Genomic DNA, 454,641 nt, shown 5'->3' with positions numbered 1-454,641 from the left:
ACGGAGCTCCAGCGCGACCTGTGGATCCTGGTCTTCGCCACCCACCCGGACGAGGCGACGGGCCTCTTCCGCGACCAGGCCGACAGCCTCGCCGACCCGGCGCTGCGCCGCCTCTTCCTCGACTACGACCGCGCGCACGACCTCGCGCCCGGCGATCCCCGCGTCGACGACCTCGCCCGCCGCATCGTCGCCGCCACCCGCGAGCGCTACGGCTCCGAGGACCCGCCCCACGTGGACACCGCCTCCCGGATCCCGGCCCTCGTCCAGAGCCGCGTCAACGCCTCCTCTCCCGCCTGGCACCGCGTCGACACCCTGATCCGTACGGCACTGGGCGGTTGAGGGCACGTGACCTGGCCGACGTGGACGCGCGGGCGGCGGTCCCGGTCGGCGCCGAACGCGGACTCGACGGCTCAGGGGCGGTAGACGAGTTCGATCAGGGCGGCCGCGATGAGGAGCCAGGCGGCCGCGCCGAGCAGCCAGACGGTGCCGGCCGCGGCTCCGAGGACGCACACGGGCACGGCGCCGGCGGCGAGCGACAGCGATATGCGCCGCATGCGCCTGTCCCCGGGTGTCCGCGCGCTGTTCTGGCTCATATCCCGACGGTAGCTCCCGGGACCGCCGTATCCCGGCCCGTCCGCATCAAGAAGGTGTGAAGAGAGGGCCGTCAGGCGCCAAGAACCCGCCAGGAAAGGAGGAGAACCGGCCGCCGGGGGCACACCCTGAGCGGACCTGAGTACGAAGGAGATCACCCGCATGACCGCTCTGACCACCGAGAACGGTGCCGCACCCGCAGTCGAGGAACCCCCGGATCCCGGCGCGCGGCACAAGCTGACGGCCGTCACCGGCCTGGCCGCGCTCTCGCTCGACGCCATGGCGTCGGTGGCGTACGGCCCCGAGGCGATCGTGCTCGTCCTGGCGGCGGCCGGCGGGTACGGGCTCGGGTTCACGCTCCCGGTCACGCTGGCCATCGCCGGCCTGCTGGCCGTGCTGGTCGCCTCGTACCGCCAGGTCATCGCGGCCTTCCCGGACGGCGGCGGTTCCTACGCCGTCGCCAAGGCGCACCTGGGGCGGCGGACCAGCCTGGTCGCCGCCGCCTCCCTCGTCCTGGACTACGTCCTGAACGTCGCCGTCGCCGTCACCGCCGGTGTCGCCGCGCTGACCTCGGCCTTCCCCGAGCTGTACGGCGACCGGCTGGTCATCTGCCTGGCGGTCCTCGTCCTCATCACCGGGGTCAACCTGCGGGGCATCGTCGACTCGGCCCGCGCGTTCATCGCGCCGACCGCGGTCTTCATCGCGGCCATCCTCACGCTGATCGTCGTCGGCCTCTTCCGCGACGCCCCCGTCTCCACGGCCGCGTCCGCCGGTCATGCCTCCGTCCTCGCCGACAACGCGACCACGGTCGGCGCGCTGCTCCTGCTGAAGGCGTTCGCCTCCGGCTGCTCCGCCCTCACCGGCGTCGAGGCCATCGCCAACGCCGTGCCGTCGTTCCGCAAGCCGGCCGCCCGGCGGGCGATGCGCGCCGAGGTCGCGCTGGGCGGGCTCCTCGGCGTGATGCTGATCGGGCTCTCGGTGCTGATCTCCCGCTTCGGGCTCCAGCCCGTGGAGGGCGTCACCGTCCTCGCCCAGCTCGCCGACGCCTCCCTCGGCCACAACTGGGCTTTCTACGTCGTCCAGTTCGCCACCATGGTGCTGCTCGCGCTCTCCGCCAACACCTCCTTCGGCGGCCTGCCCGTCCTGCTGAAGCTGCTGGCCCGCGACAACTACCTGCCGCACGTCTTCGGCCTCAAGGCCGACCGGCAGGTGCACCGCCACGGCGTCGTCTGGCTCGCCGTCGTCTCCGCCGCCCTGCTGGTCTTCTCCGGCGGCGACACCAACACCCTCGTCCCGCTCTTCGCCATCGGCGTCTTCGTCGGCTTCACCATCGCCCAGACCGGCATGGTCCTGCACTGGCGCCTGGTGCGCGGACCCAAGTGGGCCGCGAAGGCCGTCCTCAACGGCCTCGGCGCCGTCCTGACCGGCGTCTCCGCGATCGTCGTCACCGCCACCAAGTTCCACGACGGCGCCTGGCTGATCGTCATCGCCCTCCCCGTCCTCGTCCTCGCCTTCGAGGCCGTCCACCGGGCGTACGGACGGATCGGCGAGCGCCTCGGCGTCGGCCGGATCCCCGAGCCGCCGCACCGCGAGCGCTCCCTCGTCCTGGTGCCCGTCTCCTCGCTGACCCGGCTCACCAGCGAGGCCCTCACCGCCGCCGTCTCCCTCGGCGACGAGGTCCGCGCCGTCACCGTCTGTCACCCCGACCCGGAGGACCAGGCGGCCACCGAGGCCCTGGAGCGGGACTGGGCCCTGTGGAGCCCCGGCGTTCCCCTCGTACGGATCCCGTCCGAGCGGCGCTCCCTGGGCCGGCCCATCACCGCCTACGTACGCGACCTGGGGACGAGCGAGCCGGGCACCCGGGTCACCGTCCTCATCCCGGAGGCCGAGCCGGAGCACCTGTGGCAGCGGCTGCTCCAGAACCAGCGGGGCGCGGTCGTCGCCCACGCCGTGCGCCGGGACACCGACGCCGTCGTGTGCCGGCTCCGCTTCCGCTGCTGACCGTCAGGGATCCGTAAGAGACCCCTCCGCCCGGTGCCGGCCACGCCGCACCGGGCGGAGGCTTGTCGTGGAGGGGGACGCGGGGGGCCCGATCTTGCGAGGTGGGAGTCATGAGGATGCCGCTCCGGGACACGGTCGCCGTCGCCGCCGGCGCCCTGGCACCGCTCGCCGCCGCCCTCCTGCTGGTGCCGCTGCGGACGTCCGTCACCCCTACCAACCTCGCGCTGCTGCTGGTCGTGGTGGTCGTGGCCGTGGCGGCCTTCGGCAACCGGTTCGCCGGGGCGCTCGCCGCCCTGTCGGCCGCCGCGTGGTTCGACTTCCTCCACACCGAGCCGTACCAGAGTTTCGACATCCGCGACCGGGCCGACGTCGAGACCGCCGTGCTGCTCCTGGTCGTCGGTCTGATCGTGTCGCAGCTCGCCGCGCGCGGCCGGACGCTGAAGCGCGTCGCGGTCGCGGACGCCACGCACCTGGAGCGGCTGCACGCCACGACCCGGCTGGCCCGCTCCAGCGCCTCCTCCGACGACGTCGTCCGGCGGGTGCGGCGAGAGCTGACCGAGGTGCTGGAGCTGCGGGCGTGCCGGTTCGAGTACGGGACGCTCATCGGGCGCCCGCCGCGGCTGGAACCCGACGGGACGGTCCAGGTGGACGGCTGGATCTGGGACCTGGAGCGGCAGGGCTGGCCGGAGGGCGAGATCGAGCTGCGGGCCCTCGCCCACGGGCGCTACCAGGGCCGCTTCCTGCTGACCCCCGAGCCCGGCTCCGTGCCGCCCTCCCTGGAGGCCCGCCTGGTCGCCGCCGACCTCGCGGCCCAGGCCGCGGCGGCGCTCGACGAGGAGGGCGTCAGCGCAGGCCGGAAACGGTGAAGACCGCGTCGGCGGTGACCCGTTCGACGTGACGGGCGAGCAGGTCGAGGTCGCGGACGTCACGGAGGGTGCCGTGCGCGCGGGAGGCCCGTGCGCCGGCTTCGAGGAGCAGCCACAGGGCCGGGTTGGCGAGGAGGACGCGTACGTCGATCTGCGCGCGGGCGCCGTCGGCGTCGGTCAGCACGAGGCGCTGCTCCACCCCGTCCGGCCGGCGGACGGCGGTGAGCCGGTCCGTGCGTACGGCCGTCCGGGTCCATAGGCCCCGGACGGTCAGCAGGCCCGGCGCGGCGGCGACCCTGGCGGGCAGCAGGACCGCGAAGAGGGCGGCGGCCAGGGCGATCCACAGGATCGTGCCGGGCGGCGTCAGCCCGTCGTCACCGGCGTCCACGGTCAGGGACATGGCCAGCAGCAGGCCGGCGCAGCCGGCGGCGGCCCGGGCCTCGCCGGCCCACGCGCTGTCGTGGACGGTGAGGTCACCGCGCTCGGGCGGCAGGGCGGATCGTGGCTCCATGGGACGGACGCTAGAACCGTGGCCGCCCGCGGCCGGGCCGCCCTGACGTGCTTCCTACGCGGCCTCGGCCAACCTTGACGCGTGGCTGACGGCCCCGGCGGCGTGGTGGACGTACTCGTGGGCCAGCCGGAAGCCGGCGGTCCAGGCGAGGAGGCGGCTCGCCCGGTTGTGGCGGGAGCAGGTCCAGCTGGCCCGGTGGCCGCGGGCCGCGATGTCGGCGGTGAGTCCGGTGACGCAGGCGAGGGCCAGGTGCCGGCGGCGTTCCTCGGGCGCGGTGGCGCAGGCGACGTCCTCGTAACGGCTGCCGAGGAACCGGGTGCAGGCGACGGCGAGCACCCGGTCGCGGCGGAACGCGCCCCAGGCCACGCCGGACGCGGCCAGCGCGGCGGAGCCGTCCCAGGTGCCGTGGATCCAGGCCATGGAGGGGTCGAGCGCGGCGAGCGCCGGGGCGTCCCCGGGCACCAGCCGGCGGACGGTCACGCCCCGGGGGACGCGGGGCGCGGCGGCCTCTTCCCGGTGGACGTACAGCATCCGCTCCCAGGGCACGAGCTGCTCGAAGGCGGCGCCGAGGGAGGGCAGGAAGCGCGCGGGGGTGTCGATGTAGTGCCGGGCGAGCGGGGCCAGTTCCGCCGGGGTCACGGCGGTCGGGTCGCCGGCCAGGAGGGCGTGGTCGCCGCAGGAGACCGCCACGACGCGCGGGCGGTCGGACCGGTCGGTCCACCACTGCCCGTGGCCGGTGGCGAGGACGTGCTCGGCGAGGGCCGCCGTGCCGGGGGCCCCGGCGGGGAACGCGCGGGCGGAGGCGGGGGGCTGGTGGGACGGGTGCGGGATCACGGGGGAACCTCCTGGCACAGAAGGGGGGGGCAGGGGGAAGGGGGCGGCCCGGTCTCGGGCCGCCCCCTCGGGTCAGCGCTGTCCGGCCTTGCGGCCGTGGTTCGCCTTCTTCTTGCGGCGGGCTTTCTTTTTGCGGGACCGCTTCGACATGTCCGGTGCCCCTTTCAGGCGTTCTGGCCGACGAGGAGGTCGGCGAGCTTGGTGAGGCGCTTCACCGTGCGCTCCTCCTGGGCGACCGGGGCGGGGGCGACGCGGTGGTCGCGGTCGTAGTAGGCGCCGTTGACGATCTCGGTGGCCGGGTCGCAGAGCCGTACGACATGGGCGGCGCCGTCGGCCGGCGACACGCCCTCGTGGGCGTAGAGGGGGAGGAGGCTGGTGGCGCAGATGCCGGGGTGGACGGAGACGGCGGTGACCCGCGGGTCGGCGGCGAAGACGGTCAGGGCGAGCTGCGACTGGGCGTAGGCGGCGAGGCGCGAGTAGCGGCGGACGCGGTTGGGGTCGTTCCACTGGATGGAGCCGGTGCGGTGCAGGGACGAGGAGACGTTCACGACCCGCCCGCCGGTGCCGCCGGTGAGCGCGGGCTCCAGGAGGTGCGTCAGCAGGTAGTGCGCGAGGAAGTTGACCTGGAACGCGATCTCGTTGCCGTCGGGCGTGACCGTGTGGCGCTCGGGCGCCGCCATGCCCGCGTTGTTGACGAGGACGTCGATGCGCGGGTGCTCGGCCAGGACCCGGTGCGCGAGGCGCTCCACCTCCTCCAGCCGGGTGAAGTCGGCGCCGAACGGCCGGAGTCGGGCGGCGTCGATCCCGGCGAGGCTGATCAGCCGGTCGGTGGCGGCGAGCGCCTCCTCGGCGGTGCGGCCGTGCACGAGCACGGTGGCCCCGCGCTCGGCGAGCAGCCGGGCGGTCTGGTAGCCGATGCCGGAGGTGGCGCCGGTGACCAGGACGGTGCGGGAGGAAAGGTCGGATTCGGACATGAAAGGGTCAGTCCCTCAGGGATGAAAGGTGTGTACGGGTATGGAGAAGGGGCGCCGGACAAGGTGCTGTCACGACGCCCCGGGGCGATGCGGAGGTACGTCAGCGGTGTGCGGACGTCTCCGGGCAGCGGGGCTCACGACGGGGCGCCCGATGGGGCGGCCGGTCGAGCAGGAGCCACGCGCTGTTCATGCTCTCCATCGAATCCGAACCGGGGGCGGCGGGCAAGGCGAAGCGGCTTTCCCTGACGCCCTCCTGACGGGAATTCACCCGAGGCCGGGGACGGCCGACACGATCAGGTCGATGACCTTGATGCCGACGAAGGGCAGGACGAGCCCGCCGAGCCCGTACACGGTCAGGTTGCGGCGCAGCAGGTCGTGCGCGGACGCGGGACGGTAGCGCACGCCGCGCAGCGCGAGGGGGATCAGGGCCACGATGATCAGGGCGTTGAAGATGATCGCCGAGGTGATGGCCGAGGTGGGGCTGTGCAGCCCCATGATGTTCAGCGCGCCGAGCCCCGGGTAGGCGCCGGTGAACATCGCGGGGATGATCGCGAAGTACTTCGCCACGTCGTTGGTGATCGAGAAGGTCGTCAGGGCGCCCCGGGTGATGAGGAGTTGCTTGCCGATCTCGACGATCTCGATGAGCTTGGTCGGGTTGGAGTCGAGGTCGACCATGGTGCCGGCCTCCTTCGCGGCCGACGTGCCGGTGTTCATCGCCACGCCGACGTCGGCCTGCGCGAGCGCCGGGGCGTCGTTGGTGCCGTCGCCGGTCATCGCGACCAGCTTGCCGCCCGCCTGCTCACGCTTGATGAGGTCCAGCTTGTCCTCGGGCGTCGCCTCGGCGAGGAAGTCGTCGACCCCGGCCTCCCGCGCGATCGCCCGCGCGGTCAGCGGGTTGTCGCCGGTGACCATGACCGTACGGATGCCCATCCGGCGCAGCTCCGCGAACCGCTCCCTGATCCCCTCCTTCACCACGTCCTTGAGGTGGACGATGCCGAGGACGCGGGGGCCGTCCCAGTCGTGGACGGCGACCAGGAGGGGCGTGCCGCCGGCCGCCGAGATCTGGTCGCTCCAGGCGCGCGCCTCGGCCGGCACCCTCCCGCCGTACATCTCGACCCAGGCGATCACCTGCGCCGTCGCGCCCTTGCGGATGTGCTGGGCGGCGCCGCCGCCCCACCGCAGGTCGATGCCGCTCATCCGGGTCTGCGCGCTGAACTCGACGAACCGGGCGTTCGCCAGCTCGCCCTCGGCCGGGGCGCGCAGCCCGTACCGCTCCTTCGCGAGCACCACCACGGACCGGCCCTCGGGCGTCTCGTCCGCGAGCGAGGCGAGCTGCGCCGCGTTCGCGAGCTGGGCCTCGTCGAGTCCCGGCAGCGGCACGAAGTCGGCGGCCTCCCGGTTGCCGAGGGTGATGGTCCCGGTCTTGTCGAGGAGGAGGGTGGTGATGTCCCCGGCCGCCTCCACCGCGCGTCCCGACATGGCCAGCACGTTGCGCTGGACGAGCCGGTCCATGCCCGCGATGCCGATCGCCGAGAGCAGCGCGCCGATCGTCGTCGGGATCAGGGTGACGAGGAGGGCGACGAGCACGGTGGTGGAGGGGGCGGCGCCGGCGTACGCGGCCATGGGCTGGATCGCGACGACCACCAGGACGAAGACCACGGTGAGGGCGGCGAGCAGGATGTTCAGCGCGATCTCGTTCGGCGTCTTCTGCCGGGAGGCCCCCTCGACCAGGGCGATCATCCGGTCCATGAAGGAGTGGCCGGGGCGGGAGGTGACCCGGACGACGATCCGGTCCGACAGCACCGTGGTCCCGCCCGTGACGCCCGACCGGTCGCCGCCCGACTCGCGGACGACGGGCGCGGACTCGCCGGTGACGGCGGACTCGTCGACCGCCGCGACCCCGTCGACGACGTCGCCGTCGGCCGGGATCAGCTCGCCGGCCTCCACGAGGACGAAGTCGAAGAGGGCCAGGTCGGTGGCGGCGACCGCCTCCGTCTCCGCCCGGTCGAGATCGGTGCCGTACCGCCAGTGCTTCAGCCGCAGCGCCACCGTCTCGGTACGCGCCTTCCGGAGCGACTCGGCCTGCGCCTTGCCGCGGCCCTCCGCGACCGCCTCGGCGAGGTTGGCGAAGATCACCGTCAGCCAGAGCCAGACGCTGATGACCCAGGTGAACACGGAGGGGTTGACGACCGCCGACAGGGTCGTGAGCACCGATCCGACCCCGACGACGAACAGCACCGGATTCCGCACGAGTGCCCGCGGATGCAGCTTGCGCACGGCCTCGGGGAAGCATGTCAGGAGCTGTACGGGATCGAGCAGCCCGCTCCCCTCCGACCGCCGCCGCTTCGGCGGGTGCGGTGGGCGGTCGGGCGGTGCCTGCGGGGTGGGCGGTGCCTGCGGGGCGTGCGGGGAGGAGGGCGTCGGAGGAGCGGAGGGCGCCTGGTGGGGCGCGCGGGGATGCATCGCGGAAGACCTTCTGGATGAGCCCGGCCGCGTCCGATCGGCGCTTGCCGGGGGAGCACGGCAGGGCCGTCCTCGTCCGCGTCCCGTGGACGCGCGGGCGGATGCCCGGCGTCCACGGGACGGCTGCGGACGGACAGCGACGCTCGTGGTGCGGGGCGCGGCGGCCGGATGGGAGGGGCTGCCGCGCCCCGCGGTCCGGGACGGTCAGACCACTGACGTCCGCGGCCCGGTGAGCGACCGAGAAGAAAGGTAGGCGCGCGGCGGGGTGAACACCGCATCGGAAGGCCCGAATTGACGCCTCTTTGACGCCCGCCGAGTGGTGTCGTCAAGGGCTCGTCAAATCGGCCCCCGTGCGCGTCAGGGCCACGTCAACGGCGTCCGGGCGGGGGCGCGGAGGGCCGCAGAATCCTCGGCACGGGGGATCGGACAACCGTCCGAGTGTGGAGGTGGGAGGAGCGCGCGCCACCGTTCCCGGTGGGGCGCGAGGTCCGGAAAGACGGCCCGGACCGTCACCACCACACCCGCGACGGTCGGCCGACCGTCGGGCCGTCCCGGTCCGCGACCACCAGGGGGTGTCGCGGCCCGGGACGACCCGCCCCCCCCGTGACGCATTCGCCCGTTCGAGTCTCCCCGCGCTAGAGATCCGCCAAGACGCCGTCAGCATCCGCCGGCACCCCGCAAGGGAGCCGTCAAAGTGCTCGTACGCGCACCGCGCACCGGGTTTCCTCACCACAGGAGAACCGCAGGACCTCACCAGGGAGTTGGAGCGCTCATGAGCGTGGAGAACGTGGTCGGACTGATCGTCGCCGTCAGCATCGTCGGCTATCTCGTGGCCGCGCTCATCCGCCCGGAGAAGTTCTGAACCTGCCCGCGCCGTCGGGGCCCGTCGTCCCGGACGTCCGTCCGGGCCGGCTGAAGGTCTTCGTCGGCGCCGCCACCGGGGTCGGCAAGACCTACCGCATGCTGGACGAGGGCCGGCGCAGAGCCGCCCGCGGCGCCGACGTCGTCGTCGGCGTCGCCGCCTGCCGGGGCCGGCCGCACACCGAGGCGATGCTCGCCGGTCTGGAGACCCTGGAGCCCCTGAGGGCCCTGGAGTCCGTCCACGCCCTGTACGACGGCATGACGCGCCCCGGGTCCGACCTCGATCCCGACGCCGATCCCGACCCCGATCCCGAAGCCGGTCCCGACGCCGGTCTCGACCTCGACCGGGCGCTGCGGCGCGCGCCCGCCCTGCTCCTCGTCGACGACCTCGCCCGCGCCAACCCGCCGGGCGGGCGCAACGCGTACCGCTGGCAGGACGTCGAGGAACTGCTTGCCGCCGGGATCGACGTCGTCACCACCGTCAACGTCCAGCACCTGGAGTCGCTCAGCGACGTCGTCGAGAAGATCACCGGCGTGCCCCGGGCGGAGACCGTCCCCGACGCCGTCGTCCGCCGCGCCGACCAGATCGAGCTCGTCGACATGGACCCGCAGGAGCTGCGGCGCCGCATGGCCCACGGCAACATCCACCCGCCGGAGGACGTCGACGCCGCCCTCGCCAGCTACTTCCGTACGGGCAACCTCATCGCGCTGCGCGAGCTCGCCCTGCTGTGGGTGGCCGACCGGGTCGACGAGGCGCTGCGCAGGTACCGCTCCGAGCGCGGCATCGGCGGCGTGTGGGAGATACGCGAACGGATCGTCGTCGCGCTCACCGGCGGGCCCGAGGGCGACACGCTGATCCGGCGCGCGAGCCGGATCGCCGCGCGGACGGCGCAGGGCCGGCTGCTCGCCGTGCACGTCGTCCGCAGCGACGGACTCGCCGCCGGCACCTCGTCGGCGGCGCTCGCCCGCCAGCGGAGGCTCGTCGAGAGCCTCGGCGGCAGCTTCCACACCGTCGTCGGGGACGACGTCCCCACCTCCCTGGTGGAGTTCGCCCGCGCCGAGAACGCCACCCAGCTCGTCCTCGGCACCAGCCGCCGCGGCCGGCTCGAACGCTTCCTGACCGGCCGGGGCATCGGCGAGACGACCGTCGCGCTCTCCGAGGACATCGACGTCCACACGGTCACCCACGAACGGGCCGGGCACGGCCGCCTGCTGCCCTCCCGCCGCCGTACGCTGCCGCTCGCGCGCCGGGTCGCCGGACCGCTCGCGGGGCTCGTCCTGCCCGTCCTGCTCACGCTGCTCCTCGACCGCACGCGCGGGGTGTTCAACCTGACGAGCGAGGCGCTGCTCTTCCTCGTCACCGTGGCGGGCGTGGCCTGCATCGGCGGGGTCGTCTCGGCGCTCGTGGCCGCCGTCACCGCGTCGCTGCTCCTCAACTACTGGTTCATACCGCCCGTGGGCGCCTTCACCTTCGCCGACGCCGACAACATGCTCGCCCTGTCGGTGTTCGTCCTCGTGGCCGCCGTCATCGCCGGAGCCGTCGACCGCTCGCTGCGCCTGTCGAGACGCGCGACCCGGGCCACCGCCGAGGCGGAGACGCTCTCCTCGCTGGCCGGCTCGGTGGTGCGCGGCGACCACACGGTGCCGGCCCTGCTCTCCCGTACACGCGAGATCTTCGGCGCCGACTCCGCGGAACTCGTACCGGCCGCTCGCGCGTCCGACGCGCACGCGGGGGATCCGACGGTCAGTCAAGTCGCTGTCGGAGACGGTCACTTCCTCGTCCTGCGCGGCCGGGCCCTGCCGTCCTCGGACCGGCGCGTCCTGGCCGCCTTCGCCGCCCACGTCACCGCGGCCGCCGAACACGCCCGGCTCGCCGAGGCCGCGGCGGAGGTGGAGCCCGTACGGGCCGCCGACCGGATGCGGACGGCGCTCCTTGCCGCCGTCAGCCACGACCTGCGCACCCCGCTCGCCGCCGGATGGGCGGCCGTCGCCTCCCTGCGCAGCACCGACGTCGAGTTCACCCCGGACGAGCGCGAGGAACTGCTCGCCACCGCCGACGAGTCCATGGCCCGGCTCGCCCGGCTCATCGACAACCTCCTCGACATGAGCCGCCTCCAGGCGGGCGCCCTCAAGCTCTCGCTCCGCCCCACGCAGTTGGAGGAGGTGCTGCCCGGGGCGCTGGACAGCCTGCCGTCCGACGCGCCCCGGCCCGTCCTGCACGGCTTCGAGCAGGCGCCGCCGGTCTTCGCCGACCCACCGCTGCTCGAACGGGTGGTCGCCAACCTGGTGGGCAACGCGATCCGCCACTCCCCGCCCGCCCACCCCGTCCTGCTCACGGTGAGCGCCCTCGCGGGCCGCGTGGAGCTCCGGGTCGTCGACCGGGGCCCGGGCCTCCCGCCCGGTGACCGGGAGCGGGTCTTCGAGCCCTTCCAGCGCCTGGGGGACACCGACAACACCACGGGTGTCGGCCTCGGTCTGGCCCTCGCCCGGGGCCTCACCGAGGCGATGTCCGGGACCCTGACCCCCGAGGACACCCCGGGCGGCGGCCTGACGATGGTCGTCTCGCTGCCCGGCGCGGGCGGCTGACGCGGCGGAACGGAGCGCTCCGAGGGGGGGCGGGAAGGGGCCCCGAGGCAATCCTGACGCGGTCTTGACACCGAACTCCCGTGCGAAGGGTGCCGCAGCCGGCGCCGTTCGGCAGGGTTCTGATGTGACGTCAACCATCCAGCTCCATATGCCACTTGGGCAACGCTCGCAGCACATGGTGATCTGCGGGGACGACGGACTCGCCCACCGCCTCGCCGTCGAACTCGACGCCGTGTGCGGTGAGGCGGTCACCGTCGTGCTCCCCTCGCGCCGCGACCAGCACGGCGCCGACATCGCCGCCCTGCACCGCGACCCGCGCTCCCCGATCGAACTCATCGTGGCCCCCGCGCCCGACGAACGGACCCTCCGGGCCGCCGGCGTCGAGCGCGCCGCCGCCCTCGCCCTGACCTACGCCGACGACCAGGTCAACATGACGGCCGCCCTCCTCGCCCGCGGCCTCAACCCCTCCCTACGCCTCGTCATCCGCATGTACCACCGCGAACGGGGGCGCCACCTGGAGCGCCTCCTGGACCGCGCGGCGGGCGTGCAGGAGCAGTCGGACGCCTCCACCACCGTCCTCTCGGACAGCGACACCGCCGTCCCCGAGCTGGTGGCCGCCGCCGCCGTCGGCGAGGGCCACACCCTCCAGGTCGAGGGCAAGGTCTTCCGCGGCGTCGTACGGCCGGCCGGCGCCTCACCGCACACCGCCGACGTCGCCACCCTCGCCATCCTCTCCGGGGCGCACGCGGACGACCCGGCGAGCGAGGACAGCGCCGAGACCGCCGGCCTCGGCGGCACCCAGCTGCTGCCCGACACCAGGACCGCGGACCGCCGCCAGTTCACCCACGCCCGCCTCATGCTCGAAGAGGTCACCCACCACCACGCGCCGCGCCTCCCGGAGGACCGGGGCGGCGGCCGAGCCTGGCTGCGCGCCCGCCTCTCGCACCTGCCCTGGAAGGTGTTCCTCGCCCGCGAGGTCCTCGCCGTGTTCGGCGTGCTCGCGGCGGTCGTCGTCGCCCTGACCGCCGCCACCTGGCTGGTCGAGGACGGGCCGTTCTGGCGCGCCGTCTACCTGCCGCTCCTGGACATCTTCACCATGGGCGACCCGGCGACCGGCGAGGACGAGTCGGCCGCCCGGCGCGTCCTCCAGCTCATCGCCGGCTTCGTCGGTCTCGCCATCCTGCCGCTGGTGGTCGCCGCGACCATGAACGCCACCGAGGCGTTCCGCAGCGGCTCGGCGAACCAGCCACCCGCCCCCGGGATCGCCGACCACATCGTCCTCGTCGGCCTCGGGAAGATCGGCACCCGCGTCCTCGCCTTCCTGCGCACCACCGACCACCAGGTCGTCGTCATCGAGCGCGACCCGGCGGCCCGCGGCGTCGCCTACGCCCGTGAGCTGGGCGTCCCCCTGCTCATCGAGGACGCGACCGCGCCCGGCGTCCTCGAACAGGCCGGGATCCGGCACAGCAGGTCCCTCCTGGTCGTCACGCACGGCGACGGCGAGAACCTCGACATCGCCATGGCCTCGCGGGAGATCAACCCGGCGATCCGGGTGGTCATGCGGCTGTACGACGACGACTTCGCCGCCACCGTGTCCGCCACCATGCGCGCCTCGTACCCCGACGCCCTGACCCGCAGCCGCAGTGTCTCCGCGCTCGCCGCACCGGCCTTCGCCGCCGCCATGATGGGCCGGCACGTCCTGGGCGTGATGCCGGTCGAGCGGGGCTCCCTGCTGTTCACGGCCGTCGACGTGGCGGGCCACCCGGAGCTGGAGGGGCGCTCGGTCCACGAGGCGTTCCGGGCGAACGAGTGGCGGGTCGTCGCCGTGGGCGCCGGGGCCGCGCTCCAGGCGCCGGGCGGCGACACCCTGGGCGGGTTCCGCCACGACCGGCTCACCGGCTTCGACTGGCGCCCGGTGCACGGCAGGGTGCTGCGCGCGGGCGACCGCGTCGTCCTCGCGACGAGCCGGCAGGGCCTCGACGTCCTCATGTCCGGAGTGCAGCCGCACCCGCCGGAGCGCAGGCGCGAACGCGCGGGCGAGACACCCGGTTCCCCTTCCGGAGGCAGGGAGACGTAGGGGACGCGTCAAGAGCGCGCTGCGGGACGTATGGGGGGCGTTAACGAGAGCCGATCCGTGGCCGAAACGCGGTTACCTCATCTCGTCCGAGAATCCGTTCTTCCTTCTTCCTGCATCCGGGAGCTCACGATGGCCGACGTGGCCTTCGTCGTCACCACGATCGCGGTCTTCGCGCTGGTGGCCTTCATCGCCAAGGGGGTGGCCAAGCTGTGAATGCCGAGAACATCGTCGGTCTGCTGGTGGCCGCCGCCCTGCTGGGTTATCTCGTCCTCGCCCTCGTCAAGCCGGAGAGGTTCTGAGTACGGATATGAGTCCTGTTCTCGCTGGAGTCCTCCAGCTTCTGGCGCTGATCGTCGCTCTGGGTCTGTCGTACCGGCCGCTGGGTGACCACATGGCGCGCGTCTACTCCTCCGAGCGGCACCTGCGGCCCGAGAAGTGGATCTACAAGGCCATCGGGGCGAACCCGAACGTCGAGATGCGCTGGCCCGCCTACCTGCGCGGCGTCCTCGCCTTCTCCGCGGTGAGCGTCCTCTTCCTCTACCTGCTCCAGCGCGTGCAGGGCTCGCTGCCCGGCTCGCTCGGCTTCGTGTCGATCGACCCGGACCAGGCGTTCAACACCGCCGCGTCGTTCGTCGCCAACACCAACTGGCAGTCGTACTACGGCGAGCAGGCCATGGGCCACGTCGTGCAGACCGGCGGCCTCGCGGTGCAGAACTTCGTGTCGGCGGCGGTCGGCATCGCGGTGGCGGTCGCGCTGGTCCGCGGCTTCGCCCGCTCCCGTACCGGCGAGCTGGGCAACTTCTGGGCCGACCTGGTCCGCGGCACCGTCCGCATCCTGCTGCCCATCGCCGTGATCGGCGCGCTGGTCCTCGTGGCCTGCGGCGCGATCCAGAACTTCTCCGGGATCCACGAGGTCGGCCAGTTCACCGGCGGCACGCAGCAGTGGAACGGCGGCGCGGTGGCCTCGCAGGAGGTCATCAAGGAGCTGGGCACGAACGGCGGCGGTTACTTCAACGCCAACTCCGCCCACCCCTTCGAGAACCCCAACGGGGTCTCCAACCTCTTCGAGATCTACCTGATCCTCGTCATCCCCTTCGCGCTCACCCGCACCTTCGGCCGCATGGTCGGCTCGATCAAGCAGGGCTACGCGATCCTGGCGACCATGGCCACCATCTGGATCGGCTTCACCGCCCTCATGATGTGGACCGAGTTCTCCCACAACGGCCCGGCGTTCGACATCGCCGGCGGTGCGATGGAGGGCAAGGAGACCCGCTTCGGGATCGGCGGCTCGTCGATCTTCGCCGTGGCGACCACGCTGACCTCCACCGGCGCGGTGAACTCCTTCCACTCCTCGTACACCGGCTTCGGCGGCGGCATCACCATGCTGGGCATGCAGCTCGGCGAGATCGCGCCCGGCGGCGTCGGCTCCGGCCTCTACGGCATGCTGATCATGGCGGTCATCGCCGTCTTCATCGCCGGTCTGATGGTCGGCCGCACCCCCGAGTACCTGGGCAAGAAGATCGGCACCCGCGAGATCAAGTTCGCGGCCTGCTACATCCTGGTCACCCCGGCGCTCGTGCTCTGCTTCACCGCCGCCTCGTTCGTCCTGGACACCCCGGCGAACTCGATGACCAACTCCGGCGCCCACGGCTTCTCCGAGATCCTGTACGCCTTCACCTCGGGCGCCAACAACAACGGCTCCGCCTTCGCCGGCCTGAACGCCGACACCCAGTGGTTCAACTCGACCATCGGCATCGCGATGCTGCTCGGCCGGTTCCTCCCGATGGTGTTCGTCCTCGCGCTGGCCGGCTCGCTCGCCGAGCAGCAGCCCGTACCGGAGACCGCGGGCACGCTGCGCACCGAGAAGCCGCTGTTCACGGGTCTGCTGGTCGGCACGATCATGATCATCACCGGTCTCACCTACTTCCCGGCCCTCGCGCTGGGACCGCTCGCCGAAGGGCTCGCGGCATGACCATCGACGTAAAGAAGCACGAGGACGACATGTCCACCACGACGACCGCCACGAAGGCGCCCCACGGCGACCTGTCCGGGGGGCACCAGGCGCCTGGGCGGGTCGGCGGGGGACTGTTCGACCCCAAGCAGCTGGTCAAGTCCTTCCCCGACGCGATCAAGAAGCTCGACCCGCGCGTGATGATCAAGTCGCCGGTGATGTTCGTGGTCCTCGTCGGCTCGGTGGTCACCACCGTCCTGGCGATCAAGGACCCGGGCGACTGGTTCGGCTGGGCGATCACCGTCTGGCTCTGGCTGACCACGATCTTCGCCAACCTGGCGGAGGCCGTGGCCGAGGGCCGCGGCAAGGCGCAGGCCGACACCCTGCGCAAGGCCAAGACCGACACCGTCGCCCGCCGGCTCACCGGCACGACCGAGGAGCGGGTGCCCGGCACCGAGCTGCGCGTCGGCGACCTCGTCGTCTGCGAGGCCGGCGACATCATCCCCGGCGACGGTGACGTCGTCGAGGGCGTCGCCTCGGTCGACGAGTCCGCCATCACCGGCGAGTCGGCCCCCGTCATCCGCGAGTCCGGCGGCGACCGCTGCGCGGTCACCGGCGGCACGAAGGTCCTCTCCGACCGGATCGTCATCAAGATCACGACGAAGCCCGGCGAGACCTTCATCGACCGGATGATCAGCCTCGTCGAGGGCGCGGCCCGGCAGAAGACGCCGAACGAGATCGCCCTCAACATCCTCCTCGCCTCCCTCACGATCGTCTTCCTGCTCGCCGTGGTGACGCTGAAGCCGTTCGCGATCTACGCCGGAGCCGACGAGCAGACCTCGCTGATCGTCCTCACCGCCCTCCTCGTCTGCCTCATCCCGACCACCATCGGCGCCCTGCTCTCCGCGATCGGCATCGCGGGCATGGACCGCCTGGTGCAGCGCAACGTCCTCGCCATGTCGGGCCGGGCCGTCGAGGCCGCGGGCGACGTGTCGACGCTGCTGCTCGACAAGACCGGCACGATCACCCTCGGCAACCGGCAGGCCGCCGAGTTCGTCCCCGTCAAGGGCACGACCGAGGCGGAGCTGGCGGACGCCGCCCAGCTCTCCTCGCTCGCCGACGAGACCCCCGAGGGCCGCTCCATCGTGGTCCTCGCCAAGGAGAAGTACGGGCTGCGCGAACGCCACCAGGGCGAGCTGGCGCACGCCACCTGGATCGAGTTCACCGCCCAGACCCGCATGTCCGGCGTCGACGTCGACGGCAGGCAGACCCGCAAGGGCGCGGCCGGCTCGGTCCTCACCTGGGTCCGCGAACAGGGCGGCCAGATCGCCGACGACGCCGACGCCCTCGCCAACCGGATCTCCCAGGCCGGCGGTACGCCCCTGCTCGTCGCCGTCAAGGACGACAAGGGGGCCCGCGTCCTCGGCGTCATCCACCTCAAGGACGTCGTCAAGGAGGGCATGCGGGAGCGGTTCGACGAACTGCGCCGCATGGGCATCAAGACCATCATGATCACGGGTGACAACCCGCTGACCGCGAAGGCGATCGCCGAGGAGGCGGGGGTCGACGACTTCCTCGCCGAGGCGACGCCCGAGGACAAGATGGCGCTCATCAAGCGTGAGCAGGCGGGCGGCAAGCTGGTCGCGATGACCGGTGACGGCACCAACGACGCCCCGGCGCTCGCGCAGGCCGACGTCGGCGTGGCGATGAACACCGGTACGTCGGCCGCGAAGGAGGCCGGCAACATGGTCGACCTCGACTCCAACCCGACCAAGCTCATCGAGATCGTCGAGATCGGCAAGCAGCTCCTCATCACGCGGGGCGCCCTGACGACCTTCTCGATCGCCAACGACGTGGCGAAGTACTTCGCGATCATCCCCGCGATGTTCGCGGTCGCCTACCCGTCGCTGAACGACCTCAACATCATGGGCCTGGCCTCGCCCGAGTCCGCGATCCTCTCCGCCGTCATCTTCAACGCGCTGATCATCGTGGCCCTCGTCCCGCTGGCCCTGAAGGGCGTGCGCTACCGCCCGTCCAGCGCCGACTCGATGCTGCGGCGCAACCTCGGGATCTACGGACTCGGCGGCCTCGTCGCCCCGTTCATCGGCATCAAGATCATCGACATGCTCCTCTCCCTCATCCCCGGAATCGGCTGACCACGATGAACAACTCAGCAGCGAACACCGGCCGAGTGCTCTGGGCGGGCCTGCGCGCCCTCCTGGTCCTCACCGTCCTGCTCGGCGTGCTCTACCCGCTCGCCGTCACCGGCATCGCCCAGGTCGCCTTCCCCGGCAACGCCAACGGCTCCGAGGTCAAGGACGCGAGCGGGAAGGTCGTCGGCTCCGAACTCATCGGCCAGACCTACCTCCTTCCCCTGAAGGAGGGCGAGGAGACGGCGGCCCCGGACCTGAAGTGGTTCCAGCCCCGCCCCTCCAACGGCCTGGGCACCAACTCCGTCAACACCCAGTACAGCCTCATCCTCTCCGGCGCCACCAACCGCTCGGGCGACAACGAGGACCTGATCACGTGGGTGACGGAGGCCAAGGCCGCCGTCGTCAAGGACAACTCCGTCGCCGGATACACGGTGAACCCGGCCGACGTCCCCGCCGACGCGGTCACCTCCTCCGGCTCCGGCCTGGACCCGCACATCTCCCCGGAGTACGCGAAGCTCCAGGTCCACCGCGTGGCGGAGAAGAACGGCCTCGCCGTCGACCAGGTCGAGAAGCTGGTCGCCGACCACACCGACGACCGCATCCTCGGCTTCATCGGCGAGCCCCGCGTCAACGTCCTCGCACTCAACATCGCACTCAAGGAACTGACCCAGGGCTGATGGCCTTACCGAAACGGCGGCGGAGCCGGCGGATCCGGGTGTGTCCCGGGCCCGCCGGCTCCCGCGGCGCGACGCACGACACGAACCACGCGAACTGCACGTACAACAGGAAGGCAGCACGCCGATGACGCGGGTGCTGGTGGTCGAGGACGACTCGAAGCTCGCGCGAGCCCTGGTGATCAACCTGCGGGCGCGCCGATACGTGGTGGATTCGGCACCGGACGGCGCCACGGCGCTCGCGCTCGCCGCCACCGAACCACCGGACGTGCTGATCGTCGATCTGGGGCTGCCCGACATGGACGGCGTCGAGGTGATACTGGCGCTGCGGCGCTGGAGCCGTTCCCCCGTCCTCGTCCTCTCCGCGCGCAGCGGCTCCGAGGACAAGATCCGGGCCCTCGACGCCGGCGCCGACGACTACATGACCAAGCCGTTCAGCATGGACGAACTCCTGGCCCGCCTGCGCGCCGCCACCCGGCGCACGGCCGACACGTCCGCGGCCACGGGCGAGGCGGGCACCGGCGCGGCGGGCGCGAACGGGGGCCGGGTCACCACCGACGACTTCACCGTCGACCTGGTGGCGAAACGGGTCCGGCGCGCGGACCGGGACGTCCGGCTCACCCCCACCGAGTGGCACCTGCTGGAGATCCTCGTGTGCAACCCGGGGCGGCTCATCAGCCAGCGCAGGCTGCTCCAGGAGGTGTGGGGCCCGAGCCACAGCACGAAGACGAACTATCTACGGGTCTACATGGCCCAGTTGCGGCGCAAACTGGAAGTGGACCCGTCGCATCCCCGCTATCTGATCACCGAACCCGGTATGGGCTACCGCTTCGAACCGTAGGAGACGCAGTACATGGGACGCGGAAAGCTGCGTATCTACCTGGGAGCGGCGCCGGGCGTCGGCAAGACGTACTCCATGCTCTCCGAGGGGCACCGGCGCGTGGAGCGCGGCACGGACTGCGTCGTCGCCTTCGTGGAGCACCACAACCGGCCCCGGACCGAAGTCATGCTGCACGGCCTGGAGATGATCCCGCGCCGCACGATCGAGTACCGGGGCACCTCCTTCACGGAGATGGACGTGGACGCCGTCCTGGCCCGCCGCCCCGCCGTGGCGCTCGTCGACGAACTGCCCCACACCAACGTCCCGGGCTCGCGCAACGCCAAGCGCTGGCAGGACGTCGAGGAGCTCCTCGCGGCCGGCATCGACGTCGTCTCGACCGTCAACATCCAGCACCTGGAGTCGCTCGGCGACGTCGTCGAGGCCATCACCGGCATCCGGCAGAAGGAGACCGTCCCCGACGAGGTCGTCCGCCGCGCCGACCAGATCGAACTCGTCGACATGTCGCCGCAGGCACTGCGCCGGCGCATGGCCCACGGCAACATCTACAAGCCCGACAAGGTCGACGCGGCCCTCTCCAACTACTTCCGCCCCGGCAACCTCACCGCCCTGCGCGAACTCGCCCTCCTCTGGACGGCCGACCGCGTCGACGAGTACCTCCAGGAGTACCGGACCGAGCACCGCGTCTCGAAGATCTGGGGCTCCCGGGAGCGGATCGTCGTCGGTCTCACCGGCGGGCCCGAGGGCCGCGCCCTGATACGGCGTGCCGTCCGCCTCGCGGAGAAGGGCGCGGGCGGGGAGGTCCTCGCCGTCTACATCTCCCGCAGCGACGGCCTCACCTCGGCGTCGCCGAAGGAGCTGGCGGTCCAGCGGACCCTCGTCGAGGACCTCGGCGGAACCTTCCACCACGTCGTCGGCGACGACGTCCCCGCCGGACTGCTGGCGTTCGCGCGCGGGGTGAACGCCACCCAGATCGTGCTCGGCGTCAGCCGCCGCCGTTCCTGGCAGTACGTCTTCGGCCCCGGCGTCAGCGCGACGGTCGCCCGCGAGTCCGGCCCCGACCTCGACGTCCACATCGTCACGCACGACGAGGCGGCGAAGGGCCGCGGGCTCCCGGTCGCCCGCGGGGCCCGGCTCGGCCGCTCCCGGACGATCTGGGGCTGGGTCGTGGGCCTCGTCGGCCCGGCCCTCCTCACGCTGGTCCTCAGCACCGCCGCCCCGGACGTGGGCCTCGCCAACGACGTCCTGCTGTACCTCACGCTCACCGTCGCGGCGGCGCTCCTGGGCGGACTCCTGCCCGCCCTCGCCTCCGCCGCCGTCGGCTCGCTGCTCCTGAACTGGTTCTTCACCCCGCCGATCCACCAGCTCACGATCGCCGACCCGCGCAACATCGTCGCCCTCACGATCTTCGTCGGGGTGGCGATCTCGGTGGCCTCCGTCGTCGACCTCGCGGCCCGCCGCACCCACCAGGCGGCGCGGCTGCGGGCCGAGTCGGAGACCCTGTCCTTCCTGGCGGGCAGCGTCCTGCGCGGCGAGACGACCCTCGAAGCCCTCCTGGAGCGGGTCCGGGAGAGCTTCTCCATGGAGTCCGTCGCCCTCCTGGAGCGCCCCGACGAGACGGCGCCGTGGACCCGTGTCGCCGTGGTCGGCCACCGCCCGTGCGACCGCCCGGAGGACGCGGACGTCGACATGCCCGTCGGCGACCACCTCGCGCTCGCCCTGACCGGCCGGGTCCTGCCCGCCGAGGACCGGCGCGTGCTCGGCGCGTTCGCCGCGCAGGCGGCGGTCGTCCTCGACCGGCAGCGGCTCGTCGGCGAGGCGGAGGAGGCCCGCAAGCTGGCCGAAGGCAACAAGATCCGTACGTCGCTCCTCGCGGCCGTCAGCCACGACCTGCGCACCCCGCTGGCCGGCATCAAGGCATCGGTGACGTCCCTCCGCTCCGACGACGTCGAGTGGTCGGAGGAGGACCGGGCGGAACTCCTGGAGGGCATCGAGGCCGGCGCCGACCGCCTCGACCACCTCGTCGGCAACCTCCTCGACGTCTCCCGCCTGGAGACGGGCACGGTCACCGCCGTCATCCGCGAGACCGACCTGGACGAGGTCGTGCCGATCGCCCTCCTCGGCGTCCCCGAGGACACCGTCGACCTCGACATCCCCGAGACCCTCCCGATGGTCGCCGTCGACCGCGGCCTGCTGGAACGCGCGGTCGCCAACGTCGTCGAGAACGCGGTCAAGTACAGCCCGCCCGGCCACCGCGTCCTCGTGGCGGCCAGCGCCCTCGCCGACCGCGTCGAACTCCGCGTCGTCGACCGCGGCCCCGGCGTCCCCGACGAAGCCAAGGACCGCATCTTCGGCGCCTTCCAACGCTACGGCGACACCCCACGAGGCGAAGGCGTCGGCCTGGGCCTCGCGGTCGCCCGCGGCTTCGTGGAAGCCATGTCCGGCACGGTCACCGCCGAAGACACCCCCGGCGGCGGCCTCACCATGACCCTCACCCTCCCCATGGCCGCCGGCGCCACCCCACCCCTCCCCCACTTGGCAGCGGAGGCGACGACGTGACGGGGGAGGCTCGGCAACGTCCGCTCCTGCTCGTCGCGCCTTCCGGGCACCGCTGATCGCTGATCAGCCGTGCCCGGCGTGCCCCGCCAATGTCGTGACGATGGCGGCGAAGGCCACGGCGTGGCCTCGGGTGTTGGCGTGGATGCCGTCGGGGGCGTAGAGCGTGGGGTCGGAGGTCAGGGGGTGATGGTGGGTGTCGATGTGGATGCCTCCCAGGGTGTGGGCCAGGTCGGCGGTGAGGTGGTCGAGGGTGTCGAAGCGGCGGGCCATGCCCTCCGCGTGTTCCGGCGGGACGAGGCCCGAGCGGGCCACGTCGAAGAGGCCGATGGTGACGACGAGGGCGCCGCTCTCCGCCAGGGGGGTCAGGAGTGCGGCGAGCTCGGCGCGCAGGGACCGCGGGTCGAAGGCGCGGAAGGCGTTGTTGCCGCCCGCGCTCACCATCACCACGTCCGGTGCGAACTCCAGCGCGGGGGCCAGCTGTTGGGCCCGGATCTCGTCGAGCAGCAGGTGGGGCTTGGCGAGGTTGATCGCGGTGAAGCCGGGGCGGGTCGCGGCGAGGGCGTCGGTGAGACGGTCGGCGAAGGACCGGTCACGGTAGCCGGGGAGGGGCTCCCTCACACCGGCGGTGACGCTGTCGCCCAGGATGGCGAGCCGCTTCCACGGGAGGTCGCGGAGGATGTTGGCGGCCGTGCCTGGGGATATGCAGTACGGGTCGGACGCCTCGGCGGCGTACGCGGAGTGCTCGGATGTCATCGCTGGTCTCCTTCGAGGACGCGGGCGGTCGAGGTCGGGGCGGTCGGCGCGGGCGCGGGTGCCGCGGTGAGGCGTAGGGCGAGACCGCCTGCCGCTGCGGTCAGGTTGACGGCGGTGGCGAACCAGTACACGGCGGCGTACGGCTCCGCGCCCCCGCCCGCGACCTCCGCGATGATCACGGCCGTCGCCGCGATGCCGAGCCCGCCGCCCACCTGGCGTGCCGCCATGACCGTGCCGGTAGCCGCGGCGAAGTGCTGGGGCGCGATGGACAGGGTCGCGGCGCTGGAGATGCCGACGGTGGCCATGCCCACACCCGCCCCCATCACCGCTCCGGTCGGCAGCCAGAGTTCCCAGAAGCGCGGCTCGGTGTCGACGAGCAGGGCCAGCGTCGCCGTCGAGGCGGCGATGAGGGCCGACCCGGCCGCCACCAGCGTGCGCGGGGCGAGGGCGACCGGGAGCCGCCCGATCCCGACACCGACCACGGCGGTGACCAGCGCCGCCGGGCTCATCGCGAGACCCGCCTCCAGGGTGGAGTAACCCCACACGTGGGTCAGGAAGAGCACCCCGAGCAGCATCGTCGTGAACAGCGCGGTGCCGTACGCGAAGGAGACCCCGCTCGCGACGGCGAAGGGCCGGCTGCGGAAGAGGTCCAGCCGCAGCGCGGGCCGCGGATGCCGGAGCGCCCGCACCACCGTGGCGACGCCCGCGAGCACGGTCACCCCGGCGGCGGACAGCACGGACACCGAGGCCCAGCCGTGGTCGGGCCCCTGCGTCAGCCCGTACACCGCCGCGCCGACGCACAGGGCGAGCAGCAGTCCGCCCACGAGATCGGGCCCCCGGCCGGTACGGGACTCGCCCGCGAGCAGCTTCCGCCCGGCGATCAGGACCCAGACGCCCACCGGCAGGTTGAGGCAGAACAGCGCCCGCCAGTCCAGGACTTCGACCATCACCCCGCCGAGCGCGGGCCCCGCCGCCGCGGCCAGCGCGCCCGCCGCGCTCCACACGCCGATCGCGGCCCGCCGGCGCTCGGCGGGGACCTCCGCGAGGACGAGCCCCAGCGAGGCGGGCACCATCAGCGCCGCCGCCACGCCCTGGACGGCGCGTGCGCCGAGCAGCACGGGCAGGTTCGGGGCCACGGCGATCAGCAGCGACGACACCGTGAAGGCGGCGACGCCGATCAGGAACAGACGGGCCCGGCCGACCGCGTCGGCCAGCGGTCCGGCCGGGGCGAGCAGGGCGGCGAAGGGGATCACATAGGCCGTCGCGACCCACGAGACCGTGGTCAGCGAGACGTCGAAGTCGGCGGCGATCGGCGGCACCGCCAGGTTGGTCACGGTGGCGTCGAGAAAGCTCAGGAAGGTGCCCGCACAGGCGAGTAGCAGGGCCAGAGAAGCCCGGCCGGGAGTGACGGAAGAAGTCATGGCGAGGATTTAAGAAGCCGAACGTTCGTATGTCAATAGCGTACGGTCGTTTGCTAAGATGGCCCGTATGGCAGGACGTGCATCAGCCCAAGCGGCGCTCGAGACCCGGCGGTCCGTACTGCGCGCCGCCGCCGAACTCGCCTCCATGGAGGGCCTGGACAGCGTCACCATCGGCCGCCTCGCGGACCGGCTCGGCATGAGCAAGGCGGGCGTGATCGGCCAGTTCCGCAGCAAGGAGAAGCTCCAGCTGGAGACCGTCGAACTGGTCCTGGACGACTTCCGCACCCAGGTCTGGCTGCCCGTACGCCACCACGACAAGGGCCTGCCGCGCCTCCTCGCCGTCTGCGCCGCCTGGGTGCGCTACTCCGCCGATCCCGGCTACTCCGGGGGCTGCCTGCTCACCCAGGTCACGTACGACTACGACGCCCGCACCGGCGCCGTGCACGACCGGATCGCCGAGGGCCGCGCCCGCTGGCGGGACACCCTGCGCCACGACATCGAGGCCGCCGTCGCCGCCGGGGACCTCCCGGCCCGGACGGACGCGCCCCAGGCCGTCTACGGACTGGAGTCGCTCGCCGCCGGGATCACCCCGGCGCGACTCCTCCACGGCGACGCCCGCACGGAGGACTGGGCCCTGCGCGGCATGCGCGCCGTCCTCGGCCTCCCGCCGACGGAGGACGAGACGCCGTAGACCGGCCGCCGTCGGGCGACCGTCACCCGGTCCCGAGGAAGCGGATGTGGGGGCGGCCGTCCGGGCCGGGGCGGGTGACGGAGGCGCGGACGCCGTACACGTCGGCGATGAGCCCTTCGGTGAGCACCGCGTCCACCGGCCCGGCCGCCACCACCGAGCCCTCGCGCAGCACCACGACGTGGTCGCAGTACATCGCCGCGAGGTTGAGGTCGTGCAGCGCGACGACGCAGGTGAGGCGCAGCCCGGCCACCAGGTTCAGCAGGTCCAGCTGGTGCTGGATGTCCAGGTGGTTCGTCGGCTCGTCGAGCAGCAGCTCGCGCGGCTCCTGGGCGAGGGCGCGGGCGATCTGCACGCGCTGGCGCTCGCCGCCGGAGAGGGTGCGCCAGGACCGCCCGGCGAGGTCGGTCAGCCCGGTCCGGGCGAGCGCGGAACGCACGGCCGCCTCGTCGGCGCCCGTCGCCGGCGCCCACGCCCGGCGGTGCGGGATGCGGCCGAGCCGTACGGCGTCGGCCACGGTGAGGTCGACCTGGGTGTCGGCGTGCTGCTCGACCACGGCGATCCGCCGGGCGAGCGCCCGGCGCGGGACGGAGCCCAGCGGGCCGCCGTCCAGGGTCACGACCCCCGCGTCCGGCGCGAGGACGCCCGCCAGGACGCGCAGGAGGGTGGACTTCCCCGAACCGTTCGGCCCCAGCAGCCCGGTGAGCGTCCCGGCGCGCGGCGCGACCGTCACCCCGTCCAGGACGAGGGCCCCGCCGGCCGTACGGGAGACACGCTCGGCCCGCAGCCCGGTACGCGTACCCGCATCCACGTGAAGGTCCGTCATCGGGCGCTCCTGTCGCTCCTGGTGCGGTACAGGACGAGGACGAACGCCGGGACGCCCACCAGCGAGGTCACCACGCCGACCGGCACCTCCTGCGGGTCGAGCACGGTACGGGCGAGGGTGTCGGCCCACACCAGGAAGACCGCCCCGGCCAGCGCCGCCAGGGGCAGCAGCCGGGCGTGGCCGGGGCCCACGAGGGCCCGTACCGCGTGCGGCAGGACCAGGCCGACGAAGCCGATCGCGCCCGCCGACGAGACCAGGACCGCCGTGAGCAGGGCGGTGACCGCGAGGAGGACGAGGCGGGTCCGGGCCACCGAGACGCCGAGGGCCGTCGCCGCGTCCTCGCCGAACGCGAAGGCGTCCAGCGTACGGGCGTGGCCGCCGCAGACCAGCAGGGCGCCCGCCAGCACGGCGGCGCACACGCCGACGTCGGTCCACCCGGCGCCGGAGAGCGAGCCGAGCAGCCAGAAGAGGACACCCCGGGTCGTCTCGGCGTCGGCGGCGGTCATCACCACGAACGAGGTGAGGGCGGAGAACAGCTGCATCGCGGCGACCCCCGCGAGCACGACCTTGTCCGTCGACCCGCCCAGCGTGTGGCTGAGCAGCAGGACCAGCGCGAAGGAGCAGAGCGCGCCGACGAAGGCGCCCCCGGTGACGGACACCAGCCCCCCGCCCGCACCCAGGACGACGACCGCGACCGCCCCGGTCGAGGCGCCGGAGGAGACGCCGAGCACGAACGGATCGGCGAGCGGGTTGCGCAGCAGGGACTGCATCACCGCGCCGCAGACCGCGAGTCCGGCGCCGCACACGGCCGCGAGGAGCGTACGGGGCAGCCGCAGCTCCCAGACGATGCCGTCACGGATCGCGCTCAGACCGGACGGCTCCCCGCCGAGGTGGGCGGCCACCACCGACCACGCGTCGGCGACGCGGAGGTCGGCCGGGCCGATCGTGACGGCGACGGCGACGGAGACACAGAGGAGGACGACCCCGACCACCCCGACGACGGGCGGCAGCGCCCGGGACGAGAGAGGCAGCGGTGCGACGACACGGCGCCCGGTACGCACCGTACGCTGCCTCCCGGCCGCCGTCTTCTCCGGCCCGGACGGGGTCACTTGGCGAGCCCGTACGTCCGCAGCGCGGCGGCCAGCTTCTCGATGCCCTCGACGGTGCGGAGGGTGGGGTTCATCGCCTGCCCGCTGAGGATCACGTACCGCTTCTTCCGCACCGCCGTCATGTTCCGGGTGACGGGGTGGGACTCCAGGAACTCGATCTTCTTCGCCGCGCTCTCGGCAGACTGCGCCTTGCGGGTCAGATCGGCGATCACCAGCACGTCGGGATCGCGGTCGGCGACGGTCTCCCAGTTGATCTGCGGCCACTCCTCCTTCGTGTCGTCGAAGACGTTCTTCACACCGAGGGTTCCGCTGACGATGCCCGGCGCGCCGCAGCATCCGGCCATGTACGGCCCCTGCGAGTCGGAGAACCAGTACAGGGCGGACGCGCCGCCGAAGTCGGCGCCCGCCCGGGCCTTCTCCACCCGGGCGCGGAGCTCGCCGACGAGCTTCTCGCCGCGCTCCGGCACACCGAACACCCGCGCCAGGTCGCGGACTTCGCCGTACACGGTGTCCATGGTCAGCGGCTCGGTCCGCACGCCGTCGCCGTCGCCGCTGTTGTCCTTGCCGACGCAGTCGGCGGGGGAGAGGTACGTCGGCACGCCGAGCTTCGTGAACCGCTCCCGGGGCGCCACACCGCCCTTGCCGAGCGTGTAGAGGAAGGAGGCGCTGACGAAGTCGGGCTCGGTGTCGAGCACCTTCTCGAAGGACGGGTAGCGCTCGGCGAGCCGGGGGACGGTGGCGTTCGCCTTCTCCAGGCCCTTGAGGACCGGGTCCGTCCAGGTGGCGGTGCCCACCATCCGGTCGGCGAGCCCGAGCGAGAGCAGGATCTCGGCCGAACCCTGGTCGAGGGCGACGGCGCGGCTCGGCGGGCGCTCGACCTCGACCCGCTGCCCGCAGTTGTCGAGGACGACGGGGAAGCCGGAGTCCGCCCCCTTCGCCCCGGCCGGCGCCGCCGCCCCACCGGAGCCGCAGCCGGCCACGAGCACGGCCCCGGCCACGACCAGCACGGCGGAACGGACGGGGCGAGAGAAGGTGACACGGCCGGTGGAGCTGACACGGCGGGTGGGGCCGGCGGGGCGGGCGAAGGGCACGGAAAGGAGTCCTCTGCGTCACGGCTCATGCGCGGAGCCTGTCGTACGGTGCTCCCCGGGCGACGGCGCACGCCGGCCGGGGCCGCCAGCAGGTCTTCGGACTCGGGGTCGTCCGGACGGAACGCCTTCCCAGACCCCTCGGGGGCCCAGTGGCCGATGTCCCGCCCGTCACCCTCACCGCTGCGCGTCAGCTCCGGATTCCCACCGGATTCCCTGACCCGTGCACGTACCGTGTCGGTCGATACGTACAGAGGTGCGACTGGCTCGGGCAAATTACCACAGGCCGATCATGGCCCTTCCGGCGGCGTGAGCGGTGTGAGCAGCGTGAATGGTCGGCCCACGGCGTTGGGACTAGTGTCGAGAGATAGGCCGAACCGCGCCCGCGCCCCCGTGACCCGGCAGGCCACGGGGTGGGGTCGAGGCGCGCGAAAGGAGCCTCCCATGACCCGTACGTTGCGAGGCGCGATAGCGGTGGCCTCGACGGTGGCCCTGTCGCTGGGCGTGGTGGCGACGACGACCGGCGCGTCGCCCGGGCAGGCGAAGCAGGACATCAAGATCGGACTGCTGCTTCCGGAGAGCAAGACCACGCGGTACGAGAAGTTCGACCGGCCGTACATCGAGCAGAAGATCAAGGAACTCGCCCCGGACGCCCAGATCGACTACTACAACGCGGCCGAGAGCGCGACGACGCAGCAGCAGCAGGTCAACACCGCCCTCGCCAAGGGCGACCAGGTGCTCATCCTGGACGCCGTGGACGCCAAGTCGATCCAGTCGTCCGTGGAGAAGGCGAACAAGGCCGGCGTGAAGGTCGTCGCCTACGACCGCCTCGCGCAGGGCCCGGTCGACGCCTACGTCTCGTACGACAACCGCAAGGTCGGCGAGCTCCAGGGCCAGGCGCTGCTCGACGCGCTCGGCGACAAGGCGGACAGCGGCCAGATCGTCATGCACAACGGCTCGCCCACCGACCCGAACGCCGCCGAGTTCAAGGCCGGCGCGCACTCCCTCCTCGACGGCAAGGTGAAGATCGGCAAGGAGTACGACACCCCCAACTGGGACCCGAACAACGCCAACCAGCAGATGTCCGGCGCCATCAGCGCCCTCGGCAAGGACAACATCGTCGGCGTCTACTCGGCCAACGACGGACTGGCCGCCGGCATCGCCACCGCCCTCAAGGCGGCCGGCATGAACGTGCCGCTGACCGGTCAGGACGCCCAACTCGACGCCATCCAGCGGATCCTGCTGGGGACGCAGACCATCACGATCGAGAAGCCGTACAAGCCCGAGGCCGACATCGCCGCGACCATGGCCGTCAACCTCGCCGAGGGCAAGCCGCTTCCGGCCGACCTGACCCCCACCACCGTCACCAGCGGCAGCGGCCAGAAGGTCCCGGCCACGCTGCTGACCCCGGTCGTGGTCGACAAGGAGAACATCAAGGACACCGTCGTCAAGGACGGCCTCTACACCGTCCAGGAGATCTGCACGCCGGCCTACGCCGACGCCTGCAAGGAAGCCGGGCTGGAGTGACCGAGGAGGCGGTCGAAGGTGACGGAAGCACCTGTGCTCAGCCTGCGGGGGGTGTCCAAGAGGTTCGGCGCGGTCCAGGCCCTGTCGGACTTCGACCTGGAGGTCCACGCCGGTGAGGTCGTCGCCCTCGTCGGCGACAACGGCGCCGGGAAGTCGACCGCCGTCAAGGCGATCGCCGGCGTGAACCCGCCCGACGACGGCGTCATCGAGTGGCAGGGCCGGCCGGTCTCCATCCACCGGCCCCACGACGCCCAGAACCTCGGCATCGCCACCGTCTACCAGGACCTCTCCCTCTGCGACAACCTCGACGTCGTCGGCAACCTCTTCCTCGGCCGGGAGCTGCGCCGCTTCGGCGTGCTCGACGAGGTCCGCATGGAGCAGCGCTCCCGCGAACTGCTCGACACGCTCTCCATCCGGATCCCGTCGGTACGCATCCCGGTCGCGTCGCTCTCCGGCGGCCAGCGCCAGACCGTGGCGATCGCCCGCTCGCTCATCGGCGACCCCAGGATCGTCATCCTGGACGAGCCCACGGCGGCGCTGGGCGTGGAGCAGACCGCCGAGGTCCTCGACCTCGTCGAACGCCTCCGCCAGCGTGGGCTCGGCACCATCCTGATCAGCCACAACATGGTGGACGTGATGGCGGTCGCCGACCGGATCGCGGTGCTGCGCCTCGGCCGCAACAACGGCTTCTTCGACCGGCGCGCCACCACCACCGAGGAGATCATCTCCGCCATCACCGGAGCCACCGACAGCGCCGTCACCCGGCGCCAGGCCCGCAAACGCAAGGAGCGGGAGGCACGGGGGGAGGAGGCGCCATGAGCGACGCCAGAGACCCAGACGGCAGGTCTGGCCCGTCCGGCCCGTCCGGTCCGGACGATGCCGCCGCCCAGCAGCCCGCCCCCGAGGCGATGCCCGCCGTCGACAGCCGGCTGATCGTCCGTGAGGAGGGCTTCCGGGGATACGTGGGCGAGTTCCGGCGCAAGCTGCGCAGCGGCGAACTCGGCTCGCTGCCGGTCGTCATCGCCGTCGTCATCATCTGGACGGTCTTCGGCAGCCTGGACAGCGCCTTCCTCTCCGCGCAGAACCTGTCCGACCTCAGCCAGCAGATCGTCGGCACCGGCATGATCGCCGTCGGCATCGTCTTCGTCCTCCTGCTGGGCGAGATCGACCTGTCGGTCGGCTCGGTCAGCGGACTCTGCGCGGCCCTGTTCGCCGTGCTCAACGTCATCAACGGCATGAACCAGTGGCTGGCGCTGCTCGTCGCCCTCGCCGGGGGAGCGGCCGTCGGGCTCATCCACGGCTTCTTCTTCGCGAAAGTGGGCGTGCCCGCCTTCGTCGTCACGCTGGCGGGCAACCTCGCCTGGAACGGCCTGATGCTCCAGGTGCTCGGCACCAGCGGCACGGTCAACATCCCCAGCGAGAGCGTCGTCGCCGAGCTCTACTCCACGATCTTCGAGAACCCGGCCGCCGCCTACGCCACGGCGGCGGTGGGCACCGGGCTCTTCCTGCTCGCCTCGCTGCTCGACGCCCGGCGCCGGCAGGCGGCGCGAGTGCCGTCCCGTCCGATCGCCGAGATCGTGCTGCGTACGGTCGTGATCGCGGCGATCGCCTTCGCCGCGGCCGCCCTCCTCAACCGGTACCAGGGACTGCCGCTCGCGCTGCTGGTCTTCCTGATCCTGCTGGTGGTCCTCGACTTCGTGCTGCGCCGCACCCGCTACGGGCGCCAGATCTTCGCCGTCGGCGGCAACATCGAGGGAGCCCGGAGGGCGGGCATCAGCGTGCCGTTCGTCCGCATGAGCGTGTTCACGATCGCCGGCACGATGGCGGCCGTCGGCGGCCTCTTCCTCGCCGGACAGATCCAGTCCGCCAGTCAGACCTCCGGCGGCGGCAACCTGCTCATGAACGTGATCGCCGCCGCCGTCATCGGCGGTACGAGCCTGTTCGGCGGACGCGGCTCGGTCTGGTCCGCGCTGCTCGGCGCCCTCGTCATCGGTTCCATCCAGTCCGGCATGAACATCATGGGCGTCAGCAACGCCGTCCAGTTCATGATCACCGGCTCGGTCCTGCTGGCCGCCGTGGTCGTCGACTCCCTGTCCCGCCGCAGCCAGAAGGCCGCGGGACGGGCCTGAACGCGCGGACGCACGCGGTCAGTTCTTGAGGTAGGGCTGGAGGAGGGTGCTCCAGGAGTTGTTGATCTGCTCGAACTCCCTGGGGCACTGCGCGGCCCGCTCCTCCGGCAGCACGCCGTCGGGGTTGCCGTCCGTCTCGACGACCGAATCGTACGCGTCGGGGTCCGAACCGTAGAGCCAGCAGGCCCAGTTGTAGAACCGCTGGATGCTCAGCGAGTGCTCGTCGGCGTAGACCTCGGCGGTCTTGTCCCCGGCCTCCTCCGCCTCGGCCAGGCCGCCCCAGGCGTTGATCGTGTCGATCGCGTACTCCTGGTACTTCTCCCCGCCGCTGGCCAGCATCAGCGCGGACAACTGGTCGACGGCGTCCTCCTCCTTGCCGGTGATCGGCAGGTCGTACATCGCCACGAGGCCGTGGCCCAGCTCGTGGAAGAGGACGCCGTTGGTCAGCCCGACCAGGTCCTCGTCGACGGCCGCGGCCCGCTGGTTCGCGGTGCCGGTGGTCTCCTGCTTCTCGTACACCGGCCGGAGCGCGCCGAGGAACTCGTAGCAGTAGGTGATGTCCTTCGTGTCCGGGTTCCAGAAGGCGTTCGCGACGCCGCAACTGGCCGCCTTCAACGGGACGTCGTGCGGCAGGGCCACCAGGGAGTCGGCGAAGGCGGCGACCTCGTCCAGGACCTGGGTCTCCTTGAGGAACGTCTCGGCCGGCTGGTCACTGGCCGCCTCCGGCGGCGCGTACGAGACCACGAGCTTCCCGGTCCCGGCCGACGCGGACGCCGATGGCGAGGGTGACGCGGGTGCCGACGCCGACGCGGTGTCTGTCGCGGACGGTGCTGCCACCGCCGGTTTCACCGCGTTGCCGGCCCGCGCTCCCGTCGTCTCCCCGCCGGAGCCGGAGGAGCAGCCGGTGGCGAGGCCGGTCAGCGCGGCCACCGCGAGGGCTACGCCGCTCCAGGGCCTGTCACCTCTCGTACGGATCACGGGGGCCACCTCTCGCAGCTGTCGTGGGCGGGACGCACTCCCCCCACGCTCCCCATCCTGGCCACGGGACCGCTGATCAGGCCCCCTGGAGTGGACCGATGAGGTGAAGCCTCACGTGGTCGTCCCGGCCAGGAGGGAGTGGCCGAGGGGCGTGAGGGTGTGCAGGACGGCCGTCCCCGTGCGGACGGTGTCGATCAGCCCCGCGCCCCGGAGGACCCGGGCGTGCTGGCTGGCCGCCGCGAGCGAGACGGAGGCGCGTTCGGCGAGCGCCGTCGTGGTGGCGGGCGAGCGCAGGAGCGCGAGCACATGGGCCCGGGTCCTTCCGAGCAGCGCGGCGAGCGCTTCCGGCCGCTCGCCGTCGGGAGTCGCGTCGGGGGCGTCGTACAGGGGGTAGACGAGGACGGTCGCGGCCTCGGGGCGGTACATCACCATCGGTCCGGTGGCGAACCACGAGGGCACGAGCAGCAGCCCCCGCCCGCACAGCGGGATGTCGTAGCTCGACGCCGAGGGCAGGTGCAGGGTGGGCGCCTGCCACCACCAGGTCGTGCCGAGCGTGGTCAGCAGCGCGTCCACACCCCCGCGCAGCAGCATCTCCGACCGCAGCGCGCGGTCGGTGAGGGTGTCGCGGCGGATCCGGGGCCAGAGCGGTTCCACGGTCGTCTCGAAGTAGCGGCGGGTGTCGTCCAGCAGGGCGCGGGCCGCGGCCGGCGACCCCTGCGCGAGCTCCCGCGCCCACCGGCCGGGCCGCGCCATGCCACCGTTCCAGCCAGTGGCCTCCGGGATCCCGAGATCCAGCGCCAGCCGCTCCGAGGGCGTCGCCCCGACCGCCTCCAGGGCGCCGGTGAGGTCGTGGACCGACGGCTGGAGCAGGAAGTCCGGGACGAAGCCGTCCTCGGCGACCAGCTCGGCGAGCACACCGGCCCGGGCGACCGCGCCACCCGGCAGGGACCGGTGCCACTCCCTGGCGGCGGCACGCGGACGCTCCAACTGCCCGCCCCTGCCGCCGCGCAGGCCCCCGCGCGGGTCCAGCCGCAGGCTCAGGACGGTTTCCGAGAGCGCGTTGGGCGCCGGGGCGAGAGTGATCCGGCACAGATCGGCGGCGGTGAAGTGAAGACGGATCATGCCGACCGATTATCCGCCCGGCGGACCCATTCGACGAGGGCCCTTTCGACAAGGGCCCTTTCGACAAGGGCTCTTTCGACAAGGGACCTTTTCAACGAGGGACCTTCAGCGAGGGACCTTCAGCGAGGAACCCTTTCAACGAGGGGCGAAAGGCAGTGCGTTCCGCGCGAGGCGGCGGCACGCTCCTGCCGTCCCTCTCCACCACGCGCCGAATCCCCTTGGAGGTCGCGCCGATGCGCCGCATCCCCGCCCGAACGGTCAGCCTCGCAGCCGCACTTCTGCTCTCCGCCCTCGCCGGTGCGGCCGCGCCCGCCCCCGCCGCCGCACGGGACCTGCCCGACACGTACGTGGTCTCCCGCGAGGCCGGCGTCCTGCCCGAGGGCATCACCGTCACCCCGGACGGCACGATGTACGTCTCCTCCGACGGCCTCGGCACCCTCTACCGGGGCCGCGTCGGCGCCCCGGACCTGAAGCCGTTCCCGGCACGGGGACTTGAGGACCGCCCCAGCACCCTGGGCGTGCACACCGACCGGCGGGGCCGGGTCCTGTCCGTGGGCGGCGCGACCCTGATGCTCCACGACCGCCACGGACGCCTCCTCGCCACCCGTACCGCACAGGCCGGACCGCTCGGCGCGCCCGACCTCAACGACCTGACCGTGACGAAGGACGCGGTGTACGTGACCGACTGGGCCAACCCGGTGATCCACCGGGCGGAGCTCCGCGGAGCCACCCTGGGCCCCCTCGAACCCTGGCTCGACATCCGCTCCGCCTTCCCCCAATTCCCGCCCCAGTACTGGCTCTTGAACGGCATCGTCGCGAACGCGTCGGGCTCCACCCTCCTCGTGGCGTCGAACGGCACCGAGGCCGTGTGGCGGATCTCCACCTCGGACAAGCAGGTCGCCCGGCTCGACCTCGGCGACCAGTCCTTCGGCCCCGACGGCATGGTGCTGCGCGGCCGGACGCTGTACGCCGTCCTCAACTACGGTGCCCCGCACGGCGTCTACGTCGCCCGGCTCGACGCGGAGCTGCGTACGGGCACGGTGACGCACCGGCTCACGGACGGCCCCTTCGACCTCCCCACCACGCTCGCGCGGCACGGCTGCCGCCTCTACGTGGTCAACAGCCAGCTCGACGAGCCGCCGGGCCTCCCGCCGTACACCGTGAGCGCGATCGACGACCCGACCTGCCGCGACACGCCCTGAGAGACAGCGGACCCTAGGGCTGCCTAGGGCTTCCCCAGGGTCCGTACGGCTTCCACGATCAGGTCCCAGAACCGGTCGGCGTCGACGTCCATGCCCACCTCGACGTCGGCCGGCAGGCCCGTCACGCCGTGCAGGTCGACCACCGTCGCGCCCCGGGTGTGGGTGCCGTTCAGCTCCACGGCCACCGCCGCCCGCGCCAGGCTGACCAGCGACGGGTCGATCAGGTGGGCGACGGTCAGCGGGTCGTGCAGCGGGGGCGCGTCGAAGCCGTACACCTCGCGGTAGGTGGAGCCGAAGTAGGTGAGCAGGTCGACGCAGAGGCGGCTCAGGGGGGTGCCGAGGGCGGCGATGCGGGCGACGACCTCGGCGGTGGCCCGTACCTGATGGGTCGCGTTGAGGCCGAACATCGTCACAGGCAGACCACTCCGGAAGACGATGTCGGCCGCTTCCGGGTCGCACAGGATGTTGAACTCGGCCGCGGGCGTGGTGTTGCCGCGCTCCGTCGAGCCGCCCATGAGCACGATCCGCGCGATGCGGTCGGCGAGCTCGGGGTGGGCGAGGAGGAGGACGGCGATGTTGGTGAGCGGCCCGGTCGGCACGAGCGTCACCGGCTCCGGGTGCGCGAGCAGGGTGTCCCGCATGAGGGTGAGCGCGTCGCGCGGGTCCTGCGGCACGTCCGGCTCGCCCTTCGCGAAGCCGGGCCCGTCCAGGCCGGAGTCGCCGTGGATGTTCTCGGCGATCCGGCGCGGCCCGTGCAGCGGGCGGTCGCGGCCCGCCGCGATCGGCACCCCGTGGATCCCGGCCGCCGCGCACACCCGGCGGGCGTTGAGCGTCGTCTTCTCCAGCGTCTGGTTGCCCGCGACGGTGGTGAGGGCGAGCAGCTCGACCGAGGGGTGCGCGGCGGCCAGCAGAATGGTGAAGGCGTCGTCATGACCGGGATCGCAGTCGAGCATCACGGGAACCGGCATGCTCACACCGTCCCACATCCGGGCCGGCGGGGCGACGGATGCGGAGGCTCTCCGGAGAGCAGGGGGCTGGAGGGCGCCGAGGCGGGCTGAGGGGGCTCAGGGGCCTCAGGGGCGGGTGGTCACCACCTCGCGCTTGAGGATCTTGCCGGTGGCGCCCTTGGGCAGTTCGGGCAGCAGCCACACCACGCGCGGGTATTTGTACGGCGCCACTTGCTCCTTGACGTACGCGACCAGCTCCTCGGGGGTCGCCTCGGCGCCGGGGCGGAGGGACACCGCCGCTCCGATCTCCTCGCCGAGGGTGTCGTGGGGGAAGCCGACTACGGCGGCTTCGGCCACGGCCGGGTGCTCGTAGAGGACCTCCTCGATCTCCCGGGGGTAGACGTTGAAGCCACCACGGATGATGAGGTCCTTCTTGCGGTCCACGATGGAGTAGAAGCCGTCCTCGTCGACCCGGGCCAGGTCCCCCGTGTGGAACCAGCCGTCCCTGATCGCCTCGGCGGTGGCGTCCGGCCGGCCCCAGTACCCCTTCATCACGTTGTGCCCCCGGACGCACAGTTCGCCGATGCCGTCCTCCACCCGGTCGAGCCGCATCTCGACGCCCTCGATGGGCGTGCCGACCGTGCCGGGCTTGCGCGGGCGGTCGAGGTGGTTGAAGGAGGCGACGGGCGAGGTCTCCGACAGGCCGTACCCCTCCAGGACGGGACAGCCGAAGGTCTTCTCGAAGGCGTGCAGGACCTCCACGGGCAGCGAGGCGCCGCCCGACACGCAGAGCCCCAGGGTCGCGGTGTCGTGCAGGCCGGGCTGCCGCGCTTCGGCGGCCAGCAGAGCGGCGTACATGGTGGGGACGCCCGCGAAGACGGTGACGCCGCGCTCCTCGATGGTCCGGAGCGCGATGTCGGCGTCGAAGCGGTGCAGGAGGGTGAGCCGGGCGCCGATGACGACGGCGGCGTTCATCGCGACGACCTGGCCGAAGGCGTGGAAGAGGGGGAGGCAGCCGAGGACGACGTCGTCGGGGCTCAGGTGGAAGAGCGTGCGGGCGGCCATCTCGGAGTTCCGGCCGATGTTGAGGTGGGTGAGCTCCGCGCCCTTCGGCAGGCCCGTCGTCCCGGAGGTGTAGAGGATGACGGCGGTGTCGTGGTCCGCGCCGCAGGACGCGGTGACGGGCTCGGGGTGCGCGGAGAGGAGCTCGGCGAGGGACCCCTCGGCGACGGGGACGATCTCCGCATCCGACCCGGCGGCCTCGGCGGCGGCGCTCACCTCACCGGTGAGGGACGCGTGGACGAAGACCAGGCGGGCCCCCGAGTCCTTCAGGTAGTGCGCGATCTCCCGCCGCTTGAGCAGGGGGTTCATGGGGACGACGACCGCGCCCGCGCGCAGCGTCCCGTAGTAGAGGACGGGGAACTCCAGCAGGTTGGGCAGCATGACGGCGACCCGGTCGCCGGGCGCGACGCCGTGCGCGCCGAGCAGCGCGGCCACCCTGCCGGAGAGGCCGTCCAGGTCGGCGTACGTGAGGGAGGCGTCGCCGAGTTCCACGGCGGTGCGCGTGCCGTGCGCGGCGGCGGCGCGGGAGAGGGCGTCGGAGAGGTTCACTGAGGGGTCCTGTTCGTGAGCTGAAGGGAGGGGGAGGGGAGGCGTGGTGATGAGGTGGCGGGTCAGCCGCGGAGTGCGGCGGCGAAGATCGCGGGGAGGCGTGCCGCGCTCGGCGCGGTGGTGAAGCGGGTGAGGCGGGCGAGGGTGGTGACGGCGGTGCGGTGGGTGACGAAGTACGGGGGACGCGGGGAGAGGGAGGGGGAGCCGGTGAACAGGCCGCGCGGGGCGGGCGCGAAGGGGGCGCGGAGCACGGTCTTCTCGATGTCCTCCTCGGCCAGCATGAGCGCGTTGTGGACGAAGCCGACGCCGCTGCCGATCTCCTGGCGGGTGTGGCCCGGGTACGCGCCCCAGGGCGTCTGGCCGAGGAGGAAGCCGATGGCCGACCAGCAGTTGACGCCGACCGTGCCGTAGCGCAGACCGGCCACGGCCCGGTCCACCGCCGCCCGGTGGGCCTTCTCGGTCTTCGGGTGGACGATGAGGGTGGCGCCGAGGGTGCCGGGGAGCCGGTCGTTCGCGAAGTCGACGGCCGCGCGCAGGAACTCCTCCGGGGTGTCCCCGGGGAGGCGTACGACTCCGAGGGCGCTGGCGAAGACCTCGGTACGCAGGAAGGCGTCGTCCTCGTCCGTGAGGTCCGGCAGCAGCAGGCGCCCGCCCGCGCCGTGCGTCTCCGCCTCAGGGTGCGCGTCGGCGACGGCGGCGAGCCGGCGGTCGGCGCCGGGGTAGTAGTCGGTCCGGTCGGGCAGGGCGCGCAGAACCCGGCGGATCTCGGCGAGCAGGCGCTCGGTGCCGTCCCAGGCGCGGGGCAGGACGAGTATCTGGCTGGCGACGCAGTTGTGGCCGGAGTTGTTCATCTTGCTGGTGACGATGTGCTCGGCCTGGAAGCGGAAGTCCGCGGCGCTCCACGGTCCGGGCGCCACGAGGCAGGGGCTGACGCCGCCGAGTTCGCTGCTGAACGGCTTGGTGTTGAGCGGGGTGTCGGCGGCGCGGCGCCGCGCCGCGTGCTCGTCGGTGCCCCAGACGATGGCGTCGTGGGTGCGGTCGCTGCCGGTGACGTGGATGGTGTCGACGCCGTCGTGCGCCGCGAGGTGGGCGCCCTCGGCGGCGCCGCCGTCGACGAAACGCACCCAGCCCCGGGCGGTGAACTCCGCGAAGACCCGCTCGAAGTGGGGCCGCAGGTAGGCGTTGACGGGGTTCATCTTCGCGAGGACCACCTGCCCGTCGACGTACAGCTTGTGGAGGATGTCGAGCGCGGTGATGGCGGCGACGTTCCCGGCCCCGAGCACGAGAGCGACCCCGCCCGCCCCGCCCCCGGACCCGCCTCGGTACGGGGCCCCGGCCCGGTCCCGTACCCCCTGCGGGGTCGTACCGGGCCGCGTCCACACCCGCGCGGAGAACCCGTTGAGAAGGATCCGGTCCCAGCCGCCGGCGGGAAACACGTCGACGCAGGTACGGCCATGGTGCTGGCGCACGGCCCGTGCGTCGACCGGCTCCCGACCGGCGGCGATACGCCGCAGCGTCTGGAGATAGGCGGCGGCCGTCCGCGCCAGAGCCCACGGCGCACCGGTCCAGTCCTCGGCGGCCCACGGAGAGTCGGCGGTGTACCCCTTGGCACGCGCGGCCGCCTCGACCATGTCCGCCGCCCCGTCCTGGATACGCGGCAGCATCCGCTCCAGGAGGGCGATGCGCTCGGTGACGGGGGCGGCGGCCCAGCCGGCGGCGCCCGCACGGAGATCGGACACGGCGGCGTCCAGGTGGGTGGTGTCGGGGAGGGGGGTGGTCACGGCTGGCTCCTTGGGAGGGGGTGGGTACGGCGCAGTGGAAGGGGGGCCTGGGCGCGGGGGTGGAAGAGGGCGCTCGGGCGCGCGCGGCACTGGGGTGCCCGGGCGCGGGCTGGCAACGCGGACCGGGGTGCGAGCCCGGAACAGCGGGCCCAGGCGTGAGCCCGGAAGCGGGCAACGCGTGCCCGGGCGCGAGCCCGGCAGAGCGTCCCCGGGCGCGAGCCCGGAAGAGGAGCGGGTTCAGGCGCCCGCGCGGTGCGCGTCGCGCGACGGGTCGATCAGGGTCGCCGCGGCCAGGGCGCCGGCCAGCAGCAGGGCGGCGGAGACGAGGGTGGCGTTCTGGTAGCCGGCGGGGCCCTGCGCGTCGATCATGGCGCCGACGACCGCGGGGGCGATCAGTCCGGCCGTCGTCACCAGCGCGTTCATGATGCCGAGGGAGCCGCCGCGCAGCGCCGCCGGTGCCAGCTCCGCGACCGTCGTGACCGCGACCGTGGCGAACGATCCGCTGATGCCGAACCCGGCCACCACCAGCGCCGTCTTCGCCCCCGCGCCCTCGGCGAGCGGCACGGCGAGGAAGCAGAGCCCGCCGAGGAGGAGCAGCGCCGCGCCGACCCTGCCGCGGGCCCAGCGGCTCGGCACGCCGCGCCGCATCAGCCGTCCCGTGACGGCGGCCTGCGCGAGGAGGGCGACCGCGCCGATCGCCCACGGGACGGCGACCAGCGTGCCGGAGGCGGCGGAGGAGTGGCCGAGACCGTTCGTCAGGTACGAGGGGAGCCACACCAGCATCAGCGCCACGGACCAGTAACTGGTGAAGTACGCGAGAGTGGTTCCCAGCCAGGTACGGCTGCCCAGAACCCGCCGGTACGCCCGCCAGGGAACGCGTACCGAGGCGGCGGTCGCCTTCTCACGGTGGTCGCCGTCGGCCCCGAACACGGCCCAGACCACGGCCCACACCGCGCCCACGACGGCGAGCACCCACAGCGCGGCGCGCCACCCGTGCCGGTCGATGACCCACGTCAGGCCGGGCGCGGCGGTGATGACGCCGAGGGTGATGCCGAGCGTGACGAGCGCGCCGGGCAGATTGCGCCGGTGGTCGGGGAACCAGGACAGCGCGGCCTGCTGGGCGACGGGGAACGCGGGGCCCTCGGCGGCACCGAGGAGGATCCGCGTACCGACGAGCACGGCGAGCCCGCCGCCGAGGGCGGCCGGGACCTGCGCGACGGACCACAGGGCCGCCATGAGCAGCAGCAGCCACTTGAGGGACACGCGGTCGGCGAGCATCCCGACGACGACGGCGGCGACCGAGAACAACAGGAAGAACGCGCTGTTGGCCAGCCCGAAGTCGGTGGCGGACAGGCCGAGATCGGCGCGGATCTCGTCGGCCGCGAGACCGAGGACCGCCTTGTCCGCGAAGTTGACCATCATGAAGACCACGAGCAGGCCGGTGACGATCCAGGCGCGTGCGCCCGGCCCGTCACCCGCCGCGCTGCGCCCGGGGACGGGCTTCCGCGCGGGGGTGGTGTCGGCGGCGGTCATGGCGACCTCCAGGAGGAGAGGGAGGGAGGGGAAGAGGGAGGGGAGCGCCGCCGCGCCCGGGGTGTGCGGCCCCGAACGGCGGCGGAGGGCCCCTGCGAGCCCGCCGAGGACGGCCCGGCAGGGCACCCGGCGATCAGGCGGACAGCGGTACGCCCGCGATCGCGATGCGCTCCATCACCCGGCGCTCCGGGAAGTAGTCGTTGATCGCGTAGTGCTGGACCGCGATGTTGTCCCAGATGGCGAGGGACCCGGGCTGCCACCGGAACCGCACCTGGTACTCGGGGATGCGGGCCTGGAGCACGAGCGTGTCGAGGAGTTCGCGGTTCTCCTCGTCGGAGAGGCCCGTGATCCGCGTGGTGAAGGGCTCGTTGACGTACAGGGTCTTCCGTCCGGTCCGCGGGTGGCGGACGACGACGGGGTGCTCGACCGGCGGCAGGGTCCGCCGGAAGTGGGCGACCTGCTCCTCGCTCATCGTGGCGCCCCAGCTGGGCACCCAGTCGTGGACGGCCGTGAGCCCGTCGACGCGCGCCTTCGTCTCCTCGGGGAGGTTGTCGTACGCGGCGCCCATGTCGGCCCACATCGTGTCGCCGCCGGCGGGCGGGATCTCGACGGCGCGCAGCACCGAGCCCAGCGCGGGCGCGGCCATGAACGAGTGGTCGCTGTGCCAGATGTTCTCGTTGCCGACGGCCATCGCGTCCTTGGCCAGCCGGGAGACGCCGACGGTGCCGCCCTTCGGGAAGAAAGGATTCACCTCCGGCGCTCCCCACACGGCGGAGAGGGCCACGTGGTGCTCCTGTGTGACGTCCCCCTGGTCGCGGAAGAAGACGACCTTCCACTCCAGGAGTGCCTGCCGCAGCTCCTCGGCGAGCTCCTCGCCGAGGGGTCGGGTGAGGTCGACACCGGTGATCTCGGCGCCGATGTGCGGGGTGAGGGGGGTGATGTCGAGGAGGCGGTACGCGGCCTGGGGAGTGCCGGGTCCGACGCGGTCGAGGGTGCGGCGCCCGTAGTGCAGAAGGGGCTTGTCGAGGACCGGCTGCGGGGTGGTGACGGACATGCTGAAGGTGCTCCTCCACGGTGAGGGCTAAAATCGTTACCGGAAGTATCGATATTCAGTCATGCGTCGGCAAGGGGTCGGGCCCAGGAACTTCATCCAGCGCGGAAGACGCCCGTGATGAGGGGAAACGTGATGAGGGGAAAGGACAGCATCAGGACCGGTTCGCCGGTCGTGCGGTCAGGCGCGGACCGCCACCGCGCGGCACACGGAATCGGTCACCGCGTCGATGAGCGAGGAGTCCGGCGACTCCATCTCGCCGACCAGCCGGAAGAGCAGCGGAGCGGCGATCATCGTGGCCATGGCCCGGACGTCGGTGTCCGGACGCACGTCGCCCCGGGCGATGCCGCGCTCCAGGATCTCGCGGGTCGCGCTCATCACCCCGGCGGTGTACGCCCCGTACCGCCCGCGCTCGGCCCCCTCCTCGGCCGCCGCCCCGATGACCCCGGCGAGCAGCCGGTCCACGCCGGGCTGCCGGTACGCCTCCAGACGCGCCTCCAGCACCGTGCGCAGTTCGGCGCGGAAGTCGCCCAGGTCCGGCACGGTCAGCGGCCCGACCCGGGACTCGGCGGCGGCGATGATCAGGTCCTGCTTGGTGGGCCAGCGGCGGTAGATCGCGGGCTTGCTCACGCCGGCCCGCCGCGCGACCCCGTCCATCGTCAGACCGCCCAGACCGTGCTCGGCGATGACGGCCACGACCGCGTCGAACACCGCGGGCTCGACCCGCTCCTCACGCGGCCTGCCCGGCCCCCGCCCCGCTCCCCGCCCCACGCCCGAACCCCGCCTCTCGATCATGCCCCGAGCCTACGCGCCCCGCCCTGCCGGCCGCGGTCGGCCTTACCGGTCTCGATCGGCCTCAACCGGCCTCGGACGCGGTCCGGGTCGAGGTGAGGACGCCGATCTTGTCGATGCGGTGCTCGGGGTTGCCGAGGGCGTCCCGCCAGAAGTTGCCCGCCGCGTCGTCCTCCGGGGTGGCGCAGGTGGAGAGCGTGATCATGGCGCGGGTGGGCCGCTCGCCCGGCTCGCCGGGGACGGCGGCCCGCTGCTCGGCGAGGGAGCGGTCGGAGCGGAAGGAGGTGCTGCGGGTCTCGACGATCCGGTACGTGTACGTGGTGTCCCCGGCGGTCACGCGTACCGTGTCGCCGACATCCACGTCGGGCAGGTCGCGCAGCGCGCCCCCGGCGGAGAGCCGGTGCGCGGTCACCTGGTAGTTCCCGATGTCCCCGGGACCGACGCCGCCGCGCTCCCCGTACGGGCTGGCCGCGACGCCCCGGTCCTGGATGCGCGTCCCGGCCCGGTCGTCGGTCTTCCCCTCGTACGGCACGACGCGCAGGTCCTCCACCCCGATCGACGGGATGTCCAGCTCAGCGGGACGCGGGCGCGGGGTCGGGGTCGAGGTCGGGGCCGGGGTCGGTGTGGGCGCCACGGCCACCGGTTCGGCCGGAGTCGCCGTGGCGGTCGGCGCGGGCGACGGCGGGACGGCGTCCGAGGGAGCGGGGGCGCCCGCACCCGTGGTGGCGGCGCAGCCGGCGAGCACCACGAGGAGGGTCGTCGCGGCGGCGGCGCGGAGGGTGCGGAGGGTGGGATGGGCACGGCTGGGTTGGCTCATGGCTCTCGACCACCTGGGCGTGGCGTGGCGTGGGCGGGGCACTCCGTTACAACGGGGAACGGCGGCCCCGCGCCGCGTATTCCCGTCGGCGCCGCCGCCCCGGCCCGCTCCCGTCGGTGCCACTCGATCGGCCGGGCTGTACGTGCCCGGCCGCACGAGGAGGCGCATCCTGGGGGCAGGACCATTCCCCGTGGGGACCCCCACGTCCCGGCGAGGGAGGCACGACGTGAGCCCCTCCGACCGGGACACGCCCCCGAGCGGCGGACTCGAAGACATGGCCGCCCTCCTCCTCGACGCGCACGACCACATCCGGTGGTGGTCGCGGTCCGCAGAGGAACTGCTGGGCCGGACAGCGGAGGACATCGAAGGCCGCCCCGCACACGAGGTCCTGGGCACGGCCGTACCCTCCTGGACCGACCCGAGGAAGGCGGCAGGGTCGGCCGCCGGGTCGCCCAGCACCTCCGGATCGGCGACTGAATCGCCCGGCACCGCCGGACAGGCAGATGCATCGCCTGGCGCCTCCGGATCAGCCACCCCGGCATCCGGCACCGCCGCGTCGGCAGCCGGATCGGCCTCGCCATCGGCCCGTACCGCCGCATCGGCCGGCACCGTCCACCGTCTCCTGCTGCGCCATGCCACCGACGGGTCCGCCGAGGCCGACGTCGTGCTGCTCCCCGGAGCGGTGGCCGGTGAGAGGATGCTGCTCGTCCGGCGGCCGGTGACGGCCGGACGTCACGACCCGGACCGGGTCCTGGCGCGTTCCCTCCTCAACCAACGGCGTCTGGGCGTAGCCGAGTTCGCCCCCGACCTCACCATGACGCGGAGCAACGCGGCGCTGGAGGCGCTCCGTCCGGCGGGCGCGCCGGCCGGCGCCGACTGGCTGTACGACCTGACGGACGCGGACGGCGACCGGACGGTACGGGAGATCCTGCACCAGGTCGCGGTGACCGGGATGCCGGTCGTCGGCGCCGACTTCCGGCCCGCTCCGGAGGGCTCGGACCCGGTTCTGAGCCTGGCGTGCTTCCCCGTGGACGCGGAGGACGGCGCCCGGCACGGGGTGGCCCTCGTCGCGACCGAGCCCGCGGCGCGCCTGCGGGCCCACCACCGGCTGACGGACGCGTACCGGAGGGCGTTCGAGATCGGCGAGTCGCTCGACGTCGTCCGCGCTGCGCGCGACCTCGTCGACCTCCTGGTACCGGCCCTCGGTGACCTGGCCTGCGTCGACTTCCCCGACGACGTGCTCCAGGGGCGCGACCCGGTGCTCGGGTACCCGGGGCACGAGGCGTCGCGCCCGCGCCGGGTGGCGGTCAAGGCGGCGGACGGAACGTGGCCGTCCGGCCTGGTGCAGCAGGGGGAACCCGTACCCCCGGCGCCGCCCGGGACGGCGGACGCGGCCGTCGCGGTCGGCGGCGTGATCAAGGCCGACGCCGCGACCGCCCGCGCGATGCTCGGCGACGAACCCGGGCTCTTCGCCCGCCTGATGCCCGAGGACATGCACAGCGCGCTCGGCTGCCCGCTCTACCACCGGTCGCGGCTCTTCGGTTACGTGATGGTCTGGCGCACCCGCACCCCCGAGCCGTTCGGGGACGCCGAGACGCGGCTCCTCCAGGACCTGTGCGACCGCACCGCGATGGCGCTGGACAACGCCCACCGTTACACGCGCGAACACCGCACCGCGCTCGTCCTCCAGCGCAGCCTGCTGCCGCCGGCCGTGACCGAGAGCCAGGCCGCCGAGACCTCCGGGATCTACCTGCCGGCCAGCGGCACCCTCAGCGTCGGCGGGGACTGGTTCGACGCGCTGCCGCTGTCGTCGATGCGGATCGGGCTCGTCGTCGGTGACGTCATCGGGCACGGGCTCCAGGCGACGGCCACGATGGCGAGGCTCCGTACGGCGGTCCAGACCCTCGCCGACCTCGACCTGCCGCCCGACGAACTCCTCACCCACCTCGACGACCTCGTGCAGCGCATGCAGGCCGAGTCGGAGCAGCCGGACGCCGTCGGCGCGTCCTGCCTGTTCGCCGTCTACGACCCCGTCACCCGGGTCTGCCACATGGCGTCGGCAGGCCACCCCGCCCCCGCGCTGCTGCTCCCCGACGGCGGCGCGGAGTTCGTCCCCGTCGTCCCCGGGCCGCCGCTCGGCGTGGGCGACAACCCCTTCGAGATCACCGACGTCACGCTGCCGCCCGGCAGCGTCCTCGCGCTCTACACCGACGGACTGGTCGACTACGACCACGACATCACCCGCGGCGGCGAGGAACTCCTCCGGAACCTGCGCCGGTTCCGTGGCCCCGAGCGCTCCCTGGAGGCGATGGGCCGCGACCTGATGGGCTGTCACCCGCATCAGGAGCGCCCCGCCGACGACGTCACCCTGCTCCTCGCCCGGACGCGGGCGGTGGCCGACACGGACACGGCCCACTGGGAGTACCCGGTCGACCCGGCCGCCGTCCACGACGCCCGCCACGACGTCAACGCCCAGCTGCGGGCCTGGGGGCTGGACGACCTCATGTTCTCCACCGAACTCATCGTCAGCGAACTCGTCACCAACGCGATGCGCTACGCCGGCGGCCCCGTAGGACTCCGCCTCATCCGCGGCCGCGTCCTCGTCTGCGAGGTCTCCGACCCCAGCAACACCCAGCCCCGCCTCCGCCGAGCCCTCATCACCGACGAAGGCGGCCGCGGCCTCTTCCTCATCGCCCAACTAGCCTCCCGCTGGGGCTGCCGCTACGGAGCCAGAGGCAAAACAATCTGGGCCGAACAACTAGTCCCCACCCCCTAACCCCCTCCCAACCGCACGATCCCCGCTCCACCTCCGCCCCCCAAGGCGGCCACGGCCCCGCGAACGCGACGTAGCGAAGCCCCCCGCGGCGCCGCGCCCCGCCCGGCCGGGCCCGGCCACGGGACAGGCTGCGCCCCTCCCCGCCCCCGGCGACAAAGACGCCCCCGGCCCCGGCCGCCGCCCCCAAGGCGGACCCTCCGACCCAGGCCCTGGCCCCCGGCCCTCGGCCTCAGGCTCGTGGCCCCTGGCCCCTGGCCCCTCGCCCGCCCCTGGCTCCTGGCCTCCGGCGCCCGGCGCCTGGCCTTCCGGCCTCCGGCCGCCCGCCCCTGGCTTTGGCCTCCGGCCCCTGGCCGCCCGCCTCCGGCCCCCAGCCCTCGCCGCCCGCATCCGGCGCCCGGCCTCCGCCTCGGGCCTCCGGCCTCCGCCCCCCCGGACTCCGGCCAGGGGCCCCGGCCCCCTGGCCGCCCGCCCAGCCCCGCCCCAGCCCCTGGCCCGGTTTCCGGCCCCCGGCCGCCCGCCCCTGGCTTTGGCTCCCGGTCTCCAGCCCCCGGCCTCCGAAGCGCGGCCTCCAGCCTCCAGCCCCCGGCTCCCCGGCCTTCCGGCCCCCGGCCGCCCGCCCCTGGCTTTGGCCTCCGGCCTCCGGCCCCCAGGTCCCAACTCTCGGCCTCCGGCCCTTGGCCTTCTGCGTCTGGCACCCAGCCCTCGGCCGCCCGCCTCCGGCCCCCGCCCTCCAGCGCCACGCCCCCGCGCACGCGCACGCGACGTAGCGAAGTCCCCCCGGCGGTGCCGCGCCCGCCCGGGCGGCCCGGCCACGGGACAGGCTTCACCCCTCCCCGCCCCAGCCGCACCCCCGCCCCCATCCCGCCGCGTCCTACCCCACCCACCCGCCCCCTGTCAGTCCGGAACCTTCCGGGGTCCCTCAGGGTGGGACACGTTGCTACGTTCCTGACCGCCCGGCTGCACGGACGCCCGACGGGGTGGGTTCGGGGTGGGCTGGGACATCGTCAGGCTGACTATCTGGAGGTCACGTTGAGCGCGCAGCGGCCGTCCCGCAGGAACATTCTCAAGTCCGCAGGTGGGCTCTCGGCCGCGTTGGCGCTGGGCGGTGCGGGGGTCGTCGCCTCGGCCGGGCCCGCCGCCGCCGTGGGGGACGGGTTCGGGCTGCGGATCGTGGGGCGCGGGGAGCAGGACCACCGCATGTGGTGGTACCGCTTCGCCACCAGCGCGATCGGCTGGGAGCCCGCCGTGAACGTGCTCCTGCCCGACGACTACCACTGGAGCGGCCGCCGCTACCCCGTCCTCTACCTCCTCCACGGCGGCGAGCAGGACTTCATCACCTTCGACCGCGAGGGCGTCCGCGCCTGGACCGCCGGCAAGCCCCTCATCGTCGTCATGCCCGACGGCGGCCGGACCGGGTGGTACTCCAACCCGGTCAGCTCCAACGTCGGCCCCCGCAACTGGGAGCACTTCCACATCGCCCAGCTGATCCCCTGGATCGACGCGAACTTCCGCACCTACGCCGAGTACGACGGCCGCGCCGTCTCCGGCTTCTCCATGGGCGGCTTCGGCGCCCTGAAGTACGCCGCCAAGTACTACGGCCACTTCGCCTCCGTCAGCTCCCACTCCGGCCCCGCCAGCCTCCGCCGCGACAACGGCATGGTCGTCCACTGGGCCAACGCCACCTCCGCCGCCCTCGAACTGGGCGGCGGCACCGTCTACGGCGCACCCTTCTGGGACGAGGCGCGCGTGAACGCCGACAACCCCGTCCAGCGCATCGAGAGCTACCGCCACAAGCGCGTCTTCATGGTCGCCGGCACCAGCCCGGACCCGGTCAACTGGTTCGACACCGCCAACGAACAGCATGTCCTCGCCGGACAGCGGGAGTTCCGCTCCCTCCTCGGGAACGCCGGGATCCCGCACGAGTGGCACGAGCCGTCGGGTGGTCACAAGATCCGGGCCGACATGATGCAGCGCGACATCGACGGCATCATCGCCCGCCTCCGCAAGGCGTGACCATCGGGCGTGCGGCGCAGGGCGTACGGCTCATCACCCACGCCCCGCGCCGTACGCCCGCCCCGCCCCATCCCCCATCCCTAGACGAGAGGTGCGGCTCGTGTCCCTCGGACCTTCCCGCCACGCGTTGACCTGGCTCCTCGCGGCGACCGCCGCCCTGCTGCCCGCGCTGGTGGTCGCCGCCCCGGCCTCCGCCCGTACCGCCGAAGCCATGGCCGCCACCGCCACCGCCGCCTGCCCCTCCGCCGGCTTCGTGAACCAGCCGCACCACCCCGGTCACAACGGCGTCGACATCGCCGCCGACTACGGGACGCCGATCTACGCCGTGGGCGACGGACAGGTCACGATCTCCGGGTACGAGAGCGGCTACGGCCAGTGGATCCGCATCCAGCACGCCGACGGGACGATCTCCGAGTACGGGCACATGTACCAGCGGGACGTCTTCGAGGGCGAGCACGTCGTGGCCGGTCAGCAGATCGCCCTGATGGGGTCGGAGGGCCAGTCGTCCGGACCCCATCTGCACCTGCGCATCTGGGGCGACCCCTCCACCTCGTACGGTGTCGACCCCGAGGTCTACCTCGCCGAGCGCGGCGTGACCCTGCCCTGCGTCCCGGGCAGCGGCCCCCGGCCCGAACCGCTCGTGTACCCGGTCGAGTCGGGCCGCGTGGTGTCGGCCCGGTCGGCGGACGGCCGCCTGGAGGTTTTCGCGGCAGGCGCCGACGGCGTCCACCACGCCTGGCAGACGGAACGCAACGGCGCCTGGTCGCCCTGGGAGAACCTCGGCGGCCCGGGCAACGCCGAACTGGCGCTCGCCCCGAACGCCGACGGCCGCCTCGAACTCTTCGCGATCAACGGAAACACCTTCCAGCACCGCTACCAACTCGCCCCGTCCGGCGCCTGGTCGGGCTGGGAGGGCTTCGGCGGAGGCGGCCGCGACGTGGCGGCCGGCGTGAACGCCGACGGCCGGATCGAGGTCTTCGCCTCCGGCCCGGTCGGCCTCTTCCACAAGTACCAGACGGCACCGAACGGCGGCTGGGCGGAATGGGAACCGACCGGCGGCGGTCCCGCCGACAGCCGCGTGGAGATGGAGAAGTCCCCCGACGGACGCCTGGAGGTCTTCGCCCTGAACGGAACCACCTTCCAGCACCAGTACCAGACCGCGCCCAACGGCGGCTGGTCGCCGTGGGACACCTTCGGCGGCGGCGGCCGGGATCTCACCGTCGACCACAACGCCGACGGCCGGCTTGAGGTCTTCGCCTCCGGCCCGGTCGGCGTCTTCCACAAGTATCAGACGACACCCACCAGTTGGTCGGAGTGGGAGCCCACCGGCGGCCCCGCCGACTCCCAGCTCACCAGCGAGCGCACGGCGGACGGCCGCGTCGAGGTCTTCGCCCTCAACGGCACCACCGCCGCCCACATCTGGCAGACCGCCGTCAACGCCCCCTACAGCACCTGGGAGACCTTCGGCACCGGTGGTACGGAGGTTGCCGCGGCCGCCAACGCCGACGGGCGCATCGAGGTCTTCGGCGCCAACCCGACGGGCACCTTCCATAAGTGGCAGACCGGTTTCGCGACCTGGTCCGAATGGGGCTGGGTCAGCAACACCGCGGGCCCCGGCCTCAACTGACGTACCACCACATGCCAAGGAGGCAGCAGGTGACCAGCGTTCCACGCTCCTCGCCGACCGGCGGCGCCACGCCACCCCGGCGCCGCGCCCGGCACCGGATCGCGCTGGCGGCGCTCACGCCGCTGTGCGTCGCCGCCGGCGGTCTGCTCGCCGGAGCCTCGCCCGCGTACGCCGCCCCGAGCGACCTGTGCGCCCAGGTCGGCTACCAGGCCGGTTTCCGGGGCGACGCGCTGGTCACCGCCGTGGCCGTCGCCCTCGCCGAGTCCAGCTGTAACCCGTCCGCGTCGAACACGCAGAACAACTCGCCCGCCTCGACCGACCGCGGCCTGTGGCAGATCAACGACTACTGGCACGCCGAGGTCTCCGACGCCTGCGCCTACGACGCCCAGTGCAACGCGAACGCGGCCTTCGACATCTCCTCCGGCGGGGCGAACTGGCAGCCCTGGTCCACCTACAACCAGAACCTGCACCGGCGGCACCTGGACGAGGCACGGGCCGCCGTGGACCGCCTCGGGAACCCGGGCGAACCCGGCCCCGCCCCGCTCGTGTACCCGGCCGAGTCCGGCCGCGTCGTCTCCGCCCGCTCGGCGGACGGCCGCCTGGAGGTCTTCGCGGCCGGCCCCGACGGCGTCCACCACGCCTGGCAGGTCGAGGCGAACGGCGCCTGGTCGGCGTGGGAGCCCCTCGGCGGCCCGGCCGGCGCCGAACTCGCCCTCGCCCCCAACGCGGACGGCCGTCTGGAGATGTTCGCGATCAACGGAAACACCTTCCAGCACCGCTACCAGCTCGCCCCGTCCGGCGCCTGGTCGAACTGGGAGACCTTCGGCGGAGGCGGCAAGGACACGGCCGCCGGGGTCAACGCCGACGGCCGGATCGAGGTCTTCGCCTCCGGCCCGGTCGGCCTCTTCCACAAGTACCAGACGGCGCCCAACGGCGGCTGGTCGGAGTGGGAGCCCACCGGTGGCGGACCCGCCGACAGCCGCATCGAGATGGAGAAGTCCCGGGACGGACGCCTGGAGGTCTTCGCCCTGAACGGGAGCACCTTCCAGCACCAGTACCAGACCGCGCCCAACGGCGGCTGGTCTCCGTGGGACACCTTCGGAGGCGGCGGTCGCGATCTCACCGTCGACCACAACGCCGACGGCCGGCTGGAGGTCTTCGCCTCCGGCCCGGTCGGCGTCTTCCACAAGTACCAAACCACACCCACCAGTTGGTCCGAGTGGGAGCCGACCGGCGGGCCCGCCGACTCCCAGCTCACCAGCGAACGCACCCCGGACGGGCGCGTCGAGGTCTTCGCCCTCAACGGCAGTACGGCCGCGCACATCTGGCAGACGGCAGTCAACGCCCCGTACAGCGACTGGCAGACCTTCGGCACCGGCGGTACGGAGCTCGGCGCGGCCACCAACGCCGACGGGCGCATCGAGGTCTTCGGCGCCAACCCCACCGGCACCTTCCACAGGTGGCAGACCGGGTTCTCCACCTGGTCCGAATGGGGCTGGCTCAAGGACACCGCCGGCCCGGGCATCGGCTGACCCCGGCCCATGCGACCGAACACGAGACCCCTCACGCGACCGATCAGCAGAAGGAACCTGTTGCGGGGCGCCGCCGTGGCGGCAGCCGCCCACCCCCTCCTCCTCGGCACCGGGGCCGTACAGGCGTCGGCAGCGGCTACCCCGCAATGGATCGGCTCCACCGCCCTCACCCACGTGTACGACCCGTCCACCCCCACCGGTCCGCGCTACCTCAACGACCACACCCTCATCAAGGCCCACGGCCGCTGGCACCTGTTCAGCATCGTCGGGAAGAGCGCGCCCCGCGGCGAGTCCCCGGACAGCGCCGCCGAGCTCTCCTTCGCGCACGCCTCCGCGCCCACCCTGCACGGCCCGTGGAGCACCCACCCCGACGCCCTCACCGTCGACCCCGCCTACCACGGCGAGGAGCACCTGTGGGCGCCGCACGTCATCGAGGCGGGCGGCAGGTTCTGGATGTTCTACGCGGCGGGCGGCGCGAACGGCGCGGCGATCAACCTCGCCACCTCCACCGACCTGTTCACCTGGACCCGCGAGCCGTCGGGCCCGCTCTTCCGCGGCCTCGCCGCCCGCGACCCGATGGTGCTCCGGGTCGGCGGCGAGTGGGTCATGTACTACACCGAACTCTCCGCCCCGGGCGGTCATCACGTCGTCGCCCACCGGCGCTCCGCCGACCTCGTCCACTGGAGCGAGCCGGGCACCGCCTTCACCGACGCGAGCACGGACACCACGGTCTCGGTCACCGAGTCGCCGTACGTCGTCGAACGGGACGGCTGGTACTACCTGTTCATCGGTCCGAGGGGCGGTTACGAGGGGACCGACGTCCTGGCCTCGCGCGACCCCTTCCGCTTCGACCTCTCCGGCTACGCGGGCCACGTGCCCGGACACGCCGTCGAGGCGGTCGCGGACGGGGACACCTGGTACGTCACCGCCGCGGGCTGGTTCCGGCAGGGCCTGTACGTGGCGTCCCTGGAGTGGCGGGACACGCCACCGTCCTGGCAGAGCCCGGACAATCCGGTGGCGGGGCTCGACGTCGACGGGCGGCTCACCGTCTTCGCGCTCGACGCCGCCGACCGCTCGATGCTGCGGCGGGTCCAGCTCGACCCGGCCGCCGACACCTGGTCGGAGTGGGAGCGGTTCGGCGGCCCGGCGGGCGCGGTGCCCACCCTGGGCCGGAACACCAACGGCAGGCTGGAGGTGTTCTCGCTCGCCCCGGGCGGGGTGAACCTGCACCACCGGGTCCAGCGGCCCGACGGCGGCTGGCACGACTGGGAGGAGTTCGGCGGCCCGGCCGGCGCGGCCCCCGCCGTCGCCCGCGACGCCGCGGGCCGTCTGGAGGTCTTCGCCCTCGCGCCCGGCGGCGCCTCCTTCGCGCGGCGCCGCCAGTGGTCGCCCGGATCGCTCGCCTGGGACCCGTGGGAGCCGGGCTTCGGCGGGGCCGCGGGAGCGCCGCCCGTGGTCGCGGCCAACGCCGACGGGCGCCTGGAGGTGTTCGCGCTGAGCCCCGGCGGCGCCGGCCTCCGCCACCGCTGGCAGGAGAGCCCCGGCGGGGCGTGGACCGCCGCGTGGCACCCGTACGGGACGGCGGCCGGCGCCGCGCCCCGCGCGGCCGGGGACGGGAGCGGACGGCTGACCGTCGCCGCGATCGGGCCCTCCGGGGTGGGCACCTTCGCCCGGCGGCAGACCGTGCCGAGCGGCGGCTGGGACGACTGGCTCCCGCTGTTCGGCTGGAGCGCCGCCGCTCCCGCCCTCGCCGCGAACGCCGACGGCCGGCTCGAAGCCTTCTCCCTGTCGCCCGGCGGCGCCCGCCTCGCCCACCGCTGGCAGCTCGCACCGGGCGGGGCCTGGGCGGGGGAGCGGGAGTTCGGCGAACCCGGCCTCCGCCTCGCCGCCACGCCCACCGCCGTGGCCGACGCCACCGGTCGCCTGCACGTCTTCGCCGTCACCGCCGAGGGCCGGATACGGACCCGGGTCCAGGCGCGGCCGAGTGCCGAGTGGCGTCCCTGGAGCGCCTTCGGTGACCGCCCCGTCGCACCGCTCGTATCGGGCGCTCCCGCTCCCTGAGCGCCGGGACTCCGCCGCCCGCGACGTCCGGATCGCGCCACGCGGCGGGGTCGAACCGGGGCCGAACGGGGGCCCGACCGGCCCGGGAAGGGACCGGACCGGGCCTCCCGCCCGCCCCGGGCAGTGACCTTGCCCACCTTGCGTACGGCCTCCGAGGCTGTACGAAGCCCGGCCCCGGCACCGGCCCGGCCGCCGCCCGTGCCGACCTCGCGGAGACCGGCCCACCGCGCTCAGCTGCCCAGAAATCTGGAAAACCATTCTAAAAAGCCGTCTCCGGTGGGCAGATGAGGTGGCCCGGGTCACAGCCCGGCCCCCCGCGCCCGCGCGCCACCGGGACCGCGCCCGCGACGGTCCCACCCGCTTCTCCGGCCCTCCTCGGAGGCGGCGTCACCGGTTCTGGCCGACGTGGCCGAAGCACGCCGGTGGACTCCTCCAAGGGGTGGGTATGGTTCCGCTCGTCCGACAACCGGGGCGCGCGGAACGGGGGAGCGATGAGCGGGGTGGTCGTCCATCTGCCGCAGGGCAGCGGAGGCACGGGTACAGGTACAGGAACAGGCGCGGGCGGCGGCGAACCGTGCGCCGACGCCGTGACGTTACGGCTCGGACCCGGCGAGGTCGCCCGCTTCGGGCGCGGCTCCCCGGGCACCCCCGTCGAGCTGCGGCTCGCCGACGCGGCGATCTCCCGGCTCGCCGGGGAGATCCGCGTCACCGACGACCACTGGCAGCTGACGAACCACAGCAGCACCCACAGCTACCTCGTGGAGAACCCGGAGGGAGCGGGGGAGTACCTCAGGGTCCCGCCCCGCCGGGTCGGGGCACCCGTGCCCTTCGAGTTCGCCCGCGTCGTCCTGCCCACGCGCGGCGAACACCCCGTCACCTTCCAGGTGTTCGCGCCCGACCACCTCTACCTCGACCCCGAGTCCAGCGGCGTCCCCTGGGGCAGCAGCACGGTCACCGCGTACTCCCTGGACGAGACCGCCACGTACTTCCTCGTCCTCGTCGCGCTCTGCGAGCCGCGGCTGCGCGACCAGTCCCGCGTCGCCGTCCCCACCACGCCCCAGATCGTCGAGCGGCTCAGGACCCACGCCGGCTGCGCCGCCCCCACCGCGCGGGCCATCAGCTCGCACATCGACTACCTCGCCGAGGAGAAGCTGCGCATCGGCGCCCCCGGGGGCCGCGACCAGGGCAAGGGCGACCGCCGCAACGGCAAGCGGGAGGAGATCGTCGGGCTCGCGCTCCGGTTCGGGCTCGTACGCGAGGAACACCTCGCCCTGCTGCCGCCCGTGACCGGGGCGGGCGGACGCCAGGGGCAGAGCGCGCGATGACACCCCCGCACGCCCCGCGCCCCACCACGGAAGGGGACGACGGCCCCGAACAGCTCCGGCCCGGCCACCGCGTCGGCGCGTGGGAGGTCACCGAACTCATCGGAGCCGGCGGCTGGTCCACGGTGTACGCGGCCCGCCCGGCCGCGCGACAACCCGGGCCGGACACCCAGCCGCCTCACGTCGCCCTCAAGGTCATGCCGACCGCCGGGCTCGCCCCCCGCCAGGCGCGGCGGATCACGGAGTCCGCGCGCCGCGAGGTCGAGCTCGGCCGCAAGGCCGGACACCCCCGGCTGATCGGCCTCCTGGACTCCTTCACGCTCGCCGCACCCGACCAGCCCTCCCTGGACGGCGCACTCGTGCTGGTCATGGAGAGGGCCACGGGCAGCCTGCGGGACCTCCTCGACGCGGGCGTCCCCGAGGCCGACCGCGTCCGGCTCCTCGAAGGGATCTGCCAAGGCATCTGCGAAGGGCTCGCCCACCTCCACCGCTCGGGCTGGGTCCACGCCGACCTCAAGCCCGAGAACGTCCTCCTGGGCGCGGACGGCTCCGTGAAGCTCTCCGACTTCGGCCTCGCCACCGAGCTGACCGGCACCCACGGCTACGTACCCCCCATGGGCACCCTCGACTACCTGCCCCCGGAACGCTGGCGCGCCCCCCTGGGGGAGCTCGGCGTCCAGGTCCGGACGAGCGCCGACGTCTGGGCCCTCGGCATCGTCGTCCACGAACTCTTCGCCGCCGGAGTCTCGCCCTTCCCCGGCGCCACTCCCGTCGCGCGGGGTGCCGCCGTCCAGGAGTACGGGGCCGGGCGCGCCCCGCTCCGCCTGGACCCCGCCGTACCGCCCTTCTGGCGCGCGCTCGTCGCGGACTGCCTCGCCCCCACCCACGCGGCGCGCGCCCCGCACACCGCCGAGAGCCTGCTCGCCCGCATCGCCGCCCGCCCCGGCGACCACGCCACACCCTCAGCACGCCCGGCGCGTGGCAGGACCCGCGTCAGAACCCGCGTCGCCGTCCTCGCCGCCGCGCTCTGCGGGGCCGGCGCCGCCCTGTACTCCGACACGGCCGGGCACGGCGTGGCCGCGCCGGCCGGCGCGATCCGGGTGTTCAACGCGGAGCGGGGCTGCCAGGAGCGGTCGGACCGGGACCCGCAGTGCAGCCTGGGCCTGGCCGTCGACCCCCACCGGCCGTACACGGCGGAGAACGTCGTACGGACCCGGGTCTGGCACGGCGACCCGCTCACCGCCGACTGCCAGGTGCCCGACGGGCAGCCCATCGTCGACGAGGAGGACCTCCGGTCCACGCACTGGTTCCGCGTCCGCCTCCCGCGCGGCTCCGTACCGCCCGAAGCCTGGCTCCCCGCCGTCCGCACGAGGGACCGCCCGCCCCTCCCGAGGTGCCCCCTCCCGTCCGTGCGCTGAACCGGCTCGCCCGGGAGGGGAGCGCGCCCTCGCGGCCTGACCGTACGGGCTCCACGCACACCCACACACCCACACGCACACGCCCGCCGTCGTCCGGATCAGCAGGACGACGGCGGGCGTTTCGCGCGTACGGCTCAAGGCAGCGCGGGCCCGGGCCCGTTCAGCCAGCCCCACTCCGACCAGCCGGAGAAGCCGGTCTGCCAGCGGTGGTAGACGCCGGCGTGGCTCGTGCCGAAGACCTCGATGCGGCCGTCCGCGTTGGTGCCCGTGGCGATCTCGGTGCCTCCGCCGCCGAAGGTCTCCCAGGCGGAGAAGGGCGCGTTCTGGCCCGTCTGCCAGGAGTGGCTCGCGGTGTCGGCGTTGATCGCGAAGACCTCGACCCGCCCGTCGGCCGTCCGCGCGGTGCTCAGCTCGGCGTTGCGGATCCCGCCCGTGCCCGTCCACTCCGACCAGGAGGTCGGGCTGGTCTGCCAGCGGTGGAACACCCCGTCGGCGTTGGAGGCGAACACCTCCAGCCTGCCGTCCTGGTTGTGGCTGACGGCGACGTCGTGCCCGCCCCCGCCGAAGTGCTCCCAGGCGGACCAGCCGCCGCTGACGGAGGTCTGGTAGAGATGCCCGAACGTCGAGTCGGACAGCGCGAACACCTCAAGCCGCCCGTCGGGCGCGGTCTCCATGGCGAGCCGGGAGAGGGCCGGACCGCCGCCGACGCCCTCCCACGCCGACCAGCCGCCGCTGGGCGCGGTCTGCCAGCGGTGGAACACGCCGGTGGTGTTGGAGGCGAAGACCTCGACGCGCCCGTCGGCGTTGCTGCCGACGGCCAGCCGGTACCCGCCGGTGCCGAAGTTCGCCCAGCCGGACCAGCCCGCGCTGGGCCCGGTCTGCCACATGTGGTCGAAGGTGCCCTCCGAGAGCGCGAAGAGCTCCAGCCGACCGTCCGCGTTGGCCGCGAGCGCCAGTTGCGCGTTCCGGGGGCCGCCCTTGAACTGCCACGGCGACCAGCCGCCGTTCACCTCGGTCTGCCAGGAGTGGTACACGCCGTCGGTACCGGCGGCGAAGGTTTCGAGACGCCCGTCCGCCGACCGCGCGGACACCACCCGGCCCGAGGGGTTCGGGTGCGGCTTCCGCACCTCGGAGTCGTCGACGATGCCGTTGTAACGGAGCGCCTTGTAGTCGCCGTTCGGGTGCCCGTCGATCGAGCCGGCGCCGATGTTCCCGTAGAAGTGCCCCGGAGGCTCGACCCCGCTGGAACCGCCGCCGAAGCTGTAGTACGAGAAGCCGCCGTGGTCGTCCACCCACTCGTGGAAGATGATCACGTGGTTGTAGAACGAGTTGAGGATGTCTCCGGCCCTCAGCTCGCTCCGCGCGATCTCGTGGGAGAAGCCCGGCAGGCCCTGCGTGTTCGGGTTCGCGTCGAGATGCCAGGCCATGGCGACGAACCCGGAGCAGTCGGTGCGGTAGTTGTAGTCCCCGCCGGGCCCCGGCGCGGACGCGCCCTGACTGTACGGCGGCGCCTGGTCCACCCAGTACTGCGCACGCCAGATCACCTCGCTCCGGGTGATCGGCCCCCCGCGGTCGGACGCGACGGCGACGGCTGCGGCCTCGCCCGCCGAAGCGTGCGGCGCGGGCCCGACCAGCAGGAGCGCGCCGGCTATCAGGGGCAGCAGGAATCTGCCCCACCATGAACGTGACTCTCTCACTCGGACCTCCCAGGTCGTCGGCGGCCGACAGTAGGAGCGAGCGATGAAATACGGATGGAATGAAGGGGAGTTGGGCGGAGGCAGGGGTTGGGGCAGAGGCCGCAGGCCCGTGCTCAGGCGAACGGCAGCGACACGTCCGCGCCCGCCGACCGCCCCAGCCCCGCCTCGTCCCCGCACAGGATCATCCGGCGCGTCCGCCGCAGCAGCATGCTCGGCGCGACCCCCAGGTCCTCGGCGAGGCGCCGGCGGGCGCGGTCGAACACCGACAGCGCCTCGGCCTGCCGCCCGCTCCGGTACAGCGCCCGCATCAGCAGCGCCGCGACCGGCTCGTTCCACGGATGCCCGGCGGACAGGGCGGACAGCTCGGCGACGGCCTCCGCGCACCGCCCGAGCCGCAGCTGCCCTTCCGCCTTCCGCTGTACGAGGGCGATCCTGCGCTCGCCGAGCCGGAGCCGTTCCAGCTCCGCGAGCGGCCCGGGCAGGCCGTCCAGCGGCTCGCCGCGGAACAGTTCCAGGGCCAGGGAGCAGAGCCGTACCGCCTCGGCCGGATCGTCCGCCCGGTCCGCCACCGCGACGGCGGCGACCAGCTCCTCCAGGCGCGCGAGGTCCACGTCCACCGTGCCCGGGACCAGCCGGTAGCCGAGCCGGTCGTGCGCGATCACCGGGTCAGGGCCGCACTCCGTACGGAGCGTCCCGCGCAGCCGGTAGACGTACACCGGCACCACGTTCGCGGCCGGCGGCTCCGACCCCCAGACGCCGTCGAGCAGTTCCCGCCGGCTCAGCGCCCGCCCCGCGCCCAGCGCGAGCGCCGCCAGGACGGCCTGCTGGCGCAGCGGCCCCAGACTCAGCGGCCGCCCGTCCTGCCAGGCCCGCAGCGGCCCGAGCACGGAGATCCGGAGCTCCGGCGCACGCCCCCGCCCTGCGGCCCCCGGGGCCGGGCGGCTCGCGGGCCGGGTGCGGGGGCCGAGCCCGGGGGAGACCAGGCCCGCGTCGAAGGCGTGGACGATGGCGGCGGCGCGGTCGCGCAGACCGAGCTTCACGAGGACCCGGGCCAGATGCGCGGCCACGCTCTCCTCGGGGAGGGCGAGGGCGGCGGCGATCTCGTCGTCCCGCAGACCGCAGCCGACCGCGGAGAGGACCCTGCGCTCCTGGTGCCCGAGCGCGACGACGCTCGGTCGGCCTGTGGTGGCGGTCGTCGGCAACGCTGCTCCCCGGGCTCCGGACTGGGCGGACTGGCCGGACCGCTCGGACCGTCCGGATTGGACGCACCGGTCGGTCCGGCGGACGCCGTCGCCACGGTAGGGCGGGACGCGGCGGGCGCGGCATCCGGAAGGATCCGGAGTGACACCCGCGCCGCGGCGGTTTGGCCGCCCCGCGCGGCGGGGCAGTCCACCCCTGCCGGAACGATCCGTGCCCCGACGAGTGAGGCGGCCCAGATGCCCGACATGAGCCCGGAACCGATCGCGACCTTCTGCGGAAAGTGCGACTGCGGATGCCCCCAGCTGTTCGTGGACGCGGACGCGCCCGAGGACAAGCGGGTGCGTCTCACCGATGACTTCGGGCAGCAGGTCCAGATGAGCGAGGACCAGTTCGCCGATCTCGTGGCCCAGGCGAAGGCCGGCGCGTTCGACCGCCTGGCCGTGGCCCCGGCGGCGCGGCACGCCTGACCCGGGACGACGGCCGCCGGCCCGAGCGGGTGGCCGTCGTTCCAGCTCCTCAGTCCGTGGGCGTACCGACCCGGATCCGGTTCCCGTCCGGATCGCGCAGCTCGACCTCGCGCGCCCAGGGAGCCTCCTCCACCGGCACGCCGAACTCGGCGGCGACGGCGTCGACGTCCCGTACGCGCAGATAGACCAGCGTGTCGGGGCGTGCGTCGCCCTCGTGCTCCGACAGGAACAGCCTGACCTCGCCCCGCGCCACCTCCACGAAGGCGGGGAACCCCGGCTCGAACCGGTGCACCCACTGCTCGACGAATCCGAGCCGCCCGTACCAGGCGACGGTCGCCGCCGCGTCGCTGACCCGGAGCACCGGGATCACTTCCTCGTCCATGATCCGCATGGTCGCAGAAGAGCCACGAGAATTCATCGACAGAAATATCTGTCGAAACAAGCCAGCGACAGCTAATCTTGTCGCATGAGTGATGCGAAGAAGGGGATCCCGACCCCCGACAAGAGCGACGACGACTTCTGGACCGCCCTCTCGCACCTGGTGGAACCCCCGTGGAACGAGCCCGTCCAGGAGGACGCGTTCGCGATGGACGAGAGGGTGCACGACGCGGTCCGCGCGCTGGCCGAGCGGATCTCGACCCGGCTCCTGGCCTACCGGGCCGCCGGCAAGTCCCCCGACCCCGTGCTGATGGCCGCGCCCGATGTGCAGCTGGCGCTGCTGCGGGCGCTGTACGAGGCCAAGCAGTCGGTCGACCGGCTCGCGGAGTCCGCCGCGACCGTCGCCGGCCGCAGCGGCGCGAACTACGCCCAGCTCGGCGCCGCCTGGGGCGGCATCAAGCGCCAGTCGGCCCGGGTGAAGTGGCCCCACGCGGTGGCCAGGAAGTCGGCGAGCGAGTCCATCCCGCTGCACTACGCGGGCGGTACGGCCGTCGTCCACCACGACGCGGACGCCGACGCCTGGTGGTACACGGCCACCGCCGCCGACCAGCAGGAAATGGACTCCGACCCGATCCACGCGACCTACGCCGAGGCCATCGCGGGAGCCACCGAGTTCCTCCTCACCCACACCCTGCCCGACCGCCGGCCGCCCATGTGACAGCGCCCGCACAGTGCCTGGACGGTGCCTGCACGGCGCCCGCCTGGTGCCTCAGTGGTGGAAGAGGCGCAGGCCCGTCCGGGCGAGGGTGATGCCGAGTTCGCGGCAGGCGTCCTCGACGTCGGCCGAGCGGATCGAGCCGCCGGGCTCGGCGAGGGTGGTCACGCCGTGGCGGTGGGCGTGGTCGACGTTGTCGCGGAAGGGCAGCGAGCCGTCGGACACGAAGGAGACGCCGCTCAGCTTCGCGAGCCACGCCGCCCGCTCGGCGGGGGAGAGTGCGACGGGTGTCGTGGCGACGGCCCCGCGCAGGCGGGTGCGCTCGTCGTCCGTCAGGTCGCCCTCGACCAGGCGGATCCGCCAGTTGACGCGGTCCTGCCGCCGCACGCCCGGGACGAAGTCGAGCTCCTGGACGAGCGGATGGCGGCGCAGCCACCACGTGTCGGTCTTGGCGCCCGCGAGGCGGGTGCAGTCCACCCGGGACTGCTGCCCGGCGCCGATGCCGAGGGTCTGGCCGTCGCGTACGTAACAGACCGCGTTGGACTGGGTGAAGCGCAGCACCACGAGCCCGAGGAGGCAGTCGGCGCGCGCCCGGTCGGACAGCGCGCCGACGGGTACGTCGGCCAGGACGTCCGGCGAGAGCGGGCTCGGGTCGCGCTCCTGGGCGAGCCGCAGCCCGAAGACCTCGCGGGCCTCCTCCCGGGGCGGTGCGAAGGCCGGATCCGCCTCCATCACCAGGAAGCGGCCGCCCTTCTTCCCCGCCAGCACCTCCAGGACGCCGGGCGCGTACCCGGGGGCGACGATCCCGTCCGAGACGACCCGGGAGAGGAGTTCCGCGAGCTCCAGGTCCACCTCGCGCGAGACGGCGACGAAATCCCCGTACGAGGACTTCGGGTCGGCGTCCCGCGCCCGCAGATAGGCGCTGGTGAGGGCGCCCACACCGGCCGGGTCCACGCCGTACGGGCGGGCGGCCGCCGCGTCCACCGGGCCCGCGACGGCGGCGCCCTCGGGCGACACGTGCTTGAAGGAGGCGGCGGCCGGCAGGCCGAGCGTCCGCTCCGCCTCCCGCACCAGCTGCCAGGCGTTCAGGGCGTCGAGCAGATTGATGTACGAGGGGCTGCCCTGGAGCACGCGCACGGGCGCCCGCCCGGGATCCACGGGTACGGCCCGTGCCGCCGTCTGCTGGGGATTCATGCCGTAGCGCAGCCGCATGCCGCTTCTCCTCGGATCGATGGTGACGACGAGGGAGGACGCCCAGGCGGTCGACGTCACGTCCGAGGAAGCGGGCCGCTTCCCTGTGGTACTCCACGTGCGCCAGTCACGACCCGGGGTGATCGTAACCCGGGGCCCGAGGGCTGGCAACGAGCCCCAGGGGAGCGGGCGTTGGCGGTACGCGTCAGAGGCCGCCCCAGCCGTCGTCCGCGTCACCGGGCCCGCGGCGGCCCTTCTGGGACGGCGGCGCCGGGTAGCGGGACAGGACGGCGTCGAGCTTCGCGAGGGCGGTGGCCGTGGCCATGAGGACGAGCGCGGTCGCCGCCAGGCCGATGCCGACGTGCAGACCGCTCGCGTTCAGGATCACGCCGATGCCCAGGCTCGCCGGGACCCCGAGACCGGCGACGACGACCTGGAGCACCTCCAGCCGTTTGCGGGTGCCGAACCGGCCGGCCATAGCGGTACCCCTTCGCCGTGAAGTGTCCGTGCGAGGGGTGGTTCCCGCGCCACGGGTGCGGAACACGCCCCTCCACGCGCCGTCCGCGCCCGCCCGCCGCTTCGCGCCGGTCCCCGTGCGCCCCGCGCCCCGCGGGCGGATCCTGGAAGGGACGGGGGAGCAGCGCCCCGGCGCCGTACGGCACCGGAGGCGCCGACCGGCGTGCGAGGAGGCAGACCATGACACGGAACCTGGAATGGAGGGTCGGCCTGGAGCTGAGCGAGGAGTCGGGCCGGACCAAGGCCGAGGCGCGCCTCGACACCGGGACGGCGACCTTCACGGGACACGGTTCGGCCCGCTGCAACCCGGCGGACACGGACGTGCCGGTGATCGGTGACGAGCTGGCCGCGAGCCGGGCCATGAAGGACCTCGCGGGCAAGCTGATGCGCGAGGCGAACCGGGAGATGGAGGCGGTGGGCGCCGACACCGTACCGTCGCGCACGGGCCCCGGATACGGATGGCCGGAGGCGGTCTCCTGAGGAGCCCGCCGCCACGAGTGCCACGGCCCCGCCGGAGCGATCGGCTCCCCCGGGGCCGTGCCGCGCGCGGAACGACGCCCCGCCCGGCGTACCGCTCACTCCTCCTCGGCGGGCTCCACGACCAGGTGGTCCACCACCTCGACCACCCCGTCCACCGACTGGCAGAGCCGCACCAGCAGCGGGCCGAGGTCCTTGCGGCCCAGGGTGCCGCTGAGGGTGACGCGCCCCTCGTGGACCTCGATGTGCACGGCGGCGGGGGAGAGGCCGAGGATGCGGATCACCACGTCCTCGCGGATCTCCTCCTGGATCGAGCGGTCGCGGCGCAGGAAGAGCTGGAGCAGGTCGCTGCGGCTGAGGACGCCGATGAGCCGCCCGCCCGCGTCCACGACCGGCAGCCGCTTCACGTGGTGCTTCTCCATGAGCAGGGCCGCCTCGGCCGCCGTCCAGGAGGGCCGGGCGGTGTGCACGGGGCTGGACATCATCGCCTCGGCGGTGCTGGGGCCGTCCTTGGCGGTGTGCCGGCGCAGCAGGTCGGCCTCGGAGACGACGCCCACCGGCCGGTTCTCCTCGTCGACCACCGGCACGGCCGTGATGCCGTACTCGTCGAGGAGCCGCGCGATCTCCTTGAACGGCGTGCCGCGCTGGACCGCGACCGCCGTGGGGGTCATCAGGTCCGCGACACTGCGGTGCCTCATCGTCCGTTCCGTCCCTTCTGCGGGTGATGGTTCCATGATCCCGCATCCGGGGCGGACGGCGTAAGGGCGGGGTGCGGGAGACGTCTTGTGGGTGTGACGGGTCCATGGTTACCTGCGGGTTACCTCCGGTAAGTCGCTGTCCCCACACGGATAAGTCGCTGTCCCCACACGGAAGAAGGCACCCTCATGCCCTCGGCTCGTACGACCCGGACCCGCCGTCCCGCGGTCGCCCTCACCGCAGCCCTCACCCTCTCCCTGGCGGCCTCCCTCGCCCTCCTCACCCCGGCCGCCGCCGCACCGCCCTCCACCCCGACTGCCTCACCCCTGCGCGAGGTCATGTTCGTCGGCAACAACTGGGACGGCACCGCCGATGTCATCGCCGCCCGCGGCGACTTCCACCGCATCGGCCGCGTGAACGTCATCCCCGACAAGGAGGAGCGGCTCCGGGAGATCCACCTCAACCCCGTCAAGCTCGCCTTCTTCCTCGGCGTCCGCCACGGCCCCGGCGAGGGCCACGACCAGTTCGTCGACGACATGTACGCCACCCCCGACGGCACCGCGATGGTCGTCTCGCGGCCCAGCTTCGCCGACGTCGTCTCCCTCGGCCTGCGCACCGGACGGATCAACTGGCGCTTCCCCGTGGCCGGTTACCGCTCCGATCACATGGCCGTCTCGCCGGACGGCACCCGCGTCGCCGTCTCCGCCTCCACGGCCGACACCGTCCACGTCCTCGACATCGCCACCGGCCGTCAGCTCGGCTCCTTCACGACCGGATCCAAGCCCCACGAGAACGTCTTCACCTCCGACGGGCGTCTGTGGAACATGTCGATCGGCGAGGTCACCACCGCGCTCGACGCGCCCTGGCTCGACTGGACCAAGGGCGACCGGAAGATCACCGTCGTCGACGCGACCACCTTCGAGACCGTCCGCGTGATCGACATGCGCTCCCGCCTCGACGCCTTCGGCCGCGACGACCTCTCCGACGCCGTCCGCCCCCTCGTCTTCACGCCCGACGAGAAGAAGCTCTACTTCCAGGTCTCGTTCCTCAACGGCTTCCTGGAGTACGACATCGAGAGCGACCGCATCACCCGCCTCAAGGCCCTGCCGGGCAACCCCGCCACCGACCCCGACCGCACCACCTGGGTCAACGACTCGCGCCACCACGGACTTTCGATCAGCCCGGACGGCGCGAAGCTGTGCGTCGCCGGCACCATGGACGACTACGCGACCGTCGTCGACCGCGCGACCCTGAAGCAGGGCCCGCTCGTCCCCACGAGCAAGCCCTACTGGGCCACCGTGAGCGGCGACGGCCGCTCCTGCGTCGTCTCCGAGAGCGGCGCCGACCGCGTCAGCGCCATCGACTTCGCGAGCGGCGAGCGCGTCGCCTCGGTCCCCGTCGGCGACCACCCCCAGCGCGTCAGGCTCGCCCACGTACCCGCCGACTGGACGTCCCCGACAGGGAGCTGACGGTTCGTCGGAACGCCGGAGGGGCCGACCGGATCGTCATTGATCCGGCCGGCCCCTCCTCGTCGCCCCCGCCGGTGCAGGCGCGGGCGACCGATCACGTACGGGTGAGCGCTCAGGTGCGCGTGACCGTCACCTCGTACAGCGAGTACCCCCACTTCGTGGCCCGCCGGTCCCCGTGGATCCGTACGAACCGGGCGGGCGTCGAGTCGAACGCGGCCGTGTCGTAGCCGCCGTCCCCGGCGTCCGTCGACCAGACCGTCCGCCACGCCGAGCCGTCCTCGGAGACCTCGATCCGGTACTGGCGGGCGTAGGCCCGCTCCCAGTCCAGGGTCACCCGGCCGACCCGCCGGACCTCGCCCAGGTCCACCTGGAGCCACTGGTCGTCCGACCAGTCGCCGGCCCAGCGGGTGCCGGTGTCGCCGTCGAAGGCGCGCCCGGGGGCGTAGCTGGTGAAGGGGTGCCACTCGGTGGAGCTGGCCGAGGTGGGCCGGCCCGACGCGAGGTTCTCGCCCGGCTCGTGCCGCTCGGTCGCCCGCCACGTCCGCAGGTAGGACTCGGCGCCGAGCGCCAGGTCCCCGATGACCTCGGGTCCGCCCGGGGTGAGCCGGATCTGCTCGATCCAGTCCGGCACGAGACCGGCGTGCGCGGCGCCGTCCGTGTTGAGGTCCCAGGTCCGCTCGCCCGTCACCTGCCGGTCGAGGACGGTGCCGCCGTCGAAGCTGCGGTACGGGTACGTCACGGCGTTCGGCGCGTCCGCGCCGACCGGACCCGGCCAGCCGCCGACGCCGTTCATGTCGGTGCCGTACCCGAGGCCCACGCCGTACTTCTCGCGCAGCGCGGCCTTGCCGTTCGCCTCGCCGATGAACCCGCCCGCGTTGTGCATGTAAGGAGCGGTGAACCCGCCCAGCTTGTACAGCCGTTCCGTCCAGTCGAGGTCCATCCAGCTGTGCGTGGACAGCACGCCCGGGTACTCCTCGGCCTCCAGCATGTCCAGGGCCCGTCCGGCCGCCTTCACGCTCATGTGGTCGAGCTCCAGCATCATGCCCCGGTCGATCATGCCCCGGAGGGCGTACTCACCGAGCCGGGTCAGCCCCCGCGTGTTGCAGCGCGCGTCGGAGGCGTAGCCGGGCACGCTCACCCCGGCGGGCAGCTTCGCCGCCATGGCGGCGGGCGCGTTCAGCCCGATCGGGTTGTCCTTCTGCGCGCCGGTGCACTTCTCGGTCGCCCAGAAGGTGCCGGTGGACAGGAACTGGCCGATGTTCACGGCGACACCCGTCGTGCCGCTGTCGAAGCGGACGCCGCACAGCGCGTTGTCGAACTTGTGGCACAGGAACATGCTGCGCACGCCGAGCTGGTACAGCTCGTCCAGGCCGCGGTCGACGTCCGCCTTGTCGCACTGGGCCACGTCGAGGATCTGCTTGCAGCCGAACGGCTCCGAGGTCTCCACCCCGAGGACGACGGCCAGCTTGCCCTGCTGGATCACCGAACGCGCCTGGTCGGCGCTGGTGACGATGCGGAACCAGCCCTTGCCCGGGCCGCCGAACAGCGAGTCGACGTAGTCCTGCATCTCGTACGTCTTGCGGGCCTCCAGGCGGATGGCCTCCATCTCGTCACACCCGCGGTCCCGGGGCATGATCGAGCACAACAGACCGTTCGAGACGAGGTCGTTGACGAGGACGCGCTGCCCGCCGCGCCAGGCGCGCTCCAGCCAGGCATAGTAATTCTGCTGGTGCGTCAGCGAGTTGTGGGCCGGCCAGTCCGCGAAGGTCGGCCAGCCGTCCGGGTCGTGCTTCCCGTTCGCGCCGCCGGTCAGATTCTCGAAGAGGGCGCCCGAACCGTCCGGATAGTGCTCCGGACAGTCCTTCAGGGCGTCGGCAGCCCCGGCCGTGGAGAACGGCTTGCCGCAGATCAGCCGGCCGCCGAAGCCCTCGTTGGACATCACGTGGTTGTGCGCGTCGACGAAGCCGCGCACCCGCCCCTGGGCGTCGGTGCCGGTGAACGGCGCGCCCGTGGCGTTGACCTGCGAATCGGCCGCCGGCCGCGCGGTCGCCTCCCACCACGGGGAGTCGGCCGCGGGCACCGGCGCGGCGCCGAACAGCACGGCCGCGAGCGCGAGGAAGAGGGACACGAGGCCGAGGCGGCGTGTCCCCCGGAAGGGGGAAGTGCTTCGGGTGGTGCGTGGGGGCATGGTAGCGAAGCCTCCGGTCGGTGAGGGTGTACCGGGCGCCCCGAGGATCGCGTCGCCGGAGGACTGAGTCAAGAGTCCGGGTCAAATGACCTGTTGATGTTTTCGAGACCCCGGGGACGCCCCGCGTGACACCCCGCGTGACGCCGCGCGGGACCCGGACTCCCCGCCCCCGCCGGTCGTCAGCCCTCGATCAGCCGAACCAGCTGATCAGCCGTCAATTCGAGCTGCTCAGCGGCGGCTTCCTCATCCCGGAGGACCAGGTACTGGAGCGTCATCCCGTCCACCGCCGCCGCCAGATACCGCGCCAGCGTCCGCACCGGCACCTTCGGCTCCGACCCGCGCACCGCCCCCACCTGCTCCACCAGCGCCGTCGCCGACCGCACGTACTGCTCGTACTGCGCGCGGGCCAGATGCTCGAAACCGGGCTCGCGGAGCGCGTACTGGGTGAGGTCGTACGTGAGCAGGTGATGCCCCGGGTGGGCCGTCACGTCCTCCCAGTACGTCCGCAGCGCGGCCAGCACCGTCTCGCGCAGGGTGGCCCTCGGCTCGACCGCCTTCATCACCCGCGCCACGTAGTCGCCGATGATCGTCTCGATGGCCGCTTCGAGGAGCGCCTGCTTGGAGTCGAAGCAGTAGTGGAAGACGCTCAGCGAGACCCCGGCCTCGGCGGAGATGGACCGCGTGGTGGTCCTGGCCACCCCGTCCCTGGTCATCGCCCTGATAGCCGCCTCGACCAGCTGCCGGCGTCGCTCCGCCGACGGCATCCGCGCCATGCTTCCTCCTCGGGTCAAGGCGTCAGGGTAACCGTCCCCTCCTCCGCCCGACCGGGCGGGCACGTCACTCCCGGGCAGGCGCTTCCCGGGGAGCACAGGGCTTCACGCGATCAGTTCCGGCCTTGCCGCCGTCCGTTCCCTCCGCATTCCCTACGCTGACGATCGCGACGAGCCGCGAAACAGCCCCGCCCAGCCCCGCCCGCCCCCCGGACGGGGCCCGTACCCCAGGAGTGTCCTGCCATGATCCCGCCCAGACCCGCCGGCGAACCCACCCCGCCCACCCCGCCCACCGCTCCTCCGGTCGCCCCGCCCGCGCGACCCCGTCCGTCCCGCCGCGCCGCCGTCCTGGTGGCCGTCTGGACGGTGCTCGTCGCCGGGGTCTCCTCCGGCGTCACCGCAGCCCTTGTCGGAGGCGGCGACGGCAACGGCGGCGGCGACACCGAGGACGCCGCCGCGCCCGCGTCCAGCCCCTCGATCTGGCAGGACACCCGCACCTCCCCCGCCGACCCCCCGCAGGAGACGGAGCCTCAGCCGGGCCCCGACCCGTCGTCCACCGCCGGAAGCTTCGCCATGGGGGAGAAGGCGAAGAGCGGCGGCGTGACGGTCGTCGTGAAGAAGGTCGGCGTGGCGGCGACGGTGACGGTCTACGACTACGACAAGGACAAGACCGTCAAGGCGGGCGCGGGCGCGAAGTTCGCGATCGTCGAGACGACCGTCCACAACGACGGCACCGACTCCTTCGACCCCGTGTGCGGCGGCGGGATCTCGCAGGGCCTCCTCGACGCGGAGGGACGGAAGTTCGACGTCATCCTGGAGACGTTCCTGGTCAAGGCCAACCACGAGGCGGACGCCTGCGGCGAGGAACTCCAGCCCGGCTTCAAGCGCGACGCCGTCTTCGTCTACAAGTTCCCCGCCGACGCGACCCCCGCCGCGTGGACGTTCTCCGGCTCCCGGGGCTCGGACGAGGACGACCTGACCACCGTACGCCTCACCGCCCCCACCACGACCAGCTGACCCGCCACCGCACCAGCTGACCCGCCACCGCACGAGCTGACCCGCCACCCGCACGAGCTGACCAGCCACCCGCCCGGAGCCGCCCCGCATGACCCCGTTCACCGACGAGGAAGACACCCGCAAGGTCCAGACCGCCGTCCTCGGGCGGGCCGGATCCGACCGGCCCGTCTTCCTCCCCTTCGACTACGACGACTTCGACACCTTCATGAGCGGCCGCTCCCGCGAGGAGTTCTACTGCGGGACCCTCCTCGGAGGCTGCGGCAAGAAGCTGACCGCCCGGCGGTACACGCAGAAGAAGTGCCACTTCGCGCACCGCCCTCCCGTGCACTGCCGCCGCACCGCGAACGGCGAGTCCAGCGCCGACCACCTCTACATCGGCCGCGCCCTCCAGGACTGGCTGGCCCGCCACCAAGGCCACCCGGGAGCCACCGTCACCTACCCGGACCTGGGCGCGGGACCGGGCGGGGCCGTCGAGGTCCGGTTCGGCGAGGGGCGGCTCATCCGGGTCCAGATGGGACGCGTACCGCTGCGCACGTGGCAGGACGACCGCGACCGGCTCGCCCGACGGCATCCGTCCGGCGTCCACTGGGCGTACGGCCCCGACAGCGGCCTCGCCCACAACGAGGCCGAACTGAGCGGCCACGCCGTCCGCTTCTCCTGCCGTACGGAGCAGGGCACCCGGAAGGTGTACGTCGGGACGCAGCGCCCCGGCCACGCCGTCGTGTGGACGACCCTCCCCGAGTGCCGCCTGACGCACGACGGCATCGTGCCGCCCGCCCTCGATTCCACGGGGCCCGAGGCTCCCGGAATTCTTGCTCAGGTCGCCTTCCCGCTCCAGGCCGAACGCATCGCCTTCACCGGCGCGGTCGAGATACCGGAACCGCAGGCCGACGGCGGCCGACTCTACGAGGCCGACGTCCAGAGCGAGGGCTCCGCCATGACGCGCGCGCGGATCGCCCTGCCCCCGCAGATCCCCGCTCCGCTCCCGCACCTGCTCTACGCGCTCGCCGGCCCCGCCCAACTCATCACGCCGGCGGACTCCTCCTGGCTCATCCGCGCAGGGACCGCGACCCCGCTCCCGCACCGGACGGACCCCCGCTGGCCCGCCCTCCGCCCGGCCGCCCCGCCCGAGCCGGAGCGGCCGCCCGCGCAACCCACGAAGCCCGAGCAGCCTGCGAAGCCCGCCGAGCCCGCCGAGCCCGCCGAGCCCGCCGAGCCCGCGAAGACCGCGAAGACCGGGGCGCCCGCGGAGTTCGTGCCGCAGGATCAGGAGATCGTGCGCAGGCTCCGGGCGGACCTCACCCACATGGCCAGGTGCCGCAGCGTGATCAGGTGGGGCACGCTCATGAAGCGTCAGGGGATGGTCCCCTCCGTCGTGTCCGAGGCCGACCGCGTGCGCTTCCTCGCGGCGGTGGACTGGCCGTACGGGCCGGAGAAGCCGCTGCTGTCCGCGCTCGTGAAGCCCGATGGAGGCCACGGCCCCGCGCCCTGCTTCGGCGACGTGCTGGCCGAGCTGGGATGGGTACCGGACGAGAAGTCCCCCACGGTGGAGGCGGAGTGGCGCGCCGCCCGCGACCGGACCTACGCGGCGGCGAAGAACTGGGCCCCTCCCGCGTCCGCTCCCGCTCCGGTGGCGCGCTTCGGCCTGACGAGGCGGACGAAGGGCATGGTCGGCCCGGTCAGGCAGGCGCTGGTCGAGGCGGCCACCCGGCGGGTCTGCGTCGGCTGGAACACGCTCGCCACCGCCGCCGGAGTGGACCCGCTCCTGCTGGCCGACGCCGACCGGACGGCCGTCCTCGCCGCCGTGGACGCGGATCCGCAGGTGGAAGGGGTCCTGCTGTCGTCGCTCGTGATCGGCCCCGGCCACACGCCGGTCCCCTACTTCGACGCCATCCTCCGCGCCCTCGGCCGCCCGCACGGCCTCCGCCCCATCGAACTGGGCCGGGTGCGCAAGCAGGAGCAGGCCCGCGCCTTCGAGGCGTACGGCCGCTCCTGACTGCGCGGCGGGCGGACCCCGCTACTCGCCGGCGGCGAAGGCCACGAACCGTCCCCAGCCCTCGCGGCCGACCGCGAAGGCGGGGCGGCTCACGTCCTTGGAGTCCCGGACGTGGACGGCCGGTCCGGCGGCGGCGACCTCGACGCAGTCGTCGCCCTGGGTGCCGCTGTAGCTGGACTTGAACCAGGCGAGTTCCTTCGTGGTGGTCATAGTTCTCCTCGCAGTCGCTCCAGCAGGCCCCGAGATTCCTTGGGGTGGAGGGCCTGCGAGCGCAGTGTGTCATAGCGCTGGTGGAGCAGTCGCACCTCTTTCGCGTCGGTGATCAAGCGTCCGTTCTGTTGCCCCTCGGAGTATCCGAGCCGCCGTCCATCAGGAGTTTCCAGAAGCCGAACCGACCCGTCCAGGCACCCGTGGAACTCTGACTCCAGCGGCACCACTTGCAGCGTCACGTTGCGCGCCGTGGTCAGCTCCAGCACCAGGTCCAGCATGCTCCGCTGCACCTCCGGGCCGCCCAGTCCGCGCCGGAAGACGTGCTCCTCCACGATGAAGCTGAAGGGGATGGTCGGCCGTTCCCACAGCATCTGCTGCCGCTTCAACCGGGCCGCGAGCTGGGTCTCCAGCTTCCGGTCCGTCAGCAGCGGGATGCTGTTGTCGAACACAGCCCTCGCGTACGCCTCCGACTGCAACAGCCCCGGCACCAGCCGGCACTCGTACGTGCACAGGCTCACCGCGAGCTTCTCCAGGCGGGCCCAGCGCCGGAACCAGACGGCCAGTCCCGCCTCGGTCCGGGAGAGGTGCGGGGCGGACCTCCGCAGGGCTCCCGTGTTGCCCAGGGCCGTGTCGCCCCGGTCGACGAACGCCTCGTCCGGCATCCGGCGGCCCAACTCCACGGATTCCACCGTGTGTTTGGAGAAGCGGACCAGTTTCGCGAACTCCTCCCGGCTGAGCCCCATGTGCTCGCGCAGGGCCTGGACGACGGCGCCGAACGTCCGCAGACTGTCCGAAGGGTCGGGTTCCCGCTCCCCGTCCTCGCCCGTCACGTCGTCGTCGTCACCCTCGGCCTCGACGATGCTCATACGCCGCCACCTCCACGTACACCCGCGGCAGCTCCCGCGGTCGGCCTACTCAGCGTGACGGCTCAAGAGGCGTACTGTCCACCCTGGGTGCCCGTACGCTGACACCGCGTACGGGGTGCGTCCCTCGCGGAGCGCGGTGGGCGACCGTCACTGTGGCCTCATGAATGAGACGGCACCTCAACTGCTCACCACCGTACGTATGTTCAGTCAGCTGATCTCGTCGACCCGGCGCGGCGCGCGCCTGGCCCGGCTCCTCACGCTGACGGAGCTGTACTTCTGGCGCGCTCCGCAGGACATCACGGAGCGTGCCGAACAGGTCGTCGCCGAGCTGGCCGCGAACGCGGTGCTGCACGGCCGGGTCCCGGGCCGCGACTTCCGGCTCGGCCTGGTCCTGGAGACGGCGACGGGCGCGCTCCGTATCGAGGTCACCGACGCACGAGGCGACCGCCTGCCCACCGTGACACGCCCGGACGAGGCCGCCGGAGGAAGGGGCCTCCCCCTGGTGGCCGCCCTGGCCGACAGCTGGGGAGTCATCCCCGCCCCACCCGGCGGCAAAACGGTCTGGGCGGTCCTGGCCCCGCCCACCCCCTCGTCCCCACCCCACCCCTGACCGGAGTGCGCCCCACCCGCCCCGGGAGCAAGCTGGAGGCGGGGGAGCGGTCGGAAGGAGCCGTCGCCATGGGAGGAACCCCGCGCCGCCCTCACGGACCCGCACGCCTCGTGGCCCTCGGCACGGCGGTGGCGGCCGCCGCTGCCCTGCTCTCCGGCTGGGGCCCGGGCGCCCCGGCGGAGGACGTTCCCCAGCTCAAGCAGGGGAAGACGCTGACCGTGAAGACCGCGCCCATCGACATCGCCGACGTCCCGGCGAGCACGGCCGAGGTGACCCTCACCGCGCTCAAGCAGGCCGACCGGCTCCCGCAGGGCCGGTACCTCGACCCCGAGGTCGCCGAGCGCGGCTCCACGTTCGTCTGCCTGGAGTTCAGGGTCGAGAACGTGGGGGACGAGGAGTTCGACACCGCGTTCCTGTCGAGGGCGCGCTGGACAGGCGAGGACGGCGAGACGACGCAGGTCGATCCGGAGACCGGCGGGAACTGCGCCGCACTCGGCGTCGTCAAGGAGAACCTGCTGTCCGAACCGGACCCGCGGCCCGGCGAGTTCGTGCGCGGCACCACCGTGCTGGAGGTGCCCGACGACCAGCCCGGTGTCCTGGAGTTCTCCGACAGGTCGGAGAACCCGCTGTTCACGGTCGCGACCACTCCGAAGCGCTGACGCCGGGACCGGCCTCCGGCGTGGGCCAGGCATCCCTTCTCACCAGGTCGAGGACGAGGGCGGCGATGTTCCAGGCGTCGTCCTCGCCGCTGTGGTGGCGGCCTTCCAGGGGGAGGCCGGCGTGGACGAGGGCCTGGGCCATGCCAGGGCGGCGGCGGAGGCCGTGGGCCTCGGTGAAGACGGCCTTCGCGTTGGTGTGCCGCCGATTGAAGGGGTACGAGGTCCCCGTCGCCCCGCACTGCGCGGTGAACTGCTTGCGGTCGTAGTCGCCCCAACTCGCCCAGGGGCGCGTACCGGCGGCGTGGTCGCGCGCGAGAAGACGGCAGGCGGTCGCGAAGTCGACGCCGGTGTCCACCTCCGCCTGCGTCAGGCCGGTCAGTTCGGTACAGAAGGCGCTCACCCGGGAACGCGCGGGCCGAACCAGAATCCGATGCCGCCCGACCCGCTCCCCGACGGCCAGGTCCACGACGGTGAGCCCGATCTCGATGATCTCGTTGACCTGGCCGGGCGGGAGCGCGGTGTCCCAGCAGGTCGCCTCGACGTCGACGACGTTGATCAGGTGATGGGAGTCCATGCGCGGAGCCTAGAAGAGCCCTCCGGTCGCGGGCACCCGGATTTCTCCGGCGGCCCCTTAGTCCTCCCGCCGCTCCGGGGCGAGCACCTTGCGCAGGGCCGCCACCGCGTGGGCGCGGTGTTCGTCGAGGCGGCGGACGACCTCGGCCGTGGAGTGGCCGCGGAGGGAGGCGAGGACGGCGCGGTGTTCCTGCACGGCCTGGAGGCGGTGGTCGGGGTCGGTGTAGTAGAGGGAGCGGTAGGCGTCGGTGGAGTCCCAGAGCGTGGTGATCATGCGGACCAGCCGGGGCATGCCGCAGGCGTCGATCAGGGTGAAGTGGAAGCGGCGGTTGGCCTCGGCCATGACCGTCACGTCCCCGGCCTCGGAGGCGCGCTCGACCTCGCGCTGGATGCCCTCCAGGGTCGCGACGAGGCCCTCAGGGCGCAGTTCCATGGCGCGGAGGACCGCCTCCGTCTCCAGCAGGGCGCGGATCCGGTAGATCTCCTCCAGGTCGGCGAGGGACAGCTCGGCGACGAAGTAGCCCCGGTGGACGTGGTGCACGACCAGGCCCTCGGCCTCCAGGGCCTTGAGGGCCTCGCGGAGCGGGACCCGGCTCACTTCGAGGCGGGCGGCGAGCGCGTCCTGCCGGATGGGCGCGCCGGGGCGGAGCTCGCCGCTGGTGATGGCGCCCCGCAGCTCCTCCAGGACGAACTGCTGGGCCGTCCGGGGCCTTCGCCTCTCCATCGCGTCGCTCATCGCTCCGACCTTCCGCCGCCGCTGTCCGTGTACGTCAAGGTCATCTTCCTACGATTCCTGGACCTGCGGCCGAGTTGTCCACAGGTGGATTCCGGCCAGGACCTCGTCGGTGTGTTCGCCGAGCCGTGGGGGAGCGGAGCGGTACGAGGGCGGGGTGGCGCCGAAGCGGACCGGATGCGCGACCTGGCCGGGCCCCGCGGAGTCCTCCGGGACCCGCGCGCCGAGCCCGAGCCGGTCGGCGAGCGTGAACGCGCCGGCCAGGTCGTTGATCGGCCCGCAGGGCACCCCGGCGGCGGTGAGCTCCTCGAACCAGGCGTCGGCGGTGCGGGAGGCGAGGGCGGCGGAGAGCGCCGCCGTCAGCTCCTCGCGGTGGGCCACGCGCGCGGTGTTGGTGGCGAACCGTTCGTCCACGGCGAGTCCGGGTAGGCCCAGCCGCTCGCAGAGGGCCCCGAACTGCCGGTCGTTGCCGACCGCCAGGACCAGCGGCCGGTCCTGGGCCTCGAAGACCTCGTACGGGGTGATGCTCGGGTGCCGGTTGCCCATCGCGCGCGGCACGACGCCCGCGCCGAGGTGGGCGGCGGCCTGGTTGGTGAGGGCGGAGAGGAGGGAGCCCAGCAGCGAGACCTCCACGCGCTGCCCCTCGCCGGTCCGCTCCCGGTGGCGCAGCGCCGCGAGCACCCCGAAGCCGGCGTGGAGCCCGGTGATGACGTCCACGAGCGCGACCCCCGCCTTCGTCCCCTGCCCGCCCGGCTCGCCGGTGACGCTCATCAGCCCGCCCATCGCCTGCACCAGCAGGTCGTAGCCGGGAAGCGCGGCGCCCCCGTCGGTGCCGAAACCGGTCACCGAGCAGTAGACGAGCCCGGGGTTGGTGCGGCGCACCTCCTCGAACCCGAGGCCCAGCTTCTCCATCGTGCCCGGCCGGAAGTTCTCCACCAGCACGTCGGCCCGGTCGACGATCGCCCGCGCCGCGGCCCGGCCGTCCGGATCGGTGAGGTCGAGGGTCACGGACCGCTTGTTGCGGTTGACCCCGAGGAAGTAGGTCGCCTGTCCGTCCGCGAACGGCGGACCCCAGGCGCGCGTGTCGTCCCCGCCGCCCGGCCTCTCGATCTTGATGACATCGGCGCCGAGGTCGGCCAGGAGCATGGTCATGTACGGCCCGGCGAGCACCCGCCCGAAGTCGGCGACGACGACGCCGGAGAGGGCGCCGGGGCGGAGGTCGGCGTCGGTATCGGCGCCGGCGTCGGCCTCGGCGGGGTGGCGCGTGGGGCCTGTGGGGGCAGTGGGGGCCGTGTGGTCCGGGTGCTCCGTGTGTTGCGTGGGCATTCCGCGCTCCTCGGTGTGCGTCGGATCCTGGATCCTGGATCCAGCACATTGGAGATTGGATCCAATCGGACCGTAGGCGTCGGAGATCGGATTTTCAATACTGGATCCAAAATCCAATCTGCGGCTACGCTTCGGCACGCCACGCCGAGCACACCCTCGTCACAGCCGCCAGGAGGCCGCCCGTGAAGTCCTCGCCGTCCACCCCCACCCACCCCCTCGCCCTCCTCGCCGTTGACGGCCTGCTCAGCGACGAGGAGCGCGAGATCCGCGCCACCGTCCGCGCCGTCGCCGACCGCGAGCTGCGCCCGCACGTCGCCGGCTGGTTCGAGAAGGGCGAGATCCCGGCGCGCGAACTGGCCCGCACCCTCGGTGAGCTGGGCGTGCTCGGCATGCACCTGGACGGCTACGGCTGCGCCGGGACCAGCGCGGTGGCGTACGGCCTGGCCTGCATGGAGCTGGAGGCCGTCGACTCCGGGCTGCGCTCGCTCGTCTCCGTACAGGGTTCGCTCGCGATGTACGCGATCTGGAAGTACGGCTCCGAGGAGCAGAAGCAGCGGTGGCTGCCGAAGATGGCGGCCGGCGAGTACATCGGCTGCTTCGGCCTGACCGAGCCCGACGCCGGTTCCGACCCGGGCGCGATGCGGACGAACGCCAAGCGGGACGGCTCCGACTGGATCCTCAACGGCACGAAGATGTGGATCACCAACGGTTCCGTCGCCGACGTCGCCGTGGTCTGGGCCCGCACGGAGGAGGGCGTCCGAGGCTTCCTCGTCCCCGCCGGCACGCCCGGTTTCAGCGCCCCCGAGATCAAGATGAAGCTGTCGCTGCGGGCCAGCGTCACCGCGGAGCTCGTCCTGGAGGACGTCCGGCTCCCCGCCGACGCGATGCTGCCCGAGGCCCGGGGTCTCTCCGGCCCGCTCGGCTGTCTCAACGAGGCCCGCTTCGGCATCGTCTTCGGCGCCCTCGGTGCCGCCCGCGACTGCCTGGAGACCGCGATCTCCTACGCGAAGGACCGCACCGTCTTCGCGCGTCCCCTCGCCTCGTACCAGCTCACGCAGCAGAAGCTCGCGGACATGTCCGTCGAGCTCGGCAAGGGCATGCTGCTCGCCCTCCACCTCGGCCGGCTCAAGGACGCCGGAGAGCTGACTCCCGAGCAGATCAGCGTCGGCAAGCTCAACAACGTGCGCGAGGCCATCGCCATCGCCCGCGAGTGCCGCACCATCCTCGGCGCCAACGGCATCACCCTGGAGTACCCGGTGCTGCGGCACGCCAACAACCTGGAGTCCGTCCTCACCTACGAGGGCACCAGCGAGGTCCACTCCCTCGTCATCGGCAAGGCCCTCACCGGCGAGCAGGCGTTCCGCTGACCCTGTGAGAGCCCGTCGGGGCGGCCCGGGATCCCGGGCCGCCCCCATGGCGGGCTCAGCCCGCCGTCACGCGCGCGAGGAACCCGTCCAGGTTCCCCGTCATCCGCTCCACGCGCTCCGCGACGGACAGGGTCTCCTCGTGCCGCAGCCCCCGCAGCTTCGGGACGCGCTTCCCGCGCACGTAGAGAGAGCAGGCCAGGTCGGAGCAGATGTAGATGCCGACCGTGTTCCCCTCCCGGCCCCGGGCCCCGGCCAGCGGGGCGGCCAGCAGCGTGACGCCCGACGAGGCGTGCCCCGTCATGCAGATCTGGCACATGCTCGTCTTCACGGCGCTCGTCCGGCCCGTCGCCGGCACCCGCAGGGACACCCCGAGCGGGCCCTCCTCGCGGCGCACCACCAGATGGGCCCGGAGCGGCGCGCCGGGATCGACCCACCCCAGGAAGTCCAGGTCGTCCCAGGGCGTCTCGGCGAAGTCCAGCGGCAGCTTCAGCCGCGCGGCATCACCCTTCGTCGCGTTCACGAACGACGAACGGATCTCTTTCTCAGTCAACGGTTCCACTCGTTGGACCGTACAGGCATGTCCGCCGTCGGAGCATCCGGATATTCCGCGCCCCCCACGCCCCGCACGCCCCCGCGCCCCGCACCCACGCGCGCGTGCGCCCGTCAGGCCGACCCGTCAGGCCACCCACTCCGGCAGCGCCGGATCCGCGAACCGACCCGGCGCCCCCTCCAGGGCCGCCGCCAGCCGCTCCGCCGCCGACTCGTACACCTCCTCGGGCAGCGTGTACGGGATCCGCAGCCGGTGCTCGTGTGTGCCCGGATCCACGCCGAACCGTGCCCCGCCCTCCACCCGCACCCCGTGCCGCAGCGCCCGCGCCGCGAGCTGCGTGGCCACCGGCCGCCCCAGGTCGATCCACAGGCACATCCCGCCCGGCGGCACCGTCCACCGCCACTCGGGCAGGTGCCGGGCCAGCGCCGAGCCCAGCGCCTCCCGGCGGCGCCGAAGCTCCGCCACGCGCGCGTGGACGATGGGTTCCAGGCGCCGCATCAGCGCCACCGCGACCAATTGGTCAAGGACCGAACCCGACAGGTCGGCCGTCACCCGGGTCCGCGTCAGCTCCGTCACCACCCGCGCCGAGGCCCGCACCCAGCCCACCCGCAGCCCGCCCCAGCAGCTCTTGCTCAGCGAGCCCACCGACACGATCTGCTCCCCGGCACCGGGCCCGGCCGCCGCGGCGAACGGCGCCGGGGCCGGCACGTCCAGCGCCATGTCCGTCAGCGTCTCGTCCACCACCAGCCACGTCCCCGTCGCCCGCGCCGCCCGCGCCAGCTCCCGGCCCTGCTCGCGCGGCATCAGCCGGCCCGTCGGGTTGTGGAAGTCCGGGATCAGATACGCCAGCCGGGGCGCGGTCTGCCGCAGCGCCGCGTCCACGAGACCCGTGTCCCAGCCGGCGTCCGTCACCGGCACCGGCGTCACCCGCATCCCCCGGACCCGCATCGCGTCGAGGGCGTTGGTGTACGAGGGGTTCTCCGCCAGCACCCGGTCGCCCGGCCGCCCGAACTGCGTGAGCACCAGCGACAGCGCCTGCTGCGCCCCCGTCGTCACCAGGATCTGCTCGGGCCGCGTCGGCAGCCCCCGCTCGGTGTACCGCTCCGCCACCGCCGCCCGCAGCTCCGGCAGGCCGTACGGGTGGTAGCCCTGTGAGGCGGCCAGCCGCGGCAGCTCGGCGGCGGCCTCCGTCAGCGCCTCCGCCAGCTCGGCGCGCGGCCCCTGCGGCGAGGCCAGCGCCAGGTCGATCACCTCGCCCGCCGTGTCCGGGAACGGGCCGAGCGACGTCGGCGCCTGCCCGTCCGGCAGCGCCGTCCACGTCCCCGCGCCCCGGCGGCTGTGCGCGTACCCGGACTCCCGCAGCAGGTCGTACGCCCCCGTCACCGTCGTCCGGCTCACCTCCAGGACCTGCGCCAGCTCCCGCTCGGCGGGCAGCCGCAGCCGCAGCGCCACCCGCCCGTCCAGCAGCGCCTCCCGCACCGCCCGCGCCAGCTCCCGATAGCCGAAGCGGCCCTCCGTCGGCGGGGTGAGCAGGGAGGCGAGCTGGCGGCCCGACAAGGTCCGGTCCGCTGTGTGGACCACACGGCCATCGGCCATGCCAATCACTCCTTATTGGCTCTGCTATCCGGGCCAATAAGGCTACAGACTCTCCGTCAGTGGCCTGGTGCCGCGTCCGATGAACTGCGTGACGGGCCACATCCCCGACGCGCACCACCGAGAGGAGCACGACGATGACCACGCACTTCACCGACCGCGACGAGCGACTGTGGCAGCGGTACGCCGAGGAGCGCCCCGCCCGCCCCCTCCCCGTGGCCACCTGGCTGCGCACCCTGCGCGCCACCCTCCGCTCCCACCGCCCCGCCGACCGGACGACGCGGACGCCCGTACCGGAGAGGTCCGGGACGGGCGTCCGTCTGGGGCGGGGGCCTCAGGCCACGAGGTGAGGGCCGGGGCCGGGGGCCGGGACGGTGGGGGGCAGGGGGGAGAGGTCGGAGGGCGTCGCCGCCGAGGCGGTGTCGGTGGTCGGGTCCGTGCCTTCCGTCGTGACGTCCGTGGTGGTGTCGGTCGTGGCCTCCGTCGTGGTGTCGGTGGTCTCCGGCTCCTCGGTCGTCGTGTCGGGGGTGTCGGGGGTGTCGGGGGTCTCGGTCGGCGGCTCCGACGGCGAGTCGGAGGGGGACTCCGTCGGGGTGTCGGTCGTCGAGGGCGACGGAGTGGGGGTCGTCTGCGTCGGCGAGAGCGTGCTCGGGCACACGGACGGCGTCACGCCGTCGGTCGGCTCCGGCGTCTCGTCGCCGGTCACCGTCACGCACGGCGTCGGCGAGGTCGGGGTGACCGAGGGGGACGTCGCCGACGTGGTCGGCGACGCGGAGGTGGTGGTCGGCGTCGGTCTGGGCGGCGGCGGGGTCGGCTTGTCCTGCCGGCCCGTGTCGCCGTGCTTCCGCGCGAACCAGGCGTCGTCCTCGGGGTCGTACACGACGAAGACGTTCACGACCTTCACCGACGGCGCCACGACGACGACCTGGGAGGCGTTGTAGCTCGGCCACGGGGTGCCCGTGGTGCGCGGCTTCTCCTGGGCCACCGGCTCCGTCAGCGGGTTGCCGCAGGCGCACCGCACGCGGGGCACGCCCCGGCTGTCGACGAGGACCGCGGTCCCCGCCTGGAGCACCGCCTGGTAGCTGGTGGCGGAGCCGTTCTGGTAGCCGTGGTTCGTGACCCGGGTGTCCACCCGGAGCTGGAGCGGCGTCAGGGAGCGGAGATAGCCCGGCACCGCGTTCGGCTCCAGGCCGAGGACCCCGGCGAAGGCCGCGTTCTTGGCGGGATCGGCGGCCAGGAAGCGGACCTGCTTCTCGACGTCGCAGCTCGCCGTGGCGCGCGTACCGCCGTACAGACCGGGCGTCGAGCCCGACACCTTCGGGGTGGCCGCCTCCGCCGTACCGGTGCGCGGCGCGAGCGACGCCGCCCCGGACTCGCTGTCGGTATTGGCGGTGGAGGCCGTGAAGGGATCGGGACCGGACGCGGAGGTGTTCTGGAGGAAGACCTCCCCGCTGCCACCGTTGCCGGCCGTGTCGCCCTTGTCGTCCGACCGGCTGAGGAGGACGACGCTGAGCGCGGCTGCCGCCACGACGACGGCGGTCAGGGAGGCGACCTTCGGCACGGACCGCCACCACGGCGTCCCGCCGTGCCTCCCGCCGCCGGAACCGTCCGACGGCCCGCCCCCGGAACCGCCACCGCCCCCGCCTCCACCCCCTCCACCCCCGCCGGAGCCGTCGTGCGGCGGCACGGACGGCGGACCGGCCACCCCGGGGCGGGTGGCCGCGCCGGAGAGCGGACCCGAGGGCGGGCCCGTGGGCGGACCGGACGGGGGAACCGACGGAGGGCCGGACGGCGGCGGTTGGGAAGTCACGTTTTTCCCTTTCTTCCGTTCGGCGCCCATTCTGAGCGCCCCACGCCCACCCCGCACCCGCACCGCCCGCCCACGGAGCACCGCACCCGCACCGGACGGCGACATTGCCGGAGGCCGGTACCGGAACCCCCGCCGGGCTGCTGGCGACACACCTGACACACGCCATCCGCCGTGTGGCTCAATCGAGTCGCCCGGGGAACGTCAGCGACCCCGGACGCGGCAACGGGGGGAGTACGAGGCGGATGCGGACGACCACGACGGGACGGGGCATACTCCGGCAGCGCGCCTGGGGCAGCCTCTGCGCCCTCCTCGGCCTGCTGGCCCTCGCAGCGGCCTACGGGCTCGGCGCGACCCTCCCCGCGCAGATCGCCGCGGAGCGCGCGTACCTCGCGGCCGGGCCCTGCCCGTCCGGGCAGCCGGCCACGGACGAGGCGGACTGCCTGCGCGCGGTCCACGGCACGGTGGAGTCCACCGAGGAGGTCCGCTCCGGGAAGACACGCCACTTCCGGGTGTGGCTGCGCCCACCGGCGCCCGCCCCGCTGGACCGATCGCTGGACCGGCCGCTCGACCTGAGCACGACGGGCGAGCTGTCCCAGCTCCTGGAGCCCGGGGACGAGGTGGAGCTCACCGCGTGGCGGGACGTCCGCGTCTCCGTCCTGCACGCGGGCGTGCGGGAGGATCTGGACGCGCTGCCGGACGGCGAGGTGGGACCGCTCGCGGGCGTCGTCACGGCCTGCGTCTGGTTCGCCGTCGCCGCCTTCATCGGCGCGTACGGAGGCGGCCGCCGCGCCCGGCGCATCGCGCGGGGCCTGCCCTTCAGGGACCGGATTCGCTTCGGCCCGGCCAAGATCGGCGGCGTACTCGCCGTCCCCCTCCTCGCGGGCTTCGCCTCCGGCGCGCTCTGGGACGGCTGGACGGCCGTCCTCGTCACCGCGGCCGTCACGGCGCTGATCGGCGTCCAGGCCACCGTCTTCGTCCTGCGCGTCGACCGCTGAAAGGAAGGAAAGCACCTGTGAACAGCGACGAGCCCGTCTTCAAGAAGAGCCGCTGGGGGACGAACCGCTACACCTACAACCCCAACAACCCCATCGGTATGGCCCTCATCATCCTCACCCTCGCCGTCACCCTCTTCGCGCTCGTCGCGATGGAGAACCGCTGGGGCCCCTTCGCCCCCGACCCCGGCCCCACCTGGAACCCACCGACCTCCCCGTACGACCCTCCGGCCCCACCCACAGCGCCGCCGCCGGCCACGTGGTGACGGCGGGGGTGACGGCGTTTCACTTGATCGACCGGAGGAACGCCCGCGTCCGCTCGTGCTCCGGCGCGTCGAGGAGCTCCTCCGGCGGGCCGGACTCCAGGACGTGGCCCTCGTCGAACATGAGGATCCGGTCGGAGATGTCGCGGGCGAAGCCCATCTCGTGGGTGACGCACAGCATGGTGATGTCGGTGCTCGCGGCCACGTCCCGCAGCACGTCCAGGACCTCCGCGACGAGTTCGGGGTCGAGCGCGGACGTCACCTCGTCCAGGAGGAGCAGGTCCGGCCGCATCGCCAGGGCCCGGGCGATGGCGACGCGCTGCTGCTGCCCGCCGGAGAGCCGCGTGGGATGGGCGTCCTCCTTCTCGGCGAGCCCGACGAGGCCGAGGAGGTCCCGGGCGCGCGCGGCGGCCTCGTCCCCGTCGAGGCCCAGGACGTGCCGGGGCGCCTCCATGACGTTCGCCAGGACGCTCATGTGCGGGAAGAGGTTGAACTGCTGGAACACCATCCCGACCCGCCTGCGGCGCGGCGCGAGATAGCGCTCGTCGGCGGGGACGAGCTTGCCGCCGCCGGACGGCATGTGGGAGTACGGCTCCCCGTCCACGTGGACGACGCCGTCCGTGACCCGCTCCAGCGTCATCAGCAGCCGCAGGATGGTCGTCTTCCCGGAGCCGCTCGGGCCGATCAGGGTCACGCGCTCGCCCGGCGCGACCGCGAGGTCGAGGCCGTCGAGGACGGCGTGGTCCCCGAAGCGTTTCGTCACCCGGGCGAACCGGACCTTGTCCGGCGGGTGCGCGGACGCGGCCTCGGGGGCGCTCTCGGGGGCGGTCTCAGTGGGCAAGGCGGGCCTCCAGTCGGCGGACGAGCAGGGACGTCGGCCAGCTCGCCAGCAGGAACACGGCGGCGGCCAGGGTGAAGCTCTCCAGATAGGCGAAGTGGGTGCTGCCGAAGGTGCTCGCCTCGTGGACCATCTCGTTCACGGTGATGACCGAGAGGAACGGCGTCTCCTTGAACATGGAGATCGCGTAGTTGCCGAGCGAGGGAAGCACCTTCCGTACGGCCTGCGGCAGGACCACCGCCCGCCACACCCGCCGGCGCGGCAGGGACAGCGCCGTGCACGCCTCCCACTGCCCCTTCGGTACGGCGTCGATGCCGGCGCGGTACACCTCGGAGAGGTACGTGGCGTAGTGCAGCCCGAGGACCAGGACGCCGAGCGTGAGCGGGTCCAGACCCGGCACCAGTACCCAGGCGGCGAACAGCTGCACCATCACCGGCGTCGAGCGCACGAACGAGGCGACCGCCCCCACGGGCAGGGCGATCCACCGGGCGCCGGAGCGCTGGATCAGGGCCACGCCGAGCCCGGCGACGACCGCGACGGCGAAGCCGAGAACGGTGGCGAGCAGGGTGACGCCGAAGCCGGACAGCACGACGGGCAGCGCGGCGCGGGCCGCGTCCATGTCCCACATCACGCACCACCTCCGACGACGCCCAGCCGCGCCTTGGCCCGGCGCTCCAGCGCGTTCATCCCGGCCCCGAGGAGCGCGGCGACGCCGAAGTACAGCAGGAGCAGCAGCAGATAGGCGGCGGCGGTGCCGCCGGTCGCCGCGCGCAACTGGTCGATCTGGAAGGTGAGATCGGTGACCGTGACGAGGGACAGCAGGGGAGTCGCCTTCAGCAGCTGGATGAGGAGGTTCTTGAAGGGCGGCACCATCAGGGGGTACGCCTGCGGGAGCACGACCCGCCGCAGACGCAGCCGCGACCCCATGCCGAGCGCGATCGCGGCCTCGGTCTGGGAGGCGGGCACGGCCGCGATCGCGCCCCGCACCACCTCCGCCCCGTACGCCCCGTAGTTGAGGCCGAAGGCGAGCACCCCGCAGGCCATCGGCTCCAGCCGGAAGCCGAGCATCGGCAGAGCGAAGAAGAGCCAGAACAGCTGGACGTAGAGCGAGGTGCCGCGCAGGAACTCGACGGTGAAGCGCGCGGCGCCGCGGACGACGAGGGCGCGGGAGCGGGAGGCCAGGCCCAGGGCGAAGGCGACGAGCAGCGCGAGGACCGCGCCGAGCGCGGTGGCCTCCAGGGTGACCAGGAGCCCCTCGCCGATCGCCGGCAGGGCCTGGCCCAGCTCGTTGAGGAACGCGGCCGTGCCGGAGCCCGTCATGCCGCGCACAGCTCCGCGGTGCGCAGGGTGCGCGGCGGCACCTCGCGCGCGGTGAAGCCGTACTTCCCGATCAGCGCCACGTACCGGTCGGGGTCGCCGGTGATGCGCGCGAGTTCGTCGTCGAAGGCGTCCCGCAGGGATTCGGCGCCCTTACGGAAGACCGCGCCGCCGGGGCTGTACTGCTTCACCCCGTCGATGACCGGCACGAACGGCTCCAGCACCTCCACGGCGGCGCTCCCGTTGGTGCGGGCGAGCCAGCGCAGGGAGATGCCGGTGAGGGCGAAGGCGTCGATCCGGCCGGCGAGCAGCGCGTCGAGCCCGTCCTGCTGCTTGCCCACGGTCACCACGGCCCCGTCCCGGACGCCCGCCGCCTTCGCGTACCCGCCCTCCACGGCGGCCGTCAGGACGCCGACGCGGACCTTCTTCTTCGCGCAGGACGCCAGGTCGCGCAGGCCCTTCGGGTTGCCCTTGCGGACCATGAGCGCGGTGGGGGAGACGAACTCCGGCTCGGAGAAGGCGACTTTGTCGCACCGCTCGGGCGTGATGGCCATGCCCGCGCTGACGACGTCGAAGCGCCCGGCGAGCAGCCCGGGGATGAGGGCGCCGAACTCGGTGAGGGTGCCCTTGAGTTCGGGGATGCCGAGCGCTGTGAAGATCTCCCGGTGGAGGGTGGGCGCCTCCCCGGCGAGCTCGCCGCCGTCCTGGAAGCCGTACGGGGCCTCGCCGGCGAAGCCCACCCGGACGTGGCCCTGCTTCCGCAGCTTCGCCAGCAGGTCCGCGTCACCGGCCGGTGCGCCGGTGCCGACCTCGGTCCGGCTGCACGCGGCGAGGAGCCCGGGAACGGCGAGGGCCCCGCCGAGGAACGCGCCCCGGGTGAGGAGCTGTCTGCGGGAGGGGTGCGTGGTCATGTCCGTCCTTTCGGGAGGGGCGAGCGGGCCGGGAAGGCATCGGGAGGTTCAGCCGAGGGGCGTGGTGTCCCGGGACGCGATGTAGGAGGGCCGGCGGACCGGGGCCGCGAACGGCAACTCCGGTGCGTTCTCGACGCTGTTGAAGACGAGGAAGACGTTGCTGCGGGGGAACGGCGTGATGTTGTCGCCGGAGCCGTGCAGGGCGTTGCAGTCGAACCAGACGGCGGATCCCGCGTCGCCGGTGAAGTGCTCGATCCCGCAGGCGTCGGCGAAGGTCGTGAGTGCCTTGTGCGAGGGGGTGCCGGCGTCCTGCATCCGCAGCGACTGCTTGTAGTTGTCCTTCGGGGTCTCGCCCGCGCAGCCGAGGAAGGTGCGGTGCGAGCCCGGCATGATCATGAGGCTGCCGTTGGTGGTGAAGTTCGGCGTCAGCGCGATCGACACCGACACGGCCCGCATCAGGGGCAGTCCGTCCTCGGCGTGCCAGGTCTCGAAGTCGGAGTGCCAGTAGAAGCCGCTGGCGCCGAAGCCGGGCTTGACGTTGATCCGCGACTGGTGGATGTAGACGTCGGAGCCGAGGATCTGCCGGGCGCGCTCGACCAGCCGCGGATCGTTGGCGAGCCGCGCGAACACCTCGCTGATCCTGTGCACTTCGAAGACCGAGCGGATCTCCTGGGACCGGGGCTCGACGATCGCCCGCTCGTCCTCGCGGGTCCGGGGATCGGCGACCAACCGGTCCAGTTCGGCGCGGAGTTCGTCGACCTCCTCGGGGGAGACGAGGGCATCGACGGCGAAGAAGCCGTTGCGCTCGTACTGCTCCAGCTCACGCGGCCAGAACGGGCCGGGCGTGCCGGGCTCGGACCACACGACGGGCTCCTTGCGGTAGACGAGGGCCTCCTCGGTGCCGCGGGTGGGGTACGGGTCGACGGGGCGGGCGGGGGCGGTGGTCATCGCGTGCGGGGCCTTTCTCGTACGAACGGGGGCGCGGTCCAGGGCTGTTCAGGCGTCGCCCGGCTCGGCGAGCACCGGGTAGACGCCGTTCTCGTCGTGCTCCTCGCGGCCCGTCACCGGCGGGTTGAAGACGCACAGGCAGCGGAAGTCCTCCTTGACCTTGACGGTGTGCCGCTCGTGGCCGTCGAGGAGGTACAGGGTCCCGGGCGTGATCGTGTACGTCTTCCCGGTCTCGTGGTCCGTGAGTTCGGCCTCGCCCGCCGTGCAGACGACCGCCTCGACGTGGTTCGCGTACCACATGGCGGTCTCGGTCCCGGCGTACATCACGGTCTCGTGGAGGGAGAAGCCGACGCGCTCGCGGGCGAGGACGATGCGCTTGCTCTCCCAGGTGCCCGAGGCGGCGCGCACGTGGCGGTCGGTGTTCTCCAGCTCGTCGAAGCTGCGGACGATCACGTGGATCTCCTTGTCTTGGGGGGCGGTGTCAGGTGAGGTCAGGCGGTGTGGCGGACGGCGCGGGCGAGGATGCCGAGGCCCTCGTCCAGCTCGTCGTCGGTGACGGTCAGCGGGGGCAGCAGCTTGACCACCTCGTCGCGCGGCCCGGAGGTCTCCACGAGCAGGCCCAGTTCGAAGGCGCGCCGGCAGACGGCCCGGGCGCGCTCGCCGTCCTCGAACTCCAGCCCCCACACGAGCCCGCGCCCGCGGGGCACGGTCCCCGTGCCGAGGTCGCCGAGCACGGCCTCGACGGTGGCGGCCCGCCGCAGGGTGCGGTCGCGGAGCGTCGAGTCGCGCCAGTACGTGTCGAGGGCGGCGGTGGCGGTGACGAAGGCCGGGTTGTTGCCGCGGAAGGTGCCGTTGTGCTCGCCGGGCTCCCACACGTCGAGCTCGTCGCGGAACAGGCAGAGGGACATGGGCAGTCCGTAGCCGCTGATGGACTTGGAGAGCGTGACGATGTCCGGGGTGATCCCGGCCTCCTCGAAGGAGAAGAAGTCGCCGGTGCGGCCGCAGCCCATCTGGATGTCGTCGACGATGAGGAGCATGTCCCGGCGGCGGCACAGGTCGGCGAGGCCGCGCAGCCACTCGGCGCGGGCCACGTTGACGCCGCCCTCGCCCTGCACCGTCTCGACGATCACGGCGGCCGGGTGGTCCAGGCCCGACCCGGAGTCCTCCAGGAGCCGCTCGAACCAGAGGAAGTCCGGGGTCACGCCGCCGAGGTAGTGGTCGAAGGGCATCTGGGTGGTGTGGGCCAGCGGCACGCCGGCCCCGGCGCGTTTGCCGGCGTTGCCCGTGAGGGCGAGCGAGCCGAGGGACATGCCGTGGAAGGCGTTGGTGAAGGAGACGACGGTCTTCCGGCCGGTGACCTTGCGGGCGAGCTTGAGCGCCGCCTCGACGGCGTTGGTGCCGGTCGGGCCGGGGAACATCACCTTGTAGGGGAGGGCGCGGGGTTCGAGGACGGTCGAGTGGAACGTCTCCAGGAAGCGCCGTTTCGCCGTCGTCGACATGTCGAGGCCGTGGGTGATGCCGTCGCCGCCGAGGTAGTCGAGGAGCGGGCGCTTCAGGGCGGCGTTGTTGTGGCCGTAGTTGAGCGAGCCGGCGCCGGCGAAGAAGTCGAGGAAGGGGCGCCCGTGCTCGTCGAACAGGCGGCTGCCCGTGGCGCGTTCGAAGACGGTGGGCCAGGCGCGGCAGTAGCTGCGTACCTCGGACTCGACGGTCTCGAAGACGGTGGGGGCGGGGGCGGTTCCTGCGATGAGCGTCATACGGACTCCAGGTGCGTGAGGCGGAGCGTGCGGGAGAGGTCGTGGCGCGCGGTGCGGTGCGGCCCGGTCAGAAGGCCAGGGGCGCGATGCGGTGCAGCACCTCGGACTCGTGGTCGGGGCCGGGGAACGCGGAGGACGGGAAGAGGACCGTCCGGGTCACGTCGGCGCCGTGCCGCCGCGCGTAGGCGCTGAACAGGCGCTCGGACGCGACGTTGTCCGGGGTGATGGTCGTCTCGACGGCGTCGAGCGGGTACGCGTCGGCGACGCGCTCCGACAGGTGGTCGAGGAGCGCCCCGGCGATGCCGTGCCCCCGGTACGAGGCGTCGACGGCGACCTGCCACACCAGCAGCGTCCGCGGCGCGTCGGGGCGGAGGTAGCCGGTCACGAAGCCCAGGGGCCGCCCGTCCGCGTCGCGGGCGACGGCGGACGTCTCGGCGAAGTCGCGGCACCACAGGAGGTAGCTGTAGGAGGAGTTGACGTCCAGCGTCTCGGACTCCCGCGCGAGCCGCCAGAGTTGGGCGCCATCGCCGGCCCGGGGCCGCCCGATGGTCCAACCCCGGGGAGAGACCGGCGCTTCGTCCCGGACACGTTCCGGTGCTGTGTGAGCTGTGGTCATGGGCGCCGAAGTTACCCAGCGCAGCCGTGAACTTCATGGCCCCGAAGGGTTCCGCGGAGCGGCGAGGCGTGGTATGCCCAGACGGCTATGCCTCGAAAGCCGGACGATCACCTCACAGTTTCCGGGGTGCGAAAGCGTGGATACAGGGCCAAAAGCTTCGTTTATAACGACGGCATAACACCTTCTCGCCGTCTCGAAGCCGACGCCGGAGCGTTACCGCATCGTCGGTCAAGAGGCCGTTTGGCGGAGCCGGATCCGGTTAGGGATGCCTCCTATGGGGTCGTGTTCACGGAGTGTCACCAAGGCGGTGGCGCCGCTCCGCCGGCGGTCCGGACGGACCGCACCCGCAGGCGGAGCCGCCCGGGCCGGACTAGCGTGGTCAGAGTGAGCAATCGGCTCCCCCACACCCCGCCCCCCGCCACCGGCCCGGGCGCCCCCGCCGGCGCCCCCGCCCCCGCGGGGCTCCGCATCGCCGTCCAGGCCCTCGCCGCCGTCGTCGCCGGCTATCTCGCGATGGGCGTCACCGCGGGACTCGGCCTCTGGGCCGCCGGAGCGGCCGACCTCCCCGGCGGCTTCGCCGCCGTCCTCGCAGCGGTCGTCGTCATGGCCGCGGGCGGACAGGTCGAGATCGCGGGCTCGGCCGGCTCCCTCGCCGGCACCCAGGGCGAACTGACCGCGATGCCCCTCACCGTCACCCTCGTCGGCGCGCTCGTCACCGGCGCGGTCTTCCTCCGCCCGCTCCGCCACCACGCGGTCGCCAGGGCCGGAGACCTCGCGGCGCGCGCCGGGGCCGTCACCGTCCTCTGGCTGGCCGCCCTCGCCGGGCTCTCCGCCATGGCCCGCCACGACTTCCCCCTCACCCTCGGCGTCGGCGACTCCCAGGAACCCCTCGCCGACCTCTTCGGCGAACTCATCGACGCGGCCGATCCCAGCGTCGGCTTCCGCACCCTCGTCGGCCCCACCCTCGGCTACGGCCTCCTGTGGATCCTCGGCGTCCTCCTGGTCGCCCTCCTCGTCTCCCGCCGCAGCCCCCTCCCCGCGCGCGTGCTCCGCTACCAGGAGGCCGTCAGACCCGCCGCCTCGGCGATGCTCCTGCTGCTCCTCGCGTACGTGGCCGTCGGCCTCGTCATCGGCCTCGTCGTCGCCGCCACCAAGGGGCACGCCGCCGAGACCTTCGCCGTCATCCTCCTCGGCCTGCCCAACGTCAGCTGGCTCGCCCTCGGCGTCGGCATCGGCGGCTCCTGGGAGGGCAAGGTCGAGGGCCCCTTCGGCCTCCCCATGCCGCAGATCCTCGACGCCGTGCTGCGCGGCGGCGGCGAGTCCCCCGACCTGTCCACGGTGGACCTGTCCTCGCTCGCCGCCCAGGACGGGCGCGCCTGGTGGCTGCTGCCCATCGCCGCCGTCCTCGTCCTCGCGGCGGGCTTCGTCGCCGCCGTACGCTCCCCGGCCCGCGTCCGGCCCTGGCAGCACGCCCTGCACCTCGGCGTCGCCTTCGCCCTCACCATGCTCGCCATCGCCCCGCTCACCCTCGTCCAGGCACGCTTCGGCCTGTCGATCCTCGGCATCGGCGACCTGGCGGCCCTCGGCGGCGAGGTCATGCTCCGCCCCGACATCTGGCGCACCGCCGGCCTCGCCCTCCTCTGGGGCCTCGTCGCCGGCTTCCTGACGGGCCTCCTGGCGACGCGCGCGCGGCACCGGGGCCAGATCCCTGCGGACGCCGGGTCCGAGCCGCAGCGGGACTAGGGACCCGGGCAGCGGGACCAGGAACCCGAGCAGCGGGGCTAGGAACCCGAACAGCGGGGCTAGGAACCCGAACCGAGGCGCCGGAACACCGGCTGAGCCCACCGGGGAGGTTCCGGCGGCGGGCCCGGCGCCCGGGTGCCCGCCCCGGTCGCGGCCGCCGGACCGCCCGGTACGCGCGCGAGTGCGGCCCGCAGCTCCGTGACGAACTCCAGGCACGTCCCGTACCGCTCCTCGGGCGTCTTCGCCAGCGCCCGCGCGAAGACCGCGTCCGCCTCCTCCGGCAGCCCCGGCCGGTGCTCGGCCAGCGGAGGCGGAGGGTCGTACTGCTGGGCCCACAGCACCGCCCAGTCGGTGTCGCGGCGGAACGGCGGCACCCCGGCGAGCGTCTCGAAGACCACACACGCCAGGCTGTACACGTCACAGCGGCCGTCCACCGGCTTCCCCGAGATCTGCTCGGGCGCCACGTAGTCCAGCGTGCCCACGAACTCGCCCACCGTCGTGAACCCGGTCAGCGACAGCGACTTCTTCGTCAGCCCGAAGTCGGTCAGGTAGACGTGCTCCGGATGGTCCCGGTCGGTGCCCTCCGCGACCAGGATGTTCCCGGGCTTCACGTCCCGGTGCACCAGGTCGTGGGCGTGCGCCGCGTCCAGCGCCGACGCGACCTGCGTGGCGATACGGCCCGCCGTCGACGGCGGCAGCGGACCCTCCCGGGCCAGCAGCGCCACCAGGTCCCGCCCGGCCACGTACCGCATCGCGATGTAGAGGATCCCCTCCGTCTCGCCCGCCTCGAAGACCGGCACGATGTGCGGGTGGTCGATCGACGCCGCCACCCGCGACTCGTGCGCGAAACGCTTCCGGAAGGTGTCGTTCCGGGCCAGCTCCGGCGCGAGCAGCTTCAGCGCGACCGTCCGGTCCAGCCGCAGATCCCGCGCCCGGTACACGACCGCCATCCCGCCGCGCCCGATCTCCGCCTCCACGCGATACCCCGCGATCTCCTTCCCGGCCAACCCCGATGGCCGCCCCGCAGGCAACCCACCGTCCCGCACCCCACCCGCACCCCCACCCGCGCCGGCCATCAGCGCTCGCCGTCCGCGTCAGCAGGCCGACTCACGACCTGGGTGGGCGGGGGAGCGGGGGTCTTCGCGGGGTCGGCCTGCGGTACGACCTGGGTGGGCGGGGGAGCGGGGGGCGGCTCGGGGTCGGCCTGCGGCACGACCTGGGTGGGTGGCGGGCCGGCGACCGCCGCCGGATCCAGCTCTGGCACCACCTGCGTGGGCTCGTACGCGACCGGCGCCGGCCGCGCCTTCTCCGGTACGGGCTCCGCCTCGCCGGGCTCCTCCGCATCCTCCGCCTCCGGGCCCGAGGTCCCCGCCCCCGCCGCCCCGGCCTGCTCCGGCCCCGGGGTCTCCGCCTTGCGGGACGGCGGGGAGTTGGCCGCGTACGTCGTCAGGCCGACCCCGTCGCAGTACACCCAGCGCTCGTGCTCGGCGTCGTACAGCCACACGGCCTCGCCGTCGACGACCATGCCGACCCGCAGGCCGCGCGTGCGGCGCCGGAAGGTCTCTCCGTCCGCGCGTCCGGCCGCCAGCTCGTCCACGGCCCGCCGGTAGCGGCCCAGCGCGTCCTCGGCGCGGGCGATGAGCGGGCGCGGGTCGGCTGTCCGGGTGAGGGCGGGGCCCGCGGCCGGAGGGTCGTCGGGGACGGCGACGAGGAGGCGGGCGTCCACCCACGCGGACCAGCCGTTGGAGCACAGCACCTGCCCCCAGTCGCCGGTCCGGTCCATGAGCCGTACCGGCAGGAAGGCGTCCAGCGGGACCGTCGGATATCCGGGGTCGGGCACCTGCCACGCGGAGAGCCCGCCGCGCGGCACGACGTGGGTGGGCCGGAACTCGGCCGTGTACTCGGAATCGGGGACGCTCACGCCCACCTCCTGATCGCGGTCAGCCGCGCATGACGACCGGTTCGTGACGGCGCAGCACCCGGGACACGGCGAGCGCGAGCGCCAGACAGAGCACGACCAGCATGCCCATGTCGAAGAGCCAGGCCGCCGCCGTGTGGTCCATCAGCGGATCGGTGGTCTTGTCGGTCGGCGCCACCGCCCCGATGTCGATGGTCGCGCCCATCGCGGCGAACGCCCACCGCGACGGCACCAGCCAGGCGAGCTGCTCCAGGACCGGGGTGCCCTGCACGCTCAGCAGCGCCCCGCAGAACACGACCTGGACGATCGCCAGGAGGACGAGCAGCGGCATCGTCACCTCCTCCTTGCGGACCACCGCAGACACCAGCAGGCCCAGCATCATCGCGGTGAAGGCGAGGAGGGCGACGGCGAGCGCGATCTCGATGAGCGGAGGCAGCAGGACCCCCTTGCCGTCGGGCACGTTGAGCGGCACGCCGACCAGGGCGACGAGGGTCAGCACCACCGCCTGCACGACGGTGACCGTGCCGAGGACGACGACCTTGGAGGCGAGGTACGCGGAACGGGACAGGCCGACGGCTCTCTCCCGGCGGTAGATCGACCGCTCCTTGACCAGCTCGCGGACGGCGTTGGCCGCGCCGGTGAGGACGCCGCCGACGCAGAGGATCAGCAGCACGTTCAGGGTGGACTCGGGGTTGAGGCTGCCCTCGGACAGCGCCCGGGCCATGGCGCCCATCACGAAGGGCAGCGCGATCATGATGACGAGGAAGGTGCGGTCGGCGGCGAGCGCGGTGGTGTAGCGCCGCACGAGGGTCCGCAGCTGTCCGCCCCAGCTCTGCGGCTTGGGCGGCCTCGGCGGCGGAGTGTGTGGGGTGCCGCCGGGTGCCCCCGCGGCGCCGGGATCGGCGCCCACGGGCGCGTACGGCCGGAGTGTCGCGTCCTCGATGTACCGCCGGTGGAAGCGCGAGCCCCGGTACTGCCCGGCCCAGTCCCGCTCCCGTTCCGTCTCGAACGCCTCGAATGCCTCCGGCCACTGGCCGAAGCCGAAGAAGGACAGGGTGTCGTCGGGCGGCCCGTAGTAGGCGACCCGGCCGCCGGGGGCGAGCACGAGGAGCCGGTCGCAGACGTCGAGGCTGAGCACGCTGTGGGTGACCATGACGACCGTCCGGCCGTCGTCCGCGAGCCCGCGCAGCATGTGCATCACGGAGCGGTCCATGCCCGGGTCGAGTCCGGAGGTCGGCTCGTCGAGGAAGAGCAGGGAGGGTTTGGTCAGCAGCTCCAGGGCGACGCTGACCCGCTTGCGCTGCCCGCCGGAGAGGCTGTGGATGGGCTGGTCGGCCCGTTCCGCGAGCCCCAGTTCGCCGATGACCTCCTCCACGCGCGCGTGCCGCTCGCCGGGCGCGGTGTCTCCGGGGAAGCGCAGCTCGGCGGCGTACGAGAGGGCGCGCCGGACGGTCAGCTGGAGGTGCAGGATGTCGTCCTGCGGGACGAGCCCGATGCGTTGGCGCAGTTCGGCGTAGTCCCGGTAGAGGTCGCGGCCGTCGTAGAGGACCGTGCCCCGGTCGGCGGGCCGCTGCCCGGTGAGGGCGCCGAGCAGGGTCGACTTCCCGGCCCCGGACGGCCCGACCACCGCGAGCAGCGACTTCTCCCCGACGGGGAACGAGACCTCTTCGAGCAGCGTCTTCCGCCCGTGATCGACCGTGACGGCCAGCTCCTGCACGTCCAGCGAGATCTCACCGGTGTCGGTGAACTCGACGAGCTGCCCGCCGGCCAGACAGAACGCGCTGCGCCCGATCCCGACGATGTCGTCCGCCGTGACCCTGACCGGCTCGACGACGGGCCGCCCGTTGAGAAAGGTGCCGTTGTGACTGCCGAGGTCGTGGATCCAGTACGTACCGTCCGGCCGCGCGAGCAGCTCCGCGTGGTGCCGCGACACCACAAGGTCGGCCACGACGACGTCATTGTCCGCCGCCCGCCCGATCCGCACCCTGTGCTCCGGCAACGGCCGCACAGCCGTAGGCCGCCGAAACGTCCCCGTAGCCCCAGGCCGAGCCACCCCCACAGGCCGAGGCACCTCCACCCCGGGGGAGGGCAGCGCCGAACCGCCGACGCCGTCCCCGACGGGCGGCAGGGAGCCCGCGCCCGCCGCCCCGGTGCTGAGGCCCGGCTGCGCCGAGGGCGCCTCCGGCTGCCCCGGGGGTGACTCAGGCTGCGCCGCGGGCGTCTCGGGCCCCGCCGCGGGCGCGTCCGGTCGTCCCGGGGTCGCCAGAGGCTCCGGGGCCGGTGTCCGGGGTTTCGCGGGTTCGGGGGGTGGGGTGGTGAGGACCGCGCGGGGGCCGTTCTGGGGGTGGCCGAAGCGGACCACCGTGCCGGGGCCCACTACGCGCGGGAGTCGCACCCGTACGCCGTCCGCGAAGGTGCCGTTGGTGCTGTCCTCGTCGGCGAGCGTCCACTGGCCGCCCGCGGCGCGGAGCACCGCGTGGTGCCAGGACGCCCGGGCGTCCGTGAGCACGATGTCGCTGGTGGGGTCACGCCCGACGCGGTAGACGCGGCCCGGGTCCATCCGCGTCGTGACCCCGTCGACGAGGAGGACCAGGCCGGGTGCGGCGGGCGCGACCGGCCGCTCTCCCATGCGTGAATCCTATCCGCCGGGGCCCCGGCCCGCCCGGCGCCGGAGCCTGGGGCGGGGGTGCCGGACGCGGGTAGGGTGAGCGCCGGGCGCCGCGGGGAGCGGCGCCGGAGCGACAGGGAGGGCGGACGTGCCGAAAGGCGTCACGAGGCGGCGGCCGCGCACCAGGGCGGCGCTCCTGAAGGCCGCGCTGGAGGCGTTCGCCGAGCACGGTTTCCATGCCACCACCATCGAGCAGATCTGCGAGCGCGCCGGGTACACGCGCGGCGCGTACTACTCGAACTTCGCGAGCAAGGAAGAGCTCTTCCTCGCCCTGTTCGACGGGCACAGCGAGCGGACGGTACGCCGCCTCGCCGCGTCCATCGACGCCCTGACCGCGGAGGAGTACACGCTCACCCGCCTAGCGGAGCTGGCCGCGACCATCGAGCCGGACGAGCGCGACTGGTACCTGGTCACCACCGAGTTCACGCTGCACGCCATCCGCGACCCGCAGGCGGCCTGGGTGCTGGCCCGGCACGACGAGCGGCTGCGGGCGGAGATCGCGCGCGGCCTCACGCTCGTCCTGCGCCGGGCGGGGCGTGAACTGACCGTGGACGCCGACCGGTTCGCCCGCCTGCTCATCGCCCTGCGCGAAGGCGGTCTCGCGCAGAGCTACGTGGAGCCGGAGGCGCTGCCGCCGGGCGCCCTGGAGCGGCAGTTCCTGCCCGCGCTCCTGGAGGTCTCGACCCGCCCCGCGGACGGGCCTCAGTCGAACAGGTCCGGGTCGGACGCCACGATCTGATCCCACAGCGGCCGGGCCTGGAACCAGCCGGCCAGGTGTCCGCCGATCTGCCCCCGGGTGAGCAGCGCCGTCTCGCGGTCGATGAGCTGCGGGGTGCCGGCGGCCATCGCGAGGAGCTGCGCCTGGCAGGACCGCTCCATGGTGACGAACCACCAGACCGCCTCGGCGACGGAGTGGCCCACCGTCAGCAGCCCGTGGTTCTTCAGGATCACCGCCTTGTGGTCGCCGAGCGCCTTGGCGACCCGCTCGCCCTCCTCGGTCTCGTTCACGACGCCCCGGTAGTCGTCGTAGATCCCGTGGTCCTCGAAGAAGGCGCAGGCGTCCTGGGTGATCGGATCGAGAAGTATCCCCAGGCTGGAGAACGCCTTCCCGTGCAGCGAGTGCGAGTGCGCCGCCGCGACCGCGTCGGGCCGCGCCGCGTGCACGCGCGAGTGGATGACGAACGCGGCCCGGTTCACCGGCCGCCGCCCCTCGAGTACCCGCCCCTCGTGGTCGACGAGGATCAGATCGGACGCCTTGATCTGACTGAAGCTCATGCCGAACGGATTGACCCAGAAAGCGTCCGGATCCCCCGGATCCCGCACGGTGATGTGCCCCGCGACCCCCTCCGAGAACCCGAACCGCCCGAAGATCCGAAACCCCGCGGCAAGCTGCTCCTTACGATACCGACGCTCCTCCTCGACACTCCCGAACGAAGGCGGCAACGCCAACTCCACCCCCTCGGGCAACGGCCCCACAGCGGCGGCAAGGGCGGGCGGCACGATGCTCATGGCGACTCCAAGAAGGATGCGGAGGAGGATGCGCAGCGAGCCGAAAAGATACAGCGACGTATCCGATCCATCAATGCACGGGCTGTGGTGGGGCGGGTGCTTGGGTGACTCGGGGTGTGTCAGGGGGTTGGGGTGCCGAAGCGGGCCAGGTAGTGCCAGACCCGTTTGACGTCTTGGGGGTCGTACGTCCCCGAGAGGGAGGCCGTCTGGACGATGTGGGCGTCCAGGTGGCCGTCCACGGCTATGCGGGTGCCCAGCTCGACGTACTCGGGGCCTCGGAACTCCGGGTGGCGGCGGAGTTCGGCTACCGGGAGGCGGAAGCCGGCGTGCCACTCGACGGGGCACGGGAGGCGGCGGGCCGCCTGTTCCACTTCGGTGCCGCGGTGGCTCGGGTCCAGGACCAGGGCTTCGACGTCTCGCGCGAGCTCGACCGGGCCGTGGACCTGCGCCTCGACGTAGTCGTCCAGGGGATCCTGCTCGTCCGCCTCCGCCAGTGCCACCAGGGCCATCCGGGACGCCACGCCGAAGTCCGTGGGCTCCAGGAAGCTGTCGGGGTAGCAGAAGCTCGTCCGGGTGCTCGCCTCCGGGGTCAGGCGCAGATGCGCGGAGCCGAAGCGGGGCGCGGCGCCGTACGGGCGGCGGCGGAAGTCCAGGGCTCCGTAGACCGGGCGCTCGTGGGCCGGGGCGTCGTCGTACGCGCCGCCGAAGATCCGGCTCTCCCAGTGCCAGCGGTCGCCGCCGGGCCGCGCGGTGAGCCCGCCGTTGCTGGTGCCGGTCACGAACTGCGAGCGGTAGACGCCCTCGTCGGCCAGCCGGTCCAGGAAGTGCGGGTGGAAGTTGAGCGTGACGCGCAGGTCCGGGTCCATCGCCGCCCCCGACGCGCGTGCCTCCACGTGCGCCAGTGCCCGCCGGGCCGCGTCGTGGAGCGAGGGAGCGGCGGGGCGCGCCGCGGGAGTCGTCGTCATGCGGGGAGTGTGCCCGAGGCGGCAGGCTTGCGGCGCGGGGATTTCGCTGGCTACGGTCTCGGCGGAGGGCGATAGAAAGCGCTTGCTATCGTGCCTTCGCCACCCCTTCACTCGGACACCCAGGAGCAGCCCACGTGCCCACCGCCGACGTCCTCGTCTACACCCGCACCGCCGGATACCGGCACGACTCCATCCCCGACGGCGCCACCGCACTCTCCGAGCTCGCCTCGGCGCGCGGACTCACCGCCGAGACCACCGAGGACCCCGCCGCGTTCACCGCAGACGGCCTCGCCGGCCGCGCCCTCGTCGTCCTGCTCTCCACCACCGGCACCGTCCTCACCCCCGAGGGCCGCACCGCCCTGGAGGCGTACCTCCGGGGCGGCGGCGCCCTGCTCGCCGTCCACGCCGCCGCCAACGCCGAACCCGACTGGCCCTTCTACGGCGAGCTCCTCGGCACCCGCTTCGCCGGGCACCCGCCGCTCCAGCCCGGCGCCGTCCTCGTGGAGGACCCCGGCCACCCCGCCTGCGCCCCGCTGCCGCGCCGCTGGGAGTGGACGGACGAGTGGTACGAGTACACCTCCCACCCCCGCAGCGCGGGCGTCCACGTCCTGCTGTGCGCCGACGAGACGACGTACGAGGGCGGCACGCTCGGCGACGACCACCCGCTCGCCTGGTGCCGGGCCGTCGACCGGGGCCGGTTCCTCTTCACCGCGCTCGGCCACACCTCGGAGGCGTACCGCGACCCCGCCTTCCGCGCCCACCTCGACGGCGCCCTCGCCTGGCTCCTCGACTGACGCACGCGCGCGTACGTCACCCCACCGCACCCGCCCCCCTTGCGCCCCGGCCCCGGAAGCGGGAGGTTTCCCGTGGGGGCCGACGCAGGAGGAGAAGGCCATGGCCATCGCCACCGTGAACCCCGCCACCGGCGAGACGCTGCGCACCTACGACGCGCACGGAGCGGACGAGGTGGAGCGGCGGATCTCCGCCGCCCACGAGGCGTTCCGCCACTGGCGCACCACCCCCTTCGCCGAGCGCGCCCGGCTGCTCCGCGCCGCCGCCACCCTCCTCGACGAGGACACCGAGGACATCGCCCGCACCATGACGCTGGAGATGGGCAAGCCCCTCACCGCCTCCCGCGCCGAGGCCGGCAAGTGCGCCAAGGCCATGCGCTGGTACGCCAAGCACGCCGAGGAGCTGCTCGCCGACGAGCACCCGGCCGAGAGCGACGTCCGCGACTCGGGCGCCGACCGGGCCCGCGTCCACTACCGGCCCCTCGGGCCGATCCTCGCCGTGATGCCGTGGAACTTCCCCCTCTGGCAGGTGATCCGCTTCGCCGCGCCCGCGCTCATGGCCGGCAACACCGGGCTCCTCAAGCACGCCTCCAACGTGCCCAGGACCGCCCTCTACCTCGGCGACCTCTTCCGGCGCGCCGGCTACCCCGACGGCTGCTTCCAGACCCTCCTCATCGGCTCCGGCGAGGTCGAGGCCGTCCTCCGCGACCCGCGCGTGGCCGCCGCCACCCTCACCGGCAGCGAGCCCGCCGGCCGGGCCGTCGCCGCCGTCGCCGGGGACGTCGTCAAGAAGACCGTGCTGGAGCTCGGCGGCAGCGACCCGTACATCGTGATGCCCTCCGCGGACATCGTCCGGGCCGTGAAGACCGCCGTCACCGCGCGCGTGCAGAACAACGGCCAGTCCTGCATCGCCGCCAAGCGGTTCATCGTCCACGAGGACGTGTACGAGGACTTCACCGAACGCTTCACCGCCGCCATGAACGCCCTCACCGTCGGCGACCCGCTCCACGAGTCCACCGACGTCGGCCCCCTCGCCACCGAGAAGGGCCGCGCCGACCTGGAGGAGCTCGTCGACGACGCCGTACGCCTCGGCGCCACCGCCCTGTGCGGCGGCCGCCGCCCCGAGGAGCCCGAGCTCGCCCGCGGCTGGTACTACCGGCCGACGGTCCTCACCGGCATCACCCCCGCCATGCGGATCCACCAGGAGGAGACCTTCGGCCCCGTCGCCACCGTGTACGCGGTCCGCGACGCGGAAGAGGCGGTGACCGTCGCCAACGACTCCCCGTTCGGGCTGAGTTCCAACGTGTGGACCCGCCGCGACGAGGACGTCGACTTCTTCGTCCGCGACCTCCAGGCCGGTGGCGTCTTCGTCAACGGCATGACCGCCTCCCACCCCGCGCTCCCCTTCGGTGGCATCAAGCGCTCGGGCTACGGCCGCGAGTTGTCCGGCCACGGCATCAAGGAGTTCTGCAACGCGACGACGGTCTGGCAGCGCGCCTGACCCCGGCACGACCCCATCGCGGACCCCACCGAGAGCCCGCCCCACCCGTGACCCACCCCCGAGCCCGGCCTACTCCCGCGCCCAGGCCAGCAGCCCGTCCGCATCCCACGTGTTGATCACCCGTTCGGCCGGTACGCCGCACTCCTCCGCCCGCGCGCAGCCGAGGAGCTGCCAGGCCAGCTGGCCCGGCGCGTGCGCGTCCGTGTCGATCGCCAGGTACACCCCGGCCTCCACCGCCTGCCGCAGCAGCCGGCGCGGCGGGTCGAGCCGTTCCGGACGGCTGTTGATCTCCACCGCCGTGCCCGACTCCGCGCACGCGGCGAAGACCCGCTCCGCGTCGAACTCCGACTCCGGCCGCAGCCGCCCGCCCGCGACCAGCCGGCCGGTGCAGTGGCCGAGGACGTCCATCAGCGGGTTCCGTACCGCGTTCTCCATCCGCCGGGTCATCGCCCGCGCGTCCATCCGCAGCTTCGAGTGGACGGACCCCACCACCAGGTCGAGCCGGTCGAGGAGTTCGGGCTCCTGGTCGAGGGAGCCGTCGTCGAGGATGTCGCACTCGATGCCGGTGAGCAGACGGAACGGCGCCCAGCGCTCGTTCAGCCCGGCCACCACGTCCAGTTGCTCCCGCAGACGCTCCGCCGACAGGCCACGGGCCACGGTCAGGCGCGGCGAATGGTCCGTCAGCACCGCCCAGTCGTGGCCCAGTTCGATCGCCGCCCGCCCCATCGCCTCGATCGACGCCCCGCCGTCCGACCAGTCCGAGTGGAGGTGGCAGTCCCCGCGCAGCGCCGCCCGCAGCTCCCGCCCGCCTTCAGGCTCCGCCGGCTCCACCTCCAGCGAGTCCGCCAACTCCCTCTCCAGGTCGGCCAGATAGTCCGGGACCCGGCCCTCCAGCGCCTCCCGCACCACCGCCGCCGTCTTCGGCCCGACGCCCTTCAGGGATTCCAGCGTGCCCGCCGCCGCCCGGTGCTCCGCCTCGCCTTCCGGCAGCGCGGCCACCGCCGTGGCGGCCGTACGGAAGGCCCGTGCCCGGTACGCCGGTGCGCCGCCGCGTTCCAGCAGGAACGCGATCCGGTTCAACGCCGCCACAGGATCCATGCCCGCGCTCCTCAGCCGCCGGGGCCCGTCACGCCCACGCCCAGCGGCGCCGGACCGATCTCGCACCACACCGCTTTGCCCTCGCCCCGCGGCTCCACGCCCCAGCGCGAGGCCAGGGCGTCCATCAGGAGCAGCCCGCGGCCCGAGGTCGCCGCCTCGCCCGGGGTGCGCCGCCGGGGCCAGGCGCTCGACCGGTCCTGCACGGAGAGCCGCACGCGCCGCACCGGTTCGGGCAGCACCTCCAGGGTCAGCACCGCGCCGCCCTCGGTGTGTAGCAGCACGTTCACCAGCAGCTCGCCCGTCAACAGCTCGGTGTCGTCGGCGAGTTCCGGCATGCCCCAGTCGCGCAGCGCCTGCCCCACGGCCGCCCGCGCGTCCGAGAGGCCCTGCGGGTCGGCCTGGTGGATGTACTGGTGGATGCGCGGCGCCCGCTGTGTACCCGGGTCCGGACTCCGCCGCAGCACCAGCAGGGCCACGTCGTCCCCCGAGCCCCACCGCTCCCACAGGCGCTCCGACAGGTGGTCGGCCAGCGCCTCGGCCTGCGGCGGCCCGCTGCTCACCGCCTCCGACAGGGCGGCGAGCCCCGCCTCGATGTCGGTGCCCGGCTGCTCGACCAGCCCGTCCGTGCACAGCACCAGCGTCTCGCCCGGCACCAGGTCCAGCCGGGTCTCCGGGAACTCCTCCTCGCCGAACACGGTGGCCAGCCCCAGCGGCATCCCGCCGCGCAGCTTCGGCTGCCCCACCCGCCCGTCCGTGTGCCGGATCAGCGGCCCCAGGTGCCCGGCCCGTACCGCCCGCAGGGTGCCGTTCGCCAGGTCCACCTGGGCGTAGGTGCAGGTCGCGAAGCGGTTGGTGTCCAGCTCCGCGAGGAACCGGGAGGCCCGCGCGAGGACCGTCGAGGGGGCGTGGCCCTCGCCCGCGTACGCCCGTAGCGCGATCCGCAGCTGGCCCATGATCGCCGCCGCGTGGGTGTCGTGGCCCTGCACGTCGCCGACGACGATCCCGACCCGGCCGCGGGGCAGCGCGATCACGTCGTACCAGTCCCCGCCGACCTGCCGGCCGCTCCACGCCGCGTGATACCGGACCGCGATCTCCCCGCCGGAGATCTCCGGGATCCGGCGCGGCAGCATCGTCTCCTGGAGCCCGGTGGCCAGCTCCCTCTCCTCGTCGAAGAGGATCGCCCGCTGGAGCGACTGGGCGACGATCGCCGCGAGCCCGAGCGCCAGGTTCCGCTCGTCCGCCGTGAACGCGGTCCGCCCCCGGTAGAACAGCGCCATGCCGCCCAGCGAACGCGCCTGCGCCACCAGCGGCAGATAGCAGGCCGCCCGGAACGGCAGCCGCCCCAGATACGGCGCCAGCTCCGGGTAGTCCCGCCCCAGCGAGGCGAACGAGGACTCGAACCGCGGCCGGCCGCTCATCACCGCCTCCGCCAGCGGCAGCCCCCGGTCGAGCCGCCGCGTCCGCAGCCCGTCCAGCACGTCCAGGGAGTCGCCGCTCAGCGCGATCACGTTCAGCGAACCGTTCTCGACGAGACCGAGCGCCAGCCCGTCCGCCCCCAGCCGCGCGAGCCCGCCCGGCCCCGTCAGCGCCGCCGTCACGTCGTCCACCGTCACCGCCCGCGACAGCGCGTGCGTGGTCCGCTCGACGATGCTCGTCTGCATCTCGCGGCGCTTCTCCAGCTGCTGCACGAACGCCGCGTGCGACACCTCGGCCGTCGTGTCCCGCACCGCCCCCACGATCCGGTGCGCCCGCCCGTCCCCGTCCCGCAGGATCCGCGCCAGCACGTGCGTCCAATGGGGTGTCCCGTCCTCCTGCGGGATCGGGAAGTGCGCGCTGTACGAGGCGTCGCCGCCGGTCACCGCGGCCCGCACCACCTGGTCCAGGCGCGTGCGCTCCACCGGGTCGAGCCGTGTCACCAGGCTCGTCGGCCGCCCGTCGAAGTCGTCCGGGGCCATGCCGAAGACCAGCAGCCCGGACGCGTCGACATCGATGGTGCCCGTGTCGAGGTCCCAGTCGAAGCTGCCGGTCCGGTTCATGGCGAGCCACTCGGCGGGCCCGATCCCGCCGTTGTGCCCGTGCGGATCGTCATCGGTCATCCTCCCCATTGTCGAACCCGCACCCCGCCGACGCCATGCCTGCGACACGGCGTGGCGCACCGTCCCGCCGCCCGGCACGGGTCCCGGGCGGGGCGGCTCTGACGCGGGGCGGGGGCGCCCGGATGCGGCGCGGGGAGCCGGACACGAGAATGGCCAGTGCCGGGACCCACCCGCAGAAGCATGGAGGAGACGGCATGAACGCTGAGCCCGACGAGATGTCCCGGGGGGACGTACCGACACCCGACCGGCTGCTGCACGCCGGTTCCGAGGGCGAGTTCACGGCGGAGGACCTGGTGCTCGCCTCCGGCCGCGACGTGACGCCGGAGACCCTGGCCTGGGCCGAACGCAGGATGGCGGAGAAGGGCCGCGCCTCCCTGGACGAACTCCTTCCGTAGACGCCGTACGAGCGGGGGCCCGGGACCGGCGCGGCACGCGGCGCCGTCCCGGGCCTTCCGCATTTGTGGAACACGTTCTACCGTGACGCCCGTCGTGCCGAGGACGCCGACGCCGACAGCCGTCACGGGAGGCCGGGATGCACCTTCAGTACACGCCCGAACAGAACCGCCTGCGCGCCGAGCTGCGGGCCTACTTCGCGGAGCTCGTCCCCGAGGACGTGCACAGCCGCTACGGGGACCCGGCCGCCCAGAAGCGCTTCTACCGCGAGACGATCCGCCGCCTCGGCGCGGACGGCTGGCTCGGCGTCGGCTGGCCCGCCGAGTACGGCGGGCGCGGCCTCACGCCGATGGAGCAGTTCATCTTCTTCGACGAGGCCGCCCAGGCGGGCGTCCCGCTGCCGCTCATGGCGCTGAACACGGTCGGGCCGACGATCATGCAGTTCGGCACGGACGAGCAGAAGGCGTACTTCCTGCCCGGCATCCTCTCCGGCGAGCTCGACTTCGCCATCGGCTACAGCGAACCCGACGCCGGCACCGACCTCGCCGCCCTGAAGACCCGCGCGGTGCGGGACGGGGACACGTACGTCGTCAACGGGCAGAAGATCTGGACGACGAACGGCGACACCGCCGACTGGGTCTGGCTCGCCGTCCGCACCGACCCGGACGCGGCCCCCCACAAGGGCATCACCATGCTCCTCGTCCCCACCAGCGACCCCGGCTACTCGTGCACGGTGATCAACACCCTCGCCTCGCACGACACCACCGCCAGCTACTACGACGACGTCCGCGTCCCCGTCTCGCGCCGCGTCGGCGAGGAGAACAAGGGCTGGCGGCTCATCACCAACCAGCTCAACCACGAACGCGTCACCCTCGCCGCCCACGGCACCATGGCCATCCGTGCCCTCCACGACGTCCGCAGCTGGGCCGCCGACACCCTCCTCTCCGACGGCCGCCGCGTCATCGACCTCCCCTGGGTCCGCCGCTCCCTGGCCCGCACCCACACCCGCCTCGACGCGATGAAGCTCCTCAACTGGCAGATGGTGAATGCCGTCCACCACGGCACCCTCACCCCCCAGGACGCCTCCGCCGTCAAGGTGTACGGCTCCGAGGCCCGCCGCGACGCCTACGCCGCCCTCATGGAGATCGTCGGCGCGGCGGGCGCCCTCAAGGAGGGCTCGTCCGGCGCCGTCCTCCACGGCGAACTCGAACGCGGCTACCGCTCCGCCGTGATCTTCACCTTCGGCGGCGGCAACAACGAGATCCAGCGCGAGATCATCTCCTGGATCGGCCTGGGCATGCCCCGCGTCCGCCGCTGACCGGTCAGGCGGGCGGCACGAGATCGCCGGCGCTGACGGTGTACGTCAGCGGGGGGTAGACGAAGTCCGTCTCACCGTTCTCTCGCTTCCGCAGGCGGTAGAACGCGCGCCGCTGCTCCTCGTCGGCCGAGGTGAGGCGCGCGCCGTCCGGGAGGTACGGGTGGCCGTCGCGGAAACGGAGGACGGTCTTCGACGTCCGGAAGGTCAGGCCGAGCCATCGGTTCTCCGCCGCGCGGGCCGGCGCGTCCAGCACGATCTTGTGCCGGAGCCGCCGGTTCGACGCGACGGAGAACGCGACGACACCGTGGTGGGCGAGGGGGATCTCGAACCTCTCGCCGCCGGGCTCCTTCGATTCGAAGATCAGCTTCCTCGGCGGGCTCGCTTCGGGGTGTTCGTAGCAGGAGAAGACGGCGATGAAGGAATCCTCGGCCAGATCGAGGGCCTGGTCGGAATGGCCGCCCATGGTGGTGTAGGCGTTCGTGTAGGTCTCGATGAGGGCGTTGTCGAAGCCGAGGGGAAGGGCGGCGCGTTCTTGGATTTGCTCCGCCAGGCGGGCGTGCACGGGCCGGAAGCGCTGCGCCGGCGTGCCGTACTGCGTGGTCGTGCGGACGAGAGGGACGCCGCCCGCCGCGTCGATCCTGGTAAGGACAGCGCCTTTCCGGCCCTTTCCCACGTCCTCCAGGCGGGCCGACGCGGACAGTTCCGCGAAGGGATTCTCCTCGGCCGGCAGGGCGTAGGAGAGGATCTCGTCCGCGAGCCTAGAGGTGGGGGGCAACGTAGTCTCCCGTGTTCATGCTGAAGAGGAAATCGTCGCCGTAGTCGATGAAGGACGAGGTCCTGTTCTCCTCGGCGTACCGCCGGCGCAACTCGTCCATGCCGGTCTGCGTGGGCGGCTCCAGCCTCACCAGCTCTCCCGCCCTCTTGAGGAACGTCTGGCCGTCCTTGTGGACCGCTTCGGTGCTCGAACAGCGCACCACGTATCCCAGGCGGGTCGGGAGCAGATCGGCGTCCAGCGCCGAGGGCCGGATCTCGTGCGTGTACAGGCGATTGGTGGACAGCGGCATGAAGAACACGGAGCCGGGGTGGAGGGTCACGGTGAACTGCGCGGGGAGAGCGGCCCCTTCGTGTTCCTTCAGGCGGAAGTGGAGTCGGGTCAGACCGCTGACGCCCTTCACGCCGTGGTCGAAGGCGTCGTCGGCCAGGGGCTCCAGCCGGTCGAGCCCGTCGTAGAAGGTGCAGAAGGCCATCACGCCGTCGGCGGGCATGTCCTTCGTCTTGTCGGCATGGGCCGAGATCCTGGCCTTGGACTGCTTCCGCTCGGGCGTGGCAAGGGTGTTGTGGTAGATCTGGGCGAGTACGTGATTGAGCGGCGCGTGGTTCCGGAAGACCGTGGCCGCCTCGCGGTTCAGGGCCTCGACGATGTGCGTGTCGGTCGGGCGGAAGCCCTCGGTCGGGCCCGAGAGATTCGTGGAGCAGCGGAGCAGGCGGAAATGCAGGTCGTCGCCCTCTCGCGTGACGGGTGTCAGATAGATCCCGCTGCGATGGGCCGTCCCCGGCTTGTTCGACTCCGTCAGGGACTGGAACGCGTGCTCCGCGCGGATCCGCCCGAAGTGGTCCTCGCCGAGCCCGAAGAAGCGGTGGTAGTACACGCCGACGCCGTGCACACGGACGGGGACCCGGCCGAGGTCGATGGGGGTCCAGGACTCGTTGTCGCCGTGTGAAAGCTCCCGTACGACGAACACCCGCTCAGCCGCTCGCAGTTGACCGACGCTGATTCCGGAGAGGTCGCCGCATACGTAGACGGTCCGCCGCGCGAGATCGTGCGCACCGGACGCAAGATCCTCCGGCGTGATCGTGGCCCCGAGGAAATCCCTGATCACGGCGTGGTCGTGCAGCTCCGAAGGGGCGACCAAGGTGTGGCCCGCGTCCTCGATGCGGGCTTCTGTCAACTCCGTTGCGAACATCCGATCGATGCTCTCACGGGGCTCGACGGAGGAGCAACGGCGCCGCGTCATCCGTCTGGCCCTGCCGGGATGCCCGCCCGTGCGGGTGTGGGCAAGGCTGGTGCCTCGGACTGGGCTCGTGGGCGAGAGGGTCGGGTGAGGTGGCCATGGGCGGGACGCAGGGGACGGGCGCCGGCGCCGGAAGGGCCGCGCGGTTCCTCGCGCGGCTGGCCGTGCTGGCCGTGGTCGGGCTGCTGGTCGTGCTCGTGCTCGCGGTGGGCGAGGGCGGACTCGTGGTGGTCGCGGCCGGGCTCCTGGGGGTGATCCTCTGCGCGGTCGGCGTGTGGTGGTTCGTCGCGCACCGGGGCCTGCCGCGCCTGCTCGGGGGGCTTCTCGCGTTCCTCGCGCCCGTCGGTGTCGTCGTCCTCTTCGCGTTCGACGGCCTGTGGCTCACCGCGCTCGTCCTCGTCCTGTGCTGGGGCCTCGCGCTGACCTGCGCCCGGGCGGCGCTGCGCAGGTCACGGCCGGAGAAGCCGCAGGTGGCGACCGCCGCGACCCGGCCCCGTAAACCGGTCCTGATCATGAATCCGAAGTCCGGCGGCGGGAAGGTCGGCCGCTTCGGGCTGGTCGAGCGGGCCGAGGAGCTCGGGGCGCGGGTGATCCTGCTGGACCCGGACGCGCCGGCCGACGTCGCCGAGCTGGCCCGCCAGGCCGTGGCCGACGGCGCCGACCTGCTCGGCGTCGCGGGCGGCGACGGCACCCAGGCCCTGGTCGCGGCGGTCGCCGCCGAGCACGACCTGCCGTTCCTCGTCGTCTCCGCCGGCACCCGCAACCACTTCGCCATGGACCTCGGGCTCGACCGGAACGACCCCTCGACCTGCCTCGACGCCCTGAACGACGGGGAGGAACTGCGTATCGACCTCGGTGACGTCTCGGGGCGGGCGTTCGTCAACACCGTCTCCTTCGGGGTGTACGCCGACGTCGTGCAGCGGCCCGAGTACCGCGACGACAAGGCCGGAACGGCGCTCGACCTCATGCCGGACCTGCTGATCGGCGAGGGCGTGCGCCGGCTCGACTCCCTCGTCGACGGCGCCCCGCTCGACGACCAGCAGGCCCTGCTCGTCAGCAACAACCCGTACTTCTCGCCCGACGAGATCACCGGCGGCGGACGCCGCCCCCGCCTCGACGACGGGGAGCTCGGCGTGCTCGGCATCCGAGTGGAGGACGCGACGCAGGCGGCCGACCTGGCCGTGCGCGGCTCCCAGTCCACCGGCCTGACCGTCCTGAGCGCCCAGCGCGTCGAGGTGACCTCCGCCGACGAGGACGAGATCCCCGTGGCCGTCGACGGCGAGGCCCTCCGGATGCGCACCCCGGTCGTGTGCACCCTGCGCGCGGGCGCGCTGCGGGTCCAGGTGCCGCGCGACCGGCCGGGCGTCGTACCGCCCCCTCCGTCCGTCGACTGGCGGCGCGTCCTCGACCTCGCCTTCGCCCGTACGCACCGGACCACGCCCCGATGAATGACGCGGGCTCCGACGCCGAGCCCCCTGCCGGCCGGCGCCACCGCCTCAAGGTGCCCCGCCTCAGGGCGCTCCACGTCAACCTGCCCCACCTCAGCCTGCCCGGGGCCTGGGGTGCCCTCGCGCTGGCGTGTCTGTCGTTCACCCCGTCCCTCCTCCCGCGCGGGGGGATCCTCCAGGGGTTCATCTGCGGGATCCTCGCGGCGATCGGTTACGGGCTCGGCGTCGTCGGCGCGTGGATCTGGCGGGCCTTCGCCGACCGGGGTCCGCGTCCTGTGCGCCGCCGCTCCTGGGGGACCTTCCTCGTCGCCGGGGCGGTCCTGTTCGGCGTCGCCTTCGAACTCGGGCAGTACGGGCAGCACCGGATCCGGCGCCTGCTCGGCGTGACGGAGTACAGCCCGCTCTCCTGGGTGCTCTGCCCGCTCGTCGCGGGGCTGGTGTTCGGCCTGGTCCTGGCGGGCGGCCGTGGGGTGCGGTGGGTGTACCGCTGGGTGGCCGGCCGGCTGCGGCGCTGGATCGGCGCGCGGGCGGCGACGGCGGTCGGCGGCATCCTCGTGGCCGTCACCGGCGTCCTGGTCCTCAGCGGTCTGCTCCTCGACGGCGTGGTCGCGGCGGCGAACCAGGCGTTCTCGCTGCGCGACACCGAGACCGAGGAGGGCGTACGGCGTCCGGCGTCCGCCCTGCGCTCGGGTGGCCCCGGCTCGTTCGTACCGTGGGACTCGCTGGGCAGGAACGGGCGCACCTTCGTGGCCCGAGGGCCCTCGGCCGCCGAGATCGAGGGGTTCACCGGGCGCGCCGCCCGCGAGCCCGTCCGGTCGTACGCGGGACTCGACACGGCGGAGGACACGGAGGCCCGCGCCGCCCGCGCGGTGGCCGATCTGCGCCGGGCCGGGGGATTCGCGCGCCGGAACCTCCTCGTCGTGACGACGACCGGCAGCGGCTGGGTGGATCCCGCCGCGGTGGACAGCTTCGAGTACCTCACCGGGGGCGACGCCGCGACCGTGGCGCTCCAGTACTCGTACCTGCCCTCCTGGATGTCGTACCTCGTCGACCAGTCCAAGGCGCGCGAGGCGGGCCGCGAGCTGTTCGACGCGGTCTACGACGCCTGGTCGCGGCTCCCCGCCGACGGGCGTCCGCGCCTGTACGTGGCGGGCGAGAGCCTCGGCTCGTTCGGCGGGGAGACCGCCTTCAGCGGCGAGTACGACCTCCGCAACCGCACGGCGGGCACGCTCTTCGCGGGCCCGCCCCACTTCAACACGCTCTTCCGGCGGTTCAGCGACGGCCGGGAGCCCGGCAGCCCCGAGATCCAGCCCGTCTACAAGAACGGGCGCACCGTGCGCTTCGCCGCCGACGCCTCGGCGGCGATCCCGCCGCGGGACACGCCGTGGGAGGGCACGCGCGTGCTGTACCTGCTGCACGCCTCGGACCCGATCGTCTGGTGGGGCCCGCACCTCATGTACGACGAACCCGACTGGATCGGCGAGGCGCCCGGCGACGACGTCCTGGAGTCCATGATCTGGGTGCCGTTCGTGACGTTCTGGCAGGTCACGGCCGACCTCCCCTTCGCGACCGGGGTGCCGGACGGCCACGGCCACACCTACCGGGCCGAGTACGCCGACGGCTGGAACGCCGTCCTGCGCCCCGAAGGCGTCACCGGGCAGGACCTCGCGCGCCTGCGGGAGCTCATGACGCGCCGCTGAGGGCCGCCGTGCGGGTTCCACCGCGACCGCGACCGCTGCCGCCGGTGGTGTTCCGTTTGCGGAGCGCGGGCGGCGGGGTTTGAGTGTGGAGGACCCCCCACGCGCTTCTGGAGTGCAGACATGTCGATGGCGTTCGGTTCCCCCTTCGGCCCCTCCGACCCGTTCGGCGATCTGCTGAACCGCTTCTTCGGCATGTCGCCGGCGTCGTCACCGCCGGCCGTCCAGCGGGTGCCCATCGGGCGGCTCCTCACCGAGTCGTCCCGCGAACTCCTCAACACCGCCACCCGCAAGGCCGTCGAGGACGGCACCACCGACCTCGACACCGAGCACCTGCTGTGGGCCGCCACCCAGGTCGAACCCACCCGCAGGCTGCTCGCCCGCGCGGGCGTCGACCCCGGCGAGCTCGCCGGGCGGATCGCCAAGGTGCTGCCGCACGAGTCGGCCGAGCCCTCCGCGGAGCCGGGCCTCACCCCCGCCGCCAAGCGGACCCTCGCGCTGGCCCACGCCACCTCGCAGGCTTCCGGCGTCTCGTACATCGGCCCCGAGCACATCCTCGGCGCCCTCCTCGGCGACGCCGACTCCGGCGCCTCCCGCTTCCTGCGCGCCGAGGACCTCGACGTGTCCAAGCTGCGCGGCATGACCGACCAGGCCGCCCGCGGCGGCGACACCACCGCGCCCGCCGCCCCCAAGCAGCCCGCCACCACCCTCGACGAGTTCGGCCGCGACCTCACAGAGGAGGCGAAGGCAGGCAGGCTCGACCCGGTCGTCGGCCGCGCCGAGGAGATCGAGCAGACCATCGAGATCCTCTCCCGCCGCTCCAAGAACAACCCCGTCCTCATCGGCGAGCCCGGCGTCGGCAAGACCGCCATCGTCGAGGGCCTCGCCCAGCGGATCGTGGCCGGCGAGGTCCCCGACACCCTCAAGGACAAGCGGGTCGTCTCCCTCGACATGTCCGGCATGGTCGCCGGCGCCCAGTACCGCGGCCAGTTCGAGGAACGCCTCAAGAAGGTCATCGAGGACGTCCAGAAGTCCGAGGGCGCGATCATCCTCTTCATCGACGAACTGCACACCGTCGTCGGCGCCGGAGCCAGCGGCGAGAGCTCCATGGACGCCGGGAACATGCTCAAGCCCGCCCTCGCCCGCGGCGAGCTGCACGTCGTCGGCGCGACGACCATCGACGAGTACCGCAGGTACATCGAGAAGGACGCCGCGCTCGAACGCCGCTTCCAGCCCGTCCTCATCCCCGAGCCGACCGTCGAGGAGACCGTCCAGATCCTCGAAGGGCTCCGGGACGCGTACGAGGCCCACCACCAGGTCCGGTTCGCCGACGGCGCCCTCGCCGCGGCCGCCGAACTCTCCGACCGGTACATCAGCGACCGTTTCCTCCCCGACAAGGCCATCGACCTCATGGACCAGGCGGGCGCCCGCGTACGGCTCCGCAGCGCGGGCCGCTCCACCGAGGTGATCGGCCGCGAGGACCGGCTCGCGAAGCTGCGCCGCGAGAAGGACCAGGCCGTCGCCGCCGAGGAGTTCGACAAGGCCAAGGAGCTCAAGGAGGAGATCGCCGAGGCCGAGGGCGAGCTCGCCGGCATCGAGGAGCGCCGCGAGGGCGTCGTCTCCGTCACCGCCGCCGACATCGCCGAGATCGTCTCGCGCCGCACCGGCATCCCCGTCGCCCAGCTCACCACCAGCGAGAAGGAACGCCTGCTCAAGCTGGAGGAGGAGATGCACGCCCGGATCGTCGGCCAGGACGAGGCCGTCACCGCCGTCTCCGAGGCCGTCCGCCGCAACCGCGCCGGCATGGGCGACCCGGGCCGCCCCGTCGGCTCCTTCCTCTTCCTCGGCCCCACCGGCGTCGGCAAGACGGAACTCGCCAAGACCCTCGCCGAGCTGCTCTTCGGCGACGAGGACCGCATGATCCGCTTCGACATGAGCGAGTTCCAGGAGAAGCACACCGTCGCCCGGCTCGTCGGCGCCCCGCCCGGATACGTCGGCTACGAGGAGGCCGGCCAGCTCACCGAGAAGGTCCGCCGCCAGCCGTACAGCGTCGTCCTCTTCGACGAGGTCGAGAAGGCGCACCCCGACGTCTTCAACACGCTGCTCCAGATCCTGGACGACGGGCGCCTGACGGACGGTCAGGGTCGTACCGTCGACTTCCGCCACTGCGTCGTCATCATGACGTCCAACATCGGCGCCCACCGCATCCTCGCCCACGAGGGCGACGCGGCCGAGCTGAAGGACGAGTTGATGGAGGACCTGCGCGGGCGGTTCCTGCCCGAGTTCCTCAACCGCATCGACGACATCATCGTCTTCCACAGCCTCACCGAGAAGGACCTCACCGAGATCGTCGAGCACCTCCTCGACCGCAGCAAGCACCGCGTCCACGCCCAGGGCATGACCCTGGAGGTCACCGAGGCCGCCACGAAACTCCTCGTCGCCCACGGCTACCAGCCGGAGTTCGGCGCCCGCCCGCTGCGCCGCACCATCCAGACGGAGCTGGACAACCGCATCGCCTCCCTCCTCCTCGGCGGCGAGGCGGGCCCCGGCGACACCCTCGTCGCCGACGTCATCGACGACTCCCTCCACTGCACCGTCCGCAAGGGCGAGAGCGCCGACCAGGACTGACCGGGGCCTGGGCGGGGCCCCCGGGGTATCGTCGGGCCGATGAGGGGGAAACCGATGAGTTCCAGCAAGACGAACACTCCAGGGGCGACGGACACTTCGGGGACGACGAACACTCCGGGGACGACGGCCACGTTCTCCATCGGAGGCGAATTCCCGGTGCGGCGGCTCGGATTCGGCGCGATGCGCCTGCCGACCGCCCCCGGCCCGGTGCGGGACGCCTCCGTCGCTGTGGCCCGGCGCGCGGTCGGGCTGGGCGTCACCTTGATCGACACGGCGCACATGTACGGATGGGGCGCCAACGAGGAACTCCTCGCCGAGGCCCTGCACCCGTACGCGGACGGCCTGTTGGTCACCACGAAGGTCGGGGTCGTCCGGTCCGGACCCGATGGATGGGCGTACGACGCCCGGCCGGAGAGCCTGCGCGAACAGGTTGAGCAGGGCCTGCGCCGGCTGAGGACCGACCGCGTCGGCCTGCTCCAACTGCACCGGCTCGACCCGAAGGTGCCCGTCGCCGAACAGGTCGGCGCGCTCCGCGAACTCCAACTGGCAGGCAAGATCGGGCACATCGGCCTGTCCGAGGTCACCGCCGAGGAGCTCGCCGAGGCCCGGCGGACCGCCGAGATCGCGAGCGTGCAGAACCGCTACAACCTCTACGACCGCGAACACGAGGCAGTCCTGGACGCGTGCGAGGCCGCGGGCATCGCCTTCCTGCCCTGGCGCCCCGTCGCGGCGGACACGGCGGACGCCCGGGACGCCGTGGACGTGGTGGACTCCGTCGCCGCCGAACTCGGCGCCACGGCGCCCCAGGTGCTGCTCGCCTGGCTGCTCGCCCGCTCCCCGGTCGTCCTGCCGATCCCCGGAACCGCCTCGCTCGCCCACCTGGAGGAGAACGTCGCGGCGGCGAACCTCCGCCTCACCGACGCCCAGCGGCAGCGCCTCGACAGCGCGGTCACGCCTCGATAGGCGAGACCGACCGGGCCATCGAAAGGCCCTGTTCAGCCCGTCGGTTCGATCACGACCTTGAGGTGCTTCATGATCGGCTGGTCGCTCTGGGTGCTGTAGTCGCCCAGTGCGACCAGCACGTTCATCTCCGGCATGTAGCCCGCCGCGCAGCCGCGCGGGATGTCGTACGGGACCGCCAGATAGCCGTGCACGGAACGCCTGCTGCCGTCCCGCGCGGTGGCCGTGACGTCGACGGGGGCGAGCTCCGCGATGCCCCGCTCGCGCATGTCGGCGCGGTTCATGAAGACCAGGGTGCGCAGGCTCTTCACGCCCCGGTAGCGGTCGTCGTCGGAGTAGATCGTGGTGTTCCACTGGTCGTGCGAGCGCATCGTGCCCAGGGCCAGCGTGCCCGGCTCCGGGACGACGTCCGGCAGCGGCGCGGCGGAGAACTCGGCCTTCCCCGAGGGGGTGAGGAAGACCAGCTCCCGCGCGGGCTGCTTGATGCGGAAGCCGAGCGGCAGCCGCACCCGCCGGTTGAAGTCCTCGAAGCCGTCGAGGATCCGCGCCATGGTGTCCCGGATCCGGTCGTAGTCCTCCACGTACCAGGCCCACGGCGTCGCGCTCTCCGGGAGCGCGGCCCGTGCCAGGCCCGCCACGATCGCCGGCTCGGAGAGCAGGTGCGGTGACGCGGGCTTCTTCATGCCGCGCGACAGGTGCACCATGCTCATCGAGTCCTCGACCGAGGTGGCCTGCTCGCCCTTGCGCTGGTGGTCCTTCTCGGTGCGGCCCAGGCATGGCAGGATCAGCGCCCGGCGGCCGTGCACCACATGGCTGCGGTTGAGCTTGGTGCTGACCTGCACGGTCAGTTCGCAGTTCCGGAGCGCCTCGTACGTGACGGGGGTGTCGGGCGCGGCCAGCGCGAAGTTGCCGCCCATGCCGACGAAGACCTTCACGTCCCCGCGCCCCATGGCCTCGATGGTGCGCACGGTGTCGAGGCCGTGCGCGCGCGGCGGGTCGATCCCGCAGACCTCGGCGAGCCGGTCGAGGAACGGCGCGCGCGGCCGGTGGTCGATGCCGCAGGTGCGGTTGCCCTGGACGTTGCTGTGGCCGCGCACGGGGGAGGGGCCGGCGCCCTCGCGGCCCAGATTGCCGCGCAGCAGAAGGAGGTTGACGATCTCGCGGACCGTGTCGACGCCGTGCTCGTGCTGGGTGACGCCGAGGCACCAGCTGATGATCGAGCGGTCGGCCTCCCGGTACACCCGGGCGGCCTTGAGGACGTCCTCGCGGGGGAGTCCGGACTGGCGCTCGATCTCCTCCCACGGCGTTGCCTCGCACAGCGCCCGGTACTCCTCGAACCCGGCCGTGTGCCGTTCGATGAACTCCCGGTCCAGCGCCTTCGGATCGGACGCCGCCTGTTCGAGGACCGCCTTGGCCATCCCGCGCAGGAACGCCATGTCGCCGCCGATCCGCGGCTGGAGGTTGAGCGTGGACGTCCGGGTGGCGTGGAGGGTCGCCATGTCCTTGAAGTCGTGCGGGATGATCGCGCGGGTCGCGGCCGCCTCCACCAGCGGGTTGACGTGCACGATCTGCGCGCCGCGATCGTACGCCCCGGTCAGCGCCGTCAGCATGCGCGGCGCGTTCGAGGCCGCGTTGACGCCGAGGATGAACAGCGCGTCGGCGGTCTCCCAGTCGGCGAGGTCCACCGTGCCCTTCCCGGTGCCCAGGGAGGCCGTGAGGGCCCGGCCGCTGGCCTCGTGGCACATGTTGGAGCAGTCGGGGAGGTTGTTGGTGCCCAGCTCGCGAGCGAGCAACTGGTAAAGGAACGTTGCCTCGTTGCCGAGCCGGCCCGAGGTGTAGAAGGCCGCCCGGTTCGGGTCGTCCAGCTCGCGCAGGGTGCGGCCCACGAGCTCGAAGGCGTCCTTCCAGCTGATCGGCACGTAGTGGTCGGTGCCGGGGTCGTACGCCATCGGCTCGGTCAGCCGGCCCTCGTTCTCCAGGGCGTGGTCCGTCCACCCCGCCAGCTCGGTCACCGAGTGCGCGGCGAAGAACTCCCGGCCGACACGCTTGCGGGTCATCTCCCAGGTGACGTGCTTGATGCCGTTCTCGCAGATGTCCAGATGGAGGCCCTTGGTGTCGTCGGGCCACGCGCAGCCGGGACAGTCGAAGCCGGTGCGCTCGTGGTTCATCTTCATGATCGCCCGGGGCCCGTCCACGGGCAGGGCGCCCTCCCGGACCATGAACCGCGTCACGCTCTTGGCGGCGCCCCAGCCGGCGGCCGGGTGGTCGTACGGCCGCACCTCGGGCTCCCCGTCGGGGGCGGGGCCCACGCGGGGCTCCACGTCGTCCTGCTGCTTGGCTCGGTCGAGGCTCATGGGCCTGCCACCCTTCCGGCGCACACGGCGCGAAGGAACGCGTACGGCCCCCTCCCGGCAGGCTATGCCGGGCCTTGGACGACCGCCATTCGGCCGGGCGGAGGCTGGGTGGCAGCCCGGTGACGGGCTGCGGGCGGGGTCCGTCGTGGATACGCTGGCGCCGATTCGTACAGCTTGATCACTGATTGATCGTTATGTGTAGAAAGATCTCGCTCTCGACGGGAGTCGCATGGCCTTCCCCCAACCCGTCCTCGGCCCGCCCACCAAGGCCGCCCTCTTCCTCACCCTCACCGTCGTGCCCGGCCGCGAGACCGACGTACGCGAAGGGCTCCAGGACCTGTCCGGGCTCAGCCGCTCCGTCGCCTTCCGCGCCCGCGACGACGCCCTCGCCTGCGTCGCGGGGATCGCCTCCGACGCCTGGGACCGGCTCGTCGGCGGCCCCCGCCCCCGCGAGCTGCACCCCTTCACCCCGCTCCAGGGCCCCCGGCACCGGGCCCCCGCCACCCCCGGCGACCTCCTCCTCCACCTCCGGGCCCGGCGCGCCGACCTCTGCTTCGAGCTGGCCCGGGTGGTCCTGGACCGCTTCGGGGACGCCGTCACCGTCGTCGACGAGGTCCACGGCTTCACCTACTTCGACGACCGCGACCTCCTCGGCTTCGTCGACGGCAGCGAGAACCCCACCGGACCGGCCGCCGCAGGGGTCGTCCTCGTCGCCGACGAGGACCCCGCCTTCCGCGGCGGCAGCTACGTCGTCGTACAGAAGTACCTCCACGACCTGACCGCGTGGAACGCGCTGAGCACCGAGGAGCAGGAGCGCGTCATCGGCCGCTCCAAGGCCGACAACGTCGAGTTGCCCGACGACGTCCAGCCGCCCGACTCGCACGTCGCCCTCAACACCGTCGAGGACGAGGACGGCGAGGAGCGGCAGATCGTCCGCCAGAACATGCCGTTCGGACGGCTCGGCACCGGCGAGTTCGGCACCTACTTCATCGGGTACTCCCGCACCCCGGACGTCACCGAGCGGATGCTCCGCAACATGTTCCTCGGCGATCCGCCCGGCAACACCGACCGCATCCTCGACTTCTCCACCGCCGTCACCGGTGGCCTCTTCTTCGTCCCGGCCGCCGCCCTCCTCGACGACCTCCCCGCCCCCGGAGCGGCGGAGGACCCGCGGCCGGAGCCCGTACCCGAGCCCGCACTCATGCCCGTACCCGAGCCCGGCCCCGACGCCGTCCATGCCGGGTTCTCCCTGGGCATCGGCAGCCTGAAAGGAGTACCGGCGTCATGACCAGCCTCCCCGGCACGCCCGCCCCCACCACCAACCTCCACCGCGAGCTCGCCCCCATCACCCCCGCCGCCTGGGCCGAGATCGAGGAGGAGGCCCGCCGCACCTTCCGCCGCACCGTCGCCGGACGGCGCGTCGTCGACGTGCCCGACCCCGGCGGCGCCACCCTCGCCGCCGTCGGCACCGGCCACCTCACTGACCTCGCCGCACCCGCCGCCGGCGTCCGCGCCCGGCTGCGCGAGGCCCGCCCGCTGGTCGAGCTCCGCGTCCCCTTCACCGTCGACCGCTCCGCCGTCGACGACGTCGAACGCGGCGCGAAGGACTCCGACTGGCAGCCCGTCAAGGACGCCGCCCGCACCCTCGCCCTCGCCGAGGACCGCACCGTGTTCGACGGCTACGACGCCGCCGACGTCCGCGGCCTGCGCGCCGCCTCCTCCAACCCGACCGTCGCGCTCCCCGCCGAACCCAGCGACTACCCCGACGCCGTCAGCCGCGCCCTCACCGCGCTGCGCCTGGCCGGCGTCGACGGGCCGTACGCGCTCCTCCTCGGCGCCGACGAGTACCGGTCCGTCAGCGAGACCTCCGACCACGGCTACCCCATCGCCGCGCACCTCGGCCGCATGCTCGACGGCGCCCCCATCTGGGCCCCCGCCCTCAAGGGCGGCCTCGTCCTGTCCACCCGCGGCGGCGACTTCGAACTCCGCCTGGGCCAGGACGTCTGCATCGGCTACACCCGGCACGACGCCGACACCGTCGAGCTGTACCTCCACGAGACCCTGACCTACTTCACCTACACGGACGAGGCCGTGGTCGTGCTGGGCGCGTGACGCCGTGGCCACCTGGTCATGGCGGTACGCCGGTCCCCGGCTCGGCGGCGCGGCCGTGCTCGGCGCCGCCACCGGGGCCGTCACCGGCGCCCTGGCGGACACCGCCCTCGGCATCCTCGCGGGCATCGCGGTGGCCGAGACCGTCTTCGTCGTCACGGGCTGGATCGTGCTGTGGCCGATGGACGCGGCCACCACCCACCGCAACCTGAGACGCGAGGAGTTCCGCCCGGTAATCGAGGAACTCGCGGTCGTCACCGCCGCCCTCTGCGGACTGGTCGCCATCGTCGCCCTCCTCCTCGTCGACTCCGGCTACACCCGCACCGCCGCCGCGACCGCCCTGTGGGGCGTCTTCATGGCCTGGGCAGCCCTCCACCTCATGTACGCCACCCGGTATGCGTACCTCTACTACCGCCCACCCGAAGGCGGCATCGACTTCAACTCCGCCGACCGCCCCCGCTACATCGACTTCCTCTACTTCTCCTACAACCTAGGCATGACCTACCAGGTCTCCGACACCAACCTCTCCCACACCACCTTCCGCGCAGTAGTCCTCCGCCACTGCCTCCTGTCCTACCTCTTCGGCGCGAGCATCCTCGCCACCACGATCAACCTGGTGGCAGGCATCGTCACGGGCTGACGGCTGACGGCTGACGCGGACGGCCGACGCACGCGGGAGCCGGTGCACGCCAGGGCCCCCGCCACCCCCGGTGTGCGTGCGCCGCGCCCGCCCCGGCAGACTCGCCCCCATGAGCAGCACGCGCCCGCGCCCCGCCCGTACCGCCGGGTCCACACCGACCGCCGTCGTCGTCGGGGCGGGTCCGAACGGGCTCGCGGCCGGGGCGCTGCTTGCCGAGGCTGGGGTCGAGGTCACCGTTCTGGAGGGTGCCGGGACGATCGGTGGCGGCACGCGGACCGATGAGGCGATCCTGCCCGGGTTGCTGCACGACCACTGCTCGGCCGTCCATCCCCTGGCCGTCGCCTCGCCCGCGCTGCGCCACCTCCGCCTCGACCGGTACGGGCTGACGTGGCGGCTTCCCGAGATCGACTGCGTCCACCCGCTCGACGACGGCAGTGCGCCCGCCCTGTACCGCTCGGTCGCCGAGACCGCCGCGGGGCTCGGCGCCGACGCCGCCCGCTACCGGGCGCTGCTCGAACCCTCCGTACGCCGCTGGGAGGCGCTCGCCGGGGACGTCATGGGCCCGCTGCTGCGCGTGCCGGACCACCCGCTGCTGCTGGCCCGCTTCGGTCTGGCGACCGTCCTGCCCGCCGCCGCCCTCGCCCGGCTCTTCCGCACCCCGGGCGCACGCGCGCTCTGGGCGGGCGTCGCGGCGCACGCGTACCGCCCGCTGACGGACCCCTTCAGCTCGGCCATCGGGCTCGGCATCCTGACCGCCGGACACGCGGCGGGCTGGGCCGTCGCCGAGGGCGGCTCCCGCGCCATCACCGACGCGCTCGCGGGCGCGCTCCGCGCGCACGGCGGCCGGATCGAGACGGGCGTCAGGATCACCGACCGCGCCCAGCTGCCGCCCGCCGACCTCACCCTCCTCGACCTCGACCCGGCGCAGGTCGCCGCCGTGTACGGCGACCAACTGCCGTCCCGTACGGCCGCCGCGTACCGCCGCTTCCGGCGTGGCCCCGGCGCCTTCAAGGTCGACCTCGCCGTCGAGGGCGGCGTGCCCTGGCGCGCGGAGCCGGCCCGCCGCGCCGGCACGGTCCACCTCGGCGGCCCGCTCGCCGAGGTCGTCCGCGCCGAGCGGGACGTGACGGACGGCCGGATGCCGGAGCGCCCCTTCGTCCTGGTCGGCCAGCAGTACCTCGCCGACCCCTCCCGCTCCGTCGGCGACGTCCACCCCGTCTGGACGTACGCGCACGTGCCCCACGCCTACGAGGGCGACGCGACCGAAGCGATCCTCGCCCGGCTCGACCAGTTCGCCCCTGGCGTCCGCGACCGGATCGTCGGCATGCGCGTGACCCGCCCCGCCGACTTCGCCGCCGCCAACCCCAACTTCGCCGGCGGCGACATCCTCACCGGCGCCAAGACCGTGCCCCAGCTCGTCCTCGGCGCCCGCCCCGCCCTCGACCCGTACGCCACCGGCCTCCCCGGCGTCTACCTCTGCTCGGCCGCCACCCCACCCGGCCCCGGCGCCCACGGCATGTCCGGCGCGGGCGCCGCGGCGGCAGCCCTCCGCCACCTGGGCATCCGCCCGCCCTGGCGCTGAGGGGGTAGAGGGGGCATCACGCCACCAGGCCCCGGACGACCCGCGCGGCCCGCTCCGCATCGTTCTCCAGCCAAAGCAGGACGTGCTCCCGGACGGCCTGCTCGACACAGGCCCGGACGGCGTCGCCGCCGCCCAGCGTCGTGAGCGTGCTGCCCACGAACTCGGGTGCGTCCAGCCGGACGGACACCACCGCCGTGACGCCGGAGCGGGCCGCCTCGGGGGCGATCGCCGGGTCCGTCCCGGACAGCAGCCCGCACGCGCGCGCGTACGAGGTCACCGCGCCCGCCAGCCCCCTGCCGAAGCCCTCCAGATGCGTCCCGCCGTGCGGGGTGGCCCGCCCGTTGGCGTACCCGAGGACACGCCCCGGCCCCTCCGCCGTCCATACGAGGGCGACATCGAGGACACCCGCCATGCGCGGTGCGTCCGACGCGAAGGCGAGGACGTCCTGGGGCGGCGCGAGGGAGTGGGCGGCGGCGAGGGAGACGGCGAAGTCCCGTACGCCGTCCGTGCAGCGGTACCGCCGCACCGCGGGTCCGCCGGCGGGCCGCTCGTCGGTCAGGGTGACGTCCAGGCCCGGGTGGAGGAAGGCGAGTTCCCTGAGCCGCTCTCCCAGGAAGGCGAACGAGCAGTCCACCGTCTCGAAGATCTCGGGATCGGGGTGGAAGGTGAGCGTGGTGCCGGTACGGCCGCTGGGCCCGGCGAGGGCCGGCGGCGCGAGGGCGGTGCCCCGCTCGAACTCCCGCACCCAGCAACTGCCGCCGCGGTGCACCTCGGCCCTCATGCGGGCGGACAGGGCGTTCGCCACGGTGAGCTCCATGCCGCTGGACCAGGCCCGGAGCCTGTCCCGGCCGACGACGGGCCTCCCGGCGCGGAAGTGGAGGAGCCGGTCGTCCAGGCCGGGCCCCCCGTCGTCGGCGGACGCGCCGAAGGGGATCCCCGGCCCGTGGTCGGCGATCCGCACGCCGCCGTCGGCGGTCAGCGTCAGCTCGACCGTACGGCGCTCCTCCGCGGCCGTCTCGTTCACGGCGTGCTCGAAGACCCCGAGGACCATGCCGTGCAACCCGCGCGTGCCCGTCGATCCGGCGTACATCCCGGGCCGCCTCCGGATGGCCTCCAGCCCGTCCAGCACCTCGATCCGCGCGGCCTCGTACCGTACTTCTTCACGCATGGGGGAGCCCTCCCTGCCGAGGTCGGCCAACGACGTCCCACGCTACGGCAGTTGGAGCGAAAGCCCAGGTCGGAGCCGGTGTGGCGAAGACACGTGCGTCCTCCCGCCGACCTCCCGTCGGGCGGTCGGACCCGCCGGACGGCCGGCGGCCCGACACGCGTCCACACCCCCGCCCCGGCCCCTCACGACCCCTCCGGGAGCGACGCGCGGGTCGCCGATCGGACCGATCCCGTCACGGCGCGCCGGTCGCCCCGAACGCCTGGCGCGCGTGGACCAGGAACGCGCGGACGGCCGGTTGGTGGGTGGGCTTCCAGACCAGGGCGAGGAGGGCCGGGACGTCGGCGTCGGCGAGGGGGAGGGCGGTGAGGCGGTCGGTGTACGCCTCTGCCATCGACGCGCTGAGGACGGCGACGCCGAGGCCCCGCGCGGCGAGGTCCGCGAGGGCGTCGGCGGCGCCGGCCTCCAGGGCGACGGCGGGGTGGAGGTCCCGCGCGGCGCACGCCTGGTCGAGCACCGCGCGCAGCCCCGTGCCGGGCGGCATGCAGACGAGCGGGTGGGCCGCCAGCTCGTCGAGGGTGAGCTGTCCCCGGCCGGCCAGGGGGTGCCCGGCCGGGACGGCCGCGACGAGCCCTTCGCTGATGATCGTCAGCGCGTCGAGCCCGTCGGGGGTCGCTCCGGCGGCGCCGATGAGCGCCAGATCGAGGGTGCCGCCGCGCACGCCGTCGACGAGCCGCTCGGAGCTGTCCTCCTGGAGCAGGATCTCGACCCCGGGATGGGCCGCGTGGAAGGCGGCCAGCGCGTCGAAGAGCGGCGTGATGGTGCAGCCGACCACCATGCCGACCGTGAGCCGGCCGCGTACCAGGCCCGTCACCTCGTCCACCGCCCGGCCCACCGCCCCCGCCGACGCGAGCGCCGCGCGGGCGTGCGGGAGCGCGGCCTCGCCGGCGGCGGTGAGGGTGACCGTCCGGGCCGACCGGTCGAACAGCTCGGCCCCCAGCTCGTGTTCGAGCCGCCGGATCTGCGCGCTGACACCCGACTGGCTGATGTGCACCCGCTCGGCGGCCCGCGTGAAGTTCCGCTCCTCGGCGACCGCGACGAAGTACTCCAGCTGCCTCAAGTCCATGACTCAGAATTCTAGTAGGCAGCAGAACCATCTGTTGGACTTCTGATCGGCGGCCCGCGAGGCTGGAGGAACGGAAACCACGAGGGAGGAACCCGATGCCGGAGTACGAGAAGGCCATGCGCCCCGAGGACATCACCCGTCTCTTCGTCGAGCGGTCCAACGCGGGCGACGCGGCCGGCGTTGCCGCGCTCTACGCCGAGGACGCCGTGCTCGCCTACCCGCCGGGCGAACGGACGGTGGGACGGGAGGCGATCCGCGCCCTCTGGGCGAAGGTCCTGGCCCACCGCCCCCACTTCGAGCAGGAGCAGCCGCTGCCCACGCTGGTGAACGGCGACATCGCCCTCACCTCGACCCCGCCGAAGGACGGCGCAGGCGCCCGCGCCCAGGTCGTCAAACGCCAGCCCGACGGCAGCTGGCTGCGCATCCTCGACCAGCCGGAGTTCGTACCGCCGACCCGCTGACCCGCATCCGCCGGGCGGTACGCGTGGGGCACGCGCGCGTGGGCCCGTACGCGTGGGGCACGCGCGCGTGGGCCCGTACGCGTGGGGCACGCGCGCGTGGTTACGACGCGAAGATCACCCGGGAGATCACCCGGGAGATCACCCGGGAGATCACCCGGGAGATCACCACTGCGAGCACCGAGTCCCGGTCGGCGCCGGTGTCGGCGGAGCCGGTCAGTAGCCGCCCGCCGGCGCGCCGACCGAGAGGACGACGGCGGTCGTACGGCCCAGCGGCGTCGCGTACGAGACGCTGTCACCTGCCACATGCCCGAGCAAGGCCCGCCCCAGCGGACTGTCGGCGGTCACCAGGCCCGGATCGTCCGCGTCCGCCAGCTCGCCGATGTGCAGGGTCGACTCCGTGCCGTCGCCGAACCGCACCCCGACCGTGCTGCCCACACCGACCTTTCCGCCGGACGACGGGGTCCCGGCTTCCGACGCCTCCCGCAGCCGGCCCTCGATCTCCTCGATCTTCGCGTCCAGCCGCTCCGCCTCCGTGGCCCGCTGCAACTCGTCGGCCTGATCGGCCCGGTCGCCCGGCTCGTCGGCGTCGCCGAGCGTGGAGGCGACCTTCGCCCGCTCGGCGCGCAGCTCGGACAGTTCGCGGTTCAGCGCCGCGCGGGCGGCCTCGCTGATGGGCTCCGGTCCAGCGGTCATGACTGCTCCCGTCGTGCGGTGGCGGGGACGAAGGACGACGCTTCCCATTCCGACATCCCCGTGAAAGTCCGTCAAATCGCACGAAACCGCACGCGCCCGCCCGGCCCGGCCGCCGAAGCTCCCGGAAAACCCCTGGCGCCCCCGAGACCCAGGGCGTTAGCGTGCACGCGATGATCACTCACTCCTCACGCCGATGGGGGGTCCTCACCACGCACGGAACGCCCTGATGGGCGCGCCCGTGCGGGAGGACACCCGCCTTTCCCTCTGGCGGCGCGTGCGTGCCTACGCCGTTCCGCCCACCATGATCGAGACCGCCACCGCCCGCCGCCTGGCAGGCGACTGGGCCGGTGCCTGCGCCGCCGCAGGAGTCGACCTCGACCTGACGCCCCGGACCCTGGCCCGCACCCACGGCACCGAACTCGCCGCACGCGTGCGTGCCGACCTCCGCCGCCTCGCCCCCGACCTGCTCCGCTGGCACCTCCCGAGAACCGCCCCGGACGGCCTGCTCCGCCCCGGAACCACCGTCACCCTCGCCGTCTACGCCGACCACGAGCACCCCGCAGGCCACCCACCCCACCCGATCCACCTCGTGGCCCGCACCGCCCCCGCCTGGGCCGAAGCCGGACAGCGCATCTCCCTCACGCTCTGGCACGCCCCACCCACCGAAACGGCCCGCGCCAGGCGGAGCGCGTACGCCTCCATCGATTCGGCCCCGAACCACTTTGCCGGCAGGGACCCCGACCCGGAGAGCACGTACGCCGCTGCCGCCGCGCACCCCAGCCGGTGGAACGCGTACGCCCCCGCCGACACCCACCCCGACCGGTGGGGTGAGTACGCCCCCGCTCCCGCGCACCCCCGCCGGTGGAGTGCGTACGCGCCCACTCCCGCGCACCCCGACCGGTGGAACGCGTACGTCCCCGCCACCGCCGCGCACCCCCACCCGCACCCCAGTCGGCGCTTCCGGTTCGACCTCCACCGGCACCTGTGGGACGCCACGCGCGCAGACGAGCTCCGCACCCGATCCGGCGCCGACCGGCTGGCCGCCCTCCCGGCCACGCCCGACGACCCGCCCGGTCCCGGCTGGGCCGTGGACCGCTGGGCGGCCGAGGCCCGCCTCCTGCTCGCCGCCGAGGGCCGACCCCTCGGACCCGTTCTCGTACGCCTCGGAGCGCGGCACCGCATCCTCCTCACTCCCGAGCCGGACGGCGGAGCCCGTACCGAGCCAGTCCCGACAGTCAGGGGACGGTACGGGCAGGCGGGCGACCGGGCGGTCACCGAGGCGCTGCCCGTGCTCCCGGACGCGGCGACCTGGACCCCGCCCGACCTGGCACTCCTCCGCGCCGGGCTCGTCACCCCCGACGACCTGCACCCGCTCGTCGCCGAGGCGCTGGCACCCGACCACCGGCAGAGTGCCCGCCGGGCGATCCCGGAGGACAGCCCGCGGCTCATCGAATGCCAGGGAAGCACCCACCGCATCGGCCTCGTCGACGGCGTCCTCGCACCGCTCGACCACGACCCGGCCGAACTCCGCCACGAGGAACTCCTCGTCGCCCTCGCCGGGACACCGCTCCCCTGCCTGCGGGCCATCGACGAGGCCCACCGCAGGCCCGACTGCCTCACCGGCGTCCGCGAACGCCTCGCCCACGGCGACACCGCCGGGGCACTCGCCGTCGTCGAGGACCTCCTCGGCCCCGGCGCCGCCCTACGGGACGGCCCCCTGCGCCAGTCCCTCGAACGCGCCGCCGAACGGAAGATCCTGCACGGCCTCTACCGAGCGGGCCTCCGCGCCACCGGCCCCGAACAGGCAGCCGAACCCCCACCTCCACCCGTCCCGGACCAAGGCCGCCCCCGCCCCTCCCGCAGCCTCACGGCCCGCGCAGCCCGCCGCGCCTTTCCCAAGCGCACCCACCCCCGCCACGCCCAGCTCCGCTGACCCGACACACCGACCACCGGCGCCACTTCCGGCGCGCCGCCCTGGCGCGCCCGGCCACCCACATTCGTCCCACCTCCCACCTCCCGCCGCCGTGCTCCGGCACGCCCGCACCCACCCCAGGTGATCACCCATGCGCACTCACACCACCCCCCGTACCGCCCCGCACCCCACCCCCCTCGACGTAGCCGCCGACCTCCTCGCCCTCCTCGGCGACACCCGCACCGAGCCGCGCGCCGACGAGCAACTGGAGGCGCTGACGTTGGCGGTCGCGGCCGATCTGCCCGTACTCCTGTGGGGGGAGCCCGGTATCGGGAAGACCGCGGCCCTCACGCGGCTCGCGGAGGAGCTGGACCTGCCGCTGACCACCGTCATCGCCAGCGTCCACGAGCCGACCGACTTCTCCGGGCTGCCGGTCCTCGGCGACGACCCGGCCGTACGGGGCGTGGCGATGGCGCCGCCGGACTGGGCGGTCCGGCTCGTGCGGGAGGGGCGGGGGCTGCTCTTCCTCGACGAGTTGTCCACCGCCCCGCCCGCCGTCCAGGCCGCCCTCCTCAGGCTCGTACTGGAACGCCGGGTCGGCGCCCTCACCCTCCCGCCAGGGGTACGCATCGTGGCCGCCGCCAACCCCCGCGCCTCCGCCGCCGACGGCTGGGAGCTGAGCGCCCCGCTCGCCAACCGCTTCGTCCACCTGCGCTGGACCCACGAGCACGAGGTCGTCGTGCGCGGCCTCGGCGGCACATGGCCGCGCGCCACGCTGCCCCGCCTCGACCCGGAGCGGCTCCCCGAGGCCGTCGACCGGGCCCGCCGCGCGGTCTGCGGGCTGCTCGGCGCACGGGCGACGCTCGTGCACCGGCTGCCGACGGAGGAGACCCGCAGGGGCGGCCCCTGGCCCTCGCCCCGCAGCTGGGACATGACGCTGCGTCTGCTCGCCTTCGCCACCGTCGCCGGCTCCTCCCGCGAGGTCCTCTCCCTCCTGGTCCGAGGCACCGTCGGGGACGGACCCGGCTTCGAACTCCTCGCCTGGCTCGACCGGATGGACCTCCCCGACCCCGAGAACCTCCTCGCCGACCCGGAGGCCGCCCCGCTCCCCGAACGCGGCGACCGGCGCCAGGCCGCCCTCGAAGGCGTCGTGGACGCCGTCCGCGCGCGCCCCTCCCGCGACCGCTGGGACGCCGCCTGGGCCCTGTTCGCGCGCGCCGCCGAGACGGGCCCGCCGGACCTCGTCGTCGTCCCCGCCACCACCCTCGCCGCGCTCCGCCGGGACGACTGGGACGTCCCCGCTGCCATCGAACGCCTCGCCGGGGCCGTCGACCTCTCCCGGCGCGCGGTCCGCCCCGCCGCGGCGCGGGCACGCCGATGAACGCCCCCGCCCCCGTGGTCCCGGCCGAGGAGGCCCTGGACCACGGCAAGCTGTACGCCGCCCGCCTCTACGCCGTCCGCGTCCGCCCCTACCTGGCCACCGCCCTCTTCGCCCTCCGGGTCGTACCCTCCCGGGGAGTCCCGACCATGGGCGTCGACCGCCACTGGCGGATGTACGTCTCCCCGGCCTTCGTCGACCGCACGCCGCTGCGGGAACTCGCCGGCGTCTGGGTCCACGAGGTCGCCCACCTGCTCCGCGACCACCACGGCCGGGGCGACCGCCTCGCCCGAGACCTCGGCCTCGACGGCGAGGCCGAACGCCTCCGCATGAACATCGCCGGCGACTTCGAGATCAACGACGACGTCTACGGCGACGGCCTCCCGCGCCCCGCCGGCGCCCTCCACCCCGCGATGCTCGAACTGGCCCCCGGGCTCCTCATGGAGGACTACGTCCGTGCCGTACGCATCACCCCGCGCACCCCCGCGATGGCCTGGCTCGACTGCGGCAGCGGCGCCGACGGACGCGCCCGCGCCTGGGAACTCGGCCCCGAAGGCGCCGACGGCCTCACCCCACAGGAACGCGCCGCCGTCGTCTACCGCGTCGCCCAGGGCATCAAGGGCGCCCCCGGCAACGCCCCGGAGGCATGGCAGCGCTGGGCCGGACAGGTCTGCCACCCGCCCCAGCCCTGGCGCGAACTCCTCGGCGCGGCCCTCGCCGCCGCCGTCTCGGCGGCCGGCGCAGGCGACGACTACACCTACCGCCGCCCCTCCCGCCGCGCCGCCTCCCTCCCCGGCGTCGTCCTGCCCAGCCTCCGCCGCGTCCCTCCCCACGTCGGCGTCGTCATCGACACCTCAGGCTCGGTCTCCGACACCGAACTGGGCAGCGCCCTCCTGGAGGTCGCCGCCCTCACCCGCGCCGTCGGCGGCCGCCGCGGCCTCGTCACCGTCGTCGCCTGCGACGCCGCCGCCCACACCGCCCAACGCCTCTGCGCCGGCGCCGACGTCCCCCTCGTCGGAGGCGGCGGCACCGACCTCCGCGCCGGCTTCTCCCGCGCCCTACGCCTGAACCCCCGCCCCGACGTCCTCGTCGTCTTCACCGACGGCCAAACCCCCTGGCCCACCACCGCCCCCACCTGCCGCACCATCGTCGGGCTGTTCCCCCGCCCGCCTGCCACGGCGCGGGAGGAGGAGGACGACCCTTTGTTGCGGCCGCCGGGGTGGGCGAGGGTGGTGGAGATCGGGTGAGAGCGATCGGATCCAACCTCCGATATCCGCCCTCCGGGATCCAAGATTTTGGATCCGGGCGGGTGGATCTTGGATCCAAGATTCCGGATCCGCTTCTTCCCGACGACCGGGGTCCCCTCCGCCCCACCCCGCGTAGCCTGAACCCCATGAGGCAGGACGCCGATCCCGGGCTCTTCGGGCCCCGTTCCGTGACCTGGCAGTTGCACGGTGATCCGGTGATGTGGATCGCCGGGGTGCGGGCTCTGTACCTCCAGGCCCTCCACCCCATCGCCGTGCGCGGAGTGATGATCAACAGCAGCTTCCGGGAGGATCCCTGGGGGCGGCTGATGCGGACGGCGAGCTTTGTCGGGACGCTCAGTTACGGGACGCGGGAGGCCGCTGAGGCTGCTGGGGCGCGGGTGCGGCGGATTCATCGGTTGCTGGGGGTCGACGATCCCGCGTTGCTGCTCTGGGTGCACTGCGCGGAGATCGACTCGTACGTCTCCGTCGCCCGCCGTTCCGGGCTGCCGCTGGTCGGGGAGCCGGCCGACCGGTACGTGGACGAGCAGCGCACGTCCGCGCGGCTCGTGGGGCTCGACCCGGAGGCCGTACCGGCCGACCAGGCGGCGCTCGATGGGTACTTCGACTCCGTGCGGGGTGAACTCGCGGCGGGCGAGGACGCGTTCGCCGTGCTCGAATTCCTGCGCAGGCCGCCCGTACCGCCTGCGCTGCTCGTCGGACGGGCGCTGGTGTGGAGGCGGATCAGTTCGCTGGCGTACGACACGCTGCCGGACTGGGCCCACGCGCTCTACGGCAGGCCCGTGCCGCCCCCGGACATCGTCACCCGGCGGCTTACCTCCACCGCCCGCCTGCTGCGCCGCGTACCGGCGACGCTCCGGTGGCGGCTCCCGCCCCGGCACATCCTGCGCGCCATGGAACGCCTCGGGCCGGACACCCGACCCGACCCGTACACACTGTCCGACCCTGCGGCCATACTGGACAGGCCGGAGAGCGTGCACGAAATCGACGGGGGCGACGGCACACGATGGGGGAGATCCGACTGATCCAGGGGCGCTACCGCCTGCACGAGGTCATCGGCCGCGGCGGGATGGGCGAGGTGTGGCGTTCCACGGACGAGGCGCTGGGCCGCGGGGTCGCGGTCAAGTGCCTCAAACCGCTCGGCCCGCACCAGGACGCGGGCGTGCAGACGGTCGTCCGCGAGCGGTTCCGTCGCGAGGCGCGGGTCGCGGCGGCGCTCCAGCACCGGGGAATCACCGTCGTCCACGACTTCGGCGAGTACGAGGGCGTGCTCTTCCTCGTCATGGAGCTGCTGGAGGGCCAGAACCTCAGCCAGCTCCTCACCGCCAACGCCCGCAACCCACTGCCGGTCCACGAGGTCGTCGACATCGCCGACCAGGTCGCCGACGCCCTCGAGTACACCCATCGCATGGGGATCGTGCACCGCGACCTGAAGCCCGCCAACATCATGCGGCTGCGCGACGGCACCGTGAAGATCTGCGACTTCGGGATAGCGCGCCTCGGCGCCGACATGGGGTTCACCTCACGGCTCACCGGCACCGGCATCGCCATGGGCACGCCCCATTACATGTCGCCGGAGCAGATCGGCGGCGGCGACATCGACCACCGCAGCGACCTCTACTCGCTCGGCTGCGTCCTGTACGAACTCGCCACCGGAGCACCGCCGTTCGACTTGGACGACTCCTGGGCCGTGCTCGTCGGGCACCGGGACACCGTGCCGAGCCCGCCGCGCGCCCACCGCTCCGAGCTGCCCGACTACTTCGACCGGCTCGTCGTCGACCTCCTCGCCAAGGTGCCCGACCAGCGCCCGCGCGACGCCTCCGACCTGCGCCGCCGGATCGTGGACGGACGCACCTTCGGGGGGACGTGCACCCTGCCGCCCCTCCCGTACGACCCGCCGCACCCCACCGACGGCGCCGGCGCCGGCACCGTCCCCGTGCAGGAATCCGGCGGCACGCCCGCGTGGGCCCGGGCCGTCACCGGCGGGCCGCGCCCCGCCGCGCCCGGAGCGCCCCGCGTCGCCGGCCACGACCCGGCCGCGGCCGTCCTCACCACCGAATGGACCACCGCCGGCGCACCCGCGGACGGCTCCGGCTCAGGCCCCGGCGGGCCCGCCGGCCGCACCACGGACGCCACGCCCGAACTGCTCGCCGTGCTGGCCGCCCGGCACCGAGCGGGCCTCGGGCTGGGACGGCTCGGTCGCTGGGCGGAGGCGGAGGATCTGCACCGTTCCGTCGCCGCGGACCGGACGCGGGTCCTCGGACCCGATCATCCCGACACCCTGGGCAGTGCCTACGAGGTCGCCTTCGCGCTGGGGCGGCTCGGCCGCACGGCCGAGGCCCTGGAGGCGTTCGAGCGCGTCGCCGAGGCCCGCGCGCGCGTCCTCGGCGCCGACCACCCCGACACCCTGGCCGCCCGCCAGGAGCGGGCCTTCACCCTCGGCCGGCTCGGCCGCCACGCGGAGGCGCACGCGCTCTACGCCGACGTCCTCGCCGTACGCGAGCGCACCGCCGGCGCCGACCACCCCGACACCCTGCGCTGCCGCCACAACCTCGCGTACACCCTCGCCCGGCTCGGGCGCCTGGAGGAGTCGTACCGTACGGCCCTGGCGGTCGCCGACACCCGCACCCGGTTGCTCGGCGCCGACCACCCCGACACGCTCGTCACCCGGCACGAACTCGCCCACACCCTCGGCCGGCTGGGCCGTGCCGAGGAGGCGCTCGACCAGTACCGCGCGGTGGCCGAGGGGCGGGCCTCCTCGCTGGGCCCCGACCACCCGGACACCCTCGCCGCCCGTTACGAGACCAGCGCCTGCCTCGGCCGGCTCGGGCGGGCCGCCGACGCGCTCGCCGTCTGCCGGGACCTGGTCGCCGTCCGCACCCGCACCCAGGGCGCCGACGCCCCGGAGACCCTGCGGGTCCGGCACGCCCTCGCCCTCCACCTCGCCCGGCTGGGGCGCTGGCAGGAGTCGCTCGACACCGTCCAGGCGGTGCACGCCGCCCGTCGCCGCGTCCTCGGCCCCGACCACCCCGACACCCTCCGCAGCCGCCGCGAGGCCGCCGTCGTCCTCGGCAGGCTGGGGCGCTGGGAGGAGGCGCTCCCCTCGCTGCGGTCCCTCGCGGAGGCCCGCGGCCGGACCCTCGGCCCTCTGCACCCGGACACCCTCTCCGCCCTCGCCGACCTCACCCACTGCCTGGACCGACTCGGCCGCCACACCGAGGCCGACGCCGTCCGCCGCGGCGGGGCGGTGGCCCCCGACGGCCACGGGCCGGGCGGGTCAACTGCCTCCGGCACACCCTGAGTCGGCCCCGACCACGCTGATTTAATGAACGATGTGATCAACGACCGCCCCGGCGCCCCCGCCCCCGAGCCCCACCCGCCCGCCCTCGACCCGGCCTCCGGCCCCGCCCGGGTCGACGTCGACCTGTGGCAGCTCCGGGTGGACCACCTCGCCGAGGACGATCTCGACCCCTCCGAACTCGACGCCGAGGAGCGCGTCCGGCTCACCGGCCCCCTCCGGGTGGCGGACCGCCTCCGGTACGGCATCGGGCACGTCGCCCTGCGCCGCCTCCTGGCCCCGCGCCTGGGCGTGGCACCGGCGGAGGTCGCGTACCGGCGCGAGCCCTGCCCCGGCTGCGGCGCCCTCCACGGCCGCCCCGCCCTCGACGGCCCGCCCGGCGCCCCGCACTTCTCCCTGTCGCACAGCGGCGACGTCGTCCTCATCGGGATCGCCGCCCGGCCCGTCGGCGTCGACGTCGAGAGCCACCCCAAGGCCACCACCGTCCGTGAGGTCACCTCGGTCCTCCACCCGATGGAACGGGCCGAGATCGCCGGAGCCGGGCACGCGCCCGAGGCGTTCGCCCGTATCTGGTGCCGCAAGGAGGCGTACCTCAAGGGCATCGGCATCGGCATGGCCCGCTCCCTCGACAAGGACTACCTCGGGGAGACCGACCCCTCCGCCCTTCCCGAGGGCTGGGACGTCGCGGGCGTGCCGACCGCCGACGGGCACGCGGCCGCCGTCGCCGTGGCGGGGACCCTGGGACTGGTCCGTACGAGTTGGCTTCCGGTCTCCTTCGTCACCGCCGCGACCGCGGCCGGAACCACGGGCGGACCGGCCTGAGCAGCGGCGACGTCCCCGGCGTGAAGCTGAGCTGCGAGCGCGCTTAAGAAAACCTCGATGGACCGAGAGCCCCGGGTGCGGGAGATTCATGTCCGAGGATCTTGGGCACGCGCGCGTGCCCCGGTCCGTACATCACAGGACACGTACGTCGGGAGCCGTGGCATTGAAGGCGTTGGTCAAGCTGAAGGCGGAGCCGGGACTCTGGCTCACGGACGTGCCCGAGCCGGAGACCGGCCCGGGGGACGTACTGATCAAGGTCAAGCGGACCGGGATCTGCGGTACCGACCTGCACATCCGTTCCTGGGACGGCTGGGCGCAGAAGACCATCTCGACGCCGATGACCATCGGTCACGAGTTCGTCGGCGAGGTCGTCTCCGTCGGGCGTGACGTCTCCGACATCGCCATCGGCGACCTGGTCAGCGGCGAGGGCCACCTCGTCTGCGGCAAGTGCCGCAACTGCCTCGCCGGCCGCCGCCACCTCTGCCGCGCCACCGTCGGCCTCGGCGTCGGCCGCGACGGAGCCTTCGCCGAGTACGTGGCGCTGCCCGCGTCCAACGTGTGGGTGCACCGCGTCCCGGTCGACCTCGACGTCGCCGCGATCTTCGACCCCTTCGGCAACGCCGTCCACACCGCGCTCTCCTTCCCGCTCGTCGGCGAGGACGTCCTCGTCACCGGCGCCGGCCCGATCGGCATCATGGCCGCCGCCGTCGCCAAGCACGCCGGCGCCCGCCACGTCGTCATCACCGACGTCAGCGAGGAGCGCCTGGACCTCGCCCGCAAGACCGGCGTCTCCCTCGCCCTGAACGTCGGCGAGAAGACCATCGCGGACGGCCAGCGCACCCTCGGGCTGAAGGAGGGCTTCGACGTCGGCCTGGAGATGTCCGGCAACCCGCACGCCATGCGCGACATGATCGCCAACATGACGCACGGCGGAAAGATCGCCATGCTCGGCCTGCCGAGCGAGGACTTCGCCGTCGACTGGGCGAAGATCGTCACCTCGATGATCACCATCAAGGGCATCTACGGCCGCGAGATGTTCGAGACCTGGTACGCGATGTCCGTCCTCCTGGAGGGCGGGCTCGACCTCTCCCCGGTCATCACCGGCCGGTACGACTTCACCGACTACGAGGCCGCCTTCGACGACGCGGCCTCCGGCAAGAGCGGCAAGATCATCCTCGACTGGACTGCGGGAGCCTGACCCATGTTCGATTCCGTACGCGACGACATCCGCGCCACCCTCGAAGAGATCCGGGCGGCCGGCCTCCACAAGCCCGAGCGCGTCATCGGCACCCCCCAGTCCGCGACCGTCGAGGTCACCGCGGGCGGCCGCCCCGGCGAGGTGCTGAACTTCTGCGCCAACAACTACCTCGGCCTCGCCGACCACCCCGACGTCGTCGCCGCCGCCCACGAGGCGCTCGACCGCTGGGGCTACGGCATGGCCTCGGTCCGCTTCATCTGCGGCACGCAGGAGGTGCACAAGGAGCTGGAGGCCCGCCTCTCGGCCTTCCTCGGCCAGGAGGACACGATCCTCTACTCCTCCTGCTTCGACGCCAACGGCGGCGTCTTCGAGACCCTCCTCGGCGCCGAGGACGCGGTCATCTCCGACGCCCTCAACCACGCCTCCATCATCGACGGCATCCGCCTCTCCAAGGCCCGCCGCTTCCGCTACGCCAACCGCGACATGGCCGACCTGGAGCAGCAGCTCAAGGAGGCCACCGAGGGCGGCGCCCGGCGCAAGCTGATCGTCACCGACGGCGTGTTCTCCATGGACGGGTACGTGGCTCCGCTCGCCGACATCTGCGACCTGGCCGAGCGCTACGACGCCATGGTCATGGTCGACGACTCGCACGCCGTCGGCTTCGTCGGCGCCGGCGGTCGCGGCACCCCGGAACTGCACGGCGTCATGGACCGCGTCGACATCATCACCGGCACCCTCGGCAAGGCCCTCGGCGGCGCCTCCGGGGGCTACGTCGCCGCCCGCGCCGAGATCGTCGCCCTGCTGCGCCAGCGCTCCCGCCCGTACCTCTTCTCCAACACCCTCGCCCCGGTCATCGCCGCCGCCTCCCTCAAGGTCCTCGACCTCCTGGAGTCCGCCGGCGACCTGCGCGACAAGCTCAACGCCAACACGGCGCTCTTCCGCGGCCGCATGAACGAGGAGGGCTTCGACATCCTCCCCGGCGACCACGCCATCGCCCCCGTCATGATCGGCGACGCGTCGGAGGCCGGAAAGATGGCCGAGCTGCTCCTGGAGCGCGGCGTCTACGTGATCGGCTTCTCGTACCCGGTCGTCCCCCAGGGCCAGGCCCGCATCCGCGTCCAGCTCTCCGCCGCGCACTCCACGGAGGACGTGAACCGCGCGGTGGACGCGTTCGTGGCGGCCCGCGCGGAACTCCGCGGCTGAATATCGGATCCGCTATCCAGGAGGTTGGATCCAACCTCCTGGATCTTGGATCCGGTATCCGGGAGGTTGGATCCGACCTCCCGGATACCAGATGCCGGATACCGGATGTCGGATTGTTGATATTGGATCCAATCTTTCCGGCCGGCGGCGCAAGCCCCACCCCCGGCCTGGGAGACTGGGCGCATGATCGAAGCACGGCGGTTGCACATCCTCCGTGCGGTGGCCGACCACCGCACGGTCACGGCGGCGGCCGCCGCGCTCTATCTCACCCCCTCCGCCGTCTCCCAGCAGCTTGCCGCGCTGGAGCAGGAGACGGGCCACCGGCTCGTCGACCGCAGTGCGCGCGGAGCGAGGCTCACCGCCGCCGGGGAGATTCTGCTGAGCCATGCCAACGCCGTGCTCGCCCAGTTGGAACGGGCGGAGGCGGCGCTTGCCGCGTACGGCTCCGGTGAGGCGGGGATCGTGACGGTCGCCGCGTTCGCCACCGGCATCGGGCTCGTCGTCGCCCCCGCCATCGCGGATCTCGCCGCCACGGCGCCGGGCATTCGGGTCAGGGTGAGGGATGCCGAGGGTGACGCGAGCCTGATGATGGTGCTGGACCGGCAGGTGGACGTGGCCGTGGCCGTCGAGTACCGGGGCGCCCCGGGCGAGGACGACGACCGGCTGACCCGGGTGCCGCTCTACGCGGAACCCTTCGACGTGGTCCTCTCGCCCGGCCACCCCCTCGGCGGCACCGACCGGATCGCCCTCGCCGACCTCGCCAAGGACGCCTGGATCGGCCAGTCCGCCGGCAACCCCTGCCAGGACGTGACCGTCCTGGCCTGCGAGTACGCCGGGTTCGCGCCCCGCTTCGAGCACGTCTCCGACGACTTCCGGGCCGTCGTCGCGCTCGCCGCCGCGGGTGCGGGCGCTGCGCTCGTGCCCCGTTCGGCGCTGCGCGGGATGGACCTCACGGACGTCGCGGTCCGCGCCGTCGACGGCGTCGCGCCCACCCGTCGCGTCTTCGCGGCCGTACGCCGGGGCGCCGAGGACCACCCCCTCATCGCCCCCGTGCTCACCGCCCTCCGCACGGCGGCCGCCCCCGGCCCGAGCGAGCCCTGAGGGCTCCCCGGTCGAGGGCGGCCGATGTGCGGGAGGAGAGCCCCCGGGCTAACCCCCGGCTACACCGAGGCGGGGATCGCCTGGGGGAAGCGGAAGAAGCCGTGCGGGTCGTAGGTGCTCTTCACGCGGCTGAGCGCGGCGAGGTTCGAGCCGTAGTACGCGTCGGCCCAGCCCGTGAGGTCCGGGTCGGGGAAGTTCGCGTACGAACGCCCGTTGGAGTACGGGTCGGCGGCGTCGAACACGCCGTTCAGCCACTGCCCCGCGGCGGCCTTGTCCTCGTCCGTGAGGTACGCGCCGTTGAGGCTCGTCGTGATGGTCGCGCTGTACAGGGCGTCGCGGTGGACCCAGGCCGTGGAGTCCACGGCCGGCAGGTTGGCGTTCTTGCCGAGACCCAGCAGGCTGATGACGCGGAACTGGCCGGCCCTGCGGTCGGCGTCGAACGCGGCCAGCAGCTCGTCCACCCCGGTGCTGGGCAGCACACGGCTGAACATGCGGCCGCGGTTCTTGACGTAGGCCGTCCGCGGGAGGGACGCCTCGGGGGTGCTGCCGGTGAAGTGGCAGGCGTCCACGGTCTTGTCCTCGCAGCCGAAGACCCGCATCATCGCCTTCTCGTACGTCAGGTCCTGCACGACCCGCGTCGAGGGCTCGCTACCGACGAGCGCCGACAGCATGCGCAGTTCGGCGTCGAGCGCCTCCATCGAGCCGAAGTGGACACCGGAGACGACGAAGACGGGCACGGCGCCCGGGCGCGCGTCGGGCATCCGCAGGACGCCGCCGCAGGCCAGATCGGCGGAGCCCTGGGCCACCCACTCCAGGTAGCCGGGGATCGCGGCCTGCGCCGCGTCCCAGGACCAGGTCAGGGTGTAGTGCCCGACCCGGGCGATCGAGGTCGGCCGCATCCGGTAGTCGGTGATCACCCCGAAGTTGCCGCCGCCGCCACCGCGCAGCGCCCAGAAGAGGTCCGGGTTCTTCGTCGCCGACGCGGTGACGACCCGCCCGTCCGCGAGGACCACCTCGGCCGAGAGCAGCCGGTCGGACGCGGGGCCGTACTTGCGGTACTGCCAGCCGGTGCCGCCGCCCGTGATGAAGCCGCCGGGGCAGACCGTCGGACAGAAGCCGGCGGGCACCGTCAGCCCGTGCGGGCTGAGCCGGGGCACGACGTCCACCGTCTGCACACCGGGGCCGAGCCGGACCTCGCCGGCCCCGGCCACGACGCGGTTCATCCGCGTCAGGTTGATGACGAGGCCCTCGGTGGTCGACCAGCCGCCGTAGTTGTGGCCGCCGCTGCGCACCGAGGCGTGGATGCCGTGGTCCTGGGCGAAGCGGACGCAGGTGCTGACGTCCTGCGGCGTCTCGCAGAGCGCCACCGCCTGCGGGTATATGGAGTCGAACTGGGCGCTGGCGAGCTTCCTGACGCGGTCGTAGTCCGCGTCGGCGGGGAGCGCGACATCGCCGGTGAGCGAGGCGCGGAGCAGCTCCCAGTTCGGCCCCGTGGCCGACGTGGGGCGGGCTCCGGCGGTGGAGGCCGTGGCGATGCCCGCGGCGGCGGCGGTGAGACCGGCGCCGGCTCCGAGTAAGGTCCTGCGGCTGATCATCTCGTCAATCTCCCTTGGTTGCTTCGGTTCCTTGATGCGTCGGTACGAGGGCGCCGGGGCCGGCACCGGAGCCGGGCACGCACCATGCGTCGATCCGGCCGGCCAGGACGTGCGTGGCGACCTGGTCGGGCCGCACGCGGAAGCCGCTCAGCATGACCGGCACGCCCAGGGCGGTGCGTACGGTGTCGGCCGCTTCGAGGGCGTCGAGGACCGCGTCGGGCTCCGACGCGGCGCCGGGCGGCGCCGCGAGGTCGGCCAGGTCGCACAGGCCCGCCGCACGCAGCACGCGCAGCCGGGCGGTGACGGCCTCCGTCGCGCCGGTGCACCCCGTGCGTACGGCGACGGCGGGGCCGGTCGACGTGCCGGAGGCGCGTACGGTCTCGGCGAAAGCGCCCGCCTCCGCGGCGGCCCGCGCCGGGTCCTCGGGGCAGGGGCCCATGTCGATGACGAGCAGCGGCGCGGAGGCGAGGGTGGCGCCCGCGCCCGGTACGTCCCCGGCGGCGACGACCACGCCCTGCGGGAGTCCCTGAGCTATGGGGCCGGGGACCTCACCAGCGGCGGCGCGCAGCACGCACCCGTACGTCCCGTCCTCCTGCGGCCCGGCACCGCTGGCGTCGGCCGCCGAGAGGTCCCGTACGAGCCGTCCGGGCAGGCGGGTTCCGGCCACGTCCAGGGGCAGCGAGAGCACGCCGTCGGACGGTGGTTCGTCCGCGAGCGACCGGGTGGCCCGCTCGACCAGCTCGGGGGCGTCGGCCGTGATCCGTTCCAGCGGGAGCAGCGAGGCGCGGCTGAGCAGGTGCACGGCGAACTGCGGTGCGGGCCTGGCCAGGTACTCAGGGGCGCGTTCGAACCAGCGCATGCTGCGCTCGCCCGCCGCCCTCAGTGCGCGGACGGCGGGCGTCCGGCGCCGTTCGTACTCGGCGAGGGCGGTCGCGATGTCGTCCTCGCGGCCCAGGGCCTGTCCGAGGACGTACGCGTCCTCCAGCGCCAGCCGGGTCCCGGAGCCGACCGAGTAGTGCGCGGTGTGCGCGGCGTCGCCGATGAGGACGACGTTCTCGTGGACGCACCGGTCGAGGTGCACGGTGGGGAAGTGCGCCCAGCGCGGGTCCTTGGCCTGGAGCGGCCGGTGGTCGAGGTGGTCGGCGAAGACCCGCGTCCAGTGGCCGAGGTCCCGCTCCAGGTCCACGCGCGGTCCGCCGTCGCCTCGCGGCACCTCGACGACGAAGGTGCTGATGCCGTCGCCGTGCGGGTAGCCGTGGGCGATGGCGACGCCCTCGGGGGTCTCCTCGAAGACGAAGGTCATGGCGTCGAACGCGGCGGTGGTGCCGAGCCAGGCGAAGCGTGACGTGCCGTGTCCGACGCGCGCCCCCAGCTCCGTCGCGAGGGCGGCGCGGGTGCGGCTCCCGGCTCCGTCGGCGGCGACGACGAGGTCGTACCGGGAGCGCAGCTCGTCGATGCCGGCGGGCGACTCGTAGCGGAGGTCCACGCCCGCGTCGAGCGCCTGGGCGGCGAGTTCGGAGAGCAGTCGGTGCCGGGAGAGGGCCACGTATCCGTGGCCCGCGCTGCGGAGCCGCCGGCCGTGTGCCCGGACCTCGACGTCCTGCCAGGTCACCTGGGAGGACAGGACGGCGCCGAGCGACGGCGTCATGAACTCGATGGTGCGGACCGCGACGTCGGAGAAGACCACGCCGTACCCGTACGTCACGTCCTTGGGCGCGCGTTCGTGGACGACGACGTGCCAGTCGGGGCGTGCCTTCTTGATCTGGGTGGCGGCGAGGAGGCCGGCGGGGCCGGCGCCCACGCAGGCGACCGTCCTGGGGGCGCCGCCGGAAGGGGAGGCGGTCATCGGGCCGGGCCGGCCTGTTCCGCGAGCACCCGGCGGAGGATCTTCCCGGCGGCGTTGCGGGGGATCTCGGACACCGTACGGGCCTCCTTCGGGAGTTTGTACGAGGAGAGGCGGCCGTGCAGGTGGGCGAGGAGGGCGTCGGAGGAGAACGCGGCGCCCGGCTCGACGACGACGAAGGCCAGCGGAACCTCGCCCCACACCTCGTCGGCGATGCCGATCACGGCGACGTCGGCCACCCCTTCGTATCCGGCGATGGCGTTCTCGACCTCGGCGGGGAAGACGTTCTGGCCGCCCCGCTTGATCACGTCCTTCTTGCGGTCCTTCAGGTGGACGTAGCCGTGGGCGTCCATCCACCCCAGGTCGCCGGTGCGGACCCAGCCGTCGACGATGGTGCGGCTGGTCTCGGCGGCGTCGCCCACGTAGTGCGCCATGCGTCCGACGGCCAGCACGCAGACCTCGCCGATCTCGCCCACCGGCAGCGGCCGGTTGTCCTCGTCGTGGATCTCGACGCGGATGCCCGGCACGGCCCGCCCGCTGGACTCCAGCGGGATCCCGCCGTCCTCCTCGTCCGAGGGCTCGGACAGCCAGGTGCAGAAGGTGCCGCCGGCCTCGGTCATGCCGTAGACGTTGCGGAAGCCGCAGCCGAAGGCGTGGCGGGCGTCCCGGAGCAGGTCGGGGCTCATCGGGGAGGCGCCGAACATGATCTCGCGCAGGGTGTTGGGGACCCGGGTGTCCTTCCCGACGGCCATCATCAGGAAGCGCAGCACCTGCGGCACCAGCCAGACGTGCGTGATGCCGCGTTCGGTGATCTGCCGCAGGACCGCGCGGGGCTGGAACTCGCGCATGATGTGCAGGGTGGCTCCGGCCGCGACGTAGTGGAGCGTGGCCGTGATGCTGCCGTGCGAGAGGGAGTTGAGGTTGAGCAGGCGGACGCTGTCGTCCACGCGCGCCTGGGCGAGCCACGAGAGCGACATCTGGCGCAGCGCGCCCGCCGTCTGGAGGACGCCCTTGGGCCTGCCGGTCGTGCCGGAGGTGAGGAGCACCGCGAGCGGGTCGTCGAGCGTCGCGGCGAGCGGGGGCGCGGTCCGGCCGGCGACGAGGACCTTCTGGAACTCCTCCGAGTCGAACACGGTCGTCCGGCCGGCGGGCAGGCCGAGCTTCTCCACCGGGCGCTGCTCGCCCATGACGTGCCGGATCTCCATGCGTTCGGCGGCGTCGGCGAACTCGGTGGGGGACATGGCGTGGTTGACGGGGACGAAGGGGGCCCCGAGGTGGGCGAGGGCGAAGTAGCTCACGAGGACTTCGAGCCGGTTGCGGGAGTACACGGCGACGCGGTCGCCGTGCCGGATGCCGGCCTCGTCCAGGTGGGCCGCGACCGAGTGCGCGGCGGACCGGAGTTCGCGCCAGGTGAGGCTGCGGTCGCCCTCCACGACGGCGTGGGCGTCGCCGCGCTGCTGGCAGTGCCGGTCGAGTATGTCACTGAGCCACATGGGTCTCTCCGATGAGTGGGTGCGCCGGTGCCGTCCGTCCGTGCGGGCGGCGGTCCGCCTCCGCCAGGTCGCCGAGGGCCGTGACGGCGTCGTGGATGTCCGTGTACGAGACGTAGAGGCTGTTGAAGCCGAACCGCAGCAGGGTGGGCGGGCGTACGTCTCCGATCACGCCGCGCTCGGCCAGCAGGTCCATGAGCCGGGAGGCGTCCGGATGGCTCAACGTGACCTGGCTGCCCCGGCGTTCGTCCTCGCGGGGGGTGACCAGGTCGAAGCCGAGAGCGGCCAGGCGGTCGTCGAAGCACTCGATGAAGAACCGGCCGAGGCGGAGGTTCTTGGCCCGGATCTCCTCGACGGACACGCCGTCGAAGACGTCGAGGGCGGCGTCGAGCGCCGACAGCGAGAGGACGTGCGGCGCGCCGATCCGGAACCGCGACATGTCGTCGGCGGGCCGGTAGTCGGGCGTCATCGCGAAGGGCGCGGCGTGGCCGAGCCAGCCGGTCAGGGGCTGGTCGGCGGCGGCGTGGTGGCGCCGGGCGACGTAGAGGTACGCGGGGGCGCCGGGGCCTCCGGACAGGTACTTGTAGCTGCATCCGACCGCGAGGTCGACCCCGTCGGCGTCGAGCGAGAGGGGCAGCGCTCCGGCGGCGTGGCACAGGTCCCACACGGTGACCGCGCCCGCCTGGTGGGCCCGGGCGGTGATGTCCGCGACGTCGAACGCCTCGCCGGTGCGGAAGTCGACCGGGCTGCCGAGGAGGACGGCGACCTCGGGGCCGTACGCGTCGAGGGCTGCGGTCATCTTCGCCATGGGGGTGTGGCGGAGCTCCAGGCCGAGCATCCGGGCGACGGACGCGGCGAGGTAGCGGTCCGTGGGGAAGCCGTCTCCGTCGGCGAGGAGGACGGTGCGGCCGGGGCGGAGTCGGGCCGCCGTCGTCAGCGCGTTGAAGAGCTGGACGGAGGTGGAGTCGCCGGTCACGGTCTGGCCCGCGGCGGCGCCGATGAGCCGGCCGATGCGGTCGCCGATCCGCATGGGCGAGTCCAGCCAGGCGTCGTCGGTCCAGCCCTTGATCAGGTGCTCGCGCCACTGCCGCACGGTGTGGTCCAGGGCGGCGGGCGCGCCGGCCGGCATGGCGCCGAGGGAGTTGCCGTCCAGGTACACGACGCCGGGCGGAAGCGTGAAGCGGGCGCGGGCGGGTGCGAGGGGGTCGGCGCGGTCCAGCCGCTCGGCCGCGGCTCGGCTCGTCATCTGGGGGTTCTCCGATCGGGTGGGGATGGCTGGGGGGCGCGCGGGCGGCGCCGGGCGGCCGCGCGCACGGGTGGCGGCGTCGTGGGGCGGCACCGTGGGGCGGTGGGGTGGCGGCGCGGGTCAGGCTTCGGGCCAGGTGCTGTAGCGCCGCCGCCCGTAGAGGAGGGGGCGTCGTTCCGGTGCGGTGCCGACGCCGATGACCTCGCCGAACACGACGACGTGGGTGCCTCCGTCGGCGGTCCGGGTCACCCGGCAGTCCGCGACGGCGTGGGTCCGGCCCACGAGGTGGGGGCCGCCCGGGCCGGGCGACCAGGGCAGCCGGTCGAAGCGGTCGGCGTCCCCGGAGGCGAACAGCGCGGCGGTGGAACGGGCCTCGCCGTGCAGCAGGTTCACGGCGAAGGTGCCGGTCTCCAGCAGGGCCGCGAGCGTGGGGCTCTCCGCGCGCAGGCAGACCAGGATCGTCGGCGGGGTGACGCTGAGGCTGCACAGCGAGGAGCAGGTCATGCCCCAGGGGCGTCCCTCGGGGTCGTACGTCGTGACGACCGAGACCCCGGTGGGGAACTCGGACATGAGGGTACGGAACTCCTCGGCTGCCACGGGCTGGTGCGTCGTGGTCGACATTTCGGTCACGGAACGTTTCCTCTCGCGGGTGCGAGGCCGGGCGCCGCGTCCCTGTCCGGCAGGCGGCGGTGCTCGGCGCGGTCGATGGCGAGCAGGGCGGGGCCGGTCAGGGCGGTGGTGACCAGGGCCATGGCGAGGAGGGAGAGGTAGAGGGTGCCGGTCAGCACCCCGGCGCTGTAGCCGAGCTGGAGCACGATGAGCTCGGTGAGGCCCCGGGTGTTCATCAGCGCCCCGGCGCGCAGGGCGTCGAAGTGCCCGTAGCGGCCCAGGCGCGCGCCGGCGTACCCGCCGACGGCCTTGCCGGTGATGCCGAGCAGGATGGTGAGCGCGATGAGGACGAGCGGCGCGGAGCGCAGCGCGTCGGTGAGTACGGTGACGCCGCTGACCACGAAGAAGACGGGGACCAGCGCGTGTCCGACCTTGGTCACGCTCGCCACGGGGGGCTTCCAGGCCGGGTGGCGCCGGTGCGGGACGGCCAGTCCGGCGAGCAGGGCGCCCACGATCGCCGTCATGCCGTGCTCCTTCATGGTGAAGGCGAGGGCGACGGCGAAGGCGGCGAGCAGGAGGGCGGCGGCCCGGGGTGTCCGCGCGCAGGCCCGGGTGAGGACGCGGGTGCCGAGCAGCGCGCGTACGGCCACCGCCGCGAGGATGCCCGCGGCGAGGACCCCGGCCGCTCGCAGGAAGCCGCCGATGTCGCCGGAGCGCAGGCCCACGGCCACCGGGAGCAGCAGCCAGGCCAGGCAGTCGATGACGACGGCGGCGAGGAGGGTGGTGCGGCCGGTGTCGGTGTCGACGAGGCCCCGGTCGTCCAGGATCCGGGCCAGGACGGGCACGGCGGTGATGGACATGGACACCGCGACCACGAGCAGGAAGGAGGCCAGCGGGGCGCTGCCGCGGGCGGCCTGGTCGTCGGTGAGGAGGACCCAGCCCGCGAGGAGCAGTCCGGTGGCGAAGGAGGGCAGGAACGATCCTGCGACGAGCCACCAGGTGGGCTTGGACCGGGAGCCGGCGGCGCCGGTGTCGAGGTGGCCCGCCAGTCCCACCATGAACAGCACGAGCCCGACCTCGGAGAGCGTCTTGAGGTCGTCGAGCACGGGGCCGGGGAGGAGCGTGTGGAAGGTCTCGGGTCCGGCCAGCCGGATGAGGACGGGTCCGACCAGCAGACCGGCCACGATCTCGCCGATCACCTCGGGCTGGCGGGTGGCGCGGGCCGTCAGCCGGCCTGCGCGCACGACCAGCACCGCAGCACTGAGGACCGCCAGCAGATGGGCGGCTCGAAGCAGGAGTTCTGGGGCGGTCACGGGGTTCCTGTCGACGTCGGAGGGGGCTGGCCGCCCGGTCCCTCCGGATCCGGGCGACCAGCGGTCTATGTGCTCCGGGCAACCGGCGGTCTACTTGCCGTGCAGCTGACGCAGGTAGTCGTAGGTGCTGGGCAGCGTGCGCAGCAGCTCTTCCTGGCGCTTCTTCACCTCGGCGAACTTGGCCTCCGCGGTGGCGATCGACTCGGGCCGGTGGGCCAGCGCGGGCATGGTGTGGTCGGGCAGGAAGTCGAGGCCCGCGAACATGCAGTAGTAGTTCGCGTTGCTCCAGAAGTTGCGGAACTCCGCCTCGAAGTTGCCGTAGTAGCTGCTCTCGTCGGTGATCGGCAGGTTCACGCCGAGGCCGGACTTGTAGAGCGCCACCTTCTCCTTGAAGCCGTCGGCGAGCTCCAGCTCCTTGCAGGCGCGCCAGAACGGCGTGTCGTTGCGCGGGGCGAAGCTGAAGTGGGCCTGGATGAAGTCCCGCGTGTCGTCGAACATCGTCTCGATCTCGCTGTTGAAGCGGTGCGTCAGGACGGGGTCGAAGCGCTTGTCGGGGAAGTTCTTCACGAGCTGGTAGAGGGCCGCGTAGACGAAGTAGATGCCGGTGGACTCGAGCGGCTCCAGGAAGCAGGAGGCCAGGCCGATGCCGACGACGTTCTTCACCCAGGCGCGGCGGTTGCGGCCGACGCGGAACTTGACGTGGTTGAGGGGCTGCGTCTCGGGGTCGAGGCCCCACATGCGGCAGAACTCCTCGGTGGCCTCGTCCTGGGTGGCGAAGCGGCTGGAGTACACGTACCCGGTGCCGAAGCGGCCGAGCATCGGGATCTTCCAGGTCCAGCCGGAGGACATCGCGATCGAGGAGGTGAACGGCTCGATGCCGTTGGCCTCGTCGTCGTGGGGCACCTGCGTGGCGACCGCGCGGTCGTTGAGCAGGTGGTCGCTCATGTCCAGGAACGGTTCCTTCATCGTCTGGTTGACGAGCAGGCTCCGGAAGCCGGAGCAGTCGACGAAGAGGTCCGCCTCCAGGGTGAGACCGCCCTCGGTCCTGATGGAGGTGATGTGGCCGCGCTGGTCGATCTCGGCGCTGACGAACTTGTCCTCGATGTGGACGGCGCCCTGGCGCTGGGTGGAGAAGCGGCGCAGGAAGTCGGCGACCAGGTTGGCGTCGAAGTGCCAGGCGTAGCTGGCCCACTTGGTGCCGTCGAGGTAGCGCGGGGAGAGCTTCTGGTCGAAGACCGCCGGCTGCGGGTAGCACGCCTGGTCGAACGGCTCCTCGGTGAGGCCGTTGAGCCGCTTGTGCGTCCAGTAGTGGGAGAGCGGCAGGTTGTCGTGCTCGGGCAGCAGCCCGAAGAGGTGGTCGAAGTGGTCCTTGCCCTGGCCGAAGGTGCGGCCGTCGGACTGACCGGCGCCCGGGGTGCGCCAGTTGACGAAGCGGATGCCCATCTTGAAGCTGGCGTTGCACTCCGGCATCCACTCCTCCTCGCGCAGTCCGAGGAAGTCGAAGAACACCTTCTGGAGGTTGGCGATGGTGGCCTCGCCGACGCCGATCCTGGGTATCGCCGGCGCCTCCAGGACCGTGATCTTGACGGTGTCGCCGAGGGCGCGGCCCAGGTAGGCGGCGGACATCCAGCCCGCGGTGCCGCCTCCGAGCACGACGATGCTCTTGATCCGGTTGTCAGTGGTCATGGCGGTGTAACCCCCAGTTGGTTGGTTGTACGGAGGGGAGCGGACGGGACGTGTTCACGCGGCCGTCAGCCCCAGGCGTCGGTGGACGTCCCCGCCGAGCGCGGTGGCGGGGTCGTCGAGGTCGAAGGTGATGTCGAAGTGGTTGCGGTGGGGGACGACCAGGTCCCGCACCTCGGGCGAGCGCCCGGCGACGGCGGACACCAGGTCGTCGTGCTGCCGGCGGAACTCGTCCGTCTCGGCGTCGCCCAGGGCCACGAGGAGCGGCGGCAGCCGGTCGGGCAGCCGGTGGAGCGGACTCATCAGACGCGCGCTCTCCTCGGTGAGGCCGAGCGGCTCGTTGACGTAGGTGAGCCGGAGCGGTTCCAGGTCGTAGACCCCGCTGAGCAGGACGGCGCCCGCGAAGGCGTCGGCCGGGTGGCGGCCGTCCGGCCTCCAGTCGTCCAGCAGGGACATGAGCACCAGATGGGCGCCGGCGGAGCTGCCGCTCAGCAGGATGCGGCGCGGGTCCACGCCCAGCTCGGCGGCGTGGGCGACCAGCCACCCGAGTCCCCGCCGCACCTGGGCGACGATCTCCTCCAGCCGGTAGGCGGGAGCGAGACCGTAGTCGAGCGCGGCGAACGCGGCGCCTGCCGGGACGGTCCTGAGCGCGGGGAAGGACGAATCGTCCTTGCCGAGCTCCTGCCAGTAGCCGCCGTGCACGAACACCAGCAGCGGGGCGTCGGGCCCGGGGGCCGGGAAGAAGTCCAGCGTCTCGCACGGCTCGGAGCCGTAGGGGATCCCGGTACGGACCGTCAGCGCGTCCCTCGTCCGCCGGCTGAGCGCGGCGTACTCGTCCAGGAAGACCGTGAGGTCGGGGACGCAGGAGCTGGGGGAGTACTGCCGGTCCAGCGCCCGCTGGTCGTAGGGACCGTGGACGAGGGTGTCCGTGCCGTCGTGGCCCGGCATCAGAACTCCGTGCGGATGGACCACAGTTCGGGGAAGAAGCGGTGCTCGGCGACCCTGCGCAGCCACTCCACGCCCAGCGTGCCGCCGGTCCCGGGCTTGTGGCCCATGATCCGCTCGACGGCCAGCAGGTGGGTGGTGCGCCAGCGGGAGTACTGGTAGTTCAGCTCGGACAGCGCCTCGGCGAGGGCGTGGAGCTGCGGGTCCTCCTGCGGAGCGCGGTAGATCGCGCCCCACGCCTCCTCGACGAGTGCGTCCGGCTCGTACGGCTCCGCGTACTCGACGGGGACGCACTTCTCGGGGATGCGGCCCCTGCGGTGCAGGACGGACAGCGTCGCGTCGTACAGGCTGGGCGCCTCCAGGACGGCCGTGACCTGCTCGTACAGCCAGGGCACGGCGTGGTACGCCTCGGCCATGCGGCGCACCTTGTTGCCGAGGGAGAACTCCAGCTGGCGGTACATGTACGACTGGAAGCCCGAGGCCGCGCCCAGCTCGTTCCTGAAGTTGGCGAACTCCTGGGGGGTCAGCGTGCTGACCGGCTCCCAGCAGGAGGTGAGCATGCGCTGGACCCGCTCGATCCTGCGGAGGTACCACAGCGCCTCGTCGAGCTTGTCCTCGAACAGCAGGTCACGGACGCGGTTGATCTCGGTGAACAGCAGCTTGAACAGCAGTTCCTGGATCTGGCCCGTGATGTAGAAGGTCAGCTCCGCCGGCTCCTCGGTGCGCGGGTGCTGGAGGCTCAGCAGCGCGTCCACGCTGTGGTAGTCGATGTACGGGGTGCTGTTCTCGTTGACCCGGCCCACGCTGAAGTCCAGGACCGGCTCGCCGTTGGTCTGCTCGGACCGGGCGCGCCGCTCCTCCTCCGTCATAGCGAGGTAGGCGCGGGGTCCTCGGGTAACTCCCTCGGCTGCCATGCGTGATGAACTCCAGTCCTGCCTGGTGCGCCCCGGAACGGCGAAGGGCCGCAGGGCGCACTGTGTCGTGGATTCGGTTCCGGAAGGGGCGGCGGATTTCGCGCGCCTCCTGGGCGGCGGGCGCCCATTCCCTCCGGTGGAAGGGATGCCACAAGCAACCTGGTGCTGTGGCCGTGAAGTTGGCACCGGCCCTTGATCAACAGGGCGCAGCACGGCTCGGGACCCTACGCGTCGTCAATTTCCGCGTCAAGAATGCCAATACCCCGGTAAGCGCGTCCGGCTACCCCGGATTTCCCCTTGGGGCACCTGTGTTGTGCGACGCGTGAGGCCGGTCGGGAACGCCGAACTCGTGTGGTCGACGTCACGTGGAACGCAACTCCGGGTGGGGTTGGGAGAGGGGATTTGGGGGGTGAAGTGACCTCGTGGAGGGGTCTGTTCCGGGTTCGGCGGCCGGCGGCCGCCCTGGGCTGGAACCAGGACAACTGCTATCCTGAGTGTCGTGAAGATGTCTTCGACGGTTGAGTGGACGGTCCATGTGTGCCTCACCCTGGCGTGCGCACCCCCTGGATCATTGATGCAGGCCAGCGCCCTGGCGGAGTTCCACGGGCTGCCGAAGCCCTACCTCACCAAGGCGCTCCAGGCCCTGGTGAAGGCCGGCATCATGCGCTCCACTCCCGGTGTCCGCGGTGGCTTCTCCCTGGCGCGCCCCAGCGCCGAGATCACCCTGATGGACATCGTCGCCGCCGTGGAGGGCCGGGCCGAGCTGTTCCAGTGCGCGGAGATCCGGAAAAGCGGCGTGATCGCCGACTCCGGCCTCAGTGATGTAAATGTTCCGTGCATTGTCCAGATCGAGATGACGAAGGCCGAAATGGCCTGGCGTAAGTCCCTGGCCGCACAGACACTTGACGGACTTGCCAGACGACTGGAAAAAGGCGCGCCGCACGTGGTGGACCTGACCCGTCGCTGGATCTCCGCGATCTGAAACCCCGTTTCCCCGCTCTTGCCCGCATGCCCCGGGGCGCTCTCGGCGTAGGGTGATTCGCCGTGTCGACGAGCGTCCCCCCGCAGGTGGGGGACCTTCGCATGCCCACTATTCGGAACCAAGGCAGAAGGGTGTCATGACCACCAGCGCGACTGCCCCGCTGAATTCAGACTTAACGCGCCCCCGCTCCCCAGGACTTGCCGTAGCGATCGTTCTGGTGGCCGCGTTCCTGGTCCTCGCCGACACATCCATCGTCAATGTGGCGGCCCCCGTCCTTCAGAGCGATCTGGGCGCCAGCTTCGCCCAGACCCAGTGGGTCGTGGCCGTCTACCAGCTCACCTACGCGGTGCTCCTGGTCACCGGCGGCCGGCTCGGCGATCTGTACGGCCGCAGGCGCCTGTTCGTGATCGGCCTCGTCGGCTTCGTGATCACCTCGGCCCTGTGCGGCTTCGCCACCAGCCCCGCCATGCTGATCGCGGCGCGCGCCCTCCAGGGCGCCACGGCCGCCCTCATGTACCCGCAGACGCTTGCCGTCATCCAGGTCGTCGTACCCCCCGAGCGCCGCCCCAAGGCGTTCGCCGCCCTGGGCATGGTCGTCAGCGGCGCCACCATCGCCGGCCCGATGATCTCCGGCGTCCTCATCGAGCTGGACCTCTTCGACAGCAGCTGGCGGCCGGCCTTCCTGCTCAACCTGCCGATCGGCCTGCTCGGCGTGCTGGCCGCGCTGAAGTTCCTCCCCGAGTCCCGCTCGGAGCAGGCGCGCAGGCTCGACCTCCCGTCGGTCCTGCTCGTCACCGCCGCCCTGGGCTGCCTCATCTACCCGCTGATCGAGGGTCACGAGCGCGGCTGGCCCTGGTGGTCCATCGCCCTGATGCTCCTCTCCCTCCCGCTGTTCGGTGCCTTCCACCTGCGCTGCACCCAGGTGCACCGGGCGACGCAGTCGGCCCTCGTGCCGCCGTCCCTGTGGCGCGACCGGGCGTTCACCGTCGGCCTGGTCATGTACGTCCTGGCCTACTCCGGCATCGCGTCGTTCTTCCTCTACCAGTCGTTGATGCTCCAGTTCGCCTATGGGTATAGTGCGTTGGCCGTCGCGGCGATCATGAGTCCGTTCGCGATCGGCTCGATGGTCGGCTACTACTCCTCGACCCCCTTCGCCAAGAAGACGAGCGGGCGCGTGGCCGTCACCGTCGGAGCGCTGATCTGGGCCGTCGGCGACGTCGCCGTCGGCGCCACCACACTCCTCGCCGGGAACGAACTCAAGGGCTGGTACTTCGTACCCTCCTTCGTGATCGCCGGCTTCGGCCTCGGTATCGCCCTCGCCCCCCTCCTCGGAGTGGTCCTGGGCTCCGTACGGAGCTCGGACGCCGGCTCCGCGTCCGGAACCCTGAGCACCGGCCAACAGGTCGGCGCCGTCCTGGGTGTGGCACTGATCGGAGTCGTCTTCTTCGGCACTCTCGGCAGCGCCGCCCAGACCTCGGCGGAACAGCGGTCCGGCACCGTGCACGCCGCCGTCGCCTCCACCGCGGGCGCCGGCCAGGCCGACCGGGTCACCAAGGACTTCGCGTCCTGCGTGACCGCGCAGGGCGAGGGCGGCACGACCGCGGACGGACCGTGCCAGGAGCTGCGCGCCGGAGCCGACGCCACCGTGACGACCCAGCTCGCGGAGGCCGCCCGCCACGACTACCGGATGGCCTACGGAGTGAGCACCTTCGTGCTCGCGGCCGCCGCCGCCCTGGTCGCGCTCGGCGTCAGGTTCCTCCCGCGCCCCGCGCCCGCCCCCAAGCCGTGAACCCGGCCGTGGACTCCCACGGCCAGAACGGACAACCCACCATGACCGAAACGGTACTTCAGCTGCTGGAGAGCAGAGGTGCGCTCTCCTCGCTCACCTTCGTGGAGGAGGACCGCAGAGTCTCCCTCGCCGACCTGCTGACCGAGTCGCGCGCGACCGCCGGCGGACTGATATCCCTGGGCGCCGCCCCGGGAGACCGGATCGCCTTCATCATGCAGAACGGCAGCGGCTTCCTGAAGCTGCTCTTCGGCGCCCAGTACGCCCACGCGGTACCCCTCTCCATCGCCCTGCCCTTCGGCTACGGCGGGGTCGACGGCTACATCGAGCACGTCCGCGGCATCCTCAAGGACGCCGACGCCCGCGTCCTCGTCGTGGACCCCGACCTGGCACGCGTACGCCGGGCCCTGGCCGAGGCCCTGCCCGAGGTCTCCGTCGTGTCCGCCGAGGTACTGGACGACGCGGCCGACACCGGTACGGTGCCCGCCGGCTCCGGCGACCCCGGACAGCTGGCGTACATCCAGTACACCTCCGGCAGCACCTCCCGGCCCAAGGGCGTGCCGCTCACCCACGCCAACATCCTCTCCGGCCTGCACGCCCTGGCCACCCCCTCCGGTACGACCCCCGAGGACCGCTGGGGCCTGTGGGTGCCGCTCTTCCACGACATGGGCATGTTCTGCCTGCTCACCGCGCTGTCCGCCGGAGCCGACCTGGTGCTGTGGCGGCCGCGCGGCGGCATCAGGCGCCCCCTCGAATGGCTCCGCCGGTTCGCCGAGGAGGGGTGCACCCACACGGCCGCGCCCAACTTCTTCGTCGACGCGCTCGTCGAAGCCGCCGAGGCCGAGGAGACCCCTCCGGAGCCGGCCGACCTGTCGAAGTGGCGGGTGTGGTGCAACGGCGCCGAGACGGTGAACGCCCACTCCCTCGCCGCCTTCGAGAAGACCTTCGCCCCCTGGGGCTTCCGGCCGCAGTCCATGTGCCCCGTGTACGGCATGGCGGAGGCCACCCTCACGGTGACCTTCCCGCCGCCGGGCCGCGAGCCCGTGGTCCGCTGGGTCGACCGCGAGGCCCTCGCCGACGGGCGGTTCGTCTCCGCCGACGAGGGACCGGGCGCCCGCCCGCTCGTCGGAGTCGGCCGCCCCGTGCCGGGCCTCGACATCCGGATCTGCGGCGACGAAGGACCCCTGCCCGAGGGCGGCGCGGGCGAGATCGAGATCTCCGGCCCGCCCGTCATGGAGGGCTACTACCGCAAGGAACGCGGGGACGAGTGGTCCCCGGACGGCTGGTACCGCACCGGGGACATGGGCGTGATCGCCGACGGCGAGCTGTTCATCTTCGGCCGCAAGAAGGACATGATCGTCGTCCGGGGCGTCAACTACTACGCGGAGGACGCCGAGACGGTCGTCCGCGACCTGCCCGGAGTCTTCCGCAAGCGGTGCGCCGCCGTCGCCGACGACGACCACCTCGCGCTCGTGGTGGAGACCTCCCTGGAGACCGAGGAGGAGCGGGCCGCGCTCGTCGCCGAGTGCCACCGGCAGATCCGCTCCCGCATGGGGCTCGACAGCATCACCGTGCACCTCGCCCCCACCCGCTTCCTGCCGCAGACGAGCAGCGGCAAGGTCCAGCGCAACAAGCTGCGTTCGTCCCTCGGCGAGCTGGTCGCCACCGGCTCCACGGGCGCCGGTGATCAGGCGTGACCACGTCCGCGGAACAGAGAACCGAAAGGAGCACGACCATGGAGACGACGGCACCCGCCGACGTCGCGGCGTCCGTCCGCGACGCGCTCGCCGCCGAGGTGGGCATCGAGGCCCGCACCGTGACCGGTGACGCCGAGCTGTCCCTGCTGCCCGGCATGGAGTCCGTGAAACTCCTGCGGGTCGTCAGCGCTTTGGAGGAGGTGCACGGCGTCGCCCTCGACGACGACGTGCTCTTCTCCATCGAGACCGTGGACGACCTCGTACGCGCCCTCGGCGGCGAACCGGCCGGCGACGGGACCGCGGACGAGGCCGGAAGTTGACCGGCCCGACGGCCGCCCCCGCCACGGGGCCGCGCGGGACGACCGGCTGGCTCGCCGCCCTGGACCGCATCGTGCCCACACCCGAGCGGTACGTACGCTACGACACCGACCGCGACAGCGCGCTGGCCGTCATGCGGTGCTCGCCCGACGTCCTGGACGAGCTGATGCGGGCGGGGCTGCGGCACCGCACCGAGGGCGACCGGGTCTTCTTCGACGACAGCGACATACGCAACGTGGCCGCCGCGTCCGGATCCGGCGGCTCGGTGCTGGAGCTCGTCCAGCGCTACCTCTTCCGCTTCGCGGTCTCCGCCCCGTCGGAGTGGACCGACGAACGCGCCTGGGCGATCCGCAACCTGGCCGCCTGCCCCGAGGACCCGGACTGCCGGGAGCCCTGGGAGTTCGCGCCGCTGGCCGCCGAGGACTTCGCCGGCCGCTCCTGGCACGAACGGGCCGTGACCGGCGCCGTGGACGCCCGGGGCGCCGGCGTCGACGGCCGGCCGCCGCTGGCGGAGTTCAGCGCCACCGTACGCACCGTGGGCGCCGTCCGCCGCGTACGCGACCCCCTGGTCAGGGACGCCTTCCACGCCTCCCTCGACGAGATGCGCACCGGCCGCATGTCCTACCAGGCGATGCCCCCAGAGCTGCGCCACGACCCCGACGCGGCCCGGGCCAACGGCACGGCGAACTGCATCAGCGTCAGCCTCCACCTGGAGAAGGTCTTCACCGACGCCGGACGCGAGGCCCGCACCCGCAAGGGCTACCTCATGGGCATCCTCGGCAGCGACCACTCCTGGGTCGAGGTCCGCGAGGACGGGGAGTGGAAGGTCGTCGACCCCGTCTTCGCGCTCCTCGGCCTGCGCCAGGGCGCCTCGGAGGAGTTCGTCGAGTTCTGCCTCGGCTCCGTGCCCAACCGGCTGGTCCCCTGCGACTGCCCGGCGGACCTGGAGACCGTACGCCACACCCACCGGCAGTCACCGGCCCCCACGCGCAACGTGGTGCTGGTCAACCCACTCAAGGAGATCCCTTCATGAACGGCCGCGAACTCCTCGCCCAGTGCATATCCGCGCCCGCGATACTCGACACGCTCGCGGACGACGAGGACCTGAGGGAAGCGGGACTGAACTCGGGCGAGATCGTCCTCGCCGTGATGCGCCTGGAGGAGACCATCGGCCGGGCCCTCGACGACGACGAGCTCACCTCGGTCACCACCATCGCGAGCATCGACGCGCTCCTGCGCACCGGCGGCACCCCGTCCGCCTCCGTGCGGGACGCGGCATAACCTCGGCGTCGGGACTCGCTCTCACCGCGGCGGTCGAGGAGGGCGGCGGCCCGCCCGCGGGCACCGTCATCGCGTTCGCCCAGGAGACCGAGACCGAGACCGAGACCGAGACCGAGGGCACGGCCTCCGGCTTGCATCCGGCCGAGCACCTGCTGATGACCACGCTGCCGGCCGCCCGTCGGGACGACTTCCGGCTGGGCAGGACGGCGGCCGCCCGCTGCCTGACCCGGCTGGGCGTACCGGGCCCCGTCCTGGCCGACGGCAGGCTGCCCCGATTCCCGGCCGGCGTCACCGGCTCGATCAGCCACCGCGACGGCACGGCCGTGTGCCTCGCCGCCGCCGACCCGGCGATCCGCGCGGTGGGCGTCGACCTCGAACGCGCCGACGCCCTGCCCCCGGCCGCGGCCCGGCTCGTCTGCACCGAGGACGAGCGCGCCCTGCTGGCGGGGCTCGGGCTGGGGCCGCCGGACGCCACCGCCCGCCTGACCGCGCTGTTCTCGCTCAAGGAGTCGCTGTACAAGGCGCTCTGCGCACGGGGGATCACCGTCCGGGGCCTGAAGGAGATCGCGGGCCCGGCGGACGCCCTCGGCGGAGGACTCCCCGCCGCCGGGGTCCTCACCGTGCGCGGGGTCCGCTTCGCGTACGGCGGCGTCCGCACCCCGTGTTCCGTACTGACCTGGGCAGTTGCCCGCACCTGATGGCAAGGACGTCTCATGCGCAGTTACCACCGGCTCCTGGACCGGATCGTCGCCGGCGAGGCGGACCCGCCCGCCGTCGTCGGCGCCCTGCGCCTGCCCGGCATCGACGGATGGGCGGACCGCCGGGTCTGGGGCACCTGGGACGTGGACCCGGTCGTCGTCGGCCCCGGCGGGGTCTTCGGCGGGTACCTCGCGGCGGTCGCCGACAGCTTCTCCGGCGTCTGCATGTACACCGTCCTGGAAGACGACCAGTGGCTGGCCACACGCGAACTGACCACCCGGTTCCTGCTGCCGCTCACCGGCGGCCGGGTCCGTACCGAGTCGACGGTTGTACGCGCCGAGGGCCGGCGCGTCTGGGTCGACACCGTCTTCACCACCGAGGACGGCACGAAGGTCTGCACCGCGCAGGCGGTCCAGGTCCTCGTCGCCGCCAAGCCCTCCGCCACCACCGCGCCGCCCCGCACCGAGGCCGTCGTCCTGCCCTAAGCCCGGCCCCGGCCCAGATCCCGTCCCTCACCACACCCTTGGAGACGTTCCCCATGCCCGCATCCAGTGAGGCCCTTCGCATCGGCGAGCTGTTCGACATGGGTGCCGCGCAGCACCCGAACAGCCACATGACGCTCGACCACACGCTCCGCATGTTCCCCGAGTCCGGCACCAGGATCACCTTCCGCCGGCTCGCCGACCACGTGGCCGAGGTCTCCGCCCGCCTCACCGCGGCGGACGTCCGCCCCGGCGAGCACGTCGTGCTGTTCGCCTCCAACACCTTCGACCTGGTCCTCACCGCCTGCGCCCTGGCCCGCGCCGGCGCCGTACCGGTCCTGCTCTCCCCGCGGCTCGACGGCGACGTGGTGGCGCAGCTCCTCACCAAGTTCGACGCGCCTCCGGTCCTCCTCACCGACGGCGACACGCTCGCCGGCGCCCTGGACGGCGTCGACCTGTCCGGGGTGACCAGCCGGGTGCTCCTCATCAGCGGCGAGGCCGAGGGCCGCACCCGCCTGGAGGAGTTCGCGGGCGCGCCCCGCCGGGCGCCGGTGCGCACCGACGCCGAGGCCCCCAGCCTGGTCACCCACACCTCCGGGACCACCGGCCTGCCCAAGCTCGTGCAGCAGTCGGCCCGCAGCCTGTGGTGGCACCTCAAGCCCCAGCTGAAGACGGCCAAGATCATGCGCGCCAAGGAGACCCGCGCCGTCTGCGTCTCCCTGGTGCACGCCCGGATGTGGCCCCTGCTCTACATCGTCATCTCCCGCGGCCAGCACACGGTCGTGCTGACCGACCCGGACCCGAAGAAGGTCGCCGACCTCTTCAGCGAGACCCGGCCCGGTCTGCTGGAGGCGCACCCCAACTGCTTCATCCAGTGGGAGAAGCTGGCCGACGACCCGCGCGCCCCGCTCGCGAGCATCCGCTACTTCATCAACACCTTCGACGCCATGCACCCGCGCACGATGCGCATCCTCCTGGGCGCAAGCAAGCGCCGGATGCCCGTGTACATCCAGGGGTACGGGCAGTCCGAGACCGGCCCGATCTGCCTGCGCCCCTACACCCGCAAGCTGGTCGAGACCGCCGACGGGCGCTGCCTCGGCCACACCTTCCGCGGCATCACCGAGGTGAAGATCGGCGAACCGCTGGTCGACGCCACGGGACCCGAGCAGGTCGGACCCATCCTGGTCCGCACCCACGGGCACTCGCTCGGCATCATCGGCGGGGCCGAGCAGTTCGCCGAGCGCTTCGCCGGCGGCTGGTGGCGCATGGGCGACCTGGGCTACCGCAGCAAGTGGGGCTGCGTGCACCTGCTGGACCGGGAGATCGACCACATCGACGGCGTGGCGAGCAGCCTGCGGGTCGAGGACACCCTCATGGAGCGGCTGCCGCAGCTCACCGAGATCGTCCTGGTGGGCGACCCGGACGGGCGCCCCATCCCGGTCGTCTCGACCCACGACGACGAGCCCCTCGACACCCGGGCGTGGGAGCGCGCCGTGGCCGACCTCCCCACGATGGCCGCACCCCTCCAGAGCCGCTGGAGCGCGATCCCCATGACCTCCACCTGGAAGGTCCGGCGGCAGGCGCTCGCCACCATGGTCACCGACGGCACCCTGCCGCTGGTGGGCACCCCGGCCACGGTCTGACCGGGGCCCGCCGCGATGACCACCGACACGTCCGCCGCCGCTCCCGCGGCGGCGCCCGCCGCCCCCGGGACCGACCTCTTCTCCCAGGAGTTCGCCGCGGACCCCTTCCCGGTCTACGACCGGCTGCGCCGCTCCGCGCCGGTCCACCAGGACCCGGTCACGAAGCTGTGGCTGGTCAGCCGGGACGAGGACATCCGCCAGGTGCTCCTGGAACCGTCCACGTACCGCAACGACAACGCGCTCGGCTCGGTCCTCCCGCTGCGCCTCCCGGCGCTGCGCATCCTGGACCGGGCCGGGTTCAAGACCCTGCCGCCCGCGCTCTTCAACAACAGCGGGGACACCCATCCCGTGCTGCGCGGCGCCGTGCTCAAGCTCTTCAGCGCCCAGCAGGTGCGGGCCGCGCTGCCGATGATCGAGCGGGTCACCCACGAGGAACTCGACCTCATGGCACGGGACCTCGACACGACCGGGCGCCACGACTTCGCGCGGGGCCCGGCCCGGATCATCCCGGTCCGGGTCATGCTGGAGATGCTGGGTGTCCCCGAGGCCGCCCGCGCCGACCTCGCGACGATCGCCGACTGGACCGACGCGTTCATCACCCTGTTCTGGGGGCGTACGGACAAGGACCGGCAGCGCGAACTGGCCCTCCTCGTAGGCGAGTTCTACACCTGGCTCGTCGAACTGGCCGCGCGCCGCGAGGCACCGGAGGACAGCCTCCTCGGCGCGCTGGCGCGGGTCCGGATGCCCGACGGCTCTCCGGTGCCGCCGGAGGTCGCGGTCGCCGTCTGCTCCAACCTGATGGTCGCCGGCCATGTGACCACCTCGCAGATGATCAGCACGGCGGCGTACCGCGCCCTCCAGCAGGAGGGCCGGTGGCGCGCCCTGGGGCAGGAGCCGGGTCTGGCCGAGGCGTGGACCGAGGAGACCCTGCGCCGGGAGCCGTCCCTGACCGCCTGGCGCCGCGTCACCAGCGGGCCGGTCACGCTGGGCGGCGTCGACCTCCCGGCGGGGGCGGAACTCCTCCTCCTCTTCACCAGCGCGGGCACCGACCCCGAGGCGTTCGAGGAGCCGGAGCGGATCTGCCCGATGCGCGAGGGCGGCCGCGCGCACCTCGGCTTCGGCCTCGGACGGCACCGCTGCCCCGGCGCGGAACTCGCCCGGGCCGAGGGCCGGGTGGTGCTCACCGCCGCGGCGGAACGCTTCCCGGACCTCAGGCTCACCTCGGAGGAACGGCCGCCCTTCCTCGAACTCGTCTCCTTCCGCGCCCCCACGCGCCTGGACGTGACCCAAGCTCCTCCCCTCCGCCCGGCGGCCCCCACCCGGTGCCCCCGAGGCGACTTCCCGCAGTGACCACCCCCCACGGCGAAAGGCAGCACAGCACCATGAAAACGGTGGAACCCGAGGTCTCCGTCATCGCGAGGCCCGCCCTCGACCTCGACGAGATCGCCTCCTACCTCAGGGAGATCGGCGGCGAGGAGTGGCTCGCCCGGCTCGACCAGGGACGGCTCGACGGAGAGCTGAACGACGCCCAGACCCTGGCGGAGGTCGCGGGCCGCATGTGCTACCGCTCGTGGGAGCCGGGCCTCAACCCCAACGTGAAGCGCGTCCGCACCGACCAGACGGCCTATCTGCGCAACATCCTCTCCAGCGCGCACGGTTCGGTCCTGGAGCACGTCAACTTCACCTTCGTCCTCCAGGACGTCAGCCGGGTCCTCACCCACGAGCTGGTCCGGCACCGCGTCGGCACCGCCGTCTCCCAGGAGTCCCTGCGCTTCGTCCGCCTCCAGGAACTCCCCTTCTGGATGCCCGAATGGGCCCGGGAGGACCCCGAACTCATGCGGCGGGCGGGCGAGATGCTCGCCGAGCTGGAGCGCTTCCAGTCCTGGATGGGCGACCACTTCGGGCTCGACGAGGAGGGCGTCGCCTTCGGCGAGAAGAAGCACAAGACCTCGTTCATGCGCCGCTTCGCCCCCGAGGGCGTGGGCACCAGCCTCGTCTGGACCGCGAACATCCGGACCCTGCGGCACACCATCGAGTCGCGTACCGCGCCCGGCGCCGAGGAGGAGATCCGCCTGGTCTTCCACAAGATCGGCGAGCTGATGCGCGCGGAGGCCCCCGCGCTCTTCGGCGACTACGAGGTACGGGACGGGGCCTGGGTGCCGGAGTGGCGCCGCGTCTGACGGGCCGCGCGCCGGCTCGGCCCCGTACACCCCCTCACTTGGAAGGTGCCGTGAAACCACAGATCGCCACACCTGCCGGGGCACGCCACGCCCGCATCCTCGGGGTGGGCGCCTACCGCCCCCGGCGGGTCGTGGACAACACCGAAGTCTGCCGGTCCATCGACTCCACCGACGAGTGGATACGCCGGCGGACCGGGATCGTGACCCGCCGCTGGGCAGGACCCGACGAGACCCTGGAGGCGATGGGGAGCGAGGCCGCGAGCAAGGCCATGGCGGCGGCCGGGACGGACCCGGCGCGGATCGACTGCGTCATCGTGGCCACGTTCACCCACCTCATGCAGACCCCGGCCGTCGCGGCGCGGATCGCCCACCGCGTCGGCGCCGTCCACGCGGCGGCGTTCGACGTCTCCGCCGGATGCGCCGGCTTCGTGCACGGCGTGGCCCTCGCCGCCGACGCGGTCCGCGCCCGAGGCGGCCACGTCCTGGTGGTCGGCGCGGAACGCATGACCGACCTGCTGAACCTGAGCGACCGGTCGACCGCCTTCATCTTCGGCGACGGCGCCGGGGCGGTGGTGATCGGCCCGTCGGAGACGCCCGGGATCGGGCCCGTGGTCTGGGGCGCGGACGGCTCCCAGCACGAGGCCATCGCCCAGACGGAACCGTGGACCGCCCTCAAGGACGCGCCTCCCGGCGGCGAGTTCCCCTCGCTGCGCCAGGAGGGCCGGAGCGTCTTCCGGTGGGCCGTCTACCAGATGCCCGAGGTGGCCCTGCGGGCCGTGCGCGAGGCCGGTCTCGACGTCACGGACCTGGACGTCTTCCTGCCCCACCAGGCCAACGTCCGCATCATCGACGCCATGGCGGACCGCATCGGTCTTCCGCCGACGGTGGTGGTCGCCAAGGACATCGTGCACAGCGGGAACACCTCGGGCGCGTCCATCCCGCTGGCCATGGAGGCGCTGCTCGCGTCGGGCGAGGCCCGCAGCGGCGACACGGCGCTGCTGCTCGGGTACGGGGCCGGGCTGTCCTACGCCGGCACGGTCGTGACCCTCCCCTGAGGGCCGGGGCACGGTCGTGACCCTGCCCTGAGGGCCGCCGCGGGTCAGCCCGGCGTCCTGGAGGTGTCGCCCCGCCCTTGAGGGGCGGCCTCCGGGGCCGGGCCGGCTCCGGCGCCGCGCAGCAGCAAGGGGGTGGCCAGCAGGAGGACGCCCGCGGCGGCGAGCGCGGTGCGGGGGCTGGTCGCGGCGGCGAGGAGGCCCCACAGGGCGGTCATGGCGGCGATGGACAGGCTCGCGCTGACCGACCAGGCGGCCAGGGTGCGGGCGAGGCGGCGGGGGTCCGTGTGGCGGAGGCGGTGGGTGGCGAGCACCGGGTTGAAGACGGCGCAGGACGCGATCAGCCCCAGCTGTACGCCCATCACCACCACCATCCCGGCGACGCCGGACGGCACGAACGCCAGGCCCAGGGACCAGCAGGCGCGCAGCACCCCGGCGGTACGGAGCACCCGGCCGTCGCCGTACCGGGCCACCAGCCGGGGCGCCAGGCGCGAGCCGACGAGCCCGCCGACGCACGGCGCGGCGAAGACGAGCCCGTACTGCCACGGGGAGAGGCCCAGGTCCCGCAGGAGGAGCACGGCGAGCAGCGGCTCCGAGGCCATGATCAGGCCGTTGACGGTGATCGCGTTGAGGAACAGCGGCCGCAGCGCCGGGTGGCGCAGGATGTGCCGCCAGCCCTCGAACAGCTCCCCGGCGCGCATCCGCCCGCCCTCCCGCCGCGCGGGTTCCGGCTCCGTCCCGCCGATCGACCGGATGCCCAGGGCGGAGAGGAGGTAGCTGACGGCGTCGGCGAGGACCGTCGTCACGGGCCCGAGCAGCCCGACCGCGGCGCCGCCGAGCGGCGGCCCCGCCATCGACGCCGTCCAGGTCGTCGCCTCGAAGCGGCTGTTCGCGACGAGGAGGTCCTCCGGCGGCACGAGCCCCTTCAGGAACGCGCCGCTCGCCGCCCGGAACGCGATGTCCGCGGTCGCGACGACCACGGACACCACCAGGAGCTGGACGAAGCCCAGCCACCCCAGGAGGTACGCGACGGGGACGCTGGCGAGCGCCCCGAACCGGACCAGGTCCATCGCCACCATGACGGGCCGCTTGCGCCGGAACTCCACCCACGGCCCGAGCGGCACCGCGAGCACCGCGCCCACCGCCCGCCCCGTCGCCGCCAGCGCCGCCACCTGGGCCGGGCCCGAGTCCAGCACGATCACCGCCAGCAGCGGAAAGGCCCCGAAACCGAGCCAGGTGCCGTACGTGCTCACCGCGTACGCGGCCCACAGGCGCTCGAACCGCCGCCCCAGTGACCTCCGCGCCGCCACGCCCGCCCCACCGCCCTCTCCGCTCCGACCGAGCCGTCGACTCTACCCCCGCCCGGAGGGCCGCTCGAACGTCGCAGGGAGGCGCTCAGTCCGCCGAGCGGTGCCAGCCGGTGGCCTCGACGCGGGAGGCGTCCGCCGCCAGGGACTCGTCGAAGAGTGCTCCGCCCGCGCCGTCCAGGACCCGCACCCCGGTCACGTACACCCCGCGTCCCACGGCGGGGGAGGCGGTGGCGTACCGGAAGCGGAGACGAAGGAGGGGGTGGGGCGGGGGAGTGGTCGGGAGGTCGGCGGTGAGGTGGTGCCAGCGGCGGCCGGACCAGCCGGTGGCCGTCCCGTCCGGGTGGGGGCGCGTCCGTGCAGGCCGGTCGAGCGGGGCGGTGCGGAAGGCGACGGGCCGCCAGTCCGGGGCCGTGCCGGTCGCCGCCTCCAGGACGAGCCGGTCCGTCCCCGGCGCGGTGTCCCACCAGAGGAGGCAGGTGAGACGGGCCGCGCCCGGTCCCGTCGCGGGCAGGCTGAGGGCGGCCCCGCCGGGCGCCGACATGCCGGAGAACCAGGCGGTGGGACCCGTACCGGCCGGGGGGCGTACGGGGATCGCCCGGGCGAGGCGGTGGGCGGCGGCCACGCGGGGCGCGGAGCCGGTGCGCCAGGTGCGGACGGGGTGCACCGAGTTGGCGAGGAGGATCAGGAAGGCGTCGGATTCCGGGTCGAGGACGAGGCTGGTGCCGGTGAAGCCGGTGTGCCCGGCGGTGCGGGGGCCGGAGAGAGCGCCCATGTACCAGCGCTGGTCCAGCTCGAAGCCCAGGCCGTGGGCGTGGCCGGGGAAGTCCTGGTTGATGTCGGTCAGGAGGAGGTCCACGGAGGCGGGGGAGAGGACGCGGGCGGAGCCGTACGCGCCGCCGTCGAGCAGCGTACGGGCGAGGACGGCGAGGTCGCGGGCGTCGGAGAAGACGCCGGCGTGGCCCGCGACGCCGCCCATCGCGTAGGCGTTCTCGTCGTGGACCTCGCCGCGCACCATGCCCCGGTCGAGCCGCGCCCACGGCTGGCGGGCGTCCTCCGTGGCGGCGATCCCCGCCCGCCACGAGAGCGGGGGGACGAAACGCGTGCGGTGCATCCCGAGCGGAGCGGTGATCTCGTCATGGAGCAGTCTCTCCAGAGTGTGACCGGTGATCCGTTCCAGGAGCAGGTGCAGCGCGATCATGTTGAGGTCCGAGTAGCGGTACGCCGTCCCCGGCGGGTCGAGCGGCACCTCCTCCCACAGCAGCCGCAGCCGCCCCTCCCGGTCCGGCGCCTCGTACAGCGGCAGCTCCGCCCGCAGCCCCGAGGTGTGCCCGAGCAGCTGCCGGACCGTGATGCCCGCCTTCCCCGCCCCGCCGAACCCGGGCAGGTACGCGGCGACCCGCTCCCCGAGCTCCAGCGTGCCCCGCTCGATCTGCCGCACGGCGAGGAGGGCGGTGAAGAGCTTGGTGAGCGAGGCCACGTCGAAGACCGTGTCCGGGGTCATCGGGACCCGCAGCTCCGGCGGGAGCCCGACCGCCGTGTCGCTCTCCTCGTCGTACGCGGCCCAGCGCGCCGCCCACCCGACCGCCCGGTGCAGCGCCACCGTCCCGCCCCGCCCGGCGAGCAGCACGGCGCCCGCGCACCAGGGGTGGACCGGCGAGGGCCCGAGGAACCCGCGCACGTCCTCGACCATCCCCTCCAGCTCCCGTCCCAGCAGCCCCGCCTCCTCCGCCGTACCCCACCGCAGCCCGCGCCCCGACCCCGCCTCGCCCGTCCGCCGCCCGCGCCCCGGCCCCGCCGACTCACCCATCCGCCCGCCTCCCGACACCGTGCTCCTCGACCTCGACCTCGCCCGAGACCTAGACCTAGACCTCGACCTCGACCTGGTCCCGACCCGTACGCCTCCACCTTCCCCCGGCCCACCCGCCCTCCAAAGAATCTGACGCTCCATCAGAAAAGCTCTTCCCTCCACCGCCCCGCTGCGGCATCCTGCCGCCCATGGAGACGGAGCTGAGTCGCACACTGGGGATCGAGCACGCCATCTTCGGCTTCACGCCCTTCCCCGCGGTCGCCGCCGCCCTCAGTCGGGCCGGCTGTTTCGGCGTGCTGGGCGCGGTCCGCTACACCGCGCCGGACGACCTCGCCCGCGACCTCGACTGGATGCAGGAGCACACCGACGGGCGGCCCTACGGGCTCGACGTCGTGATGCCCGCGAAGAAGGTCGAGGGCGTCAGCGAGGCCGAGGTCGAGGCCATGATCCCCGCCGGTCACCGGGAGTACGTCCGCTCGGTCCTCGCCAAGCACGGCGTGCCCGAACTCGCCGAGGGCGAGGCGTCCGGGTGGCGGATCACCGGCTGGATGGAGGAGGTCGCCCGCAGCCAGCTCGACGTGGCCTTCGACTACCCCATCAAGCTGCTCGCCAACGCCCTCGGCTCCCCGCCGCCGGACGTCGTCGCCCGCGCGCACGAGCACGGCGTGCTCGTCGCCGCGCTCGCCGGCAGCGCCCGGCACGCCCGCCGGCACGCCGAGGCGGGCATCGACATCGTCGTGGCCCAGGGGTACGAGGCGGGCGGCCACACCGGCGAGATCGCCTCCATGGTGCTCACGCCCGAGGCCGTGGAGGCCGTCGCCCCGCTGCCCGTGCTCGCCGCCGGCGGCATCGGCAGCGGCGAGCAGATCGCCGCCGGGCTCGCGCTCGGCGCCCAGGGCGTGTGGCTCGGCTCGATCTGGCTCACCACCACGGAGGCCGAACTCCACTCGCGGGCCCTCACCGAGAAGCTGCTCGCCGCCGGTTCCGGCGACACCGTCCGGTCCCGCGCGCTGACCGGCAAGCCGGCCCGCCAGCTCCGCACCGAGTGGACCGACGCCTGGGAGGACCCGGCCGGGCCCGGACCGCTGCCGATGCCGCTCCAGGGGCTGCTGGTCGCCGAGGCCGTGTCGCGGATCCAGAAGTACGAGGTCGACCCGCTGCTCGGCACCCCCGTCGGTCAGATCGTCGGCCGGATGAACTCCGAGCGCAGTGTCCAGCAGGTCGTCGACGAGCTGACCCGGGGCTTCGAGAAGGCCGTCGACCGCATCAACCGGATCGCGGGAAGGAACCCGTCATGAGCGCCGACGCACCCCACGGCTTCTGGGCCCAGGCCGCCGCCGACCCCGACCGTACGGCGCTGGTGGCGCCGGACGGCGAGGAGTGGTCGGCCGGCCGGCTGCTGGCCGCCGCCAACCGCCTGGTGCACGGGCTGCGCGCGGCCGGTCTGGAGCGCGGCGACGCCTTCGCGGTCGTGCTGCCCAACGGCGTCGAGTTCTTCACCGCCCATCTCGCCGCCACCCAGGCCGGTTTCTACCTCGTGCCGGTCAACCACCACTTCGTGGGCGCGGAGATCGCCTGGATCGTCGCCGACTCCGGCGCGAAGGTGCTCGTCGCCCACGAGCGCTTCGCCGAGGCGGCCGTCGCCGCCGCCGACGGGGCGGGCCTCGCGGCGAGCCGCCGGTACGCCGTCGGCACGGTCCCCGGCTTCCGCCCGTACGCCGAACTCCTCGACGGGCAGCCGGAGTCGGCGCCCGAAGGCCGGACCCTCGGCTGGGTCATGAACTACACCTCGGGCACCACCGGCCGCCCCCGGGGCATCCGCCGCCCACTGCCCGGCCGCCTTCCCGAGGAGTCCCACCTCGGCGGCTTCCTCGGCATCTTCGGCATCCGGCCGGCCGACGGAAACGTGCACCTGGTCTGCTCGCCGCTCTACCACACGGCGGTCCTCCAGTTCGCGGCCGCGTCGCTGCACATCGGGCACCCGCTGGTCCTCATGGACAAGTGGACGCCGGAGGAGATGCTGCGGCTGATCGACACGCACGCCTGCACCCACACCCACATGGTGCCCACCCAGTTCCACCGGCTCCTCGCCCTCCCGGAGGAGACCCGCGAGCGGTACGACGTGAGCTCGATGCGGCACGCGATCCACGGCGCCGCGCCCTGCCCCGAACACGTCAAGCGGGCGATGATCGCCTGGTGGGGCGGGTGCGTGGAGGAGTACTACGCGGCCAGCGAGGGCGGCGGGGCGTTCGCCACGGCCGAGGAGTGGCTCAAGCGGCCCGGTACGGTCGGCAAGGCGTGGCCGATCAGCGAGCTCGCCGTCCTCGACGACGACGGCACCCCCCTCGCGCCGGGCGAACTCGGCACGGTCTACCTGAAGATGAACACCGGCGGCTTCCGGTACCACAAGGACGAGGAGAAGACGGCGAAGAGCCGCGTCGGCGACTTCTTCACCGTCGGCGACCTCGGGTACCTCGACGAGGACGGCTACCTCTACCTCCGCGACCGCAAGATCGACATGATCATCTCCGGCGGCGTGAACATCTACCCCGCCGAGATCGAGGCCGCCCTCCTCGCCCATCCCGCCGTCGCCGACGCCGCCGCCTTCGGCGTCCCGCACGCCGACTGGGGCGAGGAGGTGAAGGCGGTCGTCGAGACCGCCGAGGGGTACGAGGAGGGGCCGGCGCTCGCCGAGGAGATCCTGGCCCACTGCGCCGACCACCTGGCCGGCTTCAAGCGCCCGAAGTCCCTGGACTTCATCGCCGTGATGCCCCGCGATCCCAACGGCAAGCTCTACAAGCGCCGGCTGCGCGACCCGTACTGGGAGGGTCACGAGCGACCGGTGTGAGCCCCCGCCCCGCCGCTGCCCGTCAGGGCGGGCAGCAGCGTGGCCTCCTCGTGGGCGAAGTGCGCCTCAAGGCCCGACGCCAGGCGCTCCACCTCCGCCCGCAGCACCTCCGGCGCCGCGTCCGAGGCGAGCAGCGCCTCCAGGCCGGTGATCGCGCGGGCGACCGCGCGGTGCTCCTCCCGCATCCGCTCCAGGTCCCCGGCCAGGTGGGGAAAGAGCTCGCCCAGCTCGCCGAAGACGCCGTCCTCGCCGCCGTGATGGGTGCGCAGCGCGCCGCAGAACGCCAGGCAGTGGCGGGCCAGGCCGGGCCCGAGGCGGCGCCCGGGGGCGGCCAGGCCCTCCCGGAGCGCGGCCAGCTCGGCGCGCAGCCCGTCGTGCACCTCCACCAGGTGGGCGGCGATCGCCGCGTGCCGGGAGGGGTCCGTGAGCGCGGCGGCTCGGCGGAGCACGACGACCGGGATCAGCCGCTCGGTGCCCGCCTGGTACGCCGCGAACGCCGGGTCCCGGCGGGTCTGTTCGGCGAAGAGCCGGTCGCGCTCCGCGCCCTCGGCCGCCACCGCCTCCGCCTCGAAGCGGTCGACCGTGCCCTGGGGCGTGCCGATCTCGACGCGCACGCGCGGCTCGGCCCGCACGTTGTGGTACCAGGCGGGATGGTGGGCCGCGCCGCCGTTCGACGCGAAGACCAGCAGCCGCGCCCCGTCCCGTACGTACACGACCGGGGTGGTGTGCTCCCGGCCGCTACGGGCGCCCCGGGTGGTGAGCAGGAGCAGGTCCGCCCCCTCGAACATGCCGCCCACCCGGCCGCCGTGGCCCCGGAACTCCTCGATGACCTGCTCATTGAAAGCGGACATGGCTGTGCCCTCCGGTAGCATCGATCACGAGAGATCTATTTGCTTTGAAAGCAAAGCTAAATCGGAGGGTTCAGGGTGTCAACCGAGCGCGAGGGGAGCGGGGCCGCCGGACCGGACGTCGACGACGCCGTCCGTACGCTGCTGCTGCTCATGCCCCGGATGGTGGGGCGCGCCAAGCGCATCAAGGTGCCGGAGGAGCTGGCGTCGCTGACACTGGCGCCCCGTCACCTCTCCCTGCTCGCCTACCTCCTCTTCGACGGCCCCCAGAGCGTCAACGAACTGGCCGCGCGGCTGGGGGTCGCGCCCACCACCGTCAGCCTGATGGTGGGGGACCTCGCGAAGAAGGGGGTCCTGGAGCGGCACGAGGACCCCGCCGACCGCAGACGCAAGATCGTCTCGATCGCGGAGGAGCGCAGGAGCTCCATCGACGGCTGGCTCGGCCGCAGCGCCGGCGCCTGGCGGGCGGCCCTCGCCCCCCTGGGACCGGCCGAACGGCGGATGTTCATCGACACCCTCGCGGCGTACGAGCACGGTCTGGCCGACGCAGAAGAATGACGGAAACGGGCCGCGGACTCCCACGGCGGGAGCCGCGGTCCCCTAGGGCAGGAAGAAGATGATGAGTACGAGCACCAAGGCGTTGACCCGGGAGTGGACCACGTGGGGGCCGGTGGTGGCCCTGCTTGCGCTGGTCTTCGCCTGGGGCGCCGAGCTACCAGGTCTCGCCGTGGCCCTCATCGCGCTCTGCCTCGCCGCCGCCGTCCTCGCCGCCGTGCACCACGCCGAGGTCATCGCCCACCGCGTGGGCGAACCCTTCGGCTCGCTCGTCCTCGCCGTCGCCGTCACCGTCATCGAGGTCGGGCTCATCCTCAGCCTCATGGCGGGCGGCGGCGAGAAGACCGCCACCTACGCCCGCGACACCGTCTTCGCCGCCGTCATGATCACCTGCAACGGCATCGTCGGCCTCGCCCTCCTCGTCGGTGCGCTCCGCAACCGGGTCGCGGTCTTCAACGCCGAGGGCTCCGGCGGCGCGCTCGCCACCGTCTGCACCCTCGCCACCATGACCCTGGTGCTGCCCACCTTCACCACCAGCCAGCCCGGCCCCGAGTTCTCCGGCGCCCAGCTCGCCTTCGCCGCCGTCGCCTCCATCGCCCTGTACGGCGTCTTCGTCGCCGTCCAGACCGTCCGCCACCGCGACTACTTCCTCCCCGTCGTCCCCGAGGGCAAGGAGTGCTCGGAGGACGACCACGCCGACCCGCCGACCAAGGCGGCCACCCTCGCCAGCCTCGGCCTGCTCCTCGTCGCGCTCGTCGCCGTCGTCGGCAACGCCAAGGTGATCTCCCCGACCATCGAGGACGGCGTCGAGTCCGCAGGGCTGCCCAAGGCCGTCGTCGGTGTCGTCATCGCCCTCATGGTCCTGCTGCCCGAGACGCTCGCCGCCGTGCGCGCCGCCCGCCGCAACCGCGTGCAGACCAGCCTCAACCTCGCCTACGGCTCCGCGATCGCCAGCATCGGCCTGACCATCCCGGCGATCGCGCTCGCCTCCATCTGGCTGTCCGGGCCCCTGGTGCTCGGCCTGGGCCCCCTCCACATGGTCCTGCTCGCCCTCACCGGTGTGGTGAGCGCCCTGACCGTGGTGCCCGGACGGGCCACGCTCCTCCAGGGCGGCGTCCACCTCGCGATCTTCGCCGCCTTCGTCTTCCTCTCCTTCAGCCCCTGACCCTGTCGCTCAGTCCCTGACCCACACCACCTTCAGCGCGGGCGAGCGCAGGATGTCCCTCTCGCAGAACCGGGAGGTCACCCAGCGCTCGCCCGCGTACAGCCTGGTCTGGTCGCTGTAGTGCGGCGAGGCCGGGTTCGAGGACTGGGAGTACGTGAGCAGGGTGCGGGCCACCGGGCAGCGCCCGCCGTCCCAGCCGACCGCCTGCACATGGCTCGTACCGTGCGCGACCTCCACGTAGCCGCCGCCCGCCGGGTTCCACACCGGCTCCGTCTTGTTCCAGACGCCCAGCGACTCCGTCCCGCCGCTCACCGGGATCCGCTCCCCGCCGCGCACCACGAACTGGTGGTCCCGCAGCGGCCCGTCCAGCGGGATCCCCGCCGTACGCAGCTCCGCCACCGCGTCCGCCAGCGCCTTCGCGAAGCCCGCCGAGCCCGTGTCGAGGCCGCGCGGGGTCCGGACCGGGTCCGCCGCCGAGAACGGCACCTTCCACTGCTGACCCGCCGGCACCGAGGCCGTGAACTTCCGCCAGAACCGGTCGAAGAGCAGCGCGCCCCCGCTGTCCGAGTCCATCGTGCGGTCCCAGGCGCCCAGCACCCGGCACGCCTCCGGGTCCGCCGGCAGCACCGCCGGGCAGGCGGCGACCACGTCCGCCACGGTCATGTCGGCGGCCGGCACCCGGTTGGCGAACTGCTGCCGCTGGAGGTCGCCCACCGTCAGCCGGCCCCGCGCGGCCATCCCCGCCACGTCCTCGATCCCGCCCCGGGTCCGCAGCGAGCGCGGGGTGGCGAGCGTGCCGAAGACCCGCTCGTAGCCGGTCAGCGGCCGCTCCGCGTTGGTCAGCCAGGCGCTGTCGTTGGAGTTCACCGCGTACGGGGCGTCCTTGAGCACCGGCATCCGGGACGGCCCGAAGACGCCCGGCTGCACCGCGTCCGGGTCCGAGCCGAGCGCGCACTCCGTCCGCGAGCCGTCGAGGACGGCGACGCCCGACGCCGGGTAGACGACCCGGCCGAGCGGGGTGGAGCAGCGCTCCGCGAGCTCGTCGGTGATCCGGGGCAGCACCTGCGACTGGCTGAAGAAGCTGTGCCCGGCCGAGTCCGCCGCGATCGTGTTCACCCACGGCAGGCCCTGGGTGCGCCGCAGCGTCTCGGCGACGTCCCGGGTGGAGCGGGCCTTGGCGAAGCCCAGCGCCGTGTCGGAGCCGCGCAGGTTCGCTGCGTTGGGGTCGTTGAGCGCGTACGCCGTGGTCGCCGTCCACGGCAGCGGCAGGCTCGCGCCGAGACCGCTGGTCACCGGGCCGTACCGCGTCCACCACTGGGTACGGGTCACCGGGGCGCCGTCCCGGTCCGCCACCGTCACCGTGCGCGCCGTCATCCGCTCCGGCTTCCCGTCCACCAGATAGGCCGTCGGGTCACCGGGCACCAGCGTCAGCTGGTGCAGGTTCATCGGCACACCGGTGGCCACCGTGTGGCTCCAGGCGACCTTGTCGTTGAAGCCGATGTTGACGACGGTCGTGCCGAGCAGCGAGGCGCCGGAGACGTTGAGCTCCCCGGGGATCGTCTGCTGCGACTGCCAGAACCGCCGGCCGCCCTGCCACGGGTAGTGCGGATTGCCCAGGAGCAGCCCGCGCCCGTTCGCCGTCGTCGCGCCCGAGAAGGCGACCGCGTTGGAGCCCATGGTGGCGTTCTCCGGCGCGAACAGCGCCCGCGCCGCCTCCGCCACGGTCTCCGGGGAGAGGCCGTCCGACGCCGTCCTCGCCGCCGGGGACGCGGCCGGCGGGCGGGCTGCCGCGATGCCGTCGACCGCCCGGCCCTGCCCGCCGAGCACGGAGACGGCGAAGCCGCGCCGGGCCACGTCCAGGGCCGTCACCGGCCGGACCCAGTCGGCGCCCGCACAGGCCGGATCGGTGATCCGGTTCTTCCGCAGCCAGGCGTTGTACCCGGCCGCCCACCCGCGCATCAGCTCCTTCAGGTCACCGCTCGGACCGGCCGGGGCCGGGGTGCGCAGCAGCGCCTCGACCGTGCCCGCCTCCTTGACGCCCCGGAAGTACAGGTCGCTCGCGAGGTTGGTGGTCGCGGAGGAGAGCGAGCCGTCCGGCGCGGCGGACGCGCCGAAGCGGCCCGAGCGCTCGCCGTTCACGGTCACGAAGCCGTCGGCAAGGACGCACACCTGGTCGGCGGCCTGCGCCCAGCCCGTGCCGAAGCCCAGGTTCGCGTAGTCCCTGGCGAGGATGTGCGGCACGCCGTACTCGGTGTACCGGATGACGGCGCTCAGCCCCCGGTCGGACGGCCGGTGCTCCCGGTCCCGTCCGCCGTGATCGGCCGCCGCGGCGCCTGGCAGCAGCCCTGCGGTGACGGCGGCGAGCGACGCGCCGACCAGGGCGAGCCGCCCTCGCGAGCGGCGGGTGAAGAGGGTGCGGACGGGCAAGATGCCTCCCAACGGGCAAGCGGACCGAGCCGGTTGGGCCATCCAGTCAGCAAGCGCTCGCTCTGTCAACATCCCGTTCGGTATCCGAGGCCCGGGGGTATCCGAGGCTTGGGCGTGTGCGGTCGCCGCCGGGTACTTGACCCGCCGCACCGCCGCGCCGAGGATCCAGCCATGGAACGAGGACTCCTCACCCGCACCGTCGACGGCGTGCTGCGCGCCACCGCCGAGCGCGTCCCCGGCCGGACCGCCCTGCGGTACGCGGACCGCGCCTGGACCTACGCCGAGCTCGACGCCGCCGTCTCCACCGCCGCCGCCGTACTGCGCCGCGAGCCAGGACTCGTGCCGGGCGCCCGGGTCGCCACGTACGGTCACAACTCCGACGCGTACCTGATCGCCTTCCTGGCCTGCGCCCGCGCGGGGCTCGTCCACGTGCCCGTGAACCACCACCTCACCGGCGACGACCTCGCCTATCTCCTGGACCAGTCCGGGAGTTCCCTCGTCCTCGCCGATCCCGGGCTCACCGACCGGATACCCGCGGGCGTACGGCTCCGGGCCCTGCGGGACGCGCCGGGCTCACTCCTCGACGCGCTCGCGGAATCGGAGCCGTACGACTCCGACAGCGATCCCCGCGACCTCGTGCAGCTGCTGTACACCTCCGGCACCACCGCCCTGCCCAAGGGCGCGATGATGACCCACCGGGCCCTGGTCCACGAGTACGCGAGCGCGATCGAGGCGCTCGACCTCACCGAGGACGACCGGCCCGTGCACGCGCTGCCGCTCTACCACTCCGCCCAGCTGCACGTCTTCCTGCTGCCGTACCTGGCGGTCGGCGCGGAGAGCACGATCCTCGAAGGGCCCGACCCGGAGACCCTGTTCGGGCTCGTGGAGGCGGGCCGCGCGGACAGCCTCTTCGCCCCGCCGACCGTGTGGATCGCCCTCGCCAACCACCCCGGCTTCGACGGCCGGGACCTGTCCGCGCTGCGGAAGGCGTACTACGGGGCCTCGATCATGCCCGTGCCCGTCCTGGAGCGGCTGCGCGGACACCTCCCCGGACTCGCCTTCTACAACTGCTTCGGCCAGTCCGAGATCGGCCCCCTCGCCACCGTCCTCGGCCCCGCCGAGCACGAGGGCCGGATGGACTCCTGCGGCCGGCCCGTCCGGCACGTCGAGGCGCGGGTCGTCGACGAGGACGGCAAGGACGTCCCCGACGGCACCCCGGGCGAGGTCGTCTACCGGTCCCCGCAGCTCTGCGAGGGCTACTGGGCCAAGCCCGAGGAGACCGAGGCCGCCTTCCGCGACGGCTGGTTCCGCTCCGGCGACCTCGCCGTCCGCGACGCCGACGGCTATCTGACGATCGTCGACCGGGTGAAGGACGTCATCAACTCCGGCGGGGTGCTCGTCGCCTCCCGCCAGGTCGAGGACGCCCTCTACACCCACCCCGCGGTCGCCGAGACGGCCGTCATCGGCCTGCCCGACGAGCGCTGGATCGAGGCGGTCACCGCGGTCGTCGTCCCGCGCGGCGAGGTCACCGAGGCCGAACTCCTCGCCCACGCCCGCGAGACCCTCTCCTCCTTCAAGGCGCCCAAGCGGATCGTCTTCGCCGACGCCCTGCCCCGCAACGCCAGCGGAAAGATCCTCAAGCGGGAGCTCCGCGACCGCTACGCCTGAGCCCCGGGCCCGCGCCCGCGCAGCACGTCCAGGATCTGGGCGGGCCCGGCCGCGCCGTCGCCGAGCGCCACGGTGCGGCGGGCCAGCCCCTCGACCGCGCGCATCACGCCGGACTCGATGCCGTGCGCCTCGGCGGCGTGCACGACGTGCGCCATCGTCGACACCGCCGAGCTCAGCGGGTTGATCGCGCCGGAGCGGTCGCCGCCGTTCTGCACGTCCTCGGCGAGCTCCTCGAAGAGCGACGGCAGGATGTGCGCGATCCCCGCCGCGAACGGAGCCAGTTCGAGCGGCTTGACACCCTCCGCCTGGGCCAGCGCCAGCGCGTGCCAGTACCCCGCCGACGCCGTCCAGAAGATGTCGAGCAGCGCGATGTCGTAGGCGGCGGCCCGGGAGATCTCCTCGCCGAGGTGCGTGTGGGTGCCGCCGAGCGCGTCGAGCACCGCCCGGTGCTCCTCGTACGGCGCGGCGGGGCCGCTGAAGAGGAACACGCCGTGCGGCGAGCCGATCGTGTCCGCCGGCGTCATGATGGCGCCGTCGACATAGGCGATACCGCGCTCCCCGGCCCACCGGCCGGTGTCCCGGGCCCGCTCGGGCGTGTCGGCGGAGAGGTTGACCAGGGTACGGCCCTTGAGCGCGGCCTCCACCGCGTCCTGCCGCAGCACCGCGTCCGTGGCGTCGTAGTTGACCAGGCAGACGACGGTCAGCGGGCTCGCCGCGACGGCCTCGGCGGCGCTCGCCGCGAGCACGGCGCCCCGCTCGACGAGGTCGCCCTCCCGGCCGGGCGTACGGTTCCACACCGTGGTGCGCACTCCGGCCGCGAGGAACGCGCCGGCCAGGGCGCGGCCCATCGGGCCGAGGCCGAGGACGGTGACGGCGGGCTGACGGGGGGAGGACTCCTGGGCGGACGGCTGCGGCTGGTTGGCGGACATGCGTGAACTCCTGTGCAGTGAATGCGGATTAGAGTGGGGTGTCGGCGCGGCCGGACGGCCGTGGACACACGGACCCACGGACGCACGAGGACGACGGGACGGAGAGGGACGATGGCGCGCATCCGCCTCGACGAGGGCGAGGTCTGCGGCGTGGCCGCGGCGATCTCGGTGGTCGACGGCAAGTGGAAGCCCACGCTGCTGTGGATGCTCGAATCAGGGCCGCACCGGCCCGGCGCACTGCGCCGGAAGGTGGGCGGGATCAGCGAGAAGGTGCTGACCCAGGCCCTGCGCGAGATGGAGGACGACGGACTCGTGCACCGCGAGACGCACGAGGTGGTGCCGCCCAAGACCGTCTACTCGCTGACCGAGACCGGGCTCGCGCTCTCGCTGCTGCTGGCCCCGCTCTCCGGCTGGGGCCACGAGCACCTCGACCGGCTGGCCGAGCTGCGCGCCGCCTCCTGACGCACTCCCTCCGGATCCGTGCGGCGCCGTCCCTGTGGACGTCTCCACCTTCTCCCGGGGCGGGGAGGGCGACAAGTACCCACTAAAAGGTGGGTACTCGGCGCCCCCCGGAATGCTTCAGTCCTTCCGCAGGTCGACGATCCGCTTGAGCTTGCCCACCGACCGCTCCAGCGTCTCCGGGTCCACCACCTCGACCGCGACCGAGACGCCGATGCCGTCCTTGACCGCCCGCTCGATCGCCCGCGCGGCCTCGGCCCGCTCCTCCGGCGTCGCGTCGGCGCGGGCCTCCGCCCGCACGGTCAGCGCGTCGAGCCGGCCCTCGCGGGTCAGCCGAAGCTGGAAGTGCGGGGCCACCGCGGGCGTCCGCAGGACGATCTCCTCGACCTGGGTCGGGAAGAGGTTCACCCCGCGCAGGATGATCATGTCGTCGCTGCGGCCGGTCACCTTCTCCATCCGCCGGAACGCGGGCCGCGCGGTGCCCGGGAGCAGCCGGGTCAGGTCCCGGGTGCGGTAGCGGATCACCGGCATGGCCTCCTTGGTGAGCGAGGTGAAGACCAGCTCGCCCTCCTCGCCGTCCGGCAGCACCTCGCCCGTGATCGGGTCCACGACTTCCGGAAAAAAGTGGTCTTCCCAGATATGCAAACCATCCTTGGTCTCCACGCACTCCTGTGCCACGCCCGGCCCCATCACCTCCGACAGCCCGTATATGTCGACCGCGTCGATCGCGAACCGCTCCTCGATCTCCTTGCGCATCGCCTCCGTCCACGGCTCGGCGCCGAAGACGCCCACCTTGAGCGAGGTCGAGCGCGGATCGACGCCCTGCCGCTCGAACTCGTCGAGCAGGGTGAGCATGTAACTGGGCGTCACCATGATGATCTCGGGCTCGAAGTCCTGGATCAGCCGCACTTGACGGGCGGTCATACCGCCCGAGGCCGGGATCACCGTGCAGCCGAGCCGCTCGGCGCCGTAGTGCGCCCCGAGGCCGCCGGTGAACAGGCCGTAGCCGTACGCCACGTGCACCCGGTCGCCGGGGCGGGCACCGGCCGCGCGCAGCGAGCGCGCCACCACGTCGGCCCACACCTCCAGGTCGCCCTCCGTGTAGCCGACGACGGTCGGCAGTCCGGTGGTGCCGCTGGAGGCGTGGACGCGGCGGATCCGCGACCGGTCGACCGCGAACATCCCGAAGGGGTAGTGCGCGCGCAGGTCCGCCTTGGTGGTGAAGGGGAACCGGGCCAGGTCGGCGAGCGAGCGGCAGTCGTCCGGGTGCACCCCGGCCGCGTCGAAGGCGCGCCGGTGGAAGTCCACGTGCGCGTACGCGTGCCGCAGCGTGCCCCGCAGCCGCTCCAGCTGGAGCGCCGCCAGCTCCTCGCGCCCGAGCCGTTCGCCGCCGTCCAGCAGTTCCGTCATGCGCCGCCACTCCTCCGCACTCGCCCGGCCGTGCCCGCGGAAAACGGACGACCGATCATTCGGTAGATACGTGTGGGGGCCAGTAAAACGTTCCCGGGGAGGGGTTTGGCAAGGGGTGGGCGCGAGCTTTCGCGCCGTCTTCCCGCTGGTTTCCCTCCGGTGCTTCGCCGGCTTCCCTCCGGTGCTCCGCCGGCTTCCCGCCGTGGGGCCCTCGGCGAGTGGGCGTGTCGCCGTCACCCCATGGGGTGGGTTCGCGAGGCCGTACGCATACGGGCGGCGGGGCCCGGGGACCGGTTGGACCATCCGGGGCCCCCGTGGCCCCGCACCCCCGCCGCCCGCACCGGGACCGGCGGGCCCGCCCGCGTGCCCGGACGAAAGCGAACGTCATGCCTGTGCCGCAACCGCCCACCCCCGCGGGGGTGACGCTGTGACCACCACCGCCCCCGGAACCGCCGACACCCCCCAGGTGCACTTCTGGGCCGTGCCCGACCTCACCGGCCTCGACTTCGACCCGATGCTCGCCAAGCTCCTCCACGAGGACCCGGTCAGCCGCGTCCGCCTCCCGCACGGCGAGGGCCACGCCTGGCTCATCACCCGCTACGAGGACGTCAAGTTCGTCACCGTCGACCCCCGCTTCAGCCGCGAGGCCGTCTGGGGCCGCCAGGTCACCCGCCTCGCCCCCCACTTCATCCCCATGGAGGGGGCCGTCGGCTTCGCCGACCCGCCGGACCACACCCGGATGCGCCGCGTCGTCGCCCGCGCCTTCAGCGCCCGCGCCCTCCGCTCGCTGCACGACCACGCCCAGACCGTCATGGACGGCCTCCTCGACCGGCTGGAGGCGCGGGGCCCCGGCGCCGACCTCGTGGAGTCGGTCAACCGGCCCTTCCCGCTCGCCATGGTCAGCGAGCTCATGGGCGTCCCCGAGGCCGACCAGCCGCTGATGGCCCACTGGACCGACACCATCATCTCGGCCGGCGCCGGCCGCGAGGCCAGCGAGCAGGCCAAGGCAGAGATGGGCCGGTACTTCACCGAGCTCGTCGCCGCCGGCCACGGCACCGACAGCGACCAGCTCGCCGCCGTCCTCGCCGAGGCCGTCACCGACGGCACCCTCACCGAGGACGAGGCCGTCGGACTCGCCGTCCTCATCCAGCTCGGCGGCGCCCACGCCGTCCGCAACAACAGCGCCAACATGGTCTACGCGCTGCTCACCCACCCCGAGCACCTGGCCCGGCTGCGCGCCGAGCCCGAGCTGATCCCGCAGGCCGTCGACGAGCTGCTGCGCTACATCCCGCACCGCAACGCCGTCGGCCTCTCCCGGATCGCGATGGAGGACGTCGAGGTCGGCGGCGTCGTCATCCCCGCCGGGGACCCCGTCTACGTCTCGTTCCTGACGGCCAACCGCGACCCCGAGGTCTTCCCCGAGCCCGAGCGGCTCGACTTCGACCGCGCCTACAACCCGCACGTCGCCTTCGGCCACGGACCGCACTACTGCCCCGGTGCCACGCTCGCCCGCCTGGAGTCCGAGATCCTGCTCGCCTCCCTGTGGGACCGCTTCCCCGGCCTGCGGCTCGCCATCCCCGAGGAGGCCCTGCGCTGGCAGCGCGGAGCGCTCATCCGGGGCCCCGAGTCGCTGCCCGTGGCCTGGTGAAAGGGAGCCGCACGCCATGACAGCCCTCTCCGTCGGAGCCGCCGGCGGCCTCGTCGTCCCGCCGGGACACGGCCGCGTCCTGAACGCCGCGGCCCAGCACGTCACCTTCAAGGTGACCGGTGAGCACTCCCGTACGGCCTCCACCTTCGAGGTCCTCGTACCGCCGGGATTCGACGTCGGCGCTCACTCCCACGGGCACAGCGAGGAACTCTTCTACCTCCTCGACGGCGAACTCGACGTCCTCGCCTTCGAACCGCTCGTCCGCACCCGGGACAGCTGGCGGGAATGGGAGTCCGCCTCGGGACAGCGGGCGGTACGGGCCACCCCCGGCACCCTGATCCTCGTGCCGCCCGGCTGCCCGCACGCCTTCGCCAACCCGACGGGCGCACCGGCTCGGATGCTCTTCCAGGCGTCCCCGCCGCCGGACCACGAGCGGTACTTCGAGGAGCTGCTGGAGATCCTCGCGGACGCGGGGGAGGGCGGCGAGGTCGACCACGCCGCCGTCGAACGGCTCCGCGTCCGCTACGACATCGACCAGATCACGCCGCTGCGGCACGACGCGGGGGCGTGAGGGGGCGTGAGGGAGGGGCCCGGGGGAGATCCGTGGGCGCGGCTTCCGGGCCGGAAAAGGCGTTGCCCGCCCCCGGGGGCCGCCGTTCAATGGCCCGGATGAACCTCGCACACCACCTCCTCGACCTGTACGACGCCCAGCTGCGGCGGGACGCGCGCCCCGACGGGCCCGGCTGCCGCGTCGAGCGCGCCGGCGACGTCGTCCGCCAGACCGGCCCCGCCCACGCCTGGAACGGCGTCCTCTGGTCCGGGCTCGACGCCCGCACCGCCGACGCGGCCATCGCCGCGCAGCTCGCCCACTATCGCGCGGAGGGCGTCCCCTTCGAGTGGAAGCTGTACGGCCACGACGGGCCCGACGACCTCGGCGCGCTGCTCCTGGCCGCCGGGTTCGAGGCCGAGGAGCCGGAGACGCTGCTCGCCGCCGAGGCGTCCGCGCAGGCCGGCGCCGTGGCGCTGCCGGACGGCGTCGAACTCCGTGAGGTCACCGACGCGGCGGGCGTACGCCAGGTCGTCGAGGTCCACGAACGCGCCTTCGGCACCGACAGCTCCGACCTCGGCCGCCGGCTCCTCGACCGGCTCGCCGCCGACCCCGGCACCGTCACCGCCGTCCTCGCCCTCGCCGACGGGGTCCCCGTCAGCGCGGCCCGCCTGGAGCTGTACCCCGGCACCGACTTCGCCGGGCTGTGGGGCGGCGGCACCGTCGAGGAGTGGCGCGGCCGGGGCCTCTACCGGGCCCTCGTCGCCCATCGCGCCCGCGTCGCCGCCGCCCACGGCCACCGGTACGTGCAGGTCGACGCCGCGCCCACCAGCCGCCCCATCCTCCAGCGCCTCGGCTTCGTCCCGCTGACCACGACCACGCCGTACGTGCACGCCTGAGGGCGTTGTCAGTGCCCCGGTGCATCATCGGGAGGAGTGAGCACGCACGGGAGGGGACCGGCATGACGATCACGAACCGGAAGGTGGAGGAGTACGCGTTCCTGCGCGGCCTGTACGAGGACGGGTACTTCCCCGACCACGTGGTCGACAAGGGCCGCGAGATCCTGCTCCGCCTCTGCGAGCGCGTCGAGGCCGAGCGCCCCGCCGACCTCGCGGCGCTGTACGTCCTCACCCACGCCGCGACGGAGGAGTTCAACCTCCTGGAGGCCGAGTTCGAGGCGGCGGGGAGCGAGATCGAGACCGTGGCCCGCGAGGAGATAGGCGAGGACTTCTGGTTCGTGGCCACCGCGTACGGCTTCCCGGACGCGGACCCGGAGGAGCTGATCGCCACCCGCGAGTGGTGAGGTTCGTCAGCCGAGTGCGGCTCGGCGCGCCGCGATCCTGGCTCGGTACGCCGGGTACCAGGGTTCGCCCTGCGACCGCTCGATGACCGCGAGCGCCTCGCGCCGGGCGCGCGACTGACGGACCGTGTCGACGGCGAACCACAGGCAGAGCACGGGCAGCACGACGCGCAGGACCCCGAGCGGCACGAACAGCACCACCGCCGCGAGGGCGGTGGAGGCGACGAGGTTGGTCACCACGAGCATCCGCGACGCCATCCGCGCGGTGTGCGCGGGATCGGCGGGGCCGTCGCCCGGGTCCTCGGAGGCGTAGACGGTCGCCTCCCGGGTCAGCGCCCGCTGCCGGAGCAGGATCCACAGGCCGGGCGCCACCACCGACAGCACCGCCACGATCCGGGCCGTCCCCGCGTCGGGCAGCCACACGACGGCCGCACTCAGCACGCTCAGCACGAGGTGCGGCCACGGCGGGATGATCGCCTGGAGCGCCCGCATCCCTTCTGCGTCGAGCAGTTCGGCCATGTCCCGCTTCGGGGGGCGGGCCGGAGTGGTGTCGCTCATGGAGGTCCTTCGAACGGGGTGGCGGGACCGGTGGGGATCGTCCGGTACATGATCAGACCCGTCACGGTCGCGGAAGGTTGCCCCGGCCGGCCCTCAGCCCGTGGCGAGGGCGCCGACGGCCGGGCCGAAGGCCGCGCCCAGGAGATAGCAGAGGGTGAAGAGGCCGAGGGCGGAGGGCATTTCGTCGGCAGGGGAGACGCCGGCGGCGCGAGCGCCGAGCACCGCCTGCCCCGAGGCCGCCGCCACCGAGGCGGCAGCCTGGGCGGCCAGGAGAACGGGCAGACCGGTCCCCCGCGTCGCCGCCGCCACGCCCAGCACGGCCAGGGCCACCAGGACAGTGACCATCGTCCGATGCCCCAGCCGCGTCGAGACCGCCGCCACCGGCCAGGAGACCAGCCCGCCCAGCAGGAGCGGCCAGACCATCGCAAGCCCGATCCGGTCGGCGGACCAGTCCGTGGTCACGGAGAGCGTGCCCGGGATCGCGTACATGAGCCCGAAGTTGACAACGGCCAGCCCGAAGGCGAGCGCGCACGCCGCGAGGAACGACGGCCGCGCCACGACGACAGCCGGCACGAACCCCGCCGGCCGACGCCGCGCGTGCCACGCGAGAGCGGTCACCGCCACCACAACCCCGACCACCGCCCACGGCTCCCCGGGAACGAGCACGAGCGAGGTCACCAGCACCACGAGCAGCCCCGCACCGACGCCGTCGAACCGCCCTCCGCCGTGCCACGCTCGGTCGGACTGGCCTTCGCCGGACTGGCCTTCGCCGAACCGGCCTCCGTCGTGTCGCGCTCCGGCGGACTGGCCTTCGCCGGACCGGTCTCCGTTGTGCCGCGCTCCGGCGGACTGGCCTTCGCCGGACCTGCCTCCGGCGGACCGGTCTCCGTTGTGCCGCGCTCCGGCGGACTGGCCTTCGCCGGACCTGCCTCCGGCGGACCTGCCTTCGTCGTGCCGCGCTCCGGCGGACTGGCCTTCGCCGGACCTGCCTCCGGCGGACCTGCCTTCGTCGTGCCGCGCCCCGCCGGACCGGTCTCCGCCGGACCGGCCTCCGCCGGACCGGCCTCCGCCGGACCGGCCTCCGCCGGACCGGCCTCCGCCGGACCGGCCTCCGCCGGACCGGCCTCCGTCGTGCCGCTCTCCGCCGGACGGCGTTCCGTCGTGCCCCGCTCCGTCGAACCCCGTTCCGTCGGACCGTCCTCCGTCGAACTTCCCCCGGTCGGGGCGCCCTCCGGCGGACGGCACCTCGGCGACCGGCGCCTCGCCGGACGGCCGCTCGGCAGCCAGCCGCTCGGCAGCCGGCGTCCCGGCGGACCGCGCCTCGGCGGTGGGCCGCGTTTCGGTCCCGGCGCCGGTTTCCCGGCCCGGCTCCCGGGACAGCCCGCGCAGCGCAAGTGCCGCGCCCGGGAAGGCGGCCAGGGGGAGGATCAGGACGGCTTGCCAGGACAGGGTGTCGGCCAGGAGGGAGCCGGTCAGGGGGGCCGTTGAGCCGATGACGGCCAGGGCGGCGCTGACCGCGCCCATGCGGCGCGGGGTGGCCGCCAGGGTCATCGCCGTCGTCGTGAGGCCCGCCGCGCCCAGCGCCTGGAGCGCGCAGCCGGCGACGGCCACGGTCGCCACCGGGGCCGTGAGGACAAGCGCGGCGCCGACGGCGAGCAGTGCCGCCGACGCCCGTACCGCCGTCCTGGCGCCCCGCTGGCGTAGTACCCCCGCCAGCAGCGGCGTTCCGACCGCGATGCCCCAGCCGAAGGCCGCCACGCACCAGGAGGCGGTGGAGACCGGGACGCCGAGACCGCGCGCGATGTCGTCCAGGATCAGCGCGGGTCCCGCGATGCCGAAGGAGAGGGGCCCGGCCATCAGCGCCGGCGCCGCCGCCGGGACGCGGCCGGGGTGGCCGGTCGTCACGAGGACGCCTTACGCAGGGTGGTGACCGCGATGGCGGCGGAGGCGACGGCGATCACCGCGCAGACCGCGCCGACCGTGTTCAGGCTGTTCGTGTACGCCTCGCGGGCCGCTTCCAGCACCCGGCCGGCCGTCTCCACCGCCCCCGCAGGGAGCGCCTGCGCGGCCACGAGCGCCGTGTCCGCCCCGCTGCGCACCGCCTCGGCGAGCTGTGGCGACACGCCCTCGGGGACCGTGACCGTGCCCTGGTAGACGGCTGTGCCGAGGCTGCCGAGGAGGGCGATGCCCAGGGCCGCGCCGAGGTCGCCGCAGACCGAGGAGAGCGCCGCCGCCGAACCGGCCCGCTCCGGCGGCGCCGAACCCACCACCAGGGCCGTGCCCAGCGCGCCGATCGGCCCGCCACCGAAGAACGCCGCCACGAAGCCCGCGACCAGCAGCGGCAGCCCGCCCACCGGCCCGGCGACCACGAGCAGCCCGTAGCCCAGGGCCGCCACGAGGAGCCCGCCCGCGACCACCAGGTACACCGGGAAGCGCCGGGCGAGCGTCGGGGCCAGCTGCGCCGCGACGATCGACGCGATGGCGGACGGCACCATCCACAGCCCCGCCTCCATCGGCGAGAGGCCCACCACCAGCTGGAGGTAGCCGGTGATGAAGAGGTAGCTGCCGCCGGTGGCGACCATCGAGACCAGCAGGATCGCCAGGGCCGCCGTGAACCCCCGGCCCCGGAACAGCCCGAGGTCGAGCAGCGGGTGCGCGATCCGCCTCTGCCGCGCCACGAAGACCGCGCCGACGGCCGCGCCGCCCACGAGCGTCACCAGCGGCACCACCGACCAGCCGTGCCGCGCCAGCTCCTTCAGCCCGTGGATCACCGGCAGCACCGCCGCCAGCGACAGGACGACGCTCACCAGGTCGATCCGCCCGCCGCCCGGCTCCTTGTACTCCGGCAGCAGCCGGGGCCCGGCGACCAGCAGCACCAGCATCACCGGCACCCCGATCAGGAAGACCGAACCCCACCAGAAGCGTTCCAGGAGCAGCCCGCCGACGACCGGCCCGAGCGCCGTGCCCGCCATGAAGCAGCCCGCCCACACGGCGATCGCCCGGCCGCGCTGCCCCGGGTCGTGGAACATGCTGTTGATCAGCGACAGCGTCGACGGCATCAGGGTCGCCGCCGCGATCCCGAGCAGCGCCCGGGCCGCGATGAGCATCTCCGCGCTGGTCGCGTACGCGGCGAGCAGCGAGGTCAGGGCGACCGCCACGGCCCCCACGAGCAGCAGCCTGCGCCGCCCGACGCGGTTGCCGAGCGCCCCCATCGTGATGAGGAAGCCGGCGATGAGGAACCCGTACACGTCCATGATCCACAAGGACTGCGTGCCGGTGGGCCGCAGCGACTCCGCGAGGTGCGGAAGGGCCAGGAACAGCACGCTCTGGTCGAGCGAGATGAGCAGCGTGGGCAGCGCCAGCACGGCGAGCCCCGCCCACTCCCGGCGCCCCGCGAGCCGCGCGGCGCCCACCGGTGAGATGACGGACATGGTCGTCCCTTCCTGCTGTGAGGGTGACTTCGGGTACGACCCTGCCGAGGGGCGCTCTCGGCCCTCTCTCGGTTCTCTCTCGGCCCCGACCGGGGCCGCGCCCGGTCCACCGGCGCCGCGCCCGGTCCACCGGCGCCGTCCTCTCCCGGTTCGCTGTCAGTCCCGTGATCTAGGGTGACCGGCATGCGTTTCGGAGTGCTGGGGCCGCTGGCCGTGTGGACGGAGGACGGGACACCGGTCGCGGTCCCCGAGGCGAAGGTCCGCGCCCTGCTCGCCTGCCTCCTGACCCACCGTGGGGAGGTCGTGCCCGCCGACCGGCTGGTCGACGAGGTGTGGCCGGACGATCCCCCGGCCCGTCCGGCCGGCGTCCTCCAGAACAAGGTGTGGCGGCTGCGCAGGGCCCTGGAGGAGGCCGAGCCGGGCGCCCGGCGCCTCCTCGTCTCCCGGCCGCCCGGCTACGTCCTCGAAGCCCCGCCTGGCAGCGTGGACGCCGACCGCTTCCGCGCTCTCGCAGGGCGGGCCCGCGCCGCCGCCGATCCCGCAGCCCGCGCCGCCCTCCTCGGGGACGCGCTCGCCGAGTGGCGCGGTCCCGTCCTCGCCGACTTCGCCGACGAGGACTTCGTCCGCGCCACCGCCGCCCGCCTGGAGGAACAGCGGCTCTCCGCCCTGGAGGAGCGCGCCGAGACCCGCCTCGGCCTCGGCCTGCACGTCGAGGTCGCCGACGAGCTGGGCGACCCGGTCGCCCTCCACCCGCTCCGGGAACGGCTCCGCGCCGTCCACCTCCGCGCCCTCTACCTCTCCGGCCGGCAGAGCGAGGCCCTCACCGGGTACGAGGAGGTGCGCACCCGGCTCGCCGACGAGCTGGGCGTGGACCCCGGGCCCGAACTCACCGCCCTGCACCGGGCGATCCTCACCCAGTCCACCGAACTGACCCCACCGGCACCCGCCCCCACCCCGATAACCGCCCCCACCCCCATGACCGCCCCCACCCCGGTCCCCGCCGCGCTCACCGGCCTCATCGGCCGTGACGACGCCGTCGAGGAGCTGGGCGCCCTGCTCCGTACCGGCAGGCTCGTCACCCTCACCGGCTCCGGCGGCGTCGGCAAGACCCGCCTCGCCCTCGCGGCCGCCGCCCGCGCGGCGGCCGGATTCCCGGGCGGGGTGCGGCTCGTGGAGCTGGCCGCCCTGGACCGCGCCGGGGACGGGCGGCGCCGGGAGACCGCGCTCGCCGAGGTGCGGGAGGCCGTCGGCCGCGCCGTCGGGGTGCGCGACGACGTGCCGCCCGCCCCGGGCACCGACCCGCTCCCGCTGGTCGACCGGATCGCCCGCGCCCTCGGCGACGCCCCCGTCCTCCTCGTCCTCGACAACTGCGAGCACGTCGTCGAGCCCGCCGCCGAACTCGCCGCCCGGCTCCTCGCCGCCGCGCCCGCGCTCCGCGTCCTCGCCACCAGCCAGGTCCCGCTCGGCCTCACCGGGGAGCACCTCCACGAGGTCCCGCCGCTGCCCCGCCCGGACGCGGTGGAGCACCCGGACCCGGACGCCGTGGGACGGTTCGGCGCGGTGGAGCTCTTCGTCGCCCGGGCGACCGCCGCCGCGCCCGGCTTCGCCCTGGACGCGGGCACGGCCGCCGCCGTCGTGGCGATCTGCCGGCGCCTCGACGGCATCCCGCTCGCCCTGGAGATGGCCGCCACCCGCGTGCGCGCCCTCGGCGTCCGCGAGGTCGCCGCACGGCTCGACGACCGCTTCCGGCTGCTCGCCGTCGGCGCCCGGGGGGCGCCCGCGCGCCAGCGGACCCTCCGCTCGGTCCTCGACTGGAGCTGGGACCTCCTCGGCCCCGCCGAGCAGGCGGTGCTGCGCCGCCTCGCCGTCCACACCGGCGGCTGCGCGCTCGACGCGGCGGAGGAGGTCTGCGCCGCCGGTGACCGTGCCCCGGACACCGGGGAGGCCGTGGACGCCGCCGAGGTCGTCGACCTCCTCGCCCGGCTCGTCGACGCCTCCCTCGTCGTCGCCGCGCCCGCCGGCACCGACGGCGCCGTGCGCTACCGCCTCCTCGAATCGGTCGCCGCCTACGGCACGGAGCGCCTGGGCGAGGCCGGCGAGACGGAGCCCGTACGACGGGCCCACCGCGCCTTCTACCTGCGGCTGGCCGAGCGCGCCGAACCGCTGCTGCGCGGCGCCGAACAGGCGTACTGGCTCCGCCGCCTGGACGACGAGACCGCCAACCTGCGCGGCGCCCTCGACTCCGCCGTCTCCGCCGGGGAGGCGGAGACGGCGCTCCGGCTGGTCACCTCCCTCTGCTGGTACTGGCGGCTGCGCGGCCGGGGCGCCGAGGCCGAGCGCTCCCTCGTCGCGGCCCTCGCCGTGCCCGGCCCGGCGCCCTCGGAGCTCGTCGCCCGGGCCACGGCCTGGCTCGGCGGCGTCCGGCTCGCCTCCGGGGGCAGCGCCGACCCGGTCGCCGACTACCGCTCGGCCCTCCACGCCTACGAGCACGTGCACGACCCGCTGGAGCAGGCGCGTGCCGCGTGGTTCCTCGGCTCCCACCTCTACGGCATCGGGAACGCCGCCGCGAGCGCCGGGCTCGTCGACGGCGCCCTCGCCCGCTTCGAGGAGCTCGGCGACCCCTGGGGCGAGGCCGCGGCCCTCGCCACCCGCTCCTTCCACGCCAAACTGCGCGGCGACTTCGGGGCGTTGCTCCGGGACGGCCGGCGGAGCCTGGAGCTCTTCCGGGAACTCGGCGACGAGTGGGGGCAGTTGCAGGCCATGGTGCCGCTCCAGACGCGGGCGGAGATCGTGGGGGAGTACGCGTACGCCGGCGAACTCCACCGGACGTGCCTGGACATCGCGGAACGGCTCGACCTGCGCCGCGAGGTCTCCTTCCAGCTCTCCGGCCTCGGCCGGATCGCGCTCCTCACCCGCGAATACGGGCGGGCGCGCGAGTTCCACGAGCGGGCCCGGCGGATCGCCGTCGAGCAGACCGACAGCTTCGGCGAGCAGTACGCGGAGATCGGCCTCGGCATGGGCGCCCGCCGGGAGGGCGATCTCGACGCGGCGGAGGCCCACATGCGCAACGTGCTCGACACGCATCGACGCATGGGCTACGAGCCGGGCATGCCCGCGCTGATCCTCGCCGAGCTGGGCTTCGCGGCGGAGCTGCGCGGCGACGCGGACCGCGCCGTGGAGCTCCAGCGCTCGGGTCTCGCCGCCGCCCGGGCGACCGGCGACCCCCGCGCGCTCGCCCTCGGCCTGGAGGGCCTCGCGGGCGCCGTCTCCCTCGCCGGTGACGCCGCCCGCGCGGCCCGGCTCCTCGGCGCGGCCGCCGCCGCCCGCGCCTCGGTCGGCGTCCCCCTCCCGGAGGGCGAGCACGACGACGTCCTCCGCGTCATCGCCCGCGTCCGGGCGGCGCTGGGGCCGGAGGCGTATGAGGAGGAGTACGAGCGCGGCGCGACGAAGCCACCGGAGGAACCGGAAGGCTCAGCCTGAGCCCACCGAAGGCCGGTCCCGCGTGGCTCAGGCCGTCCAGTGCGCGGGCCGCTCGAAGCCCTGCGGGAGGACGGTCCTCGCGTCGCCGCGCGCCGAGTTGAGCTGGGGCTGGGTGAGGAAGAGGGCGTCCGTCAGGGTGGCGCCGGACAGGTCCGCGTCGCGCAGGTCGGCGCCGATCAGGTCCGCGAGGGTGAGGTCCGCGCCCGTCAGGTCGGCGGCGATCAGCAGCGCGCCGCGCAGGTCCGTGCCCCGCAGCTTCGCGCCGCGCAGCCGCTTGCCGATGAGGTCGGCCCCCCGCCGGCCGCGGGGCTTGCCGCCTGTCGTGGCGCGGACGAGTTCGCTGGTCCGCAGCAGCAGCGGGTTGACCTCGGCCCGTACGGGGGCGACGTCGAGCTTCTCCAGGTCGGCGGCCGGAAGCGCGGTCAGCTCCCCGACCCGGGCGAGGGCCGCGCGCAGTTCGCAGTGGATCCGGCGGGCGGCGGGCCGCTCCAGCGCCTCGGTGAGGTAGCGCAGCAGTTCGTGGAGCTGCCGCATCACCGGGAAGACCTCGTACATCTGCCGGGCGGTCTCCGGCGCCTCCCGCCACGACACGCCGCCGAAGGTCACCTGGGAGACCTGCTGACCCGCGCCGAAGCAGTCGTACACCGTGCAGCCCTGGAAACCGCTCGGCCGCAGCCGGGTGTGGATCCCGCACCGGAAGTCGTCCTGGAGGTTGCGGCAGGGGTCGCCGGCGGACTTGTTCACGGCGAAGTCGGCCGACTTGGCGAAGGGCAGCGCCACGCAGCACAGACCGAAGCACTGCGCGCAGTCGCCGCGCAGGGCGGATTCCCGGGTGTCGGGCACGGTGGAACGGTTCCTTCGCGTTGTGGGGACGATCCGCCCACCGTATCGCGAGCCCGGCGGGCCCGGCGGGCGCCCGGGACATGGGCGAATCCGATTGCGCGGAGCCTCCGCCAGGCAAGAAGATCATGGTCATGCCGACGTTCACGACCCATGACGGGACCGCACTCTCCTACCGGACCGTGGGGGAGGGGGAGCCGCTCGTCTGTCTCGCGGGCGGCCCGATGCGGGACGCCGCCTACCTCGGGGACCTCGGCGGGCTCGCCGCGCACCGCGCACTCGTCCTGCTCGACGCCCGGGGCACGGGCGCGAGCGACGCCCCCGCCGATCCCGGCACCTACCGCTGCGACCGGCAGGTGGACGACGTCGAGGCCCTCCGCGCCCACCTCGGTCTGGAGCGGATCGACCTCCTCGGCCACTCGGCGGCCGGGAACCTCGCCGTCCTCTACGCCGCCGCGCACCCCGGGCGGATCCGCTCCCTCGTCCTCGTCACCTCCGTCGCCCGCGCGCTCGGCATCGTGACCACGGACGAGGAGTGGGACCGGGCGGTCGCCGTCTTCGCCGACCGCGACGGCTACCCGGAGGCCAGGGCCGCGCTCGACGCGATCGGCCCCGACACACCGCTGCCGCGCGTGTACGAGCTGGCCGCCCCCTTCTCGTACGGCCGCTGGGACGGGCCCGCCCGGGAGCACGCGGCGGCCGGGGCACGCGAGATGCACTGGGAGGCGGCCGTCCTCTACCACGGGGACGGCGCCTACGACCCTGAGGCGACCCGCCGCGCCCTCGGCGCGCTCACCGCGCCGGTCCTGGTCCTGGCGGGCGAGTACGACGCGGGCCCGACGCCCGGTCAGGCGGCTGCGGCCGCCGCTCACTTCCCGGACGCGGAGCTGGTCGTGCAGCCGGGCGCCGGGCACTACCCGTGGGTCGACGACGCGGACGCCTTCGTCCGCACGGTCGCCGCGTTCCTCGACCCCGCCGTCCGCACGGTCACCGTCGACGGCGTGCGCCTCGCCTACCGGGTCGCGGGACCCGAGGACGCCCACCCTCTCGTCCTGGTCCACGGGCGCGGCGAGTCCTCCCTGACGTGGGCGGGCGTCGTGGGCGACCTGGCCGCCGACCACCGGGTGTACGCGGTGGACCTGCGCGGCCACGGGCTCAGCGACCGGCCGGGCGGCTACGGCTTCGACGCCTTCCGCGACGAACTCGGCGGCTTCCTCAAGGCCCTCGGCCTCACCGGCGCCACCGTCGTCGCCCACTCGATGGGCGCCGGCGCCGCCTGGCTCCTCGCGCACCAGGAGCCCGCCCTCGTCGGCCGCCTCGTCCTGGAGGAACCGCCCGCCTTCGTCCCCCTCGACCCGCCGCGCCCGGTGCCCGAGCGCCCCGAGGCCCCCCTCCCCTTCGACTGGGAGATCGTCCCCACGACGGACGCCCAGCTGAACGCCCCCGACCCGGCCTGGCGCGCCGGACTCCCCGCGATCACCACCCCCACCCTGATCCTGGCCGGCGGCCCCACCAGCCACGTCCCCCAGCACCACCTGACCGCCCTCGCCGAGACCGTCCCCGCCGCCCGCCTGGTCACCATCAAAGCCGGACACCTCATCCACGAGACCCACGCGAAGGAGTTCCTCGCCGCGCTCAGGGAGTTCGGCACCGCGTGAGGTCCGTGGGGATCTTGAGGACGGTACGGGCGGAACCCACTTGCGGTGAACGCCTGACCCGTTACGACGCGTCCGCCCGTCCCGCCGTGGCGGTGGACGCCGCCGACGTCCTCCCGGACGGCGAGCTGTTCCTCGGCCGGCCGGGCCTCCTCGTCGCCCGCCGGGTCCTCGCCCCGGTGGGCGAGGACCGCTGGGAGGAGGAGTGGGACCGCGTGCCCGGATCGCGTACCCGCCGGGCATCGTGGAGTCGGCGCGCGTGCTGCCGCTCGGCGACGGCACCTGGCTCACCCTCCACGGGGACACCGTCCGCCGCTGGCGTACCGCCGACAGCTAGGCGCGTTCCGCCGCGTCCGCCTCCGTCGCCACCGTCTTGGCCCAGCGGTAGTCCGCCTTGCCGCTGGGGGAGCGCTGGATGCTGTCGGCGAGGACGAGTTGGCGGGGGACCTTGTAGCCGGCGAGGTGGCGGCGGCAGTGCTCCTGGACGGCCGCAAGGTCGAGAGGGGCCGAGCCGTCGCGCTGCTGGACGACGGCGGCCACGTGGTTGCCCCACTTCGCGTCGGGGACGCCCGCGACCAGTGCGTCGTACACGTCGGGGTGCGACTTGAGGGCCTGCTCGACCTCCTCCGGATAGACCTTCTCGCCGCCCGTGTTGATGCACTGGGAGCCGCGCCCGAGGACGGTCACCACACCGTCCGCGTCGACCGTGGCCATGTCGCCGAGCAGCACCCACCGCACGCCGTCCCGCTCGAAGAAGGTCTCCGCCGTCTTCGCCGGGTCGTTGTAGTAGCCGAGCGGCACGTGGCCGCGCTGCGCGAGGCGGCCGATCGCGCCGACGGCGACCGGCTCCAGGGTGACCTGGTCGACCACCTGCGTGCGCTCGTTGACGTGCAGCCGGAAGCCCTTCTCCGGGCCGGAGTCGTCGGTGGCCCGCCCGTTCGAACCGGACTCCGTGGAGCCGAAGTTGTTCAGCAGGATGACGTTCGGCATCAGCTCGCGCAGCTGCGCCCGTACGGTCTCCGACATGATCGCGCCGGAGGAGGAGAGGCTGAACAGCGCGGACAGGTCGGTGCCGCGGAGCGGTCCGGCCAGCGCGTCGATCAGCGGGCGCAGCATGGCGTCCCCGACGAGGGAGATGCTGGAGACCTTCTCCTTCTCCAGCGTCCGCAGCACCTCCTCGGGCACGTACTTGCGGTGCAGCACCACCCGCTGGCCGTAGTTGAAGGCGATGAAGCTGGTGAGGGTGGAGGTGCCGTGCATGAGCGGCGGCGCGGGGAAGAAGGTGATGCCGGCGCCGCCGGCGGCGACCCGCTCGGCCAGTTCCTCGGGGCGCTTGACCGCCTCGCCGGAGGGGTCGCCGCCGAACAGCCCGGCGAAGAACAGGTCCTCCTGGCGCCACAGGACGCCCTTCGGCATGCCGGTGGTGCCGCCGGTGTAGATGATGAAGAGGTCGTCGCCGGACCGGGCCGCGAAGCCGCGCCCGGGCGAGGCCCCCGCCTCCGCCTCCTCGATCGGTACGGAGCCGAGGGCGGCGGCGCCCTCGTGCGGGGTCCCCACCCGCACGAGGTGCCGCAGCTTCTCGCTGCGCGGCAGGGCCGCCGCCACGCGGTCGGTGAACTCGGCGTCGTACACCAGGGCGGTGAGGTCCGCATCCCGGTAGAGGTAGACCAACTCCTCTTCCACATACCGGTAGTTGACATTCACGGGCACGATCCTGGCCTTCAGGCAGGCGAGGACGGTCTGGAGGTACTCGACGCCGTTGTACAGGTGGAGCCCCAGGTGCTCGCCGGGGCGGACGCCCGCGTCGAGCAGGTGGTGGGCCAAACGGTTGGCCGCCTCGTCGAGTTCGGCGTAGGTGAGCCGGCGCTCGGCGCCGGTCCCGGGGTGGTCGACGTAGACCAGCGCCTCGCGCTCGGGCACCACGTCCACGACCGATTCGAACAGGTCGGCAAGGTTGTACTCCACCGTTCCTCCTGACCCCGGCGCGTTCGGACTCGGGCGGTCATCAGAGCACCGACCGGGCGAGGTGGGAAGGGGGCGCGTCAAATAATCTGACTGAGTGTCAGAAAACTATTGAACTGCCCCGGCCACTACTGCAACCTGTTCCAGAACTGGAGACGGGAGATGCCCATGGCCGGCACCGAACACCTCACCGTGCGGCGCGAAGGCGCCACGCTCGTCCTCACCCTGAACCGCCCCGAGGCGAAGAACGCCCTGTCCCTGCCGATGCTCGTCGGCCTCTACGACGGCTGGATCGAGGCCGACGCCGACGACTCCGTCCGCTCGATCGTCCTCACCGGAGCGGGCGGCGCCTTCTGCGCGGGCATGGACCTCAAGGCCCTCGCCGGGAAGGGCATGGAAGGGGAGGAGTACCGCGACCGGCTCAAGGCCGACCCCGACCTGCACTGGAAGGCGATGCTCCGCCACCACCGCCCCCGCAAGCCCGTCATCGCCGCCGTCGAGGGCGCCTGCGTGGCCGGCGGCACCGAGATCCTCCAGGGCACCGACATCCGGGTCGCCGGAGCCTCCGCCCTCTTCGGCCTCTTCGAGGTCCGCCGCGGCCTCTTCCCCATCGGCGGCTCCACCGTCCGGCTCCCCCGCCAGATCCCGCGCACCCACGCCCTCGAAATGCTCCTCACCGGCCGCCCCTACACCGCCGAGGAGGCCGCCCGCATCGGACTCGTCGGCCGCGTCGTCCCCGACGGCACCGCCCTCGACACCGCCCTCGACCTCGCCGAACGCGTCAACGCGTGCGGGCCGCTGGCCGTCGAGGCGGTGAAGGCGTCCGTCTACGAGACCGCCGAGATGACGGAGACGGAGGGGCTCGCCGCCGAGCTGAAGCGGGGGTGGCCGATTTTCGATACGGCGGACGCGAAGGAGGGGGCGCGGGCGTTCGCGGAGAAGCGGCGGGCGGTGTACCGGCGGGAGTGAACCTTTCCCCACCCCGCCCCTTCCCGTAACCGGGGCTCCGCCCCGGACCCCGCGCCTCAAACGCCGGCGGGGCTGAAATTCGCCGGCCGCAGGCCGTACGGGGGCCTGGGGGCTAGCCCCCAGTTTCGGGAAGGGGCGGGGTGGGGGAAGGCCCCGCGCAGCGGCCCGCCCCGCCCCGCCCCGTACGGCCTCGCCCGCCCGCACCCGCCCCGCCCCACCCCCCCGCCCCACAGAAAGGCCCGCCCATGACCCTCACCCCACCACCCCCCGAGACCCTCCGCGCCCCCCTCGTCGTCGAGTTCCCCTTCACCCGTTCCCTCGGCCCCGTCCAGTCCGCGTTCCTCACCGGTCTGCGCGAGGGCACCGTCCTCGGCGTCCGTACCGAGGCCGGCCGGATCCTCGTCCCGCCCGTGGAGTACGACCCCGAGACCGCCGCCGAGCTGCGCGAACTCTTCGAGGTCGAGCCGACCGGCACCGTCACCACCTGGGCCTGGAACCCGGAGCCCCGCCCCGGCCAGCCGCTCGCCACCCCCTTCGCCTGGGTCCTCGTCCGCCTCGACGGCGCCGACACCGCCCTCCTGCACGCCCTCGATGCCCCCGGCCCCGACGCCGTCCGCACCGGCATGCGCGTCCGGATCCGCTGGGCCGCCGAACGCGCCGGCGCCATCACGGACATCGCCTGCTTCGAACCACACGAGGCCACCACGACCGGCACCGCCCCCGGCCACGCCCCCCGCCCCGAACCCGCCCCGCACACCGGGCAGTTCGACTCCCCCGTCAGCGGCATCGTCGCCCCGGCCCGTCTCGACTACACCTACAGCACCGGCCGCGCACAGACCCGCTACCTCCAGGGGCTCTCCGAGCGCCGTACGGTCGGCGAGCGCTGCCCCTCCTGCGCCAAGGTGTACGTGCCGCCGCGCGGTGCCTGCCCCACCTGCGGCGTCGCCACCACGGACCAGGTCGAGGTCGGCCCCAGCGGCACCGTCACCACCTTCTGCATCGTCAACATCAAGGCGAAGAACCTCGACATCGAGGTCCCCTACGTCTACGCCCACATCGCCCTCGACGGCGCCGGGCTCGCCCTCCATGGCCGGATCGGCGGCATCCCCTACGACCAGGTCCGCATGGGCCTGCGCGTCGAACCCGTGTGGAGCGAGGACGGCCGCTACCCCGACCACTACCGCCCCACCGGTGAACCGGACGCGGACTACGACACGTACAAGGAGCTGCTATGAGCGCCCCCGGCCGGGACGTGGCGATCGTCGCCTTCGCCCAGAGCGACCACCGACGCCGCACCGACGACCTCTCCGAGGTCGAGATGGTGATGCCGGTGCTCCACGAGGTCCTCCGGCAGACCGGCCTGAAGACCTCCGACATCGGCTTCACCTGCTCCGGCTCGTCCGACTACCTCGCGGGCCGCGCCTTCTCCTTCACCATGGCCCTCGACGGCGTCGGCGCCTGGCCGCCGATCTCCGAGTCCCACGTCGAGACGGACGGCGCCTGGGCCCTGTACGAGGCATGGGTGAAGCTGCTGACCGGCGAGGCCGACACCGCCCTCGTCTACTCCTACGGCAAGTCCTCGGCCGGCTCCGTCCGCGACGTCCTGACCCGCCAGCTCGACCCCTACTACGTCGCCCCGCTCTGGCCCGACTCCGTCGCCCTGGCCGCCCTCCAGGCCCAGGCCCTCGTCGACGCGGGCGACACCGACGAGGCGGCCCTCGCCGCGCTCGCCGCCCGCCGCCGCACCGACGCCGCCGCCAACCCGCACGCCCAGGTCACCGGCGCCCGACCGCAGGGCGAGTACGTCGTGGCCCCGCTGCGCACCGGTGACTGCCCGCCGGTCGGCGACGGCGCCGCCGCCGTGATCCTCGCCGCCGGGGACCGGGCCCGGGAGCTGTGCGCGCGGCCCGCCTGGATCCGCGGCATGGACCACCGCATCGAGGCCCACTCGCTCGGCGTCCGCGACCTCACCGACTCGCCGTCCACCCGGCTCGCCGCCGAACGCGCCGGAGCCTTCGAACGGCCCGTGGACACCGCCGAGCTGCACGCGCCCTTCACCTCCCAGGAGGTCGTCCTCGCCAAGGCCCTCGGCCTCGGCGACGGCGTGCGGATCAACCCCTCCGGCGGCGCGCTCGCCGCCAACCCCGTCATGGCCGCCGGACTCGTCCGGCTCGGCGAGGCCGCCGCCGCCGTCCACCGCGGCGACTCCGACCGCGCCCTCGCCCACGCCACCTCCGGGCCCTGCCTCCAGCAGAACCTGGTCGCCGTCCTGGAAGGGGACCCCCGATGAGCAAGGAACCCGTCGCGATCGTCGGCGTCGGCCAGACCAAGCACGTCGCCGCCCGGCACGACGTGTCGATCGCCGGACTCGTCCGCGAGGCCGCCGTGCGGGCCCTCGCCGACGCCGAGCTGACCTGGGCCGACATCGACGCCGTCGTCATCGGCAAGGCGCCCGACTTCTTCGAGGGCGTCATGATGCCGGAGCTGTACCTCGCCGACGCCCTCGGCGCCGTCGGCAAGCCCATGCTCCGCGTCCACACCGCGGGCTCCGTCGGCGGCTCCACCGCCCTCGTCGCCGCCAACCTGGTCGCCGCCCGCGTCCACCGCACCGTCCTCACCCTCGCGTTCGAGAAGCAGTCGGAGTCGAACGCCATGTGGGGCCTGTCCCTGCCGGTCCCCTTCCAGCAGCCGCTGCTCGCCGGAGCCGGCGGCTTCTTCGCCCCGCACGTCCGCGCCTACATGCGCCGCACCGGCGCCCCCGACGCGATCGGCTCCCTCGTCGCGTACAAGGACCGCCGCAACGCCCTCAAGAACCCCTACGCCCACCTCCACGAGCACGACATCACCCTGGAGAAGGTGCGGTCGTCCCCGATGCTGTGGGACCCGATCCGCTACTCGGAGACCTGCCCGTCCTCCGACGGCGCCTGCGCCATGGTCCTCACCGACCGGGCCGGTGCCGGGCGGGCCCCCCGCCCCGCCGCCTGGGTGCACGGCGGTGCCATGCGCAGCGAGCCCACCCTCTTCGCGGGGAAGGACTTCGTCTCGCCCCGGGCGGGCAGCGACTGCGCCGCCGACGTCTACCGGCAGGCCGGGATCACCGACCCGCGCCGGCAGATCGACGCCGTCGAGATGTACGTGCCGTTCTCCTGGTACGAGCCGATGTGGCTGGAGAACCTGGGCTTCGCCGCCGAGGGCGAGGGGTGGAAGCTCACCGAGGCGGGCGTCACCGAACTCGACGGCGACCTGCCCGTGAACCCCTCCGGAGGCGTCCTCTCCACCAACCCGATCGGCGCCTCCGGCATGATCCGCTTCGCCGAGGCGGCCCTCCAGGTGCGCGGCGAGGCGGGCGAGCACCAGGTGGACGGCGCCCGCCGGGCCCTCGGGCACGCCTACGGCGGCGGCGCCCAGTTCTTCTCCATGTGGCTGGTGGGCTCCGAACCGCCGGCCGGCTGAGCCGCCTCAGGCGCGCAGCGCGTCGCGCACCCGCGTCGCCAGCGCCACCGGGTCGCCCTTCGGGGTCACCGGGTAGGAGTCCCGCCGCAGGTTCCAGGCGTTCTCCCAGGAGAACCAGTCGATCGCGGCGGGCGCCCGCCCGGTGACCAGCGAGGTCTCCAGCGCGTCCAGGTAGGCCCCCCAGCGGGGCGCGTAGAAGCCCGACACGAGGCCCGACCACTCGCGGTTGGCGTAGTCGTGGAGCCCCGCCTCGCTGCCCGCCCGGTGCCCCCACGTGGTGAGGAGCGAGCGGGCGTCGAACTCCAGGGTGGCCTTCTCCTGGTCGGTACGCGCCCACGCGCGGGCGCCCTCCAGCCACGGACCGAGCAGGAACCGCCGGTCGGTGGCGAGGACCGCGTCGAGCAGCGTCATCGACGCGCGCCACTCGGCGGCCCGCGCCCGGAAGGCGGTCAGGTCCTTCGCCTCGTACGCCGCCTTGATGCGGGGCAGCAGCACCCGGCTGCGGTTGGTGAGCGCCTGCCGGGCGGTGTCCACCAGGTCGAAGCGGTACGCGTCGGTGGTCCGCAGCGCCGGCGCCACCTGCAACAGCTCGTCCAGCGCCCGCTCGACGGTCGCCGCGTCGTACCGCATCGCCTTCGGCCCCCAGGAGGCCGCGGTCCGCACGGTCAGGCTCGGCCGGGCCGTGAAGAGGCTGTCCTGCGACTCGCTCCAGCCGTTCGACGCGGTGCCGTACGGGCCCTTCCGCAGCCACTCCCACGCCTTGGCCGCGTGCGGGTCGGCGGCGCCGTAGCGGCGGTCCGCGTACCGCGCGAACCAGTCGGCGTGGTCCACCGGGGTGTCCCGCCAGGCCAGTTCGGTGAAGAGGGAGAAGGTCACCGGGTTCGCGGAGGTGGCCTCCGGGAGGAAGGCGATGCCCTTCAGCGCGCTGTCCCGCTTCGTCCGCCACGCCTCGAACCGCTCCGTCCACACCGAGGTGTTGGCGCCGATCGTGGTGTGCCCGCCGAAGTTGGGGATGGTGCCGAAGGCGTACGGCGCCCCGGCCCAGGCCGTCTCCCGGTCCAGGTTGTCGTACCGGTCGGAGAGGCCGTCCACCACGAGCAGCCGCGAGGTGTCGACGCCCGCGAGGAGTTCGGCCTTCGGGTTGCGCTGCCAGCCGAGCAGCACCCAGGTCGCCCCCGGCCGGGCGTCGTCCAGGGTCTCCATCACCCGGGCGGCGGCCTCCCCGACCGGCACGTCACCCGGGTTCCCGCCCTCGTGCAGCAGGTCCATCTTGTACATGGTGCTGGTGCCGAGCAGCCGCGCCTGGTGCCGGTAGAACGCCGAGGCGACCTTCGGGAAGAGCGGCCCGCGCGGATCCAGCCAGTCCGGCCGGGTGAAACCGATCCACCGCCCCTGCGGCACCACCCGGCCCGTCGCGTTGCGCTCCGTGAAGCCCGGCGGCACCGTGCCGAAGTACCCCGGCAGCACGGCCGTCATGCCCAGCTCCCGCAGCCGGTCCACGATCCGCTTGCCCAGCGCCGCCCGCCGGGCGATCAGCTGGTCGGTGACCGGGCCGCCGAACGACGCCATGTTCTGCATCAGCCACCACGGCTGGTGCGCGGGCCCCGGGATCCACTCCCGCAGCTCCGCGCTCGTGTAGCCGAACTCCTGGAACGCCGCGTGGTAGGCGGCCTCCGCGCCCATCTGCACGAACACCTCGTTCACCCCGTGCAGGGCGAGGAGGTCGATCTGCCGTTCGTACGCCGCCCAGTCCCGGTACGCCCCCGAGTACCCGTCGTCCGTGTCGTTGAGCGCGAACCGGTGCGGCACCGACGCCGACCGGCTCACCGTGCCGGAGGGCGCGGGCAGCGTGGCCGGCAGCGCCGCGACGCTGTCGCCGGGCGAACCGAGGTCCACGCCGGCCGTGTAGGCGAGGTACCAGTGCACCCCGCGCAGCAGCACCGCCGGCGTGCTGCCGGTGACGACGATCCGTCCCGTCGACCCCGACACCGTGAACCGGTCGCCGGAGCCGGACCGGGGCACCAGGGCCAGCTCGAACTGCCCGGCGTGCCGGGGCAGCAGCCGCACCAGCGCGGCCCGCGCCGCGCCCACCGAGTACGGCGCCGCCGCCGGGGCGCCCGCCGCGCCGGCGGCGGGGGCGGTGGACTCCGGAGCGCTCCCCTCGGCGGCGGCCGGCGCCGAGGAGGGGAGCCCGGTCAGCACGGTGGCGCACAGGGCGAGGGAGCACGCCGAGCGGGCGGCCCAGGCCCGCGCACGGAAAATCGGAGGTCGCATGTTCGGCCATCCCCATCGTCGGGACCGTACGACGATCATGATCTGACCGTCCGTCATATGGGAGTATCCGCAGGCACCCCGGTCAAGGACGACACGCTTCGCGCGCGCCTTCGCCGACTCCGCACATCTGTCCGTCGAACACGCCCCGACCTGCGGGTCGCCGGCACCGCCCACCACCCCCAAGACCACCCGAACTGCTTGGAAGAATGCCGTTACACAGGGCTCGTTCCGGCGTACGCTGGACCTTTCGTGGGGTGATCGCCCCGGCGCCTGGACCGTGCGCCGGGCGTGCGCCCCCTGTGTGGGGGTGGAACGTGGCACGACAGGACGGCAGGCCGGCCCGCCTGGGCTTCGGCCTCTTCGAACGCGAAGCCGCGCTCGACGCCGCCGAGGACGCGCTGGACCAGCTCACCGGTCTCGCGGTCGAGCCCCCGTCCCCGCCCGAGCACGTGCCCGCCCCGCGTGACGCCCGCGTCGTCCCCCTCCACGCCGCCCGGTCGGCCGACGCCCCGCGCCCCGTCGAAGCGCCCACCGCGCGCGGTGGCGTCCTCGTCTACGCCGCGCCCGCCGGACTCGGCAAGACCACCCTCCTCGCCGAGATCCGCCGCCGCGCCGGAGCCCGCGGCTGTACGGTCCTCTCCGCCCGCGGCGGCGACCAGGAACAGCGCGTCGCCTTCCACGTCGCCCGCCAGCTCCTCCAGCCCCAGCTCGCCCACGCCTCCGACGCCGAACTGCGCGAACGGCTCGGCTCCTGGTACGACATCGTCGGCCCCGCCCTCGGCCTGCGCGCCGCCACCGCCGGCTCCCCGCCCGACCCCCAGGGCCTGCGCGACGGCCTCGACTGGGTCCTCACCCACCTCGCCGTCCGCCGCGCCCCGCTCGTCGTGGTCCTCGACGACGCCCACTGGGCCGACCCCGAGTCCCTCGGCTGGCTCGCCTCCTTCGCGCCGCGCGCCGAGGACCTCCCCATGCTCCTCGTCGTCGCCTACCGGCCCGACGAACTGCCCGACGAGGGCGCCGAGTTCACCGGACACCGGTCAGGACAGCGCCCGCACGGCCTCGCCCCGCTCACCGCCGAAGCCGTCGCCCGCCTCGTCCGCGACCGCGTCGCGGCCCACGCCGACGACGCCTTCTGCCACGACTTCTGGTCCGTCACCTCCGGCAACCCCTTCGAGACCGTCGAACTCGCCGCCAAGGTCCGCGACCGCGGCCTCGACCCCACCGCCGACGGCGCCCACGAACTGCGCGACCTCGCCGCCGCCCTCAAGGGCAGCGGACTCGTCACCCGGCTCGAACGCCTCGGCTCCTCCACCACGCGGCTCGCCTGGGCCTGCGCCGTCCTCGGCACCCAGATCTCGCCCGCGCTCGCCGGATCCCTCGCCGGACTGGGCGACGAGGCCGTCGCCGACTGCGCCGGACAGCTCCGCGAGGCCCGCGTCCTCGCCGACACCGGCGCACCCGGCGGCCCCCTCGAATTCGCCCACCCGCTCATCGCGAGCACCATCTACCGCTCCATCCCCGACGCGATGCGGGTCGCCCTCCACGGGCAGGCCGCCTGGTGCGTCATCGACGCCGGACTCGGCCCCGCCGCCGCGGCCCGCCACCTCCTGGAGACCCACCCCGAGGGCGACCCGTGGGTCGTCACCCAGCTCCGCTCCGCCGCCCGCGAGAACCTCCGCGCGGGCGCCCCCGACGCCGCCCGCCGGCACCTCGCCCGCGCCCTGCGCGAGCCTCCCTCCGCCGACGAGCGCGCCGCCGTCCTCTTCGAGCTCAGCTCCGCCTCGCTCCTCACCGAGCCCGCCACCACCGTGAACCACCTGCGCGCCGCCCTGGAGGAGCCCATCTCCGACCCGGTGCTGCGCCACGGCATCGTCTACCGCCTCTCCCAGGTCCTCGCCCACAGCGACCGCCTCGTCGAGGCGTCCGAGCTGCTGGAGCGCGAGACCCGGGGAACCACCGACCCCCGCAGCCGCCTCCGCATGCAGGCCGAGCGGTTCATGTGGGACGCCCTCCGGTCCGACGAGCCCGAATCGCCCGCCCGGTCCCGCCGCCTCGCGACCCTCGCCGACCGGCTCACCGGCCGCGACCTCACCGAGCGCTACATCATCGGCCTGCGCGCCTGGGACGCCACCCTGCGCGCCGAACCGGCCACCGTCGCCCTCCACCACGCCGAGCGGGCCCTCGAAGGCGGCCTGAGCTGGGCCGACGAGAGCCGCGGCTTCGAGGTCCCCGTCCTCGTCGCCCTCATCCACCTCTACGCCGACCGGCCCGGCCGCGCCGAGGAGCTCTTCGCCGCCGGCACCGCCGAGTTCGAGAAGCAGGGCTGGCGCGGCGCCCACCTCTCCTTCGCGTACACCCTTCTGGGGTACATCCGCTTCCGGCGCGGCCGGCTCATGGAGGCCGAGGACTTCGCCCGCGCCGGACTCCGCCTCGCCGAGCGCGTCGGCCCCCGCACCCCCGCCCTCTGGTACGCGACCGGCGTCATGATCGAGGTCCTGCTCGCCCGGGGCCGTACGGAGGAGGCCGAGCGGGTCGCCCGCGACCACGACTTCGGCGAGCCCTTCCCGGCCACCGTCACCATCCCCGACTGCGAGACCGTCCACGCGGAACTGCTGCTCGCCACCGGCCGGGCCGAGGAGGCCGCCGCCGCGCTGGCCGACATCGGCCGCCGTCTGGAGCCGCGCGGCAAGCGCAACCCGTCGTGCAGCCCCTGGCAGCTCCACCTCGCCCTCGCCGAGGCCGCCACCACCTCCCCGGCCAAGGCGCTCGTCACCGCCCAGGACGCCGTCGCCCGCGCCCGCCAGTACGGCGCGCCCTCCGCGATCGGCCAGGCGCTCCGGGTCACCGCAGAGGTCTCCGAGGGCGCCGAGCGGATCAAGCTCCTGGAGGAGTCCGTCGACTGGCTGGACCAGTCCCCGGCCGCGTACGAGCTGGCCCGCTCCCTGGTCGCCCTCGGCGCGGCGCTCCGCAGGACCGAACGCCACGCCGAAGCCGCCGAGCACCTCTACCGGGGCCTGGAGACCGCCCAGGACTGCGGCGCCGACGGCCTCGTCGAGGAGGCCAGGGCCGAGCTGGCCGCCGCGGGACTGCGCCCGCGCGCCCTGCACACCGCCGACGGCAACTCGCTCACCGCGCGTGAGCGGGCCGCCGCCGGGGCCACCGTCCGCGGCCAGGACCCGGCCGCCGTCCTCGGCGTCGACCCCGTCACCGCCGCCCGGCTGCTGTCCGCCGTCTACCGCAAGCTGGGCACCGACCGCTCCGGCCTCGCCCACGCCCTCGGCGACTCCGGTGCGCCGGACGAGGCGGAGGAGACGCCCGGGGCGGCCGATCCGGTGGACTGAGCCCCCGGGCGGGTCCGTACGGCCCCGGAAGGGCGGAGCCCGGCGCCACACCGCGCGCCCGGGCACGTACCATGGCCGTATGTCCTTCCTCCGCCGCCGCAGCGCCACTCCCGCTGGCCCGGACTTCGACGTCCTCGCCATGGACCCGGGCGACTGGCCCGGCAATCTCGGCGCCGGTCTGCTCCCCGCTCCCGACGGTTCCTGCCAGGGCGTCTTCCTGCGCTACGACCTCTTCGGCGGCCGCGGCCCCGCGATGATCATCGGCAACCTCCCGGAGGGCTCCCCGGCCCGGGAGCTCGCCGAGGGCCAGATCCCCTTCGAGGTCGCCCAGCTCCTCGCCGCCCTCGAGAACGACGAGCCGGTCGAGGTCCTCGACACCGAGGACGTCCCCGTGATGCAGGGCGACAACCTCCTCATCGTGCGGCGCCTCAAGCTCTCCGAGAGCCGCATCTCCTGCGTCCAGTTCGACCGCAGCGACAACGTCCTGGTGACGATCGCCAGTTGGGACCGGCCGATCACCGACGACCTCTACGCGCTGCTGAAGCCTCTGCCCGCCGAGCTGTTCCAGCAGGGCTGAGCGGGAGCGGGGGTCCGATGAGCGCACGCGTCGACGCCTGGATCTGGGCCGTCCGGCTGACCAAGACCCGCTCCCAGGCCGCCGCGGCCTGCCGGGCGGGCCACGTCAAGGTCAACGGCGAGCGGGCCAAGCCCGCCCAGCCGGTGAAGCCGGGCGACGAGGTCCGCGTCTACCAGACGGGCCGTGAGCGGATCGTCGAGGTCAAGCAGCCGCTGACCAAGCGGGTCGGCCCGCCGGCCGCCGCCGAGGCGTACGTGGACAACAGCCCGCCCCCGCCGCCGCGCGAGCACGTCGCCCTCGCCGCCGTCCGCGACCGCGGCGCGGGCCGCCCCACCAAGCGCGACCGCCGCGAACTCGACGAGCTGCGCGGCCGCCCCTCCTAGCGCACGACGACCGGCGGAAGGGCCGCCCCGGAACCCGGGGCGGCCCTTCCGCGTGTCAGGACGGAACGCCGGCGAAGGCGCTCGCGACCCGCGCCGCCGTGGTGCCGAGGCCCTGCGGCACCCTCCAGTCGGGCACCGGGGCCGTCTCCTCGGCGCGCTCCCGCAGCAGCGGCGTCCCGGCGCCCGCGCGCACGTCCCCGGAGCCGTACCGCCGCACGCTCCGATGCCAGTGCAGGACGCCCGCGAGCCAGTCCTCCAGCTCCCGCAGCCGCGCCTCGAAGGCCGCCCTGCCGTCCTCGTCGAGCTCGAAGTGGGCGTACATCAGCGGCACTTCACGCTGCTTCAGGTGCTCGTACTGGCGCAGCCGCCCGCGCATCAGCTCGTGCACCATGCCGGCGGCCGTGTCCCGGTCGACGTCGAAGAACCTCTCCAGGACGAGCACGCCGTTGTGCAGCTCGCCCTCCACCTCGACCTCCTTCTGGTACGAGAAGAGGTCGTTGACGAGCGCACCGTAGTCCGCCACCGCGTTCTCCAGGGCGCGGACGGTGCCCGAGCGGTACAGCGCGTCCGGCAGCGTGCCGTCCCCGCGCAGCCGGCCCATCAGCATGGTCAGTTCGGAGCCGAAGGTGCTGCGGCGCATCTCGACGTAGTCGACCGGGTCGGGCACGCGGTGCTGCGCCTGGTTGTGCAGCTCCCACATCCAGCTCTCCAGCATCGCGTCGAGCGCGGTCCACAGCGCGGTACGGGCCTCCGGCCCCATCGGCCCGGCGGTCCGCGCCCACACGTCCGCGAGCGCCCGCTCCAGCGGGTTCCCGGCGAACTCGGCGGCGGAGGCGGGGTCGTCGACCGGCAGGCACGCCTTCAGCCGGGCGGTCTGCGCCCGCGCGCCGACCAGGTCGCGGGGGCGGCCGAAGACCATCGGGTAGTAGTCGTCGGCGTAGGTTCCCCAGGTCAGCCAGAGGGCGCTGAGCTCCAGCTCCTCCAGGGTGGCGTCGGGGTCGATGCCGGCCGAGCAGAGGGCGAGGTCGAAGCCCTCCATCATGGGCCGGTCCCAGATGTCGTCGAGCAGCCCCATCGCGTCGGCCCAGTCCTCGGAGCGCAGCTTGGCCTCCTGGTGATGCGGGCTGAGGGCGAGCGGGTAGGGGAGCGCGAAGTCGGGCAGCGGGGAGGGGCCGACGATCCGGTGCGGGGTGTGGGTGAGGCTGCGCAGCCGGGCCTCGGCGGGCCGGCCGCCGAGCAGGCTCCGGATGTCGAGGACCCCGGTGCCGAGCGCCGGGGCGTCGGCGGCGACCATGCCCTCGTTCATGTACCGGCTGGAGCGCATGTGCCACTCGTGGCCGCCGGACTGCCAGTCCTGGAGGCCCTTGGTGTACGCGCCGATCGCCGCGCACTCCAGCGGCGTGAGGCCCTCCCGCACGGCGAGGGCGGGTACTTCGGTGAGGGCGGTGTTCTCGAACTGCTGGAGCCGTGAGGTCAGCAGGTCGTTGACGGCCTCGGCGGCCTGCTGGGTGGAGCAGCCGAGGAAGTGCTCCAGGACGAGCACGCCGTTGCTGTTCTCGCCCTCGTCCTCGACCTCGCGCTGGTACGAGAAGAGGTCGTTGCGCAGGTGGACGGCGTCCGAGAAGGCGTCGCGCAGCACCCGCAGCGGGCGCGCGTGCGCGACCCGGTCGGGGACCTCGGCCCCGGCGGCGTACTCCACGAGTCCGGCGGACCAGGGGGCGCCGCCGACCTTGCGGCGCATCTCGATGTATTCGAGGGGGTTGGCGATCCGGCCCTCGTTGATGTTGTCGAGCTCCCACAGGGACTCGTAGAGGAGGGCCTCGGTGGCCTCGGCGAAGCGCAGGCGCCAGCCGTCGGACATCGCGGGGACGGTGCGCCGCCACAGGTCGGCGAGCCCGGCCTCGACGGGGTTGACCGGCTCGGGCATGCCGGTGGCGGGGTCAGCCGGCATGAAGTGCGGCAGCCGGTCGAGGTAGTCCTTGCTGCCGGCCCGGTCCTGGGTGCGCTTGAAGACCTCCAGGAAGTGGTCGTCGAAGAAGAAGACCCACGTGTACCAGTCGGTGACGAGGTTCAGCGTCTCCTCGTCGCAGTCCGGGTGGGTGTAGGCGCACAGGAGCGCGTAGTCGTGCGCGTCGAGGTCGGCCGTCTCCCAGACCCCCGAGCCCTCCAGCATCCCCATCGCGCGGGCCCAGTCCCGGGTGTGTGTCCGGGCGGCCTCCACATGGGTATTGAGGCGCGCCGGATACGGGACATAGAAATCCGGCATGACGAAGGGCTGAGGCATGTGCGGACGGGCCTTTCCGGAGGAGGGTGCTGTTCCGGCCCAGCCTTACCCCTGCCCCGGTGCCCGAACCCGGGGTCAGGAATAGTCATATGAGCACAGGAAAGGGTGGTGCCGGGCGGGAACTCCGGCACCACCCCACGCCTTTCGGCCAAGCCCGCTCAGCCCCGGGAAACCCGCACGTCAGCGGCCTTCACAAAGGCGATCCGATGGCCGAACTGAATCTGGTAGTACTCCTCCTGCCCCCGCACGACCCGATGGTTCGTGCTGTCGAACACCGGTGCGTAGTAGTACTCGCCGGGCGTCTTGAGGCCCACCACGTACTCCTGCCCCGCGAGCAGCCGGTACGGCAGCGGCGACACCGCCTGCACCGGCACCCCCGCCGGATACGCCGACGCCTCCGGATAGGCCCGCCCGTACACCGGCACCTCCGCCAGCCCCTCCCGAGGAGTGAGCACCAGCCCCCGCGCGTTCACCGCCGTCGGCCCGTCCTTCGGGTTGTGGAACCACGCCTTCTGCCCGAGGTACCAGATCGCCGTCCAGTCGCCCAGACGCTCCGCCACCGCGTAGCTCTGCCCCGTCGTCGCCCGCGCCCCGGTGTCGTTGACCCCGGTCGTCGAGTCCTGCCCACCCGGCCGCAGTCCGATGTCCTTCACCAGCGGCGCGTCGGCGCTCGGCCCGGTGTGCAGGCGCACGGCACCGCTCCCGTGCGGCGCGCACGCCTCCCCGGCCGTCGCGCACCCCGTGTACACCGGCCGGTTCTCCCCGTACTCCGGCCGGATCGTCACCACGCCCGCCCGCGGGCCCGCGCTCGGCGTCAGCGGCCGGCCGAGCAGCCGGAAGTAGTGCGCCCAGTCCCAGTACGGACCCGGGTCGGTGTGCATCCCCCGGATCGACGACGTCACCGTCCCCGGCACGTTGTCGTGCCCGATCACGTGCTGCCGGTCCAGCGGGATGTCGTACCGCTTCGCCAGGTACCGCACGAGCCGCGCCGAGCTCCGGTACATCGCCTCCGTGTACCAGGAGTCCGGGGCCGTCAGGAAGCCCTCGTGCTCCAGGCCCACCGACTTGGCGTTCACGTACCAGTTCCCGGCGTGCCAGCCGACGTCCTTCAGCGGCAGGTGCTGGGCGACGTGCCCGTCCGAGGAGCGCAGCGAGTACTGCCAGGAGACGTACGTAGGGTCCTGCACCAGCTTCAGGGTGACGTCCCAGGTGGCCTCGGTGTCGTGGACCACGATGTAGTCGATCTTCTGCGAGACCGGCCGGTCCGCCTTGTCGTGGTTGCCGTAGTCGCCCTCGCCGAACTCCTCGTACGGCGCCGGGATCCACTCGCACGCCACCGTCCTCGGGCACTCCACCGGCCCCCGCGCGGGCGCGCGCAGCCCGAGCCCGGCCACCTGGCCCGTCTCCGGCGCCACCGCCGGAGCGGCCCGCAGCGCGACCCGTTGCCCGCTGTCTGTGACCCGCGCCTCGCCCGTCCGGATCACGTCGAACACGTCGTTCGCGTACGCCGCCGCCGTGGCCGTGTCGTCGGCGCCCGAGTAGCGGGCCACCGCCCCGTACCAGTCGGCCGCGTCCGGGCTCGGCGCGAGCCCGGACTCCCGCTGGGCCGCCGCGAGCAGCGCCGCGCCGCCCTCGATGTTCGCCGCCGTCGACGTCCGCAGCTCCTCCGCCGGGATCCCGGAGAGCGCCGACGCCCGCTCCAGCGTCCGCAGCCGCGCGGGCAGCTGCTCCGGCGCCGGCAGCGCCGCCTCGGCCCCGGTGCGGGCCGGGCGGGACGCGTCGCCGCGCGCGTCCTCGCCGTCCTCCGAGTGGTGCGGTACGGAACGGGCCAGCGCCGTCGCCGTGTCGGTGAGGTGCATCGGCCCGTAGCCGCCGGTCACACTGGGCGCGCCGGCGTGGCCGTCCCAGCGCGACTGGAGGTACGCGACCGCGAGCAGCACGTTCTCGGGCACGCCGTGGCGCTCGGCCGCCGCCGCGAACTGGCGCTGGAGCGAGTCCGCCACCGGCGCGTCGGCACCGGCCGGCGGCGCGCCCGACAGCAGCGGGAGGAGCAGGGCCGCCGACGCGGCGACGGAGAGCACACGACCTCGGGACGCGGAACGGAGCAAGGCGGCCTCCAGGGGCGGGGGGTGACACGGGGGCGTGCGGGACCGAACCCGTACAGGGGTAGCGGCTCCCGGACCATCCGTCAATCACCCCTCACCGCACGCGAGTTCCCACGTCAGCGCGGTCGTGAGGGCCGAACGGGGCGACTTTCGCGGTGACGGCCCGCCCACCGGCGGCGCGTCGGTGGTCTCGACCAATGAGGCCCACCCGCGCGCCCCCGGGACGCGCCGGGAAACGGGGAAGCGCCGCGCTCCCGGTGTGTCGGCACCGGGTGCGCGGCGCACACCCCCGTCTCGCGGCGGGAACCCTCAGCGCGTCCCGACCGCCGCGCGCACGGCCCGCCGCGCCATGGCGCAGTCGTCGTGCAGCCTCCTCAGCAGCAGCCGCTGCTCCTCCCCGGGGGCGAGCGCCCCCGAGGCCACCGGCACCGAACCCGCCGGCGGAGCCTCCTTGATGGTCCGCTGCACGGCCGTCTCGTACGTACGGATCTCCCGCGTCAGCACGATCATCAGGTTCACCAGGAAGGCGTCCCGGGACGCCGGGCCCTGCTGCTGTGCCATCTGGCTGATCTGCCGCCGCGCCAGCGGAGCCTCACCGAGCACCGTCCACAGTGTCGCCAGGTCGTAGCCGGGCAGGTACCAGCCGGCGTGCTCCCAGTCGACCAGGACCGGACCGGCGGGGGAGAGGAGGATGTTGGAGAGCAGGGCGTCACCGTGACAGAACTGCCCCATCCCCTGCCGCCCGCCCGCGTGCGCCAGGCCGTGCAGCAGCTTCTGGAGGTCGTCCCGGTCCCGGTCGGTGAAGAGACCCAGCTCGTGGTAGCGCGAGATCCTCGCCGCGTAGTCCAGCGGCGCGTCGAAGGTCCCGGCCGGCGGCCGCCAGGCGTTGAGCCGGGCGATCGCCCCGAGCGCCGCCCGCACGTCGGCCCGCGGCGGGGCCTCCACGGGGTGGCGCGAGAGCGCCGCGGCCCGCCCGGGCATCCGCTCGATCACCAGCGTGCAGTTCTCCGGGTCCGCGGCGATCAGCCGCGGCGCGCGCACCGGCGGACGGTGGCGGACGAAGGAGCGGTAGGAAGCTATCTCGTGCCGGAACCGCTCGACCCACGCGGGGGAGTGGTCCAGTAAACACTTCGCCACCGCCGTGGTGCGTCCGGTCGTCCCGACGATCAGGACCGACCGGCCGCTGCGCCGCAGCACCTGCACCGGGTTGAACTCCGGGCAGATCCGCTGCACCGAGGCGATGGCGACCTTCAGCTGCGCCCCCTGCGGACCGGAGAGGTCGATCCTGCCGCTCACCTGGGCACCGGTTCCGGTGCCGGTCCCGGCCGCCCAGGACCGCGGACGGACGGGCCGCTGCGCGGGGGCGAGGTACGGTCCGGCACCGGCCGGCACCAGGCGGGTCCCCGGCCGGGGCGGGGCGGACACGGAGGACGATGCTGTGTACATGGAGGTGACAGATCCCTTCGTGTGCCGACGAATCGCGTGCGTCGCCCCCGCCCGCTTCCGGTCCGCACCCTGGGGAAAATGAGGGCCGGTCGACGGGGCGGGGTGGCGCATACCTACCTGACACCCGCGCGCGGGTGGCGGAACATCGAGCGCACCCTGGCGAACCCTGGCGAATAGTCGCCAGCCCTATGACAGGGGGTTACTGTCAACTCAGCCGAGAACCTGGGGGCTTAGACGTGACAGGACAGACCAACACCCGCCTGGCGGACCTCTTCGGCCTCGCCGGCTGGTCCAAGGGCGAACTCGCGAGACTGGTCAACCGGCAGGCGGCGGCCATGGGCCACCCCCAGCTGTCGACCGACACCTCGCGGGTACGGCGCTGGATCGACAGGGGAGAGACCCCGCGCGATCCCGTACCCCGGGTGCTGGCCGCCCTGTTCACCGAGCGACTCGGTCGTGTCGTGACCATCGAGGACCTCGGGTTCGTACGACGCGGGCGTGCCGGAACACGGCAGGCCGTCAGGAACAAGGACGAGAACCCTGACGGAATGCCCTGGGCTCCCGACCGTACGGCTGCGGTCCTCACCGAATTCACGGGAATGGACCTCATGCTCAACCGACGTGGCCTGATGGGCGCGGGGATCGCGCTCACCGCCGGCTCCGCACTCAACAGCTCCCTGAACGACTGGCTCCGGACCGAGCCCTCCCGCCCGGCCGCGGCGCCCCGCGCCACCGATCCGTACCACGCCGACCCCGCCGGCTTCGACCGCTACGAGGCCGCCCCCATCGGCTCGGAGGAGATCGAGGCGCTGGAGCAGTCGGTCAAGATCTTCCGCGCCTGGGACGCCTCCCGGGGCGGCGGCCTCCAGCGCAAGGCGGTGGTCGGCCAGCTCAACGAGGTCGGCGGCATGCTCGCGTACCGCCACGCCGACCACCTCCAGCGCCGGCTGTGGGACGTCGCCGCCAACCTCGCCGTCCTGGCCGGCTGGATGTCCCACGACGTGGGCCTCGAACCCACCGCGCAGCGCTACTTCCTCATCGCCGCCCACGCCGCCCGCGAGAGCGGCGACCGGCCCCGCGCGGGCGAGGCGCTCTCCCGCGCGGCCCGCCAGATGGTCCACCTGGGCCGCCCCGACGACGCCCTCGACCTGATGGAGCTGGCCAAGTCCGGTGCGGGCGAACGCCTGTTGCCGCGCACCCAGGCGATGTTCCACACCATCGAGGCGTGGGCGCAGGCGTCGATGGGCCGGGGGCAGGCGATGCGCCGCACCCTGGGCGAGGCCGAGGACCTCTTCGTCTCCGACAAGGCCGAGGAGACGCCGAGCTGGATGCAGAGCTTCGACGAGGCCGACATGCACGGCATGCAGGCCCTCGCCTACCGCACGCTCGCCGATCACGACCCGAGCGCGGCGGCCACCGCCCAGCACCACGCGCGGCTCGCCCTTGACCTGCGGCGCGACGGGCACGACCGCTCGAAGCTCTTCGACCACATCTCGATGGCCTCGGCGTGCTTCATCGCCGACGACCCGGAGCAGGCCGACCGCTACGCCCGGCTCGCCCTGATCTCCATGGGCGAGACCTCCTCGCACCGGACCTGGCACCGCCTGCGCGAGATGTACCGGCTCACCGGCCAGTACGCGGGCTACTCGAAGATCGAGGACCTGCGGGCCGAGCTGGAGGTCGAGCTGCCGCGGTCGCCGGAGTCCCCGAGAACGGGGCAGGTCTGAGACGGGGCTCCGGCCCGCCCTGCGTACGGGGTCCCGCGTGGCGGGGTCACGGCTGCCGTGGCGCCTTTCCAGGAGCCGACGTCGCCGTCTCAGGATCCGACGCGGACGACCATCAGGCAGGCGTCGTCCTCGCGTGCCTCCTCGCCGAACTCCTCCAGGACCGTCCGCAGGCACTCCTGCGCGTCCCGTGCCTCCGCCAGCCGGGGGGCGAGGGCGAGCAGCCGTGCGACGGAGGTCTCGTCGTCGACGGGGCCGGCCGTGCGGGTCAGTCCGTCGGTGTGGAGCACGAGCACGTCGCCGGGGTGGAGCCGGGTCTCGGTCTCCCCGTACGCGAGCCTGGGTGTGGCCCCGAGGAGTACGCCCTCCGGGCGGCGCAGCGGACGGCCCGTCCCGTCGCGGAACAGCAGCGGGGCGGGGTGTCCGGCCTGCGCCCAGGTGAGCGTCTGCGCCACCGGGTCGTAGCGGCAGCACATCGCGCTGCCGAGCGCGGGCTGGCCCGAGCTGTCCAGGAGCTGGTTGAGGTGGCCCATGAGGGCGCCGGGCCGGATGCCGGCCACGGCCATGCCGCGCAGCGCGCCGAGCAGCATCGCCATCGAGGACGTCGCCGCCACGCCGTGGCCGGTGAGGTCGCCGACGGTGAGCAGGGCGTCGCCGGAGGGCAGGGCGAGGGCGTCGTACCAGTCGCCGCCGATCAGGCCGGTGGAGGCGGCGGGGAGGTAGTGTCCGGCGACGTCGAGCGGGGCGGGGCCGTCGTGGGCGAAGCGGAGCGAGCCGCGCCAGGGCGGCAGGACGGCTTCCTGGAGCTCGACGGCGACGCGGCGCTCGGTGCGCTCGACCTGCCGGCTGTGCTCCAGGCTGTCCCGGCTCTCGCGGACGGCGCGCTCGCTGCGGCGCAGTTCGCTGACGTCCCTTAAGACGGCCCACATGGAGGCGGTGCAGCCGTCGGTGTCGAGCACCGGCTCGCCGGTCATGTGCACGGTGCGGACCTTGGCGTCGGTGCGGACGATCCGGAACTCGCCGTCGATCGGCTTCCCGTCGATCAGGCAGTCCGTCACCATCGCCTGGAGCCGGGGCTGGTCCTCGGAGAAGACGACGGTCGGCATCTCGTCGAGCGACATGGGGCCCAGTTCGCGCGGACGTCCGAAGATCTGGAACAGTTCTTCGGACCAGCTCACCTCGTCGGTCAGCAGGTTCCACTCGGCGCTGCCGACGCGGGTGAGGAGCGAACCGGTGCGGGCCGGGGCCTCGCCGTACGCGGCGCCGGCGTCACTGGTGAACGAGCCGTCGAAGACGGAGGCGTCCTCCCCGGGCGCGGCGTCCTCGGGCGCGGGGTCCTGCCGGGCGGGCAGCGTCACCGCCGGCGCGCCGCCCCGGAGCAGTCCGAACTGCGCGCGCAGATCGTCGAGTTGATGCATCGCCAGATCGCAGAGCGTGCGCTGCCAGCGCTGCTGGGGATCGTCGTCGTGGGCTGCGGCGTCCCGGCGGACGGCGTCGACCTCGCCGCGCAGACGGCTCGTCTGCGAGATCAGCGCGTCCACGGCACCCGGCTCCGGCGGCTGGGCGGGGTGGTCCGCGAACAGAGGGGACGGCATGTCGTACTCCGATACAGGCGCGGCGCGGCCCGAGTGGGAAAGGGGCCTGGAGACGACTGTGGCACAGGGTCCGAGCGGCCGTAAGGGATTTGGCAACACTCGATCCGGTGGTGCTTCTGGCATATGCCTGAGGCCCGGCCGTTATCGGCCACGACACAACGAGTTACGGTGCACGTGTGGTGAGCGACGAGTCGAACGGTACGGCGGGCGCGGTGGGTACGGACACGGGGGAGGCGGCGGTGGCTACGGGCCCGTCGGGCATGGGTGCGGCGGGCACGGCGGGTACGAGCACGGGCACGGCGGTGCTGCTGGCCGCGGCGCCCGCGGGGCGCGGGCGCGTGATGGACGCGGCCTCGGTGCTGCCCGTGCTCGCGGCGGTGCCGCCCGGCGTGCTCACCGGCACGGCGACCGCGACGCTCGTCGAACTCGCGGACCCCATCGACCCGCAGACCGTCCTCACGCGGCTGCGCGCCGCCGCGCAGGCCCCCGGACCGCTGGTCCTCTACCTCGCGGGCCAGCTCCACCTGGACCGCCGCCAGCAGCTTCCCCATCTCGCCCTGGCCCGCAGCACCTCGGCCGCCCTCCGCTACACCGCCCTGCCCTGGCACTGGCTCGCGGAGGCGGCCGCCTCCCGTCCGGCCGGGACGACGACGGTCGTCGCGGACCTCGTCGCCGACCCGGAGGCATGGGCCCGCCTCGGCACCGGCCCGGAACTGCTGCGCCTGAACCCGGCCCCCACGCTCTACGCCCGCGTCACCCCGTCCCCGCGCCGGGGCGAGCCGGCCACCCCCGACTACCTCCGCGCCTGGGCCGACCAGTGGCGCGCCGGCGCCCGCCTCCCCTTCCCCGCCCTGCACGCGGAGGCGGTCGTCCGTACGCAGGGCGCGCAGGCGCTGTTCTTCGCGCCGGGCGGTCAGCCGGGGGCGCCGTCGGTGGCTGTGCCTGTGCCGGTGCCTGTCGCTGCCCTTGCGTCGGTGGTCGCTCCCGTTCCTGTTCCCGTCCCTGCTCCTGTTCCCGTCTCTGTGCCCGTGCCCGTTCCCGTTCCGGTGGGGCCTCCGGCCCTGCCCGCGGGGTTCGCGGCGGCTGCGCCCGAGGCGTCCGAACTCTCTTCCGGGACCATGAAGTTGGTTCCTGCCAAGGCGAAGAGCGCCCCGAGCCCGGTCCTGGAGAAGGCCGTCCCGCCGATGCCTCCGGCCCCTCCCGCCGCGCCGTCCGCGATACAACCGGAGGAACCGGCCGCGGCACATGATCCGCATCCCGCGATCCTGTCGGCCGCCATGGCGGGGCGGCATGCCGAGGCGGCGGAGATGGCGGCGGCTTGGGAGCGGGACGCGTTGCGGCGGTTCGGGCCCCGGTCGGGGGAGGCGGTGCACTGGATGGAGGTGCGGGCGGACCTCGCGCGGCTCGCGGGGGAGCCCGCCCGTAGTTGCGAGCTGTGGCTCGCGGTCGCCGAGGCGCGGCTCGGGCTGCGGCAGCAGCCGGACGACCGGGACGTCGAGGGGGCGGTGGACCGGGCGCACCACCAGTGGGAGCAGATCACCGACGCGGCCCGTGCCCGCGCGCTCGGCCCGACCCTGGTAGCCCTGCGCCGGCGCGTCCCGGGCCGCCGCCCGGGAGCCCTGGAGGCCCTGCGCCGCCGCATGCACTCCCGCTGACCGGGCCCCGGCCCACCCCGACAGGAAGTTCCGATGTCCCCCTCCTCGCTCCCCGAGTCCTGGCTCCGGGGGGTCGCCGCCAACCCGGCAGCCCCGTCCGACGTCCTGATACGCCTGCTCGACCAGGCCGGACGCCCGGCCTGGCAGACCCTCTGCGAGGAGCGGGACCTTCCCCCGGACGTCGTCGACGCGGTCGTCGCGCACCCGGACCGGGCCGTCCGCCGCCTGTTCGCCCACAACCCCCACGTCGCGCCCGCCCAGCGGGGCAGGCTGGTCCGCGATCCCTCCGGCCTCGTGCGGGCCGGACTCGCCGGCGGCCCCCGGCCGAAGCCCCGCAGGGCGCGGCCCCTGCCGGACGCCGTGCTCGAAGCCCTCCTGACGGCGGAGGAGGCGGGCGAGGACAACATGGTCACGGCGGCCGAGGTCGTGGGGGAGCTGGTCTCCTCGCGCCAGATCCCGCTGTCCTTCTGGCGCGGGCTGCACGATCACCCGCGTCCCGAGCTCCGGCGCATGGGCATGGACCACCTGTGGCGCGGACTCGGCCCCGTACAGCGCGCCGCCCTGCTCGCCGATCCGGATCCCGGCGTACGGGCGGCGGCCGCACGCCGGGTCAGGGACATGGACCCCGTCGCCATGGAGGCCGATCTGCCGGAGCGGGACTGTCACCACCGGCGGGGGCTGCTCACCAACTACCCCGTCACCGACGCCGTGGCCGAGGCGTGTCTCGCCGGCGGGCGGGACCTGTGGGCCCTCGCGCAGAACCGCCACACGCCGTTCTTCGCCGTCGTCCGCCTCGCCCGCGACCCGGACCCCGAGGTACGGGAACGCGTGGCGGCCAGGGCGGACCTGGACGCGGCGCTCCTGGCGGAACTGGCCGAGGACCCGGACGAGTCCGTCCGGACGCGGGCGGTGACGCACCCGCTGCCCCGCACCTGGGCCGAGCGCGACGCCATCGACGGCGTGACGGGATGGCACGCCGTGGACTGCGACTGTCCGATCGCCGAGCCGGACGCCTGGCTGACCGACGGGGCGGACGCGAGCTGGTACGCGGCGTGCGCCGTCTCCGAGCACACCGTCCTCCGCCGGGTCGCCGCGAGCCACCCCGCCCTGCCCGCCGCACTGGTCGGGCCGCTGGCCGAGGACCCCGACCCCGAGGTGCGGCACCGGCTCGCCTGCCATCACCCGCTGGCGCCGCCCGAGACCGTCCTCGCCACCTTCGTCGCGCGCCCCCGCCAGCGCGCGCACCTGCTGACCCTGCCGGGGATGCCCCGCACCGGCCTCCGCCACCTGCTCGACCACGAGGACCCGGAGGTCCGCGCCCTCGCCGCCGCCGACCCGGGCCTGGACCCGGCGTCCGTACGGCTGCTCACGGATCCCGACGCGCGGGTGCGCCGGGCGGCCGCCGCCGCCCCGGCCCTGCGCGACGAGGCCGTCCTCGCGGCGCTGCTGGACGACCCCGCGACGGCGGAGGGCGCGGCGGCCAATCCGAACCTGCCGGCCCGCCGTCTCCACGCGCTCCTCGACCTGGCGGGCGTACCCGCCCCCGGCGTCCGCCCGCCGTCACCGCCGCGCGCGGTGGTTCCGTACCCGCAGGAAGGCCCCTCGTGACGTCTCTCGCCCGCGCGCAGCGCTCCCTCGCCGACCCGTCCGTCCGTCACCCGCTGTGGCCGCCGCTGACCGCCGGATGCCCGGTGACGTCCACGGACGAGGTCGCGTACCCGCTGGAGGTCGACTACGACTACGACGCGGTGCCGGCGGAGCTCTTCGCCGGGCCCGCCGCGCACGGGCTTGAGCGGTGGGCGCCCCTGCTGCCCCCGCTGGCCGCGCCGGGGCTGGGGGAGGGGAACACGCCGCTGGTCGAGCTGGCCGACGGGGTGTGGGTGAAGGACGAGTCGCGCAATCCGACGTGGAGCCACAAGGACCGGCTCAACCGCGTGGCGGTGAGCGCCGCCGTGGCCTCCGGCGCGCGGGGCATCGTCGTCTCCTCGTCCGGCAACCACGGCGCCGCGGCCGCCGCGTACGCGGCCCGGGCGGGCCTACCGTGCGCCGTCTTCACCTCGCCGTACGCGCCGCCCGCCGTCGCCTCCCATCTGCGGGCCTACGGCGCGACCGTGCTGACCGTCCCCTACGCCTCCGTACGGCCCCTGATGCGGCGGATCGTCGACGAGCTCGGCTTCCAGTCGGTCAGCAGCGTCACCGACTCCGCGCACACCGGGCACCCGTTCGGCCCGGAGGGGTACAAGACGATCGCGTACGAGATCGCGCTCGCGCTCGGGCGGGCCCCGGCCGCCGTCCATGTCCCCACCGGCTATGGCGAGTTGCTGTTCGGGGTCGCCAAGGGCTTCCAGGAGCTGGCCCGGCTCGGGGTGACCGGTGGCGTGCCCCGCGTGTACGGCGTCGAGCCGTCCGCCGCCGGCGCCCTCACCGAGGCGCTGCGGACCGGTCGTCCTGCCGCCCGTGTGCCCGTCGGCCCGACCGCCGCGTACGCCATCGACTGCGAGGTGAACAGCTACCGGGGCGTGCTGGCCGTCCAACGCACCGGCGGCGCCGCCTGTACGGTGACGGACGATCAGCTGGCGGCGACGCAAGAGGAGTTGGCGGCGCAGGGCATCTGGTGCGAGGCGTCCGCCGCCGCCGGTCTCGCCGGTCTCCGCGCGCACGGACCGGACCCGGCGGACGAGGACGGGCCGGTCGTCTGCGTGGTCACGTCCAGCGGCTACAAGGACGTGGCCACCGGGCGGGAGTCCGTCGCCCCGATGGACCCCGACTGGGACGACATCCGTGGCCTGCTGAAGATCTGACGGGGCGTCGGCGGCTCAGTGCGCGCGGTGGTACTCCGCCACCGCGTCGAAGGCCGCCTTCGGCTCCCACGGGAGTTCGGGGTAGCGGGTGCCCGTGCGGTCCTCGTACACCTTGACCACCCCGTAGCTCGCCAGGTCCAGGTCGTCGGCCGGGTCGCCGTCGGGACGGTGGACGTGGTCGTGGAGGGCGAAGGTGAAGACGAAGGTCGTGTCGACGCCGGACTCGTCGAAGACGGCGAGGAGTTCGCGCACGTACGCGGCCTGGCCCTCCTCGTCGCGTTCGTACGCGCCCGTCAGCCGGACCGGGCCCGACGCGTCGTACTCGACCACCTCCAGGCCGAGCGCGCCCCGGTCGCCGGCGCCCCGGTAGCAGGCCGCGCCGAACTCGGTGACGGCCACCGGCTTGCCGCCCGCGCCCGCGACCATGCCCCGTACCCCCTCGGCGAAGCCGTCCGCGATGGCCGCCGAGCGGTAGACGTCCACGGACACCAGATCGAACGGCGTCCAGTCGACGCCTTCGAGAGGGACGGAGGCGTAGGTCACCGGGCCGCCGAAGCGGGCGCGGACGACGGCCGCCGCCTCGGCGAGGAAGGCGTTCACCCGGGCCCGGACGCCGCCGAGCGCCGCCCGCAGCTCGTCCGGGCGGCCGAGCAGCGCCACCCGCTCGCCGGTGTCGGCGCCGGGCAGGAACCCCGGGTTCATGAGGCTGAGTTCGGCGCCGGTGACGAAGACGACCTCGGCGCCCCGCCTCCGCAGCCGTTCGGCGCGCTCGGCGCAGTCCGCGAAGAGCGCGAGCAGGTCGGCCCCGGTCTCTTCGAGGGGGTACGGCGAGAACCAGACCTCCAGGCCCAGGTCGGCCGCGTACCCCGCCGCCAGCTCGATCCGGTCCGGATCGCCGCCCATCACCCGGACCGCCGTGCAGCCGAGGTCGTCGCGGATGATCTCCAGCTCCCGCCGGACGGTCTCCGGCTCGAAGGCGCGGCGGGCGTTCCGCCCGTGCTTCACGAACCCCGTGTCGTAGCTGATGCCCTTGGCGCGCATGGCCGCTCCCACTTCCAGGTTTAAGGTACGCGCCGTACCTTAAATGGGGCTGAGGCGGTGCGGCAAGGAAGATGGGGAGGTACGGCCCGTACCGGAGAGGGGTGGTCATGGAGCACGACGCGGCAGCGGGGGAGCGCCGGACGGAGGCCGGGCGGACGCGCCGGCGCGGCGCCGCGCTGGAGGAGGCGATCCTCGACGCCGCCGCCCGGGAGCTCACCGAGTCCGGCTTCGCCGGCATGACCATGGACAAGGTCGCGGCCCGCGCCGGCACCAACAAGAACGCCCTCTACCGCCGCTGGCCCCACCGGCTGGCCCTCGGCACCGCCGCGTACAAGCGGCTCGCCACCGCCGCGCCCGTCCCCGACACCGGCACCCTGCGCGGCGACGTCCTGGAACTCCTGCGGCAGGCCAACCGCCACTGGAGCTCCCCGCTCGGCACCGTCCTGCGCGAACTCCTCGCCGCGGCCGGCGGGGCCGCCGACTTCCTCGCCGCGCTCCAGGAGCAGTCCGGCGACGCGGCGGCCGCCCCCTGGCTCACCGTCCTCGGCCGGGCGGTCGCCCGCGGCGAGGCCGCCCCCGAGGCGCTGCACCCCCGGGTCGCCACCGTCGCCGTCGTCCTGCTGCGCAACGAGTTCGTCGTCCGGGGGGTGCCCAGCGCCCCCGACGACGTCCTCGTCGAGATCGTCGACGAGGTCTACCTCCCGCTCGTCCGCGGTCGCGGCCCCGCCCTGCGATGATCAGACGTATGACCGTCTCCCCGCCCCGCCGCTCCCCGGCCCCCGGCGCCGAGGCCCCGCGAGCCGAGGCCCCGCGAGTCGAGGGGGTTCCGCAAGCCGAGGACGTGCTGCGCACCGAGCGGCTGCTGCTTCGGCCCGTGCGGAGGGCGGACGTGCCCGCCGTGACCCGGCTGTGGATCGACCCGGAGGTGCGCCGGCACCTCGGCGGGCCGGTCATCGAGCCGGTCGTCCGCATCCGGCAGCGGCGGATCGTCGGCGCGCCCGGCTGCCACGCCGTGGTCCGCGCCCGGGACGGCGTGCTGCTCGGCCTCGTCACCGTCGAGGCGGCCGGGCGGGGCGGCGAGACCGAGGTGTCGTACCAGTTCCTGCCCGAGCACTGGGGGAGCGGCTACGCCCGCGAGGCCGTGGCCGCCGCCGTCGCCCGGGTCCTGGAGACCGCGACGAGCGTCGTCGCCGTCACCCAGGAGGCCAACGACCGCTCCCGCCGCCTCCTGGAGGCGGTCGGTCTGGAGCACGCCGAGTCCTTCGAGGAGTGGGACGCCCGGCAGGTCCTGTACCGGCGGAGGCGCTAGGCGGGGCCGGCGCCCGCGGCCAGCCGGGTCACCGCGCGCTCGACGCGCGCCGCCCGGGTCTTCGCCGTCCGGGCCTGCCACAGGCCGAGGATCACCAGATAGCGGTCCGTCTTCCCCAGCGCCTCGAAGGCGCGGGCCGCCTCCGGGCGGGCCGCGAGGGCGGCCGCCAGGTCGTCGGGGACCGTCGCGTCCTTCTGCGAGGGGTACGCGGCGGCCCACCGTCCGTCCGCCTGGGCCGCCCGCACCTCCGCGAGCCCCGGCTCGCGCATCCGGCCGTCCGCGAGCAGCCGCTCGACCTGGCGCACGTTGACCTGGGACCACAGGCTGCGCGGCCGGCGCGGGGTGATCTTCTGGAGGTACGAGCGCTCGTCGCGGGCCTTGCGCTTGCCGGTGATCCAGCCGTAGGCCAGCGTCACGTCGAGGATCTCGTCGGCCGTCGGCGAGGGCAGGCCGCCGCCCTTGCGGCCCAGCAGCATCCAGATGCCGGGGGTGTCGCCGTGATGGGCGGCGAGCCACGCCTCCAGCTCGTCGCCGCCGTCGAAGGCGAGGACCTCCAGCCCTTCGTCCGTACCGACCGACTCCACCCGTCCGCCTTTCCCGCGGGCGCCCCCGCGGACGCGTCCTTCACACGATATTGACACTGGCCGGACATCGGCCGTAACTTGCGTGCAACGTCGAACTAACGCGCGTTACTAAAGCGCGTAACCGATCAGTTCCGGCCGGGGGGCCGTGCAGGAGAGGGAGGGGTCATCGTGGCGGCCAACAGCGCCCGCAGCGTCACCATGAGCGATGTGGCCCGGCGGGCCGGAGTGTCGCGCACCGCCGTGTCCTTCGTCCTGAACGACCGGCCCGGCGCGGCGATCCCCGACGAGACCCGGCGCCGGATCCTCGCCGCCATCGAGGAGCTGGGCTACCGGCCGAACGCCGGGGCCCGCGCCCTCGCCGCCCAGCGCAGCGAGTGGTACGGCCTGATCACCGAGATCGTCACCGCCCCCTTCGCGGTCGACGTCATCAAGGGAGCCCAGGACCGGGCCTGGCTCGACCGGAAGTTCCTGCTGATCGCCGCGAGCGAGGGCGACCCGGCCCAGGAGGCCGCCGCCCTCGACAAGCTCCTGGAGCAGCGGGTGGAGGGACTGCTCTACGCCACGACCTGGCACCGCGCGGTCACCCTCCCGAGGGCCGCCCGCGAGGTCCCGACCGTCCTCGTCAACTGCTACGACGCCGAGGGCGAGCTGCCCTCCGTCGTCCCCGACGAGGTCACCGGCGGCCACCGCGCCGCCCGGCACCTGGTCCGGGCCGGCCACGAGCGCATCGGCCTGATCAACCTCGACCCCGGCATCCCGGCCGCCGTCGGCCGCCGCGAGGGGTACGAGCGGGCGCTGCGCGAGGCCGGACTCCCCCTCGATCCCGCGCTGGTCGTCTCCGGCCACGCGACCGCCGACGGCGGCTACACCGCCGCCTGCGAACTGCTCGACCGCGCCGACCGGCCCACCGCGCTCTTCTGCGCCAACGACCGGATGGCGATGGGCGCGTACGACGCCATCAAGGAACGCGGGCTGCGCATCCCGGACGACGTGGCCGTGGTGGGCTACGACAACCAGGAGCTCATCGCCGCCTATCTGCGGCCCAAGCTGACCACCCTCGCCCTCCCCTTCGAGGAGATGGGCGCCAGGGGCGTGGAGATGCTGGCCGCCCTCGCAGCGGGGCAGCCGCTCGACACCCCTCGGGTGACGGTCGACTGCCCGCTGCTCGAACGCTCGTCGGTCTGACCGCGAATCAGCTCCGCCGAGTCATCTCGTCCCGTCTTCGTCTGGTGTGTTGAAGAGAGGAAAGAGTCGCCATTATGACACCCTCCCCCGTCGGTGGTCGATCTTCACGACGGTTCCGCCCCGCCCTGCTCGCGGCCGCCGCCGCGACCGCGCTCCTGCTGACCGGCTGCTCCGGCGGCGCCGGCGCGACCGGATCCGAGGGCGCCCCGGGCGCCCGGCTGCTCACGATCCCGCGCGAGGACATGGGCACCTTCACCCGGAACTTCAATCCGTACTCGCCCAAGGCCGCCCCGATGACCCGCGAGGCGGTCTACGAGCCGCTGATGATCCACAACCCGGCCGACGGCAAGGACACCCCCTGGCTCGCCACCTCGTGGACCCGCGCCACGGACGGGAAGTCGGTCACCTTCGCGCTCCGCGAGGGCGTGAAGTGGTCCGACGGCAAGCCCTTCACCGCCGAGGACGTCGTCCACACCTTCGAGCTCCAGAAGAAGCTCCTCGGCGGCTTCGACTACCTCACCAAGGTCACCGCCGACACCCCGGCCGAGGTCACCTTCCACCTCTCCAAGCCGTTCGCGCCCGCCCTGTACGAGATCGGCGGCCACTTCGTCACGCCGAAGCACATCTGGTCGAAGATCGCCGACCCGGCGAGGGACGTCAACGCCACCCCCGTCGGCACCGGCCCCTACACCCAGGTCGCCGCCTTCCAGGCCCAGTCGTACGAGCTGCGGAAGAACCCCTCGTACTGGCAGCCCGCGAAGCAGCGGATCGCCGGCATACGGATGCTCGCCTTCTCCGGCAACGACAGCGCCAACCTCGCCTTCACCAACGGCGAGGTCGACTGGACGCAGTCCTTCATCCCGGAGATCGAGAAGTCCTTCGTCGCGAAGGACCCGGAGAAGAACCACTACTGGTTCCCCACCACCGGCTCCATGGTCAACTGGCAGCTCAACACCGCCAAGGCCCCCTTTGACGACCCCGCGCTCCGCAAGGCCCTCAGCCGCGCCGTGGACCGCGAGAAGATCGCCAAGGTCGCCATGAACGGCTACACCGAGCCCGCCGACTGCACCGGCCTCTCCCACGGATACGACGCCTGGCGCGACGCGGCCGTCGTCGCCTCCTGCGACTGGACGGCCTACGACCCGAAGGCCGCCGCGACCGCCCTCGACGCCGCCGGGTACAAGGCCGGAGGCGACGGGAAGCGCGCCCGGAAGGACGGCGAGCCGCTCACCCTCGACATCTCCGTCGGCTCCGCCTCCTCCGACTGGATCTCGGTCGCCAACATCATCAAGCAGAACCTCGCCGCCGTCGGCGTCACCGCCACCGTCAAGTCCCCCGACTGGTCCGCCGTCGTCGCCTCCTACGAGGACGGCTCCTTCGACAGCGGCATCGTCTGGAGCGGCAACGGCGCGACCCCGTACGAGTTCTACCGGGGCGCCATGGCGACGTCGACCGTCAAGCCCGTCGGCGAGAAGGCCACCGAGAACTACCACCGCTTCGGCGACCCGAAGGCCGACGCCCTCATCGACGCCTTCGCCGCCGGCGACACCGCGACCCAGAAGGCCAAGGCCGTCGAGTTGCAGAGGCTGTTCGCCGCCGATGCCCCCGTCGTCCCGCTCTTCCCCGGCCCCGAGTGGGGCGCGTACACCGATAGCCGCTTCACCGGCTGGCCGACCGAGGAGAACCCGTACGCGACGCTCTCCAACCGGTCCGTGACCACCGTCCTGGTGCTCACCTCCCTCCAGCCCGTCACGGGCAAGTAAGCCCGCGGGGGCGGCCCGCCGCCCGGCCGTCCGGCCGCCCCCGCCCCGTACCTCACCAGGGAGAAGAGCAGTGCGTCTCGTCCTGCGTAACCTGGGGTTCTATCTCCTCGCCTTCTGGGTCTCCGTCACCCTGAACTTCCTGCTGCCGCGCCTCATGCCCGGAGACCCCGTCTCCCGGATGTTCGCCCAGGCACAGGGGACGATGCGGCCCGAGCAGATAGCCCAGCTCCAAAAACTCTTCGGTCTCGACGAACGGCCCCTGTGGCGCCAGTACGTCGACTACCTCCACCAGGTCGGCACCGGCGACCTCGGCATCTCCATCTCACGCTTCCCGACCCCCGTCTCCGAGGTCATCGGCTCCCAGATCGGCTGGACCCTCCTCCTCGGCGGCACCGCCCTCGTCATCGCCGCCGCCCTGGGCAACCTCCTCGGGGTACTGGCCGCCTGGCGGCGCGGGGGGATCCTCGACTCCGCCTTCCCGCCCCTGCTGATCTTCATCGGCTCGTTCCCGTACTTCTGGCTGGCCATGGGCGCCCTCTACCTCTTCGGCGTCACCCTCGGCTGGTTCCCGCTCCGGCACGCGTACGACGCCGGTCTGGTCCCCGGTCTCGACGCCGCCTTCCTCGGCAACGTCGCCACCCACCTCGTGCTGCCCGCCCTCACCATCGTGCTCGTCTCCATCGGCGGCTGGATGCTCGGCATGCGCAACACGATGATCGCCACCACCGCCGAGGACTACATCACCATGGCCGAGGCGAAGGGCCTCAGCCCGTACCGGATCATGTTCCGGTACGCGGCGCGCAACGCGCTGCTGCCCTCCGTCACCAACTTCGGCATGGCGCTCGGCTTCATGGTCGGCGGCGCCCTCCTCACCGAGGTCGTCTTCGCCTACCCCGGCATCGGCTACCAGCTCCTCGCCTCCGTACAGGCCCTCGACTACCCGCTGATGCAGGGCATCTTCCTCACCCTCACGGCCGCCGTGCTGCTCGCCAACTTCGTCGTCGACCTCGTCCACGTCCGTCTCGACCCGCGCGTCCGCGTCCGCTGAGGAGGGGAGCCGCCACCATGTCCGTCCTCGACACCCGGGGGACCGCCGTGCCCGACACCGGGCCCGCCGCCCGCCCGGCCCCCACCGGGCCGCCCGCCCGCCGGAGCCTGCTCCGCAAGGTCCTCGCCGAACGCAAGGCCCGCACCGGCCTGCTGCTCCTCGCCGTCTTCGCCCTCCTCGGCCTGCTCGCGCCCGTCCTCGCCCCCGGCGACCCGTCGCTCATCGGCGACTCCGGCGCCACCCCGCCCTCCGCCGCCCACTGGCTGGGCACCACCGCCAAGGGGCAGGACGTCCTCGCCCTCACCCTGTGGGGCACCCGCAGCTCGATGCTCGTCGGCTTCACCGTCGGGCTCGCCGCCACCCTCGTCGCCCTCCTCGTCGGCCTCGCCTCCGCCTACCTCGGCCGGCTCGTCGACGACGTCCTCACCCTCGTCACCAACATCTTCCTGCTGCTGCCCGGGCTGCCGCTCCTCGTCATCCTGGCCGCCTTCCTGCCGCCCGGCACCACCACCGTCGTCCTCGTCCTCACCCTCACCGGCTGGGCCGGCTCCGCCCGGGTGCTGCGCGCCCAGGCCGCCTCCATCCGCGGCAAGGACTTCGTCGCCGCCGCCGTCGTCACCGGCGAACGGCCGCTGCGAATCATGTTCCGCGAGATCCTGCCCAACATGGCCTCCGTGGTGATGACCACCGTCCTCGGCTGCGTCATCTTCGGCATCGGCGCCCAGGCGGGCCTGGAGTTCCTCGGCCTCGGCGACTCCTCCGTCGTCAGCTGGGGCACCAACCTCTACTGGGCCGGCAACGACGGCGCCCTCATGACCGGAGCCTGGTGGGCCTTCCTCCCCTCCGGCCTCTGCATCGCCCTCGTCGCCTTCGCCCTCGCCCTCGTCAACTACGCCGTCGACGAGATCACCAACCCGCGGCTGCGGTCCCGGCGCCGGAAGGAGAAGAAGTGAACATCCTCGACGTCCAGAACCTGCGGGTCGAGTACCGGAGCGAGGGACGCACCGTCGTCGGCGCCGACGACGTCTCCTTCACCATCGGCCCCGGCGAGGTCTTCGGCCTCGCCGGAGAGTCCGGCTGCGGCAAGTCGACCCTCGCCAACGCCGTCATGCGGCTCCTCAAGGAACCCGCCGAGATCACCGCGGGACGCGTCCTCTTCAAGGGCCGGGACGTCCTCGCCCTGGACGACCGGGAACTGCGCGCCTTCCGCTGGCGCGAGATCGCCATGGTCTTCCAGTCCGCGATGAACTCCCTCAACCCCGTCCTCACCGTCGGCGAACAGATCGCCGACATCTTCACCACCCACGAGAAGCTGCGGAAGAAGGCCGCCCGCGAGCGCGCCGGCGAGCTCCTCGGACTCGTCGGCATCAGCCCCGACCGGCTCCGCGCCTACCCCCACCAGCTCTCCGGCGGCATGCGCCAGCGCGTCGTCATCGCCATGGCCGTCGCCCTGCGCCCCTCGCTGCTCATCATGGACGAGCCGACCACCGCCCTGGACGTGGTCGTGCAGCAGGAGATCATGGCCCAGATCGCCGAACTCCAGCGCGAACTCGGCTTCTCCATCCTCTTCATCACCCACGACATGTCCCTCATGGTCGAGATGTCCCACCGCATGGGCGTCATGTACGGCGGCCGGATCGTCGAACTCGCCCCCGCCCGGGACCTCTTCGCCCACCCCCGGCACCCCTACACCGAGGCGCTGATGCGCGCCTTCCCGCCGCTCTCCGGCCCCCGCGCCACCCTCACGGGCCTCTTCGACGCCCCGCGCACCGCCGACAGCTGCGGCTTCCACCTCAGCTGCCCCGCCGACCGGTCCGACTGCTCCACATCCATCCCGGACCTGCGCGAGCTCGCCCCCGGCCACTGGGCCGCCCTCACCGAAGGCGCCACCGCATGACACTCCTCCGGATCCGGGGCCTCACCAAGGACTTCCAGGTCGGCTCCGTCTTCTCCCGCCGCCGCGTCCGCGCCGTCCATGGCGTCGACCTCGACCTCCCACAGGGCCGCGTCACCGCCCTCGTCGGCGAGTCCGGCAGCGGCAAGTCCACCATCGCCCGCTGCGTCGCCCGCCTCGAACAGCCCACCGCCGGCCGGATCCTCCTCGACGGCGAGGACGTCCTGCGCACCGAGCGCCGCCGGGCGAGCCGCGCCTACCGGGGCTCCGTCCAGATGGTCTTCCAGGACCCCTTCGGCTCCCTCAACCCCGTCCACCGCGTCGAGCACTTCCTCACCCGCGCGCTCGTCCTGCACGGCCACCCCGCCGACCGGGGCCGGCTCGCCGACCTGATGGCCGAGGTCGGCCTCCCCGCCGACCACCTCGACGCCCACCCGCACGAACTCTCCGGAGGACAGCGCCAGCGCGTCGCCATCGCCCGCGCCCTCGCCGTCGGCCCGCGCGTCCTGCTCGCCGACGAACCCACCTCCATGCTCGACGTCTCCGTCCGCGTCGGCGTCCTCAACCTGATGCGCCGCCTCCGCGACGAACGCGACCTCTCCATGCTCTACATCACCCACGACCTGGGCTCCGCCCGCTACCTCGCCGACACCACCGCCGTCATGTTCGCCGGCGAACTCGTCGAGGGCGGCGACGCGCTCGCCGTCATGGACGCCCCCGCCCACCCCTACACCCGGCTGCTGCTCTCCGCCGTCCCCGACCCCGAACGGCGCACCGGCTACGACAAGGCCGAGCGGGCCCGGCTGCGCGCCGCCGTCCTCGCGCCCGAGTCCTGCCCGTACGACGACGGCACGTGCAGCGCCACCACCCCCGTACGCCACGTCGTCGGCGAGGACGAGGGCCAGCCGCACTGGGTGCGCTGCCACCTCTACGCCCCCGCCCGCGAGCTCGCCCACCGCGTCCTCCAGGGCGCGGACACCCCGGAAGCCGAGACCACCGCCGCATGACCCACGACCTCATCGCCGCGCACCCGCCCCTCGCGGAGGACCTCGCCGCGCGCGCGTTCCGCGACCCGCACCGCCCCCGCTACCACTTCACCTCGCCGGGCGGCTGGCTCAACGACCCCAACGGGCTGACCCACTGGAACGGCGTCTTCCACCTCTTCTACCAGTACAATCCGCTCGCCCCCGCCCACCACCGCATCCACTGGGGCCACGCCACCTCCACCGACCTCGTCACCTGGACCGACGAACCCGTCGCCCTCGTCCCCGGCGCCAGCGGCCCCGACCGCGACGGCTGCTGGTCCGGCGTCCTCGTCGACGACGGCGGCGTCCCCACGCTCGTCTACTCGGGCCGCCACGGCGAGCGCGAACTGCCCTGCGTCGCCACCGGCACCCCCGACCTCCGCCACTGGACCAAGGACCCCGCCAACCCGGTGATCGCCGCCCCGCCGGAGGACCTCGACCTCACCGCCTACCGCGACCACTGCGTCTGGAAGGAGGACGGCCGCTGGCGCCAGCTCATCGGCTCCGGCATCCGGGGCCGGGGCGGCACCGCCCTCCTGTACGACTCCGAGGACCTGCGCACCTGGCGGTACGCCGGTCCCCTCCTCACCGGCGACGCCTCGGACGGGCGCTCCGGCGACCCCGACTGGACCGGCACCATGTGGGAGTGCGTCGACCTCTTCCGGGTGGACGGCACCGACGTCCTCGCCTTCTCCGCCTGGGACGAGGGCACCACCCACCACCCGCTCTACTGGACCGGACGGTACGAGGGCGACCGCTTCACCCCCACTGCCCTGCACCGGCTCGACTACGGGCAGAACCACTTCTACGCCCCCCAGTCCACCCGCGACGCCGCCGGCCGCCGCGTCCTGTTCGGCTGGCTCCAGGAAGGGCGCGGCGAGGACGCCACCGCCCGCGCCGGCTGGTCCGGCGTCATGTCCCTGCCGCGCCTGGTCACCCTCGGCGCCGACGGCGCCCTCCACCAGGCCCCCGTCCCCGAGCTCGACGCGCTCCGCCGCGACCACGTCGCCGTCGGCCCCTTCACCCCCGGCCCCGACCCCGCCGAGGCCCTCGACGCGATCCGCGGCGACCAGCTCGACCTGGAGGCCACCCTGCGCCTCGCCCCCGGCGCCGTGATCCGGCTCGGGGTCCGCGAGACCCCCGACGGCACCGAGCGCACCGTCGTCGAACTCGCCCGCGAGGGCGCCGCCCCGACCGCCACGCTGCGGCTGCACCGCGAGGCGAGCAGCCTCGACCCGGACACCGACACCACCCCGCGCTCCGGCGAGGTGCCCCTCACGGAGGACGGCACCGTCGAACTCCGCGTCCTGGTCGACCACTCGGCCCTGGAGATCTTCGCCGGCGGTCGCGCCCTCGCCTCCCGCGTCTACCCGACCCGCCCCGACGAGGCCCTCGGCGTCTCCCTGGCCGCCAACGGCGCGGCCCACGTCCACCGCCTGGACGCCTGGCACATGGCCCCGGTCTTCACCGCGCCCCGCCCCCTCTGGCCCTGACGGGCCCTGAACCCCCTCGGGAGCGCGCGGCCGTCCGCCCGCCGCGCGCTCCCCGTCCTGTCGTCCTCACGCGCCACCCACCGCCGAGGAGGCCCCCATGCACCACGTCCCTTCCCCCGCCACCCCGTCCCGGCGCGCCGTGCTCGCCACCGGGGCGCTCGCCGCACTGCCCCTCGCCCTGACCGCCGCGCCCGCCGCGGCCCTGCCGGGCGCCCGCCGGAAGAAGGCCGCGCCCGCCGGCGCGGTGACCTCACCCGTACCCGATCCCCTTCCGTACCGGGGGAGTTGGCAGCGTACGGCCGACGGCGGGCAGCGGGCCGCCGCCCCGGCCGGAGGCACCGCGCTCGCCGTGACCGAGCACCGGACCGGCGGCCGCGCCGGGTTCACCGTCCGCGTCGAGGCCGACCCGGCCACCCCGCACGCCCGCGGCGGGCTCGTCCTGCGGGCCGCCGCCGACGGCTCCACCGGGTACGCCGTCACCCTGGAGCCCGCCAACGGGCAGGTCCGGCTCACCGACCTCGCCGACGGAGCCGTCCTCGCCACCGGCGCCGCAGGGCCGGGCACCCTCCTGGAGGTCACCACCGACGGGCCCGCCCTCACCGTCCACGTCGACGGGCGCGCCGCGCTCACCGTCACCGACCACCGCCACCGCGCCGGACACACCGGCCTGCTCGCCGACTCCGGCACCGTCCTCCTCGGCCCGCCCCGCGCCTGGACCGTCACCACCGACCTCACCGGCTGGACCGGCGACCCCGGCTGGACGCCCACCCCGCTCGGCCTCGCCGCCACCGCGCCCGCCGGATCCAATATCCGCGCGCTCGCGGCCGAGGAGGCGTACGACACCTCCCTCCAGGCGGACGTCGTCGTCCACGACCCGTACGCCGTCGCCGCCCTCCTGGTCCGCTCCGACGCCACCGGCAGCCGCGGCTACGCCGTCGAGGTCGACCCCCACCAGGGCCGGCTGCGCCTCTACCGCGTCGACGGCAACACCACCCTCGCCACCCACGCCGTGCCGATCCTCCCCGGCACCGTCCACCGCCTCCGCGTCGAGGCCGAGGGCCGCCGGCTGCGCGTCCACTGGCAGAGCGACTTCCTCCGCCCCGACGGCTACACCCCCGTCATCGACACCGAGGACACCGGCCCGCACCCCCATCTCTCCGGCGTGCACGGCCTGTTGGCCTACAGCGGGCGAGTGTCGTTCGAGAACGTCACCGCCCCCGGCGCCGACGAACTCCCCGGCGGCACCGCCGAGTCGGGCACCTGGACCCGCGACCTCGCCGGCCTCCGCGGCCACGACGGCGTCCGCACCGCACCCGCCCCGGACGGCCCCGGCCTCGTCGTCTCCGCCGACGTCCGGCTCGCCGGAGCCCGCGCCGCCGGACTCCTGGTACGCGGCCACACGATCCTCCTCGACCGGCAGGCGGGCGCGGTCCGGCTGCGCGACCACGCCCGCGGCACCCTCCTCGCCAGCGCGCCGCCGCCCGTCCGCCCGCTGCGGGACGGGGACCTCGTACGCCTCGAAGTGCACTTTCTGGCAAGTCAGTTCACGGTGTACGCCGACGGGGTCCGGGTCCTCGAAGCGCCCGCCGCCACCACCGGAGGCAGCGTGGGGCTCGTCGCCGACGGCGGCACCGCCTTCTTCCGCGAGGTGTACGCCGCCGACACGCGCGACCACTTCACCGAGCCCTACCGGCCCGCCTACCACCACTCGAAGCGCTCCGGCTCCGCCTGCGACCCCAACGGGCTCGTGTGGTTCGAGGGCGAGTACCACCTCTTCCACCAGGACCAGGGGCGGTGGGCCCACGCCGTCTCCACCGACCTGCTGCACTGGCGCGCCCTGCCGCTCGCCCTGGAGTGGAACGCGTACGGCCACTGCTGGTCCGGCAGCGCCGTCGCCGACCTCCACGACGCCTCCGGGCTCTTCGGCGGCAAGCCCGGCCTCATCGCGTACTACACGAGCTACCACCCCGGCCGGATCGGCGGGAACCAGTCCGTGCGAGCCGCGTACAGCACCGACCGCGGGCGCTCCTGGCAGGAGTACGGCGGCCCCGCACCGCTCGTCGGCAACCCCGGCGGACCGGACGCCGGCTGGGACTTCCGCGACCCCAAAGTGCTCCGCGACGAGGCCCGCGATCAGTGGGTGATGGCCGTCTCCGGCGGCGACCACATCCGCTTCCTCACCTCCCGCGACCTGCTCCACTGGACCCACGTCAGCTCCTTCGGCTACGGCCCCTGGGTCACCGGAGGCGTCTGGGAGTGCCCCGACCTCTTCCCCCTGCCCGTCGACGGCGACCCCGCCCGCACGGCCTGGGTCCTGACGCTCTCCACCGGAGCCGTCCGCGCCACCGACGGCTCCGCCGCCGTGTACCTCACCGGCACCTGGGACGGCACCGCCTTCACCCCCGACCAGGCCCCCGGCGGCTGGCTGCGCAGCGACCACGGACGCGACTTCTACGCCGCCATCACCTTCGACAACGCCCCCGGCGGACGCCGGATCTGGCTCGGCTGGACCACCAACTGGGACTACCCCTTCAGCGCCCCCACCGGCCGCTGGCAGGGCCAGCACAGCGTCCCGCGCGAACTCACCCTCGCCACCGGACCCGCCGGCCACCCCGTCCTCCGCCAGCGGCCCGTGGCCGAACTCGCCTCCCTGCGCACCGGATCCACCCTCCGCACCGGCCTCACCGCCGGACCCGGCCTCCCCGACCCCTGCGCGGGCCTCACCGGCACCGCGTACGAGATCGAGGCCGAGCTCGCCTTCCCCGCCACCGGCGCCGCGACCGACTGCGCCTTCCTCCTGCGCGGGAAGGACGGCCGGGCCGTCCGCGTCGGATACGACCCCGGGCGCGCCCGGCTGTACACCGACCGCGCCGACTCCGGGCGCACCGACTTCACCCGCTGGTTCGCCGGCCGGTCCGAGGCGCCGCTCACCGCCGCGCCCGCCGACGGGGGCGGCCGGACGGTACGGCTGCGGATCCTCGTCGACTCCTCCTCCGTGGAGGTCTTCGGCGGCGAGGGGGAGGCCGTCCTCACGAGCCTGGTGCTGCCCGACCCGGACGCCACCGGGCTCTCCTTCACCGCCGAGGGCGGCACCGTCCGGCTCACCACCCTCGCCCTCCACCCGCTCGCCTCCCCCTGCCGGCCCGACGGCGCCCCCGGCCGCGCCCTGCCCCCGGTACCGCCGGAGGGGGAGTTCCGCACCGACCTCGGCGCGCTCACCGTGCGGCCCGCCGGGCGCTGGGAGTCCACCGGCGCCGGGCGGACCTGCGTCTTCGACCGGGACAGCGACGCCCTCTCCACCCGCCGCTTCGCCGACCTCGAACTCACCACGCTGCTGCGCCTCGGTGGCCCCGACGGGGTGCGCGGGGCCGCGTCCCTGCTGTGGCGGGCCTCGGCGGACGGCGCCGACGGGTACGTCCTCAACGTCGACCCCGATCTGCGGGCGATCCGGCTCGTGGTGCGGCGTGGCGGCTCGTTCGACGACGGGGCCGCCCTCGCGAAGGTGCCGCTGCTCGTGCGCCACGGCGTCACGTACCACCTGAGGGTCGTCCACCGGAGCACCCGGATCCAGGTCTTCCTCGACGGGAACGGCATCATCGACACGACCGACCCGGCCGCCACCTACACGTCCGGTCACGTCGGCCTGAACGTCTTCGGCGGCCGGGCCGGCTATCAGGACACCCATGCCAAGGAGCTGTGAGACCCGATGTCCTTCCTGGTGATCGGCGAGTGCGTCGCCGACATCGTCCGCACCCCCGGCGCCGCCGACGTCGTCCACCCCGGGGGCAGCCCCGCCAACGTCGCCTACGGCCTGGCCCGGCTCGGCCGGGCCACCACCCTGCTCACCCAGCTCGGCGACGACGCCTCCGGGCGGCTCGTCGCCGGGCACCTCACCGGCGCCGGGGTGCGGCTCGCCCTCGGCGGCACGCCCACCCGCACCCCGTCGGCCGTCGTCTCCCTCGACGGACGCGGCCAGGCCACGTACGCCTTCGACATCGCCTGGACCCTGGACGCGGAGGAGCCGCCGGCGGCCCCGGAACGGGTCCGGCACGTGCACATCGGCTCGATCGCGGCCGTCACGGAGCCGGGGGCGGGCACCGTCCTCGCCCTGACCGGGCGCCTGCGGCCCACGGCCACGGTGAGCTACGACCCGAACGTGCGGCCCGCGCTGATGGGGGAGCACGGACCGGCCGTGGCCCGGGTCGAGCGGTGCGTGGCCCTCGCCGACCTGGTGAAGGCCAGCGACGAGGACCTGGCCTGGCTGTACCCGGGCGAGCCGGTGGAGAAGGTGGCCGAACGCTGGCTGGCCCTCGGGCCCGCCGTCGTCCTCGTCACCCGGGGCGGGGACGGGGCGCTGGCGGTGACCCGGGACCACACGGTGGCCGTCGGGGCCCCGGCTGTCACCGTCGTCGACACGGTCGGCGCGGGCGACTCCTTCATGTCGGCCGCCCTCGACGCCCTCGCCGGGCAGGACCGGGCCGGGCTCGCCGCGCTCGGCGCCGACGACCTCGCCGGGCTGCTGGCCCGGGCGGGCACCGCGGCGGCCGTCACTGTCTCCCGGGCCGGCGCCCAGCCCCCGGACCGGGCGGAGCTGGACGCGGCGCTCGCCGGGCGGTGAGGGTCACGTCGTGGCGGTGGCCGTCACTTCCGGCCGGTGACGGTCGGATCCTGCCGGTGGCGGTCATGTGCGGGCGTGGCTCGTGATGTCCGCCGCGAACTGCTCGACCAGCTCCGGTGTCACCGTCGGGCGGCAGTCGGCGATGGCCGCCAGGTAGTCCGCCGTGCTCGCGCCCGGCGCCGGGGCGTCCGCGCCCCGGCCGCCGGCGAGGTCACGCTCGAAGGACGCCTGGGCGGCCACCCGGGCCGCGTGCTCGATGTCCGCCGGGGTGAACAGGTCGCTGGCGAGGACCAGTTCGTCGATGTCCACCTCCGTCCGGCCGTCCGTGTACCGGGACCAGATCGCGGCCCGGGCGGCCTTGTCCGGCGTACCGATCGGGATCAGGTAGTCGAAGCGGCCGGGCCGCAGGAAGGCCGGGTCGAGGGAGCGGACCGAGTTGGTCGCGCACACCAGGAGCCGCTCGTCGCGCTCCCGGAACCCCGGGATCAGCTTGAGGAGTTCGTTGGTGACCCCGTGCAGCCCGCCCGGCTGCGCGGGCTCGGAGCGCACCGGGGCGATCTCCTCCACCTCGTCGATGAAGACGAGGACCCGGTCCAGCTCGGCGATCCGCGCGAAGGCCGTGCGCAGCGCCGCCGCGAGGTTGCCGCCGTCGGCGAGCCGCGACGGCAGGATCTCCACGAACGGCCAGCCGAGCCGGGAGGCGACCGCGCGGGCGAAGGTCGTCTTGCCGGTGCCGGGCGGGCCGAAGAGGCAGATCGCCCGGGGCGGCCTGACCCCGTGCCGGGTGGCGCGCTCCGGCTCCGCGAGCGGCAGCACGACCCTGCGCTCGATGAGGTCCTTCTCCCGCTCCATGCCGGCCACCTTGGCCCACAGGTCGCCCGGGAGCAGCCGGCCGCCGAGGTCTTCGAGGAGTCCGGCGGCGGGCCCGTGCAGCGGCTCGGTCTTCTCGAAGTACGCGACCGCCGGCTGGCGCGTGTACCCGGCGTTCAGCAGCCCCTCGCCGAGCAGCTCCTCCTCCGGCAGGACGTACGCGATCTTCCCGACCCGGGCGGCGACGAGCTTGCGCTCCAGCTCCACCAGGAGGGCGCTGGCCAGGCCCCGGCCGCGCCAGGCGGAGGCGATCGCGATCCGCATCACCCAGGCGCGCTCCCCGGAGACGCAGGCGAGCGCGGCGCCGATGGGCACGCCCTGGTGGACGGCGACGACGGCCGGCTGCCGGGAGGTGAGAGCGCCGATGCACTCGGCGAGCGAGAAGACGGACTCCTGGCCGAGCTCGGCCGTGGTGTCGATCAGATGGACGACGGCGGCGAGATCGTTCTCGCGGTAGTCGTGGATGTGCCAGTTCACCGGTGGTACCGCCCCTCGTGCGCATGCGGTCCGCATGCGGTGTGCGTGCCGTGTGGCTCGTTGCGGCGAGGCTAGGCGGGGGCGGGGCGGCGTGGCCTGCGCCATCCTGCACAAGCCGGGACGGCGAAACGCGCCGCTTCGTCACTGGGCGGAGCGGCGCGTACGCGCACAGCGGGGATGGCGGACGGGCGGGATGGCGTATGGGCGGGACGGCGTACGGCGGACGGCGGCGCCTTGGGGGCGCCGCCGTCCTGGAAATGAGGCAGGGGCCTCACGTCCTGCGCTTGCTCATCAGCAGTCCGCCCGCTGTGAGGGCGAACAGGCAGACGCACGCGCCCGCGATGACGTTGTTCAGGATCATGCCGGTGTCGGGGCCCCGCGTGACGACCCACGGCGCGACGATCGTCCAGGCGCCGAGCAGCAGGACCACGAAGTTCAGGTCCTGGGAACGCTCGGGGGCCATCGACAGGCACAGGCCGAGGACCGCGAGCGCGATCCCGACGACCAGGTTCGTGATGGCCAGCTCCGGCCTGGCGGCCGCGAAGTGGACCGTGTACGCGGAGACCGCGATCCAGACGCCGGCGAGGATGACGAGTTCCTCGACGGCCGCCACTCCTCTGGTCTGCATGATCTGCGCGTAGCGCTCGCGCATCTCCGTCGCGTCCGGGTGTCCCGCGATGTCACCGGGACGGTGAGAGACGTCGGCCATGTGACTCGCCTCCTTGCTGGCGTGCTGCGTGTCGGGACCGCGCTCGCGGCACCAGTGTCGGATACCGCAGTCCCATTGTGCGCTTATATGTTCCTTATGTGAAGCGGGAACAGGAGGCGCCGACCGGTGCGGCGTAGGCTGGGAGAGGACTCGGGGCAAGCGCTCACCGCCGGGAGGCGGAGACGATGACCGGCATCACGCGAAGAAGCTTCGACGCGGCGGACGAGACCCGTCCCTTCGAGGGCGACAAGGGCAGGCTCGATCTGCTCACCATGGAGAGCGGCGCCGCCGTCGGGCGGGCCGTGTTCGAACCCGGCTGGCAGTGGTCCAAGCACGTGAAACCCATCGCCGGAACGGACAGCTGCATGGCGTCGCACGTGGGGTACGTGGTGAGCGGCCGTATCCACGTCGTCATGGACGACGGCGAGGAGGACGACTTCGGTCCGGGCGACTTCATGCAGGTCACCCCCGGGCACGACGCCTGGGTCGTCGGCGACGAGCCCTGCGTGGCGCTGGACTGGGTCGGCTTCACCGACTACGCCAAGTCCTCCTGACCCTCTGACGCTTGAGACCTCCCTGGTGGTTGGGCACGGGTGGCGGGGGTGGTCGCGGGGCGCGGCCACCCCCGCCGGCCTGAGCGGCCACCCCCTCCGGCCGGGTCAGGCGGCCGGCGCGTCCGTGGAGGCGCCGGAGGCGATCCCGAAGGCCGGGTCCGGGACCGACGAGGGCTCCAGGAGCTCCGACGCGCGCCCGTCGACGCCGACCGGCACGTCGCCGTCGATGGTGACCCGGCGCAGCTTGCGGTCGTGGTCGCCGGAGTCGTCCACGCCGTAGTGCTGGGTGGCGCGGTTGTCCCAGATCGCCACGTCGCCCGTCTGCCACTGCCAGCGGACGGTGTTCTCCGGGCGCTCCACGTGCGCCTGGAAGAGCTCGACCAGGGCGCGGGAGTCGGCGCCGGTCAGGCCGCTGATCCGCTGGACGAAGTTGCCGAGGAGGAGGGTGCGCTCCCCGGTCTCGGGGTGGACGCGCACGACCGGGTGCTCGGTGATGAACTTCGTCGAGGCGAAGACGTCCCGGAAGCGGGCGAGCTGCTCCGGCACGGCGTCGGGGCGCAGCGCCGCGTAGTCGTACGCGTTGGAGTGGACGGCCCGCAGCCCGTCGGCGAGCCGCCGCAGCGGCTCGGGCAGGTTCTCGTACGCCGTGGCGGTGTTGGCCCACAGGGTGTTGCCGCCGTACGGGGGGACGACCACGGCCCGCAGGATGGAGAAGGCCGGGTAGGCGGGGACGAAGGTGACGTCGGTGTGCCACTGGTTGGCGCGGCCGCCGTAGTCGGAGTCGATCGGGAAGGAGTAACGCCCGTCGGCGGACGGCACGGTGGGGTGCGCGACCGGAGTGCCGAGGAGCCGGCCGAACGCCTCGTGCGCCTCCTCGTCCAGGTGGTCCTGGCCACGGAAGAAGACCACCTTGTGGGCCAGGAGCGCGGAGCGGATCGCGGCGACGGTCTCCGGTGCGACGGACGCCGGCGAGGACGGCGCCGAGGCGGCCCCCGAGCTTCTGCACGGTGAGAGCGGTGCCTGAGGGGGCGGGAGCGGGGGCGGTGGTCGTGGTGGTCATGGGGCTTTCCCTTCAGGGGAGTTGTTCCACGGGAATTAATCCCGGAGCGGAAGAAATGACGTGAGGCGAAGAAGCCCGGCACGTATGGCGGGAGCAAGAGGGGGAGGCGCGGGGCGGTGTGGACCGGCCCCGGGAGGTCGCGAGGGTCAGGCGGCAGTGACGGCCGGACAGGAGGTGTTCGCGAACATGTCCAGGAGACTGGCAACGCCCCCGGGGCGGCGTCAAGCGCCCGCCCGTTGCCGCGCCCGCCGCCCGCAGTGGTTGAATCGGCGCCTGCCCGATCCGCGGAACCCCTCCCGTACCCCTCTCTGACCTGGACGTTCGTCCTCACGGGGGTGGTTCGGCGCGGTCGGCGCGACCCCGAACGCCGTCCTCCGGGGAATTCACGTCCCCGCAACAGAGAGCGCGTCCCCGCAACAGAGAGGCAGAGATGACCAGTACGCCCCAGGGCTCCCGGATGGCGGGCGACGGACGGCGCGAGGCGAACGCGGCGACCGTGCTGCGGACCGTCCTCGACCACGGCCCGGTCTCGCGCAGCGCCGTCGCCCGCCTCTCCGGCCTGAGCCCGGCCGCCGTCTCCCGGCAGGCCACCGACCTGACCCGGCTCGGACTCCTGCGCGAGCTGCCGGAGCCGTCCGCCGGCGGGGGAGTGGGGCGGCCCCAGATCCCCGTCGACCTGCACATCGGCGCCACCGGGGGACCGGTCGTGGCCGGCGTCCATCTCGGCGTGCCCGCCTCCACGTTCGCCCTCGTGGACCTGCGCGGCCGGGTCCTCGCCCGGCACCACCACCCGCACACGCCGTTCGCGCCCGAGCGGCTGCCCGAGACGGTCGGCGCCGAGCTGCGCACCTTCCTCGGCCGGCACGCCGGGGGTCGGCCGCTGCTCGGGGTCGGGGCCGCGATCGGCGGCCGGGTCGACCCGGCGAGCGGGGTCGTCGTCCGGCACGACGCGCTGGGCTGGCGCCGCCGCCCGTTCGCCGCCGAGCTCTCGCGCGCCCTGGGCGGGCCCGCGGTCCGCCTGGACAACCACGCCCGTGCGATCGCGCAGTCGGAGATCCTCTTCGGCCGCCCCGCCGCCCGCCGCAGCCTGGTGCACCTCTTCGTCGGCAACGTCGTGGACGCCGCCGTCGGTCTCGCCGGGGTCGTCCACCAAGGGCCGGGCGGAGCGGCGGGCGATGTCGCCCACCTGCCTGTACCGGACTCCACCACGCGCTGCCCGTGCGGGCGTTCGGGATGTCTGGAGGCGACCGCGTCCAACACCGCGCTCGCGCTGACCGCCGTCCGGCGCGGGATCGTGCCCGAGCCCGACACCTCGCTCGTGGTCGACGCGGCGGCGGCCGGGGACCGGCGGGCCGACCGGCTGCTGCGCGAGCGGGCCCGGGCGGTGGGCCGGGCCCTCGCCCTGCTCCTCGACGTCCTCAACCCGGACCTCGTGGTCGTCACCGAGCAGGCGAGCGTCCTCGAACCGGACTACCTGGAGGAGATCCGGGGAGCCGCGATCGACCTCTCGCACGTCTGCGACGACCCCGAACGGATCGTCAGTCCACATGCCGGACCAGCCACGCTTCCCGTCGCGGCGGGCACGGTTCTGCTGAATCCCCTGTTCAGACGGCCTCTTGAGACCCTCGAACTGCTCGAAGGCGAGGGAGCCCTGGGCTGATGCCGTCTCGGAATGCGGGCACGGGCGGTTGACCGGCTCGCGAAGCCGCTGTCATATTGCTCCCGTGAATCCGGACATGCGCCTCATCTCCCGCAGGCACGTCGACCTCTGTCGGCTCGCCAGCGCGGTCTGTGCCGTCCGCGTCTGATCCTCCGGCGCGGCCCGCCGGCCCGCCACCCCCGCCGCACGCCCGCTGACCAGGGCCCACGCCCGTACCCTCAGCGGCTCGCCGTCCGCGCCGCCCTCCGGCGGCCCCGGGCCCGTACGCGCATCCCCGGCACCGCTCCATGGCCGACGCACCCCCGCGTCCACCACACTCGCGTCCGCCACACCCGCGAACCCTTCGCCTCCTTCATTCCTCCCGCAGCGGAAGTAACCCCTTCCGCCGGGCGGCCCCGACCTCCTCCAGGCAGGCACCGATGACCGAGCTGTACCCCTCCGCGCCCTCCGCGCCCTCCGCCCTCTCCCGGCGCACCACCCTGCGCGCCGCCGGCGGCGGCACCCTGCTCCTCGGCCTGGGGCTCGCGGGCTGCCGCTCGGCCGTCGCCGAGGCGGAGGCCCCCGCCGGCGCCGGGGCCGGCGGGCCGAAGCGCGGCGGCACCCTCACCGTGGCCGTCAACACCGACTTCACCCCGAGCCTGCTCTTCGCCCAGAGCAGCCAGTCCCTCCAGCAGCGGCTCGTCTACAACACCCTCACCCGCTACGACGACCGGCTGGAGCCGCAGCCCGAGCTGGCCACCTCCTGGGAGTACGCCCCGGACGGGCGCGCCCTCACGCTCAAGCTCCGTACCGGCGTCGTCTTCCACGACGGGCGTCCCTTCACCGCCGACGACGTGATCTTCGCGGTGAAGAACCTTCAGAACCCGGTCCGCGCCGCCCAGTTGAGGGCGACGGCCGCCGCCGTGACCGGTTTCGAGAAGCGCGGCGACCACGACCTCGTGCTCAAGCTCGCGCACCCCGTGAACAACCTGTTCGACCTCTTCGAGTTCATGATCATCACCGACCGGAACAGCGTCGAGGAAGCCTTCGCGGGCAGGAAGCTCAACGGCACCGGCCCCTTCGCGCTCACCAAGTGGAGCCCCGGCTCCGGCCTCAGCCTCAAGCGCCACGAGCGGTACTGGCAGCCCGGCCGCCCCTACCTCGACGGCGTCGAGATACGCGTCATCCCGCAGGCCGACGCCCTCGTCTCCTCCCTGCGCACCGGCCAGTCCCAGCTCTCGTACGCCGTCCCCGGCCGCAACCTCTCCACGGTCGCGACCGTCCCCGACCTCGTCGTCAGCGAGTACGCCACCGGCGGCGGCGCCTCCTACCTCGGCGTCAACACCTCGGTGGCGCCGCTCGACGACAAGACCGTCCGCCAGGCCCTCGCCTGGGCCGTCGACCGCGAGCGGATCCTCCAGCAGGTCCTCGGTGGCTACGGCCTCGCCTCCGCCACCCCCTGGCCCAAGTCCTCACCCGCCTTCACCGAGGCCGGGCGCACCCACTACCGGCACGACCCCGGCAAGGCCCGCGAGCTGCTGAGGTCCGCCGGCCACAGCCGCCTCGACCTCCCCCTCCTCCACGTCAACCTGCCCGGCGAGACCGCGCTCGCCGAGGCCGTCCAGTACGACCTCCGGCAGATCGGCGTCCACGTCACCCTGGAGCCCACCGACGCGGCCACCGCCCAGAAGAAGCTCATCTCCCAGTCCATGCCCGCCCTCTGGGCCATGGGCCACAGCTTCGCCCAGGTCCAGCCCTCCACCCTCGCCGTCAGCGCCTACCCCTTCAACGCGGCCAAGAACACCTCCCGCTTCCGCTCGGAGGCGTACACGAAGGTCGTCCGCGAGGCGTGGACCGGCCGGGCCACCGGCGCCGAGGCGAACGCGCTGCACCGGCGGGTCACCGACACCCTCCTCGACGAGGCGTTCATCATCGACCTCGCGATCCGCGGCAGTGTCCAGGTCGCCTCGAAGAAGCTGCGCGGCGCCACCCTCAACAAGTTCTCCTACCTCAACCTCGACCACGCCTATCTGGCGGGCTGACGTGCGCGGATACCTGCTGCGGAGGCTCCCCTCCGCCCTCCTCGTCCTCGCCGCCGCCTCCGTCCTCGCCTTCGGGATCCTGCGGCTCGTCCCCGGCGACCCCGCCGCCGTCCTCGCCGGACCCGACGCGGGGCCCGAGGTCCAGGCCGCCATCCGGGCCCGGCTCGGCCTCGACGACCCGCTGCCCGCCCAGTACCTCCACTGGATCGGCGGCCTGCTCACCGGCGACCTCGGCCCCTCCTACGTCATCGGCGGCGAGACGGCCGACCTGATCACCGGGGGACTCGGCGCCACCGCCGAACTCACCCTCGGCGCGCTGCTGTTCGCCGTCGTCCTCGGCGGCACCCTCGGTCTCCTGGGCGCCACCGCCCGCCGTCCCTGGGTGCGCGGCGCGGTCCGCGCCCTCACCACCGCGGCCCTCGCCGTCCCCCCGTACGTCAGCGGCGTCCTCCTCGTCCTCCTCTTCGCCGTCGGCCTCGGCGTCCTGCCGCCCGGCGGGCGGATCCCCCTGCTGACCGCCCCCGACCTCGGCGTCCAGTACCTGCTGCTGCCCGCCCTCTGCCTCGCCCTGCCCAGCGCCGCCGTCCTCGGCCGCTACCTGGAGGACAGCCTCCGGCGGGCCCTCGCCGAGGACCACGTTCGGACCGCGACCGCCGCCGGCATCGCCCCGCGCCGCATCCTGTGGCGCCACGCCCTGCCGCACGCCCTCCCGCCCGTCGTCACCCTCCTCGGCATCCAGACCGGCCACCTCCTCGGCGGCGCCGTCCTCGTCGAGGCGATCTTCGCCTGGCCCGGTCTCGGTCAGCTCGCCGAACAGGCCCTTGTCCGCCGCGACTACCCCGTCGTCCAGGACCTGCTGCTCCTCCTCGTCGCCGTCTTCGTCCTCGTCCAGCTCCTGTCCGACCTCGTCCACGCCTGGCTCGACCCTCGGATCAGGTGGGAGTGACCGCCATGACCACCACGCTCCCCAAGCCCGCGCCGCCCCGCGCCCGCCGCCACCCCTACCTGACCGCCCTCGCCACCGCCCGGGGCCGCACCGGCCTCGCCCTCGTCGGCCTGGTCGTCCTCGCCGGGCTCCTCGCCCCGCTGCTCGCCGGCCATCCGCCCACCGACCAGAGCGGTCTCACCCTCGCCCCCGCCGGCACCCCCGGGCACCTCCTCGGCACCGACGACCTCGGCCGCGACCTGCTCTCCCGGCTGCTGTACGGCATCCGCGCCGACCTCGGCATCATCGCCGTCGCCGTCCCGCTCGGCGCCGTCCTCGGCTGCCTCCTCGCCCTCGCCGCCGCCGCGCACCCGGCCGTCGACACCGCCGTCCAGCGCGCTTTCGACCTGATCCTCGCCTTCCCCGGGCTGATCCTCGCCCTCGCCGTCACCGCCGTCCTCGGTCCCGGCCGGCTCCCCGTGATCCTCGTCGTCGCCCTCGCCGAGATCCCCGTCTTCGGACGGCTCCTGCGCACCGGCATCCTCGCCCAGCGCAGTCGCGAGTACGTCACGGCCGCCCGCGTCGGCGGCACCCCGGGCCGCCGGATCCTCACCCGGCACGTCCTGCCCAACGCCGCCGACCCGCTCGTCGTGCAGTTCGCCCTCTCCCTCACCGTCGCCGTCTTCCTCGAAGGCGCCATGAGCTTCCTCGGCGTCGGCGTCCGGCCCCCCGAACCCACCCTCGGAGCCGTCCTCAGCCAGTCCATGCCCCACCTCGCCCAGGCCCCGCACTTCGCCGCGGGCCCCCTCGTCACCGTGACCGCGCTCGTCCTCGGCCTCTCCCTCGTCGCGGAGGCGCTGAACCGGGAGATCCGCCGATGACCACAGCCCCGCTCCTCGACGTCCGCGACCTGCACGTCTCCTTCACCACCCCCGACGGCGCCGACCTGCACGCCGTCCGGGGCGTCTCGCTCACCCTGCGGCGCGGCGAGACCGTCGCCGTCGTCGGCGAGTCCGGCTCCGGCAAGTCCACCACCGCGCTCGCCCTGCTCCGCATGCTCCCCGGCACCGGCCGGATCACCGGCGGCTCCGTCCTCCTCGACGGCACCGACCTCACGGCCGCCTCCGAGGAGGAGCTGCGGGCCGTCCGGGGCACCCGTATAGGCATGGTCTTCCAGGACCCGATGACCGCCCTCAACCCCGTCCTCACCGTCGGCCGCCACCTCGACGAGGTGCTCCGCGCCCACGGCGGCCGGGACCGGGCCGCCCGCCGGGCCCGCGCCCTCGAACTCCTCGACCTGGTCGGCATCCCCGACGCCGAGCGGCGCCTCGCCGACCACCCGCACCAGTTCTCCGGCGGCCAGCGGCAGCGGATCCTCATCGCCATGGCCCTCGCGGGCGAGCCCGACGTCCTCCTCGCCGACGAACCCACCACCGCCCTCGACGCCACCGTCCAGGACCAGATCCTCACCCTGCTCGGCGACCTCACCCGTACCACCGGCACCGCCCTCGTCCTCATCACCCACAACCTCGGCGTCGTCGCCCGCACCTGCGCACGCGTCCTCGTCCTGTACGGCGGCACCGTCGTCGAGGACGGCCCCACCGCCGAGGTCCTGGCCCGCCCCCGCCACCCCTACACCGCCGGACTGCTCGCCGCCGTGCCCCGGCTGAGCACGCCCTCCGGCACCCGCCTCACCGGCATCCCCGGCAGCCCGCCCGACCTGAGCCTCCCGCTCGCCGGCTGCGCCTTCGCCGCCCGCTGCGCGCTCGCCGAGGACCGCTGCCACACCGCGGCGCCGGAACTCACCGCGCTCACCGACACCGTCCGCGCCGCCTGCCACCCGGCCGCCGAGCGCCCCGCGCCGCTGCCCCCGCCCCCGCCGCCGGTCCCCGTCGACCGGCCCGCGCCCGGCGCGGTTGTCCTGGCGGCCGAGGGCCTGCGCAAGACCTACCGGTCCCGCCGCAAACACCGGCACACCGCGCTCGACGACGTCTCCCTGACCCTGCGCGCGGGCGAGACGCTCGGCATCGTCGGCGAGTCCGGCTCCGGCAAGTCCACCCTGGCCCGGATCCTCGCCCACGCGCACCCCGCCGACGCCGGCCGGCTCCTCCTCGACGGGCGGGACGTCACCCGGCCGGGCCGCGCGGAGCTGCGCGCCGTCCGCCGGCGCGTCCAGATGGTCTTCCAGGACCCGTACGCCTCCCTCGACCCGCGCATGACCGCCGGCGACATCGTCGCCGAACCCCTGCGCGCCTTCGGCATCGGCACCGCCGCCGACCGGCCCGCCCGGGTCGCCGAACTCCTGCGCCGCGTCGGGCTCGACCCGGCCGCCGCCGGCCGGCTGCCGCGCTCCTTCTCCGGCGGCCAGCGGCAGCGCATCGGCATCGCCCGCGCGCTCGCCCCCGAACCGGCCGTCCTCCTCTGCGACGAACCCGTCTCCGCCCTCGACGTCTCCGTGCAGGCCCAGATCACCGGACTCCTCGCCGACCTCCAGCGGGACCTCGGCCTCGCCCTGGTCTTCATCGCCCACGACCTCGCCGTCGTCCGCCAGGTCAGCCACCGCATCGCCGTCATGCACGAGGGCAGGATCGTCGAGGAGGGCGACGCCGACACGGTCTGCGAGCAGCCGCGCGCCGCCTACACCCGCGCCCTGCTCGCCGCCGTACCGGAGCCCGTACCCGTTCGCGCACCCGTCCCCGTTCCCGTACGCGTCGGTGACGAGGTGGTGTCCGCGTGAGCGCCTGCTGCGTCCCCGGCCGCCCCTGCGCGGGCGGCGGGCCCGGCGGCGGCCCGGTCCTCCTCGGCGCGCCCGCCGTCCGGCCCGCCCCGCCGCCCCACGTCATGGCCGAACTCCCGGGCGGCACCTTCCGGATGGGCGACGCTTTCGGCGAGGGCTACCCGGCCGACCACGAGGGCCCGGTCCGCGAGGTCACCGTCGCGCCCTTCGCGATCGACACCACCGCCGTCACCAACGCCCGCTTCGCCGCCTTCACCGCCGCCACCGGCCACCGCACCGACGCCGAACGGCACGGCTCCTCCTTCGTCTTCCACCTCCTGCTCCACCCCGCCGCCCGACCCCACGTCCTCGGCCGGGTCGCCGCCGCCCCCTGGTGGCTCGCCGTCGAAGGAGCCTCCTGGTACGCCCCCGAGGGCCCCGGCTCCGGCGTCGACGGCCGCGCCGACCACCCCGTCGTCCACATCAGCCACGGCGACGCCCTCGCCTACTGCGCCTGGGCCGGCCTCCGGCTGCCCACCGAGGCCGAATGGGAGTACGCCGCCAGGGGAGGGCTCGACGGCGCCCGCTACCCCTGGGGCGACGACCTCACCCCCGGCGGCGAGGAACGGTGCAACACCTGGCGCGGCGACTTCCCGCACCGCTCCGACCGCCCCGGCGGCGCCACCGGCACCGTCCCCGTCACGGCCTACGCCCCCAACGGCCACGGCCTCCACAACACCTCCGGCAACGTCTGGGAGTGGTGCGCCGACGCCTGGGACCGGGACGGCCGCGCACGCGTCATCCGCGGCGGCTCGTACCTGTGCCACGCCTCGTACTGCCACCGCCACCGCGTCGCCGCCCGCTCCCACAACACCCCGGACTCCTCGACCGGCCACGGCGGCTTCCGCTGCGCCCGCTCCCTGCCCACGGAAGGAACCGCCCGCCCATGAGTACCGGCACCCGCCCCGACCCCTACGACGGCTTCCCCGGCCGCGTCGGCCGCACCTTCGCCGACTCCACCCCGGCCTGGCCGGAGCGGACGACCCCGCCCGCCGGCGCCCCGAACATCGTCGTCGTCCTCGTCGACGACATGGGCTACAGCGACATCGGCCCCTTCGGCTCCGAGATCCCCACCCCGGTCCTCGACCGGCTCGCCGGGGACGGCGTACGCCTCGGCAACTACCACACCATGCCGCTCTGCTCGCCCGCCCGCGCCGCCCTCCTGACCGGTCTCAACCCGCACCGCGTCGGGTACGGCATGGTCGCCAACTTCGACCCCGGCTTCCCCGGCTACGGCATGGAGATCGCCGACTCCGTCCCCACGCTCGCCGAACTCCTCCACGACGCCGGCTACGCCACGTACGCCGTCGGCAAGTGGCACCTCGTGCGCGACTCGGCCTCGAACGCCGCCGACGACCGCGCCAACTGGCCGCTCCAGAAGGGATTCGACCAGTACTACGGCGTCCTCGAAGGGCTCACCAGTCTCTTCCACCCGCACCAGCTCGTCCGCGACAATAGCCCGCTCGACATCGACGAGTTCCCGGACGGCTACTACTACACCGACGACCTCACCGACCAGGCGATCTCCATGGTGAAGTCGCTGCGCGCCCACGACCCCGACAAGCCCTTCTTCCTCTACCTCGCCCACAACGCCGTCCACGGCCCCCTCCAGGCCAAGCCGGAGGACATCGCCCGCCACCGCGGCCGCTACGACGACGGCTGGGACGCCCTGCGCGAGCGCCGCTTCGCCGCCCAGATCGCCGCCGGCCTCTTCCCGCCCGGCACCGCGCTCCCCGAGCGCAACAGCGAGGCCGGACTCGACGTGCCCGCGTGGGACTCCCTGACGGGGGATCAGCAGCGGCTCTACGCACGCTACATGGAGGTGTACGCCGCCCTCGTCGACAACATCGACCACAACCTGGGCCGGCTCACCGACACCCTCGCCGCCCTCGGCGAACTCGACAACACCGTCATCGTCTTCACCTCCGACAACGGCGGCACCGGCGAAGGCGGCCGCGAGGGCACCCGCTCCTACTTCAGCCGCTTCGTCCACCACCCCCGCCTCCCGGGCGACTGGGACCCCGACGTCGACCGCGACCCCGAGCTCATCGGCGGACCGCGCAGCCTCGTCCACTACCCGCGCGGCTGGGGCATGGCCTCCAACACCCCCTTCCGCCTCTACAAGGGCCACACCTACGCGGGCGGCGTCCGCGTCTCCTTCGTCCTCTCCTGGCCCGACGGCGTCCGCACCGGCCGGCTCGCCCCCGGCGTCCGGCCGCAGTACCAGTACGTCACCGACATCGCGCCCACCCTCCTCGACCTCGCCGGCATCGCCCGCCCCGGCACCCGCCGCCGCGTCCCCGTCCAGGAACCCGACGGCACCAGCTTCGCCCCCGTCCTCGCCGACCCCGCCCACGCCTCCACCCACCCCGAGCAGTACAGCGAGATGACCGGCAACCGCAGCCACTACCGCGACGGGTACAAACTCGTCACCCTGCACCGCCCCGGCACCCCCTACGACGACGCCGAATGGGCGCTGTACGACATCCGCACCGACCCCACCGAGATCCACGACCTCGCCGCCGAACGCCCCGGACTCGTCAAGGAACTCGCCGCCGCCTGGGAGGGCGCGGCCTGGCGCAACGGCGTCTTCCCGCTGCCCGACCACAGCGGCGCCCTCGCCCGCCGCAACCCCGTCGAGCAGCGCCTCGCCCGGCCCCTCACCCTGCTGCCCGGCACCCCCGAGCTGGAGCGCTACCGCTCCTCCCGGCTCGTCTCCCTGCGCTCCTTCGCCGTCGAGATCGTCCTCGACGAGCCCGGCGAGGGCGTGCTCGTCTCCCACGGCGACCAGGGCGGCGGCTACCACCTCCGCGTCGAGGACGGCCGCCTCGCCTTCGCCTACAACGAGTACGGGCACCTCCACGAGACCGACGCCGGACCCCTCGCCCCCGGCCCCCACACCCTCGTCCTCGCCGCCACCGCCGAGCCGGGCCTGCGCTGGCGGTTCACCGTCACCGTGGACGGCGAGGAGCGGGCCGCCCCCGACAGCGTCCACCAGCTCATCGGCATGGCCCCCTTCCAGGGCATCAGCGTCGGCGTCGACCGCAAGTCGCCGGTCTCCTGGCCGCTGTACGAGCGCCGCAGGTCGTTCCGCCACACCGGCGGGATCCGCTCCGTCACCTACCGGCCGGGCGCCCCGGGACCGGATTCCCCCGAGGCGGTCGCCACCGCCCTGAAGGAGGCCGCCGCCGCCTTCGAGTGAGGCCCCGCCCTATCCCGGCCGCGCGGCGAGGGTGTCCAGGACGTCGTCCAGCGTCGTCGCCGCCATGATCAGCGACAGATGGGTGAACGCCTGCGGGAAGTTGCCCAGTTGCTCGCCGCTCGGGCCGATCTCCTCGGCGAACAGGCCGACATGGTTGGCGTACGTGAGCATCTTCTCGAACGCGAACCGGGCGGGCCGTACCCGCCCGGCCCGCGCCAGCGCGTCCACGTACAGGAAGGTGCAGAGGCTGAACGTGCCCTCGGCGCCCCGCAGTCCGTCCGGCGCGGCCCCCGGGTCGTAGCGGTGCACCAGATTGTCCCGGACGAGGCCCCGCTCGATCGCGTCGAGGGTGCTCAGCCACACCGGGTCGGTCGGGCCGAGCAGCCCCGTCCGGGGGATCAGCAGCAGCGACGCGTCGAGCACCTCCCCGCCGAAGTACTGCGTCAGCGCCTTCCGCCGCTCGCTCCACCCCCGCCGCATCACCTGCGCGAAGATCTCGTCCCGTGCCGCCCGCCAGGTGTCCAGGGCCGCCGGCCGGCCGAACTCCTCCGCCAGCCGCAGCCCCCGGTCGAACGCCACCCAGGACATGACCCGGCTGAAGGTGAAGTCCTTCCGCCCGCCCCGGGTCTCCCACACGCCCTCGTCCGGCGCGTCCCACGCCACCGCCAGCCAGTCGAGCAGCCCCGACACCGCCCGCCACCCCTCGTACGTCGGCTGGATGTCCCGGCCGCCGCCCTGCGCCAGCGCGTACAGCGCCTCGCCGAAGATGTCGAGCTGGAGCTGGTCCGCCGCCGCGTTCCCGACCCGCACCGGCGCCGAACCCCGGTACCCCTCGAACTCCGACAGGATCTCCTCCGGCAGCCACGGGTCGCCGTCCACCCGGTACATGATCTGGAGCGGCCGCCCGCCCGCCGGGCCCGCCGCCCGCTCGGTGACCCGCGCCGTCAGCCAGTCCGTGAACGCGGCCGCCTCCTCCGCGAAACCCAGGTCGAGCAGCGCCCGTACGGCCAGTGAGCCGTCCCGTACCCAGGTGTAGCGGTAGTCCCAGTTCCGCTCGCCGCCCACCTGCTCCGGCAGCCCCAGCGTCGGCGCCGCGATCGGCGCGCCCGACGGCAGGTACGTCAGCAGCTTCAGGGTGATCGCCGAGCGGTGCACCATGTCGGGCCAGCGCCCCCGGTACCGCGCGGTGCGCACCCACCGCTGCCAGAAGTCCACCGCGTCCCACAGCTCCGCCTCCACCTGCCGCACGTCCGGCAGCGGCGGTGGCTCGGCCTCGGGGCCGTCCACCGTGAACGAGGCCCCCGCGGTCTGCCCCTCGGACAGCTCAAGCCGCCCCCGTACGTCGTACGGCCCGTCCCGCTCCAGCGGCACGTTCGACTGGAGGAAGCCCGCCATCGCCGCCGAGCGGAAGGCCGCCGTGCGCCCGTCGAGCCGCAGGTCGTGCGGGCTGCGCCCGAAACCGAAGCGCGGCCGGCACTCCAGGGTGAAGGTGACGCTGCCCCGGGTGCACCGCATCACCCGCATCAGCGTGTGCCGCTCCGTCGGCCGCCCGGTCCGGTCCGGCGGCATCCAGTCCATCAACTCGCCCACGCCGTCCGCCGACATGAACCGGGTGACGAGCATCGCCGTGTCCGGGTAGTAGAGCTGCTTCACCGTCACGTCCGGCCCGTCGACCGAGAGCCGGAAGTAGCCGCCCCGGTCGTGGTCCAGGAGCGCGGAGAACACGCCCGGCGAGTCGAAACGCGGCGCCGCGAACCAGTCGACGACGCCCTCGTCCGAGATGAGCGCGGCGGTCTGTAGATCCCCCACCAGGCCGTGGGCGGCGATGAGCGGATAGCGCTTCATCCCCCCACTATCCGCGATCGTCCCCCGCCGCGCGCTGCCGACCGAACCCGCCCTGTACGCCGACCGCTCCCCGCCCTGTACGCCGACCGCGCCCCCTCCGCGTACGCCGACCGAACCCCGCCGCGTACGTCGACGAGATGCCGTCACCGCCCCGCGGGAGCACCATGGACGGAGTAACGAGAACCGGTAGGGAGCGAGCGACGCAGCACAGCCGGCTCGGGGACACGCCTATCCGGACACGGCGAGGCCATGAACGCAACGCCCGCGGCACCACGGGGCCGCCCCGCGAAGCAGAGCGGCCTCTACCGGCTCGGACACTGGTGCGCCCGCCACTTCATCGTCGTCGTCGCCCTCTGGCTGGCCGCGCTCGTCGGCCTCCAGATCACCGACCGGGCGGTCGGCGGCCAGTACTCGGACGACTTCAACCTCCCCGGCGCCCAGTCCGCCGACGGCCTGTCCGTCCTGGAGGCGCACGACCCGGCGGCCGGCGGCTACGGCGCGCAGATCGTCCTCAACGACCCCTCCAAACCGCTGACCGACGAGGCGTCCGCCGTCAACTCGACGGTCGCCGCCCTGGAGAAGCTGCCGGACGTCCTCAGCGCCCAGAACCCGCTGCCGCCGCCCGGCACCACGCCGCCCCCGCCCTCCACCACCACCCCGAACACGGGCCCGCTGTCCACCGACGGCAAGACCGCCTACATCACGGTCCGCTTCAGCGTCGCGCCGTCCACGCTCGGCGCCGACTACCTGACCGGCGTCGACAGCGCCGTACAGCCGCTCCGTGACGCCGGGATCACCGTGGAGTACGGCGGCCCGCTCGGCGAACTCGCCCGGCCCGCCGCCGACGACCGCACCAGCGAGGCCATCGGCTTCGCCGTCGCCATCGTGGTCCTCCTGATCGGCTTCGGCAGCGTCATCGGCGCCGTCATGCCCCTGGTCACCGCCCTCATCGGCGCGATCTGCGGGCTCGCCCTGCTCGGCCTGACGGCCGCCGCCTTCACCTTCGGCACGGTCTCCCCGACCCTGGCCACGATGATCGGCCTCGGCGTCGGCATCGACTACGCGCTGTTCCTGATCACCCGCCACCGGCAGAACATCATGAACGGCCACGACCCCGCCGACTCCGCGGGCCTCGCGACCACGACCAGCGGCCGGGCCGTCCTCGTCTCCGGCTGTACGGTCATCATCGCGCTGTCCGGCCTGTGGGTCTCCGGTGTCACCTTCATCGGCAAACTCGGCCTGGCGGCGGCCTTCACCGTCGTCACCGCCGTCCTCGCCGCCCTCACCCTCGTCCCCGCCCTCCTCGGCCTCGTCGGCCGCCGCATCGACCGCTACCACGTCCGCAAGCCGGTCGCGGAGACCGACGCCGAGCCCGGCGCGCCCGCGCACGGCACCTGGCACCGCTACGCCCAGCGCGTCGAGCGGCGCCCCTGGTACTTCCTCGCGGGCGGCGTCGTCGCCCTGCTCGTCCTGGCCTTCCCGCTGCTCTTCATCCAGCTCGGCCACATCGGCGACGGAGCCGACCCCAAGTCCTTCACCGACCGCCGCGCCTACGACCTCATCTCCACCGCCTTCGGCCCCGGCGCCAACGGCCCCCTCACCGTCGTCGTCGACCAGTCCGCGGTCCCCTCCGCCGACCGGTCCGCGCTCGCCACCAGCCTCCAGAAGGCGCTCACCGGCGTGCCCGACGCGGCCTCCATCACCGCGCTGAAACCCACCTCCGACGGCGACGTCCTCGTCGGCACCGCCTACTCGGTCGCCTCCCCGCAGGACGCACGGACCACCGACCTCACCAACCGCCTCGTCGACGACATCCTCCCCGGGGCCGTGTCCGGCACCGACGCCCAGACGTACGTCACCGGAACGACCGCCGCCCAGGTCGACTTCCTCGACATCGTCTCCAGCCGCCTGCCGCTGATCATCGCCGTCGTCGTCGCCCTCGCCTTCCTGGTGATCCTCATCGTCTTCCGCGGCCTCCTCGTCGCCGTGAAGGCCGCCGTCCTCAACGTGCTCTCCATCGCCGCGTCCTACGGCGTGGTCGTCGCCGTCTTCCAGTGGGGCTGGGGCGGACCCGCGCTCGGCGTCTCCGGCAAAGTGCCCATCGAGAGCTACGTACCGATGATGATGTTCGCGATCGTCTTCGGCCTCAGCATGGACTACGAGATCTTCCTGCTCTCCCGGGTACGGGAGGCATGGCTGCGCACCGGCGATTCCAAGGCCAGCGTCGCCCACGCCCTGGAGATCACCGCCCGCGTGATCACCTGCGCCGCCCTGATCATGGTCAGCGTCTTCGCCGCCTTCATCGTCTCCGACAACATCGTCGTCAAGATGCTCGGCCTCGGCCTCGCCGCCAGCGTCCTCATCGACGCGACCGTCGTACGCCTCCTGCTGGTACCCGCCGTGATGACCCTCCTCGGCAGACACGCCTGGTGGACCCCCCGATGGCTGGACCGGATCCTGCCCCATCTGGACACGGAGGGGGAGGAGGCGGTACGGCGGGACGAGGAGGCGGGTGCGGTTCCGCCTGCGCTCTGAAATCCGGGCGACCCAACGGGCCACGGCCGGGCAGAATGCCGTCATGATCCAGGACGACCGCCGCACCCCCGTGCCGTACGCCGGCGCCGACGAGCGCGCCACGCTCACCGCCATGCTCCAGTTCCAGCGCGACACGCTGGCGCTCAAGTGCGCCGGACTCACCCCCGAGCAGCTGAAGGAGCGCGCGGTGGCGCCCTCCGGGCTCTCCCTCCTCGGCCTGGTCAGGCACGCCGCGGAGGTCGAGCGCGGCTGGTTCCGCAACGTCCTGGCGGGGGAGCGGAGCCGCAGCCCCTGGACCCCGCCCGGCTCGACGGACTGGGCCGACTTCGACGTCGAACACGCCGACGCCGACGCGGACTTCGCCGTCTGGCACGCCGAGTGCGCCCGCTCCCGCGCGATCGTGGACGCGGCGGACTCCCTCGACGCCACGGGAAGCCTGGGGGAGGAGACGTACTCCGTCCGCTACGTCCTGGCCCACATGATCGAGGAGTACGCCCGACACAACGGCCACGCGGACCTGCTCCGCGAGCGCATCGACGGCACGACGGGGGAGTGAGCCGAACCATGACGGATCGTCAACATGCCGACATCACCGAGGCGATCGCGCGCGAGCGTGCCCTCCACGACCCCACCGTCCGCCTGTCCCGCCCCCGCGTGGAGCAGCTCTTCGACCCGGAGTTCGTCGAGGTCGGCGCCTCGGGACGGCGGTGGACGTACGAGGAGATGCTCGCCGCCCTGCCGGACCTGCACGGCGGCGAGGACGGCCCGCCCATCAAGGCCACGGCCTTCGCCGGAACCGTCCTGGCCCCCGGCCTCGTCCACCTCACCTACGAGACCGTCATCGGCACCCGCCACGCCCGCCGTTCCTCCCTCTGGCGCCGCGACCCGGCCGGTGTCCTCCGCCTCTACTACCACCAGGGCACACCGGTGCCGGAGGCCGGCGGGGGCCAGGCATAGCGCCCGTATCGGTGGCCGCCACGCCCGCCGTTCGTTGCGCTGGCGCCGCAACCCCGCCGGCGTGCTTTCGCCGGGGCCGGGCGCCGCTGCCGGCCAGGCGTAGGACCGTCACGCGGGCCGGAATCGCCGGGGCCAGACTCGGCCGCCGGTCAGGCGTACGCGTCCGTCACGCAGTCCGCCGCGCAGCCGTACCGCCGGAAGCCCCGGCGCAGCGCGGCGGCGGCGTGCTGCCGCTCGACGTGCTCGTGCCCGTACCGCTCCCGCGTCAGCCGTTCCACGGCCTCGACGGTGACGATGGCCGGTTCGCCGTCGCCGGCGGCGAGACGGGCAGCGACGATCGCCTGCTCCGTGGCGCGCTCCAGGTCCCGGACGTAGTCCTGATGCGCCATCCGATGGGCCCGCCGGGCGGCGAACGGACGTACGGCCCGCCCCTTCCACATGATCCCGGCCACGATCAGCCCGAGACCGGGCCCGATCAGCAACACCCCGCCCACGACCTCCCCGACGGTCCACCGCATGCGCTGTCGCCTCCCCCGTGTTCCGGCCTGGTGTCGACCGACGATCCTACGGCCGAAGGGCTCTCAAGCCTGTACGAGGTCGCCGTGGCGGTGCGCCACCCGCCAGGCGCCGTCCTCGCGGCGGTAGGTCTGGGTGGCGCGCAGCGTATAGGTGCGGGCCTCGCCGTCCACGGACGCCGAGATGTGCTCGAAGCACGCGGTGTAGGCCATGTCGCCGACGACGTCGTGGCCGATCACCTCGACGCGGTAGGAGGTGCAGGCGGAGAAGCGCCGCGAGAGTGCGGTGAACAGCGTATCCACGTCGTCCTGCCCGATGGCGTTGTACCAGGCCCCCATCACGCTCACCGGCTCCCGCCGCGACCACAGCGCCCGACGCGGCGCCGGATCCCCGTCATGCAGCGCCCGCTCGGCCGCCTGAAGCTCGGTCCTGACCCACGTCAGGAAGTCGTCCCGGTCGGTCATGCCTTCATCATGCCCACGCGGGGGCGCGCCGCGCACCCGGTGATGGCGGGGGGTACGCGGCGCGCGGTGACGGTGCCGGTGCGGCCCTGGGGCCGCGCACCTGTTGACGGCCAGCGCGCCGCACCTGCTGACGGCCCGCGCCCCGGGCTCGCGCGCTGGCCCGTGCGTCGGACCGGCGCACGGCGCGGTGGCGCACGCGCTGACGACCCCCGCAGCGCACTTGCTGTCGGCCCGCGCGGCGGGCTCGTGCACCGAACCGTGCGCCGGACCTGCTGGCGACACGCGCGCCGTGCTTGCTGTCGGTCGCGCGGCCGGCTCGCGCGCCGGACCTGCTGGCGGGTGCCGCACCTGTTGCCGGCCGCGGGTCGCACCCACTGACGACACCCGCGCCGCGCTTGCTGTTGGTCCGCGCGCCGGGCTCGCGCGCCAGCCCCTGCGCCGAATGCTGACGACACCCGCGCCGCACCTGTTGACGGCCCGCGCGTCGCGCTGGCTGACAGCCCGCGCCCCGGCCTGGCGCGCCGGCCCCCCGCCGGGCCCCGCTGGCGGCGCGGGTGCCGCACCTCCTGACGACCCGCGTACCGGACCCGCTGACGACCCCCGCACCGCACTGGCTGACAGCCTGCGCCCCGGCCCCGTGCGCCGGAGCCGCTGGCAGCGCGGGTGCCGCACCTGCCGACGGCCCGCGCCGGTCTCGCGCGCCGGGCCCTACGCCGCTCCCGCCCGTGTCGCCCCCCCTCGCGTCGCCTCCCGCGCCAGGCCCCCGTACAGCTCCTCACCGGAGGGGTACGGAGGTGGGGTCGGACAGCACCGTTTCGCGGGCCAGGGTCATCGCGCCTGCCAGGGAGGCGTCGGGGCCGAGTACGCCTGGCAGCGGGGTCGGGAGCGGGGCGGCGCGGCCGGTCAGGGTTCTGCGGGGGGTGAGGCGGGCGTCCAGGCCGCGGGTCAGCCAGGGGTGCCAGTCGGCGAGGTAGCCGCCCAGCACGACATCGTCGACGTCGAGGAGGCTCGTCACGGCGAGGACGGCCGCGCCCAGCACCTCACCGGCGGCGTCCAGGGCCGCGACGGCGGCCGGTTCCCCGGCGGCCAGCGCCCGGCCGAGCGCGGCGACGGCCGCCTCCGTACCCCGCTCGGTGCGCAGCCCGCCGAGTCCGGCCGCGTCGGTGAGGGCCTCGGGGCCGAGGTAGAGGGCGAGGCAGCCGTGGCCGCCGCAGGCACAGCGCGGCCCGTCGAAGGCGACCGGCATGTGGCCGGGTTCGCCCGCGACGCCGTGCCCGCCCGCCTCGATCCGGCCGTCGACGACGAGCCCGCCGCCCACCCCGACGTCGGCCTTGAGGTACGCGAGGGAGCGCGGCGCGGCCCCGCGCAGGACCGTGAGCTCGCGGTACTCGGCGAGGGCGGCGAGGTTGGCGTCGTTGGCGAGGGTCACCGGGCCCGCCGCGTCCCCGAGCCGGTCGCGCAGCAGCGCGCCGAGGTCGACCGGGCCTGGCCATCCGAAGTCGGTGGAGAACATCCGGCCGTCGGCCGTGACGGGGCCGGGCACGGCGACGAAGGCCCCGGCGAGATGGGCGCCGGGGTACGCGGCCCGGGCGGTCGCCGCCGTGTCGCGTACGGCAGTGGCGAGGGCGTCCGCGAGGGCGTCGGGGTCGCCGTCTGGGGTGGTGTGGGCGAGCTCGGCGCGGTGGGCGAGGCGCCCGGCGAGGTCGGCGATGGCGAGGTGGAGCCGTTCGCGGGTGACCCGTACGGCCACGGACACGACCCGCTCGGGCACGGTCTCCAGCCGCTGCCGGGGCCGCCCGCGCCCGCCGCCGGGGGCGAGCCCGGCCTCCCGGACGAGGCCCCGGCCGACGAGGTCGGCGGTGAGGGCGGTGAGGGAGCCGTGGGCCAGGCCGGTCGCGGCGGCGGCCTCGCCGCGCGAGGAGGGGCCGTGGTCGGCGAGGTGCCGCAGGACGCGGGCGAGGTTGTGCCGCCGCACATCGGCGGGGGACTCGGGGGCGGTACGCACCCCTGGATTCTCCCGCAGCGCGGAGGAGGTCGGAGCGGCCCGTGGTGACACGTATCAGTGAAGCGTGTCACCATTTTTATTTCAACCATTGACGTAAATGGACTCCGCCTCCGACGCTGTCCCTGTCACCCACCGGCCGCCGCACCGGCCTCGCACCCCAGGAGCCGCCCCCGATGACCTCCACCGGCCCCCTCGTCACCACCACCCGCGGCCCCGTCCGCGGCGAGCGCCGCGCCGACGGCACATGCCGCTTCCTCGGCATCCCGTACGCCAAACCGCCCGTCGGCGAGCTCCGCTTCGCCGCCCCCGAGCCGCCCGAGCCGTGGACCGCCCCCCTGGACGCGACCGCCTACGGCCCGACCGCCCAGCGCCGCCCCTTCGCCGAGGTCACCACCATCCCCGAGCCCAGCATCCCGGGCACCGGCGTCCTCAACCTCAACGTCTTCACCCCCGAAACGGCCCTCGCCACGGCCCCCGGCGCAGCGCTCGACACAGCCCCCGCCGAGGACGGCCTGCCCGTCCTGGTCTGGATCCACGGCGGCGGCTACGTCGCCGGCTCCGCCGCCAGCCCCTGGTACGACGGCGCCGCCTTCAACCGCGACGGCGTCGTCCTCGTCTCCCTCGGCTACCGGCTCGGCATCGAGGGCTTCCTGCACCTGGACGACGCCCCCGACAACCGCGGCGTCCGCGACTGGATCGCCGCCCTGGAGTGGGTCCGCGACAACATCGCGGCCTTCGGCGGCGACCCCGCCAAGGTGACGATCGCCGGCCAGTCCGCGGGCGGCGGCGCCGTCCTCACCCTGCTCTCCGTCCCCGCCGCCCAGGGCCTCTTCCGCGGCGCGCTCGCCGTCTCCGGCGCCGTCCTGCGCCCCGACGGCCCCGAGACCGCCCGCGCCGCCGCCCGCCTGTTCACCGCCCGCACCGGCCTCCCCGCCACCGCCGAGGCCCTGCGCGACCTGAGCGACGACGAGATCCTCGCCCTCCAGGACCGGCTCGCCCAGGACGGCCCCGACCGCCAGGGGCTGCCCCCGATGCTGGCCCTCGCCCCCTTCGCGGACGGCGAGCTGATCCCCGTACCGCCCGCCGAGGCCCTCACCGCCGGTGACGCGGGCGCGGACGTGCCGCTCATGCTCGGCTTCACCGCCGACGAGTTCTCGATGATCCCCGGCCCCGGCGACGACGGCCCGCCGCTCCCCGTCCTCCTCGGCGCGCTCGGCCTCGACCCGGCCCGCACGGACGAGTTCACCGCCGCCTACCCGCACACCCCCGAGGACGCCCTCTTCGGCCAGGCGCTCACCGACGTCATGTTCCGCGCCCCGAACCTGGCCGTAGCCGCCGCCCGCGCCGCCCGCGAACGCCCCACCTGGCTCTACGAGTTCACCTGGCGCTCACCGGTCATCGGCCTGGCCGTCCACTGCCTGGACCTCCCCTTCGCCTTCGACCTCCTGGCCGCCGAAGGCGTCCCGGCCATCGCCGGCCCCACCCCACCCCAGCCCCTGGCGGACGCCATCCACAGCGCCTGGGTCGCCTTCGTCACCCACCAGAACCCGGGCCCCGACTGGCCCCCCTACACCCCCGAAACCCACACCACCAAACTCTGGGACACCCCTCCCCACCTCCAGAACGACCCCCACCACCAAGTCCGAACCCTCTGGCTGAACTGACCACGCCACACCTCATGGGCCCAGCCCCGCATCAAGGTGCACGCGTGACCTGAGCAGGGCCCATCGGACATCGGACGGCGGTCGGCGGACTAGGTCACCCCTCGAAGCCGACCGTCCCGTCCGGGAGGATCGCCTCGACCCGCGCCCCGTGCTCGACCGTGCGGCTCACCGTGCAGAACTTCTCGTGGGTGAGCCGCACCCCGCGCGCGAAGACCTCCTCCGCCTTCGGGTTGGAGTCCGGCAGGTCGAACTCGTAACTCACCCGGATCCGGCCGATCCGGCCGTCGTCCTCCGGCGTCGACACCGACTCCACGACGATCCGCAGCCCGTCGTGCTCCACGGCCCGCGCGGTCCGGTCGATCACCAGCCCGCCGCAGCCGCCCATGGCCGCGAGCAACAACTCCACCGGCGTGAACGAGGGCTGCGCACCGTCGTCATCGGCCGCGGCCATCAGCACCTCGGCCCCCCGGTCATTCCGGGCGGTCCACCGCCGGTACCCGGTACGTTCGGTCTCGACACGGTAGTCGGCCATACGAAACTACTCCTCACCTGCGCGAAAACACGTGCCCCGTACGCTACGGCCCTCGGCCCCCCACCCCCACCCGACCGGCCGCACATGCCGGGCAGGTCCTCTCCCCGTCACGAGGGCGTGTTTGAATGCGGCGCATGGACGCCTCCGCAGGTATGTGGATCTGCCCGTTTCCGCCGGTCGACCCGGACGCCCGTGGGGTGGTCCTCGCCGTCGACCACCTCTCCGCCGATCCGGGTGAGCGGATGGTGTGCGCGCTGCTCGGCCGGGGCCACGAGGGGCAGGAAGGCGTCTTCTACCTCCTCCCGTACGACCTGACGGCCCGCTACCGGCGGAACGGCGACCGGCTCGCCGTCACCCTCCTCGCTCCCCGGGACGTGGTCGCGGCCGACCTCGCCGAGCGGACCGACGGCCTGCGCGACCACCTCGACGCCCTCCCGCGCGACCCTCTCGACGCGGGACGCGTCGCCCTCCTCCACCGTGAGACCGTCACGGACTTCGTGCCCGCCGCCGAGGGCGAGGAACGGCAGGCGGTCCTCCTCGTCGACCACGTCGGCGGAGGGCCGGTCGGTCCTGCCAAGCTCACCGCCCTCTTCGAGAAGGGCGAGGCGAGCGTCGCCGTCGTCTCCGCGACCGAGCACCCCGCCGGGATGAGTACGCCTCCCACCGGCGGGTGAGTAAATCGGCGGATCCGCCGGAGGCCCGCAACGGCTGGAATGGACCCATGAGCTTCCGCACTCCCCGCCGCTCCCGTCCCCAGCCCCTGCGCCATGTCCCGGCCACCGGCACCGCCCTCGTCGTGGCGCTCGGGCCGGTCGTCGTCGGCGCGCTGCTCGCCCGCTCGGTCGGCGGCGACCCGATGGTCTCCGTGAACGCGCTCATCGCCGGCGGCGGGCACCGCGCCCGCGTCTCCCGGGACCACCTCCGCTCCTGCGGGGGCCGGATGAACGCCCGCCGGGTTCAGGCCGTGCGCGGCCTGCGGGCCAGGACGAAGCGCCTCGATGGCCGGCAGGGGCAGCTCACCCGCCGCCGCGCCCGCACCCACCGCACCACCACCCAACCCCCCACCCCACCACCGGCCCAAAACCGGCACACCTGACCGAAAGCACGCCTGACCAGCACGGTTCCCTCGCGGTTCCCTCGTGGTTTCCTCGCCGAAGACGCCCCGCGGCGCCCCCGGATGCGCGATGATCACCCCCGCACCCGAGTAGGACCAGCCCCCCAGGGCCGGTACGGCAGCGTCGAAAGGCGACCCCCACATGGCCAGGCGGCACCCCGATCCCGCGCGCGTGAACGCACAGAGCTCCCCACCCACCGGCCATCCACCGACTGAGATGCCCCGCACCAGCCGCCGCCGTTTCCTCGGTTACGTGCTCGCCGCGCCCACCCTCACCGTCGCCGCCCAGGTCGGGGCCGAGGCGGTCGCGCCGACCGCCGCCGAGGCCGTCATCCCATCCCTGCCCGGCCCGGCCGAACTCCTCGACCTCAACGACCTGTTGACCGTCGCCGCCCTCCCCACCAGCCACCTCATCACCCTCCGCCTCGACCCGGACGGCACCGTCCACTTCGCGTTGCCGCGTGCCGAGGTCGGCCAGGGGGTCACCACCTCCTCCGCCATGCTCATCGCGGAGGAGCTGGACATCCCCCTGGAGAAGGTGAAGGTCACCCTCGCCGACGCCCGGCCCGAGCTGCTGTTCAACCAGCTCACCGGCGGCTCCAACACCACCGTCTCCACCTACACGCCGATCCGGGTCGCCGCCGCCGTCGCCCGCGGCCGGCTGCTGCACGCCGCCTCGCTCCTCCTCGGCGAAGCCGTGTCGACCCTCACCACCAAGGCGGGCACGGTCCTCTCCCCGGCCGGGGCCGTCCTCGGCTACGGCGAACTCGCCGCGAGGGCCGCGGCCGTGGCGGACTCCGCGGTCGCCGTCACGCTCAAGGACCGCGAGGACTTCCGGGTCATCGGCACGGCCCGCCGCCGCCTCGACGCGCTCGACGCCGTCACCGGCAGCAAGAAGTTCGCGATGGACCTCCAGGTCGACGGCGCCCTGCCGACGATGGTCTGCCGCCCGCCCACCATCAACGGCACCGTCCGCGCCGTCGCCAACCTCGCAGCCGTACGGGCCATGCCGGGCGTCACCGACGTCGTCACCGTCTCCACGGGCGTCGCCGTCCGAGCCCGCACCTTCGGCCAGTGCGTCGACGCGATCCGCGCGCTCGACGTCGACTGGGGGCCGGGCACCGCCGAGGACGCCACCGACGCGACCGTCCTCGCCGAGCTGCGCCGGGCCGAACTCCCGCTCGTCGTCCCGCCGTTGCCGCTGCTCACGAAGGCCGTCGACGCCCGCTTCACCTTCCACTTCGCGAGCAACAGCGCCCTGGAGACCAACTGCGCCATCGCGGACGTCCGTTCCGGCTCCGCGGAGATCTGGGGCTCCCTCAAGGCCCCGATCGTCGCGCAGGAGCAGATCGCGCTCCGCCTCGGCCTGCCCGTCTCCGCCGTGAAGGTGCACGTCACCGAGGGCGGCGGCTCCTTCGGCCGCAAGCTCTTCCACGACGCCGCCCACGAGGCCGCCGAGATCTCGAAGAAGCTCGGCAAGCCGGTGAAGCTCATGTGGCACCGCACCGACGACTTCCGGCAGGGGCGTACGCACCCCATGTCGACCTCCCGGGTCCGCGCCACCTACTCGCTCGGCGAGGTCCTGACGTACGAGCAGCGGCACACCTCCGTCGCCACCGACTTCGGGCACGGCATCGGGGAGGTGCTGACGGCGGAGGCCGCCCGGCTGCCGGTCGCCGACGCCGCCTTCTCCCAGACGATGTTCCAGCTCACTCAGATCAGCCCCTACCACCTCGGCGTCACCACCCAGCTCCTCGCCGAGACGGACAAGGGCTACAACACCGGCTCGATGCGGAACATCTACTCGCCCAACGTGCGCACCGCGCAGGAACTCGTCATCGACGAACTGGCCCGCCGCCTGGGCGAGGACGCCTACGGGCTGCGCCGCCGCCTGATGAAGGAGTCCCGGGCGCGGGCCGTCCTCGACAAGGTCGCCCAACTCGGGCGGTGGGGACGGCCGATGGCCCCCGGCACCGCGCAGGGCATCGCCGTGCACCCCGAGTACCACTCGTACGTGGCCGTGCTCGCCGAGATCGACTGCCGGCCGGCGACCACGGGACGTACGGTGCCGAACGCGTACACCGGCCCCCGCGTCACCAAGGTGGTCTGCGCCGTCGACGTCGGCCTCGCCGTCAACCCGCGCGGCCTGGAGGCGCAGATGATGGGCGGCATCTCCGACGGCATCGCCCTCGCGCTGACGTCCGGGCTGCACCTCAAGGACGGCGCCTTCCTGGAGTCCAGCTGGGACAACTACTTCTACACCCGGCAGTGGAACACCCCGCCCGAGCTGGAGATCGTCGTCATGCCGCCGACCGGCGACAAGCCCGGCGGAGCGGGCGAACTGGCGGTGGCGGCGGCGATGGCGGCCGTGGCCGGCGCCTACGGCCGGGCGACCGGCACCATGCCGACCGTCTTCCCGGTCAACCACACCGCGCCGCTCCCCTTCACGCCCCCGCCGGCCGTCCCGCCGGTCCCGGCCTCCCCGACCGACGGCCGCGACCACGTCCTCTAGCTAGCTCTTCCCGCTCTTCCCACTCTGCAAAGCGCTTCAAAGCGCTTCAAAGCGCTCCACAGCTCTTCAAGGCTCTTCGAGATCCCCGGAGTTCTCCGTGCCCCAGCACACCTTCATCCTCAACGGCCAGGCGGTCACCGCCGAGGTCGAGTCCGACGTGCGCCTCCTGTGGGTCCTCAGGGACGTCCTCGGCGTCACCGGCCCCAAGTACGGCTGCGGGGTCGGCGTCTGCCGCGCCTGTACGAGCCACCTCAACGGCAAGGCGTTCACGCCCTGCGCCGTCCCTGTGGGGCAACTCGCCCCCGAGGACGAGGTCACCACCATCGAGGGCCTGCCCGAGACGGTCGGTGCCGACCTCCACCCGATGCAGGAGGCGTGGCTCGACCTCGACGTGGCCCAGTGCGGCTTCTGCCAGCCCGGCCAGATCATGGCCGCCGTCGACGCGGTCCGCCGGGCCCGCGAGGCGGGCCGCGAGGTCACCGAGGCCGACCTCGACACCCTCCGCAACATCTGCCGCTGCGGCACCTACCACCGCATCCGCCAGGCGGTCCTGGAAGGAGCCCGGCGCATGCCGTGACCCTCGGCACCCTCGGCGTGCCGCATCGCGTACCCGGCCGTCTCGGCCTCATCGAGCGCCGTGACGCCGCCGATCGCGGAGAGCGGAGAGCGGAGAGCGGAGAGCGGAGACCCGTTCCCGACCCTCGACCCGCTGGTGCCCGTCGACTCGGAGCCGTCACCCCCCGTTCCCGCCCCGGAACGCGCGAAGGCCCCCGCCGCGTTCGCGACGGGGGCCTCCGGGAGGGGGTGGGTCAGGCGGCGGGCGGCGCCTGCGGCGGGCGGCCGACGCCCCTCGTCAGGGCGTAGCCGCCGATGCCCGCGAGCGCGGCGAGGATGCCGCCGGCGGCGGTCCAGATCCAGCGGTCGGACCACCAGCCGGAGGACCAGCCGTCCTCCGGCGCGGCGGCCTCCACGGCGGTCCGCCGGCCCGCCTCCTCCTCGGCCTCGGCCAGCTCCGCGGTGGTCGCGCCCGGCACCAGGGGCGCGGCGAGCGCACCGTCGGTGGCGTACGAGCCGCCCCGGTCGGAGATGTCGACGCCGACGCGCGCCGAGAACGGCTGTCCCAGGTCCTCGTCCGGCAGTCCGGTGACGGTCAGCCGGACGTAGTAGCTGCCCGGCAGCGGGTCATGGGCCCAGGCGTCGGCGGAGGCGCGGACCGGGCGCAGCACGCACGCGAGCTCCAGCGACGCGGTCTCCTTGGCGGCGGTGCGGGACTGGGTCCCGTACATGCACGCCTGGCGGCGCCGCAGCCCGTCGTAGACGTCGACCCGCCAGGTGGCGGCGCCGTGCCGCAGGGCGCTTTCCGGCAGCGTCACGGTGGCCTTCACGGTGGGCCGTTCGCCGGTGTCGGCGGGGAAGACCCAGTACAGGTAGTCGCCCGCCGACGCCTGCGCGGTGGCCTCCTGGCCGGGCCGGAAGAAGGCGGCGGTACGGAAGGTGGTGCCGGCCTCCGTGGGGCCTGCCTCCTCCCCGCCGGCCGTGGCCGAGGGGGTGGGCGTGTCGGCGAGGGCGCCCGGCGCGGCGGGGCCCAGCAGGGCGGCGCCGGCCAGCGCGGCCGCCGCGAGCATCCGTACGGTACGCATCAGTGGGTCCTCCAGACGGCGAAGCGCCAGCGGGACAGCCAGCCCCAGATCAGACCGGCGAGGAAGCCGGCGAGCACCAGCGCGCCGAGCAGCCACCAGCCGCGGCCAAGCCCGAAGGAGGCCACGTCCGAGGCGCTCGCCGGGCCGTCCACGATGTCCACGGACAGCTCGACCGGCATGCCGGGCGTGGTCTTCACCGACGGGGGCGCGGAGAAGGAGTTGCTGACCTGGAGGCAGACGGTCTCGGCGGCCGGCTGGGCGTCGCCGTTCGCGTCCTCGTCCTCGTCGCCGTCCCGTTCGGGCTTCGGGTAGCGCAGGCCGGTCGAGATGACGTCGGTGCGGCCGTCGCCGGCCTCCGAGCCGCGAACGATCTCCCGGCCGGACTGGGTCACGGCGCGCAGCAGCACGCCGTAGTCGTTGTTCACGGCCCGGTCGGCAAAGACGCTGACGGAGGCGCGGAGTTCCTGGCCGGGCAGCAGGTCGACCTTGTACCAGCGGTGCTCGCCGAAGCTCTCGCGGTCGGTGTAGAGGCCGGGCCTGAGCTGCGGGGCGTCCGCGCACTGCCGGGTGCCCTCGGTGACGACCGGGGTGACCACCGGGTCGGCCGCGCGGTCCACCAACTGGCGTACCCGGCGGGAGAGATCCTCGGTGCGGTGCACGGAGGTGTACGTGCCTCCGGTGGCCTCCGCGATGCAGGTGAGCTGCTGTCGCGTCTTGGCGTTCGGCACCAGGCCCAGGGTGTCGATCACGAGGTGGATGCCCTCGGCGGCGATCTGACGGGCGATCTGGCACGGGTCGACGTCGCAGGTGTCCTCGCCGTCGGTGATGAGGACGATCCGCTTGGTCGCCTCGTCCTTGCCGAGGTCGCCGGCCGCGCCGAGCAGCGCCGGGCCGATCGGGGTCCAGCCGGTGGGGGCCAGGGTGGCGACGGCCGTCTTGGCCTCGGTCCGGTCGAGCGGGCCGACCGGGTACAGCTGGCGGGTGTCCTTGCAGCCGCGCTTGCGGTCGTTGCCGGGGTAGTCGGCGCCGAGCGTGCGGATGCCGAGCCGCACCTCCTCCGGCACCGCGTCCAGGACCTCGTTGAACGCCTGCTTGGCCGCGCTCATCCGGGACTTGCCGTCGATGTCCTTGGCCCGCATGGAACCGCTGACGTCGAGGACCAGCTCGACCTTGGGGGAGGTGTCCGCCGGCTCGTCGGCGGACGCGCTCGTCGGCAGCAGCGCGGCGGTCAGGGCGACGAGCAGCGCACAGGCCCCGGTCGCCAGCCGTTTTCTCGTGATCATCGGCGGATCGTATTGATGATCCTCCGACAATCCAAAACGGGGGTCCGGCTCTCCGTCCTCCGGAGAGCCGGACCCGGTCTCCGGACGGACTACCAGATCGCCTCGACCCACTCCGGGTGGTCGATGAACGGGTTCCGGTTGCCCTGGTAGGTGGAGTACACGAGGTCGTTGCGGCGCTCCTCGAAGGCGCTCGGCGGGTCCTGTACGTTCCACTGCTTCAGGACCGAGAGCCGGCCGTGGAAGGGCACGCTGCCGTTGGAGGTGGAGTCGTTGGGCTCCAGGTTCGGCCAGCCGTCGCCGCCCTCGTACCGCACGGTCATGTAGAGGATCATGCGGGCCACGTCGCCCTTGTCGGCGTCGCGCGGCTCGAAGGAGTTGGAGTCGGTGTAGCTGCCGGGGGCGCCGCTCACGGCGCTGCCGCCGTTGTCGAAGTCCTTGTTGCCGCGGATGCTGTTGACCTGGACGTCGGCCGCCCGCAGGTGGTGCAGGTCGGTGCCCGGGCCGGCCGCCGTGCCGAAGGAGCCGTGCGACTGGGCCCAGGTGTGCTCGCGGTTCCAGTTGCCGACCGCGCCGCCGTTGAGGCTCTTGCTGCGCGAGGTGCCGCTGTAGAGGAGCACCACGTTGGCCGTGTTGTTCGGGTCCTGGTCGAGCGACTTCAGCGCGTCCCAGACGGCGGCGTACGAGATCTTGTCCTGGTCGCTGATGATGGTGTGCAGCGCCGACTTGAGGCTGGTGCCCGTCTTGCCGACGGCGTTCTTGTAGTACGTGGCGTCGTACGCGGTCGTGGTGGCGGAGGCGGGCGTCGCCGTGACCGCCGGGAGCGTGAGTCCGACGAGGGCGGCGGACAGTGCCGCCCAGACCTTCCAACTGCGTATCCGTGCAACCGACATGGGGGGCCCTTTCCCGGGGACGGGCACGCGGGCGAACGCCGCGCCCGGCTCAAGGGGGCGGCGTTCTACGCGTGTTGACTGCGTGTCATCCGGGAGAGTGGCACGGTGCAGGGGCCGTCCGTGTTACGGGGAGAGAGCCGTTCGATGACGTTCTCGCATACGGGGCAACCGTTCGACGGCAGGTCGCGTCCTTCGTGCCTCTTGTGTCTCAGCCGCCCCGGACGTCCACCGGCATCCCCTTCGGCTCCTTGATCCGCTTCATGATGATCTGCGAGTTCACCTCGGTGACCCCGGCCAGCGCCGTCAGCTGCTCGATCCACAGCCGCTCGTACGCCGCGAGGTCGGCGACCGCGATCCGCAGCAGGCAGCCCGGACTGCCGAAGAGCCGGTACGCCTCGATCACGTCCGGGATCGACTGGAGGGCCTCCTCGAACGCCTCCACCGTCTCCCGGTCCCGCTTCACCTCGACCGAGACCAGCACCTCGAAGCCCCGCCCGACCGCCTCAGGGTCGATCACCGCCCGGTAGCCCTGGATCACCCCGTCCTGCTCCAATTGGCGCACCCGGCGCAGACAGGGGGAGGGGCTCAGGCCGACCCGCTGGGCCAGCTCCTGGTTGCTCAGCCGGCCGTCCTGCTGGAGCTCGCGCAAGATGTGGAGATCAATTCGGTCCATGGCGCGATTATCTGCCACGATGAAACATTTCTGCGCCTATTTTGGCAATCGCCTGCTCACTCTTCTGGCCTACCGTTGCCGAGGGAGTACGGAATCCAGGACGGACGGCCACGGAGAGGCGGCGGACATGCAGCGGACGAACGACGGAACCCCGCGCCGGATCGTCGTCATCAGCACCGGCGGCACGATCGCCAGCCGCTGGCAGGGCACCGGCTACGCGGCCGACGCCTCCGGCGACGACGTCCTCGCCACCGCCCCGCTGCCCGAGGGCGTGACCGTCGAGGTCCGCGACCTCTTCAACGTCAACAGCTCCCTCCTCACCGCCGCCCACCAGCTCGCGCTGCTGCGCACGGTCCACGAGACCCTGGCGGACCCCGGCGTCGACGGCATCGTCGTCACCCACGGCACCGACACCCTGGAGGAGACCGCCTTCCTCCTGGACCTGCACCACGACGACGCCCGCCCGGTCGTCCTCACCGGCGCCCAGCGCCCCTTCGGCACCGGCGACGGCGACGGCCCCGGCAATCTGTACGACGCCCTCCAGGTCGCCGCCACCGTCCGCGACCTCGGCGTCCTCGTCGTCTTCGACGGACGCGTCCACGCCGCCCGCGGCACGGTGAAGACCCAGACCCTGGCTGCCGACGCCTTCTCCGACCCCTCGGCCGAGCGCCTGGGCAAGGTCGGCTTCTCCCGCGTCGACATCGAGCGCCTGCCCGACCGCCCGGCCGTCCTCCCGCTGCCGGCCGCCGCCCGCACCGCCGAACCGGACGGCTCCGGGCGCGCCGGGCTGCCCCGCGTGGACGTCGTCTTCCACCACACCGACGGCGACCGCCTCCACTTCGACGCCGCCCTCGCCGCCGGCGCCCGCGGCATCGTCCTCGTCGCGACCGGTGCGGGCAACGCCACCCCGGAGATCGCCGGGGCCGTCGCCGAGGCCACCGCCCGGGGCGTCCTGGTCGCCGTCACCACCCGCGTCCCGGCGGGCCCGCTCGCCGAGATCTACACCGGCGGCGGCGCCGTCGACCTGGTGGCGAGCGGCGGTCTGCTGACCGGCACCCTGCGCGCCGGCCAGGCCCGTATCGCCGTCCTCGCCGCCCTGCTGGCCGAGACCGACGGCGACGACCCGGCCCGCCGCACCGCCGTCCTGCGCCGCCTCCTCGAAGGCCCGGTCCGCGCCGAACCCGCCCTCGCCACCGGCACCTCCCGCGAGGCGGCCCCCGTCACGGCGCGCGCCTGACACCCCCCGAACACCGGCTCGCGGGCGTCGAACTCCCCCCTCCTCCGCCCGCGAGCCGGTAACAACCCACGGCCCCGGGCCCTCCGGGGCGCCCCCGGCCCCTCCGGTACGGTGACGGACCCCGCGTCCGCCACCACCCCGCCGAGGAGCCCCCGTGCCCGACGCCACCCCCGGAACCGAACCCGCCGCAGCCTCAACCGGATCCGCCCCCGAAGCCACCGACACCGCAACCCGGCAGGCCCACCACGTCGTCCGCCTCGTCCGTGAGGTCCTCGGTGATCCGGCCGTCGTCGCCGCCTGTCCGCACGGCTCGGCCGTGCTCGGGGGGCTGCGGCCCACCAGTGACGTCGACGTCCTCGTCGTCCTGGCGCGGTCCACCACCGAGGCCGAGCGCCGCGCGCTCACCGAGGCGCTGCTCGGCGTCTCCGGGGCGCGGGCGTACGAGGGGCCCGCGCGGCCCGTCGAGTTGAGCCTGGTCGTCCACGACGAGGTGCGGCCCTGGCGGTACCCGCCGGTCTGCGAGTACCTCTACGGGGAGTGGCTGCGGGACGACTTCGAGGCCGGGCTCACCCCGGCACCCGCGCCCTGCCCCGACCTCGCCCCGCTCCTCACGATGGCCCGCGCGGGCGACGTCTCCCTCCTCGGCCCGCGCCCGTCCGAGCTCTTCGACCCGGTGCCGGAGGCCGACCTGCGGGCGGCGATCGTCGCGGGCGTACCCGACCTCCTCGCGGACCTCGACGGCGACACCCGCAACGTCCTGCTGACCCTGGCCCGCATCCTCACCACCCTCCGCACCGGCCGGATCCGTTCGAAGGACGAGGCCGCCGCCGTACTGCTGTCGGAGCTGCCCGAGGCGCACCGGCCGGTGCTCGCGGCGGCCCGGGGCCAGTACCTGGCGGGGGAGTACGGCTCCTGGGCGGACGAGCTGCCCGCGGCGCGGGCCCACGCGGCGTATGTGGCCGAGGCGATCAAGAGGGCGTATCCGGCCTGAAGTTACCCGTCGGTTTCTCGTGACTTCCTCGGCGACCGGTCGTAGAACATGTTCCCATTCGCTCACGAGTGAGGAAGATCACATGAGTGAACACCCCCTGTCCGCCCAGGGAATTCACGGAGTCAGCCGCCGCCGCTTCCTGACCGGAACAGGTTCTGTTCTCGGTGCCGCCGCGCTCGCCGGCGGCCTCTCCACCCCGGCCCGCGCCGCGGTCCCGGGCCTGAACGTCTGTCCCATCCCCGACGGCGCCCACGTGCGCGCCCTGGTCGTCGGCACCGGCTACGGCGGCTCCGTCGCCGCCCTCCGCCTCGCCCGCGCCGGCGTCGACGTCCACATGATCGAGATGGGCATGGCCTGGGACGTCACCGGCCCCGACGGCAAGATCTTCGCCAACACCACCACCCCCGACTACCGCTCGTTCTGGCTGCGCACCCGCACCAAGCAGCCGCTGAGCCAGTTCCTCGGTTTCCCCCTCGACAAGGACGTGCCCCGCCACACCGGCATCCTCGACGCCGAGGACTTCGCCGGCATCACCGTCTACCAGGGCCGGGGCATCGGCGGCGGCTCCCTCGTCAACGGCGGCATGGCCGTCACCCCGCTCAGGGAGCGCTTCCCCGAGATCCTCCCGACCGTCGACCCGGCCGAGATGTACGCGACCTACTACCCGCGCGCCAACGCGGGCCTCGGCGTCACCTCCGTGGACACGACCTGGTGGGAGAACACGGCCGCCTACCAGTACGCGCGCGTGGGCCGGAAGCACGCCCAGCGCTCCGGCTTCCCCTTCGTCTTCGTGCCCAACGTCTACGACTGGGACTACATGAAGCAGGAGGCGGCCGGAACCGTACCGAAGTCCGCCCTCACCGGCGAGGTCATCTACGGCAACAACCACGGCAAGAAGAGCCTCCAGAAGACCTATCTCGCCCAGGCCGCCGCCACCGGCCGCGTCACCGTCGCCGCCCTCCACCGGGTCACCTCGGTCACCCCGGCCGCCGCCGGCGGCTACACGGTCGCCATCGACCAGATCGACACGACGGGCGCCACCCTCGCCACCAAGACCGTCCGCGCCGACCGGGTCTTCTTCGCGGCGGGCAGCGTCGGCACCAGCAAGCTCCTCACCCGCCTCAAGGCGACCGGCGCCCTGCCCGCCCTCAACGAGCACATCGGCAAGGGCTGGGGCGACAACGGCAACGTCATGTGCGGCCGGGCCAACCACATGTGGGACCCGACGGGCAAGCTCCAGTCCGCCATGCCCACCGCGGGCATCGACAACTGGAACGCCGGCGGCGCCTTCGCCGAGGTCGCCCCGCTGCCCACCGGGATCGAGACCTACGCCTCCTTCTACCTCTCCATCACCCGCACCCCGCGCCGCGCCGAGTTCAGCTGGAACCCGGCCACCGGCAGGGTCGACCTCAGCTGGGAGCGGGCCTGGAAGCAGACGTCCATCGACATGGCGAAGTCCATCTTCGACAAGATCAACTCGAAGGAGGGGACGATCTACCGCACCGACCTCTTCGGTGCCTACAAGATCTGGGGCGACCACCTCACCTACCACCCGCTCGGCGGCGCCGTCCTCGACCGGGCCACCGACAACCACGGCCGCCTCCACGGCTACCAGGGCCTCTACGTCATCGACGGAGCCCTCATCCCCGGCAACACCAGCGTCAACCCCTTCGTCACCATCACCGCCCTCGCCGAGCGCAACATCGAGCGCATCATCGCCGAGGACTTCTGAGCCGAGGCTTCCGAGCGGAGGACTGCTGAGCGGAGGACCGCCGAGCGTGACCCGTACGCGCGAGGGGCCGGCCGGTTCGAGATGAACCGGCCGGCCCCTCGTACGCGCCCCGGGCCTCACCCCGTCGGCAGCACGCACACCTCGTCGAGCCCGAGCACCCGGTTCAGCCGCCCGAAGGCCAGCCACGAACCCAGGCTCATCGTCAGCTCCACGATCTCCGCCTGGCTGTAGTGCGCGGTCATCCGCTCCCAGAACTCCTCGTCCAGGCCGTGATGGTCGAGCGCGTACCGCTCCGCGTACTCCGCCGCGAGCCGCGTCCGCGCGTCGAAGGACTCCGAGACCTCCGTCGTCCGCCAGGCCGCGACGACCTCGTCGAAGCCCTCCTCGACCTTCACGCCGTCCCGGTCCGTGCGCCAGTCCAGACAGAAGCCGCAGCCGTTGATCTGCGCTATCCGCAGCCGCGCCGCCTCGAACTCGCGCAGCCCCAGGGTCGTATGGGCGTACACGGACAGCGAGAAGTTCGCAGCCGCCGTCCCGATCTCCGGGACCATGTCGCCCCACACGTACCCGATCGGCTCCTGCCCCTCGGGAATGTCGATGATCACCGTGCTCTCCTTCCCAGCTTCCCCACCGCCGGCCGTATCGGCACGTCCAGCGCGTCGTACAGCCCCGGCTCCGCCGCGGCCAGCCAGTCGATCGCCCCCACCAGGCGCCCGACGGCCGTCGCGTTCCCGCCCGCCGCCCGGTTCTCGTCCTCGTCGGTGGCCGCCACGGTCACCTCGATCCGCGGCCGCCCCTCCACGATCACCCGGTGCGCGCCGGCGCCGTCCGGCGGCACCGGCCAGTCCGGCGCGCAGGACGGATGGATCCGGGTCACGTGCTCGATGACGATCCGCGGCTCGCCGTCGACGACGCCCTGCACCTCGAAGCGGACCGCGCCCTGCGTGCCCGCCTCGAAGACGCCCATGGTCCGGGTCTTCACCGTCGCCTCCAGCGGCCGGCGGTCCACGGTCTCGCGGATCTCCTCGACCTCGACGCCCAGCGCCCGCGCCATCAGCCGGATCTGCCCGCCCCACACCATCGTCGGGACCGACGGGAAGAGCATCGGCGGCTCGTAGTCGAGCGGCTTGCCCATCCCGATCAGCTCGCGCACGGAGAACTCCTGCTCGTACGTCGAGTAGTCGAAGATCTCCTGGCAGCGGACCACGTCCACCGTCGTGCCCAGCCCGCTCACGAGCAGCGGCAGCACGTCGTTGCCCCAGCCCGGGTCGACCCCGGACGCGAAGAGCGACCCGCCGCCCTCGGCCACCGCCGCGAGCACCGGGTCGCGGAACTCGGGCGGCGCGTTCCTCGGGTCGTACAGCGGGTACAGCGAGGGCGTCACCACCACCGCGCCCGCCGCGACCGCCCGCACCACGTCCTCCAGCGCCCCGTCGGGCCGCACGTCGCCCGAGGCCGCGTACACCACGGCCCCCGGCCGCGCCCCGAGCACGGCCCCGACGTCGTCCGTCGCGGCCACGCCGAGGTCGTGCCCGAGCCCGGCGAGCGCCCCCGCGTCCCGGCCCACCTTCGCCGGGTCGGAGACGAGGACCGCCGCCAGTTCGAGTCCGGGATGGGCGTCGACGGCCCGGATGGCCGCACGCCCGACATTTCCGGTTCCCCACACCACCGTCCGTATCATGCGCGGAGGGTAGCGCCGGGGAACGGAGGTTCCCAGACCCGCGACAGCACGATCTGACGCAACGTCAGATCTCTTCGCCTGTACGGTGATCAGCCGAGCCGCAGCGCCACGAACGGGATCGTGTCCCCCGGCAGCACGTACCGCTCCACCTCCGTGAAGCCCCGCGCCCGCGCGAACCGCAGCCCCTCCTCGTTCGACGCGAGCACCACCGTCTCCACGCCGTCCCGGCTCAGCGTCCGCGCGTGCGCGAGCCCCCGCTCGTACAGCGCCGTCCCGAAGCCCCGCCGCCGGTACTCCGGCAGGATCCGCGAGATCACCGTCGCCGCCGGCGTCTCCCCGTCCGGCGGCCGCACCGTCGAGCAGCCCACCGCCACCCCGCCCAGATACGCCACCTCCAGCCGGTTCCGCCCGGCCCGCTCCCGCACCTCGTCCTCCGACAGCACCGCCGTCGGGATGATCGCGTTGTGGACCGCCCGCCAGTCGGCCAGCTCCCGCTCGCCCGCCGCCGGGACGATCCGCAGCTCCCCGTACTCCTCAAGATCGCTCATCCCGGCACCCAACCGCGCCGCCCACTCCCGGTCAACCGCTTTGCGGGCCCCGAGCGCTCCGCCGTACGGGTGGGCCGCCGCCCTCCCGCGCAGCGCCGCGCGCCGAACGGGTACGGATCGCTCCACTGCCCCCGGCCAGGAGGATGCCTTCCCATGCCCGCCTTCGTCCGCAAGGGCGCCCCCCCACTGCTCGGCGCCGGCACCCTGTGCGCGGCCCTGCTGCTCACCGGCTGCGCGCACCCCGAACCCGCCACCTCACCCCGGCCCGCCGCGGCCGGGACCCCCGCCGGAAAGCCCCCGGCCCAGCAGCCCGACGCCCGCTCCGAACGCGCTCCGCGCATCCCCGGCATCGGCCCCCTCACCCAGGCCCGAATCCCCGCCGGCACCACCCAGGCCCTCGTCGTCTCCGGCGCCACCGAGAACAGCAACACCGCCACCGTCGTCCTCCATCAGCGCGCCCCCGGCGGCCGGTGGTACGAGGCCGGCGGCCCCTGGTCCGCGCACAACGCCCTCAAGGGCTGGACCGACGACCACTCCGCCGGCGACCTGCGCACCCCCACCGGCGTCTACCGCATCGGCGACGCCGGCGGACGGCTGCCCGACCCCGGCGCCCGCATCCCGTATGACGAGGACCCCGAGTTCGCCATCAGCGGCACCGGCTTCCAAGGCGAGTCCCTCGAAGGCTCCTTCGACCACGTCATCGCCATCGACTACAACCGCGTCCCCGGCCGCACCCCGCTCGACAAGGAACGCCCGCTCGGCGCGGGCAAGGGCGGCGGCGTCTGGATCCACGTCGACCACGGCGGCCCCACCCAGGCGTGCGTCGCCCTCCAGCGCGACGACCTGCGCGCCCTGCTCCTCGCCCTCGACCCGGCCGCCGCACCCGTCGTCGTCATGGGACCGGCCCCCGACCTCGCCCGCTGAGCGGGGGAGGTCGGGGGCCGGGCGGCGGGGGAGAGGGGGAAGCGGGGGGAGCGGGATCAGCCGACCGCTCCCCGGAACGCCCGCGTGTGGACCCGGACCTGATCCGGCGTCAGATAGGAGTCGGTGTACTCGAAGTCCCGCAGTGTCCCCGCCTTCGAGGCCAGGAACCCGGTCCGTACGTAGTCGTCCCCGGCCACCGCGTTCAGCAACCAGTTGGTCATCACCCGGGTCTTGGCCACATTGGTCCGCAGCGCCGCCCAGTGGTAGCCGCGGGCCACCGCCTGGGCCGCCGGCCCGTGCAGCTCCACGCCCAGCGGCTTCGATACCCCGTCCATCCCGCCCAGGTCCACGACCAGGCCCAGGTCCTTGTGCACATAGGGGTGCAGGGACTCGCCGCGCAGCGTCGCCACCAGGTTGTCGGCGAGCGCCTTGCCCTGGCGCATCGCGTGCTGGGCCGTCGGCGGGCAGATCGCGCCGTCCTCGCCCTTGGCGAGGTCGGGCACGGCCGCCGCGTCGCCGAGCGCCCACACTCCGTCGAGCCCCGGCACCGCCATGTCGGGCGTCGTCACCAGCCGGCCGCGCATCGTCTCCGCGCCGACCGTCCCGATCAGCGGGCTCGCGGCCACCCCGGCCGTCCAGATGAGGGTGCGGCAGGGCAGCACCCGGCCGTCCGTCAGGGTGACCGCCTCGTCGTCCACCGAGGCCACCGACACCCCCAGCGAGACCTGGATGCCCCGCTTGGTCAGGATGTCCATCGCGGCCGCGCCCAGCTTGTCGCCCAGCTCGGGCATCAGCTTGGGGGCGATGTCCACCAGGTGCCACTTGATCAGGGCCGGGTCCAGCCGGGGGTACCGCTTGACCGCGTTGTGGGTGAGGAGCTGGAGACAGGCGGCCGTCTCGGTGCCCGCGTATCCGCCGCCGACCACCACGAACTGGAGCCGCGCGGCCCGCTCGGCCTCGTCGTCGCTCGCGTCCGCCAGGTCGAGCTGGGCGATCACGTGGTCCCGGACGTAGACCGCCTCCGCCAGGGTCTTCATGCCCCGGGCGTGGTCGGCGAGCCCCGGGATGTCGAAGGTCCGGGTCACGCTGCCGGGCGCCAGCACCAGGTGGTCGTACGGCTCCACCTCGTACTCCCCTGAGATCGTCCGGAGCACCACGGCCTTGGCCGCCGTGTCCACGCCCACCGCGCCGCCCGGCACGATCCGCGTCCGGTGCTTCTGGCTGCGCCGCAGCGACAGCGCCACCGACTGCGGCGTCAGGACGCCCGCCGCCACCTGGGGGAGGAGGGGCAGGTAGAGCTGGTACGAGAAGGGCGAGAGCAGCGTGATCCGCGCCTCCCGCTCGGTCAGCCGCCGTTCGAGCCGCTTCACACAGCCCACTCCGGCGAACCCGGCGCCCACCACGAGAATCCTCGGTCGCGTCACGCTTGCCGCCTTCCGTCCGTATGAGCGTGCAAAGTGCCCTGGCTTATGACTGCATAGGCACATGTGGCAATTTTTCGCTGACTATCCGTGGTTCACCCTTTTTATCGTCATTGCGGCGGGATCGCTCTTCGGCATGGTCCGCTTCGGGCCCGTGAAGCTGGGCGCGGCCGGAGTCCTCTTCGTCGGACTGCTGGTCGGGGCCCTGGACCCGGACGTCGGACCGGCCGTCCCCGCCGGGCTCTCCGTCCTCGGCCTCGCCCTGTACGTCTACACGGTGGGCCTGGAGGCGGGTCCGGCCTTCTTCCGGGAGCTGCGGCCGCAGCTGGCCGTGATGCTCGGCGCCGTCGTCGCGCTCGTCCTCACCGCCCTCGCCGTCGGCCTCATCGGCAACAAGCTCTTCGGCATCTCCGGCCCGTTCCTGGCGGGCGGGTACGCGGGCATCGGCACCACCACCCCCGGCCTGGCCGCCGCCCAGGCCGCCTCCGACGACCCGACCCAGGCCGCCACCGGCTACGCCATCGGCTACCCCCTGGCCGTCGTCCTCACCATCCTCTTCGTCGCGGCCGTCGCCGCCGTACGGAACTGGCCCGGCCGCCGCGACCCGGGCACCGGCCTCCCCGACCGGCTCATCACGCGGACGGTCGACATCATCCGGCCCGTGCCCTGGGCCGACGTGCCCGGCGTCGCGTCCGGCGAACTCCTCGCCAGCGCCCACCGCCCGGCCGGTTCGATCGTCCACATCGTCACCGGCGACCCCGGCCCGCTCGCCCCCGGCGACGCGCTCGTCCTGGTCGGCGGCCCGGAGGCGGTCGCCGCCGGCGTCGCCGCCCTCGGCACCGAGGCGCCCGGCCACCTGCTCGACCACCGCGACGTCGTCGACTACCGCCGCATCCTGCTCACCAACCCGGACCTCGCCGCCCGCACGGTCGCCGAGCTCGGCCTCGCCGACCGCTTCGGGGCCCGCGCCACCCGGGTCCGCCGCGGCGACCAGGACCTCCTCGCCCACGACGACCTGCTGCTCCAGCTCGACGACCGGATCCGCGTCGCCATGCCCCGCGAGCGGACCGCCGAGGTCTCCTCCTACCTCGGCGACACCGAGGCCAAGGTCAGCGAGGTCAGCGCCGTCAGCATGGGCCTCGGCCTCGCCGCCGGCTTCCTCATCGGCATCCCCAAGCTCACCCTCGGCTCCACGGTCCTCTCCCTCGGCACCGCCGCGGGACCCCTCGTCATGGCCATGGTCCTCGGCCGGCTCCGCCGCACCGGCCCCCTCGTCTGGGTCCTGCCGACCCGCGCCAACCTGACCCTGCGCCAGATCGGCCTGCTCGTCTTCCTCGCCTGCGTCGGCCTCACCTCCGGCTACGCTTTCCGCCGCGACGCCTTCTCCCTCTTCGGCCTCAAGCTCCTCGCCGTCCTCGTCATCGGCGCGGTCCTCAGCTACGCCCTGATGGTCCTCATCTGCCGCCTCCTCGGCCAGAGCCGCCCCCGCACGATGGGCCTGCTCGCGGGCTACGTGGGCAACCCCGCCATCACCGCCTACGCCAACAGCCGCGTCTCCGACAGCCGCGTGAACACCGGCTACGCCACGCTCTTCGCCCTCGCCATCCTGGTGAAGATCGTCTGCATCCAGCTGATCGTCGGCCTCTGACACATCTGCCAGACGCCTGAAAGCCAACTAGGCCGAATCGTCCGGTAGTTGGAGTGACGCACGCCACAGTGTGAGCGGGGGGCGGGCGGCGTCGGCCATACTCGCACGCGATGACTCAACAGGGGAGCGTGCCGCACATGGGGCTGGGGTCACAGGGCCGGGACCTGCCGGAACGGATCGGCGGGTACGTCCTGGAACGGGAGCTGGGCGCGGGCGGCATGGGGACGGTGTACCTGGCGCGGTCCCGCGGCGGGCGCACCGTGGCCGTCAAGGTGGCCCGGCCCGAGCTGGCCGCCGACCCCCACTTCCGCGCCCGCTTCCGGGCCGAGGTGGAGGCCGCCCGCAGGGTCGGAGGCTTCCACACGGCCCCGGTCGTCGACGCCGACCCGGACGCGGAGACCCCCTGGCTGGCCACCGCCTACATCCCGGGGCCGACGCTGTCCGGCCTGCTCGGCGAGCGGGGCCCGATGGACGAGCGGCAACTGCGCATGCTGGGCGCGGCCCTGGCCGAGGCGCTCCAGGCCATCCACGCCTGCGCCCTTATCCACCGCGACCTCAAGCCGGGCAACATCATCATGGCCGACGACGGCCCCCGCGTCCTCGACTTCGGCATCGCCCGCGCCCTGGAGTCCACCCGCCTCACCTCCACCGGTACGGCCTTCGGCACGCCCGGCTTCCTCGCCCCCGAGCAGGCCCAGGGGCTGGAGGTCGGCGCGGCGGCGGACGTGTTCGCACTGGGCGCCGTACTGGTCGCGGCGGCCGGCGGCAGCGCCTTCGGCGAGGGCACCCCGATGGCCCTGATGTACCGGTCGGTCCACGAGGAGGCGAACCTCTCGGCCCTCCCCGAGAGCCTGCGCCCGGTCGTCGCCGCCTGCCTGGCCAAGGAGGCGGGGCAGCGGCCGACACCGGCGGAGCTGCTCGATCTGTTCGTACCGGAGGTGACGCGGGATCCGATTCCGGGGCCGGGCCGGATTTTGGATCCAGCCCCGGCGCCGGACGGGATTTTGGATCCGACCTCGGCGCCGGACGGGGTTTCGGATCCGACCCTGGGGCCGGACGGGATTTCGGATCCGACCCCGGCCCCGGACCGGATTTTGGATCCGACCTCGGCCCCGGACCGGATTTCGGATCCAGCCCCGGCGCCGGACGGGATTTTGGATCCGACCCCGGCCCCGGGCCGGATTTTGGATCCGACCTCGGCGCCGGACGGGATTTCGGATCCGACCCCAGCCCCGGATCGGATTTCGGATCCGACCCTGCCGCCGGATCGGATTTTGGATCCGACCTCGGCTCCGGCCTCGCTCCCGACCCCGACCCCGACCCTGGCGGTACCCGCCCCAGCGGGCGTCGAGAATGCCGCGACCCTCACCGCCGCCGTCCCCCACTCCGAGTCACGCGAGCCCCGGCAGCCCCGGCAGCCACAAGAGCCACAGGACCGGGTACCCGCTCCCGTGCCCGGCCGGGGGAGGCGCTCCGGGTTCGTCGCCGCCGCCGTGGCCGGGGCGCTGCTGGTGGCCGGGACGGTGGTGTACGCCCTGTACGAGCCGCCGCCCGAGGGCACGCCCGCGTCCCTGCCCGAGGCCACGCACATGCTCGTCATGCCGAACTCGATGCTGGGAGACGCGTACAACCAGAGCTCCGAGGTCCTTCCGTCGGCCGCGCGGACCGACGACGCGCCCGAGGAGGACACGAGCTACCTCTCCGCCGCCTACTACGGGTCCGGCAAGGCGGCCTTCCGGGGGCTGGAGGCATACGGCGTCTTCGGCCGGCTCAAGGACCCGGAGGAGCGCCGGGAGACGTACATGAGCGTCGCCACCGGGGACAAGGTCATCGAGCCCCGCCGGGAGTTCCGCTTCCCCGGCTCCGACGTCGAGTTCAGCTGCCACATGGTCACGGTGTCCGGGACCTACACCACCCTGTGCGCCTGGGCCGACGCCAACACCGCGGTGAGCGTCTCGTTCAGCCCGGCCACCGTCTCCCTCGATCTGGCGGCGAAGGAGACCCAGAAGATCCGCGACGCCATGCGCACGCCGATCATCTGACCGGCGGTCGGCGCGCGAAGTGCAGCTCCGGATCGGCGATGCCGCCGGCCCGCAGCAGCCTGACGTCCGTGGAGTAGTGCACCGACGTCCGCCAGGGTGCCCGGTCGCCCTGGCGCGGGAGGCGCCCGACGGCGCGCCGGACGTAGCCCGAGCCGAGGTCGAGGAGCGGGCGGGTCGGCATGGCGGGATCCGCCACCTCGGGGCGGCAGATGTCCAGGCCGTGGCTGTCCATGTGCCGGAGCAGCCGGCAGAAGTGCTCGCCGATCAGGTCGACCTTCAGCGTCCAGGACGCGTTGGTGTAGCCGATGGCGAGGGCGAGGTTCGGTACGCCGGAGAGCATCAGCCCCTTGTACGAGACGGTGTCCGGGAGGTGCACCGCGGCGCCGTCGACGGTGAGCGCGACGCCGCCCATGGCCTGGACGTCCAGGCCGGTGGCCGTGACGACGAGGTCCGCCTGGACGTGCCGCCCGGACCCGAGCGACACGCCGGACTCGGTGAAGGTCGTGATCCGGTCGGTGACCACGCTCGCCCTCCCCTCCCGGATCGCCGCGAACAGGTCCCCGTCGGGCGCGGTGCACAGGCGCTGGTCCCAGGGGTCGTACGGCGGGGAGAAGTGCTCGTCGACCGGGTAGCCGGGCGGGAGCAGCCGGGCGTTGAGGCGGCGCAGAAGGCGGCGGGCCGCCTTCGGGTACCTCCGGCAGAAGCGGAAGAACGCGCTCTGCTGGAGGACGTTCTTCCGCCGGGCCAGGGCGTGGCCCCGCTCCTCGCCGAGCATCCGGCGCAGGGCTTCGGCGACCGCGTCGTTCCGGGAGACGGGCAGGACGTACGTCGGCGTGCGCTGCACCATCGTCACGTGCGCGGCGGTGCCGGCCATCGCGGGTACCAGCGTGACGGCCGTGGCGCCGCTGCCGATCACCAGCACCCGCTTGCCGGTGTGGTCGAGGCCGTCGGGCCAGTGCTGCGGGTGCACGACCGTGCCGCGGAACCGCTCGCGGCCCTCGAAGTCGGGGGTGAAGCCCGCGTCGTAGCGGTAGTAGCCGCCCGCGGCGAAGAGCCAGTCGCAGGTCAGCGTGGTCGACTCGCCGGTGTCGGTGCGCTCCACCTCGACCGTCCAGCGCGCTCGCGCGGTCGACCAGGAGGCGGCGCGCACCCGGTGGTGGTAGCGGATGGCCCGGTCGAGTCCGTACTCGGCCGCCGTCTCGCGCAGGTAGTCCAGGATCCGCGACCCGTCGGCGATGGCCTGCTCGTCCCGCCAGGGCTTGAACGCGTAGCCGAAGGTGTAGAGGTCCGAGTCGGACCGGATTCCGGGGTAGCGGAAGAGGTCCCAGGTGCCGCCGAGGGAGGCGCGGGCCTCCAGGACGGCGAAGCTCTTCGACGGCAGCTCCCTGCGCAGGTGGCAGGCGGTGCCGATGCCGGAGATCCCGGCGCCCACGACGAGGACGTCCAGGTGCTCGACGTCGGCGTGCGAGGTGTCGTCGGGCGCGGCGGAGCGCTGCCCCGCCGGTTCCGGGAAGGAGGAGGTCATGGCGTAAGCCTGTGCGAAGACGGCCCTCTCGCGCCAGCCCGGACCGAAGCGAGACGGACAAGGCTGGGCGTGGTCCGGACACGGTCCGGCCGACCCTCCGCCTAACTCTCCGGCGGGACCAGGGTGTTCATCAGGCGCCGTACCGCCGGGCGGGGGTCGGGGGAGTCGGGCCAGGTGGTCATCAGGAGGTGGTGGCTGGTGCCGACCAGGGCGAGGGCCGCGGTGGCGGGGTCCAGGGCGGCGGGCGTGCGGCCGAGGGCGCGTTCGGCCTCCAGGTAGGCGGCGACGGCGTCCTCGATGGCCGTGAAGCCCGGAGCACCGGCCTCCAGGGCCTCGCGGACGCGGAGCGCGGCGGCGGGGCGGGCCATCGCGAGGCCGGCGACGGCGGGTCCGCCGGTGGCGAAGAGGGCCAGGACGACGGCGTCGAGGTTCCCGGCCACCGTGCCCTGCCCGACCAGCCCGGTCAGAGCCCGCGCCCGCGCCGCCGTACGGGCGAAGCGGTCGAGGCACAGCTCGGCGACGAACTCGTCGAAGCCCTCGAAGTGCGCGTGCAGCAGGCCCTTGGCGCAGCCCGCCTCGGTGGTCACGGACCGGCTGGTGAGCGCGCCCGGCCCGTCCCTCTCCACGACCCGCTCGGCCGCCGCGAACAGCCGCTCGCGCACATCCGGGGTCGCCACTCCACGCGGTGACATGAGCCTGCCGTCCTCTCCTCGTACCGGCCGCATCCGACGAACTGGATCGTAAACCGGATGGCGCGAATGGGCACGCGCCCATACTGTGGGTCTCCGAGAATGGGCGTGTGCCCATTCTTCCCGTCACCCGTGGAGGCAGTCGTGACCACCATCGTCAACACCGCACAGGACCAGGCGTGGAACGGCCTTGAGGGCGCGCACTGGGCCCGCCACCAGGACCGCTGGAACGCCGTGAACGACGGCTTCAACACCCCGCTCCTGGACGCCGCCGGAATCGCCGCCGCCCACCGCGTGCTCGACGTCGGCTGCGGCGCCGGCCGGACCACCCGCCTCGCCGCCCTCCGGGCCCCGCGCGGACACGCGCTCGGCCTCGACCTCTCCGGCCCGATGCTGGCCGAGGCCCGCGCCCGGGCGGCCGCCGACGGCATCGGCAACGTCTCCTTCACCCGGGGCGACGCCCAGACGCACCCCTTCGAGGAGGGCGCCTTCGACGCGGCCATCAGCCGCTACGGCGCGATGTTCTTCGCCGACCCCGAGGCCGCCTTCGCCAACATCGGCCGCGCCCTGCGCCCTGGCGGGCGGCTCGCCCTGGTCTGTCCCTCCGACCCGGCGCTCAACGACTGGGTGACCGCGATGACCTCCCTGCGCGGCGTCCTGCCCGTCGGCGACTTCGGCCGCCCGGGCGACCCGGGCATGTTCTCCCTCGCCGCACCGGACCGGGTCCGCGCCGTCCTCACCGCCGCCGGGTTCACCGGGATCGCGATCGAGGAGTCGCGCGCGTACGGCACCTGGGGCCGGGACGCCGCCGACGCGGCGGACTTCCTGCTGGGCACCGGCCCCGGCCGCCACCTGATGGAGCGCGCCGACGAGCCCGCGCGGGCCCGCGCCCGCGCCGCCCTCACCGACCGCCTCCGCGCCCACGAGGCGCCGGACGGCACGATCCGGCTCCTCAGCACGGCGTGGCTGGTGACGGCGGCCCGCTAGCTGAGAGGACGACGGGTCGAGGGGACGGCGACTGGCTCAGAAGACGACGACGCCCAGCGGGCGCGAGCCCGCCGCGAGGCGCTCGACGTCGCCCGAGGCGAGGTCGACGACGCTGATCCCGTCCCAGTACCCGTCCCGCGTGAAGCCGCCGGTCACGTACGCGGTCCGGCCGTCCTTCGACACGGCGACGTCCTCGTGCGGCCCGTCGAGCGGGTACACCCGCTCGATGCCCTCGGGCGAGCGCACGGTCAGCGACGGCCCCCGGTCCTCGCTCGGGTCGATCGGGCCGGTGCCGACGGCGAACAGCGTCCCGTCCGGCGCCACGGTCGCCCCGTGCTGGTGGGTGTTGGCGCTCATGTCCTCGATCTCGACCCGCCCGGTGGCCGGGTCCACGACGGCGAGCCGCTCGCCCTCGAAGGGGAGCAGCAGCTTCCCGTCCGAGGGCCGTACGGCGGTGTAGTGCGGCTTCAGCCAGGAGCCGAGCCCGCCCTCGGTGCCGTACGGGGCGACCTCCACGCGCCGTGTGTCCAGCGAGTCGGCGTCGACGACGGTCACGTCGAAGGAGTCGTGATTGGTCGCGTACACGGCGGAGCCGTCCCGGCTCACGTCCACGTCGAACGGCCGGCGCCCCACGTCGACCACGTCCACGACCCGCGCGGACGCGGTGTCGATCACCTCCAGGGTGCCGTTCCCGCCGGGCACGTTCACGCCCACGTACACCCGCTTCCCGTCGGGCGAGAGCGCGATGCCCATCCCGCCGCCCCGGTACTCGCCGGTGGTCACCTGCCCGGTGTCGGTGCGGTACGGGACGAGGGCCAGGCGCCGGCGGGTGGCGGTGTCGACGACGGCGACGGCCTCGGCGGTCGCGACCCAGGCCCGTCCGTCCTTCCCGAGGACGAGCCCGTACGGCGCGGTGCCCACCTTCACGGAGCCGGTGGCCCCGCGCGCGGGATCGACGAACGTCACCGTGTCCGACCCGAAGTCGCTGACGAGCAGGGTCCCGGCCTTCGGCTTGGCACCCTGGTCCGCCGTGCCGGACGGAGTCGCCCCGGTGGTGGTGGTCGGGGGAGTGACGGTGACGGTGGGGGCCGATGCCGATGCCGAGGCAGTCGTCCCGCCGGATGTGACGGCCGGAGCCTCCTCAGCCTGGGCGCAGCCCGACAGCAGGACGCCGGCGACGGCCGCGGGCAGCAGGACGCGAGCGGTACGGGACGTGCGGCGGATCTTCGTCATCTCGGGCTCCTCGGTACGGGACAGAAGGAGGACACCGCGCGAACCGGCCCCTCCCGCATCCCGATCCTCCGGCCCCCGGGGCCTGGACCCCCTCGCCCGCCCGTCTACGCCCCCTGGCCCCTCCGGACGACCCGGGGGTCCACCGATCGGATGACCCGGCGGTGGGGGGTGGCGTCAGCCCTGGGGGAGCGACCGCATCGCGACGATGCCGGCGTGCCCGCCCGGGCCGCCCTGGCCGGGGACGGGACCGGGGCCCTGCATGCCCGACGGGCCCGGCAGAGCGGCGGGACCCGTCATCCCGGGCTGACCGGGCTGCCCCGGAACCCCCGGAAGACCCTGCCCGGCACCCGGACCCGGACCCTGACCGGGACCCTGTCCCGGCATCCCCGGCTGACCCTGACCGGCCATGCCCAGCTGACCCTGCCCCGGCATGCCCGGCTGGCCCTGCATTCCGGGCTGGCCCAACTGCGGCCGACCCTGCATCCCGGGCTGACCGTGCATTTCCGGCTGACCCTGGCCCGGCATCCCCGGCATCCCCGGCATCCCCGGCTGACCCGGCATCCCCGGCTGGCCCTGCATCCCGGGCTGCCCCATCGGCGGCTGGCCCTGCATGCCAGGCTGTCCGTGCATCCCCTGCGGGCCCGCCGGCGCTCCGACCCCCATCGGCTGCGGCGCGGGTGCGGGAACCTTGATGTACCGGCTCAGGTCCCGGAGTACCTCCTCCGCGGTCTGACGCACGTCACCGGGCACGTCCCCTCGCTCCCGTATGAGCTGGGCGTAGATCGGTGCGGTGCCGTCCGCGTGGTTCATGGAGTCCGTCGCTTCCTGTCAGCTGGGTCGGTGCCGCCACCGGCGGGCAGACGGCGAGTCTACGGGGAACCGCCGACAGCGCGTGGCCCGGGGAGCGCGCCTCCGGCCGGTCCGGGGACCCGGCGACCGGCCTGCCGGAGGCCCGGAGCACACCCCCGTCCGTGTCAGGATCGAAGGATGCTGGAGAAGATCATCGCCGCCTGCGACGGCGCGTCCAAGGGGAATCCCGGCCCCGCCGCCTGGGCCTGGGTCATCGGCCGGACGGACGGCACCGTCGAGCGCTGGGAGGCCGGCCCGCTCGGCCGCGCGACCAACAACGTGGCCGAACTCACTGCCCTGGAACGGCTCCTGGAGACCCTGGATCCCGCGGCTCCCGCGGAGATCCGGATGGACTCGCAGTACGCCATGAAGGCCGTCACCACCTGGCTCCCGGGCTGGCGCCGCAAGGGCTGGAAGACCGCCGCCGGGACCCCGGTCGCCAACAAGGACCTCGTCGTCCGGATCGACGCCCTGCTCACCGGCCGGGACATCGACTTCGTCTACACCCCCGCGCACCAGGCCGACGGCGACCCCCTCAACGACGCCGCGGACCGGGCCGCCAGCCACTCCGCCCGCACCCAGGAACCCCTCGGTTCGGACGCCGGATCCGCCCTCCCCGACCCCGAGCCCGCCACCGCGCGCGCCTCCGCGCCCCGAACGCCCCGGGCGCGCTCCTCCGCGCCGGGCGGAACGGCCGGGTCCGGTGCCCGCCGGAGTCGCCCGTCCGGCGGCACCCTGAAGGCCAAGTTTCCGGGCCGCTGCCGCTGTGGGCGTGCCTATGACAAGGGGGAGACCATCGCCAAGAACACGGAGGGCTGGGGGCATCCCACCTGCGTCTGAGCGCTGAGGCCGTCCGAGGGGCGGGCGGCCCTGTCCGCCCCGTGAGACCGCCTTCCGAGCGCCTCCGGCAGGCTTCACCCGCGCGTGGATCCAGGTTCTCCCGGGGTTCTGTTCTCAGAGCTGTTGTGGCTGCATACTGTTCCTCCTCGCACCTGGTGACGAACCGTTTTGCCTGCTCATCCGACGTCTCTCGACGTGAAATCGGCACCCGGCGAGATTCCCCCCTTCACTTCCGGCGCACAGCGTCGTGACGGAAGTGACCCCTGCCCGTGAAAGACCCGAGGTTCCGTGCCAGTACCTGTTCTCCTGACCGGGCGCTCCGTGCGCCTGGAGCCGCTGGCGATGCGGCACGCCGAAGCCCTTGCGCGGGCCGGCGAGGCGGACCGATCGGCCTATGCCTTCACTCCCGTGCCGAACGGCCTGGAATCCGCTCTCGACTACATCGCCCGCGCCCTGGCCGAACAGGCCGCCGGGCGCTGTCTGCCCTTCGCCCTGGTCAGTACCGCCGACGACCGGGTGATCGGCTCCACCCGCTTCCTCGAACTCGACTACTGGCGGGGGCCGCTCGTCTGGCCCCCGACCCCCGGCCTCCCCCACGGGGATCCGCTCACAGCGATCCCCGACGCCGCCGAGATCGGGAACACCTGGATCTCGGGCGACGCCCGGGGCACGGGCATCAACACCGAGGCGAAGCTGCTCATGCTCCGCCACGCCTTCGAAACCTGGGGCGTCCGCCGGATCACCCTCCGTGCCGACGCCCGCAACACCCGCTCGCGCGTGGCCATCGAACGCCTCGGCGCCACCTGCGAGGGCACCCGCCGGGCGCACTCGCGCGGCCTCGACGGCGCCGTCCGGGACACGGCCTTCTACTCGATCCTCGACGAGGAGTGGCCCACCGTCCGGGACATCATCGAGCTGCGCCTGAGCGCCCCCCGCCGGAGCCGGGTCCTCCAGGACCTCCTCCCGGCCTGAACCGCCCCGCGCCGCCTGACCTGCGGGCGGCGCCACGGGGTGGTTCCATGGAAGTGACGGGAAGGACTCCGTGCGAGGACACGGAGTAGCGGTCCCCGAGGGCCGCGCACCGTGCAATCAGGATCCGCGAGAAGCGGGTGAGTCCTTCCCGCCCCACCCTCCCTTCCCGATCCGCGTTCCGCCGCGCCCCGGGACGCGGGCGTCAGCCGCCCGACAGCTGGTAGAGACTCCGGCTGACCAGCCACAGTCCCAGCAGCACACACACGCCGATGACGGCCGGCTCCTTGTGGCGCCGCAGCCATCCGTGCAGGCCCATCAGGGCGTTCCCGGTCGGCTCCGGCGCGAAGACCATCGCCAGCTCCATGGCGAGCAGACTGGACGTGGCCACCAGGCAGAAGCCCGCCAAGGCCACAACGGACGCCGGCTCAGAGAGATCGGCCTGGACGACGGTGGCGGCCGCGGCGCCGACCATCCCCCACGGCTGGAGGAGTACGGCGAGGGCCGCGGCGGACCAGACCGAGGCGCCGTCGTGGGCGGACGCCGGGGCCTCCTCGGCAGCCACAGGCTCGTGCGCGCCGCTCCGTACCCGGTGCCATCGGCGGAGCCCGTACACGACCAGGCCCGCGCCGATGACCAGCGTGACCCAGAGTGCCGCGACGGACGGCGGGGAGCGGGGCGCGGGAGGGTTCCCGCCCGTGAGCAGCAGGACCAGCGTGATCACGAGGACGAGGCACGCCACCCAGGCCACGATGAACACCAGCCCCTTGCGTACGCCGCGCGGCGAGGCCAGCACCAGCGCGAAGGCCATGACCGGCAGCGGGAACAAGGTCACCGCCAGCCCGATCAGCAGCAGGTCGACCACCATCGCGTCACCGCCCGTCCCGGGTCCCCGGTCCCCGGTCACCGGCCGCACGCGCGCGTGCGGCCGCCCGGACCGCCTGCGGGGAACGGGCCGGGCCCTGTCTCCCCCCCCTCAGGACCGTCCCCCGACCCACGCTAGGCCGCGCCCGCCGCCCCCGCCCGCCGGCCCTGAACATGCGGCCTGGAACATGATCGACACCCCCTGCGGCACGCCCGGTAGCGTGGGCGGCGACACAGTGCCGTGCCAGGGAAGGACCGAGTGATCGCCGTGCCCGCCGAACACCCCGCCGAGGAAGCCCCCGCCTCCGCCCTCGCCCCCGCAGCCCCGGACACGCACGTCCTGCGCCGCACCGAGGGCCGGGCCGGATTCCTCACCCTCGACCGGCCCCGGGCCATCAACGCGCTCACCCACCCCATGGTCCGCGCCCTCGACGCCGCCCTCTCCGCCTGGGAGCACGACCCGGCCGTCACCACCGTCGTCCTGCGCGGCGCGGGGGAGCGGGGCCTGTGCGCGGGCGGCGACATCCGCGCCATCCACGACGACGCCCGCGCCGGCGGCTCCGCCTCCGCCGCCTTCTGGCGCGACGAGTACCGCCTCAACGCCCGGATCGCCCGCTACCCCAAGCCGTACGTCGCCCTCATGGACGGCATCGTCATGGGCGGCGGCGTCGGCGTCTCCGCCCACGGCTCCGTCCGCGTCGTCACCGAACGCTCCCGGATCGCCATGCCCGAGACCGGCATCGGCTTCGTCCCCGACGTCGGCGGCACCTGGCTCCTCGGCCGCGCCCCGGGCGAACTCGGCACCCACCTCGCCCTCACCGGCAGCCAGATCGGCGCCGCCGACGCCCTCCTGGCCGGCCTCGCCGACCACCACGTCCCCGCCGCCGCGCTCGACGCCCTCGCCGCCGACCTCACCCGGCTCCCCGCCGACGAGGCCCTGGCCCGCCACACCACCCCGGCCGCCCCCGGCGTCCTCGCCGAGCAGCGCGACTGGATCGACTCCTGCTACTCCGCCCCCACCGTCGAGGAGATCGTCGACCGCCTCTTCGACACCGGCGACCCCGCCGCCAAGGAGACCGCCACCACCCTCCTCACCAAGTCGCCGACCGCCCTCAAGGCCACGCTCACCGTGCTGCGCGCGGCCCGCGCCCTCGACAGCCTCGAAGCCGTCCTCGACCTGGAGTACCGGGCCTCCTGCGCCGCCCTCACCAGCCACGACCTCGTCGAGGGCATCCGCGCCCAGGTCGTCGACAAGGACCGCGACCCGCGCTGGGACCCGGCGACCCTCGCCGGGGTCACCGACGCCGACGTGGCCCGCTACCTCACGCCGCCGCCCGGCGGCGACCTCGGCCTCGCCGGCTGACCGGCTCCGCCCCGGCGGCCGGCTCGCCCAGCGCCAGCGCCGCCGTCCGCCACGCCTCGGTGACGGCCCCGCGCGCCAGGGCCGTCGCCGCCGGTACGTCCTCCGGCAGCCGCAGCGGCGCCCCGATGTGCACGTGCAGGCAGGGGCGCCGCAGCGGCGCGGTCAGCACGCCCGCGATCTGCTTCACCGCCCCGCCCGAGGTGATCCGCCGCGCCCCCGCCTGCCCGACCGGCACCACCGCCGCGCCCGTCGCCCCCGCGAGCCGGGCCAGACCGGTGCGGAACTCCTCCGGGGGCGCCTCCGAGGACTCCCGGCGCGGCGGGATCCGCCCCTCCGCGTAGAGCATCACCGGCCGCCCCGAGGCGAGCGCCACCGCCGCCCGGTCGAGCGCCGCCGAGGCGTGCGCGGTGTTCCGGTGCACGGGGACGTACCCGTCCCGCGACAGCGCCCGCCCCAGCCCCGGCACCCTCCACAGTCCGGCCGCCGCGAGCAGCACCGGCTCGACGGCCAGCCGCCGGCGCAGCGCGGCCAGGACGAGCGCCGGGTCGGCGAGCGAGGTGTGGTTGACGACGATGATCGTGCCCGGCTCGATCCGGGCACCGGGGTCCATCGTCACGGTCAGGCGCCCGAAGAACGGCACGAGACGGGCGGCGAGACGACTGAGCAAGAGCGGGATCCTCCACCTTCGGAACGGCTGCGACGGGTACGACGACGGGCCCGCCCATCGTCGGCCGGAGCCCTCGCCTCCGTCATGGGTGCCCGTACTCACCCCGTACTCACCGCGTCCCTCACCCCGTACTCAGTCCACCCCGCCGCCCACCTGGTGTCCGGCCTCCGCCGCCACCCGTCTACGCTGGCCCGACGCGGAGTCACGAAGCGGAGTCACGACGAGGAACAGGGGGTGGACGGTGGGCACGACACAGCCGGCCTCCGTCCGCGTGCTCGCCCGACTCCTCCCGGCGCTGCTCTGCGCCCTCTGCGCCTTCCTCGTGGCCCCGGCCCCCGCACACGCGTCCGCGCCCGCGCGCGTACATGCCTCCGAGCAGGCGGCCGCGCCCGTGGCCGTCGTCCCGACGGCCACCGTCGGGGACATCGAGCCGGTCCCGTCCGCGCCCGACACCCACCTCTCGGGCGCCGAGGCCGCGGAACTGCCCGCCGTCGTCGAGCAGTCCGTACGGTTCCCGGCGCCGCCCGTCGCGCCCCCGGTCGTCCGGGGCGTCGACCACGCCCCCGTACGCGGGCGCGTGGCGGGGGATCCGCGCCGCGAGCGGGCGCCGCCCGGCCTCCCGTACGACCCCGGGGCTCCTCGCGGCCCACCCTCCACCCGGCACAGCTGACGCCGTTCCACCGCGCCGCCGTCCGGGCCTCCGGCATGTCCGCCACCCGGCCACGCGCGCGTACCCCAGCCGTTCCGGCACGGACCGCCGCCCCGCGCGTGCGGCCGTGCACCGCCGTGGAGGACCCATGCCCTCGTCCGCCGTGCTCCGGCGCGCGCTCCTCGCGCTCGCCGTCGTCGCACTCGCCCTCTGGACCGCCCTCACCACCTCGCCCCGCCTCGGACTCGACCTGAAGGGCGGCACCCGGATCGTCCTGGAGACCCAGGACGCCCCCGGGGTCCGCGCCGACGCGGAGGCCACCGACCGCGCCCTCGAAGTGCTCCGCAAGCGGGTCGACGGCCTCGGCGTCGCCGAGCCCTCGCTCGCCCGCTCCGGCGAGAACCGGATCGTCGTCGAACTCCCCGGCCTGCGCGACCCGCGCGAGGCCGCCGAGGTCATCGGCCGCACCGCCCAGCTCACCATCCACGCCGTCACCGGCACCGCCGCGGCCGCGCCGGCCGGGAGCCCCGCCGCCGACGGCACCCGCACCCTCGCCGACCCCGACGCCGCCCCCGGCTCCGGAGGCTTCCTCACCCTCGCCGCGCCCGCCCTCACCGGCGACGGCGTGAAGAGCGCCGACGCCGCCCTCGACACCACCAACGCCCGGGGCTGGACCGTCGACCTCGCCTTCCGCGACGGCGCCGCGGCCGACTGGGCCCGCCTCACCGGCGAGGCCGCGTGCGCCCCGGCCGGCGACCCCGCCCGGCGGGTCGCGATCGTCCTCGACGACCGGATCGTCTCCGCCCCCGCCATGCAGACAGGCGTGCCCTGCGGCAGCGGCATCGCCGGCGGCGCCACCCAGATCACCGGCGGCTTCTCCGCCGAGGAGGCCCGCGACCTCGCCGCGCTCGTCGAGGGCGGCGCCCTGCCCGTCCCCGTCACCACCGTCGAACAGAGCACCGTCGGCCCGACCCTCGGCGCCGAGGCCATCCGCGCCAGCGCCCTCGCGGCGGTCATCGGCCTCGCCTGCACGGGCGTCTTCGTGATCGCCGTCTACCGGCTCCTCGGCCTCCTCGCTACGATCGCCCTGCTCCTCTACGGCCTGATCTCGTACGCGGCCGTCGTCGCGCTCGGCGCCACCCTCACCCTCCCCGGCCTCGCCGGCTTCGTCCTCGCGGTCGGTATCGCCGTCGACGCCAACGTCCTCGTCTTCGAACGGGCCAGGGAGGAGTACGCGGCCCTCGGCCGTTCCGCCGCCACCCGCGATCCGCGCCGTCCGCTCGCCGCCGCCTTCGGCAAGGCGTGGAGCGCCGTCGCCGACTCCAACGTCACCACCCTCCTCGCCGCCGGCCTCCTCTTCGCCTTCGCCACCGGACCGGTGAAGGGCTTCGGGGTGACCCTCGCCATCGGCGTCCTCGCCTCGATGGTCACCGCCATGGTGATCACCCGGCTGCTCGCCGACGTGGCCCTCGCCGTGCCCGCCGTACGCCGCAGGCCCGCGCTCACCGGCATGGCGGGCCTCGGCCGGCTCCGTACCCGGCTCAACCGCAGGGCGCCCCGGCTGATGGTCCACCGGCGCCGCTGGTTCACCGTCAGCACCGCGCTGCTCCTCGTCGCCCTCGCCGGGATCGGCGTGCGGGGTGTCGAGCTCGGCGTCGAGTTCACCGGCGGACGGGACGTCCAGTACACGGCCACGCGCCCGGTGGACGCCGACGCGGCCCGCGCCGCGGTCGCCGCCGCGGGCTTCCCCGACGCCGTCGTGCAGACCACCGGCGACGGCGGACGGGATGTCACCGTGCGGGTGGGGGAGACCGGCGACGCCGCCCAGACCCGCATCACCGAGGCCCTCACCGAGACCGCCGGTCCCGTCACCGTCGAACGCGACGACCTGGTCGGGCCGAGCCTCGGCGGCGAACTGCGCACCCACGCGCTGCTCGCGCTCGGCCTCGCCGTCGCCGCCCAGCTCGTCTATCTCTCCGTCCGCTTCCGCTGGACGTACGCGGCGGCGGCCGTCGCCGCGATGGTGCAGGACGTGCTGCTCGTCGTCGGCCTCTTCGCCTGGCTCGGCAAGCCGGTGGACAGCGTCTTCCTGGCCGCGCTGCTGACCGTCGTCGGCTACTCGGTCAACGACTCGGTCGTCGTCCTCGACCGGCTCAGGGAGCTGCGGCGCAAGGGCGGCCGGCTCCCCCTCGCGGACCTCGCCGACCGCGCGGTCGCCCAGACCCTGCCCCGTACGGTCAACACCGGCATGGGCGCCCTGTTCGTCCTCGCCGCGCTGGCCGTCCTCGGCGGCGACACCCTCACGGACTTCTCCGTGGCGCTGCTCGCCGGCGTGGTCCTGGGCATGGCGTCGACCGTCTTCACCGCGCTGCCCCTGACGGTCACCCTCGAAAGCCGGGCGCCGGCCCCCGCCCGCCCGGTGAAGCCCCGCGCCGCCAACCCCACGGGCGCGGTCGTCTGAGCGGCCCGGGGCCGCCGCCGGTCACCGGCGGCGGCCCCGGGGGCACGTCCGGGTCAGACCCCGTGGTAGTCCGGGGAGCGCCGGGACATCGTCACGAGCACCGTGTTCACCGCCGCCACGACGCCGAACACCACCGCCCACGTGTCGTGCCCGAGCCCCGCGAGGGCCAGCGCCGCCGCCCCGAAGACCAGCACCTTCACGGTCAGGACCCCCGCGAGCGGAACCTTGAACTTGGCCTTCGGGGCGGCGAACAGCCCCCAGAGCGTCGCCGCGGCCCCCGGCACCGCCACGGCCGTCACCAGCCGCAGCCAGACCGGATCGAACCCGCTCCACCCCCACCAGGCGAGCACCCCCAGCGCGAGCATCTCCAGCAGGAAGGCCAGGAGATCGTTCAGTATGTGCGCCGCGCCCCGCATGTGACGTCCTCTCACCGGGCAGCGCCCGGCAGCTCGTGACGAAGACCCCGCCCCCTCGACCAGGTCCGCACGCATGATCGCAGAAACCGCGCCGGGCCCCGGGGTACGGGCGTAGCGTGGGCCGAAGGGGCGGTGGGGGTGACCCCGGGTGCGTTGGGTCGTTGCACGCGTAAAACGATCACATGGTGAAGACGCGGAGGTGGTTTCCGTGAGCGTTCAGCAGGTCACGGCGGTGAAGACCCTGGTGCTCGACAATCCGGAGGACGTACGGGACGCGGCGGCGGCCCTCGCCGCCGGGCAGGCCGTGGCGCACGGGTTCGGCAACTTCTACGCGCTGACCTTCCGTCCCGACCGGGAGTCCGTCGAGCGGGTCAACCGGATGAAGGGCCGCCCGGCCGGGCAGACCGGGAGCCTGACCACCGTCCCCGAGTGCATCCCGGCCGCGTTCGACTGGACCCGGCTCCCGGAGGGCGTGCCCTGGCAGCAGGTCAGGTCCCTGACGGACGAGCTGCACGGCCTCGGGCCCATCGGGCTGCGCGGCCCTGCGGCCGGCCGCGTACCGGCCGCGCTCGTCGCCGACGACGGGGGCGCGGCCACCGTCCAGGTCATCGTGCCCGGCACCCGCTGCCCCTCGGGCGTCTTCCTCGGCGCGGCGCTCGGGGCCACCGGCGGCGACTTCCTGGCCGTCACGTCCGTCAACCGTTCCCGCCATCTCACCGGCCGCGACCACGAGCCCCCGCACTGGCGGGCCGCCGGCCTCGCCGCCGAGTTCGGGGCCGAGCCCGGCGTCCGGATCCTGGCCCACGGCGACGAGGAGACCGCCCGCCGCCGCCACCCCTTCCACCGGCCGACGTCCGTCAGCATCCTGTCCTTCCACCGCACCGCCGGGCACACCCGCTCCGGGCTGCCCGCGCTCGTCCTCGAACGGCAGGGTTCGCTCTCCGCCGACCACATCCGCGCCGTCGCCGCCAACCACGGCTTCGGGCTCGTCCTGGCCCCGGCGGCCGTCGCCCCCCTCACCCCCCGGGCGTACGCCCTCGCCTGACCCGGCGGGCGACCTCAGGCCGGGGAGTCGACCCCGTCGAGCGCGAGCTCCGCCCACACCGTCTTGCCCTCCGCCTCGTACCGGACGCCCCACGCGTCCGCCAGGGTCGAGCAGATGTGCAGGCCGCGCCCGCCCTCGTCGCCGGCCTTGGCGTGCCGGAGGTGCGGGGCGGTGGCCGCGCCGTCGCGCACCTCCACCGTGAGGGTGGACTCGCCCCGCAGCAGCCGGAGGGCGACGGGCGGGGCGCCGTGCCGGACCGCGTTGGTGACCAGCTCGCTCACGACCAGCTCGACGGTGAGCGCGTCCACCCCGAGCCCCCACTCCCGTACGCGTTCCTCGGCCGCGTGGCGTACCGGTGACACGCCCGACAGCTCGGCCGGCACGTCCCACTCGGCGATGTCCGTGGCCGGCAGCCGCAGCGTCCGGGCGACCAGCAGGACCCGCTCGGGCGCGAGCAGCGCCGCCAGGTCGTCGGCCATGGGGTGGGGGCCGCGGTCGGGGGAGGCCAGCGCCGCCGCCACCCGGGCCTGCGAGGGGCCGCCGTCGGCGCGCGCGGAGGAGGCCAGGCACAGGGTGGTGCCCTCCGGCAGCAGGTGGGAGGACCAGGCGAACGGCGGCCCGTCGCCGCCCAGCAGCGGCCCCTCCTCCACCAGGTCCGCGTCGAGGGACCCGTCCGGCCGGACCGCGACGCAGAGCGACGAGCCCGCCCGGGCGAGCTCCAGCCGCCCGGTCACCGGGTCGTGCACCGCGACCGTGCAGCTCGCCACCGGCTCGTCCACGCCGTGCGTCCGCCCCTGCTCGCGGGCGAGACGCTGCGTCACCGTGTGGAGCCGGGCCAGCAGTTCGTGCGGGGAGAGGTCGAGCGTCGCCAGGCTGTAGACGGCGGTACGCAGCCGGCCCATCGTCGCCACCGAGCTCAGCCCCGGCCGCTCGACCTGACCCACCACCAGCGCCACCCGCGCGCCCGGCAGCGGGATGACGTCGAACCAGGAGCCCGCCCCGGTGCCGCCCGGCCGGTGCCGCTGGGCGATCTCGACGGCGTGCCGGGTCTCGCCCTCGGGGCGCAGCGGCCAGGACTGGAGGGCCGTCACGACGATGTGCTCGCGGGTGAAGCGGAGCGCGTTCTCCAGGCAGGTCGCCGTGTGGGCGGTCAGCCCGTCGACGAGCGCGAGGTCGTCCTCGGTGTACGCGTCGGCCCCGGGCGGGCGGCGGAAGGCCACGGCCCCCAGCAGTTGCCCGCGCACCGAGAGCGGCGCCACCAGGCGTACCTCCCCGCCCCTCGGCACCAGTTCGGGCCGGTCGGGCAGCTGTTCACCGAACAGCCCGGGCAGCAGGACCGCCCCGGGCTCCGGCAGCGGCCCGTCCGCGCGGACGTTCCCGGAGCCGCCGACGGCGGCGCACCGCAGGAGCGGCGTCTCGCCCGGGCGGCGCAGCTCCGGCGGCTTGCCGCGCAACACGGCGTCGGTGAGGGCGACCACGACCGATCCCGCGAAGCCGGGCACGGTCACCTCGACGAGCTCGTGGGCGGTCCGCTCCACGTCCAGGGTCCGCCCGATCCGCTCGCGGGCCTCGTACAGCAGACCGAGCCGCTGCTGGGCCCTGATCCGTTCGGTGACGTCCATGACGGTGGCGACGAGCCCGATCGACGGCCGCGCCGCGCCCTCGGGACCCGAGGCGTGCAGCGGGTACACGGACACCGAGTAGACGCGCTCGTGGCCCTCCGCGTGCGGCGGGCGGCCCGGCACGAGGACGTCCCGCATCGGCGGTCCGCCGTCGAGGACGTCGCGGAGCACGTCCTCCTTCACCTCGACGCCGAAGGCCCGGTACGCCTCCGCCGCCGGCCGGCTGAGCACGTCCTCCTCCGCGATGCCCCGGATGGCGAGCACCGCGCCGGTGACCCGGACCAGCCGCAGGTCGCGGTCGAGGACGTGCAGGCCGACCGCGGTCTGCCGGAAGACGGTGTCGAGGACGGCGTTGTCGAGCACGGACGCCGCCACACCGCGCACGGGCGCCACCCCGTCCGCGTCGGACGGGGGCGGGACGTCCTGGAACATGTGCACCTGCCTGCGGTCGACACCCGGTCCAGGCCCAGTCTGGCCGCTCCGGGCGGCCTCCGCCTGTCGCGGCGCCCCGGGCCGCCGCCGTGCGGGGCGTCAGCGGGCGGCCGGGGCGACCGCCGGGGGGAAGAGGAGCAGGCCGGTGCCGAGCGCGCGTTCGCCGGAGGCGTCGGAGGGCCGGTTGACGAGGCCGGTGGCGGTCGCGAGAACGCTCGAACCGCCGCCGTCGAGGTTGAGGGCCTCGCGGGCGCCCAGGGAGCGCATCAGACGGGCGGCGCCGTCGATGCTCAGGCCCTCGCTGACGCCGGGGCGGCGCCCGTCGGCGACGACCAGCAGCAGGCGGCCCTCGGCGTCCGTGCCGATCATGGACCGGGGGTTGGCGCGGACCGTCCAGTCGTAGGTGAAGGACGGGTCGGGGCCCTCGCGGACGATGCCGTCGCCCACCGCGTTGACCGCCACCCGCCCGTCGCGGACCAGGGCGGGGCCGACCTGGAGGATCGTCGTGCCGGGCCGGAGCGGGACCGTACGGCCCCGGCCGTCGCGGACCCGCTCGTCGAAGCCGAGGACCGCGCCCACCCGCACGGTCCGCAGCAGCCAGGCGGCGCTGTCGCCGGTGGCCTGGAGGACCGAGCCGGCGGGCGGGACGGGCGCGCCCCGCGTGGCGCGGACGGCGGTCACCCGGCCCGAGGCGTCGAGGACGGCCTCCGCGCCGGGGCCCGCCGGGGGAGTGCCCCACTCGGGCGTGAACCGGACGAGTTCGCTGGGGTCGGTGCACCGGACGTCGTGCTGGGGGCGTTCCGTCGGCAGGTCGCCGCCGACGCCGCCGCAGTTCCAGATCTGGCCGGGGATCCGGTTGACGCCGTCGACCTCCGCCGTCTCGCCGCCGGCCGTGACCGTCACCCGAGCGGTGAACGTGTCGACGGCGAAGGAGCGCCCGCCGCGTTCCAGCCGGATGCCGGCCCGCCCCTGGGTGGCGGAGCCGAGGAGCCTGCCGTCCCTCACGTACAGGCCGCCGGGCGCGTTGTCGTAGAACCACTGGCCGTTGATCCCGGCGAGGGCGCCGGTGGCGCCGATCAGCGCGGTCAGCCGCTCGGTGCCGTGGAGGGTGGGGCCGTGGTCCGTCTCCAGCCGGCCGCCGTACGCGCCGAGGTCGACCCGGAGGACGTGGACGCGCTGCGGCGCGCCGTCGTCCGTTCCGTCCTGGGCCGTGTAGCGGGTGCGGGCGGTGAATCCGGCCGCCCTGAGCCGGCCGGCGAGCGCCGTCGCCCCGGCCTCGTCCGCGTACCGCCCGGTCCGCACCGTCCAGCCGAGCACCCCCGGCGGCCGGTCCGCGTAGGCCGGGGTGGTCACCTCCTCGACGCGCGGCGCGAAGCCCCCCGCGCGCAGCGCCTCCGCGACCCGCAGCGCGGTCTCGCGCGGCCCGAGGGCCAGCGGCGCGGTGCCGAGCGGCCCGTCGGGCCGCTGGGGGAGGCCCACCTGGACGGTCCAGACGTCGTCGGCGTCCTGGCGTCCGTACGTGAGGGTGGTGAGCGTCACGCCCCGGGCGGGGGTGCTGGTGACGCGGGTGGCGCCGTGGACGGCCTCGCCCGCGGTGGCCGAGGGGCGGGCCGGGCGGGCCTCGGCGAGGGGCACGGCCGCGGCCGACAGGACCGCCGCGGCCGCCAGGAGGGAGAGGGACCTGCGCTGCATGGGAGTCCTTCCGTCGTCGGAACGCACCTGGATGATGACGGAACACGCCGTCAGTGGCCGGACGGTGAAGGGGAGTTCGACGCCGGCGGCAGAGCCGTGGAAGGTTCGGTTCCCCCCGGCGGCCGCCGCCATGCCGGTGGGTACGGGCGATCGGCCGTCAGGCGCTCTCCGGTCCCCCGTGGAGGGGAGGCCGCGTCCCGCTATCCTTCCGGTGTGGAGATCCCCTCATATGACGAAATCCGGGCGTTGCACCGGAAGCACGCCCCCAGCGACGCCGCCTTCGAACTCGTCTTCACCCACTGCGAGATCGTCGCCGACATCGCCGGCCAACTGCTCTCCCGCTCCGGCCACGGAGCCGACGCCGACCTCGTGCGCGCCGGCTGCCTCCTGCACGACATCGGCGTCTACCGGCTGTACGACTCCGCCGGGCGCATCGACGGCGCCTCCTACGTGACCCACGGCGTCCTCGGACACCGGCTGCTCGCGGAGGAGGGCCTGCCCGAGGCCCTCTGCCGCTTCTGCTCCTGCCACACCGGCGTCGGCCTCACCCAGGAGGACGTCCTCGCGCAGGGCCTGCCCATCCCGCCCGCCGACTACGTGCCCGTCACGCCGGAGGAGCGGATGGTCATGTACGCCGACAAGTTCCACAGCAAGAGCACCCCGCCGCGGTTCGTCTCCCCGGACAGCTTCGAGGTGCGGATCGCCCGCTTCGGCCAGGACAAGGTCACCGTCTTCCAGGCCCTGCGCCGCCTGTACGGAGACCCCGAACTCGACGCCCTGGCCGCCGCGTACGGCCACGCCGTGACCTGAGCGGCCCCCACCCTCAGCTGGTGACGACGACGACCGTGGCCACCGTCGCCGCGGTCATCGCCGCCTGCATGTTCCGGATCGCGTCCCGCACGCCCTCGCCCGCCCACTGGCCGTCCGCGAGCTTCTCCATCCGCGCGGCGACCTCCTTGCGGGGCTCGTCGGGGAACGCCAGCCGGTGCAGCTTCGCCCCGTGCACCAGCGCGATCAGCCCGGCCGTCCGCTCGTCCGGCGCGGCGACGCCGAGGACCGCGGCCCGCAGCCGCTCCCGCAGCTCCCGCTCGGCCGAGCCGTCCGCCTCCGGATAGCGCTTGACCGGGAACAGACCCATGACCTTGCGCTTCTCCTCCACGACCAGACCCCGCTCGCAGAGCCGCGCGACCGTCGCCGCCGGAGCCTTCGCGTGGTCCTTCATCAGCCAGTCGGTGACCTTCGGCGCCTTGGCCCGACGCCCCGCCCAGGCCGCGATCAGCGCCAGCCGCTCGTCGAGCAGCGGCTCCCCGGTGGGGCTCTCGTCCGTGACGGTCAGCCGTCCCCCGGCCACCGACACCCGCCCCGCGAGCGCCAGGTCCAGCAGGATCCCGCCGGCGACCGCCCACGAGGCCGACTGCCGCTCCTTCGCCTCCCCGGACTCGTCGTCCAGCGACAGCAGCGTGATCTCCTCGGCGAGCGTGATCGTCATCGGCGTCCTTCCTGGTGGGGGCGGCCGCGCAAGATCGGGCGGCTCTCCCGGGAAGACGGTCCGACGGCCCGTCCGGTTCCCTCACCGCGCTCCCTCACGACGCCCCCTCAGGCGGCGTCCGTACGGGGCCGGCCGGCGGGCCGTTGTCAGTGGCGGCTGGCACGCTGTGCCCATGGACAAGCAGAGCGAGAGTCCCGGGGACAGGGGGAAGGGCGGAGACATGGGCGGGGACCGTGACGAGGAGCTGCTGCGGGGCCGGGTCTACGGCCAGGACCACGACGACCCGCGCCCGGGACCGCGCCCCGGGCGCGCCTACGCGGAACTGGTCGGCGGCCCGCTCGACGGGCTGCTGCTCGACGTGACCGACTGGACCGGCGAGGAGCTGGCCGCCGGAGCCGTCCTGGAGACGGAGCTCAGCCGCTACGGCTCGGGGGGAAAGGCGGTGTACGGTCCACGGGAAGGCGACCCGGCGCGCTTCGACTGGACCGGCGACACCCGCTGAAGGGGCGCGGGAGCCGCGAGAGACGGCGGGACTCCTTCCGCCAGTCTCAAGGTATAGCGCAAGGGGGGCCTTGCCGCAAGGCCCCCCTGATGGCGCACAATCGCAGGCCGAACGCCATGACCTGCTGAAACGAGAGATTCATCCACGTGCGTACCCCGCTCCCCGACCACGGCCCCTTCGCGCTTCCCGACCGTCTCGCCGCCAAGGCCGACCCGGCGCTGATCGCCGACGACGAGAAGCACTTCGCCGCCGTCGCGGAGAGCCTCGACCAGGCCGTCGCCGAACTCTCCGACCGGCTCGACGCCGTGCTCCGCGAACCCGGCGGCGTCGGCCGCGAGGCGATGGAGCGCGACCTGGAGGTCCACCGCCTCTCCGGCCGCCTGCGCGCCCTGCGCCGCTTCGGCCTCGACCTCTGCCTCGGCCGGATCGTCTCCGCCGACGGCTCCGAACCCCTCTACATCGGACGGCTCGGCCTCACCGACAGCGCCGGGAACCGGCTGCTCGTCGACTGGCGCTCGCCCGCCGCCGAGCCCTTCTTCGCCGCCACCCACGCCCACGCCATGGGCCTGGCCAGCCGCCGCCGCTACCGCTGGAACGGCGGCCGGATCACCGACTACTGGGACGAGGTCTTCACCCAGGGCGGCCTCGACGCGCACGCCGCCCTCGACGACCAGTCCGCCTTCATCGCCAGCCTCGGCACCAACCGCTCCGAGCGGATGCGCGACGTGCTCTCCACCATCCAGGCCGACCAGGACGCCATCGTCCGCGCCGGCTCGCGCGGCGCCCTCGTCGTCGACGGCGGACCCGGCACCGGCAAGACCGTCGTCGCCCTCCACCGCGCCGCCTACCTCCTCTACGCCGACCCCCGCCTCGGCCACCGCCGCGGCGGCGTCCTCTTCGTCGGCCCCCACCAGCCCTACCTCGCGTACGTCTCCGACGTGCTGCCCAGCCTCGGCGAGGAGGGCGTGCGCACCTGCACCGTCCGCGACCTCGTCCCCGAAGGCGCCGCCGTCCGCCCCGAGAAGGACCCCGAGGTCGCCCGCCTCAAGTCCTCCGGCGCCCTGGTCCGGGGCATCGAGAAGGCCGTCCGCTTCTACGAGGAGCCGCCGGCCGAGACCACCCGCGTCACCACCGACTGGGGCGACCTGACGCTCACCCCCGACGACTGGGCGGAGGTCTTCGACGCCCCCGGCCCCAGCACCCCGCACAACGAGGCCCGCGAACTGATCTGGGACGAGCTCGTCACCCTCCTCAAGGAGAAGGCCGGCGAAGAGGTCCCGGAGGTCCTCTTCGAGCGGGCCCTGCGGCACGACCGCGCCCTCGTCGGCACCCTCGACCGCGCCTGGCCCATGCTGGAGCCCACCGACCTCGTCGGCGATCTGTGGACCGTCCCCGCCTATCTGCGCCTGTGCGCCCCCTGGCTGGACCGGGACGAGGTGCGCGCCCTCCAGCGGGCCGACGCGCAGGCGTGGACCGAGTCCGACCTGCCGTTCCTCGACCTCGCCCGGCAGCGCCTCGGCGACCCCCGGGCCAGCGCCCGCAAGCGCCGCGAGAAGGCGACGCTCGCCGCCCGCAAGGAGCGGATGGCCGGCGTCATCGACTCCATCGTGCGCTCCGACGACGACGGCGAGGGCGCCGTCACCATGCTCCTCGGCAAGGACCTCCAGGACAGCCTCGTCGACGACAGCGGCCTCCCGGTCGCCGCCGGCGACCCGCTGGCCGGCCCCTTCGCGCACGTCGTCGTCGACGAGGCCCAGGAACTCACCGACGCCGAATGGCAGATGCTCCTCGCCCGCTGCCCCTCGCGCAGCTTCACCATCGTCGGCGACCGCGCCCAGGCCCGCCACGGCTTCACCGAGACCTGGCGCGAGCGCCTGGAGCGCGTCGGCCTCGACCGCGTCGAGATGACCTCGCTCAGCATCAACTACCGCACCCCCGAAGAGGTCATGACCGAGGCCGCGCCGGTCATCCGCGCCGCCCTCCCGGACGCCAACGTGCCGACCTCGGTCCGCTCCTCCGGCATCCCCGTCCACCACGGCTCCCTCACCGAGCTCGACGCCCTCCTCGACGCCTGGACCGCCGAGAACGCCGACGGCGTCGCCTGCGTCATCACCGCCACCGGGGCGACCGCCCCGGACCTCGGCGGCCGGCCGAGGGTCCGGGCGCTCACCCCCGAGCTGTCCAAGGGCCTGGAGTTCGACCTCGTCGTCCTCCTCGACCCGCGGGAGTACGGCGAGGGCGTCGAGGGCGCGGTCGACCGCTACGTGGCGATGACCCGCGCCACCCAGCGCCTCGTCGTCCTCACCACCCCCTGACCGGAGCCCCGGACGCTCAGGACGGCAGCCCGCCCCGCGCGATCACGTCCGCGTACCAGCGGGCGCTGTCCTTGGGCGTCCGGCGCTGGCTCGCGAAGTCGACGTGCACGATCCCGAACCGCTTGCTGTAGCCGAAGGCCCACTCGAAGTTGTCCAGGAGCGACCACAGGAAGTAGCCCCGCACGTCCGCGCCGTCCTCGATCGCCCGGCGTACCGCCGCCAGATGCCCGTGCAGGTACGCGACCCGCTCCGGGTCGCGCACCTGCCCGGACGGGTCCGCGTAGTCGTCGTACGCCGCCCCGTTCTCGGTGATCACCAGCGGGACGCCCGGCAGCTCGTCGCGCAGCCGCGCCAGCAGCTCGTACAGCCCGTCCGCGTCCACCGGCCAGTCCATCGCCGTCCGGGGCCCCGGCGCCGGCAGGAACCGCACGTGCCGCTCGGCTCCCGCCCACGGCGACGGCGACTCCGAGGACCCCGCGGCCACCACCGTGGGGGAGTAGTAGTTCAGCCCGAGCGAGTCGATCGGCGCCGAGATCGCCGCCAGGTCTCCGTCGCGTACGAAATCCCAGTCCGTCACGCGGGCCGTGTCCCGCACCAGGTCCTCCGGCAGCCGTCCCCGGAAGACCGGGTCCAGGAAGATCCGGTTCGCCACCGCGTCGATCCGGCGCGCCGCGTCCCGGTCCTCCGCCGCCTCCGTCAGCGCCCGCACCACGTGCAGGTTGAGCGTCAGCGACACCTCCGTACCGGCCGGCAGGGCCTCCCGCAGGGCGCCCACGGCCAGACCGTGGGCCAGGTTCAGGTGGTGGGCCGCGCGCAGCGCGTCCGCGTCGCTGGTCCGGCCCGGGGCGTGCACCCCGTTCCCGTACCCGAGGAAGGCGGCGCACCAGGGCTCGTTCAGCGTGGTCCAGGTCGCGACCCGGTCGCCCAGGCCCTCCGCCACGAGCCGCGCGTACGCGGCGAACCGCTCGGCCGTCTCCCGGCGCGGCCAGCCGCCCGCGTCCTCCAGCTCCTGCGGCAGGTCCCAGTGGTAGAGCGTCGCCACCGGCCGGATCCCGGCGTCCCGCAGCTCGTCGCAGAGCCGCCGGTAGAAGTCCAGCCCCTTCTGGAGGGCGGGGCCGCGCCCGGTCGGCTGGACGCGCGGCCAGGCCACCGAGAACCGGTAGTCCGTCACGCCCAGTTCGCGCATCAGGGCCACGTCCTCGCGGACCCGGTGGTAGTGGTCGGCGGCGATGTCGCCGGTGTCGCCGTTGCGGACCTTGCCGGGCGTCCGGCTGAAGGTGTCCCAGATGGACGGTGTCCGGCCGTCCTCGGTGGCCGCGCCCTCGATCTGGTAGGCGGCGGTGGCGGTGCCCCAGCGGAAGCCCTCCGGGAAGCGGAGCGTCGCGGGGGACTCGGGGCGTGCGTCGACAGCGGTCATGGGGAGGCAACTCCAGAAAGGGAGGGGAGGGGGAGGAAGAGGAGGGGAGGGTCCGGGTCAGCCCTTGACCGCGCCCTGCATGATGCCGCCGACGATCTGGCGGCCGAGCAGGCCGAAGACCAGCAGCACGGGCAGCGTGCCCAGCAGGGTGCCCGCCATGATCACGGACTGGTCGTGGACGTAGCCGCCGCCGAGCTGGCGGAGCGCCACCTGGACGGTCGGCTCCTGCGAGGAGAGTGCCACGATGGGCCAGAAGAAGTCGTTCCACGCGGCCATGAAGGTGAGCAGACCGAGGACGGCCATACCCGGACGGGCTATCGGGACGACGATCGACCAGAAGATCCGGGCCGTGGACGCGCCGTCCACCCGGGCCGCCTCGATCAGCTCGTCGGGCAGCGACTGCACCAGGTACTGGCGCATGAAGAACACCCCGAAGGCGGACACGAGCCCCGGCAGGATCACCGACTGGAGCTGGTTCACCCACTGGAGTTCGGCGATCAGCATGAAGAGCGGGATGACGCCGAGCTGCGGCGGGATCATCATCGTCCCGACCGTGATCGCGAGCAGCGCGCCCCGGCCCCGGAAGCGGAGCTTGGCGAAGGCGAACCCGGCGAGCGTGCAGCACAGCACCGTGCCCACGGTGATCGAGCCGGACACGATCAGCGAGTTCAGCAGCGCCTTGCCGATGTCCGCCTCGGCGAGCACCGCCTCGAAGTTGCGGATCAGGTGCGGGCCCGGCACCAGCGATGGCGGCACCCGCGCGAGGTCGGCGTTGGACCGGCTGGCCGCGACGATCGTCCAGTAGAAGGGGAAGGCCGAGACGAGCAGCGCCAGGATCAGCACGGCGTACGTCAGCGGCCCGGCCTTCAGGGTCCGGCCCGCGCCCGAGCGGCGCCGGCGGACGGGCCGCCGGGGGGCCGGTGCGAGGGTCGGCGCGGGCGGGTCGGCGAGCGCGGTCATCGGCCGGCCTCCTTGCGGGAACGGCGGCGCGCGATCAGGGCGTTGGCCCCGACCAGCACCAGGATCAGCAGGAACATCACCCAGGCGATCGCGGCGGCCCGGCCCAGGTGGAAGAAGCCCCAGCCCTGCTCGTACATGTACAGGCCGAGGGTCTGGTACTGGTGCGAGATGCCGCCCGACATGGAGCCCTCGAAGAGCAGCGGCTCGCCGAAGAGCTGGGTGGCGCCGATCGTGGAGACCACGACCGTGAACAGGATCGTGGGCCGCAGCCCCGGCAGCGTCACGTGGAAGAACTGCCGCCACCGGGAAGCGCCGTCCATCTCGGCCGCCTCGTACAGCTCGGAGGGGATGGACTGCATGCCGGCGAGGTAGATGAGCGCGTTGTAGCCCGTCCAGCGCCACACCACGATCGTGGAGACCGCGATCTGGGAGCTGAGGGTGCCCGACTGCCAGTCGATCGGGCCGACGCCGACCAGGCCGAGGACGTAGTTGAAGAGCCCGAAGTCGCGGCCGAAGAGCTGGGCGAAGACGAGGGTCGCGGCGGCGACCGAGGTGGCGTACGGCAGCAGCATCGCCGTCCGCAGGAAGGTGCGGCCGCGCAGCCGGTGGTTGAGCAGGTGCGCGAGGGCCAGCGCCATCACCAGCTGCGGGACGGTGGACAGGAGGCCGATGGTGAAGGTGTTGCGCAGCGCGGTCCAGAAGAACTCGTCGCCGAGGAGGGCGGTGTAGTTGCCGAGTCCGCGCCACTCCATGGCGCCGGGGTCCTGGAGTTCGACCCGGTGGAGGGAGACGTACGCGGTGTAGATGAGCGGGAAGAGCCCGAAGGCGGCGAAGAGGGTGAAGAACGGGGCGACGTACGTGTACGGCGACACCGCGCGCCAGACCCGCCGGAGGGCCGGCGGACGGGGGACGGTGGCGGCTTTCGCCGGTGCGGTGAGGGTCACGGTGCGGCCCTTCGGGAGTCGGTCACGGGGGCGGGGTGCGCGAAGGAGGAGGGCCGGGGCGGGGGGAGCCGCCCCGGCCGGGTACGGGGGTGGCGGGGGTCAGCCGAGAGTGTTCGCGACGCCCTTCTTCGCGTTCTCCCACGCCTTCGCCGGGGCGAGGCCCTTGCGCTCGACCTCGCTCAGCGCGTTGGTGATCTGCTGGTTGATGTTCTGGTCGTGCACGCCGAGGACCTGGACGGGGGCCGCCTTGGCCGCGTCGCCGAAGATCTGACCGATGGGCGCGCCGGAGAAGTACGGGTCCTTGGTGTCCGCGACCTGGGCGATGGCGCCGGTCGAGGAGGGGAAGTTGCCCTGCTTGGCGAAGATCTTCGCCTGCTGCTCGGGGGCGGTGAGCCACTTGATCAGCTCGTACGCCTCCTTCTTGTTCTTGGCGGCGCGGGGCACCGCGAGGTACGAGCCGCCCCAGTTGCCGGCGCCGCCGGGCAGGGCGGCGATGTCCCACTTGCCCTTGCCGCTGTCGCCGGCCTGGCCCTTGATGTAGCCGAGCATCCAGGCGGGGCAGGGGATGGTGGCGAAGGAGCCGGCGGCGAACGCCTGGTTCCACTGCGGGGACCACTGGTCGAGCTTGGCGCTGAGCCCGGCGGCGCTCGCCTCGACGGAGGTCTCCCAGGCGGTCTTCAGGGCGGGGTTGGTCTCCCAGATCAGCGCGCCGGAGGCATCGTAGTAGCGCTCCTTCTCCTGGCCGATCATGATCGAGAAGAGGCTGCCGACGCTGTCGAGCCAGGCGCTCTTGGCGAGTGCCTTGGCCTTGTACTGCTTGCCGAGCTCCAGGTAGCCGTCCCAGGTGGACCACTTCTCGGCCAGCGCGGCGCGGTCGGTGGGCAGTCCGGCCTGCTTGAAGAGGTCGGTGCGGTAGCACATCGCCTCGGGGCCGACGTCGGTGCCGAGGCCGAGGACCTCGCCGTTCTTCCCGGTGGCGGCGGCCCACTTGGCGTCGGCGAACTGGCTCTTGAGCCCGTCGGCGCCGTACTTCCGCAGGTCCTCGAAGCGCTCCGCCTGCTGCTGGGTGACGGAGGCGATCCGGCCGACCTCGATGCCCTGGACGTCGGCGAGGCCGCCGCCGCCGGCGAGCCGGGTCTGGAGCGACTTCCAGTAGTCGGCCTCGTCCTCGGTGTCGGTCTGCTTGATGGTGACGCCCGGGTGGAGCTTCTCGTACTCGGCGTAGAGCCCGGCCTCCTTGTAGCCGAAGGAGCCGAAGAGGTCGACGGTGATCGTGACCTGGCCGCCCGCCTTGTCGGATTCGGTGCCGGACGAGCCGGATCCGCAGGCGGCGAGCAGGGCACCGGTGAGCGCGACCGCTCCGAGGCGGAGGGCGGCCTGGGTGGCGGCTCGGGTGTGGGGCATGGACGGGCTCCCTTGGCGTCGGGCGGGTCGGGGGAGGTGGAGTGGGCAGCGCCGGGTCGTCCCGGGGAGCCCCGAGAACGCTTGAGAGCGCTCTCAAGAACGGTCTGGAGCGTGCCCCGACTCTCCGGTTCCCGTCAAGACTCGAAGGCGTAACGGCTCGGAATCGAAGGGCGCGTAAGACCCCGGTGCCCCAACTCGGCTTCGCGTCCGCTCTCTTGACGCCCACGTTTCGGGAGTTTTACGTTGCGCACTGTTGAGAGCGCTCTCAAGGGCGTTCCCCGGCCCGTTTCCGGGCCGCGGCGAACGATCCCCGCCCCCCTCCACCGAGCCAACGAGGTGCTGTACGTGTCAGCTCCCCGCTCCCGACCGGCCGCGTCGCTGGTCCTCGTCTCCGCCCTGGCCGCCGCCGGTCTCGTACCCGCCGCCGCAGGCCCCGCCTCCGCCGCCACCGTCCCCGTGGGTGCGGGCGGTTACTCCGACACCCGCCCCGCGGGGACCTCGGGGCCCACCACCAACACCGGCGCCCCCGTCACCCCCAAGGTGACCGCCGCCGCCAAGGACCGGCCCGTCCCCACCAACGACTGGTGGTCCTCGCTCGCCTTCCAGCGCTACGGCGACAACCCGTACTCGACCCCCCTGTACGGGCATCCGCTCACCTACCAGGCCGTCGCCGGCGGGCTGGAGATCGGCTACCCCACGACCCCGGCGATCGTGGGCGACGGCCGCCAGTACGAGTTCCCCCACAAGGCCGACCTCACCCTCGGCCTCACCGGCCTCAACTCGCCCGACACCAAGGCCGACGACTGGTCGGACTGGACCGTCACCCCCTCCTGGTCGGACGGCGCCCGCACCCTGCGCACCACCATCGGCCACGGCCTGCCCTTCGTGTACGCCAAGGGCACCGGCGGCGACGCCCGGATCACCACCGCCGCCGCGCCCACCGTCTTCGCCGACCAGGGCAACGTCCTCGGCATCACCGTCGGCGGGCACCACTACGCCCTCTTCGCCCCCACCGGCACCGACTGGAACATCGCCGGCACCACGCTCACCGCCGGACTCGGCGGCAAGGACTACTTCTCCGTCGCCGTCCTGCCCTCCACCGACGCCCTCGCCACCTACCGCCGGTACGCCTACAGCTTCGTCACCGGCTCACGCGTCGCCTGGTCCTCCGCGGGCGGCCGCAGCGACGCCACGTACACCCTCACCACCGAGGCCAAGGAGGGCACCGAGACCGGGACCCTCCAGGCCCTCTACCGCCACCAGTGGCTGAACACCACGGACCCCCTGACCGCGTACACCTACGTCTCGCCGCGCGGCACGATGAAGGTCCGCGAGGGCCGCTCCTTCACCACCAGCCGCAAGCAGGCCGCCGTCCTGCCCGGACTCCCCACGGGCGGCGGCGTCGACCAGGCGCGGCTGCGCGGCTACCTGAACGAGGTGGTGAACTCCGCCGACCCGTTCTCCGGCGCCACCGACACGTACTGGACGGGCAAGGCGCTCGGCAAGCTCGCCCAGCTCGTCCCGCTCGCCGAGCAGGCCGGGGACAACGCCACGCGCGACCGGCTCCTCGGCCTGATCAAGGGCCGGCTCCAGGACTGGTTCACCGCGGGCGGCGCGAACGAGTTCTCGTACGACCGCACCTGGAAGACCCTCACCGGCTACCCGGCCTCCTACGGCAGCGACACCGAGCTCAACGACCACCACTTCCACTACGGCTACTACGTGTACGCCGCCGCGATCGTCGCCCAGTACGACCAGGTGTGGGCCGCCGACTCCGCCTGGGGCGGCATGGTGAAGACCCTGGTCCGCGACGTCGCCAACCCCAGCCGCACCGACACCGCCTTCCCCTTCCTGCGCGGCTTCGACGTCTACGCCGGGCACAGCTGGGCCTCCGGCCACTCCGGCTTCGCCGCCGGCAACAACCAGGAGTCCTCCTCCGAGTCCACCAACCTGAGCGCCGCGCTCGTCCTGTGGGGCTCCGCGACCGGCGACACCGCCCTGCGGGACCTCGGCGGCTACCTCCTCGCGACCGAGTCCGACGCCATCGGCCAGTACTGGTTCGACGCCGACCAGCAGGTCTTCCCCGGCTCGTTCGGGCACGACACCGTCGGCATGGTCTGGGGCAGCGGCGGCGCGTACTCCACCTGGTGGACGGCGAACCCGGAGGAGATCCACGGCATCAACACCCTCCCGGTGACCGCGGGCGGCTCGCTGCACATGGGCGGCTACCCGGGCGCCATCCGGCGCAACCTCGCCGAGATGGAGCGGGAGAACGGCGGCCCGGCCGTCGAATGGCGCGACATCCTCTGGGAGTTCGAGTCGCTCGCCGAACCGGCCCGCGCCAAGGGACGCTTCGACGCCGTCGGCGGGAACTACACCCCCGAGGCGGGCGAGACCAGGGCCCACACCTACCACTGGCTCACCACCCTGGACGCGCTCGGCGCCCCCGACGCGACCGTCACCGGCTCGATCCCGACCTCGGCCGTCTTCCTCAAGGGCACCGATCGGACCTACGCCGCCCACAACCACGGCTCCGCACCGGTCACCGTCACCTTCTCCGACGGCAAGTCCCTGACCGTACCGGCCCGTTCCACCGCCACCGGCAAGGGCACCGGAACCATCCCCTGCGGCCAGCCCGGCGGGCCCGTCTGCCCCGACCCGGGCACCGGCGACACCTTCCGCCTCAAGAGCGGCGGCCAGCTGACCACCGCGACCGACACCACCGCCGGCAGCGACACGATCGCCTCCGCCGGCGGCGCCAACCACGACGGCACCCCGCACCAGCCGCTCGTCTACGAGGCGCGCAACGTGACCGGCACCCTCACCCCGGGCGCCGCCACCGCCTTCCGTCTCGCCGTGGACGCGGGCACCGCCGTCGGCCTCGGCCAGCAGGCCCGGGTCAGCTACGACCTGACCGGCGACGGCACCTTCGAACGCACCGAGACGTACCACTACTTCGCCACCGACCCGGTCGCCGGCTGGGAGCGCTACGACCAGACCCGCGGCCTGAAGTCCGCCACCGGCACCCTCGGCGACCTGCGCGGCGGCACCGTCCGAGTGGAGCTGTGGAGCGCCATCGGCAACGGCACCGCTTCGGTCAGGACGGGGACGGCGGACTCCGTCGTGGTCATCCCCTACGACTGAGCGGGCGTCACGTACGACTGAGCGGGCGTCACGTACGACTGAGCGGGCGTCACGCCGACGCCCGGCGCACCAGCGTCGTCGGCGTGATCAGCGGGTCCGGGGCCGGTGCCCCGGACCCGTGGTCGTTCAGCAGCCGCATGAGCAGCCGGACCATCAGCCGGCCCATGCCCTCGATGTCCTGCCGGACGGTCGTCAGCTGCGGATCCGTGCGCTCGGCGATCGACGCCACGTCGTCGAAGCCGACCACGGCGACGTCCTCCGGCACCCGCAGACCCCGCTCCCGCAGCACGCGCAGGGCGCCGGAGGCCATCAGGTCGTTCGCGGCGAAGACGCCGTCCACGTCCGGGCGCAGGTCGAGGAGTTCGGCCATCGCCCGGGCGCCGCTCTCCGCCGTGAAGTCGCCGTGGCGCAGCAGGACCGGATCCGGGTCCCCGAGCGCGTCGCGGTAGCCGTCGGCGCGGTCCACGGCCGAGGTCTGGTCGCGCGGCCCGGCGAGATGCGCGACGGTCCGGCAGCCCCGGTCGACCAGGAGCCGGACGGCCTCGCGCGCCCCGCCCCGGTTGTCGCAGTCCACGTACGGCATGTCCGGGCCGATCCCGTCCGTCGGCCGCCCGCCGAGCACCGTCGGGATCTTCGCCCGGCGCAGCACCGCCGCCAGCTCGTCCTCGTCGTGGAGGGAGAAGGCGAGGGCGCCGTCCACGTGCCCGCCGCCGAGATACCGGGCGATCCGGTCGTGGTCGCCCGGACTCTCCACCCAGAGAAGCACCAACTGCGCGTCATGGGCGGTCAGTTCGCGGCTGATGCCGCGCACCTGCTCCTGGAAGAAGGGGTCGGAGAAGATCCGGAACTCCGGCTCCGCGATGACCACGGCCACGGCGCCGTTGCGCCGGGTGACCAGGGTGCGGGCCGCGAGGTTCGGGACGTACCCGAGCTCCTCGACGGCCTGCCGCACCTTGTCGACCAGCGGGGCGCGCACTCCGGCACCGCCGTTGACGACCCGGGAGGCCGTGGCCCGCGACACCCCGGCCCGGGCCGCGACGGCCTCCAGGGTCGGGCGGGCCCCCGTCGTCTGCTCGGCCACGTCGGGCCCCCTTCATCTGCTCCGGTCCGGGGGAGCGGGCGGCTGCCCGGACGGACCGCGTGATGTTGCGTGGTCAGGATATCCGTACGGGTGGCGGGCTTGAGAGCGCTCTCGGGAGGAGTGATACAGAGCATATTTCTAGAACGAGGTTCTGTTCTGGTCGTAGCATGGCGCCGCAGACCGATGACACCGACGCGGGACCGGGGGCGACCATGGTGCGGACAGGATCGGAACAGGGCGACTACGAACGGCAGATGAGGGAAGCGGCGGAACGGGAGGGCCTCGGCGGACACCGGGGGAGCCACGCCTCGTCCGCCCCGGCGCGGAGCCGGGGCGCCCTCGGCGTCGCGATCCTCGCGGCGGTCCTCGCCGCCGCCGTCATCGCCTCGCTCGCCAGTGGCTACAGCGCCCTCGCGATCGTCCCCGGACTGCCCCTCGTGCTCTGCGTCATCTCGCTCCTCGGGCACCTGATCTTCGGCGCCCGCACCGCCGACGCACGCCTGGAGCAGTACGAGGGCGGGCTCGTCGTCCACCTCAAGGGCAAGGTCCGGGTGGTCCGTTACGCCGACACGCAGATCCTCGACAACACGGTCCGCCGCACCCAGTACGGCCGGACCGTCTCGATCACGCACTCCTTCGGCGTCACCGACACCGAGGGCCGCAACCTCGTCGTCGGCAGCGTCTTCACCGGAGGCGAGATCTGGGGCCCGCTCCTGCGCCACGACGCCGCCCGCGCCCAACTCCCCGGCGCCCTCGTCCGCCTCGACGCGGGCGAGCGCCTCGACTTCGGCCTGATGTGGCTCACCGCCACGGAACTCGGCTCGGGGCGCGCCTCCGCCCCCTGGCACCAGGTCCAGGAGGTCGACGTCAAGGACGGCACGATCACGATCGGCGCGGAGGGGCGCCGGAGCCCGCTCGTCGTGGCCCCTACCCGTCTCACCCGCGACGTCTCTCTTTTCCTCGCTCTCACGGAGACGCTTCGGGCGCAGGGGACGCGGCCTGCGCGCTGAGCGGGGGACCGCCAGGGCCTCGTCGCGTCGTCTCGCGTCCGCGTCGTTCACCCGTGGTGGTGGTCGGGGCCTGGAGCTGCCGCCTGCCCGGGGTGTCGTACGGCAGCGTGGCCGCCATGAACGTCCGCCGTACCGCGCTCCCGCTCGTCACCGCCCTCCTCGTCGGCGGCTGCGTCGCGCTCCCGAGCCCGTCCGCACCGCCCGTACCGTCCGGGCCGAGGGCCTCGGAGGCCCCGCCCGCCCTCGCGCCCGCCGCCCAGCGGCCTCCTTCGGCCCTGCCTGCCTGGCCGGAGCAGCCGAAGGAGGCCGAGCCACTGGAGGAGTTGGCGCAGGTGGAGGGGGAGAGCGCTGCATCTGGGGCTGGGGCTGGGGCTGGGGCTGAGGCTGGGGCTGGGGTCGATCCCGTACGGCCTCGGGCGGTTGTCGTCCCGTCGGGGAAGCCGGCCGGGCGGCAGCCGAAGGGCGGCGGCGGGGTGGCGGACGCGCCCGCCCGCGCGGCGGAGCCTCGTACGCGGGAGACCCGCGCGCCCGCGAAGAAGCCCCGCCCGCCCCGTACGCGCACCCGTACCGCCACCCCCACTCCCCGCCGTGCGCCCGCACCCGCCCCCGCGCCCCCTACCGCCGACACGTCGGCGGCCGGCATGCGGAGCCTCTGCCGGGAGGCGCAGCGGATCGACGCGCCGATGGGCGCGGCGGAGCTCTGCCGGGACATGTACGGCGGATGACGAGGGCGGCGGATAACGGGGCGGCGGGCTCGCGTTCGCGCGGCAAAGAGGTCAGGATCTGACCTGTTTGCCTTCTACCGTCGCCTTCATGAACGAGACACCGAGCTCCGTCCGTCCGTCGTCCGCTCACCCGCAGAAGTTCCTGGTCACCGGTGCCACCGGCACCGTCGGCCGTCAGCTCGTCGCCGCGCTCACCGCCGCCGGTCACGAGGTCCGGGCCCTCACCCGGGACGCCGCCCGGGCCGCCGACCTGCCGCCCGGCGCCGAGGCGTACGTCGGGGACCTCACCGACCCGGAGACCCTGGCCGGGGCGTTCGAGGGCGTCACCGGCGTCCACCTGATCACCTTCGGCGGCCCGTACTTCACCCCGCTGGAGACGGCTCCGCGCCTCCTCGAACTGGCCCGGGCCGCCGGTGTCCGCCGCGTCACCGTCCTCCACGGCGGCGGGGAGACGCCGCTGGAGGACGCCGTGCGCGCGGCCGACGACCTCGACTGGACGGTCCTGATGCCCGTCGAGTTCATGGCCAACGCGCTGGAATGGGCGGACGGGATCGCCACGACCGGCGCCGTCCGCGAACCGTTCACGGACCGCAAGAGCGCGATGGTGCACGAGGCCGACATCGCCGCCGTCGCCGCCACCGCGCTCACCGAGGACGGCCACGGCGGGCGCGAGTACCTCATCACCGGACCCGAGGTGCTCACGGTCACCGACAAGGCGGCGATCCTCGCCGCCGCGCGCGGGGCCCGGATCGACGTCGTCGAACTGAGCGAGACCGAAGCCGTGGAGGAGTGGCGGGCGGCCGGTCAGCCGGAGGACCTCATCGAGTTCCTGCTCGATGTGTACGGCAACACCCCGGAGGTCGGCCGCACGGTCGCCGACACCGTCGAGAAGGTCACCGGCCGCCCGGCCCGCACCTTCGCCGAGTGGGCGGCCGCGCACGCCTCCGCCTTCGCCGCGCGCCCCTGAGACGGGCTGACGGGGGGCAGGCTCCCAGGGTCGGCCCTCAGGCCCGGGGCCGGCCCTCAGCTCCGGGGCCGGCTCCCCGTCAGCAGGGCGAAGCCGTGCCGGTCCACGGAGACGCTCGACGCCGCCAGGACCACCACGCCCGTGCCGGACTCCCGGTCCAGGCCGAGCCAGGAACGGAACCCGCCGGTCCCGCCGTTGTGCATGGTGACCGTCAGGTTCCTGACCCGCAGGGTGAGCCAGGCGGCGCCGATCCGCGTCCCCGCCGTGAAGGGGACCACCGGGTCGAGCGCGGCCGTCCCCGGCGCCGTGCCGTCGAGCAGCGCGGCGGTGAAGCGCGCCATGCTGCCGATGTCGGCCCGGATCCCGCCGGCAGGACCCAGCGCCACGCCCGTCCACGGCTCGCGCGGCGCGCCGCGCCGGGAGGTTCCCGCCAGCGCCCCCGGCCGCAGATCGCCGGGGCCCGCGGGCAGGTAGAAGCGTTCGAGGCCGAGCGGCGCGCTGATCCGTACGGCGACCAGCTCCTCGTACGACCTTCCGGCGGCGGCCGCCAGCGCGTGCCCCAGCAGCTCGAAGCCGAGGTTGGAGTAGCGCGGCCGCGTGGAGCCGAGCCGTACCGCCCGCGTCTGGTCGAGCAGCTCGGCGACGTCCTCGCCGTACGGATTGGTGCCGTGCCGCCACAGCGCGAAGGTCCGCCGCCATGGTCCCGCCGAGGACGGCACCCTCGGCAGCCCCGACCGGTGCGTGGCCAGCGCCCCGAGCGTCACCCCGCCGGCCGGCACGTCGGCCAGCGGCAGCAGCTCCCCGAGCGCCGTCCGCGCCGTGACCTCCCCGCGCGCCAGCGCGTCCGCGTACAGCAGGCCCGTCACGCCCTTCGAGACGGACCCGATCTCGTAGTCCGCCCCGAGCTCCGCCCCCACCGAGGCCCCCGTCACGCCCTCCGGTCCGACCAGCGCCGCGGCGACCGGGAACCGCCCGCCCGTCAGCGTCCGGAGCCGCTCCGCCAACCGCTCGTCACCGTGATCCCCATCCATGCGGCCACCCTAGGAGGCCGCACCACCCCGGGGCCATGCCCGCCGGGCAACCGTCCGCGCCTTCCTGTGACCCACGTCACGGATTCCGCTTTCCCTCTTTCCGTTATCCCCGTCCTCGGCCGAGGCTCTCCCAGGCGCAGGAAACTCCGGGAACGGGCGAGAGAAGGACGGACGGCGTGCAGCGGACATTGGATGCGGATCAGATGACGGAGTCGATACGGGCGGCGCAGTACGGGGACCCCTGGGCGTGCGACCGGGTCCTCGGCGCCCATCAGCCGCTCGTCCACGCCCTGGTGTCCCGCGCCCTCGGCACCCGCCCCGCCGCCGCCCCCGGCACCGTCGACGCCGTGGCCCCCGCCGACGCCGTCGTCCGCGACACCCTGCTCCGCGCCCGGGGCGCCCTGCATACCCTGCCGTACCCGGAGGCGTTCCGGCCCTGGCTCGTCGCGCTGGCCGTCGACACCACCCTCGGCCACGCCGCCGGCGGACTCGACGGGGCCGGCGGGTGGCTGGACGTGCAGGACGCGCTCCTGGCGGCGCTCGGGTCGCTGGAGGCCGAGGGGCTCCTCCTCCGGTACGAGACGGCCGCCGCGCTCCAGTGGACGCCGGAGGACACGGCGACGCGGATGGAGACGGTACGGGTGCGCGCCGACGCGGCCCGCTCCGTCGGTGCCGCCCTGGCGAGGCGGCCGCGCTGCCCCGGGCTCCGGGAACTGACGGCGGGCTGGGACGGACGCCCCAGCGCCGGGTGGCGCGACCACCTGGCCGCGCACACGAGCCGGTGCGGGGCTTGCCTCGGGGTGGTGCCGGTGGTGCCCGTGGTGCCGGTGGCGGCTGCTGGGGCGGCTGCCGGGGCGGGGGTGCCTGCCGACGATGACGTGACGCAGGCGTACGACCTCGGAGGGCTCGTTCCGGCCTCGGCCTCGGCCTCGGCGCCGGCCCCGGCCTCGGCCTCGGCCTCGGTTCCCGCCCCGCGCCGGGGGCCCGGCCGGGGTGACCGCCGGCGGCGGCGCCAGGCGGAGGAGAGGACCCGGCGGCGGGCCGCCGTCGCGGCCGGGATCGCGGTCGTCGCCGTGACGGGCGGGGCGTTCTCGCTGTACGGCGGGCGGGACGACAAGGTGGTGCTCCTGGAGGGCAACCGCGTGGCCGTGCCCGGGGCCGACCTGCCGCTGACCCACGACCCGGACTCCCTGTCGGCCGAACCCGCCTCGATCAGCGCGACGCCCTCCCCGTCCACGACCCCGCCCGGCCGCGCGACCGCCTCCGCCACGCCCGGCTCCGGGGCCAAGAAGTCCGCCACCGCGCGCCCGACCACGGCGACCCCCACCCCGCATCGCACGACCGCGAGCCCCGTCGCCACCCCGCCGAAGAAGCCCACCCCTCCGACGACCGCCCCGACGACGGCCGCCCCGGAGCCCACCCGGACGACCGCGTCGCCGACGGTCGGCGCGGAGCCGGACCCGGGCGGCGGCGCGCAGAACGACACCGGTCAGGGCTCGGCGGCGGACCAGGTGCTGTCGCTCGTCAACGCCGAACGCGCCAAGGCGGGTTGCGGACCGCTCACCGCGAACGCCACCCTCACGCGCGCCGCGCAGGGCCACTCCGACGACATGGCCGCACGGGACTACTTCGACCACACGAACCCGGACGGCGACGGCCCGGGGGAGCGGGTCACCGCCGCCGGGTACCCGTGGTCCACCTACGGTGAGAACATCGCCATGGGACAGACCACGCCCGAGCAGGTCATGGAGGGGTGGATGAACAGCCCCGGCCACCGCGCGAACATCCTCAACTGCGACTTCAAGGAGCTCGGCGTCGGCGTCCACACGAACGGCGGCCCCTACTGGACGCAGGTCTTCGGCGCCCGTTGACCCCGCGCCTCCCTTTCGGCGGCCTTCATGGCCTCGCCTCCGACATGAGGGCGGAGAGTTCGACCCGCGAGCGGATCTGGAGGGGGGCGTAGACCCCGCGCAGGTGGTGGTCGACGGTGCGCGGGCTCAGCGACAGGCGCCCGGCCACCTCCTGGTTCGTGGCGCCGTCCGCGACGAGGCGGGCGATCCGCTGTTGCTGCGGGGTGAGTTCGGCGAGGGCGGAGGGCTCCGCCGGGTGCGCGCCCGCCGCGCCCGTCGCGCGCAGTTCCGCGCGGGCCTGCCGGGCCCAGCCCTCAGCGGCGGCCCGCTCGAAGGTGACCAGCGCGTCGCGCAGCGGGCCCCGCGCCTCGCCCGGGCGGCGCCGCCGGCGGAGCCACGTACCGTACGCGAAGAGAGTGCGGGCCCGCTCGAAGTCGTTGCCGCCGTCCTCGTGCTGGCGGAGGGCCTCGCCGAACCAGCGGCTCGTCTCCTCGCCGCGCGGTGCCAACAGGGCGCGGCAGCGGGCCAGTTGGGCGGGTGCCGGTCGGTCGAGGCCGCACCCCGCCCACAGCGCGTACTCCTCCGTCGCGGCCCGCGCCTCCGCCACCCTCTCCGAGGCCACCGCCGCCTCCACGAAGCAGGGCACGGCCAGCATGCGGAGCGCGAAGTGCCCGCCGTGGGGGCCGGGGCGGACGATCGGCGCGAGGCGCGCGGCGGCCTGGGCGGCGAGTCCGCCGCCCAACTCCGCCCGCGCGAGCGCCCATTCGGCGAGCGTCACCGCCTGGGCGAGGCCGTGCGGGCGGCCGATCGCCAGCGCCCGTTCCGCGTGCTCAGCGACGGACGGCCCCTCGCCCGTCACCGATGCCACCAGGGCCAGCACCGCGTGCTGGTGGGCCGCCGAGTTGAGCTGGCCGGTGGCGCGGGCCGCCCGCAGCCCCTCCCCGGCGGCGTGCCCGGCCCGCGCGTACCGCCCCGCCCGCAGTTCCGCGTACGCGAGGTGTTCGAGGATCCGGGGCAGCAGCGAGGCCCGCTGCTCGGCCCGCGCCCGTACCAGCGCCCTGCCGTGCAGCCGGGCCGCCGCGGCGACGTCCCCGAGCACGAGCGCGGCCGCCCCCGCCCGCAGCAGCAGCCGGGGTTCGTCCCGGGCCGCGCCGACCGCGACCACCCGGGAGAGCGGGGTACGCGCCTGGTCCAGGCGGACGGTGAGCGCGGCGCGCAGCCCCTCGGCGAAGGCCCGCTCGGTGCCCCGCCCGGCCGGGGCCAGGTCCAGCGCCGCGAGGCAGGCGCCGACGTCCCCCGCCGCCCACGCGGCCTCCATCGCGAGGAACCGCGCGTCCGCCGCCTCCACCGGCTCCCGGTCCCGCAACACCTTCGCCGCCTGCACGAACGCCTCATGGGCATCCATCACCGGCCCGCCGGCCAACGCCGCGAACCCCCGCATCAACAGCCCCCGCCCCCGCGCTGCTCCAGACCGCCCCCGCACGACCGGGGGAGGCCCCAGGCGATCGGCGCGGTGCCGCTCGTGGAGGGCGGGGGAGGCAGGGGAGGCGGGTGCGGTGGCGGGGCCGACGCCGCCGCCGGCGTTCCGGCTCCCGCTCTGCTTGGCCTCCTGCCCGGCTCCCGCCGCCCGGCCCAGGAACGGGTCGGTGAAGGTGAGTCGGTCGCCGTGGCGGGCGAGCAGGCCGGCGGACACGAGGCCGTCCAGGGGCTCGGTGGGGACGCGGAGGGAGCGGGCGCGGGTCAGGACCGTGGGCACGTCCGTACGGAACAGGTGAGCGGAGGGCGGCGCGTTCGGCGGGCGCTCGCAGGCGGTGGCCACCACGCTCAGGAGGCGGCGCGTGTCGGCGGGGAGGGCGGCGAGCAGGCTGCCGTACACCGTCGCCAGGACGGCGTCGTCCACCAGCGGGCCCCGCGCCGGTGTCGTCCCGGCGAGGATCTCCGGCGGGAGGCGGCGGAGGGTCTCGGTCAGGACGCCTGGGTGTCCGGCCGCCTCGTCGAGGAGCCGTTCGGCTAGGGCGGGGGCGGTACGCCGGGCGTTGGCGTCGTCCAGGAGGGCGCGAGCTTGGGCGCGGGTGAGGCGCGGGAGGCGGACCAGGGGTGTGGTGGCCGTGGTGGGGACGGGGCGGCCGGGGGCGGACGCCACGAGCCAGCCGGGGCGCACCGTCCCGCGCGGGCCCGGCGCCCGCCAGTGCGCGGTGAGCGCGGCTCGGGAGTGCGCGTCCCAGAGCGGGAAGTCGTCCAGGCACAGGAGGACGGGGGCCCGGCCTCGCAGCAGGGACGCCAGGGCTGCCGCGATGCCGTTCGGGCCCCGGGCGAGCCGCGCCGCCCGGCCCCGCGCCGCACCGGACGGGGCCAGCGCCGCGAGCAGGGCCCGCGCCCCGCTCCACGGCACCTGCCGGCCCGGTGCGCCGACCACGTACGCCTCGCCCGGGAAGTCCCGGGCGGCCCGGGCCAGGAGCGCCGAACGCCCCTCCCCGGCGCCGCCCGCGACGCACACCACCCGCTCGGCACCCGTGGGGTCGCCCGGTGGCGGCGACAACAGCCGGTGGACAGTGGCGAGTTCGTCCTCCCGGCCATACAGCACAAGCGGCGGTCCTGCGTCGGCAGCGGCCCTCACGTCGGTCACGCTCACGCCCGTCACGCTCACGTCCGGCACGTTAACGGGCGCGGTCGCGGGCCGGAACGGAGCGGTACGGGGGTCTGGGCCGGCGCCCAGACCCCCGTACCACGGGCTGTGCCCGCGCACAGGGCGTCAGGTGCCCAGCGGGCAGCTGCCCCGATACTCGTCGATCGTCAGACCCGGCCGCGGCAGCGGACAGAGGAACCGCTCGTACCGGGTGTCGTCGTCGATGAAGCGCTTCAGCCACGCCAGGCTGTACTTCGCGATCGTCGTGTTCGACGTGTTGGGCGTGAAGTGCGTGGCGCCGTTCAGTTCGAGGTACGCCTTGTCCAGGCCGGAGGGGAGGCTCTCGTAGAAGGGCTCGGAGTGGGTGGCGACGGGCGCGATCGTGTCGCCGTCCGCGCCGATGACCAGGGTCGGAGTGCTGAGCTCGGGCCAGGACTTGTCCGTGTTCCAGCCGGTGAGCGGCACCGCGGCCTTGAGGGACGGGCGGCTCTTCGCCGCTTCGAGCGTGCCGCCGCCGCCCATCGAGTGGCCCATCACGCCGAGCCGGGAGGCGTCGACGCGGTCCCGGACGGAGCTCCGCTGGGTGAGGTGGTCGAGCGCGGCGAGGAGTTGGCGGCCCCGGCTGTCGGGCTGGTCGACCGTGGTGATCGTGTCGATGACGAAGACGACGAAGCCCTGCGAGGCCAGCCGCGGCCCCAGCCAGGCGACCGAGGACTGTGTGGCGGTGAAGCCGGGCGAGACCGCCACCGCGCCGAACGTCCCGTCGCTCGTGCTCGTCGGGTAGTAGATGGTGCCGCCGCCGAAACCGGTGGCGGCGAGGGACGAGACCGAGGTCTGCGCGACCGCGTAGGGGCCGCGCGCCGCCTCGATGCTCGCCTCGCTCGGGGCGGGGCCGCGCTCGTACGGATTGGCGGTGGCGGCGCCCGCGCCCGGGGCGAGGAGCAGCGCGAGGCCGGCGGCGACGGCGGTGGCCGCGGCAAGGTATCGCTTCACGACGAAGTCGTCCTCTCGTGTCGTGGTACGGCCGTCCCGAGGAGAGGGACGGCCGGTGCCGTGGGGTGGCCCCGCCACTGTGAGGGCGGCGCGGAACGCCGTCATCGGCACAATCACCGGTCCCGCGCGCATCCGGAAGCGGCCGCGCCGCCGAAGGGGAGACGGGAGCGGTGGGCCCGTACCGCCAGCCGTCTCCCGCACCGCAGCATTGCTTTACTCCGCCCCTTCGCCGCACGTCCTCACCGCACCCGTCCCCGCCCGGAAGCGACACGCCACCGTGACCGACACCCCCCGCTCCTCCCGCACCGCCCGTACCTCCCGCACCGCCGTCGTCCTCTTCACCGCCGACCTGCGCGTCCACGACCACCCGCCGCTGCACGCCGCCTGCCGGTCCGTCGACGCGGTCGTGCCCCTCTTCGTCCGGGATCCGGCCGTCGACCGGGCCGGGTTCGCCGCGCCCAACCGGCTCGCGTTCCTCGCCGACTGCCTCGCCGACGTGGACCGTTCGCTGCGGGACCGGGGTGGGCGGCTGGTCCTGCGCACAGGGGACACGGTGGCCGAGGTGTGCCGGGTCGTCAGGGAGGCGGGCGTGGAGGAGGTGCATGTGGCGGCGGGGTGCACGGCGTTCGCCCGCTCCCGCGAGGCGCGGCTGCGGGCCGCGCTGGAGGAGGGCGGCTGCCGGCTGCTCGTGCACGACGGCGTCGACTCCGTCGTGCCGCCCGGTGACGTCGTGCCGCAGGGCTCGGACCACTTCGCGGTCTTCAGTCCCTACTTCCGGCGCTGGGCTGACCGGCCGGTACGGGCTCCGCTGCCCGCACCGCGCGCCGTCCGCGTCCCCCGGGAGGTGGGTTCGGAGCCGCTGCCGTCGCGGGCCGCCGTGCCGGGGGTGTCGGAGGGGCTGGCCGCCGGGGGCGAGACCGAGGCGCGGCGGCGCCTGCGGTCCTGGCTGTCCCGGCACCTCGACGCGTACGAGGAACGGCATGACGTCCTGGACGACCGCGCGGGCGACGGCACCTCCCGGCTCTCCCCGTTCCTCCACTTCGGCGCGCTGTCCGCGGCGGAGGCGGTGCACCGGGCGCGCGCCCACGGCCCCGGGGCGGGCGCCGACGCCTTCGTACGCCAGGTGTGCTGGCGCGACTTCCACCGGCAGGTGCTCGCCGCCCGGCCCGGCGCCGCCCACGACGACTACCGCCCGCGCCACGACCACTGGCGGCGCGGTGAGGCGGCGCGGCGGGATCTGGCGGCGTGGCGGGAGGGCCGGACCGGCTATCCGCTGGTGGACGCGGGGATGCGGCAGCTGGCCCACGAGGGGTGGATGCACAATCGGGCCCGGCTCGTGACGGCCTCCTTCCTCACCAAGACCCTCTATCTCGACTGGCGCGACGGGGCCCGGCACTTCCTGGACCTGCTGGTCGACGGCGACGTCGCCAACAACCAGCTCAACTGGCAGTGGGCCGCCGGCACCGGCACGGACACCCGCCCGAACCGTGTCCTCAACCCCGTGCGGCAGGCCCTCCGCCACGACCCCGAGGGGAGCTACGTACGCCACTGGGTCCCCGAGCTGGCCGGTCTCGAAGGGCCGGCCGTCCACGAGCCGTGGCGGCTGACGGGCCTGGACCGGGCCGCGTACGACTACCCGGACCCGATCGTCGGGCTCGCCGACGGCCTGGAGCGCTTCCGGCGGGCACGCGACACGGAGTGAGGGGACCTGGGGCGGCCTGGAGCGAGGGGCGAGGTGAGGGGCCTTTTCGACGCACGATCGATGCGTCTTGAGGGCCGCCTCCCCGTCGCCGGAGCCTGGAAGCCCCGGACGGAAGGCCCCGCCATGGCAGAGACCAGCGAATCGGACCGGGCCGTCGCCGAGGCGTTCGCGCGCGGCGACGCGGCGGGCGTGGCATTGGCGTACCGGCGTCTGCACCGGCTGGTGCACGCCCTCGCCCTCCGTACCCTCGGCGATCCGGCCGAGGCGGAGGACGTCACCCAGCAGGTGTTCCTCGCGGCGTGGCGCGGGCGGGCCGGGTACGACCCCGACCGCGGCAGCGTCTCCGCCTGGCTGACCGGCATCACCCGCCGCAAGACGGCCGACGCGCTCACCGCGCGTACGCGTCGGCGCCGCGCGCTCGTGGCGGTGGGCGTGGCCACGGCCGCCGCCGCCGCTCGCGCGACCGCCGAGTCCGGGCCGGAGAGGGCGCTCGACCGGATCGTGGTCACCTCCGCCCTGGCCCGCCTTCCGGACGCCCAGCGGCAGGTCCTCGCCCTCGCGTACTATGCCGACCTCACCCAGCCGCAGATCGCCGCCCGCACCGGCCTGCCCCTGGGCACGGTCAAGAGCCACGCCCGCCGTGGCCTCCTCCGCCTCCGGGAGGACCTGACGGCCGCCGGGCGGACGGAGGGCCCGCGGGGCCGGTGACCCCTGTCCCGTGCTTCTGTCCCCTGCTCCCGTCCCCCTGCTCCCGTCCCCCCTGCATCAGTCCCCTGCTTCAGGCCCGTGCTCCCGTCCCCGCTTCCGTCGTCCCTGCTCCCGGCCCCTGCTCCGGCCGTCTCCCGTGACAGACTGCGGACCGCAGCCCTCACCCGAACGGCCGACAGGAGACCCGATGACCGTGCGCCCCCGGTCCACCGCGTCCCGGGAACTGCTCGTGCGGTACGGAGCCGGGTCGCCGGCCGCCGCGGTGCTCCTGCTGCACGGCGGACAGGCCGACGGGCTCGACGCCCCGCCGCTCCTCAACCTTCCGGCGCTCCGCATGCGGCCCTTCGTCGAGGCCGTGCGGCGGGCGGTGCGCGGGCGGCCGGTCCTGGTGGCCGAGGGCCGCTACCGCCACCGGGGCTGGAACGGCGAGCGCGCCGACGCCGCCCGGGACGCCGAGGCCGCGCTGGCGGGCCTGCGGGAGCGCTTCGGGGAGATCCCGGTCGTCCTCGTCGGCCACTCGATGGGCGGCCGGGCGGCCCTCGCCGTCGCGGGGGCCCCGGCCGTCCGGGGCGTCGTGGCCCTGGCCCCCTGGTGCCCGCAGGGCGAGCCGGTGGCCCACCTGGCGGGCCGCCGCCTCCACGTCCTCCACGACGAGACGGACCGCGTCACGGCGGCCGGCGACTCCTGGGACTTCGTCCGCCGAGCGCGGCAGGCCGGCGCCCACGCGACCGCCGTCCCCATGCCCACCGGCGGCCACGCCATGCTGAGGGGCGCCCGCCTCTGGCACCGCCGAGCCACCGAACTGGCCCTGGAGACCCTGGAGTCGGCCGTCGGCTGACGACCACTCAGGTGCCTGGGGTCAAACGTCCGGGGCGCGTTCGGCGTACAGCTGCGACAGGACGGAGAGGGCTTCGCGGAGGCCCGTCGGGCGGATCGTGCCGGGGGGCGGGGGGCGGCCCGCCCAGCCGGGGCCGGCCAGGAGGACCAGGGGGGTCGTGCGGGCGCCTCGCAGGCCGAAGGCGGTCGAGGCGATGTGGCGGGCCAGGGAGTGGTCGGCGGTGGAGCGGGTCTGGGACCACAGCGTCACCGCCGTCGGTCCCGTGCGGCGGACGGCCGCGTCCAGGGCCTCCGCCGGGACGGCGGCGCCGAACATGCGGACCGGCAGGCCCCGTTCGGCGAGGCCGGCGGCCAGCGCCTCCAGCGGCAGCGTGTGCTGCTCCGCCGGTACGCACGCCAGGAGCACCGGACGGCCCTGCCCTTCCTGTACGGATCCGGGGGCCCGCCGCAGCGCGGTCGACACGTGCCACGACAGCAGGTGCTCCACCTCCACGTAGCGGTCGCCGGCCGACTCCCAGGTGCGCCCGATCGCGTGCAGCGCGGGCACCATCACGTCCTCCCACACGGCCACCGGCCCGTGCGCCGTCACCGCCTCGGCCAGCATGGCCTCCAGCGCGGGCCCGTCGAGCCGGGCGGCCGCGCGGGCCAGTCCCCGGTACTCCGCCCGTACGTCCCGGGGAGGCGGCCCCTCCGGGGCGGCGGGCCGCTCCGCCGGGGGAGTGCCGCCGCCGGCGCGGGCCGCGCGGGCGGCCTCCGCGGGCGGGATCCCGGCGGCCGTCAGCCGGCACATCTCCTCCAGGACGGCGACGTCCCCCGGCGTCCAGCGGCGGTGCCTGCCGCCCTGCCGGACGGCGGGGCCGATGCCGTACCGCCGGTCCCAGGAGCGCACGGTCGTCGGGGAGACGCCGAGGCGCCGGGCGAGGGCGCCGGTGGTGATGCCGGTCTCTTCGGACACAGCCCCAGCCTACGGCTCCGCGATGCACGAACGATGCGCCCATTCACTCTTGAGGGGCGGGCACCGCCTCGATTCGCGGGAACGGGCATATCGGGACAGGATCGGGCGGAGTAGGGGGCGCGCGACGACGCCCCCGCGCGGTCGCGAGGCCCGGTCCCTCCGCCCGCGCGCGTCCGGAGGGAGGCGGCCGTGGCCGAGCTCATCGTGATCGGGTACGAGGACCCCGCCGTGGCCGAGGAGGCCCTCGGCACGGTGCAGGAACTCCAGCGCGACCAGGTCGTGGGCCTCAACGGCCTCGCCGTCGTCTCCGTCGACGCCGAGGGGCGCACCCACGTCGACACCTCGAACCGGGTCGTCGGCGTCACCGCCGCGACGGGTGCCCTGTGGGGCACCATCTTCGGCATCCTCTTCCTCGCGCCCGCGGTCGGCGCCCTCACCGGCGCCGCGCTCGGTGGACTCGTCGGCCGGCTCAGCAAGTCCGGCGTCGACGAGCGGTTCCGGCAGCAGGTCGGCGACCTGCTGCGGCCCGGCTCGGCGGCGCTCGTGATCATGGCCTCGAAGCTCACCGAGGACAAGTTCACGGCGGCGATGCAGCGCCACGGCGGCACCGTCCTGAAGACGTCCCTCAGCGACGCGGACGAGAAGGAACTCGCCGAGCAGCTCGCCGGACCCGAGTGACCACGCCCAGCCCCCCCCGCATCTCGTTCCCCCGTCCCACCTCCCCTCGTTCCCCGCACCACAGGAAGGCCCTCCATGGACCCCGTGCTCAGCAGTGAGGTGCTCGCGAAGCTGCGTCAGCCCCGGCCGTACCCGGCCGTCTCGCTGGTGATGCCCACGCACCGCCGCGAACCGGACAACGCCCAGGACCCGGTGCGCCTGCGCAACCTGCTCTCCGAGGCCGAGAAGACGCTCACCGGCGACCCGGACGTGCCGCGCGAGCGGCGGCTCGACATCCTCGACCAGCTGAGCCGCGCCGCCGCCGAGATCGACCTCGCGCACGCCGAGGACGGCCTGGTCATCTACGCCGCGCAGGGCGAGTACCAGGTGTGGTCGCTGCCCCGGACGGTGCCCGAGCGGGTGGTCCTCGCGGACACCTTCCTCACCCGGAACCTCGTCGCCGCCCGCGCCGCCGAACGGCCCTACTGGGCCCTCGCCGTCGCCGCCGACCGCGTCTCGCTGTGGAGCGGGGACCCCGAGCGGGCCGCCGAGTCCACGCGGGACGGCTTCCCGCTGACCCGCAGCCTGGAGGACCCGGACGTCGAACGGAAGGAGCGGATCGGCGACGTCCCCAGCACCTTCCAGGACGAGGCCACCCGCCAGTTCCTGCGTGAGGCGCACGCGAAGCTGCGGGCCGTCCTCGCCGCCGAACCCCGCCCGCTGTACGTCCTCGGCTCCGCCGCGGCCCTCGCCCTCCTGGAGGAGCTGGGCCCGCTCGCCCCCGACACCGTCGCCGTCCCGCACGGCGGTCTCGCCGACGGACCGGCCGCCGCCGTGCACGCCGCCGTCGAGCCCTCCCGCGCCGACCGCGCGGCCGCCGCCGTCAGGTCGGTCGCCGCCGACCTCGACGCGGCCCGTGGCCGGCGCGAGTTCGCCGGCGGCATCGACGAGGTGTGGCGGGCGGCCAAGGACGGCCGGGCGCGGCTCGTCGCCGTCGAGGACGACTACCGGACGGTCGTACGCGAGGTGGGCGACCACCTGGAACCGGCCGAGGCGGGCGACTTCGGCGCCCGGGACGACATGGTCGACGAGATCGTCGAGCGGGCCCTGGACACGGGCGCCGAGGTGCGGTTTGTCCCCGGCGGCTCGCTGGACGGCCAGGGGCGCATCGCCGCCGTCCTGCGCTACTGATGCCGTTCGCCGTACGCGGCTGCCGTTGCCGTTGCCGTTGCCGTTCGCCGTTCGCCGCTTGCGGCTCGCAGGGCCGGGACGCTCACGCCGAGCATCCCGGCCCGCTGTATACGCTGATCACGTGGCCAGCGGACAGGGGGAGCGCGAAGTGCGGGACGGTCAGAGCGCTCAAGGCGGCCAGAGCGGTCAGAGCGGCCAGAGCGGTCGGGGCGGCGACGTCGGGCTCTACCGGTTCGCCGTGGCGCTGCGCCGTACCCTCGGCGAGGTCAACCGCGTCGCCCACGACTTCGCCGCCGACCAGCGCCTGCACCCCACCGACGTCCAGGCCCTCTCGTTCGTCCTCGACCACGAGGGCCCCGTCACTCCCGGTCTGCTCCGCACCCATCTGGGGCTGACCTCGGGCGCCGTCACCGCCTGTCTGGACCGGCTGGAGAAGGCCGGGCACATCCGGCGGACCCGGGGGAGCGCCGACCGGCGCGTGGTGCACGTCGAGTACGCCGAGGGCGCCAAGAACGTCGCCCGCGACCACTTCCGGCCGCTGGCCGAGGCGACCGCGAAGGCGCGCGAGCGGTTCGACGAGGACGAACTCGCCACGGTGTTGCGGTTCCTGGACGCCCTCAACGCCGAACTCGCCGCACTCGCCGAACAGCGCCCGCCCCGACACTGAGCCCCTCGTCCCCGCGACGCCCTCCCCGCGTGCTTCAATGTGCCGCGAAGTCTCTCAATCATTGAGATTGTTTTCGATCGAGATATCGGGGGACGGACCGTGGACCGAGCCCTCACACCCCCGGGAGCCCCCATGCCCGCCGCAGCCCCGCGCTGGACGCGCCGACTGCTGCCCCTGCTGCTCGTCGTCGTCTGGCTCGTCATCGGCGGCGCCCTCGGCCCGTACGCGGGCCGCCTCGGCGAGGTCGCCACCAACGACCAGGCCGCGTTCCTGCCCCGCAGTGCCGAGTCCACCCGGGTCCTGGAGGAGCAGGAGGCGTTCCGGCAGGAGGAGACGCTGCCCGCGATCGTCGTCTGGACCTCCGCCGACGGCGGCCCGCTCGCCCCGACCGCCGCCGCCGACGCGACCCGGTCCCTGGCCGGACTCGGCGGCACGCCGGGCGTCGTCGGAGCCCCCTCGCCCGCCGTGCCGTCCGAGGACGGCGAGGCCCTGCGGGCCGTCGTCCAGCTCCAGCCCGGCCTCGGCGACGAACTCCCCGCCGTGCTCGACCGGATCGAGACCGCCGCCGACACGGTCGCGGGCACCGACACCTGGCTCGGCGGCCCCGCCGCCAGCCGGGCCGACCTCTCCGACGCCTTCGCCGGGATCGACGGCATCCTCCTCGCGGTGGCCCTGGTGACGGTCCTCGTGATCCTGCTGCTCGTGTACCGGAGCGTCCTGCTGCCGCTGGTGATCATCATTGGGGCGGTGTTCGCGCTGGGACTGGCCTGCGCCGTCGTGTACGTCCTCGCCGACCACGACATCGTCCGCGTCGACGGGCAGGTGCAGGGCATCCTCTCCATCCTCGTCATCGGCGCCGCCACCGACTACGCCCTGCTGCTCGCCGCCCGCTACCGCGAGGAGCTCGGCGCCCGCGGCGGAGCCGACCGCACGGCCGCCATGCGCGCCGCGCTCAAGCAGTCCGCCGGACCCGTCACCGCCAGCGCCGCGACCGTCGGCCTCGGCCTGCTCGCCCTCCTCCTCAGCGATCTCACCAACAACCGCGCCCTCGGCCCCGTCGGCGCCATCGGCATCGCCTGCGCCGTCCTGAGCGCCCTCACCTTCCTCCCCGCCGCCCTGGTCCTCCTCGGCCGGGCCGCCTACTGGCCCGCCCGTCCCAAGGCCGACGAGGCGCACCCGCTCTGGCGCCGGATCGCCGACTTCGTCGACCGCTCCCCGCGCCGTCTGTGGGCCGGCTCCCTCGCCGCTCTCCTGGTGTGCTCCGCCTTCTCCCTCACGCTCGACTCCAAGGGCGTCCCCTTCGACGAGATCTTCGTCAAGGACGCGCCGTCCGTCGCCGCCCAGGAGCGGCTGGCCGCGCACTTCCCCGGCGGCGCGGGCAACCCCGCCGTCGTCATCGCCGACGCCGGCTCCGCCGACCGCGTCCGCACGGCCGCCGAGGACGTCGACGGCGTCGCCTCCGCCACCGTCGCCACCACCCCGCCCCCAGGACCCGCCACCCCGCTCGTCGCCGACGGGCGCGCCCGGATCGACGTCACTCTCGACGCCCCCGCCGACAGCGACGCGGCCAAGGAGACCGTGGCCCGGCTGCGTACCGCCCTCCACGCCGTGCCCGGCGCGGACGCCCTCGTCGGCGGCACCACCGCCCAGCAGTACGACACCCGCCTGACCGCCGAACGCGACCGCGCGCTCATCGTCCCCGTCGTCCTCGGGATCATCCTGCTGATCCTCGTCGGACTGCTCCGCTCGCTGCTGCTGCCGCTGCTCCTGGTGGCCACCGTCGCCCTGAACTTCGCCGCCACCCTCGGCGTCGCCGCGCTCGTCTTCGAGCACGTCCTCGGCTTCACCGGCACCGATCCCGCCGTGCCCCTGTACGGCTTCGTCTTCCTGGTCGCCCTCGGCGTCGACTACAACATCTTCCTGATGTCCCGGGTCCGCGAGGAGGCCGCCCTGCACGGCACCCGGGAGGGCATCCGGCGCGGTCTCGTCGCGACCGGCGGCGTCATCACCTCCGCCGGCGTCGTCCTCGCCGCCACCTTCGCGGCCCTCGGCGTCATCCCGCTCGCCTTCCTCGTCCAGATCGCCTTCATCGTCGCCTTCGGCGTCCTCCTCGACACCCTGGTCGTCCGCTCCCTCCTCGTCCCCGCCCTCGTCCGGGACCTCGGCCCCCGGGTCTGGTGGCCGGGAGCCCTCCGCCACCGCCCCTGACGCATCCGACCGGACGGGCGGGCGGGAAGGGAAGGGCGAGGGTTTACCCCTCCCCGCCCGCACGGAACGGAAGTGCCATGGCCTCAGCATCCGCGTCCCAGCCCCCGCCGCCGTCCCCGGACCGGCCGCAGACCCGGCCACAGACCCAGGCCCAGGCACACGGCGCGCCGCCGCCCGGGGCCCTGTGCCTGGTCACCGGGGCCGGCGGCTACATCGGCGGGCGTCTGGTGCCGGAGCTCCTGGACCACGGCTTCCGCGTCCGCTGCCTCGCCCGGACCCCCTCCCACCTGCGGGACTTCCCCTGGACGGGGCGTACGGAGATCCTCCGGGGCGACGTCACCGACGCGGAGAGCCTGCGGGCGGCCCTGCGCGGCGTCGACATCGCCTACTACCTCGTCCACTCCATGACCTCGACCGCCGACTTCGAGACCCGGGACCGGCGGGCCGCCCACACCTTCGCCGCCGAGGCGCGGGCCGCCGGAGTGCGCCGGATCGTGTACCTCGGCGGCCTGACCCCGGAGGGCGTACCGCCCGGCGAGCTCTCCCCGCACCTGCGCTCGCGCACCGAGGTCGGCCGCGTCCTGCTCGCGTCCGGCGTGCCCACCACCGTCCTGCGGGCGGCCGTCGTCATCGGCTCGGGCTCCGCCTCCTTCGAGATGCTCCGCCACCTCACCGAGCGCCTCCCGGTGATGGTGACCCCCAGCTGGGTCGGCACCCGCGTCCAGCCCATCGCCGTCCGCGACGTCCTGCGCCTGCTCGTCGGCAGCGCCCGCATGCCGCGGGAGGTCAGCCGCGCCTTCGACATCGGCGGGCCCGACATCCTCACGTACCGCGAGATGATGAACCGGTACGCGGCCGTCGCCGGGCTCCCGCGCCGGCTGATCCTCCCCGTCCCCGTCCTCACCCCGCGCCTCTCCAGCCTCTGGATCGGCCTGGTCACCCCCGTACCGGCGGCCCTCGCCCGCCCGCTGGCCGAATCCCTCCGCCACGAGGTGGTGTGCGCCGAGCGCGACATCGACCGGTACGTCCCCGGGCCGCCCGGCGGTCCCGTCCCCTTCGACGAGGCGCTCTCCCTCGCCCTGAAGCGGGTCCACGACGCGCACGTGACGACCCGCTGGTCCTCCGCCGCCCACCCCGGGGCCCCCAGCGACCCGCTGCCCACCGACCCCGACTGGGCGGGCGGCAGCCTCTACACCGACGAACGCGAGCGCGTCGTCCACGCGGACCCCGCCACCCTCTGGCGGGTCGTCGAGGGCGTCGGCGGTGAGAACGGCTGGTACTCCTTCCGGCTCGCCTGGGCCGTCCGGGGCCGCGTCGACCGGCTCACCGGCGGCGCCGGACTGCACCGGGGCCGCCGCGACGCCCACCGGCTCCGCGTCGGCGACGCCCTCGACTTCTGGCGCGTCGAGGAGGTCGAGCCCGGCCGCCTGCTCCGGCTGCGCGCCGAGATGCGCCTCCCGGGCCTCGCCTGGCTCGAAATGCGCGTCACGCCCACCTCCGACGGCCACGCCCGCTACCACCAGCGGGCCCTCTTCCACCCCCACGGCCTGGCCGGACACCTCTACTGGCGGGCCATCGCCCCCTTCCACACGGCGATCTTCGGCACCATGGCCGGCAACATCGCCCGCACCGCGGAAAGCGCACCCGCACCGCGGGCCGTCGACCCGGCCGTACGGCCCTGATTCCGGCCGCGCGGGGCCCGTCAGGGTTCCTCGTCCACCCGGAAGGCCAGCATCGCCGTGTCGTCGCGGTGGTCGGAGAGGCCCTGGAGGAGGCGGAGGAGGTCGGGGAGGGACCGGCGGCGGCACAGCGTGGCCTCGGCGGCCAGGCGGCGCTGGCCCTCGTCGATGGCGGCCGACGGGGTCTCGATGAGCCCGTCGGTGTACAGCAGCAGGGTGTCGCCGGGGAGCAGGACGTGGGTGTGGGTCGTACGGAGGAGGTCCGAGGCCACGCAGAGCGGCGGGTCCGCCGCGCCGGGGAGGAAGCGGGCGTCGCCGTGCGCGGGGACGACCAGCGGCGGCGGGTGACCCGCGTTGGACCAGGTCAGCCGCCACGCACCGTCCGCGCGACGGCGGAGGGCCGCGTGCAGGGCGGTGGCCAGCGGGGCCGTGCCCAGGCCCGCGGAGACCTGGTCGAGGCGGTCCAGGACCGCGTCCGGCGTGGCGTCCGGGCCGCCCGCGTAGGCCAGCGCCCGCAGCATGCTGCGCATCTGGCCCATCGCCGTCGCCGCCGTCAGGTCGTGGCCCGCCACGTCCCCGATGTCGAGGACGAGCGTGCCGTCGGGGAGCGTGAAGGCGTCGTACCAGTCCCCGCCGATCTCCCCGCTGGAGCTGGCCGGCTGGTAGCGCGCGGCCAGCGTCCCGCCCCGCACCGACGGCGGCTCGGTCAGGTGCGCCCGCTGGAGGCCGAGGGCGGTGCGGCGCGCCCGCTGGAGGTCCAGGACCTTGCGGATCGGGCGCTGGGCGTGGTGCAGCACCTCCCGCAGGAGTTCGGTCTCGGCCGGGCCGGGGAGGGGCGTGTCGCCGTTGCTGCTGGTGGCGGCGTACCCGAGGACGAGGTCCTCGACGATCAGGGGGATCAGGGTGAGGCTGGTGGCGCCCGAGGCGTGCAGCCAGCGCTCGCTGACCGTCGGGATCAGTCCGGGCGGCACGCGCGTGCCGGGCTCCAGCCGGAAGGTGACCGGCTCCCTGCGGTCGAGCACCTCCCGGACCGCGGCCGTCACCGCCACCCGCTGACCGCGCAGCGCGGGCGGCGCCGGAAGCCCGGGGCGGGTCGCGGACGCGATGCGGCGCGCCGTCACCCCGGCGTGGTCCGGCAGCGGCCACTCGTCGTGCGAGAGCAGCAGGATCAGGCAGGCGTCCGTGAGCTCCGGCACCACGACCTTCACCACCTCGGCGAACGCCTCCGGCAGACTCGCCCCCGACACCGCCGCGACCTGCCCCAGCAGCCGCTCGCGCAGCTGCGTGCCCCAGGCGTCCTCGACGTCGGCGGTGGCCGCCACCCACTCGCTGATGCTGCCGTCGCGCAGGACCGGCACGGAGCGGGTGGTCAGATGCCGGTACGAGCCGTCCTCCGCCCGCACCCGGAACGTCGCCTCGAACACCCCAGGCCGCCCGTCCCCGCCCCCGTCCCCGCCCGCCGCCCTCCGCCACGCCCCGCTCAGCTTCTCCCGGTCGCGCGGGTGGATGCGCGCGTACCAGCCCGCGTCGGCGCGCGGATGCCAGGGCGCGCCCGTCAGCTGCTCCCAGCCGGGGACGATCTCCTCCATGGACCCGTCGGCGCCCATCACCCACACCATCTGCGAGAGCGCCGAGACGAGCGCCTCGTACCGCTGGAGCGTCAGCGTCTCGGCCGTGGTGTCCATGGCCAGGACGAGGATCCCGGGGCCCTGCTCGGTGGTGACCGCGCTGCACGAGTACACGAAGTGCCGGGCCTGCCCCGGCGCCCCGGGGTCGGTCCGCCGCTCGCCGACGACCTGCCGGGCCCGCCCCGTGTCCCGTACCGAGTCGAGCACGGCCAGGAACCGGTGCCCGTCCGGGTCCGGGAACGCGGCCCGCGCGGGCAGCCCGATCCGCCGGGGGCCGAAGAGCCGGGTGAACGCGGAGTTCGTGTAGAGCAGCCGCCCCTCCGGCCCCGCCAGCACGGCCACGGCGGCGACGGTCCCGTCGAACATGCGCGGATCGATCGGCAGCCCGTCCCCGGCCGCGCCCGCGCTGACGCGCCCCGACATGCCCGCCCCCGGGCCCGCGCCGACGCCGTCTCCGTCCTCGGGCACGCCCGTTCCGGGCCCGTCCGGCCCTCCGGTGCTCTCGCCGCCCTTCACGCTCTCATCATCACGGCGCGGACGGATCCCGGCCCGTCGCGGGGCGGGCGGCGGACGGCGTTCCGGCATGGTTGACGCGCGTCGACCCGACGGGCCAGGCTGTCCTCCCGACAGGTTCTCTGACAGATGCATGACAGGAATGCGCCGGTTCGGTGGAGTCGCCGTGCCGCCGTGCTCTGGCTCATGCGCCCGTTGAGGTGGAGGCCCGCACGATGTCCCTGCACGCCCGCGCACCCCTTTCCCCCGCGTCCCCCGTGTCCAGACTCCTGCTCACCCTCGTCCTGCTGGTCGCCGGTCTCGCCGGCGTCGTCGCCGGTGCGGGCCCCGCCCGCGCCGACGGCTGTTACACGTGGTCGCGCACCCTCTCCCAGGGCGCGACCGGAGCCGACGTCACCCAGCTCCAGATCCGCGTCGCCGGCTACCCCGGCTACGGCGGGGTCCTCGACATCGACGGCTCCTACGGCCCGGCCACCACCGCCGCGGTGACCCGCTTCCAGTCCGCCTACGGCCTCGCAGCCGACGGCGTCGCCGGGCCCGCGACCTTCAGCAAGCTGTACGCCCTCCAGGACGACGACTGCACCCCGATCCACTTCAGCTACGCCGAGCTGAACGACTGCAACAGCACCTGGGCCGGCGGGGCCGTCAGCGCCGCCACCGCCAAGTCCAACGCCCTGCGCACGATGTGGAAGCTGGAGGCCCTCCGGCACGCCCTCGGTGACCAGTCCATCCGGGTGACCAGCGGCTTCCGCAGCACCGCCTGCAACGACGCCGTCGGCGGCGCCAGTTCCAGCCGCCACCTCTACGGGGACGCCGCCGACCTCGGCGCGGGTCCGCACTCCCTCTGCCGCCTCGCCCAGCAGGCCCGTAACCACGGCTTCAACGGCATCCTCGGCCCGGGCTACGCCGGCCACTCCGACCACGCCCACCTGGACCACCGCCCCAGTCGCTTCTGGTCCGCCTCCTCCTGCGGCATCTGACCACGGGATCCGGCCGCTTCACGCACCACGGCCCGGCCGCGCGAGCGCGCGACCGGGCCGTCGTACGTGCCGAGGGTCAGTACGTGACCCCCACATGAGCCAGCGCCTGCTTCAGGAGGACGCCGTGGCCGCCGGGCATCTCGCTCTGGACGGCGAGGGAGGCGGCCTCGTGGGGGGCGAACCAGACGAGGTCGAGGGCGTCCTGGCGGGGGCGGCAGTCGCCGCTGACCGGGACGATGTAGGCGAGCGAGACGGCGTGCTGGCGGGGGTCGTGGAAGGGGGTGATGCCCGCGGTCGGGAAGTACTCGGCGACCGTGAAGGGCTGGAGGGAGGCGGGCACGCGCGGGAGGGCGACCGGGCCCAGGTCCTTCTCCAGGTGCCGCAGCAGGGCGTCGCGTACCCGCTCGTGGTGCATCACGCGTCCGGAGACGAGCGTGCGGTTGATCGTTCCGTCGGCGCCGATGCGGAGCAGCAGTCCGATGCTCGTGACCTCGCCGCTGTCGTCCACCCGTACGGGAACCGCGTCGACGTAGAGGATCGGCATCCGGGCGCGGGCCGTGTCCAGCTCGTCCGAGCTCATCCAGCCGGGCGTGGTCTCAGTCATGTCAGACATCGCCTGATCATACTTTCCGCCAGGCCCGGGCGGCTGCGATTCCGGCATCCGCCGTTCGGGTGACACCTCCGGCCGGCGACCTCACAGGCGGCACCACCGGCGAGTGGGGCGTCCGGCAGGACCTCGGTGCCTGCTGACGCCCCCTCCCGGGGCCTACTTCACCGATCCGGCCATCACCCCCTGCACGAAGTGCTTCTGGAAGGCGAAGAACACCACCAGCGGCACGGCCAGGGAGAGGAACGCCCCCGGCGCGAGGACGCCGATGTTGCTGCCGAACTGGCGCATCTGCGACTGGAGCGCCACCGTCAGCGGCTGGGACTCGCCGTCGGCGAAGAGCAGGGCCACCAGCATGTCGTTCCAGACCCACAGGAACTGGAAGATCGCCAGGCTGGCGAGCGCCGGCTTTCCCAGCGGCAGGACGAGCCCCCGGAAGATCCGCCACTCGCCGCCGCCGTCGAGGCGGGCGGCCTCCAGCATCTCCCTCGGGATCTCCGCGAAGAAGTTGCGCAGCAGGAAGACGCCGAACGGCAGCCCGTACGCGACGTGGAAGAGGACGACGCCGGCCACCGTCCCGAACAGCCCGACCGCGCCGAACAGTTTGGCCACCGGCAGCAGACCGATCTGGACCGGCACGACCAACAGGCCGACGACCACGAGGAAGAGGGCGTCCCGGCCGGGGAACTCCAGCCAGGCGAAGGCGTATCCGGCGAGCGCCGACACGCCGACGACGAGGAGGGTGGTCGGGACCGAGATCAGGACGGTGTTCCAGAACGCCTGGACGATGCCCGAATCCTCCAGCAGGGCACGGTAGTTGTCGAAGGACAGCTGGGAGGGGTCGGTGAAGGCCGTCCACCAGCCGTCCGACGCGTTGTCCCGCTCCGAGCGCATCGAGGAGAGAAGGAGCCCGGCGAGCGGGGTGATCCAGACGAGGGCGACCAGGGCGAGCAGGCACTGCACCGCCGTGCTCCCCAGCCATCGCGTGAGCGTTCGCCCCATCACGAGCCCCCCTTCCGGAAGCGCCGGATGTTGAAGACCATCGCCGGGACGACGAGCAGGAGGAGCAGCACGCTGAGGGCGCTGCCGAGCCCCTGGTCGTTGCCGCCGCCGAAGGAGACCAGCCACATCCGGGTGGCCAGCACGTTCGCCTCCTCCTGCACCGGGCCCGGGGCGATGACGTAGACGAGGTCGAAGACCTTCATCACGTTGATGACCAGGGTCACGAAGACGACGGTGAGGACGGGGGCGAGCAGTGGCACGGTGATGCGGCGGAAGATCTGCCGTTCGTTCGCGCCGTCGACCCGGGCCGCCTCCAGGACGTCACGGGGGAGGGCGGCGAGCCCCGCCCCGATCAGCACCATGGAGAAGCCGGTCCACACCCACAGGTAGGCGCCGATGATCGCCGGGGTGACGAGGGCCGGGCCGAGCCAGTCGACGCCGCCGTACCCGGCGGCGAAGTTGGCGGCCGGCACCCGCAGCCGGTACGTCCCGTCGCCGAGCCCGTCGAGGCGGAAGGTGCCGTCGGCGGCCGTCCGCGCGGACGCCACCGTCGCGCCGTCCCGGACCGCCTCGACGGTCATCCCGGGCAGCCCCTTCTCCTGGGCGTCGACGACCCAGGGCCGACCGCCGGTCCCGGGCGTGAAGTCCAGGTACACGGTCCCGGACAGGCCGTCCGGCGCGGGCTCCGGGGCCCGCGCCGGCTGCGTACCCGCCGGTACGGCTCCGGGGGCGACCCCGACGAAGGGCAGCACGGCGACGGAGCCGGACCGCAGCTCCCCGGTCGTGTACCCGACGGCGGGGCCGCCGGTGAGACCCCGGCCGTCCCGGGCGCGGGCGGTCGGGTAGGGCGACGGTTCGTCGAAGGCGTCGTGGACGCCCACCACGACCGCGTTGAGGACGCCCCGGTCGGGATCCTGCTCGTACGCGAGGCGGAAGACGATGCCCGCGGCGAGGAAGGAGACGGCCATCGGCAGGAAGAGGACGAGCTTGAACGCCGTCGCCCAGCGGACCTTCTCGGTGAGCACGGCCAGCACCAGGCCGAGCCCGGTGAGCAGCGCGGGGGCGACCACCACCCAGATCGCGCTGTTGCGGAGCGCCTTCAGCGTGGCCGGGTCCCGCACCATCTCCACGTAGTTGTCCGCGCCGACGAACCGGTCGCCGCCCGCGTCGAAGAGGCTGCGGCCGACGGAGAAGACGACCGGGTAGGCGACGAGCGCGCCGAGGAGCAGGAGGGCGGGCAGGGCGAAGGCGGCGCCGAGGAGCCGCCTTCTGCGCTGGGCGCGGCGCCGCGGGTCCGCCGCGGCGCGCGCCTTCGGGTGCCGGTCCCTGAGGGACTGCCGTTCCATGGCGGGCGGACCTCAGTTCCCGTACGCCTTGGCCGCCGCGGCCTCCAGGGCGGCCGCGGTCCGCTTCGGGTCCGACGGGTCGCGGAGGAAGTCCTGGAGCAGCTTCCACTCGCCGGCGCCCTTGGTGCCGCCGAAGGCGGCGGGTGCCTGGTCGGACATGTCGAAGCGGACCGAGTCGCCCGCGGCGACGAGCGAGGCGGCAGTGGCCCGCGCGGTGTCGTCCGCGTACGCCTCCGGCTTCACGTCCTTGTTGGGGGAGAGGAAGCCTCCGGCCCCGGCCCACACGGCGGCGGCCTCCGGGGTGGCGAGGTACTCCAGGAAGCGCATCCCGGCGTCCTTGTTCTTCGCGTCCTTGAGGACGACGGCCGCGTCGCCGCCGCTGACCACGGGCGCCTTCCCGGAGCCCACCGCCGGGAACGGGAAGAACTTCGCGTCCTCGCCGGGCTTCCTGCCGAACTCGTCCTTGGCGACGCCTCCGACGAAGTCCCCCTCGTACACGAGGGCCGCCTTGGGCTCGGGCCCGAAGACCTTCTCCACGGAGCCGGGGAAGTCGGTCCGCAGCGCCTCGGCGGCTCCGCCCGCGACCAGCCGCTCGTCCTTGAACACCTCGGCGAGGGTGGTGAGCGCGGTGACGACGCTGGGGTCGGTCCACTTCAGCTCGTGGCGGGCGAGCAGGTCGTACTTCTCCGGGCCCGCCTGCGACAGGTAGACGTTCTCGAACCAGTCGGTGAGGGTCCAGCCGTCCTCGCCGGCGACGGCGAAGGCGGGCCGCCCGGAGTCGGCGAGCGTCCGGCCCGCCGCGAGGAGTTCGTCCCAGGTCTTCGGCTCGGTCACCCCGGCCTGCTCCAGGGCGTCGGGGGCGTACCAGACGGTCGACTTGTGCGCGGCCTTGAAGTAGAGGCCGTAGTAGGTGCCGTCGACCGTGCCGTACTCCTTCCAGACCGGCGCCAGGTTTCCGGTGGCGGTGGTGGCGGTCTTCTCGGAGAGCGGCGTGAGCCAGCCCTCCGCGGCGAACTGCTGGAGGACGCCGACCTGGGGGACGAGCACCACGTCGGGGGCGTTGCCGCCCTCGATCTTGCTGCCGACGAAGGTGGAGACGTTGTCGCCGGAGGGGACGAAGACGGTCTTGGCGCCGGTCTTCGCGCTGAACGCGTCGAGGACCTTCTTGAAGTTCTTCTGCTCGCTGCCGGTCCACACGCCGGCGACGGTGACGGTCGTGCCGCTGAGCTCGCCCCCGGACGCGGGGTCGTCCCCGCTCCCGCAGGCGGTGGCGGTGAGGGCGAGGGTGAGCGCCGCGGAGAGCGCGGCGGCGGCGCGGAGGGTGGTGAGGGAGGGTCGTCGCATGGTCGTCCTTCCTTCGCTTCGATGCCTACATGTTAAGTAGCGGCGACGAAAGCGTGTCAACGGTGCCGACCCAACATGCTTGATTCCCCGCCCACTTGGGCACGTGAAAGGGAGAACGGAAAGCCCCTCTACCTAACGCGTAGGTAGAGGGGGCAGAGGAAGGAGAGGTGTCCGTGGCGTCAGGAACCCGCGGGGTCCGCCGTGTCGCGCCCGTCGTGCGGGATCGCCGCCAGCTCGCGCGTCAGCCGCCGCACCCCCTCCTCCGGCGAGGTCCGCAGCGCCAGCACGTCCTGCGCGACCGCCTGCACCGCCAGGCTCACCTGGTCGTACCGCGCGCTCTTCGGCCGCGGCACCGCCGCCAGCACGCTCTCCCGCAGGATCGGCAGATACGGGTGCGCCGCCACCAGCTCCGGATCCGTGTACAGCGAGGCCCGCACCGGCGGCAGCGACCCCCGCGTCAGCACCCGCCGCTGCACCCGCTCGCTCGTCAGGTACGCGAGGAAGTCGGCGGCCGTCGCCGGGTGCCGCGACCGCGCCGACACCGCCAGATTAGAACCGCCCAGCACGCTCGTGCCCGGACCGTACGGCCCCGGCAGCGGCGCCGCCTCGAACCGCCCCGCCACCCCCGACCCGGGCCGCGCCGCGTCCGCGTACACGTACGGCCAGTTCCGCAGGAACAGCAGCCGGCCCTCCTCGAACGCCGCCTTCGACTCCTCCTCCTTGAACCGCAGCGCCTCCTCCGGGATCCACCCCTCCCGCACCCCGCCCGCCAGGAACGACAGCGCCGCCCGCGCCGCGTCCGAGTCCACCCCGACCCGCGCGCCCTCCTCGCGCAGCACCGTCCCGCCCGCCGACTGGATCGCCTCCGTCACGTTCACCGTCAGCCCCTCGTACGGCAGGAACTGCCCCGCGTAGCCGCCCAGTCCGTGCTCCGGCGCCAGCGTCCGCGCCAGCCGCGCCAGGTCCGCCCAGGTCCGCGGCGGCCGCTCGCCCGCCGCGTCCAGCACGTCCTTGCGGTAGTACAGCAAGCCGGCGTTGGTCACGTACGGCACCGCGTACAGCCGCCCCCGGAACGTCGCCGTGTCCACCACCGGCGGCAGGAACGCCGCCAGGTCGAACCGCCCCCGCTCCAGCGGCGCGATCAGCCCCGCCGCCGCGAACTCCGACGTCCACGCCACATCGATGTTCAGCACGTCGAACCGGCTGCTCCCGGAGCGCAGCTCGCTCAGCATCTGCGCCCGCGTCTCGTCCGCCGAGTCCGGCAGCTCGACCAGCGACACCGGCTCCGCCGGCCGCCGCGCGTTCCACTCCTCCACCAGCGGCGCCAGATAGTCCGTGAGGTCCCCGGCCGTCACGAACGTCAGCGCGCCCCGCCCGCCGGCCGCCCCCGCCCCGCCCTTCGGAGCACCCCCGACACACCCCGCCAGGAGCACCGCCACCACCAGCGCGCCCCTCGACACGGACTGTACCCACCCCATGCGTTCCTCCCGGACGTGGTGCCGAACGCGACGCCCCATCGTGGCAGACGCACCGCGAGCCCCATCGGTGATACTGGTCCGGCGGACCAGGCGACCGCCGGTCCACCGGCCCCCCGGGCCGCCACCACCGGGCCGGGAACGGCGCACGACACAGAAGGGGGAGCGCGTGCGGCAGCAGCTGCTGGCACTCCTCACCCGGGGCCCCGCCCACGGCTACGAGCTCAAGCAGGGCCTTGAACAACTCCTCGGCTCCGCCTACCCTCAGCCCAACGTCGGCCAGGTCTACGTGACCCTCGGCCGGCTGGAGAAGAGCGGACTCATCGAGGGCGAGGACGTCGAACAGACGGGCCGCCCCAACAAGCGGATCTACCGCCTGACGGACGCCGGACGGGAGGCCGTCGCCGCGTGGTTCGAGGACACCACCGACGAACCGCGGGTGCGCGACGGGTTCTTCATGAAACTCGCCCTCGCCCCCCTCTCCGGACTCGCCGACCCGATCGCCCTCATCAACCGGCAGCGGCGGCAGCACCTCAACACCATGCGCAGCCTCTCCCGGCTCGCCGTCGGCGAGGACCGCGACAACAAGATCGCCCAACTCCTCATCGAGGGCGCCATGCTGCACCTCCAGGCCGACCTCGACTGGCTGGAGCGCTGTCAGGAGGAGCTCGAATGACCGACCAGGGGACCGCCGCCGGACCGCCCCCGCCGGGCGCCCTCGTGCACGCCGAGGGCCTCACCAAGACCCACCGCGGCGACCGCGCCCCCGTCCACGCCGTCCGCGGCGTCGACCTCACGATCCGCGCGGGCGAGTTCGTCGCCGTCACCGGCCCCTCCGGAGCCGGCAAGTCCACCCTCCTCCACCTCGTCGGCGGCCTCGAACGCCCCGACACCGGCCGCCTGTGGATCGGCGGCGAACGCGTCGACGGACACGGCGAGGCCCGCTGGGCCGTCCTGCGCCGCCGCAGCGTCGGCATCGTCTTCCAGTTCTTCAACCTCGTCTCCCACCTCACCGTCGCCGACAACGTCGAACTCCCCGCCCTCCTCGCCGGAGCCTCCCCCCGCGCCGCCCGCGCGAGCCGCGACGAACTCCTCGCCGAACTCGGCCTCCACGGAAGGGAGAACGCCCTCCCCGGCGCCCTCTCCGGCGGCGAACAGCAGCGCGTCGCCCTCGCCCGCGCCCTCGTCAACCAGCCCGCGCTCCTCCTCGCCGACGAACCCGCCGGAAGCCTCGACAGCAAGGGCACCCGCGACGTCCTGCGCCTCCTCGCCCGCTTCCACGCCCGCGGCCAGACCATCCTCATGGTCACCCACGACGCCCGGATGGCGAGCGCCGCCGACCGCGTCATCAGCTTCTTCGACGGCCGGATCGCCGACGACGCCACCCTCGGCGGACCCGCCCCCACCCGCCCGGGGGTGACCGGCGTGCTCGACCTGAAGGACTGAACCGGACAGCGAGACCGAGGCACGGAGGAGAGCGCATGCGGGCGACCTGGCGGTGGGTCCACTCCGACCTCCGCACCCACCGGGGCGAAGCCCTCTTCGCCGTGCTCGCCAGCGCCGGCGTCATCGCCTCCCTCCTCCTCGCCGCCGCCCTGCTCAGCTACGCCGTCAGCCCCTGGCAGCGCGTCTTCAACCAGTCCCAGGGCAGCCACGTCTGGCTCCACGGCCGCGACGGACAGGACGGCTTCGACCCCGCCGCCCTCACCCCGCTCGCCTCTCTCGACGAGGTCGACGCCCTCTCCGGCCCCTACCGGACCGCCGCCGCCACCCTGGAGACCGGCGGGACCCGCGCCGGAGTCGTCCTGCGCGCCACCGGCACCCGCCCGCCCGACACCGCCCGCCCCCTGCTCACCTCCGGCCGCTGGCTCACCGCCGGGACCCGGCAGGACCAGATCGTGCTGGAGCGCACCCTCGCCCGCACCCTGTGGGCCGAACCCGGCGAGACGGTCACCGTCACCCTGACCGGCCGCCACGGCCCCACCACCCGCACCCTGCGCGTCGCCGGCGTCGCCGAGACCGCCGAGCCCCGCTACCGCGAGGGCCAGGGCAACGGCGTCGGCTGGATCCTCCCCGACACCCTCGACCGGCTCGCCCCCGCCGCCACCGGACAGAGCGTCGGACTGCGCCTCAAGGACCCCGACGACACCGACTACGCCGTCCAGCGCGCCGTCACCCTCCTCGGCGCCGAACGGATCGACCAGGTCACCACCTGGCAGCAGGCCAAGGCCGACCTCGGCGGCGACGACCGGCTCCTCGGCCAGATCTTCGCCGCCTTCGGCCTCGCCGCCCTCCTCGCCGCGGCCGTCGCCGTCGCCGGCGCGGTCCGCGCCCGGATCAGGGGACAGGCCGGCGACATCGCCGTCCTCAAGGCCATCGGCTTCACCCCCGGCCAGGTGATCCGAGGCTTCCTCCTCCAACACCTCGGCTTCGCCGTCGCCGGAGCGGGACTCGGCACCGCGGCCACCCTCGCCTGCGGCCGGTGGATCCCCGGCCGCATCGGCGACGCCGTCGCCCTCTGGCCCCGCATGCCCGGCCACCGGACCGCCGTCGTCGGCGTCCCCGTCGCCGCCGTCCTCCTCATCGCCGCCGCCACCGCCCTCGCCGCCTGGCGGGCCGGACGCGTCCCCCCGGTCCCCGCCGCCCGCTCCGCCCACCCCGCCGCCCGCCCGCTCTCCGCCCTCGGCCGCCGCGCCCTCGGACTCCGCCTCTCCCCGGTCCTCGTCCTCGGCTGGCGCTCCGCCTTCACCGCGCCCGGCCGCGCCCGGGCCCTCGGCGCCACGGCCCGCCTCGCCCTCCCCATCGCCCTGATGACCGTGGCCCTCGTCGCCTGGTCGACCCTCGGCCAGTTCCGTACCGACCCCGCCCGCATGGGCCGCGCCGCCGCCCTCACCGTCCGCACCGAACAACCCCGGCCCGCCGACGACCTCACCGCCACGCTCGAAGCCGTCCCGGGCGTCGCCGACGCCGTCCCCGGCGCCGAGTTCCTCGCCCTCGTCCCCGGCCAGACCGGCACCATCACCCTGCGCGGCCTCGGCACCCCCGACGACCCCTACCCCCACACGATCGCCGAGGGACGCGCCCCCGCGGGCCCCGACGAGGCCGTCGCGGGCCAGGGCCTCCTCGACCTCCTCGGCGTACGCGTGGGGGAGTGGGTCCGCATGACGGTCGGCGGCCGCCCGCAGATCCTGCACCTCGTCGGCCGCAGCATCGAACCCGACCACGGCGGCCGGGTCGTCGCCACCACCCTCGACATGCTCCGCGACGCCGCGCCCGGCCTCCGGCCCGCCTTCCACGCCCTCGTCCTGCACCCCGGCGCCGACCACCGGCGGACCGCCACGGCCGTCGCCGCGGCCGCCGACGGACGCGTCGAGATCCGGGGCACGGCCGACCCGGCGGACGGCGAGGACGCCCCCAGAGGCGTCCTCGCCGCACTCGCCGCGGTCCTCGCCCTGATCGCCCTCGTCGAACTGCTCACCCTGATCGGCACAGGGGTACGCGACCGGGTGCGCGACCTGCTCGCCCTCAGGGCCATCGGCCTGACCCCGCGGCAGATCGGCGCCGTCGTCGTCACCTCGGCCGCCCTCACCGCCCTGGCCGCCGCCGCCCTCGGCACGGCCGCCGGCGCGGCCCTCGGACACCGCCTCGTCGACGCCGAGGCCGCCGCGACCGGCCTCGGCGCGGGCGTCGCCCGCCTGCCCGACCCCCTCCTCCTGGCCGCCCTGGTCCTCGCCGTCACCACGACCGGCGCCCTCGCGGCCCTGGCCCCGGCCGTCCGCACGGCCCGGCGCCGCCTCGTCGACTCGGCGGGCGAGACGCTGTAGGCCCCGGGGGGCTGGTGGATGTGGATGTGGAAGGGCCCGCGCCGTCCAGGGGTGGGGACGGCGCGGGCCCGGTTCAAAGGCGCCCGGTCAAGGGCGTTCGCGTCAGGGGCGCAGGATCAGCCGGATCGGGTCGCCGGTCTTGTTCTCCAGGCGCTCCACGGCCTCGGCGGCCTGGGCGAGCGGGAACGCGCCGCTGATCGAGCCGGAGAAGTCGAGGCGCCCGCCCTGGACGAGGGAGAGCAGTTGCGGCAGCGCCACCGGCATGTCGGAGCCGTAGTGACCGAGGATCCGGTGCTGGAGGTAGTTGAACCGGGTGCTGTTGGGGACGGTGAGCCCCTTGTCGGTCATCCCGACCAGGACCAGGCGGCCCTTGGGCGCGAGGACCGACAGCGCCTGCGCGTGGACGGCCGGTACGCCGGCGAAGTCGAAGGCGGCGGCGAGTCCCGCCCCGCCGGTCACCTCGCCGATGCGCGCGCGCAGCTCCGGGTCGGCCGGGTCGAGCGCCAGGTCCGCGCCGTGGGCGAGGGCACGCTCGCGGGCCATCGGGTTCGGGTCGAGCGCGACGACCGGGCAGGCGCCGACGGCCCGCAGGAGCTGGACCGCGTGGACGCCGAGCCCGCCGACGCCCCAGACGCCGACCGCCTCGGCGGGCTTCACCGCGCCGGTGACGGTGATGGCCCCCCACGGGGTGGAGACCGCGTCCGGGATGATCGCGCCCTGGTCGAAGGGGATCGCGTCGGGCAGCCCGGTGAGGGCGTCCTCGGCGGAGAGCGCGTACTCGGCCCAGCCGCCGTCGTAGTCCACGCCGCGGGTGTACGTGACGCCGTCGCGGACCTCGCCCGCGTAGAGCACGACCCGCTGCCCCGGGGTCCAGCGGGTGACACCGGGACCGGTCTCGGCGATGGTGCCGGAGACCTCGTGGCCGAGCGTGACCGTGTCGCCGGCCAGCAGCGGCGGGGTGAGGGTGCCGTCGATCAGGTGGACGTCCGACAGGCAGACGCCCGCGGCCTCCACCTTCACGAGCACCTGGCCGGGACCGGGCACCGGCTTGGCCACCTCCTCGATCCGCAGGGTGCGGCTGGGGACATGCAGCCGGGCGGCGAGCATCTGCTCCATGACGTGACCTCCTTGGCACGACGGCGACCCGGGGTCCGGGACCCCTTAACGCAAGTCGCCTTGCAATGAAACGTACGTCCGTCGCTCACGTAAAGCAAGTAGTCCTGCGTTAGGCTCCGCCCATGGCCCCCGACGAGCAGTCCGTCCCGCCCTTGCGCCGCCGCGGCGCCCGCATGCGCTCCGCCGTCCTCGCCGCCACCGTGGACGTCCTCACGGAACACGGCCTCACCGGCACCACCGTCAGCGCCGTCGCCCGCGCCGCCGGCGTCCACGAGACCTCCCTCTACCGGCGCTGGGGGACCCGCGAGAACCTGATCCTGGAGGCCCTGACCGAGCAGCTCGACACGCAGATGCCCCTCCCGGACACCGGCCACGTCCGCACCGACCTCGTCACCTACTTCGGCACCCTGGCCCGCCTCCTCGCGACCCCCCAGGGCGAGGCCCTGCTCCGCCTCAGCGTCGAACGCGACGACACCCTGCCGGACCGCCGCCTCGCCCACTGGACCGAACGCCTCGAACGCGGCGCCGTCATGGTCCGCCGCGCCGTCGACCGCGGCGAACTCCCCCCGGACACCGACCCCGCCCTCGTCATCGAGACCCTCGCCGGCCCTCTCTTCACCCGCGCCCTCATCAGCGGCGCCCCCCTCGACGAGACCCTCGCCACCCGCCTCGTCGACCTGGTCCTGGGCGGAGCGCTCGCCCCGAAACCGGGTGCTTGAGGGCCGGCCGCGCTGTGATACTGCGGCGATGACCTCCATGTCGACTGATATGCCGACCGCCATGCCGACCGCCATGCCGACTGCCGTACGGGACTCGTTGGAGGGGCTCGCCTTCGGTGACGCCTTCGGCGACCGCTGGTTCGGGATCCTCCGCCGGGAGGGCGAGGCTCCGCTGGAGGCGCGGACGCCGCTGGCCGAGGAGGCGTGGCCCTGGACCGACGACACCGCCCAGGCGCTCGTCCTCGTACGCGAACTCGCCCGGGGCGGCGGCACCGTCGACCAGGACCGCCTCGCCCGCGCCCTCGCGACCGCCTACGCCGACGACACGCACCGCGGCTACGGCGCCTCCATGCACGACGTGCTGCGCCGCATCGGCGCGGGCGAGCCCTGGCGGGCCGTCGTCGCCGGACAGTTCGAGGGGCAGGGATCCTGGGGCAACGGCGCGGCCATGCGCGTCGCCCCGCTCGGCGCCTGGCACGCCGGTGACCTCGACGCGGCGGCGGAGGAGGCCGCCCGCCAGGCCGTCGTCTCCCACCACCACCCCGAAGCGGTCGCCGGAGCCGTGGCCGTCGCCGTCGCCGCCGCGCTGGCGACCCGAGGCCGGGACGCCGCCGCCCCGGCGCGCCCCGACTTCCTCCGGGCCGTCGCCGAACGCCTCCCGGAGAGCGACGTCCGGTCCGGCGTCCGGATCGCCGCCCGCATGCCCGGCCGCACCTCGGTCCGGCACGCCGCCGAAGTCCTGGGCTCCGGCTACCGCATGTCCGGCCCCGATACCGTCCCGTACGCCCTCTGGTGCGCGGCCGGACACCTCGACGACCTGCACGAGGGCCTCTGGAGCACCGTCGCGGGGCGCGGCGACATCGACACGACCTGCGCCATCGTCGGAGGGGTGATCGCCGCCCGCACGGGCACCGCCGCCCTCCCCGCCGCCTGGCACGCGGCCCGCGAACCCCTCCCGGGCGGGTGCGCGTAGCGCCCTCCGCGAGCGGCGGTGCGTCGAACGCGTCGGAGTCGGACGACCTGTGACGATGGGTCCGTTCGTCCGGGTTCTCCGGTTTCTCGCCGTGGAGAGGGAGTCGTCATGTCCGGTCAGTTCGAGGCGACCGTCGAGGTCGACCGGCCCGTAGACGAGGTGTTCGCGTACCTCGCCGACGGGCGCAACGACCCGCGGTTCAGCCCCCGGGTGCTCCGGATCGAACGGATCCCCGAGGGCCCGACCGGCGTCGGCACCGTCTTCCGCAGCACGGTCAAGGACGCCGGCATGAAGACCGGCCGCACCTTCCGGATCACCGCCTTCGAACCGCCCCGGACGCTGCGCTGGGCCGAGGAGTCCAAGAACCTCGTCACGGCGAGCCGCGGCGGCTACGACCTGGAGCCCCTGCCGGACGGCCGCACCCGCGTCCGTATCCACAACGTCCTGGAGGGCCACGGCCTGGGCAGACTCCTCGTCGGCTTCGCCCTCAGCGCCGCCCGCAAGGACGCCCCCGCCTTCGGGCAGCGCATCAAGGCGGCGATCGAGGCGTCCTGAGCGTCCTGACGGGGTGCTCGCGTGGGGCTTCGCCGCCCGCGTCATCCCGCCCCGGCCTCGCCCGTGCCGCTGTCGGCTTCGCCCGTACGGCCCTGGGCCTCGTCCGTACGGCCTAGGGGTTCGTCCGTACGGCCCCGGGCCACCCGTAGCGCCGAGTACACCGACCACACCACCGACACCAGGGGCACCGCCACCACCGCCCCGACGATGCCGGCCGCGATCGAGCCGGCGATCACCGAGATCGCGACCACCAGCGGGTGGAGCCGTACCGCCCAGCTCATCACCAGCGGGTGCAGGACGTGCCCTTCGATCTGGCCGATGACGACGATCAGGGCCACGACGAGGCCCGCCACCAGAGGGCCCTTCGCCGCCAGCGCCACCACGGCGGCCACCGCCAGGGCGATGGGCGAACCGATCAGCGGGACGAACGCGGCGGCGAATTCGAGGAGGGCCAGCGGGACGGCGAGGGGTACGCCGAGGAGCCACAGCGCGACGCCGACGAGGACCGCGTTCACGGCGGCGACCAGCACGATCCCGTGGGTGTACCCCGTGAACGTACGCCACGCCGCCCGGCCGCCGACCGCCACCCGCTCCCGCACCGACACCGGCAGCTGCCCCTGGAACCACGCCCACTGGCGGTCCCCGGAGTGGATGAAGAACACGGACGCGAACACCGCGAGGGCCAGCGTCGTCAGCACCGCCACCACGTGGTGCGCGCCGCTCACCGCCTCGCCGACGAGCGTCGAGCGGTGGCTGGACAGGAACTGACCGATCCTCGCCTCCACGTCCGTCAGGGCCTCGGGGCGGACGTGGAACGGCGGCGCCTCCAGCCACCGCTGGATCCGGTCGACGCCGTCCCGGAACTCCCGCACGAGCGTCGTCCGCTCGCCCGCCACCGCCTCCCCGACCAGCGCCAGCACGCCCAGGACCAGCGCGATCCCGCCGAGGAGGGTGAGGGCCACCGCGAGCGGGCGGGGCAGACCGCGGGCGGCGATGTCCGCGACCGGCCGCAGCAGCGCGGTGACCACGAGCCCGAGGAAGAGGGCCACCCCGATCTCGTGGAACCTGCCGAGCAGGGCGAACAGGGCGTAGACGAGGAGACCGACGACGAGCAGCCGCCACGCGTACGCGGCGGCCGTGCGGAGGAAGGGGGCCACCTGGGGCGGCCCCGCTGACTGCGGCTGCATGGCCGACGGCTACCACCGCGGAGCGCCCCGCCCCCGGCCCGCCGCACCGCGTCCGTCCGAGCTTCACCCGACCAGCGGGTGACCAAGATCGAGAGTATTGTCCGCAATGTACGATCATGCGCGACGACCGGAGGCCGTCATGAAGGACCTGAAGTACGAGCGCAAGCGCTCGCTCTCCCGGGCGGAGGCCGCCGCCCAGCTGTCCGCCCTCGCCGAAGCGCTCCGCAAGGGCGGAGAGGCCGAACTCGATCTGGGCGGGGGCGTCCTGAACCTCCGGATCCCCGACGCACTCGAAGGCGAGATCGAGCTGTCCGTCGAGGACGGCGAGCTGGAGATCGAGGTGGAACTGAAGTGGCCCGTCCGGGGCACCCAGAAGCCCACGGGGGGAGCGGCGAAGCCGGCGGCCAAGAAGGCGTCTGCCAAGAAGGCGGCGACGAAGAAGGCGTCTGCCAAGAAGGCGGTGGCGAAGAAGGCGTCTGCAAAGAAGGCGGCGGCGAAGAAGGCGGTCGCAAAGAAGGCGCCGTCCAAGAAGGCGCCTGCCAAGAAGGCACCCGCCAAGTCCAAGTCCTCATCCAAGTCCAAGTCCTCGCCCAAGTCCTCGGCCAAGCCCTCGTCCTCCGCCGGGAAGGCGCGAAAGGCCCCCGCCAAGCCGTCGTGACAGCTTGGCGGGGGCCGGGGCCGGGGCCGGGTCCGGGGGCCGGGCGTCAGCAGGTGACGGTGCCCCCGCGGAGGGCGTGGCCGCCGGTGTTGGAGTCGTCGGACCAGTAGACGGGCTTGACGCCGGCCACGCACTCGTCGGCACCGGAGAGCGAGAAGCCCTCGTTGTTGAGGTCGGGCATGCCGGAGGGGCGGGCGTACGTGGCGCTGACGGCGAAGGCGCCGGACGCGTCGACCTTCAGCGTCCGGTGCTGCCCGCCGCAGGTGTTGTCGCAGACGGCCCACAGCCGGGACGCCTGCGGCTCCCACTGGACCTCCATGACGCCCGCCATGCCGGTGGCCACCGAGGCGACGCGCGTGAAGGCCCCGGAGTCCCGGAGGACGTACCCGTGGACCGCCCCGGTCCCCTCGACGCCGACGAAGAAGACGCCGCCGCCGTGGGCGCCGTAACCGGCCGGGTCGTAGACGGCGCCGGTCGACGCGTCCTTGAAGCCGGCGGCGGTGAGGGAGGCGTCGGGGACCCAGGTGATCGCCTCGAAACCGGCGTTGGAGCCGGTCGCCGGCAGGTCGGCGGTGAGGTTCCACTCGCGGGTGGCGGTGAGGGTGGAGCCTGTACCGGCGACGTCGTACCGGAGCACGGACAGGCGGCTGGTGCCGGACGCGTCGCCGTTCCGCTCGCTCGCCACGAAGACGCCGCCCGCGGCGCCCGCCCCGGTGACGGTCACGCCCTCGCCGTCGGGCGCGCCGGAGCCGCCGGGGAAGCGCAGGGTCTTGCCGGAGGCCCAGCCGGAGCCCGTGTCGGGGGTCCACCCGCCGGAGCCGTCCCGGACCAGCCGCCACAGCTTCCCGCTGTTCTGCGCGGCCCACAGCACGCCGCCCTCCTGGTGCAGTCCGCTGAGGTCGCCGCCGAAGACGTCCGACGCGTCCGCCGTGGCCACCGCGCTGCCGCCGGGCCAGGCCACCGGCCCCGTACCGCCGCCGGTTCCGCCGCAGCTGTTGGCCGCGCCGAGCGTGACGGCGGCCGCCTTGAACGCTCCGGTGCCGTCGGGGCAGCGGGACCAGGACGGCGAGGAGTGGCCGCTCCAGGTGTGGCTGTCGACGAGGGTGCTGCCGTCGGGCAGGTACAGCCGCGCCTTGTCGCTGGAGCCGAGCCCGAACCTGCCGTGCACGTCGAAGGCCCGGAACGCGCCCGGAGCGAGCTTCGTGCCCGCGGCGATCGTGTACTTCGAGCTGTTGTTGTCGTCCTTGAGGATCCAGCCGGAGACGTCGACCGTCGCGGTGCCCTTGTTGTACAGCTCGATCGAGTCCTCGACGGACCCGGTGGTGACGACCTCGTTGACCCGGATGTCGTCGGCGGGCGCGGCGTGCGCCGGCGCGGCGGTCAGCGCGCCGAGGACGAGCGCCGGTACGGCGGCGAGGGCGAGGGTCAGATCACGGCGCCGGCGGCGTGCACGCGAATCGGTCACGGAAGTCCGTCCTGGAGTTCGAGGGGCAGAGCGCCACGACGCTCGCGGCCGCACCCGAACACCACCACTCCACCCCAGGCGCCCCTCATGAACACCAGCCGAAGGCTTGGATCACTCCCTCGCTTGCCGGACAGCCGCGACCGGCGCCCTTCGGGGAGAGCATGGAGCGAGCAGGCGCTGAGGGTCGTGGCCGACACGGACGAGGCACTGGTGACGGCCTGCGCCCCCGGCGCGCAGGCCCGCCGCCCCGTCCTCTACGAGGCGGCCCGCGTGTCCGGCGACCGGAACGCGCGCGGCGCGGATCGGGACGGGGGCCGGGACGAGGCTGCCGCGCGCCGCTTCCGTACCTGGTACGTCAATTTCGAGCTCCCCATGCGGCGTACTCCGGACGGCTTCGACACCTTCGACCTGCCCTCGACCTGCTCGTCGCGCCCGACCTGAGCCGCCTCACCTGGAAGGACGAGGACGAGTACGCCCATGTGCGGCGGCTCGGCATCATCGGCGACGCCGAGCACCGGGCCGTCTCCGCCGCCCGCGAGGAGGTCCTCGCGATGCTCGCGTCCCGGTCCGGAGTGTTCGGGAACGCGGAGCGATGGTCGGAGTGGCGCTGGGACCCGTCCTGGCCCGTACCCCGCCTGCCCTGAGGCGGCGAGAAGCCCGCGCGGTGTTCTGTATGCCAAACGTCCCCTGAAGGGAAGGCTCGAAACCTCTCCCTTGCCCGAGAGTGCGATATACCCAGGTTCGGGGCCACTGAATAACCGGCACCCCTTGTTCCGCATCCCGAACTTGGTATACAAAACGTGGACCCGTGGTCGTCCTGCCCTCAAGGAGTCCCCATGTGCGTCGACGCCACCCAGCCCGTCCCCTCCGGCCTGACCCGTCGCGGCGTCCTCGCCGGTGCCGCCGCGCTCGCCGGAACCGTCGCCGCGACCGGCACCGCGACCGGTACGGCCTCGGCCGCCGCGCCCGCCGGGACCGTGACCGGCGGCGGGAAGGGCGCGGGCGGAGCCCGTACACGCTCCGGGGACCTCGTCATCCGGGGCGGTACGCTGCTCGACCCCGCGACCGGGCACGTCACCGAGGACGCGGTGGTCGTCATCCAGGGCGGCACCGTCACCGCCGCCGGCCGCGCCGGCTCCGTACGCGTCCCGGACGGCCTGCCGGTCCTGGAGGCGGGCGGACGCTGGGTGCTGCCGGGTCTCACGGACGCGCACATCCACCTCAGCACCACCGCCGAGGCCCGCGCCGCGCTCCGCTGCGGCGTGACGAGCGCACGCAGCGGCTCGACCTCCTTCTACCAGGACATCGCCGTCCGCGAACTCGCCCGGCACAGCCCCGAGTCGGCACCGCGCCTGCGGGCCGCCGGCGTCTTCGTCACCCCCGTCCTGGGCGACACGATCCTGGCCGACCCCGACCTCACCCCGCTCGCGCGGTCGAAGGACGGCGTCCGCTCGGCCGAGGCGCTGCGCCGCATGGTCGACGTGAACGCCGCCCGTGGCGCGGACGTCATCAAGACCAGGGTCAACGAACGCGCCGGCCTGCCCGACCAGGACCCGCTCACCCAGGTCTACTCGCACGCGCAGCTGTCCGAGATCGTCGCCGCGGCCCGCCGCCACGGCAAGGGCGTGCTCTGCCACAGCTACAGCGAGAAGGGCTGCCACGACGCCGTCACGGCCGGGATCCGCTCCCTGGAGCACGGCGTGTTCGTCGGTGAGCGCACCCTGCGCGAGATGCGGCGCCGCGCCACGTACTTCACCCCCACCCTCACGGCCATCGCCGGCCTCGCCGAGGACCCGGACCCGATCCTCGCCGAGCGCGGCCGTACCTTCCTGCCCGTCCTGAAGCGGGCCGTCCTGGCCGCGTACGAGCTCGGCGTCCCGCTCGCCGCCGGTACCGACTCCTCCGGAGGCACCGTCGACCCGGTCGGCCGCGAAGTGGAGCTCATGCACGCCGCCGGCCTCCCCGCCCTCGACGCCCTCCGCACCGCCACCACCGGGGCCGCCCGCCTCCTCGGCCTGGAGCGCACGACCGGCCGCCTCGCCCGTGGCTACGCCGGCGACGCGATCCTCCTCGCCGGCGACCCGCTCGCGGACCTCTCGCTGCTCAAGACCCCGGTGCGGGTGGTCAGGGCGGGCATCCCCCTCTGAGCCGTAGGCCCTCTCTCTTTCTCCACCACCTCTCTTTCTCCACCACCCCTTTTATCTGCCTTTCCTGCTTTCCTGAAGGAGTTTCCGATGCAGCAGTCCTCGGCACCCACGGGCGCGCTGTCGCGCCGCACGATGTTGGCCGGTGCCGCGGCCCTCGCGGGTACGACGGCCACGGCGGCCGTCACCGCGACCCCCGCTTCCGCCACCCCTGCCTCGGCGGCTGGCGCGGGCAAGGGCCACAACAAGGCTCGTACCGTCGTGTTCCGCAACGTGCGCCCGTTCGGCGGGGCCGCCAGGGACCTGGTGGTCGTCGACGGCAGGATCGTGGACGGCCCGGCGCCCCGTGGCGCCAAGAAGGTCGACGGCGGCGGCCGGATCGCGCTCCCGTCGCTCGTCGACGCCCACATCCACCCTGACAAGACGACGTGGGGCGGCGCGTGGGTGTCGCGGCGCCCGGCCGAGACGATCGCCGACTTCGTCGAGCAGGACGTGGAGCTCTTCCGGGCCCAGACCCGTTCGGTGGAGGAGCGCGCGTACGGCCTGATGAGCCACGCCGTCAGTCGCGGTACGCGAGGGATGCGGGCCCACGCCGACGTGGCCCCGGCGTACGGCCTGGCGGGCGTCGAGGGCCTGGCCGAGGCCCGCCGCCGGCTCCGGCACGCGCTGGACGTGCAGATCGTCGCCTTCCCGCAGCACGGCGTCATCCGGACGCCCGGCACGGCCCGCCTCCTGGAGGAGGGCGCTCGCCGGGGCGTCGTCGACATGATCGGCGGCATCGACCCCATCGGCTTCGACCACGCCCTCGACGAGCACCTGGACACCGTCTTCGGCATCGCGGACCGGCACGGCGTCGGCGTCGACCTCCACCTGCACGACGGAGGAGACGAAGGCGTCCAGGCCATCCGCGGCATCATCGAGCGCACCAAGGCCCTGTCCCTGGCAGGCAAGGTGACGATCAGTCACGTCTTCTGTCTGCCGGGCCTGTCCGACCGCGACCTCGGCGCCCTCGCGACCGACCTCGCCGCCCAGGACATCGCCCTCACGACGGTCGCCCCCTCCCGCGACCTCGTCCTCCCCATCGCCCGCCTGCGCGAGCACGGCGTCCGCGTCGGCCTCGGCTCCGACGGCGTCCGCGACTCCTGGAGCCCCTTCGGCAACGCCGACATGCTCCACCGCGCCCACATCCTCGGCTGGGTCACCGACGTCCGCCTCGACGACGAACTGGCCGACTGCTACCGCGCCGCCGCCCACGGCGGCGCCGACGTCATGGGCCTCCCGCACGCCGACCTCACGCCCGGCGCCCCCGCCGACTTCGTCCTCGTCCGGGGCCAGGGCCTGCCCCAGGTCGTGGTCGACATGCCGCAGCGCGACCTGGTCGTGCACGGCGGCGTGATCGTGGCGAAGGACGGCGAGTTCCTGTCCTGACGGCGTTCGACGGCACACCGCGCGAAGCCGCCCCGACGGCCGCGCGGTGCCCGTCCTCCGCGCAAGGTCGCGATCCGGCCACCGAGGGGAACGGCGCAAACGCGGACCACTGCCCCGTACGGCCCCGGTCGCGGCGAGCGGACCTCCCGCCCGCCCGGACCCGGCGGCGCCGGGAGAACGCGGTCCGGGGGTGGCGTGTTCCCGCCCCGTGAACTGCAATGCCTCTCTGAAAGTTTCTGATGGATCCTCAATGACAGCCTGTTGCAAGCCCTTTGGGCGGAGGTGAAGGGCGGACGCGCGTAGAGGGGGCCGAAAGTGCGTCTTGCCGCACCCTCCGGCGGAGTCGAGTATTCCCCACGTAGTTGTCAGGTTCATGGCGCCCCAGTCCCCCCGGGGCGCCGATCGCACTCCCCAGTGAGCCGCCCACCCCACGGCTCATCCCCCCTCGGAGGATTCAATGAACCGTTCGTCCCGCATGCTCGCCGTCCTCGGCGCCTTCATCGCCGCCACCGCCCTGACCGTCCCCACCTCCTCGGCGGAACAGGCCGACCAGGCCCCCACCGCGCGAGCCGGAGCCGCCGCGCTCACCGCCACCAGCGACGCCGTCCTCAAGGCCGATGTCCCCGGCACCGCCTGGTACACCGACCAGGCCACCGGCAAGGTGGTCGTCACCGTCGACACGACCGTCTCGCAGGCCGAGATCTCCACCCTCCGCGAGTCCGCGGGCACCCACGCCGCGAACCTGCGGATCGAGCGAACGGCAGGCAAGATCAACAAGCTGATCGCGGGCGGCCAGGCCATCTACTCGGGCGGCGGCCGCTGCTCCCTCGGCTTCAACGTCCGCAGCGGCAGCACGTACTACGCCCTGACGGCCGGCCACTGCACCGACGGCGCGAGCACCTGGTACACCAACTCCGCCAACACCACGCTCCTCGGGAGCCGGGCCGGATCCAGCTTCCCCACCAACGACTACGGCATCATCCGCCACTCCAACGCGTCCGCCGCCGACGGCCGCGTCTACCTCTACAACGGCGGCTACCGGGACATCACCGGCGCCGGCAACGCCTACGTAGGCCAGTCCGTCCAGCGCAGCGGCAGCACCACCGGCCTGCGCGGCGGCACCGTCACCGGCCTCAACGCCACCGTCAACTACGGCAACGGAGACATCGTCTACGGCCTGATCCAGACCAACGTCTGCGCCGAGCCCGGCGACAGCGGCGGCGCGATGTTCTCCGGAACGACCGCACTGGGCCTCACCTCCGGCGGCAGCGGCAACTGCTCCTCCGGCGGCACCACCTTCTTCCAGCCCGTAACGGAAGCCCTGAACGCCTACGGCGTCACCATCTTCTGACCCACCCCCCCCCGCACACCCTGCACCCGTCCACCCCCCTCCGGATCCATCCCGCGTCCCCGCGCCCACGCCCGCACCACGGCGTGGGCGCGGTGGCGGTCGCGGTGGCGGTCGCGGTGGCGGTTGCGCCCGTCGTGGCCGGAGGCCCGTATCGGTGGAATGGGAGGTGGCTGATGCTTCGGTCAGCCGCGGACTCCCGGACGGGGCGCCTCTGGAGCGCCTCAACACGTAGGACACGGTCTAAGCCGGCGACAAGGGAGCAGTCTTGAAGTCCGAGATCAACTTCGGGGGACGAGAAAGCAAGCAGAGGCAAGAGCGCAACCTCCGCCTGAATGAATTGCGCGGCAGTGATGTGGCGATGGGGAGGGGTTTTTTGTGCGTTGCGCGTGCCCCACTCTGCGCAGAGATGAGTCAGCGACCTCGTCCGGGAGAACAGCAGGTCGGCAGCGCTCAGAGCAGGTGTTTGTTCGGGGTTTGTGCGGCTTCGGTGTACTCGGGCAGCGCTACGACGGTGATTCCGGCGTCTTCGAGGATCCGCGTGCCGTTGGCGTCTGCGACGAATGTGTCGGGTTCCCTCCAGGCGGTGACGACGCGACGGAGGCGGGCGTCCTGGATGAGTCCGGCGCAGGGGCGGGGGCGGGAGGCTCGCCTGGCGCAGGGTTCCAGGGAGCTGTAGATGGTGGCGGTCGCGAGGCGGGGGTCGCCGGCAGGGAGCTTCGCGAGGGCGCCTTCTTCGGCGTGGTCGTGCGGGTCGTTCTCGCGGGAGTAGCCGCGGGCGAGTTCGGTGCCGTCGGCTGCGACGATGACCGCTCCGACACTGAAGGCGGTCGCCGAGGGCGGGCAGAGGGTGGCCAGTTCGCAGGCGAGGGCGAGCCAGTTCCGGTCCGCGGTGTTGGGTTCGCGGCCGGTGCCCGGGGCGGTGGGGGAGGGGTTGGTGCTCATCGGGGCTCCGTCGAGGTGTCCTTGGGGGCGTACTTCAGGAGTACCACGTCGCCGATCTGCCTGGTCTCCAGGAGGCGGAGGCGGGCTGCGGGTCCGCCAGGGTAGTCCGCCGCGCCGAGCATGCGTACCGCGTCGGACTGGCCGACCAGGAGCGGAGCGATGACGAGCTGGAGCTCGTCGGCGAGTCCTGCCTCCAGGAGCTGGGTGTGGATGGTGCCGCCGCCCTCGACCATGAGCCGCTCGACGGCGTACTCGTCGCCGAGCAGGTCGAGCGCGGCCGGCCACACGGCACCCGAGGGGACGCACCGCACATCGGCCAGGTCGCCGAGGCCGGCGCGCGCCTTGGCTGCGGCGGCCTCGCCGACGGCCAGGACGAGCTTGTCGCCGCCGTGGTGCCAGAACTTCCAGTCGGGGTCGAGGTCGCCGGTGCCGGTGAGGGTGACCTTCAGCGGATACTCCGGCTGACCGGCCGCGATGCGTGCCGCCCTGCGCTCCGCCGAGTTCACGAGGAGGCGGGGGTTGTCGGCGCGGAGCGTTCCGGCGCCGACGAGGATCGCGTCGACGCTCGCCCGTACGGAGTCGACGCGGTCGAAGTCCTCCTTGTTGGAGAGCAGGAGCCGGCTCTCGCCCGGCCGGGTGTCGAGGTGGCCGTCGAGCGACACGGCGGCGGACAGCAGGACGTACGGGCGGGGCACGTGATCTCCAGAAGGTGTGTCGGGTCGGTCAGGCGGGGTGGAGGACGATGCGGTCGAGCGCGGCGCGGAACTTCGCGACGCCGTCCTCACCGGACGCCGGGGCGAGCAGCCGGTCGAGCCGGTCGAGTTGACCGATGATCCGCGCGGAGCCGGTCTCGGCCGCGATCCCCACCGCCTGCCCTCCGATACGGGCGGCCAGGGTGATGTTGCCCATGCCGGCATGGGCGCGTGCCGCGCGGGCGAGGTAGACGCCGCGATCGCGGCGGTACGAGGGTGGGAGCGCCGCGATGGCGCTGTCGAAGCCGGCGGCTGCCTGCTCGTAGTCGCCGAGTGCGGCGAGGGAGCGTGCTCGTGCGGTGTTGACGTACGCCGTGTCGAGCCAGGAACCCCAGACACCGTCGGTGTCGGCGCGACCCAGCAGGGAGAGCGCGGTGTCGTAGGCCCGGCGAGTCTCATCGCCTTCGCCCAGTACGGCGTGTGCGTGGGCCTCGTGCAGGACGGCGATCACTTCAAGGCGGCTTCCGGGTCGGGCCGTGCGCCGTGCGGCGGTGGCGAGGCCGAGGGCATCGGAAGGGTGGCCGGTGTCGACCGCGAGCTGCGCCTTCCGCCCGAGGACGTACGCGGTGAGATCGGTGTCTCCGGCGATGTGGGAGACGTCGAGCGCCTTCGCCGTATGACCGAGGGCGGCGCGCTCATCGCCTATGTCCTGGGCGAACCAGCCCGCCAGTTCTTCGTACCGCGTCTCCAGAGCGAGCAGTGCCACGGCATCGGCACCAAGGGCCGCTCGGCGTCGCGCGGCGAGGGCCAGGAGGTGCTGTTGCAGCGCGGGCATCACGTGCCGAGGTCCGATGAGGTTGTCCGTCCGGATCATCACTCGGCGGAGCTGTGCGAAGTGTTCGAAGGGAGAGCCAATGTCGGCGAGTTCGGTGACGGCCGTCGCCGTCGTGACCGGGGCGGCCGTTACAGCCAGGCCGGCGAGCCCAGAGGCCAGAACAACACGGCGGGGCACGGGCACGAAGAGAATCCTTCCGTGGATGCGGGCAGGGACGACGACCGTGTCCTCGTCTTCTCCGGGAGAGCCTGCCTGCCCGAGTGTTCTCCCGGCCAGATCCCCCGGGTCGCTGGCCCCATGGCCCCGAGTATTGGCCCCATGATTCGATGTCCCGTCTCTGGACATGGGACGGGAGCCGTCCTGGGGAGCCGTACGCTCCGCCTCGTCCCACCGCCGAACCAAGGCTCCGGCGGCGTCCAGGGCTTCGTCCAGGACGGCGGCCACGTGCCGTGGGACGGGACGCTCGGCGCGCTCGAAGCGACCGAGGTGCGAGCGGTCGATCAACGCCTTGCGTGCGAGCACCTGTTGTGAAAGCCCGCGGGCCTCTCGGAGCTTCCGGAGCTCGTAGCCCCAGCGATGCCATGGGCCGGCGTCGGGAGTCAGTTCGTTCGGCAGTTGCCCCACGCTTCCTCCTTCCCCGTCGGAATCCGCTCGCCCCTGTCGCCATCAGAAACACCGACCGGCGCTCGATGGGGCCTGGGGAGCCAACGAGCGTGGCTCCATGCGAGGGCTCCCGGCCGAAGACCCGAACCGATTTCATCGTGGCACGAGCTCACCACACGGTAGCCGAACGACGCGTGGGCCAGCCCCGGATCACGCGCGGCGTTGAAGGGGCGGGCGAGCCCTTGGTTCGAGCCCTTCATCCCAGCCGGCGGACGAGTTCGGCCGAAGACTGAGCGTGTTCCTGGAAGGTGATCCATGAGAAGAACCCGAAGTCCCGATGACGTTCTCGCCGGGCCTCTTCCGTCGAAGCCGCAGCCCAGCGGCGATCGGCTCCTCCACCTCCGTGAGCAGTTCCGGCGGGAGGCCGTCGAAAGGCGCAACGGCCAGTCCGACGGTCGCTGGCTGAGAGTCCTGGCCTACCGCTTGCTGCCGGCACGGGGCGTCGATCCGAGCGACGGCTGGAACACTCTCCAGGCCGAGGCTGAGCGACGTGGGTACGAGATGGGCGCGAGGTTCCACGATGTGGCCGTCCCCGTGACCACCACGTACGTGCCCGGCTCGCGCGCCGGCCATGGCGTCCACTCGCCGCCCTGGGACCGTCCTGGCTGGCGCGAAGTGGAGCGACTGGTCCGAGGCGGGTTCGCGGACGGCGTGATCGTCATCGACCGGCACGAGATCAGCTCCGATGACGGCGAATACCACACCGTGATCAAGAAGCTCGGCGAGCGCTACCAGGCGTTCGTGCACCTTGTGATTCCCGAAAGGCAGGCCGCCCCGACCTGAAGGCGTCCGCTGCGCCGGATGGACGCCCAGGGCTGGGGCTGGAGACAGATCACCGCTCAAGTTCTGGTCATCGCCTCCGTGTTCGCCGGGTTCGTCGCCCTCCACTACTCCACTTGACCAGAAGGCAACCATGATGTTCGAGGGACACATCGACAGGGCCCCGTGCCTCTTGCCGCGCCGCGAGCGGGGAGAGGCCCTGTTCGCGACCCGGGCCGCGACGCAGGGACCGTCCAACCCCGCCCGCATCGACTTCTTCGCCGTCCTCGCCGACCAGGGGCGGGGTGCCGGCTCCGACCTGGCGAGCCGCCTCTTCCTCGTTCCCGCACCGGGGAGCACGGCCCTCAAGAGCGGCAACGGCCTTTCGCGGGGTTCGGAATGACGACGATCACGAGGCGCCTCACCCCCGCCCAGTGGGACGACTGGTACCGCGAGGGCCGAGCAGTGGACCGTGGCGTGACCGACGCCGAGGCCGACCGCTTCCTCCGGCGCATCAGCCCGTCCGCGGGGTCGACCGTGCTCGACGTCGGCTGCGGCATCGGAAGCTTCAGCAGACAGCTCTTCCGCTGGGGCTACGACGTGTCGGGCCTGGACATCTCTCCAGCCGCGATCGCGATCGCGATCGCGATCGCGCAACGGAAGGGCACCCAGGAGCGCTTGCGCTACGGCGTCCACGACTTCGATGGGGGAGTCATTCCGACCGTTCTGCGGCCCGGTTCGCTCGACCTCATCGTCTGCCGCAACGTCCTTCCCTTCCTGGACCACCAGCGGTTCTTGGCCGACGCACGCCGATGGCTGCGCCCCGGAGGCCAGCTGTACGTCCTGGTCCGTGTCTGGCCGGAGCGTGGGGGAGAACCGGACGAACGACCGTGGCAGCGCGGCTTCACCGAGGAACAGGTGCAGCACCTTCAGAACGGATGGGCCGAGCAGGAGCGCTGCTGGCTCGGCCGGCACACGGCCCTCTTCCTGACCAGCGAGCGCCGCAGGACCGAGTGACGGAAGCCCTCTGCGGCCCCTCGTTACCCGCGCCCCGTCTCTTCGACCGACGAGGAACCACATGTGCGATCACGAACTCGAGTGTCCGAGCGCGGAATCCCCTGACAGGGAGGCGGCCAAGCCGCTCGCGAGCCGCCCCGAGCAGGGCTGGAGCCTGTTGTGCAACGGCGTGCTGCTGTTCGACGACACCGGCGAACTCCTGCCCGACGGCCAGATCGTCGCCCCGCAGCGCAGCCCCGCCCCGGTGGTGGCCGCATGACGATGTGCATCGAGGGGCCGCGGTCCCAGGTGCACACGGCCTATCGGTGTTCTCGACGCCGGCCGAGGGCTCCGTCACGAGACCTAGACTCGGCCCCTTCCGTCCCGGCCAGTCACCATTGCCCGGCTTCGGGTATGGCTGGTGGACGCGTTCCGATTCGACTCGTTTCGACGATTTTCGAGGAGTAACCCATGCCCGAGAAGGTCACCAAGGCCAAGGTGCTGTGCTACGTCGTTCGCGACGGGCAGCTGCTGGTTCACCGTCACACCGACTTCCCCTGGGAGGAGGTCGGCGTGCAGGTTCCGGCCGGCAGCATTCGTGACGGGGAGACGCCCGAGACGGCGGCGCTGCGGGAGGCCCGTGAGGAGACCGGCCTGCAGGACTTCAAGATCGTCCGCAAGCTCGGCGTGGCCGAGTACGACATGACCCCCTACCGGCGGGAGCTCCAGCTCCGGCACGTCTTCCACCTGGAACTGACCGAGCCCACCCCGCAGCGGTGGGCGAGCCAGGAGGACCACGACGGCGAGCAGCAGCCCACCCGGTTCGAGTGCTTCTGGATCCCCCTGGAGACCGCGCACGTGTTGCAGTCCGGACAGGGCGCGCTGCTCGGGCTCCTCGAAGACTGACCGGCCCACACCCGTTCGCCACGACCCGCGAGGGAGGCAGCCGATGCCCAGCACACCCGGTCGGCACGGCCCGATCGACGAGCTGTACCGCAGCCTCGACACCGACGGAGGCACGTCCGCCGTATCGGTGATCTTGAAGGTGCGCGGGGAGACCTGCGACATCGACTGCCTGTACTGCTACGAGAAACGCAAGGAGGCCCCGGGAGGGGCACGGATCGACGCCGGTCAGGTACGTCGGCTCGCCGAGATCTTCCCCGGCCGCCTGCTCGCGGTCGAGCTGCACGGCGGCGAGCCTTTGACCGCGGGACGCGAGCACATCGCCGAGCTGTTGCGCGAGCTTGCCGCGCAGCCGGGGGTGGTCCGCGTCTCGATGCAGACCAACGGCGTGGCACTGGACGCCGCGTGGCTCGACCTCTTCGAGGCCGAGTGCCCGGCGCTGCAGATCGGCATCTCCCTGGACGGGGACGAGAAGGGCAACACCTGGAGGGTCGGCTACGACGGCCGGCCGGTGTACCCGAAGGTCGCCGCCGCCCTCCAGCTCTTGGCAGCTCGCGGATGGAAGGCCGGGGTGATCGCGGCGATCACCCCGGCCGTCCTCGGCCGGGCCGAGGCCGTCCTCGATCACCTGGCGGGGTTCGAGGCGGTCAACGCCATCAGCTTCGTGCCGTGCTTCGACACCCCGGTCAAGCGGCCCACCGCCGCGGCCGGGCGTCGGCTTCCGATGAGTCGACAGCTCCAGCAGGCGGCCGTCGGCACCGACAGTGGCCCCGGCTGGGCGATCACCCCGGAGCAGTACGCCACGTTCGTCCTCGCCGCCACCGTTCGGTGGATCGAGGCCGGCCATTTCACCGGGGTGAAGCTGGAGCCGGCGGTGTCGGCCATCCGCCGCCTTCGGGGCCTGGAGTCCGGCTTCTGCCACTTCTCCGATCTGAAATGCGATCACGTCTTCACGCTCTACCCCGACGGCCGCCTGGGCAGTTGCGACGAACTCCCCTGGCCCCAGGCCCAGCTCGCCCGCGTGGACCAGATCAAGGGGGAGCCCGGGATCGTCACCGCCCAGCGATGTCTTCCCCTTCTGAATCAGGGCAGAGATCTGATGGAGCGGTGCATCGCTTGCTCGTACCGCTCAGCGTGCGGCGGAGGGTGCATCGCCACCCGCTGGCGCTACGAGAGGGCCGGCGACCAGGACGCGTACTGCGACTACCGCATGCGTATGGTCGACAGGATCGCAGCCCTCCTCGCTCAGCCCGCCCACCCGGACGGAGCCTGGTGCCGCACAGCCCGCTGGCGCCCACGGACACCCAACAGCATGTGGGACATCGACGGGTTCCTCGCCCGATGGGGCCGAGCCGACGCGAAACGCCCCTCGGTGAGGCCGCGCACCAGTGCGTACGGGAACATCAACACCGTCGGCGAGCCGGGCATCCACGCGGCCGACGACCTCGACCCGGCTCATCCCCAGTGGCACGAGGCCATCGAGGCCGGTGTCCGCCCCCTGGTGGATGCCGTCGCCGGTCCGTGGGGCTGTGTCACGTACGACAGTTGCGAGGGGCACCCGTACGACGGCCTCGACATGGCACCCACCGAACGCAGGATCGGCGTCCTCCCACGCGACCGCGCGGAGTACGCTCGCGTGGCCGCTGCCCTGTGCCGTGCAGTCACGTCCGCGGCCCCCGCCCTCCCCGCCCCCGTCCAGGTGAGGCTGGGCCGCTCCGAACTGGCGTGCGAGAGTAGTGGGCTCACTCGTCCCGTGCTCGACCTGGTCCTTCTGCCCGCGCCCGGACACAGCTGGCCGGCGTACTTCACGGTCGTGGACAAGGCGACGCGTCTACTTGGCGCAGCGCTCGACCACGAGCGGCCGACCGGATACGGATGCGCCTGCCCCGTCCCCACGCCGAAGAACCGCCTCTCCGGGGAGGTACCGACGTGAACAGCAGGGTCCCTGACGAGCTGTCCATCCATCAGCTCCTCGGCCGCATCGTCTACTTCCATGTGCTGTTCATCGCCCCCGCCCCGCCATGGCCCGGCAGAGCACCCACGCCAGGGCCGGCCTGCTGTCACCACCGAGCGCGCGGGTCCCGTCCCCTCACCACGGCTCTGGAGGGCTCAGCGTGGGGATCGCTCACGGAGATCGCGGCCGAGCTGTCCGACAGCCACATGCCCTGCCCCAACCCATCCGGCTTGTGCTGCGCGACCTGCCGCGTTGCCGCGGCCGCCTCGACGGTGGTGAGGGGCTGGGCGGCGACCGAGTTCCGGGCCTACCACCGGAGCGACCCAGATCCTCAGCTCGTACACGCCTGCGGACACGCGGCTGCCGACAGGTTGGGCCGAGTCTTCTCCGCCCAGCATGGGATCGCGTGTGAGGCCCTGGACCGGCGCTCCGCCGAAGCGCCGGCCCCCGGGAGGCTGCCCGGCGTGGACGAGCTGCCGCTGACCGGAGAACTGCTGGCCCTGTGGGCGGATCCGGCCGTCACCACGAGGACGCCCGTGGCCAGCTGGCTCAACCACTGCACCGGCGGCCTGGGCGACGTCCGCCGCGTACGCGAATCGAGGAGGACCCCTTCGTGATCCACATCGCCGAGACCGTCACCACCGGAAGTGTCGAGGGTTTCCTCACCCGCGCCGAACGGGACCAACTCGGCTCCCTGATACGCACCTTCCTCACCGAGGAGCGCCGAGGCCACTTCGGCGAGAAGAGGATCAGCTCCATCCATGAGATCCCCGGGCACTCCGCAGAGCAGGCGATGGCCGTGTACGAGCCGGCCGGGCGAGTGGAGATCGCGAACATCCCTGAGCAGGCCGAGAAGCTGCTCCAGGACGCCTTCGACCGCGCACGCCCCGCCCTGTCCCGCGTCATGCCCTCGATCACGACGTGCCGGCCGTGGACGTACGTCGAGTACGGGCCTGAGCAGCACATCACCTCTCACCTCGACGGCATCGCCCCCAACCCGCTCGGCTGGCCCCGGCAGATCGCCGGCATCAGCGTGGTGATCAGCGAGGCAGAGGCCGGCGGCGGATTCTACGTCGAGACCTCTTCCGACAGCCGACTCTGGAACACCCGCCTCGACTACTCCCCGCGCAGCGGCTACGCCCACGGCATGTGGCTGGCACACGACGGTGCCGACCACTCCGCGGACTGGTTCGCCCGGATGTCGCGTACCCGCTGGAGCGTGAGCCCCACCCCGGGCACCGCGCTGCTCTACGGGTCCCAGCTCGCGCACGGCACCGAGCCGGTGATCCGCGGACGGTGCGCGAAGTTCATCAGCTGGCTGACCGCCGAAGCCGACGAGCGGTGAAGCGGATGCTGCTGGCCGTGGAAGGCATCTCCGGGGCGGGGAAGAGCACCCTGCGCGACCGGCTCCTCGACGCCGCCCGAGCCGAGGACCTGCCGCTGGGACACATAGGCCAGTTCTCCTGGCTGTCGCTCCCCGCCACCCGGACGATCGTCCACCTGCGTGCCGGCCGCCGCGCCGCGAGCAGCACCGCCGCGATGGACGCCACCCGGCGTGACCTGGAGCTCCACAGTCGCCACAACCTCGCCCCCGCCCTCGACCGAGGGCATGTCATCGCCGACCGGCTCACGCTGTCGACCGCGAGCCTCCTCGCTCTGGTCCACGGCCTCCCCGTGTCCGACTGCGTCCAGCAGCTCGCCGAGGTGCCCGCCGCGCGCGCGGACCTGACCGTCCTGTTGACCACACCGCCCAGCCTGTGCCACGAGCGGCTCTCCCACAGGGTCACGCAACGCCGCTTCGGCGAGGCCCCCGACACCGCCGCACGCCTCGCCGACCTGTACGACCAGGCAACCGCCACGTGGACGGAGGTGACCGGACTGCCCGTCCTGCGGCACCCCTGCAACACCGGCTCCGACCTGAACGCCCTGACCGCCATGTGCCTGAGTGCCTTACGCCAGGCCGCCTCGGCACCCATGTGAGGAGAACGTCCGCCGCCATGCGTCTGCACCCGATGCACCCCGCCGCCTGGGTCCTCCACCAACTCGACGCCGAGGGGTGGCAGGTCCACGACCTGCTGTCCTTCACCCGCGCGAGTACGTTGGTCCTCGTCAGTCGGAGCGGTGGCACGCCCGTCGTACTCAAGGCCGGATTCGGCAGCAACCACGTCCTCGCCGAACTCAAGGAGGAGGACCGGCCGGCCGCGTACGGCTTCTACTGGTACGCCGACACCGCCCCGCACGAGCGTGCCCTCGCCCGCGAGGACTTCCGGCACGAGATCGCCGTCGCCCGCACAGCAACAGGCGCCCGCTACGTTGTGCCGGTGCTGGAAGAAGGCAGCAGCGACCGGTTCGACTGGTACACGATGCCCCACTTTCCCGGCGGCTCCTTCCGCTCCTGGCTCTCCACCCCACACGACGAGAGCGTCACGGCCACCGGCCTGGGCATACTGGCCGACGTCGCGGCAGGCATCACTCACCTGCACGACCTCGGCATCGTGCACCGCGACGTCTATCAGGAGAACGTCCTCGTCGACGGCCACCACGGCCTGATCACCGACCTCGGCGCCGCCCGGCGCATCGCCGCGCCCCGCGGTCCCGCCGGCCGAGGACCGGAGGTCCACTGGCCCCCGGAGTACGCCTCCTCCTACGCCACCGCCACCCCGGCCGCCGATGTGTTCAGCCTCGCGATCCTCGTCTACCGCTTCGCGTGCGGCGACATCCCGCGCCACGGGCACTCCCGCCTGGACTCCGCACCTGCACCGCTGCGCCCGCTGCTCATCGACGCGCTCGCACCCGACCGCAGTGACCGCCCCGAGATGGCCGAGCTGCACGCCGCTCTCCGGCAGGCGGCCGAACCGGGTTCCCCGCCGCAACCGCGGCGCGGCTCCTAGCTCACTACGGAAGGGGGCCTGCATTGCGCTCGGCCCGAGCACCGCCGTCACCGAGAACCCGACACTCACCATCCCATCACCGAGAGGACAACCGACCATGCCCGAGAACCAGACCCCCGAGTCCTTCCTCACCGCCGTGGACAACCTGCGTGCCGGCGAGAACACGGTCCGCGCCACCGCCCACACCTCCAGCGTCTCCGCCGAGGGCTGGACGGCCGTCGAGCCGAACTCCACCCCCGAGGGCGCCGAGGTCTGATCTGACGTCCGCTGACACGCCGGTGGCGCCCCGCCGGTAGGAGCCCTGGGGCCGGACCTGCGGTCCGGCCCCAGACCGACCCCGCTGGAAGGAGCCTTCGTGCCCGCACCCGCTCTCTGCTTCGCGTTCGACCCCATCCAGGACCTGCACCAGGAACGCACGCGGCAGATCCACAGCCTCTTCCCGAGCGCCGTCCGCGCGATCGAGCGGCCGGCCGATGCCTACTGCCTGGCCCACCACGCACTCGAAGGCGCCGAAACGGCAGCCCGCGCCGACGACACCCCCACCTTCGGCTGGTACCAGACTCACCCGGACGCGAACGGGACCGCCCTGGCCACGCCCACCGCTGTAGGGCCCCGCATCATCGTCTCGCCCGACCCCGATCGCATGCCGCGCTCATCGATCTCGGACACCGCGTACTACGTCCTGGGTCCCGGTACCACCAGCGCCCCGACGGACGAGCTCTCCCTCACCACGGCCGCCTACGCCGCAGCAGCCCACAACGGATTCGGCGAACTCCTGGCGGACCACGCGGTCGTCACCTGCCTGCTACGGCGCAAGACCCTCGGCGACACGCTCGTCAGCTGGGCCATCACCCGACTCCCCGGAACGGTCTACACCGACCACGTCGACGACCCGGCCGTGTTGGCCCGGGACCTGATCCACGAAGCCGGACACAACTGGCTCAACGACGGCCTGACCGCCACGAAGTGTGACCTCGGGACCAGCGAGACCTTCTACTCGCCCTGGCGAGCCGAACACCGATCGGCCTTCGGATTCATCCACGCCTGCTGGTCATTCCCCCTGACCATGATCTACACGGCCCGCACCCTCCCCGAAACCCGCGGAGAGGTACGCCGATTCCTGGCCGCCTACCTGGACCAGCAGCGTGGGCTCATCGCGCGTACCGCCGATGACCACGCATGCGCGCTCGACCTCGTCAGCGCCCCCGTCCTGCGGCACCATCTTCAGACCGTGTACGCCATGGCTCTCGATCTGTAGGGCAGCGGTGCGGAGCATGCGGCCCGGCTCCAGGACCACTGGCTGCGCGCGGCGCCCTTCCTCTCGTCCGGCGGGCCACAACTGCCGGGGCAAGACGCCGGTGGCGCGACTGCACTCCCTGGCCTGGTTCGACACGGAGTGCACACCCGAGGACCTCACTCCCAGCCTGGAGCACTTCGTCCTGGTCGCCGACTGGCTCCGCGGCGCCCACCGCGGCCTGCTCACCGGGATCGCCGTGGGGGCCCGGGACCAGGCCGTCCGGGCCGTCCTGCCCCACAAGTACGTCTCGATGCGATGGCTGGGCCTGTCGGGGAAGAGCGTCATCATCGACGAGGCACACGCCTACGACGCGCATGGCGACGCCCTGACCGTGACGCTGCTGGAGTGGCTGGGCCACCTCGGCGTTCCGGTCGTCCTGTCAGCGACTCCGACCGGCACCATCGCGAGCAGCCCCCTCAACGCCTAACGCCGTAGCGCCGGCCACCTTGAACTCGACACGCTCCCCCCACGTCCCCCGCTGGACGTACACCGACCACGCCACCGGCACCACGACGACCCGCGACCCCTTCCCCTCATGCCGCGCACACCACCGGAACATCCACACCCGCCCCGGCCGGAGGCCCGTATCGGTGGAATGACCGATGTGGGGCGGGGGCGGGCCCGGCGATAGTCCTCGGGAGATCGTTTGCGGGCGGCTGTGGCGCGCCCGGTTCTGGAAGGGGCCTTCTGTGGATACGTATGCGGATCTGGTGTTCGTCGGTGGACGGGTGGTCACGGTGGACGCGGAGTTCTCCGTGGCCGAGGCGCTGGCGGTGACGGGGTCGGTCATCAGTGCCGTGGGTGGCTGGGAGGACGTCGCCGCGTTCATCGGGCCTGCGACGCGGGTCGTGGATCTGAAGGGCGCGACGCTGCTGCCCGGTATCAACGACTCACATCTGCACGGCTGCGCCTTCGGCATGGCGTCGCCGCCGCTCTCGGTGGAGGTCGGGCACCCGGCGGTGTCGTCGCTCGCCGATGTGGCGGGGGCGGTGCGGGAGGCCGTCGGGCGCGCGCCCGACGGGCAGTGGATCACCGGGCACGGCTGGGACACCGGGTACCTCGACGAGTGCGTCGCCGACCCGTCGCGGCAGCCCTCCCGGGGCGACCTCGATGCCGTGAGCCCGGACCACCCCGTCGTCCTGTACTCCTTCTCCGGACACGCCACCTGGGTCAACTCCAAGGCCCTGGAGCTTCTTGGCGTCGACCGGGAGACCGTGGCGCCGCCCGGCGGGGCCATTGTCACGGACGCGGACGGGGAGCCGACCGGGCTTCTCCACGAGGGGGCGCAGGCCCTCGTCCAGAACGCGCTGCCGCCGCTCAGCCGGCAGGAGCGGACCGACGCGATCCGGTCGACGCTCAGCACGCTCGCCCGGCTCGGCATCACCAGTTACACCGAGCCCGGTCTCGGCCCTGGCGGCGACGGCATCATGCGGGGCGCGCTCGGGACGGAGACGCTGGACATCTATCGGCGCCTGCTGGCCGACGGTGAACTGACCGCCCGGGTGGGTGTGTTGGTCCTGCCCACCGGCATGGCGAGCACCGCCGAGGAGTTCGCCCGGAACCTCGACGCCATCGGCGATGCCGCTGTCGGCGACGATCCGCGCCGCCTCACCGTCCACGGCGTGAAGGTCTTCGCCGACGGCATCGTCCCCAACAAGACGGCCTGGATGCACGAGCCGTACGTCGGCGGCGGCTGCGGCTCCCTGTGCGTCGGCGGCGACATCGACGAGGAGCGGGTGGACGAGATCCGGGCCATGGTCCGGCACGCCCACGCCGCCGGGCACCAGCTCGGCGTCCACGCCACCGGCGACCGGGCCATCGACACCGTCGCGGACGCCTTCGCGGCGGCCAGCGCCGAGCACCCGCGCGACGACGCCCGCCACTACGTCATCCACGGCGACTTCCTCACCGCGCACAGCATGAAGGTGCTGGCCGCGCACGGCTTCGGCGTCAACATGAACCCCACCATCAAGTGGACCGTCGCCGACATGGAGGAGGAGTTCGTCGGCGCGGGCCGGGCCGCGTACGCCTGGCCGTACCGTGACGCGCTCGACGCCGGCGTGCGCGTCGCCAGCGGTTCCGACGCCCCCGTCACCCACCCCGACTGGCGCCAGGGCGTCGCGACCATGGTGCTGCGCGAGTCAAAGGCCGCCGGGCGGGTCAGCGGACCGGAGCAGCGCATCGCGCTGGCCGAGGCGCTCCGTACGTACACGATCGACGCGGCCTGGCAGGACTTCGCCGACGACTGGAAGGGCTCCCTGGAGCCCGGCAAGGTCGCCGACCTGTGCGTGGTCGACGGCGATCTCCTCGACGCCGATCCGCACACGATCCCGGAATTGCCCGTCGTCCTCACTGTCCTGGACGGGCGGGTGGTGTACGACGCCCTGGACGGGTTGGACGCGCTGGATGGGCTGGACGGGTTGGACGGGCAGGTGGTGTACGACGCCACGACGCCCTGACGCTGGCGCCGGGCGCGATTGACGTATGCCGGTCGGATGATCATTCTGGGGGGATGGCGGCACGGCACGGTATGACGGACATCCTGGACGCCGCCGTCCACGTCCGTGACGCCGCAAGGAGCGCCACGACCGGCGCGACCGGAGTCGACACGGTCTTGGCGGCGCTGGCGGACGTGGTGGAGCACGACCACGCCTCGCTGTCCCGGTGGGACGCTCGTCGGCGCCGCCACACCACGCTGGCCGGGAGCTATCCCGAGGACGCCACGGCCTACATCGAGACCCGCCTCCACCAGGACCCGGTGTTCGCGGTGCTGCGCAGCCCGGAGAGCGGCGGTCTGTGGCTCGGGGACGTACCGAGTGGTCTGCTGGCCACCTCGCCGGGGTTCCAGGACGTGCTCTCCCCGCTCGGCATCGAGGACGGCGTCGCCCAGTGCCTCTTCGCCGCCGACGGCCGGTACGTCGGCATGCTGAACGTCAGCATCCGCCGACCGCTCCCCACCCCCGATCCGGCCCGCGCCGTGGTCACCCTGCTCACCGAATCCCTCGCGGCGGCCGTCGCGTCCCGCGATCCTGAGGCCCCGCCCCCGCCCCCGACCCCGCCGACGCGTCGGCCCGGCGGGTTGTCGCCACGGGAGCTGGAGGTGCTGGCCGAGCTGACGGCCGGGCGGACCAACCGCCAGATCGCCGAGCGCCTGTACATCACCCCGCGCACCGTGGGCACCCACATCGAGCACATCCTCGCCAAGCTCGACCTCCCCAACCGCGCCGCGGCCGCCGCGCAGGCCGCCGCGTGGGGAATCCGGTCGCCCGGCTGAGTCGGGTACGGGGGAGGGGCACCGCACGGACGACGGCAGGCGGGAGAAGGGGGAGCGGGCGTGGAGTGGACGGTGGGGGCGGGCCTGGTGGCCGGCCTGCTGATCTCGGTCGTGACCGCTCCGGTGGGTGTGTCGGGGGCCGTCTTCCTGCTGCCGGTCCACCTCAGCGTCTTCGGCGTGCCGAACCCGGCGATCACCCCGACGAACCTGCTGTTCAACGTGGTGGCCGGCCCCGGCGCCCTCTGGCGCTACCGCCGCGACGGCGGACTGCGCGGCCCGCTGGCCCGGCGCCTCGTCGCCGGCACGCTGCCGGGGGTGGTCGTCGGCGCGGTGATCCGCGTGTACGCCCTCCCGGGCCCGACCGTCTTCCGGCTCCTCATCGCGGCGCTCCTCCTCCCGCTGGGAGTGTGGCTGTTCGCCCGTACGCTCCGCCCGGCCCGCCACCGGACCCGGACCCCGGAGGCCGGGGAGCCGTCCCCCACGGGCCTCACCGCGCTCGCCCTGGCCGTCGGCGTCGTGGGCGGGATCTACGGCATCGGAGGCGGCTCGCTGATCGGCCCGGTCCTGGTCGCCCGGGGCCTGCCCGTGTCCCGCGTGGCTCCGGCGGCCCTCGCGACCACCTTCGTGACCTCGGTCGTCGGCGCGGCCGCGTACGCCGTCCTCTCCCTGACCGGCACGGGCGATATCGCTCCCGACTGGTGGCTGGGCCTGGCCTGCGGGCTCGGCGGCCTCGTCGGCGGCTACCTCGGCGCCCGCCTCCAGCCCCGCCTCCCGGAACGCGCGCTGCGCCTCCTCCTCGCGACGCTCGCCACCGCCGTCGGCGCCCTCTACGCCGGCCAGGTCCTCACCTGATCACGAGACCTCACGGGACTCGACGGAAGTCCACTCGGCTTACTCGACCGTCATGCCCAGCCGCTCCGCGACCTTGGTGAGCGCCTTCCCGAGGGGAAGGGTGACCCGGGCGGCGGCGAGCGTGTCGCCGCGGGTGGGATCCCGGTTGACGATCACCACCGGGGTACCGGCCTGAGCGGCCTGCTTGACGAACCGCAGCCCTGACATCACCGTGAGCGACGACCCCAGCACCAGGACCGACGCGGCACCGCGCACCAGCTCCCGGCAGTGCTCCACGCGCGCGGCGGGCACCGTCTCGCCGAAGAAGACCACGTCCGGCTTGAGCACCCCGCCGCAGACCACGCACGGCACGACATGGAAGCCCGCGACCTGTTCGTCCGTGAGGTCGGCGTCACCGTCGGGGTTGATCGCGGCGGGTACCGGATCGAACCCGGGGTTGGCCTCCTCAAGGCGTCGCGCCAGCTCCCGGCGCTCGCTCACGTCCTCGCAGCTCAGACACACGACCCGGTCGAGGCTGCCGTGCAGCTCCACGACTCCGTCGCTCCCGGCGGCCTGGTGCAGCCCGTCGACGTTCTGCGTGATGACCCCGCTCAGCAGCCCGCCCCGCGCGAAGGCCGCCACGGCCCGATGCCCGTCGTTGGGGCGCGCCCGCCCGAACGTCCGCCACCCCAGATGGCCGCGCGCCCAGTACCGCCGCCGCGCCTGGGCGCTCCCGGTGAAGTCCTGGTACGTCATCGGGGTGTGCCGGGTCAGGCTCCCGCCCTCGCCCCGGTAGTCCGGAATCCCCGACTCCGTCGAGATCCCGGCCCCGCTGAGCACCAGCACACCCCCCGCCCGCACCACGTCGACGACCGGCTCCAGGTCCGTCGTACCCGGCGGAAGGTCCTCGGTCGGGGTCCAGCTCAAAGTAGGACGCATACGCATGCGGCCAGCGTACGGAACGAGCCGCCTCCTGCCTCGAACGCTCGCACGTTCGCGCCCATGGATCAGCGAGGCGATCAGTGGGGCGATCCGTGGGGCGTCAGCCGGAGGGCGAGATCCGCGAGGGCGGGCAGGCATCCCGGCGCGAGCCGGGGGAGCAGCGGTACGGCATGCCACCAGGCCCCGCTCGCCAGCACCTCCGCCGCGAGTCCGGCGGCGACCTGGGACGAGCGGCGAGGCGTACGGCTGCGGTGAGGCGTGCGGCTGCCGAGCGCGGTGGCCAGAGCGAGGAACCGCGCCGTCGATGGCTGTCCCCGGAGCGGGCCCCGTACACCGACATACACAGGCACACTCACCTGCACATGCACGGGTACGTCGGCGAGGTAGGCCGCCACTGCGGCGAGGGCCTGGGCGCGGAGCTCGGGCGTCGCGGCGCGGTCCGCGACGGCCCGTGCGCCGGCGAGATCGCCGCGAACGGCGTGCAGGACGGCCCACTCGGTCACCGGGACGGCGCCGGGCGGGAGCGCCGTACCCCGCATGTACGTCTCCCAGGCGGCGAGCCTCGCCCCGAGCGGCGGCAGGCCGCCACCGCAGCCCGTCGCGTCGAGGAGCCCCTGGACGAGGACCGAGAGCGGCGCGCGCGGCTGGACGCTCTCGTCGGGGCGGGCGCAGGCGGCCTCCAGCAGGGACCGGACGGGGCCCGGGGGGTCACGCGGATCGGGGACGGCGAGCAGGAGGTCGGCCGCGCGCGGCAGGAGGCGTTCCCGCAGGGGAGCGACGCGCGCGAGGGGGGCCAGCTCCCGGCACACGTCCTCGACGATCCGCAGGGACGCCCGGGGGTCGTACCGGGCCAGCCCCGTGGCCACAGCGACCCGGACCTGCGCGGCGTCCTCCCGGCCGAGTCCGGCGAGCCGCTCCGGAGCCGACCACTGGAGTGCCGCCTCGACCAGGCCCGCGTGGGCGAAGGCATGCGCGACGCATCCGTTCAGCGCGTCATCGGCCAGCGGGCGGGCTGCCGTGGCCGCCGTGGCCGCCTCCTGGGCGTACCTACCCGCCCGCTCGTCCTCCGCCCCCGCCGCACAGCCCACCGCCACGTCCGCCAGGCGCCGCACCCGAGCCGCCGGATCCGGGTCGTCATGAGGCAGCCGCACCGCCGCGTCGGCGTGCCCGGCGGTAGCGAGGGCCACCGCGAGCGCCGCGAACCAGCCCGGCGCGCCGGCTCGCCCCGTATCCGCTTCCCAGCGGGCGAAGGCGTCGCCGAGGAGCCGGCGGCCGTGTTCGGGGTGGGCCTTGAGCTGACGCTCGACCTCGGTGAGTACGTCGTCCACGGCGGGGGCGGGGTCCACGGAGGGGGTTGGGGCGCTCGGCTTCTCCAAGGGGCAGGAGGTGCACGTGCCGACGGTCCGGCTCAGCACCCTGCACGCGGGCTCGCGGACGTCCTGCCCGAGCGCGTCGAGGCGGAGTGACTCGGGGACGGCCTGGCACAGGGTTCGCGCGCTGTCGGAACGGACGTCGACGAGGGCTTGGACGACGCGTGCGAAGGTGGTGGCTAGTTCGGGACCGGGGGGAGGCTGTGGCAGCTCCGCTTCCCGGGCGTCGTCGTCCAGGAAATGCAGGAGGGTGTCGCGGGCGGCCCGCGCGTGCGCGAAAGCCTGCTTGCGGCGGACGGACTTGAGGGCGCTGGCGGCGAGCGCCCGTAGCCCGATCTGATCGAGATCGGATCCATAATCCACTTCGGCGAGGACCGACTCGACGAGCTCCCGGGCAGCCGCCTGCTGCTCGCCGCGACCGGGAACGAGTTCGGCGAGGATCTCCAGAGCCTCGGCCCGACCATCATCCGCATCCCGCAACGCCAGCTCGCGCGCGAACTCCAGCACCCTGTAGAGCCGCCCGGGATCGACGGCGGCGAACGCCTTCGCCGCCTTCACCCGCGCCGGCCAGCTCACCGCAGGACTGGAGAAGACCGAGGCCAGGACGGACCGGGCGGCTTCCGTCAACCCTTCGCGATGGAGTTCCACGGCGCAGTCAGCCAGCTCCTCGAAGGCGTCGCCGTGCTCGCTCCGCGGGCGTGCCGCCGCGTCGCGCGCCCGCTCGGCGGCTTCCCGCGCGACCCCGGCGGCCATCGGCGAGCCGAGAGCGGCGAGCGTGACGCCGACGTCCGCGAGTCGTACCGCCCGCGAGGCGTCGTCCGGTGCGCCCAGGGCGAGTTCCCTGGCCCGTGACACCTCCCCGGCACGCGCGAACAACCGCGGAAACGCCCGGGGTACGAGCCGGACCTGCCGCAGGAGCAGCTCACGGGACGCGGCAGCCCTCGCGGACACGCCCAGCTCCCGCAGCGATCCCGCTCCCAGGAGGCCGATGTGCGCGAGCGCCTCGTCGTGCCTGCCCTCGGCCGCGAGGCGTGCCTGGCGGTCCGGGTCGAGGACGAACCGTTCGAGGCGGCCGGGGTCCCGTATCAGCCGAGGGTAGGAGGACAGCAGAGGGCGCGGCGACGGATCGGGCCGCCGCCGCCGCTGCCACAAGTCCGCCCAGGCGTCGAGCAGTTCAAGCCCCTGTGCACGCGCGTCCTCGCCCAGCCGGTCGAGCGCCCATGAGCGCAGCTCCGCGTCGAGGGCGTACAAGGTCCCGTCGCCGCCGGGCAAAAGGATCCGCCGCCGACCCGCCAGCAGCCGGTCGAACTCCGACGGCTCCGCCCCCGACAGCTCGATCAGCTCATCCCGGCCCAGCCCCTCCTCGACGGTCAGCAGCAGGGCCACGACCGTGCGGCCGAGCGGCGTCCCGGTCAGCTCGTCGAGCTGCCGCCGGGCCTCCGCCCCGGCGTCCTCGTTGTGGGCGGAGGGAGCGAGGAGATGAACGACCCCGGGGCCGCGCAAGGGGTGCTCGCCGGGCACATCGTCGGGCGGCCCGGCGGCCGGACGCGTCGACACGACAACACGCAGCGCCGAGCCCCCGGCACGAGCCCTCCAGGGCACAGGCAGCAGAGACGCGATACTGAGCCGAGCACCCCGCGCGGCCCCCCTCTCCAGCCCCCCACCCGGCGCCTCTCCCCCCTCCCCGCACGACACGACTTCCGTCGCCCCACCCGGCACCTCTTCCCCTTTCCCGCACGACACGACTTCCGTCGCCCCGCCCGGGACCCCTCCGAGCGCCCCACCTGGCGCCCCTCTCGGCGCCCAGCGCGGGGCCACTCCCGGCGGTCCGCCCGTCGCCCCGTCGGGCGCTTCTTCCGGTGCCCCGTCGAGTGTCCCTCCCTGCGACCCGCCTGGCGCCCCTCTCGGTGCCCCGTGCGGCGCCACTCCCGGTGCCCCGTGCGGCGCGGCTCCCGGCGACCCGGCGGGCACCACTCTCGGGGCCTCGTCCGGCGCCACCCCCGCCGTCCCATCCGGCGCTTCTTCCGGCGACCCGTGCGGCGCGGCGTCCAGCGACCGGTCCGGGACCCAGCCCGTCGTCCCGTCTGGCGCGCCATGCGTCGCCCAGTGCGGCGCCACTCTCGGCGATCCGCCCGTCGTCCCGTCCGGCGCCCCTCCCAGTGACCCGCCTGGTGCCACTCTCGGCGGCCTGTGCGGCGATCCGCCCGTCGCGCCGCCCGGCGCCCCTCCGGGCGATCCGCCTGGTGTCCCGTCGGGCGCCTTTTCCGGCGACCCGTGCGACGCGGCTTCCAGCGACCGGTCTAGGACCCATCCCCTCGTCCCGTCTGGCGCGCCTCTCGGCGCCCCGTGTGGCGCCACTCCCGGCGGTCCGTCCGTCGTCCCGCCCGGCGCCCCTCTGGGCGCCCAGTGCGGCGCCCCTCCCGGCGGTCCGCCCGTCGTCCGGTCGGGCGCCTCTTCTGGGGTCTCTCCCAGCGCCCCGCCTGGCGCCACTCTCGGCGCCCGGTGCGGCGCTCCTCCCGGCGGCCAGGCCGTCGTCCCGTTTGGCGCGCCTCCCGGCGCCCTGTGCGGCGCCACTCCCGGCGATCCGCCCGTCGTCCCGTCCGGCGTGCCTCCCAGCGACCCGCCTGGCGCCACTTTCAGCGGCCTGTGCGGCGATCCGCCCGTCGCCCCGTCCGGTGCCACTCCCGGCGATCCGCCTGTTGCCCCGTCGGGCGGCTTTTCCGGCGACTCGTGTGGCGCGGCTTCCGGTGACCTGTCGGGCGCTACTCTCGGGGCCTCGTCCGGCGCCCCTCCCGGCGGCCCGCCCGGCGCCCCTCCCGGCGCCCCGCCCGTCATCCCGTCCGGCGCCCCTTCCAGTGACCCGCCTGGCGCCCCGCCCAACACCCCATCCGCCCCGCCCCATGCCACGTCGGCGTCCAGATCGTCCACGATCAGCAGCAGGCGTCGCCTCCGCCCGGCGACCAGTTTCGTCGCCCGGTCGAAGAGCTGCTGGATGTCCTGGCGCGTGGGGTTCTCGGGGAGCGTCGGGGCCCCGCGTGACCACAGGGCGGTCAACTGACGGGCGATGTCGGTCAGGAACAGTTGCTCCTGGTCGTGGCCGGCGTTCTCGGGGACGAAGTACGCCACCGTGTCCACGTCCGGCGGCGGCTCCTGTGCGAGGCGCGCTAGGAGTGCGGACTTTCCGCTGCCACGGGGTGCCTGGAGCCAGTAGTACGACGGGGCTTCCGGTTCCGGCGCCGTGGCGAACCTTCGCAGCGCCCCCAGAGTGCCCCGCCGGCCGAGGAGCGGTTTCGCGACGAAGCGCGCGGCGCCGATGTCCGCCATGCGCCGCCGTTTGTCCTGGCGTTCCTCGCTCGTCCCGCGCTGCGCTCGCTCCTCCCGCTGGGCCGCCGCCAGGTCGCGTCGCCAGTCGTCCGTGAACCCGTCGGCGCGCCCGGCCAGCCCGGACAGGAAGTTCACGAGGCGTTCGGCGGCCGCGGCGTGCGCCGGACTGGGCGCGGTGGAGGCGACGCCCTCCTTCGTCTTGAACCACTTCCGTACCGTCTCGCGCTGCACCCCTGCCGCGACGGCGCACGCCGCCAGAGACGCCCGCCCCGGATCGGGAACGGCGCCGCGAAGCTCGGCCAGCCGGTGCCCGAAACGATCGCGGGCCGCGTGGCCGGCCACGCCTCCGCCCGGGCCCCCAAGCGCACCGCTCACTTTTCTTCACTCCTCTGACCTGCACGAATGCAACGATTTTCCCGTGCACGCGAATGCGACCCAGCGCCACGGAAGACGACAGTGTGCCTCACCCCGATCACACCCGTCGGGCCGACTCCGAGAGGAACACCTTCCGTGCTCACCCACCTTCAGGACGCCGGCACTCTCGCCGCTGTCCTCGCCGCCGCCGGCACCGCGACGCACCCACTCCTCCTGACCCCCGCCGCGCCGGCGTCGGTCTTGGTTCCCTCGGAGAAGCGACACAGCGACGCCCGGGCGACGCCCACGCTCTGACGTTCCCGCCAGGGGTGCCGGCCTCGAAGGAGGCGGGCACCCCTCCGCGTGTGCGCCACACTCAAATGGCCTGAAAGCATACGCTAGTTGACGCATACGCGTGGAAGGCACGCGAGGTTCTCGAATCCCTCCATCCGGACCGGTCGCCAGCTGTTAGCGTCCGGTCGGTCAACCAGCGCAACCGATCGTCGAAGGCTTACGGCACCACCTTGTCCACCACGCTCACCATGCTCACCGCGCCGAAGGCGCGTCCGTCCTGGGACCCGCGCCACGAACCCTGCGTACCGACCGTCTCGCTCGACGGCGAGGTGGCCGACCTGTCGCTGCTCGATGTGCTGTTCCGGGCCGAGGAGTTGGCGACCCTCGCCTGCCCGACCCCCGGCGAGGGGGTCGCCGTCCTCGAACACCTCCTGGCGGTCTGCTTCGCCTCCGGTGTGCATCCCTCCTCCACCGACGAGTGGTGCGCCTGGGTCGCCGCATCGCACCCCCTCACGGCGGCGGCGCGATGGCTGGCCGAACAGCCGCCCGAAGAATGGGACTTGTTCCATCCGGAGCGGCCCCTGGGACAGAACAGCAGACTGGCCTCGCTCATGCCGCTGTCCGGCACGGGCCCGGCGCAGCTCGTGCTCGAACGCGCCGGGGACTACCTCCAGTTCTTCGACCACCACCACCTCGGCCACCCCGAACCCCTCCCGGCCGCCGCCGCGTTCCGCGCGATGCTGGCGCAGCACGTCTACGGACTGTCCGGACGGGCGCGGCTGTCGGGCCAGGAGCACGGGCCGCGCCTGACCAACCTCGCCGCGGCGCGCCTCCAGGGACGCATCCGCGTGGTGGTGCAGAGCCGTACCGTCGCCGACATGCTCCGGCTCAACCTCTACCCGCCGGCCGGCGGCCGGGTGGGGCAGTTCAACCTCTCCTGGACCACGGGGGAGATCCCGCGCCGGGAGTTCAGGGAGAAGCCGCCCGGGCGCGCGACGACGGGGCCCGCGGACCTCCACAGCTACCTCGGGCGCTCGATCCTCCTCCGCGCCGCCCCCGGCACCGAGGGCGGAGAGGTGGCGGTCGACCGCGTCCTCGTCGGAGCCGGTGAACTCCTCGCCCTCGACCTCGACCGGGACCTGGAGGACGCCGTCTTCAAGGAAGAGGCGACGGACGGAGTGCGCAGGCCCCTGTGGCCGTCCGCCACCCGTGCGCTGTGGCGCGAGGCGCACGCCCTCTACAGCGCCGCCCAGAACGCGCGGCAGGGACTCTTCGGGCGCCTCCGCCTCCTCGAATTCCCGCAGGAGACCGGAGGAATCCCCTGCCGGCTGTGGGCCGTCGGACTCATCGCCGACAAGACCAAACCCGACGCGTGGACCGAGGGATCGTTCCCGTACGCCCCCAGCCAGGGCGAGGCCCTCTGCACGGCCTCCCGCCGGGGCTCGGTGATCGCCGACTACCTCGCCGACTCCCTCAAGCGCGCCGCCTTCGCCGCCTCGCGCGTGATCTACCCCAACCCGAAGCCCTCCGACAAGGCGGCGCAGCAGGCCCGCTTCGACGCGCGGAAGGAGTTCTGGCCGGCGGCCGAGGACCCCTTCCTGCGCCTGCTCGCCGACACCGCCCTCGGCTCGGCCGTCGACACCGGACTCCTCCGCTACGCCGATGAACTCCTGGCATGTGCCGAGGAGTTCATGAGGCACCGGCTCGACTCCCTGCCGCACAACGCCGAGGGGATGCAGGCCCGCGCGCGGGCCGAGAAGAGCTTCGCCGACGACCTGACCAAGACCAGAGCACCCGAAGAGATCCGAAAGGGCCGTGCATGACGGAGTGGTCCGCACCGCAGTCCGACGCCCGGGGGAGCAGGCACCTCACGGCATGGCTGGCGAGCCTCGTCCACAACCGCGACTACGCGAAACTGGCGGAGCTGCGCCGGCCCAAGACCAACGACGCGCACATCGAGGCGGGCTGGAAAGGCCCGGACGAGCACCGCGAGATCTACGAACGCGTCGCCTTCCTCTTCGGGATCTACCACCAGGGCCGGTCCGTCCCCTCGTACGGGAAGGGCAGCCTGGGCGCAGCGGCGGCCAGGATCGGGGACGGGATCGGCCGAGGGCCGAGGAATCCGGGCGCGCAGCTCCTGCTGTCCCGCGTCGTCTCCAGCCGGCGGATTCCCTGGCGCCACCTCCAGCACACGATCACCCGGCTCAGGTCCTGTGACCAGGCGCCGCCTTCGTGGACCCAGCTCACCGAGGACCTGACCCGCTGGCACGACCGGCGCGCCCGTGTGGCGTACGGATGGTCGGTGGACTTCCACCACCCGCAGAAGAACCACAGCGCGCAGACGCACCAGATCCCCCAGACGCACCAGATCCCGCAGACGGACGACACCCCGCAACCGGCCACCGGCCCGACCACAGAGAAGGACTCGCACGCGTGACTCAGGGAACCCGACGCCGCTTCCTCTCCCTCCACCTGCTGGAAACCCTGGTCGCGGTGCTTCCGGTCCGCGACGAGAACGGGTCGCCGAAGAGCCTCGTCTACGGCGGCGTCGAGCGGCACATGATCAGCAGCCAGGCGCGCCGCCGCGCGGAGCGGATCCACGCCCGCGACCGGGCCAACGCCGGGGTCGGCGCCCTCCAGAACAGGAGCACCGGGCTGCGTACCCGGGAATGGGCCCTGCTCACGGCCACGGTGCTGGAGAAGGAGCACGGCTGGGACAGGGACGAGGCCGTCACCACCGCCCGCGCCGTCCTGGAGGCGACCGGCCTCAAGTTCGGCGACCCGGGGAAGAAGACCGTCGCCAACCTCACCAAGGTGCTGCTTTTCGCCCCCGCCGATACGGACAGGCGCATCGCCGCCCACCTCGACGCCCACGCCGACGAGCTGCGGACCTGGCGGGACGAGTACCTGAAGAGGCAGCGGGAGAGCGGCGGGAAGACCACCCGCGGGAGCAGGCGCGCGGTGGCCGACGCCGACGCGGAGCCCGGTGAGGAGGACGGTACGAAGGTCCCCCTGCCGAAGCTCCATCGTGACGCGGTGCTCACCGCGATCGCGCCGCGCGACGCCATCGACATCGCCCTCTACGGCCGCTTCCTGGCCGAGATCGCCGACTCGCCCAACGTGGACGGCGCCGTCCAGAGCAGCCACGCCTTCACCGTGCACGAAGCCGAACAGACCGACGATTTCTACGCCGCCGCGGACGACGCCAAGCTGAACCGCAAGCGGAACGCGCTCGACTTCCTCGACGCCGCCAACGACGCCGGCGCCGGCATGACCGGGTACCAGGCCCTCATCAGCGGCACCTTCTACCGGCACGCCGTCCTCGACCGCGTACAGCTGCTGACCAACCTCCGGACGGCCGGCATGGGCGAGGAGGAGGCCGCCGAGGTCGCGGTCGACGCCGAGAAGGAGTTCGTGAACGCCTTCGTCGAAGCCTTCCCGCAGGCGAAGAAGAACTCCACCGCCTCCACCGGCTCCCTCCCCTCCCTCGTCCTCGCCTTCGACGGTGACCGGCCCTACAACTACGCCGCCGCCTTCCAGCAGCCGATCAACGAGGACGTCACCGACCCCGCCGGCGAAGGCCCTGCCGGACCCGCGGCCGCCCGCCGGCTCCTGGCCCACCACCAGTTCGTCAGCGACCGGCGCCCCGATCTGAGCCACGCCACGGCGCTGACGTACGACCCCCAGATCGACGTGATCCTCCGCTCGCTGCCCGCCCCCGGCATGCCCACGGTGATGAAGATCGAGGAGCTCACCCCGTGAGCCACGTCCTGCTCATCCGGCTCGCCGCACCCCTCCAGTCCTGGGGCGTGTCCAGCCGCTTCGGGCGCCGGGACACCCACACCCGCCCCACCAAGTCGGGCGTGATCGGCCTGTGCGCCGCCGCGCTCGGACTGCCCCGCGAGCCCCCTCCGGACGCGCCCGACACCGACCCGCTCGCCGCACTCAAACCACTGCTCTTCGGCGTACGAGCCGACCACCCCGGCAAGCCCGTCCGCGACTACCACACGGTCGGCGCGGGGCGGTACCCGCTCCGCCCCCGCGACCTCGTCACCGACCACCGGCGCGCCGCGCAGGCCGCCGCCCGGCCGGGGACGACGACCGGCGACGCCTTCGGCCACCACGAGCTGGAGGACTGGTACGGCGCACCGAAACGCATCACGGCCGACCCCCGGTCCGGCGCCCTGGTCTCGGCGGAGGTCCGCAGGAAGGCGATGGTCACCGAGCGGTGGTACCTCGCCGACGCCGCGTTCCTCGTCGGCCTCCAGCACACCGTGCGCGAGCCGCTGGACCGGCTCGCGCACGCCCTCGAACACCCCCAGCACCTGCTGTGGCTCGGCCGCAAGTCCTGCCCGCCGTCGGGGCAGCTGGCCCTGGAGGTGCGTCCCGGCAGCCTCGCCGAAGCCTTCGCGGAAGCACCGCTGCTACCGGCGGCCGGCGAGGCACCCCCGCGCGACCGGAGCCGCCACGCCTGGGCCTGGATCGAGAGCCCCCGCCCGGTCGCCGGCACGGCCCCCGTGTCCGACCAGCCCGTCCGCTTCGACGACAGCGGCCCCCAGCACACCCTGAGGTGGGAGACCAGGGTCCGTATCACGATCGACCCGAACGCCGGTGAATGGAACATCGTCCCGTGACCACAGCCCGCACCGCCTCCGCCAGGTTCGTCGCCACGCAGACCCTGCTGACCCTGGACGCGAAGCACCCCTACATCGCCAAGTCCCTCATCGACGCACAGGACATGCACCGCAACGTCATGAGCGGCTTCCGCGGCTGGGTCCAGGACGGCGACCCCGACGCCCGTGCGCAGATGGGAGTGCTCTCCACCTGGACGCTCAACCTCCGACAGGCCCGCCTCTCGGTCGTCGTCCAGTCCCAGGTCCCCGGCGACTGGCAGAACATCCCCCGAGACGCGCTCGTCGAGCCCCCCGAAACCCTCACCGTCGACCGCACCTTCACGACGGGCGAGACCGTCTCCTTCCGGGCCGTAGTGAACCCCGTCTACGCCCGGAAGCCCGGAGGGGGCCCGGCTGGGGGGTCTGCCGACGGGCCGGCCGGAGGTCTGGCCGGAGGGCCGCAAGGCCCGCCGCAAGGACGGGGCATCCGCACCGCGCACACCCGCCCCGACCACGTGAAGAAGTGGTTCACGAACCGCCTGGACACCCCTGCCGGATCCCTTGCCGGATCTCCGGCAGGATCCCCGGCAGGGCCCCAAGGCGGCGCGAGGCTCGGAGCCGAGGCGAACCCGGACGAACTCGCCGTCCGCATGCTCCCGACCGTGTCCAGCCCCGCCGCGCACAAGGGCATCCGCATCGTCCGCGCCGAGATCCAGGGCAAGCTCACGGTGACCGACCCCCGCACGTTCGTGACGGTCCTCGGCGCAGGACTCGGCCGCGGGCGCGCGTACGGGTGCGGGCTGATCCTCGTACGGTAGACGGGTCATGTGGAGGACCAGTCCCGGGTGGAGAGCACCAGCAGATAGCCGTCCGGGTCCTGGAGCGTCACACCCCAGGTGTCCCAGTACGGGTTGTGGGCGGGCACCCGCTTGCCGCCGTGCTCTTCGAGCCGCCGGACGAGAGCGTCGGGCACCTCCTCGCCGAGGTAGACCACGAGCAGATCCTCGGCGGTCGGCCGCGGCTCCATCGGCCCGGCCGGATCGTGGACGAGCTCAAGATGCCAAGCGGCCCCCCGCCACCCGACCATGAGCAGCGAGTGCACCCCCGGGGTCCCGTCAGCCGCGTGCCGGTACTGGACATCCAGACCGAGCCCCGAGACCCAGAACCGCTCCGCCGCCTCAAGATCGCGTGACGGGCGGGCAATACGAACGTGAGCCATGGCGTCGGCAGGCATGAAGCGACCTCCTCGATCGGCGCGGCTCCCAATGAACCGGCGGGTCGTCACCGAGCGTAGCGACCGAGCGCTCCCCCGCACATCGGACGCTGGGCCTACGCCTGCCGGTTGATGCCCTTACGCCCACGGGGCAGCGGCCTGTCGATGCCCTTACGCCCACGGGGTAGCGGACGCGGCTCGCCCTACGCCTGCCGGACGACGAAGGGGCGGGCGGGGGCGGGGGGCGCGGGCGCTATCGTCGCCGAATGTCCGAAGATCCCGAGAAGTTCGACCGTGCCGTGGCCGTGTGGCAGGAGTGGCAGGAGTCGCCCTGGGGGCGGCTGCGCTACCGGATCGCCGAGGCGAACCTCGTCCGGAACGCCGAGGCGGCGCTTGGCGGGGGGCCGTTGCGGGTCCTCGACCTGGCCGGCGGTGACGGCGGGGACGCCGTACGGCTCGCCGCACGCGGCCACCACGTCACGGTCGTCGACCACGCCCCCGCGATGCTCGCCGCCGCGGCCGAACGGGCCCGGGCGGCGGGCCTGGCGGAGCGCGTCACCTGCGTCGAGGCCGATGTGAACAGGCTCCCCGCCCACCTCGCCGACGGCGCTTTCGACATCGCGCTGTGCCACGGCCTTCTCCCGTACACGGACGACGTCCGGCGTACGCTCGCCGCGGCGCTGGCCCCGCTGCGGCCGGGCGGTCTCTTCTCGCTGATCGCGATCAACCGCCACTCGCAGCCGCTGGCCCTCGCCGTACGCGAGCTGGACCTGCCCGCGGCGCTGGCCGCGCTCGACTCCGACCGGGCCGGGACGCGGATGTTCGGTTCGTCCCTGAACCTTCACACGGCCGAGGAGCTCACCCGCCACCTGACCGACCTGGACTGTACGGACGTGCGCCACTACGGCATCCGCACCGTCTGCGACCACGTCACCGACGACGCCCGCAAGCACGAGCCCGCGTTCTACGCCGACCTCGAACGCCTCGAACTCGCCCTCACCGACCGCCACCCGTACATGCACACCGCACGACTCCTCCAACTGATCGGCCGCCGACGAGACCGGTGAGGTCAGGCGCGGGCGGCGTCCCCGATCCTGTCCAGCTCGCGCATCGCCTGCGCGTGCGCGCTCATGCGGCGGCTCACCGTGCCGGTCGTGAAGAGCGCGACACCGGCGACCGAGACGGGGATGGACAGACCGAGGACGGCCAGCGCCTCGGGCCAGTCACGCTCGTTCTGGCACCAAGAGTTCTGGTAGATGCCCCGGTTGGCGGTGCCGCGCTCGGTCAGCAGCCGCGACTCGCACTCGGCGGGGTACTTGTCGTCGGGCTTCCGGTCGACCTCGTACGGACTGAGCAGCAGCACAGCGCACCAGGTCCACAGGAGCGCGGCCACGCCCAGGAGTCCTATGCCCCAGAAGGTCGTCCGCCGGGCCCGGTCGCGGAAGTCCAGGTCGAAGTCACGTGATCGCATGGCGAGCGAATCTAGCATCAGCCCCTTTCCGTTCCGTGAAGAGTGCCCCGCATTGACAACACAGGTGAGTGGATCACGGTGGAAGGAGTGTTGGACCGGGCGAGTCGTGGGACGCGAAGCTGATCTTCGACAGCTTCTCCCCAGCGTTTCCCCAGCCTTCCCAGCAGCGAAATGAGGCCACCCCCATGGACGACGTCTTCGAGACGAAGAGCGGCGCGGTCCGGGGCCGCCGGGCCACGGGTGACGACGTCGTCTCCGTGCTCGGAATCCCTTACGCCGCGCCCCCGTTCGGCGCCGGCCGGTTCCGGGAACCGCTCCCCGCTCCACCCTGGAGCGGTGTACGGGACGGTACGGAGTTCGGGCCGATCTCCCCGCAGTCCGCGGAGCTCCCCGGCGCACCCTCCTGGTCGCCCGGCGACGAGGACATCCTCACCGTCAACGTCTGGACTCCGGCGCCCGAAGGCGGCGGTCTGCCCGTGCTGGTCTGGATCCACGGCGGTGCCTACACCTTCGGGTCCTCCGCCCAACCCGACTTCGACGGCACGGTGTTGGCGCGGGCCGGTCTGGTCGTGGTGACCCTGAACTACCGGCTCGGCTTCGAGGGCTTCGGGCATGTGCCCGCTGGTGCTGGTGCCGGTGCTGGTGCCGGTGCCGGTGCCGGTGCCGGTGTCGACGGCATCGCCCCGCCCGACAACCGGGGGCTGCTCGACCAGATCGCCGCACTCCAGTGGGTACGCGACAACATCGCCGCGTTCGGCGGCGACCCTGACGACGTCACGATCGCCGGCCAGTCCGCCGGAGCCGCCTCGGTGGCCTGCCTGATGGTCATGGAGCGGGCCCGCGGCCTGTTCCGCCGCGCCATCGCCCACAGCCCCGCCAGCCCCTTCCACACCTGGGACATCGCCGCCGCGACCACCCGCGAGATCGCCGCGGCGGCAGGCTGCCCCGCCACCCCCGCGGGCCTGGCGTCGGCCACGCCGCAGGCCCTGGTCGCCGCCTCGGACCAGGTGGTCGACGCGTACCGGAACGACCCCGGCTCCGGCTCCCGCCACTATGACCCCTCCCTCTTCGCCCCCGTCCTCGACGGCGACACGTTCCCCGCCGACCCGCTCACGGCCCTGGCCGCCGGAACGGCACGGGACGTGGACCTGCTGGTCTGCCACACCACGGAGGAGTACTGGCTGCTCGACGCGGTCGGCAGCTGCGCGAAGCTCACCACCGACACGCAACTCGCCCGCTTCGCCGCCGACTTCGGCCTCGACGCGGACGTGGTACCCGGCTACCGTGCCGCGCTGTCCCACGCCCCGGTCTCCGACGTCTACCTCGCCCTCTTCGGGGACCTGATCTTCGGCGAGTTCAGCAACCGGCTCGCCGAGGCCCACGCCGCAGGAGGAGGCCGCGCGTACCTCTCCCGCTTCGACCGCCGCCGCGAGCGAGCGGACGGTACGCCCGTCCGGGCCTGGCACTGCGCCGACATCCCCTTCGCCTTCGGCAACCTCGACGACGCCCGCCTCGCCTTCCTCACCGGAGGCACCCCCACCCCCGCCGACCACGCCCTCGCCCGCCGCATGGTCCGCGCCTGGGCCGACTTCGCCGCGACCGGAGACCCGGGCTGGGCGCCGGTCGAGGACACCACGGGCCGGACCACCCGCGTCTGGAGGCCGGAAGACCAGCAGTCGGGGTACCACGCACCTGCCGCTCCCCGCGCGCTCTGGGCGAAGGTCGACTTCCCGGTACTGCGCCCTTGAGGGTCTACGTACTCGGGATAAACCGGTTGCGACGGGTCCAGTGCGCCAGGTGAGGTGCATCCATGGACAGCCCCAAGGGCAGCGCCAGGGACTGGACATGGAGGGCGCGACGTCCCGGACAGCTCCCAGGCGGCGCGGAAGGCTCGGCTCTCTGGCGTAGAACCGCCGTGCTCCTGGCCCTGATGCTGGCCGCCTTCACCTCAACACCGCGGAGAACCTGCCGGTCGGCCTCCTCGAACCCATCGCCGCAAGCCTGGGGGTCCCCCTTTCGGCAGCCGGGCTGCTGGTCACCGGCTACGGCCTGACGGTCGCCGCCGCGTGCGTACCGCTGGCCCACCTCGTGCGGAAGGTCCCCCGCGCCGCCACGTCCTGGCGGGCGTCCTGTCCGCGCTGGTCGTCTCCAGCCTGGCCGCCGCGCTGGCCACCTCGTACGGGTCACTCCTGGCCGCCCGACTGCTGACCGCGCTCGCCCAGGCGCTGTTCTGGGGCGTGATGGGTCCCGTGGCCGTGGGCCTGTACGCATCCGAGGTCCGCGGTCGGGTCATGGGCGTGCTGTCCGTCGCGGGTTCGCTGGCCCTCGTGCTCGGCGTCCCCGCCGGGAGCCTGCTAGGCCGCCGCACCGACTGGCAGGTCCCCGTGGCGGTGCTCGCGGTCCTGGGCCTGCTCTCCCTCGTGACGATCGCCGCTCTCCTGCCGACCTCACGCCCGGAGGAGGAGCCCGCGGCCTACTCAAGCACTCCCGACGCCCGTTGGTTCCGTACGGTCCTGGCGGCCGGCTTCCTCTCCGCCGCCGGCGCGTTCACCGGATTCACGTACCTCGTCACCTTCCTGAGCGACGTCAGCGGCTTCGCCCCAGGCACCGCCGAGACCCTGCTCGTCGTGCTGGGCGTGGCGTGCCTGATCGGCGTAGCCATCACCGGCACCCTCCTGGACCGCTTCCCCCGCTCCACGCTCACAGCCGCCGTCGCCACCCAGGCGACCGGCATGCTCGCCCTGTACGCGACGGGCACCCACCCCGGGGCGGCGATTGCGTCCCTGGCCCTGATGGGCGCCGCACTGGGCCCCGTGTTCATGACCACCCAGAACGCGATGCTGCACTGCGCCCCCGCCCGCACCGACCTCGCCCTCGCCGCGAACTCCGGCGTCTACAACGCGGGAATCGCCGCCGGCGCCGCACTGGGCGCAGCGATCATCCCCCTCGAGGACGTACGCACTACGGTCCTGGCCGGCGGTCTGCTCACGGCCACCGCCTGCGCCATCCTCCTCACCAGGCAGCGGTGAACCGCACCTGCTCAAGCGGCCCTAGCCGATGGGTGCGGTGAGGCGGCGGAGGGAGTGGGCGGCGGGTGGGGCCCAGGTGGGTTTGCCGCCGGGGCGGCCTTGGACGCCGGCCTCGCCGATGAGGAGGCCACTGATGGCGCGGAGGACGGCCCAGCCTCGTGCGCGGCGGAGCGTCGCTGGGTCCGGCGCGGGGCGGTAGGCGTGGTGGAATCGGTCGGTGGCGCCGTCCGGGAGGAGGATCCAGGCGGAGGCGAGGTCGCAGGCCGGGTCGCCCGCGCACAGGTCGCCGAAGTCGATCACGCCACAGAAGGTGCCGTCCGAGGTGAGGACGTTGGCCGGGTGGAGGTCGCCGTGGAGCCACAGCGCCGGACCCGTCCAGGCGGGTGCGGCGACGGCGTCGTCCCACACGGCCCGGACCGCGTCGGGATCGGGGATCAGGCCCATCCCGGCCGCCGCGGCGAGCCCTTCGGCGAACGGCCCCTCGTGCTCCGCGAGCGGCCCTCCGCGCCCGCGCCCGGCGGGTGCCCCGTCCGGCGCGGGCCGGTGGAGGGCGGTCAGGAACGCCGCCAGGCTGTCGGCCGCCTCCGCGCCGCGCGTCACGGGCTCGCGGTCGGCCGGCGTGCCCGGCACCCAGGTGGTGACGAGCCACGGGCGCGGGAACCGCTCCGAGGGTTCCCCGAGCCGCTGGGGTACCGGAGCCGGGAGCGGAAGCCCCGGCGCCAGCGTCGGCACCCAAGTGTGTTCCTTGCGGAGCAGCGCGTCCGCGTCGTCCGTCGCCCAGGGCAGCCGTACCGCCAAGTCGTCGCCCAGACGCCACAGTTGATTGTCCCAGCCGCGCGCACCGAGCCGCACCGGCAGGCCGGCCAGGTCGGGGTGCTGCTCGCGCAGCAACTCCCGTACCAGCGCGGCGGTGATCTCGGTCCGGGCGGAGGAATCGGTGTCGGTCATGCTCAGGAACCTAGGCCCGTAGCCCCCGGCCTGTCTCACAGCGCCTCGGGTAACGTCTGCCGGATGACCGAAGAAGCCGCCGTCTGGAACCGGCTCGCCGCCCTGCTGCCGGAGGCCGGGGCCGAGGGCGTCAGGGACTGCTGGTCCATCGGCGAACAGGAAGCGGGCCTCGCGCTGCTCGTCTCCGGCCTGCTCGCCCACCAGGTGCCCATCAGCGAGACGGTGAGGGCCGAGATCTCCGTCATCGCGGAGGGTTGGGGCGAGAGGGAAACCCTCACGCCCCAGCTGCTCCAGTGCCGGGGCGACGGGAAGCCGTCCCGGGTGCGACTTGTGGAGGCGGGGGTGGAGGCCGTGGCGGGTGCCGATGTCCTCGTACCGTGGATCGCCTGCGAGCGATGCGGCCGTGTCCTGGCACGGGCGCACACCCGAGAGCCCTGGGGGCTCTCCCTCCGGGCAAGGAGCTACGTGATCACCTCACCGACCCGCGACGCCGCCGTACGGCAGTTCCCCGCAGACTCCGCCGACCCCGCCGGCGATGCCTTCGCGACCCTGCTGGCCTCCTGCGCGCAGCACGCGACGGACAGCTGAACCGGCGCACTCCCCAGCCCCCCGCCGCTCAGTTCGTCCTGCCGGCGAACGCTCCAGGCTCGTACGAGCCGCTCAGGATGTGCACGATCACGTTCAGGGTCCGTCTCCCTCAACACCACGCGCCCCGCGCCCCCTTCCTCTCGCTCTGCGATCAGGCAGAGGCTAGCGGGCGGATCCGGCGCTGTGTCGGTCAACGGCCTCGTGCAGCAACCGCGCGGCCACCGAAGCCCCGTCGCCCCGAACCGTGCCGCCTACGGCCTTCGCGCGCCTCCGGGTCGCGGGGTGCAGGGCCGTCGCCAAGGCGGAGGAGAGGGACTCGGGGGTCGGGGTCGAGGTCGGGTGGGTGTGGGTCGCGCCGATGCCTAGGGCGGTCACTCGGTCCGCCCAGTACGGCTGGTCGCCGGACTGGGGGACGATCACCTGCGGTACGCCGGCCCGGGCAGCGGTCGTCGTGGTGCCGGCGCTGCCGTGGTGGACGACCGCGGCCACGCGAGGGAAGAGTGCCCGGTGGTCGACCTCGTCGACCGTGAGGCAGTCCTCCTCGTCGTCGATCGCCTCCAGGCCCGCCCAGCCGCGGGAGACGATCACCCGGTGGCCCCGCTCGCGGATCGCCTCGACGGCCGCCCGGGCGACGCCGGGCGCGCGCGTACCGAGGGGCGTGCTGCCGAAGCCGACGTATACGGGCGGCGCGCCCGCCTCCTCCAGGAAGTTCACCAATGTAGAGGGGAGTTGACGAGTGTCGTGGCGGAGCCACGCGCCCGTCGCAACGACGTCGAGAGAACCCACGGGCCACGGGCTCAGGACCGGGTCCGCCGACAGCCACGGGCGGTCCGTGAAGGCGTAGGCGCGGACGTCGGCCACCGGGGGCAGACCGGCCGCGTCCCTGAAGGCGCCGAGCATGGCGCCGAACATGTCGTTCGCGAGGCGGGCGTCCAGGTCCCACAACTCGCGGTTGTCCTTCACCTCCGGTGGCAGCGGGCGGCCCCGGCGGCCGGGCGGGGGCTGGTGCGGGGACGGGAGGACGACCGGCGTGTGGGTGACGTAGACGTAGGGGACGCCTAGGCCGTCGGCCACCGACCGCGCGGCCGCCGTGACCGGAAGCGGGCCCGTCGCCACCACCACGTCGCACCCCTCGGCGGCCTCGGCGACCGGCCCGAACTGCGCGTGCATCAGGTCGGCCGCACGCTGCGCCAGACCGGCCGCGGATCCGGGCCGTACCGTCGTCACCAGCGGACGTACCGGCGCGCCGACCGGCACCCAGGGCACACCGGCACCGTCGAGCAGCTCCGCGAACTCCTCGTCCGGCGGCGCGCACACCCGCACCTCCGCGCCCATGGCGCGCAACCGCGCCCCGAGCGCGGCCATCGGCTCCACGCTCCCGCGCGCCCCGTACGTCGACAGCACCACGCGCATGCCGCGATCTCCCACCTCTCCACTCGGCGTCATCGGTCTCCGGGTCCGGCTCCGGGTAGGCGTAGGGGACGGCCCTGGCGACCTGACCTGTGGACCCATATGGGTGTGCGATTGTCGGTCGCGCGTGATAGTCACTACACCCACGGGGTGGGACGATCATCAGCCAATCATCAGCTACCCCGTGCGAACACGGCAAGGGGTGGGTGGGGACATGGCGTTGCTCCGTGAACTGGGGAACACGCTGGGAAGATGGACGGGCCGGCCCGTCGCGCGCGTCGACGAGGACGGCGGGGATCCGGACGTACGGCGCGTCCGCGAGGCCGCCGTGGCCGAGGACTGGGCGGCCGTACGGGACGTGCTCGACGCGCGGCCCGAGAGCGAGGACCGTACCGGCCTCCTGTGGGCCGTCGCGGACGTCGCCGGGGTCGAGCGCTGGATCGCCGACGTCATGGCGGCCGATCCCGAGGCCCCGCTGCCGCGCCTCGTCGCGGCAATCCGCCACATCAGCTGGGCCTGGGAGGCCAGGACGGCCGCCCGCGCCCAGCACGTGTCGCGCGAGCAGTTCCAGGTCTTCCACGAGCGGCTGGCCACGGCCGAGACGTGGCTCTACGAGGTCGCCGAGCGCGAGCCCGGCTGGACCTCGCCCTGGTACGGCCTCCTGGTCACCGGGCGCGGCCTCCAGGTCGGGCAGGAGGTGGCGCGGCGCCGATTCGACGCGACCGTGCGCCGTGACCCGTACCACCTGGGAGCCCACCAGCAGCGGTTGCAGCAGGTCTGCGAGAAGTGGGGCGGCTCCCACGAGGAGATGCACGACTTCGCCCGCACCGCCGCCTTCGGCGCGCCCGGCGGGACGCTCCTCGGCCAACTGGTGGCCGTCGCGCACGTGGAACACTGGCTCGCCCTCGACTCCGGACCCGACGCCCGCTACATCGGACAGCCGCAGGTCATCCGCTCCCTCCACGAGGCGGCCGACCACTCCATCCGCCACCGGGACTTCGTCCGCGGGCGCGGCTGGCTCCAGGTCCACAACTCCTTCGCCATGGCCTTCTCCCTGGCCGGCGACCTCACCGCCGCCCGGGAGTGCTTCCACGCCACGGAGGGGCGGGTCACCGAGTTCCCCTGGTCCTACCTCGACGGCGACGACCCGGCCAAGGCGTACAAGGAGCACCGCGCCCGCGCCGGACGCTGAGGGGGGAAGGGGAGAGGAGGGGAAGGGAAGGGAGGGGAGGGCGCGCGGAGGCGGTCCGGACGGGCTGTCGCGTGTACGGCTCCGGTGCCGCCACTCCGGGTGCGATCCCGCGCCGGGCACAGGGCGAGAGCCGCTCCCGAGCCGCGACGGTACGCCTCCGAGGCCGCCGCGCCCCCCATCCGTACCGGCCCCCCACCTCCCCCTCCGCCCCTCACCCCTCTCACGCCCACCCGCACCTTCACCCCCACCCCCACCCCCACCCCCACCCTCACTCCGCTTCCACCCTCACCCCGCCCCCGCCCCCAGCGCGTGGGGCGCGCACCCCGAAGGACCGCGCCAGGTGTCCCATCCCGAGACCTCCCCGAGCTCACCGGCCTCCGAGACCGCCCACACCTTCCAGGTGGATCTGCGCGGTCTGGTCGACCTGCTCTCCCACCACCTCTACTCCAGCCCCCGCGTCTACCTGCGCGAACTCCTCCAGAACGCCGTCGACGCCATCACCGCCCGGCAGGCACTCGACCCCGGCGCGCCCGGCACGATCACCGTGCGGACGGGGGAGACGCTGACCGTCACGGACACGGGCATCGGGCTGTCCGAGGCCGATGTGCACCGCTTCCTCGCCACCATCGGCCGCAGCTCCAAGCGGACCGCCGACGGCGCGCTGGACGGCGCGGGGCTCGACGCCGCGCGCGGCGAGTTCATCGGGCAGTTCGGCATCGGCCTGCTCGCCTGCTTCGTCGTCGCCGACGAGATCACCGTGCTGAGCCGGTCCGCCGCCGACCCGGCCGCGCCCACCGTCGAGTGGCGCGGCCACTCCGACGGCCGCTACACCATCCGCACCCTGCCCTCGGCGACGCTCCCCGAGCCCGGCACCACCGTGAAGCTCGTCCCGCGCGCCGACAACGCCGAGTGGACCAGCCCCCAGCGGGTCGTCTCCCTCGCCCGGCACTACGGCGGGCTCCTGCGCCACGAGGTCACCGTCGTCGACGCGCGCGGCGACAGCCACCGGGTCAACGAGGCGCCGCCGTGGGAGAAGACGCACCGCTCGCCGCTGGCCAAGCGGGAGGCGTACACCGCGTACTGCCGCGACCTCTTCGACTTCACCCCGCTCGACACCATCGAGCTGGACCTGCCCGCCGCCGGACTGCGCGGTGTCGCGTACGTCCTGCCGACCGCCGTGAGCCCGGCACAGCGCGCCGGACACCGCGTCCACCTCAAGGGCATGCTGCTCACCGACCAGGCGCCCGAACTGCTCCCCGAGTGGGCGTTCTTCGTGCGCTGCGTCGTCGACACGACCAGCCTGCGGCCGACCGCCTCCCGCGAGTCGCTGTACGAGGACGGCACGCTGTCCGCCGTACGGGACGCCCTCGGGGACCGGATCCGCGACTGGCTCACCGGGCTCGCCGCCAGCGACCCCGCCCTCCTGCACCGCTTCATCGACACGCACCACCTCGCGGTCAAGGCGCTCGCCCGCTACGACGACGAGCTGCTGCGCATCGTGCTGCCCTGGCTGCCGTTCGAGACCACCGACGGGAACGTCACGCTGGAGGAGTTCGCGCGGACCCACCCCACGCTCCTCGTGACGCGCAGCGTCGAGGAGTTCCGGCAGGTCGCGCCGATCGCCTCGGCCGCCGGCCTCGGCGTCGTCAACGGCGGCTACACCTACGACCGCGATCTCGTGCACCGGCTGCCCGAGATCCGCCCCGGCACGTCCGTCACCGACCTCGACCCGGCCACCGTCACCGCCCACCTCGACGCCGTCGACCCCAGCGCCGAACTGCGCGCCGCCGCCTTCCTCGCGATCGCCCGCGAGACGATCGGCGTCCACGACTGCGACGTCGTCCTGCGCGACTTCCAGCCCGTGACCGCGCCCGCCCTGCTGCTCGACAACCGCGACGCGCGGCACGAGCGCACCCGGTCGAGCCTGGCCGCCGACAGCGACGGACTGTGGGCCGACATCCTCGGCTCCCTCCGCGACGAGGCCCCGCGCGCCCAGCTCGTCCTCAACCACCTCAACCCGCTGGTGCGACAGGCCCTCACGATCGGCGAGCGCGGCCTCGCCGTCACCACCGCCGAGGCCCTCTACGGCCAGGCGCTGCTGCTGAGCCGCCGCCCGCTGCGCGCCAGCGAGAGCGCCCTGCTCAACCGGGCCTTCATCGGCCTGCTCACCCACGCCATGCACCAGCCCGGCACGGCCGGCCCCGGCTCCGAGCCCCGGAAGGAACTGTAGATGCTGGACACTCCCGAGGCCGTCGTCGAGGCGCTCCGCGAGAACCACGAGCGCCCCCACGGCCTGACGCGCACCGTCACCGCCGAGGAACTCGTCGAGGCCGCCGAGGTCTTCGAGAAGCCGGACGTCCTCGTCACGGCGCTCCTCGAACTCATGACGGCGTACGAGTTCACCGGCGAGCAGCGCAAGTCGCCCGTCGCCTTCGCCCGCATCCTCAAGCTCTGGGACTCCGCCCCCGAGTCCTTCAGCCCGTACGAGGCCCACCAGGTCTTCTGGCGCTTCAAGTGGGTGACGACGTCCCTCCTCCAGGTCCCCGAGATGCCGCTGGCGACGATCCGCGGCTGGATCGACCAGATGCGCGGCCGGTACGAGGCGGCCGACCACAGCATCCAGCCCGTGGCCGCCATGGGCTACCACCTCGCGCACCACACCGGCACCGGCGTCGCCGACGCGTACGACCTCTGGGCCACCCGGCCCCGCACCGATCTCAGCGACTGCGAGGCGTGCGAGATCCGCCACCACGCCTGGCACCGCGTCACCGAGGACGAGGACACCGCGGCCCTCGACATCTGGCGCCCCGTCCTCGGCGGCGAAAAGGGGTGCAGCGAGGAACCGCAGATGAGCCAGGCGCGCGCCCTGCTCCCGCTGCTGCGCACCGGCCGCGCGGACGAGGCCCGCTCCCACCACCTCACCGGCTACCGCAAGGTCCGCGGCAACACCGGCATGCAGGCCGAGGTCGGACTCCACCTGGAGTTCTGCGCGCTCTCCCGCAACGAGGGCCGCGGCCTGGAGATCCTCGCCGAGAACCGGCCCCTCTTCGAGGCGACGGGCGCCCCGCTCGCGCGCCTCGCCTTCCTCACCGGCGCCGAGGTGCTCCTCGCCCGCCTCGTCGAGGACGGCCACGACGACACCGCCGTCGCCGGCCCGCCCGGCCGTAACTGGACGGCCGCCGCGCTCCTCGCCCACGTCCGCGCCGAGGCCGAGCCTCTGGCCGCCGCCTTCGACGCCCGCAACGGCACCAGCGCCGTCGGCGACCACCGCCGCACCCGGCTCGCCCGCCGCCCACTGCTTGACGAGCCGCTGCCGCTGGGCTTGCGGGCTGCCGTAACAGGGTCAGGGGCGGTGACAGGGACCGCGACCGCCGGGCCGTCGGCGGCGCAGGCCGCCGCGCAGACCGCCGCCCGGATCGAGATCCCCGAGGACTTCGCCGCGCTCGTACGGGAAGCCCGCCGCCTGTCCCGCGACGGCCACCCCGGCGACGCCCGCCTCTGGACGCGGATCGCCGACCGCCTCGCCGACGCCAGTGAGCCGTACGACGACACCCTCGGCCCGCAGGACCTCCTCCGCGCCGAACTCGCCGAGCAGAACGGCCAGAAGTTCTGGATGGACGACCGGCACACGGCCGGCACCGCCGAACTCGCCACGGCCGTGGCGCACTACGAGCACCTGGGCCTGCCCTGGCACGCGCTCTCCGCCCGGGCCCGCGCCCTCGCCTGGACGACCAGCCCCGGCTCGCGCGACGCCGACACCGACGACGCCGTCCCGGACCACGCCTCGGCCAGGACCGGACTCGACGAGGTGCTGCGCGAGACCGAGAAGCTGCTCGCCGAGACCCCGTTCGACGCCGGCCCGCTCGGCGACGCGGAGGCCGCGTTCGGATCCGACCTGCGTGCCGAGCGCGCCCTCGCGTACCTCTCCGTCCGCTACTCCGACGCCTTCGCCGCGTACCACGAACTCCTCGAAGCACTGAGCCGGGCGAACGGCCGGGAGGAGGCGGAGGGGGCGGAGGAAGGAGAGCGCGAGGGTTTCACGGAGAAGCTCACGGAGAGCCTTGCGGAGCGGTTCGAGGAGCGCGTCGACCGTCTCGCCTCCGAGGCCCTGCGCCTCGGCTACCCGCACCAGAGCGCCAACGCGCGGCAGTTCCGCGCGGACATGCTGGCCCGACGGGGCGCCATGGCGGATGCCGAACGGGAACTCCGCAGCGCCCTCCAGGACCTCGAAGCCGCGGAACGCCCCTGGCGCCGGCCCCGCCCGAGCGCCCTGCTCGCACAGGTCCTGCTCGCCCAGGACCAGCCGGAGGAGGCGGTGGACCTCCTGCACGCCGCCATCGCGGACGCCGTCGCGCACGACGACACCTCGTTCCGGCTCGCGCCGACGTACCTGCTGCTCGGCCACGCCTCCTCGCACCTCGGGGACGCCACCGGCGCCGTACGCCACCTCTCCGAGGCCGCCGCCCGCTTCGACCAGGCGGGCGAGCCCGGTGACGCCACCGAGGCGCGCCTCCAGCTCGCCGACGTGCTCGCGCGCTCCGGGCAGCAGGCCGACGCGGTCGCCGTCCTGGAGTCCGTCCTCGCCGACGACGCGGCGTCCGGCGTCGACGAACGCGTCCTCGCCCAGGCCCGCCTGACCTTCGGCCGGGGCCTGCGGGACCTGGAGGAGTACCTCCCGGCCGCGGAGGAACTGCTCCGCCTCGCGGACACCGTCGCCGCCTGGCCGGAGGAGGACCGCGCCGTCCTCACCCTGGTGGCCGCCGAAGCCGCCACGACCCTCGCCCTGGCCGACCGCTGGGACGCGGCGGACAAGGCGTACGAGCGCGCCCTCGCCGCCCACGAGGAAGCCCCCAACCCGCCCCTCATCATCCTGATGATGCGCGAATTCGCCCGCCTCACGATGCAGACCCACGCATCCGAAGCCACGGACACGGCGCTGGCACACCTCGCCCGAGCCGACGCCGTCCTCGCGGCCGTCCCGCCCGAGGACGAAGGCTTCGCCGTCTGGTACGAACGCGGCGAGATCCACTACCGCCGCGCCCGCGTCCTGGCAGAGGCCGACCGCTACGAAGAAGCCCTACCGGAAGCCGAGTCCGCGATAGCCGCCCATGAGGAAGGCGGCACCCCCGGCGAACTCCCGCGCGCCGAAGCGGTCCGCATAGCCGCCCTCATCGAAGGCAACGGTCTGGAGCGCACCAACGAAGCCATAGCCCGCCTCACCACAGCAGCAGCCCGCTGCCGCAACACCGGCCACCCCGAAGCGGCCCAGATCCTGGACGCCCTACGCCAGGAGTTCCTCTCCCGCTGACGGAGTGAAGGGGGGACGGCGTGCTCCACCGCCGGCCCGGTCTCCGTCGCCGGCCGGCGTCAGCCTTCCGGGTGTCCGTCGTAGACGCGGATTTTGTATTCGGTGGTCTCCAGGGCGAGGCCGAGCTCACGGATCTGCCGTGTGATGCGGTCGCGCTGGTCGAGCATGATGCGGCGTCGTTCCGGGATGGTGCTCGGGCCCTGCTCGACGAGCAGGATGTAGCGCTTGAGGTCGGTCATGGTCATGCCGGACAGGCGCATCCGGGTGAGGAAGACGAGGCGGCGCAGGTCGACCGCGGAGTACCTGCGGTAGCCGGAGGCGTTGCGAGCGGGCCGTACCAGTCCCTCCTGCTCGTAGTACCGGAGCGTGTGCGTCGACAGGCCGACGAGCCGGGCGGCCTCGGCGACGCTCTTGGGCGTGGCCGAGGCTTCGATCGTGGCGTCGTCGAGCAGCTCGTGCAGCGCGTCGATCGCCGACGAGGAGGGGCCGCCGCCGGCAGCGAGGATACGTTCGATCAGCGCTTCAGTGGCCATGGCCCACAGCGTACGGCGATCGATCAGAACGCGCGCACCGCGGGCGGCATGCCCGGGAAGTCCGCCGACTCGCTCACCGACGCCCACTTCTCGACATCGTCGAGCGCCGCACGGTAGACGCGAGTGAGATTGCGAACCGCCTCGGCGCCGAGCGGGAGCCGGAGCGGCGCGTCGGGCGTGTCGAGCGTGTCGCGGATCACCTGGGCGGCGCGTGCCGGGTCGCCCTCCTGGATGCCGTCGGCCTCGGCCATGTTCGCGCGCACGGCACCGATGGTCTCGTCGTAGATCGAGCTCCGCTGCGCTGTGTTGAGTACGTCGGCGGCGTTGAACGCGGTACGGAAACGACTGGGCTCGACGATGAGGACGCGGATGCCGAACGGCGCGACCTCGCCCGCGAGCGCCTCCGACCAGCCCTCGAGCGCGAACTTGCCGGCCGAGTAGCTGCCGACGGCCGGGAACGACATCCGCCCGCCCTGGCTGCTCATCTGCACGATCGCACCCGAGCGACGCTCCCGCAGGTGGGGCAGCACGGCACGCACATAGGCGGCCGGGCCGAACAGGTGCTGCTCGAGCATGGACCGCAGCGCGGCATCCGTGATCTCTTCGGCGGCGCCGACCTGTCCGGCACCGGCGTTGTTGACGAGCACGTCGACGCGCCCGAACACCTCCAGCCCCCGCTGCACGACCGCGGCCGCTCCCTCCGTGTCGCGTACGTCGTGCTCGACGGCGAGGAGCCGATTCCCGTACCGCGCCTTGAGCTCGTCGAATCGGTCGGCCCGTCGCGCGGTCCCGATCACCTGCTCGCCGGCCGCGAGTGCCGCCTCGGCGAGCGCCAGGCCGAGGCCCGAACTCGCGCCCGTGATGAGCCATGTCTTCGTGTCGGTCGTCGGCTGGTTCGTCGTCTGGTTCTTCGTCGTCTGGTTCGTCGTGGTCATGTCCCCGACGCTAAAGCTTCGAGCGCGCTGGAAGGCAAGCCGCGCTCGGTCACCTGTGGCTGTCAGTGCCGCCTGGCAGGATCGGCGGCATGACGCCTCTGCTTCTCTCCGACATCGAACGGGCCATCCGCGGCAGCTGGAGTGCCGAGACCTGCACGCCCGAGTACCGGTCCCGGTGGACCGAGGACAACCCGGCGCGGGACCAGTGTGGGGTGACCGCCATGGTGGTCCATGACCTGTTGGGCGGTGAACTGCTGCGCGGGGAGGTTCATGTCGAGGGGAAGCGCGTGGACTACCACTGGTGGAACCGGCTGGGGATGGGCGTCGAGATCGACCTCACGCGGGAGCAGTTCGGGCCGGAGGAGAGCGTCACCGCCGGCATCGTCATCCCCCGTCCGCCCGTGAGCGAGTGGCGCAGACTCGTCGCGGAGTACGAGCTCCTCCGCGAGCGGGTCCTCGGGCGGCTCGGGCGGCGCGACGCGCGGCCTGGGGTTTCCTCCGGGAGCATGCCGGCGTGAGGTCCGACGGGGAGGTGCTGAGCGGTCTGCGCGCGTGCATGGCCGAGCTGGCCACGCCGGCGCGGGTGTACGTGGCGGTCGGGCGGTTCGCCGAGGCCGAACCCGATCTGCCGGAGCTGGCCGCGCAGGTGCGCGTGGTGTTGGCCGAGATGGCGGCGGACGAGGCGTGGCGACGCTTCCTCCCCGGGTACGTACCGCCTTCCGTCCCGGAGATCTGCGCCGCGCTGGAACCGCTGGAGACGGACGAGGCGGCTCCGTTCCTGGCCCGGCTCGCGGCCGTCGACCTGTACTGGCCGAGCCACCGGCACCTGCCCGAGGACGTCGCCGGGCGCGCGGCGAAGAAGGCGGTGGCGATCCTCGGGCCGGACGCCAGATGGTGGACCAACCACGACGAGGCGTGCGGTGCCGTGAACGGGCTCAGCCCCTTCTTCGACAGCCTCCTCGCGGGCACGGACGGCGAGTTCTTCGCCCTGGCCCTCCAAGTGGCCGACGACTGAGGGCGGCGGGCGTTCGGGGTCAGGTGGCCGGTGGGGCCTTTTCGTCCAGGAGGACGGCCAGGCCGTCGAGGAGGCGTTGGAGGCCGAACTCGAAGAGGCCGTCCAGTTCGAAGTCGTATCCGGACCTCGCGAGGCGGGCCAGCGCGGGGTACCTGCCCGTGTCCAGGGTCGCCTGGAGCGCGGGTTCCTGCGTGTCCATCCACTCCTCGCTGTCGAGGCCGCTCTGCGCCTCCGCCTCCCGTTCGGTCTCCAGGTTGAGCGCGAGGCCGCGGATGTAGTTCAGCAGGGTCAGGTGCGCGGTGAAGGCGGACTGGAAGTCGAGTCCGTGGGAGTGCAGGGAGTTCAAGACCCACTCGCTGTACGTCATCGCCGAGGTGATCAGCTGCGGTCGGGTCAGCGACAGGGCCGGTGCCAGCCAGGGATGGTCGCGGAACAGGCTCCAGAGCTGCCGGGCCGCCACTTCCAGCGGCTCCCGCCAGCCCGGCGGCGGGACGGCGGGCAGGGGGCACTCGGCGATGGCCGAGTCCATCATCCGTACCAGCAGGTCGTCCTTGTCCGTGACGTGCCGGTAGAGCGACATCGTCGCCACCCCGAGCTCCGCCGCCACCCGGCGCATCGAGACCGCGGCCAGCCCCTCCGCGTCGGCGACGGCGACCGCGGTCTCCACGATCCGGGGGAGGGTGAGCCCGGTCTGGCCGGCCGGCGTCGTGGTGGACGGTACGCGGGGGCGGGTGGGGGCAGTCGGCCGGGATCCGCGCGGGGCGGGGGAGGGGGAGGGGGGCGGGGTGGGAGCCGGGGCTGGAGTCTGCGTCGGCGTCTGCGTCGTCACGACGGTGCCGACGCCGGGGACAGCGTGGACCACGCCCTCCCGGCGCAGCTCCGTCAGCACCTTCGTGGCGGTCGCCATGGCGACGCCCCACTGCCGGGTGATCTCCCGGGTCGAGGGCACACGATCGCCCGGTGCCAGGTCCCCCGTCTCGATCCGCCGCCGCAGTTCGCCGACGATCTGGCTGTAGCGCGGTACCGCTTGTCCGCCGCCCACCGACACTCCTCCGCACTAGTGCACCTGGATGCGCTCCATCCTAGCGGCCGAGGGCGGGGGATCGCTGTGCCAGGACCCCTCGCCTTCGCTGTGTACTAGTGCGGTCGGCCGCTAATACCCCTGTAGGAGGCGCCATTTGGTGCTTGCGCACTACCCTGCGTACGGCGTACATTCCTCGGCATGGCGAACAACGAGATCCTCATCAGCGGCGCGGGCATCGCAGGGACCGCGCTGGCGTACTGGCTACGCAAGGCGGGCTTCGCGGTTACGGTCGTGGAGCGGGCGCCCGAGCCCAGGCAGGGCGGGCAGACCGTGGACCTGCGCGGTGCCGGGCGTACCGTCATCGAGCGCATGGGGCTGATGGACCGCGCGAAGGCGGTCACCGTCGACCAGCGGGGCCTCGCCCTCGTCGACAGGGCCGGCAGGACCACCGCCCGCGTGCCCGCCGACAGCTTCGGCGGCGAGGGGATCGTCTCCGAGATCGAGATCCTGCGGGGCGACCTCGCCCACCTGCTCTACGAGGCGAGCCTGCCGGACACGGAGTACCTCTTCGACGACACCATCACCGGCATCGAGCAGGAGACGGACGCGGACGCCGTCACCGTCACCTTCGAGAAGGCCGCGCCGCGCCGCTTCGCCCTCGTCGTCGGGGCGGACGGGCCGCACTCCGTCACCCGCTCCCTCGCCTTCGGCCCGGAGCGGGACTTCGCCCACCCGATCGGCCTCTACACGGCCTGGTTCACCGCCCACGACACGCTGGACCTCGACAGCTGGTACGTGATGCACAACGCGCCCGGCGGCCTGGTCGTCTCCGCGCGTCCCGGCCGCCTCCCGGGCGAGATCAAGGCCGGTTTCAGCTTCCGCTCGCCGCCGCTCGCCTACGACCGCCGGGACGTCGCGGCCCAGCAGCGGATCATCGCGGAACGCTTCGCCGGTGTCGGCTGGGAGACCCCCCGTCTGCTCCGGGCGATGCGCACCGCCCCCGACTTCTTCTTCGACACCATGGCGCAGGTGCGCCTCGACAGCTGGTCGCGCGGGCGCGTGGCGCTGCTCGGCGACGCCGGCTACTGCGCGACCCCGCTGACCGGCCTCGGCACCAGCCTCGCCCTCGTCGGCGCCTACGTCCTCGCCGGTGAACTGGCGGCGGCGGAAGGCGCCCACGAGGCCGCCTTCCGCCGCTACGACACGGTGATGCGTCCGTACGTCACCCAGGCCCAGGAGCTCCCGCCCGGCGGGGCCGCCGGCTTCGCTCCGACGGGCCGCCTCGGCATCCGTATGCGCGATCTCTCCATGCGGTCGATGACCCGCTGGCCGATGCGCAACTTCCTCGCCGCGCAGTTCGCCAAGGCCGGCGACATCGCCCTCCCCGAGTACCGCCTGGACGCCGCCCGCCCGGTGAGCGCCCGAACGGAGCGCTGACCGGACGAGGGCCGACGGAGCAGGCCGTCAGTGCATCAGCAGCAGGCGGGTGTTGGGGACGAGCTTGCGGTTGACGCTGGTGCTCTGCACGAAGATGGTGAAGTCCGCGTTGTGGTCGGGCTTCACGCGTACCTCCTCGTCGGGGAGACCGAGCAGCGCCCGCGCCTCGGGCCCCGTGTACACGCGGTCCGTCTTCTTCTCCAGGACCGCGATCCGCTTCCGCGCCTGGATCTTCTCGGACTTGCTCAGCTGGTAGAATGCGCACCCCGTCTTGTACGTGTGCCCCGACTCGGTGACCCACTCCCGGATCGCCACGTCACGCGCCACCGGGAGCAGCTGGTATCCGGACGCGTCGACCGGGGTGAGGCCGGCCGCCTCGATGGTCTTCTTGTTGACCGCCTCCGCCCCCACGGAGAACACCGACCGCGAACCCCGGATGCCCTTGGTGCGGCCCACCATGAACTTCTCCGTGGCCTGCTGGATGACCTGCCCGGCCTCCTCCAGACCCCGGGTGCTCGTGGCGTCCCAGATGGCGACGTTGTCCTTTGGGAAGCCGCAGTTCATGGCCTCGCGCTTGCCCATCTGGTCCGGCACCAGGACGGCCAGCGTCCAGTTGTCGTCCTGCTTCTCGATCATCTCCGCCACCGCCGCCACCAGCTCGCGCGACGACTTGCTGGGGGCGTCCGGGCAGCGGTGGCTGGCGTTCTCCTGGCCGTCCGTCAGGACGAAGGTCAGGAAGCTGTGGTCGCCGTACAGCTGGGCGGTCTGCGCCAGCTCCCGCTGCGACTTCAGCGCCGCCGCCAGCAGCGCGGTCATCCCCCCGACCTTGTACAGCTCCTTCAGGGACGGCATCCGCAGCACGTCCTTGTCGTAGATGACGCACTGCACCTTGTCCGCGAACACGTACACCGTGACCCGGGTCTCCTGGTCCAGCTCACGAGACCGGCGCGCGAGGTACGCGATCTGCTGATCGGCCACCTCGACGACCTTGCCGCGCAGGTGCGACATGGACGAACTGGCGTCCAGCACGAGTGCGACGTGATTGATGTAGTTCTGGGTTCCGGACATGGCTAACTCCCCGTCTCTGCCGACTTGATACTCCTACCGTCTCACCCACCACTGACAATCGACCTGGCGCCGGAAGAGCCCCCGGAACCAGCCCGGAGCCGGCCCGGAACCGCCCGGGAACAGCCGCCGGACCGGCCCTCTCGCAGGCCGGTCGAGCCCTCAGTCGCCGCGGGGCCCGTGGAAGAGGACGGAGGTCAGGAGCACGTAGTCGAAGCAGAGCGGAAACCCCTCGTCGTCCACGGGGAAGTCGTAGCTGCTCTCGTTCGCGAGGATCACCTTCAGGTCCGGCAGCATGTCCACGTCGTCATCGTTCAGCTCGACGCGGTGCCCGAGCTCTGCCAGCCGCTCCAGAAGCTCGTCGCCCGGCGTGCGGAAGACGTCGAGCCCGTCGAGCACGACCCGGACGTCCGCGTCCTCCACCCAGAACCTGTACAGCTCGATGTTGACCAGCGCCCCCTTGACGAACCCGAGGCCCACCCGCGTATCGGATCCGGCATGCCGGCACAGCACCTGCCCGGGCGCATCACCCCCGTCGTCGCCGGATGCGACTAGCCCCACCGCCCGAGCAGCCGCGACCGCCTGCTCCACCGACATGCCCAGCCTCATCCCGGAGACCCCGACGAGCGGCGTCAGCGTCAGCCGCAGCGGAGCGCGGGACAGCGGATCCGACTGCTCCTCGGTCAACGGACGGCGTCCTCTTCCGCGGCTTGTGAAGGCTCAGCGGGCTGCTCGGTCTGCTCGGGCTGATCGGCCTCCGTGGGTTCGGTCTCGTCCGGCGGGAGGAGCTGGAGCAACTCGCCGGAAGACGTCACGACGTAGCTGATCTCGGTGTCGGTGTTGGCGTCGGTGTCGGCGTTGACTCCGGGCAGGGAGACGCGGGCGCGGAGCCGGTCCTGTCGTGCCTCCACCGACTTGCCGGTGTCGTACCAGCGGCCCTTGAGCTCGGCCTGGGTGAGGCTTTCGGTCAGTTCCGTCACGATCGCGTCGGCGTCTTCCAGCTGATGGGCGCGCGACTCCAGGAACCTCCGCAGCGCGACGTACGGATTCGTGGGGTCCACGAGCGCGACCGCCGCCGCTTCGGCGATCAGTGCCTTGCGCCGGATCGCGATCGCCGCGCGCGCCAGGTCGAGATCCCGGAAGAAGAGGTCCTCCTCCTTCGTCGCGCTCCCCAGAGCCTCCTCCAGGCGGCGGTAGTCGACCTTGCCGTCCTCGTCCACCAGTCCTTCGACGACTCCACGGTGCTTCTCCAGGAACTGCTGGGAGCGGTAGAACTCGTCGTCCGCGCTCTTCAGGGCGAGGGCGAGGTCGAGACTCGGCCGGCGGCCGTCGAGCATCAGGCTGATGACGCGCGTCAGCGCGGCGTCGGCCGACCTCTGAGCCGCGATCCGCTCGACGTGGTGACGCTCCTCTTGGCGCCCCAGGAGGGCCTCGACCCGGCGCTGGGACGCCCGCTGTTCACGCTGCGCCACCATGTCCATCGCCAGGACGGTCCCCGCGACGGCCAGCACCGGCCAACCCGCCATGATCGCTCCGCCGGCGGCGACGGGCTTGAGAACGGCTTGCGCCGTCTTGCCGCCGGTGCGGGAGAACCCCCGGAAGCCGGAGGTTCCGACGGCCTTGACCAGTTCCGCGCCCTTGGGCAGCACCACCCGGAACAGCGTCGGGCCCTTCGGGTTCAGGCCCTCCAGGATCCCGGTCAGCGCCTGCTGAGCCGCCGCGTTAACCGGAATCGTCCGGTACGTCGCGAGTTCCGCGTCCGTCACCGGGTGGTACGCGACGGCCACAGGCGCCGCGGCCGCTTCGAGCGCGTCCCAGATCGCGTCGGACGTCGAGCCGGCGGCCCGGAGGACGTCCTCGGGGACCAGAAGCCCCGACGGAGGGAACTCGGGCCGAACTCCCGTCTCTGTCACGTCGATCGGGGCGGCGGCGGCCTGACCGTCCGGAGCGGAGGCCCTGCTGCGCCCCGATCTCCTGAGCAGCCACGCGGCGACCGCCAAGGCGGCGACGACAACGACGGTGACGACAGCGGCGACCAGCGCCATGGGCAGGGAGATCAAGCCGAGTCACGTCCTACGGCAGGCGGGGGTAAGGGTGGCGGTGGTGGGTTCACACCGCCGCTGAGCATAGCGAGGGCCACCGCCTCACTCGGACCGGGCCAGGCGGGCCGTCACCGCGGAGAGCCACAGCAGCCCCAGGCCCGCGCCGAGGGTGAAGGCCAGGACGGACGCGGCCGACGCCATGAACCCTGCGAGGACGCACCCCGGTACGACGCGCGAGGCGACGGCCCAGCCCCGCAGCCCCCGTGCGGCGAGCGACCGGCCGAGGACGACGAACGCGGCGCAGAGGGCGAGGTACCCGACCGTGCCGCCCGCCATGTGCACGGCACCGTGCCCGGTCATCACCGTCGCGTCGGGAGCGCCGGCGGGGAACCCCGCCCCCGCGTCGGCCGGGAAGCCCGCGGCCACCCAGAAGGAGACCCCGAAGACCCCGACCAGGACAGGCCCCCAGGTCCCTCCCGGCCCACCGCGCAGCACCTGCCGCAGCCCCCACGCCCCACCGGCCAACAGCAGCCCGGCGACCAGGAAGTTCACCGTCTGCACCCACCCCGACTCGCCGAGGGCGAGCTGGCTGATCGCGTTCCGCCCGAAGCCGAACCCGTCCCGTACGAGCCCCTGCACGACCCCCGCCGCGAGGAACAACGGCCCGGCCACCACGCCACCGACCACGGCCCACCCCACCACGGCTCGTGAGGCAGAGGCAGAGGCAGAGGCCGAGGCATAGGCAGAGGCTGAGGCGCGCGCGGTGGGCATCGCAGTCTCGGCGGTACGGGCAACGGTGAGCGTGTCGGTCATGGTGGAGGCTTCCCAGTCTGTGCGTCGTCGTCGGTTCGGTCATCTGACCGACGGGAAGGCGCGAAGTCATCGCTCCCTCGCGGGAGATCTCTCACCTGCGGGTCGCGGCCGCCGTGAAGAAGGGGACCGCGGCGAAGAGACGCCCGGTCGCGGCCCGGCGCCGCTGGTCCGCCGTCCACGCGGCCGCGCGGGCGGGATCGACGGCTCCTGCCCGCAGCGCGGCGTCGGCGAGACCGGTCAGGAGCGGGAGCCAGCGGGCGTCGGTGAACGTCGTGGTGGTGACCTCCACGGTCACGTCGTGGAAGCCGCCGTCCAGGAGCAGGTTCCGGAAAGCGCGGGCCGCGCGAGGTGAGGGGACGAGGTCGGCACGGGCGTGGACGAGCGCGCGGATGAGGGCCGCATCGTCGGCGTCGATCACGAAGGTGTCCCAGTCCTGGCCGGTGAGGACGATCCGCCCGCCCGGCGCCAGGACCCGATGGGCCTCCGCGAGGGCGACGGTGGGGTCGGGCAGGTCGTGCAGGACCTTGTCGGCGCGGTACGCGTCGAACGCGCAGGCCCCGTACGGCAGCGCGGTGGCGTCCCCCACGGCGAAGGCACCCCCGGGCAGCCTGGCGCGGGCCGCCGCGATCATCGCCTCGTCCCGGTCCAGGCCCATGGCCGCCGCCCCCAGAGCCACGGCCTCCCCGACGGCACGGCCGGCGCCACACCCCACGTCAAGGAGCCGGACACCGGGCCCGAGCCCGAGCAGGGTGTACGAGCGCTGCCGCAGCGCGGCGGCCCCGGGCGCCGTATCGACGGCGTCGAGCACGGCGAGCAGGCGGGCGGGGGAGCGATCGAGCCCGCGATCGGAGCCGGAGCCGGAGCGGGCACCGGCATCGGCTGCCCCCAAAGGTGTGATGGACATGGACGGCAGCCTCGTCCTTAATGCCGACATGAAGTCAAGCGAACGCGCCACCGACGGCCCGACGTTGAAGATCGGTGAGCTGGCGGCCCGGTTCGGGCTCGCCACGCACGTCCTGCGGCACTGGGAGTCGACCGGTCTCCTCACTCCCGTCCGGGACGCCCACGGGCGCCGCCGTTACGGCCCCGAGCACGCCACCCGCATCGCCGCCATCCAGCGCGCCAAACAGGCGGGTCTCTCCCTCGAAGCCATCCGCGCCCTCCTCAGCGCCGGAGACCCGGGCGAGCGCCGCAGCCGCCTGGAAGCCCACCGCGACGAGCTGCGGAACCGGCTGGCCCAGACCCAGGCATGCCTCGACATGGTCATGTGCGCGCTGGACTGCACCCACGAGGACCTGGCGACCTGCCCCCGCTTCCGCGCCCTGACGGACTCCGCCACGCCATCGGCGATCAGGTGAGGGTCAGCAGGCCCGCTGTACCTACACCCCCGTGCCCGCCTTCCACTCGTCCACGAGGAGGCCGAGCAGCACCTCGTCCAGGAACTCGCCCAGCACCCACGCCGAGGAGCGCAGCACGCCCTCGCGGACGAAGCCGTTGCGCTCGGCCGAGCGGAGCATCGCGGCGTTGTCGGCCAGCGTCTCGATCTGGAGGCGGTGCAGGCCGCGTACGACGAAGCCGTAGTGGCACAGGGTCGCGACGACGTCCGTGCCGTAACCCTTCCCTCGGGCGGACGGGAGCAGGCCCAGGCCGATGTGCGCGGACCGGCTGTGGTTGTCGATGCCCCACAGGTTCGCGGTGCCGATGAGGGTGCCGCCCTCCAGCTCCACCACCGAGAAGGGGACGTGTCCCTCCTGCGTGTCGTCGGCGACGAGCCGCGCGTCCTTCGCGCCGGGCGTGATCGGCCGCCACGGGCGCGCCTCCGACCGCGCGGCGTTGACCACGTCGTCGTAGAGCTCGGTCCGCAGGACCGTGATGTCTTCCTCGTGTCGGGCCCTCAGCCCGACCGTGTTGCCTCTGAGCATGCGAGATTCTTATCCGACCGCCCCGGCCTGCGGCAATTCAATTCCCGGCCCGCCGCCCCTCGTCCAACTGCCGCGCCAGCCACGCGTCGGCCTCGCGGCCACTGCGGAGCCGTACGACACGGACGCCGAGGGCGGCCGTCTCGGCGACCTGGCGCGCGTAACGGGGCCGGTTGTGGCTGTACTTGCGGATCGCGGTGCGCAGCAGGGACCGCCGCCCGAAGAAGGCCCGCTTCCAAGTGAGCCGCCGCGCCTGAACGCTCGTGTCCCGGCCGGTGAGCTGTCGCAGGCTCCTGTACGCGATACGGCGCACGACCAGGGAGAGCGGGAGGTCGAGCCAGACCAGCACCTCGGCCCGGTGCCAGACCACGTCGGCGAGCTTCGAGTAGTTCCCCTCGACCACCCACGCGTCCTCCCGCGTGACGCGCTCCGCCTCGGCGCGGAAGGCGTCGAGGGGCAGCGGCTCGTCCCCGGCGAACAGGACGTCGTCCAGATCGGTGTGCGGAACCCCGAGGGAAGCGGACAGCCTCCGCGCGATCGTCGACTTCCCACTCGCCGGCGGCCCGAACAGCGCTACCTTCCGCACCCTGATTCCCCATCCCCCTCGACCGCCACGGGACGACGTACGCCGCATCCTCCGGCTTCTAATTGTCCCTCACCCTGTCTGCGGCGCTCCCGGGCCCGTTACGAGGTCGCGTCGGCGTCGTTGTCCCACAGCCCAGTGCTGCGGGCTTCGACGAGGGCGGTGATCCTGCGGAGTACGTCGTCCGCCGGGAGCGGGTCCAGGCGGCGTCCGTCCCGCAGGCGGACCGACACGCGGTCCTCGGCTGCCTCCCGGGCGCCGATGACGGCCTGGTACGGGGCCAGGCGTGCCGCGCGGACGCGGGCGGCGAGGGTGCCGTGGTCCGGGGGTGCGACCTCGGCGCGCAGGCCGAGGGCGGTGCAGCGGCGGGCGAGGGCGGTGGCGTCCGGGAGTTCGGTGTCGGAGACCGGGAGGACGACGAGCTGGGTGGGGGCGAGCCAGGCGGGGAAGGCGCCGCCGTGCTGCTCGATGAGATGGGCGACGGCCCGCTCCACGCTGCCGACGATGCTGCGGTGCACCATGACCGGGCGGTGCCGGGCGCCGTCCGCGCCGATGTAGTGCAGGCCGAAGCGTTCGGGCTGGTGGAAGTCGACCTGGACGGTGGAGAGGGTGGACTCCCGGCCGGCGGCGTCGCTGACCTGGACGTCGATCTTGGGGCCGTAGAACGCGGCCTCGCCCTCGGCCGCCGCGTACGGCAGCCCGGAGCTGTCGAGTGCCTCGGTGAGCAGGGCGGTGGCCCGCCGCCACATGTCGGGTGCTTCGACGTACTTGCCGCCGGGACCGGGCAGCGAGAGCCGGTACCGGCTCGGGACGATGCCCAGCGCCTCGTACGCCCTCCGGATCATCCCCAGCGCCGCGCCCGCCTCCTCCGCCACCTGCTCCAGGGTGCAGAAGATGTGCGCGTCGTTGAGCTGGATGGCCCGCACCCGGGTCAGCCCGCCCAGGACCCCCGACAGCTCGGAGCGGTACATGCCGCCGAGCTCGGCCATCCGCAGCGGCAGCTCGCGGTGGCTGCGGGAGCGGGACCGGAAGATCAGCGCGTGGTGCGGGCAGAGGCTGGGGCGCAGCACGAGCTGCTCCCCGCCGACGTCCATCGGCGGGAACATGTCGTCGCTGTAGTGCGACCAGTGCCCCGAGATCTCGTACAGCTCCCGCTTCCCGAGCACGGGCGAGTACACGTGCCGGTACCCGGCCCGCCGCTCGGCGTCGCGGATGTACTCCTCCAGTGCGTGGCGTACGGCCGCGCCGTCGGGCAGCCAGTACGGCAGACCCGAGCCGATCAGCGGGTCGGTGTCGAACAGGCCGAGCTCACGGCCCAGCTTGCGGTGGTCGTGCATGGGGGTCTCCTCGTGATCGTCGGGCGAGCGGCGACCACGGCACGAAGCCCCGGGGCACTCGCCCCGGGGCTTCGGACTGAGACACAGGTCAGCGCGCCGGGACACTCTCCGGCGTCGTCGTCTCAGCGGCATGCTTCATGGAGGAGACGGTAGCGAGGGGCCTGGCCACCCGCACCTGCTTTTCGGCAGGCGGCGAGGCCCTCGCGGGACCCGGTGCCCTCGGCGTCCTTACTCGACGCCCTCGGAGGAGAACGCGCCCTCACCCTCGGCGAACTCGCCCTCGCCGAATCCCTCGTCCTGCATCATCGCGCCGGTGAAGGCGCCCAGGAGGTCCTCGGGCTTCAGCTCGGTGGCGCCCGCCGGGGCGACCGGCTTGACGCCGGCGCTCAGCTTCAGGCCGAGGCCGAACTTCTTCACCTTCGCGTTCTCGGTCAGCTTGGCGAGGTCGACGTACACCTCGGTCAGCTCGCCGTTCTTGAGCGTGAAGTCGGCCGTGACCTTGCTGGTGGGGGCGTCCTTCAGGTCGGCGGCCGTCGGCAGCTCCATGCCGGGCGGCAGTTCCTTGGAGAGCGGGCGGATCTCGTTGAAGAGGTCGGTGATCAGCGTGCGGAAGGGCGCCGTCGCCGAGATGTGCTCGGTGCCGTCCGAGTCGCCGGCGGTCGTGAACTCGACGTCACGGGCGATGACCTCGCGCAGGGCCTCCAGGAGCTTCGTCTGGGTCTTGGGGTCCAGGGAAGGCTCGGCGGAGGGCTTGGCGCCCGGCTCCGCGCCCGGCTCCGCGGCCAGCTTCTCGCCGGCCTTCTCCAGCTCCTTGTAGTCGAACTTGACCCACTCGCCCTCCAGCACCTTCTTGAAGGCGCCGGCCTCCTCAGGCAGTTCCTCGGCGGGCGGCACGGGGCTGCCCATCGCCTTGCCGAGCGACGCGATGTCGGAGCGGATGTAGGCGTAGTCGTCGACCTGCCGAAACTCGACCAGGTCGCCTTCCGGGGTGCTGAGCTTCATCGCCATGCCGACGAAGTCGTTCTCCCCGGACTCGTCGAGCGGCTTCTTCGACTCGACCGTGAAGCTGATCTTCGCACCGGTGATCAGCTCGGCGGCCTCGTCCGGGATCTCCTCGCCGGACGCCGGGTCCGACCCGGCGTCCAGCACCTTGAGCGTCTCGGCGTCGACGTCCAGATCCAGCTCGAAGGAGATCGACTTCTCCTTGCCCAGCTTCTCGAAGGCCAGGTCCAGCTTCTTCCCGGCGGACAGCTGCTCGACCGTCCCGCAGGCGGCCGAACCCACCAGGACGGCGCCGACGACGGCGGTGGCGGTGAGGGTCTTGCGTATGGCGGTGATGATGGTCTCCTCGAAGGTCCGATCACGGAGTGATCACCCAGGAGACTCACAGCCCACCCACAAGGTTGTACGAGAATCGGTGTAGCGCTCGCCACACCGCTCCGCCCCTTGCGTGGGCGCCTTGGGGCGGGTGGCATGGGGCAGGTGTACCTGGCCCGTACGGGCGCCGGCGCCTTGGTCGCGCTGAAGGTGATCCGGGACGAGATCACTGGCCACCCGGAGGCCCTGGCCCGGTTCCGCCGGGAGGCCGCGACCGTACGCGGCCCGCACACGGCGCAGTTGGTGGAAGCGTCGCTGGACGAGGCGCCCTACTGGCTGGCGATCGAGTTCGTGCTGGGCCCGACGCTCCGTCAGGCGACGCCAGCACAAGAGCCGTTCGATGCAACCGCCTGCCGGAAGCTGTTCGGCGCCTTCGCGGTTGCCCTGGAGGGCGTCCATGCCTACGGGGCCACCCACCGGGACCTCAAGCCCCAGAACGTGATCCTGGCGGCCGAGGGCCCCCGCCTCATCGAATTCTGCATTGCGCGCGGCCTCGACGACACCGCCCTGACCCGCACCGGCGCCGCCCCAGGAACACGGGCTTCACCGAGCCCGAGGTACTGCTCCGCAACGAGACGTCCTCGGCCGCCGTTCGGTGACGCCCCCGCCGAAGCCGTCTCGCACCGAGCGGTGCACGAGGACATCGACCTGCCGGAAGTGCCGCTATCAGATGGGGAGTTCGACCGACTCGGCGTTGCCCCCGACACGTATCGACCCCAACGCAACGACATCCCCCCGACGAAGCCGTTGGAGCACGGCCCCGTCGCCCCGCTCCGGCGAGGCGGAGTCCGCGTCCGAGGTACGATGGGTCCTGTCGAAGGACCCGAAGCAGGCACGCTCGGCGCCGGAGAGTGCGACCGCCCGCCGGAGGCGGGCCCGTCCGGCAGCACGTCCTCGCCCTCGGTCACGTCCCGCTCGGACGCATCCTTGGTCGACGTGAGCTTCTCGTTCTCCGGCGAGCGGACCTACCGCCTGGTGGCCAGCGTGAAGCCCCCGGCAGCAAGGGCTTCGGCCACACCTCCCGCCCGGTCCATCTGGGCAAGACCGAGAAGTCCCTGACGTACCCCCGAAACTTCCCCGGCGCATGCACGGGCTTCCACGCGGTCCCGCCCCGGTCCTAGAGGCCCCCAGTCCCGAGGCTCCGGTCGTACTCTCACGGAACGGCTCAGCTCTCGGCCGCGCCCGCCCTGACCCGCTCCATGGTCAGGAGTTGGGCGCGCACCCTCCTGTTGAGGGGCGGGTCTCCCCGCGTGTAGCCGGCGAGGATCGGCAGAAGCAGTTCCTTGCCGTCTTTCTTCCGGACGACGGGCATCTCCGCCACCAGCAGATTGCCCACCCATGCGACGGTGAGGGAGTCGACCTCGGCCCACGGCACCGAGGCGAACCTGAAGATGCCCCGGTACCGCAGGCCCTTCTCGTCGACCCGCACCCCCATGAACGGGGCCCGGACCGAGACCCAGCCGCCCAGGGCGAGGAACGGGACGATGAGGAACGCCTCGCTCGGGAAGTCACCCGCGAGGATGCCTGCCACCCCCATGAAGGCCATGAGCAGGCCGAGGGCGAGGGTGGCAAAGTTCCAGTCGCTGCGGAGGGAGTGCCTCTCCCGCGTTTCGTACTTCATGATCCCCCGTCAGGTCGAGCCGGTGTCGCCATGCGTGCCCCCTCCCCGTGCTCTGCGCTCTATGCTGCGCCGACCCCACATCAACGGCTTGGGCACGCCGGTTGTCATGTGGCCGGCACGGCACCTTCGTGCCGGCCGGCCTCCGGTCTGGAAGGAAGATCCGGCGGGTCGGCAGCTCGATTTCCGTGACGACGACGGCGATCGTGTCGAACTGGAGGAACGCGCACGAGACACGCTGCCCCACCTGAACGACATCGGTGGGCGCGTAGAGGTGCCGCCAGGACAGTTCGGGGATGACGATGAACCCGACACCGGGGAAGTCGGGATGAGCGGGCCGGTCGTCCAGGGCTACGAAGACCCCGAACCGCTCGATCGCCGCGACGGTGCCGGACAGGATGTCGCCGGGGTGCAGGGACTCCAGGAACGCCCAGAGTTCCGGGCTCTCAGACTGCCGATCCATACCGCCACCCTGGCACACGTCGTCGTGGGCCGACCATGCCCTCGACGAGATCAGCACCCGTCATGCCTCGGCAGCCGCGATCATGCTCGGGCGGACAAGTCCTAGCCGGTGATGTCGAGCGCCGTGCCGTACAGACGGTCCACCTTCAGGCGGATGACTACCCGGCGTTCGGCTACCAGTTGTTCCAGGAAAGCCGTCTCGTCCTTGGGGTGGGCGGGGGCCGGGATCATGCTGAGGAGTTCTCGGCCGATCTCGTCGCCGGGGGTCGTCGTGGGCTCGGAGACCTCGGCGTTGCCCTCCGCTACGGCGAACGACCACACGTCGCCGCCCGACACGTGCAGGGCCGCGCGCGGATTGGCGCGCAGGTGACCGACCTTGACGCGGTCGGCCGTCGTCGAGAAGCGGACGACGCGGGTCTCGGGGTCCCAGCTGTACAGCATGGTCGTCAGGTGGGGGTGGCCGCTGCGCTTGACGCTGGCCAGCGTGCCGAACTGCTGGGTGCCCAGCAGGGCGGAGAGGGCGGCGTAGGACAGTGGGCGGGGCGGTGCTGGCTTGGTCATGTCGTGATCAACTTTCGTGGCGAGTCAGTAATTCCCTGCCGGGCGAGCTGGTTTGGGGTTTGCTTCTCAGCACAGGCGGCGCCTCGGGACGTCCGGGAGGTACGTCTCCCATTCGAGGGGGGTCAGGTCGCGGCCGGCTTGGCGGCAGATTCGGGCGGCCAGGCTGTTCGGGGTCAGGTCCAGGGAGTGGCCTCGGGGGCCGGTGACGGTCCATAGGACGTTGCCGTCCAGGGCCATGGCTTCGACGCCCCGGCCCGACATCGGGAGAGGGTCGCCCAGGGCCAGGCGGCTCTCGGTGTCCCAGAGTTGGACCGTGTCGCCGTTGACCACCGCGGCCAGCAGCTTCGCGTCTCGTGAGAAGACGAAGCGGGCGAGGTCCTGGCCGCCGCGTCCACCGCCGCGCGACACGCTGCTGGACATGACCGCGACGCGTTCGGTGATCCGGCCGTCCCACAGTTCGACCAGGCCGGTCTCCTTGAAGACGGCCGCCCTCCGGCCGTCGGGGGAGAAGGCCACGCTGCGGACCGCCCCGCCCAGCGCGGGCACCTCGCGCCTGGCGCCGTCGGCCAGGTCCACCACGGTGCCGGAGGTGGTGAGGAAGGTTCGTCCGTCGGGGCTGAAGGCGCCCCGTGCCTCGGTCCCGCGCAGCGTGAGGATCTCCTTGCGGGCGCGGACGTCGAAGAGCCGCAGGGTGTTGCCCTCGCCGCTGGGCACGCCCGCCAGGTCTTCCAGGACGGCGATGTGCGAGCCGTCGGGGGAGAGGTCCAGCCAGGACGGCCCCGCGTCCTCGCCCGAGTCCCAGTGCAGCACGTCCCGCGCGCCGCGCACGTCCCTCAGCGTGACCCCGTAGCGGCCGCCCGAGCCCATCTGGGTGAAGGCGACCAGGCGTCCGTCGTCGGTGAGGTCGCCGAGGGCGGTACGGGGGAGGTCCTGGGCCACCCACAGCTTCTGCGGGAACGCCGGACCGCTGTCCTTGCCGGTACGCGGGTCGACCAGGCGGCCCTGGAAGCGGTCGTACTGTCCGCTGAGGTCCGGGGAGAAACGCTCGGACACCAGCGAGATCCGCCCGTCCGGGGTCACGGCCCGCGCGGTCACGGAATCCACGTTGGCGGGCAGTCCGGTCAGGGCGTCCGACAGGTCGAGGTGGTGGACGGTGTCGCCCACCCACTGGAGCAGAGTCCCGTGCTCCTCGTCGAGCGCCGCCTCCGCGCGCGAGAACGAACCTCCCAGGGGGTCGTTGAGCGCGGCCGCGGGGAGCCGGGTCACCGGCCGGTCCCCACCGGACGCGCTCCAGACCGCGATCCCGCCCTCCTGGCTCGCCGAGACGACGTACCGGCCGCCGGAGCTGAACCGGTAGCCGTACGGGAGGCTCCTGACCGTCCCGGCGTACCGCCGGCCCACCAGGTCGTACACGGCGAGGGTGGAGGTGCTCGACGCCGACCCCTCGCCCACCAGCGCGACGGACCCGCCGTCCGGGCTGAACTCCAGCTGGCCGCACTCCGGTTCGGGGGCCGAAGCGGGTGGTGACACGAGCGCTTCCGTCCCTGCGGCCGCCCCTGCCACGGGGCGTACGGAGATCCCGGCCGGGGAGCAGGAGATCAGGTGCCGGCCGTCCGGTGAGACGCTCTCGTCGTCCCGTACCGCCGTCGCCACCGTCCGTCCGGCCGCCGTGACCAGCTCGCCGTCGCCGCCCTCCGCCCTGAGGAGCAGCTCGCCCCGGTTGGTGATGCCCTCCTGCGTACGGCCCCTGAGCGCGAGGGGCGGGGCCAGGGGCCGTCCGTCGCGGAGCGAGAGGACCCGCACGGTGTCCGCGTCCTCGTCCGTGACGGCGATGAGGGAGCCGTCCTGGCTGAGGTCCATGGACGGCATGAACGACGCCTGGGTGATGTCGGGCCTGTCGAGCAGCGTCCGGCCACGGTTCTTGCCGTGGAGGCCGATCACCCGCAGTCCGGCGGGGGAGAGGTACAGCGCCGCCCGCCCGTCGCCCGACAGCGCGCGCCGGGAGCTCTCGCCCTCGTGGAAGACCGGCAGGCTCGTGACCTGCCGTTCGCGCTGGGCGGCGGCCGCGATCAGCGCCGCGCGGGTCTCGGGCACCTCCGCCACCCGCCATGCCGCGAGACCCAGCAGCATCGCCGGGACGGGGTCGGAGCCGCGCAGGGTCTCCGCGCTCTGCGCGATCGTGCGGGCCGTCGCCTCGGTGCGCCGCCGGTCGATCTCGCGCGACTGGAGCCACGCGGCGCCGCCGGCCACGAGGGCCAGGACCGTGACGACCGAAAGCCCGGCCAGCAGCCTGCGCCGGCGGCGGGCGGCGCGATCGGCCGCGAGGCGCGCGGCGTCCAGGCACGCGAGCTCCAGCGGGTTCGGCCGCAGGGGGAGCGGGGCGGTGGGCAGCCACGCCCGGCACCGCTCCAACTGGCTGCCGTGCGGCAGGTCCTCGCTCCGCCGGCCGTTCTCCTCCCAGGCCAGCGCGGCGCGCGTGAGCCAGAGCCGTACCGCCGTCCCCGCCCGGTCCGCCTCCACCCAGCCGCGCAGCCGCGGCCACGCCGGCAGCAGGGCCGCGCTGGAGGCCCGTACCCCGCGCCGTCGGGCAGCGGCACCAGCACACCGCTCTCCGTCAGGGCGGCCATCGCCCGCGCCATCGCGCGGTGCTCGCCCTCCGGCCGGCCGTCCAGCAGCTCGGACCGGCCGGCGGACCGTAGGGAGTCCTCGGTGCCGTCCTCGGCGGCACCAGGAACCGCCAGCCGGAGCAGCAGCTCGTGCGCGACACCCCGGGCCTCGTCCGGCAGCGCCAGGAACGCGGCCTCCGCCCGCTCGCCGAGCGCGGGGACCGGATCCGCGGATGGGCCGGACGCCGTCCCGGACCCTGCCCGGCGCGCCCCGGCTCGCAGCAGCGCGAGCCGGGGATCGACGGGGCGAGGCGCCGACTGGGCGTCCCGCGCCGACTGGTCGCCCCGCGCCGCGAGTTCGTCCCGTGCCGTCGCCTCGTCTCGCGCGCTCGCTCCGTGCCGCGCCGCCGCTCCGTGCCGCGCCGCCGGTTCGTCCCGCGCCGCCGGTTCGTCCCGAGCCGCTGGCTCGTGACGCGCGGTCGCTCCGCCCCGTACCCTCGCCCCGTCCCGTACCGACGCCTCGTCCCGTACCCTCCCCTCGTCCCGTACGGTCGGCTCGCCCCGCGAGGGCAGTGCGTCCCCCACCGTCGGCACGCCCCGCCGGGGCGGTTCGTCCTGCTGAGGCGCGACGGGCTCGCCGAGGACCGCGAGGAGGACCTCGGCGGCGCCGGGACGGGCCGAGGGGTCCTTGGCCAGAGCCCGGCGCACCAGAGGGCGCAGGGTGTCCGGGACCTCGGTGAGTTCGGGCTCGTGGGTGGTCGTCCGGTGGGCGGTCTCGGCGATGTTCGCGCCACGGAACGGCTCGCGGCCCGAGGCCGCGTAGAGGACGGTGGCGCCCCAGGCGAACATGTCGGCGGGCGGACCGGCCCGTTCGCCCGACAGCACCTCCGGGGCCATGTACCCGAAGGTCCCCATGATCCCGGCGCCGGCGGTCACCGACATGTCGGCCGCGCGGGCGATCCCGAAGTCGATGATGCGGGGTCCGTCCGGCCCCAGGAGGACGTTCCCCGGCTTGAGGTCCCGGTGCACCACCCCGGCCCGGTGGATCGCCGCGAGACCGGTCGCGACGCCGACGCCCAGCCGGACGACGTCGTCCTCGGCGAGCGGCCCGCCGGTACGGACCCGGGCCCCGAGCGAGGGTCCCGCCACGTACTCGACGACCAGGTACGGCTCCTCGGCGTCCGACGACACCTCCAGGATCCGCGCCGTACAGAACCCCGCGACCCGCCGTGCCGACTCGGCCTCCCTGCGGAACAGCCGCCGCGTCGACTCGTCGGCCGAGCCGCGCAGCACCTTCACCGCGACGCGCTTCCCGCCCCGGTCGTACGCCTCGTACACGACGCCCTGGCCGCCCTCGCCGAGCCGGGAGGCCGGCCAGTAGCCGCCGATCCGCTCCGGGTCCTCCGGCAACAACGGCGTACCCACGACACCACCCCCACCCCCGCGCGCCCGCGCGTCACTTCCGTCACGGGCGACTTGTCGGCCCATGCTCGGAGGCGGGCGGTCACGAGGTCAACGCGTGCCCCGACTCCCCACAAGTGAGAGGCCGGGGTCCGTTCCGTGCCCGTGCCTGTGCCCGTGACCGGCCCCGTCCCGAACCTGCGCGGGAGCGTGGACTACCAGATGCCCTTGGAGCAGCCCTTCTCGTTGGTGTCGAGCCAGATGACGCAGACGCGGGAGCCCGCGTCGGTGCCGTTCCAGTGCCAGCCGGTCTGGACCGTGCCGGAGCCCCACGTGTACGTGTGGGAGACCTTGGTCCAGTCGTAGTTCACGCTGCCGTCGGCGTTGTACCGCTTGCGCTCCAGCCACGCCTGGCAGAGGCCGCCGTTGTACGACTCGAAGACGCCCTTGATGTCCGAGTTGAACGTGTACGGGTCGATGTTCACGGTGTACGCGCGGCACTTGGCGGAGGGGCCCGCCCAGACGGTGACCATCGCGGACCCGTGCTGGTCGACCGTGGCGTACGCGGGCGTGTCGGTGGCGGCGGTCAGCAGGGCGGCGGAGACCGCGGCGAGGGCGAGCTTCTTCTTCACTGGAGCTCCAGAAGGGAGAGGGGCAGACAGGCCGGAAGGCATCTCACCACAAGAGGCCGGAAGTTGACCTTCGCTGCGCGCGAAGAGAAGTCTCTTGTGCACGCATGGTCAACTTCGCACGCCGCGACGGGCCCTGTGGGGCGGGAGGGTGGCCGGAATCCGCCGGGCGCCCGGCGGTTCGGGGCGCCCGATGGTGCGGGCGCCCAACGGTTCGGGCGCCCGGCGATCCGTGGTGGGTCAGGTCGCGTTCGGGCCGACGTCGGCCGTGGTCAGGGGGCGGCGGGTCGGCGCCAGGGTGGAGTACTCGTCGGCGCCGACGTCGCGGGCGGTGCCACGCGCGTGCCCGTCGGCGTCCTCGGTGACGGCCGGCGAGGTGAGGGTGGCGGCGTCGACGGCCGGGCTGGCGGCGGTGAGGCGGTGGACGCCGTCCGCGTCCTTGCGGAGCAGGGGGTCGACGCGGCGGAAGCCGCCTGCCGGGATGGTGCCGTTGGCGGCCGATCCCCAGAGGATGTTGCCCTGCCAGGTGAAGCCGCTGGTGGTGCCCAGGTTGACGAGGCTGCCGCTGGAGGCGACGAGGATGTTGTCGGCGACGACGACGTCACGCGGCTCGTGGGTCCGGCTCTCGCCGGAGATCGTCGCGGCGTTGCCGACGAGCGTGTTGTGCGCGACGACCGCCCGGTCGCAGGCGTCGTTCCCGCGCCGCTCCTCGGTGGTCTCGCCCGCGTGGTGGTCGCGGGTGGTGCCGCTGCCGATGACGATGCCCCGGGAGGTCGTACCGGAGATGTGGTTGTTCACCACGAGGTGGTCGTTGCCGTACAGGCGCACGCCGTTCTCGCCGCCGAGGACGTGGTTGCCGGCCACGGTCGTCGCGTTGCCGTGCCGCAGGACGATGCCGCCCTTGCTGTCGCGGAGGGTGTTGTAACGGATGGTGTTGCCGGAGGACTTGACCGAGATGGCCTCGGGATCGCCGTCGCAGCGCTCGAAGAGGTTGTACTCGACGAGGGCGTCGGCCGTGGACAGGGCGCGGTGGCTGACGCCGAGGCGGATCGCCTCGCCGCCGTTGGCCCCGGTGAAGGAGTGGTCGGCGAAGTAGTTGCGGAAGATGTGGGTCCGCTGGGCCATGGCGGTGGACCCCGGCCCGTCCACGACGAGGAAGATCCCCTGCGTCGTGCGGTGGTGGAAGTAGTTGCGGTCGATCTTCGCGTCGTCGCCGCGCACCGTCACCCAGTCGAGCCCGGCGCTGTCGGCGAGCTTGAAGTCGTTGCGCGTCAGCCGGATGCGGGAGCAGTCCGCCGGGACGGCGAGCGTGCTCGTCTGCCGGAAGGCGAAGCCGCTGATCGTGATGTTGCTGGAGCCCGAGAGGAGGAAGCTGACCGGCCCGCTGAGCACGGCACCGCCACGGCTGGCGGACACGACGGTGATCGGCGCGGCGGTGGTGCCCTGCTTGCCGGTGACTCGGATGCCGGCCGACGGGACGGTGTAGGCGCCGTCGGCGAGGACGATCCTGTCCCCGGGCACGGCCGCGTCGATCGCGCTCTGGAGCGCGGAGATGCTGCTGACGGTCACGGTGCCGGCCGCCGCGGCCGTCCCCGCCGCCAGACCGGACAGGGGGACGGCCGCGGCGGCCGAGCCCATCAGCGTCCCCTTGAGAAACGTACGTCGTCGCATGATGCCTCCTGGTGTGGTCTGGTCCACCCCACCTTCGACGCCGGCCCTGCCGTCTCGCTGTCGAACCGCTAACGCGCGCCTGGGAGAAGGGAATTCGGCGGGGAGAAGGGGGGAGAGAGAAGGGGGGCGGCCGCCTTCGGCGCGCTCGTGGCGGCCTGGCGGCGCGAGGAGGTGGGGACTGGCTGGCGGGACGGCTGGCGGGACGGCTCCTCACGGCCTTCGACGAGCGGTGCGCGGCACTCGCCGACGACCCCCGTCGCGGCACCTCGGGCAACGGCTTCTCCGGCCTCCTGAGACTGCGTACGGACTCCGAGGTTGGGCTGCGCGCCCTGGTGGAGTGTTACGGGCGCGGGCGCCACGTCCCGTACAAGGCGGACGACTACGCCCGGCTCACGCACGGCGCCTTCCGCTCCCGACTGCGTGCCTTCGGACCCGGCGGGGCGCGAGGGCGGTGCTCGGCGCGGGCGGCGGAGCCGACGCGCTCGACGACCCCGACCGCGACCGCGCCGCCGTCGAGCGGCTGATCCGGGTGAAGATCCCGCACGAGACCCCGAGCGTCCCGTCGCGCCAGCTCAGCGGCTGGCGCCTGGTCTTCGGCCCTGGGAGACCCTCGCGGTCTACGACCCCGACTTCGACCAGGAGTGCGACGAGGGCGCCCAACGCCGCTACCCTGGACGCCCGTTCCGCCTGCACTCGACGGTACGTCACCGTCCGCCCGCGCCGGCAGCCCATCTGGCACGCGGCGACCCGCGCGTCACCGCCGGTCGCTGAGGTTCGTCTCGTACGCCAGCTCGCGGACGTCCGGCTCCGGGTGGCGGCGCAGGGCGATGACGGCCGCGCGGCAGGGCTCGGGCCAGCCTTGGCGGATCCCGAGGGCGTTGGCGAGCGCGACGGCGAGGAGGCCGTGTACGAGGCTGCCGCCGTCGCGCAGGGACCGCACGGCGGCTAGGGCGGGGGCAGGGTCGGTGAGCGGCTTGCCGTACTGGTGCGCCTCCTCGACCGTCTTGGCCGCGAGGACCGCGAGAACCGGTCGGTTCTCGATCGCGGAGGTCAACCCGCCCAGGGAGAAGGTGAGTTCGGGCTCGGGTGCCGACAGGTCGAGTGCGTGGACGAGGAGAGAGACGCGGGTGGAGGTGAGCAGCGGCTCGTCCGCCAGCCGCCGGGCGAGGTCCGCGCACGTCCGGTGGTCCTGCCTCGGAGAGTCGAGGAGGGAACGCAGCCTGCGCAGGGCCGGCAGGTCGCCCTCGCGCCCGCCGCCCTCCCGTTCGCCGGCCGCGACGAGCGCCAGCAGCCGGTCCACGACGTCGCCCAGCAGGCTGCCGGGCTCCACGCCCCCGAGGGGGTGGGGGAGCCCGGACCGGGCCAGCTCGGTGAGATCGCTCCGCACCTGCCAGAGGTCCCGTGGCCTGGTGACGTCCGTATAGACGTCCACGAGGGCGGTGCCCGCCGCGGGCGCGTACCGCGCCCAGAGGGCGAGTCCGGTGAGGGTGAGGCGGGAGAGGGAGCCATGCGTCTCCTCCTTCTCCTCGTCGACGAACGGCAGCCGGGCCATGAGCTCCCCGAACCGCCGCCGGTGGGCCGGAGTCAGGTCGGCCGGCTTCACGTCGAGGAGCGCGCGACGGGCGGGTTCGGGTCCCTTGGCGACCGCCGCCTCCAGCAGATCCCACATCTCCTCGGCGGGCAGGAGCGTCGTGGCCAGCCCCACGACGGTGGCCTGGACGTCGGGGTGGACGCCGTGCGTACGGCCCACGGTGGACAGGAGTTCGGTGGCGGCCCCCGGGGGCAGATGGCGGGCGGCGAGCCGCGCGGCGGCCTTCCTGACCGTGACCTTCACTCCGAACTCGCGGGTCAGGACGGACCGGAGCAGGGCCGCGACCTGGGAGGGCCGGGCGTGGGAGGCCGCGCGGGCGGCGGCGGACCAGGCCGCCGCGGCCCGGTCGCCGCCCGCGTGGTCGAGCAGTGCGCCGAGGGCCGAGGCCGGGTCGTCCGTGTGGGCGGCGGCGTCCAGGGCGGCCGCCGCGAGAGCCGGCGCGGCGGGCTGGGTCGCGCCCTCCGCCGACGAGGCGTAGTGCAGGAGGAGGGCCCGTCCGTGCCGCGGAACCGGGGCGACCGCACGGAGGAGCGCGGCCCGTTCGTCGATTCCCCGGTCGGGATCGGCGACGACGGTCGCCGCGAGGCGGACGGCGGCCTCCTGCTGGCCGGGCAGCCAGCGGTCGGCGCGCTGGAACGGCGGCAGCGGCCGGTGAGAGCCCGCCACCGGAAACCGGCCGCCCGAAGGCGGAGTCTCCGCAAGGGCCGGGTCCAGAAGGTCGGTGCGCTCCGTGGCGAGGACGGCGAGCACCTGCGGCAGGAAGACCGCCGAGGGCTCCCGGGCCAGGAGCTCGGCGACGCGGGCGCCACGGGTCGAGGGATCGGCGAGCCAGGCCGCGGCGACGTCACCGAACACCGCGTCCGGGCAGATGCCGAGGGCCTGTTCGAGCCGGTCCTGGACCTCGGGAACCCCGTACGCGTGGCGGCCGCACGACTCGGCGAGCGCGAGCAGGGGCAGGACGTCGCCACGGGCGGCACTCCGGTCCAGCCACGGCTCGAGCGCGCCGACCACGGCGCGTACCCCGTCCGTACACAACTTCCCGTTCAGCGAGTCGAGTTCGACCGTGCCGGTGTGGGCGGTCAGCGCCTCCAGGAGGCGTGCGGCGAGCGGCAGCGCGGCGGCGTCACCGGGTGAGGACCTGGTGCCGGAGAGCAGGTCCACGGCGAGTCTGTGGATCACGTCGCGGGTCATGGAGGAGCAGTCCCGGGCCCTCAAGGCGTCCAGGCACAGACGCTCCAGGGACGCGGAACCGGAGCTGTCTCCTCCGGACGCGGGCTCGGGCTTGGGCTCGGACGCGTGGGCGCTCAGCGCGGCGGCCAGGTGGGGCGTCGGGAGGTGGGTGAAGGAGTCGATGACGTCGCCGCGGACGGGGTCACGCTCGTTGGCCAGACGGCCCGCGGCCAGGGCGAGGACGGCCGCGACCTCCTCCGGAGCACGGCTGAGGTCGGCGTTGACGATCAGGTGGTGCCAGGCCATCTGGCGCTGCTCGACGTCGCTCGTGCCGAGGGCGGCCAGCAATCTGGGGCGGGCCTCGGCCGGCGGCAGCAGGGCCGTCATGCCCATGATGTCCTGCTGCGAGCAGCCCTCGGCCGTGCGCGCGTCGAGGGCGGCGCGCGCACGGGCGTGCCGCTCGGCCACGGGCAGCAGAACGAGTACGCCCTCGTGCGCCCGGACGTTTTCGCGCGGGTCGCCCGCGGCGACGACGGCGTCCAGGAAGGCGCCCCGGCGCACGGGCGGCACCGCGCGCAAGAGGACGGGGAAGGCTTTCCGGTGGAACCACAGGGCCCCGAGTGCGGGCAGGGACGGCGGGTCGGCCGCCACCAGCTGACGCATGACAGCCGGCCCCGGCGTCCGCTCCCAGCGCGAAGCCGACCGGTCCGCCCCGGTGAACCACCGGACGATCCGCTCGGCGTCCACCGCGACGAGGTCGCCCAGCCGGTCATGGACCGGACCGGGCAGGTTGTCGGGCCCGTACTTCTCCAGCAGTTCCAGGACGCGCTCCGGCGCGGCGGGCAGCGCGACGGCAAGACCGGACGCGTACCGCCCCCACCACCCGTTGCGCAACCACCGTGTGAGGCCGACGAGTTCCCGCTCCGCATGGTCGAGCACCGCGAAGGGGTGGCGCAGGGCCAGCGTCCTCCATTCCTCGGACGTCAGCACCCCCGCGACCTCGGGAAGCAGCCGCGCGGTGAACTCCCGCGAGCAGCCCGGCAGCAGCAGCGCCGCGTCCCGGTCGCCGTACGCGACCCGCACCCGCCGCACGAGCCGCTCGGCGAGCCCGGCCCGCCGCCCGTCGCGCAGCAACCGCGCGAGGTCGGCACGGACGACGGCGGGCGCGTCACGGTAGGCGGCTTCGACGGCCGCCTCGATGGCTGCCTCGTCGGGAGCTGCGGTGGCCGCGTCCGGAACGGGCAACCGTCGCACACCGCGGAGCGCGTACCGGCGGACCACCGGATCGAGATCACCGAGGCGCGCCAGCAGATGGCGCGTGTCCCCGGCGGCGAGTGCTGCCAGCGCGCCCAGACGCCGCTCGTACGGACCGAGCGCGTCCAACTCGTCAAGCAGTGGCTGTAGTTCGCCCCGGGTCGCGAGCCGGTGCGCGGTGACGGCGGTGAACCTGAGCCGCGCGGAGTGGGGCAGGGGTTCGAGAGCGGCGAGCAGCTGGCCGGCGGGAGAGATCATCGCGGGCATTGTGCCTCGCACAGGCCACCGCTGCCCAGCGAATATCGAACGGGCCGGGAGCGGGGGGAGAGAGATGAAAGTGCCGACGATCACCCCGCCGATGATCACCCGGATATGCTGCCTCGGCCCACAGCCCAGGAAGGAACCCCCGCATGAGCAGCGCCACCTCCCCGTTCCCCGCTCGGATCGAGCTGAAGGGGGAAGGGCTCGTCCTGCGGGACTGGGCGGAGTCGGACGTGTCCGCGATGCCGGATCTGTTCGACGATCCCGACGTCGCGTACTGGACGCCGCTCGCCTCCCCCTTCGACGAGGCGGCCGCCGCCACGCGGCTGGTGCGGGCCCGGACGCTGCGCGCGGAGGGGACGACGATCCTGCTCGCGATCACCGTCGACGGCGGTGCGCCGCTCGGAGAGGCGATGCTGCGGCGCGTCCCCGGCGGCGCGGAGCTCGGCTACGCCGTCGGCCCGGCCCACCGCGGCCAGGGCCTGGCCGTCCGCGCGGTGCGCGTCATGGCCGCGTACGCCTTCGAGGAGCTCGGGATGGAGCAGGCGTTCCTGGAGCTGGAGGCCGAGAACGCCCCCAGCGTCGCCGTCGCCACGAAGGCGGGCTTCACCCTCCTCGACGTCCCCCTGATCGAGGGGGTGGAGAAGGGCCGCGCCTTCACCCTCCAGACGTGGGGGCTGACGCGGGCCTCCTGAACCCGCGCGGTGGACCCGTGCGGTGAAGTGCGCTGCGGCGTGTGGCAGTAGAGCAGAAAGGGATCAGTAGTGACCGATGGGGGAGGGAACCCGTACGCCCCCGGGCCGGGCGGCCATGGGCCGTACGCCCCCGGGCCGGGCGGCGGCCATGGGCCGTACAGCCACACCTTCAGCCCAGGGTGGGGTCCGGCGGCACCGGGCGCCGGGATCCCGCCGCAGCCCGGCTACGCGCCCAGCGTTCCGGCGCGCTCGGGGTGGATCCGCTTCCGGGAGGGGGACTGGCCGCCGTTCCTCCAGCAGGTGCGGCGGCTTAGGATGCACGGCTGCGCCTGGGGGCTGCTCCTGTTCTGCCTCTGGCCCGTACTGTTGCCGGTGCTCGCGTACCCGCTGGCCCGTACGGCGGCGCGGCAGGCCCACCGGAGGTTCCCGGTCCACGCGTACCCGCGCGTGGTGGACCCGTTCATGAAGCGGGTGCAGGACGCGCGGGCCTGGACCGCGCTGGCGGCGAGCTGCCTGATCCTCTTCGTGTACGGGACGGGCGCGGACCTCGCGGAGCTCCAGGAGCAGTACTTCCTCCGGGTCATCACGACCCCCTGGCTGCTGCTCCTCACCGCGCCGCTCATCATCCTGGCCGTCTTCCGCCTCGCGCCCCCGTCGGCCCGCCCCGTCATGCGTACCCACCTGGCGTCCTCGGGCCGCGCGGCGCTCTGGTACTTCGGGGCGTTCACCGCCGTGCCGCTGCTCTTCGCGGGCGTGGTGCTGCTGAGCGAGAGCTACGAGCCGCTGCGCCCGGTGATCACGATCGCCCTGCTGGGGCCGGTCATCTGGATGCTCTTCTACGTCGTCTTCGCCTCGCTCACCCTCGTCCCCTCCGCGTTCGGCATCTCCCGCGTCCACGCCGCGCTGCCCGCCCTCGTCACCGGCGTCCTCGTGTGGGAACTCGCCGCCGTCAACCTGGCGTTCTCGGGCATGCCGCCGGGTCCGCTCCTCGTCCAGCTGTGCGCGGTCGTCGGCGGTCCGGCCTCGGTCACGGCGCTGGCCTGGTGGGAACTCACCCGCCTGCGGGAGCGGTACGGGGTGACGCTCCGGGCCGTCACCGCCGGGCGGCCGGCAGGTCCATGAGGGCCAGCCGGGCGGGGTCGGTCACGGCGGTGATCTCGGTGACGCGGCCGTCGGCGACGGTGAAGACGAGGAGGGCGAGCGGGGTGCCGTCCTCGGCCCAGGAGAGGACGGCGGGGCGGCCGGCGACCGTCGCCGCGTGCCCGCGCGCCGCGCTGCCGGCCAGCCGGGCGCGGGTGGCGACCTCGGTGGCCCCGAGGGTGACGTACCGGCCCTGAGGGGTGTGGACGGTGAACCTCACCTCGGGGTGGAGGACCCGCAGCAGGTCCTCGAACCGGCCCTCGCCGGCCGCCGCCAGGAAGGCCCGGACCACCTCGCGCCGGTCCCGGCCGGAGCCCGCCGGCCGCTCGGCGGCGGTGCGCACCTTCCTGCGGGCGCGGCTCGCGAGCATCTTCGCCGCGTCCGCCGACTTGCCGAGAATGACGCCGATCTCGTCGTGCGGCACGGCGAACACGTCGTGCAGCACGAACGCCAGCCGCTCGTCCGGGCGCAGCGCGTCGAGGACCGTGAGCAGCGCGAGCCCGACGGAGTCCCCGAGCGCGACCAGCTCCTCCGGGGCGGGAGCGTCGTCGAGGGTCACGGTGCACGAGGGCAGCTGATCCTCGAACGACAGCTCCGGGCGGGTCCTGCCCGACCGCAGGACGTCGAGGCTGATGCGGCCGACGACGGTCGTCAGCCAGCCGCCGAGGTTGTCGATCGTGTCCGCGTCCTGACGCGAGAGGCGCAGCCACGCCTCCTGGACCACGTCCTCCGCGTCCGCGTGCGACCCGAGCACGCGGTAGGCGACGGCCCGGAGCCGGTCGCGCTGCGCCTCGAAGGCGTCGGTGAGCGGATCGGCGGGCTCGGTACCCGGCATGTGTTACCTCCCTGGGAGCTGCTGCGTCATGGGGATGACGGGCGCCGGGCCCGCGACGTAACCAGACGAAGGCGAGCACTCCCCGATGGAAAACCGGCTCAAGAACAAGACCACGGACAACCCCGACCTGTGGACCGCGATCCACCACCTCCACCAGGCGATAGCGGTCGGCGGGGTCGACCCGAAGCTGCTCGCGCTGGTACACCTGCGCGCCAGCCAGATCAACGGCTGCTCGGCGTGCGTCCACGCCAGTGTCGCCGGAGCGAGGCAGGCGGGCGAGACCGAGGAGCGGCTGCACCACGTGGCGGCGTGGCGCGAGGCGCCCTTCTACACGGACCCGGAACGCGCGGCACTGGCGCTGGCCGAGGCCGCGACGCGGCTCCAGGACGGCGCGGAGGGCGTCACGGACGAGATCTGGGAGGAGGCCAAGGCCCACTTCAGTGAGGAGCAGATCGGTGCGATCACCCTGGAGGTCGCGCTGACGAACTTCTTCAACCGGATCAACCGCACCATCAAGGAGCCGGCGGGGAGGAGCTGGGGCTGAGCGTGGCCAGGGGGGGGTGGTTCGGGGGGTGGTGAGGGGGTGGCGAGGCGGTGGTCAGGGGGTGGTTAGGGTGGCGGTATGACTCCGCCTCCCGACGCGACCGCGCTGGACCGGCTGGACCGGCTGGACCGGCTGGATCGGCTGGACGCGTACCTGGAGGCCCTCTGGGACGGCGCCGGCGTCCCGACCGCCGAGGAGGCGTCGTGGCACGGGGGCCGGGCCGAGGAGGGGCAGCTCGTCCTGTGGGCCCTCGACCGGCTCCGACGCCTCCCGCGCGAGCCCAGCGAGGACTTTAGGCGCCAAGTGGGCGGTCTGCTCGGCGAGTTCAGGAGTCGACGCTGCCCGTGGAACGCTGCGGCGCTGCGGCTGCTCGACGACACGTACACGTTCGTGGCGACCGGTCCTCGGCGCCACGACGACTGGGCGCATGACGTCCGCGCCGTGATGCACCGGTCGGTCCGTGACCCCCGGGGCTGGATCCGGCTGGACGGCGACCGCGTCAACGACGTCCGCCGCGCCTGGCCCGCGTACCCCTTCGACCCTCCCCCCGCGTCCGACCTCCCCGCCCGCCTCCACTCCCTGGCGGCGGACGGGGCGGTCGCCGCGCTCACCGTCATGGCCGAGGAGTGGCAGTCGGAACCGGCCCCGGTCCGGGCGCGCCCCGACCGTGACTCGCTCCTGGCGGACGCCCGTACCCTGCTCGACCGGTACGGTGCCGACGCGCGGTTCTGGACGAACGCGACCGCCGCCGCCGGCGACCCGGCCCCCGACTTCGTCGGAACCGGGCTGGCGGGCACCCGGTCCCACCGCTTCGTCACCAGCGAGTACGTCAACGGCCTGGACCTCTTCGAGGACTTGGGCGTGATCGCGGTGAGTGCCGAAGAGGTGGGCGTCTTCTGGTCGTTCGGAGCGTACTGACCCCGTGGACGCGACATCCGAAGGCATGACGCCGCTTCCCTCCCTCACCTTCGTGCGCCACGTCGACGGCCTCCGCCACCGCTTCGAGCGCGCCGGCGAGCGCGGCGGGCGTCCCGCCTACCGCCGAACGGACGGGGACGTGTGGTGCGTCTGGTCGCCGGCCGAAGGCTGGCACTGCGAGATCGCCGACGGACTCGTCACCGCCCACCCCCTGGACGGCCGCGCCGATACGCCGGAACCCCCGGCCACCGTCTGGCGCAGCTTCAAGAACGACCGCTCCTACCTCTACGACCTCCGGCTCGATACCCACCCGTGAGAAATCACATCGACACGGGCCGCGAAGATCGGAGAGGCTTCGCGCGATGACCAGAATCGACGACACACCGCCCGCGTGGGACGAGCGCACCCAGCTCACCACCTTCCTCGACTACGCACGCGACACCGTCCGCGCCAAGTGCGACGGCGTCTCCGAGGAGAACGCGCGCAAGGCGCTGCTCCCGGGCTCGCCGCTCATGACCATCAGCGGACTGATCAACCATCTGCGCTGGGTCGAGTACTACTGGTTCCGCGTGGTCTTCCTGGGCGAGGAGGACGAGGGCCCCTGGACCGACGAGGACCTCGACCGCGAGATGCGGATCGGGGTCGACTTCCCGGTCCGGCAGCTGCTCGACGAGTACGCGGAACACAGCGCTCGCCACCGCGAACTGGTCGCGGCCCACGGCCTCGACATCAAGGCGCAGCGCCCCATCCGCAACGGCCTCCACGTCGACCTGCGCTGGATCCTCCTACACCTCACCGAGGAGACGGCCCGCCACAACGGCCACCTGGACATCCTGCGCGAGCTGCTCGACGGATCGACCGGCGCATGAACACCGAGCCCGAGGCGTGGTACGGCGCCAGAACCTTCTACCGCTGGCTGACCTGGGAGAACCGCCCCTACGAGGAGCGCGTCGTACTGTTCCGGGCGCGCTCCCTGGACGAGGCCATCGAAGGGGCCGAACGGGAGTCGGCCGAGTACGCCCGGGACAACGACCTCGCACTCCTCGACATGGTGCAGGTCTACCGCATCTCCGACGGCGACGAGGACCTGGCCGCAGGCACGGAAGTGTTCTCCCAACTGCACGCCCTCGACGTCCCGGCACACGAATTCCTCGACCGCTACGACTCGGGCCCGGCCCACACGCAGACCAGCGAGTGAGGCCGCTCGGGCCCGCCGAGGAACTCGCGGGCACCACGGAGCCTGGTGGTCAGGCGCCGCTGCGTCGCGGTGGTGCTGAGGCGGACATCCAGCGCGCCGGGGACGCCCGCCTCCGCTCGGGTGCCGGCGGGGACGAGGGACGGGGCGATGCCGTCGCGCCGGGCAACGAGGAGGCCCAGGGCGTGGCGGCTGATCGCATCGGTGCCGGCGAGGTGGAGGACGCCGGTGAGGTCGGACGCCGTGAGTTCCCAGAGGGCGGCCGCCAGGTCGGCGACATGGACGGGGCAGCGGACGTCGTCGGTGAACAGGGCGCCCTGTCGTCGGCCGGTGGCGAGTTCGTGCACGAGGCGTTCGTGGCCGGATCCGCCGTCGCCGATGATGAGCGAGGTACGGGCCACGACCGCGTCGGGATGGAGGAGCCGTACTGCCGTCTCCCCGGCCGCCTTCGCGGCCCCGTACGGCGTCACCGGGTCCGGGAGCGCCGTCTCTTCGTAGTGCACGCGTACGCCGGAGAACACCGCGTCACTGGAGACATGCAGCAACCGGATCCCACGCGCCGCCGTCCCCTGCGCCAGCCGAACTGCGCCGTCGGCGGTGACCTCCCAGTCGGCGTCGCCACTGGACGCGTTGATCACGACATCGGGCCGCACCGCGTCCAGGACCGCGCCGACGCCGTCCGGATCACGGAGGTCCAGATGGTGCCACGGCACGCTGGAGGCCACCCCGGGGCGGGAGTTGAAGGTGGCGGCTGCGGCGCGGCCGGTCACGCTCGCCTGACGTACCAGCTCCGTACCGAGGAAGCCTGTGGCTCCGATGATCAGCACCGTCATGCCTGGCCACGGTAGTGGAAGAGCGGGTGGTGGCGGGGGCCCCGGGGCACCCTCCTCTGCGCTGCTCGACCGGAAATGGGGCGGAGGCGTCGCAGGCCCGCCGGGTACCGTGGCGGGGTGAGTGGGAGTTTGCCGGCCGATGTGGCCGAGGTACTGGTGGCTGTGTTGGACGGGGACGATCCGGTGCATGCCGCGTTGTTGCGGCAGATGCCGTATCTCCGGGTGGCGGGGTGTTGTGGGTGTGGGTGTGAGAGTCCGGATTTTGAGCTCGACCGCAGTCAGGTGGAGCCGGCTCCGGTCGAGCCCGGCACCTTCGTGGCGGCCGAGGTTCCGCTCTTCACCGAGAGCGGTGACTGCCCTGGGATGGTCATGGTGTTCACGCGGGGCGGCTATCTGGCCTGGCTGGACATCTGCTCGTGGAGTGACGACGTCGAGGTGAACCTCTCCAACGCGGTCCGGTGGTTGCGGGGCCCTCGCCGCACCTGACCCCGGGGCGGGTTCAGACGTCCAGGATCGCCGGGTCCGCCGCTTCGATGGCTACGGAGCACGCGTGGCGTGCCTGCGCGCGGAGGAGGTCGCGGCATGGTGAACGACTGCGAGGAGAAGGACGGCCGGGCGGACCGGGAGCCGGAGGCCGCCGGGCCGGCGACGGTCCTCGAAGCCGTCGGACTGCGCAAGACGTACGGCGGCGCCGTCGCCGTCGACGACGTGTCGTTCACCCTCGCGGCCGGCGCACGCCTCGCCGTCGTGGGGGAGTCCGGCTCCGGCAAGATTACTGTGGCCCGCATGCTCCTCGGCCTGGAGACCCCCGACGCGGGCACCCTCACCGCGTGCGGCCGCGCCCGCCCCCTCGGCGGACGCGTCACCTCGCGCGAGCGCCGCCGCCGCGCCCGCGAGATCCAGATCGTCTTCCAGGACCCGTACGCCTCCCTCGACCGGCTCCAGTCCGTCGGCGACGTCGTCGACACGGCCCTCGCCCTCCACTTCCCGCTCGACCGCGCCGAACGCCGCACCCGCGCCACGGAACTCCTCGCCTCCGTGGGCCTCAACGCCACCTCTCCATGCGCCCGGCCCAGCTCTCCGGCGGCCGGCGCCAACGGGTCGCCCTCGCCAGGGCCCTGGCCGTCGAACCCCGCGTCCTCGTCCTCGACGAGGCGGTCGCCGCGCTCGACGTCTCGATCCAGGCCCAGATCCTGAACCTCCTCGCCGACATCCGCGAACAGCACGAGATCGCGTACGTCTTCATCTCGCACGACCTGGCCGTGGTCCACCAGATCAGCGACCGCGCCCTGGTGATGCGCGGCGGCCGCGTCGTCGAGGAGGGCCCCACCGGCCGCCTCCTGGCCGACCCGGCAGAGGAGTACACCCGTCAGCTCCGCGCCGCCGTTCGCAGCCGGCCTGATTCCGAGAAGTACGCTCCGGTGTCCGGCCCCGTGGCCGGGCGCCGGCGCCACCCCGGACGCCTCCCTCCCTCACCGCGACTCATCCCACCCCGGCACCATCGGAGTTCCCGTATGAAGACCCTCGTCACCGCGAGTCATGTGATCGGATACGACCCCGAGGCCGACGACCACGTCCTGATCCGGGACGGCCAGGTCGTCTACGAGGGCTCCCGCATCGTGCACGTCGGGCGCGGGTACGACCCCGCCGCGTGCGACGTGGTCGTGGATGCCGGACTCGCGCTGGTGGGGCCGGGTTTTGTGGATCTGGACGCGCTGGCGGACATCGACCACGCCCTTCTGGACACGTGGCACGCCGACGACCGGGGCCTGGAGTGGTCGGAGGAGTACGTGCTCGGCGGCCCGAGGGCGGTGTTCGACGCCGAGGACCGGGCCTTCATCCGCGAGTACGCCCTCACGCAGCTCATCCGCAACGGCATCACCACGGCGATGCCGATCGCCGCCGAGACGCACTCCGCCTGGGCGGAGACGTACGACGACCTGGTGAGCGTCGCGGACAGCGCGGCCCGCTTCGGGCTGCGCATGTACCTCGGCCCGAGCTACCGCAGCGGTGTCCCCGTCGTCACCGCCGACGGGACCCGCACCCGCCACTGGCGCCCCGAGCGCGGGGAGGAGGGCCTGGCGGACGCGATCCGCTTCGTCCGCGACCACGACGGCGCGCACGACGGCCTGATCCGCGGCGCCCTGCTGCCCTGCCGGATCGAGACCCTGACCCCGGACCTGATGCGGGCGACGGCGGCGGCGGCCGAGGAGCTGGACTGTCTCGTACGCCTCCACTGCCTCCAGGGCACCGGCGAACGGGCGCACCTGGCCGAGGAGCACGGCACCACACCGCTGGCCCTGCTCAAGGAGACGGGCCTGCTGGGCCCGCGCCTGCTGATCCCGCACGCGATCTACATCGGCGGGCACAGCGAGGTGGAGACCCCGTACGCGGGCGAGCTGGAGGATCTCGCGACGGTCGCGGGGATCGTGCACTGCCCGCTGACGATGGTGCGGTACGGGGCGGCGCTGGAGGACTTCGACCGGTACCGGGCGGCGGGGGTGAACATCGCGATGGGGACGGACTCCTTCCCGCCGGACATGATCCGCAACATGGACTACGGCACCAACCTGTCCAAGCTCACCACCGGCCGGCTGGAGGCGGGCTCGGCCGCCGACTACTACCGGGCGGCCACCCTCGGCGGAGCCAGGGCCCTGGGCCGTACCGACCTCGGCAGGCTCACGCCCGGCGCCCTCGCGGACCTCGTCGTCGTCCGTCTGGACGGTCCGCGCACGGGCCCGGTGGACGACCCGCTCCGCACGCTGCTGATGAACGCCTCGGGCGCGGACGTCGACACCGTCGTCATCAACGGCCGCACCGTCCTGGAGGCCGGCACCGTCCCCGGCCTCGACGAGACCGCGTGGCGCACCCGCGCGCAGGGAATCTTCGACCGCATGAAGGACGCCTACGCCGACCGCGATCACTTCCACCGCACCACGGCCGACCTCTTCCCCGACTCCTTCACCTCATGGGCGTGAGCCCGCCCAGCTGACGACACAAGAGCTGACTGTTCGTCAGTTCTGTGCCATGCTCCGCGCATGACCGCAGCCGACCCGCCTCCGCGCCCCTCCGGCCCGCCGCCCGACGTCCTGGCCCCGGCCAAGCTCGGGCCCGTACGGCTGCGCAACAGGGTCATCAAGGCGGCGACGTTCGAGGGGCTCACGCCCGAGGCCGTGGTCACCGACGAACTCATCGAGTACCACCGGCGTCCCGCCGCCGGAGGTGTGGCGATGAGCACGGTCGCGTACTGCGCCGTGGCCCCCGAAGGGCGCACCCAGCGCGCGCAGTTGTGGATGCGGCCCGAGGCGCTGCCCGGTCTGCGCCGGCTCACCGCCGCCGTCCACGAGACGGGCGCGGCCGTCTCCCTCCAGCTCGGGCACGCGGGTCCGGTGGCCGACGCCCGCTCGAACCGGCTGCCCTCGCTGTCGCCGATGGGCGGCTTCAACCCGGTGAGCCTGCGCCGCGACCGGGCGGCCACGGCGGAGGACCTCGCCGGGGTGGTCAGGGCGCACGCGGCGGCGGCCCGGCTGGCCGTGGAGGCCGAGGCGGACGCGGTGGAGCTTCACCTCGGGCACAACTACCTGGCCAGCGCCTTCCTCAGCCCCCGGCTCAACCGCCGGACCGACGCCCATGGCGGCCCGCTGCGCAACCGGGCCCGCCTCGCCCTTGACCTCGCCCGCGCGGTGCGCGAGGAGGTGGGGGACCGGATCGCGATCACCGCGAAGCTGAACATGACCGACGGCGTGCGCGGCGGGCTCTCCCGGGAGGACAGCCTCCAGGTCGCGCGGTGGCTCCAGGAGGAGGGCTCGGTGGACGCCCTCGCGCTGACCGCCGGAAGCTCCCTGCTCAATCCGATGTACCTGTTCCGGGGCGACGCCCCGGTGAAGGAGTTCGCGGCCCGGTTCCCGCTGCCGCAGCGGCTGGGCCTGCGCACGGTGGGCCGCTCGTTCCTGCGGGCCTACCCGTACGAACCGCTCTATCTCCTCGACGACGCCCGGCCGTTCCGCGACGCGCTCGCTCTGCCGCTGATCCTCCTCGGCGGGGTCACCGACCGGGAGGGCATGGACCGGGCCATGGCCGACGGTTTCGAGTTCGTCGCCATGGCCCGGGCCCTGCTCCGCGAACCGGATCTGGTACGCCGCCTGGGCGACGCGCCGGAGACCCGCTCGCTCTGCATCCACTGCAACCGCTGCATGCCCACCATCTACACGGGCACGCACTGCCCGGTCATCGACCCGGCCTGACCTGACTGGCCGGACTGACCGGACCGACCTGACTCAGGCCGTGGTCCCGACCGGAGCCGACGCCGGCGCCGGGGTGGCCGGGGCGGTGGCGAGGCGGCGCAGGTGGGCGTCCCGCAGGCGCAGGGTGCACCAGATGCCGATCACGGAGACGCCCATGAGGGCGGTGGCGGGCGGCCAGTACGCGCCGCCGGCGAGGGACGACAGCCAGACCGCGACGACCGGGGCGAAGCCGCCGAAGATCATGTTGCAGACCTGGTAGGAGAGCGAGATGCCGGTGTAGCGGACGTGCGGGGCGAAGCCGTCCGCGAGGATCGCCGCGATAGGTCCGTACAGCGCGGACATCACGAAGCGCATCGCCAGCATCATCAGGTAGATCAGGACGACGCTGCCGCTGTCCATGACCAGGAACTGAGGGATGGACAGGAGGACGACGCCGACGAGGCCACCGACGACGACCCGGTGCGCGCCGATCCGGTCGCCCAGGAGGGCCAGGAAGGGCGTGACGACCAGTTCCAGGAAGGCGGCCAGGGTGAGGCCGTTGAGGAGCATCGACTCGGACAGGTGCAGGGTGTCGGTGCCGTACGCGAGCAGGTAGCTGGTGACGACGTAGTAGCCGCCGGTGGCGGTTGCCAGCGCGAACACGCCGACGAGGACGGTCCGCCAGTCCTTCTGGAGGACCTCGGTCACGGGCAGCTTGCCGTCCGTGTCCTGCTCCGCGTGGATGTCCTCCATCACCGGCGAGTCCTCCAGCCGGGTGCGGATCACCAGGCCGATGACAACCAGGACGGCGGAGGCGAGGAACGGCACGCGCCAGCCCCAGCTGTCGAACGCCTCGTCCCCGAAGAGGTTCATGAGGGTGAACGCGCCGGTGGACAGCAGGGCGCCGACGGAGGAACCCAGCTGGGCGAAGGAGCCGTAGAAGGTGGACTTCCCGTTCGGGGCGTTCTCGACGGCGATCAGGACCGCGCCGCCCCACTCGCCGCCGATGGCGAGGCCCTGCACGAGCCGGAGCACGATCAGGAGGATCGGCGCGAGGACGCCCACCTGGTCGTACGTGGGCAGGAGGCCGATCGCGAAGGACGCGATGCCCATCATCAGAAGGGTGATCACCAGGGTCTTCTTGCGGCCGACCCGGTCGCCGATATGGCCGAAGACGATCCCGCCGAGCGGGCGCAGCAGGAAGCCGATCGCGAACGTGGCGAAGGAGGAGAGGGTCTTCAGCGCGGGTGGCATGTCCGCCGGGAAGAAGACGTCGTCGAAGACGATGGCCGCGGCGGTCGCAAATGCGTAGAAATCATACCACTCGATGGAAGTTCCGGCGAGTGCGGCGAGGGCCGATCTGAACGGGTTCCGGGAAGGTGCGGGGGTGGTGCGGTCCGTCATGGGGGACCTCCGGCGGGAAGGAGAAGGGGGACGGGGAGGAGCGGCACGGGCCGGCCGCGGGTGTGCGGGCCGGCCGGGGGGTGTGCCGGCCCGCGGGCGTACGGCGGGTGGGTCAGCGGCCGGAGGTCCAGGCGCGCCGGCCGCCCACCCAGGTCTCGCGCACGCGGATGGCGGGGAGTTCCTCGGCGGTGACCGTCAGGGGGTCCGTGTCGAGGACGGTGAAGTCGGCGAGCATGCCGGGGGCGAGGGCGCCGACCTCGTGCTCGCGGTGCAGGGCGCGGGCGGCCGCCCCGGTGTGGGCGTGCAGGCCGTCCGCCACCGAGAGCCGCAGCGCCTCGTCGCCGAGCACCGTGCCGAGGACCGTCCGGCGGGTCGCCGCGGCGGAGACGGCCTCCAGCGGAGCGGGCGGGGCAACCGGCGCGTCCGAGGAGAAGACCACCGGCACGCCCGCCTCGGGGCAACGGCCGGCCGGGTTGTAGCGGTGGCCGAGTTCGCCGACCGCCGTGAGCGTGCCGTCGCCGGTGCGCAGGTGGTGCTGGGGCTGCATGACGGGGACGACGCCGAGGCTGCCCATCCGCGTGATCTGCTCGTCGGTGGGCAGGCCGCAGTGCTCGATCCGGTGGCGCATGTCGGGGCGGGGACGGTCGGCCTGGGCCTTCTCGATCGCGTCGAGCACCATGCCGATCGCGTAGGGGGACTGCGCGTGGGTGGCGGTCTGGAGACCCGCCGCGTGCGCGCGCCGGACGATCTCGGCGTACTCCTCGACCGAGTGGTACAGCTGCCCGTGGTGGCAGCAGTCGGCGGCGTACCCCTCGGGGAAGTACGCGGTCCAGCCGCCCAGCGTGCCGTCCGCGTAGAACTTCACGCCCTGGATACGGAAGCGGTCGTCGCCGAAGCCGCGCACCGCGCCGAGTTCGAGGGCGGTGTCGAGGAGCGCGGAGGTGAGGTAGGCGGAGACGCGCATGCGCAGGGAGCCGTCGGCGTGGGCGCGCAGGTAGGTCTCCATCTCGCGGCGGGAGACCTGCGCGTCGCCGATGGTGGTGACACCCGCGGCGAGGAAGACCTCCTGGGCGCGCAGCAGGTGATCGGCCATGATCTCGTCCGGCTCGGAGAGGTGGAAGTTCGGGCCGTGGTTGCCGATCTTCACGCCGGCCGGGCCGGTGAGCAGGTCGCAGGCCGCGTCCCACAGCTGCCCGTCGGGCTCGCCGTTCTCGAAGCGCCCGATGCTGCCGCCCTCGGGGGAGTCGGTGCCCGCGGTGATGCCGCAGACCCGCAGGGTGTGGGAGTTGACGACGCCGCCGTGTCCGGAGGCGTTCATCACGTACACCTCGCGGTCCTCGGCCACCCGGTCGAGGTCGTGGCAGGTGGGGTGGCGCTGCTCGGCGAGGCGGCGGTGCTCGTACCCGAAGCCGCGCACCGGGACGCCGCCGGGCAGGTCGCGGGCGGCCTCGCGCAGCACCGCGACGAGGGTGTCGATGTCGGGGACGCGCTCGGGGCGCAGGTCCACCCACGCCAGCGCCTGCCCGTACATGACGGGGTGGCAGTGGGCGTCGACGAAGCCGGGGTGGACGAGGCCGCCGTCCAGGACGATCTCCTCGTCCACGCGCCCGAGGGCGGCGCGGGCCTCCTCGACGGTGCCGACGTGGACCACGCGCTCACCGCGGACCGCCAGGGCCTCGGCGCGCACCGAGGTGCCGGCGGCGGCCACGGGGGCGCCGGTGACGAGGAGCGTGCGGTCGGGGGACACGGAGGGAGGGGTGGGCATGGCGGGGTCCTTGCTTTCGACCTGGGGAGGGCAGAGGGCCGACAGACGATTCGGCCTGCTGAACCATAAGGAACGAACGAGTGATCCGCCAAGGGGTATCCGAGCAACTTTTTGTAAAGGTGAGACGCCTGTGGGCTTCCGTATCGACTGTCGGAGGGTGGATGGGGCTCGGTGGGGGTGTGCGGGGAGGGTGTGGGCGGGAGGTCAGGCGGGGTGCGGGCCCAGGTCGTACCGCTCCTTGACCAGCTCCAGGTGGAGCCAGCTCTCCACCTCGCGTACGGCGGGCAGGGCGCGGATCTCCTCCAGCGTGGCGCGCACGGCCTCGAACGACTCCGCCGTCACCGTCCCGACCAGCTCGGCGCGGCCCAGGCAGGTGGAGAGGAAGGAGACGCGGGTGTGCCGGGCGACCTCCTCCGCGACGGGCGCGGCCGGGCCCGTCACGCGCAGGGAGAAGCCGCAGAGGTAGCCCATGCCCAGGACGTCGGGCCGCACCAGGGCGACCACCTTGGCCACGCCGCCGTCCAGGAGGCGCAGCGTCCTCGTCCGGGTCGCGCCGGCCGAGAGGCCGACGCGGACGGCGAGTTCGGCGAACGGCAGCCGCCCGTCGTCCTCCAGCTCGGCGAGGATCCGCTCGTCCAGCGCGTCCTGGACCTCGACCGTCGGCTCCTGGGTGAGCAGGTACGGATCCTTCACGTGGCGGGTCGCCACCAGCGGGTCCACCGTGCGCACCCCCGGCAGGGCCCGGATGTGCTCGATGGTCCGCTCCAGCTCGTCGAAGCCCGCGGTGCGCAGCTCCGTCATGATCGCCCGCCGTCCGCTGGTCAGCGTCACGAACGGGGCCTGGGGGAGGGCGGCGATCTCGCGCGCGACCGGGGCGGCCGGGCCGCGGGTGTCGATGGCCAGATGGGCGGAGGCCGAGAGGCCCCGGACCGCGGGGTGCACGATCGCCGCGACCCGCACGGCCCCGGACTCCTGGAGGCGCTGGACCCGCATCCGGGCCGCCGGGCGCGACAGGCCCACCTGCTGGGCGAGCGTCTCGTAGGTCAGCCGTCCGTCGCCCTGTAGTGCTCGCACGATCGACAGGTCGGTGTCGTCGAGTTCCACGCGTCGTCCCCTCCGCTTCGGTGTCCCGCCCGGCCGCCGGTGCGGCCGAGCCCGCCCATTGTCGATCAGCAGCTGGGCGGTGACGTGATCCCGGCCCCTGGTGGGACCTCGATGAGATCTATCATCTCCTCTGCTCTAGACAGACTCCACAGTCGAAACGTAAGTTCACTCTGAATTTGACGAACGAATCATCTCTGGAGATCTCATGGGGCGACCGGTGGTCGTGATCACCGACACTGAGGAGCTCGACCCCGGGCCCGGTGTACGGCTCCTCACCGACGGCGGATTCGACGTGCGGGTGGTCGGCAGCCGCGATCCGGACCGGATCGCCGCCGCGGCCCACGACGCCGACGCCGTGATCGTCGGATACGCGAAGATCGACGCGGCCCTCCTCGACCGCATGCCCCGGGTGCGCCTCCTGGCCACCATGTCGGCCGGCTACGACATGATCGACACCGAGGCGGCGGCCCGGCGCGGCCTGTGGGTCACCCACCTGCCGGACGCCGCGACGGAGGACGTCGCCGTCCACGCCCTCGCCTCCGCCCTCAGCCTGCTGCGCCGGCTCCCGCAGGCCGACGCCGCCGTCCGGTCCGGCGGCTGGAGCACCGACTTCACCGAAGTCCCCCGCCGCGTCGGCGAGGCGACCCTGGGACTCGTCGGCATGGGCCGCATCGCCCGCGCCCTCGTGCTGCGCGCCGCCCCGCTCTTCGGCCGCGTCGTCGCCTACGACCCCCGGGCCGAGCATTGGCCGGAGGGTGTCGAGCGGCTCGGACTGGACGACCTCGTCGACCGGTCCGACGTGATCTCCCTGCACGTCCCGTCCACCGCCGAGACCCGGGGCATGGTGAACACGAGCCTGCTGGCCCGCACGCGCCCCGGCGCGCTGCTCGTCAACGTGTCCCGCGGCGACCTCGTCGACGCCGAGGCACTCCTCGCGGCCCTCGACAGCGGACAACTGGCCGGCGCCGCCCTCGACGTCTTCCCCGTGGAACCCCCCGCCCCCGGCGACCGGCTCCGCACCCACCCCCGCCTGCTGCTCTCCCCGCACAGCGCCTTCCTCAGCGACGCCTCCCTGCGCGCCTACGCCACGGAGCCGGCCCGCAACGTCCTGGCGTGGTGGACGACGGGCCGACCGCTGACTCCTGTCGTCACCCCCGCCGGCGTCGGCGCTGCCGCCGCCGCACCCGCCGCCCCTGCCACCGCACCCGTCGCCCCTGCCGCCGCCACCCGTACACCCCGCACCCACGGAGCCTCCGCGTGACCGACCTCCTCACCACCCCCGCGACCCCCGCCACCCCGACCGACCTGGCCGACCTGGCCGCGGAGGAGCTCCGCCTGCGGCGCGAACTCGCCGCCGTCTACCGGCTGGTCGCCCACTTCCGCATGACGGACCTGATCTTCACCCACATCTCCCAGCGGCTGCCGGGCCCCGACCACCACTTCCTCATCAACCCCTACGGCCTCCTCTTCGAGGAGATCACCGCCTCCAACCTCGTACGGATCGACCTCGACGGAAACCCCGTGGAGCCCACCCCGCACCCGGTCAACCCCGCCGGCTTCGTGATCCACAGCGCGATCCACAAGTCCCGCCCCGACGCGCACTGCGTCCTGCACACCCACACCAAGGCCGGATGCGCCGTCGCCGCCCAGAAGGGCGGACTGCTCCCCGTCAACCAGATGTCGATGGAGTTCCACAACCGCGTCGGCTACCACGACTACGAGGGCGTCGCCCTCAACCTCGCCGAACAGCAGCGCATCGTCGAGGACCTCGGCACCCACCCCGCCCTCATCCTCCGCAACCACGGCCTGCTCACCGTGGGCGACAGCGCCGCCCAGGCGTTCCTGCGCATGTACTACCTGGAGAAGGCGTGCGAGATCCAAGTGACCGCCCAGGCCGGCGGCACTCCGCTGATCCTGCCCCCGGAGGAGGTCTGCGAGTACACCGCCCGTCAGCTCGCCGGTGACACGGACGCCGAGGCCGACTTCCAGGACGACATCGCCTACGACCTCGCCTGGGCCGCGATGCTCCGCCTCGTGGAGCGGATCGCACCCGACTACAAGGACTGACCCTGGAACCCGCCTTCCGTGCTACGCCCGCGGCCGGTCGGGAAGGCGGACCGTGACGAGGAGGCCGCCGGCCGGGCGGGCGTCGAGTTCCAGGGTGCCGCCGTGGGCGCGCACGACGCTGTGCACGAGGGCGAGGCCCAGACCGACACCGGCGTGTTCGTCGGTGCGGACGCGTTCCGTCCCCCGCTGGAAGGGCTCGGTCAGGGTCGGTACCAGGTCCGGTGCGAGCGGAGGACCGGTGTTCTCGACCCGTACGACGCTGGTGCCGCCCCGCGCCTCGGTGTGGACGGTCGCCGTGCCGCCGGCGGGGAGGTTGTGGACGAGGGCGTTCTGGACGAGGTTCGTCATCATCCGCAGCAGGAGCTCCGCTGACCCGCTGGTCCGCGTCGCGCCGCCGGTGACGTCGAGCGTGATCCCGCGCTGTTCGGCGAGGGGGAGCAGGGTCTCGGCGGCCTCCTCGGCGACGAGGGAGAGGTCGACGTCTTCCCGGGCGAAGTTCCCGCAGTCGCTGCGGCTGAGCAGCAGAAGGGCCTCCGTGAGGCCGATCGCGCGCGTGTTGACGACCTGGAGGCGCTCGATGAGTTCCTCCCGGTCGCGGGTGGGGTCCTTGCGGGCGACGTCGAGCAGCGTCTGCGAGATGGCCAGCGGCGTACGCAGCTCGTGCGAGGCGTTCGCGGCGAACCGCCGCTGCTCGGCCACGTGCGCCTCCAGCTGCCCGAGCATCGTGTCGAAGGTGTCGGCGAGTTCGCGGAACTCGTCCTGGTGCCCCTCCATGCGGATCCGGTGGGACAGCGACCCGTTCCCGGCCGTCCGAGCCGCCGACGTGATCCGGGTGAGCGGCGCGAGCATCCGCCCGGCGAGGACCCAGCCCCCGACGAGGCCGAACACCAGCAGGAACGCCATCGCCACGGCCGCGGCGGGGAAGAAGGTGCGGACCAGGAGGTAGCGGTTGGGCGAGACACCGAGCAGCCCCTGGGTGTTGTCCGGGATGTAGCGCAGCAGGAAGCCCCACACGACGGCCAGGAGCAGAGCCCCGGCGATCGACAGGAACCCGGCGTAGCTGAGGGTGAGCTTCAGCCGGACGCTGATTCCGGGCGGTCTACGCATGCGGACGTCCGGAGTCTTCGGGATGGGGCGTGCTGGGCTCGGGCTCGGTGTCGATGCGGTAGCCGACGCCCGGCACGGTGGCGATGACCCAGGGTTCGCCGAGCCGTTTGCGCAGGGCCGAGACCGTGATGCGTACGGCATTGGTGAACGGGTCGGCGTTCTCGTCCCACGCCCGCGCCAGCAGCTCCTCGGTGCTGACGACCCCGCCCTCGGCGGCGACGAGGACGTCGAGCACGGCGAACTGCTTGCGAGTGAGGGCCACGTACCGCCCGTCGCGGTAGACCTCCCGGCGGAAGGGGTCGACGCGCAGGCCGCCGAGCTCACGGACCGGAGGCCGGGAGTGGCCGCGGCGGCGGTCGAGCGCCCGCAGCCGCAGGACGAGTTCCCGCAGCTCGAACGGCTTGGTGAGGTAGTCGTCGGCGCCGAGCGCGAACCCGGACTCCTTGTCGTCGATGCGGTCGGCGGCGGTCAGCATGAGGATGGGGATGCCGCTGCCGGAGGCCACGATGCGGCGTGCGACCTCGTCGCCCGAGGGGCCGGGGATGTCGCGGTCGAGGACGGCGAGGTCGTAGGAGTGGAGGCCGAGCAGTTCCAGGGCGGTGTCCCCGTCGCCGGCGATGTCCGCGGCGATCGCCTCCAGCCGCAGACCGTCACGGACGGCCTCCGCCAGATACGGCTCGTCCTCCACGATCAGTACGCGCATGCCCGAAGCCTAAGCAACGCGCGCGACGTCGGGAGCAGGCGAGGCCGAGGCCGAGGCCGCTGGCGTGCGGCCACGCCACCACCGGCGCGAGGCAAGCCCCGCGAGTACGGCTCCGGTGGCGTTGACCAGGACGTCGTCGACGGACGACACCCGGTCGAGCCACAGGACGTACTGCGCGGTCTCCACCAACACCGAGCACCCCGCCCCGAGCGCGAGGATCCGCGGCACCGAGGCCAGCGCCGCCCACCGCACCGGCGCGAAGAACCCCAGCGAGGCGAAGACCAGCAGGTTGCCCCCGATGCCGAGCGGCCCCATCGTGACCAGGTCCCGCAGCGGCACCAGGCTCAGCCGGGGCGGCACGACACCGGCGCCTCCGCCCGGCATCATCGTCATCCACAGGAACGGCAGCGTCCCGTGCACCATGCCCACCTCGGCCACCGAGATCCGCCCGCCCGACGCGACCCCCGCCCGCCGCCGCCACCGCGCCAACCCCCACGCCACCACCCCCGCCAACGGCAGCGTGACCACCGTCATCAGCACCACCCCGTTGAACGTGCCGAAACACCCGCCCCACCGCCCGGACAGACACATCGGAGCCGACATCATGAGCGGCCCCCGCACGAGGAACAGCGCCCCCGCTCCACCGAGAAGGACAAGCCCGAGGAGCAAGATCCCGCGCGAGCGGAGCGGCGGTGAGGGCGGAGACACCGAAGGAGACGAGTCGCGGTTCATGCCCCCATTGAAGGGCGGGCCCGGTTGCGACGGCGTATGCGATTCTCGATACGCCGACGATATGCGCCCCGACGCGCCGACCAGGAGCGACCCGTGCTCCACCGTGCGCCCTCCCCGCCGTCTCCGCCCGCTGAAAGGCTGGCCCGGTCAGAAAAGGTCACCAGCCCTGAGGGGGAAACCGTGGCAACGACGCAGTCCAAGTGCGGAGCGCTGACGGAGAAGAACACCCGCTGCCGCCGGCTCGCCATGATCGGAGCCTCCCGCTGCAACGTCCATCGAGGCGACTGGTCCCCCTACACGATCGAAAGACGCAAGGAAGCCGAACGCAAGGCGAAGACGCAGCGCGCCAAGTAACGCGACGAGCCGGCCCCGTACAAGAGTGACGGGTTATGAGGTGGCGGCGGGCTTGTAGGTGAAGCCGGACAAGGGGGCGAGGTACTTCCAGCCGAGCGCTTCGTAAAGGGCTCGGCCTTGGACGGTCGCGCCCAGGATGCCTTCTGACGCGCCGTTTTCGAGGGCCGTTTCGGTGAGGAGGCCCATCACCGCCGATCCTAGGCCGCGACGCTGGTGGGCCGGTTCGGTGATGATCTGGTCGAAGACGACGGCGGTGTCGGTGCGGCCGGTCTGGCCGCACGCGGCCACTTCCCCGTCGGTGGTGTGGACGCGGACGTGGGTGAAGCCCTCGGTCGTCTCGACCGTGGCGGTGTAGCCGTCCGGCGTGCGCACCTGCGACGGGCTCAGGTCGACGGCCATCAGGAAGCAGGGCTCGACCGGTTCCCAAGCGGAGGAGAACCAGGGCTCCATCTCGCGCTGCGGCAGGAACGCCTTGACGCATGTGGTGGGTTCGTCGATCGTCCCGATGAGGTCGCGGGCGGCTGCGGCCGTCGCCGTGGCGTCGGCGCCGAGCAGGACGTGACGGACTGTCTGGGTCGGCTGCCCGACCTCGATCCTGAGTCCCCACGGCACGTCCACCGGCTTCGGCACCCGCCGCGACACGGCCCACCCTTCGGCCCACGACCGCGCAGTGTCCATCATCCAGTCCCCCCGAGACCCGTCCGCCGACATGAGGCACTGTACGTGAGGGCATCCCCCGTGCCTCGGCTCCAACTTCCCTTCCCTCCTGGCCGCTCATGCGATCATGCTGCGTTCGTGTGTTCGTGGTTCGTGGGTTTGTGACAACGGGAGTGCGTGTGAGCGGGGCTGGCGGGCAGGACGGGTCATCCGTGTCCGACGAGGAATGGGAGCGGTTTCTGCGCGACGCGGCTTCGGGGGCCGCCGACGCGCCCGTGGAACCGTCGGCGCGTGCGCGCGAGGTCGGGCGGAGGCTGCGGGAGGAGGGCTCCGGGCAGCCGGAGGGCTGGCGTACGTACACGCCGGCGCAGCCCCGGCGCCGCAGGACGGGCTGGTACGCGACCGGGCTGGTCGCGGCGGTGGCCCTCCTGGCCGTGGCGCTCTTCCCGCAACAGATTGTCGGGTGGTTCGGCGACGGTGAAACCGGTGGCGGGCGGGACTCCACACCCCTGGCCGCCGAGTCCGAGGCCCCGCAGGAGGCGCCGGGCGCCGAGCCCGATCTGCGTCCCACGCTCGCCGAACCCTTCCGCGGCTCGCCCGCCGCCCGCTGGGCCGACGGAGCGGCCGGGATCACCGTGCCGGCCGCCAGGGCGACCGGCTGGATGGACGCCGCCCACGTCGCCCGCGCCCTCCGGCAGAGCAGGGACTTCATGGTGACCGCCGGGCTCGACCCCGCCGTGCTGCGCGGCGCGCGCCCCGCCAAGGCCATCGCGCTGCTGAACCCGCACCAGAAGGACGTCCAGCAGTACCTCCGTACCGCCCTCTCCTCGAAGGCCCTCGGTCCCGACACCGATCCGCTCCTGCTGTTCAGCCGCTTCAAGCCGGACCAGACCCGGCTGGTCGGTGACGTCGTCAAGGCGCGCGGCCGGCTCTCGTACCGCGAAGGGAAGCAGGGCGCGGTCGAGGTGACGGCGGACGTCACCTTCGTCTACCCGGTCACCCCGGCCGCCGGCGCGGAAGGGGGCGACGGCGAGGTCATCCGTACGATCGTGCGCCGCCAGGTGGTGATGAGCTGGGACGACCCGGACAAGGTCCTCACCGAACCCGGGACGTTGTCCCTCGTGTCGTTCACCCTCGACATGACCAACGGCGGCTGCGCCGCCCCCACCGGCTACTTCGTCCCGCCCTTCGACACCGCCGACGAACAGCCCGCCGACGCCTCCCGCCAGGTCGACCCGTACGACCGCACCCAGCCGCTCGACCCGGGCGACGGCACGACGGACACGGACGCGGGTACGGGCACAGGCTCTGGATGCGCGACCGCCACCCGCTCCTAGAGCCCCTATCCGCCCCCTCCAACGTGAGGAATTCGGGAGACAATTCAGCTATAAGTCCAGGGTGTTGACTTCCTACTGGCCGGTACCCATGATCGCGGCCATGGCTGCTTCCACGGACCCGCTTCCGCAGTTCCCGCCCGGCTTCCTCTGGGGTGTCTCCACCTCCGCCCATCAGATCGAGGGCGCCGTCGCCGCGCGCGGCGCCTCGGTGTGGGACGCCTTCAGCGCCGAGTCCGGCCGGATCAGAGACGGCTCCACCGCGGACGTGGCGTGCGACCACGTGGCGCGGTACCGCGAGGACGTGGGCCTCATCCGCGACCTGGGGGTGGACGCGTACCGCTTCTCGATCTCCTGGCCGCGGGTGCTCGCGCCGGGCGGGCTCGACTTCTACGACCGGCTCGTCGACGAGTTGTGCGCGCAGGGCGTGCGGCCGGTGCCGACGCTCTTCCATTGGGACCTGCCCCTGGAGGTCGAGGAGGCGGGCGGCTGGCTGGAGCGGGACACCGCGTCCCGCTTCGCCGCGTACACGGAGACCGTCGCCGAACGGCTCGCCGACCGCGTCACGAAGTGGATCACCCTCAACGAGCCCGCCGAACACACCCTCCTCGGGCACGCGCTCGGCGCGCACGCGCCCGGCAGGAAGCTGCTGTTCGACGCGCTGCCCGTCGCCCACCACCAGCTCCTCGCGCACGGGCTCGCCGCGGGCGCGCTGCGCGCCGCCGGCGTCACGGACATCGGCATCGCCAACTCCCACGGACCGACCTGGCCCGCCTCCGGCGGCCAGGCCGACACCGAGGCCGCCGACCTGTACGACGTCATCCTCAACCGGCTGTTCTCCGACCCGCTGCTGCTCGGCCGCTACCCCGACGGCTTCGGCGACCTCATGCCGGGCGGCGACGTCGACGCCGACCTGAGGACGATCTCCGAGGGCACGCTCGACTGGTACGGGATCAACTTCTACCAGCCGACGAAGGTGGGCGCGCCGGGCGCGGAGGACGTGGAGTTCTCCGGACTGACCCTGCCCGCCGGACTGCCGTTCTCCGTGCGGCAGATCGAGGGCCATCCGGTGACGGACTTCGGCTGGCCGGTGGTCCCCGACGCCTTCACCGAACTCCTCACCTCCTTCCGCGACCGCTACGGCGACCGTCTGCCGCCCCTGGTGATCACCGAGAACGGCTGCGCCTACGACGGACTCGACGACCAGGCCCGCATCGCCTACCTGGACGGGCACCTGCGCGCCCTGCACCGCGCCGTCGAGGCGGGCGTCGACGTCCGCGGCTACTTCCACTGGTCGCTCATGGACAACTTCGAGTGGGCCGAGGGCTACACGAAGCGCTTCGGCCTCGTCCACGTCGACTACGCCACCCAGACGCGCACACCGAAGGCATCGTACGCCTGGCTGCGGGACGCGCTCAGGGCTCAGCGAGCATGACGGCGCTCGCCCTGGAGGAGCCCGCCGAGCGGGTCGGGCGCGGCTGGACGGCCGCGCTGTCGCTGGCCAACGGCGCGATCTGGGTCGGCTGGTACGGGCCGCTCCAGATCCTGCTCGCGCAGCAGGCCGAGCTGTTCGCGCCCGGCACCGGCCTGTCGAAGGAGTCGCTGCTGGCCTGGGTGACCGGCGCCGGCGCGATGGTGTCGCTGGCCGCGAACCCGCTCTTCGGAGCGCTGTCGGACCGGACGGTGTCGCGCTTCGGGCGGCGTACGCCGTGGATCGTGGCGGGGACGGTCGGCGGGGCGCTCGCCCTGCTGCTCCTCGGCACGGCGGACGCGGTCTGGGTGCTCTTCCTGGGCTGGTGCCTCGTGCAGCTCACGCTGAACGCGGCCTTCGCCGCGGTCACCGCCGCCGTGCCCGACCGGGTGCCGCGCCTCCAGCGCGGCGCCGTGGGCGGCTGGCTGGGCGCCGCGCAGATCCTCGGCGTCGTCGCCGGCACCGGGCTCGCGACGGCGGCCGGGGGAGTGGGCGCGGGGTACGCGGCCTGCGCGGTGTTCACGCTGATCGGCGTCGCGCCGTACGTGCTGCGCCACCCGGACCTGCGACTCGCCGAGGCCGACCGGCCCGCGTGGTCCTGGCGGCGGTTCCTGGCCGGGTTCTGGCTGAGCCCCCGCGCCCACCCCGACCTCGCGTGGGCCTGGCTGACCCGCTTCCTGATCAACCTGGGCAACGCGCTCGTGCTCCTCTACCTCTTCTACTACCTCCGCGACCAGGTGCGGTACGCCGATCCCGAGACGGGTGTCCTCATCCTGACGGCGGTGAACGGGGTGACGCTGCTCGCCACCGTCGTCGTGGGCGGGGTCTGGTCGGACCGGGTGGGCCGCCGCAAGCCGTTCGTGCTGTGGTCCGGGGTGCTGGTGGCGGTGGCGACCGGCATGCTCGCCTGGTGGCAGACCTGGAACGGGGCGCTCGTCGCGGCGGCCCTCCTCGGCATCGGCTTCGGCATCTTCACCTCCGTCGACTTCGCCCTGATGACCGACGTCCTCCCGAAGGCCGGCGACCGAGGGAAGGACCTGGGCGTCATCAACATCGCCAACTCCCTGCCCCAGGTGGCCGCCCCCGCCCTGGCCGCCCCCCTCGTCAACCACCTCGGCGGCTACCGCGCGCTCTACCTGGTCGCGGCGGGCGCCGGCCTGCTGGGCGCGCTGCTGGTACGCCGGATCAGGGCGGTGGACTGAGTCGGTGGCGGTGAGTCGGTGGCGGTGAGGCGGTGGGGGTGAGGCGGTGGGGGTGAGGCGGGGCTTGGGAGGGCGACCGGTTCAGTCCCGCGCCGTGGCGGTCTTCGTGTACTCGACCTTGGCCGGGCCGTCGCCGTCCTCCAGCCGGGCACCGAGAACCCAGCCGCACGCCTCGTAGAACGACCTGGCGCTCTCGTTGCCGGGGAAGGTCTCCAGGCGGATCACCGGGTGGCGGGCGAAGAGGGTCTGCTCCGCGTGCCCGAGCAGCAGGCGCCCCAGCCCGGTGCGGTGGTGGCCGGGGTCGACCATCATCAGGTCGACCGTGGCTCCGTCGAGGATGGAGAGGCCGACGATCCGGTCGTCCCGGGCGGTCAGGCAGTAGGCGCCGCCCCGTTCCAGATGGCTCCGCACATGGGCGTCGGACGCGCCGCTGCCGATGAACCAGTCCACCGCCTCGTCGCCGAGGAACCCGCGGTAGCACGTGTCGATCGTGCGTCGCGCGAGGGCCTGGAGCGCGCCGAGGTCTTCGCCGCGCGCGAGGCGGATGCGCGTGGGGTGGCTCTGCGCGGGGTGGATGTGCGCGGGGTGGTGGGCGAGACGGTCGGGTCCGGTCGACACACTGCTTCCGATTCTGCGTGATGCGGGGGTTGGGCCTCGATCCTAGCCGCGCGCCTGTCGCGAGCTCCTTCGGTCGTAGCCCTTGCTCGGTCGTAGCCCTTGCCGGGGCGGCTTCGCCTCTCTAATGTGAACCTTCAAATCCAGGGGAGACCATGCTCCTGGTCCTTTGAGGGATCAATTTTGAACGATCAAATCTATCTGCTCGGCCGTCGTCCGATGGCGGGGTATCTCGATCACGCGAGGATCGGGCCGCTGTCCGGGCCGGCCGGCCGCGCGCTGTCCGGGGCGACCGCGCTGGCCTCGCGCCTGGCGCCCGCCGACCTGGACCGGCTGTTCGCGCTGGGCGACGCGGCCCGGGCGTCCGCCGCCGGGCTGCTGGACGCGCGGCCGCACGAGGTCGCGCTCGCCCCGTCGACCAGCAACGGGCTGTTCACCGTGGCCGCCGCGCTCCAGGAGCCCGGGACCGTGCTGGTGCCGCGCGCCGAGTTCCCCGCCAACGTCTACCCCTGGCTGCGTTTCGCGGGGCGCGGCGGCCCGGAGGTCCGGATGATCGACCCGGACGGGCGGCGGCACATCACCCCCGACCTCCTGCGGCGCAGCCTCACCCCCGACGTCGTCGCCCTCACCGTCAGCGCCGTCGACTCGCTCACCGGGCACATCGCGCCCCTCGCCGCCCTCAAGGAGATCCTCGGGCCGCGGCGGCTCCTGATCGTCGACGCCATCCAGGGACTCGGAGCCGTACCGCTCGAAGCCGACGCCGCCGACGTCCTGGTGAGCGGGGGCCAGAAGTGGCTGCGGGCCGGCTGGGGGGCGGCGCTGATGCTGATACGCGACCGGTGCGCCGAGCGGCTGTCCCCCGGGCTCGGGGGCTGGGCCGGTGTCGCCGAGCCGTTCGCGGACCGGCATCCGGCACCCTCGCTGCCCGGGGCCGCGGCCCACCTCGCCACCAACCCGGACTTCACGGCAGCCGCCGCCCTCGGCGCCGCCCTCGACGACCTGCGCGAGCAGGGCGGGCCCGCCGCCGTCGGCGCCCGGATCCGGGCCACCCTCGCCGAGCTCCTCGACCGTGCCCGGCGCGCCGGCGGCGAGGTGCTGCTGGACGGGCTCGGCCCGGGGGAGCGCGCGGGGATCGGGGCCTTCCGGCTGCCCGGGCACGACCCGGCCGTCGTCCACCACGCCCTTGAAGCCGGCGGCGTGATCACCACCCGCCGCGGCGAGTGGATCCGCCTCTCCCCGCACGCCCACACCTCCGCCGCCGCGGTGGACCTGTTCGCCGAGGCGCTGCGGCCGTTCACCGGGCGCGCCGACCACACAGGTGCCCCAGGCCGGACTCGTACCTCCACCACCTCACCCACCACCCAGGAGCCGACATGTCCCACCACCTGAGCCGCCGCCAGATCCTCCACCTCGCCACCGCCTCCGCCGCCGGGCTCGGGCTCGCGGCCTGCGGGGACGGCGGGTCCGGGGGTGACGGCGCCGGAGCCGACGGCGACAGGGGCCGGATCACGGTCTGGAGCTGGACCACCGCGGCGGAGGCGCTGCGCGGGGTCGTCCCCTCCTTCCAGCGGGACAACCCGGGGATCGAGGTCGACGTCCAGGACCTCGGCAACCCCGCCATCTGGGACAAGATCACCGTCGGGCTCGCCTCGGGCGGCAAGGGTCTCGCCGACGTCCTGCACCTCGGGGTCGACTACCTCCCCGGCTACCTCCAGAAGTTCCCCCAGGGCCTCGCCGACCTGTCGAGACTCGGCGCCGACCGGCACAAGGACGCCTTCGTGCAGGGGCTGTGGCCGACCGCCATAGGGCAGGACAGAGCCGTCCACGCGCTGCCCTGGGAGGTGAACCCGCTCGGCCTGTTCTACCGACACGACTACTTCGAGAAGGCCGGCGTCGACCCCGCGTCGATCACCAGCTGGGACGACCTGATCGCCGCCGGGCCCAGGATCCAGGCGGCCACCGGCGCCCAGCTGCTCGGACTCGACAAGCCCGGCACCACCCAGGACATGGACTTCTTCCAGAACCTGATGCAGCTTCAGGGCGCCTTCTACTTCGACGCCGAGGGCAGGATCACGCTCGCCGCCCCGGCGGCCGTCGAGGCCCTGACCGTCATCAAGCGGCTCAACGACGGCGGCCTGCTCGCCGACACCGCGGGACAGGGCACCTGGAAGCGGCTGGTCGGCCAGGGAAAGCTCGCCACCGCCCCGTACCCGGCCTGGGCCATCGAGTACCTGGCCACCAAGTTCCCCGCGCAGAGCGGCAAATGGCGGGTCATGCAGCCGCCCGCCGCCGTCCCCGGCGGAGGCCGCAGCGCGATCGTGAACTCCACCTACCTGTCCGTCTCCGCCACGAGCAAGCGCCGCAAGGCCGCCTGGCGGTTCGTCGAGTACGCGCTCACGAAGCCGGCCGAGATCAACCGGATGTTCGCGTCCGGAGGCGTCTTCCCCGCCCTCAAGTCGGCGTACGACGACCCGAAGTTCAGCGCCCCGCACCCCTTCTACGGCGGGCAGCGGGTGCTGCGCTCCTTCGTCGACTCGCTCGACTCCGGTGCGGCCGCCACCAACTTCACCGGCGACTACAGCCGTGCCCTCAAGCTCGCTGCCGACGCGCAGACCCAGGTCCTCCTCAAGGGCGCCGACCCGGCCGGTGTGCTCAAGGACGCGGCGCGGCGGCTCGCCCAGCAGACCGGCCGGCAGCAGGCGGCCTGACCATGTCCCTCGCACCGTCAGACACCGACACCGACACCGACACCACCGGCGCCCGCGGCCCCAAGGCCCCCGCCCGCGCGGGCCGCCCCCGGGACCCCGGCTCCGGATCCGGGTCCAAGTCCGGTCCCACCGGACGCCGCCGGCTGCTGACCCGCGCGTCCGTCCCGTACCTGCTGATCATGCCCGCAGTCCTGGGCTTCGCGGCCTTCAAGGCGTACCCCATCGCCGCCTCGTTCTGGATCAGCCTCACCACCGGCAACGGCGACTCCGAGCGCTACGCCGGACTCGCCAACTACCGCCGCCTCCTGGCGGATCCGCTCTTCTGGACCGCGCTCAAGAACACCGCGCTGATCCTCGTCGTCCAGGTCCCGCTGATGCTCGGCCTCGCCCTGCTCGTCGCCCTCGGCCTCAACTCCACCAAGGTCTGGCTGCGTCCGCTGTGGCGGCTCGGCGTCTTCATCCCGTCGCTGACGGGCCTGGTCGCCGCCGGCGTGATGTTCTCCGTCATCCTCAACCGCGACGCCGGACTGCTGAACTGGATCCTGTCCCTCGTCGGCATCGACCCGGTCAACTGGCTCGGCAGCCCCACCTGGGCACGCGTCGGCGTCGTCCTCGTCATCACCTGGCACTACACCGGCTACAACGCGGTGATGTACCTCGCCGGCCTCCAGGGCATCCCCAAGGAGCTGTACGAGGCCGCGATGGTCGACGGCGCGGGCCCGGTCCGCCGCTTCTTCTCCATCACCCTGCCCCAGTTGCGGCCGATCCTCCTCCTCACCGTCGTGCTCTCGACCATCGGCACCCTCCAGCTCTTCGACGAGCCGTACGTCCTCACCGGCGGCGGCCCCGACAACGCCACCCTCACGGTCACCATGTACCTCTACAACAACGGCTTCAAGTACTTCGACTTCGGCTACGCCTCGGCCCTCGCCTACGCGCTCGCGCTGATCGTCTCCGTCCTCGGCATCCTCCAGGTCCGTCTGATGGGAGAACGCCGATGAAGACCCGGGCCCCCCTCCTCACCCTCCTCCTCGCGGGCGCGTTCGGGCTCTGCGTCGGCCCGTTCTGGTGGCTCGCGATGGCCGCCACCCAGGACGACAAGGACGTGTTCTCCTGGCCGCCGAAACTGCTGCCCGGCGGGCACCTCATGGAGAACCTCCAGGGCCTCCAGGAGTCCATCGGCCTCACCCGCGTCCTGTTCAACTCCGTCGTCGTCGCGGGCGTCCAGACCCTCGGCGCGGTCGTCGTCTCCGTCCTCGCCGGCTACGCCTTCGCGAAGTTCGACTTCCGCGGTCGGAACCTGTTCTTCGTCCTGCTGCTCAGCACCCTGGTCATCCCCGACACGGTGATGCTGATCCCGATCTTCCAGATGATGATGGACATGGGGCTGATCGACACGTACCAGTCGGTCATCCTGCCCGGCCTGGTCACCCCGTTCGGCATCTTCCTCATGCGCCAGGCGCTCCGGTCCATGCCCGACGAACTCCTCGACGCGGCCCGCGTCGACGGCGCCGGCGAACTGCGCGTCCTGTGGCGGATCGTCATCCCGGTCAACCGGCCGGTCATCGCGGCGCTCGCGCTCTTCGTCTTCCTCGGCGGCTGGAACCAGTTCGTCTGGCCGCTGATCGCGCTGCGCAGCCCCGAGATGTACACCCTGCCCGTGGCCACCGCCACGCTCCAGGGCCTCTCGACCACCAACTACGCGCAGGTACTGCTCGCCAGCGCGATCGCCGCCGTCCCCGTGATGGCCCTCTTCCTCGTCCTGCAACGCCAGTTCATCTCCGGCCTGCTGGCCGGGGCCACCAAGGAGTGACCACCGTGACCACCGCCCCGCAGCAGCCGACACCGGACGATGAGCCGCAGCAGCCCGTACCCGCCTGGCGGCCGCACGCGCCCGCCGGTGACGGCACCTACGGGTCCGACGCCCGCGCCGCCGTCCACCGGCCGCTCGCCACCGGACTCTCCGACCCCGCCACCGGACAGCCGGTCACCGTCCACCTCACCGGGCTCGGCGGCGACCGCTGGGAGGCCGCCGTCACCCGCGTCGGCGACGGCGTGGCCCTGATCGAGGTCACCGCCGAGGAAGCGGTCACCCTCCGCGCCGAGTGGCGCGTCCCCTGCGTGGGCGCCACCGCCTACTGGACCCCCGACACCGACGCCTCCCGCTGGCTCCCGCCCTCCTGGACCGCGCCCCGCACCGTCTCGCTCGCCCTCGGCGCCCCCGTCGCGAGCCTCGTCGGCACCGGCGACCGCGCCCTGTGCACCGCCGCCGCCGGAGAGACGGCCGCGCCCGTACGCGTCGGGGCCGGGGTCGTGGAGGAGAGCGGCGACTTCGCCTTCACCTTCGAGCAGGACCTCGCCCCGGACGGACCGCCGCTGCGGCTCCGCGTCGACCTCAGCGGCCGGCACTTCGCCGCCACCCTGCGCGGCGTCACCGACTGGTGGGCCGAGGGCGTCGAGCACCCCGGCGTCGCCCCCGCGGCCCGGATGCCCGCCTACTCCACCTGGTACAGCCTCCACCAGAACGTCGACACCGCCACCGTCGAACGCCAGGCCGCCCTCGCCGCCGCCCTCGGCTGCGACAGCGTCATCGTCGACGACGGCTGGCAGACCGCCGACCGCGCACGCGGCTACGGCCACTGCGGCGACTGGGAACCCAACGCCACGGCCTTCCCCGACCTCGCGGCCCACGTCACCGAGGTCCACCGGCTCGGCCTCGCCTACCTCCTCTGGTACGCGGTCCCCTTCATCGGCCGCCACAACGACGCCTGGGACCGCTTCAAGGGGATGATCCTGCGCGAGGCGCCCCACCTCGACGCCGCCGTCCTCGACCCCCGCCACCCCGAGGTCCGCGCCCACCTCATCGACACGATCTCCCGCTCCGTCGAGGAGTGGGGCATGGACGGCGTGAAGCTCGACTTCATCGACCGCTTCGCCGTCACCGACCCGCCGCCCGCGCCCGCCGGCGCCGACCACACCACCGTCCACGGAGCCGTACGACGCCTGCTCGCCGACCTCGACGCCCGGCTGCGCCGCACCCGGCCCGACGTCATCGTCGAGCACCGCCAGCCGTACGTCGGCCCCGGACTCTGGCCCTACGCCACCATGGTCCGCGCCGTCGACTGCCCGCTCAGCCCCGCCGAGAACCGGCAGCGCACCGTCGACTGCCGGCTCACCGCCGGCCCCCTCGCCGTCCACGCAGACATGATCATGTGGCACCCCTCCGAGACCCCCGAGTCCGTCGCCGTCCACCTCGTCAACGCCCTCTTCTCGGTGCCCCAGATCTCCGTCGACCTCACCACCCAGACCCCCGGCCAGCTCGCCGCCCTCCGCTTCTGGCTCGGCGTCTTCCGCCGCTACGCCGACGTCCTCCAGCACGGCGCCCTCGAACCCACCCGCCCCGACCTCGGCTACCCCCTCATCAGCGCCCGGGACCGGCACACCACCGTCGTCGCCCGGTACGCACCCCTGCCCATCACCCTCCCCGAGCCGGACACCGAGCCGGACCTTGACCCCGACGCCGTCGCCGTCGCCGGCGGCCCGCGGTCCCTGCTCGTCGCCAACGCGGACGCCGACCCCGTCGTCCTCCTGATCGCCGCCCGACCGGAACGGGCCCTCGCCCGCGTCCAGGACTGCCGGGGTGAGATCCTGTCCGAGACCGAGCTCGACCTCGTCCCCGGAAGCAACCCGGTGACCGTGCCGACCGGCGGCCTGCTCACGCTGACCCGCGAGCGCTGAGCGAACGCGGGCCGCGGACGGCCGACACCGCCCGCGGCCCGCCGACCCCAGAGGAACGATGACCCCCCGACAGGTGACCATCGAGGACGTCGCCCGCACGGCGGGGGTCTCCCGCCAGACCGTCTCGAACGCGCTGAACGCACCCCACCGCCTGCGCGCGTCCACCCTCGACCGCGTCACCGCCGCCATCGAGGCCCTCGGCTACCAGCCCGACCAGTCCGCCCGCAGCCTGCGCACCGGCACCCGCAAGGTCATCGGCTATCCCGCGCCCGCCGACAACCCCGCCGACCCCAACCCCCTGATGGGCGGCTTCCTCCAGGCGCTGGTCAGCGCCGCCGACGCCGTCGGCCACCGCGTCCTGCTCTTCCGCTGCGACCCCCAGCAGGGCGCCGGCGCCGTCGCCAAGTCCTTCCACGGGCTGATCGCCGCCCGCCAGGTCGACGGCTTCATCCTCTCCGACGTCGTCCACGACGACCCCCGCGTCGACGTCCTCGCCGAGGCCGGCTTCCCCTTCGCCGCCTTCGGCCGCACCGCGCCCGGCCGCCCGCAGAACTGGGTGGACATCGACTCGGCCGCCGCCACCGCCGACCTCGTCGGCCTCCTGCTGGAGCAGGGCCACCGCCGGATCTGTTACGTGAACTCCGCCGCCTCCCTGCCCTGGCTGGCCGACCGCAGGGCGGGCCTCCTGGAGGCCGCGGCCGCCGCGCCCGACGGCGCCTTCGAGGTCGGCGTCCCCGACGACGACCCGGTCGCCCTCACCCGCGCGCTCCAGCGGCTCCTCGCCGGACCGGACCGGCCCACCGCCCTGGTGTGCGCCAGCGACTGGCTGGCCCTCACCGCCTACCAGGCCGTCCGCGCGGCCGGTCTCGCCGTCGGCACCGACGTCGCCGTCACCGGCTTCAACGACCTGCCGCTGTGCACCTTCCTCCAGCCCACCCTCACCAGCGTCCGCCTCCCCCTGCCCTCCATCGCCCGCGCCCTCGTCGACCGCCTGATCACCGCCGTCGAGGACCGCGCCGCCGCCCCGCCGCAGGGCCTGCTGCTCCCGGCGGAGCGGGTCGTCCGGGGCAGCACACCGGGACGGTAGGGCGCGTCAGCCCCGGTGGCCGAAGAACTCGACCTCGGCCACCGCCAGATGGCGGCCGCGCGCGGAGCCGTACGCGGTCTCGGGCGTGACGCGGATCCGGGTCACACCCGAGCCGCGCAGGTCGAAGGTCTGCTGACCCGGCTGGTCCTTCAAGGTGATCCGCCGCGTCGAGACGTCCCCGTCCGCCGAGACGACCTCCACCACGATCCGCGCGGGCCTGGCCTGCGTCAGGAACTCGTCCTTCTTCGCCGAGGTGCCCGCGAACACCACCAGCTTCGTCACCCGCACCCCCGGGGCCCCGAAGTCCGCTTCCAGGGTGGCGCCGGCCTTGGCGACGGCCCAGTAGCGGTTGGTGAACCCGTCGAAGGCGGCGGTCGCCGGATGGCCCTTCAGGGCCCCGGAGGCCCGTACCGCCGAGGGCGGCAGCGACTCGGGCGGGCTGGTCTCCTCCCGGGCCAGACCGAGCAGGCGCCCGGCGTGCGGCAGACCGAACCAGACACCGCAGGCGAGGAGGACGAGCACGAGCGGCAGCACCACCCGCGGCCTGCGCCACGCCCGGCGTGGCCGGGTCCCGGCGAGCGGAGCCTGCCGCCCCTCACGGCGCAGCAGCCGCCGCCACCACGGCGGCGGCGCGACGGGCCCCGGCCCCGGCGCGAGCGGCAGCGCACACCGCACGCAGAGCGTGCGCTCGACATCGTTCCCGGTCCCGCAGCCGGGGCACCGGACGGTCGCGACGGAAGGCGCGCCGGTCTCCGCGGGCGGCACCTCGGGCGCCGGCCCGGGCACCGGCGCCTCGGTCTCCGCCCCGGGCCGCCGGAGTCCGGCCGCGGCCACCGGGGGCGCGGGCGGCGTCCGCGGAGGGACCGGCGGCGGTACGGGCACAGGTGCAGGTGGCGCTGTGGGCCTCGGTACGGGCGCTGCCACGGCCGGCGATACGGGTGTCGGCACCGCCCGCGCGACGGGAGCCGCCCCCGACGCATCCCCCTGCCGGGCCCGCCGCGCTCCGGCCCCCGCACCACTGCCCC

General features: G+C 73.7%; 383 protein-coding genes, 8 pseudogenes and 2 riboswitches (1 of these 393 running past the window's edge). Of the genes and pseudogenes, 225 read left to right on the top strand and 166 right to left on the bottom strand.

Going from position 1 to position 454,641, the window contains the following annotated elements; all coding sequences use genetic code 11:
- Nucleotides 1-339, top strand: the 3' portion of a protein-coding gene (locus tag ACFXMG_RS04795) for a MerR family transcriptional regulator (RefSeq protein WP_383819221.1). The gene continues 393 nt to the left of window position 1, outside the view; 339 of the gene's 732 nt are visible here — the last part of the coding sequence; the start codon falls outside the window, past its left edge; the stop codon is at nt 337-339.
- Between the two features lie 71 nt (nt 340-410).
- Here ACFXMG_RS04795 and ACFXMG_RS04790 read toward each other — a convergent pair whose 3' ends face one another.
- Nucleotides 411-593: a hypothetical protein gene (locus tag ACFXMG_RS04790; protein ID WP_383819223.1), complete on the bottom strand. Its 183-nt coding sequence runs from the start codon at nt 591-593 to the stop codon at nt 411-413.
- A 160-nt stretch (nt 594-753) separates the two neighbouring features.
- On the opposite strand from ACFXMG_RS04790, the gene ACFXMG_RS04785 reads away from it, so the two are divergent.
- Nucleotides 754-2,592 carry an APC family permease gene (locus ACFXMG_RS04785; RefSeq protein WP_383819225.1) on the top strand — a complete coding sequence of 613 codons (1,839 nt, stop codon included), beginning with the start codon at nt 754-756 and terminating at the stop codon, nt 2,590-2,592.
- Nucleotides 2,593-2,702: 110 nt separating this feature from the next.
- A complete protein-coding gene (locus ACFXMG_RS04780) occupies nt 2,703-3,458 on the top strand; it encodes a DUF4118 domain-containing protein (RefSeq protein ID WP_383819227.1) in 756 nt (251 codons plus the stop codon).
- Here the strand turns inward: ACFXMG_RS04780 and ACFXMG_RS04775 are convergent.
- The 4 genes from ACFXMG_RS04775 to kdpB (ACFXMG_RS04760) all read right to left on the bottom strand — a co-directional run bounded on the left by ACFXMG_RS04775 (nt 3,436) and on the right by kdpB (ACFXMG_RS04760) (nt 8,240).
- Complete coding sequence (locus ACFXMG_RS04775) at nt 3,436-3,969, bottom strand: hypothetical protein (RefSeq protein ID WP_383819229.1); 534 nt, start codon at nt 3,967-3,969, stop codon at nt 3,436-3,438. The two genes, ACFXMG_RS04780 and ACFXMG_RS04775, sit on opposite strands and share 23 nt — an antisense overlap.
- Before the next feature lie 54 nt (nt 3,970-4,023).
- Nucleotides 4,024-4,803, bottom strand: coding sequence for a GNAT family N-acetyltransferase (locus ACFXMG_RS04770; protein ID WP_383819231.1), 780 nt, complete (start codon nt 4,801-4,803; stop codon nt 4,024-4,026).
- A gap of 164 nt (nt 4,804-4,967) precedes the next feature.
- The gene (locus ACFXMG_RS04765; RefSeq protein WP_383819233.1) at nt 4,968-5,777 is read right to left on the bottom strand and encodes an SDR family NAD(P)-dependent oxidoreductase; all 810 of its coding nucleotides are present in this window, start codon (nt 5,775-5,777) and stop codon (nt 4,968-4,970) included.
- Nucleotides 5,778-6,041: 264 nt separating this feature from the next.
- Nucleotides 6,042-8,240, bottom strand: coding sequence for a potassium-transporting ATPase subunit KdpB (kdpB, locus tag ACFXMG_RS04760; protein WP_383819235.1), 2,199 nt, complete (start codon nt 8,238-8,240; stop codon nt 6,042-6,044).
- A gap of 772 nt (nt 8,241-9,012) precedes the next feature.
- Here kdpB (ACFXMG_RS04760) and kdpF (ACFXMG_RS04755) point away from each other — a divergent pair.
- The 10 genes from kdpF (ACFXMG_RS04755) (at nt 9,013) to ACFXMG_RS04710 (ending at nt 21,939) form a co-directional block, all read left to right on the top strand.
- On the top strand, nt 9,013-9,102 hold the full coding sequence (gene kdpF, locus ACFXMG_RS04755) for a K(+)-transporting ATPase subunit F (protein ID WP_351900698.1): 90 nt from the start codon (nt 9,013-9,015) through the stop codon (nt 9,100-9,102).
- A gap of 98 nt (nt 9,103-9,200) precedes the next feature.
- Nucleotides 9,201-11,687: an ATP-binding protein gene (locus ACFXMG_RS04750; protein ID WP_383815010.1), complete on the top strand. Its 2,487-nt coding sequence runs from the start codon at nt 9,201-9,203 to the stop codon at nt 11,685-11,687.
- 148 nt (nt 11,688-11,835) lie between these two features.
- Nucleotides 11,836-13,764, top strand: coding sequence for an NAD-binding protein (locus ACFXMG_RS04745; protein ID WP_384119543.1), 1,929 nt, complete (start codon nt 11,836-11,838; stop codon nt 13,762-13,764).
- A 57-nt stretch (nt 13,765-13,821) separates the two neighbouring features.
- On the top strand, nt 13,822-13,977 hold the full coding sequence (locus ACFXMG_RS04740) for a hypothetical protein (RefSeq protein WP_383815013.1): 156 nt from the start codon (nt 13,822-13,824) through the stop codon (nt 13,975-13,977).
- On the top strand, nt 13,974-14,063 hold the full coding sequence (kdpF, locus tag ACFXMG_RS04735) for a K(+)-transporting ATPase subunit F (RefSeq protein WP_362560534.1): 90 nt from the start codon (nt 13,974-13,976) through the stop codon (nt 14,061-14,063). Before ACFXMG_RS04740 ends, kdpF (ACFXMG_RS04735) begins: the two co-directional genes overlap by 4 nt.
- An 8-nt stretch (nt 14,064-14,071) precedes the next feature.
- On the top strand, nt 14,072-15,736 hold the full coding sequence (gene kdpA / locus ACFXMG_RS04730; RefSeq protein WP_383815015.1) for a potassium-transporting ATPase subunit KdpA: 1,665 nt from the start codon (nt 14,072-14,074) through the stop codon (nt 15,734-15,736).
- Nucleotides 15,733-17,871, top strand: a complete 2,139-nt coding sequence (gene kdpB, locus ACFXMG_RS04725) for a potassium-transporting ATPase subunit KdpB (protein ID WP_383815017.1) — start codon at nt 15,733-15,735, stop codon at nt 17,869-17,871. Before kdpA ends, kdpB (ACFXMG_RS04725) begins: the two co-directional genes overlap by 4 nt.
- Before the next feature lie 5 nt (nt 17,872-17,876).
- Nucleotides 17,877-18,545, top strand: coding sequence for a potassium-transporting ATPase subunit C (locus tag ACFXMG_RS04720; RefSeq protein ID WP_383815019.1), 669 nt, complete (start codon nt 17,877-17,879; stop codon nt 18,543-18,545).
- A gap of 124 nt (nt 18,546-18,669) precedes the next feature.
- Nucleotides 18,670-19,383, top strand: coding sequence for a response regulator (locus tag ACFXMG_RS04715; RefSeq protein ID WP_383815021.1), 714 nt, complete (start codon nt 18,670-18,672; stop codon nt 19,381-19,383).
- A gap of 12 nt (nt 19,384-19,395) precedes the next feature.
- Nucleotides 19,396-21,939: an ATP-binding protein gene (locus ACFXMG_RS04710; RefSeq protein WP_383815023.1), complete on the top strand. Its 2,544-nt coding sequence runs from the start codon at nt 19,396-19,398 to the stop codon at nt 21,937-21,939.
- 63 nt (nt 21,940-22,002) lie between these two features.
- Here ACFXMG_RS04710 and ACFXMG_RS04705 read toward each other — a convergent pair whose 3' ends face one another.
- Both ACFXMG_RS04705 and ACFXMG_RS04700 read right to left on the bottom strand, forming a co-directional pair.
- Complete coding sequence (locus tag ACFXMG_RS04705; RefSeq protein WP_383815025.1) at nt 22,003-22,692, bottom strand: SGNH/GDSL hydrolase family protein; 690 nt, start codon at nt 22,690-22,692, stop codon at nt 22,003-22,005.
- Nucleotides 22,689-24,113, bottom strand: coding sequence for a DHA2 family efflux MFS transporter permease subunit (locus ACFXMG_RS04700; protein ID WP_383815027.1), 1,425 nt, complete (start codon nt 24,111-24,113; stop codon nt 22,689-22,691). The genes ACFXMG_RS04705 and ACFXMG_RS04700 overlap by 4 nt, the downstream gene beginning before the upstream one ends.
- Nucleotides 24,114-24,180: 67 nt before the next feature.
- On the opposite strand from ACFXMG_RS04700, the gene ACFXMG_RS04695 reads away from it, so the two are divergent.
- Complete coding sequence (locus tag ACFXMG_RS04695; RefSeq protein ID WP_383815029.1) at nt 24,181-24,804, top strand: TetR/AcrR family transcriptional regulator; 624 nt, start codon at nt 24,181-24,183, stop codon at nt 24,802-24,804.
- A 22-nt stretch (nt 24,805-24,826) separates the two neighbouring features.
- On the opposite strand, the gene ACFXMG_RS04690 is transcribed toward ACFXMG_RS04695, so the two are convergent.
- From ACFXMG_RS04690 to ACFXMG_RS04680, 3 genes are all read right to left on the bottom strand, one after another.
- Nucleotides 24,827-25,627, bottom strand: a complete 801-nt coding sequence (locus tag ACFXMG_RS04690) for an ABC transporter ATP-binding protein (protein ID WP_383815030.1) — start codon at nt 25,625-25,627, stop codon at nt 24,827-24,829.
- Entirely contained in the window at nt 25,624-26,658 is a 1,035-nt protein-coding gene (locus ACFXMG_RS04685; RefSeq protein WP_383815314.1) for a FecCD family ABC transporter permease, read from the bottom strand. The genes ACFXMG_RS04690 and ACFXMG_RS04685 overlap by 4 nt, the downstream gene beginning before the upstream one ends.
- A 74-nt stretch (nt 26,659-26,732) precedes the next feature.
- Nucleotides 26,733-27,722, bottom strand: a complete 990-nt coding sequence (locus ACFXMG_RS04680) for an ABC transporter substrate-binding protein (protein ID WP_383815317.1) — start codon at nt 27,720-27,722, stop codon at nt 26,733-26,735.
- A gap of 195 nt (nt 27,723-27,917) precedes the next feature.
- Nucleotides 27,918-28,042, bottom strand: a riboswitch (cobalamin riboswitch).
- Between the two features lie 226 nt (nt 28,043-28,268).
- Between ACFXMG_RS04680 and ACFXMG_RS04675 the strand changes: the two genes are divergently transcribed.
- From ACFXMG_RS04675 to ACFXMG_RS04665, 3 genes are read left to right on the top strand one after another with little or no spacing between them, the layout of a single operon-like run.
- Nucleotides 28,269-29,351, top strand: coding sequence for a substrate-binding domain-containing protein (locus tag ACFXMG_RS04675; protein WP_383815032.1), 1,083 nt, complete (start codon nt 28,269-28,271; stop codon nt 29,349-29,351).
- Between the two features lie 18 nt (nt 29,352-29,369).
- Nucleotides 29,370-30,170, top strand: a complete 801-nt coding sequence (locus ACFXMG_RS04670) for an ATP-binding cassette domain-containing protein (protein ID WP_383815034.1) — start codon at nt 29,370-29,372, stop codon at nt 30,168-30,170.
- The gene (locus ACFXMG_RS04665; RefSeq protein ID WP_383815036.1) at nt 30,167-31,480 is read left to right on the top strand and encodes a sugar ABC transporter permease; all 1,314 of its coding nucleotides are present in this window, start codon (nt 30,167-30,169) and stop codon (nt 31,478-31,480) included. The genes ACFXMG_RS04670 and ACFXMG_RS04665 overlap by 4 nt, the downstream gene beginning before the upstream one ends.
- Before the next feature lie 18 nt (nt 31,481-31,498).
- Here ACFXMG_RS04665 and ACFXMG_RS04660 read toward each other — a convergent pair whose 3' ends face one another.
- Together ACFXMG_RS04660 and ACFXMG_RS04655 are read right to left on the bottom strand one after the other, a co-directional pair.
- A complete protein-coding gene (locus ACFXMG_RS04660; RefSeq protein WP_383815038.1) occupies nt 31,499-32,458 on the bottom strand; it encodes a DUF4344 domain-containing metallopeptidase in 960 nt (319 codons plus the stop codon).
- A gap of 111 nt (nt 32,459-32,569) precedes the next feature.
- Nucleotides 32,570-33,580, bottom strand: a complete 1,011-nt coding sequence (locus ACFXMG_RS04655) for an ArsR/SmtB family transcription factor (RefSeq protein ID WP_383815039.1) — start codon at nt 33,578-33,580, stop codon at nt 32,570-32,572.
- Nucleotides 33,581-33,735: 155 nt separating this feature from the next.
- On the opposite strand from ACFXMG_RS04655, the gene ACFXMG_RS04650 reads away from it, so the two are divergent.
- The gene (locus tag ACFXMG_RS04650) at nt 33,736-34,782 is read left to right on the top strand and encodes a hypothetical protein (protein ID WP_383815041.1); all 1,047 of its coding nucleotides are present in this window, start codon (nt 33,736-33,738) and stop codon (nt 34,780-34,782) included.
- Nucleotides 34,783-34,805: 23 nt separating this feature from the next.
- Here the strand turns inward: ACFXMG_RS04650 and ACFXMG_RS04645 are convergent, their stop codons facing one another.
- The 7 genes from ACFXMG_RS04645 to ACFXMG_RS04615 form a co-directional block, all read right to left on the bottom strand.
- Entirely contained in the window at nt 34,806-35,750 is a 945-nt protein-coding gene (locus ACFXMG_RS04645) for a nucleoside hydrolase (RefSeq protein WP_383815043.1), read from the bottom strand.
- A gap of 105 nt (nt 35,751-35,855) precedes the next feature.
- Nucleotides 35,856-37,340, bottom strand: a complete 1,485-nt coding sequence (locus ACFXMG_RS04640; protein WP_383815045.1) for a long-chain fatty acid--CoA ligase — start codon at nt 37,338-37,340, stop codon at nt 35,856-35,858.
- Nucleotides 37,341-37,402: 62 nt separating this feature from the next.
- On the bottom strand, nt 37,403-39,121 hold the full coding sequence (locus ACFXMG_RS04635; protein WP_383815046.1) for an aldehyde dehydrogenase family protein: 1,719 nt from the start codon (nt 39,119-39,121) through the stop codon (nt 37,403-37,405).
- Between the two features lie 237 nt (nt 39,122-39,358).
- On the bottom strand, nt 39,359-40,780 hold the full coding sequence (locus tag ACFXMG_RS04630) for an MFS transporter (protein WP_383815048.1): 1,422 nt from the start codon (nt 40,778-40,780) through the stop codon (nt 39,359-39,361).
- A gap of 7 nt (nt 40,781-40,787) precedes the next feature.
- Complete coding sequence (locus tag ACFXMG_RS04625; protein WP_383815050.1) at nt 40,788-41,708, bottom strand: TauD/TfdA dioxygenase family protein; 921 nt, start codon at nt 41,706-41,708, stop codon at nt 40,788-40,790.
- Nucleotides 41,709-41,885: 177 nt separating this feature from the next.
- Entirely contained in the window at nt 41,886-42,500 is a 615-nt protein-coding gene (locus ACFXMG_RS04620) for a TetR/AcrR family transcriptional regulator (RefSeq protein WP_383815052.1), read from the bottom strand.
- A 61-nt stretch (nt 42,501-42,561) separates the two neighbouring features.
- The gene (locus ACFXMG_RS04615) at nt 42,562-43,314 is read right to left on the bottom strand and encodes a class E sortase (RefSeq protein ID WP_383815053.1); all 753 of its coding nucleotides are present in this window, start codon (nt 43,312-43,314) and stop codon (nt 42,562-42,564) included.
- Nucleotides 43,315-43,540: 226 nt separating this feature from the next.
- Between ACFXMG_RS04615 and ACFXMG_RS04610 the strand changes: the two genes are divergently transcribed.
- The 7 genes from ACFXMG_RS04610 (at nt 43,541) to ACFXMG_RS04580 (ending at nt 56,063) form a co-directional block, all read left to right on the top strand.
- A complete protein-coding gene (locus ACFXMG_RS04610; protein WP_383815055.1) occupies nt 43,541-46,090 on the top strand; it encodes a SpoIIE family protein phosphatase in 2,550 nt (849 codons plus the stop codon).
- Between the two features lie 1,029 nt (nt 46,091-47,119).
- Nucleotides 47,120-48,103, top strand: a complete 984-nt coding sequence (locus ACFXMG_RS04605; RefSeq protein ID WP_383815057.1) for an alpha/beta hydrolase-fold protein — start codon at nt 47,120-47,122, stop codon at nt 48,101-48,103.
- 100 nt (nt 48,104-48,203) lie between these two features.
- Nucleotides 48,204-49,730: a peptidoglycan DD-metalloendopeptidase family protein gene (locus tag ACFXMG_RS04600; RefSeq protein WP_383815059.1), complete on the top strand. Its 1,527-nt coding sequence runs from the start codon at nt 48,204-48,206 to the stop codon at nt 49,728-49,730.
- A 29-nt stretch (nt 49,731-49,759) separates the two neighbouring features.
- Nucleotides 49,760-51,262 carry a hypothetical protein gene (locus ACFXMG_RS04595; RefSeq protein WP_383815060.1) on the top strand — a complete coding sequence of 501 codons (1,503 nt, stop codon included), beginning with the start codon at nt 49,760-49,762 and terminating at the stop codon, nt 51,260-51,262.
- A gap of 9 nt (nt 51,263-51,271) precedes the next feature.
- Nucleotides 51,272-53,323, top strand: a complete 2,052-nt coding sequence (locus ACFXMG_RS04590; protein WP_383815062.1) for a family 43 glycosylhydrolase — start codon at nt 51,272-51,274, stop codon at nt 53,321-53,323.
- A gap of 491 nt (nt 53,324-53,814) precedes the next feature.
- Complete coding sequence (locus ACFXMG_RS04585; RefSeq protein ID WP_383815064.1) at nt 53,815-54,648, top strand: serine/threonine protein kinase; 834 nt, start codon at nt 53,815-53,817, stop codon at nt 54,646-54,648.
- Nucleotides 54,645-56,063 carry a serine/threonine-protein kinase gene (locus ACFXMG_RS04580; RefSeq protein ID WP_383815066.1) on the top strand — a complete coding sequence of 473 codons (1,419 nt, stop codon included), beginning with the start codon at nt 54,645-54,647 and terminating at the stop codon, nt 56,061-56,063. The genes ACFXMG_RS04585 and ACFXMG_RS04580 overlap by 4 nt, the downstream gene beginning before the upstream one ends.
- A gap of 134 nt (nt 56,064-56,197) precedes the next feature.
- Here the strand turns inward: ACFXMG_RS04580 and ACFXMG_RS04575 are convergent, their stop codons facing one another.
- Together ACFXMG_RS04575 and ACFXMG_RS04570 are read right to left on the bottom strand one after the other, a co-directional pair.
- Nucleotides 56,198-57,760 carry a hypothetical protein gene (locus ACFXMG_RS04575; protein WP_383815068.1) on the bottom strand — a complete coding sequence of 521 codons (1,563 nt, stop codon included), beginning with the start codon at nt 57,758-57,760 and terminating at the stop codon, nt 56,198-56,200.
- A gap of 113 nt (nt 57,761-57,873) precedes the next feature.
- Nucleotides 57,874-58,962: a BTAD domain-containing putative transcriptional regulator gene (locus ACFXMG_RS04570; protein ID WP_383815070.1), complete on the bottom strand. Its 1,089-nt coding sequence runs from the start codon at nt 58,960-58,962 to the stop codon at nt 57,874-57,876.
- Between the two features lie 234 nt (nt 58,963-59,196).
- On the opposite strand from ACFXMG_RS04570, the gene ACFXMG_RS04565 reads away from it, so the two are divergent.
- On the top strand, nt 59,197-59,427 hold the full coding sequence (locus tag ACFXMG_RS04565; RefSeq protein WP_383815072.1) for a hypothetical protein: 231 nt from the start codon (nt 59,197-59,199) through the stop codon (nt 59,425-59,427).
- 49 nt (nt 59,428-59,476) lie between these two features.
- Here ACFXMG_RS04565 and ACFXMG_RS04560 read toward each other — a convergent pair whose 3' ends face one another.
- The gene (locus ACFXMG_RS04560; protein WP_383815074.1) at nt 59,477-59,809 is read right to left on the bottom strand and encodes a glyoxalase superfamily protein; all 333 of its coding nucleotides are present in this window, start codon (nt 59,807-59,809) and stop codon (nt 59,477-59,479) included.
- Between the two features lie 84 nt (nt 59,810-59,893).
- Here ACFXMG_RS04560 and ACFXMG_RS04555 point away from each other — a divergent pair, with 84 nt between their 5' ends.
- Nucleotides 59,894-60,523 (top strand): hypothetical protein, encoded by a 630-nt coding sequence (locus ACFXMG_RS04555; RefSeq protein ID WP_383815076.1) that lies wholly within the window; start codon nt 59,894-59,896, stop codon nt 60,521-60,523.
- A 51-nt stretch (nt 60,524-60,574) separates the two neighbouring features.
- Here the strand turns inward: ACFXMG_RS04555 and ACFXMG_RS04550 are convergent, their stop codons facing one another.
- Together ACFXMG_RS04550 and ACFXMG_RS04545 are read right to left on the bottom strand one after the other, a co-directional pair.
- Nucleotides 60,575-61,792 carry a phosphoribosylaminoimidazolecarboxamide formyltransferase gene (locus ACFXMG_RS04550; protein WP_383815077.1) on the bottom strand — a complete coding sequence of 406 codons (1,218 nt, stop codon included), beginning with the start codon at nt 61,790-61,792 and terminating at the stop codon, nt 60,575-60,577.
- Nucleotides 61,766-61,852: riboswitch (ZMP/ZTP riboswitch) on the bottom strand. It overlaps the preceding gene by 27 nt.
- Before the next feature lie 64 nt (nt 61,853-61,916).
- On the bottom strand, nt 61,917-62,189 hold the full coding sequence (locus tag ACFXMG_RS04545) for a hypothetical protein (protein WP_383815079.1): 273 nt from the start codon (nt 62,187-62,189) through the stop codon (nt 61,917-61,919).
- Nucleotides 62,190-62,407: 218 nt separating this feature from the next.
- On the opposite strand from ACFXMG_RS04545, the gene ACFXMG_RS04540 reads away from it, so the two are divergent.
- On the top strand, nt 62,408-62,707 hold the full coding sequence (locus ACFXMG_RS04540; RefSeq protein ID WP_383815081.1) for a DUF1876 domain-containing protein: 300 nt from the start codon (nt 62,408-62,410) through the stop codon (nt 62,705-62,707).
- A 95-nt stretch (nt 62,708-62,802) separates the two neighbouring features.
- On the opposite strand, the gene ACFXMG_RS04535 is transcribed toward ACFXMG_RS04540, so the two are convergent.
- Nucleotides 62,803-63,402 carry a CBS domain-containing protein gene (locus tag ACFXMG_RS04535; protein ID WP_383815083.1) on the bottom strand — a complete coding sequence of 200 codons (600 nt, stop codon included), beginning with the start codon at nt 63,400-63,402 and terminating at the stop codon, nt 62,803-62,805.
- Nucleotides 63,403-63,588: 186 nt separating this feature from the next.
- Here ACFXMG_RS04535 and ACFXMG_RS04530 point away from each other — a divergent pair, with 186 nt between their 5' ends.
- On the top strand, nt 63,589-64,869 hold the full coding sequence (locus ACFXMG_RS04530; RefSeq protein ID WP_383815085.1) for a YncE family protein: 1,281 nt from the start codon (nt 63,589-63,591) through the stop codon (nt 64,867-64,869).
- A gap of 112 nt (nt 64,870-64,981) precedes the next feature.
- On the opposite strand, the gene ACFXMG_RS04525 is transcribed toward ACFXMG_RS04530, so the two are convergent.
- Nucleotides 64,982-67,057 (bottom strand): discoidin domain-containing protein, encoded by a 2,076-nt coding sequence (locus ACFXMG_RS04525; protein ID WP_383815086.1) that lies wholly within the window; start codon nt 67,055-67,057, stop codon nt 64,982-64,984.
- Between the two features lie 179 nt (nt 67,058-67,236).
- Nucleotides 67,237-67,830 (bottom strand): TetR/AcrR family transcriptional regulator, encoded by a 594-nt coding sequence (locus tag ACFXMG_RS04520; protein WP_383815088.1) that lies wholly within the window; start codon nt 67,828-67,830, stop codon nt 67,237-67,239.
- Between the two features lie 240 nt (nt 67,831-68,070).
- Here ACFXMG_RS04520 and ACFXMG_RS04515 point away from each other — a divergent pair, with 240 nt between their 5' ends.
- Both ACFXMG_RS04515 and ACFXMG_RS04510 read left to right on the top strand, forming a co-directional pair.
- Nucleotides 68,071-68,844 carry a DUF4352 domain-containing protein gene (locus tag ACFXMG_RS04515; protein WP_383815090.1) on the top strand — a complete coding sequence of 258 codons (774 nt, stop codon included), beginning with the start codon at nt 68,071-68,073 and terminating at the stop codon, nt 68,842-68,844.
- A gap of 88 nt (nt 68,845-68,932) precedes the next feature.
- On the top strand, nt 68,933-70,840 hold the full coding sequence (locus ACFXMG_RS04510) for a competence protein CoiA family protein (RefSeq protein ID WP_383815092.1): 1,908 nt from the start codon (nt 68,933-68,935) through the stop codon (nt 70,838-70,840).
- Nucleotides 70,841-70,861: 21 nt separating this feature from the next.
- Here ACFXMG_RS04510 and ACFXMG_RS04505 read toward each other — a convergent pair whose 3' ends face one another.
- On the bottom strand, nt 70,862-71,050 hold the full coding sequence (locus ACFXMG_RS04505) for a DUF397 domain-containing protein (RefSeq protein WP_383815094.1): 189 nt from the start codon (nt 71,048-71,050) through the stop codon (nt 70,862-70,864).
- Nucleotides 71,047-71,916 (bottom strand): helix-turn-helix domain-containing protein, encoded by an 870-nt coding sequence (locus ACFXMG_RS04500; protein ID WP_383815096.1) that lies wholly within the window; start codon nt 71,914-71,916, stop codon nt 71,047-71,049. The genes ACFXMG_RS04505 and ACFXMG_RS04500 overlap by 4 nt, the downstream gene beginning before the upstream one ends.
- Before the next feature lie 160 nt (nt 71,917-72,076).
- Here ACFXMG_RS04500 and ACFXMG_RS04495 point away from each other — a divergent pair, with 160 nt between their 5' ends.
- Both ACFXMG_RS04495 and ACFXMG_RS04490 read left to right on the top strand, forming a co-directional pair.
- Entirely contained in the window at nt 72,077-72,526 is a 450-nt protein-coding gene (locus ACFXMG_RS04495; RefSeq protein ID WP_383815098.1) for an ATP-binding protein, read from the top strand.
- A gap of 68 nt (nt 72,527-72,594) precedes the next feature.
- Entirely contained in the window at nt 72,595-73,185 is a 591-nt protein-coding gene (locus ACFXMG_RS04490; RefSeq protein WP_383815099.1) for a hypothetical protein, read from the top strand.
- Here ACFXMG_RS04490 and ACFXMG_RS04485 read toward each other — a convergent pair.
- The 3 genes from ACFXMG_RS04485 to ACFXMG_RS04475 are packed head-to-tail and all read right to left on the bottom strand — an operon-like array spanning nt 73,157 to nt 75,817.
- Nucleotides 73,157-73,759 (bottom strand): exonuclease domain-containing protein, encoded by a 603-nt coding sequence (locus ACFXMG_RS04485; protein ID WP_383815101.1) that lies wholly within the window; start codon nt 73,757-73,759, stop codon nt 73,157-73,159. The genes ACFXMG_RS04490 and ACFXMG_RS04485 overlap by 29 nt on opposite strands.
- A 57-nt stretch (nt 73,760-73,816) precedes the next feature.
- Nucleotides 73,817-74,494 (bottom strand): GntR family transcriptional regulator, encoded by a 678-nt coding sequence (locus ACFXMG_RS04480; RefSeq protein ID WP_383815103.1) that lies wholly within the window; start codon nt 74,492-74,494, stop codon nt 73,817-73,819.
- 48 nt (nt 74,495-74,542) lie between these two features.
- On the bottom strand, nt 74,543-75,817 hold the full coding sequence (locus tag ACFXMG_RS04475) for a CaiB/BaiF CoA transferase family protein (RefSeq protein WP_383815105.1): 1,275 nt from the start codon (nt 75,815-75,817) through the stop codon (nt 74,543-74,545).
- A gap of 182 nt (nt 75,818-75,999) precedes the next feature.
- Here ACFXMG_RS04475 and ACFXMG_RS04470 point away from each other — a divergent pair, with 182 nt between their 5' ends.
- Complete coding sequence (locus tag ACFXMG_RS04470; protein ID WP_383815106.1) at nt 76,000-77,184, top strand: acyl-CoA dehydrogenase family protein; 1,185 nt, start codon at nt 76,000-76,002, stop codon at nt 77,182-77,184.
- A gap of 55 nt (nt 77,185-77,239) precedes the next feature.
- On the opposite strand, the gene ACFXMG_RS04465 is transcribed toward ACFXMG_RS04470, so the two are convergent.
- Together ACFXMG_RS04465 and ACFXMG_RS04460 are read right to left on the bottom strand one after the other, a co-directional pair.
- A complete protein-coding gene (locus ACFXMG_RS04465) occupies nt 77,240-77,743 on the bottom strand; it encodes an FBP domain-containing protein (RefSeq protein ID WP_383815108.1) in 504 nt (167 codons plus the stop codon).
- 117 nt (nt 77,744-77,860) lie between these two features.
- Nucleotides 77,861-79,330, bottom strand: coding sequence for a PLP-dependent aminotransferase family protein (locus ACFXMG_RS04460; protein ID WP_383815110.1), 1,470 nt, complete (start codon nt 79,328-79,330; stop codon nt 77,861-77,863).
- 134 nt (nt 79,331-79,464) lie between these two features.
- On the opposite strand from ACFXMG_RS04460, the gene ACFXMG_RS04455 reads away from it, so the two are divergent.
- A complete protein-coding gene (locus ACFXMG_RS04455; RefSeq protein ID WP_383815112.1) occupies nt 79,465-79,677 on the top strand; it encodes a hypothetical protein in 213 nt (70 codons plus the stop codon).
- Here ACFXMG_RS04455 and ACFXMG_RS04450 read toward each other — a convergent pair.
- Complete coding sequence (locus ACFXMG_RS04450; RefSeq protein ID WP_383815114.1) at nt 79,662-81,137, bottom strand: DUF6777 domain-containing protein; 1,476 nt, start codon at nt 81,135-81,137, stop codon at nt 79,662-79,664. The two genes, ACFXMG_RS04455 and ACFXMG_RS04450, sit on opposite strands and share 16 nt — an antisense overlap.
- A gap of 242 nt (nt 81,138-81,379) precedes the next feature.
- On the opposite strand from ACFXMG_RS04450, the gene ACFXMG_RS04445 reads away from it, so the two are divergent.
- Together ACFXMG_RS04445 and ACFXMG_RS04440 are read left to right on the top strand one after the other, a co-directional pair.
- Nucleotides 81,380-82,132: a hypothetical protein gene (locus ACFXMG_RS04445; RefSeq protein ID WP_383815116.1), complete on the top strand. Its 753-nt coding sequence runs from the start codon at nt 81,380-81,382 to the stop codon at nt 82,130-82,132.
- A gap of 17 nt (nt 82,133-82,149) precedes the next feature.
- Nucleotides 82,150-82,395, top strand: a complete 246-nt coding sequence (locus ACFXMG_RS04440; RefSeq protein ID WP_383815117.1) for a hypothetical protein — start codon at nt 82,150-82,152, stop codon at nt 82,393-82,395.
- 19 nt (nt 82,396-82,414) lie between these two features.
- On the opposite strand, the gene ehuA is transcribed toward ACFXMG_RS04440, so the two are convergent.
- From ehuA to ectA, 8 genes are all read right to left on the bottom strand, one after another.
- The gene (ehuA, locus tag ACFXMG_RS04435) at nt 82,415-83,233 is read right to left on the bottom strand and encodes an ectoine/hydroxyectoine ABC transporter ATP-binding protein EhuA (protein WP_383815119.1); all 819 of its coding nucleotides are present in this window, start codon (nt 83,231-83,233) and stop codon (nt 82,415-82,417) included.
- Entirely contained in the window at nt 83,223-83,858 is a 636-nt protein-coding gene (gene ehuD / locus ACFXMG_RS04430) for an ectoine/hydroxyectoine ABC transporter permease subunit EhuD (RefSeq protein ID WP_383815121.1), read from the bottom strand. The genes ehuA and ehuD overlap by 11 nt, the downstream gene beginning before the upstream one ends.
- Nucleotides 83,858-84,550, bottom strand: a complete 693-nt coding sequence (gene ehuC, locus ACFXMG_RS04425) for an ectoine/hydroxyectoine ABC transporter permease subunit EhuC (protein WP_383815123.1) — start codon at nt 84,548-84,550, stop codon at nt 83,858-83,860. Before ehuC ends, ehuD begins: the two co-directional genes overlap by 1 nt.
- On the bottom strand, nt 84,547-85,458 hold the full coding sequence (ehuB, locus tag ACFXMG_RS04420; RefSeq protein WP_383815124.1) for an ectoine/hydroxyectoine ABC transporter substrate-binding protein EhuB: 912 nt from the start codon (nt 85,456-85,458) through the stop codon (nt 84,547-84,549). The genes ehuC and ehuB overlap by 4 nt, the downstream gene beginning before the upstream one ends.
- A gap of 48 nt (nt 85,459-85,506) precedes the next feature.
- Entirely contained in the window at nt 85,507-86,406 is a 900-nt protein-coding gene (thpD, locus tag ACFXMG_RS04415; protein ID WP_383815126.1) for an ectoine hydroxylase, read from the bottom strand.
- Nucleotides 86,407-86,454: 48 nt separating this feature from the next.
- The gene (locus ACFXMG_RS04410) at nt 86,455-86,859 is read right to left on the bottom strand and encodes an ectoine synthase (RefSeq protein ID WP_383815128.1); all 405 of its coding nucleotides are present in this window, start codon (nt 86,857-86,859) and stop codon (nt 86,455-86,457) included.
- Nucleotides 86,860-86,897: 38 nt separating this feature from the next.
- A complete protein-coding gene (gene ectB / locus ACFXMG_RS04405) occupies nt 86,898-88,151 on the bottom strand; it encodes a diaminobutyrate--2-oxoglutarate transaminase (RefSeq protein ID WP_383815320.1) in 1,254 nt (417 codons plus the stop codon).
- A 76-nt stretch (nt 88,152-88,227) separates the two neighbouring features.
- On the bottom strand, nt 88,228-88,776 hold the full coding sequence (gene ectA / locus ACFXMG_RS04400; protein WP_383815130.1) for a diaminobutyrate acetyltransferase: 549 nt from the start codon (nt 88,774-88,776) through the stop codon (nt 88,228-88,230).
- 375 nt (nt 88,777-89,151) lie between these two features.
- On the opposite strand from ectA, the gene ACFXMG_RS04395 reads away from it, so the two are divergent.
- The gene (locus ACFXMG_RS04395) at nt 89,152-90,519 is read left to right on the top strand and encodes a streptophobe family protein (RefSeq protein ID WP_383815132.1); all 1,368 of its coding nucleotides are present in this window, start codon (nt 89,152-89,154) and stop codon (nt 90,517-90,519) included.
- Nucleotides 90,520-90,578: 59 nt separating this feature from the next.
- Here the strand turns inward: ACFXMG_RS04395 and ACFXMG_RS04390 are convergent, their stop codons facing one another.
- From ACFXMG_RS04390 to ACFXMG_RS04380, 3 genes are read right to left on the bottom strand one after another with little or no spacing between them, the layout of a single operon-like run.
- Complete coding sequence (locus ACFXMG_RS04390; protein ID WP_383815134.1) at nt 90,579-91,595, bottom strand: serine/threonine-protein kinase; 1,017 nt, start codon at nt 91,593-91,595, stop codon at nt 90,579-90,581.
- Entirely contained in the window at nt 91,595-92,440 is an 846-nt protein-coding gene (locus ACFXMG_RS04385) for a hypothetical protein (RefSeq protein ID WP_383815136.1), read from the bottom strand. Before ACFXMG_RS04385 ends, ACFXMG_RS04390 begins: the two co-directional genes overlap by 1 nt.
- A gap of 19 nt (nt 92,441-92,459) precedes the next feature.
- The gene (locus ACFXMG_RS04380) at nt 92,460-95,066 is read right to left on the bottom strand and encodes an FHA domain-containing protein (RefSeq protein WP_383815138.1); all 2,607 of its coding nucleotides are present in this window, start codon (nt 95,064-95,066) and stop codon (nt 92,460-92,462) included.
- A gap of 127 nt (nt 95,067-95,193) precedes the next feature.
- Between ACFXMG_RS04380 and ACFXMG_RS04375 the strand changes: the two genes are divergently transcribed.
- Nucleotides 95,194-95,844 carry a TetR/AcrR family transcriptional regulator gene (locus ACFXMG_RS04375; RefSeq protein ID WP_383815139.1) on the top strand — a complete coding sequence of 217 codons (651 nt, stop codon included), beginning with the start codon at nt 95,194-95,196 and terminating at the stop codon, nt 95,842-95,844.
- Here ACFXMG_RS04375 and ACFXMG_RS04370 read toward each other — a convergent pair.
- Nucleotides 95,808-96,614: a class II aldolase/adducin family protein gene (locus ACFXMG_RS04370; protein ID WP_383815141.1), complete on the bottom strand. Its 807-nt coding sequence runs from the start codon at nt 96,612-96,614 to the stop codon at nt 95,808-95,810. The genes ACFXMG_RS04375 and ACFXMG_RS04370 overlap by 37 nt on opposite strands.
- Before the next feature lie 119 nt (nt 96,615-96,733).
- The gene (locus ACFXMG_RS04365) at nt 96,734-97,579 is read right to left on the bottom strand and encodes a DUF3626 domain-containing protein (protein WP_383815142.1); all 846 of its coding nucleotides are present in this window, start codon (nt 97,577-97,579) and stop codon (nt 96,734-96,736) included.
- A 134-nt stretch (nt 97,580-97,713) separates the two neighbouring features.
- On the opposite strand from ACFXMG_RS04365, the gene ACFXMG_RS04360 reads away from it, so the two are divergent.
- Complete coding sequence (locus tag ACFXMG_RS04360) at nt 97,714-98,373, top strand: ThuA domain-containing protein (RefSeq protein WP_383815144.1); 660 nt, start codon at nt 97,714-97,716, stop codon at nt 98,371-98,373.
- A 100-nt stretch (nt 98,374-98,473) separates the two neighbouring features.
- Nucleotides 98,474-99,871 carry an NADP-dependent succinic semialdehyde dehydrogenase gene (locus ACFXMG_RS04355; RefSeq protein ID WP_383815146.1) on the top strand — a complete coding sequence of 466 codons (1,398 nt, stop codon included), beginning with the start codon at nt 98,474-98,476 and terminating at the stop codon, nt 99,869-99,871.
- Nucleotides 99,872-99,940: 69 nt separating this feature from the next.
- On the opposite strand, the gene ACFXMG_RS04350 is transcribed toward ACFXMG_RS04355, so the two are convergent.
- Together ACFXMG_RS04350 and ACFXMG_RS04345 are read right to left on the bottom strand one after the other, a co-directional pair.
- Nucleotides 99,941-100,969, bottom strand: a complete 1,029-nt coding sequence (locus ACFXMG_RS04350; protein WP_383815148.1) for a PHP domain-containing protein — start codon at nt 100,967-100,969, stop codon at nt 99,941-99,943.
- Between the two features lie 11 nt (nt 100,970-100,980).
- Nucleotides 100,981-103,065, bottom strand: a complete 2,085-nt coding sequence (locus ACFXMG_RS04345; RefSeq protein ID WP_383815150.1) for a SpoIIE family protein phosphatase — start codon at nt 103,063-103,065, stop codon at nt 100,981-100,983.
- Nucleotides 103,066-103,259: 194 nt separating this feature from the next.
- On the opposite strand from ACFXMG_RS04345, the gene ACFXMG_RS04340 reads away from it, so the two are divergent.
- The gene (locus tag ACFXMG_RS04340) at nt 103,260-103,460 is read left to right on the top strand and encodes a hypothetical protein (protein WP_360321016.1); all 201 of its coding nucleotides are present in this window, start codon (nt 103,260-103,262) and stop codon (nt 103,458-103,460) included.
- A gap of 137 nt (nt 103,461-103,597) precedes the next feature.
- Nucleotides 103,598-104,776: an acyl-CoA dehydrogenase family protein gene (locus ACFXMG_RS04335; protein WP_383815152.1), complete on the top strand. Its 1,179-nt coding sequence runs from the start codon at nt 103,598-103,600 to the stop codon at nt 104,774-104,776.
- Nucleotides 104,777-104,780: 4 nt separating this feature from the next.
- Here the strand turns inward: ACFXMG_RS04335 and ACFXMG_RS04330 are convergent, their stop codons facing one another.
- Nucleotides 104,781-105,551 (bottom strand): hypothetical protein, encoded by a 771-nt coding sequence (locus ACFXMG_RS04330; protein WP_383815154.1) that lies wholly within the window; start codon nt 105,549-105,551, stop codon nt 104,781-104,783.
- The gene (locus ACFXMG_RS04325; protein ID WP_383815156.1) at nt 105,535-106,740 is read right to left on the bottom strand and encodes a hypothetical protein; all 1,206 of its coding nucleotides are present in this window, start codon (nt 106,738-106,740) and stop codon (nt 105,535-105,537) included. Before ACFXMG_RS04325 ends, ACFXMG_RS04330 begins: the two co-directional genes overlap by 17 nt.
- Nucleotides 106,741-106,886: 146 nt before the next feature.
- Between ACFXMG_RS04325 and ACFXMG_RS04320 the strand changes: the two genes are divergently transcribed.
- The 4 genes from ACFXMG_RS04320 to ACFXMG_RS04305 all read left to right on the top strand — a co-directional run bounded on the left by ACFXMG_RS04320 (nt 106,887) and on the right by ACFXMG_RS04305 (nt 113,524).
- Nucleotides 106,887-108,236: a diacylglycerol/lipid kinase family protein gene (locus tag ACFXMG_RS04320; RefSeq protein WP_383815157.1), complete on the top strand. Its 1,350-nt coding sequence runs from the start codon at nt 106,887-106,889 to the stop codon at nt 108,234-108,236.
- The gene (locus tag ACFXMG_RS04315; protein WP_383815159.1) at nt 108,233-109,936 is read left to right on the top strand and encodes an alpha/beta hydrolase; all 1,704 of its coding nucleotides are present in this window, start codon (nt 108,233-108,235) and stop codon (nt 109,934-109,936) included. Before ACFXMG_RS04320 ends, ACFXMG_RS04315 begins: the two co-directional genes overlap by 4 nt.
- A gap of 120 nt (nt 109,937-110,056) precedes the next feature.
- The gene (locus tag ACFXMG_RS04310) at nt 110,057-112,561 is read left to right on the top strand and encodes an ATP-dependent Clp protease ATP-binding subunit (RefSeq protein ID WP_383815160.1); all 2,505 of its coding nucleotides are present in this window, start codon (nt 110,057-110,059) and stop codon (nt 112,559-112,561) included.
- A 54-nt stretch (nt 112,562-112,615) separates the two neighbouring features.
- Nucleotides 112,616-113,524 carry an aldo/keto reductase gene (locus ACFXMG_RS04305; protein WP_383815162.1) on the top strand — a complete coding sequence of 303 codons (909 nt, stop codon included), beginning with the start codon at nt 112,616-112,618 and terminating at the stop codon, nt 113,522-113,524.
- A gap of 32 nt (nt 113,525-113,556) precedes the next feature.
- On the opposite strand, the gene ACFXMG_RS04300 is transcribed toward ACFXMG_RS04305, so the two are convergent.
- A complete protein-coding gene (locus tag ACFXMG_RS04300) occupies nt 113,557-115,875 on the bottom strand; it encodes an FdhF/YdeP family oxidoreductase (RefSeq protein ID WP_383815164.1) in 2,319 nt (772 codons plus the stop codon).
- 229 nt (nt 115,876-116,104) lie between these two features.
- Here ACFXMG_RS04300 and ACFXMG_RS04295 point away from each other — a divergent pair, with 229 nt between their 5' ends.
- The 4 genes from ACFXMG_RS04295 (at nt 116,105) to ACFXMG_RS04280 (ending at nt 120,206) form a co-directional block, all read left to right on the top strand.
- The gene (locus tag ACFXMG_RS04295; RefSeq protein WP_383815166.1) at nt 116,105-117,163 is read left to right on the top strand and encodes a Dyp-type peroxidase; all 1,059 of its coding nucleotides are present in this window, start codon (nt 116,105-116,107) and stop codon (nt 117,161-117,163) included.
- Nucleotides 117,160-117,987, top strand: coding sequence for a family 1 encapsulin nanocompartment shell protein (locus tag ACFXMG_RS04290; RefSeq protein WP_383815168.1), 828 nt, complete (start codon nt 117,160-117,162; stop codon nt 117,985-117,987). The genes ACFXMG_RS04295 and ACFXMG_RS04290 overlap by 4 nt, the downstream gene beginning before the upstream one ends.
- Nucleotides 117,988-117,991: 4 nt before the next feature.
- Nucleotides 117,992-118,624, top strand: a complete 633-nt coding sequence (locus ACFXMG_RS04285) for a DUF1345 domain-containing protein (RefSeq protein ID WP_383815170.1) — start codon at nt 117,992-117,994, stop codon at nt 118,622-118,624.
- Between the two features lie 109 nt (nt 118,625-118,733).
- The gene (locus ACFXMG_RS04280; RefSeq protein WP_383815172.1) at nt 118,734-120,206 is read left to right on the top strand and encodes a phytoene desaturase family protein; all 1,473 of its coding nucleotides are present in this window, start codon (nt 118,734-118,736) and stop codon (nt 120,204-120,206) included.
- A 16-nt stretch (nt 120,207-120,222) separates the two neighbouring features.
- Here the strand turns inward: ACFXMG_RS04280 and ACFXMG_RS04275 are convergent, their stop codons facing one another.
- Both ACFXMG_RS04275 and ACFXMG_RS04270 read right to left on the bottom strand, forming a co-directional pair.
- Nucleotides 120,223-121,374: a DNA gyrase subunit B gene (locus ACFXMG_RS04275; RefSeq protein ID WP_383815174.1), complete on the bottom strand. Its 1,152-nt coding sequence runs from the start codon at nt 121,372-121,374 to the stop codon at nt 120,223-120,225.
- Nucleotides 121,375-121,606: 232 nt separating this feature from the next.
- Entirely contained in the window at nt 121,607-122,497 is an 891-nt protein-coding gene (locus tag ACFXMG_RS04270; protein WP_383815176.1) for a LysR family transcriptional regulator, read from the bottom strand.
- A gap of 95 nt (nt 122,498-122,592) precedes the next feature.
- On the opposite strand from ACFXMG_RS04270, the gene ACFXMG_RS04265 reads away from it, so the two are divergent.
- Nucleotides 122,593-122,958, top strand: coding sequence for a YybH family protein (locus ACFXMG_RS04265; RefSeq protein WP_383815178.1), 366 nt, complete (start codon nt 122,593-122,595; stop codon nt 122,956-122,958).
- A 213-nt stretch (nt 122,959-123,171) separates the two neighbouring features.
- Here ACFXMG_RS04265 and ACFXMG_RS04260 read toward each other — a convergent pair whose 3' ends face one another.
- On the bottom strand, nt 123,172-123,651 hold the full coding sequence (locus tag ACFXMG_RS04260; protein WP_383815179.1) for a GreA/GreB family elongation factor: 480 nt from the start codon (nt 123,649-123,651) through the stop codon (nt 123,172-123,174).
- 226 nt (nt 123,652-123,877) lie between these two features.
- On the opposite strand from ACFXMG_RS04260, the gene ACFXMG_RS04255 reads away from it, so the two are divergent.
- From ACFXMG_RS04255 to ACFXMG_RS04215, 9 genes are all read left to right on the top strand, one after another.
- On the top strand, nt 123,878-125,584 hold the full coding sequence (locus ACFXMG_RS04255) for a hypothetical protein (RefSeq protein WP_383815181.1): 1,707 nt from the start codon (nt 123,878-123,880) through the stop codon (nt 125,582-125,584).
- A gap of 130 nt (nt 125,585-125,714) precedes the next feature.
- Complete coding sequence (locus ACFXMG_RS04250; RefSeq protein WP_383815183.1) at nt 125,715-126,944, top strand: AAA family ATPase; 1,230 nt, start codon at nt 125,715-125,717, stop codon at nt 126,942-126,944.
- Nucleotides 126,941-128,188 (top strand): VWA-like domain-containing protein, encoded by a 1,248-nt coding sequence (locus tag ACFXMG_RS04245; protein ID WP_383815185.1) that lies wholly within the window; start codon nt 126,941-126,943, stop codon nt 128,186-128,188. The genes ACFXMG_RS04250 and ACFXMG_RS04245 overlap by 4 nt, the downstream gene beginning before the upstream one ends.
- A 146-nt stretch (nt 128,189-128,334) precedes the next feature.
- Complete coding sequence (locus ACFXMG_RS04240) at nt 128,335-129,231, top strand: oxygenase MpaB family protein (RefSeq protein ID WP_383815187.1); 897 nt, start codon at nt 128,335-128,337, stop codon at nt 129,229-129,231.
- Nucleotides 129,213-131,507, top strand: coding sequence for a tetratricopeptide repeat protein (locus tag ACFXMG_RS04235; protein ID WP_383815189.1), 2,295 nt, complete (start codon nt 129,213-129,215; stop codon nt 131,505-131,507). Before ACFXMG_RS04240 ends, ACFXMG_RS04235 begins: the two co-directional genes overlap by 19 nt.
- A 24-nt stretch (nt 131,508-131,531) precedes the next feature.
- Entirely contained in the window at nt 131,532-132,326 is a 795-nt protein-coding gene (locus ACFXMG_RS04230; RefSeq protein WP_383815192.1) for a 4'-phosphopantetheinyl transferase family protein, read from the top strand.
- A 163-nt stretch (nt 132,327-132,489) separates the two neighbouring features.
- A complete protein-coding gene (tdh, locus tag ACFXMG_RS04225; RefSeq protein WP_383815323.1) occupies nt 132,490-133,524 on the top strand; it encodes an L-threonine 3-dehydrogenase in 1,035 nt (344 codons plus the stop codon).
- Between the two features lie 3 nt (nt 133,525-133,527).
- Nucleotides 133,528-134,727, top strand: a complete 1,200-nt coding sequence (locus ACFXMG_RS04220) for a glycine C-acetyltransferase (RefSeq protein WP_383815194.1) — start codon at nt 133,528-133,530, stop codon at nt 134,725-134,727.
- Between the two features lie 183 nt (nt 134,728-134,910).
- On the top strand, nt 134,911-135,828 hold the full coding sequence (locus tag ACFXMG_RS04215; protein WP_383815197.1) for a LysR family transcriptional regulator: 918 nt from the start codon (nt 134,911-134,913) through the stop codon (nt 135,826-135,828).
- A gap of 59 nt (nt 135,829-135,887) precedes the next feature.
- On the opposite strand, the gene ACFXMG_RS04210 is transcribed toward ACFXMG_RS04215, so the two are convergent.
- The 9 genes from ACFXMG_RS04210 to ACFXMG_RS04170 form a co-directional block, all read right to left on the bottom strand.
- Nucleotides 135,888-137,423: an FAD-binding oxidoreductase gene (locus ACFXMG_RS04210; RefSeq protein ID WP_383815200.1), complete on the bottom strand. Its 1,536-nt coding sequence runs from the start codon at nt 137,421-137,423 to the stop codon at nt 135,888-135,890.
- A gap of 4 nt (nt 137,424-137,427) precedes the next feature.
- Nucleotides 137,428-139,269 carry an FAD-dependent monooxygenase gene (locus ACFXMG_RS04205; RefSeq protein WP_383815203.1) on the bottom strand — a complete coding sequence of 614 codons (1,842 nt, stop codon included), beginning with the start codon at nt 139,267-139,269 and terminating at the stop codon, nt 137,428-137,430.
- Complete coding sequence (locus ACFXMG_RS04200) at nt 139,266-140,759, bottom strand: class I adenylate-forming enzyme family protein (RefSeq protein WP_383815206.1); 1,494 nt, start codon at nt 140,757-140,759, stop codon at nt 139,266-139,268. The genes ACFXMG_RS04205 and ACFXMG_RS04200 overlap by 4 nt, the downstream gene beginning before the upstream one ends.
- On the bottom strand, nt 140,746-142,002 hold the full coding sequence (kynU, locus tag ACFXMG_RS04195) for a kynureninase (RefSeq protein ID WP_383815208.1): 1,257 nt from the start codon (nt 142,000-142,002) through the stop codon (nt 140,746-140,748). The genes ACFXMG_RS04200 and kynU overlap by 14 nt, the downstream gene beginning before the upstream one ends.
- A gap of 120 nt (nt 142,003-142,122) precedes the next feature.
- Nucleotides 142,123-142,623: a flavin reductase family protein gene (locus ACFXMG_RS04190; protein WP_383815326.1), complete on the bottom strand. Its 501-nt coding sequence runs from the start codon at nt 142,621-142,623 to the stop codon at nt 142,123-142,125.
- Nucleotides 142,624-142,628: 5 nt separating this feature from the next.
- The gene (locus ACFXMG_RS04185) at nt 142,629-143,924 is read right to left on the bottom strand and encodes a cation:proton antiporter (protein WP_383815211.1); all 1,296 of its coding nucleotides are present in this window, start codon (nt 143,922-143,924) and stop codon (nt 142,629-142,631) included.
- Nucleotides 143,925-144,014: 90 nt separating this feature from the next.
- Complete coding sequence (locus tag ACFXMG_RS04180) at nt 144,015-145,610, bottom strand: tryptophan halogenase family protein (RefSeq protein ID WP_383815214.1); 1,596 nt, start codon at nt 145,608-145,610, stop codon at nt 144,015-144,017.
- A 54-nt stretch (nt 145,611-145,664) separates the two neighbouring features.
- Nucleotides 145,665-146,555, bottom strand: coding sequence for an alpha/beta hydrolase (locus tag ACFXMG_RS04175; protein ID WP_383815216.1), 891 nt, complete (start codon nt 146,553-146,555; stop codon nt 145,665-145,667).
- A complete protein-coding gene (locus ACFXMG_RS04170; protein ID WP_383815219.1) occupies nt 146,555-147,466 on the bottom strand; it encodes a tryptophan 2,3-dioxygenase in 912 nt (303 codons plus the stop codon). Before ACFXMG_RS04170 ends, ACFXMG_RS04175 begins: the two co-directional genes overlap by 1 nt.
- A 505-nt stretch (nt 147,467-147,971) precedes the next feature.
- On the opposite strand from ACFXMG_RS04170, the gene ACFXMG_RS04165 reads away from it, so the two are divergent.
- The 12 genes from ACFXMG_RS04165 to ACFXMG_RS04110 all read left to right on the top strand — a co-directional run bounded on the left by ACFXMG_RS04165 (nt 147,972) and on the right by ACFXMG_RS04110 (nt 159,589).
- Nucleotides 147,972-148,448 carry an RrF2 family transcriptional regulator gene (locus ACFXMG_RS04165; protein WP_383815329.1) on the top strand — a complete coding sequence of 159 codons (477 nt, stop codon included), beginning with the start codon at nt 147,972-147,974 and terminating at the stop codon, nt 148,446-148,448.
- A gap of 217 nt (nt 148,449-148,665) precedes the next feature.
- A complete protein-coding gene (locus ACFXMG_RS04160; protein WP_383815221.1) occupies nt 148,666-150,237 on the top strand; it encodes an MFS transporter in 1,572 nt (523 codons plus the stop codon).
- A 41-nt stretch (nt 150,238-150,278) separates the two neighbouring features.
- Nucleotides 150,279-151,931 (top strand): AMP-binding protein, encoded by a 1,653-nt coding sequence (locus ACFXMG_RS04155; RefSeq protein ID WP_383815224.1) that lies wholly within the window; start codon nt 150,279-150,281, stop codon nt 151,929-151,931.
- Between the two features lie 38 nt (nt 151,932-151,969).
- Nucleotides 151,970-152,251, top strand: a complete 282-nt coding sequence (locus ACFXMG_RS04150; RefSeq protein ID WP_383815227.1) for an acyl carrier protein — start codon at nt 151,970-151,972, stop codon at nt 152,249-152,251.
- Nucleotides 152,248-153,282, top strand: a complete 1,035-nt coding sequence (locus ACFXMG_RS04145; protein ID WP_383815230.1) for a hypothetical protein — start codon at nt 152,248-152,250, stop codon at nt 153,280-153,282. Before ACFXMG_RS04150 ends, ACFXMG_RS04145 begins: the two co-directional genes overlap by 4 nt.
- Entirely contained in the window at nt 153,279-153,530 is a 252-nt protein-coding gene (locus tag ACFXMG_RS04140; protein WP_383815233.1) for a phosphopantetheine-binding protein, read from the top strand. The genes ACFXMG_RS04145 and ACFXMG_RS04140 overlap by 4 nt, the downstream gene beginning before the upstream one ends.
- A 155-nt stretch (nt 153,531-153,685) precedes the next feature.
- Entirely contained in the window at nt 153,686-154,228 is a 543-nt protein-coding gene (locus ACFXMG_RS04135) for a 4'-phosphopantetheinyl transferase (protein ID WP_383815236.1), read from the top strand.
- A 15-nt stretch (nt 154,229-154,243) separates the two neighbouring features.
- Nucleotides 154,244-154,714: a PaaI family thioesterase gene (locus tag ACFXMG_RS04130; protein ID WP_383815238.1), complete on the top strand. Its 471-nt coding sequence runs from the start codon at nt 154,244-154,246 to the stop codon at nt 154,712-154,714.
- 53 nt (nt 154,715-154,767) lie between these two features.
- Nucleotides 154,768-156,354: a class I adenylate-forming enzyme family protein gene (locus ACFXMG_RS04125; RefSeq protein ID WP_383815240.1), complete on the top strand. Its 1,587-nt coding sequence runs from the start codon at nt 154,768-154,770 to the stop codon at nt 156,352-156,354.
- A 15-nt stretch (nt 156,355-156,369) separates the two neighbouring features.
- Complete coding sequence (locus ACFXMG_RS04120) at nt 156,370-157,704, top strand: cytochrome P450 (RefSeq protein ID WP_383815243.1); 1,335 nt, start codon at nt 156,370-156,372, stop codon at nt 157,702-157,704.
- Nucleotides 157,705-157,736: 32 nt separating this feature from the next.
- Entirely contained in the window at nt 157,737-158,534 is a 798-nt protein-coding gene (gene thyX / locus ACFXMG_RS04115) for an FAD-dependent thymidylate synthase (protein WP_383815246.1), read from the top strand.
- A 50-nt stretch (nt 158,535-158,584) separates the two neighbouring features.
- On the top strand, nt 158,585-159,589 hold the full coding sequence (locus ACFXMG_RS04110; RefSeq protein ID WP_383815249.1) for a beta-ketoacyl-ACP synthase III: 1,005 nt from the start codon (nt 158,585-158,587) through the stop codon (nt 159,587-159,589).
- 44 nt (nt 159,590-159,633) lie between these two features.
- Here the strand turns inward: ACFXMG_RS04110 and ACFXMG_RS04105 are convergent, their stop codons facing one another.
- Nucleotides 159,634-160,896, bottom strand: a complete 1,263-nt coding sequence (locus tag ACFXMG_RS04105; RefSeq protein ID WP_383815252.1) for an MFS transporter — start codon at nt 160,894-160,896, stop codon at nt 159,634-159,636.
- An 85-nt stretch (nt 160,897-160,981) separates the two neighbouring features.
- Nucleotides 160,982-162,844, bottom strand: coding sequence for a serine hydrolase domain-containing protein (locus tag ACFXMG_RS04100; RefSeq protein ID WP_383815255.1), 1,863 nt, complete (start codon nt 162,842-162,844; stop codon nt 160,982-160,984).
- A gap of 47 nt (nt 162,845-162,891) precedes the next feature.
- On the opposite strand from ACFXMG_RS04100, the gene ACFXMG_RS04095 reads away from it, so the two are divergent.
- Together ACFXMG_RS04095 and ACFXMG_RS04090 are read left to right on the top strand one after the other, a co-directional pair.
- Nucleotides 162,892-164,001 (top strand): NAD(P)H-dependent flavin oxidoreductase, encoded by a 1,110-nt coding sequence (locus ACFXMG_RS04095; protein WP_383815258.1) that lies wholly within the window; start codon nt 162,892-162,894, stop codon nt 163,999-164,001.
- Nucleotides 163,998-165,551 carry an acyl-CoA synthetase gene (locus ACFXMG_RS04090; RefSeq protein ID WP_383815260.1) on the top strand — a complete coding sequence of 518 codons (1,554 nt, stop codon included), beginning with the start codon at nt 163,998-164,000 and terminating at the stop codon, nt 165,549-165,551. Before ACFXMG_RS04095 ends, ACFXMG_RS04090 begins: the two co-directional genes overlap by 4 nt.
- Here the strand turns inward: ACFXMG_RS04090 and ACFXMG_RS04085 are convergent.
- Nucleotides 165,533-166,402, bottom strand: coding sequence for a nitroreductase/quinone reductase family protein (locus tag ACFXMG_RS04085; protein ID WP_383815263.1), 870 nt, complete (start codon nt 166,400-166,402; stop codon nt 165,533-165,535). The two genes, ACFXMG_RS04090 and ACFXMG_RS04085, sit on opposite strands and share 19 nt — an antisense overlap.
- A 150-nt stretch (nt 166,403-166,552) precedes the next feature.
- On the opposite strand from ACFXMG_RS04085, the gene ACFXMG_RS04080 reads away from it, so the two are divergent.
- Together ACFXMG_RS04080 and ACFXMG_RS04075 are read left to right on the top strand one after the other, a co-directional pair.
- Entirely contained in the window at nt 166,553-166,957 is a 405-nt protein-coding gene (locus ACFXMG_RS04080) for a MarR family winged helix-turn-helix transcriptional regulator (protein WP_383815331.1), read from the top strand.
- A 61-nt stretch (nt 166,958-167,018) separates the two neighbouring features.
- Complete coding sequence (locus ACFXMG_RS04075; RefSeq protein WP_383815266.1) at nt 167,019-168,119, top strand: calcium:proton antiporter; 1,101 nt, start codon at nt 167,019-167,021, stop codon at nt 168,117-168,119.
- Nucleotides 168,120-168,128: 9 nt separating this feature from the next.
- On the opposite strand, the gene ACFXMG_RS04070 is transcribed toward ACFXMG_RS04075, so the two are convergent.
- A complete protein-coding gene (locus ACFXMG_RS04070) occupies nt 168,129-170,546 on the bottom strand; it encodes a penicillin acylase family protein (protein WP_383815268.1) in 2,418 nt (805 codons plus the stop codon).
- A 171-nt stretch (nt 170,547-170,717) separates the two neighbouring features.
- On the opposite strand from ACFXMG_RS04070, the gene ACFXMG_RS04065 reads away from it, so the two are divergent.
- Nucleotides 170,718-172,214: a fatty acyl-CoA synthetase gene (locus ACFXMG_RS04065; RefSeq protein WP_383815270.1), complete on the top strand. Its 1,497-nt coding sequence runs from the start codon at nt 170,718-170,720 to the stop codon at nt 172,212-172,214.
- Here the strand turns inward: ACFXMG_RS04065 and ACFXMG_RS04060 are convergent.
- Nucleotides 172,205-173,143: an NAD(P)-dependent oxidoreductase gene (locus ACFXMG_RS04060; protein WP_383815273.1), complete on the bottom strand. Its 939-nt coding sequence runs from the start codon at nt 173,141-173,143 to the stop codon at nt 172,205-172,207. The genes ACFXMG_RS04065 and ACFXMG_RS04060 overlap by 10 nt on opposite strands.
- Before the next feature lie 111 nt (nt 173,144-173,254).
- Here ACFXMG_RS04060 and ACFXMG_RS04055 point away from each other — a divergent pair, with 111 nt between their 5' ends.
- Nucleotides 173,255-173,605, top strand: coding sequence for a winged helix-turn-helix transcriptional regulator (locus ACFXMG_RS04055; RefSeq protein WP_383815276.1), 351 nt, complete (start codon nt 173,255-173,257; stop codon nt 173,603-173,605).
- Nucleotides 173,606-173,722: 117 nt separating this feature from the next.
- Here ACFXMG_RS04055 and paaK read toward each other — a convergent pair whose 3' ends face one another.
- On the bottom strand, nt 173,723-175,012 hold the full coding sequence (gene paaK, locus ACFXMG_RS04050; protein ID WP_383815278.1) for a phenylacetate--CoA ligase PaaK: 1,290 nt from the start codon (nt 175,010-175,012) through the stop codon (nt 173,723-173,725).
- A gap of 427 nt (nt 175,013-175,439) precedes the next feature.
- Between paaK and ACFXMG_RS04045 the strand changes: the two genes are divergently transcribed.
- The 4 genes from ACFXMG_RS04045 (at nt 175,440) to ACFXMG_RS04030 (ending at nt 178,510) form a co-directional block, all read left to right on the top strand.
- On the top strand, nt 175,440-176,660 hold the full coding sequence (locus tag ACFXMG_RS04045; protein ID WP_383815280.1) for a cytochrome P450: 1,221 nt from the start codon (nt 175,440-175,442) through the stop codon (nt 176,658-176,660).
- A 16-nt stretch (nt 176,661-176,676) separates the two neighbouring features.
- Nucleotides 176,677-177,231, top strand: coding sequence for a cupin domain-containing protein (locus ACFXMG_RS04040; RefSeq protein WP_383815283.1), 555 nt, complete (start codon nt 176,677-176,679; stop codon nt 177,229-177,231).
- A 98-nt stretch (nt 177,232-177,329) separates the two neighbouring features.
- Nucleotides 177,330-178,106: a GNAT family N-acetyltransferase gene (locus ACFXMG_RS04035; RefSeq protein ID WP_383815285.1), complete on the top strand. Its 777-nt coding sequence runs from the start codon at nt 177,330-177,332 to the stop codon at nt 178,104-178,106.
- Nucleotides 178,107-178,168: 62 nt separating this feature from the next.
- Nucleotides 178,169-178,510, top strand: coding sequence for a DUF5713 family protein (locus ACFXMG_RS04030; RefSeq protein ID WP_383815288.1), 342 nt, complete (start codon nt 178,169-178,171; stop codon nt 178,508-178,510).
- A gap of 6 nt (nt 178,511-178,516) precedes the next feature.
- On the opposite strand, the gene ACFXMG_RS04025 is transcribed toward ACFXMG_RS04030, so the two are convergent.
- Together ACFXMG_RS04025 and ACFXMG_RS04020 are read right to left on the bottom strand one after the other, a co-directional pair.
- On the bottom strand, nt 178,517-179,065 hold the full coding sequence (locus ACFXMG_RS04025) for a hypothetical protein (RefSeq protein ID WP_383815290.1): 549 nt from the start codon (nt 179,063-179,065) through the stop codon (nt 178,517-178,519).
- A 93-nt stretch (nt 179,066-179,158) separates the two neighbouring features.
- Nucleotides 179,159-179,623, bottom strand: coding sequence for an MFS transporter (locus ACFXMG_RS04020; protein WP_384119548.1), 465 nt, complete (start codon nt 179,621-179,623; stop codon nt 179,159-179,161).
- Nucleotides 179,624-180,033: 410 nt separating this feature from the next.
- On the opposite strand from ACFXMG_RS04020, the pseudogene ACFXMG_RS04015 reads away from it, so the two are divergent.
- Nucleotides 180,034-180,414: pseudogene (locus ACFXMG_RS04015) on the top strand (hypothetical protein); the annotation flags it as partial.
- A 13-nt stretch (nt 180,415-180,427) separates the two neighbouring features.
- Here ACFXMG_RS04015 and ACFXMG_RS04010 read toward each other — a convergent pair.
- Nucleotides 180,428-180,922 (bottom strand): annotated as a pseudogene (locus tag ACFXMG_RS04010) (MFS transporter); the annotation flags it as partial.
- A gap of 44 nt (nt 180,923-180,966) precedes the next feature.
- Nucleotides 180,967-182,496: an MFS transporter gene (locus ACFXMG_RS04005; protein WP_383815293.1), complete on the bottom strand. Its 1,530-nt coding sequence runs from the start codon at nt 182,494-182,496 to the stop codon at nt 180,967-180,969.
- A 183-nt stretch (nt 182,497-182,679) separates the two neighbouring features.
- Here ACFXMG_RS04005 and ACFXMG_RS04000 point away from each other — a divergent pair, with 183 nt between their 5' ends.
- The gene (locus ACFXMG_RS04000) at nt 182,680-185,976 is read left to right on the top strand and encodes a BTAD domain-containing putative transcriptional regulator (protein WP_383815296.1); all 3,297 of its coding nucleotides are present in this window, start codon (nt 182,680-182,682) and stop codon (nt 185,974-185,976) included.
- Between the two features lie 27 nt (nt 185,977-186,003).
- Here ACFXMG_RS04000 and ACFXMG_RS03995 read toward each other — a convergent pair whose 3' ends face one another.
- Complete coding sequence (locus ACFXMG_RS03995; RefSeq protein WP_383815299.1) at nt 186,004-186,819, bottom strand: pentapeptide repeat-containing protein; 816 nt, start codon at nt 186,817-186,819, stop codon at nt 186,004-186,006.
- 131 nt (nt 186,820-186,950) lie between these two features.
- On the opposite strand from ACFXMG_RS03995, the gene ACFXMG_RS03990 reads away from it, so the two are divergent.
- Nucleotides 186,951-188,474 (top strand): alpha/beta fold hydrolase, encoded by a 1,524-nt coding sequence (locus tag ACFXMG_RS03990; RefSeq protein ID WP_383815302.1) that lies wholly within the window; start codon nt 186,951-186,953, stop codon nt 188,472-188,474.
- 202 nt (nt 188,475-188,676) lie between these two features.
- Nucleotides 188,677-188,808 (top strand): hypothetical protein, encoded by a 132-nt coding sequence (locus ACFXMG_RS03985; RefSeq protein ID WP_383815305.1) that lies wholly within the window; start codon nt 188,677-188,679, stop codon nt 188,806-188,808.
- On the opposite strand, the gene ACFXMG_RS03980 is transcribed toward ACFXMG_RS03985, so the two are convergent.
- Nucleotides 188,805-190,436: an acyl-CoA synthetase gene (locus tag ACFXMG_RS03980; RefSeq protein WP_383815308.1), complete on the bottom strand. Its 1,632-nt coding sequence runs from the start codon at nt 190,434-190,436 to the stop codon at nt 188,805-188,807. The genes ACFXMG_RS03985 and ACFXMG_RS03980 overlap by 4 nt on opposite strands.
- Nucleotides 190,437-190,601: 165 nt before the next feature.
- Here ACFXMG_RS03980 and ACFXMG_RS03975 point away from each other — a divergent pair, with 165 nt between their 5' ends.
- From ACFXMG_RS03975 to ACFXMG_RS03960, 4 genes are all read left to right on the top strand, one after another.
- A complete protein-coding gene (locus ACFXMG_RS03975; protein WP_383815311.1) occupies nt 190,602-191,402 on the top strand; it encodes a crotonase/enoyl-CoA hydratase family protein in 801 nt (266 codons plus the stop codon).
- A 245-nt stretch (nt 191,403-191,647) separates the two neighbouring features.
- A complete protein-coding gene (locus ACFXMG_RS03970; RefSeq protein WP_383830914.1) occupies nt 191,648-192,637 on the top strand; it encodes a Zn-ribbon domain-containing OB-fold protein in 990 nt (329 codons plus the stop codon).
- Nucleotides 192,634-193,692: a thiolase domain-containing protein gene (locus ACFXMG_RS03965; RefSeq protein WP_383830911.1), complete on the top strand. Its 1,059-nt coding sequence runs from the start codon at nt 192,634-192,636 to the stop codon at nt 193,690-193,692. Before ACFXMG_RS03970 ends, ACFXMG_RS03965 begins: the two co-directional genes overlap by 4 nt.
- Complete coding sequence (locus tag ACFXMG_RS03960) at nt 193,689-194,855, top strand: thiolase domain-containing protein (protein ID WP_383830908.1); 1,167 nt, start codon at nt 193,689-193,691, stop codon at nt 194,853-194,855. Before ACFXMG_RS03965 ends, ACFXMG_RS03960 begins: the two co-directional genes overlap by 4 nt.
- A gap of 6 nt (nt 194,856-194,861) precedes the next feature.
- Here the strand turns inward: ACFXMG_RS03960 and ACFXMG_RS03955 are convergent, their stop codons facing one another.
- Entirely contained in the window at nt 194,862-197,129 is a 2,268-nt protein-coding gene (locus tag ACFXMG_RS03955; RefSeq protein WP_384119682.1) for an alpha-N-acetylglucosaminidase, read from the bottom strand.
- A 314-nt stretch (nt 197,130-197,443) separates the two neighbouring features.
- Here ACFXMG_RS03955 and ACFXMG_RS03950 point away from each other — a divergent pair, with 314 nt between their 5' ends.
- The 3 genes from ACFXMG_RS03950 to ACFXMG_RS03940 all read left to right on the top strand — a co-directional run bounded on the left by ACFXMG_RS03950 (nt 197,444) and on the right by ACFXMG_RS03940 (nt 201,430).
- A complete protein-coding gene (locus ACFXMG_RS03950; protein ID WP_383830725.1) occupies nt 197,444-200,470 on the top strand; it encodes an ATP-binding protein in 3,027 nt (1,008 codons plus the stop codon).
- Nucleotides 200,471-200,549: 79 nt separating this feature from the next.
- Nucleotides 200,550-201,047: a hypothetical protein gene (locus ACFXMG_RS03945; protein ID WP_030494979.1), complete on the top strand. Its 498-nt coding sequence runs from the start codon at nt 200,550-200,552 to the stop codon at nt 201,045-201,047.
- A gap of 17 nt (nt 201,048-201,064) precedes the next feature.
- Nucleotides 201,065-201,430, top strand: a complete 366-nt coding sequence (locus tag ACFXMG_RS03940) for an RNA-binding S4 domain-containing protein (RefSeq protein WP_383830721.1) — start codon at nt 201,065-201,067, stop codon at nt 201,428-201,430.
- A gap of 55 nt (nt 201,431-201,485) precedes the next feature.
- Here ACFXMG_RS03940 and ACFXMG_RS03935 read toward each other — a convergent pair whose 3' ends face one another.
- The 3 genes from ACFXMG_RS03935 to ACFXMG_RS03925 all read right to left on the bottom strand — a co-directional run bounded on the left by ACFXMG_RS03935 (nt 201,486) and on the right by ACFXMG_RS03925 (nt 207,265).
- Entirely contained in the window at nt 201,486-203,714 is a 2,229-nt protein-coding gene (locus ACFXMG_RS03935) for a germacradienol/geosmin synthase (RefSeq protein ID WP_383830718.1), read from the bottom strand.
- Nucleotides 203,715-203,872: 158 nt separating this feature from the next.
- Nucleotides 203,873-205,822, bottom strand: coding sequence for an N-acetylmuramoyl-L-alanine amidase (locus tag ACFXMG_RS03930; RefSeq protein WP_383830715.1), 1,950 nt, complete (start codon nt 205,820-205,822; stop codon nt 203,873-203,875).
- A gap of 306 nt (nt 205,823-206,128) precedes the next feature.
- Complete coding sequence (locus ACFXMG_RS03925; RefSeq protein ID WP_383823078.1) at nt 206,129-207,265, bottom strand: aminoglycoside phosphotransferase family protein; 1,137 nt, start codon at nt 207,263-207,265, stop codon at nt 206,129-206,131.
- Nucleotides 207,266-207,501: 236 nt separating this feature from the next.
- On the opposite strand from ACFXMG_RS03925, the gene ACFXMG_RS03920 reads away from it, so the two are divergent.
- Nucleotides 207,502-208,992, top strand: a complete 1,491-nt coding sequence (locus ACFXMG_RS03920) for a hypothetical protein (protein ID WP_383823075.1) — start codon at nt 207,502-207,504, stop codon at nt 208,990-208,992.
- 89 nt (nt 208,993-209,081) lie between these two features.
- Here the strand turns inward: ACFXMG_RS03920 and ACFXMG_RS03915 are convergent, their stop codons facing one another.
- A complete protein-coding gene (locus ACFXMG_RS03915; RefSeq protein WP_383823073.1) occupies nt 209,082-210,584 on the bottom strand; it encodes a PP2C family protein-serine/threonine phosphatase in 1,503 nt (500 codons plus the stop codon).
- A gap of 179 nt (nt 210,585-210,763) precedes the next feature.
- Here ACFXMG_RS03915 and ACFXMG_RS03910 point away from each other — a divergent pair, with 179 nt between their 5' ends.
- From ACFXMG_RS03910 to ACFXMG_RS03900, 3 genes are read left to right on the top strand one after another with little or no spacing between them, the layout of a single operon-like run.
- Nucleotides 210,764-212,239: a hypothetical protein gene (locus tag ACFXMG_RS03910; protein WP_384900037.1), complete on the top strand. Its 1,476-nt coding sequence runs from the start codon at nt 210,764-210,766 to the stop codon at nt 212,237-212,239.
- Between the two features lie 33 nt (nt 212,240-212,272).
- Nucleotides 212,273-213,847 carry a hypothetical protein gene (locus ACFXMG_RS03905; RefSeq protein ID WP_383823067.1) on the top strand — a complete coding sequence of 525 codons (1,575 nt, stop codon included), beginning with the start codon at nt 212,273-212,275 and terminating at the stop codon, nt 213,845-213,847.
- Nucleotides 213,844-215,040 carry a pyridoxal-phosphate dependent enzyme gene (locus ACFXMG_RS03900; protein ID WP_383823065.1) on the top strand — a complete coding sequence of 399 codons (1,197 nt, stop codon included), beginning with the start codon at nt 213,844-213,846 and terminating at the stop codon, nt 215,038-215,040. The genes ACFXMG_RS03905 and ACFXMG_RS03900 overlap by 4 nt, the downstream gene beginning before the upstream one ends.
- Before the next feature lie 15 nt (nt 215,041-215,055).
- Here the strand turns inward: ACFXMG_RS03900 and ACFXMG_RS03895 are convergent, their stop codons facing one another.
- Complete coding sequence (locus ACFXMG_RS03895) at nt 215,056-216,081, bottom strand: hypothetical protein (protein ID WP_383823062.1); 1,026 nt, start codon at nt 216,079-216,081, stop codon at nt 215,056-215,058.
- Between the two features lie 107 nt (nt 216,082-216,188).
- On the opposite strand from ACFXMG_RS03895, the gene ACFXMG_RS03890 reads away from it, so the two are divergent.
- Both ACFXMG_RS03890 and ACFXMG_RS03885 read left to right on the top strand, forming a co-directional pair.
- The gene (locus ACFXMG_RS03890) at nt 216,189-216,818 is read left to right on the top strand and encodes a TetR/AcrR family transcriptional regulator (protein WP_383823059.1); all 630 of its coding nucleotides are present in this window, start codon (nt 216,189-216,191) and stop codon (nt 216,816-216,818) included.
- Nucleotides 216,819-216,826: 8 nt separating this feature from the next.
- Nucleotides 216,827-217,390: a GNAT family N-acetyltransferase gene (locus ACFXMG_RS03885; protein ID WP_383823056.1), complete on the top strand. Its 564-nt coding sequence runs from the start codon at nt 216,827-216,829 to the stop codon at nt 217,388-217,390.
- Here the strand turns inward: ACFXMG_RS03885 and ACFXMG_RS03880 are convergent.
- Nucleotides 217,387-217,974, bottom strand: a complete 588-nt coding sequence (locus ACFXMG_RS03880) for a YdeI family protein (RefSeq protein WP_383823054.1) — start codon at nt 217,972-217,974, stop codon at nt 217,387-217,389. The genes ACFXMG_RS03885 and ACFXMG_RS03880 overlap by 4 nt on opposite strands.
- Before the next feature lie 168 nt (nt 217,975-218,142).
- Here ACFXMG_RS03880 and ACFXMG_RS03875 point away from each other — a divergent pair, with 168 nt between their 5' ends.
- The 9 genes from ACFXMG_RS03875 (at nt 218,143) to ACFXMG_RS03835 (ending at nt 231,000) form a co-directional block, all read left to right on the top strand.
- Complete coding sequence (locus tag ACFXMG_RS03875; protein ID WP_383823052.1) at nt 218,143-219,159, top strand: LacI family DNA-binding transcriptional regulator; 1,017 nt, start codon at nt 218,143-218,145, stop codon at nt 219,157-219,159.
- Nucleotides 219,160-219,233: 74 nt separating this feature from the next.
- The gene (locus ACFXMG_RS03870; protein ID WP_383823049.1) at nt 219,234-220,922 is read left to right on the top strand and encodes an ABC transporter substrate-binding protein; all 1,689 of its coding nucleotides are present in this window, start codon (nt 219,234-219,236) and stop codon (nt 220,920-220,922) included.
- A gap of 70 nt (nt 220,923-220,992) precedes the next feature.
- Complete coding sequence (locus ACFXMG_RS03865; protein ID WP_383823046.1) at nt 220,993-221,970, top strand: ABC transporter permease; 978 nt, start codon at nt 220,993-220,995, stop codon at nt 221,968-221,970.
- Nucleotides 221,971-221,987: 17 nt separating this feature from the next.
- Entirely contained in the window at nt 221,988-222,923 is a 936-nt protein-coding gene (locus ACFXMG_RS03860; protein ID WP_383823044.1) for an ABC transporter permease, read from the top strand.
- Nucleotides 222,920-223,867, top strand: coding sequence for an ABC transporter ATP-binding protein (locus tag ACFXMG_RS03855; protein WP_383823041.1), 948 nt, complete (start codon nt 222,920-222,922; stop codon nt 223,865-223,867). Before ACFXMG_RS03860 ends, ACFXMG_RS03855 begins: the two co-directional genes overlap by 4 nt.
- A complete protein-coding gene (locus ACFXMG_RS03850; protein WP_383823038.1) occupies nt 223,864-224,871 on the top strand; it encodes an ABC transporter ATP-binding protein in 1,008 nt (335 codons plus the stop codon). Before ACFXMG_RS03855 ends, ACFXMG_RS03850 begins: the two co-directional genes overlap by 4 nt.
- On the top strand, nt 224,868-226,382 hold the full coding sequence (locus tag ACFXMG_RS03845) for a glycoside hydrolase family 32 protein (RefSeq protein WP_383823036.1): 1,515 nt from the start codon (nt 224,868-224,870) through the stop codon (nt 226,380-226,382). Before ACFXMG_RS03850 ends, ACFXMG_RS03845 begins: the two co-directional genes overlap by 4 nt.
- 97 nt (nt 226,383-226,479) lie before the next feature.
- The gene (locus ACFXMG_RS03840; RefSeq protein WP_383823033.1) at nt 226,480-230,082 is read left to right on the top strand and encodes a GH32 C-terminal domain-containing protein; all 3,603 of its coding nucleotides are present in this window, start codon (nt 226,480-226,482) and stop codon (nt 230,080-230,082) included.
- A gap of 6 nt (nt 230,083-230,088) precedes the next feature.
- Nucleotides 230,089-231,000, top strand: coding sequence for a carbohydrate kinase (locus ACFXMG_RS03835; RefSeq protein ID WP_383823030.1), 912 nt, complete (start codon nt 230,089-230,091; stop codon nt 230,998-231,000).
- Nucleotides 231,001-231,063: 63 nt separating this feature from the next.
- Here ACFXMG_RS03835 and ACFXMG_RS03830 read toward each other — a convergent pair whose 3' ends face one another.
- Nucleotides 231,064-232,347, bottom strand: a complete 1,284-nt coding sequence (locus ACFXMG_RS03830; protein WP_383823027.1) for an ATP-binding protein — start codon at nt 232,345-232,347, stop codon at nt 231,064-231,066.
- A 271-nt stretch (nt 232,348-232,618) separates the two neighbouring features.
- Nucleotides 232,619-233,056 (bottom strand): SPW repeat protein, encoded by a 438-nt coding sequence (locus ACFXMG_RS03825; RefSeq protein WP_383823024.1) that lies wholly within the window; start codon nt 233,054-233,056, stop codon nt 232,619-232,621.
- A gap of 185 nt (nt 233,057-233,241) precedes the next feature.
- Here ACFXMG_RS03825 and ACFXMG_RS03820 point away from each other — a divergent pair, with 185 nt between their 5' ends.
- The gene (locus ACFXMG_RS03820; RefSeq protein ID WP_383823022.1) at nt 233,242-233,610 is read left to right on the top strand and encodes a cupin domain-containing protein; all 369 of its coding nucleotides are present in this window, start codon (nt 233,242-233,244) and stop codon (nt 233,608-233,610) included.
- Between the two features lie 105 nt (nt 233,611-233,715).
- Here ACFXMG_RS03820 and ACFXMG_RS03815 read toward each other — a convergent pair.
- Nucleotides 233,716-234,670 (bottom strand): annotated as a pseudogene (locus ACFXMG_RS03815) (TauD/TfdA dioxygenase family protein).
- Nucleotides 234,671-235,100: 430 nt separating this feature from the next.
- Between ACFXMG_RS03815 and ACFXMG_RS03810 the strand changes: the two are divergent.
- The 8 genes from ACFXMG_RS03810 to ACFXMG_RS03775 all read left to right on the top strand — a co-directional run bounded on the left by ACFXMG_RS03810 (nt 235,101) and on the right by ACFXMG_RS03775 (nt 245,254).
- Complete coding sequence (locus ACFXMG_RS03810) at nt 235,101-236,330, top strand: ROK family protein (protein WP_383823020.1); 1,230 nt, start codon at nt 235,101-235,103, stop codon at nt 236,328-236,330.
- Nucleotides 236,331-236,406: 76 nt separating this feature from the next.
- Nucleotides 236,407-236,478 (top strand): putative leader peptide, encoded by a 72-nt coding sequence (locus ACFXMG_RS03805; protein ID WP_359521833.1) that lies wholly within the window; start codon nt 236,407-236,409, stop codon nt 236,476-236,478.
- A gap of 271 nt (nt 236,479-236,749) precedes the next feature.
- Nucleotides 236,750-238,351, top strand: coding sequence for an ABC transporter substrate-binding protein (locus ACFXMG_RS03800; RefSeq protein WP_383823017.1), 1,602 nt, complete (start codon nt 236,750-236,752; stop codon nt 238,349-238,351).
- 1 nt (nt 238,352) lies between these two features.
- Nucleotides 238,353-239,297 carry an ABC transporter permease gene (locus ACFXMG_RS03795; RefSeq protein WP_383823014.1) on the top strand — a complete coding sequence of 315 codons (945 nt, stop codon included), beginning with the start codon at nt 238,353-238,355 and terminating at the stop codon, nt 239,295-239,297.
- A gap of 5 nt (nt 239,298-239,302) precedes the next feature.
- Entirely contained in the window at nt 239,303-240,157 is an 855-nt protein-coding gene (locus ACFXMG_RS03790) for an ABC transporter permease (RefSeq protein WP_383823011.1), read from the top strand.
- Nucleotides 240,154-242,013, top strand: a complete 1,860-nt coding sequence (locus ACFXMG_RS03785; RefSeq protein WP_383823008.1) for a dipeptide ABC transporter ATP-binding protein — start codon at nt 240,154-240,156, stop codon at nt 242,011-242,013. The genes ACFXMG_RS03790 and ACFXMG_RS03785 overlap by 4 nt, the downstream gene beginning before the upstream one ends.
- 104 nt (nt 242,014-242,117) lie before the next feature.
- Nucleotides 242,118-242,942 carry a formylglycine-generating enzyme family protein gene (locus ACFXMG_RS03780; RefSeq protein ID WP_383823081.1) on the top strand — a complete coding sequence of 275 codons (825 nt, stop codon included), beginning with the start codon at nt 242,118-242,120 and terminating at the stop codon, nt 242,940-242,942.
- Complete coding sequence (locus ACFXMG_RS03775; protein WP_383823006.1) at nt 242,939-245,254, top strand: arylsulfatase; 2,316 nt, start codon at nt 242,939-242,941, stop codon at nt 245,252-245,254. The genes ACFXMG_RS03780 and ACFXMG_RS03775 overlap by 4 nt, the downstream gene beginning before the upstream one ends.
- Before the next feature lie 9 nt (nt 245,255-245,263).
- On the opposite strand, the gene ACFXMG_RS03770 is transcribed toward ACFXMG_RS03775, so the two are convergent.
- On the bottom strand, nt 245,264-247,099 hold the full coding sequence (locus tag ACFXMG_RS03770; protein ID WP_383823003.1) for a glycoside hydrolase family 15 protein: 1,836 nt from the start codon (nt 247,097-247,099) through the stop codon (nt 245,264-245,266).
- Between the two features lie 249 nt (nt 247,100-247,348).
- On the opposite strand from ACFXMG_RS03770, the gene ACFXMG_RS03765 reads away from it, so the two are divergent.
- The 3 genes from ACFXMG_RS03765 to ACFXMG_RS03755 are packed head-to-tail and all read left to right on the top strand — an operon-like array spanning nt 247,349 to nt 250,591.
- Nucleotides 247,349-249,634, top strand: a complete 2,286-nt coding sequence (locus ACFXMG_RS03765) for an MMPL family transporter (RefSeq protein ID WP_383823001.1) — start codon at nt 247,349-247,351, stop codon at nt 249,632-249,634.
- Nucleotides 249,635-249,677: 43 nt separating this feature from the next.
- The gene (locus ACFXMG_RS03760; protein ID WP_383822998.1) at nt 249,678-250,190 is read left to right on the top strand and encodes a DinB family protein; all 513 of its coding nucleotides are present in this window, start codon (nt 249,678-249,680) and stop codon (nt 250,188-250,190) included.
- An 8-nt stretch (nt 250,191-250,198) separates the two neighbouring features.
- Nucleotides 250,199-250,591 carry a DUF4440 domain-containing protein gene (locus tag ACFXMG_RS03755; protein WP_383822996.1) on the top strand — a complete coding sequence of 131 codons (393 nt, stop codon included), beginning with the start codon at nt 250,199-250,201 and terminating at the stop codon, nt 250,589-250,591.
- A 149-nt stretch (nt 250,592-250,740) separates the two neighbouring features.
- Here the strand turns inward: ACFXMG_RS03755 and ACFXMG_RS03750 are convergent, their stop codons facing one another.
- The 3 genes from ACFXMG_RS03750 to ACFXMG_RS03740 all read right to left on the bottom strand — a co-directional run bounded on the left by ACFXMG_RS03750 (nt 250,741) and on the right by ACFXMG_RS03740 (nt 253,576).
- Entirely contained in the window at nt 250,741-251,109 is a 369-nt protein-coding gene (locus ACFXMG_RS03750) for a hypothetical protein (RefSeq protein ID WP_383822993.1), read from the bottom strand.
- Between the two features lie 63 nt (nt 251,110-251,172).
- A complete protein-coding gene (locus tag ACFXMG_RS03745; RefSeq protein WP_383822990.1) occupies nt 251,173-251,571 on the bottom strand; it encodes a nuclear transport factor 2 family protein in 399 nt (132 codons plus the stop codon).
- Nucleotides 251,572-252,346: 775 nt separating this feature from the next.
- Nucleotides 252,347-253,576 (bottom strand): ROK family protein, encoded by a 1,230-nt coding sequence (locus ACFXMG_RS03740; protein WP_383822987.1) that lies wholly within the window; start codon nt 253,574-253,576, stop codon nt 252,347-252,349.
- Nucleotides 253,577-253,749: 173 nt separating this feature from the next.
- Here ACFXMG_RS03740 and ACFXMG_RS03735 point away from each other — a divergent pair, with 173 nt between their 5' ends.
- Entirely contained in the window at nt 253,750-255,240 is a 1,491-nt protein-coding gene (locus tag ACFXMG_RS03735) for a carboxylesterase/lipase family protein (protein WP_383822985.1), read from the top strand.
- Between the two features lie 94 nt (nt 255,241-255,334).
- On the opposite strand, the gene ACFXMG_RS03730 is transcribed toward ACFXMG_RS03735, so the two are convergent.
- A complete protein-coding gene (locus tag ACFXMG_RS03730; RefSeq protein ID WP_383822983.1) occupies nt 255,335-255,772 on the bottom strand; it encodes an OsmC family protein in 438 nt (145 codons plus the stop codon).
- A gap of 134 nt (nt 255,773-255,906) precedes the next feature.
- Between ACFXMG_RS03730 and ACFXMG_RS03725 the strand changes: the two genes are divergently transcribed.
- The 4 genes from ACFXMG_RS03725 (at nt 255,907) to ACFXMG_RS03710 (ending at nt 259,975) form a co-directional block, all read left to right on the top strand.
- Nucleotides 255,907-256,446, top strand: a complete 540-nt coding sequence (locus tag ACFXMG_RS03725) for a hypothetical protein (RefSeq protein WP_383822981.1) — start codon at nt 255,907-255,909, stop codon at nt 256,444-256,446.
- A 47-nt stretch (nt 256,447-256,493) separates the two neighbouring features.
- Complete coding sequence (locus ACFXMG_RS03720) at nt 256,494-256,868, top strand: hypothetical protein (RefSeq protein WP_383822979.1); 375 nt, start codon at nt 256,494-256,496, stop codon at nt 256,866-256,868.
- A 235-nt stretch (nt 256,869-257,103) separates the two neighbouring features.
- Nucleotides 257,104-259,398 carry a molybdopterin cofactor-binding domain-containing protein gene (locus ACFXMG_RS03715; protein WP_383822976.1) on the top strand — a complete coding sequence of 765 codons (2,295 nt, stop codon included), beginning with the start codon at nt 257,104-257,106 and terminating at the stop codon, nt 259,396-259,398.
- A 97-nt stretch (nt 259,399-259,495) separates the two neighbouring features.
- Entirely contained in the window at nt 259,496-259,975 is a 480-nt protein-coding gene (locus ACFXMG_RS03710; RefSeq protein WP_383822974.1) for a (2Fe-2S)-binding protein, read from the top strand.
- A gap of 232 nt (nt 259,976-260,207) precedes the next feature.
- On the opposite strand, the gene ACFXMG_RS03705 is transcribed toward ACFXMG_RS03710, so the two are convergent.
- From ACFXMG_RS03705 to ACFXMG_RS03690, 4 genes are all read right to left on the bottom strand, one after another.
- Nucleotides 260,208-261,038, bottom strand: coding sequence for a hypothetical protein (locus ACFXMG_RS03705; RefSeq protein WP_383822972.1), 831 nt, complete (start codon nt 261,036-261,038; stop codon nt 260,208-260,210).
- A complete protein-coding gene (locus ACFXMG_RS03700; RefSeq protein ID WP_383822971.1) occupies nt 261,038-262,321 on the bottom strand; it encodes a VWA domain-containing protein in 1,284 nt (427 codons plus the stop codon). Before ACFXMG_RS03700 ends, ACFXMG_RS03705 begins: the two co-directional genes overlap by 1 nt.
- Before the next feature lie 89 nt (nt 262,322-262,410).
- The gene (locus ACFXMG_RS03695; RefSeq protein WP_383822970.1) at nt 262,411-263,211 is read right to left on the bottom strand and encodes an endonuclease I family protein; all 801 of its coding nucleotides are present in this window, start codon (nt 263,209-263,211) and stop codon (nt 262,411-262,413) included.
- A 208-nt stretch (nt 263,212-263,419) separates the two neighbouring features.
- On the bottom strand, nt 263,420-263,884 hold the full coding sequence (locus tag ACFXMG_RS03690; protein WP_383822967.1) for an Lrp/AsnC family transcriptional regulator: 465 nt from the start codon (nt 263,882-263,884) through the stop codon (nt 263,420-263,422).
- A 127-nt stretch (nt 263,885-264,011) separates the two neighbouring features.
- On the opposite strand from ACFXMG_RS03690, the gene ACFXMG_RS03685 reads away from it, so the two are divergent.
- From ACFXMG_RS03685 to ACFXMG_RS03675, 3 genes are all read left to right on the top strand, one after another.
- Nucleotides 264,012-265,121, top strand: coding sequence for an asparaginase (locus tag ACFXMG_RS03685; protein WP_383822964.1), 1,110 nt, complete (start codon nt 264,012-264,014; stop codon nt 265,119-265,121).
- Nucleotides 265,122-265,275: 154 nt separating this feature from the next.
- On the top strand, nt 265,276-266,112 hold the full coding sequence (locus ACFXMG_RS03680; protein WP_383822961.1) for an aminoglycoside adenylyltransferase family protein: 837 nt from the start codon (nt 265,276-265,278) through the stop codon (nt 266,110-266,112).
- Between the two features lie 82 nt (nt 266,113-266,194).
- Nucleotides 266,195-267,844 (top strand): GMC oxidoreductase, encoded by a 1,650-nt coding sequence (locus ACFXMG_RS03675; RefSeq protein ID WP_383822959.1) that lies wholly within the window; start codon nt 266,195-266,197, stop codon nt 267,842-267,844.
- 116 nt (nt 267,845-267,960) lie between these two features.
- Here the strand turns inward: ACFXMG_RS03675 and ACFXMG_RS03670 are convergent, their stop codons facing one another.
- The 3 genes from ACFXMG_RS03670 to ACFXMG_RS03660 all read right to left on the bottom strand — a co-directional run bounded on the left by ACFXMG_RS03670 (nt 267,961) and on the right by ACFXMG_RS03660 (nt 270,073).
- On the bottom strand, nt 267,961-268,449 hold the full coding sequence (locus tag ACFXMG_RS03670) for a carboxymuconolactone decarboxylase family protein (protein ID WP_383822956.1): 489 nt from the start codon (nt 268,447-268,449) through the stop codon (nt 267,961-267,963).
- Complete coding sequence (locus ACFXMG_RS03665) at nt 268,446-269,525, bottom strand: dihydrodipicolinate reductase (RefSeq protein WP_383822954.1); 1,080 nt, start codon at nt 269,523-269,525, stop codon at nt 268,446-268,448. Before ACFXMG_RS03665 ends, ACFXMG_RS03670 begins: the two co-directional genes overlap by 4 nt.
- A gap of 89 nt (nt 269,526-269,614) precedes the next feature.
- Nucleotides 269,615-270,073: a GNAT family N-acetyltransferase gene (locus ACFXMG_RS03660; RefSeq protein ID WP_383822952.1), complete on the bottom strand. Its 459-nt coding sequence runs from the start codon at nt 270,071-270,073 to the stop codon at nt 269,615-269,617.
- 153 nt (nt 270,074-270,226) lie between these two features.
- Here ACFXMG_RS03660 and ACFXMG_RS03655 point away from each other — a divergent pair, with 153 nt between their 5' ends.
- Nucleotides 270,227-270,997, top strand: a complete 771-nt coding sequence (locus ACFXMG_RS03655; RefSeq protein WP_383822949.1) for a L,D-transpeptidase family protein — start codon at nt 270,227-270,229, stop codon at nt 270,995-270,997.
- A gap of 56 nt (nt 270,998-271,053) precedes the next feature.
- Here ACFXMG_RS03655 and ACFXMG_RS03650 read toward each other — a convergent pair whose 3' ends face one another.
- The gene (locus ACFXMG_RS03650) at nt 271,054-272,421 is read right to left on the bottom strand and encodes an NAD(P)/FAD-dependent oxidoreductase (RefSeq protein WP_383829879.1); all 1,368 of its coding nucleotides are present in this window, start codon (nt 272,419-272,421) and stop codon (nt 271,054-271,056) included.
- 61 nt (nt 272,422-272,482) lie between these two features.
- Between ACFXMG_RS03650 and ACFXMG_RS03645 the strand changes: the two genes are divergently transcribed.
- Together ACFXMG_RS03645 and ACFXMG_RS03640 are read left to right on the top strand one after the other, a co-directional pair.
- Nucleotides 272,483-274,066 (top strand): aspartate:alanine exchanger family transporter, encoded by a 1,584-nt coding sequence (locus tag ACFXMG_RS03645; RefSeq protein ID WP_383829876.1) that lies wholly within the window; start codon nt 272,483-272,485, stop codon nt 274,064-274,066.
- Nucleotides 274,067-274,203: 137 nt separating this feature from the next.
- Nucleotides 274,204-275,008 (top strand): annotated as a pseudogene (locus ACFXMG_RS03640) (serine/threonine-protein kinase); the annotation flags it as partial.
- A gap of 1,092 nt (nt 275,009-276,100) precedes the next feature.
- Here the strand turns inward: ACFXMG_RS03640 and ACFXMG_RS03635 are convergent.
- Together ACFXMG_RS03635 and ACFXMG_RS03630 are read right to left on the bottom strand one after the other, a co-directional pair.
- Complete coding sequence (locus ACFXMG_RS03635) at nt 276,101-277,633, bottom strand: flavin-containing monooxygenase (protein WP_383829873.1); 1,533 nt, start codon at nt 277,631-277,633, stop codon at nt 276,101-276,103.
- 101 nt (nt 277,634-277,734) lie between these two features.
- Nucleotides 277,735-278,325 carry a TetR/AcrR family transcriptional regulator gene (locus tag ACFXMG_RS03630; protein WP_383829870.1) on the bottom strand — a complete coding sequence of 197 codons (591 nt, stop codon included), beginning with the start codon at nt 278,323-278,325 and terminating at the stop codon, nt 277,735-277,737.
- 141 nt (nt 278,326-278,466) lie between these two features.
- Between ACFXMG_RS03630 and ACFXMG_RS03625 the strand changes: the two genes are divergently transcribed.
- Nucleotides 278,467-279,309, top strand: a complete 843-nt coding sequence (locus ACFXMG_RS03625; RefSeq protein WP_383829867.1) for a class I SAM-dependent methyltransferase — start codon at nt 278,467-278,469, stop codon at nt 279,307-279,309.
- Between the two features lie 36 nt (nt 279,310-279,345).
- Here the strand turns inward: ACFXMG_RS03625 and ACFXMG_RS03620 are convergent, their stop codons facing one another.
- Complete coding sequence (locus ACFXMG_RS03620; RefSeq protein ID WP_383829864.1) at nt 279,346-280,542, bottom strand: YncE family protein; 1,197 nt, start codon at nt 280,540-280,542, stop codon at nt 279,346-279,348.
- Between the two features lie 987 nt (nt 280,543-281,529).
- Here ACFXMG_RS03620 and ACFXMG_RS03615 point away from each other — a divergent pair.
- Both ACFXMG_RS03615 and ACFXMG_RS03610 read left to right on the top strand, forming a co-directional pair.
- Nucleotides 281,530-282,231 carry a ribonuclease H gene (locus ACFXMG_RS03615; protein WP_383829861.1) on the top strand — a complete coding sequence of 234 codons (702 nt, stop codon included), beginning with the start codon at nt 281,530-281,532 and terminating at the stop codon, nt 282,229-282,231.
- A gap of 288 nt (nt 282,232-282,519) precedes the next feature.
- On the top strand, nt 282,520-283,203 hold the full coding sequence (locus tag ACFXMG_RS03610) for a GNAT family N-acetyltransferase (protein WP_383829858.1): 684 nt from the start codon (nt 282,520-282,522) through the stop codon (nt 283,201-283,203).
- Nucleotides 283,204-283,405: 202 nt separating this feature from the next.
- On the opposite strand, the gene ACFXMG_RS03605 is transcribed toward ACFXMG_RS03610, so the two are convergent.
- On the bottom strand, nt 283,406-284,068 hold the full coding sequence (locus ACFXMG_RS03605) for a GAP family protein (protein WP_383829855.1): 663 nt from the start codon (nt 284,066-284,068) through the stop codon (nt 283,406-283,408).
- 336 nt (nt 284,069-284,404) lie between these two features.
- Between ACFXMG_RS03605 and ACFXMG_RS03600 the strand changes: the two genes are divergently transcribed.
- A complete protein-coding gene (locus tag ACFXMG_RS03600) occupies nt 284,405-285,427 on the top strand; it encodes an enoyl-CoA hydratase/isomerase family protein (RefSeq protein ID WP_383829882.1) in 1,023 nt (340 codons plus the stop codon).
- Here the strand turns inward: ACFXMG_RS03600 and ACFXMG_RS03595 are convergent.
- Nucleotides 285,387-286,094, bottom strand: coding sequence for a lysophospholipid acyltransferase family protein (locus tag ACFXMG_RS03595; RefSeq protein ID WP_383829852.1), 708 nt, complete (start codon nt 286,092-286,094; stop codon nt 285,387-285,389). The genes ACFXMG_RS03600 and ACFXMG_RS03595 overlap by 41 nt on opposite strands.
- A 241-nt stretch (nt 286,095-286,335) precedes the next feature.
- Between ACFXMG_RS03595 and ACFXMG_RS03590 the strand changes: the two genes are divergently transcribed.
- Together ACFXMG_RS03590 and secD are read left to right on the top strand one after the other, a co-directional pair.
- A complete protein-coding gene (locus ACFXMG_RS03590) occupies nt 286,336-286,764 on the top strand; it encodes a hypothetical protein (RefSeq protein ID WP_383829849.1) in 429 nt (142 codons plus the stop codon).
- Between the two features lie 127 nt (nt 286,765-286,891).
- Nucleotides 286,892-289,204, top strand: coding sequence for a protein translocase subunit SecD (secD, locus tag ACFXMG_RS03585; protein ID WP_383829846.1), 2,313 nt, complete (start codon nt 286,892-286,894; stop codon nt 289,202-289,204).
- A gap of 53 nt (nt 289,205-289,257) precedes the next feature.
- Here secD and ACFXMG_RS03580 read toward each other — a convergent pair whose 3' ends face one another.
- Nucleotides 289,258-289,620: a YrdB family protein gene (locus ACFXMG_RS03580; RefSeq protein WP_383825564.1), complete on the bottom strand. Its 363-nt coding sequence runs from the start codon at nt 289,618-289,620 to the stop codon at nt 289,258-289,260.
- A gap of 208 nt (nt 289,621-289,828) precedes the next feature.
- Between ACFXMG_RS03580 and ACFXMG_RS03575 the strand changes: the two genes are divergently transcribed.
- Nucleotides 289,829-290,665, top strand: coding sequence for a hypothetical protein (locus tag ACFXMG_RS03575; protein ID WP_383825561.1), 837 nt, complete (start codon nt 289,829-289,831; stop codon nt 290,663-290,665).
- Nucleotides 290,666-290,679: 14 nt separating this feature from the next.
- Here the strand turns inward: ACFXMG_RS03575 and ACFXMG_RS03570 are convergent, their stop codons facing one another.
- Nucleotides 290,680-292,719, bottom strand: coding sequence for a SpoIIE family protein phosphatase (locus ACFXMG_RS03570; RefSeq protein ID WP_383825557.1), 2,040 nt, complete (start codon nt 292,717-292,719; stop codon nt 290,680-290,682).
- Between the two features lie 99 nt (nt 292,720-292,818).
- Entirely contained in the window at nt 292,819-294,411 is a 1,593-nt protein-coding gene (locus tag ACFXMG_RS03565; protein ID WP_383825553.1) for a phosphodiester glycosidase family protein, read from the bottom strand.
- A gap of 213 nt (nt 294,412-294,624) precedes the next feature.
- Here ACFXMG_RS03565 and ACFXMG_RS03560 point away from each other — a divergent pair, with 213 nt between their 5' ends.
- On the top strand, nt 294,625-295,221 hold the full coding sequence (locus tag ACFXMG_RS03560; protein ID WP_383825551.1) for an HD domain-containing protein: 597 nt from the start codon (nt 294,625-294,627) through the stop codon (nt 295,219-295,221).
- Between the two features lie 13 nt (nt 295,222-295,234).
- On the opposite strand, the gene ACFXMG_RS03555 is transcribed toward ACFXMG_RS03560, so the two are convergent.
- Nucleotides 295,235-295,900: a GPP34 family phosphoprotein gene (locus ACFXMG_RS03555; RefSeq protein ID WP_383825548.1), complete on the bottom strand. Its 666-nt coding sequence runs from the start codon at nt 295,898-295,900 to the stop codon at nt 295,235-295,237.
- A 220-nt stretch (nt 295,901-296,120) separates the two neighbouring features.
- On the opposite strand from ACFXMG_RS03555, the gene ACFXMG_RS03550 reads away from it, so the two are divergent.
- Both ACFXMG_RS03550 and helR read left to right on the top strand, forming a co-directional pair.
- A complete protein-coding gene (locus ACFXMG_RS03550) occupies nt 296,121-296,402 on the top strand; it encodes a hypothetical protein (protein ID WP_383825567.1) in 282 nt (93 codons plus the stop codon).
- 146 nt (nt 296,403-296,548) lie between these two features.
- Nucleotides 296,549-298,717 (top strand): RNA polymerase recycling motor ATPase HelR, encoded by a 2,169-nt coding sequence (gene helR, locus ACFXMG_RS03545; protein ID WP_383825545.1) that lies wholly within the window; start codon nt 296,549-296,551, stop codon nt 298,715-298,717.
- A gap of 16 nt (nt 298,718-298,733) precedes the next feature.
- Here helR and ACFXMG_RS03540 read toward each other — a convergent pair whose 3' ends face one another.
- The 4 genes from ACFXMG_RS03540 to ACFXMG_RS03525 form a co-directional block, all read right to left on the bottom strand.
- Nucleotides 298,734-300,134 (bottom strand): GH1 family beta-glucosidase, encoded by a 1,401-nt coding sequence (locus ACFXMG_RS03540; RefSeq protein WP_383825542.1) that lies wholly within the window; start codon nt 300,132-300,134, stop codon nt 298,734-298,736.
- A gap of 57 nt (nt 300,135-300,191) precedes the next feature.
- Nucleotides 300,192-301,094 (bottom strand): carbohydrate ABC transporter permease, encoded by a 903-nt coding sequence (locus ACFXMG_RS03535; RefSeq protein ID WP_383825539.1) that lies wholly within the window; start codon nt 301,092-301,094, stop codon nt 300,192-300,194.
- The gene (locus tag ACFXMG_RS03530) at nt 301,091-302,038 is read right to left on the bottom strand and encodes a carbohydrate ABC transporter permease (protein WP_383825536.1); all 948 of its coding nucleotides are present in this window, start codon (nt 302,036-302,038) and stop codon (nt 301,091-301,093) included. The genes ACFXMG_RS03535 and ACFXMG_RS03530 overlap by 4 nt, the downstream gene beginning before the upstream one ends.
- A 99-nt stretch (nt 302,039-302,137) precedes the next feature.
- Nucleotides 302,138-303,442 (bottom strand): ABC transporter substrate-binding protein, encoded by a 1,305-nt coding sequence (locus ACFXMG_RS03525; RefSeq protein WP_383825534.1) that lies wholly within the window; start codon nt 303,440-303,442, stop codon nt 302,138-302,140.
- A gap of 345 nt (nt 303,443-303,787) precedes the next feature.
- On the opposite strand from ACFXMG_RS03525, the gene ACFXMG_RS03520 reads away from it, so the two are divergent.
- Nucleotides 303,788-306,586, top strand: a complete 2,799-nt coding sequence (locus tag ACFXMG_RS03520) for a glycosyl hydrolase (protein ID WP_383825531.1) — start codon at nt 303,788-303,790, stop codon at nt 306,584-306,586.
- Nucleotides 306,587-306,635: 49 nt separating this feature from the next.
- Here ACFXMG_RS03520 and ACFXMG_RS03515 read toward each other — a convergent pair whose 3' ends face one another.
- Nucleotides 306,636-307,667, bottom strand: a complete 1,032-nt coding sequence (locus ACFXMG_RS03515; RefSeq protein WP_383825528.1) for a LacI family DNA-binding transcriptional regulator — start codon at nt 307,665-307,667, stop codon at nt 306,636-306,638.
- A gap of 167 nt (nt 307,668-307,834) precedes the next feature.
- Here ACFXMG_RS03515 and ACFXMG_RS03510 point away from each other — a divergent pair, with 167 nt between their 5' ends.
- From ACFXMG_RS03510 to ACFXMG_RS03500, 3 genes are all read left to right on the top strand, one after another.
- Nucleotides 307,835-308,677 carry a DUF6585 family protein gene (locus ACFXMG_RS03510; RefSeq protein WP_383825525.1) on the top strand — a complete coding sequence of 281 codons (843 nt, stop codon included), beginning with the start codon at nt 307,835-307,837 and terminating at the stop codon, nt 308,675-308,677.
- Between the two features lie 116 nt (nt 308,678-308,793).
- Nucleotides 308,794-309,402 (top strand): hypothetical protein, encoded by a 609-nt coding sequence (locus ACFXMG_RS03505; protein WP_383825523.1) that lies wholly within the window; start codon nt 308,794-308,796, stop codon nt 309,400-309,402.
- An 88-nt stretch (nt 309,403-309,490) separates the two neighbouring features.
- The gene (locus ACFXMG_RS03500) at nt 309,491-310,369 is read left to right on the top strand and encodes an SDR family oxidoreductase (RefSeq protein WP_383825520.1); all 879 of its coding nucleotides are present in this window, start codon (nt 309,491-309,493) and stop codon (nt 310,367-310,369) included.
- 56 nt (nt 310,370-310,425) lie between these two features.
- Here ACFXMG_RS03500 and ACFXMG_RS03495 read toward each other — a convergent pair whose 3' ends face one another.
- Nucleotides 310,426-311,400: a serine hydrolase domain-containing protein gene (locus tag ACFXMG_RS03495; protein ID WP_383825517.1), complete on the bottom strand. Its 975-nt coding sequence runs from the start codon at nt 311,398-311,400 to the stop codon at nt 310,426-310,428.
- Nucleotides 311,401-311,603: 203 nt separating this feature from the next.
- On the opposite strand from ACFXMG_RS03495, the gene ACFXMG_RS03490 reads away from it, so the two are divergent.
- Nucleotides 311,604-313,271 carry a CAP domain-containing protein gene (locus ACFXMG_RS03490; RefSeq protein WP_383825514.1) on the top strand — a complete coding sequence of 556 codons (1,668 nt, stop codon included), beginning with the start codon at nt 311,604-311,606 and terminating at the stop codon, nt 313,269-313,271.
- A 25-nt stretch (nt 313,272-313,296) separates the two neighbouring features.
- Here the strand turns inward: ACFXMG_RS03490 and ACFXMG_RS03485 are convergent, their stop codons facing one another.
- On the bottom strand, nt 313,297-315,897 hold the full coding sequence (locus tag ACFXMG_RS03485) for a LuxR C-terminal-related transcriptional regulator (protein WP_383825512.1): 2,601 nt from the start codon (nt 315,895-315,897) through the stop codon (nt 313,297-313,299).
- A gap of 105 nt (nt 315,898-316,002) precedes the next feature.
- Nucleotides 316,003-316,974: an alpha/beta hydrolase family protein gene (locus ACFXMG_RS03480; RefSeq protein WP_383825510.1), complete on the bottom strand. Its 972-nt coding sequence runs from the start codon at nt 316,972-316,974 to the stop codon at nt 316,003-316,005.
- Nucleotides 316,975-317,146: 172 nt separating this feature from the next.
- Between ACFXMG_RS03480 and ACFXMG_RS03475 the strand changes: the two genes are divergently transcribed.
- From ACFXMG_RS03475 to ACFXMG_RS03465, 3 genes are all read left to right on the top strand, one after another.
- The gene (locus ACFXMG_RS03475) at nt 317,147-318,571 is read left to right on the top strand and encodes a cryptochrome/photolyase family protein (protein ID WP_383825508.1); all 1,425 of its coding nucleotides are present in this window, start codon (nt 317,147-317,149) and stop codon (nt 318,569-318,571) included.
- A 123-nt stretch (nt 318,572-318,694) separates the two neighbouring features.
- A complete protein-coding gene (locus ACFXMG_RS03470; protein ID WP_383825506.1) occupies nt 318,695-319,279 on the top strand; it encodes a sigma-70 family RNA polymerase sigma factor in 585 nt (194 codons plus the stop codon).
- A 187-nt stretch (nt 319,280-319,466) separates the two neighbouring features.
- On the top strand, nt 319,467-320,117 hold the full coding sequence (locus ACFXMG_RS03465; protein WP_383825503.1) for an alpha/beta fold hydrolase: 651 nt from the start codon (nt 319,467-319,469) through the stop codon (nt 320,115-320,117).
- A gap of 21 nt (nt 320,118-320,138) precedes the next feature.
- On the opposite strand, the gene ACFXMG_RS03460 is transcribed toward ACFXMG_RS03465, so the two are convergent.
- Nucleotides 320,139-321,071, bottom strand: a complete 933-nt coding sequence (locus ACFXMG_RS03460) for a MerR family transcriptional regulator (RefSeq protein WP_383825500.1) — start codon at nt 321,069-321,071, stop codon at nt 320,139-320,141.
- Between the two features lie 189 nt (nt 321,072-321,260).
- Here ACFXMG_RS03460 and ACFXMG_RS03455 point away from each other — a divergent pair, with 189 nt between their 5' ends.
- The 5 genes from ACFXMG_RS03455 (at nt 321,261) to ACFXMG_RS03435 (ending at nt 327,476) form a co-directional block, all read left to right on the top strand.
- Entirely contained in the window at nt 321,261-321,749 is a 489-nt protein-coding gene (locus tag ACFXMG_RS03455; protein WP_383825498.1) for a DUF1269 domain-containing protein, read from the top strand.
- A 75-nt stretch (nt 321,750-321,824) separates the two neighbouring features.
- Complete coding sequence (locus ACFXMG_RS03450; protein WP_383825495.1) at nt 321,825-322,919, top strand: chemotaxis protein; 1,095 nt, start codon at nt 321,825-321,827, stop codon at nt 322,917-322,919.
- Between the two features lie 121 nt (nt 322,920-323,040).
- A complete protein-coding gene (locus ACFXMG_RS03445; RefSeq protein ID WP_383825492.1) occupies nt 323,041-323,586 on the top strand; it encodes a MarR family winged helix-turn-helix transcriptional regulator in 546 nt (181 codons plus the stop codon).
- 132 nt (nt 323,587-323,718) lie between these two features.
- Entirely contained in the window at nt 323,719-325,794 is a 2,076-nt protein-coding gene (locus ACFXMG_RS03440) for an MMPL family transporter (RefSeq protein ID WP_383825489.1), read from the top strand.
- A 77-nt stretch (nt 325,795-325,871) separates the two neighbouring features.
- Nucleotides 325,872-327,476, top strand: a complete 1,605-nt coding sequence (locus ACFXMG_RS03435) for an SDR family oxidoreductase (protein ID WP_383825486.1) — start codon at nt 325,872-325,874, stop codon at nt 327,474-327,476.
- A gap of 20 nt (nt 327,477-327,496) precedes the next feature.
- On the opposite strand, the gene ACFXMG_RS03430 is transcribed toward ACFXMG_RS03435, so the two are convergent.
- Complete coding sequence (locus ACFXMG_RS03430) at nt 327,497-329,569, bottom strand: SpoIIE family protein phosphatase (protein ID WP_383825483.1); 2,073 nt, start codon at nt 329,567-329,569, stop codon at nt 327,497-327,499.
- A 260-nt stretch (nt 329,570-329,829) separates the two neighbouring features.
- Here ACFXMG_RS03430 and ACFXMG_RS03425 point away from each other — a divergent pair, with 260 nt between their 5' ends.
- Complete coding sequence (locus ACFXMG_RS03425) at nt 329,830-330,594, top strand: D-Ala-D-Ala carboxypeptidase family metallohydrolase (protein WP_383825480.1); 765 nt, start codon at nt 329,830-329,832, stop codon at nt 330,592-330,594.
- A 76-nt stretch (nt 330,595-330,670) separates the two neighbouring features.
- On the opposite strand, the gene ACFXMG_RS03420 is transcribed toward ACFXMG_RS03425, so the two are convergent.
- From ACFXMG_RS03420 to ACFXMG_RS03400, 5 genes are all read right to left on the bottom strand, one after another.
- Nucleotides 330,671-331,207: an NUDIX hydrolase family protein gene (locus ACFXMG_RS03420; RefSeq protein WP_383825478.1), complete on the bottom strand. Its 537-nt coding sequence runs from the start codon at nt 331,205-331,207 to the stop codon at nt 330,671-330,673.
- Nucleotides 331,208-331,360: 153 nt separating this feature from the next.
- Entirely contained in the window at nt 331,361-332,203 is an 843-nt protein-coding gene (locus ACFXMG_RS03415) for a carbohydrate ABC transporter permease (RefSeq protein WP_383825475.1), read from the bottom strand.
- Nucleotides 332,203-333,549, bottom strand: coding sequence for an ABC transporter permease subunit (locus tag ACFXMG_RS03410; RefSeq protein WP_383825472.1), 1,347 nt, complete (start codon nt 333,547-333,549; stop codon nt 332,203-332,205). Before ACFXMG_RS03410 ends, ACFXMG_RS03415 begins: the two co-directional genes overlap by 1 nt.
- A 12-nt stretch (nt 333,550-333,561) precedes the next feature.
- Nucleotides 333,562-334,893, bottom strand: a complete 1,332-nt coding sequence (locus ACFXMG_RS03405) for an ABC transporter substrate-binding protein (RefSeq protein ID WP_383825469.1) — start codon at nt 334,891-334,893, stop codon at nt 333,562-333,564.
- Between the two features lie 179 nt (nt 334,894-335,072).
- Nucleotides 335,073-336,371: an ABC transporter substrate-binding protein gene (locus ACFXMG_RS03400; RefSeq protein ID WP_383825466.1), complete on the bottom strand. Its 1,299-nt coding sequence runs from the start codon at nt 336,369-336,371 to the stop codon at nt 335,073-335,075.
- Between the two features lie 166 nt (nt 336,372-336,537).
- Here ACFXMG_RS03400 and ACFXMG_RS03395 point away from each other — a divergent pair, with 166 nt between their 5' ends.
- From ACFXMG_RS03395 to ACFXMG_RS03385, 3 genes are read left to right on the top strand one after another with little or no spacing between them, the layout of a single operon-like run.
- On the top strand, nt 336,538-337,044 hold the full coding sequence (locus tag ACFXMG_RS03395; protein ID WP_383825464.1) for a PadR family transcriptional regulator: 507 nt from the start codon (nt 336,538-336,540) through the stop codon (nt 337,042-337,044).
- Nucleotides 337,041-337,814, top strand: a complete 774-nt coding sequence (locus ACFXMG_RS03390; protein ID WP_383825461.1) for an ABC transporter ATP-binding protein — start codon at nt 337,041-337,043, stop codon at nt 337,812-337,814. Before ACFXMG_RS03395 ends, ACFXMG_RS03390 begins: the two co-directional genes overlap by 4 nt.
- 35 nt (nt 337,815-337,849) lie before the next feature.
- Nucleotides 337,850-340,192: an FtsX-like permease family protein gene (locus ACFXMG_RS03385; RefSeq protein WP_383825458.1), complete on the top strand. Its 2,343-nt coding sequence runs from the start codon at nt 337,850-337,852 to the stop codon at nt 340,190-340,192.
- A 102-nt stretch (nt 340,193-340,294) separates the two neighbouring features.
- Here ACFXMG_RS03385 and ACFXMG_RS03380 read toward each other — a convergent pair whose 3' ends face one another.
- Nucleotides 340,295-341,308: a zinc-binding dehydrogenase gene (locus tag ACFXMG_RS03380; RefSeq protein ID WP_383820527.1), complete on the bottom strand. Its 1,014-nt coding sequence runs from the start codon at nt 341,306-341,308 to the stop codon at nt 340,295-340,297.
- 122 nt (nt 341,309-341,430) lie between these two features.
- On the opposite strand from ACFXMG_RS03380, the gene ACFXMG_RS03375 reads away from it, so the two are divergent.
- From ACFXMG_RS03375 to ACFXMG_RS03365, 3 genes are all read left to right on the top strand, one after another.
- Nucleotides 341,431-342,027, top strand: a complete 597-nt coding sequence (locus ACFXMG_RS03375; protein ID WP_383820530.1) for a TetR/AcrR family transcriptional regulator — start codon at nt 341,431-341,433, stop codon at nt 342,025-342,027.
- 37 nt (nt 342,028-342,064) lie between these two features.
- Nucleotides 342,065-343,000, top strand: a complete 936-nt coding sequence (locus ACFXMG_RS03370; protein ID WP_384338849.1) for an ADP-ribosylglycohydrolase family protein — start codon at nt 342,065-342,067, stop codon at nt 342,998-343,000.
- A gap of 108 nt (nt 343,001-343,108) precedes the next feature.
- The gene (locus tag ACFXMG_RS03365) at nt 343,109-343,555 is read left to right on the top strand and encodes an SRPBCC family protein (RefSeq protein WP_383820535.1); all 447 of its coding nucleotides are present in this window, start codon (nt 343,109-343,111) and stop codon (nt 343,553-343,555) included.
- A gap of 41 nt (nt 343,556-343,596) precedes the next feature.
- On the opposite strand, the gene ACFXMG_RS03360 is transcribed toward ACFXMG_RS03365, so the two are convergent.
- Nucleotides 343,597-344,742, bottom strand: a complete 1,146-nt coding sequence (locus ACFXMG_RS03360) for an AI-2E family transporter (RefSeq protein ID WP_383820538.1) — start codon at nt 344,740-344,742, stop codon at nt 343,597-343,599.
- A gap of 139 nt (nt 344,743-344,881) precedes the next feature.
- Here ACFXMG_RS03360 and ACFXMG_RS03355 point away from each other — a divergent pair, with 139 nt between their 5' ends.
- Entirely contained in the window at nt 344,882-345,400 is a 519-nt protein-coding gene (locus ACFXMG_RS03355; protein ID WP_383820540.1) for an amphi-Trp domain-containing protein, read from the top strand.
- A 46-nt stretch (nt 345,401-345,446) separates the two neighbouring features.
- Here ACFXMG_RS03355 and ACFXMG_RS03350 read toward each other — a convergent pair whose 3' ends face one another.
- Entirely contained in the window at nt 345,447-346,865 is a 1,419-nt protein-coding gene (locus ACFXMG_RS03350; protein WP_383820543.1) for a lamin tail domain-containing protein, read from the bottom strand.
- A 186-nt stretch (nt 346,866-347,051) separates the two neighbouring features.
- On the opposite strand from ACFXMG_RS03350, the gene ACFXMG_RS03345 reads away from it, so the two are divergent.
- The 5 genes from ACFXMG_RS03345 (at nt 347,052) to ACFXMG_RS03325 (ending at nt 351,788) form a co-directional block, all read left to right on the top strand.
- Nucleotides 347,052-347,306, top strand: a complete 255-nt coding sequence (locus tag ACFXMG_RS03345; protein ID WP_383820545.1) for a hypothetical protein — start codon at nt 347,052-347,054, stop codon at nt 347,304-347,306.
- Between the two features lie 38 nt (nt 347,307-347,344).
- On the top strand, nt 347,345-347,509 hold the full coding sequence (locus ACFXMG_RS03340; RefSeq protein WP_383820547.1) for a hypothetical protein: 165 nt from the start codon (nt 347,345-347,347) through the stop codon (nt 347,507-347,509).
- 192 nt (nt 347,510-347,701) lie between these two features.
- Entirely contained in the window at nt 347,702-349,012 is a 1,311-nt protein-coding gene (locus ACFXMG_RS03335; RefSeq protein ID WP_383820550.1) for an amidohydrolase family protein, read from the top strand.
- Nucleotides 349,013-349,099: 87 nt separating this feature from the next.
- Nucleotides 349,100-350,437 carry an amidohydrolase gene (locus tag ACFXMG_RS03330; RefSeq protein ID WP_383820553.1) on the top strand — a complete coding sequence of 446 codons (1,338 nt, stop codon included), beginning with the start codon at nt 349,100-349,102 and terminating at the stop codon, nt 350,435-350,437.
- A gap of 457 nt (nt 350,438-350,894) precedes the next feature.
- Nucleotides 350,895-351,788 (top strand): S1 family peptidase, encoded by an 894-nt coding sequence (locus ACFXMG_RS03325; protein WP_383820556.1) that lies wholly within the window; start codon nt 350,895-350,897, stop codon nt 351,786-351,788.
- A 450-nt stretch (nt 351,789-352,238) separates the two neighbouring features.
- Here the strand turns inward: ACFXMG_RS03325 and ACFXMG_RS03320 are convergent.
- The 3 genes and pseudogenes from ACFXMG_RS03320 to ACFXMG_RS03310 all read right to left on the bottom strand — a co-directional run.
- Nucleotides 352,239-353,425, bottom strand: a pseudogene (locus ACFXMG_RS03320) (dihydrofolate reductase family protein).
- A 28-nt stretch (nt 353,426-353,453) separates the two neighbouring features.
- Entirely contained in the window at nt 353,454-354,440 is a 987-nt protein-coding gene (locus tag ACFXMG_RS03315; protein WP_383820705.1) for a DNA-binding protein, read from the bottom strand.
- Between the two features lie 216 nt (nt 354,441-354,656).
- Nucleotides 354,657-354,881: pseudogene (locus ACFXMG_RS03310) on the bottom strand (multiprotein-bridging factor 1 family protein); the annotation flags it as partial.
- A gap of 294 nt (nt 354,882-355,175) precedes the next feature.
- Between ACFXMG_RS03310 and ACFXMG_RS03305 the strand changes: the two are divergent.
- The 16 genes from ACFXMG_RS03305 to ACFXMG_RS03230 all read left to right on the top strand — a co-directional run bounded on the left by ACFXMG_RS03305 (nt 355,176) and on the right by ACFXMG_RS03230 (nt 367,846).
- A complete protein-coding gene (locus ACFXMG_RS03305; protein ID WP_384899982.1) occupies nt 355,176-355,703 on the top strand; it encodes a hypothetical protein in 528 nt (175 codons plus the stop codon).
- A gap of 130 nt (nt 355,704-355,833) precedes the next feature.
- Nucleotides 355,834-356,082 carry a hypothetical protein gene (locus ACFXMG_RS03300; protein ID WP_383820561.1) on the top strand — a complete coding sequence of 83 codons (249 nt, stop codon included), beginning with the start codon at nt 355,834-355,836 and terminating at the stop codon, nt 356,080-356,082.
- Nucleotides 356,083-356,156: 74 nt separating this feature from the next.
- On the top strand, nt 356,157-356,696 hold the full coding sequence (locus ACFXMG_RS03295; RefSeq protein ID WP_384899979.1) for a class I SAM-dependent methyltransferase: 540 nt from the start codon (nt 356,157-356,159) through the stop codon (nt 356,694-356,696).
- A gap of 61 nt (nt 356,697-356,757) precedes the next feature.
- Entirely contained in the window at nt 356,758-356,955 is a 198-nt protein-coding gene (locus ACFXMG_RS03290) for a DUF5999 family protein (protein WP_383820566.1), read from the top strand.
- A 191-nt stretch (nt 356,956-357,146) separates the two neighbouring features.
- Nucleotides 357,147-357,581, top strand: a complete 435-nt coding sequence (locus ACFXMG_RS03285) for an NUDIX domain-containing protein (protein WP_383820568.1) — start codon at nt 357,147-357,149, stop codon at nt 357,579-357,581.
- A 43-nt stretch (nt 357,582-357,624) separates the two neighbouring features.
- A complete protein-coding gene (locus ACFXMG_RS03280; protein ID WP_383820571.1) occupies nt 357,625-359,511 on the top strand; it encodes a radical SAM protein in 1,887 nt (628 codons plus the stop codon).
- Nucleotides 359,512-359,996: 485 nt separating this feature from the next.
- Entirely contained in the window at nt 359,997-360,149 is a 153-nt protein-coding gene (locus ACFXMG_RS03275; protein WP_383820574.1) for a hypothetical protein, read from the top strand.
- On the top strand, nt 360,146-360,877 hold the full coding sequence (locus ACFXMG_RS03270) for a hypothetical protein (RefSeq protein WP_383820576.1): 732 nt from the start codon (nt 360,146-360,148) through the stop codon (nt 360,875-360,877). The genes ACFXMG_RS03275 and ACFXMG_RS03270 overlap by 4 nt, the downstream gene beginning before the upstream one ends.
- A 5-nt stretch (nt 360,878-360,882) precedes the next feature.
- On the top strand, nt 360,883-361,512 hold the full coding sequence (locus ACFXMG_RS03265) for a hypothetical protein (RefSeq protein WP_383820579.1): 630 nt from the start codon (nt 360,883-360,885) through the stop codon (nt 361,510-361,512).
- 17 nt (nt 361,513-361,529) lie between these two features.
- On the top strand, nt 361,530-362,423 hold the full coding sequence (locus tag ACFXMG_RS03260; protein WP_383820582.1) for a protein kinase: 894 nt from the start codon (nt 361,530-361,532) through the stop codon (nt 362,421-362,423).
- 97 nt (nt 362,424-362,520) lie between these two features.
- Entirely contained in the window at nt 362,521-362,679 is a 159-nt protein-coding gene (locus ACFXMG_RS03255) for a hypothetical protein (protein ID WP_383820584.1), read from the top strand.
- A gap of 99 nt (nt 362,680-362,778) precedes the next feature.
- A complete protein-coding gene (locus ACFXMG_RS03250; RefSeq protein ID WP_383820587.1) occupies nt 362,779-363,681 on the top strand; it encodes an aKG-HExxH-type peptide beta-hydroxylase in 903 nt (300 codons plus the stop codon).
- 100 nt (nt 363,682-363,781) lie between these two features.
- Nucleotides 363,782-364,147 (top strand): hypothetical protein, encoded by a 366-nt coding sequence (locus tag ACFXMG_RS03245; protein ID WP_383820589.1) that lies wholly within the window; start codon nt 363,782-363,784, stop codon nt 364,145-364,147.
- A gap of 262 nt (nt 364,148-364,409) precedes the next feature.
- Nucleotides 364,410-366,179: an amidohydrolase gene (locus tag ACFXMG_RS03240; RefSeq protein ID WP_383820592.1), complete on the top strand. Its 1,770-nt coding sequence runs from the start codon at nt 364,410-364,412 to the stop codon at nt 366,177-366,179.
- Nucleotides 366,180-366,232: 53 nt separating this feature from the next.
- A complete protein-coding gene (locus ACFXMG_RS03235) occupies nt 366,233-366,994 on the top strand; it encodes a response regulator transcription factor (protein ID WP_383820595.1) in 762 nt (253 codons plus the stop codon).
- Nucleotides 366,995-367,054: 60 nt separating this feature from the next.
- Entirely contained in the window at nt 367,055-367,846 is a 792-nt protein-coding gene (locus ACFXMG_RS03230) for a TSUP family transporter (RefSeq protein WP_383820598.1), read from the top strand.
- 39 nt (nt 367,847-367,885) lie between these two features.
- On the opposite strand, the gene ACFXMG_RS03225 is transcribed toward ACFXMG_RS03230, so the two are convergent.
- Entirely contained in the window at nt 367,886-368,770 is an 885-nt protein-coding gene (locus ACFXMG_RS03225) for an NAD-dependent protein deacetylase (protein WP_383820600.1), read from the bottom strand.
- A gap of 74 nt (nt 368,771-368,844) precedes the next feature.
- Nucleotides 368,845-371,694, bottom strand: a complete 2,850-nt coding sequence (locus tag ACFXMG_RS03220) for a hypothetical protein (protein WP_383820603.1) — start codon at nt 371,692-371,694, stop codon at nt 368,845-368,847.
- Between the two features lie 2,277 nt (nt 371,695-373,971).
- Here ACFXMG_RS03220 and ACFXMG_RS03215 point away from each other — a divergent pair.
- From ACFXMG_RS03215 to ACFXMG_RS03190, 6 genes are all read left to right on the top strand, one after another.
- Nucleotides 373,972-374,130, top strand: a complete 159-nt coding sequence (locus ACFXMG_RS03215) for a hypothetical protein (RefSeq protein ID WP_383820605.1) — start codon at nt 373,972-373,974, stop codon at nt 374,128-374,130.
- Nucleotides 374,131-374,339: 209 nt separating this feature from the next.
- A complete protein-coding gene (locus tag ACFXMG_RS03210) occupies nt 374,340-375,932 on the top strand; it encodes a type I-E CRISPR-associated protein Cse1/CasA (RefSeq protein WP_383820608.1) in 1,593 nt (530 codons plus the stop codon).
- Complete coding sequence (casB, locus tag ACFXMG_RS03205; RefSeq protein WP_383820610.1) at nt 375,929-376,546, top strand: type I-E CRISPR-associated protein Cse2/CasB; 618 nt, start codon at nt 375,929-375,931, stop codon at nt 376,544-376,546. The genes ACFXMG_RS03210 and casB overlap by 4 nt, the downstream gene beginning before the upstream one ends.
- Nucleotides 376,543-377,871, top strand: coding sequence for a type I-E CRISPR-associated protein Cas7/Cse4/CasC (locus ACFXMG_RS03200; RefSeq protein ID WP_383820613.1), 1,329 nt, complete (start codon nt 376,543-376,545; stop codon nt 377,869-377,871). Before casB ends, ACFXMG_RS03200 begins: the two co-directional genes overlap by 4 nt.
- Nucleotides 377,868-378,743 carry a type I-E CRISPR-associated protein Cas5/CasD gene (cas5e, locus tag ACFXMG_RS03195; RefSeq protein WP_384338851.1) on the top strand — a complete coding sequence of 292 codons (876 nt, stop codon included), beginning with the start codon at nt 377,868-377,870 and terminating at the stop codon, nt 378,741-378,743. The genes ACFXMG_RS03200 and cas5e overlap by 4 nt, the downstream gene beginning before the upstream one ends.
- Nucleotides 378,740-379,540 carry a type I-E CRISPR-associated protein Cas6/Cse3/CasE gene (locus ACFXMG_RS03190; RefSeq protein WP_383820618.1) on the top strand — a complete coding sequence of 267 codons (801 nt, stop codon included), beginning with the start codon at nt 378,740-378,742 and terminating at the stop codon, nt 379,538-379,540. The genes cas5e and ACFXMG_RS03190 overlap by 4 nt, the downstream gene beginning before the upstream one ends.
- Before the next feature lie 5 nt (nt 379,541-379,545).
- Here the strand turns inward: ACFXMG_RS03190 and ACFXMG_RS03185 are convergent, their stop codons facing one another.
- The gene (locus ACFXMG_RS03185; protein ID WP_383820621.1) at nt 379,546-379,956 is read right to left on the bottom strand and encodes a VOC family protein; all 411 of its coding nucleotides are present in this window, start codon (nt 379,954-379,956) and stop codon (nt 379,546-379,548) included.
- Between the two features lie 245 nt (nt 379,957-380,201).
- On the opposite strand from ACFXMG_RS03185, the gene ACFXMG_RS03180 reads away from it, so the two are divergent.
- Nucleotides 380,202-381,002: a class I SAM-dependent methyltransferase gene (locus ACFXMG_RS03180; RefSeq protein ID WP_383820623.1), complete on the top strand. Its 801-nt coding sequence runs from the start codon at nt 380,202-380,204 to the stop codon at nt 381,000-381,002.
- Between the two features lie 2 nt (nt 381,003-381,004).
- Here ACFXMG_RS03180 and ACFXMG_RS03175 read toward each other — a convergent pair whose 3' ends face one another.
- Nucleotides 381,005-381,406 (bottom strand): hypothetical protein, encoded by a 402-nt coding sequence (locus ACFXMG_RS03175; RefSeq protein WP_383820626.1) that lies wholly within the window; start codon nt 381,404-381,406, stop codon nt 381,005-381,007.
- 185 nt (nt 381,407-381,591) lie between these two features.
- Here ACFXMG_RS03175 and ACFXMG_RS03170 point away from each other — a divergent pair, with 185 nt between their 5' ends.
- Both ACFXMG_RS03170 and ACFXMG_RS03165 read left to right on the top strand, forming a co-directional pair.
- The gene (locus ACFXMG_RS03170) at nt 381,592-383,154 is read left to right on the top strand and encodes a carboxylesterase/lipase family protein (RefSeq protein WP_383820629.1); all 1,563 of its coding nucleotides are present in this window, start codon (nt 381,592-381,594) and stop codon (nt 383,152-383,154) included.
- 182 nt (nt 383,155-383,336) lie between these two features.
- A pseudogene (locus ACFXMG_RS03165) lies at nt 383,337-384,435 on the top strand (MFS transporter).
- A 21-nt stretch (nt 384,436-384,456) separates the two neighbouring features.
- Here the strand turns inward: ACFXMG_RS03165 and ACFXMG_RS03160 are convergent.
- Nucleotides 384,457-385,383 (bottom strand): aminoglycoside phosphotransferase family protein, encoded by a 927-nt coding sequence (locus ACFXMG_RS03160; RefSeq protein ID WP_383820631.1) that lies wholly within the window; start codon nt 385,381-385,383, stop codon nt 384,457-384,459.
- A 63-nt stretch (nt 385,384-385,446) separates the two neighbouring features.
- On the opposite strand from ACFXMG_RS03160, the gene ACFXMG_RS03155 reads away from it, so the two are divergent.
- Nucleotides 385,447-385,971: a hypothetical protein gene (locus tag ACFXMG_RS03155; protein WP_383820634.1), complete on the top strand. Its 525-nt coding sequence runs from the start codon at nt 385,447-385,449 to the stop codon at nt 385,969-385,971.
- A 162-nt stretch (nt 385,972-386,133) separates the two neighbouring features.
- Here the strand turns inward: ACFXMG_RS03155 and ACFXMG_RS03150 are convergent, their stop codons facing one another.
- Entirely contained in the window at nt 386,134-387,384 is a 1,251-nt protein-coding gene (locus ACFXMG_RS03150) for a glycosyltransferase (RefSeq protein ID WP_383820637.1), read from the bottom strand.
- 211 nt (nt 387,385-387,595) lie between these two features.
- On the opposite strand from ACFXMG_RS03150, the gene ACFXMG_RS03145 reads away from it, so the two are divergent.
- From ACFXMG_RS03145 to ACFXMG_RS03135, 3 genes are all read left to right on the top strand, one after another.
- Nucleotides 387,596-388,573: a hypothetical protein gene (locus ACFXMG_RS03145; RefSeq protein WP_383820640.1), complete on the top strand. Its 978-nt coding sequence runs from the start codon at nt 387,596-387,598 to the stop codon at nt 388,571-388,573.
- Nucleotides 388,574-388,913: 340 nt separating this feature from the next.
- A complete protein-coding gene (locus tag ACFXMG_RS03140) occupies nt 388,914-390,803 on the top strand; it encodes an HSP90 family protein (protein ID WP_383820643.1) in 1,890 nt (629 codons plus the stop codon).
- On the top strand, nt 390,804-393,881 hold the full coding sequence (locus tag ACFXMG_RS03135; protein ID WP_383820646.1) for a hypothetical protein: 3,078 nt from the start codon (nt 390,804-390,806) through the stop codon (nt 393,879-393,881).
- 59 nt (nt 393,882-393,940) lie between these two features.
- Here the strand turns inward: ACFXMG_RS03135 and ACFXMG_RS03130 are convergent, their stop codons facing one another.
- Nucleotides 393,941-394,414, bottom strand: coding sequence for a MerR family transcriptional regulator (locus ACFXMG_RS03130; protein ID WP_383820649.1), 474 nt, complete (start codon nt 394,412-394,414; stop codon nt 393,941-393,943).
- A gap of 23 nt (nt 394,415-394,437) precedes the next feature.
- Nucleotides 394,438-395,349, bottom strand: a complete 912-nt coding sequence (locus ACFXMG_RS03125) for an SDR family NAD(P)-dependent oxidoreductase (protein ID WP_383820651.1) — start codon at nt 395,347-395,349, stop codon at nt 394,438-394,440.
- Nucleotides 395,350-395,438: 89 nt separating this feature from the next.
- Here ACFXMG_RS03125 and ACFXMG_RS03120 point away from each other — a divergent pair, with 89 nt between their 5' ends.
- Both ACFXMG_RS03120 and ACFXMG_RS03115 read left to right on the top strand, forming a co-directional pair.
- Nucleotides 395,439-395,867 (top strand): hypothetical protein, encoded by a 429-nt coding sequence (locus tag ACFXMG_RS03120; RefSeq protein ID WP_383820653.1) that lies wholly within the window; start codon nt 395,439-395,441, stop codon nt 395,865-395,867.
- The gene (locus ACFXMG_RS03115) at nt 395,864-396,364 is read left to right on the top strand and encodes a hypothetical protein (RefSeq protein WP_383820656.1); all 501 of its coding nucleotides are present in this window, start codon (nt 395,864-395,866) and stop codon (nt 396,362-396,364) included. Before ACFXMG_RS03120 ends, ACFXMG_RS03115 begins: the two co-directional genes overlap by 4 nt.
- Nucleotides 396,365-396,383: 19 nt before the next feature.
- Here ACFXMG_RS03115 and ACFXMG_RS03110 read toward each other — a convergent pair whose 3' ends face one another.
- Entirely contained in the window at nt 396,384-397,406 is a 1,023-nt protein-coding gene (locus ACFXMG_RS03110; protein WP_383820658.1) for a TetR/AcrR family transcriptional regulator C-terminal domain-containing protein, read from the bottom strand.
- Nucleotides 397,407-397,586: 180 nt separating this feature from the next.
- On the opposite strand from ACFXMG_RS03110, the gene ACFXMG_RS03105 reads away from it, so the two are divergent.
- Nucleotides 397,587-398,825, top strand: a complete 1,239-nt coding sequence (locus ACFXMG_RS03105; RefSeq protein WP_383820661.1) for an FAD-dependent monooxygenase — start codon at nt 397,587-397,589, stop codon at nt 398,823-398,825.
- A gap of 27 nt (nt 398,826-398,852) precedes the next feature.
- Here the strand turns inward: ACFXMG_RS03105 and ACFXMG_RS03100 are convergent, their stop codons facing one another.
- The 5 genes from ACFXMG_RS03100 to ACFXMG_RS03080 form a co-directional block, all read right to left on the bottom strand.
- Nucleotides 398,853-399,893, bottom strand: a complete 1,041-nt coding sequence (locus tag ACFXMG_RS03100) for a vWA domain-containing protein (protein ID WP_383820663.1) — start codon at nt 399,891-399,893, stop codon at nt 398,853-398,855.
- Between the two features lie 159 nt (nt 399,894-400,052).
- On the bottom strand, nt 400,053-400,577 hold the full coding sequence (locus ACFXMG_RS03095) for a hypothetical protein (protein ID WP_383820666.1): 525 nt from the start codon (nt 400,575-400,577) through the stop codon (nt 400,053-400,055).
- Nucleotides 400,574-401,950 carry a hypothetical protein gene (locus tag ACFXMG_RS03090; protein WP_383820668.1) on the bottom strand — a complete coding sequence of 459 codons (1,377 nt, stop codon included), beginning with the start codon at nt 401,948-401,950 and terminating at the stop codon, nt 400,574-400,576. Before ACFXMG_RS03090 ends, ACFXMG_RS03095 begins: the two co-directional genes overlap by 4 nt.
- An 84-nt stretch (nt 401,951-402,034) precedes the next feature.
- Entirely contained in the window at nt 402,035-402,604 is a 570-nt protein-coding gene (locus tag ACFXMG_RS03085) for a DUF998 domain-containing protein (protein WP_383820671.1), read from the bottom strand.
- A 232-nt stretch (nt 402,605-402,836) separates the two neighbouring features.
- Nucleotides 402,837-403,649, bottom strand: coding sequence for a methyltransferase domain-containing protein (locus ACFXMG_RS03080; protein WP_383820673.1), 813 nt, complete (start codon nt 403,647-403,649; stop codon nt 402,837-402,839).
- A gap of 28 nt (nt 403,650-403,677) precedes the next feature.
- On the opposite strand from ACFXMG_RS03080, the gene ACFXMG_RS03075 reads away from it, so the two are divergent.
- Nucleotides 403,678-404,103 carry a MerR family transcriptional regulator gene (locus ACFXMG_RS03075; protein WP_383820676.1) on the top strand — a complete coding sequence of 142 codons (426 nt, stop codon included), beginning with the start codon at nt 403,678-403,680 and terminating at the stop codon, nt 404,101-404,103.
- A 21-nt stretch (nt 404,104-404,124) separates the two neighbouring features.
- Here the strand turns inward: ACFXMG_RS03075 and ACFXMG_RS03070 are convergent, their stop codons facing one another.
- The 4 genes from ACFXMG_RS03070 to ACFXMG_RS03055 all read right to left on the bottom strand — a co-directional run bounded on the left by ACFXMG_RS03070 (nt 404,125) and on the right by ACFXMG_RS03055 (nt 407,868).
- Entirely contained in the window at nt 404,125-404,667 is a 543-nt protein-coding gene (locus ACFXMG_RS03070) for a GNAT family N-acetyltransferase (protein ID WP_383820678.1), read from the bottom strand.
- Nucleotides 404,668-404,704: 37 nt separating this feature from the next.
- Nucleotides 404,705-405,250 carry an adenylate kinase gene (locus ACFXMG_RS03065; RefSeq protein WP_383820681.1) on the bottom strand — a complete coding sequence of 182 codons (546 nt, stop codon included), beginning with the start codon at nt 405,248-405,250 and terminating at the stop codon, nt 404,705-404,707.
- Nucleotides 405,251-405,348: 98 nt separating this feature from the next.
- Complete coding sequence (gene thrS, locus ACFXMG_RS03060) at nt 405,349-406,716, bottom strand: threonine--tRNA ligase (protein ID WP_383820683.1); 1,368 nt, start codon at nt 406,714-406,716, stop codon at nt 405,349-405,351.
- A gap of 96 nt (nt 406,717-406,812) precedes the next feature.
- Nucleotides 406,813-407,868, bottom strand: coding sequence for a hypothetical protein (locus tag ACFXMG_RS03055; RefSeq protein ID WP_383820686.1), 1,056 nt, complete (start codon nt 407,866-407,868; stop codon nt 406,813-406,815).
- Nucleotides 407,869-408,057: 189 nt separating this feature from the next.
- Between ACFXMG_RS03055 and ACFXMG_RS03050 the strand changes: the two genes are divergently transcribed.
- The gene (locus ACFXMG_RS03050; RefSeq protein ID WP_383820688.1) at nt 408,058-409,020 is read left to right on the top strand and encodes a hypothetical protein; all 963 of its coding nucleotides are present in this window, start codon (nt 408,058-408,060) and stop codon (nt 409,018-409,020) included.
- 106 nt (nt 409,021-409,126) lie between these two features.
- On the opposite strand, the gene ACFXMG_RS03045 is transcribed toward ACFXMG_RS03050, so the two are convergent.
- The 7 genes from ACFXMG_RS03045 to ACFXMG_RS03015 all read right to left on the bottom strand — a co-directional run bounded on the left by ACFXMG_RS03045 (nt 409,127) and on the right by ACFXMG_RS03015 (nt 421,182).
- Nucleotides 409,127-409,582: a hypothetical protein gene (locus ACFXMG_RS03045; RefSeq protein ID WP_383820708.1), complete on the bottom strand. Its 456-nt coding sequence runs from the start codon at nt 409,580-409,582 to the stop codon at nt 409,127-409,129.
- The gene (locus tag ACFXMG_RS03040; RefSeq protein WP_383820690.1) at nt 409,470-410,042 is read right to left on the bottom strand and encodes a S1 RNA-binding domain-containing protein; all 573 of its coding nucleotides are present in this window, start codon (nt 410,040-410,042) and stop codon (nt 409,470-409,472) included. The genes ACFXMG_RS03045 and ACFXMG_RS03040 overlap by 113 nt, the downstream gene beginning before the upstream one ends.
- Before the next feature lie 101 nt (nt 410,043-410,143).
- Nucleotides 410,144-410,602 carry a pyridoxamine 5'-phosphate oxidase family protein gene (locus ACFXMG_RS03035; protein WP_383820693.1) on the bottom strand — a complete coding sequence of 153 codons (459 nt, stop codon included), beginning with the start codon at nt 410,600-410,602 and terminating at the stop codon, nt 410,144-410,146.
- Between the two features lie 2,069 nt (nt 410,603-412,671).
- On the bottom strand, nt 412,672-414,633 hold the full coding sequence (locus ACFXMG_RS03030) for a protein kinase (RefSeq protein ID WP_383820695.1): 1,962 nt from the start codon (nt 414,631-414,633) through the stop codon (nt 412,672-412,674).
- A gap of 191 nt (nt 414,634-414,824) precedes the next feature.
- On the bottom strand, nt 414,825-415,241 hold the full coding sequence (locus ACFXMG_RS03025; RefSeq protein WP_383820698.1) for a hypothetical protein: 417 nt from the start codon (nt 415,239-415,241) through the stop codon (nt 414,825-414,827).
- A 237-nt stretch (nt 415,242-415,478) separates the two neighbouring features.
- Nucleotides 415,479-416,909 carry a chondroitinase-B domain-containing protein gene (locus ACFXMG_RS03020; RefSeq protein ID WP_384120114.1) on the bottom strand — a complete coding sequence of 477 codons (1,431 nt, stop codon included), beginning with the start codon at nt 416,907-416,909 and terminating at the stop codon, nt 415,479-415,481.
- A 754-nt stretch (nt 416,910-417,663) separates the two neighbouring features.
- Nucleotides 417,664-421,182, bottom strand: coding sequence for a hypothetical protein (locus tag ACFXMG_RS03015; RefSeq protein WP_383816399.1), 3,519 nt, complete (start codon nt 421,180-421,182; stop codon nt 417,664-417,666).
- Between the two features lie 152 nt (nt 421,183-421,334).
- On the opposite strand from ACFXMG_RS03015, the gene ACFXMG_RS03010 reads away from it, so the two are divergent.
- Together ACFXMG_RS03010 and ACFXMG_RS03005 are read left to right on the top strand one after the other, a co-directional pair.
- Nucleotides 421,335-421,880: a GNAT family N-acetyltransferase gene (locus ACFXMG_RS03010; protein WP_383816396.1), complete on the top strand. Its 546-nt coding sequence runs from the start codon at nt 421,335-421,337 to the stop codon at nt 421,878-421,880.
- Between the two features lie 315 nt (nt 421,881-422,195).
- Nucleotides 422,196-423,002, top strand: a complete 807-nt coding sequence (locus ACFXMG_RS03005) for a hypothetical protein (RefSeq protein WP_383816393.1) — start codon at nt 422,196-422,198, stop codon at nt 423,000-423,002.
- Here ACFXMG_RS03005 and ACFXMG_RS03000 read toward each other — a convergent pair.
- A complete protein-coding gene (locus ACFXMG_RS03000) occupies nt 422,974-423,855 on the bottom strand; it encodes a sigma-70 family RNA polymerase sigma factor (protein ID WP_383816391.1) in 882 nt (293 codons plus the stop codon). The genes ACFXMG_RS03005 and ACFXMG_RS03000 overlap by 29 nt on opposite strands.
- 85 nt (nt 423,856-423,940) lie before the next feature.
- Between ACFXMG_RS03000 and ACFXMG_RS02995 the strand changes: the two genes are divergently transcribed.
- The 5 genes from ACFXMG_RS02995 (at nt 423,941) to ACFXMG_RS02975 (ending at nt 426,515) form a co-directional block, all read left to right on the top strand.
- Nucleotides 423,941-424,399 (top strand): carboxymuconolactone decarboxylase family protein, encoded by a 459-nt coding sequence (locus ACFXMG_RS02995; protein WP_383816388.1) that lies wholly within the window; start codon nt 423,941-423,943, stop codon nt 424,397-424,399.
- A gap of 78 nt (nt 424,400-424,477) precedes the next feature.
- Nucleotides 424,478-425,317, top strand: coding sequence for a hypothetical protein (locus tag ACFXMG_RS02990; protein WP_383816386.1), 840 nt, complete (start codon nt 424,478-424,480; stop codon nt 425,315-425,317).
- A gap of 25 nt (nt 425,318-425,342) precedes the next feature.
- The gene (locus ACFXMG_RS02985) at nt 425,343-425,633 is read left to right on the top strand and encodes a hypothetical protein (protein ID WP_383816384.1); all 291 of its coding nucleotides are present in this window, start codon (nt 425,343-425,345) and stop codon (nt 425,631-425,633) included.
- A gap of 46 nt (nt 425,634-425,679) precedes the next feature.
- Nucleotides 425,680-426,186 (top strand): DinB family protein, encoded by a 507-nt coding sequence (locus ACFXMG_RS02980; protein ID WP_383816382.1) that lies wholly within the window; start codon nt 425,680-425,682, stop codon nt 426,184-426,186.
- Nucleotides 426,183-426,515 (top strand): hypothetical protein, encoded by a 333-nt coding sequence (locus tag ACFXMG_RS02975; protein WP_383816379.1) that lies wholly within the window; start codon nt 426,183-426,185, stop codon nt 426,513-426,515. Before ACFXMG_RS02980 ends, ACFXMG_RS02975 begins: the two co-directional genes overlap by 4 nt.
- On the opposite strand, the gene ACFXMG_RS02970 is transcribed toward ACFXMG_RS02975, so the two are convergent.
- Nucleotides 426,476-427,345 carry an SDR family oxidoreductase gene (locus tag ACFXMG_RS02970; RefSeq protein WP_383816376.1) on the bottom strand — a complete coding sequence of 290 codons (870 nt, stop codon included), beginning with the start codon at nt 427,343-427,345 and terminating at the stop codon, nt 426,476-426,478. The two genes, ACFXMG_RS02975 and ACFXMG_RS02970, sit on opposite strands and share 40 nt — an antisense overlap.
- 117 nt (nt 427,346-427,462) lie before the next feature.
- Between ACFXMG_RS02970 and ACFXMG_RS02965 the strand changes: the two genes are divergently transcribed.
- The 4 genes and pseudogenes from ACFXMG_RS02965 to ACFXMG_RS02950 all read left to right on the top strand — a co-directional run bounded on the left by ACFXMG_RS02965 (nt 427,463) and on the right by ACFXMG_RS02950 (nt 431,589).
- Nucleotides 427,463-427,831, top strand: a complete 369-nt coding sequence (locus tag ACFXMG_RS02965) for a hypothetical protein (RefSeq protein WP_383816374.1) — start codon at nt 427,463-427,465, stop codon at nt 427,829-427,831.
- A 96-nt stretch (nt 427,832-427,927) separates the two neighbouring features.
- A pseudogene (locus ACFXMG_RS02960) lies at nt 427,928-428,445 on the top strand (ATP-binding cassette domain-containing protein); the annotation flags it as partial.
- Nucleotides 428,446-428,640: 195 nt separating this feature from the next.
- Nucleotides 428,641-430,323, top strand: coding sequence for a chlorohydrolase family protein (locus ACFXMG_RS02955; protein WP_383816425.1), 1,683 nt, complete (start codon nt 428,641-428,643; stop codon nt 430,321-430,323).
- A 60-nt stretch (nt 430,324-430,383) separates the two neighbouring features.
- Nucleotides 430,384-431,589, top strand: a complete 1,206-nt coding sequence (locus tag ACFXMG_RS02950; protein ID WP_383816372.1) for an NADH:flavin oxidoreductase — start codon at nt 430,384-430,386, stop codon at nt 431,587-431,589.
- Nucleotides 431,590-431,622: 33 nt separating this feature from the next.
- Here ACFXMG_RS02950 and ACFXMG_RS02945 read toward each other — a convergent pair whose 3' ends face one another.
- The 3 genes from ACFXMG_RS02945 to ACFXMG_RS02935 all read right to left on the bottom strand — a co-directional run bounded on the left by ACFXMG_RS02945 (nt 431,623) and on the right by ACFXMG_RS02935 (nt 435,841).
- Nucleotides 431,623-432,972, bottom strand: coding sequence for an MFS transporter (locus ACFXMG_RS02945; RefSeq protein WP_383816369.1), 1,350 nt, complete (start codon nt 432,970-432,972; stop codon nt 431,623-431,625).
- Between the two features lie 112 nt (nt 432,973-433,084).
- Nucleotides 433,085-434,737, bottom strand: a complete 1,653-nt coding sequence (locus ACFXMG_RS02940) for an amidohydrolase (RefSeq protein WP_383816367.1) — start codon at nt 434,735-434,737, stop codon at nt 433,085-433,087.
- A gap of 204 nt (nt 434,738-434,941) precedes the next feature.
- Nucleotides 434,942-435,841, bottom strand: coding sequence for an Lrp/AsnC family transcriptional regulator (locus tag ACFXMG_RS02935; protein ID WP_383816364.1), 900 nt, complete (start codon nt 435,839-435,841; stop codon nt 434,942-434,944).
- A gap of 205 nt (nt 435,842-436,046) precedes the next feature.
- Here ACFXMG_RS02935 and ACFXMG_RS02930 point away from each other — a divergent pair, with 205 nt between their 5' ends.
- Nucleotides 436,047-437,102: a C-terminal binding protein gene (locus ACFXMG_RS02930; protein WP_383816361.1), complete on the top strand. Its 1,056-nt coding sequence runs from the start codon at nt 436,047-436,049 to the stop codon at nt 437,100-437,102.
- Complete coding sequence (locus ACFXMG_RS02925; RefSeq protein WP_383816358.1) at nt 437,099-437,908, top strand: class II aldolase/adducin family protein; 810 nt, start codon at nt 437,099-437,101, stop codon at nt 437,906-437,908. The genes ACFXMG_RS02930 and ACFXMG_RS02925 overlap by 4 nt, the downstream gene beginning before the upstream one ends.
- 21 nt (nt 437,909-437,929) lie before the next feature.
- On the opposite strand, the gene ACFXMG_RS02920 is transcribed toward ACFXMG_RS02925, so the two are convergent.
- The 3 genes from ACFXMG_RS02920 to ACFXMG_RS02910 are packed head-to-tail and all read right to left on the bottom strand — an operon-like array spanning nt 437,930 to nt 440,450.
- Nucleotides 437,930-439,015 carry a sensor histidine kinase gene (locus tag ACFXMG_RS02920; RefSeq protein WP_383816355.1) on the bottom strand — a complete coding sequence of 362 codons (1,086 nt, stop codon included), beginning with the start codon at nt 439,013-439,015 and terminating at the stop codon, nt 437,930-437,932.
- Complete coding sequence (locus ACFXMG_RS02915) at nt 439,008-439,718, bottom strand: response regulator transcription factor (RefSeq protein ID WP_383816352.1); 711 nt, start codon at nt 439,716-439,718, stop codon at nt 439,008-439,010. The genes ACFXMG_RS02920 and ACFXMG_RS02915 overlap by 8 nt, the downstream gene beginning before the upstream one ends.
- A gap of 9 nt (nt 439,719-439,727) precedes the next feature.
- Complete coding sequence (locus tag ACFXMG_RS02910; RefSeq protein ID WP_383816350.1) at nt 439,728-440,450, bottom strand: VanZ family protein; 723 nt, start codon at nt 440,448-440,450, stop codon at nt 439,728-439,730.
- A 180-nt stretch (nt 440,451-440,630) separates the two neighbouring features.
- Between ACFXMG_RS02910 and ACFXMG_RS02905 the strand changes: the two genes are divergently transcribed.
- Entirely contained in the window at nt 440,631-440,804 is a 174-nt protein-coding gene (locus ACFXMG_RS02905) for a hypothetical protein (protein WP_383816348.1), read from the top strand.
- 33 nt (nt 440,805-440,837) lie between these two features.
- Here the strand turns inward: ACFXMG_RS02905 and ACFXMG_RS02900 are convergent, their stop codons facing one another.
- Nucleotides 440,838-441,446 carry a GNAT family N-acetyltransferase gene (locus tag ACFXMG_RS02900; protein ID WP_383816345.1) on the bottom strand — a complete coding sequence of 203 codons (609 nt, stop codon included), beginning with the start codon at nt 441,444-441,446 and terminating at the stop codon, nt 440,838-440,840.
- A gap of 227 nt (nt 441,447-441,673) precedes the next feature.
- Between ACFXMG_RS02900 and ACFXMG_RS02895 the strand changes: the two genes are divergently transcribed.
- From ACFXMG_RS02895 to ACFXMG_RS02885, 3 genes are all read left to right on the top strand, one after another.
- A complete protein-coding gene (locus ACFXMG_RS02895) occupies nt 441,674-442,798 on the top strand; it encodes a hypothetical protein (protein ID WP_383816342.1) in 1,125 nt (374 codons plus the stop codon).
- An 88-nt stretch (nt 442,799-442,886) separates the two neighbouring features.
- The gene (locus ACFXMG_RS02890) at nt 442,887-444,230 is read left to right on the top strand and encodes a GH1 family beta-glucosidase (protein ID WP_383816422.1); all 1,344 of its coding nucleotides are present in this window, start codon (nt 442,887-442,889) and stop codon (nt 444,228-444,230) included.
- Entirely contained in the window at nt 444,227-445,468 is a 1,242-nt protein-coding gene (locus ACFXMG_RS02885; RefSeq protein ID WP_383816339.1) for an MFS transporter, read from the top strand. Before ACFXMG_RS02890 ends, ACFXMG_RS02885 begins: the two co-directional genes overlap by 4 nt.
- An 81-nt stretch (nt 445,469-445,549) precedes the next feature.
- Here ACFXMG_RS02885 and ACFXMG_RS02880 read toward each other — a convergent pair whose 3' ends face one another.
- Nucleotides 445,550-446,086 (bottom strand): GNAT family N-acetyltransferase, encoded by a 537-nt coding sequence (locus ACFXMG_RS02880; protein ID WP_383816337.1) that lies wholly within the window; start codon nt 446,084-446,086, stop codon nt 445,550-445,552.
- A 180-nt stretch (nt 446,087-446,266) separates the two neighbouring features.
- Here ACFXMG_RS02880 and ACFXMG_RS02875 point away from each other — a divergent pair, with 180 nt between their 5' ends.
- The 6 genes from ACFXMG_RS02875 to ACFXMG_RS02850 are packed head-to-tail and all read left to right on the top strand — an operon-like array spanning nt 446,267 to nt 453,616.
- Complete coding sequence (locus tag ACFXMG_RS02875) at nt 446,267-447,472, top strand: aminotransferase class V-fold PLP-dependent enzyme (protein WP_383816334.1); 1,206 nt, start codon at nt 446,267-446,269, stop codon at nt 447,470-447,472.
- A complete protein-coding gene (locus ACFXMG_RS02870) occupies nt 447,457-448,791 on the top strand; it encodes an extracellular solute-binding protein (RefSeq protein ID WP_383816331.1) in 1,335 nt (444 codons plus the stop codon). Before ACFXMG_RS02875 ends, ACFXMG_RS02870 begins: the two co-directional genes overlap by 16 nt.
- A gap of 2 nt (nt 448,792-448,793) precedes the next feature.
- Complete coding sequence (locus ACFXMG_RS02865) at nt 448,794-449,792, top strand: carbohydrate ABC transporter permease (protein WP_383816329.1); 999 nt, start codon at nt 448,794-448,796, stop codon at nt 449,790-449,792.
- Nucleotides 449,789-450,604: a carbohydrate ABC transporter permease gene (locus tag ACFXMG_RS02860; protein WP_383816326.1), complete on the top strand. Its 816-nt coding sequence runs from the start codon at nt 449,789-449,791 to the stop codon at nt 450,602-450,604. The genes ACFXMG_RS02865 and ACFXMG_RS02860 overlap by 4 nt, the downstream gene beginning before the upstream one ends.
- Before the next feature lie 5 nt (nt 450,605-450,609).
- On the top strand, nt 450,610-452,529 hold the full coding sequence (locus ACFXMG_RS02855) for a glycoside hydrolase family 36 protein (protein WP_383816324.1): 1,920 nt from the start codon (nt 450,610-450,612) through the stop codon (nt 452,527-452,529).
- Between the two features lie 58 nt (nt 452,530-452,587).
- Nucleotides 452,588-453,616 carry a LacI family DNA-binding transcriptional regulator gene (locus ACFXMG_RS02850; RefSeq protein WP_383816321.1) on the top strand — a complete coding sequence of 343 codons (1,029 nt, stop codon included), beginning with the start codon at nt 452,588-452,590 and terminating at the stop codon, nt 453,614-453,616.
- Between the two features lie 6 nt (nt 453,617-453,622).
- Here the strand turns inward: ACFXMG_RS02850 and ACFXMG_RS02845 are convergent, their stop codons facing one another.
- Nucleotides 453,623-454,402 (bottom strand): discoidin domain-containing protein, encoded by a 780-nt coding sequence (locus ACFXMG_RS02845; protein ID WP_383816319.1) that lies wholly within the window; start codon nt 454,400-454,402, stop codon nt 453,623-453,625.
- Nucleotides 454,403-454,641 lie beyond the last annotated feature (239 nt).

The organism is Streptomyces sp. NPDC059201 (genome assembly GCF_042754585.1).
Taxonomy (GTDB): Bacteria; Actinomycetota; Actinomycetes; order Streptomycetales; family Streptomycetaceae; genus Streptomyces.
Note: the sequence above shows the minus strand (reverse complement) of the source record. Positions and strands in the feature narration are given on the sequence as shown.

What these genes read in the sequence shown, in the direction of transcription:
- ACFXMG_RS04790 (WP_383819223.1), bottom strand. Translation starts at nt 593, where the DNA reads ATGAGCCAGAACAGCGCGCGGACACCCGGGGACAGGCGCATGCGGCGC.
- ACFXMG_RS04785 (WP_383819225.1), top strand. Translation starts at nt 754, where the DNA reads ATGACCGCTCTGACCACCGAGAACGGTGCCGCACCCGCAGTCGAGGAA.
- ACFXMG_RS04780 (WP_383819227.1), top strand. Translation starts at nt 2,703, where the DNA reads ATGAGGATGCCGCTCCGGGACACGGTCGCCGTCGCCGCCGGCGCCCTG.
- ACFXMG_RS04775 (WP_383819229.1), bottom strand. Translation starts at nt 3,969, where the DNA reads ATGGAGCCACGATCCGCCCTGCCGCCCGAGCGCGGTGACCTCACCGTC.
- ACFXMG_RS04765 (WP_383819233.1), bottom strand. Translation starts at nt 5,777, where the DNA reads ATGTCCGAATCCGACCTTTCCTCCCGCACCGTCCTGGTCACCGGCGCC.
- kdpB (WP_383819235.1), bottom strand. Translation starts at nt 8,240, where the DNA reads ATGCATCCCCGCGCGCCCCACCAGGCGCCCTCCGCTCCTCCGACGCCC.
- kdpF (WP_351900698.1), top strand. Translation starts at nt 9,013, where the DNA reads ATGAGCGTGGAGAACGTGGTCGGACTGATCGTCGCCGTCAGCATCGTC.
- ACFXMG_RS04750 (WP_383815010.1), top strand. Translation starts at nt 9,201, where the DNA reads ATGCTGGACGAGGGCCGGCGCAGAGCCGCCCGCGGCGCCGACGTCGTC.
- ACFXMG_RS04745 (WP_384119543.1), top strand. Translation starts at nt 11,836, where the DNA reads ATGCCACTTGGGCAACGCTCGCAGCACATGGTGATCTGCGGGGACGAC.
- kdpA (WP_383815015.1), top strand. Translation starts at nt 14,072, where the DNA reads ATGAGTCCTGTTCTCGCTGGAGTCCTCCAGCTTCTGGCGCTGATCGTC.
- kdpB (WP_383815017.1), top strand. Translation starts at nt 15,733, where the DNA reads ATGACCATCGACGTAAAGAAGCACGAGGACGACATGTCCACCACGACG.
- ACFXMG_RS04720 (WP_383815019.1), top strand. Translation starts at nt 17,877, where the DNA reads ATGAACAACTCAGCAGCGAACACCGGCCGAGTGCTCTGGGCGGGCCTG.
- ACFXMG_RS04715 (WP_383815021.1), top strand. Translation starts at nt 18,670, where the DNA reads ATGACGCGGGTGCTGGTGGTCGAGGACGACTCGAAGCTCGCGCGAGCC.
- ACFXMG_RS04710 (WP_383815023.1), top strand. Translation starts at nt 19,396, where the DNA reads ATGGGACGCGGAAAGCTGCGTATCTACCTGGGAGCGGCGCCGGGCGTC.
- ACFXMG_RS04705 (WP_383815025.1), bottom strand. Translation starts at nt 22,692, where the DNA reads ATGACATCCGAGCACTCCGCGTACGCCGCCGAGGCGTCCGACCCGTAC.
- ACFXMG_RS04700 (WP_383815027.1), bottom strand. Translation starts at nt 24,113, where the DNA reads ATGACTTCTTCCGTCACTCCCGGCCGGGCTTCTCTGGCCCTGCTACTC.
- ACFXMG_RS04695 (WP_383815029.1), top strand. Translation starts at nt 24,181, where the DNA reads ATGGCAGGACGTGCATCAGCCCAAGCGGCGCTCGAGACCCGGCGGTCC.
- ACFXMG_RS04690 (WP_383815030.1), bottom strand. Translation starts at nt 25,627, where the DNA reads ATGACGGACCTTCACGTGGATGCGGGTACGCGTACCGGGCTGCGGGCC.
- ACFXMG_RS04675 (WP_383815032.1), top strand. Translation starts at nt 28,269, where the DNA reads ATGACCCGTACGTTGCGAGGCGCGATAGCGGTGGCCTCGACGGTGGCC.
- ACFXMG_RS04665 (WP_383815036.1), top strand. Translation starts at nt 30,167, where the DNA reads ATGAGCGACGCCAGAGACCCAGACGGCAGGTCTGGCCCGTCCGGCCCG.
- ACFXMG_RS04655 (WP_383815039.1), bottom strand. Translation starts at nt 33,580, where the DNA reads ATGATCCGTCTTCACTTCACCGCCGCCGATCTGTGCCGGATCACTCTC.
- ACFXMG_RS04645 (WP_383815043.1), bottom strand. Translation starts at nt 35,750, where the DNA reads ATGCCGGTTCCCGTGATGCTCGACTGCGATCCCGGTCATGACGACGCC.
- ACFXMG_RS04625 (WP_383815050.1), bottom strand. Translation starts at nt 41,708, where the DNA reads ATGTCCGTCACCACCCCGCAGCCGGTCCTCGACAAGCCCCTTCTGCAC.
- ACFXMG_RS04620 (WP_383815052.1), bottom strand. Translation starts at nt 42,500, where the DNA reads ATGATCGAGAGGCGGGGTTCGGGCGTGGGGCGGGGAGCGGGGCGGGGG.
- ACFXMG_RS04615 (WP_383815053.1), bottom strand. Translation starts at nt 43,314, where the DNA reads ATGAGCCAACCCAGCCGTGCCCATCCCACCCTCCGCACCCTCCGCGCC.
- ACFXMG_RS04590 (WP_383815062.1), top strand. Translation starts at nt 51,272, where the DNA reads ATGCGACCGAACACGAGACCCCTCACGCGACCGATCAGCAGAAGGAAC.
- ACFXMG_RS04585 (WP_383815064.1), top strand. Translation starts at nt 53,815, where the DNA reads ATGAGCGGGGTGGTCGTCCATCTGCCGCAGGGCAGCGGAGGCACGGGT.
- ACFXMG_RS04580 (WP_383815066.1), top strand. Translation starts at nt 54,645, where the DNA reads ATGACACCCCCGCACGCCCCGCGCCCCACCACGGAAGGGGACGACGGC.
- ACFXMG_RS04565 (WP_383815072.1), top strand. Translation starts at nt 59,197, where the DNA reads ATGCCCGACATGAGCCCGGAACCGATCGCGACCTTCTGCGGAAAGTGC.
- ACFXMG_RS04560 (WP_383815074.1), bottom strand. Translation starts at nt 59,809, where the DNA reads ATGGACGAGGAAGTGATCCCGGTGCTCCGGGTCAGCGACGCGGCGGCG.
- ACFXMG_RS04555 (WP_383815076.1), top strand. Translation starts at nt 59,894, where the DNA reads ATGAGTGATGCGAAGAAGGGGATCCCGACCCCCGACAAGAGCGACGAC.
- ACFXMG_RS04545 (WP_383815079.1), bottom strand. Translation starts at nt 62,189, where the DNA reads ATGGCCGGCCGGTTCGGCACCCGCAAACGGCTGGAGGTGCTCCAGGTC.
- ACFXMG_RS04540 (WP_383815081.1), top strand. Translation starts at nt 62,408, where the DNA reads ATGACACGGAACCTGGAATGGAGGGTCGGCCTGGAGCTGAGCGAGGAG.
- ACFXMG_RS04535 (WP_383815083.1), bottom strand. Translation starts at nt 63,402, where the DNA reads ATGAGGCACCGCAGTGTCGCGGACCTGATGACCCCCACGGCGGTCGCG.
- ACFXMG_RS04530 (WP_383815085.1), top strand. Translation starts at nt 63,589, where the DNA reads ATGCCCTCGGCTCGTACGACCCGGACCCGCCGTCCCGCGGTCGCCCTC.
- ACFXMG_RS04525 (WP_383815086.1), bottom strand. Translation starts at nt 67,057, where the DNA reads ATGCCCCCACGCACCACCCGAAGCACTTCCCCCTTCCGGGGGACACGC.
- ACFXMG_RS04520 (WP_383815088.1), bottom strand. Translation starts at nt 67,830, where the DNA reads ATGGCGCGGATGCCGTCGGCGGAGCGACGCCGGCAGCTGGTCGAGGCG.
- ACFXMG_RS04515 (WP_383815090.1), top strand. Translation starts at nt 68,071, where the DNA reads ATGATCCCGCCCAGACCCGCCGGCGAACCCACCCCGCCCACCCCGCCC.
- ACFXMG_RS04510 (WP_383815092.1), top strand. Translation starts at nt 68,933, where the DNA reads ATGACCCCGTTCACCGACGAGGAAGACACCCGCAAGGTCCAGACCGCC.
- ACFXMG_RS04505 (WP_383815094.1), bottom strand. Translation starts at nt 71,050, where the DNA reads ATGACCACCACGAAGGAACTCGCCTGGTTCAAGTCCAGCTACAGCGGC.
- ACFXMG_RS04500 (WP_383815096.1), bottom strand. Translation starts at nt 71,916, where the DNA reads ATGAGCATCGTCGAGGCCGAGGGTGACGACGACGACGTGACGGGCGAG.
- ACFXMG_RS04495 (WP_383815098.1), top strand. Translation starts at nt 72,077, where the DNA reads ATGAATGAGACGGCACCTCAACTGCTCACCACCGTACGTATGTTCAGT.
- ACFXMG_RS04490 (WP_383815099.1), top strand. Translation starts at nt 72,595, where the DNA reads ATGGGAGGAACCCCGCGCCGCCCTCACGGACCCGCACGCCTCGTGGCC.
- ACFXMG_RS04485 (WP_383815101.1), bottom strand. Translation starts at nt 73,759, where the DNA reads ATGGACTCCCATCACCTGATCAACGTCGTCGACGTCGAGGCGACCTGC.
- ACFXMG_RS04480 (WP_383815103.1), bottom strand. Translation starts at nt 74,494, where the DNA reads ATGAGCGACGCGATGGAGAGGCGAAGGCCCCGGACGGCCCAGCAGTTC.
- ACFXMG_RS04475 (WP_383815105.1), bottom strand. Translation starts at nt 75,817, where the DNA reads ATGCCCACGCAACACACGGAGCACCCGGACCACACGGCCCCCACTGCC.
- ACFXMG_RS04460 (WP_383815110.1), bottom strand. Translation starts at nt 79,330, where the DNA reads ATGGCCGATGGCCGTGTGGTCCACACAGCGGACCGGACCTTGTCGGGC.
- ACFXMG_RS04455 (WP_383815112.1), top strand. Translation starts at nt 79,465, where the DNA reads ATGACCACGCACTTCACCGACCGCGACGAGCGACTGTGGCAGCGGTAC.
- ACFXMG_RS04445 (WP_383815116.1), top strand. Translation starts at nt 81,380, where the DNA reads ATGCGGACGACCACGACGGGACGGGGCATACTCCGGCAGCGCGCCTGG.
- ehuD (WP_383815121.1), bottom strand. Translation starts at nt 83,858, where the DNA reads ATGTGGGACATGGACGCGGCCCGCGCCGCGCTGCCCGTCGTGCTGTCC.
- ehuC (WP_383815123.1), bottom strand. Translation starts at nt 84,550, where the DNA reads ATGACGGGCTCCGGCACGGCCGCGTTCCTCAACGAGCTGGGCCAGGCC.
- ehuB (WP_383815124.1), bottom strand. Translation starts at nt 85,458, where the DNA reads ATGACCACGCACCCCTCCCGCAGACAGCTCCTCACCCGGGGCGCGTTC.
- thpD (WP_383815126.1), bottom strand. Translation starts at nt 86,406, where the DNA reads ATGACCACCGCCCCCGCCCGCCCCGTCGACCCGTACCCCACCCGCGGC.
- ectA (WP_383815130.1), bottom strand. Translation starts at nt 88,776, where the DNA reads ATGACCACAGCTCACACAGCACCGGAACGTGTCCGGGACGAAGCGCCG.
- ACFXMG_RS04390 (WP_383815134.1), bottom strand. Translation starts at nt 91,595, where the DNA reads ATGGCCGGCGCGGGTGGGGGTGCGGGTGGGGTGCGGGACGGTGGGTTG.
- ACFXMG_RS04380 (WP_383815138.1), bottom strand. Translation starts at nt 95,066, where the DNA reads ATGGGAGAGCGGCCGGTCGCGCCCGCCGCACCCGGCCTGGTCCTCCTC.
- ACFXMG_RS04370 (WP_383815141.1), bottom strand. Translation starts at nt 96,614, where the DNA reads ATGAGCATCGTGCCGCCCGCCCTTGCCGCCGCTGTGGGGCCGTTGCCC.
- ACFXMG_RS04365 (WP_383815142.1), bottom strand. Translation starts at nt 97,579, where the DNA reads ATGACGACGACTCCCGCGGCGCGCCCCGCCGCTCCCTCGCTCCACGAC.
- ACFXMG_RS04355 (WP_383815146.1), top strand. Translation starts at nt 98,474, where the DNA reads ATGGCCATCGCCACCGTGAACCCCGCCACCGGCGAGACGCTGCGCACC.
- ACFXMG_RS04350 (WP_383815148.1), bottom strand. Translation starts at nt 100,969, where the DNA reads ATGGATCCTGTGGCGGCGTTGAACCGGATCGCGTTCCTGCTGGAACGC.
- ACFXMG_RS04345 (WP_383815150.1), bottom strand. Translation starts at nt 103,065, where the DNA reads ATGACCGATGACGATCCGCACGGGCACAACGGCGGGATCGGGCCCGCC.
- ACFXMG_RS04340 (WP_360321016.1), top strand. Translation starts at nt 103,260, where the DNA reads ATGAACGCTGAGCCCGACGAGATGTCCCGGGGGGACGTACCGACACCC.
- ACFXMG_RS04335 (WP_383815152.1), top strand. Translation starts at nt 103,598, where the DNA reads ATGCACCTTCAGTACACGCCCGAACAGAACCGCCTGCGCGCCGAGCTG.
- ACFXMG_RS04325 (WP_383815156.1), bottom strand. Translation starts at nt 106,740, where the DNA reads ATGTTCGCAACGGAGTTGACAGAAGCCCGCATCGAGGACGCGGGCCAC.
- ACFXMG_RS04320 (WP_383815157.1), top strand. Translation starts at nt 106,887, where the DNA reads ATGGGCGGGACGCAGGGGACGGGCGCCGGCGCCGGAAGGGCCGCGCGG.
- ACFXMG_RS04315 (WP_383815159.1), top strand. Translation starts at nt 108,233, where the DNA reads ATGAATGACGCGGGCTCCGACGCCGAGCCCCCTGCCGGCCGGCGCCAC.
- ACFXMG_RS04310 (WP_383815160.1), top strand. Translation starts at nt 110,057, where the DNA reads ATGTCGATGGCGTTCGGTTCCCCCTTCGGCCCCTCCGACCCGTTCGGC.
- ACFXMG_RS04305 (WP_383815162.1), top strand. Translation starts at nt 112,616, where the DNA reads ATGAGTTCCAGCAAGACGAACACTCCAGGGGCGACGGACACTTCGGGG.
- ACFXMG_RS04300 (WP_383815164.1), bottom strand. Translation starts at nt 115,875, where the DNA reads ATGAGCCTCGACCGAGCCAAGCAGCAGGACGACGTGGAGCCCCGCGTG.
- ACFXMG_RS04295 (WP_383815166.1), top strand. Translation starts at nt 116,105, where the DNA reads ATGGCCTTCCCCCAACCCGTCCTCGGCCCGCCCACCAAGGCCGCCCTC.
- ACFXMG_RS04290 (WP_383815168.1), top strand. Translation starts at nt 117,160, where the DNA reads ATGACCAGCCTCCCCGGCACGCCCGCCCCCACCACCAACCTCCACCGC.
- ACFXMG_RS04280 (WP_383815172.1), top strand. Translation starts at nt 118,734, where the DNA reads ATGAGCAGCACGCGCCCGCGCCCCGCCCGTACCGCCGGGTCCACACCG.
- ACFXMG_RS04275 (WP_383815174.1), bottom strand. Translation starts at nt 121,374, where the DNA reads ATGCGTGAAGAAGTACGGTACGAGGCCGCGCGGATCGAGGTGCTGGAC.
- ACFXMG_RS04270 (WP_383815176.1), bottom strand. Translation starts at nt 122,497, where the DNA reads ATGGACTTGAGGCAGCTGGAGTACTTCGTCGCGGTCGCCGAGGAGCGG.
- ACFXMG_RS04265 (WP_383815178.1), top strand. Translation starts at nt 122,593, where the DNA reads ATGCCGGAGTACGAGAAGGCCATGCGCCCCGAGGACATCACCCGTCTC.
- ACFXMG_RS04260 (WP_383815179.1), bottom strand. Translation starts at nt 123,651, where the DNA reads ATGACCGCTGGACCGGAGCCCATCAGCGAGGCCGCCCGCGCGGCGCTG.
- ACFXMG_RS04255 (WP_383815181.1), top strand. Translation starts at nt 123,878, where the DNA reads ATGGGCGCGCCCGTGCGGGAGGACACCCGCCTTTCCCTCTGGCGGCGC.
- ACFXMG_RS04250 (WP_383815183.1), top strand. Translation starts at nt 125,715, where the DNA reads ATGCGCACTCACACCACCCCCCGTACCGCCCCGCACCCCACCCCCCTC.
- ACFXMG_RS04245 (WP_383815185.1), top strand. Translation starts at nt 126,941, where the DNA reads ATGAACGCCCCCGCCCCCGTGGTCCCGGCCGAGGAGGCCCTGGACCAC.
- ACFXMG_RS04240 (WP_383815187.1), top strand. Translation starts at nt 128,335, where the DNA reads ATGAGGCAGGACGCCGATCCCGGGCTCTTCGGGCCCCGTTCCGTGACC.
- ACFXMG_RS04235 (WP_383815189.1), top strand. Translation starts at nt 129,213, where the DNA reads ATGGGGGAGATCCGACTGATCCAGGGGCGCTACCGCCTGCACGAGGTC.
- ACFXMG_RS04230 (WP_383815192.1), top strand. Translation starts at nt 131,532, where the DNA reads ATGAACGATGTGATCAACGACCGCCCCGGCGCCCCCGCCCCCGAGCCC.
- ACFXMG_RS04220 (WP_383815194.1), top strand. Translation starts at nt 133,528, where the DNA reads ATGTTCGATTCCGTACGCGACGACATCCGCGCCACCCTCGAAGAGATC.
- ACFXMG_RS04215 (WP_383815197.1), top strand. Translation starts at nt 134,911, where the DNA reads ATGATCGAAGCACGGCGGTTGCACATCCTCCGTGCGGTGGCCGACCAC.
- ACFXMG_RS04210 (WP_383815200.1), bottom strand. Translation starts at nt 137,423, where the DNA reads ATGATCAGCCGCAGGACCTTACTCGGAGCCGGCGCCGGTCTCACCGCC.
- ACFXMG_RS04205 (WP_383815203.1), bottom strand. Translation starts at nt 139,269, where the DNA reads ATGACCGCCTCCCCTTCCGGCGGCGCCCCCAGGACGGTCGCCTGCGTG.
- ACFXMG_RS04200 (WP_383815206.1), bottom strand. Translation starts at nt 140,759, where the DNA reads ATGTGGCTCAGTGACATACTCGACCGGCACTGCCAGCAGCGCGGCGAC.
- kynU (WP_383815208.1), bottom strand. Translation starts at nt 142,002, where the DNA reads ATGACGAGCCGAGCCGCGGCCGAGCGGCTGGACCGCGCCGACCCCCTC.
- ACFXMG_RS04190 (WP_383815326.1), bottom strand. Translation starts at nt 142,623, where the DNA reads ATGTCGACCACGACGCACCAGCCCGTGGCAGCCGAGGAGTTCCGTACC.
- ACFXMG_RS04180 (WP_383815214.1), bottom strand. Translation starts at nt 145,610, where the DNA reads ATGACCACTGACAACCGGATCAAGAGCATCGTCGTGCTCGGAGGCGGC.
- ACFXMG_RS04175 (WP_383815216.1), bottom strand. Translation starts at nt 146,555, where the DNA reads ATGCCGGGCCACGACGGCACGGACACCCTCGTCCACGGTCCCTACGAC.
- ACFXMG_RS04170 (WP_383815219.1), bottom strand. Translation starts at nt 147,466, where the DNA reads ATGGCAGCCGAGGGAGTTACCCGAGGACCCCGCGCCTACCTCGCTATG.
- ACFXMG_RS04165 (WP_383815329.1), top strand. Translation starts at nt 147,972, where the DNA reads ATGTCTTCGACGGTTGAGTGGACGGTCCATGTGTGCCTCACCCTGGCG.
- ACFXMG_RS04155 (WP_383815224.1), top strand. Translation starts at nt 150,279, where the DNA reads ATGACCGAAACGGTACTTCAGCTGCTGGAGAGCAGAGGTGCGCTCTCC.
- ACFXMG_RS04150 (WP_383815227.1), top strand. Translation starts at nt 151,970, where the DNA reads ATGGAGACGACGGCACCCGCCGACGTCGCGGCGTCCGTCCGCGACGCG.
- ACFXMG_RS04140 (WP_383815233.1), top strand. Translation starts at nt 153,279, where the DNA reads ATGAACGGCCGCGAACTCCTCGCCCAGTGCATATCCGCGCCCGCGATA.
- ACFXMG_RS04135 (WP_383815236.1), top strand. Translation starts at nt 153,686, where the DNA reads ATGACCACGCTGCCGGCCGCCCGTCGGGACGACTTCCGGCTGGGCAGG.
- ACFXMG_RS04130 (WP_383815238.1), top strand. Translation starts at nt 154,244, where the DNA reads ATGCGCAGTTACCACCGGCTCCTGGACCGGATCGTCGCCGGCGAGGCG.
- ACFXMG_RS04125 (WP_383815240.1), top strand. Translation starts at nt 154,768, where the DNA reads ATGCCCGCATCCAGTGAGGCCCTTCGCATCGGCGAGCTGTTCGACATG.
- ACFXMG_RS04120 (WP_383815243.1), top strand. Translation starts at nt 156,370, where the DNA reads ATGACCACCGACACGTCCGCCGCCGCTCCCGCGGCGGCGCCCGCCGCC.
- thyX (WP_383815246.1), top strand. Translation starts at nt 157,737, where the DNA reads ATGAAAACGGTGGAACCCGAGGTCTCCGTCATCGCGAGGCCCGCCCTC.
- ACFXMG_RS04100 (WP_383815255.1), bottom strand. Translation starts at nt 162,844, where the DNA reads ATGGAGCGTCAGATTCTTTGGAGGGCGGGTGGGCCGGGGGAAGGTGGA.
- ACFXMG_RS04095 (WP_383815258.1), top strand. Translation starts at nt 162,892, where the DNA reads ATGGAGACGGAGCTGAGTCGCACACTGGGGATCGAGCACGCCATCTTC.
- ACFXMG_RS04090 (WP_383815260.1), top strand. Translation starts at nt 163,998, where the DNA reads ATGAGCGCCGACGCACCCCACGGCTTCTGGGCCCAGGCCGCCGCCGAC.
- ACFXMG_RS04085 (WP_383815263.1), bottom strand. Translation starts at nt 166,402, where the DNA reads ATGTCCGCTTTCAATGAGCAGGTCATCGAGGAGTTCCGGGGCCACGGC.
- ACFXMG_RS04080 (WP_383815331.1), top strand. Translation starts at nt 166,553, where the DNA reads ATGCCCCGGATGGTGGGGCGCGCCAAGCGCATCAAGGTGCCGGAGGAG.
- ACFXMG_RS04075 (WP_383815266.1), top strand. Translation starts at nt 167,019, where the DNA reads ATGAGTACGAGCACCAAGGCGTTGACCCGGGAGTGGACCACGTGGGGG.
- ACFXMG_RS04065 (WP_383815270.1), top strand. Translation starts at nt 170,718, where the DNA reads ATGGAACGAGGACTCCTCACCCGCACCGTCGACGGCGTGCTGCGCGCC.
- ACFXMG_RS04060 (WP_383815273.1), bottom strand. Translation starts at nt 173,143, where the DNA reads ATGTCCGCCAACCAGCCGCAGCCGTCCGCCCAGGAGTCCTCCCCCCGT.
- ACFXMG_RS04055 (WP_383815276.1), top strand. Translation starts at nt 173,255, where the DNA reads ATGGCGCGCATCCGCCTCGACGAGGGCGAGGTCTGCGGCGTGGCCGCG.
- paaK (WP_383815278.1), bottom strand. Translation starts at nt 175,012, where the DNA reads ATGACGGAACTGCTGGACGGCGGCGAACGGCTCGGGCGCGAGGAGCTG.
- ACFXMG_RS04040 (WP_383815283.1), top strand. Translation starts at nt 176,677, where the DNA reads ATGACAGCCCTCTCCGTCGGAGCCGCCGGCGGCCTCGTCGTCCCGCCG.
- ACFXMG_RS04035 (WP_383815285.1), top strand. Translation starts at nt 177,330, where the DNA reads ATGAACCTCGCACACCACCTCCTCGACCTGTACGACGCCCAGCTGCGG.
- ACFXMG_RS04030 (WP_383815288.1), top strand. Translation starts at nt 178,169, where the DNA reads ATGACGATCACGAACCGGAAGGTGGAGGAGTACGCGTTCCTGCGCGGC.
- ACFXMG_RS04025 (WP_383815290.1), bottom strand. Translation starts at nt 179,065, where the DNA reads ATGAGCGACACCACTCCGGCCCGCCCCCCGAAGCGGGACATGGCCGAA.
- ACFXMG_RS04005 (WP_383815293.1), bottom strand. Translation starts at nt 182,496, where the DNA reads ATGTCCGTCATCTCACCGGTGGGCGCCGCGCGGCTCGCGGGGCGCCGG.
- ACFXMG_RS04000 (WP_383815296.1), top strand. Translation starts at nt 182,680, where the DNA reads ATGCGTTTCGGAGTGCTGGGGCCGCTGGCCGTGTGGACGGAGGACGGG.
- ACFXMG_RS03990 (WP_383815302.1), top strand. Translation starts at nt 186,951, where the DNA reads ATGCCGACGTTCACGACCCATGACGGGACCGCACTCTCCTACCGGACC.
- ACFXMG_RS03975 (WP_383815311.1), top strand. Translation starts at nt 190,602, where the DNA reads ATGGCCGGCACCGAACACCTCACCGTGCGGCGCGAAGGCGCCACGCTC.
- ACFXMG_RS03970 (WP_383830914.1), top strand. Translation starts at nt 191,648, where the DNA reads ATGACCCTCACCCCACCACCCCCCGAGACCCTCCGCGCCCCCCTCGTC.
- ACFXMG_RS03965 (WP_383830911.1), top strand. Translation starts at nt 192,634, where the DNA reads ATGAGCGCCCCCGGCCGGGACGTGGCGATCGTCGCCTTCGCCCAGAGC.
- ACFXMG_RS03960 (WP_383830908.1), top strand. Translation starts at nt 193,689, where the DNA reads ATGAGCAAGGAACCCGTCGCGATCGTCGGCGTCGGCCAGACCAAGCAC.
- ACFXMG_RS03955 (WP_384119682.1), bottom strand. Translation starts at nt 197,129, where the DNA reads ATGCGACCTCCGATTTTCCGTGCGCGGGCCTGGGCCGCCCGCTCGGCG.
- ACFXMG_RS03945 (WP_030494979.1), top strand. Translation starts at nt 200,550, where the DNA reads ATGTCCTTCCTCCGCCGCCGCAGCGCCACTCCCGCTGGCCCGGACTTC.
- ACFXMG_RS03940 (WP_383830721.1), top strand. Translation starts at nt 201,065, where the DNA reads ATGAGCGCACGCGTCGACGCCTGGATCTGGGCCGTCCGGCTGACCAAG.
- ACFXMG_RS03935 (WP_383830718.1), bottom strand. Translation starts at nt 203,714, where the DNA reads ATGCCTCAGCCCTTCGTCATGCCGGATTTCTATGTCCCGTATCCGGCG.
- ACFXMG_RS03925 (WP_383823078.1), bottom strand. Translation starts at nt 207,265, where the DNA reads ATGTACACAGCATCGTCCTCCGTGTCCGCCCCGCCCCGGCCGGGGACC.
- ACFXMG_RS03915 (WP_383823073.1), bottom strand. Translation starts at nt 210,584, where the DNA reads ATGCCGTCCCCTCTGTTCGCGGACCACCCCGCCCAGCCGCCGGAGCCG.
- ACFXMG_RS03905 (WP_383823067.1), top strand. Translation starts at nt 212,273, where the DNA reads ATGTCCCCCTCCTCGCTCCCCGAGTCCTGGCTCCGGGGGGTCGCCGCC.
- ACFXMG_RS03895 (WP_383823062.1), bottom strand. Translation starts at nt 216,081, where the DNA reads ATGCGCGCCAAGGGCATCAGCTACGACACGGGGTTCGTGAAGCACGGG.
- ACFXMG_RS03890 (WP_383823059.1), top strand. Translation starts at nt 216,189, where the DNA reads ATGGAGCACGACGCGGCAGCGGGGGAGCGCCGGACGGAGGCCGGGCGG.
- ACFXMG_RS03885 (WP_383823056.1), top strand. Translation starts at nt 216,827, where the DNA reads ATGACCGTCTCCCCGCCCCGCCGCTCCCCGGCCCCCGGCGCCGAGGCC.
- ACFXMG_RS03870 (WP_383823049.1), top strand. Translation starts at nt 219,234, where the DNA reads ATGACACCCTCCCCCGTCGGTGGTCGATCTTCACGACGGTTCCGCCCC.
- ACFXMG_RS03860 (WP_383823044.1), top strand. Translation starts at nt 221,988, where the DNA reads ATGTCCGTCCTCGACACCCGGGGGACCGCCGTGCCCGACACCGGGCCC.
- ACFXMG_RS03850 (WP_383823038.1), top strand. Translation starts at nt 223,864, where the DNA reads ATGACACTCCTCCGGATCCGGGGCCTCACCAAGGACTTCCAGGTCGGC.
- ACFXMG_RS03845 (WP_383823036.1), top strand. Translation starts at nt 224,868, where the DNA reads ATGACCCACGACCTCATCGCCGCGCACCCGCCCCTCGCGGAGGACCTC.
- ACFXMG_RS03840 (WP_383823033.1), top strand. Translation starts at nt 226,480, where the DNA reads ATGCACCACGTCCCTTCCCCCGCCACCCCGTCCCGGCGCGCCGTGCTC.
- ACFXMG_RS03835 (WP_383823030.1), top strand. Translation starts at nt 230,089, where the DNA reads ATGTCCTTCCTGGTGATCGGCGAGTGCGTCGCCGACATCGTCCGCACC.
- ACFXMG_RS03825 (WP_383823024.1), bottom strand. Translation starts at nt 233,056, where the DNA reads ATGGCCGACGTCTCTCACCGTCCCGGTGACATCGCGGGACACCCGGAC.
- ACFXMG_RS03820 (WP_383823022.1), top strand. Translation starts at nt 233,242, where the DNA reads ATGACCGGCATCACGCGAAGAAGCTTCGACGCGGCGGACGAGACCCGT.
- ACFXMG_RS03810 (WP_383823020.1), top strand. Translation starts at nt 235,101, where the DNA reads ATGACCAGTACGCCCCAGGGCTCCCGGATGGCGGGCGACGGACGGCGC.
- ACFXMG_RS03800 (WP_383823017.1), top strand. Translation starts at nt 236,750, where the DNA reads ATGACCGAGCTGTACCCCTCCGCGCCCTCCGCGCCCTCCGCCCTCTCC.
- ACFXMG_RS03790 (WP_383823011.1), top strand. Translation starts at nt 239,303, where the DNA reads ATGACCACCACGCTCCCCAAGCCCGCGCCGCCCCGCGCCCGCCGCCAC.
- ACFXMG_RS03785 (WP_383823008.1), top strand. Translation starts at nt 240,154, where the DNA reads ATGACCACAGCCCCGCTCCTCGACGTCCGCGACCTGCACGTCTCCTTC.
- ACFXMG_RS03780 (WP_383823081.1), top strand. Translation starts at nt 242,118, where the DNA reads ATGGCCGAACTCCCGGGCGGCACCTTCCGGATGGGCGACGCTTTCGGC.
- ACFXMG_RS03775 (WP_383823006.1), top strand. Translation starts at nt 242,939, where the DNA reads ATGAGTACCGGCACCCGCCCCGACCCCTACGACGGCTTCCCCGGCCGC.
- ACFXMG_RS03770 (WP_383823003.1), bottom strand. Translation starts at nt 247,099, where the DNA reads ATGAAGCGCTATCCGCTCATCGCCGCCCACGGCCTGGTGGGGGATCTA.
- ACFXMG_RS03765 (WP_383823001.1), top strand. Translation starts at nt 247,349, where the DNA reads ATGAACGCAACGCCCGCGGCACCACGGGGCCGCCCCGCGAAGCAGAGC.
- ACFXMG_RS03760 (WP_383822998.1), top strand. Translation starts at nt 249,678, where the DNA reads ATGATCCAGGACGACCGCCGCACCCCCGTGCCGTACGCCGGCGCCGAC.
- ACFXMG_RS03755 (WP_383822996.1), top strand. Translation starts at nt 250,199, where the DNA reads ATGACGGATCGTCAACATGCCGACATCACCGAGGCGATCGCGCGCGAG.
- ACFXMG_RS03750 (WP_383822993.1), bottom strand. Translation starts at nt 251,109, where the DNA reads ATGCGGTGGACCGTCGGGGAGGTCGTGGGCGGGGTGTTGCTGATCGGG.
- ACFXMG_RS03745 (WP_383822990.1), bottom strand. Translation starts at nt 251,571, where the DNA reads ATGACCGACCGGGACGACTTCCTGACGTGGGTCAGGACCGAGCTTCAG.
- ACFXMG_RS03735 (WP_383822985.1), top strand. Translation starts at nt 253,750, where the DNA reads ATGACCTCCACCGGCCCCCTCGTCACCACCACCCGCGGCCCCGTCCGC.
- ACFXMG_RS03730 (WP_383822983.1), bottom strand. Translation starts at nt 255,772, where the DNA reads ATGGCCGACTACCGTGTCGAGACCGAACGTACCGGGTACCGGCGGTGG.
- ACFXMG_RS03725 (WP_383822981.1), top strand. Translation starts at nt 255,907, where the DNA reads ATGGACGCCTCCGCAGGTATGTGGATCTGCCCGTTTCCGCCGGTCGAC.
- ACFXMG_RS03720 (WP_383822979.1), top strand. Translation starts at nt 256,494, where the DNA reads ATGAGCTTCCGCACTCCCCGCCGCTCCCGTCCCCAGCCCCTGCGCCAT.
- ACFXMG_RS03715 (WP_383822976.1), top strand. Translation starts at nt 257,104, where the DNA reads ATGCCCCGCACCAGCCGCCGCCGTTTCCTCGGTTACGTGCTCGCCGCG.
- ACFXMG_RS03705 (WP_383822972.1), bottom strand. Translation starts at nt 261,038, where the DNA reads ATGCGTACCGTACGGATGCTCGCGGCGGCCGCGCTGGCCGGCGCCGCC.
- ACFXMG_RS03700 (WP_383822971.1), bottom strand. Translation starts at nt 262,321, where the DNA reads ATGATCACGAGAAAACGGCTGGCGACCGGGGCCTGTGCGCTGCTCGTC.
- ACFXMG_RS03695 (WP_383822970.1), bottom strand. Translation starts at nt 263,211, where the DNA reads ATGTCGGTTGCACGGATACGCAGTTGGAAGGTCTGGGCGGCACTGTCC.
- ACFXMG_RS03690 (WP_383822967.1), bottom strand. Translation starts at nt 263,884, where the DNA reads ATGGACCGAATTGATCTCCACATCTTGCGCGAGCTCCAGCAGGACGGC.
- ACFXMG_RS03685 (WP_383822964.1), top strand. Translation starts at nt 264,012, where the DNA reads ATGCAGCGGACGAACGACGGAACCCCGCGCCGGATCGTCGTCATCAGC.
- ACFXMG_RS03675 (WP_383822959.1), top strand. Translation starts at nt 266,195, where the DNA reads ATGAGTGAACACCCCCTGTCCGCCCAGGGAATTCACGGAGTCAGCCGC.
- ACFXMG_RS03665 (WP_383822954.1), bottom strand. Translation starts at nt 269,525, where the DNA reads ATGATACGGACGGTGGTGTGGGGAACCGGAAATGTCGGGCGTGCGGCC.
- ACFXMG_RS03660 (WP_383822952.1), bottom strand. Translation starts at nt 270,073, where the DNA reads ATGAGCGATCTTGAGGAGTACGGGGAGCTGCGGATCGTCCCGGCGGCG.
- ACFXMG_RS03655 (WP_383822949.1), top strand. Translation starts at nt 270,227, where the DNA reads ATGCCCGCCTTCGTCCGCAAGGGCGCCCCCCCACTGCTCGGCGCCGGC.
- ACFXMG_RS03645 (WP_383829876.1), top strand. Translation starts at nt 272,483, where the DNA reads ATGTGGCAATTTTTCGCTGACTATCCGTGGTTCACCCTTTTTATCGTC.
- ACFXMG_RS03635 (WP_383829873.1), bottom strand. Translation starts at nt 277,633, where the DNA reads ATGACCTCCTCCTTCCCGGAACCGGCGGGGCAGCGCTCCGCCGCGCCC.
- ACFXMG_RS03630 (WP_383829870.1), bottom strand. Translation starts at nt 278,325, where the DNA reads ATGTCACCGCGTGGAGTGGCGACCCCGGATGTGCGCGAGCGGCTGTTC.
- ACFXMG_RS03620 (WP_383829864.1), bottom strand. Translation starts at nt 280,542, where the DNA reads ATGACGAAGATCCGCCGCACGTCCCGTACCGCTCGCGTCCTGCTGCCC.
- ACFXMG_RS03615 (WP_383829861.1), top strand. Translation starts at nt 281,530, where the DNA reads ATGCTGGAGAAGATCATCGCCGCCTGCGACGGCGCGTCCAAGGGGAAT.
- ACFXMG_RS03605 (WP_383829855.1), bottom strand. Translation starts at nt 284,068, where the DNA reads ATGGTGGTCGACCTGCTGCTGATCGGGCTGGCGGTGACCTTGTTCCCG.
- secD (WP_383829846.1), top strand. Translation starts at nt 286,892, where the DNA reads ATGCCCTCGTCCGCCGTGCTCCGGCGCGCGCTCCTCGCGCTCGCCGTC.
- ACFXMG_RS03580 (WP_383825564.1), bottom strand. Translation starts at nt 289,620, where the DNA reads ATGCGGGGCGCGGCGCACATACTGAACGATCTCCTGGCCTTCCTGCTG.
- ACFXMG_RS03570 (WP_383825557.1), bottom strand. Translation starts at nt 292,719, where the DNA reads ATGTTCCAGGACGTCCCGCCCCCGTCCGACGCGGACGGGGTGGCGCCC.
- ACFXMG_RS03565 (WP_383825553.1), bottom strand. Translation starts at nt 294,411, where the DNA reads ATGCAGCGCAGGTCCCTCTCCCTCCTGGCGGCCGCGGCGGTCCTGTCG.
- ACFXMG_RS03555 (WP_383825548.1), bottom strand. Translation starts at nt 295,900, where the DNA reads ATGACGATCACGCTCGCCGAGGAGATCACGCTGCTGTCGCTGGACGAC.
- ACFXMG_RS03550 (WP_383825567.1), top strand. Translation starts at nt 296,121, where the DNA reads ATGGGCGGGGACCGTGACGAGGAGCTGCTGCGGGGCCGGGTCTACGGC.
- ACFXMG_RS03540 (WP_383825542.1), bottom strand. Translation starts at nt 300,134, where the DNA reads ATGACCGCTGTCGACGCACGCCCCGAGTCCCCCGCGACGCTCCGCTTC.
- ACFXMG_RS03535 (WP_383825539.1), bottom strand. Translation starts at nt 301,094, where the DNA reads ATGACCGCGCTCGCCGACCCGCCCGCGCCGACCCTCGCACCGGCCCCC.
- ACFXMG_RS03525 (WP_383825534.1), bottom strand. Translation starts at nt 303,442, where the DNA reads ATGCCCCACACCCGAGCCGCCACCCAGGCCGCCCTCCGCCTCGGAGCG.
- ACFXMG_RS03510 (WP_383825525.1), top strand. Translation starts at nt 307,835, where the DNA reads ATGGCGCCGCAGACCGATGACACCGACGCGGGACCGGGGGCGACCATG.
- ACFXMG_RS03505 (WP_383825523.1), top strand. Translation starts at nt 308,794, where the DNA reads ATGAACGTCCGCCGTACCGCGCTCCCGCTCGTCACCGCCCTCCTCGTC.
- ACFXMG_RS03500 (WP_383825520.1), top strand. Translation starts at nt 309,491, where the DNA reads ATGAACGAGACACCGAGCTCCGTCCGTCCGTCGTCCGCTCACCCGCAG.
- ACFXMG_RS03495 (WP_383825517.1), bottom strand. Translation starts at nt 311,400, where the DNA reads ATGGATGGGGATCACGGTGACGAGCGGTTGGCGGAGCGGCTCCGGACG.
- ACFXMG_RS03490 (WP_383825514.1), top strand. Translation starts at nt 311,604, where the DNA reads ATGACGGAGTCGATACGGGCGGCGCAGTACGGGGACCCCTGGGCGTGC.
- ACFXMG_RS03480 (WP_383825510.1), bottom strand. Translation starts at nt 316,974, where the DNA reads ATGACGGCGTTCCGCGCCGCCCTCACAGTGGCGGGGCCACCCCACGGC.
- ACFXMG_RS03470 (WP_383825506.1), top strand. Translation starts at nt 318,695, where the DNA reads ATGGCAGAGACCAGCGAATCGGACCGGGCCGTCGCCGAGGCGTTCGCG.
- ACFXMG_RS03465 (WP_383825503.1), top strand. Translation starts at nt 319,467, where the DNA reads ATGACCGTGCGCCCCCGGTCCACCGCGTCCCGGGAACTGCTCGTGCGG.
- ACFXMG_RS03450 (WP_383825495.1), top strand. Translation starts at nt 321,825, where the DNA reads ATGGACCCCGTGCTCAGCAGTGAGGTGCTCGCGAAGCTGCGTCAGCCC.
- ACFXMG_RS03440 (WP_383825489.1), top strand. Translation starts at nt 323,719, where the DNA reads ATGCCCGCCGCAGCCCCGCGCTGGACGCGCCGACTGCTGCCCCTGCTG.
- ACFXMG_RS03435 (WP_383825486.1), top strand. Translation starts at nt 325,872, where the DNA reads ATGGCCTCAGCATCCGCGTCCCAGCCCCCGCCGCCGTCCCCGGACCGG.
- ACFXMG_RS03425 (WP_383825480.1), top strand. Translation starts at nt 329,830, where the DNA reads ATGTCCCTGCACGCCCGCGCACCCCTTTCCCCCGCGTCCCCCGTGTCC.
- ACFXMG_RS03420 (WP_383825478.1), bottom strand. Translation starts at nt 331,207, where the DNA reads ATGTCTGACATGACTGAGACCACGCCCGGCTGGATGAGCTCGGACGAG.
- ACFXMG_RS03415 (WP_383825475.1), bottom strand. Translation starts at nt 332,203, where the DNA reads ATGGGGCGAACGCTCACGCGATGGCTGGGGAGCACGGCGGTGCAGTGC.
- ACFXMG_RS03410 (WP_383825472.1), bottom strand. Translation starts at nt 333,549, where the DNA reads ATGGAACGGCAGTCCCTCAGGGACCGGCACCCGAAGGCGCGCGCCGCG.
- ACFXMG_RS03405 (WP_383825469.1), bottom strand. Translation starts at nt 334,893, where the DNA reads ATGCGACGACCCTCCCTCACCACCCTCCGCGCCGCCGCCGCGCTCTCC.
- ACFXMG_RS03400 (WP_383825466.1), bottom strand. Translation starts at nt 336,371, where the DNA reads ATGGGGTGGGTACAGTCCGTGTCGAGGGGCGCGCTGGTGGTGGCGGTG.
- ACFXMG_RS03390 (WP_383825461.1), top strand. Translation starts at nt 337,041, where the DNA reads ATGACCGACCAGGGGACCGCCGCCGGACCGCCCCCGCCGGGCGCCCTC.
- ACFXMG_RS03385 (WP_383825458.1), top strand. Translation starts at nt 337,850, where the DNA reads ATGCGGGCGACCTGGCGGTGGGTCCACTCCGACCTCCGCACCCACCGG.
- ACFXMG_RS03380 (WP_383820527.1), bottom strand. Translation starts at nt 341,308, where the DNA reads ATGGAGCAGATGCTCGCCGCCCGGCTGCATGTCCCCAGCCGCACCCTG.
- ACFXMG_RS03375 (WP_383820530.1), top strand. Translation starts at nt 341,431, where the DNA reads ATGGCCCCCGACGAGCAGTCCGTCCCGCCCTTGCGCCGCCGCGGCGCC.
- ACFXMG_RS03370 (WP_384338849.1), top strand. Translation starts at nt 342,065, where the DNA reads ATGTCGACTGATATGCCGACCGCCATGCCGACCGCCATGCCGACTGCC.
- ACFXMG_RS03365 (WP_383820535.1), top strand. Translation starts at nt 343,109, where the DNA reads ATGTCCGGTCAGTTCGAGGCGACCGTCGAGGTCGACCGGCCCGTAGAC.
- ACFXMG_RS03360 (WP_383820538.1), bottom strand. Translation starts at nt 344,742, where the DNA reads ATGCAGCCGCAGTCAGCGGGGCCGCCCCAGGTGGCCCCCTTCCTCCGC.
- ACFXMG_RS03355 (WP_383820540.1), top strand. Translation starts at nt 344,882, where the DNA reads ATGAAGGACCTGAAGTACGAGCGCAAGCGCTCGCTCTCCCGGGCGGAG.
- ACFXMG_RS03335 (WP_383820550.1), top strand. Translation starts at nt 347,702, where the DNA reads ATGTGCGTCGACGCCACCCAGCCCGTCCCCTCCGGCCTGACCCGTCGC.
- ACFXMG_RS03330 (WP_383820553.1), top strand. Translation starts at nt 349,100, where the DNA reads ATGCAGCAGTCCTCGGCACCCACGGGCGCGCTGTCGCGCCGCACGATG.
- ACFXMG_RS03325 (WP_383820556.1), top strand. Translation starts at nt 350,895, where the DNA reads ATGAACCGTTCGTCCCGCATGCTCGCCGTCCTCGGCGCCTTCATCGCC.
- ACFXMG_RS03305 (WP_384899982.1), top strand. Translation starts at nt 355,176, where the DNA reads ATGAGAAGAACCCGAAGTCCCGATGACGTTCTCGCCGGGCCTCTTCCG.
- ACFXMG_RS03300 (WP_383820561.1), top strand. Translation starts at nt 355,834, where the DNA reads ATGATGTTCGAGGGACACATCGACAGGGCCCCGTGCCTCTTGCCGCGC.
- ACFXMG_RS03290 (WP_383820566.1), top strand. Translation starts at nt 356,758, where the DNA reads ATGTGCGATCACGAACTCGAGTGTCCGAGCGCGGAATCCCCTGACAGG.
- ACFXMG_RS03285 (WP_383820568.1), top strand. Translation starts at nt 357,147, where the DNA reads ATGCCCGAGAAGGTCACCAAGGCCAAGGTGCTGTGCTACGTCGTTCGC.
- ACFXMG_RS03280 (WP_383820571.1), top strand. Translation starts at nt 357,625, where the DNA reads ATGCCCAGCACACCCGGTCGGCACGGCCCGATCGACGAGCTGTACCGC.
- ACFXMG_RS03265 (WP_383820579.1), top strand. Translation starts at nt 360,883, where the DNA reads ATGCTGCTGGCCGTGGAAGGCATCTCCGGGGCGGGGAAGAGCACCCTG.
- ACFXMG_RS03260 (WP_383820582.1), top strand. Translation starts at nt 361,530, where the DNA reads ATGCGTCTGCACCCGATGCACCCCGCCGCCTGGGTCCTCCACCAACTC.
- ACFXMG_RS03255 (WP_383820584.1), top strand. Translation starts at nt 362,521, where the DNA reads ATGCCCGAGAACCAGACCCCCGAGTCCTTCCTCACCGCCGTGGACAAC.
- ACFXMG_RS03235 (WP_383820595.1), top strand. Translation starts at nt 366,233, where the DNA reads ATGGCGGCACGGCACGGTATGACGGACATCCTGGACGCCGCCGTCCAC.
- ACFXMG_RS03225 (WP_383820600.1), bottom strand. Translation starts at nt 368,770, where the DNA reads ATGCGTATGCGTCCTACTTTGAGCTGGACCCCGACCGAGGACCTTCCG.
- casB (WP_383820610.1), top strand. Translation starts at nt 375,929, where the DNA reads ATGACGGAGTGGTCCGCACCGCAGTCCGACGCCCGGGGGAGCAGGCAC.
- ACFXMG_RS03185 (WP_383820621.1), bottom strand. Translation starts at nt 379,956, where the DNA reads ATGCCTGCCGACGCCATGGCTCACGTTCGTATTGCCCGCCCGTCACGC.
- ACFXMG_RS03180 (WP_383820623.1), top strand. Translation starts at nt 380,202, where the DNA reads ATGTCCGAAGATCCCGAGAAGTTCGACCGTGCCGTGGCCGTGTGGCAG.
- ACFXMG_RS03175 (WP_383820626.1), bottom strand. Translation starts at nt 381,406, where the DNA reads ATGCGATCACGTGACTTCGACCTGGACTTCCGCGACCGGGCCCGGCGG.
- ACFXMG_RS03170 (WP_383820629.1), top strand. Translation starts at nt 381,592, where the DNA reads ATGGACGACGTCTTCGAGACGAAGAGCGGCGCGGTCCGGGGCCGCCGG.
- ACFXMG_RS03160 (WP_383820631.1), bottom strand. Translation starts at nt 385,383, where the DNA reads ATGACCGACACCGATTCCTCCGCCCGGACCGAGATCACCGCCGCGCTG.
- ACFXMG_RS03155 (WP_383820634.1), top strand. Translation starts at nt 385,447, where the DNA reads ATGACCGAAGAAGCCGCCGTCTGGAACCGGCTCGCCGCCCTGCTGCCG.
- ACFXMG_RS03150 (WP_383820637.1), bottom strand. Translation starts at nt 387,384, where the DNA reads ATGCGCGTGGTGCTGTCGACGTACGGGGCGCGCGGGAGCGTGGAGCCG.
- ACFXMG_RS03145 (WP_383820640.1), top strand. Translation starts at nt 387,596, where the DNA reads ATGGCGTTGCTCCGTGAACTGGGGAACACGCTGGGAAGATGGACGGGC.
- ACFXMG_RS03135 (WP_383820646.1), top strand. Translation starts at nt 390,804, where the DNA reads ATGCTGGACACTCCCGAGGCCGTCGTCGAGGCGCTCCGCGAGAACCAC.
- ACFXMG_RS03130 (WP_383820649.1), bottom strand. Translation starts at nt 394,414, where the DNA reads ATGGCCACTGAAGCGCTGATCGAACGTATCCTCGCTGCCGGCGGCGGC.
- ACFXMG_RS03125 (WP_383820651.1), bottom strand. Translation starts at nt 395,349, where the DNA reads ATGACCACGACGAACCAGACGACGAAGAACCAGACGACGAACCAGCCG.
- ACFXMG_RS03120 (WP_383820653.1), top strand. Translation starts at nt 395,439, where the DNA reads ATGACGCCTCTGCTTCTCTCCGACATCGAACGGGCCATCCGCGGCAGC.
- ACFXMG_RS03105 (WP_383820661.1), top strand. Translation starts at nt 397,587, where the DNA reads ATGGCGAACAACGAGATCCTCATCAGCGGCGCGGGCATCGCAGGGACC.
- ACFXMG_RS03100 (WP_383820663.1), bottom strand. Translation starts at nt 399,893, where the DNA reads ATGTCCGGAACCCAGAACTACATCAATCACGTCGCACTCGTGCTGGAC.
- ACFXMG_RS03080 (WP_383820673.1), bottom strand. Translation starts at nt 403,649, where the DNA reads ATGTCCATCACACCTTTGGGGGCAGCCGATGCCGGTGCCCGCTCCGGC.
- ACFXMG_RS03075 (WP_383820676.1), top strand. Translation starts at nt 403,678, where the DNA reads ATGAAGTCAAGCGAACGCGCCACCGACGGCCCGACGTTGAAGATCGGT.
- ACFXMG_RS03070 (WP_383820678.1), bottom strand. Translation starts at nt 404,667, where the DNA reads ATGCTCAGAGGCAACACGGTCGGGCTGAGGGCCCGACACGAGGAAGAC.
- thrS (WP_383820683.1), bottom strand. Translation starts at nt 406,716, where the DNA reads ATGCCGCTGAGACGACGACGCCGGAGAGTGTCCCGGCGCGCTGACCTG.
- ACFXMG_RS03050 (WP_383820688.1), top strand. Translation starts at nt 408,058, where the DNA reads ATGGGGCAGGTGTACCTGGCCCGTACGGGCGCCGGCGCCTTGGTCGCG.
- ACFXMG_RS03045 (WP_383820708.1), bottom strand. Translation starts at nt 409,582, where the DNA reads ATGAAGTACGAAACGCGGGAGAGGCACTCCCTCCGCAGCGACTGGAAC.
- ACFXMG_RS03040 (WP_383820690.1), bottom strand. Translation starts at nt 410,042, where the DNA reads ATGGATCGGCAGTCTGAGAGCCCGGAACTCTGGGCGTTCCTGGAGTCC.
- ACFXMG_RS03035 (WP_383820693.1), bottom strand. Translation starts at nt 410,602, where the DNA reads ATGACCAAGCCAGCACCGCCCCGCCCACTGTCCTACGCCGCCCTCTCC.
- ACFXMG_RS03020 (WP_384120114.1), bottom strand. Translation starts at nt 416,909, where the DNA reads ATGCGACGACGTACGTTTCTCAAGGGGACGCTGATGGGCTCGGCCGCC.
- ACFXMG_RS03015 (WP_383816399.1), bottom strand. Translation starts at nt 421,182, where the DNA reads ATGATCTCTCCCGCCGGCCAGCTGCTCGCCGCTCTCGAACCCCTGCCC.
- ACFXMG_RS03010 (WP_383816396.1), top strand. Translation starts at nt 421,335, where the DNA reads ATGAGCAGCGCCACCTCCCCGTTCCCCGCTCGGATCGAGCTGAAGGGG.
- ACFXMG_RS03005 (WP_383816393.1), top strand. Translation starts at nt 422,196, where the DNA reads ATGCACGGCTGCGCCTGGGGGCTGCTCCTGTTCTGCCTCTGGCCCGTA.
- ACFXMG_RS03000 (WP_383816391.1), bottom strand. Translation starts at nt 423,855, where the DNA reads ATGCCGGGTACCGAGCCCGCCGATCCGCTCACCGACGCCTTCGAGGCG.
- ACFXMG_RS02995 (WP_383816388.1), top strand. Translation starts at nt 423,941, where the DNA reads ATGGAAAACCGGCTCAAGAACAAGACCACGGACAACCCCGACCTGTGG.
- ACFXMG_RS02990 (WP_383816386.1), top strand. Translation starts at nt 424,478, where the DNA reads ATGACTCCGCCTCCCGACGCGACCGCGCTGGACCGGCTGGACCGGCTG.
- ACFXMG_RS02985 (WP_383816384.1), top strand. Translation starts at nt 425,343, where the DNA reads ATGACGCCGCTTCCCTCCCTCACCTTCGTGCGCCACGTCGACGGCCTC.
- ACFXMG_RS02980 (WP_383816382.1), top strand. Translation starts at nt 425,680, where the DNA reads ATGACCAGAATCGACGACACACCGCCCGCGTGGGACGAGCGCACCCAG.
- ACFXMG_RS02975 (WP_383816379.1), top strand. Translation starts at nt 426,183, where the DNA reads ATGAACACCGAGCCCGAGGCGTGGTACGGCGCCAGAACCTTCTACCGC.
- ACFXMG_RS02970 (WP_383816376.1), bottom strand. Translation starts at nt 427,345, where the DNA reads ATGACGGTGCTGATCATCGGAGCCACAGGCTTCCTCGGTACGGAGCTG.
- ACFXMG_RS02955 (WP_383816425.1), top strand. Translation starts at nt 428,641, where the DNA reads ATGCGCGGCGGCCGCGTCGTCGAGGAGGGCCCCACCGGCCGCCTCCTG.
- ACFXMG_RS02950 (WP_383816372.1), top strand. Translation starts at nt 430,384, where the DNA reads ATGACCGCAGCCGACCCGCCTCCGCGCCCCTCCGGCCCGCCGCCCGAC.
- ACFXMG_RS02945 (WP_383816369.1), bottom strand. Translation starts at nt 432,972, where the DNA reads ATGACGGACCGCACCACCCCCGCACCTTCCCGGAACCCGTTCAGATCG.
- ACFXMG_RS02940 (WP_383816367.1), bottom strand. Translation starts at nt 434,737, where the DNA reads ATGCCCACCCCTCCCTCCGTGTCCCCCGACCGCACGCTCCTCGTCACC.
- ACFXMG_RS02930 (WP_383816361.1), top strand. Translation starts at nt 436,047, where the DNA reads ATGGGGCGACCGGTGGTCGTGATCACCGACACTGAGGAGCTCGACCCC.
- ACFXMG_RS02920 (WP_383816355.1), bottom strand. Translation starts at nt 439,015, where the DNA reads ATGCGTAGACCGCCCGGAATCAGCGTCCGGCTGAAGCTCACCCTCAGC.
- ACFXMG_RS02915 (WP_383816352.1), bottom strand. Translation starts at nt 439,718, where the DNA reads ATGCGCGTACTGATCGTGGAGGACGAGCCGTATCTGGCGGAGGCCGTC.
- ACFXMG_RS02910 (WP_383816350.1), bottom strand. Translation starts at nt 440,450, where the DNA reads ATGAACCGCGACTCGTCTCCTTCGGTGTCTCCGCCCTCACCGCCGCTC.
- ACFXMG_RS02890 (WP_383816422.1), top strand. Translation starts at nt 442,887, where the DNA reads ATGATCGCGGCCATGGCTGCTTCCACGGACCCGCTTCCGCAGTTCCCG.
- ACFXMG_RS02885 (WP_383816339.1), top strand. Translation starts at nt 444,227, where the DNA reads ATGACGGCGCTCGCCCTGGAGGAGCCCGCCGAGCGGGTCGGGCGCGGC.
- ACFXMG_RS02870 (WP_383816331.1), top strand. Translation starts at nt 447,457, where the DNA reads ATGTCCCACCACCTGAGCCGCCGCCAGATCCTCCACCTCGCCACCGCC.
- ACFXMG_RS02865 (WP_383816329.1), top strand. Translation starts at nt 448,794, where the DNA reads ATGTCCCTCGCACCGTCAGACACCGACACCGACACCGACACCACCGGC.
- ACFXMG_RS02860 (WP_383816326.1), top strand. Translation starts at nt 449,789, where the DNA reads ATGAAGACCCGGGCCCCCCTCCTCACCCTCCTCCTCGCGGGCGCGTTC.
- ACFXMG_RS02850 (WP_383816321.1), top strand. Translation starts at nt 452,588, where the DNA reads ATGACCCCCCGACAGGTGACCATCGAGGACGTCGCCCGCACGGCGGGG.